General features: G+C 47.9%; 389 protein-coding genes, 6 tRNA genes, 1 other RNA gene and 1 pseudogene (2 of these 397 only partly in view). 191 read left to right on the top strand and 206 right to left on the bottom strand.

The window, feature by feature from the left end; translation table 11 throughout:
- The 10 genes from ACFPK9_RS07350 to ACFPK9_RS07305 all read right to left on the bottom strand — a co-directional run.
- Positions 1-751, bottom strand: partial view of a sulfatase gene (locus tag ACFPK9_RS07350; RefSeq protein WP_377094194.1) — the 5' portion only. Its footprint begins 629 nt before the window's first position; only the first 751 of its 1,380 coding nucleotides appear in the window; its start codon is at positions 749-751; its stop codon lies off the left edge, out of view.
- 71 nt (positions 752-822) lie between these two features.
- Complete coding sequence (locus ACFPK9_RS07345) at positions 823-2,376, bottom strand: sulfatase-like hydrolase/transferase (RefSeq protein WP_377094192.1); 1,554 nt, start codon at positions 2,374-2,376, stop codon at positions 823-825.
- Between the two features lie 16 nt (positions 2,377-2,392).
- On the bottom strand, positions 2,393-3,778 hold the full coding sequence (locus ACFPK9_RS07340) for a sulfatase family protein (RefSeq protein ID WP_377094191.1): 1,386 nt from the start codon (positions 3,776-3,778) through the stop codon (positions 2,393-2,395).
- Between the two features lie 12 nt (positions 3,779-3,790).
- Complete coding sequence (locus ACFPK9_RS07335; RefSeq protein ID WP_377094190.1) at positions 3,791-5,374, bottom strand: sulfatase family protein; 1,584 nt, start codon at positions 5,372-5,374, stop codon at positions 3,791-3,793.
- A 22-nt stretch (positions 5,375-5,396) separates the two neighbouring features.
- Positions 5,397-6,827: a sulfatase family protein gene (locus tag ACFPK9_RS07330; RefSeq protein WP_377094188.1), complete on the bottom strand. Its 1,431-nt coding sequence runs from the start codon at positions 6,825-6,827 to the stop codon at positions 5,397-5,399.
- A 146-nt stretch (positions 6,828-6,973) separates the two neighbouring features.
- Positions 6,974-8,347, bottom strand: coding sequence for a sulfatase family protein (locus tag ACFPK9_RS07325; RefSeq protein ID WP_377094186.1), 1,374 nt, complete (start codon positions 8,345-8,347; stop codon positions 6,974-6,976).
- Between the two features lie 133 nt (positions 8,348-8,480).
- Positions 8,481-9,956, bottom strand: coding sequence for a sulfatase family protein (locus ACFPK9_RS07320; protein ID WP_377094185.1), 1,476 nt, complete (start codon positions 9,954-9,956; stop codon positions 8,481-8,483).
- 160 nt (positions 9,957-10,116) lie between these two features.
- Positions 10,117-11,553 carry a sulfatase family protein gene (locus tag ACFPK9_RS07315; protein ID WP_377094184.1) on the bottom strand — a complete coding sequence of 479 codons (1,437 nt, stop codon included), beginning with the start codon at positions 11,551-11,553 and terminating at the stop codon, positions 10,117-10,119.
- Positions 11,550-12,977: a sulfatase family protein gene (locus ACFPK9_RS07310; RefSeq protein ID WP_377094183.1), complete on the bottom strand. Its 1,428-nt coding sequence runs from the start codon at positions 12,975-12,977 to the stop codon at positions 11,550-11,552. Before ACFPK9_RS07310 ends, ACFPK9_RS07315 begins: the two co-directional genes overlap by 4 nt.
- A 41-nt stretch (positions 12,978-13,018) precedes the next feature.
- Positions 13,019-14,404, bottom strand: coding sequence for a sulfatase family protein (locus tag ACFPK9_RS07305; RefSeq protein ID WP_377094182.1), 1,386 nt, complete (start codon positions 14,402-14,404; stop codon positions 13,019-13,021).
- A gap of 245 nt (positions 14,405-14,649) precedes the next feature.
- Between ACFPK9_RS07305 and ACFPK9_RS07300 the strand changes: the two genes are divergently transcribed.
- Entirely contained in the window at positions 14,650-15,459 is an 810-nt protein-coding gene (locus tag ACFPK9_RS07300) for a PEP-CTERM sorting domain-containing protein (RefSeq protein WP_377094181.1), read from the top strand.
- Positions 15,460-15,663: 204 nt separating this feature from the next.
- Positions 15,664-19,032, top strand: a complete 3,369-nt coding sequence (locus ACFPK9_RS07295; protein WP_377094180.1) for a hypothetical protein — start codon at positions 15,664-15,666, stop codon at positions 19,030-19,032.
- Positions 19,033-19,855: 823 nt separating this feature from the next.
- Here the strand turns inward: ACFPK9_RS07295 and ACFPK9_RS07290 are convergent.
- From ACFPK9_RS07290 to ACFPK9_RS07265, 6 genes are all read right to left on the bottom strand, one after another.
- The gene (locus tag ACFPK9_RS07290) at positions 19,856-21,892 is read right to left on the bottom strand and encodes a serine/threonine protein kinase (protein WP_377094179.1); all 2,037 of its coding nucleotides are present in this window, start codon (positions 21,890-21,892) and stop codon (positions 19,856-19,858) included.
- A complete protein-coding gene (locus ACFPK9_RS07285) occupies positions 21,892-22,482 on the bottom strand; it encodes an RNA polymerase sigma factor (protein ID WP_377094178.1) in 591 nt (196 codons plus the stop codon). Before ACFPK9_RS07285 ends, ACFPK9_RS07290 begins: the two co-directional genes overlap by 1 nt.
- A 137-nt stretch (positions 22,483-22,619) precedes the next feature.
- Positions 22,620-23,378, bottom strand: coding sequence for a PEP-CTERM sorting domain-containing protein (locus ACFPK9_RS07280; RefSeq protein ID WP_377094177.1), 759 nt, complete (start codon positions 23,376-23,378; stop codon positions 22,620-22,622).
- Between the two features lie 329 nt (positions 23,379-23,707).
- Complete coding sequence (locus tag ACFPK9_RS07275) at positions 23,708-25,102, bottom strand: sulfatase family protein (protein ID WP_377094176.1); 1,395 nt, start codon at positions 25,100-25,102, stop codon at positions 23,708-23,710.
- 81 nt (positions 25,103-25,183) lie between these two features.
- Positions 25,184-26,617 (bottom strand): sulfatase family protein, encoded by a 1,434-nt coding sequence (locus tag ACFPK9_RS07270; RefSeq protein WP_377094175.1) that lies wholly within the window; start codon positions 26,615-26,617, stop codon positions 25,184-25,186.
- A gap of 175 nt (positions 26,618-26,792) precedes the next feature.
- The gene (locus ACFPK9_RS07265; RefSeq protein WP_377094174.1) at positions 26,793-28,259 is read right to left on the bottom strand and encodes an arylsulfatase; all 1,467 of its coding nucleotides are present in this window, start codon (positions 28,257-28,259) and stop codon (positions 26,793-26,795) included.
- Between the two features lie 686 nt (positions 28,260-28,945).
- Here ACFPK9_RS07265 and ACFPK9_RS07260 point away from each other — a divergent pair.
- A complete protein-coding gene (locus ACFPK9_RS07260) occupies positions 28,946-29,830 on the top strand; it encodes a helix-turn-helix transcriptional regulator (RefSeq protein ID WP_377094173.1) in 885 nt (294 codons plus the stop codon).
- Positions 29,831-29,929: 99 nt separating this feature from the next.
- Positions 29,930-33,859 (top strand): immunoglobulin-like domain-containing protein, encoded by a 3,930-nt coding sequence (locus tag ACFPK9_RS07255; protein WP_377094172.1) that lies wholly within the window; start codon positions 29,930-29,932, stop codon positions 33,857-33,859.
- Positions 33,860-34,316: 457 nt separating this feature from the next.
- On the opposite strand, the gene ACFPK9_RS07250 is transcribed toward ACFPK9_RS07255, so the two are convergent.
- From ACFPK9_RS07250 to ACFPK9_RS07240, 3 genes are all read right to left on the bottom strand, one after another.
- Positions 34,317-35,381 (bottom strand): IS110 family RNA-guided transposase, encoded by a 1,065-nt coding sequence (locus ACFPK9_RS07250; RefSeq protein WP_377092807.1) that lies wholly within the window; start codon positions 35,379-35,381, stop codon positions 34,317-34,319.
- A gap of 78 nt (positions 35,382-35,459) precedes the next feature.
- The gene (locus tag ACFPK9_RS07245; protein ID WP_377094171.1) at positions 35,460-36,908 is read right to left on the bottom strand and encodes a sulfatase family protein; all 1,449 of its coding nucleotides are present in this window, start codon (positions 36,906-36,908) and stop codon (positions 35,460-35,462) included.
- Between the two features lie 409 nt (positions 36,909-37,317).
- Positions 37,318-37,962 (bottom strand): PEP-CTERM sorting domain-containing protein, encoded by a 645-nt coding sequence (locus ACFPK9_RS07240; protein ID WP_377094170.1) that lies wholly within the window; start codon positions 37,960-37,962, stop codon positions 37,318-37,320.
- A 227-nt stretch (positions 37,963-38,189) separates the two neighbouring features.
- Between ACFPK9_RS07240 and ACFPK9_RS07235 the strand changes: the two genes are divergently transcribed.
- Positions 38,190-38,411, top strand: a complete 222-nt coding sequence (locus ACFPK9_RS07235; protein WP_377094169.1) for a hypothetical protein — start codon at positions 38,190-38,192, stop codon at positions 38,409-38,411.
- Positions 38,412-38,462: 51 nt separating this feature from the next.
- Here the strand turns inward: ACFPK9_RS07235 and ACFPK9_RS07230 are convergent, their stop codons facing one another.
- The 9 genes from ACFPK9_RS07230 to ACFPK9_RS07190 form a co-directional block, all read right to left on the bottom strand.
- Positions 38,463-38,585 (bottom strand): hypothetical protein, encoded by a 123-nt coding sequence (locus ACFPK9_RS07230; protein WP_377094168.1) that lies wholly within the window; start codon positions 38,583-38,585, stop codon positions 38,463-38,465.
- 127 nt (positions 38,586-38,712) lie between these two features.
- Positions 38,713-39,516: a PEP-CTERM sorting domain-containing protein gene (locus ACFPK9_RS07225; protein ID WP_377094167.1), complete on the bottom strand. Its 804-nt coding sequence runs from the start codon at positions 39,514-39,516 to the stop codon at positions 38,713-38,715.
- A gap of 162 nt (positions 39,517-39,678) precedes the next feature.
- Positions 39,679-41,127 carry a sulfatase family protein gene (locus tag ACFPK9_RS07220; RefSeq protein WP_377094166.1) on the bottom strand — a complete coding sequence of 483 codons (1,449 nt, stop codon included), beginning with the start codon at positions 41,125-41,127 and terminating at the stop codon, positions 39,679-39,681.
- Positions 41,128-41,147: 20 nt separating this feature from the next.
- The gene (locus ACFPK9_RS07215; protein ID WP_377094165.1) at positions 41,148-42,653 is read right to left on the bottom strand and encodes a sialate O-acetylesterase; all 1,506 of its coding nucleotides are present in this window, start codon (positions 42,651-42,653) and stop codon (positions 41,148-41,150) included.
- A 177-nt stretch (positions 42,654-42,830) separates the two neighbouring features.
- Positions 42,831-43,766, bottom strand: a complete 936-nt coding sequence (locus ACFPK9_RS07210; RefSeq protein WP_377094164.1) for a PEP-CTERM sorting domain-containing protein — start codon at positions 43,764-43,766, stop codon at positions 42,831-42,833.
- A 242-nt stretch (positions 43,767-44,008) separates the two neighbouring features.
- Entirely contained in the window at positions 44,009-44,842 is an 834-nt protein-coding gene (locus tag ACFPK9_RS07205) for a PEP-CTERM sorting domain-containing protein (RefSeq protein ID WP_377094162.1), read from the bottom strand.
- A gap of 250 nt (positions 44,843-45,092) precedes the next feature.
- On the bottom strand, positions 45,093-45,941 hold the full coding sequence (locus tag ACFPK9_RS07200; RefSeq protein WP_377094161.1) for a hypothetical protein: 849 nt from the start codon (positions 45,939-45,941) through the stop codon (positions 45,093-45,095).
- Positions 45,942-46,042: 101 nt separating this feature from the next.
- Positions 46,043-46,627 carry an HAD-IA family hydrolase gene (locus ACFPK9_RS07195; RefSeq protein WP_377094160.1) on the bottom strand — a complete coding sequence of 195 codons (585 nt, stop codon included), beginning with the start codon at positions 46,625-46,627 and terminating at the stop codon, positions 46,043-46,045.
- Positions 46,627-47,751 carry an MGDG synthase family glycosyltransferase gene (locus ACFPK9_RS07190; protein WP_377094159.1) on the bottom strand — a complete coding sequence of 375 codons (1,125 nt, stop codon included), beginning with the start codon at positions 47,749-47,751 and terminating at the stop codon, positions 46,627-46,629. The genes ACFPK9_RS07195 and ACFPK9_RS07190 overlap by 1 nt, the downstream gene beginning before the upstream one ends.
- Before the next feature lie 94 nt (positions 47,752-47,845).
- Between ACFPK9_RS07190 and ACFPK9_RS07185 the strand changes: the two genes are divergently transcribed.
- From ACFPK9_RS07185 to ACFPK9_RS07175, 3 genes are all read left to right on the top strand, one after another.
- Positions 47,846-48,868: a hypothetical protein gene (locus tag ACFPK9_RS07185; RefSeq protein ID WP_377094158.1), complete on the top strand. Its 1,023-nt coding sequence runs from the start codon at positions 47,846-47,848 to the stop codon at positions 48,866-48,868.
- 95 nt (positions 48,869-48,963) lie between these two features.
- The gene (locus ACFPK9_RS07180) at positions 48,964-49,671 is read left to right on the top strand and encodes a hypothetical protein (protein WP_377094157.1); all 708 of its coding nucleotides are present in this window, start codon (positions 48,964-48,966) and stop codon (positions 49,669-49,671) included.
- 74 nt (positions 49,672-49,745) lie between these two features.
- Positions 49,746-51,188: a hypothetical protein gene (locus ACFPK9_RS07175; protein ID WP_377094156.1), complete on the top strand. Its 1,443-nt coding sequence runs from the start codon at positions 49,746-49,748 to the stop codon at positions 51,186-51,188.
- Here the strand turns inward: ACFPK9_RS07175 and ACFPK9_RS07170 are convergent.
- Positions 51,169-51,645, bottom strand: coding sequence for a hypothetical protein (locus ACFPK9_RS07170; RefSeq protein WP_377094155.1), 477 nt, complete (start codon positions 51,643-51,645; stop codon positions 51,169-51,171). The genes ACFPK9_RS07175 and ACFPK9_RS07170 overlap by 20 nt on opposite strands.
- Positions 51,646-51,749: 104 nt before the next feature.
- Between ACFPK9_RS07170 and ACFPK9_RS07165 the strand changes: the two genes are divergently transcribed.
- Positions 51,750-52,343, top strand: a complete 594-nt coding sequence (locus tag ACFPK9_RS07165) for an SOUL family heme-binding protein (protein ID WP_377094154.1) — start codon at positions 51,750-51,752, stop codon at positions 52,341-52,343.
- A gap of 2 nt (positions 52,344-52,345) precedes the next feature.
- Here ACFPK9_RS07165 and ACFPK9_RS07160 read toward each other — a convergent pair whose 3' ends face one another.
- From ACFPK9_RS07160 to ACFPK9_RS07145, 4 genes are all read right to left on the bottom strand, one after another.
- Positions 52,346-53,635, bottom strand: a complete 1,290-nt coding sequence (locus ACFPK9_RS07160; RefSeq protein WP_377094153.1) for a DEAD/DEAH box helicase — start codon at positions 53,633-53,635, stop codon at positions 52,346-52,348.
- Positions 53,636-53,676: 41 nt separating this feature from the next.
- Positions 53,677-54,468 (bottom strand): glutamate racemase, encoded by a 792-nt coding sequence (murI, locus tag ACFPK9_RS07155; RefSeq protein WP_377096576.1) that lies wholly within the window; start codon positions 54,466-54,468, stop codon positions 53,677-53,679.
- 205 nt (positions 54,469-54,673) lie between these two features.
- Positions 54,674-58,378 (bottom strand): CBM20 domain-containing protein, encoded by a 3,705-nt coding sequence (locus ACFPK9_RS07150; RefSeq protein WP_377094152.1) that lies wholly within the window; start codon positions 58,376-58,378, stop codon positions 54,674-54,676.
- A gap of 541 nt (positions 58,379-58,919) precedes the next feature.
- Positions 58,920-60,233: a glutamate--tRNA ligase gene (locus tag ACFPK9_RS07145; protein WP_377094151.1), complete on the bottom strand. Its 1,314-nt coding sequence runs from the start codon at positions 60,231-60,233 to the stop codon at positions 58,920-58,922.
- Between the two features lie 283 nt (positions 60,234-60,516).
- Here ACFPK9_RS07145 and ACFPK9_RS07140 point away from each other — a divergent pair, with 283 nt between their 5' ends.
- From ACFPK9_RS07140 to ACFPK9_RS07105, 8 genes are all read left to right on the top strand, one after another.
- A complete protein-coding gene (locus ACFPK9_RS07140; RefSeq protein ID WP_377094150.1) occupies positions 60,517-61,623 on the top strand; it encodes a linear amide C-N hydrolase in 1,107 nt (368 codons plus the stop codon).
- A gap of 109 nt (positions 61,624-61,732) precedes the next feature.
- Positions 61,733-63,115, top strand: coding sequence for a dicarboxylate/amino acid:cation symporter (locus tag ACFPK9_RS07135; protein ID WP_377094149.1), 1,383 nt, complete (start codon positions 61,733-61,735; stop codon positions 63,113-63,115).
- Positions 63,116-63,847: a sulfite exporter TauE/SafE family protein gene (locus tag ACFPK9_RS07130; RefSeq protein WP_377094148.1), complete on the top strand. Its 732-nt coding sequence runs from the start codon at positions 63,116-63,118 to the stop codon at positions 63,845-63,847. It abuts the gene before it with no gap.
- A 56-nt stretch (positions 63,848-63,903) separates the two neighbouring features.
- Positions 63,904-65,322 (top strand): NfeD family protein, encoded by a 1,419-nt coding sequence (locus tag ACFPK9_RS07125; RefSeq protein WP_377094147.1) that lies wholly within the window; start codon positions 63,904-63,906, stop codon positions 65,320-65,322.
- A gap of 60 nt (positions 65,323-65,382) precedes the next feature.
- Positions 65,383-66,090 carry an RNA polymerase sigma factor gene (locus ACFPK9_RS07120; protein ID WP_377094146.1) on the top strand — a complete coding sequence of 236 codons (708 nt, stop codon included), beginning with the start codon at positions 65,383-65,385 and terminating at the stop codon, positions 66,088-66,090.
- Between the two features lie 42 nt (positions 66,091-66,132).
- Entirely contained in the window at positions 66,133-67,662 is a 1,530-nt protein-coding gene (locus ACFPK9_RS07115; RefSeq protein ID WP_377094145.1) for a serine/threonine-protein kinase, read from the top strand.
- Positions 67,663-67,762: 100 nt separating this feature from the next.
- A complete protein-coding gene (locus tag ACFPK9_RS07110) occupies positions 67,763-68,257 on the top strand; it encodes a YcxB family protein (protein ID WP_377094144.1) in 495 nt (164 codons plus the stop codon).
- Between the two features lie 144 nt (positions 68,258-68,401).
- Positions 68,402-68,578 carry a hypothetical protein gene (locus tag ACFPK9_RS07105; protein WP_377094143.1) on the top strand — a complete coding sequence of 59 codons (177 nt, stop codon included), beginning with the start codon at positions 68,402-68,404 and terminating at the stop codon, positions 68,576-68,578.
- A gap of 87 nt (positions 68,579-68,665) precedes the next feature.
- Here the strand turns inward: ACFPK9_RS07105 and ACFPK9_RS07100 are convergent, their stop codons facing one another.
- On the bottom strand, positions 68,666-69,889 hold the full coding sequence (locus ACFPK9_RS07100) for an LL-diaminopimelate aminotransferase (protein ID WP_377094142.1): 1,224 nt from the start codon (positions 69,887-69,889) through the stop codon (positions 68,666-68,668).
- Positions 69,890-69,980: 91 nt separating this feature from the next.
- Between ACFPK9_RS07100 and recO the strand changes: the two genes are divergently transcribed.
- Both recO and ACFPK9_RS07090 read left to right on the top strand, forming a co-directional pair.
- Complete coding sequence (gene recO, locus ACFPK9_RS07095; RefSeq protein WP_377094141.1) at positions 69,981-70,511, top strand: DNA repair protein RecO; 531 nt, start codon at positions 69,981-69,983, stop codon at positions 70,509-70,511.
- A 48-nt stretch (positions 70,512-70,559) separates the two neighbouring features.
- Positions 70,560-71,498 carry a tetratricopeptide repeat protein gene (locus tag ACFPK9_RS07090; RefSeq protein WP_377094139.1) on the top strand — a complete coding sequence of 313 codons (939 nt, stop codon included), beginning with the start codon at positions 70,560-70,562 and terminating at the stop codon, positions 71,496-71,498.
- Here the strand turns inward: ACFPK9_RS07090 and ACFPK9_RS07085 are convergent.
- Positions 71,495-72,283: a hypothetical protein gene (locus ACFPK9_RS07085; RefSeq protein ID WP_377094138.1), complete on the bottom strand. Its 789-nt coding sequence runs from the start codon at positions 72,281-72,283 to the stop codon at positions 71,495-71,497. The two genes, ACFPK9_RS07090 and ACFPK9_RS07085, sit on opposite strands and share 4 nt — an antisense overlap.
- Before the next feature lie 117 nt (positions 72,284-72,400).
- The gene (mfd, locus tag ACFPK9_RS07080; RefSeq protein WP_377094136.1) at positions 72,401-75,520 is read right to left on the bottom strand and encodes a transcription-repair coupling factor; all 3,120 of its coding nucleotides are present in this window, start codon (positions 75,518-75,520) and stop codon (positions 72,401-72,403) included.
- Positions 75,521-75,711: 191 nt separating this feature from the next.
- Here mfd and ACFPK9_RS07075 point away from each other — a divergent pair, with 191 nt between their 5' ends.
- Positions 75,712-75,933, top strand: coding sequence for a DUF1653 domain-containing protein (locus ACFPK9_RS07075; protein WP_377094135.1), 222 nt, complete (start codon positions 75,712-75,714; stop codon positions 75,931-75,933).
- Between the two features lie 108 nt (positions 75,934-76,041).
- On the opposite strand, the gene ACFPK9_RS07070 is transcribed toward ACFPK9_RS07075, so the two are convergent.
- From ACFPK9_RS07070 to queA, 14 genes are all read right to left on the bottom strand, one after another.
- Entirely contained in the window at positions 76,042-77,058 is a 1,017-nt protein-coding gene (locus tag ACFPK9_RS07070; RefSeq protein ID WP_377094134.1) for a glutamine synthetase beta-grasp domain-containing protein, read from the bottom strand.
- Between the two features lie 126 nt (positions 77,059-77,184).
- Positions 77,185-77,997, bottom strand: coding sequence for a PP2C family protein-serine/threonine phosphatase (locus ACFPK9_RS07065; protein ID WP_377094133.1), 813 nt, complete (start codon positions 77,995-77,997; stop codon positions 77,185-77,187).
- The gene (locus ACFPK9_RS07060; RefSeq protein ID WP_377094132.1) at positions 77,994-78,395 is read right to left on the bottom strand and encodes a BUD32 family EKC/KEOPS complex subunit; all 402 of its coding nucleotides are present in this window, start codon (positions 78,393-78,395) and stop codon (positions 77,994-77,996) included. The genes ACFPK9_RS07065 and ACFPK9_RS07060 overlap by 4 nt, the downstream gene beginning before the upstream one ends.
- Positions 78,396-78,413: 18 nt before the next feature.
- The gene (gene crcB / locus ACFPK9_RS07055; protein ID WP_377094131.1) at positions 78,414-78,800 is read right to left on the bottom strand and encodes a fluoride efflux transporter CrcB; all 387 of its coding nucleotides are present in this window, start codon (positions 78,798-78,800) and stop codon (positions 78,414-78,416) included.
- 2 nt (positions 78,801-78,802) lie between these two features.
- Positions 78,803-79,639 (bottom strand): metal ABC transporter permease, encoded by an 837-nt coding sequence (locus ACFPK9_RS07050; RefSeq protein ID WP_377094130.1) that lies wholly within the window; start codon positions 79,637-79,639, stop codon positions 78,803-78,805.
- A complete protein-coding gene (locus ACFPK9_RS07045) occupies positions 79,636-80,337 on the bottom strand; it encodes a metal ABC transporter ATP-binding protein (RefSeq protein WP_377094128.1) in 702 nt (233 codons plus the stop codon). The genes ACFPK9_RS07050 and ACFPK9_RS07045 overlap by 4 nt, the downstream gene beginning before the upstream one ends.
- A 78-nt stretch (positions 80,338-80,415) precedes the next feature.
- Positions 80,416-80,910, bottom strand: coding sequence for a hypothetical protein (locus ACFPK9_RS07040; protein WP_377094127.1), 495 nt, complete (start codon positions 80,908-80,910; stop codon positions 80,416-80,418).
- Positions 80,911-81,028: 118 nt separating this feature from the next.
- Positions 81,029-81,685: a phosphoribosylanthranilate isomerase gene (locus tag ACFPK9_RS07035; protein ID WP_377094126.1), complete on the bottom strand. Its 657-nt coding sequence runs from the start codon at positions 81,683-81,685 to the stop codon at positions 81,029-81,031.
- A 14-nt stretch (positions 81,686-81,699) separates the two neighbouring features.
- The gene (locus ACFPK9_RS07030) at positions 81,700-82,833 is read right to left on the bottom strand and encodes a hypothetical protein (RefSeq protein ID WP_377094125.1); all 1,134 of its coding nucleotides are present in this window, start codon (positions 82,831-82,833) and stop codon (positions 81,700-81,702) included.
- Positions 82,748-83,422: an ATP-binding cassette domain-containing protein gene (locus ACFPK9_RS07025; protein ID WP_377094124.1), complete on the bottom strand. Its 675-nt coding sequence runs from the start codon at positions 83,420-83,422 to the stop codon at positions 82,748-82,750. The genes ACFPK9_RS07030 and ACFPK9_RS07025 overlap by 86 nt, the downstream gene beginning before the upstream one ends.
- On the bottom strand, positions 83,423-84,355 hold the full coding sequence (locus ACFPK9_RS07020) for a hypothetical protein (protein WP_377094123.1): 933 nt from the start codon (positions 84,353-84,355) through the stop codon (positions 83,423-83,425).
- A 225-nt stretch (positions 84,356-84,580) separates the two neighbouring features.
- Positions 84,581-85,873, bottom strand: coding sequence for a hypothetical protein (locus ACFPK9_RS07015; RefSeq protein ID WP_377094122.1), 1,293 nt, complete (start codon positions 85,871-85,873; stop codon positions 84,581-84,583).
- A gap of 75 nt (positions 85,874-85,948) precedes the next feature.
- The gene (locus ACFPK9_RS07010) at positions 85,949-87,040 is read right to left on the bottom strand and encodes a hypothetical protein (protein WP_377094121.1); all 1,092 of its coding nucleotides are present in this window, start codon (positions 87,038-87,040) and stop codon (positions 85,949-85,951) included.
- Between the two features lie 113 nt (positions 87,041-87,153).
- Positions 87,154-88,134 carry a tRNA preQ1(34) S-adenosylmethionine ribosyltransferase-isomerase QueA gene (gene queA, locus ACFPK9_RS07005; RefSeq protein WP_377094120.1) on the bottom strand — a complete coding sequence of 327 codons (981 nt, stop codon included), beginning with the start codon at positions 88,132-88,134 and terminating at the stop codon, positions 87,154-87,156.
- Positions 88,135-88,277: 143 nt separating this feature from the next.
- Here queA and ACFPK9_RS07000 point away from each other — a divergent pair, with 143 nt between their 5' ends.
- Both ACFPK9_RS07000 and ACFPK9_RS06995 read left to right on the top strand, forming a co-directional pair.
- On the top strand, positions 88,278-90,320 hold the full coding sequence (locus tag ACFPK9_RS07000; RefSeq protein ID WP_377094119.1) for a glycosyltransferase: 2,043 nt from the start codon (positions 88,278-88,280) through the stop codon (positions 90,318-90,320).
- Positions 90,321-90,350: 30 nt separating this feature from the next.
- Positions 90,351-90,947 (top strand): trimeric intracellular cation channel family protein, encoded by a 597-nt coding sequence (locus ACFPK9_RS06995; protein ID WP_377094118.1) that lies wholly within the window; start codon positions 90,351-90,353, stop codon positions 90,945-90,947.
- A 59-nt stretch (positions 90,948-91,006) separates the two neighbouring features.
- Here ACFPK9_RS06995 and pyk read toward each other — a convergent pair whose 3' ends face one another.
- The 3 genes from pyk to ACFPK9_RS06980 all read right to left on the bottom strand — a co-directional run bounded on the left by pyk (position 91,007) and on the right by ACFPK9_RS06980 (position 94,678).
- Complete coding sequence (pyk, locus tag ACFPK9_RS06990; protein ID WP_377094117.1) at positions 91,007-92,407, bottom strand: pyruvate kinase; 1,401 nt, start codon at positions 92,405-92,407, stop codon at positions 91,007-91,009.
- A 118-nt stretch (positions 92,408-92,525) separates the two neighbouring features.
- Positions 92,526-93,890, bottom strand: coding sequence for a sigma-54-dependent transcriptional regulator (locus tag ACFPK9_RS06985; protein WP_377094116.1), 1,365 nt, complete (start codon positions 93,888-93,890; stop codon positions 92,526-92,528).
- A gap of 47 nt (positions 93,891-93,937) precedes the next feature.
- Entirely contained in the window at positions 93,938-94,678 is a 741-nt protein-coding gene (locus tag ACFPK9_RS06980; protein ID WP_377094115.1) for an isoprenyl transferase, read from the bottom strand.
- Positions 94,679-94,798: 120 nt separating this feature from the next.
- Here ACFPK9_RS06980 and glpK point away from each other — a divergent pair, with 120 nt between their 5' ends.
- Positions 94,799-96,262 (top strand): glycerol kinase GlpK, encoded by a 1,464-nt coding sequence (gene glpK / locus ACFPK9_RS06975; RefSeq protein ID WP_377094114.1) that lies wholly within the window; start codon positions 94,799-94,801, stop codon positions 96,260-96,262.
- Positions 96,263-96,279: 17 nt separating this feature from the next.
- Here the strand turns inward: glpK and ACFPK9_RS06970 are convergent, their stop codons facing one another.
- The 8 genes from ACFPK9_RS06970 to ACFPK9_RS06935 form a co-directional block, all read right to left on the bottom strand.
- On the bottom strand, positions 96,280-96,759 hold the full coding sequence (locus ACFPK9_RS06970) for a nuclear transport factor 2 family protein (protein WP_377094113.1): 480 nt from the start codon (positions 96,757-96,759) through the stop codon (positions 96,280-96,282).
- 51 nt (positions 96,760-96,810) lie between these two features.
- Complete coding sequence (gene cynS / locus ACFPK9_RS06965; protein WP_377094112.1) at positions 96,811-97,254, bottom strand: cyanase; 444 nt, start codon at positions 97,252-97,254, stop codon at positions 96,811-96,813.
- A 101-nt stretch (positions 97,255-97,355) separates the two neighbouring features.
- Positions 97,356-97,526: a hypothetical protein gene (locus ACFPK9_RS06960; protein WP_377094111.1), complete on the bottom strand. Its 171-nt coding sequence runs from the start codon at positions 97,524-97,526 to the stop codon at positions 97,356-97,358.
- 330 nt (positions 97,527-97,856) lie between these two features.
- Positions 97,857-98,672, bottom strand: coding sequence for a formate/nitrite transporter family protein (locus ACFPK9_RS06955; RefSeq protein WP_377094110.1), 816 nt, complete (start codon positions 98,670-98,672; stop codon positions 97,857-97,859).
- Between the two features lie 387 nt (positions 98,673-99,059).
- The gene (locus ACFPK9_RS06950; protein WP_377094109.1) at positions 99,060-99,407 is read right to left on the bottom strand and encodes a histidine triad nucleotide-binding protein; all 348 of its coding nucleotides are present in this window, start codon (positions 99,405-99,407) and stop codon (positions 99,060-99,062) included.
- Positions 99,408-99,415: 8 nt separating this feature from the next.
- Positions 99,416-100,547, bottom strand: a protein-coding gene (prfB, locus tag ACFPK9_RS06945) for a peptide chain release factor 2 (protein WP_377094108.1) whose coding sequence is annotated in 2 segments (ribosomal slippage) — positions 99,416-100,468 and positions 100,470-100,547 — 1,131 coding nt in all. Because the reading frame shifts where the segments join, the coding sequence is not laid out codon by codon here.
- 69 nt (positions 100,548-100,616) lie between these two features.
- Positions 100,617-101,483: a M56 family metallopeptidase gene (locus tag ACFPK9_RS06940; RefSeq protein WP_377094107.1), complete on the bottom strand. Its 867-nt coding sequence runs from the start codon at positions 101,481-101,483 to the stop codon at positions 100,617-100,619.
- A 101-nt stretch (positions 101,484-101,584) separates the two neighbouring features.
- A complete protein-coding gene (locus tag ACFPK9_RS06935) occupies positions 101,585-101,959 on the bottom strand; it encodes a BlaI/MecI/CopY family transcriptional regulator (protein WP_377094106.1) in 375 nt (124 codons plus the stop codon).
- Between the two features lie 102 nt (positions 101,960-102,061).
- On the opposite strand from ACFPK9_RS06935, the gene ACFPK9_RS06930 reads away from it, so the two are divergent.
- Positions 102,062-102,841, top strand: coding sequence for a hypothetical protein (locus ACFPK9_RS06930; RefSeq protein ID WP_377094105.1), 780 nt, complete (start codon positions 102,062-102,064; stop codon positions 102,839-102,841).
- A gap of 158 nt (positions 102,842-102,999) precedes the next feature.
- On the opposite strand, the gene ACFPK9_RS06925 is transcribed toward ACFPK9_RS06930, so the two are convergent.
- The 3 genes from ACFPK9_RS06925 to ACFPK9_RS06915 all read right to left on the bottom strand — a co-directional run bounded on the left by ACFPK9_RS06925 (position 103,000) and on the right by ACFPK9_RS06915 (position 105,147).
- The gene (locus ACFPK9_RS06925; RefSeq protein ID WP_377094104.1) at positions 103,000-103,329 is read right to left on the bottom strand and encodes a hypothetical protein; all 330 of its coding nucleotides are present in this window, start codon (positions 103,327-103,329) and stop codon (positions 103,000-103,002) included.
- 155 nt (positions 103,330-103,484) lie between these two features.
- Positions 103,485-103,662: non-coding RNA, 6S RNA (ssrS, locus tag ACFPK9_RS06920), on the bottom strand.
- 45 nt (positions 103,663-103,707) lie between these two features.
- Positions 103,708-105,147, bottom strand: a complete 1,440-nt coding sequence (locus tag ACFPK9_RS06915) for a glycerol-3-phosphate dehydrogenase/oxidase (RefSeq protein WP_377094103.1) — start codon at positions 105,145-105,147, stop codon at positions 103,708-103,710.
- Between the two features lie 36 nt (positions 105,148-105,183).
- On the opposite strand from ACFPK9_RS06915, the gene ACFPK9_RS06910 reads away from it, so the two are divergent.
- Entirely contained in the window at positions 105,184-105,879 is a 696-nt protein-coding gene (locus tag ACFPK9_RS06910; protein ID WP_377094102.1) for a glycerophosphodiester phosphodiesterase, read from the top strand.
- Complete coding sequence (locus ACFPK9_RS06905) at positions 105,876-106,637, top strand: hypothetical protein (protein WP_377094101.1); 762 nt, start codon at positions 105,876-105,878, stop codon at positions 106,635-106,637. The genes ACFPK9_RS06910 and ACFPK9_RS06905 overlap by 4 nt, the downstream gene beginning before the upstream one ends.
- Before the next feature lie 79 nt (positions 106,638-106,716).
- Here ACFPK9_RS06905 and ACFPK9_RS06900 read toward each other — a convergent pair whose 3' ends face one another.
- The 6 genes and pseudogenes from ACFPK9_RS06900 to ilvE all read right to left on the bottom strand — a co-directional run bounded on the left by ACFPK9_RS06900 (position 106,717) and on the right by ilvE (position 111,120).
- A complete protein-coding gene (locus ACFPK9_RS06900; protein ID WP_377094100.1) occupies positions 106,717-107,547 on the bottom strand; it encodes a hypothetical protein in 831 nt (276 codons plus the stop codon).
- Positions 107,548-107,578: 31 nt separating this feature from the next.
- Complete coding sequence (lpxB, locus tag ACFPK9_RS06895; protein ID WP_377094099.1) at positions 107,579-108,709, bottom strand: lipid-A-disaccharide synthase; 1,131 nt, start codon at positions 108,707-108,709, stop codon at positions 107,579-107,581.
- A gap of 71 nt (positions 108,710-108,780) precedes the next feature.
- A complete protein-coding gene (locus tag ACFPK9_RS06890; RefSeq protein ID WP_377094098.1) occupies positions 108,781-109,539 on the bottom strand; it encodes an MBL fold metallo-hydrolase in 759 nt (252 codons plus the stop codon).
- Positions 109,540-109,614: 75 nt separating this feature from the next.
- Positions 109,615-109,920: a peroxiredoxin family protein gene (locus ACFPK9_RS06885; RefSeq protein ID WP_377094097.1), complete on the bottom strand. Its 306-nt coding sequence runs from the start codon at positions 109,918-109,920 to the stop codon at positions 109,615-109,617.
- 27 nt (positions 109,921-109,947) lie between these two features.
- Positions 109,948-110,100 (bottom strand): annotated as a pseudogene (locus tag ACFPK9_RS06880) (redoxin domain-containing protein); the annotation flags it as partial.
- A gap of 138 nt (positions 110,101-110,238) precedes the next feature.
- Positions 110,239-111,120 carry a branched-chain-amino-acid transaminase gene (gene ilvE, locus ACFPK9_RS06875; protein WP_377094095.1) on the bottom strand — a complete coding sequence of 294 codons (882 nt, stop codon included), beginning with the start codon at positions 111,118-111,120 and terminating at the stop codon, positions 110,239-110,241.
- Between the two features lie 171 nt (positions 111,121-111,291).
- Here ilvE and ACFPK9_RS06870 point away from each other — a divergent pair, with 171 nt between their 5' ends.
- Entirely contained in the window at positions 111,292-111,804 is a 513-nt protein-coding gene (locus tag ACFPK9_RS06870) for a hypothetical protein (RefSeq protein WP_377094094.1), read from the top strand.
- 206 nt (positions 111,805-112,010) lie between these two features.
- On the opposite strand, the gene ACFPK9_RS06865 is transcribed toward ACFPK9_RS06870, so the two are convergent.
- On the bottom strand, positions 112,011-113,069 hold the full coding sequence (locus ACFPK9_RS06865; protein ID WP_377092544.1) for an IS4 family transposase: 1,059 nt from the start codon (positions 113,067-113,069) through the stop codon (positions 112,011-112,013).
- Positions 113,070-113,145: 76 nt separating this feature from the next.
- Positions 113,146-113,712, bottom strand: a complete 567-nt coding sequence (locus tag ACFPK9_RS06860) for a PEP-CTERM sorting domain-containing protein (RefSeq protein WP_377094093.1) — start codon at positions 113,710-113,712, stop codon at positions 113,146-113,148.
- A 584-nt stretch (positions 113,713-114,296) separates the two neighbouring features.
- Between ACFPK9_RS06860 and ACFPK9_RS06855 the strand changes: the two genes are divergently transcribed.
- The 6 genes from ACFPK9_RS06855 (at position 114,297) to ACFPK9_RS06830 (ending at position 124,898) form a co-directional block, all read left to right on the top strand.
- Positions 114,297-115,634 carry a sulfatase-like hydrolase/transferase gene (locus ACFPK9_RS06855; RefSeq protein WP_377094092.1) on the top strand — a complete coding sequence of 446 codons (1,338 nt, stop codon included), beginning with the start codon at positions 114,297-114,299 and terminating at the stop codon, positions 115,632-115,634.
- 259 nt (positions 115,635-115,893) lie between these two features.
- A complete protein-coding gene (locus ACFPK9_RS06850; protein WP_377094091.1) occupies positions 115,894-117,447 on the top strand; it encodes a sulfatase family protein in 1,554 nt (517 codons plus the stop codon).
- A gap of 12 nt (positions 117,448-117,459) precedes the next feature.
- Positions 117,460-119,043 (top strand): sulfatase family protein, encoded by a 1,584-nt coding sequence (locus ACFPK9_RS06845; protein WP_377094090.1) that lies wholly within the window; start codon positions 117,460-117,462, stop codon positions 119,041-119,043.
- Positions 119,044-119,113: 70 nt separating this feature from the next.
- Positions 119,114-122,224: a PVC-type heme-binding CxxCH protein gene (locus ACFPK9_RS06840; protein WP_377094089.1), complete on the top strand. Its 3,111-nt coding sequence runs from the start codon at positions 119,114-119,116 to the stop codon at positions 122,222-122,224.
- Between the two features lie 90 nt (positions 122,225-122,314).
- Positions 122,315-123,061, top strand: a complete 747-nt coding sequence (locus ACFPK9_RS06835; protein ID WP_377094088.1) for an SDR family oxidoreductase — start codon at positions 122,315-122,317, stop codon at positions 123,059-123,061.
- 28 nt (positions 123,062-123,089) lie between these two features.
- A complete protein-coding gene (locus ACFPK9_RS06830) occupies positions 123,090-124,898 on the top strand; it encodes an arylsulfatase (RefSeq protein WP_377094087.1) in 1,809 nt (602 codons plus the stop codon).
- Positions 124,899-125,161: 263 nt separating this feature from the next.
- Here the strand turns inward: ACFPK9_RS06830 and ACFPK9_RS06825 are convergent, their stop codons facing one another.
- The 4 genes from ACFPK9_RS06825 to ACFPK9_RS06810 all read right to left on the bottom strand — a co-directional run bounded on the left by ACFPK9_RS06825 (position 125,162) and on the right by ACFPK9_RS06810 (position 128,835).
- Positions 125,162-125,635 (bottom strand): hypothetical protein, encoded by a 474-nt coding sequence (locus ACFPK9_RS06825; RefSeq protein ID WP_377094086.1) that lies wholly within the window; start codon positions 125,633-125,635, stop codon positions 125,162-125,164.
- A 71-nt stretch (positions 125,636-125,706) separates the two neighbouring features.
- Positions 125,707-127,335 carry a hypothetical protein gene (locus ACFPK9_RS06820; RefSeq protein ID WP_377094085.1) on the bottom strand — a complete coding sequence of 543 codons (1,629 nt, stop codon included), beginning with the start codon at positions 127,333-127,335 and terminating at the stop codon, positions 125,707-125,709.
- A 151-nt stretch (positions 127,336-127,486) separates the two neighbouring features.
- Positions 127,487-127,918, bottom strand: coding sequence for a VOC family protein (locus ACFPK9_RS06815; protein WP_377094084.1), 432 nt, complete (start codon positions 127,916-127,918; stop codon positions 127,487-127,489).
- Between the two features lie 236 nt (positions 127,919-128,154).
- On the bottom strand, positions 128,155-128,835 hold the full coding sequence (locus ACFPK9_RS06810; RefSeq protein WP_377094083.1) for an ABC transporter ATP-binding protein: 681 nt from the start codon (positions 128,833-128,835) through the stop codon (positions 128,155-128,157).
- Between the two features lie 261 nt (positions 128,836-129,096).
- Here ACFPK9_RS06810 and ACFPK9_RS06805 point away from each other — a divergent pair, with 261 nt between their 5' ends.
- On the top strand, positions 129,097-129,873 hold the full coding sequence (locus ACFPK9_RS06805) for a PEP-CTERM sorting domain-containing protein (RefSeq protein ID WP_377094082.1): 777 nt from the start codon (positions 129,097-129,099) through the stop codon (positions 129,871-129,873).
- 108 nt (positions 129,874-129,981) lie between these two features.
- On the opposite strand, the gene ACFPK9_RS06800 is transcribed toward ACFPK9_RS06805, so the two are convergent.
- The gene (locus ACFPK9_RS06800; RefSeq protein ID WP_377094081.1) at positions 129,982-130,881 is read right to left on the bottom strand and encodes a class I SAM-dependent rRNA methyltransferase; all 900 of its coding nucleotides are present in this window, start codon (positions 130,879-130,881) and stop codon (positions 129,982-129,984) included.
- A 70-nt stretch (positions 130,882-130,951) separates the two neighbouring features.
- Between ACFPK9_RS06800 and ACFPK9_RS06795 the strand changes: the two genes are divergently transcribed.
- Together ACFPK9_RS06795 and lnt are read left to right on the top strand one after the other, a co-directional pair.
- Positions 130,952-132,916, top strand: coding sequence for a phospho-sugar mutase (locus tag ACFPK9_RS06795; RefSeq protein ID WP_377094080.1), 1,965 nt, complete (start codon positions 130,952-130,954; stop codon positions 132,914-132,916).
- Between the two features lie 101 nt (positions 132,917-133,017).
- Positions 133,018-134,874, top strand: a complete 1,857-nt coding sequence (gene lnt / locus ACFPK9_RS06790) for an apolipoprotein N-acyltransferase (protein WP_377094079.1) — start codon at positions 133,018-133,020, stop codon at positions 134,872-134,874.
- A gap of 2 nt (positions 134,875-134,876) precedes the next feature.
- On the opposite strand, the gene ACFPK9_RS06785 is transcribed toward lnt, so the two are convergent.
- The 4 genes from ACFPK9_RS06785 to pyrB form a co-directional block, all read right to left on the bottom strand.
- Positions 134,877-135,641: a dienelactone hydrolase family protein gene (locus ACFPK9_RS06785; protein ID WP_377094078.1), complete on the bottom strand. Its 765-nt coding sequence runs from the start codon at positions 135,639-135,641 to the stop codon at positions 134,877-134,879.
- A 53-nt stretch (positions 135,642-135,694) separates the two neighbouring features.
- Positions 135,695-136,846 carry an 8-amino-7-oxononanoate synthase gene (bioF, locus tag ACFPK9_RS06780; protein WP_377094077.1) on the bottom strand — a complete coding sequence of 384 codons (1,152 nt, stop codon included), beginning with the start codon at positions 136,844-136,846 and terminating at the stop codon, positions 135,695-135,697.
- Between the two features lie 116 nt (positions 136,847-136,962).
- Positions 136,963-137,778 carry a D-alanyl-D-alanine carboxypeptidase family protein gene (locus tag ACFPK9_RS06775; protein ID WP_377094076.1) on the bottom strand — a complete coding sequence of 272 codons (816 nt, stop codon included), beginning with the start codon at positions 137,776-137,778 and terminating at the stop codon, positions 136,963-136,965.
- 31 nt (positions 137,779-137,809) lie between these two features.
- On the bottom strand, positions 137,810-138,709 hold the full coding sequence (gene pyrB / locus ACFPK9_RS06770) for an aspartate carbamoyltransferase (RefSeq protein WP_377094075.1): 900 nt from the start codon (positions 138,707-138,709) through the stop codon (positions 137,810-137,812).
- A 119-nt stretch (positions 138,710-138,828) separates the two neighbouring features.
- Between pyrB and ACFPK9_RS06765 the strand changes: the two genes are divergently transcribed.
- On the top strand, positions 138,829-139,746 hold the full coding sequence (locus ACFPK9_RS06765) for a 2-dehydropantoate 2-reductase (protein WP_377094074.1): 918 nt from the start codon (positions 138,829-138,831) through the stop codon (positions 139,744-139,746).
- Positions 139,747-140,012: 266 nt separating this feature from the next.
- Here ACFPK9_RS06765 and ACFPK9_RS06760 read toward each other — a convergent pair whose 3' ends face one another.
- The 5 genes from ACFPK9_RS06760 to ACFPK9_RS06740 all read right to left on the bottom strand — a co-directional run bounded on the left by ACFPK9_RS06760 (position 140,013) and on the right by ACFPK9_RS06740 (position 148,657).
- Positions 140,013-143,213, bottom strand: a complete 3,201-nt coding sequence (locus ACFPK9_RS06760) for an efflux RND transporter permease subunit (protein WP_377094073.1) — start codon at positions 143,211-143,213, stop codon at positions 140,013-140,015.
- A 58-nt stretch (positions 143,214-143,271) separates the two neighbouring features.
- Positions 143,272-144,498 carry an efflux RND transporter periplasmic adaptor subunit gene (locus ACFPK9_RS06755; protein ID WP_377094072.1) on the bottom strand — a complete coding sequence of 409 codons (1,227 nt, stop codon included), beginning with the start codon at positions 144,496-144,498 and terminating at the stop codon, positions 143,272-143,274.
- 40 nt (positions 144,499-144,538) lie between these two features.
- Entirely contained in the window at positions 144,539-145,960 is a 1,422-nt protein-coding gene (locus ACFPK9_RS06750) for an efflux transporter outer membrane subunit (RefSeq protein ID WP_377094071.1), read from the bottom strand.
- Positions 145,957-146,598 carry a TetR/AcrR family transcriptional regulator gene (locus tag ACFPK9_RS06745; RefSeq protein WP_377094070.1) on the bottom strand — a complete coding sequence of 214 codons (642 nt, stop codon included), beginning with the start codon at positions 146,596-146,598 and terminating at the stop codon, positions 145,957-145,959. Before ACFPK9_RS06745 ends, ACFPK9_RS06750 begins: the two co-directional genes overlap by 4 nt.
- Positions 146,599-147,151: 553 nt before the next feature.
- Positions 147,152-148,657, bottom strand: coding sequence for a S10 family peptidase (locus ACFPK9_RS06740; RefSeq protein ID WP_377094069.1), 1,506 nt, complete (start codon positions 148,655-148,657; stop codon positions 147,152-147,154).
- 109 nt (positions 148,658-148,766) lie between these two features.
- Here ACFPK9_RS06740 and ACFPK9_RS06735 point away from each other — a divergent pair, with 109 nt between their 5' ends.
- From ACFPK9_RS06735 to ACFPK9_RS06640, 20 genes are all read left to right on the top strand, one after another.
- A complete protein-coding gene (locus tag ACFPK9_RS06735) occupies positions 148,767-149,630 on the top strand; it encodes an alpha/beta hydrolase (RefSeq protein ID WP_377094068.1) in 864 nt (287 codons plus the stop codon).
- 99 nt (positions 149,631-149,729) lie between these two features.
- A tRNA-Met gene (locus ACFPK9_RS06730) sits at positions 149,730-149,804 on the top strand.
- Positions 149,805-150,227: 423 nt separating this feature from the next.
- Positions 150,228-150,602, top strand: coding sequence for a 30S ribosomal protein S12 (rpsL, locus tag ACFPK9_RS06725; RefSeq protein WP_377094067.1), 375 nt, complete (start codon positions 150,228-150,230; stop codon positions 150,600-150,602).
- A 44-nt stretch (positions 150,603-150,646) separates the two neighbouring features.
- Positions 150,647-151,120 (top strand): 30S ribosomal protein S7, encoded by a 474-nt coding sequence (rpsG, locus tag ACFPK9_RS06720; protein ID WP_377094066.1) that lies wholly within the window; start codon positions 150,647-150,649, stop codon positions 151,118-151,120.
- Between the two features lie 34 nt (positions 151,121-151,154).
- Complete coding sequence (gene fusA / locus ACFPK9_RS06715; protein ID WP_377094065.1) at positions 151,155-153,302, top strand: elongation factor G; 2,148 nt, start codon at positions 151,155-151,157, stop codon at positions 153,300-153,302.
- Between the two features lie 36 nt (positions 153,303-153,338).
- Positions 153,339-153,647, top strand: coding sequence for a 30S ribosomal protein S10 (gene rpsJ, locus ACFPK9_RS06710; protein WP_377094064.1), 309 nt, complete (start codon positions 153,339-153,341; stop codon positions 153,645-153,647).
- Between the two features lie 28 nt (positions 153,648-153,675).
- Complete coding sequence (rplC, locus tag ACFPK9_RS06705) at positions 153,676-154,323, top strand: 50S ribosomal protein L3 (RefSeq protein WP_377094063.1); 648 nt, start codon at positions 153,676-153,678, stop codon at positions 154,321-154,323.
- Between the two features lie 28 nt (positions 154,324-154,351).
- Complete coding sequence (gene rplD, locus ACFPK9_RS06700; protein WP_377094062.1) at positions 154,352-154,960, top strand: 50S ribosomal protein L4; 609 nt, start codon at positions 154,352-154,354, stop codon at positions 154,958-154,960.
- Positions 154,961-154,982: 22 nt separating this feature from the next.
- Positions 154,983-155,267 carry a 50S ribosomal protein L23 gene (gene rplW, locus ACFPK9_RS06695; RefSeq protein ID WP_377094061.1) on the top strand — a complete coding sequence of 95 codons (285 nt, stop codon included), beginning with the start codon at positions 154,983-154,985 and terminating at the stop codon, positions 155,265-155,267.
- A gap of 63 nt (positions 155,268-155,330) precedes the next feature.
- Positions 155,331-156,164 carry a 50S ribosomal protein L2 gene (rplB, locus tag ACFPK9_RS06690; protein ID WP_377094060.1) on the top strand — a complete coding sequence of 278 codons (834 nt, stop codon included), beginning with the start codon at positions 155,331-155,333 and terminating at the stop codon, positions 156,162-156,164.
- 37 nt (positions 156,165-156,201) lie between these two features.
- Complete coding sequence (gene rpsS, locus ACFPK9_RS06685; protein ID WP_377094059.1) at positions 156,202-156,471, top strand: 30S ribosomal protein S19; 270 nt, start codon at positions 156,202-156,204, stop codon at positions 156,469-156,471.
- Positions 156,472-156,489: 18 nt separating this feature from the next.
- Positions 156,490-157,212 (top strand): hypothetical protein, encoded by a 723-nt coding sequence (locus ACFPK9_RS06680; RefSeq protein ID WP_377094058.1) that lies wholly within the window; start codon positions 156,490-156,492, stop codon positions 157,210-157,212.
- A 36-nt stretch (positions 157,213-157,248) separates the two neighbouring features.
- Positions 157,249-157,590 (top strand): 50S ribosomal protein L22, encoded by a 342-nt coding sequence (gene rplV, locus ACFPK9_RS06675; protein WP_377094057.1) that lies wholly within the window; start codon positions 157,249-157,251, stop codon positions 157,588-157,590.
- Between the two features lie 24 nt (positions 157,591-157,614).
- On the top strand, positions 157,615-158,325 hold the full coding sequence (gene rpsC, locus ACFPK9_RS06670) for a 30S ribosomal protein S3 (RefSeq protein WP_377094056.1): 711 nt from the start codon (positions 157,615-157,617) through the stop codon (positions 158,323-158,325).
- Between the two features lie 33 nt (positions 158,326-158,358).
- Complete coding sequence (rplP, locus tag ACFPK9_RS06665; protein WP_377089222.1) at positions 158,359-158,778, top strand: 50S ribosomal protein L16; 420 nt, start codon at positions 158,359-158,361, stop codon at positions 158,776-158,778.
- A gap of 36 nt (positions 158,779-158,814) precedes the next feature.
- Entirely contained in the window at positions 158,815-159,012 is a 198-nt protein-coding gene (gene rpmC, locus ACFPK9_RS06660) for a 50S ribosomal protein L29 (RefSeq protein WP_377094055.1), read from the top strand.
- 23 nt (positions 159,013-159,035) lie between these two features.
- Positions 159,036-159,299 carry a 30S ribosomal protein S17 gene (rpsQ, locus tag ACFPK9_RS06655; RefSeq protein WP_377094054.1) on the top strand — a complete coding sequence of 88 codons (264 nt, stop codon included), beginning with the start codon at positions 159,036-159,038 and terminating at the stop codon, positions 159,297-159,299.
- Positions 159,300-159,376: 77 nt separating this feature from the next.
- A complete protein-coding gene (rplN, locus tag ACFPK9_RS06650; protein ID WP_377094053.1) occupies positions 159,377-159,742 on the top strand; it encodes a 50S ribosomal protein L14 in 366 nt (121 codons plus the stop codon).
- Between the two features lie 21 nt (positions 159,743-159,763).
- On the top strand, positions 159,764-159,985 hold the full coding sequence (gene rplX / locus ACFPK9_RS06645) for a 50S ribosomal protein L24 (RefSeq protein WP_377094052.1): 222 nt from the start codon (positions 159,764-159,766) through the stop codon (positions 159,983-159,985).
- 220 nt (positions 159,986-160,205) lie between these two features.
- Positions 160,206-161,099: a ThuA domain-containing protein gene (locus ACFPK9_RS06640; RefSeq protein ID WP_377094051.1), complete on the top strand. Its 894-nt coding sequence runs from the start codon at positions 160,206-160,208 to the stop codon at positions 161,097-161,099.
- A gap of 379 nt (positions 161,100-161,478) precedes the next feature.
- Here ACFPK9_RS06640 and ACFPK9_RS06635 read toward each other — a convergent pair whose 3' ends face one another.
- From ACFPK9_RS06635 to ACFPK9_RS06595, 9 genes are all read right to left on the bottom strand, one after another.
- Positions 161,479-162,348, bottom strand: a complete 870-nt coding sequence (locus tag ACFPK9_RS06635) for a sugar phosphate isomerase/epimerase family protein (protein ID WP_377094050.1) — start codon at positions 162,346-162,348, stop codon at positions 161,479-161,481.
- A gap of 9 nt (positions 162,349-162,357) precedes the next feature.
- Positions 162,358-163,044, bottom strand: coding sequence for a 3-keto-disaccharide hydrolase (locus ACFPK9_RS06630; protein ID WP_377094049.1), 687 nt, complete (start codon positions 163,042-163,044; stop codon positions 162,358-162,360).
- Between the two features lie 16 nt (positions 163,045-163,060).
- Positions 163,061-164,107, bottom strand: coding sequence for a Gfo/Idh/MocA family protein (locus tag ACFPK9_RS06625; protein WP_377094048.1), 1,047 nt, complete (start codon positions 164,105-164,107; stop codon positions 163,061-163,063).
- A 10-nt stretch (positions 164,108-164,117) separates the two neighbouring features.
- Positions 164,118-165,701 (bottom strand): divalent metal cation transporter, encoded by a 1,584-nt coding sequence (locus ACFPK9_RS06620; protein ID WP_377094047.1) that lies wholly within the window; start codon positions 165,699-165,701, stop codon positions 164,118-164,120.
- A gap of 70 nt (positions 165,702-165,771) precedes the next feature.
- On the bottom strand, positions 165,772-166,551 hold the full coding sequence (locus ACFPK9_RS06615; RefSeq protein ID WP_377094046.1) for an SDR family oxidoreductase: 780 nt from the start codon (positions 166,549-166,551) through the stop codon (positions 165,772-165,774).
- A complete protein-coding gene (locus ACFPK9_RS06610) occupies positions 166,548-167,813 on the bottom strand; it encodes a glucuronate isomerase (RefSeq protein ID WP_377094045.1) in 1,266 nt (421 codons plus the stop codon). The genes ACFPK9_RS06615 and ACFPK9_RS06610 overlap by 4 nt, the downstream gene beginning before the upstream one ends.
- A 26-nt stretch (positions 167,814-167,839) precedes the next feature.
- Positions 167,840-168,943 carry an Ldh family oxidoreductase gene (locus ACFPK9_RS06605; RefSeq protein ID WP_377094043.1) on the bottom strand — a complete coding sequence of 368 codons (1,104 nt, stop codon included), beginning with the start codon at positions 168,941-168,943 and terminating at the stop codon, positions 167,840-167,842.
- On the bottom strand, positions 168,924-169,415 hold the full coding sequence (locus ACFPK9_RS06600) for a gluconokinase (RefSeq protein ID WP_377094042.1): 492 nt from the start codon (positions 169,413-169,415) through the stop codon (positions 168,924-168,926). The genes ACFPK9_RS06605 and ACFPK9_RS06600 overlap by 20 nt, the downstream gene beginning before the upstream one ends.
- Before the next feature lie 20 nt (positions 169,416-169,435).
- On the bottom strand, positions 169,436-170,419 hold the full coding sequence (locus ACFPK9_RS06595; RefSeq protein ID WP_377094041.1) for an NAD(P)-dependent oxidoreductase: 984 nt from the start codon (positions 170,417-170,419) through the stop codon (positions 169,436-169,438).
- 158 nt (positions 170,420-170,577) lie between these two features.
- Here ACFPK9_RS06595 and ACFPK9_RS06590 point away from each other — a divergent pair, with 158 nt between their 5' ends.
- Positions 170,578-171,642: a substrate-binding domain-containing protein gene (locus tag ACFPK9_RS06590; RefSeq protein ID WP_377094040.1), complete on the top strand. Its 1,065-nt coding sequence runs from the start codon at positions 170,578-170,580 to the stop codon at positions 171,640-171,642.
- A 132-nt stretch (positions 171,643-171,774) separates the two neighbouring features.
- Positions 171,775-172,224, top strand: coding sequence for a Dps family protein (locus ACFPK9_RS06585; protein ID WP_377094039.1), 450 nt, complete (start codon positions 171,775-171,777; stop codon positions 172,222-172,224).
- A 46-nt stretch (positions 172,225-172,270) separates the two neighbouring features.
- Here the strand turns inward: ACFPK9_RS06585 and truA are convergent, their stop codons facing one another.
- On the bottom strand, positions 172,271-173,080 hold the full coding sequence (gene truA, locus ACFPK9_RS06580) for a tRNA pseudouridine(38-40) synthase TruA (protein WP_377094038.1): 810 nt from the start codon (positions 173,078-173,080) through the stop codon (positions 172,271-172,273).
- Between the two features lie 416 nt (positions 173,081-173,496).
- On the opposite strand from truA, the gene ACFPK9_RS06575 reads away from it, so the two are divergent.
- Both ACFPK9_RS06575 and ACFPK9_RS06570 read left to right on the top strand, forming a co-directional pair.
- Positions 173,497-174,231 (top strand): 3-keto-disaccharide hydrolase, encoded by a 735-nt coding sequence (locus ACFPK9_RS06575; protein ID WP_377094037.1) that lies wholly within the window; start codon positions 173,497-173,499, stop codon positions 174,229-174,231.
- Between the two features lie 396 nt (positions 174,232-174,627).
- Complete coding sequence (locus ACFPK9_RS06570) at positions 174,628-174,753, top strand: hypothetical protein (RefSeq protein ID WP_377094035.1); 126 nt, start codon at positions 174,628-174,630, stop codon at positions 174,751-174,753.
- Between the two features lie 65 nt (positions 174,754-174,818).
- On the opposite strand, the gene ACFPK9_RS06565 is transcribed toward ACFPK9_RS06570, so the two are convergent.
- Together ACFPK9_RS06565 and adhP are read right to left on the bottom strand one after the other, a co-directional pair.
- Positions 174,819-177,275 (bottom strand): U32 family peptidase, encoded by a 2,457-nt coding sequence (locus tag ACFPK9_RS06565; protein ID WP_377094034.1) that lies wholly within the window; start codon positions 177,273-177,275, stop codon positions 174,819-174,821.
- A 189-nt stretch (positions 177,276-177,464) separates the two neighbouring features.
- A complete protein-coding gene (gene adhP, locus ACFPK9_RS06560; protein ID WP_377094033.1) occupies positions 177,465-178,472 on the bottom strand; it encodes an alcohol dehydrogenase AdhP in 1,008 nt (335 codons plus the stop codon).
- Between the two features lie 186 nt (positions 178,473-178,658).
- On the opposite strand from adhP, the gene ACFPK9_RS06555 reads away from it, so the two are divergent.
- Genes ACFPK9_RS06555 through ACFPK9_RS06525 form a run of 7 tightly spaced genes read left to right on the top strand, consistent with a single transcriptional unit; the run spans position 178,659 to position 186,015 of the window.
- Positions 178,659-179,981 carry a V-type ATP synthase subunit B gene (locus tag ACFPK9_RS06555; protein ID WP_377094032.1) on the top strand — a complete coding sequence of 441 codons (1,323 nt, stop codon included), beginning with the start codon at positions 178,659-178,661 and terminating at the stop codon, positions 179,979-179,981.
- A 2-nt stretch (positions 179,982-179,983) separates the two neighbouring features.
- Positions 179,984-180,613 (top strand): V-type ATP synthase subunit D, encoded by a 630-nt coding sequence (locus ACFPK9_RS06550; protein ID WP_377094031.1) that lies wholly within the window; start codon positions 179,984-179,986, stop codon positions 180,611-180,613.
- 11 nt (positions 180,614-180,624) lie between these two features.
- Positions 180,625-182,370, top strand: coding sequence for a V-type ATP synthase subunit I (locus tag ACFPK9_RS06545; RefSeq protein WP_377094030.1), 1,746 nt, complete (start codon positions 180,625-180,627; stop codon positions 182,368-182,370).
- 11 nt (positions 182,371-182,381) lie between these two features.
- Positions 182,382-182,828 (top strand): ATP synthase subunit C, encoded by a 447-nt coding sequence (locus ACFPK9_RS06540; RefSeq protein WP_377094029.1) that lies wholly within the window; start codon positions 182,382-182,384, stop codon positions 182,826-182,828.
- A 3-nt stretch (positions 182,829-182,831) separates the two neighbouring features.
- The gene (locus tag ACFPK9_RS06535; RefSeq protein ID WP_377094028.1) at positions 182,832-183,503 is read left to right on the top strand and encodes a hypothetical protein; all 672 of its coding nucleotides are present in this window, start codon (positions 182,832-182,834) and stop codon (positions 183,501-183,503) included.
- Between the two features lie 2 nt (positions 183,504-183,505).
- Positions 183,506-184,207 (top strand): DUF2764 family protein, encoded by a 702-nt coding sequence (locus ACFPK9_RS06530; protein WP_377094027.1) that lies wholly within the window; start codon positions 183,506-183,508, stop codon positions 184,205-184,207.
- A 5-nt stretch (positions 184,208-184,212) separates the two neighbouring features.
- On the top strand, positions 184,213-186,015 hold the full coding sequence (locus ACFPK9_RS06525; protein WP_377094025.1) for a V-type ATP synthase subunit A: 1,803 nt from the start codon (positions 184,213-184,215) through the stop codon (positions 186,013-186,015).
- Between the two features lie 66 nt (positions 186,016-186,081).
- On the opposite strand, the gene ACFPK9_RS06520 is transcribed toward ACFPK9_RS06525, so the two are convergent.
- Positions 186,082-186,633, bottom strand: a complete 552-nt coding sequence (locus ACFPK9_RS06520; RefSeq protein ID WP_377094024.1) for a hypothetical protein — start codon at positions 186,631-186,633, stop codon at positions 186,082-186,084.
- A 155-nt stretch (positions 186,634-186,788) separates the two neighbouring features.
- On the opposite strand from ACFPK9_RS06520, the gene ACFPK9_RS06515 reads away from it, so the two are divergent.
- Entirely contained in the window at positions 186,789-188,051 is a 1,263-nt protein-coding gene (locus tag ACFPK9_RS06515; RefSeq protein WP_377094023.1) for a hypothetical protein, read from the top strand.
- Positions 188,052-188,124: 73 nt separating this feature from the next.
- On the opposite strand, the gene hemH is transcribed toward ACFPK9_RS06515, so the two are convergent.
- Positions 188,125-189,144 (bottom strand): ferrochelatase, encoded by a 1,020-nt coding sequence (gene hemH, locus ACFPK9_RS06510; RefSeq protein WP_377094022.1) that lies wholly within the window; start codon positions 189,142-189,144, stop codon positions 188,125-188,127.
- A gap of 132 nt (positions 189,145-189,276) precedes the next feature.
- Positions 189,277-190,683: a protoporphyrinogen oxidase gene (gene hemG, locus ACFPK9_RS06505; protein ID WP_377094020.1), complete on the bottom strand. Its 1,407-nt coding sequence runs from the start codon at positions 190,681-190,683 to the stop codon at positions 189,277-189,279.
- Between the two features lie 265 nt (positions 190,684-190,948).
- Between hemG and ACFPK9_RS06500 the strand changes: the two genes are divergently transcribed.
- On the top strand, positions 190,949-191,386 hold the full coding sequence (locus ACFPK9_RS06500; RefSeq protein WP_377094019.1) for a hypothetical protein: 438 nt from the start codon (positions 190,949-190,951) through the stop codon (positions 191,384-191,386).
- On the opposite strand, the gene hemN is transcribed toward ACFPK9_RS06500, so the two are convergent.
- On the bottom strand, positions 191,383-192,738 hold the full coding sequence (gene hemN, locus ACFPK9_RS06495) for an oxygen-independent coproporphyrinogen III oxidase (protein WP_377094017.1): 1,356 nt from the start codon (positions 192,736-192,738) through the stop codon (positions 191,383-191,385). The genes ACFPK9_RS06500 and hemN overlap by 4 nt on opposite strands.
- Positions 192,739-192,918: 180 nt before the next feature.
- Between hemN and ACFPK9_RS06490 the strand changes: the two genes are divergently transcribed.
- Entirely contained in the window at positions 192,919-194,754 is a 1,836-nt protein-coding gene (locus ACFPK9_RS06490; protein ID WP_377094016.1) for an alpha/beta hydrolase family protein, read from the top strand.
- A 9-nt stretch (positions 194,755-194,763) separates the two neighbouring features.
- Here the strand turns inward: ACFPK9_RS06490 and ACFPK9_RS06485 are convergent, their stop codons facing one another.
- From ACFPK9_RS06485 to ACFPK9_RS06475, 3 genes are all read right to left on the bottom strand, one after another.
- Positions 194,764-195,123, bottom strand: coding sequence for a DUF2314 domain-containing protein (locus ACFPK9_RS06485; RefSeq protein ID WP_377094015.1), 360 nt, complete (start codon positions 195,121-195,123; stop codon positions 194,764-194,766).
- Positions 195,124-195,128: 5 nt separating this feature from the next.
- Entirely contained in the window at positions 195,129-196,154 is a 1,026-nt protein-coding gene (hemE, locus tag ACFPK9_RS06480) for a uroporphyrinogen decarboxylase (RefSeq protein WP_377094014.1), read from the bottom strand.
- A 135-nt stretch (positions 196,155-196,289) separates the two neighbouring features.
- On the bottom strand, positions 196,290-198,887 hold the full coding sequence (locus ACFPK9_RS06475; protein WP_377094013.1) for a tetratricopeptide repeat protein: 2,598 nt from the start codon (positions 198,885-198,887) through the stop codon (positions 196,290-196,292).
- Between the two features lie 91 nt (positions 198,888-198,978).
- Between ACFPK9_RS06475 and tsaA the strand changes: the two genes are divergently transcribed.
- Both tsaA and ACFPK9_RS06465 read left to right on the top strand, forming a co-directional pair.
- Entirely contained in the window at positions 198,979-199,650 is a 672-nt protein-coding gene (gene tsaA, locus ACFPK9_RS06470; protein ID WP_377094012.1) for a tRNA (N6-threonylcarbamoyladenosine(37)-N6)-methyltransferase TrmO, read from the top strand.
- Between the two features lie 16 nt (positions 199,651-199,666).
- Positions 199,667-199,852, top strand: a complete 186-nt coding sequence (locus ACFPK9_RS06465) for a hypothetical protein (RefSeq protein WP_377094011.1) — start codon at positions 199,667-199,669, stop codon at positions 199,850-199,852.
- 72 nt (positions 199,853-199,924) lie between these two features.
- On the opposite strand, the gene galE is transcribed toward ACFPK9_RS06465, so the two are convergent.
- From galE to ACFPK9_RS06400, 13 genes are all read right to left on the bottom strand, one after another.
- Positions 199,925-200,938 (bottom strand): UDP-glucose 4-epimerase GalE, encoded by a 1,014-nt coding sequence (gene galE, locus ACFPK9_RS06460; protein ID WP_377094010.1) that lies wholly within the window; start codon positions 200,936-200,938, stop codon positions 199,925-199,927.
- A gap of 26 nt (positions 200,939-200,964) precedes the next feature.
- Complete coding sequence (locus ACFPK9_RS06455) at positions 200,965-202,944, bottom strand: capsular polysaccharide biosynthesis protein (protein WP_377094009.1); 1,980 nt, start codon at positions 202,942-202,944, stop codon at positions 200,965-200,967.
- A 56-nt stretch (positions 202,945-203,000) separates the two neighbouring features.
- On the bottom strand, positions 203,001-203,918 hold the full coding sequence (locus tag ACFPK9_RS06450; protein ID WP_377094008.1) for a hypothetical protein: 918 nt from the start codon (positions 203,916-203,918) through the stop codon (positions 203,001-203,003).
- On the bottom strand, positions 203,906-205,060 hold the full coding sequence (locus ACFPK9_RS06445; RefSeq protein ID WP_377094007.1) for a glycosyltransferase family 2 protein: 1,155 nt from the start codon (positions 205,058-205,060) through the stop codon (positions 203,906-203,908). Before ACFPK9_RS06445 ends, ACFPK9_RS06450 begins: the two co-directional genes overlap by 13 nt.
- Before the next feature lie 248 nt (positions 205,061-205,308).
- Positions 205,309-206,508: a glycosyltransferase gene (locus tag ACFPK9_RS06440; RefSeq protein ID WP_377094006.1), complete on the bottom strand. Its 1,200-nt coding sequence runs from the start codon at positions 206,506-206,508 to the stop codon at positions 205,309-205,311.
- Positions 206,505-207,296: a hypothetical protein gene (locus ACFPK9_RS06435; protein ID WP_377094005.1), complete on the bottom strand. Its 792-nt coding sequence runs from the start codon at positions 207,294-207,296 to the stop codon at positions 206,505-206,507. Before ACFPK9_RS06435 ends, ACFPK9_RS06440 begins: the two co-directional genes overlap by 4 nt.
- A gap of 2 nt (positions 207,297-207,298) precedes the next feature.
- On the bottom strand, positions 207,299-208,201 hold the full coding sequence (locus ACFPK9_RS06430; RefSeq protein WP_377094004.1) for a glycosyltransferase family 2 protein: 903 nt from the start codon (positions 208,199-208,201) through the stop codon (positions 207,299-207,301).
- A 39-nt stretch (positions 208,202-208,240) separates the two neighbouring features.
- Complete coding sequence (locus tag ACFPK9_RS06425) at positions 208,241-209,317, bottom strand: hypothetical protein (protein WP_377094003.1); 1,077 nt, start codon at positions 209,315-209,317, stop codon at positions 208,241-208,243.
- A gap of 72 nt (positions 209,318-209,389) precedes the next feature.
- A complete protein-coding gene (locus ACFPK9_RS06420; protein ID WP_377094002.1) occupies positions 209,390-210,475 on the bottom strand; it encodes a KpsE/RkpR family capsule polysaccharide export protein in 1,086 nt (361 codons plus the stop codon).
- A 15-nt stretch (positions 210,476-210,490) separates the two neighbouring features.
- Positions 210,491-211,276, bottom strand: coding sequence for an ABC transporter ATP-binding protein (locus tag ACFPK9_RS06415; RefSeq protein WP_377094001.1), 786 nt, complete (start codon positions 211,274-211,276; stop codon positions 210,491-210,493).
- Positions 211,273-212,064 carry an ABC transporter permease gene (locus ACFPK9_RS06410; protein ID WP_377094000.1) on the bottom strand — a complete coding sequence of 264 codons (792 nt, stop codon included), beginning with the start codon at positions 212,062-212,064 and terminating at the stop codon, positions 211,273-211,275. The genes ACFPK9_RS06415 and ACFPK9_RS06410 overlap by 4 nt, the downstream gene beginning before the upstream one ends.
- A 22-nt stretch (positions 212,065-212,086) precedes the next feature.
- Positions 212,087-213,178: an SLBB domain-containing protein gene (locus tag ACFPK9_RS06405; protein WP_377093999.1), complete on the bottom strand. Its 1,092-nt coding sequence runs from the start codon at positions 213,176-213,178 to the stop codon at positions 212,087-212,089.
- A 6-nt stretch (positions 213,179-213,184) separates the two neighbouring features.
- The gene (locus ACFPK9_RS06400; protein ID WP_377093998.1) at positions 213,185-214,516 is read right to left on the bottom strand and encodes a capsular polysaccharide export protein, LipB/KpsS family; all 1,332 of its coding nucleotides are present in this window, start codon (positions 214,514-214,516) and stop codon (positions 213,185-213,187) included.
- 169 nt (positions 214,517-214,685) lie between these two features.
- Here ACFPK9_RS06400 and ACFPK9_RS06395 point away from each other — a divergent pair, with 169 nt between their 5' ends.
- On the top strand, positions 214,686-215,783 hold the full coding sequence (locus tag ACFPK9_RS06395) for a glycosyltransferase family 4 protein (protein ID WP_377093997.1): 1,098 nt from the start codon (positions 214,686-214,688) through the stop codon (positions 215,781-215,783).
- On the opposite strand, the gene pssA is transcribed toward ACFPK9_RS06395, so the two are convergent.
- Positions 215,780-216,625 (bottom strand): CDP-diacylglycerol--serine O-phosphatidyltransferase, encoded by an 846-nt coding sequence (gene pssA / locus ACFPK9_RS06390; RefSeq protein WP_377093996.1) that lies wholly within the window; start codon positions 216,623-216,625, stop codon positions 215,780-215,782. The two genes, ACFPK9_RS06395 and pssA, sit on opposite strands and share 4 nt — an antisense overlap.
- Before the next feature lie 75 nt (positions 216,626-216,700).
- Between pssA and ACFPK9_RS06385 the strand changes: the two genes are divergently transcribed.
- On the top strand, positions 216,701-217,237 hold the full coding sequence (locus tag ACFPK9_RS06385; RefSeq protein WP_377093995.1) for a rhodanese-like domain-containing protein: 537 nt from the start codon (positions 216,701-216,703) through the stop codon (positions 217,235-217,237).
- On the opposite strand, the gene ACFPK9_RS06380 is transcribed toward ACFPK9_RS06385, so the two are convergent.
- From ACFPK9_RS06380 to ACFPK9_RS06335, 10 genes are all read right to left on the bottom strand, one after another.
- Positions 217,234-218,295 (bottom strand): peptidylprolyl isomerase, encoded by a 1,062-nt coding sequence (locus ACFPK9_RS06380; RefSeq protein ID WP_377093994.1) that lies wholly within the window; start codon positions 218,293-218,295, stop codon positions 217,234-217,236. The genes ACFPK9_RS06385 and ACFPK9_RS06380 overlap by 4 nt on opposite strands.
- Positions 218,296-218,387: 92 nt before the next feature.
- A complete protein-coding gene (locus ACFPK9_RS06375; protein ID WP_377088933.1) occupies positions 218,388-218,735 on the bottom strand; it encodes a P-II family nitrogen regulator in 348 nt (115 codons plus the stop codon).
- A gap of 142 nt (positions 218,736-218,877) precedes the next feature.
- Positions 218,878-219,975, bottom strand: a complete 1,098-nt coding sequence (gene dprA / locus ACFPK9_RS06370; RefSeq protein ID WP_377093993.1) for a DNA-processing protein DprA — start codon at positions 219,973-219,975, stop codon at positions 218,878-218,880.
- Between the two features lie 131 nt (positions 219,976-220,106).
- Positions 220,107-222,422, bottom strand: a complete 2,316-nt coding sequence (locus ACFPK9_RS06365; protein WP_377093992.1) for a heavy metal translocating P-type ATPase — start codon at positions 222,420-222,422, stop codon at positions 220,107-220,109.
- Between the two features lie 41 nt (positions 222,423-222,463).
- Entirely contained in the window at positions 222,464-223,198 is a 735-nt protein-coding gene (locus ACFPK9_RS06360; protein WP_377093991.1) for a sulfite exporter TauE/SafE family protein, read from the bottom strand.
- A gap of 110 nt (positions 223,199-223,308) precedes the next feature.
- Positions 223,309-224,721, bottom strand: coding sequence for a cytochrome c oxidase accessory protein CcoG (gene ccoG, locus ACFPK9_RS06355; RefSeq protein WP_377093990.1), 1,413 nt, complete (start codon positions 224,719-224,721; stop codon positions 223,309-223,311).
- Between the two features lie 82 nt (positions 224,722-224,803).
- The gene (locus ACFPK9_RS06350; protein ID WP_377093989.1) at positions 224,804-225,448 is read right to left on the bottom strand and encodes a cbb3-type cytochrome c oxidase N-terminal domain-containing protein; all 645 of its coding nucleotides are present in this window, start codon (positions 225,446-225,448) and stop codon (positions 224,804-224,806) included.
- Positions 225,449-225,468: 20 nt separating this feature from the next.
- Positions 225,469-225,630: a hypothetical protein gene (locus ACFPK9_RS06345; RefSeq protein WP_377093988.1), complete on the bottom strand. Its 162-nt coding sequence runs from the start codon at positions 225,628-225,630 to the stop codon at positions 225,469-225,471.
- Between the two features lie 12 nt (positions 225,631-225,642).
- On the bottom strand, positions 225,643-228,138 hold the full coding sequence (gene ccoN / locus ACFPK9_RS06340) for a cytochrome-c oxidase, cbb3-type subunit I (RefSeq protein WP_377093987.1): 2,496 nt from the start codon (positions 228,136-228,138) through the stop codon (positions 225,643-225,645).
- Positions 228,135-228,314: a hypothetical protein gene (locus ACFPK9_RS06335; protein ID WP_377093986.1), complete on the bottom strand. Its 180-nt coding sequence runs from the start codon at positions 228,312-228,314 to the stop codon at positions 228,135-228,137. The genes ccoN and ACFPK9_RS06335 overlap by 4 nt, the downstream gene beginning before the upstream one ends.
- A 219-nt stretch (positions 228,315-228,533) precedes the next feature.
- On the opposite strand from ACFPK9_RS06335, the gene rsmD reads away from it, so the two are divergent.
- The 15 genes from rsmD to ACFPK9_RS06260 all read left to right on the top strand — a co-directional run bounded on the left by rsmD (position 228,534) and on the right by ACFPK9_RS06260 (position 245,148).
- Entirely contained in the window at positions 228,534-229,088 is a 555-nt protein-coding gene (gene rsmD, locus ACFPK9_RS06330; RefSeq protein WP_377093985.1) for a 16S rRNA (guanine(966)-N(2))-methyltransferase RsmD, read from the top strand.
- A gap of 1 nt (position 229,089) precedes the next feature.
- Positions 229,090-230,370, top strand: a complete 1,281-nt coding sequence (locus ACFPK9_RS06325; protein ID WP_377093984.1) for a 3-deoxy-D-manno-octulosonic acid transferase — start codon at positions 229,090-229,092, stop codon at positions 230,368-230,370.
- Positions 230,367-231,434 carry a DUF6973 domain-containing protein gene (locus ACFPK9_RS06320; RefSeq protein WP_377093983.1) on the top strand — a complete coding sequence of 356 codons (1,068 nt, stop codon included), beginning with the start codon at positions 230,367-230,369 and terminating at the stop codon, positions 231,432-231,434. The genes ACFPK9_RS06325 and ACFPK9_RS06320 overlap by 4 nt, the downstream gene beginning before the upstream one ends.
- Before the next feature lie 103 nt (positions 231,435-231,537).
- Positions 231,538-232,914, top strand: coding sequence for a hypothetical protein (locus ACFPK9_RS06315; RefSeq protein ID WP_377093982.1), 1,377 nt, complete (start codon positions 231,538-231,540; stop codon positions 232,912-232,914).
- 4 nt (positions 232,915-232,918) lie between these two features.
- The gene (locus ACFPK9_RS06310) at positions 232,919-233,236 is read left to right on the top strand and encodes a hypothetical protein (protein ID WP_377093981.1); all 318 of its coding nucleotides are present in this window, start codon (positions 232,919-232,921) and stop codon (positions 233,234-233,236) included.
- Positions 233,237-233,542: 306 nt separating this feature from the next.
- Positions 233,543-234,007, top strand: coding sequence for a division/cell wall cluster transcriptional repressor MraZ (locus ACFPK9_RS06305; RefSeq protein WP_377093980.1), 465 nt, complete (start codon positions 233,543-233,545; stop codon positions 234,005-234,007).
- 30 nt (positions 234,008-234,037) lie between these two features.
- Positions 234,038-235,078, top strand: a complete 1,041-nt coding sequence (rsmH, locus tag ACFPK9_RS06300; RefSeq protein ID WP_377093979.1) for a 16S rRNA (cytosine(1402)-N(4))-methyltransferase RsmH — start codon at positions 234,038-234,040, stop codon at positions 235,076-235,078.
- A 12-nt stretch (positions 235,079-235,090) separates the two neighbouring features.
- Entirely contained in the window at positions 235,091-235,435 is a 345-nt protein-coding gene (locus tag ACFPK9_RS06295; protein ID WP_377093978.1) for a hypothetical protein, read from the top strand.
- A 3-nt stretch (positions 235,436-235,438) separates the two neighbouring features.
- On the top strand, positions 235,439-237,328 hold the full coding sequence (locus ACFPK9_RS06290; RefSeq protein ID WP_377093977.1) for a peptidoglycan D,D-transpeptidase FtsI family protein: 1,890 nt from the start codon (positions 235,439-235,441) through the stop codon (positions 237,326-237,328).
- Positions 237,328-239,103 (top strand): UDP-N-acetylmuramoyl-L-alanyl-D-glutamate--2,6-diaminopimelate ligase, encoded by a 1,776-nt coding sequence (locus ACFPK9_RS06285; protein WP_377093976.1) that lies wholly within the window; start codon positions 237,328-237,330, stop codon positions 239,101-239,103. Before ACFPK9_RS06290 ends, ACFPK9_RS06285 begins: the two co-directional genes overlap by 1 nt.
- A gap of 18 nt (positions 239,104-239,121) precedes the next feature.
- Entirely contained in the window at positions 239,122-240,501 is a 1,380-nt protein-coding gene (locus ACFPK9_RS06280; RefSeq protein ID WP_377093975.1) for a UDP-N-acetylmuramoyl-tripeptide--D-alanyl-D-alanine ligase, read from the top strand.
- On the top strand, positions 240,501-241,778 hold the full coding sequence (mraY, locus tag ACFPK9_RS06275; protein ID WP_377093974.1) for a phospho-N-acetylmuramoyl-pentapeptide-transferase: 1,278 nt from the start codon (positions 240,501-240,503) through the stop codon (positions 241,776-241,778). The genes ACFPK9_RS06280 and mraY overlap by 1 nt, the downstream gene beginning before the upstream one ends.
- On the top strand, positions 241,775-243,082 hold the full coding sequence (murD, locus tag ACFPK9_RS06270) for a UDP-N-acetylmuramoyl-L-alanine--D-glutamate ligase (RefSeq protein ID WP_377093973.1): 1,308 nt from the start codon (positions 241,775-241,777) through the stop codon (positions 243,080-243,082). Before mraY ends, murD begins: the two co-directional genes overlap by 4 nt.
- A 33-nt stretch (positions 243,083-243,115) precedes the next feature.
- Positions 243,116-243,916 carry a LysM peptidoglycan-binding domain-containing protein gene (locus ACFPK9_RS06265; RefSeq protein WP_377093972.1) on the top strand — a complete coding sequence of 267 codons (801 nt, stop codon included), beginning with the start codon at positions 243,116-243,118 and terminating at the stop codon, positions 243,914-243,916.
- 74 nt (positions 243,917-243,990) lie between these two features.
- The gene (locus ACFPK9_RS06260) at positions 243,991-245,148 is read left to right on the top strand and encodes an FtsW/RodA/SpoVE family cell cycle protein (RefSeq protein ID WP_377093971.1); all 1,158 of its coding nucleotides are present in this window, start codon (positions 243,991-243,993) and stop codon (positions 245,146-245,148) included.
- Between the two features lie 69 nt (positions 245,149-245,217).
- Here ACFPK9_RS06260 and ACFPK9_RS06255 read toward each other — a convergent pair whose 3' ends face one another.
- Positions 245,218-246,450 carry an aspartate kinase gene (locus ACFPK9_RS06255; protein WP_377093970.1) on the bottom strand — a complete coding sequence of 411 codons (1,233 nt, stop codon included), beginning with the start codon at positions 246,448-246,450 and terminating at the stop codon, positions 245,218-245,220.
- Between the two features lie 267 nt (positions 246,451-246,717).
- Between ACFPK9_RS06255 and glmM the strand changes: the two genes are divergently transcribed.
- The 4 genes from glmM to ACFPK9_RS06235 all read left to right on the top strand — a co-directional run bounded on the left by glmM (position 246,718) and on the right by ACFPK9_RS06235 (position 251,375).
- Positions 246,718-248,076: a phosphoglucosamine mutase gene (glmM, locus tag ACFPK9_RS06250; protein WP_377093969.1), complete on the top strand. Its 1,359-nt coding sequence runs from the start codon at positions 246,718-246,720 to the stop codon at positions 248,074-248,076.
- Complete coding sequence (locus ACFPK9_RS06245) at positions 248,077-248,928, top strand: hypothetical protein (RefSeq protein WP_377093968.1); 852 nt, start codon at positions 248,077-248,079, stop codon at positions 248,926-248,928.
- A gap of 5 nt (positions 248,929-248,933) precedes the next feature.
- Positions 248,934-250,775, top strand: a complete 1,842-nt coding sequence (gene glmS, locus ACFPK9_RS06240) for a glutamine--fructose-6-phosphate transaminase (isomerizing) (RefSeq protein ID WP_377093967.1) — start codon at positions 248,934-248,936, stop codon at positions 250,773-250,775.
- A 129-nt stretch (positions 250,776-250,904) separates the two neighbouring features.
- Positions 250,905-251,375 carry a flavodoxin domain-containing protein gene (locus tag ACFPK9_RS06235; RefSeq protein WP_377093966.1) on the top strand — a complete coding sequence of 157 codons (471 nt, stop codon included), beginning with the start codon at positions 250,905-250,907 and terminating at the stop codon, positions 251,373-251,375.
- A gap of 220 nt (positions 251,376-251,595) precedes the next feature.
- On the opposite strand, the gene ACFPK9_RS06230 is transcribed toward ACFPK9_RS06235, so the two are convergent.
- The 10 genes from ACFPK9_RS06230 to mgtE form a co-directional block, all read right to left on the bottom strand.
- The gene (locus tag ACFPK9_RS06230; protein WP_377093965.1) at positions 251,596-252,426 is read right to left on the bottom strand and encodes a hypothetical protein; all 831 of its coding nucleotides are present in this window, start codon (positions 252,424-252,426) and stop codon (positions 251,596-251,598) included.
- 6 nt (positions 252,427-252,432) lie between these two features.
- Positions 252,433-253,137 carry a hypothetical protein gene (locus ACFPK9_RS06225; protein WP_377093964.1) on the bottom strand — a complete coding sequence of 235 codons (705 nt, stop codon included), beginning with the start codon at positions 253,135-253,137 and terminating at the stop codon, positions 252,433-252,435.
- 69 nt (positions 253,138-253,206) lie between these two features.
- Positions 253,207-253,389 (bottom strand): FeoB-associated Cys-rich membrane protein, encoded by a 183-nt coding sequence (locus ACFPK9_RS06220; RefSeq protein WP_377093963.1) that lies wholly within the window; start codon positions 253,387-253,389, stop codon positions 253,207-253,209.
- Position 253,390: 1 nt separating this feature from the next.
- Entirely contained in the window at positions 253,391-255,295 is a 1,905-nt protein-coding gene (gene feoB, locus ACFPK9_RS06215) for a ferrous iron transport protein B (protein ID WP_377093962.1), read from the bottom strand.
- Between the two features lie 16 nt (positions 255,296-255,311).
- Positions 255,312-255,605: a FeoA family protein gene (locus tag ACFPK9_RS06210; protein ID WP_377093961.1), complete on the bottom strand. Its 294-nt coding sequence runs from the start codon at positions 255,603-255,605 to the stop codon at positions 255,312-255,314.
- A 258-nt stretch (positions 255,606-255,863) separates the two neighbouring features.
- Complete coding sequence (locus ACFPK9_RS06205; RefSeq protein ID WP_377093960.1) at positions 255,864-256,211, bottom strand: EF-hand domain-containing protein; 348 nt, start codon at positions 256,209-256,211, stop codon at positions 255,864-255,866.
- A gap of 188 nt (positions 256,212-256,399) precedes the next feature.
- Positions 256,400-256,819, bottom strand: a complete 420-nt coding sequence (locus ACFPK9_RS06200) for an EF-hand domain-containing protein (protein WP_377093959.1) — start codon at positions 256,817-256,819, stop codon at positions 256,400-256,402.
- Positions 256,820-256,997: 178 nt separating this feature from the next.
- Positions 256,998-257,348: a hypothetical protein gene (locus ACFPK9_RS06195; protein WP_377093958.1), complete on the bottom strand. Its 351-nt coding sequence runs from the start codon at positions 257,346-257,348 to the stop codon at positions 256,998-257,000.
- 134 nt (positions 257,349-257,482) lie between these two features.
- Positions 257,483-261,328, bottom strand: coding sequence for a methionine synthase (gene metH, locus ACFPK9_RS06190; protein WP_377093957.1), 3,846 nt, complete (start codon positions 261,326-261,328; stop codon positions 257,483-257,485).
- Positions 261,329-261,406: 78 nt separating this feature from the next.
- Positions 261,407-262,795, bottom strand: a complete 1,389-nt coding sequence (gene mgtE, locus ACFPK9_RS06185) for a magnesium transporter (protein WP_377093956.1) — start codon at positions 262,793-262,795, stop codon at positions 261,407-261,409.
- A 106-nt stretch (positions 262,796-262,901) separates the two neighbouring features.
- Here mgtE and ACFPK9_RS06180 point away from each other — a divergent pair, with 106 nt between their 5' ends.
- From ACFPK9_RS06180 to recG, 9 genes are all read left to right on the top strand, one after another.
- The gene (locus ACFPK9_RS06180) at positions 262,902-263,498 is read left to right on the top strand and encodes a hypothetical protein (RefSeq protein WP_377093955.1); all 597 of its coding nucleotides are present in this window, start codon (positions 262,902-262,904) and stop codon (positions 263,496-263,498) included.
- A gap of 91 nt (positions 263,499-263,589) precedes the next feature.
- Positions 263,590-263,665: transfer RNA gene (locus ACFPK9_RS06175), tRNA-His, on the top strand.
- A gap of 15 nt (positions 263,666-263,680) precedes the next feature.
- Positions 263,681-264,481: a ribonuclease III gene (gene rnc / locus ACFPK9_RS06170; RefSeq protein WP_377093954.1), complete on the top strand. Its 801-nt coding sequence runs from the start codon at positions 263,681-263,683 to the stop codon at positions 264,479-264,481.
- A gap of 208 nt (positions 264,482-264,689) precedes the next feature.
- A complete protein-coding gene (locus ACFPK9_RS06165; protein ID WP_377093953.1) occupies positions 264,690-265,823 on the top strand; it encodes an acyl-CoA desaturase in 1,134 nt (377 codons plus the stop codon).
- 78 nt (positions 265,824-265,901) lie between these two features.
- The gene (locus ACFPK9_RS06160; RefSeq protein WP_377093952.1) at positions 265,902-266,615 is read left to right on the top strand and encodes a thioredoxin family protein; all 714 of its coding nucleotides are present in this window, start codon (positions 265,902-265,904) and stop codon (positions 266,613-266,615) included.
- A gap of 265 nt (positions 266,616-266,880) precedes the next feature.
- Positions 266,881-267,582 carry a thioredoxin family protein gene (locus ACFPK9_RS06155; RefSeq protein WP_377093951.1) on the top strand — a complete coding sequence of 234 codons (702 nt, stop codon included), beginning with the start codon at positions 266,881-266,883 and terminating at the stop codon, positions 267,580-267,582.
- 120 nt (positions 267,583-267,702) lie between these two features.
- A complete protein-coding gene (gene ileS / locus ACFPK9_RS06150; RefSeq protein ID WP_377093950.1) occupies positions 267,703-270,456 on the top strand; it encodes an isoleucine--tRNA ligase in 2,754 nt (917 codons plus the stop codon).
- Between the two features lie 140 nt (positions 270,457-270,596).
- Positions 270,597-272,297 (top strand): single-stranded-DNA-specific exonuclease RecJ, encoded by a 1,701-nt coding sequence (recJ, locus tag ACFPK9_RS06145; RefSeq protein WP_377093949.1) that lies wholly within the window; start codon positions 270,597-270,599, stop codon positions 272,295-272,297.
- A complete protein-coding gene (gene recG, locus ACFPK9_RS06140; protein ID WP_377093948.1) occupies positions 272,297-274,324 on the top strand; it encodes an ATP-dependent DNA helicase RecG in 2,028 nt (675 codons plus the stop codon). Before recJ ends, recG begins: the two co-directional genes overlap by 1 nt.
- Here the strand turns inward: recG and ACFPK9_RS06135 are convergent, their stop codons facing one another.
- On the bottom strand, positions 274,325-275,614 hold the full coding sequence (locus tag ACFPK9_RS06135; RefSeq protein WP_377096573.1) for an aminopeptidase P N-terminal domain-containing protein: 1,290 nt from the start codon (positions 275,612-275,614) through the stop codon (positions 274,325-274,327).
- Between the two features lie 552 nt (positions 275,615-276,166).
- Here ACFPK9_RS06135 and ACFPK9_RS06130 point away from each other — a divergent pair.
- From ACFPK9_RS06130 to ACFPK9_RS06105, 6 genes are all read left to right on the top strand, one after another.
- Positions 276,167-277,456, top strand: a complete 1,290-nt coding sequence (locus ACFPK9_RS06130; RefSeq protein WP_377093947.1) for an NAD(P)/FAD-dependent oxidoreductase — start codon at positions 276,167-276,169, stop codon at positions 277,454-277,456.
- Between the two features lie 196 nt (positions 277,457-277,652).
- Entirely contained in the window at positions 277,653-278,762 is a 1,110-nt protein-coding gene (locus ACFPK9_RS06125; RefSeq protein WP_377093946.1) for an AI-2E family transporter, read from the top strand.
- Entirely contained in the window at positions 278,762-280,297 is a 1,536-nt protein-coding gene (locus ACFPK9_RS06120; protein WP_377093945.1) for an efflux transporter outer membrane subunit, read from the top strand. Before ACFPK9_RS06125 ends, ACFPK9_RS06120 begins: the two co-directional genes overlap by 1 nt.
- 5 nt (positions 280,298-280,302) lie before the next feature.
- On the top strand, positions 280,303-280,962 hold the full coding sequence (locus tag ACFPK9_RS06115) for an ion channel (RefSeq protein ID WP_377093944.1): 660 nt from the start codon (positions 280,303-280,305) through the stop codon (positions 280,960-280,962).
- A gap of 3 nt (positions 280,963-280,965) precedes the next feature.
- Positions 280,966-282,072 carry an HlyD family secretion protein gene (locus ACFPK9_RS06110; protein WP_377093943.1) on the top strand — a complete coding sequence of 369 codons (1,107 nt, stop codon included), beginning with the start codon at positions 280,966-280,968 and terminating at the stop codon, positions 282,070-282,072.
- Position 282,073: 1 nt separating this feature from the next.
- Entirely contained in the window at positions 282,074-283,126 is a 1,053-nt protein-coding gene (locus ACFPK9_RS06105) for a hypothetical protein (protein WP_377093942.1), read from the top strand.
- 97 nt (positions 283,127-283,223) lie between these two features.
- On the opposite strand, the gene ACFPK9_RS06100 is transcribed toward ACFPK9_RS06105, so the two are convergent.
- Both ACFPK9_RS06100 and ACFPK9_RS06095 read right to left on the bottom strand, forming a co-directional pair.
- Positions 283,224-283,559 (bottom strand): hypothetical protein, encoded by a 336-nt coding sequence (locus ACFPK9_RS06100; protein ID WP_377093941.1) that lies wholly within the window; start codon positions 283,557-283,559, stop codon positions 283,224-283,226.
- Between the two features lie 150 nt (positions 283,560-283,709).
- Complete coding sequence (locus ACFPK9_RS06095) at positions 283,710-283,904, bottom strand: hypothetical protein (protein WP_377093940.1); 195 nt, start codon at positions 283,902-283,904, stop codon at positions 283,710-283,712.
- 146 nt (positions 283,905-284,050) lie between these two features.
- Between ACFPK9_RS06095 and ACFPK9_RS06090 the strand changes: the two genes are divergently transcribed.
- The 7 genes from ACFPK9_RS06090 to ACFPK9_RS06060 all read left to right on the top strand — a co-directional run bounded on the left by ACFPK9_RS06090 (position 284,051) and on the right by ACFPK9_RS06060 (position 290,435).
- Positions 284,051-285,844 carry an Hsp70 family protein gene (locus tag ACFPK9_RS06090; RefSeq protein WP_377093939.1) on the top strand — a complete coding sequence of 598 codons (1,794 nt, stop codon included), beginning with the start codon at positions 284,051-284,053 and terminating at the stop codon, positions 285,842-285,844.
- Between the two features lie 76 nt (positions 285,845-285,920).
- On the top strand, positions 285,921-286,763 hold the full coding sequence (locus ACFPK9_RS06085; protein ID WP_377093938.1) for a DUF4339 domain-containing protein: 843 nt from the start codon (positions 285,921-285,923) through the stop codon (positions 286,761-286,763).
- A gap of 89 nt (positions 286,764-286,852) precedes the next feature.
- Positions 286,853-287,467 carry a transcriptional repressor LexA gene (gene lexA, locus ACFPK9_RS06080; RefSeq protein ID WP_377093937.1) on the top strand — a complete coding sequence of 205 codons (615 nt, stop codon included), beginning with the start codon at positions 286,853-286,855 and terminating at the stop codon, positions 287,465-287,467.
- 41 nt (positions 287,468-287,508) lie between these two features.
- Positions 287,509-287,871 carry a hypothetical protein gene (locus ACFPK9_RS06075; protein WP_377093936.1) on the top strand — a complete coding sequence of 121 codons (363 nt, stop codon included), beginning with the start codon at positions 287,509-287,511 and terminating at the stop codon, positions 287,869-287,871.
- Positions 287,871-288,458: a Maf family protein gene (locus tag ACFPK9_RS06070; protein ID WP_377093935.1), complete on the top strand. Its 588-nt coding sequence runs from the start codon at positions 287,871-287,873 to the stop codon at positions 288,456-288,458. The genes ACFPK9_RS06075 and ACFPK9_RS06070 overlap by 1 nt, the downstream gene beginning before the upstream one ends.
- Positions 288,459-288,462: 4 nt before the next feature.
- Positions 288,463-289,455, top strand: a complete 993-nt coding sequence (locus tag ACFPK9_RS06065; RefSeq protein WP_377093934.1) for a diacylglycerol/lipid kinase family protein — start codon at positions 288,463-288,465, stop codon at positions 289,453-289,455.
- A 326-nt stretch (positions 289,456-289,781) separates the two neighbouring features.
- A complete protein-coding gene (locus ACFPK9_RS06060; RefSeq protein ID WP_377093933.1) occupies positions 289,782-290,435 on the top strand; it encodes a DUF502 domain-containing protein in 654 nt (217 codons plus the stop codon).
- A gap of 42 nt (positions 290,436-290,477) precedes the next feature.
- Here ACFPK9_RS06060 and ACFPK9_RS06055 read toward each other — a convergent pair whose 3' ends face one another.
- Both ACFPK9_RS06055 and ACFPK9_RS06050 read right to left on the bottom strand, forming a co-directional pair.
- Positions 290,478-291,542 (bottom strand): transporter, encoded by a 1,065-nt coding sequence (locus ACFPK9_RS06055; RefSeq protein ID WP_377093932.1) that lies wholly within the window; start codon positions 291,540-291,542, stop codon positions 290,478-290,480.
- A 210-nt stretch (positions 291,543-291,752) separates the two neighbouring features.
- The gene (locus tag ACFPK9_RS06050) at positions 291,753-292,145 is read right to left on the bottom strand and encodes a hypothetical protein (protein ID WP_377093931.1); all 393 of its coding nucleotides are present in this window, start codon (positions 292,143-292,145) and stop codon (positions 291,753-291,755) included.
- Between the two features lie 129 nt (positions 292,146-292,274).
- Between ACFPK9_RS06050 and grpE the strand changes: the two genes are divergently transcribed.
- From grpE to ACFPK9_RS06030, 4 genes are all read left to right on the top strand, one after another.
- The gene (gene grpE, locus ACFPK9_RS06045; RefSeq protein ID WP_377093930.1) at positions 292,275-292,916 is read left to right on the top strand and encodes a nucleotide exchange factor GrpE; all 642 of its coding nucleotides are present in this window, start codon (positions 292,275-292,277) and stop codon (positions 292,914-292,916) included.
- A gap of 20 nt (positions 292,917-292,936) precedes the next feature.
- Complete coding sequence (gene dnaJ, locus ACFPK9_RS06040) at positions 292,937-294,091, top strand: molecular chaperone DnaJ (RefSeq protein WP_377093928.1); 1,155 nt, start codon at positions 292,937-292,939, stop codon at positions 294,089-294,091.
- A 100-nt stretch (positions 294,092-294,191) separates the two neighbouring features.
- Positions 294,192-294,917 (top strand): 16S rRNA (uracil(1498)-N(3))-methyltransferase, encoded by a 726-nt coding sequence (locus ACFPK9_RS06035; RefSeq protein ID WP_377093926.1) that lies wholly within the window; start codon positions 294,192-294,194, stop codon positions 294,915-294,917.
- A gap of 53 nt (positions 294,918-294,970) precedes the next feature.
- Complete coding sequence (locus ACFPK9_RS06030) at positions 294,971-296,779, top strand: ABC transporter ATP-binding protein (RefSeq protein ID WP_377093925.1); 1,809 nt, start codon at positions 294,971-294,973, stop codon at positions 296,777-296,779.
- Here ACFPK9_RS06030 and ACFPK9_RS06025 read toward each other — a convergent pair whose 3' ends face one another.
- From ACFPK9_RS06025 to ACFPK9_RS06000, 6 genes are all read right to left on the bottom strand, one after another.
- The gene (locus ACFPK9_RS06025) at positions 296,780-297,865 is read right to left on the bottom strand and encodes a glycosyltransferase family 4 protein (protein WP_377093924.1); all 1,086 of its coding nucleotides are present in this window, start codon (positions 297,863-297,865) and stop codon (positions 296,780-296,782) included.
- Positions 297,866-297,964: 99 nt separating this feature from the next.
- On the bottom strand, positions 297,965-298,489 hold the full coding sequence (locus ACFPK9_RS06020; protein WP_377093923.1) for a hypothetical protein: 525 nt from the start codon (positions 298,487-298,489) through the stop codon (positions 297,965-297,967).
- Between the two features lie 156 nt (positions 298,490-298,645).
- Entirely contained in the window at positions 298,646-299,203 is a 558-nt protein-coding gene (locus tag ACFPK9_RS06015; RefSeq protein ID WP_377093922.1) for a glycosyltransferase family 29 protein, read from the bottom strand.
- Positions 299,200-300,180: a polysaccharide pyruvyl transferase family protein gene (locus ACFPK9_RS06010; RefSeq protein ID WP_377093921.1), complete on the bottom strand. Its 981-nt coding sequence runs from the start codon at positions 300,178-300,180 to the stop codon at positions 299,200-299,202. The genes ACFPK9_RS06015 and ACFPK9_RS06010 overlap by 4 nt, the downstream gene beginning before the upstream one ends.
- 42 nt (positions 300,181-300,222) lie before the next feature.
- Positions 300,223-301,056 carry a 6-hydroxymethylpterin diphosphokinase MptE-like protein gene (locus ACFPK9_RS06005; protein WP_377093920.1) on the bottom strand — a complete coding sequence of 278 codons (834 nt, stop codon included), beginning with the start codon at positions 301,054-301,056 and terminating at the stop codon, positions 300,223-300,225.
- A gap of 119 nt (positions 301,057-301,175) precedes the next feature.
- The gene (locus ACFPK9_RS06000; RefSeq protein ID WP_377093919.1) at positions 301,176-302,156 is read right to left on the bottom strand and encodes a glycosyltransferase; all 981 of its coding nucleotides are present in this window, start codon (positions 302,154-302,156) and stop codon (positions 301,176-301,178) included.
- Between the two features lie 145 nt (positions 302,157-302,301).
- On the opposite strand from ACFPK9_RS06000, the gene ACFPK9_RS05995 reads away from it, so the two are divergent.
- On the top strand, positions 302,302-303,120 hold the full coding sequence (locus ACFPK9_RS05995) for a glycosyl transferase (RefSeq protein WP_377093918.1): 819 nt from the start codon (positions 302,302-302,304) through the stop codon (positions 303,118-303,120).
- 3 nt (positions 303,121-303,123) lie between these two features.
- Here the strand turns inward: ACFPK9_RS05995 and ACFPK9_RS05990 are convergent, their stop codons facing one another.
- The 3 genes from ACFPK9_RS05990 to ACFPK9_RS05980 all read right to left on the bottom strand — a co-directional run bounded on the left by ACFPK9_RS05990 (position 303,124) and on the right by ACFPK9_RS05980 (position 305,077).
- Complete coding sequence (locus tag ACFPK9_RS05990) at positions 303,124-304,248, bottom strand: hypothetical protein (RefSeq protein WP_377093917.1); 1,125 nt, start codon at positions 304,246-304,248, stop codon at positions 303,124-303,126.
- A 14-nt stretch (positions 304,249-304,262) separates the two neighbouring features.
- Positions 304,263-304,508, bottom strand: a complete 246-nt coding sequence (locus ACFPK9_RS05985) for a glycosyltransferase family protein (RefSeq protein WP_377096570.1) — start codon at positions 304,506-304,508, stop codon at positions 304,263-304,265.
- A 65-nt stretch (positions 304,509-304,573) separates the two neighbouring features.
- Positions 304,574-305,077: a glycosyltransferase gene (locus ACFPK9_RS05980; protein WP_377093916.1), complete on the bottom strand. Its 504-nt coding sequence runs from the start codon at positions 305,075-305,077 to the stop codon at positions 304,574-304,576.
- A 132-nt stretch (positions 305,078-305,209) separates the two neighbouring features.
- Between ACFPK9_RS05980 and rfbB the strand changes: the two genes are divergently transcribed.
- Positions 305,210-306,262, top strand: a complete 1,053-nt coding sequence (rfbB, locus tag ACFPK9_RS05975; RefSeq protein ID WP_377093915.1) for a dTDP-glucose 4,6-dehydratase — start codon at positions 305,210-305,212, stop codon at positions 306,260-306,262.
- On the opposite strand, the gene ACFPK9_RS05970 is transcribed toward rfbB, so the two are convergent.
- Entirely contained in the window at positions 306,240-307,133 is an 894-nt protein-coding gene (locus ACFPK9_RS05970; protein ID WP_377093913.1) for a lysophospholipid acyltransferase family protein, read from the bottom strand. The genes rfbB and ACFPK9_RS05970 overlap by 23 nt on opposite strands.
- A 98-nt stretch (positions 307,134-307,231) precedes the next feature.
- Between ACFPK9_RS05970 and ACFPK9_RS05965 the strand changes: the two genes are divergently transcribed.
- Together ACFPK9_RS05965 and ACFPK9_RS05960 are read left to right on the top strand one after the other, a co-directional pair.
- Positions 307,232-307,954, top strand: a complete 723-nt coding sequence (locus ACFPK9_RS05965; protein ID WP_377093912.1) for a TrkA C-terminal domain-containing protein — start codon at positions 307,232-307,234, stop codon at positions 307,952-307,954.
- Positions 307,955-307,987: 33 nt separating this feature from the next.
- Positions 307,988-309,319, top strand: coding sequence for a hypothetical protein (locus tag ACFPK9_RS05960; protein WP_377093911.1), 1,332 nt, complete (start codon positions 307,988-307,990; stop codon positions 309,317-309,319).
- Here the strand turns inward: ACFPK9_RS05960 and ACFPK9_RS05955 are convergent.
- On the bottom strand, positions 309,316-309,753 hold the full coding sequence (locus tag ACFPK9_RS05955; RefSeq protein WP_377093910.1) for a septal ring lytic transglycosylase RlpA family protein: 438 nt from the start codon (positions 309,751-309,753) through the stop codon (positions 309,316-309,318). The genes ACFPK9_RS05960 and ACFPK9_RS05955 overlap by 4 nt on opposite strands.
- Positions 309,754-309,875: 122 nt before the next feature.
- Positions 309,876-312,434, bottom strand: a complete 2,559-nt coding sequence (locus ACFPK9_RS05950) for a DNA topoisomerase III (protein WP_377093909.1) — start codon at positions 312,432-312,434, stop codon at positions 309,876-309,878.
- A 371-nt stretch (positions 312,435-312,805) separates the two neighbouring features.
- On the opposite strand from ACFPK9_RS05950, the gene ACFPK9_RS05945 reads away from it, so the two are divergent.
- Positions 312,806-313,525 carry a PEP-CTERM sorting domain-containing protein gene (locus tag ACFPK9_RS05945; protein WP_377093908.1) on the top strand — a complete coding sequence of 240 codons (720 nt, stop codon included), beginning with the start codon at positions 312,806-312,808 and terminating at the stop codon, positions 313,523-313,525.
- Between the two features lie 110 nt (positions 313,526-313,635).
- Positions 313,636-315,336, top strand: a complete 1,701-nt coding sequence (locus tag ACFPK9_RS05940; RefSeq protein WP_377093907.1) for a 4-alpha-glucanotransferase — start codon at positions 313,636-313,638, stop codon at positions 315,334-315,336.
- A gap of 22 nt (positions 315,337-315,358) precedes the next feature.
- Here the strand turns inward: ACFPK9_RS05940 and ACFPK9_RS05935 are convergent, their stop codons facing one another.
- Both ACFPK9_RS05935 and ACFPK9_RS05930 read right to left on the bottom strand, forming a co-directional pair.
- On the bottom strand, positions 315,359-316,660 hold the full coding sequence (locus ACFPK9_RS05935; RefSeq protein WP_377093906.1) for an alpha/beta hydrolase: 1,302 nt from the start codon (positions 316,658-316,660) through the stop codon (positions 315,359-315,361).
- Positions 316,661-316,843: 183 nt separating this feature from the next.
- Positions 316,844-317,335 (bottom strand): redoxin domain-containing protein, encoded by a 492-nt coding sequence (locus ACFPK9_RS05930; RefSeq protein ID WP_377093905.1) that lies wholly within the window; start codon positions 317,333-317,335, stop codon positions 316,844-316,846.
- A 142-nt stretch (positions 317,336-317,477) separates the two neighbouring features.
- Here ACFPK9_RS05930 and ACFPK9_RS05925 point away from each other — a divergent pair, with 142 nt between their 5' ends.
- Both ACFPK9_RS05925 and arsB read left to right on the top strand, forming a co-directional pair.
- Positions 317,478-319,031, top strand: a complete 1,554-nt coding sequence (locus tag ACFPK9_RS05925) for a pyridoxal-phosphate dependent enzyme (RefSeq protein ID WP_377093904.1) — start codon at positions 317,478-317,480, stop codon at positions 319,029-319,031.
- 238 nt (positions 319,032-319,269) lie between these two features.
- Positions 319,270-320,286 carry an ACR3 family arsenite efflux transporter gene (gene arsB / locus ACFPK9_RS05920; protein WP_377093903.1) on the top strand — a complete coding sequence of 339 codons (1,017 nt, stop codon included), beginning with the start codon at positions 319,270-319,272 and terminating at the stop codon, positions 320,284-320,286.
- Here the strand turns inward: arsB and ACFPK9_RS05915 are convergent, their stop codons facing one another.
- Positions 320,287-320,820 (bottom strand): hypothetical protein, encoded by a 534-nt coding sequence (locus ACFPK9_RS05915; RefSeq protein ID WP_377093902.1) that lies wholly within the window; start codon positions 320,818-320,820, stop codon positions 320,287-320,289.
- Positions 320,821-320,953: 133 nt separating this feature from the next.
- A complete protein-coding gene (locus ACFPK9_RS05910) occupies positions 320,954-323,497 on the bottom strand; it encodes a DEAD/DEAH box helicase (protein ID WP_377093901.1) in 2,544 nt (847 codons plus the stop codon).
- A 174-nt stretch (positions 323,498-323,671) separates the two neighbouring features.
- Here ACFPK9_RS05910 and ACFPK9_RS05905 point away from each other — a divergent pair, with 174 nt between their 5' ends.
- The 9 genes from ACFPK9_RS05905 to ACFPK9_RS05865 all read left to right on the top strand — a co-directional run bounded on the left by ACFPK9_RS05905 (position 323,672) and on the right by ACFPK9_RS05865 (position 335,082).
- Complete coding sequence (locus ACFPK9_RS05905; protein ID WP_377093900.1) at positions 323,672-324,457, top strand: PEP-CTERM sorting domain-containing protein; 786 nt, start codon at positions 323,672-323,674, stop codon at positions 324,455-324,457.
- Positions 324,458-324,735: 278 nt separating this feature from the next.
- The gene (locus tag ACFPK9_RS05900; protein ID WP_377093899.1) at positions 324,736-326,241 is read left to right on the top strand and encodes a hypothetical protein; all 1,506 of its coding nucleotides are present in this window, start codon (positions 324,736-324,738) and stop codon (positions 326,239-326,241) included.
- 146 nt (positions 326,242-326,387) lie between these two features.
- Positions 326,388-328,424: a sensor histidine kinase gene (locus tag ACFPK9_RS05895; RefSeq protein WP_377093898.1), complete on the top strand. Its 2,037-nt coding sequence runs from the start codon at positions 326,388-326,390 to the stop codon at positions 328,422-328,424.
- Between the two features lies 1 nt (position 328,425).
- Entirely contained in the window at positions 328,426-329,064 is a 639-nt protein-coding gene (locus ACFPK9_RS05890) for a response regulator (protein WP_377093897.1), read from the top strand.
- A gap of 355 nt (positions 329,065-329,419) precedes the next feature.
- On the top strand, positions 329,420-330,142 hold the full coding sequence (locus ACFPK9_RS05885; protein ID WP_377093896.1) for a PEP-CTERM sorting domain-containing protein: 723 nt from the start codon (positions 329,420-329,422) through the stop codon (positions 330,140-330,142).
- Between the two features lie 277 nt (positions 330,143-330,419).
- On the top strand, positions 330,420-331,760 hold the full coding sequence (locus tag ACFPK9_RS05880; RefSeq protein WP_377093895.1) for a sulfatase: 1,341 nt from the start codon (positions 330,420-330,422) through the stop codon (positions 331,758-331,760).
- A gap of 3 nt (positions 331,761-331,763) precedes the next feature.
- A complete protein-coding gene (locus ACFPK9_RS05875; RefSeq protein WP_377093894.1) occupies positions 331,764-333,287 on the top strand; it encodes a sulfatase-like hydrolase/transferase in 1,524 nt (507 codons plus the stop codon).
- Between the two features lie 4 nt (positions 333,288-333,291).
- Positions 333,292-334,737, top strand: a complete 1,446-nt coding sequence (locus ACFPK9_RS05870; protein ID WP_377093893.1) for a sulfatase — start codon at positions 333,292-333,294, stop codon at positions 334,735-334,737.
- Between the two features lie 120 nt (positions 334,738-334,857).
- Entirely contained in the window at positions 334,858-335,082 is a 225-nt protein-coding gene (locus tag ACFPK9_RS05865; RefSeq protein WP_377093892.1) for a type II toxin-antitoxin system RelE family toxin, read from the top strand.
- 65 nt (positions 335,083-335,147) lie between these two features.
- Here ACFPK9_RS05865 and clpX read toward each other — a convergent pair whose 3' ends face one another.
- The 3 genes from clpX to tig form a co-directional block, all read right to left on the bottom strand.
- Positions 335,148-336,431 carry an ATP-dependent Clp protease ATP-binding subunit ClpX gene (gene clpX, locus ACFPK9_RS05860; protein WP_377093891.1) on the bottom strand — a complete coding sequence of 428 codons (1,284 nt, stop codon included), beginning with the start codon at positions 336,429-336,431 and terminating at the stop codon, positions 335,148-335,150.
- Between the two features lie 362 nt (positions 336,432-336,793).
- A complete protein-coding gene (locus ACFPK9_RS05855; RefSeq protein WP_377096567.1) occupies positions 336,794-337,444 on the bottom strand; it encodes an ATP-dependent Clp protease proteolytic subunit in 651 nt (216 codons plus the stop codon).
- A complete protein-coding gene (gene tig / locus ACFPK9_RS05850) occupies positions 337,437-338,774 on the bottom strand; it encodes a trigger factor (protein WP_377093890.1) in 1,338 nt (445 codons plus the stop codon). The genes ACFPK9_RS05855 and tig overlap by 8 nt, the downstream gene beginning before the upstream one ends.
- A 248-nt stretch (positions 338,775-339,022) precedes the next feature.
- On the opposite strand from tig, the gene ACFPK9_RS05845 reads away from it, so the two are divergent.
- The 4 genes from ACFPK9_RS05845 (at position 339,023) to ACFPK9_RS05830 (ending at position 342,456) form a co-directional block, all read left to right on the top strand.
- A complete protein-coding gene (locus tag ACFPK9_RS05845) occupies positions 339,023-339,796 on the top strand; it encodes a hypothetical protein (RefSeq protein WP_377093889.1) in 774 nt (257 codons plus the stop codon).
- A gap of 248 nt (positions 339,797-340,044) precedes the next feature.
- Positions 340,045-340,623, top strand: a complete 579-nt coding sequence (locus tag ACFPK9_RS05840) for a hypothetical protein (RefSeq protein WP_377093888.1) — start codon at positions 340,045-340,047, stop codon at positions 340,621-340,623.
- 6 nt (positions 340,624-340,629) lie between these two features.
- The gene (locus ACFPK9_RS05835) at positions 340,630-341,823 is read left to right on the top strand and encodes a glycosyltransferase (RefSeq protein WP_377093887.1); all 1,194 of its coding nucleotides are present in this window, start codon (positions 340,630-340,632) and stop codon (positions 341,821-341,823) included.
- 450 nt (positions 341,824-342,273) lie between these two features.
- Positions 342,274-342,456: a helix-turn-helix transcriptional regulator gene (locus tag ACFPK9_RS05830; protein ID WP_377093886.1), complete on the top strand. Its 183-nt coding sequence runs from the start codon at positions 342,274-342,276 to the stop codon at positions 342,454-342,456.
- Positions 342,457-342,465: 9 nt separating this feature from the next.
- Here ACFPK9_RS05830 and ACFPK9_RS05825 read toward each other — a convergent pair whose 3' ends face one another.
- The 3 genes from ACFPK9_RS05825 to hemL all read right to left on the bottom strand — a co-directional run bounded on the left by ACFPK9_RS05825 (position 342,466) and on the right by hemL (position 347,978).
- Entirely contained in the window at positions 342,466-346,290 is a 3,825-nt protein-coding gene (locus tag ACFPK9_RS05825; RefSeq protein ID WP_377093885.1) for an NACHT domain-containing protein, read from the bottom strand.
- 204 nt (positions 346,291-346,494) lie between these two features.
- Positions 346,495-346,569 (bottom strand) — tRNA-Arg (locus ACFPK9_RS05820).
- Between the two features lie 125 nt (positions 346,570-346,694).
- On the bottom strand, positions 346,695-347,978 hold the full coding sequence (gene hemL, locus ACFPK9_RS05815; RefSeq protein ID WP_377093884.1) for a glutamate-1-semialdehyde 2,1-aminomutase: 1,284 nt from the start codon (positions 347,976-347,978) through the stop codon (positions 346,695-346,697).
- A gap of 160 nt (positions 347,979-348,138) precedes the next feature.
- On the opposite strand from hemL, the gene ACFPK9_RS05810 reads away from it, so the two are divergent.
- Together ACFPK9_RS05810 and ACFPK9_RS05805 are read left to right on the top strand one after the other, a co-directional pair.
- Positions 348,139-348,816 (top strand): hypothetical protein, encoded by a 678-nt coding sequence (locus ACFPK9_RS05810; protein ID WP_377093883.1) that lies wholly within the window; start codon positions 348,139-348,141, stop codon positions 348,814-348,816.
- Between the two features lie 4 nt (positions 348,817-348,820).
- On the top strand, positions 348,821-349,171 hold the full coding sequence (locus ACFPK9_RS05805; protein ID WP_377093882.1) for a putative signal transducing protein: 351 nt from the start codon (positions 348,821-348,823) through the stop codon (positions 349,169-349,171).
- A 91-nt stretch (positions 349,172-349,262) separates the two neighbouring features.
- On the opposite strand, the gene trmD is transcribed toward ACFPK9_RS05805, so the two are convergent.
- The gene (trmD, locus tag ACFPK9_RS05800) at positions 349,263-349,973 is read right to left on the bottom strand and encodes a tRNA (guanosine(37)-N1)-methyltransferase TrmD (RefSeq protein WP_377093881.1); all 711 of its coding nucleotides are present in this window, start codon (positions 349,971-349,973) and stop codon (positions 349,263-349,265) included.
- Positions 349,974-349,998: 25 nt separating this feature from the next.
- Between trmD and rnhA the strand changes: the two genes are divergently transcribed.
- Entirely contained in the window at positions 349,999-350,469 is a 471-nt protein-coding gene (gene rnhA, locus ACFPK9_RS05795; protein ID WP_377093880.1) for a ribonuclease HI, read from the top strand.
- 15 nt (positions 350,470-350,484) lie between these two features.
- Here rnhA and tsaB read toward each other — a convergent pair whose 3' ends face one another.
- On the bottom strand, positions 350,485-351,162 hold the full coding sequence (tsaB, locus tag ACFPK9_RS05790; protein ID WP_377093879.1) for a tRNA (adenosine(37)-N6)-threonylcarbamoyltransferase complex dimerization subunit type 1 TsaB: 678 nt from the start codon (positions 351,160-351,162) through the stop codon (positions 350,485-350,487).
- A gap of 154 nt (positions 351,163-351,316) precedes the next feature.
- Between tsaB and ACFPK9_RS05785 the strand changes: the two genes are divergently transcribed.
- A complete protein-coding gene (locus ACFPK9_RS05785) occupies positions 351,317-352,447 on the top strand; it encodes a citrate/2-methylcitrate synthase (protein ID WP_377093878.1) in 1,131 nt (376 codons plus the stop codon).
- Positions 352,448-352,528: 81 nt separating this feature from the next.
- Here ACFPK9_RS05785 and ACFPK9_RS05780 read toward each other — a convergent pair whose 3' ends face one another.
- The 10 genes from ACFPK9_RS05780 to ACFPK9_RS05735 form a co-directional block, all read right to left on the bottom strand.
- Positions 352,529-354,508 (bottom strand): BamA/OMP85 family outer membrane protein, encoded by a 1,980-nt coding sequence (locus ACFPK9_RS05780; protein WP_377093877.1) that lies wholly within the window; start codon positions 354,506-354,508, stop codon positions 352,529-352,531.
- Complete coding sequence (locus ACFPK9_RS05775) at positions 354,508-357,987, bottom strand: translocation/assembly module TamB domain-containing protein (RefSeq protein WP_377093876.1); 3,480 nt, start codon at positions 357,985-357,987, stop codon at positions 354,508-354,510. Before ACFPK9_RS05775 ends, ACFPK9_RS05780 begins: the two co-directional genes overlap by 1 nt.
- Positions 357,988-358,102: 115 nt before the next feature.
- Positions 358,103-358,801: a phosphate signaling complex protein PhoU gene (gene phoU, locus ACFPK9_RS05770; RefSeq protein WP_377093874.1), complete on the bottom strand. Its 699-nt coding sequence runs from the start codon at positions 358,799-358,801 to the stop codon at positions 358,103-358,105.
- A 36-nt stretch (positions 358,802-358,837) separates the two neighbouring features.
- Positions 358,838-359,632 carry a phosphate ABC transporter ATP-binding protein PstB gene (gene pstB / locus ACFPK9_RS05765; protein WP_377096565.1) on the bottom strand — a complete coding sequence of 265 codons (795 nt, stop codon included), beginning with the start codon at positions 359,630-359,632 and terminating at the stop codon, positions 358,838-358,840.
- A 130-nt stretch (positions 359,633-359,762) separates the two neighbouring features.
- A complete protein-coding gene (locus tag ACFPK9_RS05760) occupies positions 359,763-361,892 on the bottom strand; it encodes a PstA family ABC transporter permease (protein WP_377093873.1) in 2,130 nt (709 codons plus the stop codon).
- Positions 361,893-361,933: 41 nt separating this feature from the next.
- Entirely contained in the window at positions 361,934-363,907 is a 1,974-nt protein-coding gene (gene pstC, locus ACFPK9_RS05755) for a phosphate ABC transporter permease subunit PstC (RefSeq protein WP_377093872.1), read from the bottom strand.
- Positions 363,908-364,039: 132 nt separating this feature from the next.
- Positions 364,040-364,858, bottom strand: coding sequence for a phosphate ABC transporter substrate-binding protein (locus ACFPK9_RS05750; RefSeq protein ID WP_377093871.1), 819 nt, complete (start codon positions 364,856-364,858; stop codon positions 364,040-364,042).
- Between the two features lie 138 nt (positions 364,859-364,996).
- Positions 364,997-366,238, bottom strand: a complete 1,242-nt coding sequence (locus ACFPK9_RS05745; protein WP_377093870.1) for an ATP-binding protein — start codon at positions 366,236-366,238, stop codon at positions 364,997-364,999.
- Positions 366,239-366,277: 39 nt separating this feature from the next.
- On the bottom strand, positions 366,278-366,964 hold the full coding sequence (locus tag ACFPK9_RS05740) for a response regulator (RefSeq protein WP_377093869.1): 687 nt from the start codon (positions 366,962-366,964) through the stop codon (positions 366,278-366,280).
- A 192-nt stretch (positions 366,965-367,156) separates the two neighbouring features.
- Entirely contained in the window at positions 367,157-368,890 is a 1,734-nt protein-coding gene (locus ACFPK9_RS05735) for a Na/Pi cotransporter family protein (RefSeq protein ID WP_377093868.1), read from the bottom strand.
- 165 nt (positions 368,891-369,055) lie between these two features.
- Between ACFPK9_RS05735 and ACFPK9_RS05730 the strand changes: the two genes are divergently transcribed.
- A complete protein-coding gene (locus ACFPK9_RS05730; protein WP_377093867.1) occupies positions 369,056-369,907 on the top strand; it encodes a helix-turn-helix transcriptional regulator in 852 nt (283 codons plus the stop codon).
- Positions 369,908-369,912: 5 nt separating this feature from the next.
- On the opposite strand, the gene ACFPK9_RS05725 is transcribed toward ACFPK9_RS05730, so the two are convergent.
- Together ACFPK9_RS05725 and ACFPK9_RS05720 are read right to left on the bottom strand one after the other, a co-directional pair.
- The gene (locus ACFPK9_RS05725; protein WP_377093866.1) at positions 369,913-371,178 is read right to left on the bottom strand and encodes an NTP/NDP exchange transporter; all 1,266 of its coding nucleotides are present in this window, start codon (positions 371,176-371,178) and stop codon (positions 369,913-369,915) included.
- Positions 371,179-371,504: 326 nt separating this feature from the next.
- On the bottom strand, positions 371,505-372,455 hold the full coding sequence (locus tag ACFPK9_RS05720) for a C1 family peptidase (RefSeq protein ID WP_377093865.1): 951 nt from the start codon (positions 372,453-372,455) through the stop codon (positions 371,505-371,507).
- Between the two features lie 235 nt (positions 372,456-372,690).
- Between ACFPK9_RS05720 and fusA (ACFPK9_RS05715) the strand changes: the two genes are divergently transcribed.
- Positions 372,691-374,778, top strand: a complete 2,088-nt coding sequence (gene fusA, locus ACFPK9_RS05715) for an elongation factor G (protein ID WP_377093863.1) — start codon at positions 372,691-372,693, stop codon at positions 374,776-374,778.
- 442 nt (positions 374,779-375,220) lie between these two features.
- Here the strand turns inward: fusA (ACFPK9_RS05715) and ACFPK9_RS05710 are convergent, their stop codons facing one another.
- Positions 375,221-376,018, bottom strand: coding sequence for a PEP-CTERM sorting domain-containing protein (locus ACFPK9_RS05710; protein WP_377093862.1), 798 nt, complete (start codon positions 376,016-376,018; stop codon positions 375,221-375,223).
- Positions 376,019-376,341: 323 nt separating this feature from the next.
- Between ACFPK9_RS05710 and rplE the strand changes: the two genes are divergently transcribed.
- The 10 genes from rplE to ACFPK9_RS05660 all read left to right on the top strand — a co-directional run bounded on the left by rplE (position 376,342) and on the right by ACFPK9_RS05660 (position 385,210).
- A complete protein-coding gene (gene rplE, locus ACFPK9_RS05705; protein ID WP_377093861.1) occupies positions 376,342-376,911 on the top strand; it encodes a 50S ribosomal protein L5 in 570 nt (189 codons plus the stop codon).
- 38 nt (positions 376,912-376,949) lie between these two features.
- The gene (gene rpsH, locus ACFPK9_RS05700; protein WP_377093860.1) at positions 376,950-377,351 is read left to right on the top strand and encodes a 30S ribosomal protein S8; all 402 of its coding nucleotides are present in this window, start codon (positions 376,950-376,952) and stop codon (positions 377,349-377,351) included.
- 22 nt (positions 377,352-377,373) lie between these two features.
- Positions 377,374-377,913, top strand: coding sequence for a 50S ribosomal protein L6 (gene rplF / locus ACFPK9_RS05695; RefSeq protein ID WP_377093859.1), 540 nt, complete (start codon positions 377,374-377,376; stop codon positions 377,911-377,913).
- A gap of 40 nt (positions 377,914-377,953) precedes the next feature.
- Positions 377,954-378,310: a 50S ribosomal protein L18 gene (rplR, locus tag ACFPK9_RS05690; RefSeq protein WP_377093858.1), complete on the top strand. Its 357-nt coding sequence runs from the start codon at positions 377,954-377,956 to the stop codon at positions 378,308-378,310.
- 14 nt (positions 378,311-378,324) lie between these two features.
- Entirely contained in the window at positions 378,325-379,008 is a 684-nt protein-coding gene (rpsE, locus tag ACFPK9_RS05685; RefSeq protein WP_377093857.1) for a 30S ribosomal protein S5, read from the top strand.
- Positions 379,009-379,072: 64 nt separating this feature from the next.
- Positions 379,073-379,513, top strand: a complete 441-nt coding sequence (gene rplO / locus ACFPK9_RS05680) for a 50S ribosomal protein L15 (protein ID WP_377093856.1) — start codon at positions 379,073-379,075, stop codon at positions 379,511-379,513.
- 110 nt (positions 379,514-379,623) lie between these two features.
- Positions 379,624-381,129, top strand: coding sequence for a preprotein translocase subunit SecY (gene secY / locus ACFPK9_RS05675; protein WP_377093855.1), 1,506 nt, complete (start codon positions 379,624-379,626; stop codon positions 381,127-381,129).
- 139 nt (positions 381,130-381,268) lie between these two features.
- Positions 381,269-381,898, top strand: a complete 630-nt coding sequence (locus tag ACFPK9_RS05670; RefSeq protein ID WP_377093854.1) for an adenylate kinase family protein — start codon at positions 381,269-381,271, stop codon at positions 381,896-381,898.
- Positions 381,899-381,975: 77 nt separating this feature from the next.
- Positions 381,976-382,788 carry a type I methionyl aminopeptidase gene (gene map, locus ACFPK9_RS05665; protein ID WP_377093853.1) on the top strand — a complete coding sequence of 271 codons (813 nt, stop codon included), beginning with the start codon at positions 381,976-381,978 and terminating at the stop codon, positions 382,786-382,788.
- A gap of 166 nt (positions 382,789-382,954) precedes the next feature.
- Positions 382,955-385,210, top strand: a complete 2,256-nt coding sequence (locus tag ACFPK9_RS05660; protein ID WP_377093852.1) for a peptidoglycan D,D-transpeptidase FtsI family protein — start codon at positions 382,955-382,957, stop codon at positions 385,208-385,210.
- 58 nt (positions 385,211-385,268) lie between these two features.
- On the opposite strand, the gene ACFPK9_RS05655 is transcribed toward ACFPK9_RS05660, so the two are convergent.
- From ACFPK9_RS05655 to ACFPK9_RS05645, 3 genes are all read right to left on the bottom strand, one after another.
- Positions 385,269-385,949: a DUF2293 domain-containing protein gene (locus ACFPK9_RS05655; protein WP_377093851.1), complete on the bottom strand. Its 681-nt coding sequence runs from the start codon at positions 385,947-385,949 to the stop codon at positions 385,269-385,271.
- Positions 385,950-386,050: 101 nt separating this feature from the next.
- Positions 386,051-386,956, bottom strand: a complete 906-nt coding sequence (locus ACFPK9_RS05650; RefSeq protein ID WP_377093850.1) for a DUF6607 family protein — start codon at positions 386,954-386,956, stop codon at positions 386,051-386,053.
- 112 nt (positions 386,957-387,068) lie between these two features.
- Positions 387,069-389,318: a TonB-dependent hemoglobin/transferrin/lactoferrin family receptor gene (locus ACFPK9_RS05645; RefSeq protein WP_377093849.1), complete on the bottom strand. Its 2,250-nt coding sequence runs from the start codon at positions 389,316-389,318 to the stop codon at positions 387,069-387,071.
- Positions 389,319-389,541: 223 nt separating this feature from the next.
- On the opposite strand from ACFPK9_RS05645, the gene ACFPK9_RS05640 reads away from it, so the two are divergent.
- Together ACFPK9_RS05640 and ACFPK9_RS05635 are read left to right on the top strand one after the other, a co-directional pair.
- The gene (locus ACFPK9_RS05640; RefSeq protein WP_377093848.1) at positions 389,542-391,398 is read left to right on the top strand and encodes a hypothetical protein; all 1,857 of its coding nucleotides are present in this window, start codon (positions 389,542-389,544) and stop codon (positions 391,396-391,398) included.
- 148 nt (positions 391,399-391,546) lie between these two features.
- Positions 391,547-392,242: a PEP-CTERM sorting domain-containing protein gene (locus ACFPK9_RS05635; protein ID WP_377093847.1), complete on the top strand. Its 696-nt coding sequence runs from the start codon at positions 391,547-391,549 to the stop codon at positions 392,240-392,242.
- A 139-nt stretch (positions 392,243-392,381) separates the two neighbouring features.
- Here ACFPK9_RS05635 and ACFPK9_RS05630 read toward each other — a convergent pair whose 3' ends face one another.
- From ACFPK9_RS05630 to ACFPK9_RS05610, 5 genes are all read right to left on the bottom strand, one after another.
- Positions 392,382-392,834: a cupin domain-containing protein gene (locus ACFPK9_RS05630; RefSeq protein WP_377093846.1), complete on the bottom strand. Its 453-nt coding sequence runs from the start codon at positions 392,832-392,834 to the stop codon at positions 392,382-392,384.
- Positions 392,835-392,841: 7 nt separating this feature from the next.
- Positions 392,842-393,753 carry a L,D-transpeptidase family protein gene (locus ACFPK9_RS05625; RefSeq protein WP_377093845.1) on the bottom strand — a complete coding sequence of 304 codons (912 nt, stop codon included), beginning with the start codon at positions 393,751-393,753 and terminating at the stop codon, positions 392,842-392,844.
- A gap of 128 nt (positions 393,754-393,881) precedes the next feature.
- On the bottom strand, positions 393,882-395,735 hold the full coding sequence (locus ACFPK9_RS05620; protein ID WP_377093844.1) for a phosphoenolpyruvate carboxykinase (GTP): 1,854 nt from the start codon (positions 395,733-395,735) through the stop codon (positions 393,882-393,884).
- A gap of 142 nt (positions 395,736-395,877) precedes the next feature.
- Positions 395,878-396,132 (bottom strand): PepSY domain-containing protein, encoded by a 255-nt coding sequence (locus ACFPK9_RS05615; protein WP_377093843.1) that lies wholly within the window; start codon positions 396,130-396,132, stop codon positions 395,878-395,880.
- Positions 396,133-396,239: 107 nt separating this feature from the next.
- Positions 396,240-396,776: a rhodanese-like domain-containing protein gene (locus ACFPK9_RS05610; RefSeq protein WP_377093842.1), complete on the bottom strand. Its 537-nt coding sequence runs from the start codon at positions 396,774-396,776 to the stop codon at positions 396,240-396,242.
- Positions 396,777-396,825: 49 nt separating this feature from the next.
- On the opposite strand from ACFPK9_RS05610, the gene ACFPK9_RS05605 reads away from it, so the two are divergent.
- On the top strand, positions 396,826-397,176 hold the full coding sequence (locus tag ACFPK9_RS05605; RefSeq protein ID WP_377093841.1) for an ArsR/SmtB family transcription factor: 351 nt from the start codon (positions 396,826-396,828) through the stop codon (positions 397,174-397,176).
- A gap of 9 nt (positions 397,177-397,185) precedes the next feature.
- Here the strand turns inward: ACFPK9_RS05605 and ACFPK9_RS05600 are convergent, their stop codons facing one another.
- Positions 397,186-399,432: a hypothetical protein gene (locus tag ACFPK9_RS05600; protein ID WP_377093840.1), complete on the bottom strand. Its 2,247-nt coding sequence runs from the start codon at positions 399,430-399,432 to the stop codon at positions 397,186-397,188.
- A 56-nt stretch (positions 399,433-399,488) separates the two neighbouring features.
- A complete protein-coding gene (gene gshAB, locus ACFPK9_RS05595) occupies positions 399,489-401,786 on the bottom strand; it encodes a bifunctional glutamate--cysteine ligase GshA/glutathione synthetase GshB (protein WP_377093839.1) in 2,298 nt (765 codons plus the stop codon).
- A 226-nt stretch (positions 401,787-402,012) separates the two neighbouring features.
- Between gshAB and ACFPK9_RS05590 the strand changes: the two genes are divergently transcribed.
- Positions 402,013-402,696, top strand: a complete 684-nt coding sequence (locus ACFPK9_RS05590; protein ID WP_377093838.1) for a hypothetical protein — start codon at positions 402,013-402,015, stop codon at positions 402,694-402,696.
- Here the strand turns inward: ACFPK9_RS05590 and ACFPK9_RS05585 are convergent.
- Complete coding sequence (locus ACFPK9_RS05585) at positions 402,693-404,177, bottom strand: sulfotransferase family protein (protein ID WP_377093837.1); 1,485 nt, start codon at positions 404,175-404,177, stop codon at positions 402,693-402,695. The two genes, ACFPK9_RS05590 and ACFPK9_RS05585, sit on opposite strands and share 4 nt — an antisense overlap.
- Positions 404,178-404,333: 156 nt before the next feature.
- Between ACFPK9_RS05585 and ACFPK9_RS05580 the strand changes: the two genes are divergently transcribed.
- The 8 genes from ACFPK9_RS05580 to ACFPK9_RS05545 all read left to right on the top strand — a co-directional run bounded on the left by ACFPK9_RS05580 (position 404,334) and on the right by ACFPK9_RS05545 (position 420,450).
- Positions 404,334-405,305 carry a hypothetical protein gene (locus ACFPK9_RS05580; protein WP_377093836.1) on the top strand — a complete coding sequence of 324 codons (972 nt, stop codon included), beginning with the start codon at positions 404,334-404,336 and terminating at the stop codon, positions 405,303-405,305.
- A 69-nt stretch (positions 405,306-405,374) separates the two neighbouring features.
- Positions 405,375-408,008, top strand: coding sequence for a DUF2341 domain-containing protein (locus tag ACFPK9_RS05575; protein WP_377093835.1), 2,634 nt, complete (start codon positions 405,375-405,377; stop codon positions 408,006-408,008).
- Between the two features lie 20 nt (positions 408,009-408,028).
- Entirely contained in the window at positions 408,029-408,475 is a 447-nt protein-coding gene (locus ACFPK9_RS05570) for a hypothetical protein (RefSeq protein ID WP_377093834.1), read from the top strand.
- A 35-nt stretch (positions 408,476-408,510) separates the two neighbouring features.
- Positions 408,511-415,389 (top strand): toxin TcdB middle/N-terminal domain-containing protein, encoded by a 6,879-nt coding sequence (locus ACFPK9_RS05565; protein WP_377093833.1) that lies wholly within the window; start codon positions 408,511-408,513, stop codon positions 415,387-415,389.
- A gap of 7 nt (positions 415,390-415,396) precedes the next feature.
- Entirely contained in the window at positions 415,397-415,828 is a 432-nt protein-coding gene (locus ACFPK9_RS05560; RefSeq protein ID WP_377093832.1) for a hypothetical protein, read from the top strand.
- Between the two features lie 88 nt (positions 415,829-415,916).
- Positions 415,917-417,149: an IS256 family transposase gene (locus ACFPK9_RS05555; protein ID WP_377096563.1), complete on the top strand. Its 1,233-nt coding sequence runs from the start codon at positions 415,917-415,919 to the stop codon at positions 417,147-417,149.
- 45 nt (positions 417,150-417,194) lie between these two features.
- Complete coding sequence (locus ACFPK9_RS05550) at positions 417,195-418,001, top strand: transposase (protein ID WP_377093831.1); 807 nt, start codon at positions 417,195-417,197, stop codon at positions 417,999-418,001.
- A 439-nt stretch (positions 418,002-418,440) separates the two neighbouring features.
- Positions 418,441-420,450 (top strand): ATP-dependent DNA helicase, encoded by a 2,010-nt coding sequence (locus ACFPK9_RS05545; RefSeq protein ID WP_377093830.1) that lies wholly within the window; start codon positions 418,441-418,443, stop codon positions 420,448-420,450.
- Positions 420,451-420,488: 38 nt separating this feature from the next.
- On the opposite strand, the gene ACFPK9_RS05540 is transcribed toward ACFPK9_RS05545, so the two are convergent.
- On the bottom strand, positions 420,489-421,190 hold the full coding sequence (locus ACFPK9_RS05540) for a type I 3-dehydroquinate dehydratase (protein ID WP_377093829.1): 702 nt from the start codon (positions 421,188-421,190) through the stop codon (positions 420,489-420,491).
- A 241-nt stretch (positions 421,191-421,431) separates the two neighbouring features.
- Here ACFPK9_RS05540 and lipA point away from each other — a divergent pair, with 241 nt between their 5' ends.
- Positions 421,432-422,463, top strand: a complete 1,032-nt coding sequence (lipA, locus tag ACFPK9_RS05535) for a lipoyl synthase (protein ID WP_377096561.1) — start codon at positions 421,432-421,434, stop codon at positions 422,461-422,463.
- 75 nt (positions 422,464-422,538) lie between these two features.
- Here lipA and tyrS read toward each other — a convergent pair whose 3' ends face one another.
- The 6 genes from tyrS to ACFPK9_RS05505 form a co-directional block, all read right to left on the bottom strand.
- A complete protein-coding gene (tyrS, locus tag ACFPK9_RS05530) occupies positions 422,539-423,708 on the bottom strand; it encodes a tyrosine--tRNA ligase (protein ID WP_377093828.1) in 1,170 nt (389 codons plus the stop codon).
- 84 nt (positions 423,709-423,792) lie between these two features.
- Entirely contained in the window at positions 423,793-424,407 is a 615-nt protein-coding gene (gene hisH / locus ACFPK9_RS05525; protein WP_377093827.1) for an imidazole glycerol phosphate synthase subunit HisH, read from the bottom strand.
- Between the two features lie 43 nt (positions 424,408-424,450).
- Positions 424,451-425,035 (bottom strand): imidazoleglycerol-phosphate dehydratase HisB, encoded by a 585-nt coding sequence (gene hisB, locus ACFPK9_RS05520; RefSeq protein ID WP_377093826.1) that lies wholly within the window; start codon positions 425,033-425,035, stop codon positions 424,451-424,453.
- A gap of 88 nt (positions 425,036-425,123) precedes the next feature.
- Positions 425,124-426,437, bottom strand: a complete 1,314-nt coding sequence (locus tag ACFPK9_RS05515; protein WP_377093825.1) for a PTPDL family protein — start codon at positions 426,435-426,437, stop codon at positions 425,124-425,126.
- Complete coding sequence (locus ACFPK9_RS05510) at positions 426,430-429,351, bottom strand: M16 family metallopeptidase (RefSeq protein ID WP_377093824.1); 2,922 nt, start codon at positions 429,349-429,351, stop codon at positions 426,430-426,432. The genes ACFPK9_RS05515 and ACFPK9_RS05510 overlap by 8 nt, the downstream gene beginning before the upstream one ends.
- A 75-nt stretch (positions 429,352-429,426) precedes the next feature.
- Entirely contained in the window at positions 429,427-430,053 is a 627-nt protein-coding gene (locus tag ACFPK9_RS05505; RefSeq protein ID WP_377093823.1) for a type II secretion system protein, read from the bottom strand.
- A gap of 161 nt (positions 430,054-430,214) precedes the next feature.
- Here ACFPK9_RS05505 and rnr point away from each other — a divergent pair, with 161 nt between their 5' ends.
- The 7 genes from rnr (at position 430,215) to ACFPK9_RS05470 (ending at position 437,334) form a co-directional block, all read left to right on the top strand.
- Positions 430,215-432,467 (top strand): ribonuclease R, encoded by a 2,253-nt coding sequence (gene rnr / locus ACFPK9_RS05500; protein ID WP_377093822.1) that lies wholly within the window; start codon positions 430,215-430,217, stop codon positions 432,465-432,467.
- 6 nt (positions 432,468-432,473) lie between these two features.
- Positions 432,474-432,896 (top strand): hypothetical protein, encoded by a 423-nt coding sequence (locus ACFPK9_RS05495; protein WP_377093821.1) that lies wholly within the window; start codon positions 432,474-432,476, stop codon positions 432,894-432,896.
- Positions 432,897-433,010: 114 nt separating this feature from the next.
- The gene (zwf, locus tag ACFPK9_RS05490; RefSeq protein ID WP_377093820.1) at positions 433,011-434,558 is read left to right on the top strand and encodes a glucose-6-phosphate dehydrogenase; all 1,548 of its coding nucleotides are present in this window, start codon (positions 433,011-433,013) and stop codon (positions 434,556-434,558) included.
- 12 nt (positions 434,559-434,570) lie between these two features.
- Positions 434,571-435,641: a glucose-6-phosphate dehydrogenase assembly protein OpcA gene (locus ACFPK9_RS05485; RefSeq protein ID WP_377093819.1), complete on the top strand. Its 1,071-nt coding sequence runs from the start codon at positions 434,571-434,573 to the stop codon at positions 435,639-435,641.
- Positions 435,642-435,806: 165 nt separating this feature from the next.
- Complete coding sequence (locus ACFPK9_RS05480) at positions 435,807-436,631, top strand: hypothetical protein (RefSeq protein ID WP_377093818.1); 825 nt, start codon at positions 435,807-435,809, stop codon at positions 436,629-436,631.
- Positions 436,632-436,827: 196 nt separating this feature from the next.
- Positions 436,828-437,145, top strand: coding sequence for a thioredoxin (gene trxA, locus ACFPK9_RS05475; protein WP_377093817.1), 318 nt, complete (start codon positions 436,828-436,830; stop codon positions 437,143-437,145).
- A gap of 107 nt (positions 437,146-437,252) precedes the next feature.
- Positions 437,253-437,334: transfer RNA gene (locus ACFPK9_RS05470), tRNA-Leu, on the top strand.
- Between the two features lie 41 nt (positions 437,335-437,375).
- On the opposite strand, the gene ACFPK9_RS05465 is transcribed toward ACFPK9_RS05470, so the two are convergent.
- The gene (locus tag ACFPK9_RS05465) at positions 437,376-438,560 is read right to left on the bottom strand and encodes a class I SAM-dependent methyltransferase (RefSeq protein ID WP_377093816.1); all 1,185 of its coding nucleotides are present in this window, start codon (positions 438,558-438,560) and stop codon (positions 437,376-437,378) included.
- Here ACFPK9_RS05465 and ACFPK9_RS05460 point away from each other — a divergent pair.
- The 4 genes from ACFPK9_RS05460 to ACFPK9_RS05445 all read left to right on the top strand — a co-directional run bounded on the left by ACFPK9_RS05460 (position 438,559) and on the right by ACFPK9_RS05445 (position 444,605).
- A complete protein-coding gene (locus tag ACFPK9_RS05460) occupies positions 438,559-441,006 on the top strand; it encodes a transglycosylase domain-containing protein (protein ID WP_377093815.1) in 2,448 nt (815 codons plus the stop codon). The genes ACFPK9_RS05465 and ACFPK9_RS05460 overlap by 2 nt on opposite strands.
- 179 nt (positions 441,007-441,185) lie before the next feature.
- Entirely contained in the window at positions 441,186-442,151 is a 966-nt protein-coding gene (locus ACFPK9_RS05455; RefSeq protein WP_377093814.1) for a hypothetical protein, read from the top strand.
- Positions 442,141-443,535: a TonB-dependent receptor gene (locus ACFPK9_RS05450; protein ID WP_377093813.1), complete on the top strand. Its 1,395-nt coding sequence runs from the start codon at positions 442,141-442,143 to the stop codon at positions 443,533-443,535. The genes ACFPK9_RS05455 and ACFPK9_RS05450 overlap by 11 nt, the downstream gene beginning before the upstream one ends.
- Positions 443,536-443,540: 5 nt before the next feature.
- The gene (locus tag ACFPK9_RS05445) at positions 443,541-444,605 is read left to right on the top strand and encodes a GNAT family N-acetyltransferase (RefSeq protein ID WP_377093812.1); all 1,065 of its coding nucleotides are present in this window, start codon (positions 443,541-443,543) and stop codon (positions 444,603-444,605) included.
- Positions 444,606-444,616: 11 nt separating this feature from the next.
- Here the strand turns inward: ACFPK9_RS05445 and ACFPK9_RS05440 are convergent, their stop codons facing one another.
- The 3 genes from ACFPK9_RS05440 to proC all read right to left on the bottom strand — a co-directional run bounded on the left by ACFPK9_RS05440 (position 444,617) and on the right by proC (position 446,766).
- Positions 444,617-445,606 carry an endonuclease/exonuclease/phosphatase family protein gene (locus ACFPK9_RS05440; RefSeq protein WP_377093810.1) on the bottom strand — a complete coding sequence of 330 codons (990 nt, stop codon included), beginning with the start codon at positions 445,604-445,606 and terminating at the stop codon, positions 444,617-444,619.
- Positions 445,607-445,630: 24 nt separating this feature from the next.
- The gene (locus ACFPK9_RS05435; protein ID WP_377093808.1) at positions 445,631-445,864 is read right to left on the bottom strand and encodes a Sec-independent protein translocase subunit TatA/TatB; all 234 of its coding nucleotides are present in this window, start codon (positions 445,862-445,864) and stop codon (positions 445,631-445,633) included.
- A 92-nt stretch (positions 445,865-445,956) separates the two neighbouring features.
- On the bottom strand, positions 445,957-446,766 hold the full coding sequence (proC, locus tag ACFPK9_RS05430) for a pyrroline-5-carboxylate reductase (protein WP_377093806.1): 810 nt from the start codon (positions 446,764-446,766) through the stop codon (positions 445,957-445,959).
- Between the two features lie 109 nt (positions 446,767-446,875).
- On the opposite strand from proC, the gene ACFPK9_RS05425 reads away from it, so the two are divergent.
- Positions 446,876-448,495 (top strand): hypothetical protein, encoded by a 1,620-nt coding sequence (locus ACFPK9_RS05425; RefSeq protein WP_377093804.1) that lies wholly within the window; start codon positions 446,876-446,878, stop codon positions 448,493-448,495.
- Between the two features lie 57 nt (positions 448,496-448,552).
- Positions 448,553-450,079 (top strand): hypothetical protein, encoded by a 1,527-nt coding sequence (locus ACFPK9_RS05420; protein WP_377093803.1) that lies wholly within the window; start codon positions 448,553-448,555, stop codon positions 450,077-450,079.
- Positions 450,080-450,180: 101 nt separating this feature from the next.
- Here the strand turns inward: ACFPK9_RS05420 and ACFPK9_RS05415 are convergent, their stop codons facing one another.
- Positions 450,181-450,798 (bottom strand): HD domain-containing protein, encoded by a 618-nt coding sequence (locus ACFPK9_RS05415; RefSeq protein ID WP_377093801.1) that lies wholly within the window; start codon positions 450,796-450,798, stop codon positions 450,181-450,183.
- Between the two features lie 143 nt (positions 450,799-450,941).
- Here ACFPK9_RS05415 and ACFPK9_RS05410 point away from each other — a divergent pair, with 143 nt between their 5' ends.
- The 3 genes from ACFPK9_RS05410 (at position 450,942) to ACFPK9_RS05400 (ending at position 456,138) form a co-directional block, all read left to right on the top strand.
- Positions 450,942-453,848, top strand: coding sequence for an alkaline phosphatase family protein (locus ACFPK9_RS05410; protein WP_377093798.1), 2,907 nt, complete (start codon positions 450,942-450,944; stop codon positions 453,846-453,848).
- 87 nt (positions 453,849-453,935) lie between these two features.
- Entirely contained in the window at positions 453,936-454,592 is a 657-nt protein-coding gene (locus ACFPK9_RS05405) for a PEP-CTERM sorting domain-containing protein (RefSeq protein WP_377093796.1), read from the top strand.
- Between the two features lie 193 nt (positions 454,593-454,785).
- On the top strand, positions 454,786-456,138 hold the full coding sequence (locus ACFPK9_RS05400) for an IS5 family transposase (protein WP_377096558.1): 1,353 nt from the start codon (positions 454,786-454,788) through the stop codon (positions 456,136-456,138).
- A 23-nt stretch (positions 456,139-456,161) separates the two neighbouring features.
- On the opposite strand, the gene polA is transcribed toward ACFPK9_RS05400, so the two are convergent.
- On the bottom strand, positions 456,162-458,981 hold the full coding sequence (gene polA, locus ACFPK9_RS05395) for a DNA polymerase I (protein WP_377093795.1): 2,820 nt from the start codon (positions 458,979-458,981) through the stop codon (positions 456,162-456,164).
- Positions 458,982-459,360: 379 nt separating this feature from the next.
- On the opposite strand from polA, the gene ACFPK9_RS05390 reads away from it, so the two are divergent.
- The 5 genes from ACFPK9_RS05390 to nusG all read left to right on the top strand — a co-directional run.
- Positions 459,361-459,435 (top strand) — tRNA-Thr (locus ACFPK9_RS05390).
- A 64-nt stretch (positions 459,436-459,499) separates the two neighbouring features.
- On the top strand, positions 459,500-460,684 hold the full coding sequence (tuf, locus tag ACFPK9_RS05385) for an elongation factor Tu (protein WP_377093793.1): 1,185 nt from the start codon (positions 459,500-459,502) through the stop codon (positions 460,682-460,684).
- Between the two features lie 118 nt (positions 460,685-460,802).
- A tRNA-Trp gene (locus ACFPK9_RS05380) sits at positions 460,803-460,878 on the top strand.
- Positions 460,879-460,914: 36 nt separating this feature from the next.
- Positions 460,915-461,145, top strand: a complete 231-nt coding sequence (locus ACFPK9_RS05375; protein WP_377093791.1) for a preprotein translocase subunit SecE — start codon at positions 460,915-460,917, stop codon at positions 461,143-461,145.
- Between the two features lie 68 nt (positions 461,146-461,213).
- A protein-coding gene (nusG, locus tag ACFPK9_RS05370) for a transcription termination/antitermination protein NusG (RefSeq protein WP_377093789.1) crosses the window boundary here: on the top strand, positions 461,214-461,373 show its start. It continues 413 nt past the right edge of the window; 160 of the gene's 573 nt are visible here — the first part of the coding sequence; its start codon is at positions 461,214-461,216; its stop codon lies beyond the right edge, outside the window.

Genomic DNA, 461,373 nt, shown 5'->3' with positions numbered 1-461,373 from the left:
TTGCCACAAGATCCTTTGGCGCTTTAATGGGGGTATGGACTTGATAGAACCACAGTGATAGGTGGTAGGGATTGTCCTTATTGGTTTTGATAAAAGTCACCGCTTCATCGGCGAGGCGCTCAGTAAGGTATTCGTCTTTCTGACGATTTGGGATAGTCCCATTTTTATAGGGGTCGAACCACGACTTCGGTTGGCCGTAGGCGCAGCCGCCAAGATTACTATCAAAGCCGAAATGCTCAGGGTGGTACTGGCTGTCGACGATTCCATCTTTCGTCGCGACCGACCCTTCACCAGCCAAGTGCCACTTTCCAATGAACGCTGTGGCGTAGCCTTGCTTTTTTAATTCACGTGCATAGCTGGGCATCTCTAGGGGAAGATGATTGAGCGATTCGGCATCGCGTGGTCCACCCTTTGGTGCCTTGCGCTCATTGCCCGCCTTGCCAGGAATATGCGTGGTGAGACCGATTTGGGCTGGCGACATGCCTGTGATGCATGCGGCGCGCGTGGGTGAGCAGACTGTCGCTGCTGAGTAGGCACGGGTAAAAACCATGCCACTTTCGGCTAGACGTTGGAGGTTGGGCGTATTGATTTTAGGATTACTTCCATCGTAGTCGACCCAGCCGGGGCCGAGATCGTCAGCCATGATGAAGATGATATTGGGCTTAGTGGTATCTGCACGTCCTTGAGGTGCCAAAAGGCTGGTGAAAGCCAAACCGATGAGGGTGAGTTGGAAGTAATGTTTAAGGTTCATCCTGTTTAAACTACGAAGATTAAAAAAGCGTGGCCTAAGAAGGAACCACGCTTTGGTAGGGAGAATACGAATTATTTTTTCGATTTCTTTCCTTTATTTTGCACTGGCCGATATTCTTCAAGCAATGCTTTCATCTGCTCTACGACTTCTGGATACTCGTTGTAGAGGTTCTTTGTCTGATGTAAGTCCGCTTCGAGGTCATAGAGCTGTGCTGGTGGGGAGTTCTTTTTGATTTTACCGTTTTCGATGTCGCTATTGGAGCTGCCAACGTGGGAAATTGCTGCTGGGCCACCGGCGGCATGGTCACCTGGCTTCCCTTTGAATCCACCACTTCCTTGAGCTGGAATATACACCCACTTCCCTTTGCGGATGGAGACGTGCGTTGGTTTGTTTGGACTCAGTACTAGAGTGTCGCGCAGTGGAGATTCTGGCTCACCCGTCAGAGCTGGCAGCACATTGACGCTGTCGGCAAGCTGGTTGGGCTCTACTGTTTGCTCTGTAATGGCAGCAAAGGTGGCGAGCATGTCAACGCCGCTGATGAGCTGGTCTGACTCAGTATTGGCAGGGATTTTCCCTGGCCACTTGGCAATAAATGGAACGCGGTGACCACCTTCCCAGACACCAAATTTAAAGCCGAGTAAGTCCGCGTTGATACGGTGCCCTTCTTTGTAGGCGTCTTGTCCACCGTGGTTGAACATGCCCCCATTATCACTGGTGACGATCACCAGAGTGTTTTCCGATAAGCCGTTCTTTTCGATGCATTGTACTAACTCACCCACCATCCAGTCGAATTCGTGAATGAAATCTCCATACAGTCCAGCTTGGCTGGTGCCTTTAAACTCAGGGGCTGGAGTGAAGGGGTGGTGGATATTGGTGGTTGGAAAGTAGAGGAAGAATGGTTTTTCCTTATTTTCTTCGATCCAAGTGACCGCTTTTTCGGTGAGAAGCTTGCCCGTTTTCTCGTCATCATAGAGCGCATGTGCCGCTTTCGCGCCACCGACTTTGTTCGCGGTTTTCTTACCTGCTTCTGGTGGGTAGGTGGTGGTTTCTGAGTAAGGCGCTTTGAAGGTGATAGGATCCGTTGGGTCATAGCCGACAACCTTGTCATTCTCGACATAGACGTATGGATAGCCGCTGTTGACCTTTGGTACGCCAAAGTAGTAATCGAAACCGAGGTCGAGCGGACCAGGGCTCAGCGGCTTGTTCCAATCGGTCTTTCCTTTGCCGAAGCCTAAGTGCCATTTGCCAATGGCTGCCGTGGCATAGCCTTGTTGTTGAAATAGGCTGCCGAGCGTCAATTTGTTAGTGTCTATGAGTAGTTCCTGGAAGTGACTGCACGGTCCCCAGAGCCCTTGTCCACCATTCGCACGGAATGGATACTCGCCGGTCAAAATTCCGTAGCGTGATGGTGTGCAGACGGCAGAAGCTGAGTGCGCATCGGTGAATTTTCGACCTTCTTTCGCTAATTTATCGATATGCGGAGTGTGTACCTTCGTCGCTCCATAGCAACTGAGGTCGCCATAGCCCAAGTCATCGGCAAAGATCAGGATGACATTCGGTTGCTCGGCAGCGAGGCTAGCTGTGAAGGCAGCGCTGATGAGGGTGGAGAATAGGTGTTTTTTCATATTCAAATAAAGTATTTTAGTTTGCGATGTCTGGTGCCCAATAATCTCTCTGGTCACGGCCTTTTTCATTCACATCACCAAGTTCTGCACGCATGCGATCGGCTTGCTGCATCAATGCATCCACCAGTTCTGGGTTCTCTGCTGCCACGTTTACTTTCTCGGCAATATCAGATTCTAAATCCACAAGAAAGGGCTCGGTGAGAGTCACAAAACTACGCTTTCTGCTTACCTTCCCCCAATAGGGTTGGTCTTCGACCGTACGAGGAAGGTGGAGCTTCCACTTGCCTTTGCGTATAGCCTGAAGGTTTTGGCCATTGTAATAATACAGGTATGCGTGGGGTGATTCTATTGAGTGTCCCAGCAGAATGTCTTTAATGTTTTTCCCGTCGATCGTTCTGTCCGATGGCAACTGGACTCCGGCGAGGTCACAGAATAAGGGAAGGAGATCCATGTTAGAAAGTGTGGTGTCTGACACTTGGCCGGCAGGAATGGTTCCTTTCCAACGGAAAATGGCTGGAACGCGGTGTCCACCTTCCATGGTGGTGTACTTGCTACCAGCCAAGGGACCCGCTGAGCCCACTTTCGCTTGGCCATTGTCTGCGAGAAAGACGACGAGAGTATTCGCGTCGAAACCATTTGTCTTCAAAGCTTCTAACACCACACCAACACTGTGATCTAACTCCGTCACAAAGTCTCCGTACTTGCCTTTCTTTGATGCTCCTTGGAAGGGCTTGCTCGGCAGGACGGGGGAGTGCGCGATCTGGTGTGCCATGTAGATGAAGAAGGGTTTCTCCTTCGGTTGCTGCTCGATGAATTTTACTACCTCTTCATTGTAACGCGTGGTGACGACTGGGAATTTAATTTTCTTCTCAATCATTTCACGATCACGGAACAGAGCCATGTTCCAAGGTTCGTGTTTTGTAGAATAATTGTAGGGCAGGCCAAAGTAGGTATCGAAGCCCACATCCATCGGGTGCGCTCCTTCCATTTCAAAACCGAGGTGCCACTTCCCTATAGCAAAAGTAGAGTAATCTGCCTTTTTCAGTAATTCAGCAATCGTGATTTCCTCTGGGTTTAAGCCATAGGTTCTGGTTTTTTTCGGATCACGGTAGGTAGGAAGACCTGCGCGCATGGGGTAACGACCCGTAAGCAGCGCCACACGCGAAGGCGTACAGACATTCGCGGCCGAGATCATATCGGTGGAGCGAAACCCTTCTTGAGCCAGTGAGTCGAGTGCTGGTGTTGGATAGTTTGCTCCGTACGATGCGAGATCGCCGTATCCCAAGTCATCGGCAAAGATGACAACAATATTTGGCTTCTCAGCGGCTTGAGAGAGCGGAGAAATGCCGGTAAAGCTGAGAAGAGCCAATGATCGCAGTGCTCGTTTGAATAAAGTTGTCATCGCGAAGTGGTATTATTTTTTCTTACCTTTTGGCGCTTCAGGCTTCATCTCCGCTCTGTAGCCTTTCAGTATTTCTTGCATCTGTTTGGCGACTTCAGGGTGCTCTTTGATCACATTCTGCGTCTGATTTACATCTGCCTCAAGATCGTACAGTTGAGCTGGTGGCGCCTCTTTTTTAATTTTTCCTTTTTCGATGTCGCTGTTTTTGTTGCCAATGAACGATGCCGCCGCTGGGCCAGAGAAACCATGGTGGCCTGGTTTATTGCCGGTAAAGCCGCCACTGCTTCTAGCTGGGATGTACATCCATTTTCCTTTTCTCAATGAAAGATGCTTTGAAGATCTTGGGGAGAGGATGAGGTGGTCACGTACTGGCGCGCTTGGGTTATCCACGAATGCTGAAAGGACGTTTTGACTGTCAGCGATTTTGTCAGCAGGGATTTCCTGGCCGGTAATGGCCGCGAAAGTAGCGAGGAAGTCGACGCTGCTAATGACCTGTGAGGAGGTAGTGCCCGGCTCGATTTTTCCTGGCCATTTTGCAATCAAAGGCACGCGGTGGCCGCCTTCCCAAACGCCAAACTTGAACCCGAGCAAGTCACCGTTTTGCTTGTGTCCGTGCTTGAAGGCATCTTGGCCGCCCTCGTTGAACATGCCACCGTTGTCGCTGGTAAAAAGAATCAAGGTGTTGTCGGCAATTCCTTTTTCTTCGAGCGTTTTCACCACTTCGCCAACGATCCAGTCGAGCTCGTGGATGAAGTCACCGTAGAGTCCCGCTTGGCTGGTGCCTTGGAAGCGTGGGGCTGGGGTGAAGGGATGGTGGATATTGGTCGCGGCAAAATAGAGGAAAAACGGATGAGCGTCGTCGCGGTCCTTGATCCACTGTGTCGCTTTTTCTGTGAGTGTCGTGCCCACAGTGAAGTCGTTATAGAGTTTATGGGCTTCGGTAGCCCCACCGAACCAGTTAGAGACACGGCCGCCATGCTTTTTTTCCAGTGGAGTAATGGGTGTCACTCCCTTGTTCCCTTTTCCTAAGTAGACGATCGGGTCATCGGGCGTCATTCCCACGATTTTGTCATTTTCTACATAAACGTATGGCGGAGCGCTATTCACAACAGGGACACCAAAGTAGTAATCAAAGCCGAGATCCTGCGGGCCGGGGCGCAAAGGTTTGGAATAGTCCGCTTCTTTTTCACCAAAGCCTAGGTGCCATTTGCCGAACACGGATGTTTCGTAGCCCTTGTTCTTTAGAACGTCTGCGATGGTCAATTGCTCCGTATCGATGAGTAATTTGCTGGTTGGATGGCATGGCCCCCAGAGTCCGGCACGCATGGGGTATTCGCCAGTGACGAGGCCGTAGCGTGAAGGGGTACAGACGGCGGAGGCTGAGTGCGCGTCGGTGAATCGGCGTCCTTCAGCAGCGAGCTTATCGATATTTGGAGTCTGTACCTTAGTCGCTCCATAGCATCCGAGGTCACCGTAGCCGAGGTCATCGGCGAAGATGAGTACGATGTTAGGAAGGGTTTCGCTCGCAGCGAGAGCGGGGGCGAGCGTGAGTGAGGCTGCTGTGGCGGCTATCTTGAATGGTTTGATGAGGTGCATGGATAGAGAAGATGAAAGGTAATTATTTGGTAAGGATTTTTGGATTCTTGACCGTGGCTGCGGGGCGGCTATTTGTGGCGAGTTCAGTTTGAAATTCAGTGATATAATTTTTCAAACGTTGGGCTATCTCAGGGTGTTGATCGATGAGGTTTTGCGTTTCACCAATATCTGTTTCTAGGTTATACAAGGCTGGTTTGGATATGGTTTCTTTGCCTTTCTTATTACGGCTTTTGGTGGGGACATGGAGTTTCCACTTCCCAGAGCGAACCGCTTGGAGGTCATTGACCTTATGATAGAAGAATACTTTATGGGGGCTTTCCGTGTGTTGGATGAGTACGGAGGACACGTCGAGGCCATCGATCACGCGATCTTGAGGGACTGAAGCACCTGCTAGGTGGGCAAAGGTGGGGAGTAGATCCATAGTAGTCATTAGTGCGTCATTGTCCTTGCCGGCGGGAATCGTTCCGGGCCAGCGGATGACAGTAGGAACGCGCATACCACCTTCGAAGGTGCTCCCTTTCATGCCTGTCAATGGGCCTGAATGGTTGTGAGTGGATGGGTTTGTCGCGTAGCGGCCAGCGCCATTGTCGGAGCTAAAGATAACCAGTGTGTTGTCATCGATTCCTTGAGCTTTCAGTGTGTCGAGGATTTGTCCCACGGACCAATCGATTTCGGCGATGCATTCTTTAAAGAGTTTTTCCCGAAGTTTGTAATCGATTCCTTTTTCTTTGCTTAAAGCCTCGGTGAGCTTCTTAGGAGTGTCTTGAAGGAATGGGGGGGAGGCATGGAGAGGAACGTGTGGGAGTGGGTGTGGCAGGTAGAGAAAGAAGGGTTCGTCTTTATTTTTTTCAATAAATTCGACAGCACGATCGGTGAACCTTTTGGTGAGATAGTCTGCGTCTGGGTCTAACTCGATGACCTTTTCTCCTTCTAACAATGGTAATGGCGGGAATTTAAATTTTTTTTGACTGGGGTGGAATGGATGGATGTCGTGGCTGTATGGGATGCCAAAAAACTCATCGAAGCCTTGGCGTGTGGGGAGGAACTCGGGTTGGTCTCCGAGGTGCCATTTACCAAACATTGCGGTTTTATAGCCTGCAGACTTTAAGACTTCAGCGATGGTTCTTTCTTCAGGGTTGAGACCTTTGGCATCTCCAGCGAGAAGCACGGGGAATTTGGAACCAGTTCCCATGTCAATGCGCTGAGGGTAGCAGCCCGTCATGAGCGAAGCACGCGATGGAGTACAGACTGGAGCGGCGACGTAAAAGCTGGTGAGCCGCGCTCCTTCTTTAGCCATTTGGTCGATGTGCGGGGTGCTGAGGCTAGTTCCACCAAAGCAAGCGAGGTCGCCATAGCCTTGGTCATCGGTAAAGATGACGATGAAATTAGGTTGCTTGGCAGCACTTGCGATGAGTGAAAGAGCGAGAGCTGATAACAAGGTAAGGATTTTCATACTGGTTGGGAATTACAGTGAGGTTTTTTCGCTTTTTTAGCGGGCGACTCTTTTATGATAGGGGTTTTGTGTCCGAGCCATTTGGCTCTGGAGCCACTCCAGTAGATGTCGGAGCGGCAGAGTTTCCATTGCTGAGATGTTGACGCTTACTTTCTGCGTGCATTTTCGCCGATGACATCGTGGTAGCCGATGTCTTCTTTGGCGTAGTCGAGCAACTTCATCAGCTCGGCGACTTTTTCTGGGTGCTGCTTGGCGACATTGGTGGTTTCGCCGATGTCTTCTTTGAGGTTGTAGAGTGTCACTTCTTCGATGTAAGGACGGTCTTTTTTAGGAACATGGATTTGCCAAGTTTTTCCCTCTTTCGTCTTGTCGAGTTTGGTGTGAGGTAGGTGTAGTTTCCAATCTCCTTTGCGCACTGCGCGCAGCGACTGGTGCTGGTAGTAGAAGAACGAGCGATCGAGCTCTGTTTGTTCTCCTGCCATGACGCCAGAAATGTCCACGCCATCAATGACTCTATCTTTAGGGAGTTTCGCTCCTGTGAGTGTGGCGATCGTTGGCATTAAATCGAGTTGGGCGCAGAGGAGGTCAGATGTGGTGCCAGCGGGAACCTTGCCTGGAGCGCGAATGATGAAGGGCACTCGCAGTCCTCCTTCGTAGGTGCTGGTTTTTGCACTGCGGAGTGGTTCCGCACTTCCTGCGTGTGGTTGTTTGACCCACCATGGGCCGTTGTCGCTGCTAAAAATGATGTAGGTGTTGTCATCGAGGCCGAGCTCTTTGACTTTATCGAGGAGTCGTCCGGTGTGGAAATCGAGTTCCTCGATCACGTCGCCGTAGAGGCCTGCTGCTGATTTTCCTTTAAACTGCTTGGTAGTGACGAGCGGAGTGTGTGGCATCGGGTGTGCCAAATAGAAGAAAAATGGGTCGTCTTTATGTTGTTCGAGGAACTCAATGGCCTTGTTGGTGAAGAGTTCCGTTGGCGATGGGCGGTTGGGGTTTTTGAGGACGGTGGTGTCGCCATCTCTGACGGGTGTACAGGAACTTGTTTCTCCCCAAAAAGCGGTGTCGAAGCCTTGGTGGATGGGGCCGAGGTTGAGTCTGAAGGTTAAAATTCCTTTAGCTCTTCTGCCTGATAGGTCCCATTTTCCCGCCATGCCGGTCTTATAGCCCAGTGGCTTGAGCATCTCTGGAATGGTGATTTCACTGAGCGCCATCGCTGGGTGGGGCATGAGTCCATCGTCGTGCGCGGCTCTTGCCACTCGCATAGGGTAGGAGCCGGTGAGCAGGGCTGCACGCGCTGGGCCACAGACGGTCTGAGCGTAGAAGTTGGTGAACTTCATGCCTTCCTTTGCCATTTGGTCGATACGTGGCGTCCTGATGTTAGGGGAACCGTAGCAGCCAAGATCTTGGTAACCTTGATCATCGGTGAGGATGACGATGAAGTTTGGCTTCGCTTCCTCTGCGACACAGATAGAACCGCTGAGAAGAGCTAGGCTGAGGCATACGTGAGTTAAGATTTTCATGATGATAGACGGTTTTGTTCGCTGCAATCAGTGGGCAGTCTTCAGTAAGATATACGCTAGGAGGAAGCATGTGTGTCTGTTGATTCTCCACATTCGTATATAGCTATTCCTATAGTGCTGGGGCGTGGTCTTTTTATTTTTTCTTTTTAGATTTGCTTGAGTGAGCGCCTTTGAATTCGCTCTTGCCACGTCCTTTTTCTGCGTCCGTGAGTTTGTCCCAATCTTGGTCTTGATTGCTGAGGATGGGGACTTCTGGGAAGAGAGTGCCGGTCGGGCGTTGTTCTGAGCCGCGCTCACCGAACTCACCGAGCTTCTCGCGAGTGGCTTGGGCGAGTTTCGTCATTTCCGCGACGCGCTCTGGGTGCTGGGCTGCGACGTCGTGCTTTTCCGCGACGTCGGTTTTGATGTTGTAGAGTGTCGGCTGAGTGAGCGGTTTGGATTTGCCGGCCTTGAGGTCCCACCATGGCATTTGTTCCTTGGTGCGCGGGAGGTACATTTTCCAATCGCCGACGCGCACCGCCTGCAAGTTTTCGCAGTTATAGTAATAAAATGGTGCGTCCTTGGAGCGCGCGATATCGCCGCCGTTGAACACGGGAGTCAGGCTGACGCCATCGTATTTTCGATCGCTCGGGAGGGGCTCACCGATCATTACACTGAGAGTAGGGAAGAGGTCCATGGCGATAGCTGGGACGTCGGTGACTGCTGGCTGAATGGTTCCTTTCCAATACAAAATGAAGGGCACGCGGTGTCCGCCTTCTAAAGTTGTGTACTTGGTGCCGCTATAGGGCTGAGAGTACTTGCGCGAGGTCGGTCCATTGTCAGAGGTGAAAATGACGAGGGTGTTTTCAAGGATGCCAGTTTCATCAAGTGCCTTGAGGATCTGACCAATGCCCCAGTCGGCTTCTTGGATGATGTCTCCACGGACGCCATCTTTGGAGGAGCCTTTGAATTTTTTGCCAACTTTGTAGGGTGTGTGTGGGTAGTTATGTGCGAAGTAGATAAAGAAGGGCTGGTCCTTGAAATCGTGGATGTGCTTTACCATGCGTTCGGTGTAGAGGGTGTTGAGCTTGTCGAGTGGGGTTTGCTGGTACACGACGTCGCGACCGTCTAAGAAAACCTGGCTATGACCCATGTTCTCTGGAGCGCCATAGTAATGGTCGAAGCCTTGATGCCAGTAGAGAAACTTCTCCTGCATGCCGAGGTGCCACTTGCCGACCATGGCGGTGGTGTAGCCTTTTTTCTTAAATTGCTCGGCAATGGTGACTTCGTCTGGATTGAGGCCGAGAAACCAATGTGCCTCGCGCTTCGGGTTGATCCCCATGTACAGGCCATTGCGCTGTGGGTAGGAGCCAGTGAGGAAGGCCGCGCGGGAAGGTGAACAAATGGATGCGCCCGTGTGGAAGTCGGTGAACTTGAGCCCTTCTTCAGCCATGCGGTCGATGTTGGGTGTCTGGACTTTCGTTGCCCCATAGCAACTCACATCGCTATAGCCCATATCATCCATCAAGATGAAGATTACGTTTGGTTGCTTGGGTGTGGCTGAGGTGAAGCTTAGAGTCGAGAGTAAGGCAGCTACCGCGGCCAGTAATGTGTGTCGTCGAGATCCCATAGTATAGTTATATACAGGATCAGAGGGGAGAACAGGACACTAGGCTCTGTTTTTTTGATTATGTGTTTCCCGTAACAAAACAGCTATTTAATCAACAAGAATCTAGCTACGTCTCGCTGGGCTACATCTGCTTGAAATGTGTGTGGGAATCGCGTTGTAGTTATTGTTTCTTTTTGCTGGTGTGCGATTTTGGGCGTTGTTTGCTTGCTTGGCCATTGTCACCTTGTTGTTGCATCCAAGTGCTGATGGCGGATTTTAGTTCCTCAAGTTGTGGGGTGTATTCGGGGTTCTCGGCGAGATTATTCATTTCCCATGGATCCTTGGAGAGGTCGTAGAGCTGGAATTCGGGTTGCTTGCGGAAGCGTTGTACAGCAGCTCTTGATTTTGCATCGTCTTGTTCGAGCCAGCTTTGGTACATTTGGCGGACGTGGCGGTCTTCCATTTTATCGACATACCCGAAGTCGAAGCCATTGATAGTTCTCACGGCGAAGAGGTTTTCTGGCGTCATGTTCCACATCATTTTAAAGCGTCCATCGGTGACGCCGCGGGAGACAAAGGCTGGGCCTTCAGGGCCACTATTGTAAGTAAAAAAGGCCTTGTCGCGGTGTTTCTGAGTTTGCCCTGTGAGTAATGGGAGGAGGCTTTTTCCGTCGAGGTTTTCGGACGGTGAGCCACCTGCGGCTTCGATGAGGGTAGGAAGGATGTCGCAGTATTGGGCAATGGCATGGGTGGTTATGGGTTTGGGTTTGCCTGGCCATTTGATGAGGCAGGCAGAACGAACGCCCCAGTCGTAGTTGGTCCATTTTCCACCTGGCATACCGGCGCCATTTTCATCGAGTACGATGAGAGCTGTGGAGTCGTTGAGATTGTTCTTTTCTAGCAGTTCTTGGGTTTTGCCGACTTGGGTATCGAAGAGTCGGATTTCTGCTAAATATTCACGGAAGAGCTCGCGGGTTCTGGGAGTGTCTGCCATGTGAGGGGGGAGTTTTAAGTCCTCCAGCTTCCATAGTGAGGTGTCGCCAGCGTCCCAAGGTGAATGGGCATGAATAGAGCAGATGAAGAGACAAAATGGTTGCTCGGGGTCACGTGAAATAAATTCTTCGACGCCTTCCCAGCTTTCCCCAGGTGTCTCCCGAGCATTACAATTTTTTGGAAAGCCTTTGACTATCTCAAAGGGGTATACTGATTTAGGACTAAAATGGGTTTTCCCCGTTAAGCCCACGCGATAGCCAAGTTTTTCGAGATAGTGGACTACGCTCAATGTGCCAGTCTTTGTCGCCTTGTGGTTTTGCATCACTCCATTTCGATAGGGTTGAAGGCCTGTATAGAGTTCTGCTCTCGCAGGGCCACAAACAGCCTCTGTGACAAACATATTGGTGAAGCGCATGCTTTCTTTCGCTAGTTTATCGATATTTGGAGAAGTGTGAGGGTTCTCACTACCGTAACAACCGAGGCTTGATGCGCTGATGTCGTCCGCTAACAGAATAATATAATTCGGTTTATTTGAGATACTTTCTTTTGCGGCGAAAGCTGTATCAGACAACACATAGCTTAATGTCAAAGCTAGTAGGTAGGTGAAGCAGAAGTAGGTATTCATTGGTTTTGTGTGGTTTTTAAAATTGGCCAGTTAGGGTGAGTTGGTCGTTCCGTACTTTTTTTTCCACCTTTAGGGACGGGAGGGAGTTGTTGAATGAGTTTTTGAAGATGCTGGTGTATAGTGATTGCCATGTCACCGCGTATTGCTCCAGCGAGATTGTTCTTTTCGTCGAGATCCTTGGAGATGTCATAGAACCGTCCATCGGCATAGAGCTTGAAGCGGTCTGTGCGGACAAAGGCTCCAGCATTTTTACTGGCTCCCCAGTAAGGTTGGTAATGGCATAGGGCGTAGCGGCGTGGAGTTGTCGGCTTTCCTAATATTTGTGGAAGAAAGCTCTGTCCGTCATGAGGGTCAGTGTCATTCAGGGGCACTCCAGCTAATTCTGCGAGTGTCGGGTAGACATCTGTGAAGTCCACAAGGTCAGAGCAAAGCTCACCCTGCATAGACTTGCCCTTCCAGTAAGCGACGAGAGGCACATGTGTACCATTATCCTTCATAGCGCCCTTGCCCCCTTGGATCTCTCGGCCATTCCATTTTGAATGAATCTTAGGGCTCGTGCCATTGTCTGCAGTGAAAAGTATCAAGGTGTTTTCTAACTGGCCTACTTCATCGAGTTGTTTGACAATCTTTCCTACGATCTTGTCTAGGTATTCAACCATGGCGACGAAATTTCTTTTTTTCGCTTCGTCACTTTTAGGTTCTAGGTTGGTTGTCTGTGTGCGCGGGGCGTCTCCAATGGTGTCTGGAGTTGGGACAAAAGGGTCATGAGGTAATAGTGTGGGATAATAGACAAAGAAGGGCTGGTCTTTATGACGTTGAATGAAGTCACATACAAAATCCGACATCATGTCTGGGCCGTATTTTCCAGCATTCTCTGCGACGGTAAGGAGCTTGCCATTGTGTTCCAGCGGTGAGCTCCAGAAGCGTTCTGTCATATTCGGCCCTTTCTTGTTCACGGGAGTGGTCAGTTGCCACAGGCAATACTCGTCGAAGCCTAGCTGGTGGGGACGACTGTTGTCTCTATGGTCAGCAAAAGTCTTTTTGTCATAAAGCCCATTGAGTTGCCATTTCCCTGCAATTGCGGTTTTATAGCCAGCTTGTTGCATCAGCTGCGCAAAGGTTTTTTCCTTCGGGTTGAGATAACCAAAGTGGGTGTAATTGCGGAAATTGTATTTTCCGGTCATGATCATGACGCGAGACGGCGTACAAATCGGGGTTGAATAACAATGTTCAAAACGGATGCCATCCGCAGCGAGGCGATCGATGTTCGGGGTCTTGTAATCCTCAGCGCCGTAGCTGCTAATGGTTTCCCAGCCGAGGTCGTCAGCCATGATCAAGACGACGTTGGGTTTGCCGGCATGAGCAAGCATGCCAATAAACGTCGATAATAGGTATAAGGTTCTGATGAGGAATGACTTTTTCATTGCTGATATTTCAGATTCACTCGAGAATTTGTGCTCATATTCTATTGAGAGCGTCGCATTTTTGCATTTACTTCAGCGAGCTTCTTGGCGAGGGAGGATACTTTTTCTGGATAGTTGTCAGCTAGATTTTGCTGCTCGCTCGTGTCTGATGCTAGGTTGTAGAGTTCTATTTTATTTTTGGTTTTAAGGTATTTCCAATCACCGACTCGGATGGCATTTTTTGAGCGATAGAGTTGGTAATCGCGTTTAGGGGCGTTTCCGAAATCGCCTTTAAGAACGGGGGTGATGTCTAAACCGTCGAGTACGCGATTTTTTGGTAATTCAGCGCCACTGAGAGAGGCGATGGTAGGTAGTATATCTAGAGTGGAAGTATTGACGTTACACACTTGGTTGGTAGGAATGAAGCCTGGTTGCCAAGCGATGCAAGGAACTCGGCAGCCTCCTTCATAGTCACTAAATTTCCCGTTTCGCAATGGATCTGCGCTTCCTGCTTCTGTCTTTTTCTGGAGCCACGGCCCATTGTCCGAAGTGAATACTACGAGAGTGTTTTCAGCGAGTCCACGCTCATTTAAAAAGCTAAGAATCTGACCTACGGACCAATCAATTTCTTGAATCACGTCGCCAAATAGACCGCGCTCGCTGGAGCCTTTAAATGGTTCGGAAGCATATAGAGGAATGTGCGGCATGGCGTGGGCGAAATAGAGGAAGAAGGGGCCATTTTCATTTTCTCGAATGAAAGCTAAGGCCTCTTCAGTGTAGCGGCGGGTGAGCTGCGTCTGGTCGACTGGCCATTCGATGACTTCGGTGCGTTGCATCAATGGGACGCGATTGCGGAATTTCGCAGTTGCTTGTTTCGGGTCGAGATAGTCGTCCCGGGTGAGGCCATCGTTGAATATTACGTTCTTAGCGAGAGGGATTTCAGGAGCTTGCCACATGTCGTTGCTATAGGGTATGCCGAAATAATAATCGAATCCCTGTGCAGTAGGTAGGTATTGTGGTTGATGGCCGAGGTGCCATTTACCGACGAGAGCTGTTTGATAGCCCTGTGGTTTTAGCATTTCAGCGATAGTGATTTCCGAAGGGGGCATTCCGTCTTTGCTGTCGGGGAAATAGACTTTGCCATTGTGCCCCCAGCGTTTTGCGTAACGACCAGTTAATAGACCGGCGCGCGATGGAGTACAAATCGAGCTTGAGGTCGAGAAGTCGGTGAAACGCATACCTTCTTTTGCCATTTGATCGAGATGAGGGGTTTCATAGCCTTCGGCTCCATAGCACCCGACATCTCCATAGCCGAGGTCATCGGTGTAGATCACAATCACATTGGGCTTTTGTGCTGCGTGAATAGGCTGCATGACCGCTGTAGTGAGTCCAATGGCGGAAAGGATGCATTTATGAAGGTCAAAATTTTTCAGAAGAGAGTTGCTCATACTGTGTATACTTTGGCGGGAGATGTTTTTATCTTCTAAGTACTTCAATTTCGCAATTTGAGTCATTTGTTGACGTGATTGATCACGTGATGGCGTGAGCGGCCTTTTTCTATTTTTTTTTTAGAAAAATAAGATGCATCTGTCCCAATGTTTTTTTTCTAGAGGTATTAGCTCATAGTAGGGCTCTCTGTCATGATCTTTGATACGGGTTCTCAGACATATAAATGATTCCCCGAAAACCATCTATGAAAAACAAAACATTACTACTTGCATTCAGTCTCTTTCCTGTAGCCGTAGCGCCAGCCGCAACGGTCAGCTTTGTCGATTTAACCAATACAGCAGATACTACTGGTAACTTGCTTAATGCTGGTGATGGAGTCGGAACTAATTTAAGCATCAGTCGTAGTACTGTAGATGTCGGTTCAGGAGGCGACGCAGTAAATGAATATCACTTTGCGATTACCTATACTGGAATGGATTTCGACGGTGGTGGGAACGACACGTTAACCGTGAACCTTAAGGTAGCGGCTATGTCCGGAAACACTTACTCGAACACTCAGCTCACAGCATCAGGTGGAGGTACTTCTATTGGCTCCGCTGGTTCGGTGACCCTTGATGGAGATGCAACTAGTGTAGGTGTTGTCGCTGATGGCGGGGATAATTCATTTGGGGTAGGTTCAAATATGGCTACAGGTGAGACGCTTATTTTTAGTATCGAAAGTATGTCGCTCGATATTTCTGGATATGAAGCCTCATTCGCAGGATTTACTGCGGTGCAATTGAATGAAACAGCAGGCCATAGTCATATTGGTATTTTTGGGGTTGGTTCTGGCCTCAAAGAAGTCGAATTCAATAATAACTACTCTACCGCGATTGCTCCTGCAGAAAGCGAATTGTTTATTACTGCAGGTCTCATGAATAATAATAACAGTGGCGCAGCTTGGGGTGCACGCCTTTTAGACTTTGATGTCGAAGTTACTGCAGTTCCAGAACCATCTTCTACGGTACTTCTTGGTCTTGGTGGTCTTGCGCTCATTCTCCGTCGCCGTAAGTAATGGTTATGGTGGATGGGGTGTGATCCGTCACGAGTAAACCAGGCTCTATGCCGCAGGGGCTCATTTTGCGGCCAACATATGAAGAAGCCTTTACCCCATTACTCAAGAGCCCATCTCGATTTCAGTTGGATGGGCTTTTTTCAAAGCTAAATTGGAAATGTAGTTATATTGTCATTACTGAAATGTGATTTTTGATAAAGAAACATGAATAGAACCTCACACACTCCGAGCAAAGGATTTGCACTGATTGCTACAATTTCAGTGTTGTCGTTATTGGTGTTAATTGCACTAGGTGTTCTTTCACTTTCAGCTTTGACTACGCGCAGTGTCGATTTGCAGGTTCCCCAGATGGAGGCTAGAGCGAATGCCAGGATGGCTTTAAATTTGGCCATTGCGGAGCTGCAAAAGGCGACAGGAGTTGATACTAGGATTACAGCGACGGCGGATGTAGTGGTGGAATCAAATCCTCGTCAATTGCTAGGAGTGTGGCGTTCATGGGAGGGAATAGATCACGATCCTGTCACTGGGATGCCGCGAGCGCAGACAGCGGATGGAATGTCGATTTATGATATTAAGAATGAAAACTATGAAAAGGGGAGTCCTAGTTCAGGGCGTTTTATAAAGTGGCTAGTATCAGGATCAGATACTGAGGATGTATTAGTCACTCCGGAAATATTGACAGGAACAGTTCCGATGGTGGGGCGTGGTTCTTTGGGGGATGCAGCGGAGGAAAGTTTGTTGGTTTCGCTGAATCCTGTCGACATTCAGGGAAATGGCGGAAGAAGTCATGGATCCTATGCATGGTGGGTTCATGGCGAGAACCAGAAGGCCTTGGTCAAAATGCCAGAAGATGAGCCTGAATCAGCATTTGAATGGACACAAAACTTATCCTCAAATCCTGACATTGATCCAGAGGAATTGGGTATTGAACAGCTAGAGCAGTTAGATTCTCTATTTAGCCGCCAAACGCTTAATTTGACGGAGAATACTAGTGCGAATTCAGCTGGGATTTCTGGTGAGTATTTTTATGATGTGTCGACCTCAAGTAGAGGTCTTTTGACTAACGTGGCGAATGGTGGCTGGAAACGTGATCTTTCTCTTTTTTCAGAGTTACAGGAAGCAGGGAAAATACCTCTTGATGAGCCTGTTGAGGTATTTTCTCTGAGCCCAGAGCAGGAGCATAGAGCATATCTTTTGATGGCTAATAATGGTGCTAGTGCGGCGCTATATCCCTTTGCGAATGATGCGAGTACTAGCATGAGCTGGAATGCGATCGCAGATTATTTAAATCTCTATAAGTCGTTGAAACTAGATTCGACTTCAGCAACTCCTTACTATGAACATCGGTATAATAGTACTAATAATGATGATTATGTAACAATTTCACCGGTTACGGCGAGCCAGAATTTCACCTTGAGCTACTCATCTCGTAAGAGTGGTAATAACTACACTCCTTATATTCATTTTTTGCCGACCTACACGTACTGGAACCCCTATAACGTAGCGGTTACTTTCAGTGGAGCTTCAAATAGGGCGAATTGGGTGGATGCTAAGAACTTATTTCCTGTGAAAATAACGATGGAAGTGGGAGGTAGCGAGTACGAGGTGCAGACTAATAAATTGTTTTCAAAGAAAAATCGTAATGATGATAAATATAGGTATTCGCTCAATTGGAAAAGTAGTTCGGATACGATTGTAAAACCTGGTGAGACACGAGTTTTCGCACAACATAATGCCGCAGAGAATCCTACAATCACAGCTGGTTACGATGGCGTGGGTGGGATTTCTCAGACTTTATCGAACGTCGTTGAGAAAAACTTAGGAACATTTCCTGGAAGTACTTCCATGTCAGCAGACTGGGAGCATAAAGGGGGGAAGCTTAGTTCTACTATCCCTGAGCATGTTGTACGTAATTCCAAAGGGTATCAAGGGTCTTCCCAGACTGTGCAATGTCCAGCCGAGCAATTAGAATTAAAGATCCCATTACCAGAGAACCTAAATCCGAGTAAGACGATGAGTGACCCAAATGTAGAGGGAGCTCATTCACCGTTTTTATCGCTGCGTTTAAGTTTAAAGAATTTTTACGAATCTGCGGTGAAGACTAAAGGTTTTCTCTTCAATAAACCAATTGTCACAGGCACATCGACTAATTCATCCTATATGGATTTGAGTTCGTATGAATGGAGAGTTTTTTCTCATACGGGAATCAATGATACGACGCTTGCCGCATTTGACCACACTGCGGCGTTTGATCCTGAAGCCAAAGCAGATACCGTGGCTTATATTGGTCCGTCACCTACGGCCGAGAATGGACTGAGTCATTTTGTAACTAACGAGCTTCCTATAGGTCCATTATTGTCGATGGGAGATTTACAGCACTTTGATCAGGCTTTTAATAACCCGAACCCTCCTTATGTGCATAATGCGATTGGCAACAGTAATGCAGTTCCACATGTAGCAGCCGACCAAGTTGTTCATAGCACGGCTTTGGATCATAGCTATCTTTCAAATCATTTGTTGATGGATGACTGGTTTATTTCGTCAATTTCACAGCCAATGAATGACTTTGGTGTTCTTATTGAAGAGACGTACGTGAATGTGTATCAGAAGCATTTGGAAGGTGAGCCACTTGAGAATGCATTTTACCTACCTGCTCAGACTTACGGTGATGGAGAAGAAGCAGCTCAAGAACATTTAGAACGAGCGAAGGCGTGGCAGAGTATCGCATCGGAGCTTACAGTAGAAGGAGCTTTCAACATTAACTCGACTTCGGTGAAGGCTTGGAAAGCGCTACTCTTGGCCAATAAGGATGCCAGTGTTCCTTATATTACAATAGATTCAGCAAGCCAAGCTTCGTGGAAAATCGATAATCTCAGTCCTTATACTGAGCAAGTGCCTATCCCAAGAACTCAGATTACAGGTGAGCAAGGCGTGGGAGCGGGAATGGGGGTCGCCATTACCGAAACCTTCGTGCTAACGGAGGAACAGGCGGAGGCTCTGGCTACTGAGATTGTTGCGGAGGTACGTGAGCGAGGGCCTTTCCTCTCGATGTCAGAATTTTTCAATAGGCAGTTAACGACGGCTGGAGAGAAGTCCTTAGCTGGTGCGGTAGAGAGCGCTCTGATAGCGCTTTCAGAATTGCCCGCAGATGACAGCAAGAATCCTTACGGATTTATCAAACAAGAAGTGGTGGATGATGAAGGAAATGAAATACTTGCTTCAGCCAATGGGGACGTGGGTTATCAATATCAAGAAGCAGCGCAGGGAAGTGCAGCGTATGGAATGCCTGGATGGGCGAGACAGGCAGATGTACTGCGCCACATGATGCCAGTGATGACGGCTAGAGATGATACGTTTACGATTCGCGCCTATGGTGATAGTAAGGACAGCTCTGGCAATATAGTGGCAAAGGCGTGGTGTGAGGCACTTGTTGTTCGCTCACCCGAGTACGTCGATTCTGCAGCTGATTCTAAAATCACCAAAAAAGCAGATCTTCAATCAGAGGAAAATGCCAAGTATGGGAGAAAATATAAGATCATTTCTTTCAGATGGCTTAACGAAAAGGAAATCTAATGCACATCTCTATTTTACGACTCTTTTGTTTATTGGTTTTTGTCTGCGTTGCTGTCTCAGCGCAGCTTGAAGCTAAGGTTCAGGTGAAGTTCTTTTTCCACAAACCTCCAGAGTCAGCACCTACTGAAGTGAGTGTTTTTTCGCAAGGATCGAGTAAAATAACTACTGTGGGCTTACCTGATAAACAATTTTCGGAAACATATACATTCAAAGAGGGGGGGAGAGTATTGTACTTCGCGCCTCGTGATGTGAATTTCCCACTGAAACCAGAGTTGTTAGCAAAGCTGCCTCAAGTCAAATTGAAGAAAACCGATAAATTCTTAGCTTTGATAGTATTCTCGGACCCAGACAATAAGTTATTGCCAATTCGTGTAGAGAAAATTTCTGCTAATAGTGAGGTGTTTGGAAATGGTGACTTTTTGTTCGCTAACTTTTCTAACGTATCTATTAAAGGGAGTTTGAAGAGGGAAGAGTTTGTTTTAAAACCGAAGAGCTCCGTTTTAGTGGAAAAGCCAGGTGAGCACCTCGAGAGTATTCAGCTGAAGTTGGATAAGCTTGTGGAGGTGAATGGAGAGAAAAAAATGGCTAAGTTCGCTAGGAACATTTGGCGGTCCAACCATAAAACCCGGTATGTTACATTTATCGATGAACGAGGTGTGAGGTCGCGTTTGAGCTATTACTGTTTACCGTTGTCGTTTTGATGCTTTTATGCGGCAAGGCGATAGATGGAAGGACTTGGAGAGAGCTGTTTTTTGGGGAGATGCGGGGTGTCGAAGTTCACGAAGTATTGTGAAAAGTCTGGTGGCTTTGGGTGTCGTGATGGTTACAGTTTAGCGGGTAAGATCACTACGCTAAGCTCCTCGTTTGAGTGAATTCTACGTTGTAAAAAGCCTTCTGGGTGTTGTCCTTTAGTAATGCGGATTTCAGTGAGATGAGGAAGGCGAATAGATCCATTGAAAACAGCTTTTGTGCACTTGCTGATATCGAGAGACTTGATGGGGAGCCCTTCAATATCTTTTAATTTGAGTCGACCAATACATTCTAGTTTGAGGTGGTTGATTGGGAGAAAGCGTAGGTAACTTTCTTTAGAAGCATTTTGGATCCTAGAGCCAGTACAGAGCATGATTTTGCTTCCAGTGATTTTAAGGTCGAGTGTTAGAGTTTTTTGAGAGTACTCAAAGCGCTCTATGGTCGCCTGTTTATTGACGAGTTGAAGGAAGGTTTTTAGCACCTCATCGTATCCATCTAGCTCTGTTCTACAGGCGTGGTCATAGGAAATAACGCGTTCGAAATAATTCGGCATGTTATAGCTCTTTTCCATGATATGCATCAAGAATTGCGTTAGTGTATCGAGTGACGGGCGCTTTTCTTGATTGTAATCGAAGTCGGGAAATTCGCGGGCGGTGGTGTCTAAGGACTTTTGATTGGTGATGCTCGTGCCTGCATCGGATGCACGTTGGATTGCTTGTTTAAAGTTCAGTTGTAAGCAGTCGAGTTTGATGGATTCTAGAATTCCCCATTCACTTTGTGGATCGATTTCAAGAGCGATATTGGTTAATATCCGTGTCTGTTTGATCGCTTCTACGGGACGCTGGAAAATGGCCATTTGCTTAACGAATCCGGATGTCTGCGCAATCTCGTTGGCGATGTCTTGTTTTGAGCGTTCTAGTTCATTCCCTAGGGCGTCAACTTTGTTGTCTAAGCGTTGTGCCCGCTCAAATTCGGCTATTGCGATACGATCTTTTTCTGCGAGATGTTTCTTATAGAAATGGCTGATAGCGCTAAGGGTCAAAGCTGCTGCGAGAAAGACACCGATGGGTAAGGGGTGGCGTTTGACAAAGAGCGAGAGGAGACGCCAGAGGCTCGGGCGTTCGGCACGGGTGGCAAAGCCGTTTAAATATTTTTGTAGATCTGCTTGGAGTGCAGCAACTGTGCCATAGCGGTTTTGGCGACATACTGCTGTGGCTTTGATAACAATAGCGTCGAGGCTTTCTGGGAGGTTACTCTGTGGGTAGCGTGCGCGCATAGACCTCTGAGTGGAAGTGTTAATCTGTTGTAAGATGTCTTTCTCGGAGCCTTGGAGTGGAGGTTCATCGACAAGTAGGTAATGGAGCAAGCAGCCTAAGGAATAGATATCAGCTTGGGCGTCGATATTTGGTTCAGCACGTAATTTTTCGGGGGCGATGTAGCCGGGAGTTCCTCGCTTTCTTGTTTCGACTGATTCGGTAGAAAGAACTTCGGTGAGGAGCTGCATTTCCTCCATGTGGGTATCGTTTGGGTTCCAAATTTTTCCTAAGCCCCAGTCGCAGACGAGAACTTCACCGAAGTTGTCACATTGGATGTTTTCAGGTTTGATATCGAGATGGAGGACTCCCTGAGCGTGGGCATAGGCAATGGCGTCACAGATTTTTGAGAAAATGTGTAGAAGATCGGAGCGACTTCTTTGTTTGGCGACATCTGCTAAGGTGTTGCTGCCTTTCAAATCCATTACAAAGAATGGTCGCTGGTCATCATCGATCCCTAGTTCGTATACTTTGATGATATTGGGGTGATTAAGCGAGGCGATGAGTCGGACTTCGTGAATAAAGAGCTCATAGTAATCAGCACCTCTGTCTGGACGAAGGCGAGCGAGAGCGACCCAGCGCTGGATTTTTGTGTCGAAGCATTTGTAGACTTCTTTGAGCCCGCCTTTACCTAACAAGGAGAATTGGGTGTACCTTTCTGTGTTCGCTTTGAGTTCGGTGTAGCTAGGACAAAGAGCTTCGAGGCCAGAAGCATCAAGTGAACGCGCCTGATGATAGATCTCTAGTAGGCGTTGGTCATGGTGGTCGTCTTTACCCTTGGATTGCGTACTAGCCATTATTCTAGAGAGTCAATGAGTGAGCGGATTTCGATGAATAGGCGCTGTTTGACGCGTTTATTGAGCGTGTAGACCGTGGAGACGGTGAGTCCTGTTTTTTGGGCAACTGTATCTGCAGAGGCTCCATCAAACATCATTTCAAAAACCTCTACAGCTTTTCCTTGGAAGGTTTCACGCACTTTTTCCATAGCTGAACGAGAGATGAAGTTTTGCCATTCACGCTCAACAAGTTGATCAAATTCTGTTGAGCCAGCTTGGTCGTCTACGAGTATTGAACCATCTTCTTGGTTTGGTGTAGCGAGGTTACGATTTTCCTTGTTAAAGAAATCAATGGCGAGGTTGCGGATGATACTACTGAGCCAGGTCCGGAAGCGTGCGCGGTCGCGATTATAATGCTGGATGTTTTGTGACAGACGGATGAGGACTTGTTGGGTTAAGTCGTCAATATTGTCAGGTGGAACGTTCATTCCTCGCAGCACGTATGGAATGAAGCGTTGGTAGTGATCGACTAATTCTTTCCAAGCAGTCTGATCATTGAGATCGATTGCGCGAGCGATAAGAGTATGCCGAGTATCGAGGGATGTAGCCAAGTCTGAAGGCTAATAGATCTTCTTGAGGCTTCAATAGAAAAATGGGGGGTAAAGCCTGCGTGTTGCTGCAGTGTGAAGCATAAAAAAGCGCACCAGTGAAGGTGCGCTTTGAAGAGAATATTTTTATGTAATTGAGACTACCTGCGACGTCGAGCAAGTAAGGCGAGGCTGCCTAATCCGATGAGCGCTGTAGAAGAGGGCTCTGGAATAGCAGAGAATACTACGCCACTGATAGGGGTGTTCAAATTCGGTGAAACTGTAGACTGACCTGTAGCAGAGACTGTCAGTGTCGTGGTGTTGTCGATGCCTGTGACATCGAAGAAATACCAATCGGCTTGATAGGCAGCTGATGCTTGTGGTCGTATGACGGTGTGGGTGTATTCGTTTGTTCCATCAGACAATTTAATGTCAGATGGGTAATCTCGTGGGTCTGCGTTCCCGTCCGATTGTCCACCTGCTCCGACAAGCACGCCAATTCTTAGCGTGCTTGCGGTAGTGTTCATGTCGAAGCTGATCACGTTCGCGAAGGTCGATGAGTTCGTTCCATGGTTACGCCAATAGCCTACACTGAGGTCTGTGGCTGTTCCTGCAGTATTTTGAATCGGAACAGCAGCATTTATCCCAGTTTGAGTACTCGCGTTAACCGTGTGAGCGGCATGCCGAGAATACGTCATGTCTGTGGTGGCAGAGGTGGAAATATTGGTGCTGATCGCAGCAGTTTTAGAGGCGCTATTGTTGAAGAAAATATATCCATAATCTCCATAGCCTTCGGTGACCCACTGAGTTTCATCGAGGTTAAAGCCGCCACTGACGATGACAGCTGCATTGGTGTTTATGCCAGAAGTGGCAAAGGACAAAACTCCGAGGGCAATACAAGTATTGGTATGAATTTTCATATAGGGGGGTGGTGAATCTAGTTCTACGTAGGATGAATACGTAGAAATAATTTAACTACACTGTATAGAATGGCAAAACTTTCAGTCCTTGCAACTTTAAAAGGGAATTTCTAGTAGGGGGCGGAGGCTACTTAGCCAGAACGATAGATCGCGCTACAGTTTTCGCGATGAGCCTAGCTTTAGTTGCATGGGGGGGAAATGCGATCGAGGAACATACTTTTTTGTCTAACAAAGCAGTATGGGTATCGGTTACTTTATTCCTCCAGCTTGTTTGCAAGGAAGAAAGAAGTCTAAACGCGTATCCCTTTGGTATTAGAGATCAAGAGAACCTAGCCTTTTTCGTTAGGGGTGACGAGTCCGTGGGGGCGCTGGTCGGAGCCTTTGATATCGATATCGCCGATTTCTTGACGGGCGCGCTCAGCTTCTTTTGTAAGTTCGTCAGCGATTTCAGGATGTTGTGAAATCACATTTTTTTTCTCGGAAGCATCTGTATCGAGGTTGAACAACATCGGCTGCTTGAGTGTGGTGTAGAGTTTCTTTTTATTACCTCCTGCTTTTTTTGCCCAGTACGGTTGATCATCTACCGTGCGCGGGAAATGGATTTTCCATTGTTCGTTACGTACTGCTTGAAGATTGAGGCCATTGTAATAATAGAAATACTTATGAGGACTTTCATTTGTTTTCCCAGTGAGTAGGTCGAGAATATTTTTGCCATCCAAAGTCACATCCTTAGGAAGTGAAATGCCCGCTAAATTACTAAATAAAGGGAATAGATCCATGCTAGTGATCATAGCATCTGAGACATTCCCAGCAGGGATTTTACCTGGCCATGAGAAAATGCTAGGGACGCGTTGGCCACCTTCCATAGTGACGTATTTTCCACCGCTGAGCGGCTTTGCAGAACCATCTTTGGCAGGGCCGTTATCGGCGAAGAAAATGATCAGGGTGTTTTCTGCGATGCCAGCTTCGTTTACGGCATTGACTACGCGACCTACGCTGTGGTCGAGCTCTAACACAAAATCAGAATATACTGCGCCTTTGCCCTTGATGCCAGCTGCGCCTTTGAATGGGGCACTTGGTTCGATGGGAGTGTGAGGGATGTGATGGGCGAAGTAGAGGAAGAAGGGCTTTTCCTGATCACTTTTGATAAACTCGACTGCCTTGTCGGTGTAGAGTTTGGTGACTGAAGTGAATGGGATGTCTTCGGTTACGACTTCGCGATTGTGATAAATGGTGCGTTCGTCGACGCGATTTTTCTCTTTGTGGTAGTTGCTGTGAAGGCCGAAGTAGTCATCGAATCCTGCATCGAGTGGGTGTGAGCCTTGGACGTGAAAGCCGAGGTGCCATTTGCCAAACATTTGAGTGTAGTAGCCAGCGGATTTGAGTTGTTCCGCTATGGTGACTTCTTCTGGAGCGATGCCGTATTTGGAGTATTTTTCAGTGGGGTGACGAGATATTGGATGGCCTGCTCTCATTGGGTAACGACCAGTCATGAGCGCGGCACGGCTAGGTCCACAAACGGGAGCTCCAACGAGACAATCGGTAGAGCGAAAGCCACTGGCTGCCAATTTGTCGATATTGGGGGTTTTTACATTGGCTCCATAACAACCGACGTCGCCATAGCCGAGGTCATCGGCAAAGATGAGAATGATATTAGGTTTGGGAGACGCGGCTTGGCCGATGAGTGTGAGTGCTAGGAACAGGGCTGTGATGCTTTTAATCATGGTTAATTTACTTCCTCTAGAGATTTGGTAACTGTTGTTTTGTTGAGGTCAACCTCAGCTTGAGGGTTACGGGGTGTGAGATTAGTCGAGGGTGCCAGCTGGGCGGCTATTTTGTTTGAGATCGGCTTGATGAGCCTCCATGAGTATTGTGAGTTTTTGAACGATCTCGGGATATTGTTTAGCGAGGTTAGTTGATTCACTAATATCATTACTTAGATTATAGAGACCGCCTCGTTTGCCGCGGATTAGTTTCCAATCCCCCTTGCGTACGGCCATGCCACCGTGAGTGTAGAAAAACGCATCGTAAGGAGATTGTGCATCTGGTCGAGCTTCGAGTAAGGGAAGGATGTTATGGCCATCGATCACCCGGTCTGAAGGTATATTAGCGCCTGCGAGGGTGGAAAAGGTGGGTAGCAGATCCATCGCTGTTACGACTTCTTGACTGGTGGTGGCTGCAGGAATGCAGCCTTTCCATTGCATGATGCCGGGAACTCTGTGTCCACCTTCGTAAACGCTACCTTTCTTGCCGCGCAGTGGTTTTGCAGATCCAGTTTTAGGACCATTGTCTGAGGAAAAGACGACGAGGGTATTTTCTTCGAGACCGAGTTCGCGTAGTTTTTTGAGGACTTGGCCAGTGCTCCAGTCAAGTTCTTCTACTGCAGCTGGGTAGAGGAAGTCGCGCGAGGCTTTGTCTTCGCCTGGTTTGATAGTATCTAGTTGGTCTTTGGTGAAGCGCTTAGTGAATTCTGGTGATACATGGCAGGCGCGGTGCGGCATGCTGTGTGAGAGATAGAGAAAGAAGGGCTTGTCTTTATTTTTTTCAATGAAAGCGAGAGATTCTTCTGTATAGCGTTGAGTAAGGTAGTCTTGATCAGGATTGATTTCAATGACTTCACCATTACGAATCAAAGGAAGGTCGATAAAGCGTGGTGGCACCATGTCATTACTATATGGAAGACCAAAATAGTAATCGAATCCTTGGTTGTTCGGCATAAACTGTGGTGCGTCTCCAAGGTGCCATTTACCGACCATCCCAGTGGTGTAATTTTGCTTTTTAAGCAATTCGGCGATGGTAATTTCGTTGGGGTTCAGTCCTTTGGTTTTTCCCGTTTTTTTATCTTTGTTACCGGGAAAGAGGACATTGTTCAAATTTACTCGGTCAGGGTAGCTACCTGTCATCAGTGAGGCTCTAGCAGGAGTGCAAGAGGCGCTGGCCGAATAGAAGTTGGTAAAGAGAATTCCATCTTTTGCCATTTGATCAATGTGAGGCGTGGAGATATTTTTTGAGCCCATGCAACTCAAATCACCATAGCCTAGGTCGTCTGCATAGATGATGATAAAGTTTGGAGTGTTCGCTTTAGCGTGTTGTGAGGGGAATAAGAATAGGCTGGAAATGCCCATGTAGAAAAATGAAGAGAGTTTCATGCGCTGAGGTGCTGAGGGGATCGTGTAGGTTTTGCTGAGGTTCTGGATGAATTTCTCGAGTACTTGTATTATGAACCGATCATTACTCATGACAGAAATCGATTTATGCTTATGAGTTCGGTTTTTTGAGATAAAACTTATTTCGTTTTTCGCAAAAAAGAATCATAGCAGGAGTGGGGTAAGTCGTTTTTGGATTACCCCACAGATAGGCAAATAATTAACGGTCTCTAATCCGCTCCGGTTAGAGACCGCGAAGTTGATGTAATTAGAATGGAGTTGGAGCCCATTCTGGGATGCCAGACTCCTTAAGCTGTTTGTCGTAGCGGTGTTTGAAAGGTTGGTCTTCAGGTTTAATCATGGGAAGACCTTCATTGATCATGAGTGGCTTCGTGGACTCCCACCATTGGTCGTAGGATTTACGGAGACGGTCGACTACTTCCGGGAATTCGGCGGCGACATTGTTAGTCTCGCCAGGGTCTTTTGAAATGTCGAAAAGCTCTTTGTTATTATCGAGGCGCCATTGCTGGGTGCGAACCGCACATTTTTTATATTTAAAATCTTCGCGTTTACCTTCTGGCCAGCGGCCGCAGTGGATGAAGAGTTCGCGGTCAGCCCATTCGGTATCTGGATTTTCGAATAGAGGGAGGAGAGAGCGGCCCTCAAGCTTTTGCATTTTAGTAGGAAGTTCTGCACCTGCGAGTTCGACAAAGGTCGGATAAATATCTAGGTGAGCTGTGAGAGCTTGGATGTCGACTCCTTGAGGGAGTTTGCCTTTCCACTGGATGAAGAAAGGAACGTGAGTGCCTCCTTCGAAGGGGGAGTTTTTACCACCTCGTAGGCCAGCATTAAAATAAGGAATTTCTTTAGTGGAACCTTTTCCAACCGCCCCATTGTCGGTCATAAAAATAACGATAGTATTTTCGAGAGCATTCCATTCTTCAAGCTTGCTCATCATGCGGCCAAAGTTGTCATCAATATTTTCAATCATACCTAAGCGGCCTGCTGCATCTTTGCTACAACCCAGTTCGAGGAAGCGTTTCTTATATTTTTCAGGAGCGATGAAAGGACCGTGTGGAGCATTTAGCGCAATGTAAGCGAAGTAGGGGTTCTTAGCTTCGTGTTGTTGCTTGATCCATGAAAGACCTGCGTCGAAGAAGATGTCGGTGCAGAAGCCTTTGGTTTTTACGACGGTGTCGTTGTGGAGTAGGACGTTGTCGAAGTAGGTGTTCTCTGAATTGGCTGGAAAGTCTCCGTATTTTTCTTGGCCAATTCCTCCTGCGCCGTGCATCAGAACCTCGTCAAAGCCACGGCTTTGCGGGAGGTATTCAGGTTCGTCGCCGAGATGCCATTTACCGAAGAGACCTGTTGTATAACCAGCGGATTGTAGTGCTTGGGGGAAAGTGTAGGTGTCTAGGGCCATGCGTTCACGCTGTAAGATGGTGTGGGTGACACCATTTTTGAAGGGTGCACGACCACTCATGAGAGCGGCGCGGGTTGGGGCGCAAGTGGGGCTGACTTGGAAGTCTGTTAAGCGGGTGGCTCCCTCATAAAATTTATCGATGTGTGGGGTTTTTACGAGGGTGTTGCCCATGCAAGAGAGGTCGCCCATGCCTTGGTCGTCAGTGATGACGATGATGATATTGGGTTTGCTGCCTGCTAAGTTTTTGGCCGATGCGCTAGAGCCGAAAACTGCTAAAACGAGGCTGAGTCCGAATAGAAATTTAATTTTCATTGTTGTGAGTGTGGATATGAAGTCTGAGCTATTTCCCCAAGTGTAATTATTTTGTCTCCATTTTGAATACAAAATACAATACGGCGGTGGGCGCCAAGTCTTTCGGGCATTGATGTTGGCGTCTTTCTTTTTTACTCTAAAGAACTCAGGCTCAAACTGAATTCTTGACGATGTGGTTACTCACTTGATGTTATCTGTGTCTTCCGCTTCCAGGTTAAAGAACTGCAAATACACATATGAGTTGGCTCCAAGTTAAAGATTGCATTCTGCCGTTTACCGCAATTCAGCTGTATTTGTTCTGCCTACTCTACTTAATGGTGGCTCGAAAGAGGTTTGCTGGTTCCTTTTGCTTTTTAGCCCTGTTCTTGGGGGCTATGATCTTTTTCTTGGCGTGTTATTTGGTTGATATTCTAGTAGAGGATATTTCTTCACCGAAGCTCATTCAAGCGAGGATGTTTATCTTGTTCTCGATTGGGTTTCCATCCTTAGTGATCGCGTCTTCGAAGCTTAATCAGTTGTGTTTCTCTAGGAAAAAAGTACTGTGTACTTACTTCCTAGGTGTGGGACTATCTTGTGTGTATATGCTCTTATTTAGCTTGGGCTGGAGGACGTTTTTTGGGGCTGACGGACGATACGCTCCGACGATTTTTCCAAATTTTCATCCAAGTTTTGTATGGGGGCAAGTTATGGCTGTGACTACTGCATTAGTCCTAGTTGTGATCCCTTGCTCCTACCAATTGATCGTGACTAGTTATCGTGATTTGAAGAGCAAAGCCTTTGTTTCAAGTGCAATTTTATTTGCGGTGCTTTTTGTTATAGGAATTCTGAGTAAGCAATGGTGGTTGTATTATGTAGGCTCCATAGTGTCAGCTTCTATATTTCTTGCGGCTATTTATGTAGATATTCATCATTTGAACCAGACTGCTTCGTTTATTAAAGATGAACTTCGGAACCAAGTACTTAATGGTAGTAATGATACCTCGGGAAGGGTTTCAGAATTAATTGAGAGTCTTGAGGAGTCTTCGCGTGGCAATCTCGAAGTCTATAAAATGCGGATTAGAGAGGTTCTCAGTATGATTGCTGATGACGCTATAGAGTCGGGGGGGGATGTGGAGCTGTTGTTGAAGAGAAATCAGGAGAATTGGAGTAAGATTGATCAAGCTGAGGACTTGAAGGCGCTGAGCGACGTTACCGAGAATGAAACACAAGAGCTTTCAGAGATTATCGTTAATATTCCTCATCAGCGGCGAGCTCAGGTGATTCGAGAAGTGAAGGAGTATGTAGCCAGCCATTTAGATCAAGATCTTAAGGTTAATGGAATTGCCGAAGTGTTTCATGTGAGTAAGTCTTACCTAACAAATGGATTTAAAGAGATCGAGAGCGAGACACTCAATCAATATATCACTAGATTGCGCATTGAGAAAGCTAAGGGCTTATTGAAAAGGCAAACAGTGACTGAGACTGCTTTTGATGTTGGATTTAGTAATTCTAATTACTTTTCGACGGTCTTTAAGAAAATTACCGGAAAGACGCCTAAAGAATATCAAAACTATCTAAAATCAGGAGTTTAGAGGTATTTTAAAGCGATATTAGAGATGTAAAAGTCATAATTAGAGGCGTGAGGACTGTTTCTTGTGCAAGGTTTTGGCGGAATCTAAACAATAAACACTATGCGACCTAAGACCTATCCATTTTTCTTTATCACACTATTGCTGCTCTTCGCAGTCGCTGATGCGGCTCCTGATAGGACGACGAATCGCTATGCCACTGTGGAGGATGCTGCGTATTGGCCTTCAGTGAATGAGGGGGATTACATTTTTTTCCAGGGGAATAGTGATGGGGGGGATAAAATTTATGCACCGGGTGGTGACCCTAAATTTCTTAAGATTCAATTACCAGTGGGTAATAAAATTCTCATTTATGCGGGAGACTATGAGCGAATTTATATCAATGGAGAAGACTGTCTAGGAACGAAAGAGAATCCGACGATAGTGACGAACTTGGGCGGGCAAGTTCGTTGGGGATACAGTACGGAAAATAATCAATACCGGACCTTGGAATTGTTTAATTTCGAGCACCTTTATCTGACGGGTAAATATGATGCGGAACAGCAAACGGGCGACCCTGCTTACTTGGGGCATGATGGTGGTGAGGCGCTCGATTCTGGTGATTATTATGAGCGTTATGGGATGTGGGGGAATCCGAAATGGTCAGGGCCAGTGTACCATGGGAGCTATGGCAATGGAGTACGGATCCGAGGTTTTCAGACAGTTAAGGTGGATTATGTCTCTAGCTGGGGAGGTTACTTTGCTTCTTTTAATATTAAGACTGACAATCCAAGCAATCCGAAAGAGGTTGAGGTCGATGTGCAGGATTGTTTTGCTGGTTTTGGAGAAGGTGAGGCGTTTTATATCTCCTATTCGACAGGGGCTGCTGAGCAGGACATAACTAAGCTTACCTTGCGCAATAACATCACGGTGTTCACTGGGGCGGAGGCTTTGCAGACGGATAATTTGGCCGAAGGATCGGTGATTGAAAATAATGTCTGTCTTGGAACTGCCACTTTTTTTCGTCATCCTTTCCAAGCGCGTTTTCAGGATAACCTTCATCAGCTTTCATTTGTGGAGGGGAATGTCACGGTCCAGAATAACCTGCTGATTGGAACCAATGGAGCTCTGCATCAATTCCGCTATCGCGATGCTAATTCAGGGTCCGTGACAGGAAGAACTGACCCAGCCGCCAATAAGCCCGTGACGATGCAGAATAACTTCTATGGTTTTGGGCGAACCACCATGGGTTATATGTGGCAAGGTGACGGCATCACACCCTATGTTTTTAAAGGAAATGTCTATGGTGCGATTAGCGTGCCAAATTCTGACGACACCCTGAGTGTGCCAGCGACCGAAGAGTCAGGTTTTTTCAATATTGGTAATAATAACAATGCGATTAGCTTTGAGGACAATATCTACCCAGCTGGGCGCGATCTCTATTTTGTGAGTACTGTCGATGGCGGAAACATCACCCGCACTGGCAATCAGCAGCAGGAAGCTCCTATGATTCAGTTTAAAGATTCTGGATTCCCGAATGAAATTGACTGGAGAACGATCACTTTTTGGTCGCCGACCTATAAGAACACTCCTCCTGACTCAGGACTGGATAAAAATGGGGAGTTCATCCCCTATCAGGTAGGAGACATTGTGATTTATTACGATTCCGACGGGAATACGAAGTTTTTCGAATGTGTGCAGGCACATGCTGGGAACTTTGATCCAAATAGTTCGCCAGCCTATTGGTCACAGATGACGTGGAATGGCAGAGATCTTCCACCCTTTGATTTACGGATTCAAAAAGACACCTACTACAACTACCGAGGAATGGGGCTGACCTACAATGAAGCCAATGAAACTTCCGAGGACCTCACAGCTCCGGTCATTAGCCTAGTGGGAGGGGATGCGAATTTTAAGGTCGGAAGTCCGTATTTTGAACCAGGTTTTACCGCGCTTGATAATAAGGATGGTGATATTTCAGGTCAGGTCGTGGCGGAATGGGTGGGGGAGGAGTATGACTCCGAGCAGATTGGTAACTATCTGAGGCGTTATCAGGTCGTGGATGCGGCGGGTAATGTCTCACAGGAAGTGTTGCGTGTGGTGAGTATCTCAGACACGAACGTGACGATTACCAAAACGATTAAGATCAATATGCACCAGAACGGTCCAGTGAACCTGAATGACTGGACGGATTTGGGCAACAATACACAGGGGCTACTGAACCCTAAAGGTGAAACTACTGTTACTCAGCTTTCTGACAGTGATGGGAATGCGACAGGCTATGTGTTGAGTATCGATAATACGGAAGGTGGGAGCTCTGAGCATTATAAGACACATAACAATGGCAGTGGACGTGCAATTGGAGATTTTCCTGCGGTGGTCACGCAGCGCGGACTACGAATCCGCGATCCTCATGAAAATCCCTGTCAGTTAGAGTTTAGCAATCTCCCAAGTAATGTGTTTTATGACGTCTACTTTACGGGCTATGTGGCAGGAACTGGCAATACCTTGGAGTCAACTTTATCGCATACTTCGAGTGCGCAATCAGCATCCATTAATGTCCGTGATAATGCGAGTGAAGTGGGACTGCTAGCGAGTCTTCCCAGCGAGGCGAATGGCACGCTTGTGGTGGATTTTAGCACTGCCACTTCTGGTGGGCAGCCCAATATTTCAGGAGTGATTTTACAGGAGAAAACAGCAGCGGGGATTGCGAGCGGGCCTCCAAGTATGAATCAACCAGCTGCGCTGTCGGTCAATCTTGGTGAGACAGTGGCGCCGATCGACTTGGTGTTGAGTGATGAAGATAGTGCTGTCAATACACTCACGCTGACAGCTTTCACTAGCAACCCAGAGGTGTTGGCTTTGGATGGAATCGTGCTCAGTGGTGTGGGGGAAAATCGCCAAGTGACTCTAGCTCCCTCTGCCGCCGGTCAGGTGGAAGTGACCTTGCTGTTAGGGGATGGCGTGACTTATGTGCCCTACAGTTTTCAGTTGCATGTGAACGACCCTAATAAACCCTCGGCCACGCCAGTGGGAGATGGAGTAGGCTACGATTTGCAAGGAGATGAAGTGTCTAACTTTCGATCAACAACAGAAAGTAAGTCGTTAGATATCGATACGAATCATACCTATGGATCGGAGGGCTATTTTTTTTACGGCAATGGAGCCAATGCCAATAGCAACACGGATGGGTCCCCAGCATGGGTGAGCTCGATAGGGGCAGCGGCCAGTAATGTCGTGGTGCTGGCTGGCTACGATGACTTTGATGATCCCACTGCGAGCATTGAGGGGGCTGTGACCGATTGGACGTCGACAGGGATTGGCACTTATAGAAATGACACAGCAGACATGTGGAGTGAGCTATTGAACTTTACCTTGGCGAGCTCAGCTCCGAGGACGTTTCGGCTCGGTGTGATGGCTGGCAATGAAGGGAATGCAGACGGTCGGTGGGATCCCGCAGGTTTTCGACTCCTCTATGCAGGCGAGGTGCTGGCGGAAGTAAGTGGCTTGGAGACGGCGCTGGGATTGGTGTTCTTTGATATCACGCTTCCACAAGGTTTCAGTGGGGAGCTGAGCCTCGAAGGACAAACGCGCGATGTCGCAGCTGGTCGCGGTCCGAGCCTAGCGGGAGTGGTGTTTGATGCGCCACATGGTGAGGTGTTTGATGCGTGGATGGCTGAGTATGGCTTAGCCGGTGAAGTGGCCAGTTTTGATGCGGATGCGGATGCAGACGGGATGCCTAATGGTGCCGAATTTGTGTTCGGTGGGCAGCCTTCAGTAAAAAATCATTGGGAACCCACGATGGAGCACCAAGGTGCTGAGATCGTGTTTAACTTTGAACGCAGCTCGATAGCGAACAATAGCACCCTTCAAATTTTTCAATATAGTGAGAACCTCACACAATGGACGGACTTGCCTCTGATGGGCGACGTTCCAGAGGAAGTGGTGATCGGTGCTGCATCTGGGGGGGCTGAACCAATCACGATTCGTATTGATAATGCGTCGATTCGCAATCAGCTCTTTTGGAGGCTGAAGGTATCATTAAATGAATGAGCAGCGACTTATACCAAATCGCACTCCAAAAAAGACGAATGATTTTTTTGAGAGCTTGAAGAATTGCGCTACGCGGAAGAAAAGTGGTGTCGGGCTCTTTGTTGATAAATCTGCGTTTCTCTTCAGTCACGATGCTCGCATCGCTTCTTCATCGAGCCTTGATTTCTCAACAAATTGCACCGGCATTCGTCTTTTATGTGAAGAGAGGTCAACTGGTAAGTTGAAGTCCCTTTCTATTTGGTTTGTGATGAAGTGTGTTGAACAACGGAATCTGGCTTTTATACGCACTCTTATTGAAGCTCTACTTGGCTTACGGTGCAGGATTGGTTCCGTTTCGTTGTTTAAAGTTTCAGAACGCTGCTCTCTCATTTACACATTCATGCATGTTGACGATATGCCCGCAGTCGTTCTGGAAAATCGATTTGTGTTGTTCATTGAAACTTGTTTTCGATAGCTGTTAGGCTGTTTTTGCTTTTAATGCCACAAGTGGCTGATAATCGATCTGCTTTTGCCAGAGTGTAAGCATAACCACACTCAACTTGCGTGCTACAGCGACGATCGCTTTGCGTTTTGCGATTCGTCCACCACGCTCTGCGATTCGCATACCATGCCTCTTAAGGTCGCTATCAGGGCTGCTTTTGCGCATGATATACTGTGCACATTGAACCAGTAGTGTTCGCATCTGCCTGTTGCCCGCTTTACTTATGGAGAGCTGCTTATCGACATCTCCAGATTGGTCTCTTCGTGGAACGAGTCCTAAATAGGCAGCTACATCTCGTGAGTTTTTAAAACGAGATGCATCATCTATAGCCAGAACGAAGCTAACCGCTGATAGAGCTCCGACGCCAGGTATTTGCATCAAACGCTTTGCTTCAGGGTGCATTTCAAGCATTTCCTCTTTGAGGTAGCGATCGGATTCTTTGATTTGCTCAGTCATCGTTTCAATCACTACGAGTAGCGGTTCTACTAACTCAAGTTTAGTTGGATATGTGGCGAGTGCTTTTCTTGCATAGCCTGCAAAACTTGCTGAACTAGGGGACATCAGCCGTACCCCAAGGCTTTTAAGGCTAAACCTAACAGAGTTGATGAGATCAACACGTCGTTTTACCAAGGTGTCACGCATCGCGATACGTTGGCGGTTTTCGAGATTATCAACCGACCCGTGCTCTATAGGGTACAGCAAGCTTGTATCAACGCGCGCGATCTTGGCGAGCATTTGGGCATCTCGTTTATCACTTTTGCGTTCGTTGCAATAAATGGCGCGTAGTTTACGCGCATTGGCGACAATGACTCTATGACCTCGGTCTTTGAGATAGTTGCTAATCCATGGGCTGTGAGTTCCGACTTCCATAGCGATGAGTGCATTGGGGTAATTCGTGCAGAGTGTATCGAGTCCTGCGTAGCTATTAGGAATAGTTTTTTCGACAAGGGTATCTCCATTCTTGTCTAGTACACAGATTTGATGTTTTTTATCACTGAGGTCGACGCCGACTACTGTTGCTTGCTTTGTGTTATTTTCCATAATGCATGAGCTTACCAGCAACCATGGCGCGGCCTCACCTCTCTTCTCATCCTATCTCATTTGAATCGCGAAGTGCTATTATTGGTAGTCGCCACCTTGATCGCTCTGCTTACACGATTCGCGCCAACTCGCTAATTCAGCAGCGAGTTTGGTGACGATTTCTGGGTGCTGCTTAGCGATATCCTTCTTTTCGTAAGGGTCTTCGCTGAGGTCATAGAGTTCCCAAGATTTCCCTTTGTTGGAGCTGTAAAGTTTGTAGCGCTGGGTGTGCCATGCGAGTTGCGTTTTACATTCGAACCCGATGGCTTTTTGGCGTTCTTTTTTTTCACCAGTCATGAGAGGAATGAGGGAAATGCCATCGAGAGGACGTTTGCCGGTGTATTCGGCTTGGATGGAGTCGAGAATGGTTGGCAAGTAGTCGCTGGTGACAGCGGGGAAGTCAGTGACGGTGCCTGCTTTGACCTTTGCTGGCCATTCAAGAATGCCTGGGACGCGGACGCCACCTTCGTAGAGGCTGCGCTTACGGCCTTTAAATTTCGCAGCACTGCCCGGCGCTTCCTTCTGACCTTCTGGGCCATTGTCGGAGCAGAACCAAAGCATGGTGTTCTCTGACACACCCGCTTGCTTGAGCGTGGCACGCAAGCGCCCAATCTGCTCGTCCATCGCGGTGACACAACCGTTGTAGTTCTTTTCGAAGTCGGTGGCGTCTGGGTACATGGCAGCGTATTTGGGGCCGGCAACCACAGGAAGGTGAGGAGTGTGGAACCAGATGACGGCAAAAAACGGTTGTTGCTTTTCTGCTGCTTTTTCGACGAAGGGCACGACTCGATCCATGATGACGCGCGAGTCATCACCTTCGAGGTTGTCGGTCACGATAGAGCCTTGTTCATTCCAGTAATGCGTGCCGAAGGGCTCGGCTTTGGATTTGTCCTGAATGAAGTCCCAGCCTTTTTTGAGACTGCCCGTGCCGAAGTCTTTTGGTTTAAGCATCGGGTCCCAAGTCGGGACTTTGGATTCGGTGGAAAAACAGGTGTCGAAACCGTGGAGCCATGGAGGGCTAAATTCCTTGGTGTTATTGGGGCGACCTCGATTGGCGTCCTTGATTTCTGTCGTCATCGTGCCGAGGTGCCATTTTCCAAAGTGTCCTGTAGTGTAGCCTTGTGTTTTGAGAAGTTCGGCGATGGTGAGTTCCTCAGTCTTCATCTTTCCAGTATTTGCATAATAGACGCCATAGCGGAAAGGGTGGCGGCCAGTGATCGAGGAACCACGAGTGGGACTGCAGACTGGGGAGGAAGAATAAAAACGGTTGAGTTGCATGCCCGCAGCGGCCATGGCATCGAGCTCTGGAGTCTTGATCGGTGTGTCAGGATTGAAACACTGCACATCTCCCCATCCAAGGTCATCTGCCATCATGAGGATGATGTTTGGCTTTTCGGCTGCGAATGCGAAGCTTGAAGAAAACATAGCCATTGCCGAATAGAGAGCTGGGAGAGCCTTGGCTCGAGTTTGGAAGAGAAGTGGGTTCATAGAGAGTTTGTTGTGGAACGAAGGTACGTAGCGTGATTGGTGTGACTATCAAAAAAAGATGGAGAAATGGAGTTACTCCATTCACGCTGTCGAAAGTCATCATGTCTAAGGTCGGGTTAGTAAAATCTGGTGATTTTGGCCCTGAGGGGCATTGGGACCACGCGATGGTGTCTCTGACGTCCGACCTTGTAGACTTTCGACACTCAGTGACTCGAAAACGCCTTCGCCATAAGGCACACTGTCTTGTACTGGAGACATCACTTAGTTCAGAAATCGAGACCGGCTTTTCGGTAGTGTACTTTCGCAGCTTTTGTGACGGTACGGGGTCACGTGTCACAGAAGTGTGGGCACAAAAAAGCGTGAGGTGGTGACCACGCTCACGCTTTTTGAGAAATAAAAATCGTGTCGTTTACTTACGGCGACGCATGATAAGTGCGAGTCCGCCAAGACCAAGAAGTGCAGTACTGGAAGGTTCTGGTACTGCCACAACACTTCCAACTAGCTGAAAATTATCTGCTGTCATAGTTCCCCCTATATTTTCTCTTGAGGAATAAATAAAAGTAAGCGTATCTCCATTTGAATACCCAGCGGACTGGTAACTAGGGCTATATGTCTGTAGCTCAAAATTTCCAGACGCAGAAGCTGGATCTGCATTATTTACAATAACGTCTTCAGTTGCTGAGCCATAGTCTAAAAAGTAACAGTGACGAATTGAGTTCCCAGAAGCAGGACTTTCTACATAATCAACAAATGCGTTATCAATGACTAGCACTTCACCAGCTGACAGGCCTGACACGGTGAAATTAAAGCTCACAAAGTGGTTAGCATTTGTTTGGTCTCTGTGAGCTGCATTTGAGCCCAGAGTTTTTACAAGGTTGCCGTTGACTGCATCGGTGGCCCAAAAGCCGCCAAAAGAAATAGCTGAAGCCGTTCCATGATTTTGTGTAGTTGCATCAAGAGAACCACCCGTAAATTCGAAGAGTGCCAGAGTAGCTGCTTTAGAGGTCGCAGTAGCTATGACACTAGTAACTGCGAGTGAGAGGATAGTTTTCATATTGCTTTGTGTATTTAGAGTGATGAATAGGTTTGGAGGCGACTACAGTTAATGTTTAGGTGATTATTACTAGGTCTGTAAAACTCTTATAGTAAACGACTGTTCAAAGTAAGTCTAGGTTGAGGGGATGTTTTTTGAATGAGCTGTGACATTTCGGAGAGAGAAAGATGGAGGTCTTGATTGATCAAGTAGCGGTTAAAACAGTACGACGAGTAAAATAGAGGGTCATGAAATTTAAGCTTGCTGCTGGAATGAAGGTACGGAGCGTGATTGGTGTGACTATCAAAAAATGGTGGAGAAATGGAGTTACTCCATTCACGCTGTCGAAAGTCATCAGGTCTAAGGTCGGGATAGCAAAATCTGGTGATTTTGGTTATGAGAGTCATCGCGATCACGCGATGGTGTCTCTGACGTTCGACACCTCTGTGACTCGAAAATGCCTTCGTTAGGTCACACGGAATTGTCTAGGGTGCGTCGCTGGTTCAAGCTGAGGCGGGCTTCTAGCCAGCGGATTGTATGTGCGTAGGCCCTGTGGTTTGCGCGGAGCGCTTCACCTCAGGCTGAGTATGAATCTCGGTTTTGCCGAGGTGGGAGTGGGCTGAGAGAAGAGGTGAAGTGTGCATGGGTTGAGAGGGAGAGTATGAAAAAAGCGTGGGGTGGTGACCAGGCTCACGCTTTTGGTAAATGGCACAAAAAGAGAGCAACGAGATGAATCGTTGCTCTCTTTGGAAAGAATTTTTGGAACTTGTCTTACTTGCGGCGGCGCATGATGAGAGCGAGTCCTCCGAGACCGAGAAGCGCAGTGCTGGAAGGTTCTGGGACAGCTACTGTAGACTCTAGTGTTACACTCCGGATATTCTTGTTTCCTTGGTCATCTTGACCATAAGCAACAAATTGGTAATTTTCAGTAAAGTCAAATGATGTAATTGTGCCGGCACCTTGATCTACGCCATTTACTGACCATGACCAATTGGCTCCACCTGTGCCATTATTAACAATGCTCATTACAACAGTATTAACTTGGTTTAATGGAAGTAAACCAGCACCCAAGAGTTGACCAAATGATCCATCCATCGAGTAGAAGTTTTGGTTGTCTGCATTTACACCAAAACCTTCGATGGTAGTAGCAGCATCTCCTGCGACATTGCCTGTAAAGGGGTGGAAACCTGAGTAGGCGCCCATATCTGTATCGTCACTTACCAAGCCAAACGAAATTCCACTTGCACCTCCACGACTGGTCATAAAGGAGTCCACCGTCAATTTAAAGCCACCAGTTGATTGGAAAGTATTTGATGTGTATACGAGAGCTCTTTGTTGGTAGTTTGTACCACTCGCAGAGACATATTGCAGGTTCCCGTTATCGTCGAAAGATTTAGTAGCAGTAATAGAATTGTTAACGAGGCCTCCGCCGATGCCGCCTAAGCCTGTGTCGCCAGCGTCTACTACATTAGTGGCGAGACCGTCTCCCATAAAGACGTCTTGGTAGAGAACTGCAGCTTGAGAAGAAGCTGCAGCGAGGATGCTGCTTGTTGTAATTAGGAGAATTTTTTTCATAGGTAGTTGTTTTTTAACATGAGCGATGCCCATTTAGTATATGTTGGTAGATAGGCGCTAACTTGTGAAGGGGAAAAGGCAAACAGTTGTTTGGTGTTAGAGGTGTATTGTTTTTATTTTGAATGATTTGCGATTAATTCGGTGGAGGAGGGGGCTGATCTGTTACTTTTTTCTTTTTTTAACCCTTTTAGGGGAGCTTTCTTGAGTGAGTGGGTCGTTAAGTTCAGTGGAAAGGGTGGTGAGGGCGGTACGCATTTCTTCGAGCTTACTTGCGTATTCTGGGTTTTGGGCGAGATCGTCCATTTCGTTGGGATCTTTTTTGAGGTTGAAGAGTCGTTCGACTCCTGCGGTCGGGTAGGAGATGAGTTTCCAGTCTCCTTTAGTGATCATGCGCTGACGGTTCATGTAAGCGCCGTAGATTGAGTCGTAGTGTTGAGTTGTTTCACCACGTAGGAGGGGCATGAGGCTTTTGAAGTCAATGGATTCATCTGGAGCACCAGCGAGATCGATGGAGGTAGCTGTGACGTCTTGGAGATAGATGGGTGTGTCGATCTGCGCACCAGCTTTGACGCCTGGTCCTACTACAAGGAAAGGAACGCGTACGCTGTGGTCATACATGTTTTGTTTGCCGCTGAGTCCGTGGTGGCCAACGGCAAGACCGTGATCGGCTGTGAAGACGATGTAGGTGTTGTCGGCTTTACCAGATGATTTTACAGCTTCAAGGATGCGACCGATTTGGTCGTCCATGTGGGTGATGAGGGCGAAGTATTCTTGGCGATGGACTTTGATGGCGTACTCTGTGCGTGGATAGGGCATGAGCTTTTCATCACGCAAGGTGAGACCACAGATTTTATCGGCGTAAGGGTACTGGCCGAGGACGTTTTTTGGGAGTTTGATGCGATCGAGCGGGTAACGATCGATGTATTCCTTAGGTGCTTGGCGAGGATCGTGTGGGGCATTGAATGCGAGATACATGAAGAAGGGTTTATCTTCTTTGGCTGCGGTTGTTAGAAACTCGGAGCTGTCGTCAGCTAGGACTTCACTCCAGTGTTTGCCACCCTCCCAGAATCCACCATATTTGGTTTCCCATGGTTTCCAGCCTTCGGCGTAATCTTCTGGGCTTTTTGGGCGATTGTATCCTGCAGGCGTTTGCTTTGGCATGCCTTGGCGGATGTTTTTGGTGACATTGAAAAGTGAGACGGGAGTAGCATGTGGGACATGCCATTTACCTGCAAAGTAGGTTTGGTAGCCGGCTTGCTGCATGCGTTGTCCCCACATTTGCTTATTTTCTATGGCTGGCTTAGTACTTTCTTGAGCTTGCCAGAGAAAGCGGCCATTGTTGAGCATAGTGCGGCTAGCTGCACAGACGGCTCCTCCCCAGGCTCCCATGTTGTAAGCGTGAGTGAAGCTGGTGCCAGCTTCTACCATGCTGTCGAGGTGCGGGGTGTCTATATCTAGCATTCCTGCTGCACCGAGGGTTTCGTAGGACATGTCGTCGGCAATGATGAAGACAAAGTTTGGCTTTTCGGCTGCAGCCTGGGCGGAATAAACGCTAGCGAGAGTCAGAGCGCCAAATAGGCGAATGAGTTTGGAGAGAAGTGGTGATTGCATAGAGTGTGTGGTAAAAGGATTTATTTACTGGGCTGAAAATGGTCCGTGCGGAATGGGTAGGCGGGTAAGCCCTCTGCATTGACTAAGTTCACTGATGGTTTGCCAGCGAAGGCATAGCGCACATAGAGAGGTTTTTCTAGTGTAGATGAACGTAGCTTAATGGTTGTGCCATCGATGCTTGCTTCGGCCTGGACCCATTTTTGTGAATTATCGGCGATCCAGAAGCCGGTAGGGCTCTGCGCGTCGCTGGTTTTAAGACCCTCTGCGTTATCGAAGTGTACGAGGATGTGGTCTCCTTTTGGTTCTACATTTTTGAGTGTTGGGCCTTGGGCTGTGATTTTTTTGTTAAGTGTGTCGCGGGCTGCGAGCAGTGCGAGGCGCTGGCCGACTGGGAGTTTGTCTTTTGGGTGGATGTTTTTGGCGTCACCGAGGTCAATGTTATTGGACACTGAAGTGTGGGGGAGCTCGTGTGCTTTAAGCTGCGATTCTCGCATCCATGCCCAAGAATGTGTCTCAGGGTGCTCCATTCCAAGTTTCGGTCCAGAGATCCATGGGGCGTCGTAGCCTGGCAGCATCGCGATGAGGAAATGCATGGAGTCATTGTGCCATTCTTTGCGGATTCGTTGTATCCACGCATTTAGAGTGTCTCCGTATTTGAGCATACCTGAATTGCGCGAAAACCATGGCTCTTTTACCATGCCGAACATCGATTGGGTGTTGCGTTCTCCTTGGTACCAAACGAGGCCACGGCAGGCGTAGGGCGCGAGTGGGTGGAGCATGGCGTTGTAGAGGAGGTTGGTCTGACGGCGAAGAAAGACATCATCTCTTTTTGTCCAAGGGGCTTTTTTGAGGATTTCGGTGATTTGCTGCTGCGCTTCGGTGTTGGCATCAAATTCCTCGATCATGGTCTTGAAATGAGGGACGGTATCGATCATGTCGCGCGGCATCCAGGCTTCCAGTGACGAACTTCCCCAACAGGTGAGGACGATGCCGATGGGGGCTTTTGCTTGCTGTTGGAGATGATAGGCAAACGAGAGTGCGACGGCACTGCTGGGCGCTTCAGTGGACCATTGCCCTTCGAGTTGGTCTTGTTCGGTGAAGGCGACGGTTTTTTTGACTTCGAAACTGCGGATATTGGTGGCCTTGCGTGCGAGTGGGCGGACGTCAGGGGTGTGGCCCATCTGCATGTTCGATTGGCCCGAGCAGATCCAGACTTCGCCGACGAGGATGTTGGTGATCGTCAGGTGGTTTTTTGAATCAGAGACTTTAAGAGTTTGTGCTTGGGCGTTGGCTTCTAGCGGGCCAAGTTTGACTGACCATTTGCCTTGTGCATCGGCTTTGGTTAATTTTGTCTGCCCTGCAAATTCAATGGTGACGGAGCTGCCAGCATCTGTTGTGCCCCAGATGGGAACAGGAATGTCTCGCTGGAGGACGGCATTGTCAGTGAATGGAGAGGCGAGTTTGAGTTCTGCCATTGCTGAAATGGTCAAGAGGCTTATCGAAATCGCTAGAGAAATGAGTTTCATAGGGTGTGAAGTGAGAATGGAGGTTTAACGGTTTACAAAGTGAGTTTCTATCATCATTCCCAGAAAAAGAATGCCCATCTAACTCCCGAGAGAGCCTGATGGGCATTAATGTATAAATTTTTGGATTTCGTCGCGTTTATTTGCGGTGACGGCTGACTGGTCCGCCATAGCGAGATGCTAGCGTCTGCGACGAAGGATGAGAGTGAGACTTCCGAGGCCAATAAGAGCGGTGCTGGATGGCTCTGGGATGGCTACAGCTGTCAGTAATCCTGTTGTCTCTGAGAATTCGTATCCAATTCCATTTTCGGAAATGCTCCAGACGCCGGAATTTTCAGTGAAGCTACCTAATGTACTGGAGAGAGAAAATGTGTTTTCGTATGTCTCCGTGAGATTTGTTGCATCTACGAGGATCCATGAATCACCAAGGGTGGTGGAGGCGCCAGTGAGGTCGAGATTGAATGTGCCTCCCAACGAGAGTAGGCCGCCAGCACCGGAAATTCCATTGTTAATGCCGTTTGCTCCGATGGAGAAACTGAGTCCGGATCCTGAGCTAAGTGAGAGGGACCCTGCGTCAAGAAAGGTGTTTCCCGTGTAATTGTTTTGTGCACTGCCGAAGACAACGTCACCGCCCAAGATGGAAATGTTTCCTGCTCCAGCGATTCGTGCGTTTAGTGAAAGTGTGCCCGTACCATTATTGGTGATATGGAGGTCGTTCACTAAGTTGACGGCGTTTTGTGTGCCGTTGGTATGGATACCTCCATTAATAGCGACATTCGCATTCGTGTTAGATGTGAGAGCTGCTGTGCCTGTGCTGGACGCAAAATTGAAGGCGCGCGCACGGGTTGCGCTTCGCCATACTGAAAAGCTCTGGTTAGCGGTGGCCGTGTTATCAAAAGTGAGACTGCGCACAGTCATGTTTCCGTAGGTGCTGCCTACCGCCTTAGCGTTTGTAAGAATGAGGTCTGCCTCGTTGTTGAAACTTGGGGCAGAGTCCCAGTTGTCAGCAGTGATCAGGCGGGTGTCGGTTCCGCCTCCATCCCAAGTGAATGTGGCTGCGTTTACTCCTGTCATCATTAGAAGGCAGGCGCTAAGAGCGGGGAGTGATTTTTTCATGTTGTGTATTATTTATAGTTGTTTGTGTATTTCTAAGACTCCTTGAATAAGAAGGGGGGAGTGCGTCCTGTCAATATTTTTACATTTTGAGAGACATGGATTTATTATTCCATAAATGATCTTTTATTGTTCTGCCGATTCGAGAGGAGGTGTGATTAGCGTGGACCGGTTGGGAACAAAAAAGCCTTTCAATACCTAGGAAGGATTGAAAGGCTTTGGTGAAAGGATGCGATGTAAGCTTATTACTTACGACGGCGCATGATAAGGGCGAGACCACCGAGACCGAGAAGAGCGGTTGCTGATGGCTCTGGGACGGCTGTGACAGTTACTGAGCTGATAGACCTTGCCGCTTCATTGTCCTGTCCGTAAGCAGCAAATTGATAGTTCTTAGAGAAATCAAATACTGCGATATTTCCAGTCGCTTCCTGTGACCCATTGATTGAGTATGACCAGTTGGCGCCACCGAGGCCGTCAGCTAAGACGCTGAAGGATACATCTACATCTGAACCATTCTTTGGGAAATTGGTCGTTGAATCTAAGGCTTGCGCTACGCTAGGGGTGGTGCCATCTGAGTTCACGAAGTTGAGACCAGTGTTAACTCCTTGTTGCGTATTAAGGTTGACCCCAATACTATAGACAAGTGATGCAGCTGCAGGCTCGTTGAATCCAAAAGGGTTGAATCCTGTAGCTGAAGCGTTCACAGCAGTATTACCATACGTAGAGAAGTCGGTCTCATCACTGACTAGGCCAAAGGCCATCAAGTTGGCTAAGCCTACGCTTCCAGACCAGTTGTATGTAACATCTACGATGAAGCCTCCATCAGATTGCCAAGAATTAAGAGTGTAGCCTACTGCGCGAGACTGGTAGTGGCTGTTGCCGCCGTTGTTAAAATTGAGATTTCCGTTATCGCCCCATGATTTAGTAGCGCCTCGGCTTCCCATTCCGCCGCCAATGCCTGCATTGACCGCTAGTCCATCATTATCAAAGGTGTCTTGAAAGACGATAGTTGCTTGGGCGTAAGTTGAAGTGAGTGCTGTTGTTGCTACTGCTGCGAGTACGGGGAGTGTGCTTTTCATAGTTGTTGTGTGTGTCAATATTCCTGAGACTTATTCAATAAGCGGGTTTTTGTGCTGACGGTCAAGGGGTTTGTGGTGTTTTTCGTTAATCGTCACAAAATATTCGTAAATAGATTAATGTCTTGTGTGTGAGTAACGTGCGGATGAGGGTGGGCTAGGTGTTTTAACTTCGCTGGAGCAGTGGAGAAGGGAATGAGGGGGCGCAAATCTATTTTTCTTTACGGCTGCGGGGGCTCTCATGCGGAGGGCTTTATTTGCTGGAGCTTGTGAGGTTCACTGAGGTGGAGCCGAAGCTGATTAATGCCGCATGGTGGGATGTGGCATTGCTTGTGGAGACGTCCGCTGTGGTTACTTTGACGGAATCTACTAGGATGTGGCGGTTGTCATCTTGGCTGTAGATGGCGAAGCGGAAATCCTTTGAGAAGTCGAAGTTTGGGAGGCGGCCGTTGGCTTCTTCGGTGTTGTTGATGGAATATGCCCACTGGGCACCGCCAGTTCCATCGCTCAGAATCGAGAAGGAGACTGTCACTAGGTCACTGCTGGTTTCGCTGGGCAACTGCGCGTTTTGTCCAGAATTGTGCAAGGGAATTACATGGCTGCCATTGATGAAATTGAGTCCACGGTTTTGGCCTGGGCTTTGGAGAGCATTGATGCCGATCCCGTAGATTGCCGATGATTCTGGGTCGTCCGCGCCAAATGGGTTGTAGCCTGTGGCGGATTCTTTTGTGCCGCCCGTGCCATACTTGGATAAATCTGTCTCAGTGCTGATGAGGCCCCAAGAAAGAGTGCTTCCTGCGATGGCTCCTTTGACGGCGAGAATGCGGTAAGTGAGGTCGACGCGAAAGCCAGTGGACGACTGCCAGGTATTTTCCGTGTAGACGATGGCACGGGTTCGGTAGTGGCTATTGCGTGTGGTGAAGGATAAGTGACCATTGTCTAGCCATGTACGGCCTGCTATTTTTCGCAAAAGCAATCCCCCGCCAGTTCGGGTGTTTGCCTCGAGGCCATCGTTATCAAAGGTATCGTGGTAGAGGGTGTCTGAGTGGGCTAAGGAGATGGAGAGTACGCTCAGCGCTGCAATTCTCGATAATGTGTGCATGGGTGTTTGATGAATAGTGCATTAAAACACGAGGGGGTGGGCTGAGGCCACACAAATCTTAGATGAAGCATCTTTGAGGCTCTTGTCGTGGGACTGAGAACTTAGTGCTGAGCGATCCAGTCTAGCAGGTCTTGGTGCTTGTCAGCGGAGTAGAGGTGGGTGTGGAGTCCGTGTTTTTTACCCGCCGCGATGTTGGCGGGGAGGTCATCGATATAAAAGGTGTCTGTGGGGACGATGTTGAATTGCTCAAAGGATTTGAGGAAGAAGTCGTCTTCGGGTTTGATGGCACCGATCTCGTAGGAGAAGACGGCGTGTTCGAAGTGTTCGAAGATGGCGTAGCTCTCTAGACAAAATGGCGCATGAATGGCATTGGTGTTCGAGTAGAGAATGAGGCGGTTGCCTTGTGCTTTGAGCTCTTTGGCTAATGCCCAAGTTGCATCGATGGGGGTGAAGATGTGGCACCATGCGTGTTTAAAGTCTTCTTCGGAGCCGTGGAAGTCGAGAAGCTCGGATGCCCATTGGATATAGTCGGTGATTTCGACTTTTCCTGCTTCGAATTGGTCTTTGCGGGTGATGATTTGTTGGAGTGCCGTTGGGTCGGCTTTCGATCCTAACAGAGAGTTCAGTGCTGGGGTGAAGTCGAAAGCGAGGAGAACGTTTCCTATGTCGAAGAGATAGGTTTTCATTAATGTGTTTGAAGGCAATTGAGGATGAAATCGGCGGCTGCTGTGGCTCCGCACGGGAGTGAGGTGTCGATGAGGCTTTGTTTCATGGCACGCCAGCCAGCGGCATCGTTCTCGGTCATTGATTCGATGGCTTTGCGAAGATGTTTGGGGGACTCGGTGAGTTTGCCAGCATTAAGGTGGTGGAGTAATGCGAGGTTGCCCTCTTCTTGGCCGGGGACGAGGTGGTGGATGAGCATGGGGGTTTTGGCGGCAATGGCTTCGTGGACAGTGGCGCCGCCGGCTTTTCCGACGATGAGGTGGTGTTCGCAGAGAAGCTCAGGGACCCGACGGGTCCAGCCTTTAAGCTCCACGCGGTTTGGGTATTCTAACTGAACTTCGCGAGCTCGGTCGTAGAGGGTTCTGACATTTTTTCCTAAGACGACGGTAACCTCGGTGTTGGGGACCTTGAGGATGGCGCGCATGAAGCGGCGGACGATGGGTTTTTTTGCCGTTGGGAAGTAGAGAACGCGGAAGGGTTTGACGGGGTCGTCTGCAGCGATGGTGCTGAGTTGCTGGAAGCGTGGGTGTACGGCGAAGCCTGTGGTGATTATTTTTTTTGGAGGAATTCCTTGAGCTGCGAGTTTGTCGTGGGTGAGTGCATCGGTGACTAACCAGTAATCTGATGGAGCTTTTCGCCAGGAGGAGTTGATCTCGATGGAGTCGGTGACGGCGGTGAATACTGGGACGCGATTGGCTCCGCGATTGAAGGAACGCTCGATGAAGTAAGGGTAGAGAGGGTAGGTGCTGATAATCGCATCCGGCTCGTAACTGAGAAGCGTTTCGTGGAGCGAGTTCTCAGGCTTACGCATGAGGGGGAGTCGTTCGCGAGAGAAGTCTCGGGAGTCGGTAGAATTATAGATTTTCGCCCAAGTTTTGGGGGCGTGGGTGGTGACGAAGCGGTAGAAATTACGTAGTTGTTCGTTGACCCAAGGAGCTCCGTTGGCGCAGGGGTCGACTATTTCGACCTCGGCATTTTTTTCAAGAGCAAGGGCGAGGTGACTGGCTGCACTATTATGACCTTCGCCAAATCCGGCGGTGGTGATGATAATTCGTGGTGGCCTGTGTTCGTTCACGCGCTTGTTCATAGCAGGTTTATGGATGGCGTCTACGTTGTTCTCAGTTGGTTAGATGACAGAATTTCACTAGCCATAAGAAGTTGGCTGGAGTAGGTTTTGCGCGATGTCCGAGCAAGATCCGTTCAAGAAAGTAGTCCATAGACTGGAGCCGAAGAAGCGTCCAGTAGTGAGCACTTCTATTGATGATGCGGAGAAGTTAGAGGAACTCAGTCAAGTAGCGCCGAGTGTGAATACGCAATTTTTCGGTGATGGTCCTCAGTACGTAGAGGATGTGGAGACGGATTGGGACGGAGTAGAGATTGAAAAATCAGAAGGAAGGAAGTGGTTGATTATTTCAGTCTGTGCGTTCTCCTTTTTTTTTGTAGGTTGTATGTTATGGGGATTCTTTTTGTCTAAGAATCCTCAGTCGGAGGAGTCGGCGGGAATGAAGAGTGAAGAGGTGGTGGTTGAGTTGAGTTATGAAGAAAAGTCGGCTTCGAGGAAGGAAGCGGTCGAACGTTATCTCAGCGCGTCGAGTGTCGATGAAAAGGCGCAGTATGTTCGCGATGCAGAGCGAGTGAAGCCATTGATGGAAGAGTACTATCGTGAGCATCCCTTGCAGGCAGAAACCTTATCAGAAGATTACCTTGAAGAGCCGATGATGGGGAAAGATCAAGTACTGTGGCGAGTTCGAACTCGTGAAGCAAAAGCAGGGCAAGCGCCTTACTTGATATTAGAAACCAGTGATGCAGGTGAGTCATTGGTCGATTGGGAGGCAGATGTAGTGCATCAGCCTAGCGATTGGGAGAGGTTTATTGCGGTGCGCAGTACTCAGCCACATACATTCCGGGTATTTTTACAAGTGGCTCAATTATCAGGTTTTCACGGTTATGAATTTGCCGATTATACGAAGTACCGATGCTTTAAGGTGACAATTCCAGGGCGTGACGATTATTTGTGGGCGTATAGTGAAGTTGGCAGTAAGTTAGATGCTAAGATGTTGTATATGGTGACTGCTGGTGGGCGTAGGAATATTCATTCAGCAAAAAAGGTGCATGCGATTTTGCAGTTGCGATTTCCAGAGAATAGTCAATCGGATATGTGTGTAGCGATAGAGGATCTGGTGCAAGCTGGCTGGTTGCGCTGAGGTCTGGCGAGATTGACTCTTGTGTTTGCTTGTTTGCAAGAATAGCGTGAGCTAGTTCAGAGAGCTAATGTGTAGTTCGACTTGAATGGATCGTTATGAAAATGAAGCAATGGTGGATGACTGCAGTGGCAGCTTTAGTTTGTACAATCAGTGGCGTGCACGCTGGTGAATTACCTGAGGTGCTGGCTAAGCATTTTGATGCTGATGAGCCTGTCAAAGCTGAGATTTATATGGTGGTGCCACCTCAGGAGTTTGAAAAATTTGTGCAAAAGCTTAGTGAAGCGGCGCAGAAAGACCCAGAGTGGTTTAACGAGCATTCAAAAAAAACTCCAGGTGGGAGCCCCATCCCTGAGTACGATGAGAAGCTTGGAATGAGCCAAGAGGAATACGATGGCTTTGTGAAACTTTGGGATGCACGTGAGGCAAAGCGGATCTCACAAACGGCGTTGATGGTGACTGAAACGGGAGATGGAAAATGGAAGCTGAATGGTTCAGGGAATGCCACTCCACTGTCATTGCTCAGCTATGACCCGGAGACAAATACTTTTAAGTCGCCGAATGGAACGCTTGAAAGCATTGTTGATATCAATGCGCCTAAACGTAGTTTGTTAGGAGCGTGGACCGGTAAGGAATGGCGTTATCAGTCTGAGAATAGTCTGACGAAAATGAAGGAAAATCTCGCGCTAGGAACTAGTGAAGACGGTAAGTACAGCATTCTTGTGTACCGTCTGCAGGAAGTGACTGCAAAGGGGCGTCCGATGTTTGATCAAAGCTTGGTGATTCGCTTTGCTGCTAAAAAATAGAAACTTCATTGGGAAAGTTATTTCCATATTTTCTGGATAGGCGACGTCTTTGGCGCCGCCTGTTTTTTTGGGTAGTGGTACCGATTGTGGGGCTCTATTTGTTGCTGAATATAGCGCTGAATAGCACTTGGTCTCGGAATAAGGTAGCAGCGGTGTTAGAGCGTAAGACTGGGATGGAATGGCTGATAGGTACGCTCCATGTGCTGCCAAATGGTACGATCTGTGTGTATGATATCGAAAGTTTGGTGTATGAAGGGGGACTACATGTCGAAAAAGTGAGTGCAGATTTGCGCTTTGGCCCTTTGTTAGATCGCGAGATTGAAATCAAGGAGTTAGAAATTGTTAGACCATCGATTGATCTAACGGAGAAAGATTTAATCGCGATTCTCCATGTGCAGTCGCAAAATGTGGAGCTTCCGAAACCGCCTGAGGTGGCAATGGAAGAGCAGGCTCAATCTGAGCAAGCTGAAGTAGAGGTCTTGGCGAGTCATGGTACCAATGGAATGAGCCCAACAAAGTCTAGTGTTGAGCCAGTGCCTACGGATAAAAAGATCGAGGTGAAGCCATCTGGCGATTTAGTGGTGCCCGAGGCTGTTGCTGTTGAGGATGAGAGGGAAGCTTGGGTAAGGGTGGTGGATGGATCATTTCGCTTAAGTAAAGGGGGAGAGGAGGTGACGAGTTTGGAAAACTTTCAGGCCGAGATACCGATAGGGGGAAAGTTGCTGACCGGGGAAGTGAGCTGGGGTGAAATTGTTGTCGCAGGAAGACGAATTGTTGATCGTGGAGAGTTTTTGGTGAGTAAGGAGAATCATGCGTTGAGTGTGAAGCAGACGGATGTGAGTTTTTTTGGGTTGGATTTAAAGCCAGAGTTGTTGTTGGTGAAAGGTGGAAGGAGCGGTTTGTTATTTCAGATAGATCTTGAGGTGCCAGAGCAATCGGCGATGGAGCTAATGACTCATTTAAATTTGACTGTAGGCATGGCGGTAGAGTCTGTGTTTGGGAGAATGCGGATGGTGGGAGATCTAGGTCATCCATTGAGCTGGCAGGCACTAGCAGATGTTAGGGCAAAAAACGTGGAGGTCGCAGAAGGTCACCGTGGGGGGCATTATCGTTTTGATAGTTTTCAATTCCAATCGATCCTTCAGCGTGGAGTGATGCAGGTGCCTCGGCTAGAGCTGTTAGGGGAGGAAGTCTCAGTGATGAGTAACGGTGTGGCGACCATGAATGGCTATGGATTTGGGGTTTGCCGGGTGGTGGCATCAGGCGAGAAGACCGCTTGGATTAATAAGCTTCAAGGAGGTGCGCAGATGGTACAAGGTGTGCGAGGTGGACTGATGCGTCCCTTAGAGACCAACGACGTTTATTATATGGATGTCGAGGTCGATGGATCGCTGCTCAATCCGATGATGCGAGTGGCGAATGTGAGTGAGTGGCAACCGCTTTGGGAGGTAGTACAGGGTCTCCGAACATTTATAAAAAATGAACGCGTGGAGGATCTTACCACAAGTCAGAGATAAAGACTGAGCCGTGCTGCGGGAGTTCCACCTGTTCTCCTACATTCCTGCCAATAAGTGCTGAGCCGACCGGGGAGTCAGGCGTGATGACGGTGAAGTCTAAACCTTGTGAAGAGAGCTGCATGCCGCCGCCTGCGGGGAGCATGAGGTAGGCGAGATCGTTCTCATCGGTGCTGACAATGATCATGGAACCTGAGGCGATGGGTTCATCGCCATTGAGTTCATCGGTGTTGATTTTCGTGAACTTGGCGATGCTTTCTTCGAGCTGGACGACTTGCTCTGCTTGAGCTTCGGCGAGATAGGAAGCTTCGAGACCACGGGTGTCGTATTTTCCTTCCGCTTTACTTTCCTCTGAGGTTGAGCTTCTGTGAGTTTCGAGCGCGGCTTTGCGCAGCACATCAAGATCGTGCTGGAGGCTTTTTAAAACGGATTGGATGAGGTCGTGTTTGCTGTCGCTCATGATGTATTTTTCAATAAATAAGGGTAAAGGGGAGCTACGGTCAACTATTTGGAAGCTCAACAGACTCATTTACTAAAGTACTATCAGTGTTAGTATGATATATCATGAAAATACTTCTATTGTTGACTGTGCTTACTATAAGCCTCCTATCCCATGGAATGGTTCACGCTATTGAAAAGCCAGATTTCAAGTTACTTAAAAAAGATGGCAAGTTCGAGCTGCGTCAATATTCAGAGTTACACATTGTCACTGCCACAATGGAGGAAGAAAGTCAGAGGAATCAGGCATTCCGTAAGCTAGCCGGATACATTGGCAAAAAAAATGAGAAGGGACAAAAAATAGCAATGACTTCTCCCGTGTTGATTGATGGTGCTAAAGTGACCGAGCGAGAGTCAACTTTAAAACCGAGTATGAGCTTTGTGGTACCAAAAAATGTTGTGGAGGGAGGAATTCCAAAACCTAATGACCCTTCGATCTCACTTAGCAAAATCGAAGGGGGAAAGTTTGCGGTAAAAGCATTTAAAAACTCTAATTCAGATAAGAGTCGAAAAGAAGCACTCGAGGAGTTACGCGTCTGGATTGGTAAGCAAAAGCTACAAGCGATAGGTGAAGCAAGTTTCGCTTTTTATGACCCGCCGTGGATTCCACAGATGTTCCGTACTAATGAGGTGTGGATTCGAGTTGAAAAAGTTGAATAGACCTAACGGCGCTTTCTTGTATTTTTCTTGCTCGGTTTCCTGCGAGGACCGGATTGCGGTTTGTTTTTATGAGAGAATTTTGACGGGGTGTCGAAGTGTGAGGGCTTCTTGTCGTCTTTTTTGGGGCCTTTACGGCGTGGTTCTTCTTTCTCAGGTACGCTGTCGTACTTGAAGCCTTCTGCTTTTTTCCGTGGTAGAGTGACGCGGATGAGCTTTTCTAATTTTTTGAGTGCTGGGAAATTTCTCGGAGTGACGAAAGTAATGGCTTCACCCTCAGATTCGGCGCGTCCAGTGCGGCCAATGCGGTGGATGTAGTCCTCACTGTGTTCTGGGAAATCGTAGTTGATGACGTGGGTGACGCCGTCGATATCGATGCCACGGGCGGCGACGTCGGTGGCGACGAGTACGCGGATTTTCCCTTCTTTAAATTCTTTGAGGGCGCGGCGGCGCTGGCCTTGTTTCTTGTCGCCGTGGATGGCTTCGGCTGAGATGTTAGAGAATTTGAGTGCCTTGACGAGCTCTTCGGCACCATCGCGGGTGCGGGCGAAGACGATGACGGCGTAGAAGTTGTGTGAGCTTTCTAACAAATGCTCTAGCAGCTCGAACTTTTGGTGTTCAAAAACTTCGTAGATGGACTGAGTGATGGTCTCGGCTGGGTTGGCGCGGCGGTCGACTTCGACGAGCGTAGGGGAGTTGAGGAATTCTTTAGTGAGTGCTTCGATCTGGCCATTCATGGTCGCCGAGAAGAGGAGGGTCTGGCGGGATTTTGGCATCTTTTTACAGATGGTTCGGATATCGGGGATGAAGCCCATGTCGAGCATGCGGTCGGCTTCGTCGAGGACGAGTGCTTTGAGTCCATGGAAGCGGCCGTGGCCTTGTTCGACGAGGTCTAACAATCGGCCAGGTGTGGCGATAATGATGTCGACGCCGGAGCGGAGTTTATCGATTTGGCCTTTGTCTGGGACGCCGCCGTGGATAGCTGCGGTGCGGAGGTTGGTGTATTTGGCGTAGGTTTTGACGTTCTCGTGGATCTGGGAGACGAGTTCACGGGTGGGGGCGATGATGAGGATGCGCGTGCAACGCTCTTCTTTAGCCTCGGTGAGCTCGGTGAGTTGAGATAGGATTGGGAGGGTGAAAGCGGCGGTTTTTCCTGTGCCAGTTTGGGCAATGCCGATGACGTCAGCACCCTTGAGTACGCGCGGGATGGCACGTTCTTGGATCGGAGTTTCTTTTGAGTAGCCAGCATCGCTTACTGCTTTCTGGATACGTTCGTGGAGTTGTTTGAAAGACATGGGAAATGTGTGAAGTGGAAAGTGTGAAGTGAGTAGAGTCGCTACTCGATGGTGATTTTTGCTAGTTCAGCAGTGAGGGAGGGGCAGAGAATCGGAAAAAGGTGTTGTAGGCAAGCAAGGTTTCCGGTGGTGTGGATAGAAATTTCACCGTGACCTCGGTCGAGGGGAATGATGCTGGCAGTTTGGCGCGCGACGGCTTCACCAGTGTCGATAAGTTTGACATTGGGCCCGACGACTTGCTGGATGCTTGCCCTGAGAAATGGGTAGTGGGTGCAGCCGAGAACGAGGGTGTCAGCGCCGGCTTCGACCGTGGGCTGGGCGTAGCGTTTGACGGCATCTTCGACTTCTGGCCCGTTGAGAACTCCGCGCTCGACCAAGGTGACAAAGTCGGGGCAGTGCTGGGTAATGACTTTGAGACCGTTGGGGGAAATGTGGGTTTGGAGAAGTTTGTGGAATTTTTCTCCCGCGATGGATGCCTCGGTGGCGAGGACGCCGATAGTGCCTGACTGGGTGAGCTTACTTGCAGGTTTGACTGCGGGTTCCATGCCGATGAAGGGGAGAGGGTATCGGGCCCGCAGGGCCTCGACTGCGTGGATGGTGGCGGAATTACAGGCGACGACGATGGTGCGTGCGCCCATTTCGATGAGTTGCTCGGTGATGGCGAAGCAACGCGCTTGGATTTGCTCCGCAGATTTATTGCCATAGGGGCACCAAGCGGAATCCCCAATGTAGTGAATGGGGATGTGGGTGAGTTTTTTTCTGATCTCTAACAGCACAGAAAGCCCGCCGACGCCTGAGTCGAGAATGCCCACGGATGTATCCAAGTTGTCCACGAGCACAGCATTCTATGAATGGAGGGAAAAGTCGAGAAGGGAGACGTGGCGGATTGAGTTTCTGTTTGGTGAGGCACGGCTACAGCGTTGTGATGTTTACACGAATCTAGGACCCAAGGTGTCGTCATGGACTCAATCTTGGGCTGGCTCAGTAGATCCCTTCAGGATGTTGGGGGGAGGGACCGAGGCTTTGGCCGCTCTATGGTTATAGGTTTTCTAATGAAATTTTCTGAATTTCTTTCCCTCCACCGTGGTCGTCTTGTCCGTAAATGGCGATACGGTAACTCTTACTCAGATCAAACCCTCCATTAATGACTCCACTTGCTTCTACAGTTCCATTGATGGAGTATGTCCACAAACCGCCTGGACGAATTTCGATCGTCACTGGTGTGAATGCATCAGTGATGAACTCGCTATGGGTTCCAGATTGATCCAAATTGGTGCATGTTGAGCCATCGGTGAAGTTTAGTCCTCTGAAGCTGTCATCTCCCGCAACATTCGCGCCAAGGCTATACACACTGGTGGTTGACTTGAATGGATTAGTTCCAGAATAGGTAGTAAGGTCAGTGTCGGTACTGATGAGGCCAAAGGAAAAGTTATGGCCGTAGACAGTGTCGATGCGGCTGGTCTTGTACACTAGAGTTAGCTTAAACCCTCCGTTTGATTGATAAGAGTCTGTTGAATAGAGAATCCCACGATTATTTTGGCTAGTACTATTATTATTGTATGTAACGTAATGCCTCTTTTCTTCCCATTCACCTCCTTGGATTGTTTTGCTCTCCATAGGGAGCAGATCTTTAGGGCTGGTAGTAAACGACCAAATATCGCCGGCAATCACGGTGCCATCGTCTAGTATTGAATCTACGCACCAATAATAAGTGGAGCTAGGTTTTAATCCATAGCCGCCTACGTTTATGATGTTTCTCTGGACGCGGCCACGTCCTCTTTCAGCCAAAAGGGTGAGGTTGTCAGAACTTTCTCCGATGTAAATTTTGCTTTCGACTGCCTTTAGTCCGTTCAAATACATGAGGTTTGTGTTGAGGGGGACGCCTGCACCTCCGTTTCTAGGGATTGGCATCGTGGCATACGCTTCTTGGCGGCCAGGAATCCAGTGGAACTTTAAATTAGGATTGTATTCGTAGGCACCCAAATCTGGAGCCATACCGTAGTAGCCAGCAGTCACATTGACCAATTGGCCATCAACAGTACAATCTGTGATTTCCACGCCTTGATCAATCAATTCGTAGGCATCTGCCTTTGGTCGGAAATCCCAGTTATCAGGATCACGCAATAGGTCATCCATCGTTCTTGGCTCTATTTGTCCAATGAAGTTAATAGAGGTGTTTGCGCTATCAAGGTCATAGCCAGGAAGGCCAAAGTCACCATCGGCACGCGCTCCTGCCCAAGTTCCACTATCAAAATAATCGGTGTCATTGGGGTCCACATAGGTTGTGACCAAATCTCCAGCATTGTTGTAGGAAAGCGAATTCGCATTGCCTCCCTTATCTTGAGCAACATCGAGTTTGGAATTATTATTGATGGTGAGGTTGTGATAAATTTCATGTTCGTCACCCTTCAAGCGAAAGCTTGCTAAGCCCCCACGTTTCTTCGTTGATGTAGCAACATTACGGTACAGGTTTCCCTGTAGTGTGGTGACATTTCCTACTGGGTTAGCTCCATCCCATCTAAAGCATCGCTGGGCATTTTCGATGAACCAGTTGAAGCGAGTTACGGACTCATTGACATGCTCTCCTGGGATATAGAGTGAGGCTCCATCGATCGCTAAAAGGCTGCATTCTGTGTGGAAATTATATTCGCAGATAATCGGTTGGACAGGGGCGTTCGGATCAGGATCCATATATTTTCTAGCACGGACTCCCTGACCAGCTCCAGAATAGCTCATCGTGTTGCGGCGATAGGTGAAGTTTTTCACGTTATCTGTATCAACAGTGTGGGCTGCTCGTCTTTCACCATATTCATCAGTGCCTGCAACCAGAGCATATGCCGTCTTATAGAATAGGTTATTATCTAGTAACAGAGTATCGACGTAGTTACCTCGTAGCCCTGTATCATCCGAATACTCAAAGACACAATTGTAGACGGTAATGTTCTCACAGAAATCCACCTTTCGCCCAACAAAGTCAGCAGTCTGGCTCTGATCGGTTCCTCCAGATGCCCGTTCTGAAGCTGAGTAATAGCTTAACTCACAATTCTGAATCGTGATATGATCCGAGGATTTAAAATAGAATGCAGTGGCAAAGAAATTGATACCATCAATGGTAATGTACTTGGTGTATGGGTTTCCAGTAAACCCAAAAGCACGCGTCTTGGCGTAGATGCTTTCATTTAAGGCATCCGGATCTCCACCGCCAGGAGCCCATAGCGCGACTACTCTGTTGTTTTCGTCATAGGCCCACTCTGCTTCAGAGTCTAACATGACTCGTTCGGCATAGCCCACACCGCCTTCCATGAAATACGTTCTTTTGACATCGCTCCACCTCAACGAGCGTGTGTATTCTAGCTGAGAGTCGCCGGGCTCATGAACCGTAATCAACTGAGCATAAGGCTGACAAAAGGTCATCACCCCTACACAATCTTTGAAGGAAACCCCCGCACTGGCTACATCGTCGCTGGCACCTGTATTTGGGTCATCGACCGCGTGGGTTCTATCTTCAATTTGTCCTTCCTCAATCCTGCCTCCCCACAATTTATAGCGGAGTGACTGACTGCCATTCCAAACAGTATCTGAAAAGGCTGGTGCGTTCGGAAAGCGTGCTAAAGTCATGATCTTATCGCCAACAAAGAGCTGGTTGATAGGCCCAAAACTTTGCGGTAATGTCGTCCGGTATACATTTCCTAAACCGGATATATTGCTCAGTGGGGTTCCATTAAAAAACTCGCCAGCAACATCACCCTCAATCCAGCTAGCTCTCTCGCGGTTCCAATTCCCTGTGATTTCGTCCGTACCGTCGATATAGACGGCTTGGCCTTGATAATTCTTAAAGGTGACAGGTGCATTCGCTGTTCCACTCAAATTCGAGATGTCAACAGTCTCACGATACGTACCTCCTAGGATGTAGCAGGTATCTCCTTGTCCCATTTGATTCGCTGCATGTTGGATAGAGGCAAAGGCGTTGGCTACGCTCTTTCCATCGTTACTATCATTGCCATCGGGCTTCACATAAAATGTGTCCGCTGTGTCGTCTCTATCAGAAATGGTAAATGAAAAGTCCACATTCTCGACTCCCCAAGAGACCGGCTGGTGTGTCGTTCCATTCTTTTGATCTCCTGTCACATAAAGAATCTGTGAGGCTGAACTCAGAGTCTCGTTCCCATTGTTGTTCCAAGTTCTACCTAATAAACCATTACCTGTTCCGATGACAAATCCATGGCCATGGCCGCCACCCTCTAGATATCTGAAGCCATGGAATCCATCAAATTGTAGCTTGCCTACACTGGAGGAGAACCCACTCAGTGTGAAAATTAATGTACTGCCATCAGCGAGCCCTCCATTAACTGAAAAAGAGGAGTTAACCCCAACACTGGCGTCTACTGATCCAATGCTAGCTGTTGCAGAATTAGTGCTGGTGACATCAGTGAGGCCGTGGTCGGCTATCGAGTCACTCACCGCTGCCACATTGATGGTGAACTCGACTGTATCCATAGAGTTATCACCATCAAGGTCAGTTTCATAAGTCACTTTATAGCTGAAATCACCACTGTGGCTTAGATTATCTCTGACTACTTGGATATTCGCCGCACTGCCATCCACATTCAGTGTATTTGCCACACCATCATCAACACTCAAATCGGAGAATGTGAGTGTTTGAGATGTGATTGCCCCGTGGGCTAGATTTACGGTTGTTGCTAGAGCTGATAAAAAAATAAAACGTGAGTGGTTTTTATTCATGAATAGCATGAGTAGAATGATCGATTTGTTGAGGCAAGCTTTAAAGTGTCATTTCTAACATATTCTAGCAGTGTCTGTTATTGGTTGTTTTTTATTCTATTTTAGTCGTTTACGGTTTATCTGTATGACGGTATTTAGGGAGGTGTTTATATGTGTTGAGTGTTCGTGGGGGGGGTATCTAGCAGATTCTAACTTATTCTAACACAATGTGATTGTTTGTGGTGGTGAATAACCTTACATTCAAGGTAGAAACGGCCTCTAGGACGTGTGGTGGAACTCATCAGATAAAAATACAAAGTCTCGACTGAGATGATTCATTTGTTTTCTATAAGTATATTAATGTGTCTGCTGAGGTGTCTGGATGTGAAAAAGCCCCACAGGAGTATGACCGATAAGGACTGCTAGTAGGGAGAGAGTATAGCTTTAGCTGCTCTGGTTGGGTGGATCCATTCAGAATCTTGGGGGAGAATGTGGTTTCATAAAAAATCCCATAGAACTGAAAGTTCTATGGGATTGGATTGAGGAAATTATAGGGGGAACTTTAACGTAGTTCTGTAACGGCGCGGTTGATGCGGCGGACGGATTCGGTTTGGCCGAGGATGTCGAGGATGGCGCCGAGGTCGGGGCCGCCTGCTGCGCCGGTGAGGGCGACGCGGGTGGGGAACATGAGTTGACCAGGTTTGGCGCCGTTTTCTTTGGCGGTGGCGCCGATGGCGTCTTTGGCCTGGCTCCAGTCGCTGAGGGTGGCGAGGGCAGTGGCGAGTTTTTCGAGTAAACCTGCGGCGGCTTCGTTCTTTTTAACTTTTTCGATGGCTTCGGGGTCGAATGGATAGTCTGGGTTGTAGAAGAAGGCGATCATGGCCGGGACTTCGGTGAGAAGGCGGACCTTTTCTTGGATGGAGCCAGCGATGGTGACGTATTTTTCATCGGTGGTGATGCCTGCGGCGTCGACGTAGGGTTGGGCTGCAGAGGCGAAGTCTTCTGGGGAGAGTTTGGCGAGGTGTTGTTGGTTGACCCAGCCGCATTTTTCGATGTCGAACTTGCCTGGAGCGCGGTTGATGGACTCGATGGTGAATTTTTCGATAATTTCTTCAGGGGAGAAGATCTCGCTTTCGTCTTTGGGAGACCAGCCTAGGAGGGCTAGGAAGTTAAAGACGGCTTTAGGAGTGTAGCCTTGGGAGGCGTATTCGCCAATGGCGGCGCCTTGGTCGCGTTTGGACATTTTGGAGCCATCCATATTGAGGATGAGTGGAATGTGTGCGTAGGCTGGGGGCGCGATTCCGAAGGCGGCGAACAGCTGAAGATGCTTTGGCGTGTTCATGAGGTGGTCTTCACCGCGGAGGATGTGAGTCATGCCCATTTCGATGTCGTCGACGACGTTGACGAAGTGGAAGGTATAGCTGCCATCGGAGCGTTTGAGGACCATGTCGGGGTTGATGGATTCATCGGTGTAGTCGACGGTGACTTCGCCGCAGACGAGGTCGTGCATGGTGATGGGTTTGCGCTCGAAGCGGAAGCGGTAGGCGCCGTCGTCTGCGTAGACGCGATCTGCTGCGACGAGTTTTTCGAAGTAGCGATTGTAGATGTCCATGCGCTCGGACTGGTTGTAGGGGCCGTGTTCACCGCCTTTATTGGGGCCTTCGTCCCAGTCCATACCTAGCCAGCTGAGGCCTTCGAAAATGGCTGCGCGTGCTTCGTCGGTGTTGCGTTCCTTGTCTGTGTCTTCGATGCGGAGGATGAAGGTGCCTCCGTGTTTTTTAGCGAAGAGGTAGTTGAAGAGTGCGGTGCGTGCGCCGCCAACGTGGAGGTATCCTGTGGGCGATGGTGCGAATCTGGTGCGGACTGGCTTGTTCATGGCTGTGGTTTAGATGGCTGCAGTCGAAACTCCTAGAGAAAAATGCAGAATATTGTTTCGAAATGGTGCTGCGAATTTTGATGAAGTACTGTGTGCTTTCTTTTGAAAATAGATGATTTCGTTTCTTGTTTTTCTAACAATGGTAGCTAACGTCTTTGTGTAGTGCTTTTACTAGTTGAAACCTAACAGATGTGTTGCTGGATACTAGGAGTCGAGCCGTTTAATCCTTTCGATGAGGTTTGGCCTATGATTGGGTCGAGCGTCTGCGAGAATATATACTTTTATGAAAAAATATACCTCCCCACAACTGACTTTGTGCATAGCTTTAGCAAGTACAGTGGTAATTCCGTTCACACATGCTTGTACTGGCATTACTCTTCACGCGGATGACGGTGCTGTCATTCCTGGACGTACGATGGAGTTTGGTTTTGATATTGAGTCTCGTCTCGGAATTGTTCCAGCAGGCACAGAAATCCATTCACTAAGTACAGCGAAGGGCGATGAGGGTTTTCGTTATAAGACGAAGTTTGGTTTCGTAGGTATGAATGGGGTGGGTATGCCGATTGTGCTCGATGGTTTGAATGAAAAAGGTCTTTATTTCGGTGCGCATTATTTTGTCGGTGAAGCTAAGTTTGCTGATATTAATGATGAAAATAACGCTAAGGCTATTGGATCTGCAGACCTTGGTAATTGGTTGTTAGGAAATTTTGCGACAGTCGATGAAGTTCGTGAAGCCTTGCCAGCTCAAGTAGTGGTGGAAAGTTATATCAAACAAATAAAAGGCAATGCGCCCATTCATTATATTCTAACTGATGCATCAGGAAAGAGCATCGTCATTGAGTATACCTCAGATGGATTAAAAATATTTGATAATAAGGTAAGGGCTTTTGCGAATAGTCCTAGTTTTGATTGGCATTTAAAAAACTTGGTAAATTACATTGGGCTGACTCCGAATAACCGTGAGGCGATCGAGCTTAATGGTGAGGAGATCGTGCCCTTTGGCGAAGGCACTGGGTTAGTGGGGCTTCCTGGGGATTCGACCTCTCCCTCACGTTTTGTTCGTGCTGCGGTATTTGCTAATATGGCAGCGCCTTCAAAGACTGCGGAAGATGGGGTATTCCAAGCTTTTCATATTCTTAATATATTTGATCTCCCAAAGGGGGCGATTCGAAGTGAGGAAGAAGGACATACCCTAATGGAGTACACGCTATGGAGCTCTGCTACGGATACTAAAAATCTGGCTTACTATTTTAAAACATATGAGAGTCAGTCGGTTGAAAAAGTGGACCTTCAAAAGGCTTTAGAGAATGTGACAACGGTGACTTACCTACCGATTGAGTCTGGCTTCAGGGTGATTGATAGGACTCCAAGTTCTGCTGATAGTAACTAGGTGGTGAGTTCATACCGCATGCTTGTGGTTATTCACGGAGTTGTCTTTTTTGTGAAGAAAAGGAGAAGCATTCTTGTGTGCTTTTTGTTAGCTCGTTAGTGTCGATGGCATGAAGAAGATTGCTCCGCATTGGCAGATACTAATAGCGCTGGGACTGGCGGTGGCGCTGGGAGTGGTGTTTCGGAATTTTTCAGTAGCAGCTGGCGACGTTTCGAGTTTTGCGTTGTTTGCCAATCGAGCGACGGCGGTGAGTAGCTTTGTGGGGGATCTGTTCATGAGTGCATTGAAGATGATCATTGTCCCCTTGATTGTGAGTTCGATTATTGCTGGGATCGGTGCGCTGGGGGGGGTGAAGGGCTTTGGCCGATTAGGTGCGAAAACGATTGGGTTCTATGCGCTGACTTCACTCACTGCGATCTTGGTAGGTCTGACAGTGGTTAATGTGTTTGAGCCTGGTTTAGTGGATGGGCAGCCTAACATAGAAATTCGTGAGGCTTTTGACAGGAGTGTGGATTCGGCTTCAGAGTCAGAGCGAGCGAAGGTGGAGGCTGCAAATCAAAAGCAGGCAACGGATTATCTCGATTTTTTTAAGAAGCTTTTTCCTCCAAACATCATAGCGGCGGCTTCGGATAATGGGCAGATGTTAGGTCTTATAGTGTTTAGTATTTTGTTTGGGGTGGGCATGACGCGCTTGCCCGTGGGTGAGATGCAGACGCTGCAAGGGACGATTCAGGGGGTCAATGATGTGATGATTTTGATCACGCGCTGGATTATGATGACGGCGCCAATTGGGGTGTTTGCGTTGATGTTTCCAGTGGTGTATCAATCGGGTGCTGGATTGTTTCTAGAGCTTGGTCGTTATTTTGGGACAGTGCTGACTGCATTGGCAGTGCACATGTTTGTGACGCTGCCGCTGATTTTGAAATTTGTAGGGAAGGTGAGCCCTGTGGCGCATTTTAAGGCGATGCAGACGGCTTTGCTGACAGCGTTTTCAACGGCATCTTCTTCAGCGACACTTCCGGTGACGATGCGTTGTGTGCAGGAGAATGCTGGGGTGAGCAGGAGAACTTCTAGTTTCACGTTGCCGCTGGGTGCGACGGTGAACATGGATGGAACGGCGCTGTACGAATGTGTGGCGGTGATTTTTGTCGCTCAGGTGATGGGTGTTGATATGGCTTTTGGCGCGCAATTTGTGGTGGTGGGAGCTGCGCTTTTGACGAGTATAGGGGTGGCAGGTGTGCCATCGGCGAGCTTGGTGGCTATTTTGTTGATATTGAAAAATTCTAATGTCGAGGGTGCGGAGACGGCGGTGGTAGCTTTGTTGAGTGTTGATCGCTTGTTAGATATGTCGCGGACAGCAGTGAATGTGTTTGGCGACAGTTGTGCTGCTGTGGTGGTGGGCGCGAGTGAAGGAGAGAAGGTCTTGCAGGGAGATTTGCACGACTTTGAAGGGGACATTGAGGATGAAGAAGGTCTGTTAGATGAGGACTAGATGACGTCTGAGCAAATTATAGTTCTATGCATTTCCGCATTTTGCATAGGAGTGGCGAAGGCTGGTTTTTCGGGAACATCACTGATTGGGGTGTTTTTGATGACCGAGACTTTTGGGGCGAAAGAGCAAATTGGAATCGCACTGCCGATGTTGATTATGGCGGATATGATCGTGTATCCGGCATTTCGCAAGTATGGGAGCTGGAAGCCAGTGTGGTTGTTATTGTGGCCAGCGTTAGTGGGGATTGGTTTGGCGCTCTGGGTGCTGAATACTGTCTCTAACGAGAGCATGCGGTCGGCGATTGGGTGGATCATTTTAAGTATGGTGGGGATGCAGCTGGTGAGGAAGTGGAAGCCTGAGTTGACTTCTAAATTGGCGCATTCGAAGGGTTTTGGTGTGGCGGCTGGAGTGACTGGGGGTGTGGCAACGATGTTGGCGAATGCTGCGGGGCCGATCATGCAGCTGTACTTGCTGTCACGAAATATGTCGAAGATGGATCTCATCGGCGTGGGCGCGAGGTTTTTCTTGTTAGTGAATTTAATAAAGCTGCCATTGAGTGCTGGGCTTTCATTGACGACTTGGGATACCTTGAAGTGGAACTTTGCGGTGTTGCCGGTGATTGTGATTGCGGTGTGGATTGGTAAAAAATTGTTAGTGAAATTACCTCAAGCGGTTTTTGAGGCTATGATTATTGTGACGGCAACGGTGGCTGGGGTGAGGTTATTGGGGTAAGGAGGGATGTGTTGAAAAAAGATTTCCCTGCGGGTGGCTTGTGCTAGTTTTGTTGTATGAAGCAATGGTTATACGTGATGCTAACAGCATTGTTGAGCTGTGTGGCCTCGGCTCAAGAGTCGAGTGAGGAAGTAGAAACGTATCGAGATAAGGTGGTGATTTTAAAAGTCGGGGAGAAGTCGCTGATGAATAAGCATTCCTTTAAGTACTGGAGGAAGGTGATGAAGCAGGCTGAGGCGGAGAAAGCAAAGGCGCTGGTTTTTGATATCGATACGCCTGGTGGTTACGCGATGGAAACTGCGGACTTGATTACGCGGGTGATGCCTGATTTGACGATTAAATCGATTGCTTACGTGAACCCTGAGGCGACGAGTGCTGGGTCAATGATCGCTTTTGGTTGCGATAAAATTTACATGCATCCACGCGGGACGATAGGTTCGACTGGGATTGTTGCAGGAGGTGGGCAAGAGATTGGGCCAGTGATGCGGGCGAAGATCGAGTCGTTATTTTCGAGTTATGTGAAAATTGTGGCGAAGGAAAAGGGTCGCAATGCGGATGTGATGAAAGCAATGATGTTTCGGGAGCAGGAGTATAGTTTCGCAGATGGTCAGGTAAAGGTCGCCGAGGGTGAGTTGTTAAACTTGATTGCTGACGAGGCGGTGTTGATGGAGGACGGGAAGCCTTTGTTAGCGGATGGGATTGCAAAAAATATTGAGACGGTTTTGGAGTTAGAGAATTTGCAGGATGCGGAAGTGGTACTAGCTGAGCCAAAGGGGTTGGAAGCTTTTGCGCATTGGGTTGGCTTGATGTCACCGGTGTTAATTGGAATTGGTTTTATTGCGGTGTTTATGGAGTTTAAGACACCGGGCTTTGGGATTTTCGGAGTGGTTGGGTTGACTGCTTTTGCGATCTTTTTCGTGGGTAATAACCTAGACGGGAATTTGGCGGGAGGTTGGTTGTTTGTGATTTTTGCGCTGGGGCTGTTGTTAGTCATTTTAGAATTCACGGTGATTCCAGGGACATTTGTGGCTGGCTCGATCGGCGTGGTTATGATGTTAGGGGCACTAATGATGGCGATGGTGGATAGTGATATGTTAGACAGCTTTAAGGATTCGAAGGATGGGTTGGTTACCTTGCCGACTTTGATTGGATGGCCATTGATTTATATGACGATTGGTATGGCTGTGGCTGGTGTGGTCAGTGTTCTGCTGATGCGTTATATGCCGTCACTACCGATGTATCATTCTTTGGCTGCGGAGGCTGAATTAGAAGCTGGAACGGGGATGGAAAACCACAATGATGAGTTAGTAGGGAAAGAAGGTGTGGCGATCACTGAGTTGCGGCCCGCTGGAAAAATGGAGATGGCTGGAGAGATTTATGAAGTGATTTCGTGCAGAGGATTTGTGGAGAATGGGAGTGCTTTAAAAGTGGTTGCGGCAGATCGTATGCGGATGATTGTGGAGAAAGTTATATAACGCGATGAGCTGTTTAGCTATTTGATTGCGCAATGCTGGGTATTTTCTTTTGTTATGGGGATGCAAGGGAATGGCTCATTTGAGGCAACGCGCTGGACATTAGTTCAGCGCGTTAAAGAGGCGAATAAAGAGGAAGCACGAGAAGCCCTGAATGTGCTTTGTGCTATGTATTGGCGGCCTTTGTATGCATTTGCTCGCGGTTATGGGAGAAGCATGGAGGATGCTGAGGATGTGGTGCAGGGCTTTTTAGCAAAGGGGATCGAGAAGGCGCTTTTTTCGGCGGCTGATCAGGAGAAGGGGAAAATGCGAACGTTTTTGCTCACGGCATTTAAGCGCTATTTGCGCGATGAATACGTGAAAGAGTCAGCCTTAAAGCGAGGTGATGGGAAGGTGGATACGATGGATGTGGCTGCTGAAGAGGCTCGTTGGGCAGATACGGACGCGGCTGATCCGACTGTTAGTTTTGATAAGCGCTGGGCGATTATTGTGGTCGAGAGCGCGAAGGAACAGTTAGAAAAGAAGTACGAGAATGAAGGGAAGTTAGAATTGTTTGAGGCTTTATCGGCAAGTTTGATGGGGGAGTTAGATGAGGGATATCAAGAGGTGGCGGATCGGTTGGGGATTTCTCTTTCGGCCGTCAAGGTGGGAGTACATCGTCTGCGGAAACGCTATGGCGAGATGTTGCGGGCGGAGATTATTGGAACAATTGGTGAGGGTGAGGATCCTGACCAAGAATTGAGATATTTAATTGGTATCTTGAGTGATTAGAGAAGGTGTGTTCAGAGAGCTGCGGCATGCTGGGAATCCATTTTGGCTAAAGATGATACATTAAGGAATGAGGAAGCGCAGAGGCTTCTATCATGGGCTCTGACTGAAAAGTTAGATGGCCCAGTTGAGGTAGAGGAGCCTGATCTTCCTGGCTTTGACGTGCTTGCTGTACTGGGGCGTGGCGGAATGGGGACTGTTTATCTTGCTAGACATCACGGTCTGGGGAGAGAAGTGGCGGTGAAGCTGTTTACCGCGAAGGGGAGTGAGCAGGAGCTTTTTGTGGAACGCTTAAAACGTGAGGGTAGATTAATGGCTCAGCTAGAGCACCCTAACGTTTTGGGGATTTACGATGCAGATGTCCTGTCTGACGGTACGCCGTACTTGGTGTTAGAGTATGTGAAAGGCGAGGATCTGCAGAAGCGGATCGCTAGAGAGAAAAAGTTGAGCCAGAGGGAGGCTCTCTCTATAGCCATTCGTGTGTTGAATGGGTTATCAGCTGTGCATGCCTTGGGAGTGATTCATCGAGACGTGAAACCGGCTAACGTTCTGTTAGGAGAGGGTGGCTGTGTGAAGGTAACGGATTTTGGAGTATCAAAAGAGGCTCATGAAGAGCGGTTGTCTCTAACGATGACTGGGACGGCGATAGGGACAATGGAGTATATGTCACCTGAGCAAGCGAATGGAGAGAGTGTCGACGAGCGCGCTGATATTTATTCTGTGGGGGTTTTGTTGTACGAGATGTTATCGGGGATCACTCCGCGTGGAGCATTTGAGCCATTGACAAAATATGGTGTTTCGAAGCAGGTGAATCGATTGGTACTGCGTTGTTTACAACGTGATCCTAACAAACGTCCAGCGTCAGCGGCGAATTTAGCGCGGCAATTAAGAAAGGTGCAGCGCGAGTCTAGGCGGGGTGGCAGAGGTGATGTGAAGAAAGTGAGTATCGCTTTGCTCGGTGGTGGCAGCTGTGTGCTGGTGGCTAGTTTATTTATTTTGCGAGAAATGCGTGTCGAAACAAGGCCAGAGCAAGAGCCGACGGGCATAGAAGAGGTAATAGTGAGGCCTGAGCCAGTTGAGGAATGGGATCTTCTCGATGGTTATGGGGTAGAAGAGGCTAGGGTTTCAGGGAAATGGTGGAGGCATGCGGGAGCTTTGTTGTGTGAAAGCAGCGGATGGGCTTTGATTCAATTTCCTACTGATATTCCGACGGAGTACAGGTTAGATCTAGAATATACGAGAGTGGATAAAGGTGGAAATGTGGTGGTGTTTTTACCGACTTCGCAAGGTTTGTTAGGGGTTGAAATGAGTGCCGATGGCTTTCTGGTGTTGGGCGGGAATCAGCGCAGAGAGATGCGTTTGAAGGAAGGGGTGGACTACCAAATACGGATCGAGGTGACTGAGCAGGTGCTGCGGGTGTTTCTGAGAGAGAGACGAGTGATGGTGCGTGCACTTGAGGCTTTAGATTTATCGATTCCTGAAGAATGGCAGGTGAAGGATCTAAATGAGGTAGCGATAGGTGCGCAGGAGTCAGGCTTAATTGTTAACAAGTTCCAGTTGCGGACGTTAAAGTGAAAGAGTGGAGTATTGGTTCAGTGGGCAGGGCTTGCCATTTGAGGTATTGCGAGTATGAGGGAGCCCGCTTAAGGTCTGCTTAAGCAGAGCTTTTCCTATCATGGCAAAACCAATTACTATTATTACTCAATTCGATGGCAAGTCGCAGCATGGTTCGTTTCCCCAGCATATGTGGCATCGTTATCGTTGGTGGGTAATTACGCGTTCTTTGCTCTGTATTGCGGCTATTTGTCTAGGTGCGTATTTGATGGAACCTGGAAGTGAAGGTGGGCTGATTGGTGGTGGACTTGTAATGGTGGGCTCGCTGGGCTTCATGCGTCCGATGCTTTGGCAAATGTGGCAGGAGCGGGGATTACGTAAGCACCCAGCATATAACAGCAAGGTGCGTTATACTTTTTCAGAAAATGGGATCAGTATGGCGGGAAAAGCGGGAGAAGCTGATGTGGCTTGGAATGAGCTTCATGAGCTGAAGCAGAGCAAAAAGGGTTTACTCATTTATAAAGATAAGAAGCAGTATATCTGGATTGCTAATGACGCGTTTGAAGCGGGGCAAATGGAAGCTATACTTGGAATGTGGCAGCAGTCGGGAAAATAAGCTGAGCAATTCCAGCAGTATGGCGCGCGGCCACATTGAAGTTAAAATAATGCGTCACTATTTGTTAGCGAGTTAAGGCAATGAACCGTTAGTTGAGGACAAGCTCCCGTTAGCCTATTTACTGGAATGGTGTAGAGTGGTGGTATGTCTGAAAAGCCAGAGATAGAGATTAAGGTTCCTCAGTACGGGGAGTTACGGGAGTCGGTGAAACAACGCTTACAGCGTATTCGTGAAGCGTTTAGCGATTCTAGAACGCATGCCGAGAAGCGTGCAGCAGTTGAAAAGTTAGTGCAGGGGAGAGATTCTCGCTCTCCAGCTTAATGCTGTGTTGGGGTGGCGTTGCACGTGTGAAATAAAAAAGACAGAGCCGAAGCCCTGCCTTTAGCTAAAGAATGTGAAGTGTGAGTCTTAGAGAAGCGCTTTGAGGCGCGTGCAGACTTCTTCCACGTTTTCACGTGAGTTGAATGCTGAGATACGGAAGTAGCCTTCACCTGCAGCACCGAAGCCGGAGCCTGGGGTGATAACGACGTTCGCTTCTTCGAGCATTTTATCGAACATGTCCCATGAGGTGAGACCTTCTGGACATGCGACCCAAACGTAAGGTGCATTTTCACCGCCGAAGACTTTGAGGCCGAGTTCAGTACATGCTTCGCGCAGAAGTTTAGCATTCGCCATGTAGTGTTCGACGAGGGCTGCTACTTCCGCTTTACCAGCTTCGGAGAAGATTGCTTCAGCTCCGCGCTGCACAGGGTAGGATGCACCATTGAACTTGGTAGAAGTACGGCGACTCCAGAGCTGTTTGATGCTGATTTTTTCATCAGACTCAGTTGTTCCGAAGACAGTGTCAGGAATGACGATGTAGCCACAGCGTACGCCTGTGAATCCACCATTTTTAGAGAAGGAGCGGAATTCGAGAGCGCATTGCTTTGCGCCTTCGATTTCGTAAATAGATTTAGGTACTTCAGGATCTTGGATGAAGGACTCGTAGGCGGCATCGTATAGAATGATGGCGTCGTTTTTGAGTGCGTAGTCAACCCATGCTTGAAGCTGCTCGCGAGTGGCCGCAGCACCAGTTGGGTTGTTTGGGTAGCAGAGGTAAACGATGTCTACTTTTTCCTCGGGGATCGCTGGGACGAAATTGTTCTCAGCAGTACATGGGAGGTAAACGAGACCTTCGTAACGGCCAGCTTCGTCAGCATCGCCAGTGTTGCCAATCATAACATTGGTGTCGACGTATACTGGGTACACTGGGTCGGTGATAGCGATGGTGTTGCCTGGACCGAAAATATCGAGGATATTTCCGGTGTCGCATTTAGAGCCATCGGACACGAAGATGTCATTTGCTGAGATGTCGAGACCTGCGAAAGCATTTTCTGCGATCGCGTTACGGAGGAAGTCGTAACCTTGCTCTGGGCCGTAACCACGGAAAGTGTCGCGGCAGCCGAGTTCGTCGACGGCTTTATGCATCGCTTCACGTACTACGTTTGGAAGTGCTTCAGTCACATCGCCGATACCACAGCGGATGAGATTTGCGTCTGGATTGGCCTCTGCGTATGCGGCTACGCGGCGGCCGATTTCTGGGAAAAGGTACCCAGCTTTAAGTTTAAGAAAGTTGTCGTTAATGCGTGCCATAACGGAGCGGATGCTGGTCATCCTTGGTGGAAGATGCAAGGCTGGAATGTTAAATGTTGAGTGTGAAATCTGGAATGTGTACTAGTCGGTCATGCAATCAGGTCGGGGGATGATATTGAGGCTGACGAAGCTGAGTGATACGAGTTTGATTGTGACATGGTGTGTTGAGGGGCTAGGAGTCGTAAAGACGGTTGCGAGAGGAGCACGGAACCCCAAAGGGAAATTTGCAGGGAAGTTAGATTTATTTTTTATCGCTGAAATTGAGTGGGCTGAGAGTCGGAAGAGTGAGTTGCATACCCTGAGGGAAGTGCATCCAGTGGAATACCATGACAAGATGCGTGGGCAGTACCGTGATGTTTTGCTGGGTGGGTATTTTACGGCTTTAGCAGAACATGTGATGGAAAGCGGGTATAGTGAGGATGCAGTGTTTGATTTGCTACGTCGTGCGATGCAATACCTTAACACTGAGGGGGGAGATATGAGAGCTTTAGAACATTTTGAGAAAGAATTGGCAAAGTTGGCAGGGGTTTGGAATGGAAGGCGGCGAGCTAATTTGGCGCTTGAAGATGCATTTGGTCGCTTGCCGCTGAGTCGAGCTCATTGCCTTGAATTGTTAAAATAATTGATGAATGCTGATAGACTGATTGGTTTTTTATTGTAGGATTGGCCAATGATGCTACCCAATGCGTGGGTAGGTAAGTTATTTTTTATGAAGTCTGGCACAGAAAATCTATTAGAGATTCTTTATGAACGTGTTATAACTCTCTCTAACAAGGGGGAGTGGGAGGAGGCATGTCACGCAGCAGTAGCCGCAGTAGATAAAGCCAGGGCCGCAGTTTCTGAAGAGGAGGAAGCGGCAGATGTAGCATTGGTGGAATGTTTAGAAGTTCAGGGAGATGTGTTACGCCAGATTGGTAAGCTAGAAGAATCGAGACTAGCTTATTTAGAAGCACTGGAAACAGCGATGCCATTGGGTGTTGAGCCAGAGCTGTTAGCACGAGTTACCGCGAGTGTAGGCGTCTTGTATGACAGTGTTGATAATGACCAGGAAGCTATTCGTTTCTACGAGCGAGCAATTGAACTCTATGCTCGTGCTGAGATGGAAAAGTCCGAACCAGTGGCTGATATCTGTAATAATCTAGGATTTGCTTATCGAAGCATTGGAAATTTTTCTGAAGCTGAGGATTTATTTTTAAAAGGGTTGGATATCTGCCGACACGTACTGGGATATGAGCACGAAAAGACGGCGACATTGTGTAATAATTTAGGGGCGCTCTATCTTAAAGCTGAGAAGAGTAATCAAGCGCGTGAGATGAATCTCATGGCTTTAGAAATTCGCCTGCAACTTTTTGGAGCGACCCACCCTGACACGGCACAGTCACATGCGAACTTAGCTCTATCTTTGAGTCAATGTGGTGAAGTGGGTGAAGCGAATGAACATTTTCTTGCTGCAGTCAAAGGGTATGAAAAGAATATCGATACCGAGTCGCATGATTATGCTGCGGTCGTAGAGAACTATGCCGAGTTTCTAAAAATTTCTAATGAAGGTCGTTCTGCTGATTTGCTTGTAAAGAAAGCTCAGAAGAAGTTGGCGCAACTGAATTGTTAGAAGAACTCTTTGTCGAGCAACCAGCCTAGGATCGTGCTGTCTTGGGCTGTTAGGTTACCAACAACTCGGTAATGAGATCGCTTGATAGAGTCAGCATTTTCACGGGATTCGTCGACGACACACCAAGGGATGCTGCCGGAGGAATGGATCGAGCGTAGTTGTGTGCCATCGTGCACCATGAATCCGACGTGTTTATCGAGGCCGATGATGTAGATGCCTTGATCCATGTCCGCAAGCATGTCCCAGAAGGTGTCGAAGTGCATACCTGTGCGGATGTTCATTTCACCACGAGGAACAAAGGCATTGAGGATAGTTTGTGATGGTTGTTGGGCGAGTTTGATTCGGTTGAGTTTGAAGCCAGCGTCGCGCATCACAGTGGAGACGAAGTAGCCACAGGCGATTTTTCCTGAGCCAGGTTTTTCACAATAGCCATTGAAGTCCCAGGGGGTGCCGAGCCAGCAACGCATCATTTCGGGGAGGACAGATTCGAGGAGTGCTCTAGACTCTGAGAGAATTTTGTCTTTCTGTTCTATGGTGTCGGCTGCGAGATAGCGTTCTTTGAGGCGTAGTTTACGGATTTTTAAATCCTCAGTGAGGAGTTCGTAGCGCTCAGGCTGAGGTTGATGTTTATTCATTTTTGCGACGAGCTGGGGAAGCCGCAATTCATCTTGAAAGAGCCATAGGCTGAGGCCGATGGTGATGGCAGAGCACATTAAAAAAAAGACGACGAGCACCGCGCGTTGAGCGCGCGATTTTGGTGGGGGCTCTGTGGCTTTTTTAGGCATGTTTAAGAAAATCTATCTCAAGATTGTTGGATTGCCAATCGGGAGGTCATTTTCGAGAAATGATGTTCGCGCTACGAATGGTCATGGAACGGACTATGTAGGAATTTGATCGGCTCTTTAAATCTGTTTAAGGAGCTGGATGGCTTCGTTGAGTTTTTTGGAGGGTTGGGCTTCGGTGAGGCGGGGGAAGCGTGAGCCGTCCATCATGATGTAGTTGCCATTGCGGGTGAGCATGAGGCGTTGGCCTTGGAGCTCGATGGAGTTGATCATGGCTTTAGCTGCGGCGAGTTTGAGTGAGGTGGCTTGGAGGAGGAATTTGACGGGCTTGGGGTGACGACCGAATTGGTCTTTCCAATCGGCGGCGATACGTTTGAGTTCCGGTTCCGAAACTGCTTCGGCTAGCTGTTTGTATGCGCGTATACGCATGGCTGGCTCGGTCATGTAGGCTGCAGGGATGTAGGCTGGGAGGTTCGTGGAATGGTTTGAGTGGGAGTACTCGGTTTCATTGAATGTGAGGAAATCGGCGCGGAGGGTGACGTCTATCCTAGCATGGACGTGGTTGCCGCGGAGGCGGTCGATGGATTGGCGCAGGAGCTGGCAGTAGAGGTCGAAACCGACGGCGGCGATGTGGCCGGATTGTTTCGTTCCGAGGAGGTTGCCGGCGCCGCGGATTTCGAGGTCACGCATGGCGATTTTAAATCCGGAGCCGAGAGCTGTGTATTGTTTAATGGCGTTGATCCGCTTTCGGGCGTCGCCAGTAGTGACCATTTCTCGGGGAAGTAGCAGGATGGCGTAGGCTTTTTCGCCAGCGCGACCGACGCGGCCACGTAGCTGGTAGAGATCGGAGAGGCCGAAGCGGTCAGCGCGGTCAATGAGGATGGTGTTGGCGTTTGGAATATCGATGCCTGATTCGATGATGGTGGTGGCGAGTAGGATGTCTGAGTCACCATTGACGAAGTCGCGCATGACGATTTCGAGTTCGTCTTTATCCATTTGGCCATGACCGATAGAAATGCGAGCCTCGGGAACGAGTTCTAACAATTTCTTCTTCATGAGGTCGATAGTTTGGACGCGATTGTGGAGGAAGAAGACTTGTCCGCCGCGTTTGAGTTCACGCTGGATAGCATCGCGAATGATACGTTCGTCGTAGGCACAGATCGAAGTTTGTACGGGGACTTTGTTCGGTGGCGGGGTGTCGATAGTCGACATGTCGCGCGCGCCCATGAGGGAGAGATAGAGTGTACGGGGAATGGGGGTTGCGGAGAGGGTGAGCATGTCGATGCCGCGCATGCGTTCCTTGAATTTTTCTTTGTGACGGACGCCGAAACGTTGTTCTTCATCGACAATAGCGACGCCGAGGTTTTTGAAAACGATGTCGTCTGAGACGAGTCGGTGGGTGCCGATGACGATGTCGACTGAGCCATCTGCGAGGCCTTTGAGAGTCTCTCGAATCTCGCTTGGCTTGCGGAAGCGGTTGAGCAGATCGATTCTGATAGGGTAGTCCGACATGCGTTCGCGGAAGGTGCGCCAGTGCTGTTCAGCTAGGACGGTTGTTGGAGCCATGAGGCAGGCTTGTTTGCCGCCTGTGACGGCCTTGAAAGCCGCGCGGATAGCGACTTCTGTTTTTCCAAATCCGACATCACCACAGATCAGTCGATCCATCGGTTTGCCATTTTCCATGTCGAGTTTGGCGTCCTCGATGGCATCGAGCTGGCCAGGGGTTTCAGTGAAGCGGAAGGAGTTTTCAAATTCCCACATCCACTTTGTGTCGGGTGGGTGGCCGTTGCCTTGCTGAGTTTGGCGCTCGGCTTGAATTTTGAGAAGCTGAGCGGCGTAGTCGAGGATAGACTTTTCTGCGGCGCGGCGGGATTTGGCCCATTTCGCGTCGCCGAGTTTTGAGAGTTGGGGCGTTTTACCTCCCATCCCGACGTAGCGGGCGAGGAGGTGAGATTGGTCGATGGGAACCGAAAGGATCGCGCCATCGCGGTATTCGATGTGTATTTCTTCTTCACCGTCTTCGTTGGTTTCGATGCCGTCGAAGCGGCCGATGCCGTATTCGCTGTGGACGACGAGGTCGCCCTCGTTGATGTCTTCGATGTTCGTTTGAGCTCGCGCCCGGCGCTGGTGCTCTAACTTGTTGGCGCGGCGAGAATGTTGGTTTTGGTAGCGGCCGAAGAGTTCTGCAGAGGAGAGGACTGCGAGTTTTGCTTCTGGGAAGGTGAAGCCTTGAGCTAGTTCGCCGCGGCAGCTCTCGATTGATTCGAAGAAGCTATCGCCCATGAGTTCAGCAAAGCGTTCTTTTTCTCCGTTGTTAGCGAAGACGATGTGGATCTGCCAGTCGGCTTGTTTCCATTCTGCAATTTGCTGGTGGAAGGCGTGGCGTTTAGATTCTTGGAGGACGAAGTCACCTGCTTCAAAGGCGCCGAGCGGGCTGCCGTGCAGGGCGGTGGAGAAGTCAGCTTCACCATTTTCTAACAATGGAGCGTCGGGAGAGAAGTGGAAGCTAGCTTGTGGGTGTGGGGCCTCACCAATGCTAATAATGGCGTCTTGCTCGGTGAGGAAGTCTGCGAGTGTGCCTGAGCTGTCTGGGTCGCTGATGGCGAGTTCAACGCGATCTAACTTTTTCCTAGAGGTTTGGGTATCGAGATCGAAGGCACGGATTGAGTCGATTTCGACGTCGAAGAATTCAAGCCGGATGGGATCGGGGTTTTGCCAGGTGTAGATGTCGATGATGCCACCGCGTTGGGCGAATTGGCCTCGATTATGGATTTGGCTTACTTTTTCGAATCCTTGGTCACTGAGATCGGCGAGGAGGGTTTCGATATCGACTTTTTGACCGAGTGTGAATGTGAGTCTAGCAGATTCTAAGGATGTGAGTGAGGGGGCTGATTCGTGGAGGGTTTCGGGGGAAAGGATGACGATTTCAGGAAAGTCTGCGGATGGGCAGTGACTGAGCGCGTGGAGGTCGGCGAGTCGCTCTGAATTGGCTTCAGGGTCGGCAATTTCGCTGGATTTATCCGCTGGTGAAATTTCTTTCAGAAGGTGTGCTTTGAGGCCCCAGAGCGGGACTTCATCGGCGATGCGTTCGCGGAGTCTTGGGAGTGGGCAAAGGAGCCAGAGTCGACCTTTTGGTTTTGACTCGGAATAGGGGTGGGCGAGGAGGGAGGTGAGAAAGGAAGTGGCAGCAGGTTCGACTGGCCCCAGTTGTTTCGGGGCGCGTGGTGCCGCTCCCGTCAACCAATTTGCTGGGGAAGTATGTTTGGTAGCGTGGTCGAGACCAGGCGCGGGTGGTGATTTCTGTTTTTTCAGGGCTGGTAGATTCCGTGGAAGTCGTTAGCAGCAATAGCATAGCTCTTGTTTTGGAGCAAGGATTGCTCAATGGCCGAATGTTCGGTTGAGAATATGTGGGGTCTTGCTAAGACTGCTGTATGCAAAGAGAGTTAAAAATTGGCAAGTACAGGCACTTTAAGGGAAATGAGTACCAAGTGATTGATACCGCTCGCTGTAGTGAGACGGACGAGGAGTATGTGATTTACCGACCGCAACACGATGCTGATGCGGAGCTTTGGATTAGGCCGCTTACGATGTTTTTAGAAACGGTAGAGCGAGGAGGGAAAGTGATGGAGCGTTTTGAGTATATTGGTGATTAGATAGAGCTGAGATCGAATTTTCGTAGTTGTGATCTTTTGTGAGAGAATAAAAAAACCGACAGGGGAGAACCCTGCCGGTTTTTAATAAAATATCTCTTTCGCGTGAGATTATGCAGTCGGTACGGACTGGATAGTTTTGATAACGCGGGAAGCGATTTGGTATGGGTCGCCTTGTGAGTTAGGACGGCGATCTTCAAGGTAACCCTTGTATGCGTCGTCTTTCACGAAGCTGTGTGGAACACGGATGGAAGCACCGCGGTCAGCAACACCCCAAGAGAACTTGTCGATGGACTGAGTTTCGTGGAAGCCAGTGAGGCGTTTGTCGTTGTCTGGGCCGTACACAGCGATGTGCTCTTCGCAGAATTCTTCGAATGCATCCATAAGTTTGAGGAAGTAATCTTTACCGCCAGTTTCACGCATGTATTCAGTGGAGAAGTTACAGTGCATGCCAGAGCCGTTCCAGTCACCTGGGATAGGCTTACAGTGCCACTCGATGTCTACTTCGTATTGTTCGCAGAGGCGGAGAAGAAGGAAGCGAGCCATCCAGATGTCGTCAGCTGCCTTGTAGGAGCCTTTTCCGAATACTTGGAATTCCCACTGACCCATTGCTACTTCAGCATTGATGCCTTCGTGGTTGATACCAGCTTCGATACAAAGTTCGAGGTGCTCGTCAGTGATTTGGCGACCGAGGGAGCCAACGTTTTTGAAGCCAACACCACAGTAGTATTCACCTTGTGGGTCTGGGTAGCCGCCTTCTGGGAAGCCGAGTGGACGACCGTCTTGGAAGAGGAAGTATTCCTGTTCGAAACCGAACCAGGTACCAGGATCGTCAGCGATAGTAGCACGCTGGTTAGATGGGTGTGGAGTGCCGTCTGGAAGCATTACTTCACAAAGAACGAGAACACCGTTAAGGCGTGTTGGATCAGGGTAAACTGCTGCTGGTTTGAGGACACAATCGGAATCGCCACCTTCAGCTTGCTGAGTGGAAGAGCCGTCAAAGCCCCATTCAGGAAGTTGCTCAAGTGTTGGGAACTCGTCGAAATCGCGCATCATGCATTTTGTGCGGAGATTTGGTACTGGTGTGTAGCCGTCGAGCCATACGTAATCTAGTCTGTATTTAGCCATAATAATTGTGATATATGTTTATGCTGTTTTGAGATTGAGAGTGAAAGAGCCACTTCCAATTGCTTGATACTCACTTTAGCATTCATCGTGCCAACTTTTTATGAAAATAATTCATGTAAGTCGCCGTTAATGGATGTCGACAATAATGAGTGTGGTGTCGTCCGAGCCATCGTTATCGATGGCGCGGTTCATAAGAACGTCTGCGACGGCACTTGTCGAGTCTGGGTTTTTTGAGAGAGCGGAATGGATGTGTTTTTCCCATAGGCCGTCGATGAGGCCGTCGCTACAGAGGAGAAATCTGTCTCCGGGTTGGTAGGAGACGGCGGCGACGCTGGGATTTATTTTCCGGTGACCACCGCCTATGACTTCGTAGAGAGCTGAGCGGCGTGGGTGAAAGCGGTATTGGCGTTCGTTGATTTCACCGCGTTGTAATTTACGCCAAGCGAAGGTGTGGTCTTCGGTAATTTGGGAGGTTTCTCCATTGCGATGGAGGTAGATTCTGGAGTCACCGGCGTGGGCGATGTAGAGGTTTTCTGGGGTGAACCATGCGAGTGAGAGTGTGGCTCCCATGCCTTCAAAATCTTTTGAGGTATCCGCTTTCTCGTTGATGGTGTCGTGGACTTCCTTAACTTGAGCTTCGAGCAATTCGAGGTAGTCTGGGTGAAAACCTTGAGCTGCGGATTTAAAGGTTTTGGGGATGAGGAAGGTGAGCGACTGCAGAATAAGAGAGGAGGCTAGATAGCCGGCATTCCCCCCGCCCATTCCATCGGAAACAGCGAATATAAGATCTTCTTTATCAATTGATTGTTGGAAATGTGGGGCGAGTTCTCTGGCGCCATTAATTCCTGCTGAGAAAACGAGGAAGGAGTCATCATTTTCTTTTTTACGCGAGCCTGATTGAGAGTGGGCTGACCATTGAAATGTGGCTGGATCTATCATTCGTTATCTGCTTTCTGAGGATCGGGGAGGAGGGTAGCGAGTTCGAAGTCAATGACGCAGAATTGACCAGCTTTGGGGTCATAGGTGACATTGCGTGGCTCTGGGTCGTCGTGTTGGACGCCGTATTCTTTTTCTAATTTTTGGAATAGGGAGTCTGACTTTTTGCGAGAAATGCTAGGAGCTGGGCTACCGCAGTTTGTGGTGACTAGGATATTTTCATCGAGGTCGTACTCGATGAGTTTGGGGACGTAATCGCAGCCTCGTTCTTCGAGAGCTTTGAGGATTTCTACTTCGGTGGCGCAGCGTTTGTCGGCATCGGTTCCACGGAAGTATTTATGGACGTGGCCGTAGTAGTCGATTTTAACGAGGGAACGGATGCCGTCTTTTAGGTTTCGCATGTTGAGAGTCTTTCTTTGTTAGAGTTGGGAAGTAATGAAGAAGCCGGTGGCGCAGAGCAGGAGTCCTAGAATGAGGGTGCCAATGGAGTAGATTGCGGCAGTGAGGTAGGCTTGGTTCTGGATGAGGATTTGGGTGTCGAGGGCAAATGAAGAAAAAGTGGTGAAGCCACCGAAGAGTCCAGTAACAAAGAGTGGGTGGATCCATTCGGGGTGGTGGGATTTAAGCCAGCCATAGGTAGCGCCGATGAGGAGGCAGCCGATGAGGTTACAGGAGAGAATTCCCCAAGGAAAGTTTACGGTGTCGGGGTTGGCCGTTTTGGTATTTACGAAAGTGGATAAGATGAAGCGTGTCGTGGCGCCTAAGCCTCCGCCGAGAAAGATGAGAAGAAGTTGTGTGAAGGCCATGGCTATTTCTTTAGCACACCATGACGTGGGCTGAGAAGGAAAGAGAGGAGAAAGATTGTGCCTAATAAGATGATGATGGCTGGACCGGCTTGAATATCGATGAGTTGAGCGACAAAAATGCCGGCGACACTGGTGATCGAGCCAATGATGGCTCCGCCCCAAAAGATGTAGGAGGAGCGGTCGGTGTAGAGGAGCATGATGGCCGCTGGGGCAACGAGGAGACCGACTGAGAGAATGGTGCCGACAGCTTGGAGTGATGTGACGAGCATGCAGATGAGTAGGGTGAAACTGAGGTACTGCATGCAGCGGGTTGGTACGCCTTGGGCTGCTGCGACGTTTGGTTCGAAAAGGGTGAGCAGCATGGGGCGCATGAAGAGGTTAGAGAGGACTAAAGTGATGGCGCTGACGACAAAGACGAGGTTGAGGTCTTGCTCTGAAATGTGGATGATATTTCCGAAGAGCCAATCGTGAATGCTGGTAGCTACTGGGAGGTGGGGGAGGAGAGCGATACCGATGGCGAAGGCCGTGGTGTAGATGATGGAAAGGGCTGTGTCTTGGTGGATGCGGGAGTTTCGACTGACAACAGTGGAGCCGAGACCGACTGAGAGGCAGGCGAAGAGGGCTCCGATGAAAGCGTTGGCTTGAGTGAGTTCTTGGGTGATGAGGATGGCGACAGCGATGCCGGGGAGCATGGTGTGAGAGAGCGCTGAGACGGAGAGTGCGTTTCGACGTAAGTTGACAAAACCGCTGAAGAAGCCATTAGCGAAGCCGATCAGTGCGGCACCGATGACGGCATTTTGCAGAAAGGGATTTTCAGCAATGTTGAGAAAAATGTTCATGGCTGCGGACTGTCAAATGTGGCGCTTAGCTTGTCGTCGGTGATGAGTTCATCACAGGGACCGAAGCCGAGAGAGTGCTGATTGACTAAGAGGACTTGGTTAAAAAGGGTTTTAACGGTCGCCATGTCGTGATGGGAGGCGATGATGAGTCGGCCTTCAAGGGCTAGCTTTTGGAGGAGTTCGGCGAGAGACTCTGAGGATGGCCGGTCGAGCCCTGTAAAGGGTTCGTCTAACAAGAGGACGTGGGCTTCTTGGGCGATGGAGCGCGCGATGAAGGCTCGTTGTTGTTGACCTCCTGAAAGTTGTTTGATTTGGCGATTCTGTAGATCGGCTAAATCGAGCAATTCGATAGCGTTGTCGACTGCGTGTGTGTCGCTTTTTGAGAAGTGTTTCCACATGCCGAGTTGGGGGTAGCGGCCCATTTCAACTAGTCCACGAACGGTAATGGGGAAGTCCCAATCGACTTCTTCGCGCTGAGGGAGGTATGCGAATTCTTTTGACCATTTTTTGATCTGAGTGCCGCGCCAGCTGATGGATCCTCCAGATTTTTTGACGAGACCAGCAATGGCTTTGAGGAGGGTGGATTTACCTGCGCCGTTAGGTCCTACGAGGGCCACGCGGTTTCCGCAGGAGGTGTGCAGTGAAATGTTCTGCAGGGCGGTGATCTGACGATACTTTACGCTGAGGCCATCGATCACCAAGTCGTGATGCTCGTGGTGGTGTGCACAGCATTGATGTACTGAACTGTTGATAGATTTTCTTTCTAACAGTAAAAGTTACCAAGAAAAGTCGGCGATGTCAGAGATGTTGTCATCGCTACGTAGAGTTTTTGAACGAGAGCCATGCTTGGCTGGGCTTAAAATAATTTCAACCATATTCATTTCAGTGGGGGTTTCCCATTCGACATCGACTTGGAGTTCGACGTGGTGACCAGTAAGTTTCAGGGTGCCTGAGCCAAACCATTCAGGGGATTCGAAATCAGTGACCTTGAGGATTTGTTTTTCAGTGGCGGGCTGGACGATAGTGAGTGAGCGAGGAGTAGAAGAGAAATAGAGTTCAAAGTCAGTCTCAACGGCTGAGTCGTCGTGTCCTGAATGTTCATCATGTGGATGGTCATGACCAGAGTGATCATGGCCTGCATGGTCGTGATGTGCGTGGTCGTCATTGGCTGGTTGAGTACCCTCGGGTAGGAGGATGCTGCGCATGCCGATGTAGATTCCTAGGAGTACAAGGATGGTGATAGCGGTGGCGATGATCGGTGAGCCTTTCACGATGAGTCGTTTTTTCTATTTGAGGTGTTATGAGTTACGGGAGCAGAGTGCTCTATTAAGTGGGGAGAGAGTTGGTGTATTGGTAAATTCGTGGTTATCGATTTGCAAGAGAATTGCGTTATTGGGCTGTACTTATGGCAGCTTGGATGGCGCGAATTTTATCAAAGTCTTTGATTCCAGGGGTGGACTCTGAGCCTGAGGCTAGGTCGAGAGCTGCGGGATGGACTAAAGTGGTGGCTTCTGCAGCATTTTCTGCGGTAATTCCTCCAGCGAGTAGAACGGGAAGAGTTGGATTTTTAGAAATGAATGTTCTGGCTAGATTCCAGTCAAAGGTGTCTCCAGTCCCGCCATAGACTCCTGGTGCGTGGGCGTCTAGCAGAATAGCGGAGGCTTGATAGTCGTGGATGTTGGTCAGAGAATCTGCGTTTTTAACGCCGATGGCGCGGATGAAGGGGTGGCCATTTTCAGCAAAAGGAGCGCAGTATTCAGGTGTTTCATCGCCGTGAAACTGAGCGACGTCGATAATATCCTCTTTTAACAAGGAGAGAACCTCTTGAGTGGGGGCGTTGACGAAGACGCCTACGCGGAGGATTTTTTCTTTGAGTGCAGGGAGAAATTTTGCGGCGTCGACGGGTGGGAGGTAGCGTTTTGACTTTGGCCAGAAGTTGACACCGAGGGCAGTGATTCCTTCCGCTACGAGTTGGTGGGCATCTGACTCTAGTGTGACGCCGCAGACTTTGAGTGAGGTGGTGGAAGGGTGGAAGAAGTGGTGCATGATCTATCAGCTTTTTATTGAAGAATAAGGCCAGGAGGTTTTCTTAAACCGAAGGCTACAGGAATCATTGCTAATGATACTCCTAGGCCAGCTGCCATGATGATAATTTGAATGTCGAATAGAGGTAAAGTAATTGACTGAGCATTGCTTAGCTGGAAGTCATTTATTTGGGAAGAGATAGTGCCATATATAGGCTTCCATACAAATGAGGTTACGAGGACTCCTAAGCCAACAACTATGATGTTCTCAATGAAAGCATGTAGTAATAGAATAAAACTGGGGACTCCAAAGCTTCTTAATAGAGCTAGTAAATAACTTTCAGAGTGATACTCAAGTACAGCAATCGTACCAATGATTAGGGCTGAAATTAAGCCACATGTAACGACTATTCCGATTCGTATTCTATCTTGTAGAGAGTTTAGTGCTTTAATTTCCTGTAATAAGGAAATAGCTGAAATAGTTTGGATATCGATGTTTTCTGCTGCGAAGTATGAGGTTATTAGTGAGTCGAACATTTTGACTTCTTCTGTGGAGTCAAAATGTGCATCGGTTCTTATGAAAAAACCAGCAGAGGCCAATTGTGGGAAGATTTCGATTGGAACTTTAACGATACGAGAGAGGTTAAGAGTGTTGGCCGCTTGTTCACCTAGATAGCTTGTTTTAGCAATAAGTTGGATGTTATTACTTTTACAGATTTGGTAGGGGCCGTATTTGTTTGGACTTGTAGTTAAAAACTGAATCTGATCATTGAGAGGGATTTCTTCATTTTCTTGGTTGAGGGAATAGATTAGAACTGGAAGTGTGGTGTCATTCCATCTGAGGATTGGAGAAGTCTGACGGTAGGTGTGTATTTTTTCTGAGCCAAAGATATCTTTCCAAAGCTTTTCTTCTTTAAAATTTTGCTGGATTCGAACAAGAGAGTCCTCTGGAGCAACCCTTTCAACTAGATGGTAATCATAGGTGCCTGAGCTTTTGAGCCGTTTGTAGAGCTGTTCTTTTGTTTCAGAGAAGAAAATTAAAATGAGAAGGGCTAAGAGAGAAAGTATTGTCGATACAAGTAATTTACTCAGGGGTGAAATTGGGTTTTCTAGCCATCTCTTGAAGGTGTTCTTCCATAGGTAAGTAGGTATTAAAATCATGGATTTCATTTGCTATGGGATCTATTCTTGAATCGTGTGTGGCTATAACGCAGATACAGTGCGCTGGGAGTTTTTCGTGTAAAACTTGCTTAATTACAGAGGTGTTTAAATCGTCTAAGCCAGAGGTTGGTTCATCTAATAAAACAATTGAAGGTTGTTTAGCTAAGCAGCGCGCTATGGCAGCTCGTTGTTGCTGTCCCCCTGATAGGGAGGCAGGCTTTCTATCAGTGAGTTGGTCGAGCCCGAATAGTTTGAGCCAATCATTGGCTGCATTTTTGTTTTTGCCCGCAAGGCTGGCTGCAAGTTCTACATTTCGCTTGAGGTTTGCAAGGGGAAGTAAATTTAATTGCTGGAAGACGAATCCGATGTCTTTTCGTAGATATTGAGAACTGCCATATTTGTATTTAGAGTGTGTTATAATCTGGCCTTTCTGAGGTCTTATCAATGAGGCAATAATCCGAAGGAGTGTACTTTTTCCACAACCTGAGTACCCTTTTAATAGTGTGATTCCTGGGGCGAATTCTGTATTAAAATTTTCAAAGATAAGGCTCTGAGCTGAAGGGTAGCCATAACTCAAGTCTTTTATTGTTATAGCCATTTACTTAATCACTTGTATGGCGATGGACTGCGGTCCTATCGTTACGATTTTGGTTTCAGGCCAGATTTTCTTTATGAGACCATGCCAACCTTCTTTGCGGAGTGTGTCGGGCGCCGTAGAAATTAGTTCTCTTTTGGGGACGATGTGCGCGGGTTTGTTTAGTTCATAAAAAAGATTGGCAAGCATTGGGGTGTCCAGCGTATTGGTAATGGAAGAAGGGGTATCCTCGCTTAGTTTAAAAAGCCACTGGACGCCTTGCTTATGGGGGATGTTTTCTATTTTTTGGGCTTCAAACGAGGCCCGAGCAATTCTTCCTTGCGTGCCGAACGGGATTTGCAAGCTGATTCTTTTTGGGTCTAGTTCATAGAGGATGCTACTAGGGGGAGTCAAAGTTGCTGTAAGGCTACTCCGGTCAACTATTCTAGCGTATGCGTGATTTGCTTTGAGCCAAATAACTTTTTGGGTTTCTAGTTCAGAAATTTTTTCACTGGGAAGTAGTAGTTCTAAGTCCCCAGAGAATTCGGCTTTTAGTTCTGAACGATGTTTGAGGTCTTGGAGGCTCCTTTTTTTGTGATCTAGGGATAGTTCTAGCTCTCGTTTTTGTAGGGCAGTTTCCTTTAAATATGTTTCAGAATCGATTTTTTTTCTTAATCTTAATTGTTGTTTTTTTAGTTTTTCAATACCGAATGAGATGCGATCTTTTACCTCTTTAGAAAGATCTGGAATAGTAAGAGCATTAGTGAGAGAGTCTATTTTTTGGGTAATTCCGTTGAGAGATTTTTCAATCGATAGGAGGTTTTCAATTTCAGCGTCTTTTAGAGCATCAATTTTTAAAGCGAAATCATCTTTTTCTAGCTCATATAGTTTCTGCTCGTGGGCTAATTGGTCAGGGTTGATCGTAGCCCAGTGTTCGCCTTTTTTGAGACGAGTCATGTTTTTTTTGAGTAAGCTTATTTTCTGTTCAGAGCTCAGAGAGAAAGTTTCAACTTGTTTAAAGTTTACAGTAGCTTTCTCGGAGCCAACCCAGAGGTATGAGGACTTTGGATAGCTCTCTATAGTTGGGACTTCTTCAGCTACTAGATTAGCTATTGATGCCCAGCAAAGGAGGTATATTGAAATATGATATATGTATTTACTCAACATTGATGTCACCGGTTCTTAATTTTTAGACCAATAGGTTTCGTCCCAAAGCCAAAGTTCTAAGTCGAATTGAAGTTGTTGGAGTTTATTGTTCCTAAGGCTTTCTTTTATAACTACTTGCTTCTGATAGGTGGATGCGATGCTAGAGGGTGATTGGCTTGTGAGTGTTTGAGACTTATATGACTTAAGTTGTTGTTTCAATGTGGATTCTTGCTGCAGAAGGTATTTGTAACGCATTTTTAGCAAATGCAGACGAGATGCATCTCTTTCAGTAGTCAGTCTCAGCCTTTCTCTGGTGTATTGAGCACGGGTTTCCGCATTTTTCAGCCTTTCTTTACTCAGAGGGTCATCGAGTTGTATGCCGTATGATGTACCAGTAAACAATCGGGTTTGCTCGGAGTCGAAATATTCAGCTCCAGTTCCGTTTGAGTTGAGTAAAGGTGGATTAGATAGACCGATATTTAGTTGTGGCCATTTGCTAAGTTTAACATTCCATAATGTTAAAATATTTGATTCAATAGCAACAGTTTGTAAACGAAGACCTAATTGACCATAGCCGTTTTCCAGAGAGAGTTTATCTAAACGTTTTGCATAGGAAATGTTGGGTGGTGTGCCTACAAGCTTCCATCTTTTTCCCGGTGTGTTGAAGAAGTTGTTCAATTGGACCCTTAATTGTTCTTTGTTAGCAATATAGTTCACCCGAAGCTGTTGGTATTGTGAAAGTAATTCGTCTATATTGGAGTCAGAATTGCTTTCTAATTGTTTTTTAGCGTCAGCTAGCTTTACTTTATTTTGATCTAATTGCTTTTGTTGAAGGTAGAAACGATAAAGGCGTATACGGAAATTCCTACGGACGAGTTCGTGGTTCCATTCAGAACTTAATTGTCCGAGATAGTCTGCGTATAGCTGCGCATAAAATTGAAAAGGATTAGGAATTGTTAAGTTAGCAACAACTGAAAATGTGAGGTCATCAATACTCAGGTCAGCAATGTCAATTATTGACTTGGAGACATTGGCAAAAGTAAAAATCTCCGGAGCTAACGACCACCACGTGCGTCTTTGTGCTTTGGCAGCTTCGGATACAGCGTCGACAGACTGTAGGTATTCTATATTATGATGAGTATATTGTGCTATGGCTTGTTTCCATGACAAATGTTCTTCCTGCGACGCGGTTATACTTTGCGTAAGCTCGCTGATTGAATTGCTTTGGTTAAGGCTATGTTCATTAAGTTGCTCAATGACTTTTTGATTTGTGCAGCTTGAAAGGAAAAGAGCTGTTAGAACCAAACAATATTTTTTGAGCAGAGTCATAAGTGCGCAGTATAGAGAAAGCAAAACCTTCTCCAATAAATTGGAGAAGGTTTTGTCAGGGATCTGTATAGAAATTTAGAAGAAGATAGAATCTTCGTTGAACATGACAAATGAACCAGAGTCGCCATTACTGGTTGTATATGTTCCTCCAGCATTTTGAGTGTCAGTGTCAGCTGAAGTGAATTCGAGTGTGATGGAGCCATCTTGTGGAGAGCCTCCTGATAGTTCTAAAATCGCTCCGTCAGAGCCTGTTACTCGATCATATGTGTAGTCAGCAGCATTAATGATTGTATCGCCCAAATGGTCGATGTAGACAGTGCTTCCTGAGTCATCGACCTGAGCGCCAATAACTGATCCCTTACTAGTAAGTTGTAGGGTGAAGTCTTTGTTGCTATTACTTAGATCATTGAAAAAGATTGAATTTCCACCAACCGAAGTGGGGCTTATTTTACTATCACGCTTGTCGGCATCGAAGGGAGGGTCATAATTGAGGGGTAGTGCGCCTCCTGTTGCTAAGGTGAATTGTGCTGTCGTAAGCGAGGTCGAGCTTACTGTCACGGGTGTTCCGCCAATACTATTAACGTAAACATCCGTGGAGCTATCGTCTTCCATACGAACATCAGCAGAGCTTGCATTACCGTTGTCTTGCCACGAAACTATTAGCTTAACTGTACCGGACCAATAAGAATGGTTACCTGGATTTACAACTCGTTCATTGCCATTGTTATCAGTTTCTACTTTCGCTAGACTAAAATTGGAAAAAGTTGAATCGTTGGTGGTTAATAATAGCTCACCTGAGCTGTCGTTGATTGGCGTATATTGGTAACTAGCAGAGCCGATACTGACAGGCCAACCAATTGTAATAGGGAAATCATTAATACTGTTTTGTTGGATGGTTGGCGATGAACTAGCATTCACAGTATATATGAAAGTGCCTGTTTCAGTATCACCATTGTTTTCGGCATTAGTTGAATTGCTGCTGCGGATGAACTCAAAGCTTACTTGACCACCCAAGGTAAGGACAACTTCTTCTAAGCTTTTGGGCCGGATGGTGCGGTCTGAATCGCCATCACCTCCACCGCAGTTCGTGAGTGAAGTTGTGAGTATAGCTCCTGCTGTCACAGTTGCACATTTGATAGTCGATTTAAAAGATGATGGGATCTTCATTGTATAGGTTTATTAATTAGAAGTTGGGTGTGACTATGCAGTCTGATTAAAAGCTTGTGGAGTTAATCTGTTGGGAAAATTAAAGTCAAATTTAAATTTTTAAGAAGCTAGCTTTATAGAATAAGCATGCAGTCGCCGTAGCTGTAAAAACGGTATTTTTCTTTTACTGCTTCGTTGTAGGCTTTCATGATGAGGTCTTTTCCGGCGAAGGCGCTGACGAGCATGATGAGGGTGCTTTTGGGGAGATGGAAGTTGGTGAGGAGGCGATCGACGACTTGGAATTCGAAGCCAGGGTAGATGAAAATGTCTGTTTCTCCTCGGCTTTCGCGGAGTATGTTAGAATCTCTGCCGAGGCTTTCTAGGACGCGAGTGCAAGTAGTGCCGACGGCGGTAACGCGTTTGGCGTGGTTGATACGATTGGCAGTTTCGGTGGAAACGGAGTAGCGCTCAGAGTGCATTTCGTGATCTTCGATTTTCTCGGCTTTGACTGGGCGGAAGGTGCCGATTCCTACATGAAGAGTGAGGAAGGTGTGGTCGATTTTTTTGAGCACTTCGGGGGTGAAATGAAGACCTGCTGTGGGGGCTGCGATGGCTCCTTCTTCTTCTGCGAAAACGGTTTGGTAGCGGTCGAGATCGGCAGTGTCGCTGTCGCGGCCCATGTAGTGTGGGAGTGCGAGCGAGCCGTATTGGTGGACATCGACGAACTTGTCCCACTCGATCAGGCGGTTGCCATTTTCTAAGATTTCGACAACTGTGCCGGTGGCTTCTCCGACTTCTACGGTGCGTCCGACTTTCATTTTTTTACCAGGGCGCACCATGCATTCCCAGAGTTGCGGATTGGGGCGGTCGGTGACGACGAGCTCGATGCTTTGGTCATTGGAAAAGACGCGAGCAGGGATGACTTTAGTGTTGTTGAGGACGAGCAAATCGTCGGTAGATAAGTAATCGTGGATGTCCGAGAACATGCGATGCTCGATTTTTCCTGAGTCACGGTGAACGACGAGCATGCGCGAAGCACTACGGTTTTGCAGTGGTCGGCTGGCGATGAGTTCATCTGGGAGATGAAAATCGAAATCGTCTGTGCGTAGGCTCATGGCTGGGAGTGAAGCTAGAAATGAGGAAGATTCAATATTGAAGTGTCTGTCTGGGGCTTTAGTCTGATGCGGTGATAGGGCTTCACAAACAGCGACTCAGTGTAGACGGGAAATTTTTCAGACTCGATGGTGAACGTTGTTTTTTGAAACTTGTTAGTTATGGTCCATTTCCTAGTCCAGAGCCGGATCACGCGGTTGAGTTTAGAGAAATACGCGATCTAGGAATTCATGGGATACGCGTGTACGGGACTCCTAGTGATAAGTTGTTAGATGCTGCGGCTGAGGTGGGTTTGATTGTTTTTGTGGGCTTTGATTGGCCGTGGCGACGGGTCTTTTTAGGAGGCGGAGATCAGGCTATTTATGAGCAAGCTAAGATTGAGTTGCGCAAGGAACTGGCAGATTGGGGAATGCATCCTGCTGTTGCGGCTTGTTTTGTGGCCAATGAAGTGATGCCTGATATGGCGAATTGGTTATCACCAGTGCGAGTGAGGGAGGCTCTTGAAGGGTTGATTGAAATCGTAAAGGCTGAGGCTCAGCATCTGTTGGCCGCTTATGCTAGCTATCCTAGTTCAGAATATCTCGAGCCGGCTAATGCTGATTTCACGGCTGTGAATGTGTATCTTGAAGATGAAGAGGAGTTTCGATCGTATCTAAAGCGCTTGCACCATTTGGCGGGTGATCGGCCGGTTTTAATTTCTGAGTTCGGGGTGGATAGTTTGAGCATGGGTGTGGAGGCTCAGAAAGAAATGCTAGGTTGGTCTATGCGGGTTTCCCAAGGTGAGGGAATGGCCGGCTGGACTTACTTTAGTTGGTCAGACCGTTGGTTGATTGGGGGGGAGGCTGATGAGATGTGGGGTTTTGGTTTGAAGGATAGGTATGGACTTTTAAAGCCGGCTGCATCTGAACTCGGAAAGGATTGGGTGCCGGATTTTCCTATGCCGATGATTTCGGTGATTATCTGTGTGTATAACGGAGATGATAGGATCGGAGCAGCTGTGGAGTCACTGGAAGCTCTGAGGTATCCTTCATACGAATTGATCGTGGTAGATGATGGTTCTAAGGATTCGACGCGAGAGGTGGTGAGGTCTTATCCTTTTGCAAAGTTAGTGGAGGCTCAGCATGGAGGCTTGAGTGCTGCTAGAAATTTAGGGGCGCGTGTGGCGAAGGGAGAGATCCTGAGTTATACCGATGACGATTGCCAAGTAGATCAAGACTACCTTTTCTGGCTGGCGAAGTCTTATGCTGAAAATGGATGGGATGCCTGTGGTGGTCCGAACATTCCACCAAAGGCTCATTATGAAGATGAGGCTGTGGTGGCGAGCTCACCTGGTGCACCGAGTCATGTGATGCTGACTGATGTGGAAGCTGAGCACATTCCAGGGTGCCATTTATCGGTGACGAAAAAGGCGTTTGAAGCGCTTGGTGGTTTTAGGGTTCAGTATCGAGTGGCAGGAGATGATGTAGATTTCTGTTGGAGATTGCGGGCAGCTGGGTTCGTGATTGGTTTTCACGGGGCATCGTTTGTATGGCATAGGCGTCGAACGCGCTTAGTGAACTATTTTAGACAGCAGAGGGGCTATGGACGAGCCGAGGCTTTATTGATGAAAGATCATCCAGAGAAATTTCAGAAAGGTTCGGGGGCGAGATGGGAAGGCTGTGTCTACACCGGGGCAGCAGCTTCAGCTATGGGTGATAGTATTATTTATCATGGGCCGGTCGGTCTCGCTGGGTATCAAGTGTTTTGGAATCCGATGATGCCGATGCGGATGCTAGATCGCGACTTTCGCTACCCCTTTGTGGAGTTGAAACTGTGGATTGCTCGGTGTCTGCAGCCCATCGTTAGGAAATGGTCGCGCTTTTATTATGGGTATCAAACAGTGAAGGGGCTGAGCTGCGAGAAGCATGAGGAAACGGAGTGCAAGGTGATGAAGGCTGAGCTGCGCGAGCTTGTTCTACCTGTATTAATCAATGAATATAGAGCTAGAGTATTAGATGTTTTGAAAGAGCATGGTTGGCAGGAATCTGGCTCTTATGACGCATGGGATCTGTATCGAGAGGGGATGTATGCGATGCTGGTGAGTGAATTGATAGGTCATGACGCTTGGCGTGTGCGTGTGCGATTTTTGGCTCCGCTTTCTGAGTTTCAGAAATTAGAGCGAGAGTTGATAGAGTTCGCAGGCCATTAAATCTGTGTTAGGGTCGGTCACTCGCTAACTATGTTTTATATTTGGGATATTATAGGAACTTTTATTTTCTGTGTGTCTGGGGCACTAGCAGGAAAGCAACTGAAGATGGACTACCTTGGTCTGTTTGTGATGGCGTTGATCACTGGAACTGGAGGTGGGATGTTACGTTCTATTTTGTTAGGTGATCTACCTCCAGTTGTTTTTACTAAACCTGATTATGTGATAGCGGCGGCGCTTGCTGTCCCGGCATCGATGATGTTTGGTAATGCTTGGCAACGACATAATAGAATTGTCAGTATCGTTGGAGCTTTAGGTTTGGGAGTGTTCGCTTGTTTGGGTGCGAGGACTGGCATTGAGCACGGCTTGAGCTGGTGGGCAAGTATTGGCTTGGGAATTATAAGTGCTACTTTTGGCGGGGTTTTGCGGGATATTATTCGCAATGAAGTTCCACTTATTTTTAGGAAAGAAATTTATGCAACGGCAGCTTTGTTAGGGGCGGCAATGGTTTTGACAATGGATGCTGCAGGCTTGCCGAAGGATTTCTCGTTGATTGTTGCTTCAGTGACGACAGCGGTGATTCGCTTATTGGCGATTCGTTACGCGATTAATGCCTCGACTCACGATTAATAAAAAACTCCGACCAGCGAGACTGATCGGAGTTTTTGGTGAAAATATGTTAGTATGCCCTAAGCGTAGATAACGACGATGGAATCTAGCTTTTTGTTATCTTTAAGCGTGTCAGAGAGGATAACAATTGGAGTGCCTTCAGCGACTTTGACCTTTTCTTTAAGGTAAGTGACGGCGTCGTTGATTGTCGTCATTGGCTTAGAAGAGAAAGGAAGTACGTAGGGCTCGATTCCTCGACCTAGAGCTAAACGACGACATGTTTCCGCTTCTGGAGCAAAGGCATGAATCGGAGCTTTAGGGCGTAGCAGAGCAGCTTGAACAGCCATGTCCCCACGGCGTGTGAAGACGAGAAGGTGAGCGTCTGGAAGAGTGTCGACTAAAGTGGTCGCAGCGCGGATGACTTTTTGTTTATCTGTACTAAGTTCAGCGAGTTCACCATTTCCAACTCCACCTTCACGTTCGATACGTTTGGCGATACGGTCGAAAGTTTCTACACAGCGAACTGGGTAGTCACCTGTGGCTGTTTCACCAGAGAGCATGATGGCGTCAGCTTCTTCATACACAGCGGTAGAGACGTCAGTCACTTCTGCACGTGTCGGTGTAGGGTTGGTGATCATGGACTCAAGCATGTGAGTGGCGACGATCACCCGGCGTCCGAGTGTGTGACAGCGCTGGGTGATACGGCGCTGAATGATTGGGAGTTCTTCGACGTGGACTTCGATGCCGAGGTCACCGCGGGCAATCATGATGATGTCGGAGGCGAGGATAATGTCGTCGATGTTTTTGATCGCTTCTTGGTCTTCGACTTTTGAGATAATGTCTGCGGTGCCACCGAGTTTTTCCATTTCAGCCCGAAGTTCGTTCACATGGGCTGCATCGCGAACGAAAGATCCAGCGATGTAGTCAGCACCACATTCTACGGCGAGTTTGAGATCTTTGTGATCTTTGTCGGTGAGTGCTGGAAGGTTGAGGCGAGTGCCGGGAAGGTTGATGTGGCGACGGTTGCCAATGACGCCAGCGGTGAGAACTGCACAGATGAGGTAGTCGTCATGCTTTTCTTCGATACGCATGAGCATGGTGCCATTGTCGACGACGAGGGTGGCGCCTTCTGCGACATCATCCATCATGCCTTCGTAGTTGACGGTGGTGGAAAATGGGATGGTCGCTTCCTTGGACTGGCGGCGGATCTCAAATTTATCTCCGACATTGAGTTCGTATGGAGATTCGAGGTCGCCGGTACGAATGGATGGGCCTTGGAGGTCGAAGAGAATAGCAGTGTGCTTGTTTCTTTCTTCGGAAATATCGCGAATGATTTTCACGAGCTCGCGACATTTGTCGTGCTGTGCGTGGCTCATGTTCATGCGGAAGACATCAACGCCTGCGTCGATGAGGTTAGCAATGGCTTCAGTTGAGAAAGTAGCTGGGCCTAAGGTAGAAATGATACTAGTTTTTCGGAACATTGTGGTGAATGAGTTGCGCTATTTCAGGGACTGAAATAGCTTTTAACTTGCCGAGAGCTGCGATCGTACTGGAATTCGTAGTAGTGGCAAGCCTTGGCTTGAGAATCTAGCAATCGACTTAATTGTTCTCAGAAATGCTCTTCATGCCAAGGAGGCGTGCCGCTTCATCTTTGTCATTTTTGGCAAGTTTGAGGGCGTAGCGTTTGAGCTCGTCGAAGATATTTATATCGTGATTTTCGGCGCTGAGCGAAAAGAGCTGGCCAATAAGTGTGTCGATTTCAGCTTCTGAGCGGAGTGAGACTCCTATGGGGATATCGTTGGCGAGGAGGACGTCTGAAGTGGCGAGAGCAACGGCGCGCGCCATGGTGTTTTCTAACTCACGAACATTACCTGGCCACTTGTGTTCTTGAAGCACGGTGATGGCCTCGCCAGAGAGGCGGATGCGCGCTAAACCATTTTTACGTGAGATTTTACGAAGGAAAAATTCTGCGAGGAGCGGGATGTCTTCGATACGTTCTCGGAGTGGAGGGAGACGGAGTTCGACTACGTTGAGTCGGTAGTAAAGGTCTTCGCGGAAACGGCCTTCGCGGACTTCTTGAGCGAGGTCTTTGTTTGTGGCTGCAACGATTCTAACATCGCTTGAGAGGACTTCGTTGCCTCCAACGCGGGAGAAGGTACCTTCTTGGAGGACGCGGAGGAGTTTGACTTGGACTGGCAGAGGCATGTCGCCAATTTCATCGAGAAAGAGTGTGCCGCCGTCACATTGTTCGAATCGTCCAGCGCGTTTTGCTGCGGCCCCAGTGAAGGAGCCTTTTTCGTGACCGAAGAGTTCACTTTCGAGCAGGTTGTCAGGAATGGCTCCGCAGTTGAGTGCGACCATTTCATTTTGTCTGCGCGGACTGTACTGGTGGACGGCATTGGCGACAAGTTCTTTACCCGTGCCGCTTTCTCCGTAGATGAGGACGGGGGCGTCAGTGCGAGCGACGCGACCAACGGTTTTGAAAACGTCTTGGAATGTGCGCGAGACGCCGATGACTTGGAGTCGACCGCTTTGGTCGGGCATTTGCTGCTTGTGTTCAAATGCGGTGCGGCGGCCTTCGATGACTTGCCAGGCGCTTTCGACGACGCTGCGCAGTTCGAAAACGAGAGATTCTTTTTTGAGGATATCGTGGGCACCTTGCTGACTGGCTTTGATGATTTGGGCAGTGCCAGGGAAAGCTGCTGTGATGATGACGATGATGTCTGGATTGCTAGCCTTGAGCTGGCCTAGCAGTTCGATCCCGTCCATGGGCTGGAGTGCGATATCTGAGATGACGAGATCCACGGTGGTCTTTTCACAGACTTTGATGGCATTGTTAGAATTATCGCAACGCAGGATGCGAATACCGTCTGCTTGAAGGTGTTTAGTGGCCCAGTCGAGGTAGTCGTGGTCTGTGTCGACTAAGAGGAGGGTGCGTTCGTCGTTTGTATCTGCTGCTGACATGTGTGATTATTGGGGGCAGTCCAGAGGGTGTGACTACAGTTGAGGCATTAAAGTGCTCCAAAGCGGCGTTGTCTACCACTGAAATGGGTGACGGCGTCGATGAGGTCTGCTTCGGTGAAATCTGGCCAAAATTTATCGAGGATAACGATTTCAGCGTAACTGAGTTGCCAAAGTAAAAAGTTTGATAGTCTGAGTTCGCCAGACGTGCGGATGAGGAGGCAAGGATCAGGTTGTTCTGAGGTGTAGAGGTATTTGGTTATCGTTGAATTATCGATTGCTGCTGGGTCGATTTCACCATTGATCGCTTTTTCTGCGATAGATCGGGTGGCGTCGACGATCTCTTCACGACCGCCGTAGGAGAGAGCGAGGTTGAGTGTGAGGTCTGTGTTGTCTTTGGTAGTTTCTATTGCTAGTTCGAGTTGCTTGCGTGTTTTTTCTGGGAGCATGTTGATGCGGCCAATGGCATTGAGTCGCACGTTTTGCTTCATCATCTCTTTGGTCTTTTCTTTGAGAAAGCGTTCGAGGAGCTGCATGAGAGCTTTCACTTCAGATTCTGGGCGGTTCCAGTTTTCTGAAGAAAAGGCGTAGAGCGTGAGATATTTGACGCCGAGGCTTTTGCATGCATCGACTGTGCGGCGGACGGATTCGGCACCGGCCCGGTGGCCTGCGATACGAGGTAAACCACGTTGTTTTGCCCAGCGGCCATTGCCGTCCATAATGATGGCGATGTGTTCTGGAGCGGATGCTGCAGAATGAGTGGAGGGTGTGTCTACGTTCAGCTTGCTCATTCGGATGCAGTGGTTCTGCACTTTTGTGAGTCAGAATGCAAGTGTATCCTAGTGGGGGATAGAGGAGTAATGAGTGGATTCACTTGCCAATAAGTTCGCTGGGTTTGTAGGGTGTGAGTTATGGCTAAGTTTGTGCTTTCAATAGATCAAGGGACGACGAGTTCCCGATCCATATTATTTAATCATGATGGGGAAGTTGAAGCTGTTGCGCAGTTAGAGTTTACTCAATATTTTCCTCAGTCTGGTTGGGTCGAGCATGATGCGAATGAAATTTGGCAGACCCAGTTAAGGACGATGGAGGAGGTGCTGGAAAAGGCTGGAGTGGCGGTTGACGATCTAGTGGCGATTGGTATTACTAATCAGCGTGAAACTGTGTTGTTGTGGGATCGGGAGACTGGTGAGCCCATTGCCAATGCGATAGTGTGGCAGGATAGGCGGACGGCGGAGGCGTGTAAGTCAATGCGGGGGACGAGTGAGGAGGTGGCTATTTCCGCGATCACTGGGCTGCGGCTCGATCCTTATTTTTCTGCGACTAAAGTACAATGGTTACTGGACAATGTGCAAGGGGCGCGCAAGCGGGCAGAGGCGGGTGAACTCTGTATGGGGACGATTGATTCGTGGTTAGTCTATCAACTAACTGGTGGCGAAAAGCATGTGACTGACGCGTCGAATGCTAGTCGTACCTTGTTGTATAACTTGAGAACGGGAGATTGGGACGATGCACTTTTGGAGCAATTTAAGGTGCCTCGAGCAGTGCTTCCAGAAATTGTGGATAGTTCTGGAGATGTTGGTAAATGGAGGGGAGTGCCGATTGCTGGGATTGCAGGTGACCAGCAAGCTGCTTTATTCGGGCAGGGATGTTTTGAGCCTGGGATGGCTAAGAATACCTATGGGACTGGTTGTTTTTTATTGATGCATACTGGCGAACGCATTGTCCAATCGAAGAACCAATTATTGACTACGGTCGCGTGGCAGTTGAATGGCAAACGGGAGTATTGTTTAGAAGGGTCTGTGTTTGTGGCTGGATCACTTTTTCAGTGGCTGCGAGATGGTTTACATTTGTTCAAAGATGTCGATGAATTGAATGAACTGGCTCAATCCGTGGAAGACAGCGGTGAGGTTGTTATAGTGCCGGCCTTGGCTGGTTTAGGAGCACCGCATTGGGATCCATTTGCACGCGGACTGATCACTGGACTGAGCCGTGGAACCTCTAAGGCGCATATTTGCCGAGCAGCGATGGAGGCTGTGGCTTTTCAAGTTGTAGAATTGCGTGAGTGTATGCAGCGTGATGCTCAGAGAGAGATTATTGAATTGCGGGTCGATGGAGGGGCTTGTGCGAGTGATTTGTTAATGCAGATACAGGCAGATCTGATGGGGGCGGATTTGATGCGGCCAAAAGATTTAGAAACCACGGCTTTTGGTGCTGCAGCTCTAGCTGGATTGGCGGTTGGCTTTTGGAGTATAGAATCTAAGGCCGTTGGGCAAAGAGGGGGGGGGAAGAAGTTTACTCCAATGATAGAGTCTGAGCAGCGTGAGGTTTTACGTAGTAATTGGGATAAAGCGGTGAGACGCGCAAAATTATAGAGTTCCTGATCTAGCTGCTACAATCCTAGTTCTGTTAGGTTTGGGTAATCATCAGGTCTGACTTGACCTTCCCAAACGAGTTTTCGCTCATTTTCATTAATCTTCACATCGTTGATACTGGCGTGTCTTTCGGCCATGAGACCATGTTCATCGAATTGCCAATTTTCATTGCCGTGAGATCGGAACCATTTGTCTGAAGTATCTCGCCATTCGTAGACAAAGCGGACAGCGATTCGGTTATTTTCGTAGGCCCAAACTTCTTTGATTAGGCGATACTCTGACTCGCTGGCCCATTTTCTTGTTAGAAAGCTGATAATCTCCTGACGCCCTTGGAGAAACTCTGAACGATTTCTCCAGACGCTGTCAGGAGTGTAGGCCAAGGCGACTTTGGCTGGGTCTTTCGTATTCCAAGCATTCTCCGCCATTCTGGCTTTTTTCGCAGCGGATACTGCATCAAAAGGTGGGAATGGTGGGCGAGGCTCAATAGTGGAACTCATGGATAAGTAGGTGCGTGATTACTTGGAATAGTACTAGATTGACCTAGGTCGTTACCACTTTTTGTATGGCAGGAACTTTCCGTTCATGGTGACAATGACACGATCACCTTTAGGGTCTTCTTGCTTTGAGACATCGCAAGTAAAGTCGATGGCACTCATGATGCCGTCTCCGAATTTCTCATGAATACATTCTTTGATGGCGCCTCCATAGACATAAGCAATTTCATAGAAGCGATAGATCAAGGGGTCTTTTGAGACGAGATCAGTATCTGTAGCTTTCATCGGGCATACTGTGAGCGCCGTAATGACATCGTCACCTAGATCGAGGAAAGAAGCGAGTTTGGTGGCGTCTTCTTTACTGAGGCTGTTTTGGCCTAAGCATGCAGAGGCGGTAAAGATATCGGATAAGCCAATAGCGGATCCAATTTCTACCCAAGTTGAGCCTTTTTGAATTTTGGCGCTGATGATGGCTTCTGTCATTTCGAGTTTAGTCATTTTATATATTCTGTTTGTTTAGTAATAAAAAATTATAGGAAGGAGAGAGGGTTATTTATTGATGGTGGGGATTGATAGGTGCGTGTGCACCTCGGCCTAATCTAGTGTTTCTTTTTCACACAGACATCTGTGCGTGCTGCCATTCTTTTCATTTGGAGAATAGGAGTGGCAGGGACGACGATCGCCATCCACATGAGGAAGCCAGCTGCGACGCAAACATGCACTTTCGCTTGGCTACAAAAGGAGGAGCATTTTCTTTGAATTGTTGTCATGCGTTCACTCACGGGATAGTGAGTGTATGATGGTACTTCAGGGAGTTCACAGTTCGTTACAACTGCATGATTGTTTTTTGATACATTCATAGTTCTGCTTTCTACATAAAATAGTTAAGCAGTTGGTGTGCCGATGTGGGTTGTGTAATATGATCTGAATTAATGTTTTATATTAGTTGGTGGTGATGTGTGTGACTTGTGTTTTGTATTTTTTATGCTATAGGGATGAGCGATTCTTTTGTGGATTTTGTGTGCAGCTAAATACAGAAAGGCGGCCTAGCTTTATACGCCAGACCGCCTCTTTAAATTGTTAGTTTTTAGTTGTGTCTACTATGCTGCTTTCTCTTTCTTGTAGTGAGTGAGGTAGATTGGAAGGCCAACAAGGCCAAGACCACCTACGATGTTACCAAGAACAGTTGGGATTTCATTCCAGAGGAAGAAGTCAGCAACTGTAATGTCTGCACCCATTGTCATCGCGAATGGGAAGAGGAACATATTCACAACAGCGTGTTCGAAGACCATGAAGAAGAAGCACATGATTGGGGCCCACATGCAGAAGAATTTTCCGATGGATGATCTCGCATAGATTGCTCCGATGACTCCCATGGAAACCATCCAGTTACAGAGGATTCCGCGGACGAAGCAGGTGAACCAGCCCATGGTTCCAAATTTTTCAAAACCGAGTGTTCTGCCTTCACCTACCTTAGCTAATAGCGTGTGGAAGGCTGGGAAGATTTCAGAAGTTTCTCCAGAGTAGCCGAATCTGACACTAAAGGATGCTAGGAAAACTACGAATAGGGCTCCGACGAAGTTTGAGCAGAAAACGAGGCTCCAATTACGGAAGACTTTCGCCCAGGTGCAGCCTTTATTGCCGTTAATTACGGGGAGGGGCGCGAGGGTGAAAACTCCGGTGACTAGATCAAACTTAAGCATATTAAGCATGATGAAGCCGATGGGGAACAGAATGGCTCCGAAGATTAAACTACCTGTTTTGGTGATTACCGTGAGAGCAAAAAAGGCGGCGAGAGTGAGGAGTGCTCCAGCTCCAATGCCGCGAATGATAGTGTCTTTAGTAGACATGAAGAGCTTTTCTTCGCCCGCCTCTATCATTTTTTTTGCCAATTCGTTAGGTGGTAAATAGTCCATGTTTTTGGTGTGTATTATTTGTTATGATTTGTGAGTGATTGGTTTCAGATGTATGGTGATAAATGAGGCGCCTTCATTTACGATGTTATCTGAAGTGTGTAGGAGATATATCAATGGAGAGATATCGCTCCTGTTTGAGTGTCCTTTAAACAATGTATTAAGGTCAGAATGGATTGAGCAATCACTGTGCCATGCCAATCAATCGGAATCCTCGATTTCACGAGGTTGGCTATGAATCTTATTAATGGATCTCGTAGCGCTTGATTCAGAATGGACTGACTACACCCTTTCAAATGAGAGCGTGGTGTATGAACAAAAGAAAAGCTCGCCATGATTGACGAGCTGATAGGGTGGGGAGTTTTGTTTCCTGTGCTGGCTTGGTTATATCTAGCCTGGTGGCCAGAGCATTTGGCGGCCAGCGAGTATGTGCAGGTGGAGGTGGGGGACTTCCTCGCCTCCATGAGGACCATTGTTAATGACGGTGCGGAAACCATCTTCAGCGAAGTCTTCTTGGTGGGCCACTTTATTTACGATAAGCATGAGGTGCCCCAAAATAGTTTGGTCTTCTGGTGAACTCTCAGCAATGCGGACAATACGTTTTTTAGGGACTACCAAGAGGTGTGTGGGCGCTTGTGGGTTAATGTCGCGAAAGCAAATGCAGATATCGTCTTCGTGAACGATGTCCGCAGGGAGCTCGCGATCAATAATTTTCTCGAATATGGTTTTTTCAGACATAATGGATTTTATTCGTCGTTAGAGTCTCCTCTTTTCTTACCCTTTAGCATAGCTTCGATGAAGGCATCAATTTCTCCGTCCATGATGCCCTGGATGTTTGCGCTCTCTTCGCCAGTACGCAGGTCTTTTACCATTTGGTAGGGCTGGAATACGTAGGAACGAATTTGGCTACCCCAACCGATATCGCCTTTTGCCGAATAATCGCGTTCGGATTCCGCTTTTTGCTTATCTTCTTCTATCTGATAGAGCTTGGCTTTTAGGAGTTCCATCGCAAGCTCTCTGTTGCGTAGTTGTGAGCGTTCCTGCGTGCAGCGAATGATGATGCCTGTCGGTTTATGTTTTAGAATAACTGCAGTTTCGACTTTGTTGACGTTCTGCCCCCCTGCGCCGCCAGAGCGGGCTGTTTGGATATCGATGTCGGCTGGGTTGATGTCGATTTCGATGTTCGTATTCATCTCCGGTGTGGCATCGACCGAGGTAAATGATGTGTGGCGCTTACCTGCGGAGTCGAATGGCGAGATGCGGACGAGGCGGTGAACACCTCGTTCATTTTTGAGATAGCCATAGGCGTATTCGCCATCGATTTTGATCGTAGCGCTGGAGATGCCAGCTGAGTCGCCTTCGGTATAGTCAACTGTGGTGACTTTGAATCCCTTACCCTCAGCCCAACGGGTGTACATGCGTAGTAGCATCGCAGCCCAGTCGGAGGCCTCTGTGCCTCCAGCTCCGGAGTTGATGGTGAGGTAGCAACTTGAGGGGTCTGTAGGTTTGTCTAAAAGTACAAGTAGCTCGAAGGATTCGAGTGCTTTATTGATATTTTCGAACTCTATGGACGCCTCTTGGCTTGAGTCTGCGTCTTGGTATTCTCGAGCTAGGCTGATGAGTTCTAATAGGTCATCATAGCGTTGTTCGAGTTCAAGAAATGGATTGAGTTTGCGTTTGATAATGTTGCTTTTAGCAACGGTTTCTTGAGCTTTCGTGGAGTCATCCCAGAAAGAACCTTCTGTCATTTCAGCGTCGATGGCCTTGAGATCTGATTCAAGGTTAGGGATGTCAAAGGTACCTCCTGAGTGTCGCAAGACGGCCCTTGATAGAGTCCGTGTCGACCGCCAGGAGGTCAGCGTTGTATGGTTCAGACATGTCTTGGTTCTGCGATGGGCAGAGGAATATTACAACTTAAAACACTTAAGTATCTGGCGCATAAAATTCCTAACGATCTGCAGGAAATGGAGATGCAGATAAGCGAAGCTGAACTTCATCTAGAGGCGAGAGATTGGTCTGGGCTGAGTTAATAGGCTTTGTGGTAGCAATTGCAATCACGCTAGAGATGCATAGGAGAGTGAGGCTTGTGAAAGTAAATGGATGGAGGGATCTTTGTCTTTTAATGAGTGAGTTGACTCTCTTTCTTAAAGTTGCTTGATAGGTCATGGAGAGTGTCGAACTTAACAAAGGCCGATGTTTGAGCATTTCCTCCGCCACATTGCATAGGGCGGAAATATAGGATTTAGAGTCGGTGCCTTTTGCTATGACCGAAGCGTCTACAGCGAACTCGCATTGGTAACGCAAACTATTCTTAAGCATCCAAACCAAGGGATTCCACCAATATAACACACAGTTTAATTGTGCTGCTAGAGAGAGCCAGAGATCTTTGCGCTGGATATGACCTAGTTCGTGAATGTAGACCATGTGTAAAGTCGACCGATCCCAGTTAGTAGCGTATTGAGGCAATATAATTGTCGGGTGGAATAGTCCTGTTACGACAGGGGAGTGTGCTTCAGAGGAAATGTGTAGGGAGGGACTACGTTTTAAATTCGATTGTTGAGTAGCTAACTCTAATTCATTGAATAAATAGCCTGAGTCAATTGATTCAGTGCGGTGAACCCACTGCGAGAGCTGCACCGCTTGGATTATATAAAAAGTAAGAGTGAGGGTAGAACCCACAATCCAGTAACTCAGTAGTAGGGTGGGTAAGCTCCAAGCATTGAGTTGTAATGAAGTCGAGGAGGCTAGCGACAGGGGGAGCTCCCATTTGGGAACTAATAATAGAATAGGAGAAAATAAGATTAATATCACCATGCTTGAGGTGAAGCATGATGCTTGTACTAGATTTCTGCTGGCTAATAACTTACTAAAAATTACTGCTATTACAGATAATGTAGTGCCGAGGAGGAACATAACTACTTGTCATCTACCATTTTTCGGATTTCGTCAATTTCAGACTGCGAGAGAGTGCTATCATTTTCATCTAAAAGTGCAGCAACCAGATTTTTAGGTTGGCCGTTGAAAAAGGTAGATAGAAGGTTTTTAATGGCGGAATTTCGTGCTTTGGTTTCGTTGATCGCTGGGCTGTAGATGTAGCGCCTCGATTCTTTACCGTGTATGAGCATCCCTTTGTTTTCCAAAGTAACTAGGAGTGCTCGCACTGCTGAATAGGAAGGCGGATCAGGTAAGTTATCTTGCACTTCTTTTGCAGAGGCTTTTCCTAGACGATAAATGATGTCCATGATTTGCCTTTCTCTGCGCGAAAGTTGTCCCTCTCCTGAGCTTCCCATGAAAATTCTTTTACCAGAGTCAGTGTGGAGCGCAATTTCAAATGCTAGAAAAGAAGCATAAAGATATTGACCTTATTGTTAAATGCTGTTTTTTTAGCTTTTATGAACTGGAAGAAATTGTTGTTTGTCGGATTGTTAGGAGCCTCATTAAGTTTGTTTAATTCGTGCAGTACCCATTATAGTTCTGGGGCAAGCGCTCCTAATTCAGCAGAGTCAAGTGACGCGGCTCGGTTGCGATCAGAAGCGACCTTGCGCTCTGGTCTGGGTACTGGCTTTGGGGAAGAGGTCGAGTCATCGATAAGTTATACTAAATTTACACGGAATGGATCAAAACCTAGTTCGGTTAATGTGATTTACTATAATGATAAGCTAGGTGTTGATGCGATGACACATGGTTCGAAGGTGATAGGTGGCGCGATGCAAAAAAGCTCTGATGGCTTAGTCGAGTGGGGGGTGAAATCTCAATGGTCTTATGCAAAGAATATCCATTCAGAGGGCAAGAGGTTTGTGATAGGAAAAGCGGGGAGTAAATATAGTTTAGTGGTGAAGAATATTTTCCATAGTCGTGTCGAAGTAGTTTTAAGTGTCGACGGCATCGATGTGATGGATGGGAAGAGTGCTTCTGTGAAGAAAAGGGGATATATTATCAATCCTGGGCAGACTCTGGAGGTGAAAGGTTTTCGAACGAGTGAGCAAGCGGTGGCTTCATTTGAATATTCCAGTGTAGCTGAAAGTTATAGTCATTTAAGGCATGGAGATACGCGGAATGTGGGAGTGATTGGCATGGCGGTTTATCCTGAGAAGATAAAGCTTTCTTGGTTGATGCGAAATGCCGAGACCCAGAGGCGTGAGCAAGCTAGTGCGTTTGCCGAAGCTCCGTAGCTAGGCCCATGCGAAATACAGTCAACGATACACTAGATTTCCGTTGATATTGGTCGCGCAATATTAGAATAAAAAACCGCTAACATTGGCTGTTAGCGGTTTTGATAATGAGTTGAGAATTGTATCAGAGCGATAGCTCGTACAACTGAGATAGGAGATTAAAGCTGGCCTTTAAGCGCTGCGTATTCCTTGCGGAGGCCGTCGAGTTCTTCTTCGACTTTAGCCATCTTTTTGTGGATGTCACCGAGTCGTTTAAGTACTTGAGTGATATCCGCATTGCCCTTTTTACGACGAGGGGATGGAGAGCCAGCTTCTTTTAGCCAGTTGCCAATGGTGAGCTGAGAGACTTTAAATTTACGGGATGCAGCAGCAGCTCCACCACGACCTTTTTCCGCGTTATGCTTATCTACAAAGGTAAGGATTTCAGCTTTTTCTTTAGTGCTGTAGCGCTTGCCGCGACCTTGTGGTTTGCTTTCGTTCTTAGCCATAATAGAGATAATGTTTATGCTGTTGTTAGTGTTGTGCAAGAAATAAATGTAATGAAAGATGTTATATCGATATGAGTCTCTATGAGACTGGATATAACTGAACTCATTTCTGTAGTGTTATGCGGTAGTGTTTGAGTAGCTCCAAGTGTGCTATAAAAAACACCGCCATGCCGTCCATAGAGGTAAGCCACTGATCCGAAAGCTCAGTAGGTGGGAACCTCCATTGGCCCTCTGTCTTCCTGAAAAGGCATGACATTAAACCTCCGGGGCAGCTCCCGTTATATAAATATCGGCCTGGGCACGTTCTATGATGGACGAACATGGCAGCAGGGCAAATATAGGCAGTTTTGGTCTTTTCGCAATAGGAATCGGTAACAATTAGAGTGGGGCAGGAGATTGTTTTAGCTTGGCTAAAGAATCTGTAATCCTAGCTGACTGATCCTGTGCTATTTTTGTGTTTAACATCGCCATACGGGTGCGGCGGGCGAGTATGTCATCAGCGCTACGGGCGTAGTGATTATGGAAAAAATCTGCGACTAATTGAGGTGAGATTGAGTCGGCGGGAGACTGGTCGATCGCAAAAGCTGGGGGGAGAGCGCCGTGTTCGCAGAGTTTGAGGCTTTCGGTGTTACATGCTTTTTGCGGGAGCTTGTGGGTGGCGATGACGGCGTTGATAGTATCTTCTGCCATTTTCCGACAGGTGGTCCATTTTCCTCCGAGGATGGAGATGAGTCCGTCTGGTGCAATGTCGAGAATGTGTTTTCGCGAGAGGGAGGCTGTGTTTCCTTTGTTGGCTCTACTGACTAGTGGCCGTAACCCTGACCAAGAACTTGAGATCGATTTAGGCTCGAAATCGAAAGTGTTCGAGGCTTCCTCGATCAAGAATTGGATTTCCTCGTTTGAGGGGGTCGGATGGAGAGTGGGAGTGTCGGTAGGGACATCTGTAGTTCCGATGAGCGTGTGTTGCTTCCATGGGATGGCGAAAAGAACTCGTCCGTCAGAGGTTTCGGGAATGATAAGAGCATTATCAGACCCTAATATTTTTTCAGGAACTACAATGTGTGAGCCGCGGCTGGTGCGAATGCTCCATTGAATTATTGAATCGTTTTGCTTCCTGAAGATGTCAGAAAAAATGCCAGTTGCGTTTACCACCGCTTTGGCGCGCATTTTCCAAGAGGTAGATGTCTCTTGGTCTTTTGCTATGACGCCTTTAATTTTCCCCTTCTTGCTGATGAGTTTCTCTACAGCGAGGTAATTGATAGCGAGTCCATTATTAGCATTGATGGCTTGAGCAAAGGCGACACAGAGTGCTGCGTCGTCGAATTGGCCATCGCTGTATGCGATTCCCCCTGTGGGCTTTTTTTTACGGTAGCCAGGGAGCGCGCGCTGGAGTTGTATTGGGTTTAATAGTTCTGCGGTTTGGATGTTGGCTTTACCTGCGAGCAGGTCGTACATGGCCATTCCTAAACGGTAGTAGTAGCGTGCTAGAGGTGCGTGAGTTGGGAGGATGAATCGCTGAGGATGGCAGAATTCTGCGGCGTTTTTGATCAAGAGGCTGCGCTCATGAAGTGCTTCTTTGACGAGACCGAGTTCACCATTTTGTAAATACCGGACTCCTCCGTGTACCAGCTTAGTTGACCTGCTAGATGTGGCTGCCGCGAAGTCTTCTTTTTCTAACAATGCAACTTTGTATCCTCGAGTAGCGGCGTCCCAAGCAGTGGCTAGTCCGGTAGCTCCACCGCCAATGATTATAATATCCCATTCTGTGTCTTGTTGGGCGTGAGCGATGAGTTTTTGGCGTGGGTCCGTGGTGTTCATATTTATACAATTGCTTTCATAACATAATTTTTAGATATGTTAGATGTGAATTCTGAGTTTTTAACGATTGGGCATCGCGGCTGCGCAGGGCTGGAGCCTGAGAATACATTGGGGGCAGTGCAGCGGGCGATTAAGCTGGGTTGTCCAATGGTTGAAGTGGATGTGCATGTGGTCGAGGGGAGCTTAGTGGTGATTCACGACTTCTCGGTGGATCGGACGAGTAATGGACGAGGGAGTTTAGATAAATTTATCTTGAGTGAATTGCGTAAGCTGGATGTGGGGAAGGGAGAGAGTGTACCATTGTTAGAAGAGGTGTTCGAACTCTGCATGGGGAGAGTGGTGCTGAATGTGGAGTTAAAGGGGAAGGGATGTGCTGAGGTGTTGGCGACACTTCTGAAACAGACGGAGGCGCCGGAGCTTTTAGTGTCTAGTTTTGATTGGCCACAGTTGAAGTTATTTAGACATTTGTGCAACAAGGCGGAAATAGCGGTGTTGGTGGATAAAGTGAAACGTGTTGAAGCAGCTGTGGCTTTAGCTAAGAGCTTGAAAGCGGTAGCGATCAATCCGAGTGTGCCCATTTTGAGTCGTGAGCTAGTTAGGAGCTGTCAGAGTGAAGGCTTTAAAGTGTATCCTTTCACGGTGAAGAGTTTAGATGATTTTGAGAAAGTGAAAGCAGCATGTGCAGATGGATGTTTTGCTGATGATCCGCGTATGGTATTAGAGAGTTTATGAAGCGGGGCTTATGGTTATTATTGGTTTTAGTGGGAATGACGAGTTGCGCGGCGCCAATTAAGGTCACCACGATTCCTCGGAATCAGGCGGTGATAGATGCCATCAATACGATGCCGAAGGGGGGCGGGTATTCGACTCAGCCAGTAGCGCATACAGCATTGAGCCATTCAATTGCTGTCGACGCTAAAGGCTTATGCTTGGCTCCTCAAAAAGCCTGCCCGAGTTATTGCTCTGGGGCTACTTATTTGGTGCTGTTAGAAATGGTGAAGGCTGCGGAGGCGAGAGGGGAATTTAAGCTGAGTGAGGGTGAAGCGAGTGCTTTACTGATGACTGGGCAGGCTGATGGAGTGAATGCGTGGGGGCGATGGAATGCTAATGGCCCTGGGGCGGCGAAGATGATTCACGACCTAAAGATAGGTGACAACTTTGAGAGTTATGCAAAAGCCCAGCCAGGTGATTTCATGAAGATTTTTTGGACTGAGGAGATTGGAAAATACGAACATGGTCACTTGGTGATTTATTTAGGGAGCTATCGTCATAATGGCGTGGATTACGTGCGTTTTTGGTCGAGTAATCAGCCAAAGGGTTACGGCATGAAGTCTGTACCGAAGTCTTCGATTATGTGGGCGATATTTTCTCGCATTACCAAGCTGGAAAATATCAAGCGAGTAGACAGTTTGTCGTACCAAGATAGCTTTTTAGCTGACATGTTGACTCGGAAATTTTCGCGAGCCGAGGTGCGCAGTAAGGTTTTTTAGAAGGAAGAAATTGGAGCGTGTACGCTTGCTCCTGAGGTAATTCTCTGGAATAAAACTACGCAAAGAAAGGTAGCTGTGCCTATTGATTGGCTGCTCTGAGGAGGAGGTTGCGGAGCTGGTCTGCGGCCTTGAGGGTAGCTATAACTTGTGCGGGGGAAATGCTATCGACGGGTTCAGCAAGTAGAGCTGGATGGGTGATTTCAAGGTGTGTGGAGCTTTCTAGTTCGACAGGTTTGGAGTTGTCTGAGGTAGACACCCAATCGAAGAGGTCGGAAATGCCGACGGAATCTTGTGTTTTCAGAACGAGAAGTTTGTTGAGAGACTGTTTCCGATTAAGAAGTTCTTTGCTGATTTGTGCCGCGTGGGCGTCAGTTGATTGGGTGTAGGGGGTGAGAACGAAGCGGAGAGTGTTGAGTGGTTGCGCTTCTGCTAGTGAGCGAATTACGGAAGGTGTTAGACCTAGTATGGCAGCATCTCCTTTACTTTTTTTATGAGAGAGTTCGATGACGACAACGGTGAAGTCATTTTCTTGGACGCCTTCGATGTCGACAAATGAGAGATTGATCGGGTGACCGTCATGTTTAAGTCTGTGGGAATTGTCGAATTGTTGTCCAGTGCCTCCGGGGCTTACAGATCCTTGAATGAAGCGGCTGGCGGATTGGAGGTTCGCTCGGCCAATGTCGGTGTCTAATGTGCGTTCACCGAGGAGGAGGGCGCGTTGCATTCCTGTTTCAATGTCTTTAGCATTGAGAGCAACAGCGACTTTGTATTGATTGTGCTCTTCCTGTTTTTCGTTCTGTTTCAAGTGATTTATGAGACTCAGAATGGTACCCGCGGCGAGGCCAATGGGTAGGAGCATGATGATCCACCAGTACTTGCGAGCGCTTTTTTTATCGACTGAATCAGACATAGTTGTGGGAGCACTGATGGCGCGGCTCAGTTTAGAGCGCAAGTACTTTAGCAATCGAATCTGCGGCGCGAAGATGGCAGCCTGGTTCACCTAGCTTGCTGGCGGTTTCGGCGAGCTCGGCTTTTACACTGTTTCGGTGTTTATCGTCAGCGAGAAAACGGTCGAGCGCGTGTTGGACGTGGCAGGGGTCGGCATCTCCTTGGATGAACTCTTCGACTACTTGTTTACCGGCGAGGATGTTGACGAGTCCAATGTAGTCGACTTTGACTAACATTTTTCCAATAAAATAAGTTGGCCATGCAATGCGGTACATGAGGCAGTAGGGAAGGCCGAAGTAGGCGGCTTCGAGAGTGGCGGTACCGCTGGCGATGACGCCGCAAGAAGCTTTTTGCATGAGGGCGTGGCTGTCGCCAGTGCTGATTTCTATCAAGTCGCTAGAGACTTTTGATTTAGAAATGAGCGAGCGCATTTTGAGAGCGAGTTTTTTAGAAGCGGCTGGAGCTTGGAAGCGCAGTGAGGGGTGTTCGATGCTGAGGCGTCGGGCAGCTTCGATCATGACCGGAAAGAGTCGGGCGACTTCACGTTCACGGCTGCCGGGAAAGAGGCCGACGAGTTTTGGGTCGCGCGGAATGGTTGATTTTTTTTCAGCCAATTCGTCGACAATCGGGTGGCCGACAAAATCGGTGGGGAGTCCCGCGTTTTGGAAAATATCTTTTTCAAATGGGAAGATGCAGATCATTTGGTCGAGGATATCGGCCATTTTCGGGATGCGTCCTTTGTTCCAAGCCCAGACTTGTGGGCTGATGTAGTAAATTATTTTTGTTTGTGGGAGTTTTTCGCGAACGGCTTTTGCCATGCGCAGGTTGAAGCCTGGGTAGTCGATGAGAACGAGGGCAGTGGGTTTGAGTGCGAGGATCTCGTCGAGCATGGCGTCAAACTGCTGCTTGAACCACTTGTACTGTTTGAGGACTTCCCAGATTCCCATGACGGCTGCGTCTTCGACCCAATCGCGGACATTGGGGCTGGCCGCGTGCATATCTGGGCCACCAGTACCGTGAAGTTCGACACCGGGTATGCGTTCGTTGAGCGCATGCATGAGCTCAGCGCCGTGGGTGTCTCCGCTGACTTCCCCAGCGATTAGATAGATTGAAGTACTCGTCACTGGGTGGAATCTATAGGTGTGCGGCTGGAATGTTTCAAGTTCTGAACGTCAGCCGCTGCTTAATGTCCGATTTACTGAGGGCTGAAGTCGAGAATTTCACCATCTTCGGGGATGAAGAGTTGGCTTTCAGAAATGCCAGCTTCCGTTGCCGCGGCTCTAAGCCCATGGCGGGTGACTGGGCAATGATCGAGAGATTCGAGGTGGGTTGCAACGATCTTTGATTCTGGTGCAGCCTTACAGAGTGCAATGGTTTGCTCAATGTCCATGATGATGGGGGGCGCGTCTGGGAAGTGTGCGCCGCCTGAGTTTGCAATGATGACGTCTGGCTGTTTCTCTGTGATAAATGCCTCGACCGCCGGGTACCAGACAGTATCGGAAGCGATGTAGAGCGATGGTCTGTTAGGTGCTTTGAGGTAGAAGCCTATAACGTGGCCCATTTTTTGTAGCCATTCACCAGTGCCGTGTTCGGCGGGAGTGGGTTCGAAGTGGATATTGTTCCATTCGAATGAATCTGTCAGTGTAGTGGTGTTGTTGAAGCCTTTGTTTTCGATGGCTGGTTGATCGATGGGGGCGCAGAGAACGGGAAGGAATTTCGGAAGTAACTGGGCGGCTTCGTCATCGAAATGATCTGGGTGGAGATGGGTGAGCATAATCAGCTCGGTGTCTGCGATGACTGCCTCTGGAGACATGGGTAGTTCGACGGTGGGATTGGTCTGAATGCCGGCGAAGGGTGGGAGTGCTCCTGCGGGGGCTAAAAATGGGTCGAGCAGGAGAACGTGGCCATTGTATCGAATGCGAAGGGTGGAGTTGCGAATGAGTTGGATTTTCATGGGGAGTAAAAAGTGAGCGTCCTAGACTAGGTTAGGACGCTCGTGAGGTAAAGAAAATGCTGCCGGCTAGCGGCTTTATTTGAAGCTGGCTTGAGCTTGTGTTAGGACCGCTTCAGCGTCTGGACGCTGTTTTTTAGTACCCGTAAGAACGGCTTTTACTATTCCTTCTTTATCGATGAAGTAGGTTGCCCATAGCTCTTTACTATAGTCCTTGGTCTGGGTGGCCGGAGTGTCGTCGAGGATGATATCAAACTGTGTTTTTGCGTATGCTTCTTTGAGACCGGCGATTCCTTCTTTGTTTTCGCGCAGAACGCTAATGAGTTCGGCATCGAGGTCTTCGAAGGCTTGTTTCTGTTTTTGCAGCTCAACTAGCTGCACCATGCAGAATGGTCACCAGGGGGCGCGACTGAATACAAGGACGACATTTTTTTTGCCTTTGTATTGGTCAAGTGAGACGTCTTGGTTGTCCTGATTTTTCAGAGTAAATGTGGGGGCTTGTTTGCCGACTAGCTCTTGGTTGGGCTGCTTAGTTTCAGCAAAGGCGCTGGCAACTAAAGCGATGCTGGCTGATGTAATAAGTGGAATACGCATATCAATGATAAGAGTAGTGCATGAGGGATTCTATTCCCATAGATCCACGAAAAAAGGCAGCCTGTGTGAGACTGCCTTTGGTCAGAGAATAAGATGGTTTGCCGAGAACTAAGTACAGGGTGTGCCTTGGCTGTTGGCAAGGGCGCGGAAGTCTTCGACGAGTTGCTTGGAGATCGGGCCGGGGGTGCCGTCGCCAATCAGGCGTTGGTCGTATTTGACTGCTGGAATGACTTCAGCGGCGGTTCCTGTGAGAAAGATTTCGTCAGCTGTATAGAGGTCGTAGCGAGTCATGGATTTCTCGCTCAGCTCGAGTCCTGCATTTTCACAAAGTTCAAAAATGACTTGGCGGGTGATGCCATCGAGTGATCCGTCAGAAACTGGCGGAGTGTAGAGCTTGCCATTTTTGACAACGAAGATGTTGTCGCCAGTGCACTCAGCAACGTAGCCTTGTTCGTTGAGCATGATACCTTCCATGACGTTGGCTTGGATGCATTCGATCTTAGCCATGACGTTGTTAAGGTAGTTGAGCGATTTTACCTGTGGGGAGAGTGATGCTGGGGTTGGGCGACGAGTCGCGCAGGTGATGAGTTCGAGGCCGTTTGTGTAGTTCTCCTCTGGGTAGAGCTGGATCGCAGCTGCGATGATGAACATGGATGGTCTCGGGCAGAGGTAAGGATTGAGGCCAAGCCCGCCTTCGCCGCGTGTGATGACGAGACGGATGTAGCCGTTAGTAAGACCGTTTGCTTTCACTGTGTCGACAGTGGCTTCGCAGATTTCTTCTTTAGACCATGGCAGCTCCATGTGGATGGCTTTGGCGGATAGGATCAGGCGCTCGATATGCTCTTCGAGACGGAATACGCGTCCGCTGTAGAAACGGATGCCTTCGAAAACGCCGTCGCCGTAGAGAAGGCCGTGGTCAAATACGGAAAGTTTTGCGTCGTTTTTATTAACGATGTTTCCGTCGAGCCAGATTTGTTGTTGGTCGCTCATAGTGCAGTGTGAAAATCTTGGGAGAAAGTAGGTGAATGCGGAATGAATGCAATCCTTTTAGAAAGTGCAATGCTCTAGATTTTGTCATCCGAGCGGTGGCGTTCGATGGTTTCAAGGAATGTCGGTAAATTCACACTTTTCAGTGGCGAAATAGCGAGTAGGCTCTTTGTAATGGAAACTTTGTTAGATGTGCTGGCAGCTCCTTTCACATGGGGGCTCTTACTTGGACTTGGATTGGCGATTTTCGTGTGGCGATCAGGGGCGAAGGATAAGAAATTTTTAAAAACTGAACTGACTCGAGTGAAGGAGGAGAATGGTGAATTACAGGGGCATTTGAATACGCAGCTCAAGATCAACGCGAAGGGGAATGAGCAGTTGCAGAATCAGCTGGATGAGCTGAAAGAGCAGAACGAAACTTTAAGAGTGAATCTCAACGCTATACAGCAAAAGCCTGGTAAGATGGAGTTACGCAGGCTGGAAGTAATGGAGACGGCAATTAGTGTGTTGCGGGAACAGGCGCCGGGTTTTGCTCCTGCCTGGGAAAAGGCTCTACGTGAAGCTGAAGACGATTATGTTGCTGCAGAAGGTGGGTTTAAAAAGCTGATGCGCAAGGTTGTACCAGGTTTTCGGGCGACACCTGATACGGGTGGCAAAGTTCAAGAAATTGAAGAAAAATCTGAGTAGCTTTGTTGTGATACATCTGCTGATTAAATTCGCGGGTTTTCTCTTTCATAGAGGAGATAATTTGCGTTTTTGTTTGTGATGCGAAAATATCACTACTCGCTCGGCAAGGGAGACATTTTCTGACTGAATACTTGAAGTGTGTGGTTAGGTCAGAGAAATGTCTTCAGAGTTATGGTCATCTTATATGACTACTCTTATTTATCACACTACACGACAATTTTTTTGGGAAAAGCTCCATTATCAATCCATCCTAAAAACTGATTCCACAGTTGCTCTAAGCGTTTGGGGTGATTGAGCATTTCAATCACATGCTCGAGGCCAGCCCTGAAGTAACTCTTGCGTTTTATATAAGCAGGCAGGGTTTTGTTATGCTTCAAAATGACTCCCCAACTAAAACAGAAGAAGAAGCTTAGGGTGACCACGGCTACTAGTGTGTCGACTCTTTTTGCTTCCCTTAGATGAGTGTCTTCTATGTTGAGCCCTTTCTTTTTGAAGTGACCAAAGAGTACTTCAATACCCCAGCGACGCTGATAGGCGTTCAGAGCTTTCTTACTTTTGAAACGGTTACTCACGACGTAAAGCGTTTGGGTACGTTGTGTTCGAACTTCTTTTTTACCAAAATAGAGATTCATTCCCCAGATACTTTGGCGTTCTACCCGCGAGCGTTTACACTCCATAGCGAGTAGATCACCAACAATGGTATTTGCTTTGATTCGCAACACAAAAGTAACTTCCTTCTTGTCTAACCAAGCAAGCCACCTCTTCCCGTGGAATTCGCGATCCATAGCAATGAAGTAAATGTCCTTGGCAGGCAGAACTTCGAGAAGTTTACTCATTAGCCCAATGCGTAGCTTTGTGTTGGAGTTCCCTCGTTTGGAAGTCTGTGGTAAGGTTTGCCAAACGAGAGGAACAGCTATTTTTCCCACAATCACTCCGATAGTTAGGATGTTGATGTGAGTTTTACCGAACTGCCAATTGGTTCGATCAATACTCAAAATATAGCCATCCTTAGGTTTAGGGATTTTTCCCAAAATGAGTTGCGTGATAGCGAGCATGGGCAGTTCCCATGTGGCAAAGAACCTTTGGAACCGACGGTAACGACTACTTTGTGAGCACTCCATTTGGCTATCCGTGGCCAGCTTCACCAAATTGACAGATCGAGACTTTGTGATCGCAAAAATAATGTCAGCGAGACACTTGAGACGTGAAAGATTCCCTCCAACCTGCTGTCTCAGAGTTGTTAGTATAGAAATGTGTAAAGACATGCCTATTTTGCGGCATGGCACTTGTAGTCAAGGTTTTATCTAACAAGCAGTTGTGATTTTTTGTCGTGTAGTGTGCTTATTTATAGGAAAATGGTTTCTTTCTTTTTGCTAAAAGAGTCAATGAGCCTAGTCCTATAAGTAACGCTGATGAAGGTTCTGGGACATTGTTTAGAGCTGAGAGACCTTGAGAGTATGTTAAGGTTTTGGTTATGTCATCCTCGAATACGATACGGGTGATGGCATCATCACTAAAGTCAGTTACATTGGTACCCGTGGTAAACTCAACAAAGGTGTCCGTAAACCCATTTTTATCAAGATCTATCACAAAGTAGTTTAGTCCTAAAACTGCACCATTGACTAAGGAACCATATGAGACGTAGACTCCCCCTCCACTTTGCGCAGGTGAAGAATGGGAAGATGTCGGGCCAGATTTTGTAGGGTCATTGAAGCCGACGCCACCTGGCAATGGGGAGTAGCCCCCACTGATGCGGGAAGTAGGAGGTCCCCCCAATGGCTCCTGATTCATCATAATAGTCCCCAGCGTGGTGGTTACGCTTTGGCTATTTACATCTTGGATGATGATGGCTGCTTGTGAAGAGATGCTACTAAGGTAAAATAAAATAGGAATAAGTGATTTTCTCATGATTTACTGAAACTGATATATTTTGCAGGGTTTGTTGTGCCAAGGGTAGTGTAGATGTGCAGCAATCCCATGTGTCCGAACTGAGGGGAGTGGTAAGTACGCTCAAACTAGAAGTAAGGATGAAGTGTTAGAGTTGAGGGTTAAGGTGTTGTGTTTTAGGGTTAGAAGTGACTTCTGATGCGTAAAATAGAGAGGAGAATAGGAAAAGTAAAAAATGCTGAAATTTAGACACTTCTATTGATCACTTCAGAAGAAAGAGGTTATCCACTAAATGGTGGATGTTTGGGAGTTCTGACTATGGTAATTTTTATTCGAATCAAAAAAAACTGCTATAGCAAAAGCATTACAAATACTGATCGGATGCGGGCTGGCTATGGTCGCCGTGAGAAGGGTTGAAGAGGTGTTTGAGTGTTAAAATAGATATAAATGAAGACTTTAGAAGTAAGACTGAGTTCCTATTGGATAATGGCTATTTGCATCATGTCATCATTGGCGGCTTAAACGGAGTGGAAGACAGATTAGATCGAACCGACTATTTAGAAATTTAGATGCATTATTTTAAGATACTTCTTTTTGTGATTACTATGTCTAGCGCGCTCGCGAATGTTGAGCAGCCTAACATTGTGTTGCTTGTCTCAGACGATCTTAACTACGCAGGCTTGTCTCACACGGGGGGGCATGTGGCGACGCCGCATATTGACTCGATTTTTGACGAAGGAGTATTCTTCACTGATGGCTATGTGACTTGGAGCACTTGTGCTCCTTCACGTGCAGGATTGATGACTGGCAGGTCGCAAGGGCGATTCGGCTATGAGATTAATACAGGAACGATAGCCAATTCGACGGCGAATAAATACGATGTCCCGAAATATGAATTACTCCTCTCTGAGCTTCTCAAGAAAGAAGGTTACCAAACAATCTCCATTGGGAAATGGCATCTAGGGGCCTCAGAAGGTTTCTTGCCCAATGATCGTGGATTCGATCATTGGTTAGGTTTCAAGCATGTTCAATTTTTCTGGCAAAAAGAGATCAAGCACGAAGAGGAGTTTCTCCATAGGAATGGGCAGCCAGTCTCGTTTGAGGGATATTCGACAAAAGTACTTACCGAAGAAGCGTGCCAGCAGATTCAGAAAAATGCCGAGAGCAAGACTCCCTTCTTTCTCTATTATAACCCAAAAAATGTTCACCTCCCGCTCACTGTGCCCGACGAGTTTATCCCTGAAGGTGGAAAAGTTGTCGACGGAATGATTGCTGCCATGGATTTCTACGTGGGAGAAATTCTCAATCAACTTAAAGAGTCTGGAGTGGAGGAGGACACCCTCGTCATCTTTATCAATGATAATGGAGGACATAAAGTGACGGGATCTGAGAAGCCCTTCCGTGGGAAAAAAGGTTCGATGAATGAAGGGGGGCTGCGCGTACCCTTTGGCATGAAGTGGCCCAAAAAAATTAAGCCCGGATCGAGTTATCGTGAGATAGTTTCCTCCCTCGATGTAGTGCCAACTGTGATGGCCGCAGCGGGAGGCTCTCTTCCTAGTGACCGTCCCTATGATGGGGTAGATCTCCTGCCCTACTTGAATGGTGAGAAGACAGGGGCTCCTCATGACTTTCTCATCTGGAGAGGTGACCGAGGGCATGCCATGCGGAAAGGGGATTATAAGTTGATCTGGAAAACCAAAACAAATCTCGGTGGTAAAGCGACACTCCTCAATTTTGCTTCACGAAAAACCGGTGGCTACGCTAAGCCTGAACTCTACGATCTCTCCAGCGACCCTGCAGAGAAGGAAAATCTTGCCAGTAGATCCCCTGAAGTTGTCCAGCAAATGATTCAGTACATCGATGCCTATGATGCGGAAATGGCGAAATCCCAAGCCATCGTCATGCCGCCATACAAGTATTATCAATCTAATAGAGAGAAATGATTTGTGAAACATGGTTTAATGTATGTCTGGTTATATATGTTGAGGGGGTGTGTGATTGAGTTAATCTAGATTTTAAATGTTTAAAGTGTGGGTGGTAGCTTCGGTTTCTATTATTGTTAGGGTGATTCTTGTGGTGTCATAGTTCTTGATTAAGAGTGATTTGAGGTAGAAATGTGTATATTGTGTATTAAGAAGTGTGTTGATGGTGATAGATGTTATTGTCGGTGATTTGTACTATGTAAGTAGATAATATAAAGTGATGAGAAAAATTACACTAACAACTCTTTTGGTCCTTTCTAGTTTCGCGCATGCGGCGGAGCGGTCACCTAATGTCATTGTCATTTTCGCAGATGATCTGGGCTATGGTGACCTTGGGTGTTACGGGGCGACTAAGATTAAGACGCCAAATATCGATAAGCTTGCAGCAGAGGGCAGGAAGTTTACCGATGCGCACTCGGCTTCTTCAGTTTGCACGCCATCGCGCTACGCACTTATTACAGGCGAGTATCCATTGCGAGCATTAGGCGGAAAAGGAATGTGGGGGCCATCTGTTCCAACCAAGAGTCTTATTATTCCTCCTGACACTTATACCGTTGCCGATGTCTTTAAGGAGAAAGGCTACACTACTGGCTGTATTGGTAAATGGCATCTGGGGTTCAAGACGGGCAAGAATGACTGGCAACCCCCACTCAGTCCTGGGCCGAACGATCTCGGTTTTGATTACTACTTTGGTATGCCTGTGGTGAACAGTGCTCCTCCATACATTTATGTAGAGAATACTGAAATCGTCGGTGGAGAAGAAGGTGACCCTCTCGTGTATGTTGGAAGGAAAGCGAAGGATGCGGCCCCAATGCCAGTGCTGCCACCTGAAGCAAGCATTCGTGCTGAGAACCAATTCAAGGGAGCGAAGAAGGCACACGAACTTTTTGTTGAAGAAGAAATAGCTCCCAGCTTCACGGAAAAGGCCGTCGATTGGATCGATCAAAATAAGGAGAAGCCTTTCTTCCTCTACCTTGCAACCACTCATATCCACCATCCCTTTACCCCAGCTCCTAAATTTAAAGGATCCAGTGAGGCTGGGCTCTATGGAGACTTTGTTCAGGAACTCGACTGGATGGTTGGTGAGATCACCAATGCCCTAGAAGAGAAGGGACTGAGTGACGATACCCTCATCGTTTTTACTAGTGATAACGGTGGGATGTTTAACCGTGGTGGCCAAGATGCCTTTGCGCTCGGTCACCTTCAAAACGGCCCTCTGCTTGGCTTTAAATTTGGCGTTTGGGAAGGGGGGCACCGTGTTCCATTCATCGCTAAATGGCCCGGAAATATTCCTGCAGGTTCCGTGAGCAAATCCATTGTCTCCAATGTTGATTTCCTCGCTACTTTTGCAGCGCTTACAGGGGTTGAAATTTCCCCCGAGCAACAAAAAGATAGCGTCAATATCCTTCCAGCACTCACAGGTGAGGTGGATCAGGAAACGCGTGATCATCTGGTCCTTACTTCCTTCAAGCCCTCTCATGTTTCTATTCGCAAGGGTAAATGGATGTATATCGGAGCAAAAGGTGGCGGAGGCTGGGGCGCTAAACAAGGCCACACATTCGCTGGGCCTCCTGCCAATCACCATACGGGTAAGAAAAATAGCGATTACAATGAAGCTAAACTCATCGCAGATGCCCCTGCGGCTCAACTTTACAATTTAGAGGATGACCTTGCTCAAACTACAAACGTTTACCGCGAGCACCCTGAAGTGGTAAAGGAAATGGAAGACATCCTTAAAAGTTATCGACCTAACAAAAATAAACGCACCCGTTAGAAAATGATTAACATGCACACTATTCTTAAAAGTCTGTCACTAACATCATTCCTGGTTCTTACGGGTTTTGTGAGTGCTGAGGAAAAGCCCAATGTGATTATCATCTACGCTGACGACCTAGGATATGGAGATCTAAGTTGTTATGGGGCGACGAAGGTGAAGACGCCGCACATTGACAGTCTCGCTGCAGATGGCCGCAAATTCACAGATGGGCATTCGCCTTCTGCGGTTTGCACTCCGTCTCGCTACTCTTTACTTACTGGAGAGTATCCATTTAGAAAAGGTCTCTACTCTCCTATCTTTCTGAAAACGCCGCTTATCATGTCTGAGGATAGCTACACTATTGCGGACATGATGAAGAGTGCTGGATATAAGACAGGCATTGTGGGCAAATGGCACCTAGGTTTCCAAAATCAGAAGCCTGTCGATTGGAACGCTCCGCTTAAGCCAGGACCGCTCGAACTCGGGTTTGACTATTACTACGGTGTTCCGACCGTCAACAGCCATCCGCCCTTTGTCTATGTGGAGAACCACCATGTTGTGGGACATGTCTATGATAAAAAGTCACCCGACTATGATCCCTTTGATTATAGCAAAGATGCGGGCAAACAGGGGTATACCCAGAAAGTGCATGAGAAAGTAAAGCTCAACGAAATTGGAGGGGCAAAAAATGCGCACGCACAGTATAAAGATTATGAAGTAGGCCTGCACCTTGCCGGCAAGACAGTCGAGTGGATTGATCAAAATAAAGACAATCCCTTCTTTCTAATTCTCGCTACTACGCACATTCATCATCCATTCACCCCTGCTCCTCAGTTTCAAGGAACCAGTGAGGCTGGGCTCTATGGAGACTTCTTACAGGAGCTCGACCACATTGTTGGCATGATCATTGATAAGTTAGACGAAGAGGGGCTAACAGAGAATACCATGATTATCTTTACCGCGGACAATGGAGCGATGCTCAATGTCACGGGTCAAGAAGCATTCACTGAACATGGACATCGTCCTAACGGCCCTCTGTTAGGCGCTAAAAGTGACGGTTGGGAAGGGGGGCACCGTGTTCCTTTCTTGGTCAAATGGCCTAGCAAAGTTCCTGCTGGAACCGTCTCTGACCAACTTATTAGTGCTGTGGACCTCATGCCGTCCTTGGCCGCAATCACAAGCACTGAGATCCAACCAGGAGCTTCTCCAGATGGTGTTGATATGTCAGAGGCTCTAACGGGTAATCCTACAAAGCAGATAAGAGATCACTTGGTATGCACTCCTTTGAAAAAAGACTTCTTAGTGTTACGCAATGCCTCATGGGCCTATCTAGGTGGAAAGGGCTCAGCAGGCTGGAATGGTAAAGTTGGTGGGCACGTGCTTTCGGGGCCGAACCTGATCCCCTTCCTTGGCGACAAAAATTCAGATATAGAAGGTAACAAGGTCTCTGCGGATGCGGCACCAGCACAGCTCTATAATTTAAAAGAGGATCTTTCGCAAACCACCAACCTCTATCGTACGCATCCAGAAGTGGTTCAAGAAATGAGCGCCATCCTTGAGGAGTACACCAAGAGTCTTCCTAAAGCTTCAGCTAAAAAGAAGAAGCAACCATAGTTCATCCTCCATCTGAATACACAACCTTAAGCACATTGGCCCAGTTCGCTCTTGGGCACCATTTTACGACATGAACGTCTCTAAACATATTATACTCCTTGGGCTCACTTCCTTATTTTTTACAGGAGAAGCTTTAGCTCAAAATCAAGGAGGCAGAGCGCAGAAGCCTAAAAATCGAGTTAAGCAACAATCGACTAGGACCAAAGCTCTAACACCTGAGGAACAACTCAAGCAATTCATACTTCCTGAAGGCTTTGTGATTGAGCTAGTCGCATCTGAGGCGAATGGATTGATCAACCCTATTGATATCGCCTTCGACCCAGCTGGACGGATGTGGACTGGCACTGCGGAAATGTACCCTATTGACCCAAAAGGAGGTAGGAGGTCTGCCGATTCCAAAGATGTGTCTCGCATTCTAGCGCTTTATAAAAGAGAAACGGTGGGGAGTGACAAAGTGCTGCGTATTGATGATCCAACGCAGACCGTGACAGGACAGATTCCGGTCTTTGCTGATGGCATGACGATCCCTCAAAGTTTCCTTCCATATAAGGATGGAGTCTTCGTGGCACATGGATCTGAGATGCTTTATCTCTCTGATGAGAATGGAGATGGTAAGGAAGATAGTTTCGAGACGACACTCACGGGATTTGGGATTAGTGATACGCACACCCTCGCACACACACTAGTGCGCGGTCCTGGTGGTTGGATCCATTTCTCTCACGGAGCTCTGAACAAGGGAAATGTCATCGCAACGAAATCGGGTGTGAAAAGGCCTATTCACTTTAGTAAGATTGCGCGCTTTTCTTTAGATGGGGAAAAACTCGAAGTCGTGAATAACGGATTCAACAACATTTGGGGCTTTGCCCTGAAAGGCAATGGGCAATGGTACGGCACTGAAGCCAATGACTGGGGCTTCTCCCACACGCCGATGCATCCCTACATGGGGTATAAAGGGATCGGTAATGACCGCCTTCGTCCCTACCAACCGTTTCCTAAGGCTTTTCATGACTTCTATGTGGAAGGTACTGGCATTTCTGGTCTCGCCTACGATGAAAATGGAAGTAAGGGGTTCCCTGACCAATACAAAAACGCTGGTTTCCTCGCCAACCCGATCACTTCCAGTATCAACCTTGTAGTGGCAGACCGCAATCCAGATGGCTCTGTGATCTCAAAACACCTTCCTGATTTCCTTAAATGTAAGGATGACTGGTTTCGCCCTGTGAATATTGAATTCGGACCGGACGGGTGTCTCTACATTGTCGATTGGTACAATAAAATCGTATCTCACAACGAGGTGGACCGTGACCATCCTGATCGAGACAAAAAACACGGCCGAATCTGGAGGGTACGGCATGAGAGCCAAAAAGGGCACTCTGTTCCCAATATTGCCAAAGCATCGAACTCCAAGCTCCTTTCACACCTCAAAGCTGAGGTGCTTTGGGAAAAGCGCTCAGCATGGACTGAGATCGTTGACCGTGGTGCGAAGGAACTCGTTCCCGAGTTGATCAAACTCGCCTCTGACACGTCTGTTGATGACGTCACTCGCATCCATGCGCTCTGGGCACTCGAGGGACTGGGGGCCTATGACTATAGCTTGTTAGAGTCTATGGTTGCCAGTGGGTCACCAGATATAAAGCGTGAAGCTATTCGCTCACTGGAGACCTTTAAACCGAGTGTTGAAGAGGTGGTTGCTCTCACTAAGCCACTCATCTCAGACCCTCACTATATGGTGAAAGAGCAAGTATTACGCACGCTCGGAGCTGTAGGTGTCGCTAACAACGACACGATCGACATGCTTGTGTCCTACGCCAAGCCATCTCAAGTGAGTGGGAAAAATATGTATTTCTCCTTTGGAGATGGTTATGAGGAAAACTTCCAAAGTTTCCTCGCCTTTATGGCTCTGGAGAATTACCCAGCCGAGCTCCAAAATTACTTAAATTCACCAGCATCGCAGGCTCAAGCCAAGGCGAACCTCAATGAAGCGGCGAAGTTCCTCCCAGCTGGCGCAAAGGGAAAGCAACTCGTGGACTCCATTAAAAACGGTTCTCTAGAGTTCGATACCTCTACACTTGTAGCAATCTCCCCAAGTTTAAATGATCCAGAGATCCTAAAAACCTTGCAACCAAAGCTTGAGACCAAGGACTTCGTGGAGCTTGCCTTGACTGCTCAACCAGAACTGAAATCCTCTCATCTCCATAAGGCGCTGGCTCCTGTCCTTAAGAAGCTTCTCACTTCTGCGGATCCGGCAGATCAATCGCTTGGACTTCGTGCCACTGTGAGCTTCCATCACCCAGGTATGAATCGAGAGGTTGCTGCCCTAGTGACTCGTAAGCCCCTGAAAGAGATTACGAGTATTGAGTTTGATGCTCTCAGTATTGTCCCAAAGGCAAATGCAGCACTTTTCCAGAAGATACTCGATGACGAGGAAGCTTCGGAGAGCACAAAGACGGAAGCGGCTCTAGCCCTATGTCTGATAGACATGAGGAGTGGAGGTAAAGCTCTCAAGCACCTCTTTACTGCTACTGGCGATAAAATGGCCTTTATTAATACGATAAAAGGCTATGACCAAGGGCAGCTTTTTATCCTCCATCTCTTAAAAACGAAAGAGATTCAACCAGATCAGCTCACCACTGATGATCAACAACGACTCAGTTTTGCGCACCCATCACACGCCGTTGCTAAAGCACTCAATAAGGACATCGACGCCACACTTAGAAAGCAAAATAAAGAGGCAGATGAAAAAATAGAGCATTACGCCACTTACTTCAAAAAGAATGGAGGTGATGCAGAGAAAGGGCTCGTCACATTCCAGTCTTGTTTGTTCTGCCACCAAGCTAAAGGAAAAGGGCAGGAACTTGCACCGGCGCTCGGAGGGTTCGCAGATCGTGATCCACATCACCTTCTGACTGCGATCATTAAACCGAATGATGCAGTGGAAGCGGGTTATCAAATCTATCGAATTACTAAAAAGAACGGAAAGTCCATCGACGGCTTCATGTTCCGAAAAACACCGAATGGAACCACCCTTTCTAGCATAGGCGGCTCCACGAGCTTCATCGCAAAGGAGCAAATTTTAAAAGAAAACTACGTGGATGGAAAATCCTTCATGTCCTTCATGCCCTTTTCCTCACTTCCTGAGCAAGACATGGCTAACCTTATCCAATACCTGAAAACTCTCTAATACATGCGTTTCTCCTCCGCGAGAATAGGGCGGAGCAAGCCATCTACCAAAACGCCTGCGCGAGAGCGTAAGGAAACCACAACAAACATCATGCATTCGAAACATTCCGTACGTAATAAACTCATCGCTGTCCTGCTCTTTATGGTGAGTTTAACATCATGCTCACTAGCTAATGAAAACCAAAATACCGTTTTCATCACCGGAGCCAATAGAGGTATCGGGCTTGAATATGCGAAACAATATTCAGCCGCTGGCTGGGAGGTGATTGGAACCACACGTAAGCCTGAAGAAGCGACCGAGTTAAAGGCTACGGGGGCCACATTAATTCAGTTAGATGTGACCAGTGACGAGGATATAGCTGCGATGAAAAAAGCGCTACAAGGTAAGAAGATTGACCTGCTCATTAATAACGCTGGCGTGTATATCCGTGACTCAGACAGACAATCTCTCGAATTTAGCTTTTCAGTCAATACAGCTGGTCCCTTGCTAGTCGCTGAAGCCCTCATTCCCAATCTTAAGAAGTCTGAGCATCCAAAGATAGTGAATGTATCCTCGCGCACTGCGATTCTCACTGGAGCCAAGGGTAAGAGTAATGCCTACGCCATTAGCAAGGTTGGCTTGAATATGGTGACAAGAATCCTACATAGCCGCCTGAGCAATAATAACTTTATAGTGATCTCACTGGCTCCAGGACGTAACCAAACTGATATGGGAGGAAAAAAGGCATCTCTTACTCCTGCTCAAAGCGTGCCGCTCATCATGCAGTTGATGGCTGACCTGACGAAGGAGAAATCTGGCAGGTTCTGGTACTATGATGGAACGGAACTCCCTTGGTGATCAATTTACTCAACTTATCTAACAAATAATGAAAAAACTTCTTTCTACCCTCGCTCTGGCGGCGGCTAGCATGCTCTGTTCAGCTGAGCGCCCCAATGTGGTTTTTGTCATCACTGATGATCAAGGATACGGAGATATGGGCTTCACGGGGAATTCTGTGATTCAGACTCCTCATATGGATAAACTAGCCAAAGAATCTATTTGGTTAGAGGATTACCACGTGGCGCCTTCATGTTCTCCTACTCGTGGCTCGTTGATGGCTGGACGATGGACAAATGCGGTGGGTACGTGGCATACCTTTTATACCAGAGCAATGATGCATGATGATGAGGTGACCATCGCCGATCATTTTCAAGCTGCGGATTACTCAACGGGTATGTTTGGAAAATGGCATCTCGGAGATCATTATCCTTTCCGTCCTCAAGACCGAGGATTTGACGAGGTTTTCTGTTTGCAAGGGGGAGCCACGGGAGTGACCGCAGACTACTGGGATAACGATCTCTATGATGATTACCTCATGCATAATGGTAAGATCACTAAGACTGAAGGCTACATTACCGATGTTATCTTCGACGCTGCAGAGGCATACATAAAACAGCAAGTCAAAGCAGAGAAGCCATTCTTCGCCTACATCGCTACGAACGCTCCTCACAAGCCATGGGTCTGCCCACCTGAATACTCTGAGCCTTACGCCCACTTAGGTAAAAACGAAGCTGCTTTTAATGGGATGGTTACCAATATTGATGACAATATGGGGGCTCTGAGAAAAACCCTCGATGAGCTCGGTGTGAGTGGCAATACCATCTTCATCTTCACCACCGATAATGGCACAGTAAACCCTGGGAAGTTTAATGCCAATATGCGCGGTAAAAAGGGCAGTGCTTATGAAGGCGGGCACCGCACTCCCTTTATGCTCCACTGGCCGGCTGGCGGATTTAGCGAACACAAAAAAGTCACCGAGCTGACGCATGTCGTGGACGTACTACCGACCCTTCTCGAGCTCTGTGCTGTGAAAGCTCAGCCAGCAAAGCCCTTCGATGGCCACTCGCTTGTAGAGCTTTTCAAAGACGGCAAGGGAAAGAGCCAAGTCTGGCAAAGTAGGGTTGTTATTTCAGATTCACAGCGTCTCCAGTTCCCTAAAAAATGGAAGGATTCCTCCGTCATGAAAGGGAAGTGGCGCCTTATTCGAGGCAAAGAACTCTATCATGTAGGTGATGATCCAAGTCAGGAAAAGGATGTTTCTAAGAAGTATCCAGAAATCACCGAGGAGCTCCGCCAATGGTATGAGAAGTGGTGGGCCAAACTGGAGCCAAGCTACGATAGAATTTCAGAAATTCGCCTTGGTGGAGAACATGGCTCGGATATCACCCTCACTTGTCTCCAATGGATGGATACCCCTCCTCCCTGGAACCAAGGCTTTATTCGCAAGGGGCCGAAAATACCGAAGAAAGACAATGCAAAGGTCTTCGGGGGCTACCTCGCCGTGAAAGTTCTCGAGAAGGGTAAATACCAACTCAGTGTGAGAAGGTGGCCAAAAGAGTCAGGGTTGAAAATCTGTGAGGGGGTAGCGCCTTTGGAGCCACGTCCAGGTTGCCTGCCCAGTTATTCCTACGTAAAAGGAAGAGCCTTGCCGATCACAGCCGCCACCATGCGAATCAATGGCACAGACCTCGAAACGAAACCCGTTAGCGAACAAGATGCAGCGATTTCTTTTATTGTAGAACTCGAAAAGGGATCGCAAAAGCTATCACCCTACTTCACGCAGGAGCTTAAAGGGGGAAGGGTCGATCGAAGCCTTGGTTGCTACTATATTGATGTGAAAAAACTCGCGGATTAGAGACCTGGTGCGCATCGCTTTCTCAGCGGTAAATCTGGTAGATTTTCCAAACAGCATGCGCCCACCAAAGCATTCCAAGCAACCGGAGACCGCCCATACGCTTGAAAAGGGCTGTTTTTAACGTGGGATTACGTAAAGATCACCCGACCGCGACCCGACCAAGTAACCTTCGATTTAAAATTAAGTCCCGAATGTGCTCAAAGGAGAGCGGAACTCAAGCGTGGAAGCGGTTGGCTGCAGCGTCTTGTTAGGCAAATTTGTATTTACTTTTGTTTTGCGCGAGATTGACGCATAGCAGACTTAATCATCACATAGCAAAGAACTCTTTGACGTGGACTCAAGACCTCGACCTTACTTCTCGCAATATAGAATGAAAGCATACTTGGGATAGCATTATTTTGCTCCTGTGATTCAAAGTCGCTAATTAGCTCTTGTAGCAGCACTGCACTGATCGAAGATCCTTCAGCTTCATTCTGACCTAGAGCTTTGAACTCAGCTAATGCACTTGGATTAAGGTGAATAAAGGGCAAAGCCTCGCTCCTTACTAAGGCCGCTGCATTTCGTGATTCTTCATCAAAAACACCCTCCTTCTGTGGAGGCAGTTCTCCGTTCACTGTCAACGATCTAAATGAGTCAATTCTAAGTACATCATCGAAATATTTTTTGGAATCATCTTCTGCAAATAGATTACCTGCAAAGACTACAGTAAGTATGGTTTGCATTAGTTTTGTTTTCATATTTTTTAGCCTAACGTTTGAAGTGTGGCACGGCGGAGATTAAGCGTCCAGAGCGAAGCGAACTAGGGGCGTTACTCGCCGTTGCCACCACTGACTTGTTGGCCTTCTTCGATTCGCCAGCTCCGATTCCACGCAATGCGCCAAGGACCATGTGTCTCAATCGTAGAACCCAATATATCAGGGCTCTTAATTCGATTGATTTTCTGTAACTGCACTGTGCACACCAAATCTTTCGAGAGGCCAAAGCTCGCAAGCCGTCTTTTTCGAAAGTCTTTACGGATTACGGAGATCCGCGAATACCCAAGAGGGAGAAATCTGGATAGACCAATTCCGGGGGAGTTTCGCCGAGCTTCTTTGAGCGCCACTCTTGTAATTCTGCGCCGCCAAGTTCTGATCGTCTCTTCGACAGGTAGGACCTCAAGCTCAGGAAGAAATACATGGCCTCTAAGGACCAGCCGCCAGCCGTTCCTATGCACAGACGCTCCACGACAGATGATGGTGGGGATTTGTCGTTCCTTTCGCTGTTGCTTCCATGCCAATGCCCATTGAATACGAAAACTCTGTAGTAGCGTGTCGAGTCGACAAAGCCAGCGAGGCAACTTGAGGTGTGGCGAATAAAACAAAAGGTCGTCCTCCAAAATCCCCTTGTAGCTCTCTAGATTTGATTCCGGCGCTTTTCGAAGCGTGGCAAGTTTCTTGCCATCAAATGCCGCCCAACCGGGCAATGCCTTCGAGGATCTGAGAGAAAAGAAGTAACGATCAAAACCCGGAGCGAGCGACTCAGCAAGGATTCCAGATTGGACAGTGGCCATGTGGATCTTTCCAGAATCGCGTGAATTCGGTTTGGCATAAACTAGAAGCTGCGAACCTTTAGCCGTTTCGGTAGGAATGCATCCATCAATTTGCCACCATGGAGATCGTGTCTCTTCGCGGAGTTCGTCGAGCAGAAGTTCCTTGGGGAGGTCGTAGTGGGTATTTTCCGCAATACAGAATACCTTAAAAGCTGCAACGATTCCGTTGCAGACATCCACCATGTCATCACAAAGACGGATAACCTCGATCGCATCAAGCTCTTCCTCCTTCCCATTTTTATCTACGTATTTGATCCGATTTTCGCGGTAAGTAATCCCACCATGAGCAATCGCGTTTCGTACTGTATGGCGATAGGGATCCGTCAAAGCCGCCGCTGGCAGCCGGTCGACTTCCTGAACAACTGACCACAGTTCGAGGCCATCAGTTCCCTTTCCTCGATCACGGCGTGAGAAGAATGCTAAACACCTTGTAAAGTGGACAAACACTCCCTCGATGAGTCTGAGATACGCGGGGTGAATGTGTCTATCTACAAAGCGAACGTGCTCGTAGTCGTCCGCTTTCTCCAACAATCTGTCGTGCCAGTCTTGGAGATTGATTTCCCGAAGAAAGTGAAGAGCGCGAGCCAGTTCGCTCTCATTGTCCGTTAAGTATTCTTGGAGCAATTCCCGGTCAGTCCGGGCGCGATTTCGAAGCCAACGAAGGTAGTAGTCGTAGGCCGTCTGATCGAAAAACCGATCCGGATGAGAAACAACGTATCGTCGAAGCGCAAGGCATCGTCCATCTGGGATATCCTGAAGGTCTGGAAAACGAGTTAGGATCTCCTCACGGTCATGCTGATTGGCAGCGCGTGTGAGTGGGTTCTGAAGCTGCTGGTTTAGAGGATGCACATTTCTTTAGGCCAACGTCATAAGACACCCATCCACTACTGAGGGCGCGCTTCGACTTCGGGGTTAAGGGTTGGAATGATCATTCAGATTTCGACTCGGGGCGGGTAGTGGATTGGTGTGCTCTGTCTTGTTAGGCTCTGTTGTGCCCAGGTTAGGAGTCTTTGTCCAGTTCTTCTGCGAGTCCAATCAGGATGCCTTCGGGGCCACGAATGTAACACAGCTTGTAGACACCATCATAATTGACGACCTCATCGACCACCGTGGAACCAATCTTACAGAGGCGCGATAGGGTGTCGTCAAGGTCTTCTACAGTGAACATAACACGCAAGTATCCTAGCGAGTTCACAGGAGAAGTGCGATGGTCGGAAACAATGGCTGGAACATCAAATCGCGAAATCTCTAAGCGACTTTGACCGTCGGGGGTGCACATCATAGCAATCTCGGCACGCTGGCCTCGCAAGCCAGTGACACGACCAGACCATTCGCCTTCGATAGGCATACGGCCTTCTAGGGTAAGCCCAAGCTCGCTGAAAAACTCAATAGTTGAATCGAGGTCTTCTACCACGATTCCTACGTTATGCATTAGTGGTAATTTGCGATTTGCCATAATTGCGAAGCGTTCTATTCTTAGCCTAACAGTAGGTATATTTGACAGAGAGAAAAGTAATGAAATTCTTTATAGGTGACATTTTGCAAGATAACTACGGGGAATTTGCAGATGGTAAAATAAGATATGTTCTGTCATGGTGCTGGGATGGCTAAAAGTGGGACACTGGAAGAGCGGATACGTGAGACTCTACGGAGGAAAGCGATGAGCTTTTAAACGGTGGCTGTGGCTTCGGTGAAGATGTTGCCGTCTTTGACGATGAGGGTGCGGTCGCTGTGTTTGGCGAGGGTGAGGTCGTGAGTGACGACGACGAGGGTGGTGTGGTCTTCGCTGGTGAGTTCGAGGAGGAGCTGCATGACTTGCTCGCCATTTTGGGAGTCGAGGTTGCCGGTGGGTTCGTCGGCGAAGATGATTTCGGGTTTGTTGACGAGGGCGCGGGCGATGGCGACGCGTTGTTGTTCGCCGCCGGAGAGTTCGGTGGGGAGGTGGTCGTAGCGGTGGCTGAGGCCGACACGGTCGAGGGCATTTTGGGCGGCAGCTTTGTTGGCCTTGCCGCCGATCATGGCCGGGACGAGGACGTTTTCGAGCGCGGTGAGCTCGGGCATGAGGTAGTAGTTTTGGAAGATGTAGGACATGCGCGCGTTGCGCAGTTTGGCCTGTTGTTTTTTACTGAGCTGGTAGAGGTCTTGGCCATCGATGTGGACGGTGCCTTGTTCGGGTTTTTCGAGACCCGCGAGGGTGTACATGAGGGTGGTTTTCCCAGCTCCGGATGGGCCGCAGAGGAAGATTTTTTCTCCTTTTTCAATGCTGAGGTCGATGCCGTGGAGGACTTCGATGCGCTTCTTGCCGACGGAGTATCCGCGGTGAAGGTTGGTCGCTTGGATGAGGCTCATGGTGGAAGTTAGAAGTGAGATGTGAGATGTGTGAAGACAAACTTGCTGAAACTTCGCGTTTCTGAACACTTTTTATAAGGTGGCCTTCGCTGAGGCTGAGTGGGGGGGGCGAGAGTGCTTGATTGGCAGTTTTCAAGCGGCTGCTTGTGTTTCATTGAGCGACGGGAGGTGTGGTGACGCATATTGTAAATTGTTTTGTCGTGTATCTGTGTTGTTCCTTAGATTGTGACAACTAGTATGGTGGGGTTGTAAATTATATATATGAAAAACCTTATACCCCTAACAACTTTGATCGCCAGCACCTCGCTTGCTCAGGCGGCTTCACTAGTCCAGACAACCGTGACTTTAACGGATAACCAGAATAACAGCCCGCCAGAAACTTACATATCGGTCACCAGTGGTGCTGAATATTACGGAGGAACCATTGGTGGGTCAGTCTCACAGACGGCATTCAATAATCCAGTTCAAGGCTATTCCTTCTTCAACGCTAGTGGGGGGACTATTAGTGAGTATGCTGCATCAGGTGGATACGTGTCTAGTCTTACACCTACTGATGTGTCGGGTTCTGGGCAAGGTAGTTATATCAACCTGTATACGACGAATAACCCGAATGTGTCGGGAACCTTTGACGGAGCAGCTAATTTTAGTTCACAGACAGATGCTGTAGCTCGGATTGTAACTGGGGACATTAATGTTTCATCATTCACCTCTGGGTCAGTTTACTTCTTCTTCGGCACGTTTGCAGACGCTGCCCGTGTAACTGCGACTCTTTCAGGTTCGGGTGGCCCCGACATTGTGGTTGCCGGTGATGATGTTATCTCCGGTTCACAGACGGGATATGCAATGACGCAGTTTGATTTTGATACGTCGGGTGGTTATGACACTTTGTCATTTACCTACTTGAATGATGACAATGATGCTAGTCCGGGATCCCGAGCAAGGATTTCAGGTCTTGTCATTACTGCAGTTCCCGAGCCATCTAGCTCCGCGTTACTTGGTTTAGGCCTTACCAGTCTGCTTCTTCGCCGCCGTCGATAGTTAGAGGTTTTTTTACCATTCCTTTCAAAAAGCACGCTCACAAGGCGTGCTTTTTTTGTAGGTGTGATGAATGGTTTTAGAGGTACCCCTTTGCCAAGGGGAGGCTTTTTATAAATCGAACCAGAGGGATTTGAGGTAGCGCTCGCCGGTGTATTCTTCTGGCATGGGAAGGGCGGTGGCTTTGTGGTGGCGCGGGAGGCGGCGGGAGGCTTCGTAGAGGAAGTCTTGGTCGCTCATTTTGCGGCAGTTGGTTGAGGCGAGGATCCATCCACCGGGGTTGAGGCACTGGGCGGCGAGGTCGGTGAGGCGGTGGTAGTCTTTTTCGACGCGAAAGACCTTACCTTTGTCATCGCGTGAGAAGGTGGGCGGGTCGAGGATGATGCCATCGAACTTGCGACCTTGTTTGCTAAAGCGACGGAGCCAGTGGAAGGTGTCGCCTTTACAGAAGTAGTGCGCGGTGGGGTCGATGCTGTTGTGACTGAGGTTTTGTTTGGCCCAGTCGAGGTAGGGTTGGGAGAGGTCGAGGGTAGAGGTGGTGGCTCCCCCCATGGCTGCGGAAACGGTGAAGGCTCCAGTGTAGGCGAAGGTGTTGAGGATACGGTCGCCGGAGCTGACGCGGTCGCGGACGCGCTTGCGGTTGTCGCGTTGGTCGAGGAATATGCCTTGGGAGTAGCCTGACTGGAAGGAGATTTCGTAGTTGATGCCGGATTCGCGTGCGAGGAATGGGTTGGTTTGTTCAGGGCCAGCGAGGTGGCTGGGATCGGTTTTTTGATGTTGGTCGAGTTGCTTCCAGTAGACGGTTTTTCCGCTGTGGAGGAAAAACTCACGGATGTCGTTAGAGAGACGATTGTCACGGGTGGAGAGGATCCATCTGTCGGCGAAGCATTCGAGGAAGATGTCCGGAACTCCGTCTCCCGAGCCATCGAAGAGCCGGACGGCATTGGTGGCATCGTCTAGCAGGTGTTGTCGTTTGGCGATGGCTTGCTCGAAGAGATCGGAGACGTTCATAGAATCTATATGGCAGAAGTGTGACGAGATTTCAGGTAAAATCTATGTTTGCGGGGTTGCCTTCTCATGTATGGCTTCTATGATCCAGCGCGAAATGAGTGACTTGTTACCCCTTCTCGATGGTGCCGTGGAACGCGGCGATTTGTTAGTGTCATCCTGCGACAATATTTCTGCTTTGTTAGCAGGGACAAATAGTCCGGTAGCCGAAGCTGCTGTGAGAGAGTTAATCACAGTCGGAGAATGGGGTGAGCTGAATGATCGCTTTTTTAAGACATTGGTATTTGGCACTGGAGGTCTCCGTGGCCGTACGATTGGCAGTATTGTGACAGTTGCTGAAGCTGGTGATGGTGGTCCGCTCGAGCGTCCGGAACATCCATGTGTGGGAACGGCGACAATGAATTTTTACAATGTGGGGAGAGCTATTCGTGGGATGATCGCTTATGTGAAGAAGTATCTCGCGAGTGAGGGGATCGACCGCAAACCGAGCTTTGCTTTTGCGCACGACACGCGCCATTTCTCACGTGATTTTGCGGAATTCTGCGCGAAGGTCTGCGTGGAGCTTGGCTGTGATGCGTATTTGTATGAAGGCGCGCGCGCGACTCCACAACTTTCATTTCTTATCCGTGAGCTCCGTCTCGATGCAGGTGTGGTCTTGACTGCGAGCCACAATCCCGCGCACGACAATGGCTTTAAAGCATACTTTAACGAAGGTGCGCAATTAGTAGAACCTCATGCGTCTGGTGTCTTGGAAGAATTTGAGGGAGTGACACAAGAAGCGTATGAGCCACTTCCAGAAGCGGAACAGGGCACGCTCACTGTGCTCGGTGCTGAGGCGGATCGCCGCTACATGGACAAGCTGAAGACGCTTCTGTTGCGTCCCGACCTGCTAGAAAATGGTGGGGCGAAAGTGGTGTTCGCGAATATTCACGGAACTGGCGGTCATATTTCGGTACCTCTTTTGAGAGAGCTCGGTTTTGAGACGCTGACTGTTGAGGCTCAAGATGGAGGAGACGGACGATTCCCAACAGTGGCTTCGCCAAATCCTGAAAATGCTCCAGCGTTGGCGATGGGTATTGATCTCGCCGAAAAGGAAAATGCTGAAATCGTGATCGGTACCGATCCTGACTGCGACCGCATGGGGGTGGCTGTGCGCAATGATAGAGGGGAAATGCAGCTTCTCACAGGGAACCAGATTGGCTCATTGATGGCGTGGTATCGCACCAAGACGATGTTTGATCTCGGAATTCTCAACGATTCTAACCGTGGCCATGCCTGTTTGGTGAAAACATTTGTGACGACCGAGTTACAGACAGCGATTGCTGAGAAGTACGGCGTCAACATGGTGGACACGCTGACAGGCTTTAAGTTCATTGCTGACAAGCTGATGAAGTACGAGCAAGGAATTCCGGCTGACAAGTACGAAGGAAATTACCGTGATCTTAGCGAAGCTGAAACTCGCAAGCTTCGTCTTGAGTACTCGCGATTCTTCATTTTTGGCGGTGAAGAGTCGTATGGATATCTAGGTGCTGACTTCGTACGCGACAAAGATGCGAATATGGCTGCGGTGATGTTTGCTGAAGTGGCGGCGTATGCGAAGAGCGAAGGGATGAGCATCGCCGGATTGTTAGACGAAATTTATAAGGAATTTGGTTTCTATCTTGAGCAAGGGAAGTCGATGGTGATGGAGGGGGCAGAAGGTGCTGCACAAATCAAAGCGCTGAACGACTCTTATTCTAACACTCCACCAAGCGCAGTGGATGGCGTAGCGGTAAGCCGCGTGCGCGATTTCGCGAAAGAGGAATTTGAGGACAGCGAAGGGGATGCGATTCCTAATGCAGGAATGCTTTTGGTTGAGCTTGAAGATGGTCGTTCCTTTGCAGTGCGCCCTTCAGGGACTGAGCCGAAGATTAAGTTTTACCTTTTCGGAAAAGATGAGCCTGCTGAAGACCTCGAAGCGAGCAAGCAGAAGGTGCGCGAGGGCATAGAGAGCCTCTGGGCCGCACTCGAAGCTGATGCTAAGACGCGGATGGCGTAGGGCGCTAGTTTTAAGTTTTATGTGTTAGGTTTTATGGTCTAATGCATGGAGATTTCACCCTGGGATCGAGCGCTGATCCTAGGGTTTTATTTTAAATGACGATGAATACCTTAAAGCCATTTCTTCCTTATTTAGCAGCTACATTAAGTGGAGTGCTGTTAGCGATGTGCTTTCCTGGCTTTGAAGTGTCGGGGAGCTTTGTGTGGATTTGGTCGATACCGCTGATGGTGGGATTGTGGCTCGGTGGCGGGGAAAAGAAGCGGAAACGCTTTGGGTTTAAAGTAGGCTTTGTGGGAGGTTTGGCGTTTTGGCTGCTGAACGTGAAATGGCTGACGGCGATGGGGGATTTGCCGACGGTGCCTGTGCTGGGTGCGTATTCAGGCTGGTTGATGCTGGCAGTGTATTTGGCATTGTATTTTGGTGTGTGGGGGATGTTCGCGGCGACGGTGGGGAATCCGTGGAGAAGGACTGCTAAGGTAGCGCAGTCTGGGATCTCTGAGAAAATGGAGGCAAAATTAGAGCGTCCGAAACGGGTGGGTGGTTTTAAGCCATCGATGCGGGTGTTAGGTTTTGCTGTGATCAATGCTTCGGCGTGGGTAGTTTTAGAGTGGTTGCGTGGCTGGATGTTGACGGGATTTGGTTGGAATGGACTCGGTGTGGCATTCCATGAAGTACCGGTGGTGATGCAGGTGGCGGATCTGGTGGGTGTGACGGGGGTGGCATTTATCCCGATGTTTATGGCCGCGGTGATGCTGCAAACTGGTAAGCGGTTGATTGATGAAGTGCGTGCTGGAAAGTTTCAGGCTCATTTTGAAATTGGTATTGCTGTTGGAGTCATAGCGGCTGTTTTTGCCTATGGTGTGAATCGCATGGCGTATCACAGTAATGCGCCATTTCACGGGGTGAGGACCTTGATTATTCAGGAGAATATTAAACAGACACTGAAGTGGGATGAGCAGTTAGAGGTCGAGCATTACAATGCCTATGTTGAAAGTATCCAGCGAGAGCTCGGCGAATTGGACATGCTCAATCAAGAAAGAATGGCTGAGGCTGTAAAGACTGGTGAGGAAATAGAGTTAGAATATCCAGATCTAGTGGTTCTCCCTGAGTCAGCTACGACTCAGCCATTGGTCTACCTTCCTGAGGTAGAAGGGGTTTATTTGCCACTGCTGACTAAGGATCTGTTGGTGGAACAAATTTACCAAGAAAATCATTTTAAGACGGTGTTTGGCGCAAACTTTTTGGCGGGCGTGGTGATCGAGGGAGAGGTCTATTATGACCTTGAGGTGGGTGATGCCTATAACACATTTGCAGTGACGGGGCCTGAGATCGCTGAAGAGAATCTTTACCCCACAACGGCGTTACAGACGCATGGGAAAAATCACCTAGTGCCGTTTGGAGAATACATACCAGAAGTGCCGTTATTAAGTAGTATCGCCAGCATGTTCTCGGGGATGTCCTATGGGAAAAATTTTTCTAGCGGTGGCTCGTTTGAGCCTTTAACGGTGGAGCTGCGGGGTGAAGATGTGCAGCTGATGCCGAATATTTGTTTCGAGGATACCGTGGGCCGAGTGATACGTAAGTTCGTACGCGATGCTCCGCAGATGCTAGTAAATATCACCAATGATGGATGGTTCGGCGAAAGCGAGGCAGCGAGGCAGCATATGGCGAATGCGAAGTTTCGTAGTGTGGAACTTAGACGCCCGATGGCGCGTGCGGCGAATACTGGCGTGAGCGGCATCGTGGATACCATCGGCTCGATGGTGAATCCGCAGACGGGTGAGCTCAATGCTATCGGAACGCGTGAGAATCCATTCATAAGAGATGGACTCTACGCAACGGTGAAGGTGCCGACGCAGCCAGTCTGGACGCTTTATGCCGTGGCTGGTGATTGGTTTGTTATTCTGTGCGCCTTAATGGCTTTCGGAGGAGGTGCGTTTCTTGGTCTGAAGCGTTAGAACTACTTTCCGAAAAGGTTTTCGAGGAAGTTTTTCATGCGTTGCCAGCTGCGTTGGTCGGCTTTTTTATTATAGGCGACGCCTTTGCTCGGATCGTTCCCAGCCATTGGCTGGGTGAAGGAATGGACTGCGCTACCGTATTTAATGAGTTCCCAGTCGACTTGGTTTTCGGTCATTTCAGCTTCGAAATCTGCTAGCTCTTTTGCTGAAACCATAGGGTCGACTGCACCGTGGAGGACTAGGACACGGCCTTTGATATTGGAGGCGTCATCGGGAGTAGGTGAGCCAAGACCGCCGTGGAAGCTGACGACTCCATCGACATTGGCACCACTTCTGGCTAACTCGAGAACGCCAGTACCTCCGAAACAATAGCCTACTGCGGCAACGCGATCAGAGTCGGCGCCTTCGGTCTTTAATGCTGCATCAAGTCCAGCATTGAGACGGCTGCGGAAGAGGGCGCGGTCGGACTTGTATTTACTCGATTGTTGGGCTGATTCTTTTTTATTGGAAGGGCGCACTCCCTTGCCATAGATATCAACGGCAAAGGCGATGTATCCGAGTTCGGCTAGTTGACGGCAACGGCTTTTTTCGTATTCGGTCAGACCCATCCACTGGTGTACCACGAGGATGACGGGAGTGTTATCTGCATTTTCAGGAGTGACGACGAAGCCTTCACATTCGACGTTTCCATCTTTGTAGTTCACTGACATTTCTCCGCCAAGACAGAGGCCAGCGGCTAATAGACTAAACAAGGATGTAAGTTTCATGCGCGCAGTATAACAGTTCTGAGAAATCTGCACGCTCAAACAGATGGAATTTGTTAGGAGGCGGCGAGCGAGTGGTAGAGTTGTTTTATATCGTCATTGCTATGAGCTGCAGTGAGGGTGATGCGTAGCCGGGCGGTGTTGCGTGGAACGGTGGGGTAGCGGACGGCGGGGGCGAGAATGCTGTACTCGTGTTGGAGCTTGTTAGAAAGTGCTAGAGCACTGGCTGAGTCGCCGATGTGCCAAGGGATGATGGCGCTAGAAGCGAGGGGAGATTGGGTAAGTTCGCTGAAATAGCGGATGTTGGCCCAAAGTTTTTCGCGGAGCTGCGTGCCTTCGTCGCTGTGGATGAGCTTGAGTGCGGCGAGTGCGGCGGCGGATTGTGCTGGTGGTGGGGCGGTGGAGTAGATGAAAGAGCGTGCCCGATTTGCCAAGAGCTCACGATATGGCTGTGAACAGGCGATGTAGCCGCCGGCGACACCAGCTGATTTTCCAAGGGTGCCCATGTGAAAGTCGATGTCAGAGCTGCAGTCGAGATGCTCGCTAAGGCCCATTCCATTTTTGCCGTAAACGCCAAGGCCATGGGCTTCATCGACTAAGAGGAGAACTCCGTATTTTTGTTTAAGAGCGATGATTTCGGCGAGTGGCGAGATGTCGCCATCCATGCTGAAGACTGATTCGGTGACGATGATGGTGCGGCTGTGAGGAGGCGCTTTTTCGGTGGTGGACTGGAGGAGTTTTTCTAACTTTGTGAGGTCGTTGTGGGGGAAGACACGAATGGTGGCGCGGCTGAGGCGAGCTCCATCGATAAGTGAGGCGTGGGAGAGTTTGTCGAGGATGACGGTGTCGCCTTTTTGGAGGAGTGCGGAGAGGGTGCCGACGGAGGTGGCGTAGCCATTGGAGAAAACGAGAGCGGCTGATGTGCCTTTTGCTTCGGCGAGAAAGGTTTCGAGTTCGCGGTGTGGGGGGAGTGAACCGCAGATGAGACGGGAGGAACCAGAGCCTGCGCCCCATTGTTCAAGAGCCTCCTGATAGGCGGCTTTGATAGAGGGGTGATTGGCGAGGCCGAGGTAGTCGTTGGAGGCGAAGTTGAGAAGGGTTTCGCCATTGACTTTGAAATGGGGAAGCTGGGGTGAGTCGACTGGGCGTAGGTTGCGCTTGAGCGAAGCGGATTCGAGTTCAGCGAGTTCGTCTTCGGGGTGGCGCATGAGTGAAGAGGTTTTTCGGAAAGGCTCGGTGAAGGGTGGTAGGCGTACTATATTTTTCGCGGCGTTGCGGCGAGCTCAGCCTACCTATACATGCACTACCTGAATTAAACACCTAGCTATAGGCCGAGTGCCCAGCGGAGGAGTTTTTCGGAATCGGTCCAGATTGTGGATGATGTGGCGCCGAGGCAGACTACGATGGCGGTGCGGCCTTTGTAGGTGCCGGAGCTGACGAGGCAACGGCCTGAGGCATTAGTGGTGCCAGTTTTCATACCATTGCAGAAGCTGAGTGATTTGAGAAGGCGGTTGGTATTTTTTAGATATTTGCGCGTACCGCCAGGGTGTTGGAAGTAGTAACCTTTGTTGCTGACCATGTCGCGGATGGTACGGCGAGAGTATGCATTGCGAGCGAGGATGGCGACATCGTAAGCTGTGGAGTATTGGCCTTTTTCGGTAAGTCCGTGAGGGTTACAAAAGTGGGAGTTTCGCATGCCCATTTGTACGGCCTTTTGGTTCATGTAGTGGCAGAAGTTAGCTTGGCTACCAGAGACATCGCGAGCGAGGGCGCGTGCGACATCGTTGCCAGATTTTACCATGAGTGCTTGGAGGAGGTCGTAGCGGGTGTAGGTTTCACCTGGTTTGATGTAGACTTTTGTAGGTTCGACGTAGGTGTCAGTTTCTACAACTGTGACTTTGTCTTTCAACGAGCCAGCGTCCAGAACGCAGAGTGCGGTGAGAAGTTTTTGGGTAGATGCTACTGCGCATCTGTCGTGAGCATTTTTTTCGAAGAGGATGCGGCCGCTGTCGTAATCGATGACGATGGCGCGTTTGGCGCCGATGCTTGGAGCACTAGCTGCTGAGACGATTCCTGAAGTGAGGATGGAAAGGAAGGCGAGGCATTGGAATGCACGAAGTTGGAAGAGGCGCCGAGTCATGGGTGGAGTCTTGTGTGAAAATGGGGATGTGTCAAATTTCGAGTGCTTCAGCGATGAGAGCCATACGGACGGGGACTCCGTTGAGAGCCTGTTCAAAGTAGCGGGCTTGTGGGAGGTCATCGACCTTTTGCATGATTTCATTGACGCGTGGGAGCGGGTGCATGAGGGTTGCTTCTGGTTTCATCTGTTGGACCATTTCTGGGGTGAAGATAAAGGCGTTTTTGACTTGGTTGAATTGCTCGATATCTTCGAATCGCTCTTTCTGCATGCGGGTGTCGTAGATGACGTCGGCAGTTTTCAGCACCTCGTCTGTGAGGTCGTGATAGATCGTGTCGCTTGGATTGACGTATTCGCTCGGCATTTGGATGACCTCGGGGGCAACGAACAGGAGTTCTACGCCGTCGAATTGGTGGAGGACTTTGGCGAGGGAATGGACGGTACGTCCGTACTTGAGATCACCGACGAATGCGACTTTGAGTTTTTCTTCGCCAATTTTGTGGTGTTTGACGATGGTGTAGAGGTCTAACAGCGATTGAGTTGGGTGTTCACCGCTGCCGTCTCCGCCGTTGAGGACTGGGACAGGTGAGTAGTGGGCGGCAACTTTAGCTTCTCCTTTTACTTTGGTACGGATGGCAATGACATCAGCGTAGCCACCGACGATACGGATGGTGTCTTCGATGACTTCTCCTTTGGTTTGTGAGGAGAAGGTGACGTCAGTTTCTGAAATGACATTGCCGCCGAGACGCATCATGGCGGTTTCGAAGGAGAGACGTGTACGGGTGGAAGGTTCGTAAAAAAGTGCTCCGAGGATTTTTCCGTCGCACATTTTTGAGCCGCCTTGCTGGAGGATGGTTTCCATTTCAGCAGCGCGCTGCATGATGCGATCGAGATCGGGGCGAGAAAATTGGTCAGCGGTGAGGACGTGGCGCATACGGGCGGGAGTTTGGAGGAATGATTTGGGAATGTCGAATGTTTCCTACTTGGCTTTGCTATGGTGGATAAAGAATGTTGAATGATCGGAGGAGTTCTTCCATAAATCCGTTGATGGCGTTGGGAAGAATAGTAATTGTTGGAGCTGGAGCTGTGGGTTCTTATTATGGAGCTCGCTTGGTACAGGCGGGGGAGGATGTGACTTTTTTACTGCGCACGGATTTCGAGCAGGTGAATGAGCATGGGCTCGATGTGAGATCGGTGGCTGGTGATTTTTATTTGGATGAGGTGCAATGTGCGCGGACCTCGGAGGAGATTGGTGAGGTGGATCTGGTGATCGTGGCGTGGAAGGCGACAGCGAATGGATGCGCTGAGGAGGTGATTCGGCCGTTGTTAGGAGAGAAAACGGCAATTCTCACGCTGCAGAATGGTTTGGGGAATTGTGAGTATTTGGCTGAGCTATTCGGGGCTGAGCGGGTGATGGCGGGTTTGTGTTTTGTGTGTATCAATCGCTTAAGATCGGGAGTAATTTCTCACACGGCATCGGGCTTGATTAGGATAGGGGAATTTGTGGGTGGAAAGTCAGAACGACTGGAGGGAATCGAAAGCGTGTTCAATGGTGCCAATTTTCCGTGTGAGGCGGTCGAGTCTTTAGAAAAGGCTTTGTGGATGAAGCTCGTCTGGAATTTTCCGTTCAATGGCTTGGCGATAGCTGAGAGTGGGGTCGATACTGAGGTTTTATTAAAAGAGCGAGGACTGGAGCCGAAAGTTCGGGCGATCATGCATGAGGTGGTGTCGGTAGCTGCGGCTCTGGGGCATGAGATTCCGGAGAGCTTTATTGATCTACAGATCGAGATTACTCATCCGATGAAGAAGTATCGGCCATCGAGCATGATCGATTTCGTGGAGGGGCGGCCAGTGGAGTTTGAAGCTATATGGCAAAAGCCACTGGAGGTGGCGAAGAGAGTGGGTGTAGCGGTGCCAGAGATGGAGGAACTGACGGGGCGGATTGCGGAACGTTTAGAATCGCGGATTTAGCTAAACTAAAGTCTGTAGCTTAGTGTTCTGCCATTCTCAGAGTTCTCTTGAAGTCCGGGAAAGTATAGAGGTGTTTGAATTTGTTGTACGACTTGTCGGGATCCATGACTGTTAGCACCATCTTACCAATTTACCTGGGCAAATAGTGTTAGAGCAGTGGAGTCTGGCTCTTGAATAAAAATGACGCCATTATTGTGCTGAGAGGATTAAAATAAAAAAAGGCGACCTGTGGTAGGGTCGCCTTTTTGAGCTATGAATGAGCAGGGTTAGTTGCTCGCTTCGAGTAATTTCTTGTTGTCTTCTTTCGCCATGTCGGAGGCGATTTGGTCAGACATTTTGAGTCCGTTGGCGGAGCCAGTTCCTGTGGTCTTGCGTTTGATCCAGTCAAAGAGCAGGTAGAAGACAGGGATGACGAAGAGGGTAAGGATCGCTGAGGCAGCGACACCGACGATTACTACGAAGCCTAGGGGGTTACGGGTTTCCGCACCGGCGCCAGAGGCGAAGGCGATAGGAGCAACGCCACAGACTGTCGAGATGGCAGTCATCAGGATCGGGCGCAGACGCATGACCGCGGCATCGTAGGCAGCTTCACGGGCGGTTTTGCCTTCGAGTTGGAGCTGGTTGGCGAATTCGACGATGAGGATGCCGTTTTTCGCTACGAGTCCGATGAGCATGATGAAGCCGAACTTGGTGAAGAGGTTATCCGTGAGTTGGCCGAATCCGAAGATCCCTGAGAACCATTCGAACTGTGTCGCCCAGATGGCTGCGACTGCAGCTGCGATGGCGATGATTACACCGGTGTAGATAGTAAGCGGGTGAACCCAGCTTTCAAACTGCGCTGCTAGAATGAGGTAGGTGAAGAGCAGAGCGAGTAGGAAGAGCATCATCGTATCGTCAGAGCTTTCGACGTATTCTTGAGCTTCGCCATCGAAGGTGTATGAGTAACCGGTCGGCAGGGCTTCTTTCGACTTGTCTTGGAGCCATTCGACTGCTTCCCCGAGGGTGTGTCCTGGGACGAGCTCGGAGCTAATGATGAAAGCATTGAGACGATTATAGCGCGGGAATTTTTCTGGAGCGACGCCTTCTTTGACATCAACGAGGCTGGCGAGTGGAACCATGTCTCCAGATCTGGAACGCACATAGACACGTGTTAGGTCGTTCGGAAGTGCGCGCTCACCGTCGTCGAGTTGTACGACCACGTCGTATTGGCGGGCGTTCTTCTTGAAACGGGTGACATCAGCTGAGCCAAACATAGTCTGTAGCGTCTCCGCGATATCTGCCACATCGACACCGAGGTCGGCGGCTTTGAGGCGGTTTGGAGTGACTTTCAGTTCAGGTTTAGAGGTACGAGGTTCTGCGCGGACGCTGGTAAAAATACCGCTCTGACGCATGTCGCCCATAATGACGTTACTGAGTTCTTCGAGTTTGTCGAAATTGGACCCCTGTAAAACGTACTGAAGGTTGGACCCGAGTCCAGCGCCACCGAGGGGCTTGATCGGAATTGGAATGGCGATGCCGCCAGTAACTTCAGTAGCGTAGCGCTGCATGGTGCCGCCCATTACTTCTTGGGTTGTACGTTCGCGTTCTTCCCAAGGTTTGAGGCGAGAGAACATGAGGCCGGAATCGGCAGCACCAGGAGTGCCGCGGCCGAGAGCGGTGACGGAGAAGTTAGACGCGATTTCGTCTTGATCGCGGACAATTTTATCCATGGTGCCGACGTAGCGCTGGGTGTAATCTGGCGTCGAACCGAGTGGAGCGATGAGGATGGAGATGAACATTCCTCGGTCTTCGAGGGGAACGAGTTCACGTTGTAACTTAGGATAGAGGCTGGTGATGGTGAAAAATGCAGCAACGACGAGAAGGAGGGCGATGAAACCGAACTTGAGCGCACCTCTAAGAATTTTGGCGAAGCCATCGGTCATGCCTTGGAAAATCCATTCAGTTTTCTCGTAGAGCCAGCCGTGTTTGGCTTTGCCGTCGACTTGTTTAATTTTGAGAATTCGGGAACAGAGCATCGGTGCGAGGGTGAGCGCAACGAGTGAGGATATGACCACGGAGATGGCCATGGTGATGCCGAATTCGTAGAAGAGACGACCGGTGGTTCCTGACTGGAAGGCGACTGGCACGAATACCGCAACTAGAGTGAGGGTGGTAGCGATGACGGCGAAGGCGACTTGACGAGCTCCGCGGACGGCTCCGCGAATGGGGTTCTCGCCAAGTTCGATTCGGCGATAGATATTTTCCAAGACAACAATGGAGTCATCGACTACGAGACCTACTGCAAGCACGAGGGCGAGGAGGGTGAGGACGTTGATAGTGAATCCGAGCGCAGCCATGACTGCGAAGGTGCCGATGAGTGAAACTGGGATGGTGGCGAGCGGAATGAGGGTGGCGCGCCAGTCGCGGAGGAAGAGGAAAATGACTAGGATTACGAGACCGACTGCCTGAGCGAGTGTGACGTATACTTCATCCACTGAACGCTCAACGAAGACGGATGAGTCGTAGGCGAGTTCGAGGTTCACGTCGTCAGGTAGGAGGCCGGATTCCATGATGGTTTCGGCTTCTTTTTTTACACCATCAGCAACTTCGAGAAGGTTGGCTTGGGATTGGCGAACGATGCCGAGACCAACGGTCGGTGAACCATTGAAAAAGGTCCGTGTGCGGTAGTCTTCTGATCCAAGTTCTGCGCGGCCGACATCTTCAAGGAAGATTGGTTGGCCCGAGCGGTGGGCGAGGACGAGCTTGTTGAACTCACCAGCGGTTTTCATGTCACCTTCGATACGGACGGTGAATTCGCGAGTGAGCGCTTCGGTACGGCCACCTGGGATGTCGACGTTCTGCTGGCGCAGAGCGTTTGCGACATCGTTAGCGGTGAGGTTGTAGGCTGCGAGTTTTTCGGCAGAGAGCCAGATGCGCATGGCGAAGCGTTTTTCACCACCGATGATGATGTTGCCCACGCCAGTGACTGTCTGCATGCGCTGTTTGACGATGCGGTCGGCGAAATCTGAAAGCTCTAACAGCGAGCGTTGGTCGGAGTTGAGCGAGAACCAAATGATTGGTGACGCGTCAGCTTCTTCTTTAGAGATGCTGGGTTCATCGATTTCTTCTGGGAGTCGACTGCGGGCGCGCGATACGCGGTCGCGGACATCGTTTGCGGCTTCGTCTACATCGCGGTCGAGATTGAATTCGACAGTGATTTGAGAGACCTGTTCACGTGACTCAGACTTCAGAAGTTTAATTCCATCGATGGTCGAGATCTGTTCTTCGAGCGGTTCGGTGATGGTTGATTCGACAGTAGCCGCGTCAGCGCCTTGGAGTACGGTGGTGACTGAGACGATTGGCGGATCGGTGTTCGGATATTCCCGAACGGGGAGAGATTTAAAGGAAAGCAGGCCGAGCAAGACAATCACGATGGAAAGTACCAAGGCGACTACGGGACGGCGGATGGATGTGTCTGATAAGACCATGGATCTAGAAAAGAGTTAGAGTTGGCTGCGAGAGTGACTGTCAGCGGTGAGGACGGGGTTATTGTTCTTCACCGTTTTGCTCTGGAGCTGGTGCTTCAGATTTTGGCTCAGATTGTTCCTCGGTTTTGTCTCTACTTGGCGGGTTGAGGATTTCCTCGTAGGAACCAGTTTGGAGAGTAGAACCAGTGCGGATGGGGTCAGGGCGCATTGGCAGTGGAATGACTTGAGCACCTGGGAAAAGTGGAAGAGCTCCGACGCCCGCTGCGACGATTTGTGTGCCTTCTTTGATAGAGTCAGGTTGGAGAGGAGCTACTTCCACGATGCCGATATTGCGTAGGCCGGTGCGTACTGGAGTGATGGTGACTGGATGGGCGCCATCTTGTCCTTCTCCAATGACGACGAGGGCGTCTCCTTGTGGTGATGCTAGCAGGGCTTGCTCAGGGACGACGAGGACGTTTTCGCGAACTTCGAGGATGAGGTCGACGTTAGTGAACATTCCTGGGAAGAGCGATTTTGGTGGGTTTTCGATCCACGCCTTGACTTGGGTTGAACGGGTGGCTTGGTCGATGACAGTGGAGATGAAGTAGATGCTACCAGAGGTTTTGCTGCCATTGGTAGTGGAGCTGCGAATGTCGATGCGCCCCCCTTGTTCGAGTTGGGCGTAGTAGCGCTCAGGGACTTGGAAATTGATTTTAAGCTTTGAGGTGTCGATGACGTTGGTGATCGATTTGCTTTGATCAATGTAGTCGCCAGGAGATACATTGCGGGCGCCGACAGTGCCGTCGAATGGCGCGATAATGACCGTTTTTGAGAGCCGTACACGCAGTCGTTTAGCGGTGGCGTTGAGGGTGGAGAGTGAGGATTCGGCTTGGTCGAGGTCGGCCTGTGGGATGGCACGGTTTTCGATGAGGCGGAGGTAGCGGTCGCGTGTTTGTTTTGCGAGCTTGAGCTGAGCTTCGGTCTCGGTGAGCTGGGCTGCGATTTCTCGGTCGTCAATTTTTGCTAACAACTGGCCGGCTTTGACCTTTTGTCCTTCTTTAAAATGGATGGATTCGAGGTTGCCTGAGATTTCGGCGCGGATGTCGGCAGTTTCATTGGCTTCGACTGAACCGACAAGTGACAGGATGTTTGTCATGGTTGAGCGAGCAACTTTAGTGGCTTCGACATTGCGTGGTGGCATGCCCTGAGGCGCGGAGGCGGCTTCTTCTTTTTTTTCAGAACAGGAAACGCTGAAGAGCGAGCTGGCGAGAAGAAGGAATGAGATAGATTTAGTGAACTTGCGCATGGTTTCGCGTGAGTTAGAGGTGGTGAATAGAAGAGATGAATTATGTATTTGGTGACTTGAATGAGCCGCCGAGAGCTTTCATGAGCTGGATGGTGGTGGCGTAGCGTAGGTTGCGAACCTGAATTTGGGAGCGCAGTGCTTGAAGGCGAGTACGCTCGGCATCGATTGATTCGAGCAGCGAGGTGAGCCCTTCGAGGTAGCGTGTGTTAGAGAGTTTTGCAGCCTTGGTAGAAGCGGCGGCTTGTCGATCGACGGCGCTTTGTTGTTGGCTGAGCCATTTCAGTGAGCTGAGTGAGAGGTCGACCTCGCGTAAGGCGACGAGGACGGTCTGGCGGTAGTCGGAGAGCAGTTCGTCGTATCGCGCTTCAGATCGGGCTACTTCTGCTTTGAGAATGGTGCGGCGCAAGATCGGGACATTGGCGTCGATGCCGTAGCTCCAAGCTTTGCTTGATGTTTGCAGTAAGTCGCTGGCATTGCGGCTGGCGAGGCCGAGTGTGGCATCGAGGTTAATCTGAGGGAAGAGAGCGGCCTTGTTGACTCCGATGAGAGCGGAGGCTGCTGCGAGATCACGTTCGGCGGAGGCTATGTCAGGGCGGCGCTCTAGGATGTCTGACGGCAAGCTTACTGGGATACGAGGCGGGTTAGCTTCGAGTGGGTAGTGGGCGAGTTTGAAACCTTGTGCAGGTTTGCCTAGAATGAGGGCAATGCCGCTCACTAGTTCTGCGCGGCGGCGTTGCAGGGTGGCGAGATCGGCTTCGGTGGACGCGAGTTCGGCATCTGCTCGTGCGGTGTCGAGATCATCGCCCGCTCCTTCGTCAGAACGGTGTTGGAGCAGTTCGGTTGCGTTCTTACGGAGTTTTATGGTGGATTTGACCACATCGATTTCGCTGTCGGTTGCGCGGAGGGCGAACCAGGATGAAGCGAGTTCTGCCTGTAGGCTGAGAATGACGCCATTGTAGGCGGCGACTGCGCTTTGTTCGTTGGCATTGGCGGCTTGTTGTTCACGACGGACACGTCCCCAGAGGTCAACTTCCCATACGAGGTCGAGTGGGAGGGCAAAGGAGTCGTTGGTGAGTCCTTGTTGGTTGACGGCTTGTGGTGAGCGGAAAATGTTTTGAGAGGAGCGAACTGAGCCAGCAGCCGGGTTGAAGTCGAGCTGTGGTTGAAGGCCTACGCGGGCGGCTTCGGTGACGGTACGTGCTTGGCGCAGGCGGGCGAGTGCAGCGGTTGCGGTCGGGTTGCTGGCTTCGACAGCCTTCATGTGGCTGTTGAGTTTAGGGTCGCCGAGGCGCTTCCACCAATCGCCTCGATCGAGGTGGTCAGCGGGCGAGGCGGCTTTCCATCCCTTAGGAATTTTATCAAATTCAGCAGGAACGGCGGAGTTGTCGGGCCCTTGGTAATCGGGGCCGACCATACAGCCAGTGAGAGAAAGTGCGACGAGTAGTGGTGAGAGTGCTTTCACGGTGTGATACCTTTCCAGAAGAGTTGAAGAATGGGTTCGACTTGAGTGTTGAGATCGTGTGTTTTGCGGCGGTTGACGGCATCGGATGCCATGCCCCAGCAGAGGCTGCGCATTGCACGAGAGAGAAATTGAGGAGGGAGAGCTTCGGAGATTTCACCTTTATCCTGAGCAGCTTTAAATGCGGCAGTTTGGCGTTCGAGGTGAGATTCGCAGAGGTCGATGATGACCGAAAATGTGCCGGGCTGGGTGTAGTCGGGTTGACCTAAGCTGAGGAGGTATTCGTAGAAGCCTTTGTGATCGTGAATAAAGCCGAGGTGTAGGCGAATGATCTTGCCCAAGCGGTCTTTAAACGGGGTGTCGCTGGTCCATTGAGCGGTAGCGTCACTGAAGACCTCAGAAAGTTTACGTTCGAACACAGCCATGAAGAGCGCCTCTTTCCCAGAAAAGTAATTGTAAAGAGTGCCGGCTGCCACGTCGGCTTCTCTGGCTATTTCTTCCATAGAAGTGTTTGTGACATCTCCTGCATGGAAGACGCGTTCCGCTGCAGCCATGATGGATAAACGCTTTTCTTCGCGTTTGCGCTGGCGCCTGTCAGAAGGTTTTCTGACGGGGTGTTCATTTTCTGAATCGAGATTCATTTTTTGAAGAGGTATTCAGTAATTTTAAGAATGCAAGTACTGAATAGAGAATTCTGTAGAGTTGGGAGGGGCGTCTTGACGAGGTGTTGCTGGGTCAGAAGCTGGTGAGTGGAGATTATTCCGCTAAAGTTGGGTTTTCTTAGATTGCTGGAATTACATCGAGTGTTGGCGTAAGGAATAGACTAGAAAACCCATTTAAAAGTTGTTAGTGAACGTTAGGTGAACTGCTAGCTATTTACTCAGAAAAATCTGTCTAGGTTAGCGATGTAAGTCTCGTTGCCTGACCTGAAGGGCTGAAGACAAGCGACGAAGGCTCGGTTGACTACTGCATTGGTGCCAAGGCTCCGAAATAGATGTAGAGTAACTTGCTCAAGACGGTTGGTGACGATGGATAGTTTGTTTATTTCGGGCTCTACGCACCACTTGATTTATTCTTTGATAAAAGCTTCAAGCTTCCTGACTTTGAGCTTGTTGGATAAAGGGCGATAGAAGGGATTAGCCACTGGCGCAGCACGCGCAAGGTGATGCAGGTGGGGCTCATGAGGTGTGTGGATTAATGGCTGCTTGTATTCGGATCTTTTGATGCGGTGATGAAATCCACGAGGTCCTTGCGCATTTTTATTAAATCTGGCTGGTTGAGGTAGAACATGTGACCAGCATCGTACCATGCGATGGAAATGTTTTTGCGGAGTGTTTGTGGGAGTAGCATATGGTCGACACTATAGAGGATTCCAGATGGCGGTGTGGCTAGGTCGGTGTAGCCGCACTGGATTAATACGCGGAGCTTAGGGTTGTGCTTAAGGGCGTTGGCGAGTGATTCGCTGAGATTGACGTATTCGTTCGTAGCATCCCAGTCCCATGGGTGCACTTTGCCTGTGAGGATTTCGTAGACTCGCTCGTCTTTCCAGCCGAGGTTTGTTCCCAAGTAGTCTAGCATGGCTGTGGAGATTGGTCCGTAGACGACCGAATAAGATGGGTCGTAGCTAGGGTATTCGGTGCTGGAGTCAAAAGACTCCCAAGCAATACGACCATCGAAGCGTCCGAGTGTTTTATTTTCATCACGCAAGAGTTCTTTACGAAATTTGAAACTAGGGATGCGCAGGTGATTTTTAATAATCCAATCCGTGGGAAGCCCAGTGAAGTAGGATAGCTTTTGCGCTGTGGTTTGTTTGGTCTGTGGATCGAGGGTGTGGCCCTGGTGGAGTGCGGAGCGATAGTCGCTGGCTGCCCATTCTTTAGCTTCATTGACTAGCGAGTCACGGTCTCCTTTAATTTTTTCGTGAAAGTGGGCTGTAGCTGTTAAGCTGGGTAGGAATGAAATGTAGGCGAGGTCATTGCCTTGGCTTGGGCTAATGGTACGGTAGTCTAGCAGTCCTGAGAGGAGTATTACTCCGTTAAGTTGCATGCCATAGCGTTGTTCAACTTTTTCTGAGAGTCCGGCTGCGCGCAGTGCTCCATAGCTCTCTCCGAGGATATACTTGGGTGAGCTCCAACGTTTATTTTTAGTTACCCAGAGGCGAAGGAAGTTGGCCATGGAATCGAGGTCCTTTTGGACTCCATGGAAGTTCTTTTCTTTTTCTTGATCTGTGGCGCGGGAAAGGCCGGTCGAGACTGGATCGATGAAGACGAGGTCGGCGACATCGAGGATAGAGTAGGGGTTTTGTTTGACAGTGATTGGCGGAGTGAGGGGGGCGGTTCCGTTTTCTGAGCTTGGGATGATTTTTGGGCCGAGAGCTCCGAGGTGAAGCCAGATTGAAGATGAGCCTGGGCCGCCATTGAAGGCGAAGAGGACGGGGCGCTCGCTGTAGTCGGTTACTCCTTTTTTGGTGTAAGCAATGTGGAAGATGTGTGCAGTTTCCTCTCCATCGGCATTGCGTAGTGGCATTTCGGAAGTGGTGACTGTGTATTCGATTTTTTTGCCGTCAATGGTGACGCTGGAGCTGCGGGTGACAGATTCTTTTTGCTCGCTGATAGCTGGGGCTTTTTTCTCTTCAGCGATGCTGAGGGAAGTTAGTAGAGCTCCAAAGAGTAGGCTAACAAAAGGAGTGATAGGTCGCATGGGGTAAGTGAAGCAAAGAATGGGGGTTTTGTCATCATTGATAAAATGGGAGAATAGGTTTCACTACTTGTTGTCGAGAGGGGGCTTTGCTATGCATAGTTTTATGTGGATGATGAGACTGACCGCCCTGTTTGCTACTTTGTGGATCGGGCTGTTGAGTTCGGTCGCTGCTGAAGGTAATCTGTTGACGGCTATTGCTGTGGGAATGATGGGGGAGGAGGGGGGCGATAGTTTATTTTATTATCCGACGAGGGATGTGCCATTCACTCCGAAGAAGCATGGTTATGTTTACGAAGATGTGTTTTTTGAGGCTTCAGACGGTGTTAGGCTGCACGGTTGGTGGATGCCAGCTAAGGGTAAAAAGAAAGCAGCGGTGGTGTATGCGCATGGTAATGCGGGATCTGTGGCGCACCATTTTGTGTTTGTGTATTGGTTAATCAATGCAGGTTATGACGTGTTTCTGTACGATTACAGGGGGTACGGGCAATCTGAGGGAAAGGTGAACAAGGCTGGAATTGTGAAGGATGCGCAGGCTGCGATTGCCTATGCGGGTGAGCGCAGTGAGAAGCTTATTGTGTTTGGGCACAGTCTCGGCGGTGCAAAATCGATTGCTGCAGTCGGGATGTCTGCGCCGGACTCGCTCGTTGCCGTGGTGGTGGATTCGACATTTGCATCGTATCGAGATATGGCTGAGCGGGTGGCTGGGGCACGGGCGCGTTCGGTGGTAAGTGCGAGCTATGATCCTGTGGAATATGTGGCAAAACTTCCCGATGGGGTTCCGCTGCTGGTGGTGCACGGAACAGCGGATGAGACAATTCCTTTTGCGCAAGCTCAGAAATTATATGCAGCAGCGCAGGAACCTAAGCGTCTGATGACAGTGGTGGGAGGGAATCATGTGAACTGTTTCTTTATCAGGGAAGGGCGATACCGAAAGGACTTGTTAAAATGGATGGAAAGAGCGGTGTCAGAATAAAATGAGAATTTCTGCATTTTTTCTGTAGACAGAGAGTGGGTCTTGCGTTAAATCCCTGCCCGCCCGAGGGAGTCTCCTGAAGGTTTATAAAAAGCAAGTGGCAGGATAGCTCAGTGGTAGAGCAGTGGGATCATAATCCATTGGTCGCGAGTTCAAATCTCGCTCCTGCTACCAGCTTTTTACATTTCAAAACGACAAATTGTCAAATTAGGCTCGCAGCAATGCGGGCTCTATTTTTTGGGCTTTTGTAAGCTGAGTTGTGGATGTTGCTCAGATTGAATACTCGAATAATTCGCTGTTTATCTACGCGATTCGCATTTTTTAGAAGAAAAATGAAAAAAGTTCAGATTTCTTAGAGCAAAATGTTCTGGTGGGAGGAGGTGTTTAAGAAAGCTTAAATAAATGCTTTTCTGAAGTGTGAGCTGTAGCTGGCATTCAGTGATTTATGAAGGATTGATGCTTGTGAAGAAAGGTTGAAAATTCCCCAAAATAGGGCTTGCCAGATTGTGTTTCATGGGTAGAGTCGCCGCCCCACAAAGTGTCTCGAGATCTAGGTTTCGAGGCGTTTTTCATTGAGAAATCAAACAATAAGCAATAATGCCGACTATTAACCAGCTCGTCCGTAAAGGACGTAAATCACCAGTAGAGCAGTCCAAGTCACGTGCTCTTAACGCCTGCCCACAGCGTCGCGGTGTCTGCCTTCAGGTAATGACACGTACGCCAAAGAAGCCTAACTCCGCTCTCCGTAAAGTAGCAAAAGTACGTCTTACCAATGGTAAAGAAGTAATGGCTTACATCGGTGGTGAAGGTCACAACCTCCAGGAACACAGCATCGTGCTTGTTCGTGGTGGTCGAGTAAAGGATTTGCCAGGTGTACGTTATCACATCGTTCGCGGCGCACTCGATACTCTTGGTGTCGACGGTCGTAAGCAGTCCCGTTCCAAGTACGGTGCTAAGAAGCCTAAGAAGTAATCAGCTTCTTCACCTAAACTAACAATTTATATAGAAATTTTATTATGGCACGCCGTAGAAAAGTTCACGCAAAGAAAGATCGTCGCGACGCACGTTACGACAGCCAGCTCGTTGGCACACTCATCGCTAAGGTGATGAAGGACGGTAAGCGTTCTATCGCTGAGCGTATCGTATACAATGCGATCGAAGCAGCTAACGAAGGTGTTGATACAGTCGACCCGCTCGAGGTTATCACACGCGCTATCGAAAATGCAAAGCCACGTGTTGAAGTTAAGTCCCGCCGCGTAGGTGGTGCTACTTACCAGGTGCCTCTCGAAGTTGCTCCTGATCGTTCCGAGTCCCTAGCGATGCGCTGGCTCGTGACATTCGCCCGCAATAAAAAGGGTGTACCAATGCACAAAGCTCTCTCTAACGAGATCAAAGACGCTGCAAACAATACTGGCGCTGCAGTACGCAAGCGCGACGACATGCACAAAATGGCGCAAGCTAACCGTGCATTCGCTCACTTCCGCTTCTAATTGAAGAATAACTCCGTAGAAGAATAGATAGCTCATGTCATCCGACCTCAATTCACCAAATCGTCCATACCCGTTGCAGCGCACGCGCAACATCGGGATTGCGGCGCATATTGATGCGGGGAAGACGACGCTTACTGAGCGAATTCTCTTCTACACCGGCATGATTCATAAGATCGGTGAGGTGCACGATGGTGCGACTACAACCGATCACATGGAGCAAGAGCGCGAACGTGGGATTACAATCACCTCCGCAGCCGTAACTTGTGAATGGGTTCAAAAACCCAACGATGGTATCACCAAGCTTTATGAAGGTCAGAAGCAGCGTGTGAATATCATTGATACTCCAGGTCACGTTGACTTCACCGCTGAGGTGGAGCGCTCTCTCCGTGTTCTCGATGGCGCAGTCGTTGTATTTTGCGGCGTCGCAGGCGTTCAGCCACAGACTGAGACAGTCTGGCGACAAGCCAATAAGTACAACGTCCCGCGTATCGTATTTGTGAATAAAATGGACCGCACCGGTGCTGACTTTAACAACGTTCTTAAGGATGTTCGCGAAAAGTTAGACGCTACTGCCGCGGCCGTGCTAATCCCAATCGGCTCCGAGGAAAATCTTCGTGGCCAAATTGATGTGGTTAACCAAAAGGCTGTCATTTATTCGGATGATGACAAGATTGGTTCCACCTTCACAATCGAGGAACTCGATGGTGACTTGAAACTAGAGGCTGAAACAGCCCGTGAAGAACTGCTCGAGGTGGTAGCTGACCTCGACGATTCACTCGGCGAAAAATTCCTCATGGAGGAAGAGATCACTAACGAAGATCTCAAATCTGCAATCCGCCGCCTCACGATTGCTAACAAATTCATCCCCGTTTCTGGCGGGTCTGCATTTAAAAACAAAGGAGTTCAGTTCCTTGTGGATGCAGTGGTCGACTACTTGCCGAGCCCAGTGGATATTGAGGCTGCACAGGGGCAAGAAGCTGACGATGAGAACGCTGTTGTTCTCGCTCCAGCTGACGACAACGAAAAATTCTGCTCGCTTGCATTTAAGCTCTGGGCGGACAAATTCGTCGGTAAACTCGTATTTTTCCGCGTCTACTCAGGCACCATTTCCAAAGGTGATATGGTGTACAACCCACGTACTCGTAAACAAGAGCGTGTGTCCCGCCTGATTCAGATGCAAGCTGACAAGCACATTGAGATCGAAACTTGTTACGCAGGTGACATCGCGGCTTTTGTCGGTATAAAAAATGTCACTACTGGTGACACGCTCTGCACGAAGAAATTCGACATTCTTCTCGAGCCACCAACTTTCCCAGAGCCAGTGATCGCAATGGCGGTTGAGCCAAGAACTAAAGCTGACCAAGATAAAATGGCAGTCGGTCTTGCGCGTCTTCAAGAAGAAGATCCAACTTTCGTGGTGAAGACTGACCAAGATACCGGCCAGTGTATTATTGCTGGTATGGGTGAACTTCACCTCGAGGTTATTGTAGATCGTCTCAAACGCGAATTTAAAGTGGAAGCTAACACTGGCAAGCCACAGATCGCCTATCGCGAGACTATCCAAAACGAGGCTAAAGGCCATGGCGTGCTTAAGAAGCAGTCTGGCGGTTCAGGCCAGTACGCTAAGGTCGATCTGTTCGTTAGCCCGAACGAACAAGGGAAAGGACTCACTATCGAAAACAAGGTTGTCGGTGGTGCTATCCCGAAAGAATTTATCAACGCCGTCTACAAGGGTATCGAAGGATCCACCACTAATGGTGTGGTCGGAGGATATCCTGTGGTTGACATTCATGTCGATATCGTAGATGGCGATGCCCACGATGTTGATTCCAACGAAAATGCATTCCACATGGCAACCATTTTTGCCATGCGTGACGCACTAGAACAGGGGAGTTCGCTCCTTTTGGAACCCGTTATGGATGTTGAGATAACTACACCAGACGAATATCAAGGTGATATTCTCGGTGATCTTAACCGCCGCCGCGGTCAAATCGGAGGCATGGAAGCAAAAGGTGCAACTTGTACGCTCAAGGCGCAGGTGCCACTTGCTGAAATGTTCGGATACATGACCGCACTCAGAACAGTCTCTTCTGGCCGTGCTTCATTCACAATGGAGCCGGCTAGTTTTGAACCCGTACCACAGGCCATCGTCAACAAAATGTTCGGCGAGCCTGTGCATTAAACTAATAAATATAAGGTAAAAACACACATCTTCATTATGGAAAATCAGAAGATTAGAATCCGACTCCGTGCATTCGATCATCGTGCGATCGATCGTTCTGCTCAGGAGATCGTCGAGACAGCAAAGCGTACAGGCGCTAAAGTTGCTGGTCCGATTCCTCTGCCGACTCGCGTTGAAAAATTCAGCGTTAACCGTTCTGTGAACCAGAACAAGAAGTCAGCAGATCAATTCGAGATCCGCACCCACAAGCGTCTACTAGACATTGTAGATCCAACAGCACGCACCGTGGATGAGCTCAAAAAGCTCAACCTCCCAGCAGGTGTTGACATCGCAATCCGTATCTGAGCCCTAACCTCGTAGAAATAATATTACTATGTCACTCGGACTTTTAGGTAAAAAAGTAGGCATGACTCGCGTGTTCGATAAGGACGCAGGTGTTATGATCCCGGTCACAGTTGTTGACGTAAAAGGCAACGAATTCCTCCAGGTTAAGACTACTGACTCTGACGGCTACACAGCTGTACAGGTTGGTTTCGACGACCAGAAGGAACAGCGCCTCAACGCACCAACCAAAGGTCACTTCAAGAAGCATAATGGATCTGCTAAAAAGCTCATTCAAGAATTTCGTTTCGAAAGCGACGAGCAACTTCCAAACACAGAAGAAGCACACCCAGGTGCAGCTCTTTTCGAAAATGGCCAAGTTGTTGACGTAATCGGAACCACAAAAGCAAAAGGCTTCCAAGGTGTTGTAAAGCGTTATAACTTCGCAGGTCAGCCAGACTCACACGGTCACATGATGCACCGTCGCCCAGGTGGTATTGGTGCTGGTACATGGCCAGGTCGCGTATGGAAGAACAAGAAGATGCCAGGTCGTCACGGTCAATACCGTCGCACTGTTCAGAATCTTAAAGTTGTTCAAGTTCGTGAAGAAGATGGCGTAGTCCTTATCTCTGGCGCAGTTCCAGGTCATAAGGGTTCTTACGTAGTCGTTCGTCCAGGTGTTAAAGCGAACAAGAAGTAATCCTTAAAAATTAGAAAGAATCACTGAAATGTCAGCTAAAACACTTACAGCAGCAGACGCAACAGCTGCTAACATTAATCTCGTTGAAGGTCACAAAGGTACTCAAGCAGTGCACGACCTTGTAACAGCATACCGCGCAAATCGCCGCTCCGGTTCTGCAAACACTAAGACTCGTTCTGAAGTGAAGTGCACCGGTAAGAAGATGTACAAACAAAAAGGTACAGGTAACGCACGTCACGGTGATCGTGGTGCTCCAATCTTCGTTGGTGGTGGTGTAGTCTTCGGCCCTAAGCCACGTGACTACTCTAAGAAGGTAACAAAGAGCGTTCGTAAACTCGCTCTTCGCCGTGTTCTTACATCTAAGATCGAAGCTGGTGAAGTATTCACTGTCGCTTCATTCGAAGTTGCTGAGTCTAAGACTAAAGACTTCGTAGCAGCTGTGAAAGCAATCACAGACGCTAAGAAGGTTCTCGTGATCTCTAACGAGTTCACTGAGCAAACTTATCTCTCTGGCCGCAATGTTAAGAACGTTCAGCTCATCACTGCTGCAGAAGCAAACATTGAGCAGATCCTTCACGCAAATGCTGTCGTCCTTACAGAAGGCGCACTTGAAACAATCGCTAAGCGTACCGCTTAAACCACAAACCGAATAGAAAACGATGAAAGATATCTACCAAGTAATCGATACTGTTCGCCTCAGCGAAAAGGCAACACTCCTCGCGGAGCAGAACAACGAATACGTGTTCAAAGTTGATCGCCGTGCGAACAAGCTCGAAATCAAACGTGCAGTAGAACAACTCTTCGGTGTGAAGGTTGAAGCTGTCCGTACCTGCAACTACGCAGGTAAGTTGAAACGCCAACGCCGTAGCGATGCAGGACGCACCGCTAACTGGAAGAAGGCAATCGTTCGCCTTAAGGAGGGCGATACTCTTGATCTCATCTAAGCAAGGAGATCTAGATAAACAATCACGCTGCAAAACGAAATTATTCGAAAGGAATAGCGAATTATGCCTTTAAAAACATTTAGACCATTCACCCCTTCGAACCGCTATAAGGTTCTTCCAGGGTTTGAAGAAATTACAAAATCAACACCAGAGAAGTCGCTTCTACAGCCACTTAAAAGAACTGGTGGCCGTAACAACCGCGGTCGTATCACATGCCGCCACATCGGTGGTGGACACAAGCGTAAGTATCGTCTCGTTGACTTCAAACGTCGTAAGTTCGACGTAGAAGCGACAGTCGTTGCTATCGAATACGATCCGAACCGTACATGCCGCATTGCACTCATCGAGTACACTGACGGTCAGAAGAGCTACATTCTTGCTCCAGTCGGCCTTCAGGTCGGTGCTAAGGTTGTTGCTGGTGAGAAAGTTGCACCTAAAGTAGGTAATGCAACACCACTTAAGAACGTACCTCTCGGTACAAGCATTCACAACATCGAGCTCGTTCCGGGCGCAGGTGGTAAGGTTGCTCGTTCCGCGGGTCAGGAAGCTGTGCTTTCTAACCGTGAAGAAGGATACGCTCTCGTTAAGATGCCATCTGGTGAAATCCGTAAGTTCAACGACAACTGTCTTTGTACAATCGGTCAAGTCGGTAACCGCGATCACATGAACGAGGTTTCTGGTAAAGCAGGCCGCTCACGCTGGCAGGGCAAGCGCCCAACAGTTCGCGGTATGTGTATGAACCCAGTTGATCACCCGAACGGTGGTGGTGAAGGTAAATCTAAGTCCGGTGGTGGTCGTCAGCACCTCAAGTCTCCTTGGGGTCACGTTAAGGGTCAGAAGACTCGTAAGAGAATCAAGCACAGCGATAAGTTCATCGTATCCCGTCGCACCAAGTAATTGAACTCAATACAGAATCTTTAACCAATTTAACATTATGCCAAGATCACTTAAAAAAGGACCATTCGTGGATCAAAAGCTTCTTGATAAGATCGATGCTGCTGTCGAAGGCGGCAACAAAAAACCGATCAAAACATGGAGCCGTCGTTCAATGATTACACCTGACTTTGTTGGCCACAACTTCGCAGTTCACAACGGCAAAACATTTGTTGCCGTTTATGTAACTGAGAACATGGTTGGACACAAACTCGGTGAATTCGCACCGACACGTATCTTCAAAGCTCACGGAGGTATCGGTAAGAAGTAATCCCGTCTGTTTCATTTTATGCGCGCTCCTTTTTCACTTTCAGTATTTGCAGGGGCTTTACTCCTCGGTGCTGGAGTGGGTAGCGCGCAACAAAATGAATCAACAGATGCTCGCCTTCTCAGGCTGGAACAACAAGTAGCCAGCCTTCAATTACATAATCAGACGCTCTCAGAGGCCCTTGCTCACGCCAAAAAGCAAGAGCAAGAAGCCACCAGAGAGCTGGAGACAATCCGCCTAGACCTTGAGGCGCTCGGAACCTACCCACTGGGGACAGATGATGAGAGACTCAAACAGGCGGTGGCCAACCGCAAGGTGCTCGAGGATAGACTCAGTAGGCTGGAAACAGCCGCACTGAAGCTCACCGACCAGGTGCGTGAATACCTCAAAACTGCCTTTGCCGCTGACGCCGAAGCACGACTAAATGTAGAATCTGCTATCAGAGGACTTGACGTCGAGCTCGGAATAAGGCACAAGCCGCGTCCCCAAGTGGAGTTTGGTAACCTACAGGAAGCCAAAATCATCAGTATCGACAGCCAATCTGGCCTGCTGGTATTGAACGCTGGGGAAAAGCAGCAAGTGCGCATCGGCATGACATTCCGTATCCTACGCGGGAACAGCCAAATAGCCGAAGCTATCATAGCTAGGGTCCGCCCAGATATATCTGGAGCCTTAGTTGTGACACTCGAAGACACCAATAACGCGGTTCGCCTCGGCGACATCGCATCCATCAAGACGAATTAACAAATCAGGAAATAATCATCCAACGGAACCAAATCCATGGAAGTAAAATCAACATACAAATACGCTCGCGTCTCCGCTAAGAAAGCACGTGACGTGGCCCGCGAAATTCAGGGTCTTCCTGTGTCTTCCGCACTTGACGCACTGACCTTCACACCAAAGAAATCAGCTGTGCTCATTGCTAAGACACTGAAGTCCGCAATCGCTAACGCAGAAAACAACTTCGAACTCGATGCAGACGAACTCATCGTAAAAGAAGCAACAGTCGGTGAAGGTCCAACCTTCAAGCGCTTCAAACCACGTGCCCGCGGTTCCGCAGGTGCTATCCGTAAGCGCACTAGCCACATCTTCATCACTCTTGCCCCTAAGGCAGAAGCATAAACAACCACTTAAAGAACCAATATTATGGGACAGAAAGTAAATCCTATCGCATTCCGCCTCGCAGTCTCCAAGGACTGGCGTTCTAAGTGGTATGCTAAAGGCCAAGACTACTCCGCTAAACTCCACGAAGATCTTAAGATTCGTAAGTACATCAAGGGACGTCTTCAGTTCGCAGCTCTTTCACGCGTCACTATCGAGCGTGCATGGAACAGCGTTCGCGTCACACTTCACACCTCACGTCCAGGTCTTGTGATCGGCCGTAAAGGTGCTGAGATCGAAAAGATGACATCTGACATCTCCAAGATCTGTGGTGGTTGCCAAGTGAAGATCGATATCATCGAGATTCGTAAGCCTGAGCTCGACGCTCAGCTCGTAGCAGAAAATATAGCCGTTCAGCTCGAACGCCGTATTGCTTTCCGCCGCGCTATGAAACGCTCCATCCAGACTGCAATGGAATTCGGTGCCGACGGCATCCGTGTTCGCTGCGCAGGTCGTCTCGGTGGTGCTGATATTGCTCGTGCAGAGTGGTACCGCGAAGGTAAAGTACCTCTTCAAACTCTCCGTGTACCTATCGACTACGGCTTCGCAGAAGCTTCTACAGTCTACGGCATCATCGGTGTTAAAGTTTGGATCAACAAAAAGGAAGAAAAGCTCACAGCAGGTGGTGGACGTAATGACCGTGGTGGCCGTCGTGGTGGCCGTGGTGGTGAACGCCGCGAGCGTCGTCAGGGCTAAACTTTATAAACTTAAAACTAGGAATATAGAATTATGCCTTTAATGCCAAAACGCACGAAGTTCCGCAAATCACAGCGAGGTAATCGCGGTGGTAATGCACAGCGCGGAACTGACGTAAGCTTCGGTGACTTTGGTCTCCAATCTCTCGGTCGCTCATGGATGAGTAACCGTCAGATCGAAGCGTGCCGTATCTCAATCAACCGCTACCTCAAGCGTAAGGGTAAAGTATACATCCGTGTCTTCCCTCACAAATCAGTAACAGGTCGTCCACCAGAAACTCGTATGGGTAAAGGTAAAGGCGCTGTTGATCGTTGGGTTGCAGTAATCAAGCCGGGCACTATGATCTTCGAGATCGCCGGTGTCCCTGAAGCAGACGCGAAGGAAGCTCTTCGTCTTGCATCAAACAAGCTTGGTTTCCGCACTCGTTTCGTTGAGCGTAACAAGCTTGCGTAATCCTCAGAATATTAACCAAGAATAGAATCAACTATCATGGCTACAAAAATTAGCGACATCCGCGAACTTTCTGCTGAGGAACTGAGCACTCGTCTCCGCGAACTCAAGCAGGAAGCTCTTACACTCCGTCTCCAGCAGTCCACAGGACAGCTCGAAAACACTGCACGCCTCAAGGCAATCCGCCGCGAAGTTGCACGTGTGAACACTGTTCTCACTGAACTCCGTAACAAGTAACACCAAACAAAGGATAAACAAACATGAGCGAATCAAACACTAAGCCAGGTTTACGCAAGTCCCGCGTTGGCGTTGTTGTCTCCACAGGTATGGAAAAGACTATCGTAGTAGAATACGTAGCTCGCGTTCCACACCCACGCTTCAAGAAAATCGTTAAGCGCACGAAGAAATTCTACGCTCACGATGAAGAAGGTAAGGCAGCTGTTGGCGACAAGGTACGTATCACCGAAACTAAGCCTATTTCTAAGCTTAAGTGCTGGGAACTTACAGAAGTTCTCTCACACTAATCACATCTAAAGGATTCGGCATCACTCATCGTGGTGCCGACCTCCATCTCTGTAACAATTTAACTGACTACAAATTTATGATTCAAATGGAATCCTCAGTAGCGATCGCCGACAACACTGGCGCACGCTCTGCTAAAATGATTGGTGTCCTCGGAACACGTTCCAAGGTTGCTAACGTAGGTGACGTCATCACTGCACACGTTCGCGAAGCTATTCCTACTGCTTCCGTGAAAAAAGGTGCTGTTGTGAAATGTGTTATCGTTCGTACCGCTGCACCTATCCGTCGTAAAGACGGTTCTGTGCTTCGTTTCGACGGAAATGCTGCAGTCATCATTGATAAGGACAACAACCCTAAAGGTACTCGTATCTTCGGCCCTGTTGCTCGTGAACTTCGTGAGAAGCAGTTCATGAAGATCGTATCCCTCGCTCCAGAGGTACTCTAACTCTAAACTGACTGAACTATCATGGCACACGTAAAAAAGGGTGACAAAGTACAGGTTATCGCAGGCGCACACAAAGGTGCTACTGGCACTGTAAGTTCTGTGAACGAAGCTAAGCAACGTGTAATCGTTGAAGGCGTTCGCAAGATCAAGAAAGCTATCAAGCGCTCCGAAGCTAACCCAGAAGGCGGCATCGAAGAAATCGACGGCCCAATCGCACTCTCCAATGTTAAGAAAGTAGGTTAAGCTACTCTCTTCCCGAGATTTTCAAAAAGCGGTTCTCAGCAATGAGAGCCGCTTTTTTTGTGTTAAAAAACAGACTTGGTGACAATTAAAAGGTAAGGCGCGAGAAATTAAGGCTAGGCTGATGAATCGAGAGATGACATGATGAACAGCTTTCCATTCGATTTCTTGAAAGAAATTTAACCTTTATGAGGTACAAAAAGTTAATTTATACCAAATGCCTATGAAAAAGTTCCAATTCTTTTACCCAGCTATGAGCCTCGGTTTGATATCAATCCTCGCAGTCTCGGCTGAGTCTGGCTCTGAGAATGATGTAATCTCTACTAAAGATGGTCTCAAGGTTCTCTATGTGACCCATGAGCCAGGCAAGTATCATGATTATACGCCACAGCGGGAAATCTTTGAAGAAATTGCCAAAAGGAATGGTTGGAACCTCACAGTGATGTCGGGCTCTTTTGATGAAGTTGAAGACAAGCTCGCTTCTAATGAGAACTTTGGAGTTGGCTCTGATGTCATTGTTTACAATGTGTGTATGGCGCACAGCGACAGGCTTGAGGCTCCGCATAATATTATCACTCACACTAAGGAGAAAGGCATTCCGTCATTGCTCATTCACGGCTCGCTCCACAGTTTCTGGCCGACCTATAAAGCAGGAAAGAATGATCTGGCGAGTCGGGTATGTCCCGTAGGAGCAAATGAGAAAGTGCAGGCGAAGAAAGGTCTCGTTGCTGAATGGAAGAAATCTCACCCAGGTGTAGAATTCCCAGCATGGCCGAATATGACAGGAATTGCATCGGTGAAGCACGGACCGCGCAAGCCAGTAGAGGCGATAGCTCTCGATGAATCTCATCCTATTTTTGACGGTCTAAAAGGCTATACCACGCACGAGCAAGCTGAGCTTTATAACAACTATATCACAGCAAAAGACTCACCTAAGACAACCGTGTTGATGAAGGGTAAGCAAGGTAAAGATCAAGCAGCAATTCTCTGGGAACATCCCGTTGGGAAATCTAAGTCTGTTTCATTTACCCTTGGGCATAGCGTCGCAGAGTGGCAGCAAGAGCCATTCCAGAAGCTATTGACAAATTCGGTGAATTATCTCGGCAGCAGCAAGTAAGTTTTCATTCTAGCTGACACTTAATTTTTAGAAACAAGGATCTATGGAAAACTTCGTGGTTAGAATCTATGTATGAAGAGCGTAGTTCTACTGTTATGTGTAGTGGCTTTTAGTGAACGCTTCGCGGGAATGATGTTATTATCTACGGCGACGATGTTGGGTATGGAGATGTTGGAGTTTATGACTTTGAGATGATTCCGACTCCGGATATTGATAAGCCTCTCAAGTGAGGGTTTATTATTTACCGACGGGCCATCGACGTCATAACATTTCAAGTATTACCAGCCAATGTCGTCAGTTAGAATGAGCACGATGCTAAGTTTTTTAATAGAAATTTACGTTCTCCACAATTGATTCTGAGAACGCAAATGGTTGTACTCTATGCTATGAGGGCTTCGAGAGCTTTGCCGTAGGCTACGTAGCTGTCATAGCATTGTTGCCAGTCTGGTTCTTGGCCATCGGTGACATGAAAGACTGTGGCAACGTGTGGCTCGATAGCAATGAATCCAGAATAGTTAGATTTCGCTAGATCATTGAGTATTTCTTTGACGTAGCCTTGCCCCTTGCCTGGGAATACATATTCAGGCTCTTCACCCTCGGCGGGTGGATTGAGACAGTCTTTAATATGGATATGGACAATGTGCTCTTTCGTTGCGCGATAGAACTCCATTGCATCTTGCCATGGAAAGGAACCATCTGCCTGCGGCTTACTACGGTCTTTCTGGAAGACTGGATTCCCGGTGTCAAAGATCAGTTTGAGATCAGGGACTTCTTCAATGATGCGCAGGGTATGCTCTGCTGAAAAGCCTCCCCAATTCATGCAGTTTTCGTGCGCGACAGTGAGACCGGCATCGGTGAATCGGTTAGTGATTTCGCGGAGGCGGCGGAAGCGCTCCTGCTCGAACTGGTCATTTCCCCAGGGTTCTTGAGCGTAGGACATGACACGGACTATGTCGGTTCCGAGTCGCTGCATGCGTGGGATCGCACGCTCTACTTCACCCAGCGTAATCTCAAAGTCGGTATGAATCGATTTTGCCCAGTTTCCAATGAGCGAACCGAATTCAGCAATCTTGATACCTGCCGAATCTAATTCTCCGGCCGCCTGCTCAAATTCCTGCTGCGAGAGTTCGTGGATGTTTTTGCCATTAATGCCACGTGCTGAAATGTAGTCCCAGCCAAGTTCTTTGGTGGCATTGATCTGTGATGTTAGATCGCGTGCCGCTTCATCTGCGAATCCAGTGAGTTTCATAGAAAAGTCTTAGAGTTTACGGATCGCCATATTCTTAAAGGATATCTCGGTGTCGGAATGATCTTGGATATAGATTCCTCCAGTGTGCGTACCAAAATCGAGGATCTTGTTTTTGAAGTATTTGGAATCTTCAAAGCGCTTCTTCCAGTCCTCAGATCCGATTTCGATAGTGAGAACCTTCTGGCCATTAAGCCAATGCTCTAGGGTATTACCTTTGGCAACGATGCGACCGGTATTCCATTCTCCTGCTGGATTGAGTTTGCGTGGAGTTTCTTCTTCCTTGATTTCGTAAAGTTCAGCTGTGCGATGCGAAACGCTATTGTCGCGGTAGTTCACGTCATCGATAATTTGGTATTCGAAACCAGTGGAGTTAGCTTGACGGTACTTGATACCGCTGTTGCAATTTTCGTGGATATTGAATTCAAATTTGAGTTCAAAATCGGAGAAAGTTTGCTTAGTTTCAATGCTGCCACCGCGGCCTTCACCATCTTGTTTTAGAGTCATGACTCCGTCTTTGAGCGACCAGCGTGCGCCGATTTCTTTCGCGCGTTTCCCTTTGCTGTTTGCCGCAGGCTGCCAAAGTGTGTTGATGTCGTCAGTCTTTAGAAGATTGATCCACTCGTTAGATTTTTCCCCAGCGAAGGAGAGTGTGGAGCTTACGGCGAGTAGTGTGATGGATTGTATAATAGATTTCATAGGTTTTTAATAATGATTAGAGTTCGATACGTTTGGAGCCATTTTGAGCGGACTCATAAATGGCGCAGATGAGAGCGACTGCGCGGCGTGCTTCAGCGCCGTTGGTGAGTGGTTCACGTCCTTCTTGGATAGCTGCGACGACATTTTCAAAATTGCGCTGGTGGCCAAGGAAGTCTATGGCGTTGGGGTCATTGGCACCCATGCCTTTTTGAGCAGAGGTGGTCATGAGTTCTTTTTTGATACGCGCGTCTTCAGATTGTTCTTCCATAAAGTCCCAGACGCGGAAGGAGGTGTCTGCCATGAAGGCTGAGCCCTTTTCTCCGCAGACGTGGACTTCGGCCGGGTGACCATCGCTCGACCAGCAAGCCGTGGATCCGTGAATGACACCGAGGGCACCACTTTCAAATTCAACGGTTGCTACGGCAGTGTCTTCGACTTCGATACCTTCGTGGATAAGGCAACCCATGTTAGCCGTGACGGCTTTGACTGGGCCACAGAGATAGAGTAGCTGGTCGATCGTGTGGATCGACTGATTCATCAGCGCGCCACCGCCATCGAGTTTCCAAGTTCCACGCCAGGCTCCAGAATCGTAGTAGGCTTGGTCGCGATACCATTTGATGGAGGCTTCGGCCATGGTGATTTTTCCAAAGCGTCCTGCATCGATCGCTTGCTTAAATTCTTCAATCGCAGGGTAGAAGCGGCGATTGAAGATGCCGGCGCAGGTGACAGCATTTTCGGCGCAGACCTGGAGCATTTCGTCAACTCGCTCAGGCGTCACCTCGAGCGGCTTTTCGCAGATGATGTGTTTGCCCGCTTTAGCGGCAGCAATCACTGGGTCGAGGTGTGCTCCCGAGACTGTAGCAATCGTAACGATTTCGATGTTAGGATCTGCTAGAAGTTCTTCTATTGATTCATAAGCTTGGCAATCGAAGTCCGCAGCGAGTGATTTTGTTTTATCAAATGAGCGTCCAGCGATTCCTTTGAGTGTTCCGTTGGACATGGCTTGGATCGCTTCTGCGTGGAAGCGAGCGATCATGCCTGAGCCGATAATTCCGAAGTTCATGACTGTGAGTTTAGGATGCTTTTGCTGATTTATTTTTGATGGCGAAGCTAATGAGTCCAAGAGCTGCGAGGACGGCGAGCGCAGTAAGTCCGTAGACGCCGGGGGTTCCTTTGTTGAGCAGAGCCCAGACTGAAGCGAAGCCTGCGAGGAAGAGGCCGGTGAGCATGAGTATGTTCACAGTGATGAGCTTGCCTCCTGTGAGTTTTTCTTTGCCAAGAGTGTGCTTCGAGTTCATGAGAAGAACGAAGATGAGGTAGGCGATCGGGAGCAAGGTGGTCGCAATCACTGAGGCTGGTATCGCCATGGCTGTCTTATTCGCGCCTGACCAAAGGTAGGGAGCGAGGGCTGCAGTAACTGCTGGGATGGCTGCCCCGATGAGAAATGGCTTTTTCGCTTCTGGTTTACCTATAGCTTGTGAAATGGCGAAACCGTTCATCAACATGTGAACGATCATGGTTGAGAGTGCCATTGCGAGAATGCCGATACCGAAGATCATTTGTGAAGCAGTGCTGCCGACGAGTGGGGCGAGTGCGGTGGCAAGTTGTTTGGCATCTCGCTTAGTGATGTACGCTGCGATTTCACGGTCGGCTAGTGGCAGCTGGTCGGCTTTTTCTTTGAGAGTTTTCTCGGTGAATTCGATATTTTCGAATTGGAGTCTGCCCTTGAGGTTGGCGTAATAGCCGTCTTCTAGAGCGATTGGCTGGCCAGCTTCGTTGAGGACATCTGCTGACTTACCATGGAATTGTGCAGAAGAGGTAATGACTAGGAATGATGCTGCGATCATGAATGGAATTGCGAGTCCGAGGACGAGATCATAGCGTGAGAGCTCACGGTCCTTTTTCTCCCATCCACGCTTTTTCAGCGTGTAGGGCAGAAGGAAAGTCATGTTGATTCCGACTGCTGCACCAAAAGCAGTGATAATGATATCGCGCTGAGAATGAGAGATGGTTTCCGACCAATAGGACGCTGCTTCACCCGTGGCCGCGATGGCTGGTTGGAGAGTTTCTGCTGGGTTGAAGAGTGCGGTGAAGTTAGGAATGAAACCTTTGATAAGTGATGGGAAATCGACATTGCCATTGGCCATGTTTACTGTCGCTGACCCGAAAAAGCAGAGGATGACGATCGCCACCATGATCTTGAGGATATTCTCAAAGGTAGCTACGCCTTTTGAGCCCGAGCTGTAAAAGTAAACGACACCGAAAGCAGTGACGGCAAGCAAGCTGGTGATGATGTATGGGTTTACATCCGCTAGACCAAAGTTTTGTTGGACAATGCCTAGTCCGAGAGAGGCTTGAGCGGGACAGAAAACGCAGTCGGCAATCACAGTGGCGATGAGCCACGCCCAAGCGAGGACTGGAGAAATGTGCTTACAGGTGGAAACGAATGGAGTTTCTTCTGTGCTGAGCGTTACGTAAGCGAGAGAGGCGAGCATGATCACACCAAAGACCATCGCCATTGGCTGGAGCCAGAGCAGACCATTGCCGCCGATGACGCCGAGATAGAGCGCACCGACGAGCGAACCGCCGCCAAGTGTAACGGCTGCTTGGAGCCAGCCAGGACCGGACTGTTTTGCGTATTTGAGAAGTTTACTCATAGTTGTAGTGAGCCTAGCTTACTTTGTTAGAAGAGCTGGCTGAGTTTTGTAGGTTTTTGAGCTGAGGAGATTAAATGGACATGGAGTTGAAGCCGCCATCGACGACGAGTTCGTGACCGGTGATGAATCGGCCAGCTTTTTCTGAGGCGAGAAGGACGGTGGCTCCTATGAGTTCGTCTGGGTCACCGAAACGGTTAGATGGGGTCTTGCCTAGAATTTGCGCGACGCGTGAGGCGTCTAGGACCTTACGGTTTTGTTCTGCAGGGAAGAAGCCAGGTACTAGGGTGTTAACGCGGATACCATCTTCAGCCCATTCGCGGGCGAGGTTTTTAGAGAGATTGTGCACGGCAGCTTTCGACGCGGAATAGGTAAAGACGCGGGAAAGCGGGTTGAGTCCAGAGATCGAGCCTAGGTTAATGATCGAGCCTGGTCTCTTTTCCCGGAGGAAGTAGTGGCCGAATGCTTGGCAGGCCCGGACAGTTCCAGCGAAGTTAATGTCCATGATACTTGAGAGCTCTTCTTCAGTGATATCGAGGAAAGGCGTGGGGGAGTTGATACCAGCACCATTGATGAGGATGTCTATTGCTCCTGATTTTTTGGTGACTTCAAGGATGATAGAATTGAGGGAATCACGGGTGGCAACATCTCCTTTAAGGAAATAACCTGAGCCGTCTGTGTCGGCGATGACGGAGAGTTTTTCGTTCGCTTTTTTTTCGTTGCGACCGACGAGGACTACTTCCGCACCTGCTCTTGCTAGCCCGATAGCCATGTGGCCACAGAGTTCGCCAGTGCCGCCGATAACGACAGCAACTTTGCCTTTAAGGTCGAATAATGAATCTAGATAGCTCATGAAATTAGGGTGAGTGGTGGTGATTGATGGATTGGTTGAGGTGCTAGGTATTCTTTCACATTGTAGTAAGAGATATTCTGAGCTGTTTGAGAGAGAAGAGACTTGTCGTTAGGCATTTCGCCAGAGATTGCTTTTTCCGCGAGGAAGCTGCTGAGGATGCGGCGGTAGTAGTCGTGTCTGACATAGCTAGTAAATGAGCGACTGTCAGTGAGCATGCCAATGTGGGTGCCGATGGCTGAGAGCTGAGTGGTTAGGTCCAGTTGGGCTTGGATACCCGGGACGTTATCGAGGTGCCACCATGCGGCTCCGTATTGAAGCTTCCCAGCGCTGGGGGCTTGTTGGAAATTCTGAAGGGCGCAGCAGAGCGATGCGCTTTCATTGGGGTTGAGGTTGTACACGACTGTTTTCGGAAGTTGGTCGAGCGCATCCAGTTCGTTGAGGAAGTGTATTAAGAGGTCTGTTTGTGACCATGATCCCATTGTGTCGAATCCTGAATCAGGACCAGTTTGGGCGCTGAGTCGGGTGTTGACTCGACGTAGAGGTCCAAGGTGCAGTTGCAGGATCCAACTTTTTTCATGGTTCCATTTTGCGATTTCTATCAGCGCCTTGTATGCAGGACTTCCGGGAGTGGGGATGTGGTCGATTCCGTGGTCGGACATCAGACACCCAGATGCGTGGAAGTAGTCGTGACGTTCTTTCAGTGAAGTGAGGTCGATGGATTCAGCCAAAAGATATTTATCTGGGCGGTAGGTCGGTACGACTGCGGTGCTAATCTTAGAATTTTTAATATCAATATGGTCAGCGAGGTCGTCGTAGGGATCATCAGTGGTTCCGATGAGTTCTACTTTAAATTGTTTCAGTAAGGAGCTTACCGAGATTTTACTTTGTAGTTGTTGATTGGCTTCGCTCCAAATGGCTTCAGCAGTGTTTGCATTGAGCTGTTTGGTAATTCCAAAGACCTGGTTCAATTCCATGTGAGCCCATTGATAGACGGGATTGCCAATAGCGAGTGGAAGGCTCGCTGCGAAGGCTAGGAATTTTTCCTTAGGCTCAGCATTACCGGTAATGAGGTGTTCGCCAACTCCACAGGCTCGCATGAGTCGCCATTTGTAGTGATCGTGCTTGAGCCATAACTCCCAAATGTTTTCAAATTGTTGGTCGTGCAGGATTTCTGCTGCTGGTAAATGAGTGTGGTAATCGATGATCGGTAGATTTTTTACCGATTGATAGAGTTCGTGGGCGAGTGGTGAAGTAAGGAGCATATGAGCGGGAAATGTAAGACTACAAACTAGGGGTTATAAGGTATGTTTGGAAGTGCAGGACGATTGAGCGAGGTGGCAATTTTGTTGAGTTCTTCTAATTCCGCTGTCGAAAAAAGGAGACCGCCAGCTTGTTGTGTACGCTCCGCAGCTTCTGCTTCTAACTGTCCAGGGAGGAGACATTGTTGATTGCCGTGGCCTAGAATGTCATCGATGACTGCTTTGACGTTTTCTTTTTGGTTTCTGCCTGCTGCGAAAGCATTTCCACTCATTGCTTCAGGATGGATGATTTGGAAAAAGAAGGAGGAGGTTGTCTTTTCTTCTGGGTTGCTAGCCTGGGTTCCACGGATGGTAGGGATGGAGCCGCCGATGTAGGCTGCGACGAGTTCGTTGACGAGTGAGAGTCCGTAGCCCTTGTGTCGGCCAAAGGGGAGGAGTGAGACGGCTTTCGCTGGATCAGTTGTGACATTGCCATCGGCGTCGACAGCTGATTCAGGAGGGAGGGTACCGCCCTCGCGCTTTAGCTGTTGTACGCGACCCATGGCTACAGTGGAGGTGGCCCAGTCGATACAGATTGGGAAACCTAGCTCGTTTGTTGTGGGGAATGCCCAAGTGTGTGGGTTAGTTCCCAAGGTTGGAAATTTTCCACCAAAGGGGACAACTTCTGCGAGGGTTGAGGTGCAGTTGGTGTAGGCGATGTATCCGCGATTTGCTGCATCGATAGCATATCCGCTGCCCCATAGGTAGTGCCAAGCATTGTCTACTGAGACCATGCCGATTCCGTGTTTGTCGGCGAGTTCGATAGCGCGGTTGAAGGCTTCTTTAGCGACGAGCTGTCCGAGCTTTTTGTTACCGTCCCAGACTTCAGCAGCGGTGAAACGATTTTCTAACTTGATGAGCTCAGCGCCTGGGGTGCAGTTGCCAATGGCGGAGCCTAGGAGTTCATCGAGGTGGAGTGCTTTGAGTGCATTGTGCGTACGGTTGCCGTGAGTAGTGGCGACGGCAGCAATTTCTGCAGCGGCACGCGCTTCTTCTGTGTTAAAACCGCGAGCGATGAAGGCTGCTGTTACGAGTTCATTGTGCTCTGCTGTGGAGACAACGTGCATGACTTCTTTAGAGTTGTTGGAGGACATCTTCGATGATTTTGGAAATAGGTGAATGTATGGAAACGGTAATGACCCCAGTTTCTGCTGTGGGTGATTCTAGAGTGGCTAGCTGGCTGTCTAGCAAACTAGATGGCATGAAATGAGTTGTGTTGTTTGAGCGCTCTTGGATACGTTCTAGCAGTGTTTGTTTATCTCCCTCTAGAAAGATAAAGGTGAGATCGCCTGCATTTCTGAGAATATCTCGGTATTGTTTTTTGAGAGCTGAGCAAGCCGTGACAGAATTGCCACGAGTGTCGTGAATAGTCTGAGCGAGCGTCTCTAACCACGGGCGTCGGTCGTCGTCGTTTAGTGGAGTTCCAGAGGCCATTTTATCGACGTTGGCTTGCGGGTGGAAGTCATCACCATCGTAGAAAGTTGCTTGCAGAGCGTCTGCAATAGCTTGACCGACGGTGGACTTTCCGCAGCCGGATACTCCCATGACTATGATTTTCTTGCTCATCAAGTTGTAGTGAAAAAGATCTAGCGATTGACGATATTTGGGCAGGCATCTGCTCCTTGCTCTAGAATGGTGATAATGTTTTGCGCAGCGGTGGATGCCATAGCTGCGTTTGATTCTGCGGTGTTAGAGCCAACATGAGGAGTGAGTAGGACGTTAGGTAGAAGTCTGAGATCTTTATCTGTAGCTTGTGGCTGATAGGGTTCTTGTTCGAAGACATCGAGGCATGCACCTGCAATGTCGCCATTCGTGAGAGCTTGGTGGAGGGCAATTTCATCGACGAGGGCACCGCGGGCTGAGTTTACCAAGACTGCGCTGTTTTTCATTTTTGCAAACATGTCAGCATTTGCGATGTGCTTGGTAGCAGGGACGACGGCCATGAGTAGGACCACGTAATCAGCTTCTGCCAGAGCAGCATCGCGGTCGGTGGTGTACTTGCGAAAGCCTATTGAAGATTTCAGGCTAGTGTATTTTTCTTCAGGTTGGATATCGACACCTGTCACTTCCATTCCGAAACCGAAAGAGAGTTTTTGACAGAGACTTTGGCCGATGCGTCCAAAGCCGAGGATAGCGACCTTGCGACCACGGAGTTCGACACCAGGCAGCGGCTCCCATTTCTTGGCTACCGTAGAAGAGTGGGCGGTGTGGAGATGACGGGCGAAGCTGCCAATCATCCAGCAGGCGTGTTCAGCGACGGCGTTGTCGAGTACCCCAGGTGTGTTAGCTACATAAAGGCCGTTCTGTGTGGCGAGTTCTTTATCGATGCTGTCATGTCCGACACCGTAGCGAGCGATGATGCCGCCTTCTGGAAGCGCTGTGTAGAGGGAGCCAGTGTACGGGTAGATGTCGGCAATGAATGCCTTTACGTCGTTTTCTTTAATTTGTGCAGCGAGAGACTCTTCTTCTTCGTTGACTGGAACGAAAGAGTATTTGGTTTCTGCGTTGAGGCGTTCGAAGGTGGATCGAGCTTTGTCGAAGGAAATATTTGAAACATAAATGATGCTCATGAACATAAACTGACAAGATTAATGAAAGTGTACAAGATTGACTCGCGTATGAAGTGTTTATAAATTGCGACAGCATGAATACATCACGACCACAAATTTTATATATAGGAGACAGAGAAAGTTTTTTCTCTAGAGAAGTGTTGCGAGGGGTATTCTCTATGCGCACGGCGGGTTGCGACTGGAATTATTGGTGTGTCTCTTCTGATATTACTCCTGAGGAATTAGAGGAATACTTAGAATTGCGAAAGGTGGATGGGATGTTGGTTCGTGGTCTCGAAGAGAACAAGGCAAGAGCTATCGAGAAGTTAGATGTGCCTACGGTATTTATTCGATCAGTCGAAGGTGAAGAGGCTGAATACATCAATGGTCCGCACCCAGATGATCAGGCAATTGGGCGTTTAGCCGGTGAGGAATTTGGCTATTTAAACTTGGGGTATTGGGGTTTTGTGCACTGGGAGGGAGTGATGTGGTCAGAAGCTCGGAAGAAGACATTTCATGCTTATGCTACTCAATTAGGTGTGCAGAATGACACTCTGAGTCTGCCGCAGGAAGCTCGCTCTAACTGGGCTGGGGTGCAGCGAATTGCTGAATGGTTAGAGAAGCTCCCTAAACCTTGTGGGGTGCTGGCCTGTAAGGATGATGCTGGACTTGATGTGTTACAGGCGTGCCAGATGTTAGGATATATGGTACCAGATGATGTGGCGGTGATCGGGGTAGATAACGATCGCTTGCTTTGTGAATCGTCCAGCCCTGCGCTAACGAGTATTGATTTAAAAGCTGCAGACCTAGGGCGGGCTGCGGTGGTGCAATTAGGAAAAATGTTAGGAGTGCTGGGAGATGAGGTGGAAGTGCCGCAAGCTCCAGCTGTGGTAGTGACGAGGGAGTCGTCTCAGCGAAAAGAGCGCTATGCACTGATCTGTCAGCGTGCGCTTGATTACATCGATGCTCGTCCTCTGAAGAATCTCAATGTCAATGTGGTGGCTAAAGGATGTGGAGTGTCGCGTAGAGCCTTAGAGCGGGCATTTGCGAAATATTTAGGCGAGAGCCCAGCTGCGGTGATGCGGAAAAAACGAGTCGCGGCGATTGAATTACTGCTGAAGGATAGGACTGCGAGTTTGGAAAGTGTGGCACATCAAGCGGGATTTTCTGAGTGTTCGGGGCTATCGAACTTCATTAAGCGTATGACGGGGATGAGCCCTGGCGAGCTGCGAGATGAAAATTAGATAAAAGAGATTAAGTTTCGATGTGGTGGTAGGAAAATTATCTGTATTCCTAAGATGTTGAATGTGAGTGGAGATACTAACAAAGTCTAACTATCGGTGGCGAGATGGGGAGATCTGTGTTAGTGGGTAAGTATGTCAAATTCAAATAACCCAGTTGTAGGGGCATTGCGCCAAGTTGTAGCAGATTGCTATGCGTTACTAGGACAAACTCATCTCTGTCATTGGAATGTAAGAGGTCCAGGATTCTTTGCACTTCACACAGCATTTGAAGAACAATATACGGAATTATTTGCAGCTGTAGATGAGCTTGCAGAGCGCATTCGTGCTCTAGGAGCTTTGGCTCCAGGTGGTTTGTCTAACCTTGCCAAGCTTTCCCCGATTGAAGAAATTGCAGAAGACTCTAGTGCAGAAGCGATGGTTGAGCATTTGGCCAAAGCGAATGAAATCGTGGTGGCTAGCTTGGCAAAAGCTCGTGATGTAGCAGCCGAAGCCGAGGATTCAGAGTCCGAGGATCTTACGATTGCTCGTATTCAGGTGCACCAAAAAACAATTTGGATGCTGAAAAGTTACCTCGGAGAATAAGTTACTCTTTTATATATTAGGCCTGCGCGTAAAGCGTGGGCCTTTTTTAGTATTCGACCTTTGAAAGTGTGAGCCCATCGGAGGGTGCGCAATAAGGGGATCGGCCATTAGGTAGATTTTCAGATTGGTCTAACAATGCTAAATGATCATCTAGTCTGAGTTTTCCTTGGGCGGTGTAGACTGCTGCTCCAGTGAGTAGACGGACCATTTTATAGAGGAATCCGCTGCCAGTGAAGGTGAGTGTGAACCCTTCTTCTGTTTCTTTTACGGATGACTCTGTAATCGTACGCTTGTAGCAGGTTTCTTCATTTTCGTTACCTCTGAGTGCTGCAAATGCACGGAAGTCATGCGTGCCTAGGTAATGTTGCATTGCTATTTCGAGAGTCGATTTATCGAGTTGGCGAGGGAGATGCCAAGCTCGACCTGAAAGCATGGGGTGGAGAACAGGTTGCATGGCTAGAAAGTAAGTATAGGTTTTTGATTTCGCCGAGAAGCGTGCGTGAAAATCGGAGGAGACTTCTTCGCAGTCGAGCACGCGGATGGTGGCTGGAAGTTTGGTGTTGAGAGCAGGAACCCAGTTGTATGGGTTCATGTCAATGCCAGCGGGAGTGTCAAAGTGTGCGACTTGTGCGTCTGCATGGACACCAGTATCGGTTCTGCCGGAACCTTGAATCTTGACCTTTTGTTTGCCGATTTGCTCTATAGCGCTTTCGATTAAATCTTGAATTGTATGGCCGTTGGGTTGAGTGGCCCAGCCAGAGAAACGTCGGCCATCGTAGGCTACAGTAATTTTAAGTCGCATGTTGAAATATGTTTCTAACATGACACCGACAGAGGAGTCACGTGAGAAGTGCATTGCTAGTTATAAGCTGCGCTCCCCTAATTGGGGGGGTAGACAAATTGAAGCGTTTGTTTAGTGTATATTCAACTTCAGTTACCAGAAGACGAATCTCTTGTGTGTGGCTGTCTTTAAGCTTCGGAACCACTCGATGGCCATGAGTTTAAAGGCAGCTTTCTGGTAAAAGAAGCTTTTAAAATGCCCGAAATACCCTCAACGAGGTTGGTAGTGAGAATTCTGCCGACCTCGTCCTTTTTAGAGTCGAAGCTTAGTTATTTTCAGAAATTTTAGTGGAGTGCTTAAGTAGGGATGTTCTTGCAATTCTGAAAACCCTGTAGCTTGTTGAGCAGCGAGTGGAATACATGTCGTGAAATGAAGTTTTATATGGCGTGTAATGTACTATGAAATTTTGACAAATTTACGTATAGAAGCGTATGATTACTACTTTTTCTTGTACACGGCTTGGCATAGTCGCAAGCATTACATTTGCTTTTGCACTCTCTAACTCCGAAGTTCTATCGGCAGATAAATCTATACAAACTGATGGGGTTATCACGCTGTTCAATGGCAAGGACCTTAGTGGTTGGAAAATCGTGGGGGGGAATGGCGAGTTTAAAGCTGAAGACGGGTGCATTCTTGGTTTTGGGGAAAATGTGAAAGGAAATACATTCCTGTGCACTGAAAAAACGTACACAGATTTTGAGTTAAGTTTTGAGTTCAAGTTTGATGATCGGAGTGGCAATTCTGGTGTGATGTTTCGAGCAAACCAAAAGGCAAATGAAAATGGTCGAGTGTTCGGCTATCAGTGTGAAGCTGATAACGGCGATCGTTGTTGGACTGCGGGACTGTATGATGAAGCGCGCCGTGGTTGGTTGTTCCCTGTGAAAGGAGGAGGTGATGAGGAAGCTAAGCAACGCCTTGAATTCTCAAGGCAGGGTAGAGAACTGTTTAAGTGGGATGACTGGAATACCATTGTGATTCGGTGTGAGGGCAATCATATTCAAACGTGGCTGAATGGTGAAAAGCGTGTCGACTTCAGAGATGAGAATAAGGACCACGATACCCGTGAAGGCTTTATTGGCCTCCAAGTACACAACGGTAAATCTTGTAACGTGCGCTGGAAAAATATTCAGCTCAAGCCGCTTAAACTAGCAATTCAGAGTAAATAGACGATGATACCTCTATGGTTTGTTTCTGTCTGATTAGGTGGCAGCCTTTTGTGTGTCACGCCCAACAGGGAGATAGAAAAGGGCAAGTGCAGCAGAGATTCCACCGTCTCTATTGTTATCACGAGTTCAAGCTATTTAGTGATTTCAATTGGTGGACGGCTTTGTGTTCGAACCAATTGTCGAAGTTGCTAAGATTCATCTACCTGTAGCTTTGGCCTTTGATGCTGAGCACCAAGAAAATGGGCTGCTGGCCGTTCGGGGATTACAGGAAAGTGCTCTAAGATCAATGGATTATGGGTGTACGAGCCTGTTGGAGGAGAGCGTTTTAATACAGCACAGGAGATGCCAAAGTTTGTTCAGAGAACTGACCTTACAGATGAAAATTTAGCATGACTGATGACCTGCCTTCGTTATTTGAGAGACAATAAAGGCGGCGTAGTAAAAGCCGAGCTCATGAAGAAGGTGCGAGAAGAGACTAAAGATCGCAGCGACAATTATACTCAGAAGAAGTTGAAGAAATAATAGAGAAGTTTGTTTCGCACTAGACAATATTTCTAGTGCGAAATGTCTATCGGATCAGCAGAGCTCTAAGATTTTACTTCGAGTGTGCCCTCGGTGACGCCTAGTTTCTCCATGATTCCGAGGTCTTGCCAAAGTAGGTGCCCATCGGTCTTTTTACTGATGAGCTGCTGGTAGGCTTGGAGTGTGAGAGATGTAGCGGTGGCGTCTTCATTGAGGAAGTCAATGCGGTAGCGGCTGAGGCCCGTGGCTCTTACTTCATCATAGAAGCGAGCACCAGTCTGGGCGCGGCCATTAAAAAGTGTGTTGCGGCAGCCAACGTCTGCCATGAGCGTGTGGAGCTGGCCGACGCGGTCACGGAGTTGAACCTGATGTTTTTCACAGGGACGGCCGCAGTCTTTGTAGCTGGTGCCCTCTGACATGAAGGTACAGAAGACGCAGTGCTCCATATGAAACATAGGCATGTGCTGGTGCAGGGTGAGCTCAAACCAATCGCTAGGTGCATTGTTGAGCATATCTAACAGTTGATGGATGTTAAGATCGTAGGAAAGTGTTAGGTGATCGAGAGCTGCGTGCTCTTTGAGAATTTTTGCTGTCGCTGGGTTGGCGCAGTTGAGGGAGAAGTCGCCGGTGCGGTAGAGTCCGTCGTGGTCTTCGAAATAGCGAACGGCGCCGAGGTTGCGGATGAGAACGCCATCGGGTTCGGCTTTATCGATAAATTTAAAGTAACCGGTTTCTTGAGGTTTTTGGATACGCGGAGTGGCGAGATGGATGGTAGCGTCTCCGCCAGCCGCACGGACGATTTCGACTGCTTCTTTATAGCGACGGATGTCTTCGAAGTCGGCGTAGATGCGCTTGATGCCGTTTTCGAGGGCGGCTTCGATTTGATGAGGGTGACGGGTGAGGACAGAAAGCTCGGCTGAGGACACCGCGGTTTCGGTTTTCTCCGGCATTATGTCGGCTAGAGACTTGGTGGAAACTGGTTTTTCAGCTGGCGTTTGGAGGTCGGTTTGTTGGTCGAGTTTTTCGACGAGAGCTCGGCGGAGTCGGTTGAGTGCGGAGACTGGAATGATGAGACCTTCTTCGACTTGATTATCAACGGAACCGAGCTCGTAGGCAGTGTTACCGAGGCGACCGAGTTGTTTTTCTAACAGTTCAGTGGTGAGTGGGCGATTTTCAGCAGGTTCAAGAATTTCTGAGGTGCTGACCGAGATGCCATTGCATTCGAGGGTGAGTGAGGTGCCGGCGACTCCTGAAGCTTTGATGTGAAGATCGCTGCGAAGTGGCTCGAGTTTGGCATTTTTCCAGAGTGCTTTGATTTCGGAGTTGAGCTTTGGGTCGTCGGTTTTGTAGATGACGATGCCTGGTTTGATGCGGTCCCAATTGATTTTAGAATGCTTGCGGTGGAAGTTGAGTACATCTCCTTCGACAGTCCAGATGCGGGTGCCTTGTTCGAGGTTGCGGTTTTCGCCAGCATCGAAAACGATACCGTCGCCAGCCTTGAGTCCGTTTTCACCTTCTTGATTAAGAACGATCCATCCTGGGCCACAGTTTTCTACTGTGCCGATTCTAACACCTCGTTTTTTACCAAACTTGCCATGGGTTAGATAGGGGTGATTGGTACCTTCGAGCCAGCCGGTGGACAGGCCACGAGAGAAGGTCATTTCCATGGCGTAACGATCGCGCTTAGTAATGGTAGATGGACGGTTGGCGACTGCGTCATCGATAGCCTTGCGGTAAACGCGGGTGACGGCGGCGACGTATTCAGGTGTCTTGAGGCGACCTTCAATTTTATAGGAAACTACTCCTTGATTGACGAGTTCAGGAATGAGATCGACAGCTGCGAGGTCTTGCGGTGAGAGCAGGTAGCGCTTTTCTCCCATGTCGACCGTTTCGCCATCGACTACGAGTTCGTATGGCATGCGGCAGGCTTGGGCGCATTCGCCTCGGTTGGCCGAGCGCTGGCCGAGGGATTCAGATGTGAGGCATTGGCCTGAATAAGCGACACAGAGAGCTCCATGGACGAAGACTTCGAGCGGAACGCATTCGCTTGGATTGAATTTTTTAATTTCAGTGAGTGAAAGCTCGCGGGAAAGGACTGCGCGGTCGAGCTTGTAAAGTGAATCGATGAATTCTAATCCCTCGGGAGAGGTGATGGTCATCTGGGTGGAGGCGTGAATTTCGATGGATGGAGCGACAGTCCGGCACAGCATCGCTAGGCCGAGGTCTTGGACGATAATGGCATCGACGCCGGCGCGTTCGAGGAGTCTGAGCTGCGCTTCGGCGGCTTCGAGTTCAGAGGTGAAAATGAGGGTATTCATGGTGACGAATCCCTTAACGCCGTGAGCGTGGAGGAAGTCCATGAGTTCAGGGAGGTCTTCGTCGGTGAAGTTGTCGGCACGCAGGCGCGCGTTGAACTTAGAGAGTCCGAAGAAAATGGCATCAGCACCATTGGCGACGGCGGAGCGTGCGCAATCCCAGTTGCCAGCGGGAGAGAGGAGTTCAGGTGTGCGGTCGGTGTCCATGGTGATGCTATGTGAGTAGGTGTTGCTTGGCGAGGTTTCGCCGAGCGGCGGTGTGCACCGAATCTAGCGCTAATCCAAGAAAATAAAAGCCTTGTCACTAACAAGGAAAGTACAGCGATAGTTTAAACGAAAAAAGCCTTTCTCGGAGGTGGAGAAAAGCTGTGTGTTTAGTGGTGAATGAAGTTTTGTCTAGATGTCTAAAACGATGCGGCCATCGATCTTGCCCGCACGCATTTTATCGAAGATGGCGTTGATGTTATCGAGTTTATCCATGGAATAATGTGAAGCGACGAGGCCCTCAGCTGCAAATTCGAGTGATTCTTGGAGGTCGAGGCGCGTGCCAACGATGGAACCACGGACTGTCTTGCGGCTGAGTACGGTGTCGAAAATGGGAAGGGGGAAATCGCCAGGAGGGAGTCCAACAAGTGACATGGTTCCGCGCTTGGCAAGCATGCCATGACCTTGGGCAAAGGATTTTGTGCCAACTGCAGTGACGACGACACCTTCAGCTCCACCGAGGTCTTGGACTTCGGCGATCGGGTCGGTTTCTAAGGCATTGATGACTTTTTGAGCACCAAGTCTGGTAGCGAGTTCGAGTTTATCATTGGAAATATCAACGGCAATGACATGGAGTCCCATGGCTTTGGCGTATTGGACAGCGAGGTGACCGAGACCGCCGACTCCAGAGATGACGATGGTATCGCCGGGGTGAGTGTCGGTTTCTTTGATCGCTTTATATACGGTGACGCCGGCGCAGAGGATGGGTGCTGCGGGAGCGAAGTCGAGTCCGTCTGGTAGGTGGCCAACGTAGTTCGGATCAGCGAGCATGTATTCGGCGAAGCCGCCATTGACGCTGTAACCGGTATTTTGTTGACCATCACAGAGGGTTTCCCATCCGCTGAAGCAATGTTTGCAACAACCGCAGGCGGTGTGCAGCCAAGGGACGCCAACGCGATCGCCTTCTTTTACATTTTTTACTCCAGCTCCAACTTCTGCCACGTAGCCAACGCCTTCGTGACCGGGGATGAAGGGTGGGTTTGGTTTGACTGGCCAGTCACCATCCGCGGCATGGAGGTCGGTGTGACACACGCCGGAGGCTTTGACTTGAACGAGGATTTGTCCTGGCTGGACTTGTGGTTTTGGGACCTCACAGACGTCGAGAGGTTTTCCGAATTCGCGAACGACAGCAGCTTTCATGGTTTCTATGTATTTTTTACACTTAAGGCTAACATGCTTACACGGAAAGTGTAGCTTTGACGAGGATAAGTAGGTGATGAGCTTGTTGTTTGAAACTTATTGACGGAGGAGGAGAGATTACTGTTGTATGTTAGGTGAATTCTTTTTGTTTGTTTAGTCTAACAGTCACTCTTATTTATTGTAGAAATGATCTCCCAACTGATACGCCACACGCGCTTGCTTGAGATAGTGGGCGACATGATCAAAGTGAGAGCGAAAGATGTCGCGCTAGGGGATTTGGCAATGGTTAAAAATGTGACAGGTGAGAGTTCGCTGGCACGGGTGGTGGAGCTGGAGGGGGAGGTGGTGAGTTTGCAGGTTTTTACCGGGAGTAAGGGGCTCTCCACAGATGCTCAGGTGCGGTTCCTCGGACACCCGCAGCAGGCGATTTATTCGGAGGCTATTTTAGGTCGTATCTTTGATGGAGCTGGTGAGCCGATAGATGGCAAGCCGACTTTGGAGTTTGATCGGCATGTGGAAGTGGATTCACCGACGGTGAACCCGATGAAGCGCGTGGTGCCAGATAAGATGATCGAGACGAATGTGCCGATGATCGATGTGTTCAATTGTCTGGTAGAGAGCCAGAAGATTCCTATTTTCTCGGTGGCGGGTGAGCCATTTAACCAATTGTTAGCAAGGATTGGTTTCCAGGCGGACGCTGACATTGTGGTTTTTGGGGGGATGGGCTTGATCTATGACGATTATTATTTTTTCCGTCAGGCTTTTGAGGATCACGGTGTGTTTCACAGAACGGTGATGTATGTGAATCAGGCTTCTGACCCCATTGTCGAGCGCTTGGCGATTCCGGATTTGGCCTTGGCAGTGGCTGAGCGATTTGCAGTGGAAGAAAGTAAACGTGTGCTTGTGTTGTTGACCGACATGACAGGGTATGCGGACGCGATGAAAGAGATCGGAGTTTCGTTAGAAAGAATTCCCGCGACACGTGGATATATGGGTGATTTGTACACTCAGTTAGCGCGTCGTTATGAGAAGGCTTGTGACTTTGAAGGCGCCGGTTCGGTTACTGTTTTAAGTGTGACGACGATGCCTGGGAATGACGTGACGCATCCCGTTCCTGATAACACGGGCTACATCACCGAGGGGCAATTTTATCTGCACGATGGCGTGATCGATCCCTTCGGTTCGCTGTCGCGGCTTAAGCAAAATGTGATAGGCAAAGCGACACGTGAAGATCATTCGCAGCTGATGAATACGATGATTCGTTTTTATTCTGAGAGTCAAGAGGCGGAGAAGAAGAAAGCGATGGCGTTCGAGTTGTCAGCGTTTGATGATAAGCTGGTGAAATTTGGTAAGCTCTTTCGTGAGCGGTTCATGAAAGTGGATGTTTCGCTACCTTTGTTAGAAGCTCTCGATACAGGTTGGGCGACTTTAGCTGAATGTTTTGAGGCGGAGGAACTACTGATGAAGCAGGAACTCATTGAGAAGTATTTCCCAGAGAAAGGAATGTAGTTATGGGAAAGGCGGTACTTAGTAAAAGTGGATTGCAGCGAGAGCGTGAGAGCTTGAAGCTGTATCACAAAGTGCTGCCGTCGCTCGATCTGAAACGTCAGCAATTGCTGGGCGAGCAGAAAAAAGCTGAGCGAGAGTATCGTGCATTGCAGGAAGAGTTTGCTCCTATGGCGTCACGCTTAGCGGAGCAGCTGCCGATGTTGGCAAAGCCGAGTGTGGATCTCACACAGTTTATTCAAATTACGGACTTGGTACAATCTGTGGAGAATATTGTGGGAGTGAAAGTTCCTTTGTTAGAACGCTTGGAATTTGAAGTGAAAGATTATGCGTTTTTAGGGACTCCGCAATGGGTGGATGCCGCGCTCGATGGTTTGAAGGATTTTGCCGAGTTGAAGGTGCGAGCTCAAGTGGGGAAGGAACGGTTAGAAATTTTGACCAAAGCGGCGCGGAAGATTACGCAAAGGGTTAATCTATTTGAGAAAGTTCTTATTCCTGAGGCAGAGGAAAACATTAAGAAGATTCAGATTTACTTGGCTGATGCAGAACGCTCTGCAGTGGTGCAGTCTAAGTTAGCTAAAGCGAAGGCTAAAAAACGCGCTGAGGCTGAAGCTCTGAAAGGAGGTGGAGTGTGAGCATCGTGGCGATGAAGTCTCTTACCATTGTTGGGTTAAAAGAGGAGAAGCAGGAGGTGTTAGATGGTTTGCAGACTCTTGGTTGTTTGCATCTCGTCTCACTGTCTGAGAAGGAATTGGCTGAAGCTCTTGATGTGAGTGATGAGACCCGTGAGGCGCTACAGCTTTTACAAAATTGGCATCTAAAAAACACGACTCCGAACCCGGCTTCGCAAATGAGTCCTAAAGAGATTCAAGAAAGAGCGCATCAGACTCACAGTGAGATTGTGCAACTTCAAGATGAGCTCGAGTTGCTAGTGGAACGGGTTGGGAAGTTGGAGCCGTGGGGTGATTTTAGTTTTGATAGTTTAGAAAATATGGGGGGGCTTTCTCTGTGGTTTTACCTAGTGCCACATCATGAAGTTCAGAAGTTAGAAGGTGCTGAAAGAGTGTGGCAGCAAGTGGGGAAAGACTCTCGACATAGCTATATCGTGGTGGTTTCTGCAGAGGAGCCTATGGGGGTTCCAGGGGAGAGACAACATTTAGGTGGACGCTCCTTGGCTGAGTTGAGGAAGCGTGAAGAGGAAGTGAGGAATTCTATTTCTGAATTGCAACTGGCTGGGGCTGAGTTGGCCCGTGAGCTGCCTGTGTTTCAGAATCATGTGCATGAGCTGCAGGATATTAGTAGTTTGAAGCGCGCTTCGAAGATGAGTTTCACGAAAGGGAAGTTTTTTGGGGTTCTTGCCTGGGTTCCTGAGTCTGAGGTGGAGAAGGTTGCTGCTTTTGTAAGGGAGCGTGAATTGGTACATATTTTCAGAGATCCAAATGAAGACGAAGTGCCACCGACTTTGTTTAAGAATCCTCCGGCATGGGAAGTTGGCGAGTCATTGATTGGGTTTTATATGACGCCGAATTATAGGCTGTGGGATCCTTCATTTATCGTGCTGTATTCTTTTGCTATATTTTTTGCGATGATCCTTTCTGATGCTGGGTATGGGATTGTGATGGCTGTTTTACTTGCTGTTTTATGGAAGAAGTTAGGTAAGGGCAACGCGAGGTTTTTGTGCATGTTGTTAACAGGAAGCACAATTATTTGGGGTATGCTAGTTGGTTCGTATTTCGGTGTGGAGCCGCGCGAGCATGGTTTGTTGGAGAAAATGCATATGTTAGATATGGGGAACATGCAATCGATGATGGCTATATCGATTGTGGTGGGCGCCGTGCATATTATGCTTTCGAATGGGGTTGAGGTTTGGAGGTTGAGAGGGCGGGTGAAAGCGCTTGCCCCTGTGGGCTGGATTCTGACGATTGCGTCAGGACTGTTAGCTTTCTTAGGAGGATCTATAGAGATGTTAGGACAGCTTGGTTTATGGGGAGTTGGGATTGGTTTGGGGATGGTGTTTTTGTTTAGTGGAGCTGAGAGGGATGCCAAGCTTGTGAAGCGTTTGGGTGGTGGGGCTATGGCGCTGACGAAGATTACTGATATGTTTGGCAATGTGTTGAGTTACTTGCGGCTGTTTGCTTTGGGGATTGCTAGTGCGGCATTAGCGGGTGCATTTAATGATTTAGCGATACAGGCGTATGAGGGGGTTCGTGGTCTCGGGGTTGTGCTAGCGCTGGTGATTTTACTAATAGGTCACCTTTTGAATTTTATTTTAGCTATCATGAGTGGGTTCATTCATGGGCTACGACTCAATCTCATCGAGTTCTTCAACTGGAGTGTTCGAGAAGAAGGATATGCGTATCGCGCATTTAAGAAAAAATCACTTAATCATTAACAGAATAAATTATGGATCAACTTATTATGATACTTGCATGGGTCGGTATTTTTTCACCTATCGCGTTGGGTGCTATTGGTAGTGTTATTGGCTGCTCGCGTGCGGGACAAGCTGCTTGTGGAGCCATGTTAGAAACGGAAAGTGGGCACGGCAGGTTTGCCGGCATTGCCGCGATGCCTTCGTCTCAGACGATTCTAGGGATTGTGGTCACCTTGACTCTCAATAAGCCGGTGACCGTAGAAAATGGTCCAGGTATTTTTGCGATAGGAGTCCTCAGTGGAGTGGCTTTGATGATTTGTGCGGCGGCACAGGGCACGTGTTGTGCAGCAGCGATCAATGCCTCCAAGCATAAGCCAGAGATTTTCGGTTTATCGATAGCCCCGGCAGCGATTGTTGAGGGTTTTGGTGTGTTCGCGTTTGTATTCGCCTTAGTATTGGCAGGAAGTTTACCCGCTTAGGCTATGAATCAGGAGAATCCTACTATTGCGGCATCTGGGGTGAATGAGCTGATTCAGCGCATTCGCGATGAGGGGGTGGAGAAGGCGAGAGATGAGGCGAAGCAAATCGTACATCAAGCGAAGCAAGAGGCAGCCCAATTAGTCGCCAAGGCTGAGGCTCAAGCAAAGCGTGAGTTAGAAGCTGCTAGAGAGAAGATCGAGACTGAAACTTATGCCTCAGAAGAAGCGTTGAAGATCGCAGCGCGTGATACCGTGAAGAATTTAGGCGCGGGGGTGAGTAGAGTTTTTAGGAATCAATTAGAAAGAGTGATTCACGAGGAGCTTGGTGACGCATCGTTGATTCGTGAAGTTATACTAGCTGTGGCGAGTGAAGCAGGTGAAATGGTGGACGCAGGGACTCCGGCTGAACTGCTAGTTCATTACGAACAAGGGGATGAAAATGCTGAGAAACGCATCAATGATCTGATTTACCACTTATCTCATGAAACTTTTAAAGAGGGACTGACCTTAAAGCCTCAAGCTGGTTTACAGCGAGGAGTGTCTATTAAAGTGGAGGGCGCTGATGTGTTGATTGATGTGAATGAAGAGACGCTGACGGAACTGCTGCATCACCAGCTATTGCCTCGTTATAGGCATTTATTGCGCAATGAGCACATGGATCTGGATGAAGAATAGCGATGAAGTCATCTTCTAAATATTACACCTTAGTGGCGAGTTTACCTCATTTACCGAGGATCGGTCAGATGGTTGAGCGCAATCCAATGAATCGCGCGCAAATGCTCAAGCGCTTTAAAATGCTGAGTGATGAGGATAGACTGACAGTGGAGACGGCGTGGAAATTTATCGCATGGGAGGAACAAGATCCGAAGCAGAGTGACGAGGAAATTGTGGCTGAGTATCAAAAAATGGCTGAGGACGGAGTTCACCCAGCATTGTTAGAAGTGATGCAGTACCGGATGAATTTACGGACAGTGATAGCGGGCCTTCGGAGGAGATTGGCTGGAGAGCAAAATGCTCCGAGTCATTTAGAATGGGGGGTGTTTCCTTGGAATATACATATCCAAGGTCATTGGAATGAGCCAGATTTTGGTTTAGGTGGTGTGTTTCCATGGATTTCTAGAATGCGGACAGATTTGGAAGAGGGAAGATCGCTGCAGGCACAAGAACGAGTGATGGACTTAGTCTGGGACTCGCTTGACCGGCTCTGCATGCACAAAAGTTTTAGTTTAGAGCATGTACTCGCCTTTGTCTTTAAATGGGACATTTTGGAGCGATGGTTGTCATATAATCAAGCTCAGGCTGAGGTGACGATAGAGAGTTTGACGGACTCTTTGGTCACTTCTTTTAGAACTCAACAAGCAGATAAATTAACAGCTTAATATTTATGGAACAGGTACGAAAAGCTCGCGTGATCGCAGCAAAAGAGAGTCTGGTAAGCATTGAGACGGATGGGGCTGCGATTGTTAAAAATGAGGTTGGTTATGTCCTGTTAGAGAAAGAACAATTGAAAGCAGAGGTGTTAAGAGTGCGCGGGAATACGGCGGACATGCAAGTGTTCGAAGACACGCGTGGAGTGAAGATTGGTGATGAAGTGAGGCTGACTGGAGAAATGCTTTCGGCGGAGTTAGGGCCGGGCTTGTTAGGTTCGGTGTTTGATGGACTACAGAATCCTCTTCAGCCCTTAGCGGATGAGCACGGTTTCTTTTTGCCGCGTGGAGTTTATCCCGATCCTGTTAATCGAGTAAAGCTTTGGGAGTTCAAAGCTGAAGCCAAGGCTGGTGATTTGTTAGTCGCTGGAGCGATCATTGGATCAGTACACGAAGGTGTGATTCATCATCGGGTGATGATTCCCTTTGATGAAGCTGCAGAGGTGGAGCTGTTAGAGGTGAACGAAGGTGAGTACACGGTGGATTCGGTAGTTGCCCGTTATCGCAGAACGGACGGATCTGAGCATGATCTTACGATGTTACGCCGCTGGCCAGTGCGCCGCGCTTTGCCGCAAAAATTATTTAAACATCGTTATGCGGAGCGTTTGTATCCGAATGAACCGTTGACAACGACGATACGGATTATCGATACATTTTTCCCACTAGCTCGAGGTGGGACTGGATGTATCCCCGGGCCATTTGGAGCGGGGAAGACTGTGCTACAGAGTTTAGTGGCGCGCTATGCGACCGTTGATGTAGTCATTATTGTGGCTTGCGGTGAGCGGGCTGGTGAGGTGGTGGAAACGATTAATGAGTTTCCGAAAACGAAAGACCCTAGAACGGGTGGATCGCTGATGGATCGGACGATTATTGTGTGTAATACTTCATCGATGCCAGTGGCGGCTCGTGAGTCATCGATTTATACAGGTGTGACTTTGGGGGAATATTATCGGCAAATGGGGCTAGATGTATTATTGATTGCCGATTCGACCTCGCGCTGGGCTCAGGCGATGAGAGAGACCTCTGGCAGGATGGAAGAAATTCCGGGGGAAGAGGCGTTTCCAGCTTATTTGGATTCTTCTATCAAGACCTTGTACGAACGAGCGGGTTTATTGCGCAATGCAGGTGGAGATCTTGGTAGTCTAACAATGATTGGAACTGTCTCGCCAGCTGGAGGCAATTTTGAGGAACCGGTTACGCAGGCGACCTTAGGGACAGTGAAAGATTTCTTGGGCTTGTCTTATGATCGAGCGTATAAGCGGTTTTATCCTGCCATTGATCCTTTAATTTCGTGGTCGAGGTATTTGGAACAGCTGGCTCCTTGGTATAAAGAAAACTTGAGTGCAGATTGGACACGGGATGTTCAAGGAATGACTGAGTTACTTCATCAAGGGGATGCTATTTACCAGATGATGCAGGTGACTGGGGAGGAAGGAATTAGTTTGGATGACTTCTTGATCTGGCAGAAGTCGAACTTGTTAGATATGGTTTATCTGCAACAAGATGCCTTTGATAAGGTTGACGTTTCGATGAGCCGCAAGCGTCAGTTAGAGAGCTTCTATTTTCTTAAAATGCTGATCGACAGAAAGTACGATTTTAACACCAAGGAAGACGCGAGAACGTTTTTTACTAAGCTCACAGGTTTGTATAAAAACTGGAATTATAGTGCTGAAGGAAGTGAAGAATACGGGCGTTATCAGACCGAGATGACAGTGCTTGCCGAGGAAGTGAGTTTGGTAAAAGAGGGACCCTGTAGATGAATAAAAAAGCCCAGCAGGAGAGGTTCGCTCTCGGTGCTGGGTTTTGAAGGTCAGTTTTTAAAACTGTTAGTTGTTAGGGCGGATGGCGTCAGCAGCATCGCTACGTAACTTGTCGGTTGCTTCTTTAGCTTCGTCAGTGGTCTCTTTAATTGAGTTTACTGAGTCATCAGCAGCTTTTTCGGTCGCTTCTTTAGCTTCGTTTGTAGTTTCTTTGATAGAATCTACAGAGTCATCTACAGCGTTCTGAGTTGCGTCTTTAGCTTCATTTGTAGTCTCCTTTGCTGAGTCTACAGCGTCTTGAGTCGCTTTTTTTGCGTCTTCAGTGGTTTCTTTAGCAGCATCGACAGTGTTATCGATAGCTTCTTTGGTTGCCTCTGTAGCGTCTTCAGTAGTCTTCTTGATGGACTCGACAGAATCGTTAACGGCTTCTTTGGTTGCCTCTTTGGCTTCGGAAGCTTTTTCTTTGATAGCTTCTGCTTGTTCATCGATCACTTCGCCTGCTGCGTCTTTAGCTTCGTTTAGCTCTTTTTCTAGTTTGTCAACGGATGCTGGCTTTTCGCTACAAGAAACGGCAAATGTTGCAGAACATAGTGTAAGAATGATGTGTTTTTTCTTCATAAGATAATTTGGTTCTATTTGGCCGAATGTTTCTTAAAACATCAGCTGGTCTAGCATTATACTTATTCTGTTAGGAATTGAAAGAGTTTTTCAGATGTATAAATGAAAAGAAATAGTGTTGCTGAAGTGGTGATGTCTGAGATATTGATGTTCTTATGAACCGTTTCATTGTTTCGTGTTTGAGTGCTACTTTTATTGGGGGCAGTGTAGTTTTTGCTCAGCAGTTCCCGAGTTATGAGGAGCCTCCAGTTTTTGCAGCTTCTCAACTTTTACCCGTTGGCTTGCTACAAGGTCCTCAGCACAGGGTGCGTGACCATGCTCCATCAGACGGATTCCTCATTCATTTCACGATGGATACGAATTATGGAGTGGTTCATGCCAGAGGTTTGGATGAACTAGCTGTGAGGGTACATGAAATGGGTGCGATTCAACTTTTAGTAGAGACGAGTAAGTCGGATCTATTTGCGGAAGGTTTGAAGAAGTCAGTAGAGGCGCCAATTGATGCGGTCAAAAATATAGCTGCTGATCCTGAGGGAGCTATGAAGAAGGCACCGGCTACGGTCGGCCATTTTTTCCAGAAAGTAGGATCTTCGGTTTCTAATGCTGCCACGAAGGTGGGGGATAAGTGGCAGAACCGTGATCCCGATCAAAACACGGAGGAGATGTTAGCTGAGACAGGAAAAGGTATAGGGAAATCAGCGAAGAGCGTGGCTGGTTTTGATAAGGCAAAACTGGACTGCGCTAGGAAGTTAAGTGTGAACCCATACAGTGATAACGAGTTATTGCAGTCCGAAATGGAGAAGGTAACTTGGGCGTTTTTTGCAGGAGGGCTGCCCTTGCGTTTAGGTGCGTCAGCTGTGTCGGGTGGGGCTTCAATGGCGCTGACGGCTACCAAGACTGTCGGGATTCCGGAGGATATTTACGATGTGACACCGGGAGAATTACTGCTGCGCGATCGCCAAGCGATGGAAGCGATGGGGGCGGATCAGGCATTGATCGAAAAGGTTTTTCTCAACCCGAATTTAAATGTGGCTCTGAGGCATGGAGCTATCCAGTCATTATCTGCACTTCCAGGAGGAACGGATCGGTTGAATGTGGTTGGTCAGTTGGCTAGCTGTGCGACTGCTGAGCAGGCTCGCTATTTTTACCAAGTGCTCGAGAAATTAAAGGCACGACATCACTCTAGTCCTTATAAAGCTTTAAGTACAGTGATGCGGATGCCGGCTGGGGTCACGCAAGATGGAGTGCTAGAAGTAGTTGCGCCTGTAGATTACCTTTGTTGGACGCCTCAGATTGCACAATTTGCCAGTACGCCAAAGATGCCAGGTCAGAAGTACCGGGCGGTGGTATACGGGAAGATCAGTCCTTCAGCGATTGAAGGCTTTAAGGCGACTGGCTGGGAGGTCGTGGATCTTTAGTTCATTTCTTAAAATAAAAAAAGCCCGGGCCTGTGAAAGCTCGGGCTTTTTGTTTTATTTGAGGAGTTGAAAGCTATGGCTCCCAGCGTTCAATTTTGTCATTGAGCCATTTGATCCACGCTGGGTGGGTGTTGAGGCAGGGGATGAGTTCGAACTCTTCTCCGCCATGTTTGAGGAATTCTTCTTTTCCTTCCATGGCTATCTCTTCGAGTGTTTCGAGGCAATCGGTGATGAAGGCGGGGCAGATGACCTTGAGTTTTTTGACACCTTCTTGGGCGAGGCGCTCAATTTCAAAGTCGGTGTATGGTTTGAGCCATGGATCCTTGAGAAGACGTGACTGGAATGAGATGGTGACATCGTCGTGACTAAGTCCACCTTTGGTCATGAGAGCGTAGGCTGTGGCGTAGCATTGGTGGCTATAGCAAGTGGCATGTGCAGGGTGAGGCGTGGTGCAGCAATTTTTTGTCTTGAGACAATGATCGTGAGATGGATCAGTTTTCTGGACGTGACGCTGAGGAATGCCGTGAAAGGACATCATGAGGTGTGCGTCAGAGCCTTCATATTTCGGGCGAATAGATTCCCAAAGAGCATCGATGTATTGCGGGTCTTTGTAGAATGGTTGGACAAGGACTGTATCGATTTCTCCCATGCCCTGAGCGCGAAGCTGGTCCATGAGTTCGACGACTGCAGTCTCGTAGCTGGACATGGCGTATTGCGGATATAGAGGGATGATGAGGAGGTCATCGATCCCGTCTTTTTTCATTTCAGCAACAATTTCTTCGGTGGAAGGCTTGCCGTAACGCATCGCAAGGTAGACTGGGATGTCGGTGTTTTGTTGGACGAGCTTTTGTTGTTCGACACTGGTGACGATGAGAGGAGAGCCTTGTTCCGTCCATACCTTCTCGTAGGCTTCAGCTGATTCAGCTGGGCGCTTAGGAAGGATGACGAGTTTGAGTAGTAGTTTTCTTACGACTGGGTTGAGATCGAGAACGCGATCGTCTGAGAGAAATTGGTCGAGATAGGTGCGCACATCTTCGACTTTAGTCGAATCTGGTGAGCCGAGATTGAGCATGATGACGCCTTTTTTAGCCATGGTAGAAGACCTGAAGTGTAAGCTTCAGTAAAGTTAGGTGTTATGTGAGAAGTGTTAAGTTAGGGCTGGGTGCTGAGCAAACGCTTTTTAGAGAAGATCTTTATCAGACTTTCTAATGGTTTGCGGAGGAAGTTAGTTTGAAATTGTCTGACTCAGCTTGATACCTGAGATAATACAATCACCTACTGAGATACCTCCACGGTAATTCCCTGCGAAATGGATACCTGGGTATTTCCGCTCGCATTGTTCGAGCTGTGCGAGGATGTTACTGTAGCCGAGATTGAGCTGGGGAATGGCTTTTTCCCAACGTACGATATTGCTAAATGTGGGGTTGCCTTCGATACCGAGAAGCTGGCGAAGTTCGTCCATGACTGAGGCTTTCATTGCGCTGTCGGCCATCTTCGCGTGTTCGGGGGTGCGGGCTCCTCCAAGCATGACATTGATTGAGACGTGTCCTTCGGGCGCTCGATTCTCAAAAAGTGTCGAAATGAAAAGAGCTCCGAGCATTTTTGATTTTTCGTTGAGGGCATTGAGCATGCCGAAGCCGTCGAGTGGGTGGTTGACTTGCTCTTTTTTGAATCCAAGGACCATTGCGGTGACTGGTGGATAGTCGAGATGTTGGACTTTGGTCACTTCATCGAGAACATCAGAGACGTGAGTGTCGAATGGGAGATCTTCTAATTTGTGAGCTGGGACAGTGATGATGAGATCGGAAAAGGATCCTTGGCCATGGCATTTTCCAGCTTTCCAGCCGATGTTCCAACGCTTTGATTTTTTATTAAATGAGATGCTGCTGATGTCGGCTTCAGTAATGATGGTGTCATCATTGAGCATGTCAGCGACGGCTTTTGGGAGAGCTTCCATTCCATCTTTGAAGGAGATAATCTCTCGTTTTGCTAGGCGGTTGGTTTCACCTTTTTTTGCCTCTTTACCCGCTTTCACGAGCCCCTTGAAGACAGAACCTGACTGCTGTTCGCAACGATAAATATTTGGAAATGCGAAGCGTGTGGAGAGGCGGTTGGGGTCGCCTGCGTAGATTCCGCTAACAAATGGGCCAGCAGCTTTTTCTAACATTTCTGGGCCGAATCTGCGACGGATAAAGTCGGCAAAGCTTTCACTGCTGGATTCTGAGGCAAGCTTGCTAATGAATGGCTCTTTAAGGGCGCGCATTTTTCCGCTGAGTGAGAAAAGCGATGAAGTGAGAAAACTGGTTGGAGAGCTGGGGAGGGTGTGGAGTTTGCGTTGGTGAACGACGAAGCGTTTGTTCGCAGCCTGGTTGGCGACGATAAGTTCAGGTTCGAGGCCCACCGATTTAATGAGATCAGCTACGCGTTTATCATTCACCATGAGGGTGTTTGGTCCATGCTCCAAACGATAGCCGTCTTTCTCGGTAGTTTGGATTATGCCGCCGACTCGATTACTTTTTTCGAAAATGACAGCGCTGTGCCCAGCCTGCTGAAGATAGTAGGCGGCACTGAGTCCTGTAATGCCAGCTCCAATAATGGCGACATTTTTGCGCTCTTGAGTCTGCTCAGTCATAGAGAATAGTTACGCAGTTTGCACGGTCGCACGTGTTTGTAAAGACATGGGAAGTTGTTTTGAGTACCCAATTTTGGAGGCTTTGGAAGAATGGGTAAATACAGGTGTGAGGTCAGTCTCACTTGTTAGATTACGCGGGCAATGATAGTAAAGCTTAGTGATCGAGAGAGAATATAAAGTTTGGTGTGAGAGAAGGGCTGAATCTCAACGAGTGATTAAAGCTTATTCATTTCGTAAGGCGGCTGTAGCTTTTGTGGGAAGTGAGATGAATATAGAGCCTAATGACGTGGTTCATGTCGAGTTTGGTGCAGAGTTTCAGAAGTTTACGGCATCTGAGTTGGTGTTGAAAGATGGCTGGAAATTAGTGGAAAGTACGGAAGTGACCTCTGGGGTGGTCGAGAAAGAGGAGATTCAAGAGTTAGTTGATCCTCGATCGTCATTATCGAGCAAAGACTTGTTACGTCTGGATTCAGCATATTCTAGTTTACGCGCAGCTATTAACATTCTTATATTTTTAGCGTACGTGAGTGTGGCTGTGACATTTGTAATCAGCTTAGGTGGAGGTATTGGAATGGAGTCAATCGAGATGATGGTCATGGCTTTTTTTGGGGCCGCTTTGTCTGTGATCTCGATTTATGTGGTCCAACAGTTGTTACATGCTTTTGTTGATATCGCAGATGCCCATATCCGGAAGTTAGATTAGACAGTCTTAGAGTGTTTTGCGCTAGATTGAGCGAGGTGGGCGTCGAAGTGCATAGCGATGTTACGAATGAAAAGGGCACCTTGCGGAGTGACTTGGAGAGCATTTTCTGATCGTTCTAACAAACCATCGATTTCCATGTCGAGGAGTTGATTGAGTTCGTTCGCGAAGTGGTCTTTGAAGTCGATATTTAGCTCGCTCGAAAGTTGATGGAAGTCGAGAGAATGGTCGCACATGAGGCGCATGATGGTGGTGCGTCGAATGTGATCGTCGGGTGTGAGTATGTAGCCTTTCTCTACTGGCAGTTGGCCTAGGCTGAGACGTTTTTCGTAGGCGTCGATGTCTTTAATATTTTGACGATAGCTGTTTTTTGTTTGTGAGATAGAGGAGATTCCGAAAGCCGCAATTTCGATGTCTTTGAAGGTGGAGTAACCTTGGAAATTACGCTGCATGGTTTTGTTGCGTTGGGCGACGGCGAGTGAGTCATCGACTTTCGCAAAGTGGTCCATACCAATGTATTGGTAGCCATTTGAGGTGAGTTCTTCGATGATCACGCCGAGCATCTTGATTTTTTGTTCAGGTGCTGGCAATCCGTGGCGTTCGAGTATTTTTTGCGCTGGAGCCATCCATGGCACATGGGCGTAGGAGAAAACAGCGAGTCGGTCTGGACTGTATTCTAGGACTTGGTGAATGGTGTTTCGGATCGATTTAGGTGTTTGGTATGGGAGCCCGTAAATGAGGTCGATGTTAAGCGACTGCATGCCGGCGGCACGAGCCCATTCGATGGCATTGCGGTTTTGTTCATCGCTCTGCACGCGGTTCACCGCTTTTTGGGTTTTTAACTGTATGTCTTGAACACCGAATGAAACGCGGTTTACGCCGAGTCGCCGAAAGGCTTGGATATGTTTTTCGGTAAGTCTACGCGGGTCGAGCTCTGCGCTAATTTCAGCGTTAGGTGCAAAGTGGAAGTTTTTATGGAGTGTGCCAGTGAAGTGATCGATCAGGTCGGGGTCTAGGTAGTTCGGTGTACCTCCACCGAAGTGTAGTTGCTGGACCTCACGGCCAGGTTGAATGTTTTCGCGGTAGTGCTCAATTTCGCGTTCAAGGAGCTTGATGTATTTCTCTGCGGGTTCGCGCTGAGAGCTGATGATTTTTGTGCAGCCACAAAACCAGCACATTGATTGGCAGAAGGGAATGTGGAAGTAGAGGGAAAGTGGTCCTGATTCGTGGGTCGCTTCGAGTCGAAGTTTTTCAATGTCGATTTGATCGATGAACTGGGGAGCGGTGGGGTAGGAGGTGTAGCGCGGTCCTGGTTTGTTGTACTTTTCGACGAGTCTGAGGTCGGGCTTGAGCATGAGATTATTATGCTCACGTGGCAGGAAATGCACTTTGCATATTCTGTGGTAGCCACGACAAAATGTGCTGCTCAGTGAATACTGGAGAGGTTTTATTGTCGCTCTATATGAAATTAAATGTCGCTTCTGGTGACTGGAAAATGATGGTCTTTGAACAAAGGCTATTTAGTGTCGTCGGTCATGAAATATCTACTTACATTGTTTATACTCGTGCATAGCTTGAGTGCCAAAGATACTTTTGTGCCCCTCAGAGAAGGGGATGATGTGCCGATGAATGTGGTAGATCTCTGGAGCGGGTTAGATCTTAGGACCGATCCGATTGAGAAGGAAATCGTCAAGACTTATGAAGAAGATGGTGTCGTGTGTGAATATGTGATGTATACAGTGGCGACGATCAAAGGAAAACGTTCGCGCATAGCAGCGTATTACACCTACCCAAAAGGCGGAAAAGATTTGCCAGCATTTGTCTGGGCTCATGGAGGCGGTCAGCGTGCAGAGAAGGAGCGTGGAATTTATTTTGCGAAACAAGGCTATGCTACTCTCGACATTAACTGGAATGGTCGTGAGCTAGATCCAGATGTAAAAAAGAACACGGATTGGGGGAATGTGGATCCGACACAGGGGAAAAGGTTTTATCCAAAAGCATTACGGGAGAAACGACATACAGGAGCGGAGCCTGATGAATATACTATCGATGCAGTGGTGAGTCCGAGGAATAAATACTGGTTCATGCTCGCCTATGCGGGTCGACGCGGAATTACATTTCTAGAACAACAGGAGCAGGTGGATCCAGAGCGGATTGGTTTCACTGGGTTTTCTATGGGCGGAAATATCACTTCGTTCTGCGCGATTGATAAGCGACTGAAGGCTGTGGCTCCAATCGTCGGAGGATCAGGGTTTTCTTATGACAGAATTGCTGGGTATCCATCTGTTAGGGGTACTCAAAAAAATCACGACTTGTTGAGTAATACGATTGAACCACAAGCATATTGGCCGCACGTTACTGCACCTGTAATGTTTATCAGTGGGACAAATGATTTTCACGGAAGACTGGATTTCTTACAGCGCTGTGCTGACTTGTTGCCGAAGGATACTGTCTGGACGATGTCGCAGACGATGCATAATAATCATAGTCCAGGATCGAAGCAATACCTCGCGCTAGAGTACTGGTTTGATCATTATCTTAAGGGGGAGGTTTTGGCTGTGCCTACGACAGCTCAATCGAGCTTCAGTAAAGTGTCTGATGATATGTGGAGGTTAGAAGTTACACCAGATGACATTGAGAACGTTGAAGCTGTTCAAATTTATTACAGTTGGGATACGGCAATTTCTAATAGGTTTAATAAGCCGATTGAAACGAAGCGAAATGGTCATCAATGGAGCGCTGAGATTCCAACTCGAAGTGAATTACCAGTAACAGCATTTGCCAACATTCTTTACAAATCTCACAGTGGAGTAGCTGAAGAAACTTTAAGCGGTAAGACAGATGTTTTCTCTATTACTTCGCGTTTTTATAGTGAAATTCCAGATCAGATGGACGAAGAGATGTACGTAGGTCTGCAATTAGATAGGACGTTTGAACCTGTCTTTGCTGAGTTTCCAAAGGATAACCTAATTTGGGCTGTGCGACCGCAGGATCAGTCGGTGATTACTTATAAGTTTAATGACTATGCCTTAGCATTTCCGAGTGATAAAAAGCTAAAATTTCAAGTGGTCCCTGCTGATGAGGAGCTCAATTTGATTGTCTCTTTTTCTTCACATAAGCACCTCATTAAGTCTCAAAATGAGCTGAGCAAAGATGTCAGTATTTCCAAACGCTTTAAGGAGGCTGGTGATCTGGTGATATCTCTTGATGAACTAGTGAAAGAATCAGGCAATGAGAGCGAGCGTATTTCGTCGTGGCACAATGTTTCGACGATGAAGGTGAGTTTGAGAAAGTCTTCCCGTGAACGTATTAACTTGCTCGATCCGGAAACGAGTGGGAAATATTTGCGCAGCATTGAGTGGGTGGATTAAGCTAACAGCTTATTCGTCGCGCCAGATATCGACAATATGCTCGGGGTGGAAATTGAGTTCCACGCCGGGCGATAGGAGTTTGGTGTAATGTGGTTCATTGTCTAGGAAGCCTGTGAGGTAGTCTTTGTCGGTGGAGGTGACGACGACCCACATGTGCTCGGCGTCGAAGGATTTTCCTTGGACTCTAAGTGGCTTTTTGTAGTGGAAGATGAGTTTGACGATGTCTCCTTCTTGGACATTGAAACGCTCATCATCGGCTGGAACTGGATGCTCCAAAAAGCCTTGGTCCTGCCAATTGTCTAGTTCGACAGGCTCAAGCTCGTAGCCATCTTTTTCAAGTGTGGCGTATGGATAGTCGTCTTCGCTCACAAGCTTTACTTGTAGTTAGTAATGGTCTCGATGAGAGCAGCCATGTTCTCAGGCTTGGCAGAGGGTAAAATGCCGTGACCTAAGTTGAAAATGTGACCTTTACGGCCTTTCATGGAGTCTAGTAAGCGAGTGGCTTCGATGACTGTACGCTCTGCTGTGCCGTCAAGAATGGATGGGTCGAAGTTGCCCTGAACAGCGATGCCTTCTGGAAGCTCGGAGTGGAATTTCGGGAGGTCGACTGTCCAGTCCACAGAGAGTGCCTTAGCACCAGCTCCGATGAGTTTAGTGGAGTGGTGTGCCATACCTTTGGCGTAAATGATCATCGGGTAGTTTTCTGGCATAGCGTCGATGACGCGGCGCATCCATTTGACTGACATTTCTTCATAGTCGCAGGCAGAACAGAATGCACCAGCAGAGTCGAACATCTGTAAAGCGTCTGCACCGTGTGCAATCTGCATGAGGAAAAGGTCGATAAGGGCAGTGGAGATTTTCTCCATTAGCTTTTCAAAGAGTGGACGATTCTCATAGAATAGGTGCTTGAGGCGTGAGCAGTTTTTGAGCGAGCCACCTTCGGTCATGTAGGCTGCGAGTGTCCATGGTGAACCACCGAAACCGAGAAGCGCTTTGTCGTTACCCATTTCTTTACGAATTGAATCGAGGGCGTGGCCCATGTAGATGAGCTTTTCAGCGGTACCCATTTCATCGAGTGCATCGATTTGAGCTTCTGTCTCGAGGATATAGTCCATGCCAATGCCACCGCCTTCGCGGAAGTGGTATGGTTGGCCCATAGCTTCTGGGATAACGAGAATGTCAGAGAAAAGGATCGCAGCATCGAGATTGTAACGTCGGAGTGGTTGGAGAGTGACTTCGGTAGCGAGCTCTGGAGATTTCACCATTTCGGTGAAGGAGTAGGATTCCTTAAGCTTGCGGTACTCTGGGAGGTAGCGTCCGGCTTGGCGCATGACCCACACGGGTGGGCGTTCGAGGTCTCCGCAATTGGCGGCAGTGAGGAATCGTTCTCTGCTGTTCATGATGGTGTTTAGAAAGGAAAAATTGGGAAGGATAAAGGAAAAAGTGGTTTCCATTTAGTTGCCGCTAGATGAGCAACTGTTTTTAGTGTTAAGTTCTGTGTCTGCAGTACCTGTTGTACGGCTCAAAAACCATAGTTACTCCCAGATCATGTGTTCCATTTCGAGGGCGCGTGCGCGCTTTTGGTAAGACTCGGTTTCAGGGCCGCCGTAGGAGGCAACTTTTTTTGCTACGGCAACTGCGGCTCGGTAGTTTTTATTTTTTTCTAATAATGCGATGGCTTTGAAGGCACATTGGTAGAACCATTTCCATTCTTGTTGGCCTTCGGTGGTGTCAATATTTTCGCGATTGATGACAATGTAATAGGAATTGAGAGCTGCTTCATCTTCGCCCATACTCTCGAGAGTTTGCCCTTTCATGTAGTGGATTTGATTACTCCATGCTAGGGGCAAGCTAGGGTGTTTGAGAAGTTGGTCATAAACGGCAACGGCCTTTGCGTATTGACCGCTATCTTCGCTGCCTTGGGTGTGGAGTGCGGTAGCAAGGAGGACACCGATTTCTCTTTGTTGAGAAGAGGAGGATGAGGGATCGTATACTTCGTTAAGAGAAATTTTAGCTTCTTCAGTGCGGTTGACATCGAGAAGAATACGGGCTTGTTGGATACGCGCTTCAGTAGAGAGGGATGAGTTGGTGGTGACTACTTTTTCAAAAAGGTCGATGCTTTCTTTGAGTGCTTGCGGCGTGCCTTCAAGACGGGCGGCGGTGCCTGCGTAATAGTAACAGAATGGTACGAGCGGGGAGGAGGGCTGGTCGAGGGCAATTTTAACAAGTAACTGACGGGCTTTGTTATGTTCGCCGTTACGGTAGAGAGCTATACCTTGGCGGAGGCGGAATTCAGCTGCGTCGTCGCTGGAAGAGTATTTGTCTAGGAAGGATTGAGTTGCCTGGATCGCAGTGGGCCAATCTTGTTTAAGTTCTGCGAGCTGGTAACTAGTGCGTGAGAATTCTGTAAATTGCTTTTCGGTGAGAGAGTTTCCTTTGACGGTGTCTAACAGCGCGGTGCATAGAACTGGGTCAAGAGGTGATTGAGTGGCACAGATGGAAGCGAGAGCAATGCGTGCATCAACAGCTCTAGGATGGTCTGGATTTTTTAGGAGAAAATTATAGAGGGCTTCGCGTGCATTTTCGTGCTTTTGGTGCGCTAGCCAGAGCGCTTTTTCTAAGTCGAGCTGAGTGCGGATATCTTTGTCTTCGATTTTTTCTTTCTGCGCATCGAATGCAGCTAAGTTGGCGCTACGTAATGCAGCAAGGCCGGCATTGATGGTTGCGAGTTTAGCGACTTTTTCGTTGTTAGACTTGGTGGCGAGTTCAAAGGCTGTTAGGGCGTCTGAATAGTCTTCAGCTTCAACACTGAGTAAACCTGCGATGAATCCAGCTTTTGATTTTGCTTCTAAGCTTAACGAGACTTGCTGTTTTTTCACCATGGTGGCGAGCGTGCGAAGCGTTTGTAGGGCGGCGAGTTTTTGCTTTAACTGAAGTTCAATTTTAGCAGTTTCGAGAATAGAACTACCAAAAAGTGGATGTAAGGGATTGGCTAACCTAAATGCTGAGAAGTCGAATTGGGCTTTTGTAAGCGCACCTGGCGAGTCGAGAGCGGCGGTGTGCTTAGCGTAATAGTAGAGGGCTGTAGATCTAAGCTTGTCACTAACAGATTGGAGAGTGGCGGCACGTGGCAGCGGTGGAACGATGAATTCTGAGTCTCTTTGTGGAGATAGGATGGCAGAGTTCTGGGTGTCACGTCCTGCCCATTTTTGGAGTTGGAGATAAAATGGGCTATTATCAGACAGGGGAGAAGGGTGCCATGCACTTAATCGTTCAAAGATAGGAAGAAGGATGGGAGTGTCTTGTCTTTCATCGACGAAAGTAATTAATGCATCGATAGCTTCTTGATCAAGGCCTGCAGCATGGCGAGCATCAGCTAGGCCTAGTAATGCTATTTGGTAGAGCCGCGGGTGGATGTTTTGCTCATTTTCAAAGAGAATGGAATATTTCGCGATTGCATCGGTATATTCTTTATTCGCGTAGGCGAGCTTGGCATCGAGGAGCTGCTTGAGGATGTCGGATTTTTCGCCCTCAGGGATGCTCGCGATCATTTTTTTTGCATTCTCGAGCTTGCCATTTCTCAGATAAATTTCTGAGAGGATTGCGCTAGCTTTGAGCTTGGTGACGATGTCTTTAGAGGTGCGAGCTTGGAGAAAGCTGTCGATGGCTTCGTTTTCAAAACCGAGGGCTAGCTGCAGGCTTGCGAGGCTGAGAGTGGCGGCGTCATGGTGGATCGAAGCTTTATCGAGTGCTTGAAAATACTCAATTGCTTCGAGATATTTTCCTTGTGCAGCATAGGCTTGTGCGAGCCAGAAGTTTCTTTCTGGATGGTTATCGAAGAATTTACTTTTGAGTGTTTTGAGAGCGTCTTCTGGCTGGTTTGCTCGAACTTGAGCTTCGGTGAGGCGGTAGAGGATTTCGCGGTTCTGCGCGTCTTCGAGGCCACTGATTTTATACGCTTCTTGGAATCGGCTGACTGCTAGTTCCGGGAGTTGATCGGCCATGGCTTGGAGGCCTTGCTGATAGGTGGTGATTTCTGCCATGTTCGGTGCAGAATCTGGTGCTGCTTGCTGCTGGGCAGATGCAGGAAGAATTACAATGAGAGTAGATATGGCGAGAGCAGCGAAGCGCATGAGTGGATAAGCTAGCGCTGGAGCCTAGGCGGGTCAATGCTGGGGATCGTTTTCAGTTGTCAGTTTGGATTGTTTGCAAATGATGTGAGTTATGGAGATTGAGCCCATAGCGAGAGTGGAGACATGCTATCCGGAAAAGTTTGGGGTGCCGCGTCAGCCAGGATTGGTGAAACAGGCGTGGGGAAGAATTATTTTTGAGGAAAGTTATCGAGCAGAGAATTTTATTCGGGGCATCGAAGGCTTTAGCCATTTATGGATCGTATTTCATTTCCATTTAGCTAGTCAGCGGAAAGGCAAAGAAACTGTGCGACCTCCAAGGTTGGGAGGGAATGAACGCGTGGGGGTATTTGCTTCGCGCGCGCCATTTCGGCCAAATAATCTGGGGCTGTCAGTAGTGGAGCTGGTGGAAGTAGATTATGCATCACTGGATGGGCCCGTGCTGAAGATCCGCGGGGCTGATTTAGTCAGTGGAACACCTGTGATGGATATTAAACCCTATGTGCCATTTTGCGATTCTGTACCAAGCGCCATAGGTGGCTTTGTGGATGGGGAACCAGTGAGGATGGAGGTGGCGTGGTGTAGCTCCTGTATTGTTCCAGAGATGAGTCGAACTGTGATTGAGCAGACTTTGGCATTAGATCCACGACCCGCGTATCATGTAGACTTGGAGAGAGAATATGGCTGTGAAATTGATGGGTACGCAGTGAGGTGGCGAGTGGAGCAAGGAGTTGTCAAGATTTTCGCTTGCGAGCCAAGCCAATGAGCATACTATTCAAGCAATGAAAGCAGCAAAATGGATCGCAGTCGGTTTAGGAGTAGTCGTCACACTTCTAAGTACTTCATGTGGTAGTCTTCCTGAAACAGAGAAGAATTTAGGACCAACGAGTGAACATAGTTCTATTCCATGGAACCGCCGCCTTCCTGGCGAAGGACAAGCTGCCTTTGGTGGATTTGGCACTCAGTAGTTTGTTTTAACGAGTGAGTACGAATACAAAGCCCTGCACAAAAAACGCAGGGCTTTTTTAGTGAAAGAATCTTTAATCGATATAGCCACGTGGATTTTGGCTTTGCCATTTCCAGGCACTTTCGACCATTTCGGTGAGGCCGAGTTCTGCTTCCCAGCCGAGTTCTTCTTTAGCTTTAGATGGGTTCCCTGTTACTTCGGCGATGTCACCATCACGTCGAGGCCCTACAGTATACGGAACTTCATGACCGCAAGCCTTGCTGAAGGCATTGATCATTTCTAGGACGGAATAGCCTCGGCCAGTGCCGATGTTATAAATGTGAATGCCGTTGCTGTTTGAGAGCTTTTCTAGAGATTTAACATGGGCCTTGGCTAGGTCCGTGACGTGAATGTAGTCACGAACTCCTGTGCCGTCGGGTGTGTCCCAGTCGTCGCCGAAGACGACCACTTTTTCGCGGATTCCGGCAGCTACTTGGCTGACGAATGGGAGAAGATTGTTGGGATAGGTAGGGTCTTCACCAATGCGTCCAGATTCATGAGCTCCAACAGGGTTGAAGTAACGCAGTAGTGCTATATCCCAGTTCTCGGCTTTAGCCGTGTCCATGAGGATTTGCTCCATCATTGCCTTAGTGTGACCATAGGGATTTGTGGCGCGAATTGGAGCGTTTTCTCTGACTGGGATCTCGTCTGGATCTCCATAGACCGTAGCTGAGGAGCTAAAGACGATTTTAGATACACCATGTTTTTTCATGGCTGAGTAGAGATTGAGTGAACCAGTTATATTGTTAGTGTAATAATCTAATGGTTTTTCTACGGATTCACCTACAGCTTTGAGTGCTGCAAAGTGGATGACTGAGTCGATGTCGGGGTGTTGAACAAAGACTGAATTGAGAGAATCTGTATCTAGGAGGTCGACTTGCTGGAAGGTTATCTCGCGGCCGGAAAGTTCCTGCACGCGTTTCATTGCTTCTGCGCTGGAGTTGATGAAGTTATCAACGAGCACGAGCTCGTAGTCTCCTTTGAGGAGTTCAATGTTAGTGTGAGATGCAATATATCCGGCTCCGCCGGTGATGAGGACTTTGTTCATGAGAAAAGTGAGAGTGTATTGGGGGGCTAAGGTCTGCTCAGTTTATAGAACCATGATTTGATGGTGCCAAGCAGCTTTAAAAATGGGGGGCGTGAGTCGTGTTGAAAATCGGGATTCGCCAGAATTTTGGCGGCATCTAGGGCCGTAATAAATTCTCCAGTTTTAGGATTGAGGTAGGTGGGGTAGAGGCAGAGAGCGGCACATGCTAGCTGCGGTATGGAGAGTCGCCTAGTTCGACGAGGACAGTCGAGCCAATCGACCGTGAGTCCCCAGCCAGCGTAGAAGGGGATTCCATAGGTGTGTACTGTTTTTTTGTGTAGCAGCGCTTCGAAGCCCACAGTGGAGGTTAGTGTGTGCACTTCGTCTACCGCTTTGATCCATGAAATGATGTCTCCCTCTGTTACTAGGTGATCAACTTGGCTTTCGATACCCTCCCACAGTGGCGCGTCTTTGCGTGCACCAGCTAAAAGATCTGGGTGTGGTTTGTAACAGATGTAGGCCTCTGGATACTGTTTTCTCACTTCCGCCAACAGCTCACGGTTGTTGCGGAGCTTGGGGCTGCCGTATTTGATCGAGGCATCGGAATCAACTTGGCCAGGTATGAGAATAGTTTTCTTTCCTACTGAATCGATCGGTAATGTGACGTCGGATTGTCCGAGATTATATTTCGTAATCTTGTTGCGACATAAAAAATCAATTAACTGGTTCGTATTGGTTACTTCTGCGTCGGTAAAATCATGATTTTCTAATATATACTCAAGGCGCGATGGTGTCCGAGCATCGAAATAAATTCCTATATCATCAAAAACCCAAGAGAGGGGGAAATTGAAATTGGCCCCGAGTCCGCGGGAGCGTATGAAGCCGTCTTCTATACGGGTGACCGATAAATCCTTAGCGTATTTGGGAAGTTGTGTTGCGCCCCATACTAGTAGCTCGGGCTGAATCTTTTCCTCTGCTAGGTATTGCTGGACTTTTCTAACACTAGAGAAATTAAGTTTTTCTATTTTTGCCCCTAAATATAGGGGGAGAACCGATTTTTTCCACGGAGAAAGACCTATTGCGAGGTATTCTGGTTGTCTTTTTTTCCAGATCGAGTGCTGCAGCTTAATGTGCTCGATAATACGTAATAAATTACATGGCTCTTTAGTGTCGGGGTCAAAGTAATGCGTGTAGCGCAAGTAAGCTGCTTCAAAGAGTTTTTCTATAGATAGTCGATGCTTTCTGGGTGGAAGAGGGGCTGCTGAACGATCATCAGTAAGGCCCCAGCCAGCGTAATAGTTCCACCCATATGAAACTACTGGAATACGATGTATTAGAGCTTCCATTCCCATGTTAGAGGTACCTACATAAACTTTCTCGGCACAGCGAAAACATTCAGCGACACAGAAATCTTCTGGGAGTATTTTAATCTTTGGATGATTTAGTAACGCCGGAGTAAAGCAGCTATGTTTAGCTCGATATTGGTGGTCAGGATGGGTTTTAACATAGACTGGAGAATCTCCAGACTCGTCAATGGCGTCTTGGAGCATTCTATCGAAATCTGAAGCCGAGATCCCTCCGTACTTTAGGGCCGCGTCACCAGCTGTTTGATCGACAACGAGAACTCCTGGAGGAAGTTTACGACCTTGGTCGAGGTGACAATTGTATTTGGAAATCCCATATTCTCGGATTTTTTTTAAGGTAATATCAATTTCATTTACTGAAATAGGTTTACTCCAATGATTCTCACTAAGAACTTCACCATTGAGGTATCTAATAAGATCTGAGTTCCCCGTGGCATCGTAGTAGATGCCGTTTGTGTCAGCTACAATACTGTATAATGCCCAGCGACCATAACCTGGAAAGATTGAGCGCACGAAACCGTCTTCGAAAATTGTCGCCGTTTCGTTTTTTTGCTTAGCTGCTTTGATGGCGCGAAGGCCACTGTTTTTGTAGCCCCAACCTAAAAAATCTATAGAGCTTGTGTTTCTATATACTTTAACTAAAGGGTGAGAATGTGTTGACATGCATGAAATGGTTGAACTGAGTGCTAAGTAGAATTATATAATTACCTTATGCATGTCTATGGTGATGCTATTTTGTTGAGTAAGAATTTCGAGTCAGATATTTCGTTTAAATTTAAAATGTCAGCTTTAGAACCAAATTTAGTACGTATTGCAAATTTTATAACTGAAGTGTCTTCTAGGTCTAAATGAGTGTCGTCAATTTTCATATATTTATAACTTTGTGGATTGTCATAAATAAAGAAAACGTGGTTGGCATTGTTGCATGATTTAAACATGCGATCAATCCTCTTGTTGAGGGTGTGGTTTATAGACTGAATGTTGTGTTTAGGTTGTGAGCAGGTTCTGTTTTTGTTTTTAGTTGCAGCATAAGAATGCCAGTTATAGTGGGCTAATATATAGTTATGTTGTTTGTCTAAAGTGTAATATCTAAATGTTGAATCTAAATATATATTGATGTCATTTTGGTTTATGTGCTTCACCTTATCGTTGATAAAGTGATAATTAGATGAAGTGAACTTGATTCCCATTCCATGAACAGGGTGGGAATGGTTTTCGTGTTTCATGCAAACAGCGTGTGATTTATGGTCTAGATAATCGAGATTAATCAGAGGTGATTTTACTATACTCGCTATCGATGAAGGAGGGAAAAAGCCACTGTCAAATGGAAGACTGGCTTGTTTAATGCCAAATTTTTTCAGAATGTTTTGCTTGGTGTAGCATCTGAAACCTACAGGAATAATGGCAACCTCACCAGAATTTACAAGTTGTTGTAGTTTTATATCATAGGAAGTCCATTTAGCTGTAGATTTGAGAGCATTGTTATACTCACGCAGTTTTTTTCGAATAAACGGCCCATTTGGTCTAGATTCGTGTGCTAGCGCCATAAGATCTTTAGATATTTCAAGATCTTGGCTTTCAAATTCAACAGCGAGATCGCGTAAAAGGTTGACTGCTTTAGGCTTTAGTCTACGCATCGATTTCTAATCCTCTCTTCTTTGGGTAAATATGGAATTTGTTTTTTTATAAAACAAGATGTATGCCAGATTTTCCACTGTTCTGTATAAAGTTGGCGAGATAAAGACCATCCCAGCTTGTTGAATCCTGTTGATTGCGAATTTGTCAGCGACGACTGAATAGTCAGGCCGATACTGAGGCAATCAGCAAGTGTTTTGTGGGAAATCGGGGTAAAACAGGATTCCATTCTAGCAACAAATTCAGAATCAGCTCCAAACTCTTTTTCATCGTAGTATCCGATACTCTCTTGGGCTGATTTTAAAAACATGAAAGATGAACAGTTCCATTGTTGAATAGGAAAAGATTTTCTAGAGGAGAATCGGTTTTCTATAGGGTTGTACTTAATCCATCTTGAGGACGATGCGACAGCTAGAGGATTATATTGTAAAGGATGTGCCTGAATGGCTATTTTGTCACTGTGAGACCAGTCGTCTGCATCATGGAATGTAATGATAGAGCCGTTTGCCATATCAAGTGCTATGTTTCTACATCTGTATACTCCACGTCTAATTGGTGATTTGTGTACTATATTACGCGGAGAATGAGATTTTAATATGTCACAGGCAATTTGAAATGAATCGTCCTCGGAAGCATCATCAATATAGATGATTTGAAGGTTTTTATAGCTCTGATTGATCAATGAATTTAAAGCCAGAGCCAGGGTTTTATGACAATTATAACCACAAACAATGACGCTAATTAAATGACCGTTTGTTTGATGGCGGAGACTGCAGGTAGGCAATATCTCATTCTTAGTTAAATTGGCCAGAAATTCCTTAGAAAAAGAGCTGTAACGACCATTTTCTTCAAGAAGAATAGGAAAAGAGCTCTCTCTAATAATATTGGATAATACAAAACACTCGTTCAAATGCTTTGGATTAATCAAGGGCATTACCTTTTCTAGAGGAGAAGGAATGGAGGTTGATTTTAGCTGGTGACTGCAATACTCATACAATACTTCTTTGTGATAGTTGATATACAGTTCTTGAGCTTTCTTTTTAAGCGAGGGTTGTCGAGAATCTATGATCGCTTCTAATACTTGTTTAGATAGTGAAGAGTTTTTGTTTAGTAGCTTTAAGAAAAGAGATTCATCTTTGCTCAATGTGTCATGGTTGTACGATGGCCTTAACAAATACCCGTATAAGTATGCATCTTCAAGAAGAAGACTTTCAATGTTTGAGGTGTAGACAAATTTTTTTTTAGCTAAAAATTTGGACAGAATACGACTCTTACAAAGTAACCTAATTACCGGGTGAATAATATATTTAACGGTAAAAATTAAAAGAGTAGATTTGTTTAAATTAAAAAGTACCTTTGAATGTGGAGACATCTTTAGATCTAGACTTTTAGCTAGTTAGGGAGAATAGTGTGCACTAAGTCAAACCAATCTTGTATCCTATTTTCAACAAAATAGCCTTCGGCGCTTTGGTGTGCTCCAGCTGAAAGCTTCACTCTTAGTCCAGAGTTTTGTATAACTTTTATAAGTGTGTCAGCGAGCGCGTTTATTTTTTCTGAGTTTGAACAATCAATTAATACACCATTTCGGGATGTGATTAGTCGATTAGTTCCTGGGCAAGAGTTAAAGCCGATGCACGGAAGTGAATGAGCCATGGCCTCGACGGTTACAAGACCGAAGCCTTCGAAGAGTGAAGGTATACAAAAAATTTGAGAATCACCGTATTCAGAATCAATATCTTTTGTTGGGGGGTGAATAGTAATGGATGTATTTAAACCTGCCCTAGTTATTTGAGTTTGTAATTGGTTTTTGAGGGGACCATCGCCATAAATAGAGAGTTGCCAATCTGGACACAGCTTGTGAACTATTGACCAAGCTGAGATAAGGGTAGTGTGATCTTTAGGCTTAGCCAATCGGCCTACTGCAATTACTCGCTTCGGCCGATTTAGAAGTGGTGCTGATTTGTGATTTGGACGGGTGATGAAATTTCTAACGGTATATGTATGATCTTTTATAGATTCAGAGAAGTAGTTTCGGAATTCATCAAGGATGACAGTGTTAGCATTGGCGTTTGCGAGAGCCTTAAAGCGTAGTTTTTTATCATTGATATTTTGATCCCATCGGGCTGGATTTTCAAAATCTTCTTTAGGGACATTGTGCAGTGAAAGAACATATTTAATGTTTAATTTTGAAGCCACTAAGTAGGTGACAGCAAATGTGCTAGGTAGAAATCCAATAATGAGATCGGTGGGGTTATCTTTAAAATATTCTGTTACTCGATTAACTTTATCGCGGTTTTTTACAAACCATGCAAATTTGTTTAAACAGGGCGTACACTCAAACCTTTCCATGTACTTAGAAATTCGCTTGGATCTAATTTCTTTTTTAGTGGGCTTAAGCGCTGGAGTTACCTTTAAATTACGTAGTGTAACATTACAATTCAAAGGATAAAAAGGTCGGCCTAAGGTGTCTTCGTAAGTAATGATTTCTACTTGGTATCCTTGTGTTATTAATTGGTTGGCAACATTAACAACGACTCGTTCTGCGCCACCAGCTCTTCCGGCTATTCGGTCTAAAAACAATGAAATTTTCATTTTGGGAGGTGTCTGAATATGTTTACAGCTAACTGCTTGATAGAATCAGGCGAATTATATTCTAGTGCTTCTAGCCGACTAAAGGGTGGGAGGAAACGTAGCTGTTTAATATATGAGCCAAGCCATTCCTCGATAGATAAATGATGGATTTTTTTTATTTGTTTAAATAATTGAAGCCCGATATCGTGCGAAGCAATTTTGTTTATTGTAGAGGTGCTGTATAGCCTATAGTCTTCACGAACGAATTGTTTAGGGAGTGACGGTAGAGCTGCTGAGTTCAAGGACAGAGAATCTAATGTATGAGAGCATTCTGCTAGTGGAGTAATTTCTTTAGATAGCTCAACCTTCCGTTCCTTAAGTATCTCAATATCTGTACTTGAGTAGTCGTTTAGAATAGAGAGAGTTTCGTAAATTCTATTTTCACGAAGAATGTCAGGTAAGACTACTTGGATTATGGTGTCACCAACATATGCATCTTTCAATTGAGTAATAAACTGGTCAGTCTTGTCCATAGAGGATGATATTACGTGAATATCTAAAAGGTGCTCAAAATTAATATTGAGTATGACATGGTTTGATCTATGCGTTGATTCAATTATTCGGCCTACACTAACGGCCAATGCATTAGCATTCTCGTTGAATAGCTGAGGTGAGAAGTTAGCTTGTGACGTTTCTATGCCTATAGAAGACGGAGTAATTAACGAAGTTTTCGCCTCCAGAGCTAGTTGATCCTGAATGGTAATTAAATGATCGAGACAATCGAATAAGGATAAATTGATGTAAAGCATGACTAACAGAAAGTTCGTTTGAATCGCTTCAAACCGCGTTTAGGAGATTTGGCGAAATATTGAACAGCTAGTCTTGAAAACAACATTCTTTTTCCGTTGTTTCTGTAGTGGCGAATAATTAAGGCAAGCTGATCTTGCTTAGAAAATCTTTCAAACCGATTACCAAAAGAAGCATAGGAAAAGCGGTGCTTTTTCCATATATGTCGAACTGAGTGTTCGACACTTTCTCCACTTCTCCCAACATCTGACTTCTTATAGATGCAGAGCGGTTGGTTATTAGGCGTAGCAACAAACTGTCCGCCTTGATGAGCAAAGCGTAGGATAAATTCTAGATCCTGCAGCCGCGGTAAGTTAGTATCAAATTTACCGACTCTTCTATAAGTTTCTGTTGTGGCTAACATAGTCCAGAGGTAGCAACCGATTTTCCCATTAATTACTCCTTGTAAGGCGCCTTGAGTTAGGTCTGGAGATTTAATACGTTTTTTGCCCCCGCCTTCCCATTGCCAGTCATAAGAACTTAAACATATATAGCCATCTACTTCAGGGCTGACTTTATAAAGTTCGGTGAATTGGGTCTGTAGCTTGTGAGGGTACCAAGTGTCATCAGCATCAATCCAGGTTAGATACTTACCTCTGGCATTTTCTAGAACTGTATTTCGAGCATAAGGGCGTCCAAGGTTTTGTGAGTGGTGGTAGACAAGCACCTCAGCATGCAATCGTTCTAATTGATTGAGAACTTCAAGCGTTTCATTGTCATCACAGCCGTCATTAATAAGTATGACTTCAAGCGATCCAAGCCATGTTTGATTTAGAACTGATTCAACAGCATCAATAACTGATGGACCAGAGTTATATACAGGGATGCCGACGCTTAGTGTCGGCTGATTATTATGAAGGTCATTCATGGCTACATTTTTTATTCCTCTGTACAGGATGACTGTTTATTAAGATTGCTTTTCCCTAGCCTGATTCGCTAATCTACGCGAGAGACGACAAGTGACTTCCATTAATAAATTGTTTTTTCTCTGTTGATCAACATCGTAGATTTGATCAATAGTATCAGCGGATATAAATTCGTCTTCTTGAGTGGCTGTGGATGTTGGAGGGGCGCCAAAGTTAATTCCAAAATCACTTGCTAACATGGAAAGGTTAGCCGTGTTTGCCTCAGTGATAAGAGCCGCTACAGAAGGTTTCACTAGAGAACTTTTTTTGCCAGGTACAAATTTGTCAGAATTCCCAAGTATTCTTAGAAAGGTTTTACTCTCTGGAGTGCGTTTACCATTTTGTTTAGGGAGGCGGTTTTTTCTAAAATTTTGCATGATATCAATAGCTTCTGGGCTAAGAGATGGATTGCTGGGAGCAGAGGTTCCAGAAAGGTCTATAGATGGATCAATCAATCCGAAGAAATGTCTAACAACATCGCCGTTTGGTAGCTTATTTTTATTAAACTCAAAGACGTCAATAGATTGAAAAATGGATTTGTAAATTGAAAGAACACCGTAATTAATCGATTTGCCTAGCTTGATACGATGGTTCGCTTTTATGTGTTGCTGCATCAACGATGACCAGTATGCGACTGGCTCTCGGACGTACGCAATGATGTGGAATTTTGGATTATGAAAGATACCTTCAAATTTATTTTTGAGAGTTGATATCTCTTTGTCGCTCATAGTGAATAAATACTCACTTGATATTATAATAGATTTATATTTTTGCGTTACTGTTTTTTGAAGCCTTAGCAACCACTTATCCATCATTGAATTAATTTCTTCTTGGCTTAAAGATTCAGCTCTTTGTTTAAGATCTCTGGGGAGCCTTTCTTTTCTTTTACAGAGAGCGACTATTGCTTGGTTGTCATCTTCTTTGATTGGTGTTGTAGGAAATAAAATCCCTTTTTTTTCTAAATCTCCACTGAGACTTTTTAATGTGTTCTGAATTGAGGTCGATCCAGATTTAGGCATGCCGATATGAATAAAAATATCTATCGAATCAGCATTGGTTGAAGTGAGTTGATTTCGCATTGGAAATTAATAGAGTAGTTAATTATTGGATATTGCTATGAAGAATGTGATGCGTGCTATGTAGGGAGTAGTTCATACTCTATCGTAGATAGAGGCAATGATAGCTTTGACGACATATACAGTTAATAAAAGTACGCATATAGCGGTTATTGACAAATAAAGCCGCTTCGGGTTTTTGTAATCATCGGATAAATAAGGATTCTGAATTACAGAGAAGAAGCGTGATGTTGATATCGTTTCTGCTCGGGTTTTTTCAAGAATGAGTTCTGCTCCTTTTCTGAGGTTAGTGGCGAATTCCAGGTTTAATGTGAGTTCTTTATGTTGAGATAAAAGTTGATTAAGTTTTTGTTGGTCGGCACCAGAAAGTTCTTCAACTTGTTCTGCTATGATGGCATCGAGTTGTTTTATTGCCGTTTCTTGAGTGTGAATGTTAGGGGAATTTGGAGAACTAGTTTTGAGGGTGGTGAGTTCAATTTCACGGTTGATTCGTTCTAGTCGCAAAGTTTGTATTGCAGCCAGTTTCGCTTGAATAATCGCTTCAGGTTGTATTATTTTGTGTTCGTTCTGGAAGCTTAGTAGAGCTTTTTCTTGTTCTTTGATATTTTCGTGAGCTCTCTGTACTTCTGCTTGGGCAAAGTCCAGACGTCTCATAGCAATTTCCTTGTTAAGGTCATTAATGAACTTTTCTGTTTTTTCTAAAATATTTTGAGACAATTTGTAGGATAAATCTGCTGAAAATGATTCAACCGTAAGATGAATCAAGCCTGTTGCTTGATTATAATGTGCAATGATTCGTTTGCGGTAATAATCCAGTCGTTCTTCTATGGTGGAGTCTTTGTTGAGTCTAAATAGGTAGTCTTTTTCAGGTGAGGAGTAGTGTTCAAGTAAATTAAACTCTTTTTCAGCTTCTAACAACAAGTCGGCTGAATGGATGAAGCCGATGGCTGCTTGTGTGTCTAGGGTCCCTGTGTGACTACCTCCAATCATTGCTAGTATCCCAACTGAGGCTTCAGCGTTGGAACTTTCTTCGACCACTACTGAAAATTGGGATTCCGAGACATATCGATCTTGAGCAAATGCATAAAGATAGATGACTGGAATCGCGCATACACATAGAAGTAATATGGCAAGTAATGGTGTATTTTTACGTTCAGACATAGTGAAAGTGTTGCTTTACTGAGTTCCGTTTGGATTCTTAGTATTTTTTTTACGAGTAGCTTTTTTAGCTGTTTTTTTCTTGGTAGCCTTTTTGGCTAATTTTCGGGCCATTTTTTTGGCTGTGATGGGATCTTTTTCTGCTATGAAATTAAGATAACTATCGATGCCTTCATCTATTGACTCATAGTAGGAGGCGTTACCATTTCTTAGAAAGATGGCGCTTTCACATGATTTTTTTAAAGTGGTGAGGTTGTGAGCTACAAAAATGAGTGATGCTCGTTCCTTAATTTCTTCAAAGGCCCGTTCGGCTTTTTGGCGGAAAATGGCATCACCAACTGAAGTGAGCTCATCTATGAGGTAGTAGTCAAAATCAAAGTTGATCGACAAACCAAAGCCTAATCTTGCTCGCATTCCTGAGGAGTACGATTTGACTGGCATATCAAAAAAATCACCGAGTTCGGCAAACTCTATGACATTTTTAATAATGTATTCTTTTTCGGCCTTAGTGAGCCCATTAATGCGGCAAGCGAACTCTATGTTTTGTCTGCCAGTTAGTGAGCCTTGAAAACCAACACCGACTCCCAGTGGCCAAGAAATAGAGGAATTCGATTTAATTGTTCCGCTATTTGGTGCTTCAGCACCTCCAATCATACGTAAAAGTGTGCTTTTTCCAGCGCCGTTAGGCCCAAGGATGCCGATGCTCTTTTTCTCAGGGATGCATAGAGAAATGTCACGCATCACGTCATGGGTCTTACCACCTTTAAGATGGTAATATTTGGTTACGTTAGTGAGTTCTATCATCGCTGAGCTAGGTAGTGGCGATTATTTCGGTAGGTCATAAAGCCAAGAGATAGACTAATTAGGGCAAACAGAGCTGGATAGGCAAGGTTGACTCCTGGGGCCTTATAGTTAGGAAAAAGGCACATACGAGAGTACTCAATGGTGTGTACAAGAGGGTTAAGCAAAAGGTATTTTATGTGCGTTGCTGGAATGTTTGATGAAGGATAGAGTACGCAGGAAATGAAGAGTAGAGGGCGCTGGATGTAGGCGATAATTTTCTCAAGTTCAGCGAATTTAGTACATGCAATGCCGAGAGCAATGCCTAAGCCTGAACCTATTGCCCACGTACAGACGATACAGAAAAACAGAGTAAAAAGATTGTCAGTAGAAATGGGAATACCAAACCAAGATCCTACGAGACAGAACACGGTAAAAGCAAATGAAGAAGAGAGTAGGTCGAAAAGAAATTTTGATATAAAAGGATCAAGAGGTTGTACTTTTTTAAAGACAAGCAAGCCTTTGTTAGAGCTGATCGCACCGATACCTGAAGACATAGGGCCAGTTAATAATTTCAATAACATAAAGCCACAGAGTAGGAAAAAAGCATATGGTACTTCACCTGAGCTTCTGCCTAACACAGGACCTAGAATGAGACCTAGTATAATGACTGATACAAGTGGATCGATGAGCATCCATACGAACCCTAACTTATACTTTCCAAATCTCGTAATGGCTTCTCTCTGAAGGAGAGCTTTGGTGACATATACTTGAGTTTTCCATGGGGAGTGCTCACGAATTCGGATAGGCATTTGCTGAAAAATCCAGTAGAGGTTAAAATGCGGTGCCTATGCGGGAGAAGTTAGATACCTGACTGAAGGGTAATATATTTCTGATCATTCTATTCCATCGGGCAAGTGGGGCTTCGGTGACGTAGACGATGTCGTCGCCGTGAACTAAGAAGCGACTGGCGTAGATTACCCCTGATGGGTCGCTTAGGTTGAAGCGGAAGATGGTAGCTGAATCATTGGAAGTTTTCCGAAAGACAAAGACTCCTGTGACATCGGCTCGGTTTGAGCTGACTCCGCCACCTTGGCCGATGAAGTCGGCTAAACGGGCATCATTGTTAGGAAAAGGGTAAGATCCTGGGCGATTGACGGCACCTAAGATCGTCACAGCATGTTTATCACTTTTTTGGATTTCTAGTATATCACCATCTTGAGCGAGAATATTTTTGGTGGTAACTTCCTTGTTGTTTAGTAGGTAGGTACGTCCTTCTCGGTGGAGTTTATATTCGCAAGTGAAGGGTTCGATGGCTGTCCCACCGCTTTTAGCAACGAGGTCGGCGAGTGTGACGCCTTTACGATCGATCTGCTGTTGGCCTGGCTTGTTAGCGATGCCTATGACATTTGCTGTAAGAGGAAGGCGTGAAATTCTGTTAAGTGATACTTGTGCTGTATTGAATACTGTGGAATACGCATTTTGTATTTCGTTTTGAACATCTGTGATTTCTTTACCAATTACATTAAAATCACCGGCGTAGGGTATGGAGATTTTTCCTGATTGAGGAACTTCGATCGGGCCAAATTGAACTGGGCGTCCATCTCGGCTTGAAAATCCTCCCGTTTCAGCGGTATCAATCACTTGGAGAGCTAACTTATCGTAGGGGCGGATCGCATCAGCATATGTTTTGATGAGATCAGTTTTAGGAATGGAGTTGCTCTGGATTATCTGAGGCTTGTTGATCTCGGTGATGTTGAGATTGTTAACGTCAATAATCACGTATTCGTTGGTGGGGAATTTCCCTTCTTTCTGGGCGTCATGGATAGCATCCATATTTGTAGGCCCCTGTTCAGGAGTCCACTGACAGGAGTTGAGTAGTAGAAAACTCGCGAGAGTTGAGGTGAGCGCTAGAAGCTTCTTCATAGTGTTTTATTGAATCGTAGCAGGCTCAGCAGAGGGGAGTTCGATATTGCTGAATGTTTCTGGTGTCGAGTAATGTTGAACGAGATCTTGGTGAGGTTCGAAAAGGGAGTTGAAGTCGGCAGGCCAAGCAATTTTACAGCGACCAGGTGAGGAGTAGAGGCGCTGGTAGAATGTGCCTTGGGCTTGTGAGGTCTGCTTTAAAAGTGCGACAAAATTGTTGACGTGCTTTTTTGAGACTCTGCCGTGTTGCGTCCAAAAATCATCTAATGAGCCTTGAAAGGTGAGTTTTTCGAGATCGAACGCGGCCTTTCCAAGGGTGATGAGAGGTGTGTTGTGGATCAGAGCTGAGAGGCCGACGGAGCTGTTTACCGTGATACAGCCACGTGCATTATCTAAAATCGTAGGTAGATGTATGCGGTCTAGATAGAGGATGCGTTGGTTTCCTATATCTTCACGGATTTTTTTGATGAGATGGAGGTAGTCTTTATAGCCACGGTCCATAGGATGGATCTTAAAGACGAGTTTGGTGCCTTTAGGCGCGTGCTTTTTAAAAGAAGCTGCGACAGTGCAGATAAACTCTTCCATACTCTGGAAGTGCGAGCGAATGGTGATTTGGCTGTCGGTATGGACCTGGAGTGGTACAAAGTAATATTTGCCTGACCATTTACCGGCAAATATCTTATCAAAACAGCTTTGTTTTTTGCGTCCTTGAAAGCGCAAGGCACCTCGGATGTTTGCGACTAAATGGTGGCCAACGCTGAGCGTGCGCTGGTCTTGATAGTGGCAGTACTGGCGGGCAAAAGTTGCCATAAATCTTGAGAATAGAAAGAAGAGGCCAAATTGCACCATTTTACATGGAGTACTCATGCGAGCAAGCTGTGCTGGTTTCTCAGGGGGAGTGACCGCTTGATCTTTGTTAAGAATTTCAGTCCAACGGTTCTGGAGGTAATCGAATTGGTTACGTTGACGGGAGTAAATACTGCAAAAGTCTGGTCTTAGTAAACCTAGCTCAAGAACGATGCACTCGATGCCTAGTTCTTCGGCGAGATCCCAGCCAATGAGGTTGTATGGGCGGTATTGGTTGTAGAGGATGAGGGAGTCGACGTCGTGTTCAGAAATATAAGCTCTGAGCCAGTTCTCAAATTCATCGAGTGGTGCGTCAAAGTCGACAGTTGCTACGCCTTTCCATTTATAAATCCAGTCCCCAGCGTGGAGTACTACTTTGGTGACCTGTGTGCCCTTGTCGATCAAATCTAACGCAAAATTTGTGAGACCTCCCTCCCAATCGCCCTGAAGAATAAGTGCGTTGTTGAGTTGCTTATGTCGTTTTGGGTGCATTAAAAGGCGTGTCTGAGTGAGAGTAGGCTGCGGCACACGGTGCTAACTGCTCGATTACTCGGAATAGAATGCGATAAGAGCATATGCAATGCCAAAAAACGGAATTGTGTAATGTTTGGCTAGCCAGAGAGCTTTGTTAATTCAATAGTTGTTCTTCTATCTGTTCCATATGCGCATTGACTTTCTCACAGACACTTATTCGCCTGATATTAATGGTGCAGCTCGAACTCTACGACAGATGGTAGATGGAGTGAAGTCAGAAGGGTGGGAGGTGCGAGTGATTGGCCCTCATGCTGATAGTTCCTTGGCTATGATGTCTTTTCGCGTGCCGAAGTATAGTTCGGTGAATGTGGCTTTGTTGAGGAGTAAGACGATTGAGGAGTTTTGGTCTCAGATTAGACCAGATGTGGTGTACATTGCGACCGAGGCATTTCTTGGAGCAGCAGGGCTTAAGGCTGCAAGAAAAATGGGGATCCCTGTGATCGCTGGTTACCACACGAATTTTAACCAGTACGCAAAAAGTTTTAAGCTAGGATGGTTGGCGCAGCCAGCGGTGCGCTTTTTAAGGAAGTTTCACAACAAGGCATCTGCGACTTTAGTGCCTTCAGATTCAGTGAAGTGCGAACTAGAGGGGTTTGGTTTTGAAAAATTGCATGTACTTGGTCGTGGTGTTGATTCTGAGCGATTTCATCCTTCCAAGCGTAGTGATCTCTTACGTGAGAAGTGGGGAGCTAAGGATGGGACGCCTGTCGCGATTTTTGTGGCGAGGATTTCACCGGAAAAGAACCTAAAGTTGCTTTCAGAGGCATTTCAAGCATTGCAAAAAAAGAACCCTGAAACTGTGTGTGTAGTTGTCGGGGATGGACCTTCTTTTGTCGGTTTTCAGTCGAATAATCCGAATGTTCACTGTCAGCGGTTTTTGCAAGGGAGGGAGCTAGCTGAGGCGTATGCTTCAGCCGATATATTAGTGTTTCCTAGTCTTACAGAGACATTTGGAAATACGATTACGGAAGGATTAGCTTCAGGCTTGGTGGTGGTGGGCTTTGATTATGCCGCTATCCAAATGCATGTATGCGATGGAGAAAATGGGTTTTGTGTGCCGTTTGGTAGGGAAGAGGATTTTTTGAGGAAATGTGAAAAAGCGTTGGACGAGGTGTCGAACATAGATTTGCGTAACGCGGCAGTAGAAAGTGTCCGCGATGTGACTTGGGATAGGGTGACTCAGAGGTTTAGGAAACTTTGTGAGAGCTTGGTTGAGCGAGTTTAACCTTCGACTTTTTCTTCAAGTTTCTTCTGGAGTTTCTTGGACAGCAGTGGGCGGAGTAAACCGTAGAGTAAATAGAGGGTGAAGAGAAGTGTGGGTGTGTACCAGCGGGTTTGTTCGTACATGATGAGCATGATGAAGATGGCACCGAGTACGACTCCCCAGAGTGAGCCTTTGGTTTTCCAATCGACTTTTTTGAAGCTGGGGTAGCGGACATTACTGAGCATGAGTGCTGAGAGACCGAGCATGACTGCGGCTAAGACGTAGTTCCAAGCTCCGAGGTTAATCTCGTTTGCGGAATCACCTCGATAGAGGTGGATGATGAGGAAGGTGATAGAGGCAATGAAGCCGGCTGCCATTGGGATGGGGATGCCACGAAAGTCCATGGTGTCGCCCGGTTTTTTAGGGATGTTAGCGAGGCAGTTGAAGCGAGCGAGGCGCATGGCGCCGCAGAGTAGATAAATGAAGGCGATGGCCCAGCCGAGTTTGAAATCTCCGAGTTGTTCGGATAATGGAAAGAGTACGGCTTTAGAAACGAGCAGAGCTGGAGCCATACCGAATGAGACGACGTCGGCAATGGAGTCAAATTCCTGACCGAATGGGGACTCTTGGCCACCTAGACGGGCAAGTCGACCATCTAGGAGGTCGAAGATACAGGAACCGAAAATCAACATAATTGCCTGTTGGTAGAAGGTATAGGCGTCAATGAACTCGTCGTGCTGCATTCCCTTGAAAATGGTAAGTACAGCGAAGAACCCACAGCAGAGGTTACCCGCAGTCATTAGATTGGGCAGCAGGTAGATTTTAGGTTCCTCGTAGGGTGTGTTTGGTTCCTCGTGGCTCATGTCAGTGCTAACTAGCCACATTTGTTTGGGAAGAAACAGTGGAAAATGTGAGGGGATGTGATTAGCTTCTGAGGTATGGCTGAAGCAACGACATCAATGGTGGATTTATTGGCTCAATATCCAGGTGCGCGCCGGGCGCTTTTTGCCCGCTATCACATTGGCGGATGTAGTTCGTGCGCTTATAAAGATGAGGAGACGCTTGGTGAGGTTTGCGAGCGCAATGAAATTGATGTGAATGAAGCCATTGCACATGTGTTGCAGAGCCACGAGGTTGATAAGGCGATGCTTATTTCTCCAAGTGAGGTGAAGTCGTTGTTGGACGATGGCCGAGATTTTGTGTTCCTAGATACCCGAACCAGAGAGGAACATGAGGCTGTAACGATTGCTGGCTCAGAGTTTATGACACAAGAGCGGCAGCAGGAGTTGTTTGGAAAAGCGAAAGAGGATGATGTGATTGTGTTGTACGATCACACGGGTGGGAGAGTGTTAGATACCTGCGCTTGGTTTCAAGGGCATGGTTTGAAAGGTACGCGGGGAATGTTGGGGGGAATCGACGCTTGGAGTAAGGAAGTTGATAAAGCTATTCCACGCTATCGTTTGGAAATGGACTAATGGGTCCACGGGGACTCGATGAGTTCTGAATGGACGATGATTTTTTCGTAATGTTGAGCCCGTAGGTTTTGGCGGTATTGGGCGATTGCGTCTTTCCTGCGAGAGGTTTCGAGTGCAGCTATGATCTCGGGTTTGAGTTGTTCGAAATTGGCCAATTCTGCCGAGCGCTTGGCAGTCACCACGATAAGGTGCCATCCGATTTTTGTTTCGATGATCCGAGGTTGATCGAGAGGAAGCGCGAAGGCTTGTTCGGCAAAGTCGTTGGGGAGTCGTTCACGTTGCATCCATTGGAGATCTCCGCCAGCTTGACTTGTTCGAGGGTCGGCGCTGAGTTTTTTTGCGAGTTCGTCAAAGTTGGTTGATGTGAGCTTGAGTTTGGCTTGCTCGAGTTTTGCGAGTGCTTGTTGCTCGTTATGGTTGAGTTTGGATAAGAAAATGTGGCGAGCTTTGATGCGTTCTGGAGTGGTGAGTTCTTCACGGTGATCACTGTACCAGGCTCGGGCTTCGTCAACGCTGACGGCGATGGCTGGGGCGATTTTGCTATCGATGTATTTGTTTTGTTGGAGACGAGCTGCGATGCGGAATTCTAATTCTTTTTTATGTTTGAAACCAAATCCTTTGAGAGTGTCGGCCATTTGTTGTGGAGTGGAGAAACGGCTAGTAAACCGCTGGATTGCGGAAGTGATTTCAGCTTGGCTGACTGGGAAAGTGTCATCATTGAGAGCAATTTTTTCTCGGAGAATGGAGTGGTCAATCAGCTCGTCTAATACCTTTATGCGAAGTGTTGCGCGTTCAGCGGCGGTGAGTTCGGCTCTATTACGGCCATTTCTCCAGAGGTATTCATCTACACCATAGTCGACTTGTGAAAGATAGATGGGGACGGTGAAAACACGGGCAATGATATCTCGGTCTTGGTCTAGTTGCATTTTCTTCACGTGGGAGTTATGCATTTTGTCCACCTGCTTTTTGAGTGGGCCAGTGAAAAAGATGAGGTCACAGAGGAGGTAGAGCATGAGCGCTGACCAAGCGATGAGGCGCACTACGAATTTTTTTCCCATTTTCATCTGCGAGGTAGGCTAGATGAGCAGACACAAAAAAGCCACACAACTTTCGCTGCGTGGCTTTTTGCGAAAATGTGTGAGGTGAATGATTAGTTAACAGCAACCGCTTCTGCGCCAGTTTCACCGGTACGGATGCGGATGGCTTCGTCTACGGTGGAGAGGAAAACTTTACCGTCACCGATCTTGCCTGTGTTTGCGCTTTTGACAATAGCTTCAGCGACTGTCTGGGCTTGTTCGTCGTCTACTACGATGTCGATTTTAACTTTAGGAAGGAAGTCGACGGTGTATTCGGAACCACGATAGATTTCAGTGTGACCTTTTTGACGACCGAAGCCTTTTACTTCAGTCACAGTCATGCCCTGTACGCCTACTTCAGCGAGAGCTTCTTTCACTTCTTCGAGTTTGAACGGCTTGATGATTGCTTCGATTTTTTTCATAGCTTAAAAACGTTAGTCTTGGATTGTGGTTAGCAATTCTTGTGCCAACTTTTTTAGAACTCAAGATTTCGGTTGGATGCTTATAAGTTAGGGAAGAGCGGCGATGCTGGCAAGATTAGAAACCTAGATTGTGAGGAAGTGTTTAACGCAGGATGTATCGGGCACCAGGGAGCTGAAGGATAAGACGCTTCATTTCTAGCTTGAGAAGGGTGGAAATGACTATGGGGACAGGGAGTTGTGTGCGCTCGACAATGGTGTCGATGAGTGATTCGTCTTTGCTTAAGACTTGGAGAATTTGTTGTTCCGTGGGGTCGAGTTCTGGAGTGGGAGTGGAGTCTGGTTGAATCTCAAGTTGGGGATGAAGTGGTAAGGTCTCGAAATCTTCAAGGATATCATGAGAGGAACTCACGAGGGTGGCTCCATCGCGAATGAGTTGGTTACAACCGGCTGAGGTAGGACGGTCGATGGGGCCGGGGACAGCGTAAATAGTTTTCCCCATTTCGGCACCGAGGTTTGCTGTGATTATTGATCCTGACCACTGGGGACACTCGCAAACAAGTATGGCTGATGACCATGCGGCGACGATTCTGTTGCGCATGGGAAAGGTCTTTTTATCTGGGGCTGTGTGAAGTGGGAATTCGCTGATGATTGCTCCATTTCCGTCGGCAATCCGTTCAGCGAGGTGCATGTTTTGCGGTGGATAGAGTTGGGCGAGGCCTGAGCCGAGGATTGCAATAGTTCGGCCTTTCGCATCGAGAGCAGCTTGGTGAGCAAATGTGTCAATGCCGCGCGCCAGTCCGGAGATGATGGTGAAGCCGCTACGCGCTAATTCGGAAGTAAGCTTGTTGGCAGCGTGTTGCCCGTAGTGAGTGGTGCGTCGCGATCCTACGACCGCAATGGCGTGTTTATCATTTTTCTCAATTTCACCCCAGATGTAGAGAGCCAGTGGTGGGTCGTACATATTGCGTAAGGGCGATGGATAATCGCTATCCTCTTGGGTGAGAATGGTAATGTTGCGTTTTGAGGCTTCATTGAGCTCTGCTGACAGGTCGATATATTGATCCCAATGGGAAATGATCTGCGCTGTTTCTGGACCGATTCCTTGAACTTGGATGAGTTGGGAGGATGGAGCTTTTAGGATAGCTTCAGCTGAGCCTAAGTTCTCAAGTAACCTGCGGACGCGGATAGGCCCGATTTTCGGGAGCATGTTGAGGGCGATGAGAGCTTCACGAGAATTCATAGAGAAGTCGACACAGAGACTTTTGTTAGAATACGTAGTTCTTAGGTGAGGGCAAGAAAAAGCCTTGGGTAAGTAGGCGCTGTGGACTATTTAAAATGTCTTGGTGTGACAATACTATGGGTGATGGGAGATTACTGAGTGAATTTTTTGCTGACGATTGTCATGCTGATGAGCGAGCTGAGGGGCATAATGATGGCGGCGTAGAGTGGGGACATGAGTCCGGCGCAGCAGACGATTAGAGCTGTTAGGTTATAAATGACCGTGTAGCTGATGAGGTTGATTTTACGGCGACGGCGCTGGCGTGAAATGTCCACCATAGTTGGCAAGAAGCTCATGGTCTCATCGGTGAAGAGGAAATCTACATCAGCGGTGAGCATGTTGATATTGGCAAATGGTGCGCCGCTGAGTGAGGCGGTTTGGAGGGCTGGAAGGTCATTGACTCCGTCGCCTAAGTAGAGGACTTTTTGCTCTTTTTCTAAGTTTGCGATTTGCTTCTTCTTATCCTCGGGGAGCATGTCGCCTATGTGTTCGTGGATGTGTAGCTGGTTGGCTAGTTTTGCGACGCGGTCAGAAGAATCACCAGAGAGGATCATGCAGGAGCTGTTGAGTTGGCGCTGTAGCCGATCAATGGCTTCCGCAGCTTCAGAGCGTGCTGCTTCTGCGAAGTAAAAATCGGCGATGATTTCTCCATTTTTTCGGAATTGGCAATGGAGTGATTCTCCATCGAATGCATGTTCGGGGCGGCCGAGGTGGTAGCTGGTGCCATCGGCGAAGGTCAGCTCACTTCCTTTGCCGGGGATTTCGATCACTTGCGCTTGAAGTTTGCTAGAGGTGATGCCCGCTTTGATGAGTTGGGAAAAGAGCGAGCGAGAAAGCGGATGGAGTGAGCTACGGGTGAGCGTGAAGAGGGCGTCTTGGTGGCTGGGAGAGAGATTTAAAAGTTTTTTTGGTTCTTTGAGTTCAGGTTTATCGAGAGTGAGAGTTCCTGTTTTATCAAAGACTACTTTTCCGATGTGGGTGAGTTGCTCCCAGAAGCGGGCTGTGAGTGGGAAAATGCCGAAACTGTGTGCGAATTTAGAGCTTCTTGTATCTAACAATGGTAGAGCTAAGCCGATGCCGCATGGGCAAGAGACTACATAGATTGAGATCAGGACTTGGAGGGACTTCACCCAATCGTTGGTGGAAACGAACCAGGAGATAGCTGCTAGGATTCCGAGTAGGATGATGACTCCCAGGTAGACTTGGATGGCTTTTTGTTGGGCTTGCCTGTTAGAGTTGTCGGCTTGCCGACTGTCGGTTGCTAGTAATTTTGAGATAGAATCGTCTGAGCTAGTTGCGTGGTTAGTTTGGACTTCGATGCTTTCGGCGCTTTGGTTTACTGCACCTGCAGGGATGGCATCGGTATGATGGAAGAGCTGCGAAGTAGGTTCACCAGTGATCCACGCGAGTGAGAGGTCAGCTTTTTCTGAAAGAAGTCGAGATTCTACAGGGACGACTGTGCCGGGAGGGATGAAGATGACGGAGTCGCTGGGGATGTCTTCTGTATCCAGCTGGGTGCCAGATTTTGTGCTGTAGAACTCGGGGATAGTGGTGTCGGTTTGGAAGCGTTTGTTTGCGCGATTGAGTGAGGAAATCTGGAGTTGCTTTCCTAACAACATGAGGAAAGTGAAGATGGCGACAAAGTCGAAGTAGAAAAGGTCTTCGTGACCTGTCGCCCAGCCTACGAGTGAGCCAAGGTAGGAAATGATGAGGCCAAGGGAAATGGGCAGATCCATGTGGATACCACCGAGGCGGAGCGCGCTCCATGCTCGTTTAAAAAAGTAAGAACCTCCAACGACAAGAGTGAGAGTTGAAGAGGCAACGGTAATGGTGGTAAGAAGACTAGAAAGCTCTTCGGTGGTTTCCATGCCATTGTAGCGTGGAAGTGTAAAAGCCATGGTGTTCATGGCAAGGGCACCACAAATACCTAAGCGGACTACCAGTGAATCTGTAGTGCCAGCCTGTTTTCCTAGTTTTTTAGGGAGTAGCTCGTAGCCTAGCCTGTGAAGTTCATCGGCGAGAGCGACGATGTCGCAGTTGTTTGTTTGGTAGGTGAGTTCGAAGGCTCCTTGGGTATTGTCTGCACAGGTTTCAATGACTCCATGATGCTTTTTCGCCACCGTTTCAACGAGCCAGACACAGGCCATGCAGGACATACCGCTGAGTCCGAGTGTGAGGGTGCTTACTTGTTGGTTGTTTTGGGCATTTACAGATTCTAATAACCATTTCCAATCTTTTTGTTGGAATGGACGCTCTCGCAGTGGTGCTAGGGTATCGTCCGCTTTGAGGTCATAAAATAATCCCAAGCCGCCATCGTGAATGAGTTGATAGACGCTTTCACAGCCGCGGCAGCAGAATTCTTCGCTCTCAGATTTTACAGGGGTGGAGCAATGTTTACAGGTGTGCAAGAAACTTAGTGAGTTTGGAGTGATCGATCTATGCTATGTGACTAGTGACAACAGGACGGGAGATCTTTTGTGGTTTCTTCTGCTGAACTGGGGGTGGTTTGTTGCTCAGAGTCTTTTGCTTCTGCAGTTCCTGTGAATGGCAGGGTGCCTTGGAGTCTGATAGCTAGGATGATGGTGATTGCGACGAGGAAGGTGCTGCGTAGTCTATTTTTCCACGGGCCTGGAATCCATTTCGTGAGCATGTGGGTTGAGGATTGGGCAGCCCACAGCAATGGGACAGTACCGAGGCTAAAGCAGAGGGCGATTTTAGCTCCGGTGAGAGCCGATCCAGAAAGAAGCGAGACGCCAAAGATAAGGTAAAGTGGGGTGCAGGGAAGACATGGGGAAATCATTCCTAACAGGCCACCGGCAATGCCTGGAGGTTTATTTTGTGCCCAGAACTTCGCTTTGTAATAGGGTCTTGTGAGGAAGTTGAGCCGTGGGACTTTAACTAAGTTTGGAAAGGCTGTGATGAGTAAAAATGGGATCATCAACCATGGCAAAATGACTGCTGGAGAATCAAAGAAAAAGCTGAGTGGCTGTTTGCCGAGAGAGCCTGCAAGAGCTCCGATGAGTGTGTAGGAAATGACGCGACCGCTGTGGTATGCTGTGGTCTCTAACAATGCATGTTCGCGGTTTTTGCTGCGGCTAGTAACTGAGCAGGCGAGAGGTCCACACATTCCAACACAATGGATGCTAGTGGCAAGGCCGGCGCTGAGAGCAGCGATGGAGCTCATTTCGTTCATTTATTTGTTAGCGATGGAGATGATTGTGACCCAAGCGCCGATCAATAAGACGTGCATGAGGATGACCCAAAACCAGATACTTTTATAAAAGTTGAGGATTTTCATTGTTGTTCTTTGTAAAGGCGTGGGCTTGGCCCGAGAAATCTTGCAGGGAGATCTAATGAGGAGTTGTCATCGGCTGTGACTGCGAAGTTGATGTCCTTTGCTCCATCATAGTCATCGAAGGGGGAGAGCACAGAAACTGTTAACGAACCTTCGGCTAGTGGGGCTACTTTCAATTGGCGTTCGTCGGCTTGAAGCTTGAGAGTGTCTTTGTCTTCAAGTTCGATAGTGTATGAAACTTCGCGGTTGCGTTTGTTAGTGAGGTGGATGACGAAGGTGTTTCTGACGCCTTCTGGAGTAGCGCTGTAGGTGGTTCCCTGCATGCGCACGAGTCCCGCATAGAAGGGTTTCGCTTTTGAAATGAATGTTGCGGAAAGCGCGCCCATGCCAAGCAAAGTGAAAATGGCGTACATTAGGATCCTAGGGCGAAGGATTTTCCGTTTCCCAGTGTTGATGCCTGCGCTGGAATCGTAGCGGATAAGACCGGTTGGTCGCTTCACTTTACGCATGATATCATTGCAGGCATCGATGCAGGCTGAGCATGCTACGCATTCTAACTGGAGACCGTTGCGGATATCGATTCCAGTGGGGCAGACGTTTACGCAGCGTTTACAGTCGATACAATCACCATGTTTTTCTTCTTCACCTTTGCGGATTTTACCTCGCGGTTCACCACGTTTGTGGTCGTAGAATACAGTGACTGTTTGGTCATCTGTGAGTGCTGATTGGAATCGGCCGTAGGGACAAAGGATTATGCAAAATTGTTCGCGGAACCAACCGAAGCAAAAGGTGAAAATGGCGGTGAAAGAGAGGATGAAAAGGAACTGAGTAATATTTTCAGTGGGAGCTGAAGTCATATTACTCCAGACTTTTGGGATGGAAATGAAGTAGGCGAGGAAGATGTGAGCTAGGATAAACGAGGCGAGAACATAGAGTCCCCACTTGATCGTTCTCTTCAATATTTTAGAGGGAGTTCTCGGTGCTGCATCGAGTTTTTTGCGTTTGGGGGCATCGCCATCGACAAGTCGTTCGATGCGCCTGTAGAGATGCTCTAGAAATACGGTGTAGGGACAAAACCAACCGCACCAGACTCTGCCTACAAGTGATGCCAATACAAAGAGGGAGAAAGCGAGTCCTGATACTAAGAAAAAGAATACCCAGAAGTCTTGGGTGAGAAGAGTGAGGCCGAAAAGATGAAAGCGTTGTTGTTCAAGATCGATAAAGACAGCTGGGTGGCCATTAATCTGAATCCATGGGAGTGCCGCGTAGATGAGGATTAGAAACCAAGCAGTGAGACGCCGGCGAATGGTGAAAGAGCCTGATACGTCTGCGGGATGAATGTTAAACTTAGAGCCATCTTCATTAATGGTGGAAAGGGTATCTAAGTTTGGTGTTTTCCGTTGTGATGCCACGAGGTGTGAATGAGCTTAAGGAGAAAATAGGGGACTAGCCGCAGAGCATTTGGCTCCACGACTAGTTAGATGTTAGGTGAGACTATTTTTTATACTCGGCAAAGTCTTTAGGGTTTTCGTCGATGAGGTAGGCGGTGACTTCGGCGACTTGTTTTGGAGTGAGTCCGGATTTGCCCCAAGCTACCATTTTTAGACCATTGAGGCCATTGCTTCCAGCAGGAGTTCCTTCATTGATGATTTTGAAAACATCCATCGGCTTGCCACCATAAAACCACTCGCCGTCATTGAGAGCTCGTCCAGTAGTTCCGCCATTGGCTGCGAGATCAGCGCCGTGGCAGGCCGCACACATTTGAGTGTAGATACCTTTGCCTGAGGCGACTATTTCGCTGTTGGTGCTCCATTCGTTGACGAGTACACTGTCGTCAAGTTTGGCGAGTGTCTCTTCTAGAGCTTTTTTGCGGACAGCTTCGATCTGTTCTACTTTCGCGTCCATTTGAGCCTTCGATGAAGGGAGTAGGTCGAGGGTGTAGTAGAGAGTGTAGTAGATGAAGAAGGCTGCGATTGCGCCCCAGAGAGTGAAGAGCCACCAATTGGGTAGCTTTTGGTCAAACTCCTGGATGCCATCGTACTCGTGGGTGCGAAGCACGACTTCACCCTTTTCACGTGCGTAGTCAGCGCGCTTGATGGCTTCGTTAGAAGTGACTGGATCTTTTTCCATTTTGTCCATGGTGTGAGAAATAATAGGGGTTAGTCGTCGAGTTCGATGGCTGTTTCAGCGATTTTTTGAGCTTTCTGCTTATCCATTTTGAGGGCGTAAACCATGTTGAAGATGAATAGCCCGAGGGTGACCAGAAAGAAGGTGATCTGAGCCAGTTGTTCCGGATTTTCTAAAACGTATTTTTTAATCATTCGTCTATCTGGTTAGCGTTTGGCGGTTTTATCTTTGCGCTTTCTATCAGGGTCTTCCCAAGGAGCTGATACGGGCTCTTTAGGATTGCCGTCTTCGTCGAGAGGGACGTTGTAGACTCCGAGTTTCTGCATGTAGGCGATCAGCGCGACGATTTCTTTCTGGGCCAAGGTGGCCTCGATTTCTTGTCGGCTCATATCGTCACCCGCCCATGGGATGTATGGGTTTTGGTTGACGATAGATTTGGAGATCTCAAGTGCTTGATCTTGAGCGTGCTGTTCAATTTCATGCGGAGTCATTGTCGGGTATGGGATGTTGAGGAGTGACTGTACTCGGATCTTTTCAGGTAGAGCTTTGAAGTCAGTTTCCTGAGAGGCCAATGATGAGTACGATGGCATGTTCGATTTCACATCCATGTCGCGCGGGTTCATGAAATGGCGGTAGTGCCAGAAGTTGTCGCGGATACCTTGGCGCATGACATCTGAGCCGTCGACTAGATCACCGCCTTCGCGAGCGAGGTCAGGTCCTGTACGTTTGGACCCCCATTGGAATGGGTGGTCGTAGAGTGATTCACCGAGTCTAGAATAGTCGCCATAGCGAGCATAATCAGTTTCTAGCATGCGAATCATCTGCGAGTGACAGTTATAACAACCTTCTGCGATGTAGATGTCGCGTCCTGCGAGTTCGAGAGGGGTGTAGACTTGCTGGAGGCGGTCATCGATGATTTCCGCTTTGGCGGTGAGGGTGTTCGGGATGATTTGAACGGCACCACCAATGGCAGCAGCGAAGAATGTGACGATGGTGAATGGGAGGTAATTGGCCGTGATTGTCTCATGCCAATCAGCCCATGATTTCGCATTTTTCTTAAAGCGAACGAAGGAGAGAACGCCGAAGAATACGAGGCCAGCTAGTGCGAACCAGTTGCCTGGGCTAGTGACCCAGAATACGAGTGCAAGGATGAAGCCTAGCACAGCAGCGAATGGATCCTGCTTGATGATGGTTCCAACTGTGACGCGATCTACTTCACTGCGGTCACGGACAACCACTTCGACTTGTGTGTCTTCAGGGGTACCCTTCTTACATGTCATGAAGAGGTTGTAAGCTAGAAGTACGAAACCTAAGAGGTAGAAGGCTCCACCAATGGAGCGGGCGAAGAGAGGCCATTGGATAGCATCGAGAGTTTCTACAAACTGTTTCACGACATAGCCATTGGCTGTCTCGTTGAGAGCGAGTGATTGGCCAATGCCGGCAATCCAAAGCGCGGAAATGTAAAGAAGGATACCGATGAAGCCAATCCAGAAGTGCGCGTTGGCGAGCGACTTAGAGTAGAGTTCAGTTTTCCAAAGACGTGGAGCAAGCCAGTAGAAGAGGCCCGCTGCCATGAATCCATTCCAACCGAGTGTGCCTGAGTGCACGTGGCCGATGGTCCAGTCGGTGTAGTGAGAGAGAGCATTGACTGACTTAATAGAGAGTAATGGCCCCTCGAAAGTCGCCATACCATAGAAGGTGACGGCAGCTGCAAAGAACTTGATGACAGGATCAGTTTGCAGTTTGTCCCAAGCACCGCGGAGGGTGAGGAGACCATTGAGCATCCCACCCCATGATGGCGCCCAAAGGATTACTGAGAAAAGCATTCCTAAAATCTGCAACCACTCAGGGAGTGCTGTATTTAGAAGGTGGTGAGGACCTGCCCAAATGTAAATGAAGACCAATGCCCAGAAGTGGATAATGGAAAGTCGGTAGGAATAGACCGGACGGTTCGCTGCCTTCGGCAGGAAGTAGTACATGATCCCTAAAATCGGTGTGGTTAGGAAGAAGGCGACTGCATTGTGGCCATACCACCATTGAACCAGAGCGTCCTGGACCCCGCCAAATATTGGGTAGGAATGAGTGAGAGAGGTCGGGATCTGGAGGTTATTCACCACATAAAGCATGGTGATGGTGATGATGGTGGCGATGTAGAACCAGAGGGAAACGTAGAGCGATTGCTCATTTCGTTTGATGAGAGTCCAAAAGAAGTTGTAACCAAATATCAACCAAGTGATTGCGACAAGAAGGTCGATGGGCCAGATGAGCTCAGCGTATTCTTTGCCTTGAGTAAGACCAAGTGGGAGCGTGATAGCCGCAGCGACAATGATGATCTGCCAGAGCCAGAAATGTAGCCACGTGAGCTTGTCAGAGGCGACTCGGCAACGACAGAGGCGCTGGGTGGAGTAGTAGATGCCAGCAAACATCATGTTACCTACGAAAGCAAATATAGCTGCGTTGGTATGCACGGGGCGTAGCCGGCCGAAGGTAATGTAGGGAATACCTTCGCTTTCGAGAGTTCCTCCTGAGAGGAATTCAACAATTGGGCGGAGGGTGGCGGAGTTACGCACAATATCCAAGGATATATTCATCTGAAGAGCTGCGAGCACTCCAGCGAACATTCCAACGAGACCCCAGATGACGGAGGCCCAGAGGAAATAGCGAACGCACTTATCGTTATAAGTAATGGTCGTTTGATTCATAAGGAATCTATGTTGTCTTTGGTAGATTTCTTCACCTCATCATCTTCTAACAACGGAAGGAGAGCGGCTCTGTCGGTGCCGCCCCCTTTCTTTCGCCAAGCTTCCGCCGCAAAACATACAATAAAGATCCCAGCTAATAGGAGGGATATAAAGATGGTTAGGTGGAGCACTGGCATGTGTGAGTAGGTGACTGGTGGAGATGTGGGTGAATGTGGCAAAATGAATCGAGACGTGCTCAGCTAATTTTGTCCAACATCGTACAATATATGCGAATCGAGTTGTTAAGGGCAAGGTTAAGGTTTTGACAGTAATGTGCATAGAGGGGGGTGGAAATGAAGTGAGGTGCTAAACATGCTGAAACTTGCCTTTCATGGCGGCCCTGCTAGATAGGAAATATGCGAATCATTGCAGGGAGTGCGAAGCGTAGAGAAATAAAGGTGCCAAAGGCAGTCGTGAGGCCGACTACGGATCGCACGCGCGAGGCCTTATTTTCTATGATTCACGCGTATGTAGAATCGGCGAAAGTGCTAGACCTTTTTGCTGGAGCTGGCTCGTTAGGTATAGAGGCGCTGAGTCGCGGAGCTGCGAGCTGTGATTTTGTCGATATGAACAAAATCTGCACAATGTGTGTGCAAGAGAATTTGCAAAAACTGGATTTGCGAGGAGGGGTAGTGGTGACGGCTGATGTGTTAGGACATGTGAAACGCTTAAGTGGACAGTACGATATTATTTTTGCAGACCCTCCATACTACAAGAAACCTGGAGATAGAGATTTTGTCAGTGAACTGTTAGCCGAGGAAAATCTAGCTCAGATTCTCGCTGTGGATGGTTTATTAATTGTGGAGGTGGATGCTAAGCATAGCCCAGATGTGCCGAAGCAATGGAAGCAGTTGGATAAGCGGCGTTACGGGAGTTGCGTTATTATGTTTCTTCAGCGGATAGAAATGTGAGATGAAATCTATCAATGTTAAATTAGCGGTTGTGCGTTTGGTGTACAATTTGCTGCTGCCACTTCTTTTATTAGTGGGAGTCGGACCTTGGGTTGTAAAAATGCTAAGAAGGGGTGGTTTTGGTACAGGCTTGTTAGAGCGTGTCGGGGTTTATGGAAATGAGGTGGAGTTTGAAGCTAGCGGAGTTGTGTATGTTCACGCTGTGAGTGTTGGCGAAGTACTGCTTGCTGTTAAGCTAATTAAGCTTTGGATGGAGGAATATCCAATGGATCGATTTGTCATAGCTCCGACTACTGCGACCGGTCATGCTGTGGCGAAAAAATTGGCGCCAGTAGCTGTACGCGTGGTTTACTCTCCCGTAGATTTACCTTTCGTTGTTGGACGGATGTTGCAGCGTTTTGAACCGAAGCAAATTGTGTTGATCGAGTCTGAATTGTGGCCGAATTTACTGGTGCAGGCGAAAAAAAGTGGAGCGCAAATCACAGTGGCGAATGCGCGCCTATCTGAGCGGTCTGAGAAGCGCTATCGCCAGTTGAGAGGAGTAGTTGCTCCATTGTTTGGTTTATTTGATAAAGTGGGTGTACCTGAGGAAAGGGATGTGGCTCGTTGGGGGGAACTTGGGGTACAGAAAGAAGCTCTGATTGTAACTGGGAGCGTGAAGTTTGATCAAGAAGGTGGAATCTCGCCAGAAGCTCGTGCCGATTTTCAAGAGATGTTAGATGGTTTTGGAGAGGGGAGAAAAGTGGTGATGGCTTTGAGCACGCACGCTGGTGAAGAGAGTTGGATCGTAAAGTCATTAATTGGGGTCGACGCATTATTAGTGATTGTTCCAAGGCACGCAGAGAGGAGAGCTGAGGTGAAAGCTGACCTTGAGAAGTTGGGTTTAGAGGTGGTGTTGCGAAGTGAGTATCGCGCGCCTGTGGATGGCGAAAATGCATGTTTGGTGGTCGATAGTACTGGAGAGTTGAAGAGTTGGACTGCTCATGCCGACGTGGCGATTATTGGGAAAAGTTTTCTTGGGAGAGGTGGGCAGAACCCCACTGAGGCAATAGCAGCTAAGGTTCCAGTTGTAGTGGGGCCTCACATGAGGAATTTTGAGCCCTTGGTGAGCATGTTGAAGCAAAGGGACGCGGTGGCGTTAGCTTCGGATTCTATCGGATTGCGTGTGTGTGTTGAGAGCTTGTTAGAAAGTGATTGTGAAGCAATGACTGATGCGGCGCTTGAGGTTTTAGAGCTGCATCGAGGAGCTAGTGTCAGGACTGTAAGGGAATTGAGGGTATGAGAACGAAGAGTAGAGGCTGGAAGAGAATTGTTAGCCTACTGATCAAGCTTGGCTGTGTTGTTTTAGGTCTCCTTTTTTGTCTGTGGGCTAGTCGTAACCTTATTGCTGAATCGTTAATGGATGATGTGGTGCATGCTGTGGAGGCTAAGTCGCATAAGGTGGGCGTGAAACTTTCGAGTGTTGAATCTGGCCAGGTGCGCGTGTCACCAGGATTGGAGGTGACTATTCCCAAAGTGGTTGCTGAGTTTGACTTGAAAGAGAGTAATAAAGACCAGTTGCGTTCTAATATTGAAATCGAGGAGCTCTCGGTGAAGCCGGCGATGTTAGCGCGAGCGCGTGTTGATGCGCGCAATTTTGAGATTCAGTTTCATTCTGAGGATTTACCGCCGAAGTTCCCTTTTAAATCTTTTTCAAACGGAAGGTATCAGAGCAGTGCTTTGTCAGTGGTGAATGCACAAGAGGCTATCAAGTTGGTTTTAGAGCGACTGAAGATACTGTTTACTGAGAATGAAGTGGAGGCTGATTTTAACTTTTTTGGTACAGTGCAACTTGAGGGGCGAGAGGGAGAAAGAGAGGATGCTTTGCTTTATACAGAAGATGCAGGTGGTGGCAAAAAACGTTTGCGTTTTAAGTTAGAAGATCTTCAGCGTATTGCGAAAAAGGCAAACCTCCACGTTGGTGAGGATACGCTGAGAGTGATTTCTGAATATCCATTGCGAGCACCATTGATCATATTACTTACTCGGCGTGCTCAAGAAGTGTCTAAAGCTGCTAAGAAAGAAGATAGCTCATTTCCTGAGGATGCGTATCGTCATGTGACTTGGAGTTTTTTGCTGACGAAGAACTTTGGTGAAGCTTTTGCGAAGCGCATCACGGATTCTCATGAGACTTTGGATGGTAATTCACCGAATGAACGATTGATGGATTATCACAACAACGCCGTAGCTCGTGAGTTTGCTGTTTCAGGTGTGAAAGAGTCTGAGATTCGGGAGTTGGTACTGGTAAGCCCACGGGTCATCCGCTCTCCTGACGAGGTTGCTGGGTATTCAGAATTATTGCGTTAGTTAGGTTGTGGAGCATGCTTTTGAGTGCTGATCTTTGTCTGCCAGAATCGTTTAAAGATTCGGTTGTTTTCTCTGAGAAACCTGCCAGCATCTATCTCGTCAGATGAACGAGAAACCTGAAGATAATAAAGCATTGGACCTTAGCGCCCTCGATTTTGGTCCTTCCTGGGCACGCCAGGGTGAGAGTAAACCGCAGAAAAAATATTCTGATAAGGGCGAACGCGGTGAGAGTCGTCGCGACGGTTTTAAAGGAAAACGCCGTGAGGGGGGACGTCCTCAGCGGGGAGACCGTGATGGTCGAAAATTTTCGAATGATCGCCAAGGTAAGGGCGGGCATAGACCTCAACGTCCCAAACAGGCTGTAGCTACTGAAGGTGTTGCCGCTGACATTATGCCAATTGAGGAAGGCATTGATAATCTAACGAAAGAGATCTCCGCAGCAGGTCGCACCTATTCGGTGTTTGAGTTGGCTCGCGTTATCTTAGGTGCTCGTGAAAGATATAAATTGGTCTTCAGAAAAGAGGAGAACGGGCCTGAACTTCTACAGTGTAAGCAAGATGGCGCCGTTTACCTCACAAAGGCGGAATGTCTGAACCACTTCCGTGAGGCGGAATGGTTAAAGGAGTTTTATGCAGCGGAGGAAGTAGAAGTTGAGCCACCAGCAGGTAATTTCCCATCAGTGGCGAAATGCGGATTTTCAGATGTACTTTTTGGGCCGCCTAATTACCACGCATATAATCAGAACATCGTAGATCTTCACCAAGCGCGCTTCGCCAATATGGATATTGAGCGCTACAAGTCTCGCATCGTCGTTGAAAAAGGCGAAGAGGCTGTGAATGCATGGCTGGAGACGATGAAGAAAAAGACTCAGTATCGTCTCGTGAGTGATCCTGAAGTTCTTTTAGAGGATGAGAAGGCGATGATTGCTCATTTTGAAGCTAATCTTTTTTCTGAGGTGTACCACTCAACGCACCGTGCGGATGTGGAATCTCAGATTGCCGGTAAACTTCTTTCTCCGGGACTACTAGCTCTTCTCAAAGATACGATTGCTGACCAGCGTCGCTATCCTGGTAAGCTTGCACCTTTCTTGTGTCGTCAGCTTTCGGGTCGTCATTTGGCTGTGTTTAAATGGCAAGGCAAGTTGCACTGTGGGCCGTCTAGGCCGCACGCTATTGCTGAAGATGTGAAGCTCGCTGATCGTCCTGCTGCTATGCATCAATGGACTTCTGAAAATCAGGGTGCTGGAATTGACGCTCTGTGGAAGGCTTTACTACCTGCGGAGGTTACAGATGAAGTGAAAAAGGAATGGTTTCACGATCTTCACTGGATGATTAATCAGGGCTACATGGTGCTGTTGAGCGATGGTCATATTTATACTTCTAGCGCTGCTAAGTCTGGTGAGCTGAAGAAGAAAAAAGAGGTGAAAACCGATGAGGGAAAAGTGGAGTCTGAGAAGTCAGATGAACCTGATTCTAAGTAGTTAGATGCCGTTCTTTCTTCTGATACTCCTTGTTGTCGGAGTCGTAGCAGCGAACAAGTTCGCGAAGCTGGCTGAGAGCAAAGGGTATCAAGCTAAGAAGGCGAGACGCTATCCTTATCTTTTAATGATCGTTGCCATCGGGGCGGCGGTCATTTTGTTTTTGTTAGCCACGCTGATAGGTAAAAGCGTGCCGCATTTTCAGTCGCTAGCCTATGCGCTTTTTGTGACTGGGAATTGTTTTGTGATCGGAGTGGATGTGCTGATTTTGCGCAAGGCGTATAAAAATATGCAAGCTGCTCCAGATGCTAAGTCACGGCCGTAGCTTTGCGACTTTTTTATTTTTTGAGTACACTGAGTGCATCTCAGTACACTGGGGAGAGGATTGTCAGTACACTTGGGTAAAATCCCCTTATTTTATATGATGTTTAGCAAGTGTTAGGTGCACTTGAGTGAGTGTGGGTGAATTCTAGAGTAATTGTTAGTGGCGCGGACTATTTGTTGAATTATCAATGGTTTGTGTGTGTTTGTGTGTAAATCGCTCATTCTGCTAGAGTTCCTATCTTTTGGGGTTTGACAGTGAAGTGTACTAAAGTGTATAAGAGTGCGCTTTCGCGAATTAAACCATTTCATGACCGAATACGACCATACCCTCGAGGGGGTTTTTGAACATAAGCTCGACCCGAAGTGTCGAGTTTCTGTGCCGTCGGATTGGCGTGTATTGGCTGGCAGTGGAGTGTTGCGTCTGCTCAAGGCGAACAATTACAAGCTGCCAGTGTTGAGAGTTCTAACTGAACAAGAGTTTGCCACGATGCTTCAAGAGATTGAGAATTTAGAAGGTATTACTTTAGCTCAGCGTCGAGCGCTTCGCGGGAAATTATTTTCAAGCTGTCAGAAGACCAAATTGAATCCACAGGGCAAGCTGTTGATTCCAAAGGCGCTCTGCAGCCACCCCAGTCTCGAGCCTGATGGGCAAGTGACTCTCGTGGGGAGAGGAGCTTATTTCGAGATTGTTAGTCCCGACAACTATGAAGAGATGCAGGTGCGCGAGGAAGCTGAGATTGCTGAGCTCAACGTGGATCTGGATATTTTCTGATCTTTACCATTTATCGAACCTAAGTGAGCAATGAAGCTTTCCTATCAATCAGCTGTGGCAATGGCCGGGGCAGGTTATCGTATGATTTCCTGTTCTCAGACGCCTTGTCTTTATGCTGAAGGTAATGTGAATGGAGGTGGAGGCGAAGCTCTTCCACACTATCACGAGACTGTCTTGTTAGAGGAGAGTGTCGATGCAATGCTCGCTGGTCCCGGGAAGGTCTTGGTTGACGGTACTCTTGGAGGAGGTGGCCATACTGGTTTGATGCTAGAACGCGGAGCGGAGGTATACGCAATCGATCGCGATCCAGAGGCGCATGCTTATGCTGGTAAGCGACTGGAGAAATACGGAGACCGCTTTCGCCCAGTTGTGGGTAATTTCGCCGATGCCTTGGAATTACTTCGCGAGCGACGTGTTGAGCAAGTGGACGGCTGGCTAGTCGATTTAGGTGTCTCATCACGTCAGTTCGACTGTGATGAACGCGGATTTTCTTTCCAGAAAGAAGGGCCACTCGATATGCGGATGGGGCCGAGTTCACCGCTGACTGCTGCGGACATTGTCAATACGTGGAGTGAGCAAGAGCTGGCTCGCGTGTTTTGGGAGTATGGCGAGGAAAGGGCCTCACGCAAAATCGCTAAATACATTTGCGAGCAACGAGCGCTGCAACCGTACACGACGACCACCCAATTCGCGGCAAGTATTGAGAAACTGATCCCACGCTATGGGAAGAAGATTCACCCTGCGACTAAGGTGTTCCAAGCATTACGGATTGAAGTGAACGATGAACTCGGAGCACTGAAGCAGTTGTTAGAAACGGCTGCGGATTTACTCGCTCCTGGCGGTCGTCTTTGCGTGATCAGTTTCCACAGTCTTGAAGACCGGATGGTGAAGCGCTTTCTGAAGCATGCATCAATGCAGGAAATCGACCGTCCTGAGTGGCCTGAGCCACGACCAAACCCCGACTATCATTTTAAAGCCATTACTCGGAAGCCGATAAAGGCAACAGCCGAGGAAATTCAACGTAACCCGCGCTCACGTAGCGCCGTTCTTCGAGTAGGGGAGCGCATTTAAGAAAAAAATTCCATGAATAAGAAACGCTCACAAACCAGTCAGTTTAGTTCCATTCACATCGTTATGGTGATTGTTGTCACAGCATTGTTGGCGACGGGTGGAGTGTTACATGCATTTATTAAAAACCGCATGTTAGTGGTAGACCGTGAAATTCAAAATAGTTCAAAGCGCATCGAGGAATGTGAGAAGAACATTGAAGTGGTGCAGATGAAGATTTCACGTGAATTGAACCGTCCGATGGTGCGTGCCGAGCTCGCAGCGCGCGGTTCTGAGCTCAAGCCAATTCCATCTCAAGCGATTGAGGTGGTTGATTCGTCAACTACATCCGTAGCGTCTGTCGCCCAGACGGCTCCTTAATCAATGGATAAATCCGCCCAGCGTCGTTGTATTACATTGTGCCTAGTTCTGATTGCAGGACTTAGTGCTTTGTCGGGACGCTTGGTGTACTTGCAGGTTTTTGACCGGGCTCGCTATGCCGAGAGGGCGGAAAATTCCTATATGCGCAAGGAGGTGATTCAAGCGAATCGCGGGGTGCTGCTAGATAGGAATGAGGAGGTGATTGCGCATTCGATTATTTCGAAGTCAGTGGTGATTGATTTTAATCACCTTCATGAGGTTTCACATGTTGCTAAGGGTGTGGCCTGTAATCAGCTGAGACGCACTGCCGAATGGCGTCAGTGGAGTCCTGAAAAACGCAGAGCGAAGATTAATTCAAAAGTGTTGTCCTTGGTGAACGAGCACAAAGACAACCCTAAGGTTTTGGTGGAAGAGCACTACGACTATCTGGTGAATGAGCTAGCGCGTCCACTGGGTTTAACTCAGGAAGAGTTGAAGAAAAAAATCCCGCTGACACGCCGAGGTGGGGAGAAAGTGGTTTATCAAGGTTTGCCGAGTGAATTAGCTGTTAGGTTAAAGGAGCTTATCAAGGATCGTCGTATTAAAGGGGTGTTTTTTAGGGAAGAAAAACGCCGTTGGTATCCAGCGCCAGAGCTAGCTTCCCATTTAATTGGTTACACGAACCGTGAAGGCAAAGGAATGACTGGGGTGGAGAAATCATTAAATGATTATCTCGAGGGCACCAATGGTTACGAAATCGAGATGCGTGATATTCGTGGCAATGTTATGCCGTCGAACAAAGAGAGCTTCTTCCCTCCAAAGAACGGTCTCAATGTACAATTGACTTTAGACTTGGGCTTACAGGCAATTTGCAGTGAAGAGCTCGATCGTGGAATGGAGGAATTTAAAGGAGTCAAAGGCTGCGTGGTTCTGATGGATCCAAGTACTGGTGAAATTCTTGCAATGTCAAACCGACCGCATTTCAATCTCAATATTCGTGATAAAGTGGCTGAGAATGGTTTTAACTATGCGCTGCAAGCGACGTATGAGCCGGGTTCGACCTTTAAGATCATTTCTTCTGCAGGTGCTTTGAATGAAGGGATCGTGACACCGGATACTGAAATTTTCTGCCATTGGGCGAGTTACCGTCCCGGACGTTTTACTGTGAAAGATCACCACCCTTATGGGGATTTGCCCGTTTGGAAAGTATTACAAAAGTCTTCTAACATCGGCGCGTATAAGTTGGGTTTGATGCTCGGGCCCGACAAGTTCTTTGAGTATGCGAAGAGGTTTGGCTTTGGTCGCAAGACTGAGGTGCAGCTCGCGGGTGAAAGTTCAGGGATTTTGAGAAATACGGGAAATGCGGTGGATTTTTCTACTAATACATACGGTTACGGGATTTCAGTGACTCCACTGCAGGTGGCGAATGCTTATTGCGCGATCGCAAATGGTGGGAAATTGATGAAACCTTACATTGTACGCAATGTGACGACTAATTCAGGAGACATCATCGCGGAGAATAAACCTACGGTGGAGAACAGGGTTCTGAGTGAGCAAACGGCTGAACAAATGCGGATGGCTCTTAAGTCTGTGATTGAAACTGGGGGGACTGCTACACGCGCTGCTGTGCCGGGCTATACAGCTGGAGGTAAGACTGGAACGGCGAAAAAGCATGATCCGGTCAATGGAGGATACATCGATGGACGCTATACGGTGTCCTTTGCTGGGATGCTTCCGGCAGAAAAACCTGCCTTTGTTTGTGTAGTCGTGATTGACGATCCACAGACAACCGAAGTAAAGCGCTACGGCGGCACGATTGCTGCACCGATTTGGCAAAGGATTTCACAACGCGTTGCGACGCATATGAATCTTTCGCCTACGGAAGAAATCTCTCAACAACTTACCAAGAACTAATGATTTTACGTGAATTACTCACTCATCTTCCAAAGGCCGTAGCCTCTGGAAACCTCGATCAGGTCGCCAAGACCGTCACCGCTGATAGCCGGAAAGTAAAACCGGGCTCAGTCTTCGTAGCAATTCGTGGAGACGAAGCGGATGGCCACAAGTTTATCGAATCAGCGCTCGAGAAAGGCGCCGTGGCGATAGTAGCTGAAAAAGCGCCAGCAGCAGATTATAAGGAAAAGGCGGTGTGGATTCATGCTGCTGAAACTCGTAAAGTTCTCGGAGTTGTTGCAGCTGCAATCGCTGGAGATCCTTCTTCTCAACTTAAAGTTGTTGGAGTCACAGGGACAAACGGCAAGACGACTACCACCTTTTTGCTCCATCACATCATGCAAACAGTATGGATGCGCGCTGGTCTGTTAGGCACAATCAAGGTCGATAATGGTCTCGAAGTAAAAGAAGCGACGCATACTACGCCCTCGGCAGAAGTGATGCAGAGTGAGCTCGCGACGATGCTTGAAAATGGCTGCCGCGGAGTGGCAATGGAGGCGAGCTCACATGGCATTGCGCAGTCTCGCACCGATGCGGTGAAATTTGACGCAGCGGTCTTCACTAACCTTTCTCAAGATCATCTCGATTATCATGGCAGCATGGAGGCTTATTATGAGGTGAAGAAATCTCTATTTGCGGGCCTTGCTCAGCAGACTGGGAAGAAGAAGCCAATCGCGGTAATTAACTACGATGACCGATTCGGCGAGAAGCTGGTGAAAGAACTTGGCGATGACGTTTCCGTGGTGACTTACGGCATGGGCGCTCATTGTGACTATAAGATCAGCAAAATCCGCCAGAGCGTGCGCGGTACAGAATTTCAGTTAGATAACAGAGGGAAATCCTTCTTGGTGAGAACTCCGCTCATTGGTCGTTTCAATGTGTACAATACATTGGCTGCGATTGCTGGTGCATCAGCAGTTGGGATTAAAGCGCGCGATGCGGTTAAAGCTCTAACCGAAGCGCCTCAGGTTCCAGGTAGAATGGAAATAGTCGGAGTGCGTGAGGGCGCTACCGTTTTTGTCGATTACGCACACACGCCAGACGCCCTTGAAAATGCTTGCGCGACCTTGCGCGACCTTGAACCGAATAAACTCATCACAGTATTTGGTTGTGGTGGAGACCGAGATGCATTGAAGCGTCCATTAATGGGTGAAGCTGCTAGCGAAGGTAGTGACCTTTGTTTGATTACATCAGACAATCCTCGCTCAGAAGATCCAGAGGCGATTATCAAACAGATCGAAGCTGGGATGAAGAATAAGGCGTATCGTGCGATTGTTGATCGTCAGGAAGCGATTCGTACAGCAGTGAATGTTGCCGCCAAAGGTGACATTGTTCTGATTGCTGGAAAAGGGCATGAGGCATACCAGCAGTTTGCTGATGAGACAGTTGATTTTGATGATCGTAAGATCGCGAGATGGGCATTGAGAGATAAGCCGGTAGCAGCGCCACCTAAAGAAACATTTCAGAAGAAGGACTCGTTTAAGCGTGATCGCTATCAAGACGAGAAGCCTGAGCGTCGCGAAGGAGAAAAACCAGAGTACCAGCGTCCTGAGAAATATGGTGAACGTCGTGTTGGTGAGCAGCGTGGTGATGACCGCCGTGGAGATCGCAGAGACCAAAGAAGTGGCGACAAGCGAGATTTCCGAGGAGGCGATAGACGCGATGATCGCAGAGGCGATCGCCGTGACAATGGTGGCCGCCGTTTCGAAGGTCGCGATCGTGACGATAGAAAATAACCACCCCCTAACAAAATAATGAAAACAACACCGATCGAACAACTCGTAGCGTCCGTCCACGGAACACTGTACTGTGGAGATTCTTCCACTGTGGTGACTTCTGTATCCACGGATACTCGAACGATCGGTGCTGGCTCGGCATTTTTTGCGCTGAAAGGTGAGAACTTTGATGCGCATGATTTCCTCGAGAAGGCAGTCGCTGCGGGTGCAGCTGCCATTGTGGTAGAACGCGTGCCTGAGGGTGTCGATTTTGGTTCAGCGGCAATCGTAGTAGTGCAAGATTCTCTAACAGCGCTGCAATCGTTCGCTGCATGGTATATCCGACAGCTAGATGTAGAAGTAGTTGGGATTACTGGGTCGAACGGAAAGACTTCGACTAAAGATTTCACTCGCGCAGTTTTGGGCGAGCGTTTCAAAGTGCATTCAACCAAAGGAAATCTCAATAACCATATTGGCCTACCCTTGAGCGTGCTTTCGGCGGAGGAAGATGATGAGGTTTGCGTTTTTGAAATGGGGATGAATCATCCCGGCGAGATCGCTCCGCTGTGTCAGATAGCAAAACCCAGAATTGGTATTATTACGAATATCGGTACAGCTCACATTGAGTATATGGGTAGCCGTGAAGCCATTGCTGAAGAAAAAGGAGCATTGGCTCGGTCGCTTCCAGCAGATGGAGTGTTAGTGGTTTCTGCAGCTTGTGATTATGCAGATTATTTCCGTGATCATACGCGGGCGAGGATCATGGTAGTGGGAAATGGGCGAGGAGAGATTCGCGCTGAGGAGCTCAAGATGGATAGTTCTGGTTCAGAGTTCATGTTGGTGGCCGATGGTGAAGATGCAATTCGTGTGAAGCTACCTGTAGTAGGGCGTCACATGGTTGCCAATGCACTGTTAGCTGCTGGAGTAGGACGCACATTGGGAATGAATATTCAGGAAATTGCTACAGGCCTGAATCGAGCGAGTCTAACCAGTGGGCGGCTTCGTTTTTTTGAGAGCGGAGGGGTTACCATTTTTGACGATACCTATAATGCGAATCCTGAATCTATGAAGGCTGCGATTGAAACACTAGCGGAGTTGAAGGTTTCAGGTTCAGCGCATCGTTATGTGGTGTTAGGAAAAATGGGGGAGCTTGGTGTTCATGTTGCAGATGCGTACAGAGAAGTGGGCTCTCTTGCCGCTGAGCGCGGGATTTCAGTGCTTAGCTTTGGCGATGATGCACGGGGGATTTCATCAGCAGCGGCTGAGAGGGGAGCGGATGCAGTACATTTTAATACAATTGATGCAGCAGCAGATTGGCTGCAGTCGACTTGCGCCAGTGGTGACGCCGTTCTGTTTAAAGGCAGTCGGGCGGCGGCGATGGAGCGGGTCATGGATAAAGCTTTTCCAACAAACAACTAATGTTATACGCAATTTACGAATGGTGGCGCGAGGCTTTCACGAATGGTGAGAGCTGGGCAGAGGCGTGGAGTTTTCTGAATATTCTAAAATATCTCACAGTGCGGGCTGCATTGGCTTGTATGCTGACATTTGTGTTGTCTTTGGTGTTTGGCCCTCGGGTGATTCGGAAATTAATTTCTCTTAAGGTTGGTCAGCCGATTCGGTCCGCTGAAGAGGTGCACAAATTACACGAGCTTCATGGTGCGAAGGCTGGGACTCCGACGATGGGGGGAGTGATGATTTTGGGATCAGTGTTGATAGCCGTATTGTTATGTGGTCGTGCGATGAATCCCTTTGTCGCGGTGACCATGTTTGTAATGCTGGGGCTCGGCTTGTTAGGTTTTGTAGATGATTTCACCAAAGTGAAGTTAAAAAACTCCGACGGTGTTAGCGCGCGAACTAAGTTAGCTTGGCAGTTTGGCATCGCTTTTGTGGCGGCTTGTTTCTTGTTCTTTAAGCCTGAGGTAGCTGGAACTTTAGAGTACAGTGAGCCTAAACGTGCGACGATTGAAAATGTTGTAGCAGAGGATGGTGAGGTTTCAGAGCGTCAAGATCGATACCCACCGAAAGATGCGACAGGTTTTTGGGTTCAGATAGATGGGAAAGCTGAGCGTATGAGTTCGAGCGAGCTGACGGCACCTCTTCTGAAAAAGCCAATGTTTGATCTTTGGTATTTGGCGATTCCATTTTTTGCAGTGATCATCATTGGAGCATCGAATGCGGTAAACCTCACTGATGGCTTGGATGGGCTGGCGACTGGTTGTACGATTACGACTAGTTTGGCCTATGCCGTTTTAGCCTATTTGGGTGGTCACCTCGTGTTAGGTTTCGATTATTTGCACATAGCTTATAATCCATTGTTAGGGGAGCTGGCAGTGGTGATGATGGCATTGGTCGGAGCATCCTTTGGATTTCTTTGGTTCAACTGTCATCCAGCGAAGGTATTTATGGGGGATACAGGATCTTTGGCAATTGGTGGAGCGTTGGGTACAGCAGCTATTTGCACCAAGCAGGAACTTTTATTGGTAATCATTGGCTGGGTGTTCGTGATGGAAGCTCTTTCAGTAATGATTCAGGTGGGGAGTTTCAAGTTACGCAAAAAGCGTGTCTTTGCGATGGCTCCTATTCACCACCACTTTGAACTGAGAGGCTGGCATGAAAGCCAGGTGATTATCCGTTTTTGGATTATTTCAATTTTGTGTGCCATGCTCGGCTTGGCATCTCTAAAGATAATATGATTTTGGAAGGAAAAAATGTCGTTGTGTTAGGTGCTGGCCGCTCTGGTCGCGCCGCTGCTTGCTTGGCTCTGAGCAAGGGGGCAGAAGTGCGTTTGTTCGACGCGAACCCGAAAGCGACATTTGATGGTTTAGATGAGAGAATCAGTGTTTTTGCAGGAGCTACTGAGGATATTGGAAGTAGTACGAAGAGCGACTTGTTAGTAATCTCACCAGGTATCGATACTTATGGCTCGTTCGTGAAAGCATTTGTTGCAAATGCGGGCGAGTTGATCGGTGAAACCGAGCTTGCTGCACGGTATTTTGGAGGTAAGATCGTAGGAATCACCGGGACCAACGGTAAGACTACGACGACTGAGTTAGTTGAGAGGATTTTAAATCACAGTGGGACAAGCTGTGTGGCTTGCGGAAACTACGGTGTTCCATTTTCCGAAGTACTGATGATGGAAAATGTACCTGAATCGGTGGCGTTGGAATTGAGTTCATTTCAGTTAGAGACAGTTAGCCAGCTGCATGTAGATGCTGCGATTTGGCTAAATTTTTCAGCAGATCACATGGATCGCTATAGCTCGCTTGAGGATTATTTTAGGGCGAAGTTGAACATTTTTCTCAATCAAACTGAGGAGGACACCGCGGTTGTGCGAGCCGGTGAAGAGCTGGGTGAATTGGCAGCACAGTGCCTGAGTTTTGCATCCGAAGGCCGCGAGGCGGATTACCATTTAGATGGGGATGTGATTATGTTCCGTGGCGAGCGAATTTTCGGCCTTTCGAATACAAGGATGCGCGGACTACACAATGCTGAGAATGTGATGGCTGCTGTGGCTGCAACGCATAGCCTGAGTGTGTCATATGCGCAGGCAGAAGAAGCGCTGTTAGGTTTCGCGCCGCCACTGCATCGCTGTGAGTTGATTCGCACCTTAGATGGGGTGGAGTATCTTAATGATTCTAAAGCGACGAACTTGCATGCGCTCGATAGTGCGCTGCGTTCTCAGACTCGTCCTGTGGTATTGATCGCAGGCGGTAAAGAAAAAGGGTTAGTGTACGACGAATTGTTAGAGCGGCTGGAAGAGAAGGTGCACTCGGCAATCGTCTATGGAGAAATAGGCGCGGCACTCGAGCTTTTATTTTCCAAAGTAGTTCCTACAGCCTGTGTTAATAGCTTAGATGAAGCTGTGGCCTTATCGCAGCAATACGCGCATGCCGGAGATGTCGTGTTGTTATCCCCTGGCACTTCTTCGTTTGACCAGTTTTCTGGGTACGAGGCCCGAGGAGATCATTTCCGCGAGCTAGTTCTCGCACTAAAATAAATCACCATTATTCAAAATTCCGAAATACATACCATGAAAGATAAACAACTACAGACCAAGCGTCAGACAAAGAAAGGCTTCCGCAAGCTTCATGCGAAAGTGACTTCGCCGCGGCGCCGCAAGCAACGTGTGAGTGCAGCTGGCAGCGCTGATATGTTAGATTCCGAGGTTCCAAATGCGAGCATTGGCCGCGCGCTTACAGTGATATTACTTTTGCATGTAGTTGCGATTGGAGCGATTTACTTAGGTATTCAATGGAATAAGGGGAGGACTGAAGTCTCGGTTACATCAGGGTCTCCAGCAGGGGAGAATGCAGCTGTGGATATCATGAATGTGAATGCGAATCTTGAAAGTGATATTGTTTTGGCGGGTGACACATATGAAGTGTTTGCAGCACGTCATGAAGTGGATGTGGCTGAGTTGCGCAGTGTGAATAACAATGCTACCATTCACGCTGGTAAGGTGCTTTATCTTCCACCGAATAAAATTAGAGCGGCTCAAGCAGTAGCATCTGCTGAGCTTGCGGTTTTAGATCGTCCACCATTGCCGACTTCTACCAATGTCGTCACTGTACAAACTCCATCTGAGCCGGTCTTGGTGAAGGCTCAAACTGAATCTGCAGCACCTAAGGCTGTGGTCGTGGAAGAGAGTAGTTCTAAGGCGAAAGCTGTGGTTGTGGCAGCAGGTTCTACTTATAAAGTACAGCCTGGTGACTCAGTTTGGAGAATTTCCAATAAATACAAAGTGAGCCAAGATGCTCTGATGCGGCTGAACGGAATGAGTAATCCTCGTGAGTTACGTTCAGGGATGACTTTGAAAATTCCTGCGAACTAACAAAGCTTTCTAACTTTTTTAAGAATAGTTAGATTTCTACATTCTTCAGGTCTAACTCCCATTGATAATAGAATATGGCATCCCCATCCATCGACCGTCGTAACGCCATCATGGTATGCATCCCAACAGCACTGTTAGTAGTGTTAGGTTTGGTGATGTTGGCGTCTACGAGTGTGTGGGTGGCTGAGGGTGTTGAATATTCGTTATTTTGGAAACAGGCATCGTTTTTAGGTGCGGGAGTGTTTGGGGCGATTTGCTTAGCGCGTACGGACTATCGTGTGTTTCGGCGATTTGCGGTCCCGCTATATTTCTTGGCGATTGGTCTACTGGTTTTATGTTATGTGCCAGGGGTCGGGAAAGAAGTGAATGGTGAGTCGCGTTGGATTCAGATAGCAGGAGTCACGTTTCAGCCATCGGAACCGGCAAAGATAGCTTTAATGATCGCACTGGCGAGTTGGTATGCGCACCGGCAAGCAGAGGTGAGGCATTTTAAGAATGGGTTTATTATTCCCGGTGCGATTTTGGGATTACTAATCGCGTTGATCTTTTTTGAGAAAGATATGGGAACGTCAGTAGGTCTTGCTGCAGCAGGGGCTGCGGTGATGTATGTGGCAGGCACACGGCTGTGGTGGCTTTTGACAGCTGGCGTGGGAGCTTTGGGCGCCTTGTCATTTTTGGTGTATCAGAGTCCGAACCGGATGGCGCGTATTATGGCGTTTCTGGATCCAGATAACCCTGAAGCGCAGCAGGGATTTTTCTTTCAGCAGTATCGAGGCTTATTGGCTTTGGGGAATGGTGGTGTTAAGGGAGTAGGAATTGGTAATGGTTTTGAGAAGCATGGGTATTTGCCATTTGCTCACACGGATTTTATTTTGCCGGTTCTCGGTGAAGAACTTGGTTTGTGGGGGACCTTACTTACGGTGTTTTGTTTCGTGATGTTAGCTGCTTATGGGATAGCGATTGCTGCCCGCTCGACTGACATTTTTGGTCGGCTGTTAGCAATTGGCCTGACCTGTTCGATCGTGTTGCCTGCGATGATGAATATCGGGGTGACGACTGCGGTGTTGCCCAATACGGGTTTGCCTCTTCCGTTTGTGAGTTATGGGGGAACCAACTTATTGTTCACTTTAGCAACGATCGGTTTGTTGATTAGCGTGCATCGCGCGACTTACACAGTTTCTCCGCGAGGTGAGAAGGTGCTGTTAGAAAAGAAGAATTCGATTCGTTTGTAAGAAAGAAAAAAGCCCTAACACCGGAGTGCTAGAGCTTTTGGAAAGATTGTTTTGTGTTGCGCGCTGGCTCTACTGGGCCGTAGGTGCTTTATCGAGATCGAAGGCGGCGTGTACGACACGGGCTGCGTCTTCGATGTCGGTTTCGTCGACGGTGACGGCGATTTTGATTTCGGAAGTGGTGATGATACCGATGTTGATGCCGGCTTCACCGAGTGCTTCGAACATTTTTGCTGCAACACCTGAGTGTGAGCGCATGCCGATACCAACACAGGAGAGTTTAGCAATACCTGCTTCTGTTTCAACGCCAGCGCTGTCACCGAGTTTCGCAAGGATTGGCTTGAGAGCAGCTTGCGCTCTGCCGAGGTCATTGCTGTGCATCGTGACGGAGTGGCGAGCGAGGCCATCGTGAGCGATGTTTGAGATGATCATGTCGATGTTAATCTCAGCGTCAGCGAGTGCGGTGAGAATGGATGCGGACATGCCTGGCTCGTCTGGGATGCCAGTGATGGTGAGGCGTGCTTGGGAGCGCTCTATGGAGACTCCGCGGATGACTACTGATTCCATGTTATCGTGTTCTTCGGTTACAATGGTTCCTGGATTATCGTTCAAGGATGAGCGGACCTCGAAGATCACGCCATATTTTTTTGCAAATTCTACTGAGCGGGACTGCATTACTTTAGTCCCAGAGGATGCCATCTCGAGCATTTCGTCGTAGGAAACTTCTGGCATCTTGCGCGCGTCTTTGACGACGCGCGGGTCGCAGGTGTAGACACCGTCGACGTCTGTAAGGATCTGACAGGTGTCAGCTTTAATTGCTGCGGCAACGGCGATAGCGGAGAGGTCTGAGCCTCCACGGCCGAGGGTGTGGATCATGCCGTCTTCACGGATGCCTTGGAAGCCAGCGCAGATGACGACTTTTCCCTCGGAGATGTATTGTTTCATCAAGGAGGGATCGATGGCTTCGATTTTTCCGCGTGTGTGTGAGCCGGTAGTAACTATGCCTGCTTGTCGGCCAGTGACGGAGACGGCGTCGACGCCGAGTTCGTGGAGTGCCATGACGACGAGGGCGATGGACTGTTGCTCTCCAGTTGAGAGGAGGACATCGAGTTCGCGTTCGGCTGGTTCACTGGTCAAGTCATTAGCCATGGCGATGAGCTTGTCGGTGACGCCGCCCATTGCGGAAACTACTGCGACTACTTGGTTTCCTTCGTCGCGGAGGCGTTTAATTCGGTTGGCTACATTGCGAATACGATCGAGTGAGCCTACAGAAGTGCCGCCATATTTTTGGACGATGAGAGCCATGATGTCTGAATAGTTTAGTGAAATATTAGGTCGCGATGGCGACTGTGAAGCAGTGCATTAGGGCAGTGAGCTATCCTTGTCTAGTCTAGAAATATTGAGGTTTGGAGATTCGGTGTTTTCTTAGCTCAATGTATGGAGGAATCCATGACAAATTAGCGTGATATTCGTGTAGCCAATAGTGGGCACAAATGTATCATTTGCGTACTTCATTCAATGTTCTTAGGAAGAGTGAATGGGGGATTAATTTACCTCGATAAAGAATAACATATGTCTAAGCAGCTATTTGGAACGGATGGGATACGTGGGAAAGCTAATCAATGGCCAATAACCCCTGAAGTAGCTATGCGAGTGGGGCGTGCGGTGGCACGTGTGATGCCTGCGAAATTGACTGGGAAGCACAAGGTGGTAGTAGGGAGAGATACTCGCCAATCTGGAGGGATGTTAGAGAGCGCGATTGTTGCTGGGCTTATCTCTGAAGGGGCAGAGGTTTTGCTCACAGGCCCGATACCAACACCAGCGGTAGCTTATTTGACTAAGTCTATGGACTGTGATGCAGGTATTATGCTGACAGCTTCTCACAATCCCTATCGAGACAACGGTATTAAAATTTTCGGTGCAGATGGTTTTAAGCTCGATGATGAGCTAGAGCTCGCGGTTGAGGAAGTGATCCTTGCTGAGAAATTACCTGATCCTGATGGTGAATTAGGAAAGGTGGTAGAGCTTGAAGATGCTTCGAATCAATATTGTGAATACGCAAAACTGAGTATCGGGAGGGAGAGTCTTGAAGGTTTGAAGGTGGTAATCGATTGTGCTCACGGCGCAGGGTTTCGGGTTGGCCCCGAGGTCTTGAAAGGATTGGGAGCTGAAGTGCTCGTGGTTGGGGATCAGCCTGATGGACTTAATATCAATGAAGGAGTTGGGGCGCTACACCCACAGTCCGCTGCGGAGCTAGTGAAGCTGAATGATGCCGATGTCGGGGTTTGTCTCGATGGTGATGCTGATCGCGTTATTTTTGTGAATGAGAATGGTGAGGTTGTTTCAGGGGATAAAATGATGTGCCTCTGTGCGAAAGCGCTGAAAAAGCAAGGAAAGCTTAAGAACGATACGCTTGTGGCGACAGTGATGAGTAACCTTGGAATGAAAGCAGCTCTCGAAGAAGTGGGGATTTCAGTTGAGACAACTGGGGTGGGTGATCGCTTAGTTATTGAGCGTATGCGCGAAGGCGGGTTTTCGCTCGGCGGTGAGAACTCTGGGCACATTATTTTTGCCGATAGTGCGACGACTGGTGACGGTATCATGAGTGCTCTTAAAGTTCTTCAGATGTTGAAGGATACAGGGATGCCTCTTTCGGAACTCGCTGATGGGATGTTTGAATTTCCTCAGGAGCTTAGTGCGATCGAGGTTGCAGAGAAGCCTGCCATTGATTCAGTGCCAGCACTCAAGCAGGTGATTGCTGAGCAAGAATCGGAATTAGGAAATGATGGACGGGTATTGGTGCGCTACTCCGGTACTGAGAACAAAATACGTGTATTGGTAGAAGCTAAGGATGCGACAATGGCGAAGGCTGCATCAGATGCTATTTGTGAAGTCGTGGAAGCGACTATTGGAACTCAAGCTGCTGTTTAGATGATGCAACGAGTAGAAGCTGCTGTGGCAGGGAATTGGTGGCCACTGGCTGAGGGAAGTGTTCCAGAATCGCAATTTGTGGCTGGACGTAGTCTTGCTGAATGGCAGGAGGAGCTTGCACCAGAGGGAACTATTATGCAGGCTAATGCTTGGGTGAGTTCGGAGGATTGGCAGAAATTGTTGGCAGCTGGTGAAGCTGCTGTTTTAGTCGATGGTGAAGGGCGTGAACTCGCGCGAATGGGTGAAAAAGCTGCTAAGAGTTTGCAGGCGGTGAGTTCCTTTTTACTGCTGCACCCGTGGGATTTGCTTAAGGTGAATGAGTCTCTGGTCGGTCAGCTTGATGAAAATGATTTTGTGGGTGAGGTGAGTCCAGCTGCATATATCGAAGGTGTGCTCCATGTGGGCGAAGGTACGCGCATTCTTCCTGGAGTTTTTATCGAAGGGAATGCGGTGATTGGCAAAAATTGTAAGATCGGTCCGAATTGCTATATCCGTGGAAATACAGCGATTGGCGATGGTGTTCACATTGGACAAGCTGTGGAAGTGAAGAATTCTATCGTCGGCCACGGGAGCTCAGTCGGGCATTTGAGTTACGTGGGTGACAGCGTGATTGGTTCGAAGGTTAATTTCGGTGCGGCCACGGTGACTTCGAATCTACGGCACGACGGAAAAAATCATCGCAGTATTGTCAGCGGTACGCTAGTGGATACTGGCAGGAGGAAATTAGGAACGATAGTTGGTGATAATGTGCATACGGGCATTCACACTGCGATTTATCCAGGCCGAAAATTAGGGCCAAATACAACGACACGTCCAAACGCGAGTGTTGAGAAAGATTTAACAGAAAACTAAAAATTATGTGTGGAATAGTAGCATACGCAGGCGTTCGCGCCGCAACCCCCATTCTACTACAGGGGCTGAGAAAGTTGGAATACCGTGGTTATGATTCAGCTGGGATAGCTGTTCATAGCGAGGATGGCATTAAGATTTACAAGCAAGAAGGCAAGGTCGCGAATCTTGTCGATAGCTTAGGTGATTACCAAGGTGACCCTAAGCATTCGGAATCTCATGTTGGGATCGCTCACACGCGTTGGGCAACTCATGGCCCACCAACTACTAAGAATGCGCACCCGCACCCGGCTGGAAATGGGCGTATCGCGCTTGTGCACAATGGGATTATTGAGAATTACCGTGGTCTTAAAGCGAAGCTTGAAGCAGAAGGTCGTGTTTTCCTTTCGGATACCGATTCCGAAGTATTAGCCCACTTGGTGGATTATCATTATGACGGAGATTTAGCATTGGCTTTGACCAAGGCTTTGAAAGAAGTCGACGGCACTTATGGTGTTGCGTGTATGAGTGAAGAGGAGCCGGGTAAGCTGGTGGTTGCTCGTCGTGGTTCACCTATTGTGATTGGTCTTGGTGATGGAGAAACGATTGTGGCTTCTGACGCCTCTGCGATTATTAGTCACACTCGTCAGGCTATCTACCTGGATGACAATGACATTGCGGTAATTCAAGGTGGTAAGGTCGATGTGAAGACTCTCGACGCCTCACCGGTTCAACGCGATATTGCTGATATTGACTGGTCTGCCGACGCTGCAGAAAAAGGTGGATATGAGCATTACATGCTGAAGGAAATTTTTGAACAACCAGAAGCGATTCGCAATGCGACGCGTGGTCGTATTGATGCTGATCAAGGGACTGCGGTTCTTTCTGGATTGGCGCTGAGTCCACGTGAGCTTGTGGATTTCCACCGACTATTGATTGTCGGTTGTGGCACTTCGCTAAATGCTGGTCTCGTTGGCGAGTATGCGGTGGAAGATTTTGCTGCAATGTTAGGAGAAGTCGAGCAAGCTGCTGAGTTCCGCTACCGCAACCCGATTGTAGGGAGTAAGGATCTTGTCGTTGCGATTTCTCAATCTGGTGAGACTGCCGATACTCTAGCTGCCGTGAGAGAAGCGATCAACAAGGGAGCAATGGTTGCAGGCCTTGTGAATGTGGTGGGTTCCACTATCGCGCGCGAAGCTGGTAGAGGTATTTATTTACATGCAGGACCTGAGATCAGTGTGGCTTCGACGAAGGCATTTACTTGTCAGGTTTCGGTGCTGCTCTCGATCGCCTTGAAGTTGGCGCGTGGTCGTCGTATGTCGCTCGAAGAAGGGCAGAGGATCGCTAATGAAATTTTGCGCGTTCCAGATTTGGTGCAGCAGGTGTTAGAGAAGAATGATGAAATTGCGAAGGTTGCTGAGAACTTTGTGAAGTTTGACAATATGTTCTACATCGGTCGCGGTTACATGTTCCCAGTGGCGCTGGAAGGCGCGCTGAAGATTAAGGAAATTTCCTACATCCACGCAGAGGCGTACAATGCCGCAGAACTGAAACATGGACCGATTGCACTTCTTGAAGAAAATATGCCTGTGGTGGCCTTGATGAATAAGGGGCCAGGCAAGGAGAAGACGGTAGGCAATGTCGAAGAATGCCGTGCGCGTAAGGCGCCAGTCTTAGGTGTGATTACTGAAGGTGATGATGAAGCGCGCGAGGCTTGCGATTGGGTGATTGAGATCCCTGAGTGTCCGCACTATACTGCTACGATTGTGGCCACGACTGCGCTTCAGTTGTTCTCTTATCACGTGGCAAGACTGAGAGGATGCCCTATTGATCAGCCACGGAATCTCGCCAAAAGCGTGACTGTGGAATAGGCTCGTCTGATCATTTTAGTTGAAAGGCTGCACTCATTCGGGTGTGGCCTTTTTTATTTTGTGCATTTAGGCGTCAATCGATGACAAGGGAGCATTAGCGGGATTTTTAAAAGTCGCTATGCTGCAGGCATGAATCGCAAGGGTTATATGGTGCTCTATGGTACGCAAACTGGGACGGCTGAAGATTTGGCTGTCGAACTACAGGAGGATATCCGAGAGCTTGGAATAGAGTGTGGATGTGAGAATGTATTTGACGTGGATGTTGCTCAGCTAGATTCGCTGGAGAAGGTTTTTGTGATCATCAGTACTTGGGGTGACGGCGATCCTCCAGATGATGCGGAAGATTTTTGTGAAGTGCTTTCGAAGGTGAATGAAAACCGACTGAAAGGTTTAGATTACGCGGTGTTTGCGCTTGGTGATAGTGGTTATGAGCTATTTTGCGAATGTGGGAAGCAGGTCGATAAGTATCTGAGTTTTGCGGGAGCTCACGCGTTAATGGATCGAGTCGATTGTGACATTGATATCGATGAACCATTCCGTGAGTGGAAAGAAAAATTGTTATCCATACTGAGGGAGTGCGTTTCTGTAGTCGAAGCGTAACTTCCGTGGACGTTGTTATTGTCCTGGTCCGACAATAATGTAGGTGAATGGCGGCTTCTGAGTTCTGATACGACTTGGGAGCCGCCTTTTTCTTTAGTGAGATGTGGGTACTAATACCAAATTGCACCGCCATTCGTCTCTTTTAAATCGCGAAGTGGTAAAAAAGCACGACCCACAAGGTAGTGGGTCGTGCTTCTAGGGAGTTTTAGGAGGTAATGGTTTACGCTTGGGAGACTGTGTATTCGTGATTGTGTTGGAGGATAGCATTCCAGTGTTGAAAGCTTTCCGAACCGGCTTGTTTGATTCTAAAAGTGGTTTCGCCAAAGGAATTATAAGCGGTCAGTTGGGTGGAGGTAGTGCCGTCGACGACTTCAAGTTGGACGCGGACGTTGTAAACCTCTGTGAGATTGATCGCTAGGTGGGCTGGAGTGCTGTCGCTTAAATGAGTAATACCATTGTGGGTGGTCATTGAAGTCGGTGAGATGTTGATCGTATGCGCGCATCCCTTGCTATTGAAACTGATGTCGAGTTCGCTGTGATTTTGGACAAAGTGAGAGCATAGCCAATAGAGCGGATGGATGGACGGGTTGTTACGAATTTTCTTTTTCTCCTTTTGGCAGCAGGGGCAGGAATTGTCGTGGTGTGTGATTTCTTGTAACGAAGCTGTGGCTGGGAGGACTTTGCTAACTCTACGGGTAAGGAGAGTGATGAGCTCGGCATGATCAGGAGATGCGTCGAAACTAAAACTGAGAGTGTCGTACATAAGTTCTAGACAAAGGCTCAGGTCTCGGTGGTTGTTGATTCCTGACTGGAGATAGCTGCGAGTGATATCAGCTGGGTTAAAGGTGACTCCAGACTCAGGGGCTGTGAGCAAATTCTCCATCACAATAAATTCCGGTTGAGAAAGTGTTTTGGAGAGTTTGAGGTGTGTATTTGATGACTGAAGTGCGACGTTCTGGAATTTATTGATAAAGTCGGTTAGCGAATTCTTATCGAGTGATAATAGCCAGAGGTCATCAGCTATACTGTTACAGATGGAAGTGCCGTTCATAGCAGATTATGCGCAGTATTGAAGGACTGCTTGTGGGTTGTGATTCGAATTGTAGAAGGTAGTTTCGAGGTGGTTTCCTCGGTGTTTTGTTTGGAGGTCGCTAATGTTTCCTGAATGTAGATGAAGGGTGTTTTCAGAGTTATCACTGAGTTGAAAGGTGCCTTCACTTTCTGTGAGTACAGAATTTTTTAGCCTTCTTTGTACAATTCCACCTTCGGTGTAGAGGGTGAGTTTTAGGAGATTGCCAGTGTGCTGCGATTCAAGTGCTCGCTCGAGGATGTGAGAGATTTTACGCCAGTGTGCACCTTGTCGGAACGAGGGGGAGGAGTGATTTACTGGTACTAATTCGTCGTCGCTGGTGAAGAGTTGGAGCAGGCAGTTGAGGCAGTCGTTTGGCTGGGTTTGGAGGAAGCGAAGCTGGTGGAAAACAGTGCTTTTTGTAGAGCTGAAGAGAAACGCATTTTCTACAGCGTGGTGGACTCTGCGCCGCTGTATCCATCCTTGTTTCCAGTTGAGAAAATTCCACTGGGTTGAGCCGTCGATACTCTGGCTGGAGTCTTCATGGGAAGAAATGATGTGGCGCGGGTATTGGCCAACTTCGGTGAGCGTGGCGAGCGTGTTACTGTGGCGTGTCTCAACGACTCCCAGCGAAGAGAGGCGATGGACAATTCTGGCCCAAGTAGGAGTAAGGACTGAGGTTTGCGAAGACATGTCTGCACTTCAGCAGGAAATGTCAAAGCTAGCTAACGCTGGCTTATCTTCGCTTAGTGGTTAAATGACCTAGGAACGTTTCGCCTTTGCTGCCGAGCGCTTGGCGAGCATTTTCTTTTTTTCCTTGGGAGACATTACACTACAGCCACAGCTTCCACAACAGGCAGAGTTTTTGAGTGATTTGTAGGCTTTCCACGCGATTGCAAGAATGGCGAGAGCTACAAGACTGAGTGCGATGGCTGTTTGAGACATATTAGGAGAAGCCTAATAAAGTACCGATTTGGAAAACTGCAAGTGCGGCGAGGTAGGCAAAGAGTGACATGCCGCCGAGTTGGGCGACTGCCCATTTCCAAGAGTTTGTTTCACGCGCAACCACCGCTGAGGTAGGGAGGCATTGGAGCGCGTAAATGAAGAAGACTAGTAGACTGAGCAGAGTCAGAGGGGTATAGACTTTTCTGCCATCAGGCCAAGTGGCGGCTGCGAGTCGGTCTTGGAGCAGAGTTTCAGCTTCGTCTTCCTCCTCGCTAATATGATAGGTCACCATGAGCGAGGAAACGAACACTTCACGGGCGGCGAAAGAGGTTATGACAGAGGTCGCTGTGCGCCAATCGTAACCAAGTGGTTTAAAAACGGGTTCCACTGCGTGACCGATTTGGCCCATGTAAGATTGTTCGAGAGCGAGCGCTGAATCTTCAGCTGCTGGTGAATCTTCGGCAGGTTTTGGGTAGGTTTGAAGTGCCCAGAGAATAATGCAGAGTGCCAGGATGATGGAGCCTGCACGCTTTACGAATGCCCACGCGCGGTCCCAAACGTGGCGTATGAGGTAGCCAACTTGCGGAAGTCGGTAAGGTGGAAGTTCGAGCATGAAATGGCTCGGTGTGGCGTCTTCTGAGAGACGACCTTTGAGAATGCGCGCTGCAGCGAGAGCTGTGACGATTCCAAGCACGTATACTGCGAGGAGGAAGAGTGCTTGTTGAATGCTACTCGCTTGCGGTAGCAACATAGCGATGAGTAAGAAGTAAACGGGGAGACGCGCTGAACATGACATCCATGGAGCGATTAAGATGGTGATGAGGCGTTCTTTGGCGCTATCGATAGTGCGGGCTGCCATCACTCCAGGAATCGCACAGGCGTGTGCTGATAAGAGTGGAAGAAAGGCTTTTCCTGAAAGGCCTACGAGATTCATCACGCGATCCATGAGGAATGCCGCGCGAGCCATGTAGCCGCTAGCTTCTAGAAGGGCGATGAAGAAAAAGAGCAGAACAATCTGTGGCAGGAACACTAAGGTGCCAGCGATACCACCGATGATTCCATCGACCATGAGTTCATTGAAGTCGCCTTCGGGGAGGGTTGCGCCGACCCAGTCACCGAGTGAGCCAAAGGCGCCTTCGATGGCGTCCATTGGATAAGCTGCCCAGGAGAAAATCGTCCAGAACACTGTCAGCATCACACCGATGAGTACGAACCAGCCGAGTACTGGATGCATTAGGACTTCGTCGAGTTTATCTGAAATAGTGAGCGTGCCATCGTCTTCGCGACGTGCGGCTTCACCACAAATGGTTTTAGCGAATTCGCTGCGTGCTTTTTGGCGCGTTTCTGTATCACCTGAGGTGTCCCATTTTGCTGCACCAGTAGCAGGGAATGGAAGACGGAGCGCTTGCTTGAGTTCGATGAGACCTTTTTTCTTATTCGCTTGAATCGGAACCACAGGAACTCCGAGTTCTTCGGAAAGAAGTGTTGGGTCGAGGTGAATGCCACGAGATTCAGCGAGGTCGACCATATTGAGTGCGACGACGACAGGTTTGCCGAGTTCGATGACCTCCATAGCAAGGAGCAGATGGCGCTCTAGTGCGGATGCATCCACTACGCAGACGGTGATGTCAGGAGTTTGTTCACCGTCTTGATCACCTAGTAAAACATTACGCGTGACTTCTTCGTCAGGCGAGCTGGGAGAGAGTGAGAAGCAGCCAGGAAGGTCGATGATTTCTACTTTTGTCCCGTGAGGGGAACGGAATGAGCCTGATTTTCGCGAGACTGTAACTCCAGAGTAATTTCCTACCTTTTGGTTTTCGCCGGTGAGCGCATTAAAAAGAGTAGTTTTGCCAGCATTTGGGTTACCAACGAGTGCAACGAGGTGTTGCTCAGACGAAGTAGACATAATTTAACAATTCTGTTTAGACAGGACAGACAAGAATTTGATCGGCGAGTTTCTTATTCAACGCCATTTTAGTACCACAAACGGAGCAAAGTAAGTTGTGACCGTGACTCAGTTTTTTAACTTCCATCGATTCGCAGAATCCCATGCTGCGTAAGCGATCACAGGCAGATCCTTGGAGTGAATCGATACGAACCGAACAGCCCACACTCGCCTGAGATAGTGTCATTGCACTGTCAGTTTTGAGGTCGGTAGCTCGGCGGAAGAGTTTCATTACAGGACAAGAAATACTGTAGTTGAGATTCGTTTGCAATAAGTATTTTATGTTCGGTGGAAAGAAAAAGCAGGCGCGTTGTTGATCCCCTATTTTTGATGGGAACTTGACGAATGCGAAGAGTTCTAACAGCTTGTGAGAGTATGAAAATGTTTCTAACGAGCTGTGTTGTGAGTGGCATGTTGTCGAATACCACTGTTCGGAATTGAGCGGGTAGCTATTTCCAAAAAAAACGCCCTGCAGATTGTATAAACCTGCAGGGCATCTTACCTACGTGTTACCTAATGTAAATGTGTATTAGAGGGCGTCGCCTTTAGGACCTTTTTTACCACGTGGACCTTTTTTGCCGTGTGGTGGTAATTTCTCACCAGCGTCTTTTGCTGCTTTTCGTTCTTCCTTGCTGAGTTCGCCATCACCGTCGGCATCGTACTTTGAAAGAAGTTCTTCACGACGTTCTTTCATAGCGGCTTTCATGGCTTCTTTTTCGGTTTCGGAGAGTTCTCCGTCTCCGTCAGTGTCGAATTTTTCAAGAATGCGCTCGCGGTGATCTTCACAGCCTTTGCCTTTTTTGCACTCACCCTCAGCTAGAGCGATTGCTGGAATGGAAAGTGAAGCGAGAGCGAGAATGAGTGTTTTTGTTTTCATATTGGTTTTCATGATATTCACTGAAAGAAACCAAAGATGCTGTGAGAAGTTGCAGTAAAACTTAAATTAATATATTTAAGTCGTTTTATTTTAAGTTGTTGAAGGTTTTTTTTGTGGGCGTGAAAATGCTCCACTGAAAAATCTTCAGTGGAGCATGGTTTTTGCGAAATGTGTGTGGATGCTATGAATTACTCGTCGCCACCGCGTGGTCCTTTTCTACCTCTAGGAGGCCCAGGAAGATCTTCACCTGCTTCTCTTGCGACTTGGCGTTCATCTCTAGAGAGTTTTCCGTCGCCGTCGGTGTCGTATTGAGCAATGATAAGATCTTTAGCAGCTTGCTTTTCGTCTTCGCTGAGCTCGCCGTCACCATCAGTGTCGTATTTAGCAATGAATGCTTCTTTACGCTCTTTCATGGCAGCTTTAGCAGCTTCGCGCTCTTCTTCGCTGAGTTCACCATCGCCATCAGCATCAAATTTCTCGAGGATATGTTCGCGAATCTTTTCGCAGTGCTTCCCTTTTTTACCGTGATCTTTAGCAAAGGAGAGAGATGGAAGTGAGAGAGCTGCGATTGCTAGAATGAGTGTATTTGTTTTGGTGTTGGTTTTCATAATATTCAAAAATAGAAACCTTGATCGGGGCAGAAAGTTGCAGGTAAATTTTCTTTTTTTAATCGTTTAAGTATTTATGTGTTAGTTAGATGTGTCTTTTTTCGCGTGAACAAAAATGCCTCGCTGGAAGATCTCCAGTGAGGCATTGTTTTAGTTGGATGATAGTGTGTGCTATGAATTACTCATCACCGCCGCGTGGTCCTTTTTTACCACCTTTTTTGCCCTTGCCACCATGTGGTGGGATTTTTTCACCAGCAGCTTTAGCGGCTTCACGCTCTGTTTCGTCGAGCTTGCCGTCGCCATTAGCGTCATATTTGCTGAGGAGTTCTTCACGGTGTGCTTTTCCTGCAGCTTTGGCTGCTTCTCTCTCTGTTTCGTCGAGCTTGCCATCGCCGTCAGTATCGAATTTTTCAAGCATCTTTGCGCGGTGGTCGCCGCCTTTGCCTTTTTTCTCACCATCGCCTTCAGCGAGAGCGATTGCTGGAATAGAGAGGGCTGCGATGCCAAGGATGAGTGCTTTTGTTTTCATAATGATTTTTTTGGGTTGTACGAGAGAAACCACTCAGTCTGGAGAGAGTTGCGAAAAAGTTTTTCTTTTATGAAAAAATAAAGCGAGAGTTGTGGACTCTCGCTTTAAGGAAGTTGTTTTAGTATTAGTTTATTTTACGCATTGTAGCCGAGCCATGGGCCGAGCCAGCGTTCGGCTTTTTCACGGCTCCACCCTTTGCGTTCTGCGTAGTCTTTAATCTGGTCTTCTTGGAGTTCGCTGATGGCGAAGTAGTGGGACTCAGGATGAGAGAAGAGTAGCCCGGAGACAGCGGCTCCTGGGTGCATGGCGCAGGATTCAGTGAGTTCTACACCGGTGCTTTCTTCGGCACTGAGTAGGTCGAAAAGTGGTGGCTTTTCGGTGTGATCGGGCTGAGATGGATAGCCGGGTGCGGGGCGGATGCCACGGTAGATTTCTTTGATTAGTTCGTTGTGGTTGAACTCGTTCGGGCGCTCGTAGCCCCATGCTACTCGCGCACGGTGGTGGAGGAGTTCCGCGAAGGCTTCAGCGAGGCGATCGGCGATGGCTTTGATCATGATCCCTTTGTATGGATCATGTTCGTCAGTCTCGACTTTTTTGGCCCATTCGTCAGCTCCGTGAATACCGACCACAAAGCCGCCGATAAAGTCATTTCCTTCTGGTGCTACGTAGTCGCTGAGGGCGTAGTGTGGTTTGTCAGAAGTTTTTTCGATTTGTTGTCGGAGAGTGTGGAAGGAGGTCGCTTTTTCGGTGCGAGTTTCATCGGTCCAGACGTTGATGTCGTCTCCATTAGAGTTGGCTGGGAAGAAGCCGTAGACGCCGCGGGCGGTGAAGCGCTTATGCTCGATAATGTCTTCGAGGATTTCTAAGGCATCGGCGTAGAGTTCTTGCGCTTGTTTTGCGCCTTCTTCGTTTTTAGTTTTGAGCGTTTTAGTTTCGCGGTCCCAGACTCCTCGGATTTCCCAGGCGTGGAAGAAGGGTGTCCAGTCGATGTATTCGGAGAGTTCACGCAGTGATTGGTTATCCATTACGCGGGTGCCGGTGAATTCGGGTTGGGCTGGTTGGTAATTGTCCCAATCGAATTTAGGTTTATTAGCGCGTGCTTTTTCGAGGTCGATGGTTGGTTTCGACTTCTTGTTGAAGTTGTCGCGCAGTTTTTGGTGACGCTCTTCATTTTCGGCTACGAATTTGTCGTGGCCATCTTTAGAAAGAAGTGTGGTGGTTACTGGAACCGAGCGGGAAGCATCGAGCACGTGCACGATAGGGCCTGAGTAGTGTGGGGCAATCTTGACGGCGGTGTGTGCAGCAGAAGTGGTAGCGCCACCAACGAGTACTGGTAGTTTGATGCCACGGCGCTCCATCTCCTTTGCCACATGAATCATTTCATCTAGAGATGGGGTGATGAGCCCGGAGAGGCCGATGACATCGCAGCCTTTTTCTAGGGCTGTATCGAGGATCTTGTCGCAGGGGACCATGACGCCCATGTCGATGACTTCGAAGCCATTACATGCGAGTACGACGCCGACGATGTTTTTGCCAATGTCGTGAACGTCTCCTTTGACTGTCGCCATGACGACGCGGCCAGCGGTGGCTTCTTTTTCTGCTTTGATCTGAGCTTGGTCTTCAGAGAGAGATGGGTCTGCTGCGATGAGCTCTTGGATACGGCCAGCGAGTTTCTCGGCTTTTTCTGCCTCCATGAAGGGTTCAAGGTAGGCGACAGATTTTTTCATCACACGTGCGGATTTCACCACCTGCGGGAGGAACATTTTACCGGCTCCGAAGAGGTCTCCAACGACGGACATACCGTCCATGAGTGGGCCTTCGATGACCTTGAGTGGAACGGAATACTTTGCGAGTGCTTCCTCGGTGTCTTCGGTGATGAAGGTGTCGATACCTTTAAGGAGGGCGTATTCGAGACGTTTTTCGATCGGCTCCTTGCGCCATGCGAGGTCTTCGGCTTTGGACTCTTTTTTGACGCCTTTGAATTGCTCGGCGAAGTCGAGAAGGCGTTCGGTAGCGTCTGGGTCTGAATTGAGAAGAACGTCTTCGACGTGTTTGAGCATTTTCGGCTCAATCTCATCGTAGACTTCGAGCATACCTGCATTTACGATCCCCATGTCCATGCCAGCTTTTCCTGCATGGTAGAGGAAGGCGGCGTGCATGGCTTCGCGGACTGGGTTGTTCCCGCGGAAGGAGAAGGAAATGTTTGAAACGCCGCCAGAAACTTTGGCGCCGGGGAGGTTGTCTTTGATCCACTTCGTGGCTTTAAAGAAATCGACCGCGTAGTTGTTGTGCTCGTCGATTCCGGTAGCAACGGTGAGGATGTTTGGGTCGAAAATGATGTCTTGCGGGTTGAAGCCAACTTCGTCGACGAGTACGCGATAGGCGCGTTCGCAGATGCGGATTTTTTCTTCGTAGGTGGCCGCTTGGCCGTTTTCGTCGAAGGCCATGACAACTGCTGCTGCACCAAATTTCATGATGGTGCGAGCGTGTTGCTTAAAGACTTCTTCGCCTTCCTTGAGGGAGATTGAATTGACGATTCCCTTGCCTTGGAGGCATTTGAGACCAGCTTGGATGATTTCCCATTTGGAGGAATCAACAGTGATAGGGACCTTAGTGATGTCTGGTTCCGACTGTACGAGGTTGAGGAAGCGGGTCATCATGTCGACACCGTCGATGAGACCGTCATCGAAACAGATATCAATGACAGGGGCTCCATTGTCGACCTGTTGGCGGGCGACTGCGAGGGCATCTTCGAGTTTGCCTTCTTGGATAAGTTTGCGGAATTTTGGAGAGCCTGCGACGTTAGTGCGCTCACCAATCATGAGGAAGTTTTTATCCTTTGTATGGTTGTATGGTTCGGTGCCAGAGAGGCGGAGTAGAGGTTCTATCTCGGGTAGCTCACGAGGCTTTACACCTTTAATAGCTTCGGCAATTTGGGCGATGTGCTCGGGTGTGTTACCGCAACAACCACCTGCGAGGTTGATGAATCCTGAGCGAGCAAAGTTGCCTAAGCGATCGTACATATCGCGTGGGCCGAGTGGGAAGCCAGTTTCGGAGAGTGCATCTGGCATGCCTGCATTTGGGTAACAGGAAACGAAAGTTTCGCAGACTTTGCTGAGTTCGCCGACGAATTCACGCATTTGGTCTGGTCCGAGGGAACAGTTGAGGCCAACGGCGAGCGGTTTTACGTGCGCCACGGCGTTCCAAAGTGCTTCCACTTTTTGCGCGGAAATCATGGTTTCGCCACCGAGGCCGACAGCGGCAGAGATGATGATTGGAAGATGGATGTCGCGCTCTTCGAAGACGTCTTGGATGGCGACGAGAGCACATTTTGAGTTGAGCGCGTCAAAGATCGTTTCAACCATCAGAATGTCGACACCGCCTTCAATGAGCGCGAGGACTTGACGTTTGTAGTCCTCGTAGACTTGGTCGAAAGTGACGACGCGGAAGCCTGGATCGTCTGGGTCGACTGCTGAGTTATTTAGACCGACAGTCATTGGGCCGATGGCTCCGGCTGCGTAGCGTTTGACGCCAGTTTTTTCGTAGACTTCGTCACAAGCTTGACGGGCGAGCTTGGCGGATTCGACATTTATTTCCCATGCGAGCTCTTTGAGGAATGGGTCGTCGAGGACCTTTTGGTAGAATTCTGGATCCTTGCGACCCTCGCCTGACTCTCGCGGATCTTCTACGAAAAATTCCGACTGGGCGATTGAGGTGCCTGAGAAGGAATTGGTTTCGATGATGTCAGAGCCGGCTTCGAGGAAGCGTTTGTGGATATCGAGAATGACATCTGGGCGGGTGAGGCTGAGTAGGTCACCGTTGTTGAGAATGTCTTTATCGATGTCCTTGAAGCGTTCGCCTCGGGCGTCTTGTTCGGTGAGTCCATATCCACGGATGGTGGTTCCCATAGCTCCATCGAGCATGAGGATACGTTCTTTAAGAGCAGCGGTGAGTTCTGCGGTTGCGTCAGGTCTGGCCATGAGATGTGTGTGAAGTTGGAAGTGTGAAGTGAGAAGTTAAGTCACTCGCTTCGCGAACTTTGGGTGTGTGGGAGGGGCTTAAAGTCCTAGGATGGCTTTTGCAACGAAGAAGTAAATCACCATGCCTGAGACGTCGACGATAGTGGTGATGGCTGGGGCGGCGATAACGGCGGGGTCAATTTTCGCAGCGCGAGCTCCGAGAGGGAGGAGGGAGCCTACAAGTGTAGAGGATGTGATTTGGATGGCTAGCGCGACAGCGACAGCGATTGCAAATTTGGTGAAACCAATTTCCGCAGGCATGTCATGGTAGAACATGGGGACGAAGGTGATGGTGATGATCGCCATTCCGGTTCCTAGCAGAGCGCCAAGCATTAAGCCTAGGCGCAGTTCTTTCCATGCGACGCGGATGATGGAGTCTTGGTCAAGTTCACCGAGAGCCATTGCGCGAATCACCATAGTAGATGCTTGGCCACCAGTGTTACCACCTGCAGCGACAACCATGGGGAGGAAAAGGGAGAGAATGAAGAGTGAGTTTAGAACGTCTTCAAATTTAATCATCACAATACCAGAGGCGATCGCTAGAATCGCAAGTCCGAAAAGCCAAGGGAATCGGCGACGGAAGTGGATCATTGTAGGGGTGTTGAGGTAGGTTTCCTCAGAGCCTTCGCCTGAGAAACCCGCCATTTTTTCCATATCCTCGGTCGATTCTTCTTCCAAGATTTCCACGACATCATCGTGGGTGATGATCCCGAGGAGGCGGTGTTGTTCGTTAACTACAGGGAGTACGAAGAGGTCGTACTTAGACACCATTTGTGCAGCTTCTTCCTGATCGGCGGAGGCTAGAATAAAGCGCTTAACCGGACGCATGAAGTCGGAGATGATGGTTTCAGGTAAATTGAAGGCGAGATCGCGGAAACGTACATAGCCGCAGAGTTTGTCTTTGGCATCGATGACGTAGACACGAGCAAAGGACTCGGTTTCTTCACTTTCTTTGCGGAGGCTTTCGAGTGCTTGTTGGACAGTCATTTCGCCGTGAATGCTGGCGAAATGGGTGGTCATGCGGCCACCGGCAGTGCTCTCGTCGTATTTGAGGAGGGACTTGGTAACTTCGATGTCGTCGGGTTCAACGAGTTCTAGAAGTCTTTCGCGGGCGTCGTCAGAAACGTCTTGGAGAATGTCGACTCGGTCATCATCGGAAATTTGATCGAGGATCTCACGTTGTTCAGCGGGCTCGAGACGTTCGATGGTTTCTTCGATGAGTGTGTCGGGGAGATCTGCCAGAACTTCCGCGAACTGCTCCATGTCGATATTAGAGGTGAAGAAATCACGTTCTTCCTCAGTGAGGCTTTCGTAGATTTCGGCGAGGTCAGCGTAGTGCATCGTCTCTGCACAGAGGAGGAATTGCTCTGCATTACGTTCATCGATCGCGGCCAACATGTGGCGTGTTTCTTTGCTCTCCTCGCTCATGGGGCTGAGACTAATTCGTGGCGATTAGAATGAAAGGGTGAAAAACAGAAGATTTCGCCTTGTTAGGGATCTTGACGCTAAGCGTTTGAAGGATAGTGTCGGGACTATGTCCCAGAAAGGAATGTCAGCTTATCAACCCGAAAGAGAAGAGGTGCAGCCGCCTGAGCTGCCGTTAAATCGTTCAAAAATTCCTAAAGTGCTGGGAATTATTCATTTGTGTTTTGGCGGGCTGGCAATTCTCTCAACGGGGATTGGGGTGTTTCAGAACAAGAAAATGTCCGACGAGCTCGCTGTGCAGTTTACGGCGATCAGTGGTGAGGGCATAAGCATCCCTGCGGAACTCATCGAGAAATTACGCGTTATCGATTTTCCGGTCCAGATGGCTGGGTATATAGATTTAGCGATCAGTGTGTTGTTGATAGCGGCAGGGATTGGCCTGTTGAAGTATTTTAAGTGGGGAAGAGTTGCTACAAACGTTTATGCGGTAGGGAGTTTACTAGCGAAATGTTTGAGTGTGTATATTTGGTGTGTATTGGCGACACCGTTCTTTGAGGGCTTTATTGAAGCGAACTCAGATTTTGGCATAATAGGTGTGAGTGGGTTTAGAGGAGTGATGTTAGCTTCGCTGTTTTTTTCCAGTGTTTACCCCCTAGTTTGTTTATTCTTAGTGAATAAAAAGACGGTGCAGCGAAGCTTGGAGTAGCGGAGGTGATCGAGAATTTAAAAAGGGTGAAAAAAGATCTTGCCAAAGTGGGAGGGATGCGTACTTTCTCGCCCGCACCAGCAAATAAATGGTGGCTGTAGCTCAGTTGGTAGAGCCCCGGATTGTGATTCCGGTTGTCGCGGGTTCAAGTCCCGTCAGTCACCCCATTTTGCTATCAATTATTGAAGGCGCTTATTGTAAGCGCCTTTTTTGTGTCTGGAAGCTATGTTTTTCTTGCTTGGTTTGAGCAAATTGCGCTCAATGGTGCTCCTCTAATTGGAATAGATAGAATGGATTCACTCGAAGCACTGTTAGGATATAAATTTCGCAATTCGTTGTTATTGGCTGAGGCTTTGACTCATCCGTCGCTGGCGTATGAAACGCAGCGACCACATTTTGACAATCAGCGCTTGGAGTTTCTCGGGGATGCTGTCTTGCAGCTTGCACTCACGCATCATCTGTATGAGCTCTTCCCGGGGTTTACTGAGGGAGACTTAACCAAGATGCGTGCTCGTCTTGTGTCCAAGGATGCACTGCATAATCTTTCGGGAGAAATTAAACTAGGTGAGTTTGTTTTATTAGGTCGAGGCGAGGAAGCTAGTGGCGGTCGCGAGCGGGCATCAACGCTGGCAGATGCTTTTGAAGCCCTTTTGGGGGCAGTGTATCTCGATGGAGGGTTTGATGCAGCAAAAGAAGTAGTGCTTAAAGTAGCGAAGAAGGAGGTGGAGAAAATTTCTCAAAAACCGGAAGAGAAGAATCCGAAAGGTCGTCTTCAGGAAGCTTTGCAATCCATTTTGCCAGAAAGTCCCAGCTATAAAGTTGTTAGCGAAGAAGGGCCAGATCACGATAAAGAATTTATCGTAGAAGTGCATTGGAATAATCAAGTGCTAGCCAGTGGTAAGGGGCGAAATAAAAAGCAGGCTGAGGCGAAAGCAGCAAGCGTAGCACTTAAAAACAAGGTGTGGGAAACGCCTGTGGAGTAAATTATTTTTTAAATTTAAAAGTTTGTTACAGATATTTCACGCCTTCAGAACTTGTGCAAATTAAGGCATTTGCTGTGCATATTTTGTAAAACTACGTGGTGTTTGAGGGATTTTGTTGGCTATTTATGAAATCTAAGCTTAGTTGAGGCACCTCTTACTTGCGGAGCGTGGCTTCCCAAGCAGCAGAGGACAATACAGTTACAATATTATGTTTAACAACTTCCCATTTCACCGCGTAAACTGGAAAACCAGTCTTTTCCTTATATTTACTACGCTGTTCGCCCTTGTCGGAACTCCTTGGTACTTCTTAACTTATGATCTCACGGCTGGTGAGTTGGCATTTCAGCTAGGCTTCTGTCTATTCTTCTGTGTGGCAACAATCATGAGTATCACGCTCGGATACCACAGACTCTTTTCTCACCTTTCATTTAAAGCGAAATGGCCAGTAAAGTTGGTGACGCTTATTTTTGGTGCAGCCTCTTTTGAGAATTCATGTCTCAGCTGGGCATCAGACCACCGTCATCACCATAAGCACGTGGATCACGATGGTGATCCGTATGATATATCAAGAGGCTTTTTCTATGCGCACGTTGGCTGGTTGCTATTTAAGCTCGATCCTATGCCGCTGCAGAACAACGTGGGTGATCTCAAAAGAGACCCTCTAGTGATGTGGCAGGATAAATGGACACACCTTATTGGTTTGGTTGTGGGGTTGATCATTCCGCCGATGATTGGTTATTATTTTTACGGTCTCCAAGGCGCTCTTGGCTGTCTTATTCTCACAGGTTTTCTCCGCATCGTGATCGTGATGCACTGTACTTTCTTCATTAACTCACTTTGCCACACGATCGGTAAGCGCCCATATAACTCAGGCAATAGTGCTCGCGACTCTGCAATTATGGCATTCTTTACTTGTGGTGAAGGGTATCACAATTACCACCACGCGTTTCAGCACGATTACCGTAATGGTGTGAAGCCTTGGCAGTTTGATCCAACAAAATGGATGATTTGGACGCTTTCTAAGCTTGGTCTTGCAAGTAATCTGCGTCGAGTTCCACAAGAGAAAATTCTCTTAGCTGAAATGCGAGAAGCACAACGTTTGCTCGAGCAAAAGCGTGAGAAAGCTGGTCTAGATAAGGCTGAAGAGTCTTGTGCACTGAGCCAGAAGGCTGAGGCTATTCTGGAAGGTTTGTCTGCGACTCTGTCTGAACGCTATGCGCAGGTCGAAGATTCTCTGGCGACGAAAGTAGAACTTTCAAAGGCAAAGCTCATTGAAATTGAGTCTGATATTCACCGTGTGGTAAAGAAAATCAGTAAGTTTAAGTTCTCTTCTGCGAAGTAGGTTTCATTCATTTGTATACCATTTTCCTAAGTTTGCTCTTTATTTAGACTCCAAAGATTAATTAGCTTGTTTCTTCACATGCTCAAGAGATCTACATTATTCATATTCGGAGGCGTGAGTCTCGCCTTACTTCCGTCTTGCGATAAGCTTGAGGGGATAGTTAATCAGGCAACTGATTTAGTCGGCGCGCCTTCCGTATTTGAGCCTAGCGAGCGACGCGAGGGGATTGCGAAGCCGCATGAAGCATCTGTTGATGATGTGAAACTGTGGGTAGCTGAACCTAACGTGCTCGTGGTTTTAGATTTTTATAGTGACCAATGTCCTCCGTGTCGGGCAATGGCTCCTCATATTGAGGCTTTAGCTAAACAGTATGGTGATAAGGCTGCGGTGATGAGGCTGAATGTTGGAAAGCCTGGTTCTGTAGCGCAAATGGCTCATGATGAGTATGGAGTGACACGGACGCCTACTTTGAAGTTTTTTTTCAATGGTAGAGAGGTGAAAAGCATGCTTGGCGCTCAATCTAAAGAAAAACTCGACGCAGTTTTCTCTACTTACACGGCGAAGATCGACGGTGAGTATGTGATGCGTGAGGGTGATATGCCTGGCAAGAAAACGGAGCGCACGGTGGAAGACATGATGCAGCGAATTTCCAAAAAGGAGCTTCCTCAAGGGATTACTAGAGTGAAGGTACCCGATGAGGCTAAGGATGTTACAGGTGATTTGAAGAGTGTGCTGGGTGTTGGAGAGATGACTCCAGTAAAATCCTCCGAGTCTGAATCGCCGAAAAATTAAGCGAGTTGAGAAGCGTTTTTAGCATACTTGTATGCCCGCCTAACCTTTCTCGAGGGTGTCATGCTAGGCTTTTTCTCAGTTGGGATTAGAGTGTGATCATTATGCTTGACCGTTAAGGAGTTTCTTTACCTTTTGAGGTTAATGTGGTTGTGTTTTTATTGCTCGTATTTAAACTCATCGAGTTATGAGGATAAGAGAGATTCTTCGATGTGTTAGTTTTACGTGTGTGCTTGGATTGTCGTCCTGTGACCAGTTGCAGACAATTGTGGGCGACATAACAGGGAGTAATGTACCTGATGAACGCCGGGAGGGGATAGAGAGAGTTCATAAAGCAACGATTTCTGAAGCAAAGCAGTGGCTTTCCGAGCCTAACGTATTGGTGGTCTTGGATTTTTACAGTAAGAATTGCCCGCTCTGTAAAGAAATGTCTCCAAGCATTGAAAAGATGGCGAAGAAGTTTGGCAGTAAGGCCGCAGTGATGAGGTTAAATGTAGGGGAGCCAGGAGAAACTGCAAAGGTTGCAACGGAAGAGTACAATGTCAGTCAGACTCCAGAGTTGAAGTTTTATTTGAACGGGAAAGAATTGAAAGCCGTAGAGGGACTTCAGAGCGAAGAAGAACTGGAAGCTTTGTTTGAAAAGTACACTGGTAAAATATCTGATGATAAAGAATTTGTTATGAAGGATGGCTTCATGCCTGGTCAGAAGGCTCAGAGCGTGGAAGAAATGATGATGAGAATCTCTAAAGATGAGCTGCCGCAGGGTGTGACTCGTGTGAAAATGACTGGAGAAGAAATTATTCTTACTGAAAAATCCCCATCTGCAATTCTTTCTAATGGAGGGGCTCCACCAGCAGTACAAACCATTAATACGAGTTATAAGCCACAGAGCTCTCAGGGTAAGAAGGAAATGACGTCGACTGAACGTGCGATGCAGCATTCCATGGGGAAAGCCCCGATTCCGAAATAAGCCTTCTTAAAGTGTGGTGGTGGAGTATTTATGTGATGTACGTAGTCTTATCACTTTAGCGCAATGTGCGATTGACCCTCAGCGTATTGCTGTCTAGCGTCCGCCGAATTATTTAATTTTATGAGCAAGGACGCCCAAAACTATAAAGACAGCTTGAGTCTGCCACAGACAACTTTCCCCATGCGTGGGGATTTGGTGAAGCGCGAGCCTCAGCGACTCGAGCAATGGGAATCTAACGATTTATACAAGCGCATTCAGCAACGCCGTATTGATCAAAATGCTCCTCGCTATATTTTACATGACGGCCCCCCTTTTGCGAATGGAGATGTGCATATGGGGACAGCGCTTAATAAGGTGCTTAAAGATTTAGTGCTCAAGTCTAAGACGATGGCGGGTTTTGAGACACCGTATGTTCCAGGCTGGGATTGTCATGGATTGCCGATTGAATTTAAAGTGGTGCAAAATGCTCAGGGGCTTGAACCCGCTGAGATTCGACGTCGCTGTGTGGAGTTTGCCAGTGGCTGGATTGCTACTCAGAAAGCCTCATTTCGTCGTCTTGGCGTATTAGGTGATTGGGAGAATCCATATCTTACAATGGATGCTGCGTACGAGGCTGATATCGTGCGTACATTTTCAGCGCTAATTAAGCGTGGAAATGTGTATCAGTCTAAGAAGCCAGTTCAGTGGTCCTACGGTGCGCAGACAGCGCTTGCTGAAGCTGAGGTGGAATACATGGATAAGAAGTCGATTTCACTGTATGTGGAATTTCCTCTTCTATCTGATGCTTTCGGAGAGGGTATCTCAATGGTGATCTGGACGACCACTCCTTGGACTTTGCCAGCAAACCTTGGAATAGCGACACATCCTCTATTTGATTATGTTGTAGGGCGTTTTGAAAAAGTGAAGCAGGTAAAGGATCAGCCAGATGAGCTGATTTCCAAGCGTTTGGTGATCGCTAAAGAGCTTCTCGAAATGTTTGAGGCAAAGACTGGTTTTGCTCTCAAAGAGACGTATCAAGAAGTCAAAGGTGATGCCTTTGAAGGGCTGGAAGCTCAGCATCCATTTTTAGAGAGAACCTCGAAGTTAATTAACGCTAATTTCGTGACCACTGAGGCTGGTACTGGTTCGGTACATATTGCTCCAGGTCATGGTGCAGACGATTACTCTGCTGGTCAGCAAAACGGGCTTGGGGTTCTTTCGCCGGTGGATGATGAGGGTAAGTACACTGAGGAATGTGGACTTCCAGAAATGGTAGGTGAGCATGTGTTTGATTGCAATGTTCCGATCATTAAGATTCTTGCTGGCAAAGGGTATTTGTTGGGGAAAGAGACGATCGCGCACAGTTACCCGCATTGTTGGCGTTCCAAGACTCCGATTATTTTCCGCGCGGTGGAGCAATTTTTCATTTCTTTGGAAGGGCTCCGCGAGAAGGCGCTAGAAGAAATTGACAAGGTCAATTGGTTGCCGAAGTGGGGACGGAACCGCATTTATGGAACTGTAGAGGCTCGCCCAGATTGGTGTGTATCACGCCAACGTACTTGGGGTGTTCCTGTACCTGTATTTTTTGATGCTGAAGGCAAGGCTGTGATCAATGCTGAAACTGCTGATAAAGTGGCTGATTTGATTGAAAAAGAGGGCTCTAACATCTGGTTCGAGCTTTCTGATGAAGAGTTGAGTGAGCGCCTTTGTTTGCCTGCTGGCTACAAGAAGTGTCGTGACACGCTCGATGTATGGATCGATTCCGGTTCTTCATCAGTTGCTGTTGTCGATCGTCGCCCTGAGTTGGAAGGTCCTGCTGATCTCTATTTAGAAGCGACCGATCAACACCGTGGGTGGTTCCAGTCTTCACTGATGCTTTCCGTGGGTGTTCGCGATGAAGCTCCGTACAAGTCTGTGCTTACGCATGGTTTCGTGGTAGACAAGGACAAGAAGGGGAAACTTTCTAAATCTGAAGCGGAGAAGAGTGGAAAGCCGATCGACGCAGCACATTACTATAACAAATACGGTGCAGATATCGTGCGCTTATGGGTTTCTAGTGTGGATTGGCAAACAGAAGTGCCTTTTGGTGAAGATCTCTTCAAGCAAATCGCTGAACCATATAGACGCTTGCGTAACACTCTGCGCATCTTACTTGGTAATATGGATGGCTTTGACGCGGCAACTGATGCTGTTGTCAAAGCGGATATGCCATTGTTAGATCAATGGGTGTTAGAGCGCCTTAACGAAGTGGTGAAAGAGTGTCGCGCTGGGTACGAAGCCTTTGAGTTCCGTAAGGTGTTTAATCAAATTAACCAATTTTGTGCGACGGATTTGTCTGCGATCTATATCGATGTGACGAAGGATCGTATGTATTGCGATGCGAAAGACAGTGTTCGCCGTCGTTCGACGCAGACAGTAATGCACGAAGTGTTTACGGCTCTTGCGAAATTACTTGCTCCGATCATTGCATACACTGCAGATGAAGCGTGGGAGCACGCAGGTTTTGAGGGATCTGTGCACGAGCAAGATTTCCCTGAAGTGAAAACTGAATGGGCTGCGTCTGAGGTTTCAGAGAAAGTGGCTGCTTTGCTTGAAGCTCGAGGTGTGATTCAGACTGCGATTGAGGAAAAAGTGCAGGCAAAAGAGTTCAATAAGAATAACGAGGCGGCTGTTTTAGTAAATGTGCCAGCTGACTTTGCTGCACTTGAAGAGCTAAAAGATCGCGAATTCGCGACTGAGTTTTTCATTCTGGCTGATCTCAAAGTGCAGGAAGGTGGAGAGCTTTCAGCTGAAGCAAGTGCTACTGAATACAGCATGTGTCCACGTTGCCGCCGCTACGAACCGCTGCTAGAGAGTGGGCTTTGTGCACGTTGTGAGGAAGTAGTGAACGGCTAATCTTCTCTTGTTTTGCGAAACTGAGGTTTCGATATGAGGATTTAGAAATGCTGGGCATCTGCTCAGCATTTCTTTTTCCGTGAGCTTTCTGAAAGATTGCTTGAGCTGACAGAGGTGGAGGGATAGGTTGTTCTTACTAGATGGAAGAGGAGCCGAGACAGTGGATTTTAAAAGAGGATCCGAAAACAACTGAGAAAAATGTGGGAGGATTGCCTAGCATTTTACTTAAGTTGTTAGGTCAACGCGGAGTTTCGGGCGAGGAGGCGATTCAGAAGTTTCTGAATCCCAAGTTGAAGGATTTAAGCGATCCTTACTTGTTGCCTCACATGACGGAGGCTGTGGAGCGTATTTGTTCAGCGATTGATAAAGGTGAAGAGGTAATAGTTTATGGCGATTATGATGTCGATGGTGTGACCTCAGTGGCTCTAATGCGTAATGTGTTAGATGCTTATGGTGTGGCTGGTGGAGTTTACATTCCTAAACGTGGAGAAGAGGGGTATGGTTTGAGCGATGAGGCAATTGACAATTTGTTAGAAGAACACGGCAAGCCGCATTTAATCATCACGGTGGACTGTGGTACAGCCTCGATCAATGAGATTGCGAGACTGAATGAGTTGGGAGTAGATGTGATCGTGGTAGACCATCACGAGATGTCTGCGGATGGCAGCCCTGAGTGTGTTGCGGTAGTGAACCCTAAGTTAGGCGATGGCTTTCATTATCTTTGTGCCGCAGGTGTGGTTTTTAAATTAGCGCATGCGTTACTGAAGAAACGTCGCTTAGAAGCTTTTGATTTGAAGAGTTACATCGACATGGTGGCGGTGGCGACGGTGGCTGATATAGTTCCTCTAGTGGAAGAGAACCGACTGCTGGTTCGCCACGGTTTAAAGCGTTTGCCTAGGACTGGAAATGTTGGTTTAAAAGCTCTTCAGCGTGTTGCTGGACTAGACGGTAATGTTTCGAGTATGGATGTGGGCTTTCGCATTGGCCCGCGGATAAATGCTGCTGGGCGTATGGATAAGCCTGAGGATGCATTGGCTTTACTTTGTGAATCCAACAGTAGATCCGCCAAGCAATTGGCAGAAGTGTTAGATGACTATAACCGTCAGCGGCAAACATACGAAAAGCAGATTCGTGATGAAGCGATGCGGATGGTGGAGGAGCAATGTGATCCAGTGAATGACCCAGTTATTGTGCTGGGTTCTCGCAAGTGGCATCCTGGGGTGGTCGGAATTGTGGCGTCGCGCTTGATGCGTCAGTTTTACAAGCCGACATTTATTGTGGCAATTGATGACGATGGAGTAGGAAAGGGTAGTGGTCGTAGCGTAGAGGGCGTTTCATTAGTGGGAGCGATTCAGTCGTGTACGGATGATTTGATCGCTGGTGGTGGTCACGATATGGCGGCAGGCTTGAGCATTCGCGAAGAGAGGATTGCTGATTTTAGAAAGAATTTTGGTGAGTACGTGTTGAAGACAACAACGGCTGCGCAACGTGCTCCGCGGATGCATGTGGATGCGGAGATTGATTTTGAAGAGTTATCACTCGATTTCCTAGATAGCTACGACTTGTTGCAGCCATTTGGGAGTCAGAACCCTCAGCCAGTATTTATGAGTAGAGGGGTGTGGCTTACTGAAGCTCCTCGTCATCTGAAGAATAAGCATTTGAAGTTGTTCTTAAGGCAGGGGATTTCTGAGCGGGATGCTATTTTCTTTAGTGGTGGTGAGCGGAACCTTCCAGATCCGCCTTGGGATGTGGCGTTTACAATCGATCGGAATACTTTTCGCGGGAGGACGACATTGCAGATGGTGATTCAAGATGTACGCGCCTCACGGGCTGAAGGTTGATGGCGGTAAGGGCAACAGATGAGTTAGTGTCACTTGGAGGTTTGTCGGCTAAGGAGGTCATCGCTTTTTCGACAGCGAAGCTGCTTAGCGTTCAAGATTTGTTAGATCATTTACCTCGGCGCTATGAAGACCGGAGGAAGTTCGATGCATTTCCTGCGCAGGCGACTGGTAAGTCGATGTGTTTGCGCGGGAAGGTGGTAGATTGCCAACGGAAAATGTTTGGTGGGCGGCGTGGATTTTATGAAGTGATTGTGCAGCCAGATGGTGGGTTTTCGGATGCGACTCTTTCATTGCGATGGTTCAATATGCCTTACATTGCGAAGATTCTCGCGGTGGGGCACGAGTTAGTCTTTTTTGGGAAGCCGAAGGAGGTTTCGGGAAAGCTGGTTATAGATCATCCAGATTTCGAAATCATGAATGACATGGTGGATGCGAGTATTCATGTGGATCGGATTGTCCCTGTGTACCGCAATGTGGCGGGCGTGCACCAACGTCGCTTGCGTGAGATTTTGTTCCGATTGGTGGATGAGTTAGATTCTAAGAGTTTGGCTGGTGTCTATTCTGTGGATTCTACATATCCACGTGCTGACGCGTATCGCGAGCTGCATTTTCCTGAGACGATGGAGCATGCTGAGGCGGCTCGGAGGTTTTTTGCTTTAGAGGAATTTTTTCTTTTGCAGCTAAATGTCGCTTGGCGTAAATTGCGGTATGAGGCTCAATCTGGGAGAGTGTTAGGTAAGAAAACGCAGCTGTTGAAGGCGTTTTATGAGAGTTTACCTTTTGATTTAACGGGGGCTCAGAAGCGATCGGTGAAGGAGATTGTGGCGGATATGCGTGAGCCTAGCCCGATGAATCGGATGCTGCAAGGTGATGTGGGAGCAGGGAAAACCTTTGTGGCGATGTGTGCCGCACTATTAGCAATCGAGAGTGGTGTGCAGGTGGCTTTGATGGCGCCTACTCAGATTTTAGCGGAGCAACACTATCTCACATTTTGTAAATGGTTAGATCCTTTAGGTGTGAATGTCGGTTTACGCACTTCTGCTAGAAAAGAAGACAACGAGCACGCAGGTGAAAAGGCGCAGTTGTTGATTGGGACCCATGCGCTGCTATATGAAGACAAGGCTTTTGAGGATTTGGGCTTGGTGATTATCGATGAACAGCACAAGTTTGGAGTGGAGCAGCGCAGTAAGCTTGTGCAGCAAGGTGTGGTGCCAGATGTGTTAGTGATGACGGCGACTCCGATTCCGAGGACATTGACATTGACGATTTATGGGGATTTGGAGGTGTCGATTCTCGATGAGCGGCCGCAGGGAAGAGGGAAAGTGATTACGGCATTGCGTCCGAAAGCGAAGGTCTCTGATGTTTCGAAGTTTGTGAAGCAACAGTTAGACGAGGGGCGTCAGGCTTATTTAGTGTATCCTCTAGTGGAGGAAAGTGAGTCTTTGAAGGCTGAGTCGGCTACTGTCGAGTTTGGAAAATGGCAGAAGCGTTTATCTAAGTTTCAGGTTGGGTTGCTACATGGAAAGTTGAGTGCTGAGGAGAAAGAGCTGGTGATGCGGAAATTCCGAGATGGCGAGCTTGATGTCCTGGTGTCGACGACGGTGATTGAAGTGGGGGTTGATGTTCCCAACGCCAATTTGATGGTCATTTATAATGCAGAGCGCTTCGGTTTGTCTCAGCTACACCAGCTTCGTGGCCGCATAGGTCGAGGGGAGCATAAGAGTTATTGTGTGCTGGTGACGGATGGGAAGAGTGCTGATGCGCTTGAAAAGCTGGAGGTTCTAGAAAAGACTGACGATGGATTTAAGATTGCAGAAGAGGATCTTCGTCTCCGTGGTCCAGGTGATGTGCTGGGTACACAGCAGAGTGGTTTGAGCGATCTGCGGTTTATTGAATTTTTGGCAGACTCGGGCATGGTGCGGGAAGCGAGGTTTCTAGCAGATTCTTTACTCAAAGAGGACCCCACGTTATCAGCGCATCCTGAGTTGCTCGCTCAGATGGTCGATGAAGGCGTGCGCATAGCCTAGCTACTTTGCCATTAGAGCTTCGATTTCTTCTGCTTCAATGGGGATGTTGCGCATGAGATCGAAGTTTTCGATCTCTCCGATGACGAAGTCATTTTCTAAACGGATGCCGATATTTTCTTCAGGAATATAGATTCCAGGTTCGATGGTCAGTACGTTGCCGACTTGAATTGGAGAGTTTGGAGGAGCGACATCGTGCACATCGAGCCCGATGTGGTGCGAGGTGCCGTGCATGAAGTATTTTCGAACGAGTGGTTTGTTTGCTCCTTGCTGTTTTGCCTCTTTTTCGGTGAAGAGTCCAAGTTCGATGAGTTCATGTTCCATCATTTCAAGGACGTGATTTTGGTAGTCGGCGAGTGTGATTCCTGGTCGGAGAATTTTGCAAGCTTGGCGCATGACGCGGAGTACTGCGTCGTATACGGCGCGCTGGCGCGGAGTAAATTTTCCATTTACTGGAACTGTGCGGGTCATGTCTGAATTCCAATTGCCGTATTCAGCTGCGACGTCCATGAGGACGAGGTCACCGTCTTTGAGGACTTGGTTGTTTTCGAGGTAGTGAAGGACGCAGTTGCTGGAGCCGCCGCCGATGATGGGAGTGTAGGCGAATCCACGAGATTTATTTTTTATGAATTCGTGAATGAATTCAGCTTCGACTTCCCATTCTCCTACGCCGGGTGCGATCATGTCGAGAGCTCTACGGAAGCCAGATTCGGTGATTTCGCAGGCTTTTTGCATTACCTCAATTTCTTCGTCTTGTTTTACGACGCGGAGCTGGTGCATGAGTGGTGCGAGGCGCTCATAGTGGTGCAGCGGGTAGGAGGTTTTGCATTTTTTGATGAAACGATCATTGCGTGTTTCTACGGAGGTGTCGGAGCGAAGATGTTCGTTTGTGCTGAGGTAAATGGTGTCAGCTTGCTGAACGAGTGTGTGGAGGATGGTGTAAAAGTTATTGGTCCATTGGACATTTGAAATTCCAGAGAGCACGGTCGCTTGTTTTTTCGTTAGTTTATGGCCTTCCCAGATGGCAATGTGGTCATTTGTTTCACGAACGAACAGGATTTCTCGCATTTCTTCCTTTTGAGCATCTGGGTAAAGGACGAGGATACTTTCTTCTTGATCGATTCCGGTGAGATGAATGAGATCGGAGTTTTGTTTAAAAGGGTGTACTCCGTCGGCATTGGTGGGCATGACGTCATTTGAGTGCAAGACGACGATGCTATTCGGCTTGAGAAGTTCGCGTAGTCTTTCGCGATTGCGGGAGAATAGAGAATTAGGAACTGGCTCGTAACGCATGTAGGGATAGGAACGCGTAATGTTAGATGGTTCAAGGAGCAAAGGTCAGAAGAAGACATAAAAAAGGGCATTCAATGAAGAATGCCCAATGGGGAGATATGCTATGGGGGCTAGGGGAAAGTTGGGGGAGGGGGATCCGTCCGGCTGGTGAGGGGGTTAATCACCAGCCAAACGGAGCTGTCGGGGGGACATTTACAATTGCTACCATGAGAAATGTGAGCGAATTGCTTTATTTGTTTTTGCCTAAGTATCAGTTTGGGCTACATAGAGGGGATGAGCTTTCTCTGAGACTTCTGAAGACTATCTGGGTGGCTTCAAAATGTATTGAACGTTCTTGCTTTTTTAGATGTGTATGTTTGTGTGGTTCGTTTGGTGTGTTATATATTGTTTGTTATTAGTTGTTTACGGTGTTTTTCGAGGTGTGTTTGGTTAGGTTTTTGGCGGTTTAAGAGGAGGTTTTGCGTTAAAAAGTATGACACAAGGAGGGAAGTTTGTGAAAAAATTCACAAAGTCGTGCTTGTGTATCATGTTGAGTGAGATTAGAGCCAGCGCATGGCAGATCCTGTAGTGAAAAAAGTAGTGATTATTGGCGGAGGATTCGCTGGCTTAGAATGTGCTAAGCAGCTTGCGAATAAGCCGACTTTTGAGGTCACCCTTATTGACCGCACCAATCATCACTTATTCCAACCGTTGCTGTACCAAGTAGCGACAGCCACACTCCCGTCTCATGATATTGCTCGTTCGCTTCGAAGTATTTTAGCGGATGCGGAAAATATCACGGTGTTGATGGATGAGGTCATTGAAATTGATTCTGACGGTAAGTCTGTCCATGGTAAGAGTGGGAATCAGTATGACTATGATACTCTTGTGGTCGCAGCGGGTGCGAAGACTGGTTACTTCGGGAATGATCATTGGGCTAAGCACACTATCGGGATGAAGACATTGGCAGAGGCCTATGGGATTCGTCAGAGAGTTCTTAAGAATCTTGAGCGAGCTGAACTGATCGATGATGAGGCTGAGCGCGAACGCTTGATGACGATCGCGATCGTGGGTGGTGGTCCAACTGGTGTTGAGCTTTCAGGAGCTTTTGTTGAATTGATTCAACGTTCTATGAAGCGCAATTTCCGCCGTATCGATACGAGTGACTTGAAGGTAGTTTTGATCGAAGCGGGCCCTCGCTTATTGCCGCCGTATGAAGAAGAAAGTTCCGCATACACTCACAAGCGTTTGGAAAGCCTCGGTGTAGAGGTTTTGGTAAACACGATGGTGACTGATATTAAAGAAGGTCAGGTAATTACCAAAGATGGAGTGTTAGAGGCTGGTGCTATTTTATGGGCTGCGGGTGTGGAGGCTGAAGGTATTGTATCTAAGCTTCCTGTTGAGGGAAATCGTGCAGGTAAAGTGACTCCTGAGCCTTGTCTTGCGCTGCCAAACCACCCAGAGATTTTTGTCGCCGGTGATGTGACTTTTATGAAAGATGTTAAAGGAGTACCAGTACCTGGTGTCGCTCCTGCGGCTTCACAAATGGGTCGCTTCATCGGGAAGCTTCTTGTGAATGAGGCAATTCCAGGCAATGAAGGTCTCGAGCGTCCAGGCTTTGAATACTGGGATAAGGGTTCGATGGCAATTGTTGGCCGTTTCCACGCTGTTGTTGAATTTGGCAAGATCCAGCTGAAAGGTTTCATCGCTTGGTTGGCTTGGTTGTTCATTCACATTCTGTTCCTCGTTGATTTCCGCTCTAAGCTGAGTGTGTTTATTCACTGGTTATGGAACTACGTAACGAATGCACCAGGAGTGCGTGTGTTCGAGTACAGAGCGTCTGATGACTCCGAAAAGAGATAAGGCGACTGCTAAAGAATAACTGTTCAAGTAATGCCGAGCTCCTAGAGGGCTCGGCATTTTTTCTGGAGAGAAAGGAGGCCTCAGCTTGTGGCATGCTTGTCTTGAGAATGCTCTTGTATGGTTAGCCTATCTTGCCTATTGCATAGTTGTTGATTTTAATCGCCTAACTAGTGTTAGGTTAATTCCTCTAACATTTATGAAACCTACTGAGAGTGATAAGGCATTTGTAAGAAATGCAATCGATGCTGCTGTTAAAATATTTTTGATCAGCCTGTTGGTGGTGATGTCATACAAAATTATCCAACCGTTTGTGATGCTTGTGTTGTGGGCGATCATCATCGCTGTAGCGTTTTCACCGTTGATTGATAAAATAACGAAGATGTGTGGCGGTAAGCGGAAGCTTGTATGTATTGGGTTTGGTGTAGCAGCTGTGGCAGTTCTCATTTTACCTGTGTTCACCTTGGCCGAATCATCTGTTCAGGTGGTGCAAAACGTCGCTGGTGATCTAAAGCAAAACGAGGCACATTTCTTAAAAGAAGCTCCGTCGAGAGTTGAAGAGATACCAGTTGTGGGTAAAAAAGTGAGTGAGATATGGAATTTAGCTGCGACAGATTTTAAGGCGGCTTTGAAGGCAACGGCCCCACTTGCGCAAGATGCTGCTACGAAGTTGGTGGCAACGATCGGGAGTGGGTTATCTGGGGTTTTGCACTTCGCGATTTCCTTTATCATTGCTGCAGTATTGTTAATTAGCCCTGAGAAGGGGTTTTCGGTGACGCGTAAGATTGCCCGTAGTTTTGCAGGTGAGCGCGGTGAGGAATTTACTAAACTTACGATTGCGACGATTCGTGGTGTGATGACTGGAGTGATTGGTGTTGCGGTGATTCAAGCAGTGTTGGCAACGATTGGTTTGTTAGTTATGGGGATTCCTGCGGCTGGAGTTTGGGGTGTGTTAGTATTGATTTGTGCAATTGTGCAGCTTCCCCCCATTTTGGTTCTCGGGCCTATTGCTGGTTATGCATTTACGCAATACGACACAGTACCAGCGGTGATCTTTCTTGTGTATTCGTTCATTGTGAGTGCGAGTGATGGAGTGCTGAAGCCTATCTTAATGGCGCGTGGTGTGGATACGCCGATGTTGGTGATATTGTTAGGAGCTATCGGAGGAATGATCATGTCTGGCATCGTTGGGTTGTTTGTGGGCGCTGTAGTTCTTTCGATCACTTATGCTATTTTTATGGCTTGGGTGAATGAGAAGGAATTGCATCTATCAGGAACTACGGAGTTTGATGAGGGGGTGGCTGAGTAATGGCGCGCGCGGGTAGGAATATTGTCAAAATTGTGAGCTTGCTACCGATCATGGGGGCGAGCTGTATGGTGGGGCCTGAATATGTGGCTCCAGTTGCTCCAATTGAGGAAACTTGGGATACTGAAGATCACAGTTTGCAGAAAGGTGAAAAATCGAGAGTTAATTTGTCGTGGTGGAAGCAATTTAATGATCCTCAGCTTAATTTGTTAGTAGAGGATGCGTATGGTCAGAACTTATCGTTGAAGTCGGCGGCATTGAGGATTCTCGAATCGCGAGCGATTTTAGGAATTGCTGAAGGTTCGATGTTTCCGCAGAGCCAAGCTCTGGGCGGTGATCTGTATCGTACCCGTGCACCTGGTGGAGGGAATCCTTATTTGAATACGACATCGTTTGGATTTGATGCTGCGTGGGAGTTGGATTTTTGGGGGAAGTTTAGAAAGTCGGTGAACTCTGCAGATGCGAGTTTGTTGGCGGATGTGGCGGATTTCGATGACATTCTCACGAGTTTGACAGCCGAAGTGGCGACGACATATGTGAATGTGCGGACGATTGAAGAGCGTATTGCGATTGCTCGCAAGAATGTGGAGCTTCAGGAGAAGTCGTTGAATATTGTTGAGCTTCAGTTTGAAGCTGGCACGGTGACTGAGCTTGATGTGTTGCAGGCTAAAACCTTGCTGACGAGTACTCAGTCGCAAATCCCTAGGTTCCAAGCGACTCTTTATAAATTACACAATGCATTGTCAGTGTTGTTAGCGAAGGATGCTGATTCTATCAGGTCACAACTAAAAGGAGGCAAGGGGATTCCGGTCGCGCCAGTGAAGGCTGGGGTGGGAGTGCCAGCTGATTTATTGAGACGCCGTCCAGATATCCGCAGAGCGGAAATGTTAGCGATAGCACAGAGTGAGCAGATCGGGATTGCCAAAGCTGATCTTTATCCGAGTTTCACACTTGTAGGTTTTCTCGGAGCCAGCGCTAATGATTTTGCTGGTAGTTCATTAGACGATGTTTTCAATGGGGATAATTCGGGCTTTAGCTTTGGACCTAGTTTCCGTTGGAATATTTTGAATTATGGTAGGATTAAGAACAAGGTGAGAGTGGAAGATGCACGCTTTGAGCAAGTGATAACGGCTTATCAGAACATTGTGCTGAATGCGGCGCGTGAGGTGGAGGATGGGATGACAAGCTTCATTCACACTAAGCAGGAAGCTGAGTTCTTGCGTCAAGGTGTAGAAACGTCTGAGCGCTCTACTGATATTTCGATGATTCAGTATAAGGATGGCCTTACCGACTATCAACGTGTGCTAGATTCGATTCGTTCGTTGACTCAACGTCAGGATCAATATGCGGAAGTGCGAGGTACGATAGCGACTGATTTTATAGCGATGTATAAGGCTCTCGGCGGTGGCTGGGAAATGCGTGACCGGGCAGAAGCGATTCCATTAGAAACGCGCCAAAAGATGCTGCAGCGTACTGATTGGGGGAAGTTTTTAGAAGTCCCTGAGCCGGTCGAGGTGAGTGGAAACGCGAAAGGATAGAGCTGATGCGATTTACACGAGGTTTTCCGCGCTTATTGGTAGCTCTACTTATCTACATAGTAGTGAGTCCTTTTTTACCACCGGGCACGATGGCTGCGACTGCGGTGAATTTATGGCTGACATTGGTATTGCTGTTTGCAGCCCGCACTGCTCAGCGTGGAGAGAAACGTCCTTTTGCCGCGATTTGGTTGGGTCCCGCTTTGATTCTATATTGGTTGGGAGTGTATAATTTAGTCCAGTTCAGTCGTGAGCTAGCTCTCGCATTTTTCGTCATTTTCTATGCAATGATTTTGGTTTCCTTCGTGCGCCAGTTGATGGCTGAAGAGAAGGTGACAGGAGAGGTAATCACAGGGAGTTTATGTACGTATTTGATCATAGGCTTGCTGTGGGGTACTGCGTATAATTTTATTTATGCACTGGACCCGAATTCTTATTCGGGGGCTTTGTTAGAAGGGTCTGTAGAATCTAAAGTCCACGTGTTTAACTACTTCAGTATGGTGACACTGACATCGCTGGGATATGGTGACATTACTCCGCAGACGCTTGGGGCGTCGTCACTTTGTCAGCTGGAAGCAATTATTGGGCAATTTTACACAGCGGTGTTAGTGGCGTGGCTTGTGGGGATGTACGGGAAGCCGCTGCGCCAGAAAAAATCAAAAAGTTAGACTATGTCAGATCATGAAAAGGAGCCTGCTGAAGGTGAAGCAAAGAAAAAATGCGACCCGATTAAGTTATGGTCGGCGGTGACAGTTATCACACTGGTGGTGTTGTTCTTTGGACATATTTTCAGTGATAAGTATGTGCCGTATACGGCGAATGCGCGTGTTGAAGCTTATGTTGTGCCTATCGCAGCTGAAGTGTCTGGACGAGTTTCTGAGGTGTACGTGACGAATAACCAGATTGTTAAAGTGGGCGAAAAGCTGCTCGAGATCGATTCTGAAAAGTATGAATTGGCGGTGAAGCAGGCGGAAGTGAGCTTACAGCAAGCGAGTCAATCGTCTGATGCTGATACTGCTGGAGTTTCAACAGCGCAGGCAAAGGTGGCTGAGGCTGAGGCGAATTTAGTGAATGCCAAAGTGAAGGGGGAGAGGATTATTAAATTGTCGACCCAAGGAGCAGCATCGCTCTCACGAGCTGACGATGCGCGCTCGCGGATAAAGTCAAGTGAAGCGCAGCTGGCGAGTGCGAAGTCTGAGCTTGAGCGTGCGAAGAGCAATCTTGGTAAGAGTGGGCAAGACAACGCGAAGATTCAGTCGGCTCTAACTCAGTTAGAAAATGCGCGGCTCGACCTCGCTCGTGCCACCATCCTAGCACCCTCAGATGGGATCATTACTAATTTTATGATCGATGTTGGTCATTATGCTAATCCCGGCGCTCCGGTGATGACATTTATTTCAATCAAAGAGGTATGGATCCAGGCTGATATGCGTGAGAATAGTTTGGCGAATATTGATGAGGGAGATGCTGTGGATATCGTTCTCGATGCAGCTCCAGGAAAGGTTTTTAAAGGGAAAATTCGCAGTGTTGGTTGGGGGGTGTCTGATGATACTCACAACCAAGTGGGAGGCTTGACCACGGTAAAAACGACGCAAGGCTGGTTACGCGAGGCGCAGCATTTCCCTGTGGTTATTGATTTTGAGGAGGGAGAAGGAAAAGGTTTCTTGCGGGCTGGTGGACAGGCGAATGTGATTGTGTACACGGGCGAAAATGAATTCTTTAACGCAGTGGGTAAGGTGTGGATCTCGCTGGTGAGCTTCTTCTCACACATTTACTAAGATGAGTTTACCTCAGGTTCGCGCTCTTCGACTGAGTTTGGCGGTGACTGCTTCCATTGCTTTTTCGTATGGTGTGGCGTGGCCGATGGCGTACATGGTTCCGTTGTTTGTTGCGATGTTTCTGAGTATGCCATTGCCGTGGATGGGTTGGCCAATGGCATTTAAGGTGATCAAGCGCTTGTGGGTGGGATTATTGATTGGCTTGGTGATTAGTGAGTTTTTTCTACGTTTCCCGTTGGTGTGTGTGCCGTTCTACGGGTTATTCTTTTTTTACGTGTTTTTCAATGATGCGAAGGCGCCGCCGCTTTCGACCATTTTTATGATGATTGGAGCGACGATGGTGCCGATCATTGGATTACAGGCCACTGTGGCTTCGCATTACGTGGCGATGTTTATTTTGTTCGACTTGTTAGTGGGGTTTTTCATCACTTGGTTTTTCCATTGGTTGCTGCCGAATGGGATGGCGAGGGTTGATCCAAATGCTGCGAAACCTCAGCAACCAGCTCCGAAGCCGATTCCTCCACGCGAGGAACGTGCGCGTTTAGCCTTGGTTTCTACCCTCGTTTCCACCACCGCGGTGCTGCTCTTTTTCAGTTTGAATCTAGTGCAGTATTCGTTGGCGATGATGTACATTTGTATGATGGCTGGGGCGCCGAGTACGCATGCGAGTCTCAAAGTGATGACGAATAATTCAAAGTCGTGTTTTATTGGGGGAGTGGCGATTATTGTTGCGTATAATTTATTGGTCGCGGTGCCGAGTTATTGGTTCTTGTTGATTCTATCGCTGGCGTTTTGCTTGTTCTTTGCTCAGAAGATCAACTCAGGAAAGGCGAATGCGGCGATATGGAGCTCGGGATTCACTACGTTTTTGGTGTTGTTGGGGAGTTCCACCGGCGTGGATTCCAGTGCGGGATCGAGCTTTTACTTGAGGATTGCTCAGGTCATCTTCGCAGGGCTGTTTTGTATTTTATCGATTGTTGTGATCGAGCATTGGATGCAAAGAAGGGGACGGAGACGTTCTTGGCGACTGTTGTCAAAGCCAACTGTTGGCTAAATAAAATCCCGCAACTCACTGAGAAGCGAGTGCGGGATAGAGATGTATTCAAGAGCCAAGTCCGCTTAGAAGATAGGAACTTGGCCGGTTTAGGTGTTTACGCCCAGCTGAAGCGCATGTGGATGTTTTCAGCTTTTTTGTTTCGTAGCGCGATCTGGCGCATTTGCTCTTGGCAGTAGTCTTCGAGAGTGTAGTTGTCGCCGAGTGCTAGACAGGCTTTTTGACGCTCTTGAGCATCGTGAATGACGATGTCGATTTGAATGCGTGTTTCTAATAAATCGCGTAGAGTGTGAAGTTGTTGCAGGTGCCAGCCTGAAAGGTGTTTGCGGAGGTGGAAGTAGGCGCTGATACAGTGACCAGGTTCGCCTTGGTTCATGAGGGCGAGACGCATGTCCAAGAGAGTATCCATTTGATCAGGAATGCTCTGAATCATGCTGTCGATGTGGGTTATTGCTTCTTGGTGTTGCTTCACGCAAGATGGTTTAGATGAGATTGGGTCTCAATAGCAAGATTTTTCGCTAACAGAAAAAAAGCCCAGCAGACTGAACTGCAGGGCTTTGTCGTGTGAAAATCTCGAAGCTTTTTATTTAGCTTTATACTCTCCGCACCAATCGGTGGCGGAAGTCACAGGGAAGACGGTCTGGATGCTTTTTTCAGAGCTGACTTCAAAGACGACAGTTTGTGGGGAGCTACGGCGGCAGCTACCATTGGTGTTGTCTGCAGAGTCCCAGTATGCGCAAGCTGCGCATGTCTTTGTTTTTGTTGCTGTATCACTCATAATGCTTAGACCTTATCTCAATAAGGTAAATCTTGTCAAATCCTTTATTTATAAGGGTTTTGTTGGTGTTGAGACTCATTTTCAAGAGTCTTGTTGAGACTGGTTATTAATACTTGAAAGAGTGGCGTGAGAGGCTAGCAATGTGCATGGATATTATTGGCATCGATCTGGGTACTACTAATTCAGCTGTAGGAGTTGTGGAAAGTGGTTTTCCGATTCTTTTAGCGAACCGAGAGGGGGAGCGGATTATGCCAAGTGCGGTGAGTTATGGAGCAGATGGAGAGGTGAGTGTGGGGCGTGCTGCTATGCGTCGAAGAGGAGCTGGGGCGGAAGTGGTCACGAGTATTAAGCGTTATATGGGAGCAAGATATTCGGAGGTAGAAGGTGATGAGTATTGCGTACCGCTGGGTGAAGCTGAGAATGGAGGGGTTTTGGCTGCAGGGAGATCGCCGCAGGAGGTGAGTGCTGAAATTTTAAGAGAGCTTAAACAAGTTGCAGAAATGCAGTTGGAGCGAGTGGTGGAGAAGGCGGTGATTACGGTTCCTGCGTATTTTAATGATGCGCAGCGCAATGCCACGAAGGAGGCTGGTGAGCTTGCGGGCTTAGAAGTGGTAAGGATCGTCAGTGAACCAACAGCAGCGGCTTTGGCTTACGGTTTAGATAAGCTAGGTGAGCAGGCGCGGGTAGCGGTTTATGATCTCGGCGGTGGAACCTTTGATATTTCTATTTTAGAAATGCGCAATGGTGTGTTTCAGGTGTTGGCGACGGATGGTGATACCCAACTAGGTGGGGATGATATCGATGAAGCCTTGGCGCTCTGGGTATGGGATCAGTGGGGAAATGGTTCAGAGCTGGATTCAGCGGAGCGGCAGAGATTGATCGATGCGGCGAAGCTTGTGAAAGAACAGCTGTCTGCAGATGAGGAAGCGGTGCTACGGATTCCTTTTTTCAGGGAGGGAATGCATATTGAGCAGGTTGTGAGTCGTGAGGTCTTTGAAAAAGTGGTAGCAGGGGTGATTGGTCGCACAGAGGCACATTGTCGGCGTGTGTTGAATGATGCTGGGGTGAAAAATGCGGCAGAGGAATTAGACGCTGTGGTATTAGTGGGAGGTTCGACGCGGATTCCTGCTGTGCGAGCGTTGGTAGAGCGTGTTTTCGAGAAGGCTGCCGATGTATCCCAGCACCCAGACGAGGCGGTGGCGCTTGGGGCGGTGATTCAGGGAGGGGTTTTGTCGGGGGCTCTGCGTGAGATTGTGTTGCTCGATGTGACTCCTTTGAGTTTGGGAATTGAGACTTTTGGAGGCTTAATGAATGTGTTGATTCCGAGGAATACGACGATTCCTTGTAAAGCGGGTGAAATGTTCACTAATGCGGTAGCTAATCAGAAAAATATGCGGGTGCGCGTGCTGCAGGGGGAGCGTGAGATGGCTCGAGATAATTGGGAATTAGGGAAAGTCGATGTGGAGTTTGAAGCGGCTCCGAAGGGGCAAGCGCGCTTGGGGGTACAATTTTCTATCGATGAAAATGGTATTCTTGAGGTGTTGGCTCGCGATACGGTCACGCACAAGGATACGGTGCTAGAGATTGATAGTGCAGCGGTGGATGTCGATGACTCGGATGTCGAGAAGATGGTGAGCGAAAGTGTGGATTACGCATTTGACGATATGTCTGAGCGCATTTTCACGGAGGCGAAACTGAAGGCTGAGGAATTGTTGCCTGCCGTGGAAGCGGGGTTGGCGCAAGTGGGGGAAGACATGGAAGAGGAAGATCTCAAACTTATTCAGAATGCTGAAATTTTAGTGCGTGATGCGCTGCAGGGTGATGATGCAAATGTTCTTAAATCGGCGGTGCAGAAACTTGATAAAGCGACCGAGCACATGGCGGCGATCCTTGTGGAGAAGGCAATGGAGGCAGCACTGATGAAAAAGTTAGAGGAGTAATCCCAGCAGATGTTAACTTAGTTTGATTGTTTTCTTCCCAAAAGTAGATTGTATGGTGTAGTGTGCGCGGCAAATTATGAGTGATCAAGTTTGGTACTATAGCCAGCATGGGGAGAAGCAGGGGCCAGTTACTTTAGAGGTTCTGCAGAGTGCCATAGAGCATGGGAAGATTGACCCATCAACGGATCTAGTGTGGGGACCAGGCTTGTCAGATTGGGTGAAGGTGCACGAAGTGCCAGCATTGCAAGTGTCTGCCCCAAAGTCGGCAGCAGCGCCGCCTCCGCCAAGTGCAGTTCAGACAGCAGATTCCTCGATGTCGAACATCGTACCACCATCGCAGGTGGCAGCGGCCCGTGCAGCGGAGAATCCTTATGCGTCACCGGGTGCTGAAAACGCATTACAAGATGCACTGAATGAGAGACGTGCTGGGAATTATCCAGGGATGGGGAGACTTGCCTATTTTTTATGGAATTTCGTTCTGTATGTGGCGACGGTAGGAGCTGTCATTTTTCTTTTGGTCGTAGTCGGCGGTTTTTCTTCTGCAGCAGGTGTTGAGGGACTTAATGACGCGATGGCGGGAGGGATGTTGCTCGGATTGTTTGCAGTGGTGGTGATTGCCGTAGTACTTTCGATTGTGTTTGCGTTTTCGCGACTTCAGAACTTGGCGATGTCTCGCTGGAATTATCTATGGTCTTTCATTCCCATTGCTAACATTTGGTTGGCTTATCGCATGATCGGCTGTCCAGCAGGTTACCATGAGCATAAGCAGCTTGATACAGCGGGGAAAGTGGTACGTGTATTTTTCATTCTATACATCATACTTTCAATAGTTGCTCCCATTTTAATGAATGGAGCAACATACTATAGAGATAAAGCGCAAGAAGCTGAGCGTCAGATTGAGATGGAGCAAAGCCAGTAGATTAGAGAATCGGCTCAAGGAGCCTAGAGATTTTTCTTGTCGTTAGCTCATAAAATTCGCACTATGTTCTCAAGAACAGTGTTCAAGTTATGAGTAAGGAGTTAACGAAGCGACAAATTGAGGTGTATGATTATCTGAAGCGCGAGATGCGCGAGACTGGTGTAATGCCATCGAGTCGGGATATTCAGGAGTTTTTTGGGTTTGCAAGTCAAACGGCTGCGATGAATCATCTGCGAGCTCTGGAAAAGAAAGGTGTGATTCAACGCATCCCAGGGAAAGCGAGGGCGGTGGCGCTGGTAGAGGAGCTAGACCGCGAGGAAATCGTAGATATCCCTGTGTATGGCTCGATTGCCGCGGGGATGGCTCAAGACACGCAGGAGGAGCAAGAAGGCTGTTTGTCGATTGATATTCGCAGTTTAGGAATTCCCAGAAATGCGCGGACATTTGCTCTGAAAGTGCGTGGTGATTCGATGATTGATGCGCATATTTGCAATGGAGATACTGTAGTTTTGGAATTTCGTGAACCACGAAGAGGTGATGTGGTGGCGGCCTTGATTGATGGAGAGACGACATTGAAGCGTTATGTGATCGAGAATGGGAAGCCGTTCTTACGCGCTGAAAACGAGATGTTTCCTGATCTCATTCCTGCACGTGAGTTGATTATTCAAGGTGTGATGGTGGCTTTACTGCGCAACGCAGCATAAAAATCAACGACAGCATCTGAATGCTGTGTTAGAGAAGGGGCGTGGAAAAACCGTCATCACTTACTCGTTGTGCCCAGCTTCGGCGTCGTGTGCACGGCAGCTGGAAGACGACCTTATTGGTAGCAATTGCAGGTGGCGGCGTACTCGCTGCTGCTGGATTGGCGGCGGCATGGGCGGTTTTCGTGGTGATGCTATGCGTGGCACTTGTGCGCCCTGTAATGGAGGTGTATTTTTCCCACCGAGCGGTATGTCCTCATTGCGAGGCTGATTTGTTTTTAGAGATGTGTGAGATTGAAAATATGGGTGGAATAGAAGGCGGTTTACGTTGTCCTTCTTGTGGGCGAGACGCATCGAAGATTGATAGTCAGAATGGGCCAGTCATAGATATTGAAGAATATAGGTAATGAAAAAGCGATTGATACTAGCATCTGGGTCACCAAGGCGTAAGGAGTTGTTAGCGGAATTGGGTTTTGACTTTGAAGTGATCACATCGAATGCCGAGGAAGAGCATCGAAATGACATTTCATTGACTGAGCTTTGTGAGCGCAATGCGGAGATAAAGACACGGGCTGTCGCTAACAAATATCCTGATGCTGTGGTGCTGGGAGGTGATACACTTGTTTATATAGATGATGAACCTTTGGGTAAGCCCAACAATAAAGAAGAGGCGGTCGCTATGTTAGAACGTCTATCAGGGAGGACTCATCAGGTGTGCTCAGGGATGTGCCTTATCGAAGGGGAGCACGTGAAGTCATTTCACGCGGTGACTCAAGTTGTTTTTAAAGACATTGATAGATCGGTGATCGACGCGTATGTGCAAAGAGTTGATGTGATGGATAAAGCGGGGAGTTATGCTGTTCAGGAGTGTGGGAAGATGATTATTGAGAGAGTGGATGGGGATTTTTCCAATGTCGTTGGTTTACCGCAGCAAATGGTGGGTGAGCAATTAGCTGCTTTCGGATTGCAGCCTGAGGGAAAACTGTCAGAATAATATTATGGCATCTGCTCAGCCTCGTTACCCACTGCTGTTTAATCCGAATGCTCGAAGTCAGAAGGGGAAGCGAGCTTTGCAATTTTTAATGGAAAATGCTCAAGATTTCATTCTCTATGCGACGCGTGATGTGAAGGATGCGCAGGCATTGACAGCAGACTTTGTAGAAAAAGGAGAACCAGTGGTGCTAGCGGCTGGTGGAGATGGTACGCTCAATGCGGTGATTCAAGAACTAGCAGGTTCTGAGACGGCGCTCGGCGTGTTGCCGGCGGGGACGATGAATGTTTTTGCACGTGAAATGGGGATTCCGGTTCCTAACATGCAGACATCGAACCTTTCAAAAGCGTTGAAGATTATTGATGCAGGTCACGTAAAAGATGTGGATCTTTTTGAGGCAAATGGACAACCGTTTGTGCAGATGGCTGGGGTTGGTTTTGATGCTCAGGTGATAGAAGAGACTACTGTGGAGTCAAAAAATATGTTAGGTCCTTTGGCGTATCTGATGTCTGCAGTGAAGCTGTTAGGTGATAAACCTCCTAAAATGAATGTGCGCTGTGCGGATGGGCGGGAGTACGATGGAGTGGCAGTGTTGGTGGGGAATGGAGAGCTTTACGGTGGGCAGGTGAAGTTATTTTCGAAGGCGTGTAATGAGGATGACATGCTCGATATTCTGATCTTTAAGCAGTCTGGGTATAAATTCGTGTTAGACACATTAAAGGGAATGGCTGGTGTGATCGACTTAGTGAGTTCGTCTGTAGAGTACGTTCAAGCTAACGAATTCACTGTGTCTTCGGACAGAGATGTTCCTGTGGAAGTAGATGGCGAGTACGTGGGGCGCTGTCAAAAAGTCGAGTTCAAACCAGCGGAGAGGAAACTAAAAGTGTTAGCTCCTGAGAATGAGGGTGGAGGATTAGCAAACCTTTGGAAGCACTGGCAGGATATTCCTAGAAAACTTGCTGGAGATGGAAAATCACAGCAGCAAGAGAAAGAGAGTTAGTAGGAGGGTCTTGATGAAATTCCACTTGGTTATTCTCTGGACGATCTAGTCCTTAAAGATAGGGTGAGTACTTTATACAGCTGTATCAAACTAATCTTTTAGTCGTGACGCAGAATGCTCTGAGTTTCGTCTCGGATTCCATTTAGTAGTGGTTCTTTGGAAGTTGCTCGATATGGATCTGTACTGATGGAGTTAGGGGGTGCATACTTTTTTTGATGGTTTGGTATATAAGTTGCATATGGTCAGTTGTTTATGTGGAGTGGGGGTGCTAACATATTTCTTGTGTCTGGTTTGGGTAAACTGTGTTATGGTTTGTACTTCATCAAATGAAGTACCCGAACCCATGGCTCCGAGTGAGCAAATTGACTCTAACAGGAGTAGCCACCGTTGTTCCTTTAGTAGGAACCATATGGCTTATTTTTATGATCATTCGGATGTTGATCCGAGCTGGCATGAGGATGCTTAATTTTGTGTGGGGAGGGATGACTGGACGCGAATCTGAGTCTCTTGATTTTGCGGGAGTGGAGGTTTTACATTTTCTATTGCCATTAGCTTTATTTTTTGGGGTCGGGTTATTTGTGGTGAGTCCGCCGGGACGCCATGCATTGAGAGTGATTGAGTCGGTTGTGAGTCGACTACCTTTGATTGGTTTTATTTACAATGCTCTGCGTCAATTTGTGACAGCGCTCCAAGAGCTCGGCGCGGAGCGTCAGTTTAAGAGTGTGGTGTATGTCGAGTATCCGAGCCCAGGCTGTAAACTGCTGGCGTTTGTGACGGGTAATTTTTTTGACAAACAGCAGGGCAAGGATGTGACTTCTGTTTTTATTCCTACTAGTCCAAATCCTCTGACTGGGTTTATGGTTCTGATCGAAGATGAGAAGGTGATTCCTTGTGATATGACTGTGGAACAGGCGACCAAGATGGTGCTCTCCGCCGGACTTGTGACTCCAGGGGAAAAGAAAAAACGCGCAAGCGAGTGAGTTCGCATGCGCGTTGATTGTTTTTTTAATGGTTTAGGTGGCTTACCATGCGTATTGAGTCCCTAGGGTAAGTGTCCAATCTTGACCTAGCTGGGGGCCGTTGAGCTTTTGATATACAGGCATGATGAATTCGGTGGCTACGCGGAAACCTGATGTTGGATGCCATAGGTTAAGGCCTATGCCAGCATCAATACGTGTGCCGCCGTGGTTGTCTGGGTCTGCTGGCGATGACATATTGGGCATCATTGGCATGTTGAGGCTATTGTTTGTATCTCCATCGATACTGCTCCATGAGGTGGCGGCAAGACGGAAGGAGAGTGATGCCCAGTTTGTGACATTTGCGGCAGTCCATGATGTGGCCGAAATACTGTCTCCAAAACTATAGCCTTCGTCATTGTCTCCTAGGTGGATACGGCCTTTAAGTTGAGCGCCCCACGACCAGAAATCGTTAGGTTGGTCGAGATAGGTGATGGAGGGAAGGAGGTCAAAAGTCCCAGTTCCTAGTTGCATAGGGAATGGTTGATGGTGGGTCATAGTCATTGGCATTCCATTCATGCCCATCATTGTCATTTCCGTTGTTTCGTCAGTAGAACCAGTTGGGAGGGACAGGCTGAGTCCGAGATGAGCGCGTTTGTTGTCTGCATCGTAGAATTTATAGAGACCTCCGATTGAGGTGTCACCCCAGCCTTCGGATTCCATCTCCATTGGAGTGTTCATAGGTCCCATTACCATATCCATGGAGTTTTTGACGTAGTTAGTCATCGCCATGAGGGTGATTGTGTCGGTGGGTGCATACATCATGCCAAACATGTGCATATCCATGTCCATTTCGAGAGGGCGTCCCATGTAGCCGGTATTCATCATGGTATTGGAGATTTTGGAGTCTCCATCGTAGAGATCTTCCATGTGCATTTTCATATAGCGGTAGGAAAACATCCATTCGCCCGCAGAGTGGGTGTGGTCAGCCATGACGCTGATTGGAGCGTGGCTGTCTGGGCGAGCGCTATTCCAGAGGCCAGCTTGTGGGAGAGTGTCCTTGGAGCCATGGGCGAAAACAGAGGCTGATAGGCTAAGGGAGGAAAGTGTGATAGCTTTTAAAGTATTCATTATTAAAATTGTTTAGTTGTGATGATTTATAGGCACAGTGGTGCCGTTTAATTGAGAAACCTGCGGAATAAAGAGCAGGTAGACGTGAGCACCTTGGAATGGAGTGCACGCGTGAACCATTTGATGATGGTTAGATGGTTGGTCTAAAGGAGTTTGGAGTCGAGCTTCTAGAGCCCTGAGCAAAGACCATTGTAGTGGAGATAACTAAACTTAGGCTCGAGGAGGGGGGCTGGGGACGCTGGTGGAGTGGTCCGTGCTGGGGCTGAGCGTTTCTACTAGGTGGGGGAGGAGCTTATAGGGAGGAGCTGGGGGAAGAGTGATTTTTTCAGCTTTTGGCGAAATGAGTTTTATCCAGCTGAGTTGCATATCCGGGGCTTTGGATTTCTCTTTTTGAGATTTAGTTTGGAGATCTTCAGCTGCTAAGCAGTGCTCACATGGATGCTCGCCATCAAAGGTCGTGCTGAGGGCTTCGCCGACGCCTTGTTCCGGGATACGGTCATTAAGCATGGTGACCCAAGCATATGTCTGCAGCGCGATGATGTGGCCATCGATCAATGAGATGGCTGCAATGAGGCAGAATAATTTAGCGAGTAATGCGCGCATGCGGACAACGCGAGATAGGATTGAGAGAGGTTTTATACAAGTAAAATGCGCTGGAAGTGGTGAACAAAATATGCGCAAGATTGCTGATGTGGGGTTGACCTACGGCGTCAGCTGGCTATGAGTTTCGCCATGCAAGACGATGCTAAAACTGAAGAACAAGACGTTCAAGTAGAGCAGCCTGTTGATCAGTCACCTGAAGATACAGGTAAATCTATGGATGAAATCAATGCTGAGATCGAGCAAGAGCTCGAGGAGGCAATGGAGGAAGAAGAGAAGAGCCGCGAGCAGCAGCTTGAAGAGGAAGTCGCTGAGTTGAAGAATAAGCTTCTTCGCAGCGTCGCGGATCTTGAAAATTATCGTAAGCGCAGCGCGCGTGATAAAGCGGACGCCATTCGCTACGGCAATCAGCGTTTGATCGAAGACCTTCTTCCAGTAATCGATAACTTCGGAATGGGTATGCAGGCTTCAGAAGCAGATGCAGGTTCCATGATTTATATGGGTATGCAGATGGTGCAGAAGCAGCTCGATGGTTTTCTAGAGAGTCAGGGCGTATCTGCAGTAGATCTTAAGCCTGGTGATGTATTTGATCCCAAAGAGCACGATGCGATGGCTCAAGAGGAGTCCGAGGAATTTGAAGAAGGGCAAATTATCCGCATTATGCGCAAGGGATATAAGATGGGAGATCGTCTAATTCGCCCTGCAAATGTGGTAGTCGCTCAGGCTGCTGCGCCGGAGGAAAGCGAAGCAGCTGCTGATGATGCGGAAGCCTAAACCATTGATCAAAAACTACGATGTCTGATAAAAAAGATTACTATGATCTACTAGGGGTTTCGCGTGACGCGGATGCTTCAACGATCAAAAAAGCTTATCGCAAGTTGGCGATTAAGTTTCACCCTGATAAGAACCCAGATGACTCAGAAGCTGAGGCGAAGTTTAAGGAAATCGGTGAGGCTTATGAAGTGCTGAGCGATGAGGAAAAACGTGCAGCATATGACCGCTATGGGCATCAAGCCTTCGAAGGTGGCATGGGCGGTGGAGGCGGCTTCGGTGGAGGTTTCCACGATGCCTCTGATATTTTCTCTCAAGTATTTGGCGGCGCCTTCGGTGGCGGTGGCGGATTCGAAGAGTTTTTCGGCGGTGGTGGCGGACGTTCACGTCGCCGTAGCGCGGCTCAGCCAGGAAGTGACCTTCGTTACGATTTAGATATTTCACTCGAAGAAGCGGCTGTTGGCTGTGAGAAAGAGTTAGAGATTGAGAAAGAAGCAAGCTGTTCCACTTGTAATGGTAGTGGCTCCAAGAGTGGTAGTGGCTCCAAGACGTGTTCTACTTGTGGTGGCGCTGGAGCGGTGACTCGCCAAGCTGGCATTTTTGTACAACAGACTACCTGTCCAGAGTGTCACGGAGCTGGCCAAGTAATTTCTGATCCATGTGATGATTGTGGTGGCCAAGGCCGTCGCACCGAGAGTGCGCGGATTAAGATTCGCATCCCTGCGGGTGTCGACACTGGAACTCGTCTTCGTTCTTCAGGGAATGGAGATGCAGGTTTACGCGGTGGTCCATCTGGTGACCTGTATGTATTCATCAATATCAAACGCCATGAAATGTTTGATCGTGATGGGGCGGATTTGCATTGCGAAATTCCAGTGCCATTTAGTGTCGCAACACTCGGCGGTGAGCTGGAAGTGCCGACGCTAGAAGGTAGAGCTTCAATTAAAGTACCGGCTGGTACTCAGGGCGGAACGACTTTCCGACTTCGCGGTCGTGGTATCAAAGACCTTTCTTATGGAACTAAAGGGGACTTACACGTCACCGTTCATGTGGAAGTGCCAACCAAGCTTAATGCTGTGCAGAAAGAGAAGCTAAAAGAGTTTAGTGAATCGATTGGTGAGAAGAACTCACCGATGCAGGAATCGTTTTTCGCCAAAGCGAAGAAGTTTTTTGAGTAAGATTTACTGAAATACTTTTAGCAGTGCGAAGTGTGAGCGCGGCTCGACTTCGCACTTTTTGTTTCTTCACAGTCCATATGATTCCCTACACATTCTTTTTATGAATTCGATCAACCGCTATTACTTGCCAGCAGAGCAATGGAGTAGGTGTGAGCTGGAGCTTACTGGTGATGAAGCGCATCATTGCGTGCGTGTGCTGCGTCAGAAAGTGGGTGATTGGGTAGTGGTGTTTGATGGCGAGGGGCGCTCAGTGAAATGTCAGATTGTGGTTCTTGAGAAATCACGAGTGGTTCTCGAACAAGACGGTCCATTGGAGATGCAGGAGCGTGGGCTAGCGATTCACCTTTGTCAGGCAATCCCGAAAGCGGGGAATATGGAGCTGATCGTGCAGAAGGCGGTGGAGCTGGGTGTGGCGAGTATTCAGCCATTGGCTACCGCAAATACTGTAGCAAAGGCTAATTCTAAGAAGGTTCAAAAATGGCAACGGATTGCGCTAGAAGCCTGCAAGCAATGTGGCCAAAACTGGCTTCCTAAAGTGAGCGAGGTCGCTGAAATCAACAGCTGGTTAGATCAACGTGAGAAGGCGGAGCTAGAGATTGTTGCTGCACTAGACCCTCGAAGTGAAGAGATGTCTCAAGTTCTTGAGGGAAATCGCGATGTGGCTTCTGCGAGTTTATTGGTAGGACCCGAGGGGGATTTTTCTTCAAATGAATACGATGCCGCAATCGAGTCAGGTTTTAAGCCAGTGGGCCTTGGAGATATTGTGCTGCGGGTGGAGACTGCGACGCTCTACTGTTTGAGTGTGCTGCGATACACTCTGAGTTAGCAATCAATGCTTGCTTACATCGAGTTAGACTATGAAGATTTCACTCCATTAGCATGATCACCCGTTTCAAACCTTATTTCAGTCTCCTTAAGCCAGTTAAGTGGCAGTTTATTGGAGCAATCGTGGCAGGGATCATAGCTGGTTCTAGCGGGTTCACTTTGCCCGTTATGATGGACGATGTATTTCCAATGATCTTCGTTAATCAGCAGACTGGGACTACAGCCGAAGCTCCAGAGTGGCTTCTAAGTATGTTTGGTTCGCTGGGTATTAATGTAATTGAGAAAGATTCCTTGGTGCTGTGGTCGTGTATGCTGATGCCAATCATCTTTTTGATTCGTGGGGTATTTGGGTATATCAATACCTATCTTATCAACGCGGCAGGTTTGCAGGTGCTGGAGCAAATCCGCTTGAAAGCATTCGCGCGTTTGCAGCAGCTTCCTTTGGCATTTCATCAGAAGCACAAAGAGGGGGATCTATTGACCCGAGTGATGAGTGATACCAGCCAGATACAAACTGCACTCACTAAGATTGCTTGTGATCTGGTGGTTCAACCAGCGACATTACTATGGGCTCTCTCAGCATTACTGATGTTAGCTGTACGTGAACCTGGGGTGCGCGCCATCTCTGTTGCTCTTATCTGTGTTCCTTTATGTGTTTTCCCGATTCGGATGCTGGGCAAAAAGATGTATAAGAAAGCGAGGTCACTGCAGAAAAAATCAGGTGATATGACTTCGGTGTTGAACCAAAATTTAGCGTCGCAGCGAGAGATACGAGCTTATAATATGGAGGATGCTCAGATAGCACATTTCGAGCGAGATTCGAGTATGCTTCGCCGCTTTCGTTTAAAAGTAGTGAAATATAGACAGATGGTCTCTCCTTCGGTGGAAATCATTTCAGCAGTCGGTATTGCCTTTGCTATTTATATTGGCGCTGAAGAGGGACTGAGTCTTGAAGTGTTTATGGCGTTCATCACAGCAATGTTTTTTGCCTATGATCCGATTAAAAAGTTAGGGGCTGTGTCTTCTTATCTTAAGCAGGCTGAAGCATCGTTAGATCGTGTTGAACACATTCTTAATGCAGAGGACAATATTCCTGAGCTAAAGAAACCGTTTTCACTAGGTACAGTAACTGGTGAGGTAGCTTTTGAAGCGGTACAGTTTTCCTATGATGGGAATGCCGACCTTACTGATATTAATCTTAAGGTGCCAGCTGGGCAGGTAGTCGCCTTGGTTGGTCCAAGTGGGGCAGGAAAATCTACTTTTGTTAGTTTGATTCCTCGGTTTTATGAAGTGGTGGGAGGAGCTCTCAAAGTCGATGGGATCGATGTGAGAGATGTTGGGAAACGTGAACTACGTGATAACATAGCTCTCGTATCACAGCACCCATTGCTATTTAGCGGAACGATAGCGGAGAATATTTTGATCGGGCGTCCGGGGGCAAGTAAGGAGGAGATGGTCGCAGCAGCAGTGCATTCGAATGCGCACGACTTCATCATGAGCTTTCCTGACGGTTATGAAACAGTAGTCGGGGAGCGTGGTGAAGGTTTGTCTGGTGGTCAACGCCAGCGCGTAGCGATTGCTAGGGCATTTCTCAAGAATGCGCCAATTCTCATTTTAGATGAAGCGACATCGGCGCTCGATACCGAGAGTGAATCGCAAATTCAAGAAGCTCTGAAAGAGTTGTCTAAGGGTAGGACGACATTCTTGATTGCGCATCGATTTAGCTCCATCCGTGATGCTGAACGCATTCTCGTTTTTGATAAAACTGAGAAAGGTGGACAGATCGTGGCTGACGGAACGCATGAAGAACTCTATCAGAGTTGCGCTTTGTATAAGGATTTGTACGACAAACAGAGTGGGTGATTACAGATGTTTTGACTGGTGGATGCTCTGGAGTTTTTTGAAATAATTACAGAGTGCTTCCGCTTCTTGTTCGATCGTGTATTTCTCGTGGATACGCTGATGACCATTTCTACCCATTTCTAGCAAATTGTTAGGATCTACTAGAAGTTGATTCAGAGCGTGGCGGGTGGCTTCTACGTTACCACAGGGCACGACGAGACCATCGATTTCATTGCGGACAACATCTTTCCAAGCTCCTGCTTCGCTGGTGAGAACAGCGGTGCCGCTGGCCATAGCTTCAGGAGAAGTAAGCCCGTAGCCTTCGTTTCGGCTGAGAGCTGCGACTAAAGACATGGCGCGGAATAGTTTTGGGATTTCTGAGAAGGGACGTTTGCCGTGAACGATGACACGGTCTTCAAGTCCAGCAGATTTTAGCTTAGAGAGTTGCTCATCAAGAAATTCTTGGTGGTTTGGAGTGGTTTCTCCGACAATGACGATAGTGGGCGCAGGGTTTTCTTTAAGTAGGGGAATAATTGCATCGATCAGGACATCGAGCCCTTTTTGATGGCGCACGCGTCCGAAGATGCCGATTCCGTATTCGCCAGGGAAGCCGAGTTCGGCCCATGCTTGTTTTTTATCTTCGGCAGGAAAGTAGGTTTTGAGATCGATGCCGTGTGGGACGATAATGTCTGCGGGCTTTTCGAGATAAGCGCTCGCAGCAGTGCAGGTGGTGATAATGCCATCCATTTGCTTCATCAGCCACTTGGTGAGCCGTGAGTGATGACGCTGGGCGGTGGAGGTGAAGACTGGGATGATCTGGGCCTTGTATATTTTTTTCAGGATAATGGCCTGTATCATTTCGTCATTACGGCGTGCATGGAAGACTCGTTTACGTCCATCTGGGAGTGTGCTTTTGCAGAGTTGTATCGCCTGCTGGAAGCTAATGCAGGGAGTTTCCGCAGGGAGGTGGTGTGAGCCCATGACGGCAAGATCCATGTGCTTTTGTTGGTGGGGGAGCACCTGAAGCATAGTGGAGGTGACGCCGGAAAATCGTTTGTTAGAATTTCCTAAGATAAGTTGAATGGTTGTGTTGCAGGGGGTGTTCATAGTTCATAATGCATTAATTATACTTATAATGGATACTGTAAGTATGCATGGAATTAATTTATGTTAGATGTCGTTTGAGATAACCAATTGATTATTTCGTTAGTTTCCTGTTCCGCGTCCATAGGCATTACTCCGCAGACGGAGTTTAAGTCCACGACATAGCCATTTTCCTGTTGCCGGTAGCAGCTTTTGATTTTGTTCTAAATGAACTCCAGCGTTGAGTATTTCAACTTCGGTAGGAGGCTTTTTGCTTGGGAGTTTGTAGACATTTTCAACGATAATACCAAAATTTTCGCAAGGCTTTTTGAATAAGTGAGAATGGAAATTTTTAATATAGCAAAAGCCAAGAGCTTTTGGACCCAATCCAGCTTCAGCTAAGCGTTGAGTAGCAATATAGTTTTCCACGGCTCGTCTTTTACAGCTTTTTGATAGAGCGTGTTTCCAGTCTGATACTTGATATTTCTTAAAGTCAACCGAGTCTAGTTTTCCTGAAAAAAGTGGAGATCGCTTTGGTGTGGATTTAGCACGACAGTCAATAAGACTATTGTAAGTATATGGTAGTTTAATATTGAGCCTTTCTAAAAAGAAGTTCCACCGACCTTTTCTTGATTTTATCAATGCCATGAGAATGAATTGCGATGTTGTTGAGTAATCGAATTGAATGGATAGAGATTATTTCTATATCCATCATTTTCTACTGCCTCTTGTGAAAGTTATAAAATTCATGAAATTATTCATGTGTTAACTGCGACTAAGTTAATAGATTTAAGCGATATCTATTTATACGATAGTCCAATTTTTCCCATTCGATTGTGCGTGTTGTATTATCGCTGAAACAAATTGTTCCTCAATACTCCAGTTGTGAGGTCCTAGTTTCATTTTTGATTCGTATAGAGTAGGCGTGGTCTTAAAGTCGAATCCGTAAATGCGCAGCTTCTGAGGTTGAATGTAGTTGCATATATAATCAATAGTCATTGCTCCAGTGGATGGGCGTGATGAATTTAGAGATTTATATAACTTCTCCCAATACGGAAGAGGATAGTATTGAGGCTGTGAGGAGTGTACCCATGCTGGAATATTATCCATCTTTGGGGTCATCCACATTAAAGAAGATTGGCTAAAGTACTTGTTGTAATATTTTTCCTCAAGTGCGCAAGAGAGTGCGAGCACGTCCGTTTTAGCTCCTTGAGAACGAATTTTTTTTGGGAAACCTCTATTCATACGGACGACAGTATCCGCAGCATCGATTTCACTGCCATTCTGAGTATTTAAAATCGATTTCGCATTTCCGACGATAGCAATACTCATTCCAAATTCGATAGATTTTTCTAGGTTCATAGAGTTTCTCGTTCAGTAGGAATTAGTTGTGAAATATTTTTGAACATGCTGATAATTTTTTCCTGAGCTGATTGGACATGTTGCTCTAGCAATAGTCTTTTAGCCTGTTGCTCATCCCATTGTAGGTTCATTTCATCCTCCGAGGGGAAGTGGTGTGGAATTAGGCTAGGGGTTAGGCCAAAGTCTTTATATAAGGCCTCTATTTTTTTTGTATTGGAAGAAATTGAGCAAACAGGCGTGCCACAGAGTATAGCTAAACACGCTGTATGAAATCTCCCTGTAATAATTTTTTCCGAGGTGAGCAAACGATTGATAAATCTTTCTGGGGTTTCTGAATAAGACTTATCTAGAGAACAGAGAGATCTTAAAGAAAACAAGGTGATGTATTTTTTCCTAAATGCATGGAAAAAATTACAGCCCATTGGAGAGAAAGTAGCTTGGTGCTTGATGGCAAATTTTGCCAAACGCTTGCTAGTTTTTTTATTGATAGAATCTGATACCATAATTCCATTTCGAACTTCCCTTTTAGCAGGGATAGGAGTGATGAAGCTCATGTCTGGTACGAATATGACTGGTGCTGAGGGGGTCTGCTTTTTTATCGTATCAGTACTAAGGCTGTCTCGGCAAAAGATAAGGTCGAAATATCGAAGATATGTATTCGCTAATACATTGTCACTCCATAGTGCATTATATAAGACGGTTAGAAGGCCGCGCTCTTTAGCTAATTTGACAGCTTCAAGTAATGCAATAGCCTTGGGTCGGTCATGGTGAATAGTACCTTCGCCATTGAGGAGAACGATATCGGCATCTTTCAAAAGCGGTTCAATTATATTAGGAGCTTGAGCTGATAGCTTCGTCGTTATCGTTGAGATAATCCTTATATTGAACTGTTCACAAAGGCGGAAGGTGTTAGATACTACCAGTTCACATCCAATGTGCATGTCAGAGCGTGTATCATTTAGCAGTATAGCTTTCATTTTATAGAGATACTCGGAAACCGTTTAAATCAGTAGTCAGCGCTAGAGTTCCGTAAAAGGTAGTCGGGAGCATTTGGAAAGGTTCAAAATAGAAGCAGTCCTTTTGGGAGCACTTTTCATAAAGGTAAAGGCTGGAAGAATAATTCTATCGAAATCTCTGTCTAGCTGACTTTGTTGTGTATGGGTTTCTTTATAGCAACGCTTTGCTCCGGTGAGGTCGACACCAATCATATCAATAGATTTGCATGCTGCAAAATCAAAAAACTGTAAGGCTGAATAGGCTACGGTTGCTCCAGAAAATACTCCGTATTGAGGATCTTTAGACCATCCTGATTTTTCGAGAATTTTGTCGTCTAGTACATTTTTTTTATCTAAATTGTAGAGTAATGCGCTGCTTGAAATTTGGATGAGTGCCTCTGCTCGTTCTTTTTTTACCCCGAACCATGAATTTACAAGTTCGACTATGTAGACCTTTTGAGATGGGGTGATATCAAAATGGGAATAGAGGTGTGATGCTACAGTTGGACTGACCACCATTGTGGTTCCCGCTTGAAGCGAAGATTGAATTGACGATTGATTTGAGAGAATGAAATTTTTATCCGTGATGAAATGAAGGTCAGGGGTTATGGAATAATGAAGAAGTTTGTAATTTGCTCCATTTAAAGCAACAATAGTCGTTTCTCTAAGATTAAGAGAATCCCAATCAAAATGGTTCAATGAGGGGCCTGAGCCACATATTAGAATACTCTTTTTGAGGCTTTCATTTTTATAAAAAGATTGAGCTGACGACGCTTTTCCAAGGAGCTTAGACTTACAGAAAAAATTCCATGTATCGCTTTCTCGTTCAATGTTGACGCTGAAATCATATTTACGCATGTGCTCATATGATTTAGGCCAGGTCCACTTGATAGCTTGCCGTTTTAGTAAGGGAAGGTGCTTTAAAATGAAGCAGAGGAAACTATTGCGAGTATTAATTTGGTTGGAGCTTAGTCGATTCACTGAGTGGCGCTGTTAAGCTTCTTGATTGACGCTAAATCGTTTTTATAATGCTGAGCTCTCTTGGGGTTAAAGAGATTTGTCCAGCATTTTCGTTGGTGCTTTTTTAGTAACTGAGGGTCTGGTGGAGAGAGAGCAGATACTGGCCGAGTGATGTTGTATTCATCTGCAAAACTATGCCAGAGTTTATGCGCTGTGTATTGTGAGATATTAGGTTGGCTGAACCACGGTTTATTTTTTCCTATAAAATGTATGTTACTTTCTAATCCATTTTCGAAAATATGCAGTCCACTACCTAATGCGACTAAATGATTTAGAGATTCATGATTCAGTAAAATTTTCCCTCTGCAGACGAAGTTAAAAACTGATTGGTCACCAAGTCTTTGCTCTCCAGCCGCTGCTCTGAGGGTAATGGCCTCATCGAGGAGGCCATTTTTTCTAAAATCTTTCAAGTTCATCATCATAAACCCAGAGTTGATATACGGAAGTTGCTTCTCATCAGATGTCAATTGGTGGATCCAAGGGCATTCGTTACCTATGACACTGTGGTAATCTCTGACGCCGCTGAGTAGCCAATTACTTGCGGACTTTGATTTGTTATACAGCTCTTCGACCCCTCTATTGTATAAAATATCAGCATCAACGTAGACAGCATAGGGCTCAGTTGGGAGCAAATCTGGTAGAATTAACTTGGCATACGGCATTCTTGAGCCTCTTCTTTGAGGTAGAGATTGGAGCTTTCTTTCGTCTACTTGTATTGAGTTTAATGTGACTGTAATGCCCTTTTTAGCTGATAATTCTTGTAGTTGCGACTCTAATTTCTGTAGTGATTGTTCACTTAAACCTCCATTAAGGACGTAAAATGTATAATCATATTTTCCGGATGCAGCATTAAGTAGACTCAAAAAGGCGACGCTGAGCCCAGGGAAAAACTTTTCATCAGAGTTTCCTACAATAGGGATATGATTTCTTTGTTGCATGAATAAGTAGATTCCAATGGGTAGCTGTTGCTACTGATTTCAGCTGCATTGTGTAGAGAATTAAATCATGGGGCAATAGGATTTCAATCAAATCGAGAGAGTTAATCTACTTGTACTATAGCTGATTAACTGAGATTAACAGCTGATGAATCGGGTGATCTGCATTAAGTGGGGGGAGAAGTATGGGGCGGATTATGTCAATCGAATGCAGAGGATGTTAGAGCGGCATACGGTGGAAGCATTTCAGTTGATTTGCTTTACTGATAACGCTGAGGGGATCGACGCGAAGGTGGAAGTACATCCATTGCCAGAGTTGAGATGTGAGATTCCGAAGACTGTACCGGGCAAATTTCCAAAGTTGGCATTGTGGGGGGGTGAATTACCTATCGAAGATGGGCCTGTATTATTTATCGATTTGGATACGGTGCTGGTTGGCTGTATTGACGAGTATTTCGCGATTGGAGACCCGATGGATGTGTATTTGGCGCGGAACTGGACGAAGCCGTTTTCGGGGTTAGGACAAACCTCGGTATTTAGATTTCCAGTAGGAGGACACACCTACATTCTTGAGAACTTGCGGAAGGACACCAAGGAGCTAGCAGAGAAATTTCGATACGAGCAACACTATGTGACCAAAAATGTAGAAGGGGGGGTGAAATTTTGGCCCGAAAAGTGGACGAAGCATTTTCGTGTTCATTGTATGGGGCTTTGGCCGCTGCGTTATGTACGCAAAGCAAAGCTGCCCAAGGGGGCTAAGATTATCACTTTTCCTGGCATGCCAGATCCAAAGGATGCGATTCTCGGTCGCTTTAGCTCGAGTTATCCCTCAGGCTTGAAACCGATGGAATACGTGAAGTACTGCTTCACTGACCCGAAACGCAAGAAGCGACCATTCAATGCGCTCAAGAAATACGTCCCTAAGTTCGATTGGTTAAAGGAAGAGTGGGGAGATGCGGAATCTTAAGGCCTACCTAGGGATGCGATAGGCGTTGAGGTAGAGAGAGAGTTCAGGCTGCTTGGCGTCGAGCATCCTTTTCGCAAAAAGTCCAGGTGCCAGCTGAGATCGGTAATAGCTGAGTGCATTTTTACGTAGGAGTTGGACTTGTTGTTGGCTCATTGAGAGAGCTTCGTCGAGAGCTTGTTGAAGGCTAGCCTCGTCATTGAAAGTAAGACAATTGATCCCATGTTCGAGTGGCGGGTCGAGGTATTGTGGGTATTGGAGAATGGGGATGGTGCCCGCTGCGAGGCTTTCAATCAGATTGTGACAGAGCGGCATTCCGACTCCGGGACAGGCGAAGTAAAAGTCTGCTTTTGCGAGTGTTTCGATCCATTGCTGAAAAGGGATCGGCAGTGTTTCAGTCGTGGCGATAGTGAGTGTCTGTCGCTGCCCACTAGCTGGAAGGAGTTGTTCGAGTGAATCTGGAGTGCGTATTTTATGGGAGGTAAGATGTGCTTTGGCGATAGAAAGAGCTTTGACTCTGCTGAATACAGAATAAATTTGTTGGAGGTCTGGAGAGTCGTATTTCGGGGCCTTTGCGTTCCCAGCAAAAAAGATAGCCATTTCTCGGTTGTCTGAAGTGGGTTTTGCTAAGTTTTCGACTTGATGGCTTTCATGGACCATTGGGTGCACGAAGAAAGGGAGAGCGAAAGCTGTATTATCAGAGCTGGACGGTCGCAGTTTATCGTAAACTACGCGAATACTGCATTTGAGGTTCAGCTTGAGGTTTTCTTGGCTGTCCGTGATGAGTACCGCATCTTTGTATTTGGTTATACTGGATGTAGGGATGAGACTGTAGTCTCTCTGGAGAAGAAGCCGCTTGTATTTCTTTGCCTCCATTGTTGCGAGAAAGCGAAAGTGATCAACATAGGCAATGGCGTAACCGAGAGATTCAAATTCGGTGACGAGGTGATACAGGTAGCGACCTGCGACGTTGTCTATATTGATAGAGGTGAAGTCGAAGATGCAAAGTGGCTTGGTGGCTGGAATCGGTTTAGCAAGGGAGCGCACTTTGGCCGCCGCTTTGAGGTGCGATGGTAAAATGTAGCTACGGAATGCGCGCAGCTTATGTTCGATTACTTTGCGGAGAGGCATTTACGTGTGCTGGCTTAGCTTGCTTGCTGAATACCGTGTGGTGTTTCAATGATGCCGGACTCTTTAGTGGCGGCGCGAATAGCGAGGTTTTTATCGATACTTTCTTTAGTGCGATAAGCGCGTGAATGATCGAGGTGGATGAGAATGGCTCGGTGGCGCAGTTGGATCGGCTTTAAGCCAAGGTTCAAGAGTCTCTCTCCCATTTCCCGATCTTGACCGCCGTATTGCATTTTTTCATTGTGCCCATTTACCGCAAGGATGTTTTCTCTGAAGGTTGAGGCGTTACAGCCATTCCAGGTGGCTTTTGTGGGCGTCAGGATATCAGCTATTTTTCGACAAGAAGGGGAAGGGAGAGCTTGAGTTTGCTAGAGAAGCTTTTGAGTCCATGTTGAGCAAGCCAATTTGCGTCAAATGCTCGCCCAGATAGAATGTCGTCTCGAGTGATGTCTTTACTTAACTGCATAGGAAGTTTGCAGTAGCCCCCAGAGAGGATGTGACCTTGTTGTGCATGTGCTAGGTGGGTGGCGATGAAGTCTTGGCGCGGGACGCAATCGCCGTCTGTAAAAATCAAATATTCTCCTGAGCTGGCAATGGTAGCTTTATTAAGGATGGCACTTTTCTGGAAACCATTGTCTTCGTGCCAGACGTGTTTGATTGGCTGCTTTAATTCGTGCTTGGCTTGGTCAATGACCGTTTTTGTACGTTCATCTGAGCCGTCATCAGCGATGATGATTTCGAAGTTACTATATGACTGGTTCGCATAGCCCCAGAGAGTTTTTTGCAACCACTTTGGGTGGTTATAGGTGCTGATGATGACGCTGGTTTTCATACGCAATGAGATTTATTAGAGGTAGGTGATGGAGGGGGGATTCACAAGCAAAGTTTAATAGGAGTAGTAGGTGTGAATTTCTATGCTCGTTCTTGTAATGTGCTTGCTTGAACTTATGGTTTGTTGATCTCGATGCATACAGAGCAACTTCCGACAATTATAGTGACTGGTGGCGCAGGTTTTATTGGCTCTGCGCTTTGCCGGTATTTGATCGGGAATAGATTAGCGCGAGTGGTAAATGTGGATGTGATGGCGTATGCAGCAAGTTTTGGTTCTACGCGTGATGTGGAGGTGAGTCCTGATTATTTCTTTAGACAAGTGGATGTCTGTGACAGGCGAGCACTGCAGGGAGTTTTTGAAGAATTTCAGCCTGATGGAATCATGCATCTCGCAGCTGAGTCGCATGTTGATCGATCGATTATAGGGGCCCAAGCTTTTGTCAGGACCAATGTAGTGGGGACTTCTGTATTGCTTGATGTGGCTTTAGACTATTGGCGCGGACTTGAGGGGAAGTGTCGGGATAAGTTTAAGTTTTTACATGTGTCGACGGACGAGGTGTATGGCTCGCTGGGTGATGATGGGGTGTTCACTGAAGAAAGCGGGTATGATCCGTCGTCACCATATTCGGCATCAAAGGCAGCCTCTGATCATTTAGTGAGCGCGTGGGGGAGGACTTATGGCTTGCCGGTGGTTATTTCACATTGTTCGAATAATTTTGGTCCGTATCAGTTTCCTGAAAAATTGATCCCAGTGACCATTCTCAATGCGATCCGAGGTAGAGGTATTCCTATTTACGGCAATGGTTTACAGGTTAGAGACTGGTTACACGTGGAAGATCATGCTACTGCATTGTGGGCTCTTTTTGAGGAGGGGAGGAATGGGGAGAAGTACAATGTGGGGGCGAATGTAGAGAGGTCAAACCTCGAACTTGTTAGGGAGATTTGTCAGATTTTAGATGGATTGTGTGACGTAGCTCCTGAGGGTGGGTATGCGCAGTTGATTGAGCATGTGACCGATCGGCCAGGGCATGATTTGCGCTATGCGATCGATGCGACTAAGCTGAAGTCCGAGTTAGGCTGGCGGGCACAGAAGGATTTTTCTGAAGCATTGCGAGAAACAGTGCAGTGGTATTTAGACAACCGAGATTGGTGGGAGCCTTTGATTAACGAGGAGAGTTCCCTTTGATTTTCCAATAACGGTGCATCCAGAAGACATCGAGGAGGTGCTCAGAGAAGGCTGATTCGTAACCAGCCGTAATAGTACTTAGAATGCTTTCACTATCATGGGAGGCCTTTGGAAGCTTTTTGATTTCAATTAGCCAACGTCCATCTTTGGGTGAGGAGACTGCGACGGTGAAGAGAGGTGCTCCAGTACGAAGGTGGAGGACAGCGGGTAGTTTACTTCTGGCTGAGTCGACTCCAAAGAACGGGCGATTGGTTTTGCGTGCTTTGCCGGCGCGTTGGTCAGCGAGTATACCAAGGATGCCGCCGTTACGAATGAAGTTGCTGAGTGTGGATACTCCTGCTTTTTTTGAGAACATCTGGCAGCCATATTTTTCTCGTTGTTTTGCTACGTAGTGGTCGGCAGTTTTACTGTCGAGAGGTCGATAGACGGCCCCAAATTGTTTTGGAGAGGGTTCAACGAGTGGAGCTATCTTAGTAAGTATTTCCCAATTTCCCATGTGTGCGAGGCAGAGGATGGCTCCTTTGCCGCTGTGTATTGCTTGTGAAAATTCTGGAGAAATATCGATGGTGACGTAATCTGCAAGCTGCTCAGGGGTCATACCGTAGGTCTTGAGTGAGCATGTAAGGTTGGCACAGTTTCGTTGGAAGACAGCTTTGACAAGCTGTTTGTTAGGGCTGAAGTTTCCCGTAGCTTGAGAGACAATAGTGAGGTTGGTTTCAATGACAGAACGTCGCTCGCTCATGAGGTGGTAACACAAGGAGCCGAGGCATTCACCGAGTTTCCATATCGATGTGAGGCTTACCCAACGGAAGAGCATATTCACAAAGAAAATGGCGCTCAGAATAGGAATGGCTTTGAGTCTGTCGAACATGGTGGATGTGTGAATGTTCGGAGGAACGCTTGAATTGTCAATGCCGCGCTATAGTTGCGAGCTTGTCAGAGTACGGTGGCTAGTTTTAGGTGTGAAGCATGACCTCTTTATTTGTTTTGATTCTGATCGTGGTGCTCTCGTTGGTAGTGGTACGGATCGGAACCAATGCTTTGATTTTAACTGGAATGACAGATGCGACAGCGATGTTTCAGGCGGCTTCTGCGTTTTTCGGAGTGGGCTATACTTCATCGGAAGCTGAGTTGGTGATGAAACATCCGGTGCGGCGCAGAGTGGTGTTGCATTTGATAATAGCGGGAAATGTGGGGATTACGACGGCCTTGGCGACATTGATTGTGACATTTGTGCAGATTGATTCGAGTCAGTACAGCAACTGGTTACAGTTTTTGATCATTGTTTCGGGGGTGTTAGGCGTGGCTTTTGTGGCGAATTTTAAACCGATTAAGAAACCTGTGGATGCGATCATTATGAAGAGCTTGAAGTCGGCAGGTTTGGTGAAGTCGGTGGGGTATGAGCTATTGTTGAAGGTGCAGGATGGTTATTCAGTTTCGGAGGTGATGATTTATTCTGAACATCCATGGTGTGGTAAGAGTCTAGTGGATTCTCGACCTTCAGATGCGGGGGTGGTGATTCTCAATGTCAGGCATAAAAATGGGGGGTTCACTGGAGCGCCGGACAAGGATTTTACAATTAAGGAAGGGGATGAGTTGATGATTTATGGGGCGGATCCTGATGTGATGAGGGTTGCGCGGAATATGGAGATGGGCAATGAGGCGGGAGCGGCTATAAATTTTGAAGTTTAAGTGATCTTTTGAGTGATGTCTTTTTTTAAGAAAATGAAAAATATCGCCCTGAGTAAAGGGTACGAGGCGTTGCGTAGAAAGGGAGCAAATTGCCCAGAGTGTGGGGCTGTGTTACATTTGCCTGCACGCGTCCCTGCTGAGAATGATGTGATTCAATGTTCGGCCTGTTCGTGGAGTGGAGGGCCGTTTGATTTTATTTCGAGCGACGATGACTGGGGAGCTGTCAAGCAACAACCAGCGGGGTCGAAGATCGTCAAAAGCGAAACTGCAGATGGTGTGCGCTGGCTTATGCCGGCGGCGAAACGGCTGAATTTCCTCTGTGTTTTCGCGTTTTTATGGCTGAGCTTTATTAGCTTTTTCACCGCGATGGTGTTATTCGGTGAGGTCGAAGATGACATGAGCCGTTGGGCGGTTTCTTTATTTTTGGTGCCATTCTGGGCTGTTGGGCTTGGTGTTGGCTATGCTGGATTACGGATGATGTTATTGGAGTCGATTTTGCTAGTGAATAGCGGTGAGGTTCAGCTGATGCAAAAGCTGTTTGGGAAGGTAAAGGTGAAGGAATTAAGCCGCGCAGAAGTGAAGCGCGTGGAGCGCTATACTGCGTATTCACAGAATGACCGACCAGTATACGGGCTACGCATTGTGACGGGAGGGAAAGAGAAATTAGATTTTGGGAGCCGATTGAACGAGGATGAAAAACGATGGCTTTTGAGCGAGTTGAAAGAGCTGTTAGTTTCTCGTAAAGAGCGTAAGGTAGCCAATATGAGTTCGGCTTCCGGTTACGGTGGAGCGATGCAGTTGAGCTCGTATGCGGATTTACAAGAGATTCAAGAAAAGGGGCTGGAGTTGAATCGAGTGGGAAATTCAGGCTTTCGGATAGAGCGCGAACATTTGAGTGGGAAGTGGTTTATGCTAGGAGGTCTGATCGCTGCAGCTGTGAGTGTTTTCCTTTTTTCTCGAGCTATGGAAATGTTTGACGACATGGGGAGGGATTTTGATTTCTTCGAGTTGATCAGTCTCTTGTTTGAGCTTGTTCCTTTTATTATTGGCTTAGGTTTCGGAGTGGCCGCTCTGGGTGCGTTTGCTGCGGCTCGCCATTTTTGGGGCTTAATTGAGCAATTCGAGTTTTCTAATGACGAGCTTGTGGTGAAAAAAGGAAAACGGGGGCACAGAATGAAGGAAACACGCTACCCGAAAGATGTATTTCATTCTGGCACTAGCCGTGAGTCTGGAAGCGTGAACAATGAGCCGCGCTATAGTGTGAGCGTGAAGGGGAGAAGCAAGCGCGTGGGGATTGTGAGCTTTGTGAAGCGCGATACTGCGGATCAACTATTGGGGTGGCTCGACGTTTGGTTTGGCCATTAGGAAGACGGGACTTCCTCTAAGACTTCGACTTTGCAGTGGACGACTCCATCATTGTGAAAGTCGAGGTAGTCACCGTGCGAAAGTCCCACGGCGACGTCGATGATACGCCCGGGCTTGTAGGGGCCGCGGTCGTTAATGCGGACAACTTTACTATTGCCGTTTTCTAGGTTGGTGACGCGAACCATGGTGCCCATTTTAAGTCTTTTATGGGCGGCTGTGTGACCGTGATTGGTGAATTTTTCACCGCTAGCGGTGGCTGTGCCATAATTCGTTTTTACCGAGTACCAAGACATTTTACCGTGTTGAACATCGACCACACGGTATTTTTTATCTTTTATTTTGACTGAAGCATCTTTGCCGCTGCTGGTATTGTGTGTCGCGCAGCTGCTGAGAAAGGGAATGAGAATGGCAGAAAGATAAAGGAATGGCTTCATAGATGGCTCGATGATGAAATTACATGATATCTAGCGCCGGATTCAGAAGTATTTGTCTGTAGCGCTCTCTAACAATTTAAACGACAGTATAGTTTAATTGGCTAGAGTACTTTGGTCGGATCCTATTCTTCTGTTTTCTTAGCTGCTTTTTTAGCGGTCTTCTTGGCTGCCTTTTTCTTTGGTTCACGTGGTGGGAACTCGAAGGATGGCCGTGCATTGTTGAAGTCGTAGACAAGAAATGCCTTGAACTTACGTTTTGTGCGGTTGGAGATGAAGTCTTCCATTAGAGAGGACTTCTCACCTTGGAAGACTTTAATGGCGTCTTCTTTGGAGATGGGTTGCTGGAGGAGGACTTTGGAAATTTTCATACCGTTTGGAGCTTTTTTGTTTTTGGCTTCTGGTACGAAGTAAGATTTTTCGGTTTCGTAGATTTTGAGTGTTTTGCCCTCGTGCTCCATTTCGCCGATGATCATGTCGTCGGTGAGGTCGTCGACGTCTTCTTCGTCGCGGTCGAAGACGAAGGCGACTTTGAATTTTTTATCGATTTCGAGGCCGGCATCGAATGGACGGTTGAAGCGGGATTTGAATCCGCTGAGTGGTCCAACGAATTTCTTCGTGAAGAGCTCGCGGGCTTCGTCTTCGGTGAGTAAGCGGTTTGCGATGAACTTGGTCACCTTGAAACCACATTCTGGTTCGCGGCACTCGTAGGTGGCATCAGTTTGCTTGAGCGTGGTTGCGCCGCATTTAGGACAAGGAGCATTGATGTCTGGGAAGACTTTGTTTTTTAGTTCAGTCGCGTAGCCTTTGGCGCGTTGAACGATGTCTTCGGTGTAAGCGATGATGTCGCGCATGAACTCTGGGCGACCGAGTTCACCTTGTTCCATCTGGCGAAGCTTACTTTCCCAGTCACCAGTCATTTCCGGAGAGGTGAGGCCATCCACACCAATTTCGTGGAGTGTTTCAATGAGTTTCAGTCCGCTGGCTGTGACGTGGATTTCACGGCCGTCGCGTGCGATGTATTTCTGGCGAATGAGAGCCTCGATAGTGGCTGCGCGTGTGGCCGGAGTTCCAAGGCCGCGGTCTGACATCGCTTCACGTAGTTCTTCGTCATCGATCAGCTTACCAGCGCCTTCCATTGCGGAGAGTAGGGTAGCTTCATTGTAGCGCGCAGGAGGCTTGGTTTCGTCTTCTTTGACGTTGATGTCTTCGACTTGGGCGCTTTCGCCTTCGTTGACTGGACAGAGTTCGTCTTTACCTGCAGCGACACCGACTTGGCGGCCGTAGACTGCGAGCCAACCAGGTTCAACGAGTACTTTACCCGTGGTCAGGAAGGTGTCGGCGATGCCGTTGGCATGTGAAATGGTGGTTTCACGACGTGTGTTTTCAAATACGGCGTGAGGGAAAAATACGGCAAGGAAGCGTTTGGTAACGAGGTCGAAGATCTTTTGTTCTGGCTCAGATAGTTTGACGAATCGGCCAGTTGGGATGATCGCAAAGTGATCCGAAATCTTGTTATTATTGAAGACGCGCTTGGTCGGGATCAGGCGGTTGTTAGTCTGAATGTCTTTGGCAAATGGGGAAAGCGGCTCATAGCTTTTGCCAATAGAGTCGATGGTGTTACTGACTGTGCGGACGTAGTCCTCTGGGAGATAGCGGGAGTCAGTACGAGGGTATGTGAGCATTTTGTGACGCTCGTAGAGTGCCTGCGCGATCTTGAGGGTGTTGCCGGCTGAGAAGCCGAACCGGGAAGAGGCTTCACGCTGGAGTGTAGTGAGATCGTAAAGCTGAGGTGATGCTTGCTTAGTCGGCTTTTTAGTCTCGCTGACGGAGCCAGTTTTACCTTCGCAGCGGTTTTTGATTGCTTCGGCTGAAGAGACTTCCCAAATGCGCTCAGCTCGTGAGTGTGCATTGTTAGGGTCTTTTTTCCATTCAGCATCGATCCAGCGGCCTGCGTATTCGCCGGCAGCAACTGAGAAGTCAGCGTGGACTTCAGCGTATGGAGTAGGAACGAAGGAGCGGATTTCGAGCTCGCGTTTCGCTAGGATAGCGAGGGTAGGAGTTTGTACGCGACCTGCGGAGGTGATATTGAAGCCACCGTGGCGTGAGCGGAAGCAGGTGAGAGCACGAGTGGAGTTGAGGCCAACGAGCCAGTCAGATTCGGAGCGGCATTTTGCAGCGGCGGTAAGGTTCTCCATTTCAGAGTCATCGCGGAGGCTGTCCCAAGCATCGAGGATAGCTTGGTTAGTCATTGAGCGCATCCAGAGGCGCTTGACTGGCTTGTCAATGTTGCCGAGTTCGAGGATGTATTTGAAGATGAGTTCACCTTCGCGACCGGCATCGCATGCATTTACGATAGTGTCGATGTCCTTGCGACGAGCGAGGCGGAGGACTTGCTTGAGTCGGGATTCCGATTGTTCTATAGGCTCTAGAGCAAATGTTTTAGGGACAGCTGGGAGGACATCGAACTTCCAAGGTAAGTTTTTGCCATTTGGGCCGGTAGGCATTTTCAACTGTACGAGGTGACCGACTGCTGAAGTGATGACATGGGTGTCATTTTCGAAGTAGTATTCGCGCCCTTTGCCTTTTTTATCGAATTTTGACATGCCTGGTGCTTTGGCCAGTGCGCGTGAAAGGTCGGTGGCGACGGAAGGTTTTTCAGCAATGATTAGAGTCTTGGACATCCTAGAAGTGGGAATTAGGGGGGATTGCCAATTTGGAAAGGCAAATTTTCAAATTCGTTTTATTAGAGTTAGGTATTTTGAGTCATTGGAGCACGTTGTCTCTGATTTCTCAAATAAATTAAAGGTTAGGGATAATTTAGAATTGGCTAAAAAATGAAACGGTCATGTGTTATGATTTCACTTGACCGGTTGTGAATGTAGGTGTTAGATCTCTCTCGAGATCACACCAATGATGATTTTGTAGAATCAATTAATTCCCCTAAGGCAGCGTCGCGTTGTTAAGTCGTGTAGATGAATAAAGCAGCACGGTGTAAGTTTTTGGGGAGAAATTGAACTAAATCTATTTAGATACATAACTACCCAATAATATTATGAATAAAACACTTGTTTTAGGATCGATAATGTCTGCTGGAGTGCTGGCTTCTAGTGTAAACGCAGCAACGATTCAAACGTCACAAGCTTTTTCTGGATTTTCCAGCGAAAGTTTTAACCTCAACCTCTTAGAGAAGTTCGACTCATCTTTAGGTACTCTTACAGGAGTGAACGTACATTACACAATCACTTCTAGTGGTGGACTTGCTCAATATGATAATGAAGCAGGCTCTGCGACTGGCAGTATTGACGTGTCACATGGCGTTACTTCCTCTTTGAATTCAGGCTCAACACCTCTCGTCAATAATGGTTTTTCAACTTCATGGTCAAACCTTGAAATTCAAAGTTCTGAGAGTGGAGTCGTTCTCGGTGCTAACGATGGTGATGGAGCAGGTGTGCAAAGCACTGGCTCAGATTACTATGAATTTTCGCCTGCTGGTGGCACCTTGAATACTAATTCAGATATTTATACAGGTGCTATTGGAGCTTACGCAGGTAATTCTGGTGAGTATCTTCCAGTTATTACAGTTGTTACTGGTCAAAGTTTGACGACTACAGCTGATGGCGCGGTATCTACTGGTTCTTCACCATCTATCGTTAACGGTCTTTTGACTATTACTTACACATATGATTCCGTTGTAGCTGTGCCGGAGCCGAGTTCAACTGCATTGTTAGGCTTAGGTGGTATGGCACTTATTTTACGTCGTAGACGTTCATAGTGTAAAAATATAATCTATAATTGTATTTATTTTAAAAGTCTCCACTTAAGTGGGGACTTTTTTTATATAGAAGTTGCTAGATGAGTGTTTGCGGATTAATAGTGTGAGTTATGTCTAAGCGTGTGATGGAAAATGGTAAACGCACAGCTGGTGTGTTATTTCCTGTTTTTTCGATGAGACGAGAGGGCGATTTAGGGATTGGGGATACGACGGCGGTGAAGCAATGTTTGGATTGGTTCGCTGAGCACAGGCTTGGTTTTTTACAGTTACTGCCGATCAATGTGACTGGAAGCGATAGGAGTCCTTATAGCGCGATTAGTTCTGTGGCGCTGGATCCGCTTTATATAGACTTGGAAAAGATTAAAGGTGTGGGAGCTGCGGCTTTGCGCAAGGCGAGGGAAGCTTGTGGAGTGGCACGCATTTCTGCGAGTGTGGATTATGCGACAGTGTGGCAGGTGAAAAGTGAGGTGCTGAGTGCGGCGTTTGCCAAGTTTTGTGAAAGGGAGGGAGATGGCGAGTTTGAGACATTTAAAAAAGAGCATAGGAGCTGGTTAGAGCCGTATTGTAAATATCGTTGGCTGATCGATGAGGCGGGGGGCGAAGAAGATTGGTCACTGTGGCCCGAGGAGTTTAATACGAGAGAGAAGGCCATGGTTTACGAAGGGCGTCGGAAGCGTAAAGAGGGAGCTGAAGTAAACACGGCGCAAGATTATTATGCGTGGGAACAATGGCATGCATTTGGCCAATGGGAAGAGGTTCGCAGGCATGCTGATAAGGTGGGAGTGAGGCTGATGGGGGACGTGCCGATTGGAGTTAGCTACGCGAGTGCTGATGTGTTCTTTGAGCCAGAGTGGTTTCATTTAGATCTTTTTGGGGGGGCTCCTCCCGAGACTGAATTTAAGGCGGATGCATTTACTACGAAGTGGGGACAGAACTGGGGTGTGCCGGTGTATCGATGGGATGCGATCGAGGGAAGCGGGTTTCGATGGTGGAGACAGCGGATAGGTGCTTTAAGCTCGATCTTCCACCAGTTTCGGATTGATCACATTTTAGGGTTTTACCGTATTTATAGTTTTCCATGGCATCCGAGAGAGAATGAGAAGTTTTTGCCGCTAAGTTTGAAGCAAGCTGCTGAGAAGACGGGAGGTAGACTTCCTGGGTTTTATCCACGTGAAGATGACACGATGGTGCACAAGGCACAGAATTTGTTAGATGGAGATCGGTATATTCGAGCGGTGCTTTCCGCTGCAGGTGAGGCCGAGGTGATTGGCGAGGATTTGGGTACGGTGCCCGAGTATGTTCGACCACATTTGTTAGAGTTAGGAGTGGCAGGGTTTAAGGTGTGCCATTGGGAGAAGGATGCACAGGGCGAGGTGATGGCTGGAGCAGATTACCCAGAGTGCTCTTTTGCGTGTTTCACTACCCATGATATGGCTCCTATGAAGATTCAGTGGGAGGAATGCCGAAAAGAGATGGAGGAGGGGCCAGAGAAAAAAGAGGCAGCGGCGAAGTTGAAAGCAATTTCTGAGTTCGCGGGTCTAGAGGTGATGCGGAAAGGTAAGAGTTACCCCGCATTTTCACATAAGATCAAGTATGCACTGTTAGATGCTCTCATGCGTTGTCATTCGCGCTATGTGGGAGTGATGATCAATGCGGTGGGAGAGAGTCCGATTCAGATTAATTTTCCAGGAACCGTAGGAGATCAAAACTGGACGTATCGAGTGAGTTGGGAGTTTGGCAATGTCCCGAAATGGATGGAGAAAGAAATGAGTTCATTCGAGGAAATGATCGTCAAGTATCAGCGTTGTTAGTTTCTAGCGATTACGTAAAGACTTATTGAAACAACTCTGGGTTGTATTGTCTGAGAGCCTTGCCGAGGCGCTGAGTGTAGTCGTCTGGAAAGGACCAGAGTGGGAGATTTGGGTCTTTTCTTACTAGACCTCGTTGAGTTGGTGAGGGTGAATGTGCGAGAGCCATGAGTAGATCGCTGGTCACCCACGGGCTGTTGCGCAGATAGCCGTGACCATTTCCTGCGCGTGCGGCTTCAGCATCGCTGACATCGACAAGGATGACGTGAGGATGGTCTTCCAAGTACTGAATGGCGTGGGGATCAAAGTTTTCGAGGGTGAATGTTTCGCCTAGGCGGCTTCTATTTGTAAGGAAGCGTGAGACGAAGAGTGCTTTGTCTGAGTCGCTTTGGTAAATGACAAATTGGTCCATGAGTTTGTCAGCGCCATCGAGCAGATAACCAGAGACTAACTTGCGGTCGACATCGCCAGCGATGATAGCGACGGTGCCGAGTTTAAGTTCCCGTTTATTTTGCGAGCGCGATTTACCATTTTGTAAGATGGCGAGGTCACCGAGTGCGCGTGTGACGACGCGGCTGCCTGCGCTATAGCCGATGATGTTTATTTTTTTCGCTTTGGTTTTTTGGGAGAGAAAGAGAATGAGGTCACGCAAATGGCGAGAGGAGACTAGGGCTGTTTCTGTGTCCGAAACATAGGCTAGGGTCTTGGGAGTGGAGGGCCACGAGTAGGCAATAAAAACGCCTTGGTAAGCGAGGAAATGCCACATTTCCGCAGTGGTTAGAACGGGATTTTCAAAGGTGACTTTATAGCCGTGTACGAAGATGTTGATGGTGTCTTTTTCAGATTTGGCTAGCTGCTGGTTGATTTCACGGATGTAGCGTTGTGTGGCTTGTTGTGAGTTGTCGCGGTCTTGTTGGCTGATGCTTGAGTAATCGTGGATGGAGCTATCGAGCACGCCGTATTCATTAGCGGATTTTACCTTGATGGGGAATTTCTCGGTGCGTGATTTGAGAAGAGAAACTTTGCGGGCTTCTTCCCAGGTGAGGTCATCTCGGCCACTAGCGACTTGCGCGCGACCTAGCCGGAGGGCATTTCCTCTTTTGTTAGAATAGAAAAAGTGGTGGGCATCAGCAGTGGCTGGCGCACGGTCGGTGGCATAGAAAATTTGATCAGGGAGTGTTGTATTCACTGCTTCTGACTGAGAGGGTAGTTTTATCCCAGTATCAGTGAATGCCGCAGGGGCTGGCATGAGATCGAACACGAGGGGGCCGTTATTACCACAAGATACGAGAACAAAGCTAAGTACTAGGGAAATGAAAAGTCGCATTGTGGAGTCTTTTGGGATTGTGACGGTGTTCGGTGTAGATGGGCGGTATTTCTCCACTACGTCATCTAACTATGAATTGAAAAAATGAGACTTGCTTACTTTTGGGCATCGGACTGTTGGTTGTCGAATGTCTAAAAGTAGCAAGTCGGTGTGGGCATCGCGTGGTTGCGATGGCTTTTTCGCTTAGAGGCCTTTGAGGCACTCTTGGATCGCATCGAAGTTTGGCATGTCGCTAGGAACTTCGAGAACTTCTGCGTATTGGATGATGCCAGCTTTATCGATGACGAAAGCTGAACGCTTTGGAACACCGCCCATGATGAGATTCTTCTCGGGAAGGAATGTGTCGTATGCGATGCCGTAATCGGCAGTAGCTTTGTGTTCGTAATCGGAGAGGAGGGTGATTGTGATTCCTTCCTTGGCAGCCCACTCAGCATTGGCAAATGGGTTGTCGCCAGAGATGCCGAGAACCTTGGCATTGAGGTTTTCGTAGGTGTTGATGTTTTTTGAAATATCGCAGAACTCTCTGGTGCAACCGCCAGTGAAGGCCATTGGTACAAAGAGAAGAAGGATGTTAGACTCACCGATTACTTCTGAGAGGGTGAGGGTTTCTGGACCGTTTTCGCCAAGAGTGACGAGAGTGAAATCTGGTGCTTTATCGCCTACGTTAATAGTCATGATCGCAGTGTCTACATTCTGGGGTTTTAAGGCAAGAGTTAGAGTGGGAAATTTTAGAGAGTTTTAGGGGGCTTGTGCAAAGCAGAGCTAGCAGAGGAGAAGGTAGAATGGGGTCGCAAAAACCTTGACCCGTGTGGGAGGCGTGGGACTATTCCGCCCAACGATTATGGACCAAGAACAACTCTTTCAAGAAATCCTGATGGCGCGTCAACGCGTCTACGCTGCTGGTGAACCTACGCCATTGCAGAAGCTTGAGATTGCCGAGTATGACTGTGAAGTCTGGGCGAAACGCGAGGATCTTGGTCCGATTAAGGCGTATAAATGGCGCGGAGCGTTTAATGCGATGGCAGCACTTGAGCCTGAACAGCGTGCTAAGGGGATCGTGGCGGCATCTGCTGGGAACCACGGGCAAGGCATCGCTCTGGGCGCTCGCAAGCTCGGCTGTCAGGCGATTGTTTTTATGCCGGTGTCGACACCAGAAGTGAAGCAAAACGAAGTGAAGCGCCACGGTGGTGACAATGTTGAGATTCGTTTGATTGGAGATTCCTATGATGAGGCTGGCTTAGCGGCTCGTGAGTACTGTGAGGAGGCGGGTGCTGTGTACATTCATCCTTATAACGATCCAGTTACGATGGGTGGCCAGGGGACTGTGGCTGACGAGATTGTGATGAGTGGCAAGGGGCCATTTGACCGAGTTTATATTGCGGTCGGTGGTGGCGGTTTGGCTTCATCGGTGAGTTGCTGGCTGAAACGATATTGGCCAGAGTGTAAGATCATCGGTGTGGAAGGTGAAGGTCAAGCATCTATGAAAGCCGCGATCGAAGCTGGCGAACCGGTGGAGTTAGAATACCTAGATGTGTTCTGTGATGGCACTGCGGTTAGGAAAGTGGGCGACAATACCTTTAAGATTTGTAACGAATTGTTAGATGAGATCGTGACGGTGACCAATGATGAGGTCTGTCACGGAGTGCGTCGACTATGGGAAACGGTACGTGCGATCCCAGAACCAAGTGGGGCCATGGGAATCGCGGCGATCGCGAAGGATTATGCTGCGGGCAAAATTAAATCTGGCGAGAAGGTGCTTACGATCATTTGTGGAGCGAATATGGATTTCGCGCAGCTAGCAAATATTTCACGTAGAGCAGGGATTGGTTCGCGTCATCGTCGTTTCCTCAGAGTCCCGATTCCAGAGGGAAAAGGTTCTTTGTTACAGTTCTTGAAGGAATTACCTGAAGAGGTGAATATTGTGGACCTCCAATATGGGCGTGTCGGAACAGAGGCGCAATATCCAGTGATTGGGATGATTGGTTCTGAGGCGGATTATACTGCAATTGATACTTTGTTAGAAAAACGCGGAGCAAAAGCGGCTGATGTTTCCACGGAAGAAGTCGTGGGGTACCGGATTATCAATTACGATCCAGAGTTGTTTACTTGTCCGTTGTTTGTGAATGTAGAATTTCCGGAGCGCGCGGGAGCTTTTGAGCAATTCATGGGCAAGGTGAGTGAGTTCTCGAGCCTTTGTTATTTTAATTATGAATATTCTGGAGAACGAGTGGGACGTGCGCTTGTTGGAATGGATTTTGAAAATGAAGATGCGAAGGATCGGTGTCGTGAGCTGATGAACGGTATGATTGGTGCTGATATTCGTGATGTTCGTCAGGTGAGTGATGCAACATTGAAGCGTTTGTTAGGGTAGATCTGGCTTTGGGGTGGCTTAAGTGACTCAGATGGGTTGCTTTAAGCGTTGTATTTGTGAAGTACTCCTACTGGTTCGGTTTCTCCCGTTTCATAGGGATGGGGGGACTTATTTTGAGTTTTTGCCGAGCGAGCACAGTTCGGAAATGTCTGGATTGGTCGCGCTAAGTAAAAAAGTAGCTGAGATATGATAATCTTCATTTGCTTTCGCTGCTTACCTGCTGTTTGGTGTGCCCGTTATGGGCATTTTTGAAAGATATCTCTCACTATGGGTGGGACTGTGCATTGTTGTAGGTGTAGCATTGGGGGCGTTATTGCCAGACATGTTTACTGTGGTGGCCTCATTTGAGTACGCGCACGTGAACTTGGTGGTGGCGGTTCTTATTTGGTTGATGATCTACCCGATGATGATTCAGGTAGATTTTTCTGCGATTAAGGATGTGGGGAAGAAGCCGATGGGGCTGGGGCTAACGCTGGTCGTGAATTGGCTGGTTAAGCCATTTTCGATGGCTTTATTAGCATGGTTATTTTTCAAGGTTTTTTATGCGCATTGGGTGCCGGAGGGGCAGGCTGATGAATACATCGCTGGGATGATACTGCTGGGGGTCGCGCCATGTACTGCGATGGTTTTTGTTTGGAGTCAGCTGACGAAAGGGGATCCGAATTACACCTTGGTGCAGGTGTCAGTGAATAATGTGATCATGATTTTTGCCTTTGCGCCGATTACCGCTTTCTTACTTGGTGTTTCAGATATTCAGGTTCCGTGGGAGACACTGGTGATTTCAGTTGTGCTTTACGTGTTATTACCTTTGGTAGCAGGAATTCTTACGCGGATGAAGCTGGATAAGCAAAATGATCACACGCGTCTGAATCAGTGTGTGCAACGTTTAAAGCCGTGGTCAATTGTTGGGCTTTTGGCAACAGTCGTGTTGCTTTTCGGTTTCCAAGCTGAGACCATTATAGCACAGCCACAGACGATCGTTTTGATTGCGATTCCGCTGATGATTCAGACTTATGGGATCTTTGCGCTCGCGTATTATGCAGCGAAGAAAATGAAATTACCTTACGAGGTCGCGGCGCCAGCATGCATGATAGGGACGTCTAACTTCTTTGAGCTCGCTGTGGCTGTGGCGATTTCGCTATTTGGTCTGCACTCAGGGGCTGCCTTAGCGACTGTGGTCGGCGTACTAGTCGAGGTGCCAGTGATGCTTTCGTTAGTCGCCTTTGCCAATAAAACCAAAGGCTGGTTTTCCTAGCTATTTAGCTCGTCGGAATGGCAAGATGTTTGAATCAGGAGTGATTCGCTTACGCATGGCGTCACTGGCAGATGTCGGGTAGCTGAGGCTTTCGTAGTTGTTGACCCATTCCTCGGTGATGTCGATATTGGCATCATTGGCTAGGAGGCATTCGATGGATAGGTCGGCGATGAGCTGCATGCGCAGGTTCATGGGGCCCGGGGTATCGGTGAGCAGCTGGCAGTCGATCTCGATTTGTTGGTTCTCGAAGTCTTGGCCGTGCTCGTGGAGCGCGAGGGCGAAATGCTGTTGGAAGCTGCCGAGCATGCTTTGGAAGTCACTGGCCCTATCTACCATAATCAAGCTGAAGTGCGTGACGGCATTAGTGAAGATGAAGAGATGCTCGAGACCGTCATCGGTGCTGATGAGGTGATCGCAGCGCCAGAGGGATCTCCAATCTGATGAAAGTGGAGTCTTGGCGTCACTCTGGAGGTCTTGCGGGGAGATTGAGAAGTGCGCCTGCACCTCTCCGCTGAGATAGAGTTGGATTTTCATAGTAGTAGCAAAACGAAGCCGACACGGACACAGTCGACTTCGTATGCTCTACAAGATTGCTAAGCTCTTGGCGAGTTAGAAAGCTGAATATTAAACAATTAGAGAATGTCTCTAATCCCTGTTAAATGGGGAATTAGCAAACGCTTGTTAGGTTTTCTAACAATAGCACGGGAGCTTTTTGGATGTTTGAGGCATTGAGGTCGACAAGGGCGGTATAGGCCCAATCGTTCTTTTCGTCTGGATCACAGAGGATTTGGGTGACTTTCCAGTAGTTTTTATCGGGAGTTTCTTCGATCTGGGTGTTACGGGCGTTGCGTGCAGCGGGGTCGAGGCGGATACTGTGGTGGGTGTCAAAGTAGGCGTCGATTTCTGGGTCGATGCGATCGAAATTCCAAGATTCACCCTGTGAATCATTGGCTTGAAATTCTGCTAAAAAGAGATCGATTTCGTCGTAGGCGAGATGCTTGAGGGCATTGAGTGATTTTTCACGCACTAGCTTGGTGAACTTTTTCTTTTGTTGGGTGAGTGGTCGTTCAGCAGCTTCTTTCTGCTTGGCCTCTTTCTCGACGAGGTAGTCAGGATTACGCATGAGTTCCCATTCATCGATGAGTGAGGAATCGACTGAGGTGACGTGGTCTTTGAGATAGGCCTCGGCTTCGAGTAGGTTTTCGTCTTTAAGGTTGGGCGGGATGGTTTGTGCGAGCACTTTATAGACTTCTGAGAGATGGCGTAGAAGAATGGCTTCGGAGCGTTCGAGCTTGTAGTCTTTAATGTAATCTTCGAAGTCCATGTATTCTTCGAACATTTCTCGTGCAATGGACTTGGGGCGGATGCCTTCGGATTGAACCCAAGGGTGTTTGGCTCGGAATCTATTAAAGGTGTCGTAGATGAAGTCTTTGCCGGGTTGCGGGTAGGTGACTTCTTCGAGCCGCTCCATGCGTTCTTCATAGCTTACACCTTCTTCACGGAGTTCGGCGATGAGTGCGCCTTTTGCTTTGTGGATTTGCGCTTTGAGCAGGGCGGCTGGGTCTTCGAGAATAGACTCGATGAGTGAGAGAACCTGTAAGGAATAGTTGGGGTTTTCTTGATCTAACTCAGGGATGGTCTCGAGGAGGTAGAGACCGAGTGCTTGATTCATTGTGAAGTCGTCTTGTAGATCAATATGGAGCTGGACTTTGGGTGAGTTAGGTTCGGGCTTTCGCTCGATTGGAGGGATGATGGTGAGGACGCCGCCACGGACGAGAGCGATGAACATCTTGCGGGCTTGATCACGGAGTTTTTTCTTAGATGCCTCGGTTTCGTGGCAATCGTTGATTAGCTGCTTGAGGGCTGCGCAGCCGTCTTCGTGTTTGCGGCTGAGCATGTTGAGAATGAGGTTGTGGCGTAGTTTAAAACTCGACTTGAGTGGTTCGGGTGCGGATGCTTCGAGCTTTTCGAAGGTGTCTTGATTCCAATTAACGAATCCGTGTTCGGGTGGCTTCTTTTTGACGATTTTCTTTTTCTTTGTCGAAGCTGCGGCTTTGGCTTCCAGCTTGAGGTTTTCTATAACGTGCTCGGGTGCTTGTGCTACGACGTAGCCCTGGTCATCGAATCCACGGCGGCCAGCGCGGCCAGCGATTTGTTTAAAGTCGCGGACAGTGAGGATTTTTACGCCAGATCCATCGAATTTGCAGAGCTGGGTGAAGAGAACGGAGCGGATGGGGACATTGACTCCAACTCCGAGAGTGTCGGTGCCGCAGATCACTTTGAGCAGTCCTCGTTGAGTGAGCTTTTCTACTAAGATGCGGTATTTGGGGAGGAGTCCAGCATGGTGGATGCCGATGCCATGGCGGAGTAATTTACTGATTTCTTTGCCATAGGGTGAACGGAAGTTAGCTTCTTTTAATGCGTCGGCGATTTCTTGTTTTTCTTCTTTTGAGCAAAAATTGTGAGAGAGGAGATTTTGTGAGGACTCTGCTGCTGAACGTTGGGAGAAGTGAACGAGATAGACTGGTGCTCGGTCTTGTTCTACGAGTTCCGTGACTTTTTCTGCGAGGGGAATTTCTGAATAATCGAATTCTAGTGGGACTGGGCGTTGATCTGATTGGACAAGTGAGGTTTCAGCGCCCGTAAGTTCGGTGAGTCCTTTTTGGAAAAAATGGGTGTCGCCGATGGTGGCAGACATGAGAGTGAAGCGTGCCTGCGGGAGGGTGAGTAAGGGGATTTGCCACGCCACGCCACGTTCTTCATCCGAGTAATAGTGGAATTCATCCATGATGACGTCATCGACTTGGGCGAGAGCTCCATCGCGCAGGGCGAGGTTGGAAAGAATTTCAGCAGTGCAGCAGATGATCGGGGCTGTGGGGTTGACGGTAGCGTCACCAGTGACCATACCCACATGGTCGGGGCCAAAAGTGTTACAGAGAGAGAGGAATTTCTCGTTGGCTAGTGCCTTAATGGGGACGGTGTAATAAGAGATTTTTCCAGCACACCAAGACTTGTAGTGGTGTGCGAGGGCCACCATGGATTTGCCCGATCCAGTGGGCGTATTGAGGATGACATTGTTGCCTGAGAAAATTTCTAGGATCGCCTCTTCTTGATGGTCGTATAGCTCAATGCCGGCATCTGCTACGGTGGTGAGGAAGAGGTTAAGAGCATCGTCATTGTCGTAGTTTCCCGCTGGCTTGGTGAGCTGCATGGAAGAAGTGATAAATCAGAAGCTAGATGAGGGAAGGAAAAAGCGGGATTGTTTCCTAGCTCACTAGTGAATGGATGAATATCCGCAGAGGAATGATCAATCGCGAAGGTGGTTCACGTTGTGGCTTTTATCTAACGTCTGCTAAGTATGTATAGCTTATAACTCAACCTATTTATGAAAAAGATATTGAAAACCCCGATCAGTAGTGTTCTTGCCCTCAGTTTTCTAGCCGTAGTACAGGCCGGGGCAGCTGTATTAATCCAAGACGACTTCAACGATAATTCACTGAATTCTAGTATTTGGACTGTTGACACGGATAATAGTGCGCATACTAGAGCTCTTGATGGTGTTATCTCCGAAGTAAATGGCCAGATGGAATTTAATGGCCGTCCGCGCTTGTTAACGACAACAGCGATCAACCCTGATGATTACGCTGGTGGGATTATGATTACAGGTCAGATTGAATTTGCGTCACCTGATGATGTCTTTCAAATTGTTACGCGTACTGATAATACAAAAGTTACGAGCGGGCCAGCTCGGTTTTATGCTGAGCTAGCGACAGGGGTTTCTTTTTCTCTGAACGCTAATGGTACTAGCTCAGTTCCCACTATTGTAAATAGGGGTGGTTTTACTCTCGATGCACTTGTAACTACTGGCGATGCCCTTGATTTTGATACTAATAGCATACTGGATTTTGTGATTATTGATAATGGAGCAGGAGGCTTATCGTTCACTGTAACCGATCAGGGTTCTGGAGATTCGGCGACAACGACTACATCCATTACGGGGGGGACAGCAGTAGGGAACCTTATTGCATTTTATAATAGGGAATCTCAGATTGCGGACACGATGCTATCTAATCTCGATAATGTGACGATTTCTTCTGTGCCTGAGCCCTCTTCAGCCTTTCTTCTCGGTTTATCTGGAGTGGCTCTCATGATTCGCCGCCGTAGGGGGTAGAGGTGCATGGATGAAGTCTGAGATACTTCATTCTGAGCCTAGAATTTACAATTCCTTTGATCAATCGGCTCCAGTTCGTCTGGAACCGATTTTCTTTTTTTAGAGGGAGAACGCACCGTGTGTGCGTTGTAGGAGATTTGAGTTGAAAGAGCTGCTTTTTTTCGCCGTATGAGATAGAGCTTAGCTATGGGGGATGGATCCACGATGTCTTCTCACTATTTTGAAGTCGTCTTGGTCGTCAGATATTCGTATAGCATGCATACAATACCCAAAAAATTATGAGTTCACAGATGAAGCACATTCGACGATCCTTTTATACAGCAATGATGGCAGCGCCTTTGACGGTCTGCGCGGAAAGCTGGGTGGTGGATAGCCAAGAGGATTGGGAAGCCAATCAGGAAACTAAGACCAATCTAGAGTTGAAAGAGGGGATGGCGAAGCTCACCGCTGATTCAGGTACGTTTACCAGTGCTGTTAAAAAGTTTGCAGAGAAGAAGAAGGTGAAATCAGTTACAGTTAGCCAGTCGCCAATCTGGAAAAATTGGAATCCTACTGAGCATCTTGGACCTAAGAATATGGCGGATGCGCCGGTTTTTTTGAGACGTGGGGAGAACGATTATTGGGTGTTTGCTCGTTATAAAGCACCCAAGAAGGGGGACGCTTTTGCTGCGAAAGAAGTCAAAGTTGAGGGGTTTGATCAGCCCTTGCTCACGACACCCTACAAGAATCAATTTGATGCTCCGGGAAGTCTCAAGAAATCACTTGGAGGCTACCACGCATGGCAATCGCGGGATATGAAGACGTGGGTGCACCATGGGCCGGTTTCTGATAAAGAAGCGAGGTGGATGACGACTGCAGAGCAGGTGGGTGACAAAACCTATTTTTATTATGATTTCCCGAATGATCAGGATCCGCATTTGATTATTGATGAAGACCTGACTGACGGAAAGGTGGGGAAGAAGATGGGGATGGCTTTCAAAGACCCATCTCATGGTTCAGATAGTGCAATTATTCGAGATCTCGATGGGAAGTTCCATTTGATTTTAGAAAACTGGGATCCGATTAAGGCGTCGGCTCGAGCGTGGGACTCTCCACTGGCGAGTCACGCAGTGAGTGAGGATGGGATTAGTGATTTCAAATTGCTCGACCCAGCTGTGGATTATAGGACGAAACCGACAGGTAAGATGGGAACGTATAACCACCCGCACTGGGCAAAAGAGGATCCAGCGAATTATTCTACGAGCAAGGCTGAATATGAGATCCACGAGCCTGAGCAGAATGCGTATGGAGACTGGGCTGCGATTGCGATTGGCGGTCAGTATTACCTGTTCGGTGACTACGACCCAGCGGGGGCTCATGGCGCTAAGAATATGCAAATCGCTTGGTTCACGTCATCGAGCATTAATGAACCATTTAAGTTTTGTGGCTCTATTGGCAAGGGACATCCAGATCCCGACATCATGTTTGCGCAGGGGCAGTTCTATTTGATTTCCCAGACCAATGACTTTGTGAGCCCTGGACCGTGGGTTGACGGAGTAGAGGTGAGGGTCGGTGTGGATACTGACAATGACACATCTATCGATCAATGGACGGATTGGACCAAGGTGAAAGAGAGTTATGACTATGTGGAGGGTTTTGCAAAGCAAGTCTCCAAGACACCAGCTCAGCTCGATCTCAGTGGTTTGCCTGAAGGGTTTGCTTTCCAAGTGGAGCTTCGCCTCGAGGACACTACGGAGAATGAGTCTGTGCCGATCATCGACAAGATTGAAGTCGCTTTTGAGTAAGCCTGCCTTGATCTTGTGCTCATTCTTGGTGGGCACAAGTCAGAGACCTTGAAAGTAAAGCAATGCCCCCCGTACATCAGCTGTCGAAAGTGCTAAGGTGGAAACTGGCCGTTGGGGGGATCCTTCTGCTTGCTTTACTGCCCACTGTGTATGCTGATTACTCCGACCCAGCTTTTCCTCTACCTCCGAAGGCGCAGCAACGCGTTGAGGAGGTGCCTTTTTACCGGCTCAATGATCGGATTAGGGAACTTGAAGAGAGGATAGAAAGGGAGGAGTCAATTTTAAAAGGCTTAGTTCCATTCTATCCTCAAAAGCAATTCGATGAGTTTGGCTTCCACAGTGACTATGTCCCTATTGTGAAGGGTCTTCCCTCTGAGCCATTGTGGGAAATTGATATCGATGCGGGTGTATCCAATCGCAGGATTTTGGGGATTGTGTTAGTGCCTGCGATGGATCAGCGAGCGTCAGATGTGGAAGGTTATGCCTTTCCCAAACGGTTCCGGATTTCATCTCTGGAGCCGAATGGAAAGTTGGGTAAGGTTTATGTGGACTGGACAGAGCAAGATTTCCCAGATCCAGGGATGCGGCCTGTGGTATTTCAATTTCCTTCTCAGCTCGATTTGAACCCAGCAAGTATTTCAAAAAATGGGATACGGATTGAGGTCTTTGCTGGAGAAGAGGATGAGATGGAGTTTTTTGCATTGGCTCGAGTACTGTTAGTGCGCACAAGTATGATTCATTGGCCAAGAAAAATTGGAGTGTCGTCTAGTTATGAATCGTCTCCTTACTGGAGTGCCAAGTATTTATCCTCTTCTAAATTAACACTGGGGATGCCACTTGCTGAGAAAGACGGAGATAACGGGGATTTGCGACTGGAGCTCCCTCAAGCAAAGCTTGAAGAACCGATTGTATTGCGGGTGGATTTCGATGGCAATGCGCAGCTAGGGCAGATCAATATATTTCCGGCTGAGGCACCAGGTGGTATCGATATACCTGGGTATGGATTTCCAAAGACGATGCATGTCTACCGAGTGGAAAACGCTATGAATCAGCAAGGTTTTGTCAGGCGGCGATTAGGGGAAGACCATTTATCGAGTTACCCTGGGAGTAGTTTGTTACGTCTTTTGGGAATGGGTAAAGATAGTCTTGCTCTAGAGATAGAATGTAATGACTTCCCAGTATATCAAGGAGTCCCAGTGTTTTCTTTAGGTGAGATACAGGTGATGTGGCGTGGTGAAAATATGACAGAAGGCCGCGCAGTTTCTATCGTGAGTGGGGGTGATGGAATCACTCAGGATTTATCGGGTTTAGTGGATGGGAAAGTAAATGGTAGGGGGATTTTACCTCTCACAGAATGGATTGAGCAACTTGCTGAGGCGAAGCCGCATGAAGCTCAATTGGAGCTACTAAAGGGCGAGCTTGAGATATTGCAACGTCGCCAAGCCAAGGTGGTTCGTACAGGTGTGATTGGTGTGTGTGGGCTAGCCGGACTCAGCGTGGCCGTTATTTTCATGTATATGGCGTGGAGTAAAAAGTCGGCCCAAGAGAGATTGAGAAAACAGCTAACCGCTGATTTGCATGATGATGTAGGGAGTAGTTTAGGGAGTATTTCTTTGATTGCCGAACAGTTACATGAGGGGCGAGGAAGTGATGAGATGCGCGATGAAGATTTGCATGATCTCGCACTGCTTTCTCGAGAGGCTTGGGCTTCATTGCGCGAAATTGTTTGGGTGAGTGGTGATGGAAGTATCCCTTTATCTGAATTACTTGATAAGCTTTCTGATAGAGCAGAGCGGGTGTTGGGTCATGCGTGTTTGCATGTGACTACTAATATTGACGACCCTAACTATTCAACGACTCAGGTATTCAAGCGTCAGTTGACGATGTGCTTCAAGGAGGTGGTGCACAATTGTGCGCGACACGCGCAAGCGCGTAATGTGTGGTTGGAGATGAAAACTGAAGGAAGGACATTGGTCATTTGCTTACGCGATGATGGAGTTGGGTTTGACGAGAATCGCGCATCGATGGGGATTGGAATTGGGAGTATCAAGAGGAGAGTGGAGGAGATGGAGGGAGAGGTCGAGATTCAGTCTAAGCTTGGAGTTGGGACTACGGTTTCACTGAAAATCCCTTTTAAGTCTTTGGGGAACAGAAAGAATCATTCATACCAAACATCGAATTAAGATGACACCGATAGATATATGGATAGTTGAAGATGATGCCGGCTATCGGCGCACGCTGCAGCGTTTGTTAGAGCGTGAGAGTGAAATTATCTGCAATCGCGTATTTGATTCATGTGCTCCTCTGCTTGAGGCGATAGAAAGCTCTGCTTTACCAGATCTGATTCTGATGGATTTGGGGCTGCCTGGCATGGGGGGAGTTGAAGGTATTGGGCGACTGTCTGTAGCCGCTCCTGATGTGGCAGTAGTGGTTCTGACTGTCTTTTCTGAGAAAGAAAAGGTGCTCGACGCACTAGATGCGGGAGCAGCTGGCTATTTACTGAAGTCTGCAACGCCACGTGAGATAGTACGAGGATTGAAGGAGGTTTTTGAAGGAGGGGCAGCCTTAAGTCCAGCTATTGCAAAAACTGTGATGCAGGAGGTGCGAAGCGTGAATTTAGATGATCCATTTAGTTTGTCTGAGAGAGAGGTCGAGGTGTTGTCCTTATTGGCTGATGGCTTGGCTTTAAAGCAAATTGCAGATGCATTGAGCGTGAGTAGTAATACTGTTAATTTTCATACAAAAAACCTCTACAAAAAACTCGAAGTTCAATCGCAATCAGGGGCAGTCGCAAAGGCGTTCCGTGCTGGATTGTTAAAGTAGTGGAGTGTTATACCAAATCGCATTCCAAAAGAGACAAATGATTTTTTTGAGGGCTTGAAGAATTGCGCTACGCGGAAGAAAAGTGGTGTCGGGCTCTTTGTTGATAAATCTGCGTTTCTCTTCAGTCACGATGCTCGCATCGCTTCTTCATCGAGCCTTGATTTCTTAACAAATAGCACCGCCATTCGTCTCTTTTGAATTGCGAAGTGGTATTAGCTACTTATTTAGGTAGGTATTCAAAATGATGGCACTGTGTAGTGTGTTGGTGTGATTACGAATCACTATGGCTTACGCCGAGCTTGTCGCCTTGGCTCGCCATACGAAACACCACAAAACACATAAACCTCACAGACATATGAAATATACCTATCTAGCCCTCTGTTCCTCACTGCTGATAGCTGGGGGCGCGAATGCCGCCGTTATTCTCAACAATAGCTTCGAGTCATCCTTTACCGAATGGGACGTAGTGAGTACTTCGCCCAACCTTAATACTAATGATGTCAGTCTCGGTGGAGCTACCTACAACGGGGTGAATACCGCTGCAGGAGGTAGCGCATTATTAAGTAATCGGGCTTTTGCCAATTTAAATGGAGGCGGGCAGAGTGTGACACTTACCGCATTTGTGTATCAAGATGGAGCAACGAGTAATACAGATGCGAAAGAAATTATTTCTGCTACAGATTATGAGTTTACGATGGCTATCGGTAATAAAAACGGTGGCAGTGGCTTTACTGACAATGGAAATATCAGTCTCGTTCTCGGCTATTTGGCTACAGCTAATGATATGAGCTCTTTCACCAGCTTTGCTAGTTTGAGTAAGACCGCAGCGGAATTGAAATCAGAAATTACAGAAAACACGTGGGCTGATTACACAGTGAATGGAACAGTTTTAGAGACTGATGATGCCTTTGGGAAACAGCTCGCAGTTCAGTTCACCACCAGCCGCTCTAATTCGGGAGTGAGTGGGAATAACCAGACTAGCTTCGATTATGCACGAGTGGCAGCTGTTCCTGAGCCCTCAACATCAGCAATGCTCGGATTGCTCGGTCTAGGAGCACTCATGCGACGCCGTCGCTAGTTGTCGTTTATGACCGTGATTTTTCTTCAATAAATAAGAAAGCCCTACATTGCTCATGTCGGGCTTTCTCATCTTGCATCGTTTTATGTAAGCTAGCTGAGCTTGCTTACGTATTATGATAGCTTGAACGCAGTAGTCAGCAGTGCATCACATCCCTTAATGGACTTACCCATCAGAGGCGTAGGTGTGTTGCTTCTATAAATCATTTTTTCTTTGTATGTTACGATTCTATTCTCTCTCCGTCTCATTCAGCATCATCTTGCTTCATAGTACTCTTATGGCTGCAAAGCCCAATGTGGTCCTCTTTTTCATCGATGACTTGGGATGGGCGGACATTGGAGTGAATGGTTCTACTTTTCATGAGACTCCCCATATTGATGCTTTGGCGAAGAGTGGGGTGAATTTTACCCATTCGTATTCGGCTCACCCAGTGTGTTCGCCGACTCGTGCGGCCTTGATGACGGGGAAGGCTCCGCAGCGTGTGGGGATTACTCAGTGGATTCCGACGAATGCGAAGGTGGCACTCCCACTTTCGGAAGTGACGATTGGGGAAGCGTTTCAAGATGCTGGGTATAGGACGGGTTACATTGGCAAATGGCATCTGGGTAAGGCGGATGACGTGCAGCCACAACATCAGGGGTTTGACTACACTGTTGCGGTGAATCGCGCTGGGCAGCCTGCGTCGTTTTTCTATCCCTTTGGAAAAAGGAAAGGCGGATCGAGTGTGCCAGATTTAGAAAATTACAAGAAGGGGGATTACCTCACCGACGCGCTGACAGATTTGGCGATTGATTTCATCGACCAGAAAAGCTCTGAGCCATTTTTCCTCTGTCTTTCGCACTATGCCGTGCACACCCCGATTCAAGCGCCGGCGGACTTAGTGAAAAAGTACCAAGCGAAGAAGGAGAAAATGTATGGAGCGGGAAAGGCTGAGTTGCTCGAGGAAAGGTACGGGACGATGTCGACTGCGCGCCAAGAGGATCCAGCTTATGCAGCGATGATGGAGAATCTCGATACGAATATTGGACGCGTGATGGAAGCGCTGAAAGCCAGTGGTCAGTTAGAAAATACCATTGTGGTGTTTAGCTCTGACAATGGAGGCCTGGCGCATCGTAAACAGACGGGCGGACCGACGAGTAATCTACCACTGCGCTCAGGGAAGGCGTGGACGTATGAAGGTGGAATTCGAATCCCTACGATCATTAGCTGGGAAGGCAAGATTGCACCGCAGGAGAGTAAGACTCCGGTGATTACGATGGATATATATCCCACTTTGCTCGAACTGTGTGGCTTGAACGCGCGGCCTGAACAGCACCTCGATGGACTCTCTCTGAAGAAAGTGTTAGAGGGAGAGTCGGATGCGGCTCTGGACAGACCTTTCCTCGCTTGGACTTACCCTCACGTGCACGGCGGCGGGCACAAGCCGTCGGCTGCGATTCAGATGAAGGGGTGGAAATTGATCAAATTTAGCGATGGGAAGACGTACGAGTTGTACAAGCTCACGGATGATCTAGGTGAAAAATCGGATCTGTCCGATCAGAATCCTGAGCGGGTGCGTGAGATGGATGCGCTTTTAGAAAAGTGGATTTCAGACACGACACCAAAATCAACGAAGTAAACGATGTACCGGTCGAAGCTCTTTCTCTGTTTTTTTCTCATTGCCTGTGGAGTGAATGCCGCTGAGCGGCTCAATGTGATCAATATCATGGTCGATGATATGGGGTATTCTGATCTGATGTGCATGGGTGGAGAGATTGAGACTCCGCATATCGACAGTTTGGCAAAGGGGGGGATTCTTTTTACCAATTATCGCACCTACCCTAAGTGTTTTCCGACTCGTGATGCGATCATGACTGGGATGGATTCACCACCTGTGAGAACCGTGGAGGATGGGATCACGATCGGCGAAGCATTGCTGCCGGCTGGGTACAATACCTACTTTGTTGGGAAGACACACGGGGCGGTGATGGATAATTTTTCTATCGTTCCGAAGCGTGGGTTCGAGCGGAGCTTTGGCAACGAGGACGGTGGGAACTACTGGGATCCCACGCTGAAGCAAACGATGTTAGACGGTAAACCGTGGCAGACTGATGCGCCTTTTTACAAGACAGATGTGCACACGGATTTCGCGATTCAGTTTCTGAAAGAGCACAATACGGAAAAGCCATTTTTTATGCACTTGGCCTACCATGCTCCGCACTATCCGATTCAGGCGAAGGAAGAAGACATTGAGAAGTACGTGGGTAAATTCATGGCTGGACCTGCAGCGTTGCGCTCGGTGCGGTTTGCTAGAATGCAGGAACTTGGGCTGATTGATCAAGGGACTGAGCTTTCGCCGATGTTAAAAGGCATGGATCTGGAGTGGGAGAAACTCAGTGAGGAAAAGAAGGTGTTTTATGATCGGGTGATGGCGGGATACTGCGCGATGATCGACAATGTGGATCAAAATATTGGGCGCGTGCTCCAACAGTTAGATGCGATGGGGGTGCGCGAGAATACGGTCATCTTTTTCTCATCTGACAATGGAGGCTGTCCCGAGGGAGGAAAAGGGATGTGGCCAGGTCACAAAGCGTCGCGCTTTGGCAAAAAATACGACAGCAAGGCGCCATTTGGCTCGAAGGAAACCCATTGGCAGGTGGGGCCAGCGTGGACGAACTATAGCAACACGCCTCTGCGCAAGTGGAAGAATTTTTGTCACGAAGGTGGGCTGTCAGTGCCGTTTATCGTGAATGCGCCGTCGCTGATTAAGGAGGGTGGGAAGCTCAGTGAGGAGCCGATCATGGTGATGGATGTGCTGCCGACTATTTTGGATCTCACTGGTGTGTCGTATCCAGAGGAATTTAATGGAAGGAAGATCAAGCCGATGCGAGGCGTTTCGCTGGTGCCTATTTTTGAGGGAGAGAGCACGGATCTTAGCCGACCAATGCATTTCTTTTATCGCGATACCACTGCCTATATCGAGTATCCTTGGAAGATTGTTTCAACGAACAACAAGAAGTTTGAACTCTACAATCTGGAGGACGATCGCAGCGAGTTGAACGACCTAGCGACTCAGCAGCCCGAGAGGCTGGATCGATTGATGCAAGCGATGCTGGAGTATCGTGGCATGCCGCTTAGTGGTGCAGAGAAAAAAGGGAAGAAGTGAAACGATGATGAGAGGAATACGGAAAATAGTACAATGCCTGTTGGTGGTTAGCCTGACTCAGTCATTGAATGCAGAAGAGAAGACGCCGAATGTGGTGTTTTTTCTCGTCGATGACTTGGGTTGGAAGGATCTTAGTTGTTTTGGAGCGGAGCTTTACGAGACGCCAAATATCGACAAGCTCTGCGCTGAGGGGATACGTTTTCCTCAGGCTTATACGTCAGCGGCGATTTGTTCTCCAGCTCGAGTCACCGCTCTGACGGGGAGACATAGTCTCAAGCTGGGAATGTGGAATCACCATCATACCTTGCCGAAGGGGCAGAAGATTTTACCGCATTTTTTAAAGGAAGCAGGCTACCAGACGTGGCATGTTGGGAAATGGCATATTGGCAACGAGAAACAGAAAACGATGCCGACGGATCTCGGCTTCGATGTGAATATTGGTGGTTGGACTGCGTGGGGGCCGGGTTCGTACTTTTGGCCGTATAATTGGAAGCCCAATGGCAAGAGTCCGAAACGCACCAGTGTGCCGATGTTGAAGGAAGGTGGGGAAGAAGGTGAATATCTCACGGATCGTTTGACTGAGGAAACATTCGAATTGATCGATCAGCGCGATGTCGAGAAACCGTTCTATCTCAATTTTTGGTACTACACGGTGCATAACAAGAAGGAGGCAAAGCCTGAAGTCATTGAGAAATATGAAAAGAAGATCGCTGAACTTGGTATGAAAGAAACTTTTCGAGTCGATCCCAAGACTGGCTCAAAGCTCTTGAGCAGCGAGACGAATGCACTGTACGCGGCAATGATCGAGTCGCTTGATGATTCCGTCGGGCGCGTGGTCGCGAAGTTGAAAGAGATTGGTGAGTATGAGAATACCTTGATCGTTTTCTTCTCCGACAATGGATCGACTACCGATGATGTGCCTTGTGCGCCATTGAATGGAGGGAAGAATTCGACCTATGAGGCAGGGGTTCGCGTACCGGCATTTATGGTTTGGAATGGTCACATCAAGCCGGGTACAGAATACGAGAAGCCTATTTTCATCGGCGATGTGTTCAACACGGTGATGGATGGGACGCAGCAGCAGATCCCTGCGGGTCATCCGACTGATGGCACGTCTTTGCTGCCGGTGTTCGCTGGGAAGGATTTGGAACCGAGGAAGTTTTATTGGTATTTTCCAGATAGTCGGCCTCATTGGGGGCAGCGGGCGAATGCGGCGATGTTCGATGAAAAGACGGGTATGAAATACCTGATGTTTTTTACCGGCGACGAAGATGAGCTCTACAATATCACGGAAGACCTTGGTGAAACCACGAATCTTGCAGCGCAAAAGCCAGAAGTGGTGGAAGCCATGCAGCAGCAGCTCAAGAGCTTCGTGAAAACGTATTACCCTAGCTTACCGAAGCCACCGGGTAAGTTTAAGGTGAAGACTGCAGCGCGGTTAGGGCTTTAGTTCAGTTGTATTCTGGAGATTGCAGATTTGGGACATCTCGTTAACGAAGGCGGGGAATCAGCCAGAGGGTTGGTTCGAGTATGCGTACGTGTATTTCAACTGGTTTGAGGTAATCAGTTGGTGCGTGCTAGCTACCTACATTGGGTGGCGTTTTATAAGGTCGTTTTCGCTAAGCGCGTTCGCAAGGATTTTCGAGGGTTCCCACAGCAGGACGCGGAGAAGATTCTGAATGTGGTCCGAGCCTTAGCTGCTGAGCCATATCCTGGCGGTTCTAAAAAGTGGAAAGACGAAGAGCTGATTGTGATGGTGGTCAAAGTGGGATACAGAAAGGATGTACGCTATTGAAACAAAACACCCGCACAGCGAACTGGGCGGGTGTTGATTGTTTGAGTTGTTAGACGCAGCTAGATCTATGCGGCGCTCTTTTTCTTTTTGAGGATTGGCTCTTTTTTACCTTCGACGACTTCGCGCGTGATGGTGACGCTTTCGATGTCTTCGCGGCTTGGGACGTCGTACATGACATTGAGCATAAGTCCTTCAACGATGGAGCGGAGTGCGCGTGCGCCTGTGCCGCGGCGCACCGCTTCTTCAGCGAGGGCGGTGAGGCCGTCTTCAGTGATGTCGAGTTTGACATCGTTCATACTGAGGAGCTTTTGGTACTGCTTGACCATGGCGTTTTTCGGCTCGGTGAGAATTTTGACAAGTTCTTTTTCGTCGAGCTTACGTAGAGCAGAGAATACTGGGAGACGACCGATGAATTCGGGGATGAGTCCGAAGTGAAGGAGGTCTTCAGGCTGAACTTTAGTGAGGAGTTCGCGGTCTTCTTGGTTGCTCGCGTCTTCTTCAGAGACTTTGAAGCCGAGTGTGCGTTTGCCGAGACGGTTACGCACGAGGTCTTCCATGCCGACAAATGCACCGCCAACGATGAAGAGAATCTTCTCGGTGTTTACCTGAATGTACTCTTGTTGTGGGTGCTTACGACCTCCTTGTGGCGGGACGTTACAGATGGTGCCTTCGAGAATTTTTAGGAGAGCCTGCTGGACGCCTTCACCTGAGACGTCGCGAGTAATGGAGACGTTTTCGGTTTTGCGGCCGATTTTATCAATTTCATCGACGTAGATGATGCCGCGCTGGGCGCGTTCGACATCGCCGTCTGCAGACTGGAGGAGGCGTAGGATGATGTTTTCTACGTCTTCACCGACATAACCAGCTTCTGTCAGTGTGGTGGCATCGACGATTGAAAATGGAACGTCAAGCACGCGAGCGAGTGTGCGAGCGAGGAGTGTTTTACCCGAACCTGTGGGCCCAAGCATGAGGATGTTTGATTTCTCGATCTCTACGCCTTGGAGTTCTGGATCGTGTGGGTGATCATGCTGGCGGAGGCGCTGGTAGTGATTATAGACCGCTACAGAGAGTGTCTTTTTGGCGTGTTCTTGGCCGACAATGTACTCATCGAGTCGCGCGCAGATTTGAGCAGGTGTGAGGATGTCAGGAGCTGGCGTTTGAGGCGCGTTGATGTCGGTAGGCGAGTTCGCGTATTTAGTGACTCCATTGAGTTCCTTTTGAAGAATAGTGGAGCAGACATCGATACATTCGTCACAAATGTAGACGCCGGGGCCTGCGATGAGTTTTTTTACCTCTGAGTGGCTTTTACCACAGAAAGAGCAGAGTGTGAGATTGGTTGAACGTGCCATAATTAGGGTTCAGAAAATCTTTGGATTTTTTGAGGATGTTAAATGTTGAGTGTGAAATTTGGATGAATTTGAGCGAGCTTGTAGAGGGCTGGGCGTTCTGTCGCTTGTCTATGGAGTTTGCACCCATTTGTAGGGGCGCGCAAGGAGTATTAGCGTCAGCGGTTGCTTGCTGTGTTTATAGCAAATCGCACTCCAAAAGAGACGAATGATTTTTTTGGAGGCTTGAAGAATTGCGCTACGCGAAAGAAAAGTGGTGTCGGGTACTTTGTCGATAACTCAGCGTTTCTCTTCAGTCACGATGTTACAAAAAATCCCGCTCGCGGTGAAGCTGAGCGGGATTTTGCAAAGAGTGTGACAGCGTACTATTTCTTTTTGTCGTCAGGGGTGTTGCTGACTTCGAGTACTTTATCGACGAGGCCGTATTTGACTGCATCTTCAGCAGACATGTAGTTGTCACGGTCGGCATCTTTTTCCAGCTGCTTGGCAGTTTTGCCAGTGTGCTTAGCGAGGATGTTGTTGAGACGAGACTTGAGGCCGTACATGAATTCGACTGTGCGCTCTACATCGGATGCCGTGCCTTGCGCTCCGCCAGAAACCTGGTGGATCATCACGTGTGAGTTCGGAAGGCAGAAGCGCTTTCCTTTAGTTCCCGCTGTAAGGAGTACTGAGCCCATGGAGGCGCAGATACCGATACAGTAGGTGTTTACATCACAAGTGAGGAACTGCATGGTGTCATACATCGCGAGTCCCGCGGTGACGGAGCCACCAGGAGAGTTGATGTAGACGTGGATGTCCTTCTTAGGATCCTGCATTTGCAGGAAGAGCATTTGAGCGATGACAGCGTTTGCTACGTGGTCATCGATCGCAGTGCCGATGAAGATGATGCGGTCCTTGAGCAGGCGTGAATAGATATCATACCCGCGTTCACCACGGCCATCTTGTTCGATGACCGTAGGGATTGGGTAATAGTTGGCCTGCGGGGCCATTGGATTGGAATTTTGAGAATTAAGCATCGGTGTTTTCTTCGGTAACATTTTCTGTTGTACCGCTAACCTTTGCGTTCTCTACCAAAAAGTCAATAGTCTTGCCGATGAGGACAGAGTTTCTAACATTTTGGATGGCATTCGCTTTCTGAAGTTCCTTGATGTACTTCTTAGGTTCTTTGTTTTCTTGCTGAGCCATTTGGTAGATGCGCTGAAGGACGTCTTGGTCTTCGACTTTGATCTCTTCTTTGAAGGCGATCTCTTGGAGAATGAAGTTTGTCTTGAGGTTGATGCGTGCTTGTTTTGCTGCATTTTCTTCAAGTTCTTCTTTCTGTGACTCGAGCATTTCTTGAGTCATGCCTTGTTGCATTGCGCGTTGAGCCATGCCTTGGATGTTGCCCTGAGTTTCAGCGGCGACGAGTTCTTCAGGAAGTTCAAAATCGACAGCGGTATTGAGTTGTTCAACGATTTGGTTGACCTTAGCGTCTTCAGAAGCGCGTGTTTTCTCTTGAGTGAGTTGCTCCTTGATTACGTCCTTGAGCTCTTCGAGGCCTTTTTCAGGGAGAAGCTTGCCAGCAAACTCGTCGTTAAGTTCAGGAAGTTCTTGAAGCTTGATTTCTTTGATAGTGACAGAGAATACGATATCTGCACCGCGTACTTCAGAGATAGGGAAGTCTTCTCCGATAGTGACGGTGACGTCCTTGCTGTCGCCTACATTGAGACCTTTAAGTTGTGGGCCGAATTTAGGTAGGAAGGAATCTTCTTCGATCTTTACCCAGTGACCTTCACGGCCTTCGAGGAAGCCTGCTGGTTTGCCGATTGCTTCTGCTACTGGCTTGCCGTCGAGAGCTGCGGTGAAGTCAACTACTGCGAAGTCGCCGTCTTCGAGGGCGCGGTCGGTGACTTCCTTGAAGTCAGCAAAACGCTGTTGGAGTTCTGCGAGGCTGTTGTCGACGTCTTCGTCAGTTACTTCAGTAGAAGGAACTTCGATTTCGAGACCTTTGTATTCAGGAAGTTCGAACTCAGGAGCAAGCATGACAGATGTTTCGAATGTGAAGGCACCGTCTTCTTTGAACTCAGGAGTTTGTGGAGCCTGCACGTTGAGCACTTTAAGCTCTTCTTGTTTGATTGCTGATTGGCAACCCTCTTGAACGAGGCGGTTGGTGAGCTCTTCTTTGATTTCTGTTTCGAAACGCTTTTCGACGACTTTCACAGGAGCTTTGCCTTTACGGAAACCTGGAATATTTGCTTGGCCTACGTATGCCTTAACAATGTTTTGGCGCTCGGAAGCTACCTTGTCAGCTGGCACTTCAACGTTCACTGTTGCAGCGCATGTGTTCTTTTCTACTGTGATGTTCATGACGAAATTGGTTCGATAAATTGGATCAATCCTCGTGCGGGACTGCGTAAGTCCTTCAGCACGGGGGCGGGAAACTAGGCAAGTTTTAGTTAAAGGTCAAAGCTGAAAAACCGGATCGGCAGTTCAGACGCACTTTTTTAGTGAATTCCAAGGTAAATGTTGGTTGAGAGGTATTTCAGAGGGGGGAGAATTTTAAGCGGCAGGATTTTACACTCTCTTTTTGTTGGAGGCTAAGGTACATGATCGTAATGAAGAAATTACAGGTAGCCTCGTTCTCTAGCTTATGCCTACTTTTTAGTGTGGTTGGTGTGAAAGCTAAGAAGGTGGATTTGAGCAATGCTGAAGGGAAAGTAATCACGGTTAATTTGATTTCCTCAACAGAGAGCGATGTAAAAGTGAGGCTTCTGTCTGGAGCTCGCAAGGTGATGACGATTCCCCTTAGTTCTTTAAGTGATGAATCTCAAACTCTGATTGCCGAATGGAAAGCAGATGGTGGAGGGTTATCGACCGATTTTGATGTGGATGTGAAGGTTAGTAAGGATATCGAGAAGCCTAAGACCACCAACAATAATACAAAGAAAAATAAGAACAGGAATGGCAATAAGTCGAAGCCTGCTCAACCTGTCAAAAACACTCTACAGCTGACAGTCACGGTTACTAACGACGATAATAACATTCCCACCGCCGCAGCCGACATGAAGGTGATTGCTATTGGTCGATCTATGGAGAAGAGTAGCAACTATTTCATTTTGGATATTCAAAAAGAAAGTGTTCCAGAGCTTTCGGGACGGGAAAGCACGGAATTCGAGATGCCTGCTATCAACTTTACTTATGTCGATGGGAACAAGGAGAATAGTTCAGGAGCGCGCTATGTTGGTTACGCTGTGTTGATTCTCGATGCGGAAGGTGAGGTGATCGGTGGAAAGTCTGTCCCTTCTAGCCTCTACGATAGAAATCTCGAAAATTTGGCTGCTGTGTCTAAAGGCCAATTGTACAAGAGTGATATGAGCCTATCTGATTAAAGGAACCTATGTCTTTTTGAGACTATGATGAGCGTGCTCGCATGGCGAATGTGGTTAGCTGTCGTACTCTGAGTGAGTAGCGAGCTTGGAATATTTGGGCTCGGAGAGATTTATTCATGAAGTTTGATGATAAAATCTGTTAGTTTAGGATGGTTTTCTAACTAGTTTTTAGTTAGCGTGCGGACCAAATTAGAAGAGGTTTCATAACGCGGCCTCTTTGATTTTTGGAAAATGAAAATAAATACATTATGACGACTTCAAATGCTAACTTTGCTTCACCTGTCGCTTTCTCGGTAAGGAGTCAGGCGTATGGTTCTCACTCTCCTGCACTTTTGATTATTGGAGCGGGATCTTCAGCTATCACCTATAAAGCTCCATCAGCACCGCAATCGGGACTATGGTTCGCGGTGATAGACCGGACGACATTAGAGATGCCTCTCTCCATTATTCATGCTGATAATACGACCGTACCTTCAGCTATTCAGCCCTACCTCGATGACAAGTACATTTTAGTAGTGGCATCGGTTAGTTTGAGCATGCTTGATACTCCACAGGGAGAGCTGTTTAAATTTTTAGATAAGTATGGTGCAGGCAGGGGATTACGGAGAATGATTAATATCGCAACTCAATTTGGCTGCGGTTCTTATGGCTTTATGAGTTATACATTAGTCAACACGCTCTTTCCTCCCGAAGGTCAAGGTCCTGCAGTTGGTTTTGAAAGGGTAGATACAGAAATGAATGTATCAGCTTTATTGACTATCGAGTTACGAGATATCGATGTCTCAGAAGCTGGAAAGCTTTGGACTCCAACATCACTGAGTGATTAATTTGGAATGAGTCTTCCGCGCATGCTTGTGCTGGGCTGGGCTTCCGAGGGTACAGGATTCACTCGCGTCCTAAAGGAAGTACTAGGTCCGCTCACAGAGTATTTTGAGATTCACCAAGTCGGTATTGGTTATCACGGCCCTCAGCTTGATGGAGCGTGGTCACTTTACCCGTGCGACTCCGACGGGAGCGACATGTATGGTGTTTTCGCAGCGGAGGCTTTGATCGAACGCTTGGCTCCAGATGTGGTGTTCCTATTACACGACATCTGGATGTTTGAGTACTATTTTAGAATTTTGAAGCCAGATCAGCAGGCGTTTCGCACGGTGGTGTATTTTCCGTTGGATGGCCTGATAGACGATGTGCGCATCGCAGAGCCTTTGCTGAAAGCTGATACGCTTGTCACCTATACCCAGCGAGCTGCAGATGAGACAACACGGGCGTTGCATGCTGTAGCGCGTCGTGGGGAAGTGGTGTCAGAAGTACATGTGATTGCACATGGAGTCGATACACGCAGTTTCTATCCTTTGGCTGCGGAGGGAAAAAATGTGGCTATCAAGCGAGAGGTTTTTCCCAGTCTGCAAGACGTAGAAGAGGCCTTTGTTGTGTTAAATGCGAGTCGGCCGGATGTGCGTAAGCGTCTGGATATCACGCTGAAGGGTTTTGCTCTTTTTGCCGAGGGTAAGCCAGCAGGAGTGAAGCTTTGTCTGCATCATGCTAAATCGAACGATCAAGTGCAGAGGGAATTGCGAGAGCTTGCCCTTAGCTTAGGGATAGCGGATAGAATTTTATGGAGTCCTCTTTCTGCTGATGTCGAACCTCTGAGTGATGTGGAGCTTAACCGCCTCTACAATGCCTGTGATGTGGGTCTGAATACCTCAAGCGGTGAGGGCTGGGGCTTGGTGTCTTGCGAACATGCCGCTACAGGAAAGCCGCAGGTGGTTCCCGATCATAGTGCGTGTTCTGAAATCTGGCAGGGGGCTGCGGAGTTGGTCGAGCCGATTGGTTTCAGAGTGCCAAATTATTCTCCCTTAAAAATGGCTGAGCTCTCAGCTGAGGGAGTCGCGGCTGCTTTAGAGGTCATTTACCAAGATCCAGAGTATTGTCATACGCTTGGTGAAGCTGGGCGTGCTAGGATGAAAACTCCTGAGTGGCAATGGCCGGCAATCGCTGAAAAGTGGCGACAGCTTTTGCTTCAGTAAAGGGGTGGTAGTCCCACCGCGAATCGAACGCGGATCTAGATTCAGGGATGCTCGATTTTGAAATGAAGAGTTGAAGGTTCAGCGTTCTTAAACAGAAAAGAGAATGGAGCCGGGAAGCCCCTTTTTATCGTTTTTCTGATATTATAGACAAAGCTGTTATTGGCACTGTGCTCAGCGCGTTGCTTTACTTCTTAGCTCAAAGCTTCTCTATCAGAGACGCTTTCAGTTTCACGGCTTGATGTATAGACAGGATCTTGCTTGCTGATGACAGCAACGGTAACGCTATTACGATAAGGGGTGGCTTTAGGCAGCCTCGCTTGGGCTTATTCTTTGACATAGGTGGCTTCTAAGGTCTTTTTATAATGTGGTCATTTGGGCCAAGTCGCTTGTGACCATATAAGGTCATATGTGAAAAGTGACCCTGAAAGAGAGCAAGTGAAAGCCATTTGTATGGCTCTGAAGGCAGAACGTGAACGTCAGGGCATTTCTCAACAACGTCTGAGTGAAATGGCAGGGGTTAGTCGTACAGGTCTACGGCATGTGGAAAGTTTGGATACAAACCCAACGTTGTACTCCCTTTTGAAAATAGCACGGGCGCTATCAATCAATTTGAGTGATAGCTTCAAATCATAGATTTGAGGCTTATTTTAGAGTTGCTGTGAGTTTTTGCATGACTGGTGTCTGAATAATAGAACTCTCAAAACTGTTCATGTATGAATGTATTATTGACTCTGCATAGCCTCCATAAAGGTCTTCATTAGCTTGATATATTTTATTGACCAGTTCGATTGAGAGAGATGTTTGATTGGTTTTACACGCTTTCAGTAATTTAGTTACGAGTCGTAGTCTTGACTCTCCGGCTAGTTGAGCGCTTACTTTGTCAAAGGATGTTATATCTGATTTATCTAGTCGCGAACTATATACTTTGAGAATTAAATATGATAAGTTTTCTTCTAGTTCATCGGTGGCATGCATTTGTGGTATTTCTCTGTTAAGTGAAGCGAAGATATCTTTGTCCCCAATAAGGCAGGATGACAGTAGCAATAGGCCTTTTTTATGTGGATGCTTTATCCAAGATTCCAACACCCATTTAGTGAACTCATTATTTGCAAACCAACTAGCTAACCCATTTTTATGGTCAATGTGGTCTCGACCTAGGCAATCAAAGAAATCGATCCATGGAAGGTGGTCACCCTTGATATTAATTGGATTAATTTCAAATGAAGTAACAGACCAATCTCTTAGAGGAAGAATTTTTTCTTTAACAAATGACGGCGATAACTCGTGTAAGTTACCAGCTTTTCGAATAGCCAATACTACTGTCAAAGCTGACTTTTTAAGTGCTTCTGTAGGGGGGGCTTGAGTCTTTAGTAATGTTAAGAAGTGTTTTATATATAACTCTAGGCCTTCTTGACTGTTGTCTCCATGACCTATTCTTATGGTGTGTGCTATATAAAAAATATTGTCATTAGATGGTTGTTGAAGCTCATTTTTAATGTCGAAATTAGCGCACTCCCATCTATCGTTCATTAGATCTGTATCGAGTGCATATTCTAAGTTGGCCGATACACATGCGGCTACAGTCCAAGGCATGAAAAAAGACAAACTTTTTTTAATATGTTCAGGTGGGTTTAAGCTCCTGAATTTAAGATAGGATTTAGACAGATTATCCGAAGTCGGATCTGTAAGGTAATCAATAAAGCAAATTATAAATTTCCATTCTTCATGAGCATTTTCTAGACCATAACTCTTTAGGATTTCTAGTTCCTGTTGCCTCTCTTTTGAGGGGAGGTCTACTAAGCCTAGCTGAAAAGAAGTAGGATCAGAAGCAATAAATACCATGTCACTATCGTCAAACAGATAGATTATGGACTTTAAGAAAGGGCTGCCACTCGAGATCCGCTCGATGACTCTGATAGAAACAAATTTAGCGTTTTGACCTATGGTCGAGTTGAGTATCAAGTCCTCAATAAGTTTGATAACAATAGGATTGAATTGTTTAGAGTGGTCGGAATTCAACCATCTACTTAATAAGAAGGACTGATCTTCTATAGAATTAGGCCAATTTTGTTTAAGTGTGTCATTTGCCCATTCTATATCCCTATTTGTTAGTTCAATGAGTAATAGCCAAGCAGATAGTGATTTAGATATCATACGAGAATTTATTTTCTCGAGTATAGCTTTTTTAAAAACCTCCTTACTGTCGTCTGTGTACCCATCAGCTAGGCTTGTATAGTATTTCGATGTTGGAAATGCGGGTATGTCCAATACTTCAAGGGCTGTTTTTGATAATGATTTAGTCGCCTGAGGAGAATTGTTGCTAAGATTATTTACTAGTATATCAATGGCAATTTTTGAACCGACTTTACTAATTTCATTGTGAGAATGAGCGTTGCAGTCTTCACAAAAAGATCGGATTAAGTCCCTATATTCGTACTTTGAGGGGTCTGAGAAGAAACGACCTATACAAAATAATAATGTGTTTCTCCAGTAAGATGAATGTGAAATGGTGTGTAAAATTTTAATTATCTCACTTGAGTCTCTGTTGGTAATATGGGCAGCAGCCATGTACTCTTGTAGTGAGCGAACAGGAAAGCCTATTTTGTTTGCTGTTCTTTTAGTTAAAAATACCAGTCTAAGTCGCGAGGCATCACAAATTTCTCTGACCAGATTGTGTATTTCACCCTCTGAAACTTCATTTTCCTTGAGGCATTGAGTTATGAGTTGCTGAAATTCTGCGGTTTCTAGTTCAGATGTTGTACCTCCTTCAGATTCTCCTCGGTGTTGAAGTATGACTCCGGAGCGGTGATGGAGAGTATCAATTTCTGTTCTCCGCTCACTTATTATTTTACCATAATTGGAAACAGATTTTTGAAGCTCTCGAGAATAGATGGTATTATAGTATTCATTGAATAATCTCCATCTACTATTACTTGGTTTACCACTAGCTGCCACAATGGTTACCATGAAAGTAACCTGAAGAGGAGAAATCATTAATTTCGCCACTAGCGGAGTTTTTAATGCTCCTTTAATTATGGCTAGAGTTTTCTCTTGCTCTGTTTTCCTATTTGGTTGACGTATTCTAATATAGTTTTTTGCGCATTCCTCAGCTTTTTCTGCACCAAGGTGTTGTAGCTTTAGTTCAGCTAATATGTCATCGTTGAATTCACCCTCATAACCTTCTTCGCGTGAACTTGCGATGACCATAAGATCGATGTCACAAGCTCTACAATCATCAGTAAATTCTTGAATCAACTTAATAACTTCTGCACGGTTACTTGAGGTGGGAACTTCATCAAGGCCATCTAATATTAGGACCCATCTACCCTGCTGCAGCAGTTTGATGAAATCAGAATGGGGGCATTTTAAGTCTGAATTGATATATGACTGCAGATATATGGATAAACTAGATGTTGTAGGATCTTTATCTGCTAATTTCTTAGCAAATTCATTTAATTCGACCACAAGTGGGAAACGCGGGTTATTGGGGAGTGAGAGGTCTTTTTTTCTTAATGAGTTTTGTATACCCTTAATAATGGATCGAACCTGATAGTTTAGGGTCGCAGGTTCGACTTGTGATAAAATTGCAGCACGGTGAGTTTGCGCGAAAAATTGTCCAAATGTTGATTTACCTGAACCTGGACCTCCAAGAAATAAGAAGTTAGAACAATTCTCAAGGTTGTTTTTCCTTTGTGCTTCATCATCAAGGCCTTGGTAGAGAGTCTTTGGATTTAACCTTTTTTCTGAAAGGTGCAGTATTTTTTCAAAACCAAGAAAAGTATTTTCTTCAGAATTTGAATCTACTGGTAAATCCACAAATACATCAGCAAGGTTTATTTGGGCTTCTGTTCTATCACCTGCTTGTCCAATTTTTGAATTACGGCATTCTTGTATGTTGACCGTTGCACACTTCTGGAGTAACTGGTCATAGTCGTGGCCTTCAGGTAATCTTTTCACCAGTTGATGTAGGAAGTCACCGTGTGTGAAAAAATCTGTATATTTGTTGCGTATGCTTTCAGAGTTACCAATTAAGGCGATTAACTGTATGGCGTCCCATATGGCGTATCCTTTTAAGGATGAGTTTTCTTTATAGTCTTCTAGAACTGCTGTGACTCGGTCTTTACCGCCATTTATTGCTGAGCTTAATTCAACATTCGTAACGTAAATAAAGTAATCGGGTTTTGGTTGGCGGTTGCCTTTAGTTTTCCATAGTTCAAGTTCATTTTTTAACTGCTTTTCAGCCCAATTTTGGTCAATTTGGGTACTTTCTGATTTTTCTTTAAATTTGGCTTGAATAACTCCATATCCGTCCCAATTGAGATATTTTGTCGGACCCTCAAAGATAGCTTCTCTACCGCCATCGGGCCCGTTCCCGAAAACTTTTACATGAGAACCGATTACTTCTAGACTTATCTCTCTGGCTAATTGCTCAAAGGTGGTGGAGTTGAACGAAGAAAAGTTTTGCATCACGATAATGGGTTTTAATAAAAGTGCTATAATGAAAGTTTACGAGTTTTTAGTATTGCCTACGCCTATGTAAATATTATGTCTCCAGTCTGTTTCACTTTTTCGTGGCGAAAACGGGAGAATTGGAGCGAATGGAGGAAAACGACAATTTTCTTCATTTGGGAGGTTTTCCTATATTATCTATAGGTTTGGTGGTTTTTGGGTTGGTAGTCCCACCGCGAATCGAACGCGGATCCTCGGCTCCGGAAACCGATGTGTTATCCATTACACCATGGGACCATTGTGCCCGAGCGTTGCTCGGGAGGGAAAAGTGGTGAGGAAAAAGGAGAAAGGCTTTTCCTGAACACCGCTTAGTTAGGAGGGAGTAAGGCGGGTTTGAGGCCGCCTTACAACCTCAAAATGTGCTAGATTTTCTTAAATGCCTTAGACATGGCATCGAGGGTGTCATCGATGTCGCCTGCGGAGTGGGCTAGGGAGATGAAGTTAGTTTCGTAAGGGCTTGGACCTAAGTAGACTCCGTCATCGAGTAGTGCCCAGAAGAAGCGTTTGAAGGCGTCCATGTCGGCGCCATTGACATCGCTGACATTCCACATTTCTTTATCGGTGAAGAAGAGGCAGAACATAGAGCCCGCGCGGTGGAAGGTGAAGTCGAGGCCATGGTCTTTCAGTAGTCCTTTGATTCCCGCTTCGAGTTGAGCGCCTTTGTTTTCGAGCTGGGTATAGCCATCGGCATCTTCAAGTGCCTGGAGCTGGGCAAGGCCTGCGGCGAGGGCGAGCGGGTTGCCTGAAAGCGTGCCGGCTTGGTAGACGGGCCCGATGGGTGCGACACAGTCCATGATGTCTGAGCGTCCACCGAAGGCACCGACAGGTAATCCACCGCCAATGACTTTGCCCATACAAGTGAGGTCCGGTGTGATACCGACGAGCTCTTGCACGCCGCCTTTAGCGAGGCGGAAGCCGGTCATGACTTCATCAAAGATAAGGACAGTTCCGTGTTTGGTAGTGATGTCACGAAGGAACTGGAGGTAGCCCTCGCGCGGGAACACAAAACCAGCATTGGCAGGGAAGGGCTCGAGGATGATGGCTGCGATTTCGTCACCGATCGAGTCGAAGACGGTTTGGATGGCTTCAAAATCGTTGTAGGGCAGGACGATGGTTTGGTTTGAAAAGTCTTTAGGGACACCGGCGGAGTCGGGCTCGCCGTGGGTGAGAGCGCCAGAACCTGCAGCGACGAGAAGGTGGTCAACGTGGCCGTGGTAGCAGCCGTCGAATTTGATGATTTTGTCGCGTCCGGTGAAGCCGCGTGCGAGGCGGATCGCGGACATCGTGGCTTCCGTACCGGAATTGGTCATGCGTACTTTTTCGACAGAGGGTACCCAATCGACAATTTTTTGCGCCATTTGGATTTCCCACGGGCATGGGGTGCCAAATGAGACACCGTCTTTCGCGACTTCGTGGATCGTTTGGGTAATTGTGATAGGTGCGTGTCCAAGAATCGCTGGTCCCCAGGTGCCGACGTAATCGATATAGGTTTTATCGTCTACATCAGTGATGCGAGATCCTGCAGCGCGGCGGACGAAGAACGGGTCACCGTCGACATTTTTAAATGCGCGGACGGGTGAGTTGACGCCTCCAGGAATGACTGTTTTTGCTTTAGCGAAAAGTTTTTGGGAAAGTGGACCTACCATTGTTCTATTCTTTTATAAAATGTGAGAGGGGTTGTGCTGAGGTCTTTTCTCAGAAATTCTGGTAGGGATCGATCTTATTTTTGAATCAATGGGGAGACGATTTACGCGGAAGATCGAGTTTGTCGTGAGAGAAAATCTAGGGCATAGTGTGAGAATGAGGATGTATCTGTTAATTCTGTTACTGATGGTGAGCCCTGTCTATGCCTCTAATTTAGATAAGGACGCTGAAGTTGTTTCACTGGAGGGTGAGAAGATCGAGCTGTTAGTAGTGGAGCCAGCGACTGTGTTTGCCACAAAGAAGGGTGGAAGGCGTCTGGGGGTGTATCCCATTGATACTAAACTGCAACTCTTGGGCATGACTGATAAGGGGTATAAGGTCAAAGGGCAGGCGACACATAGCTTGGTGACTGGTTGGGTTTCTCCCTCGAAATTAGCAGCGAAAGATCCCAAATTTATTGAGAATTTAAAGAAGCATTACGAGCGGGAAATGCAGATTCGGGAGTTGATTGCGAATAGCGAGGTAGCGATTGGGATGACGGCTGCTGAGGTGGCGCAGGCGATCGGTGAACCAACAAAGAAGGAGAGCAAGCAGACCAAAGATGGGATGACTGGAACGTGGGAGTACTCTAAGGGGCGCGAGCGAAAAATGTATACCAACACGGTGGATCCGAGTACGGGTCAAGTGTATCGTAAGTTTTCACATATTGTGTATGAGGAGACGGAGAAACTGACGATCGAGTTTGAGGACGATGTGGTGAGCAGCATTGCAAGTATGGAGAATGCGGGAGTGCCGAATGTGAAGGTGATTGTTCCTCCAGTGATTTTTGGTTATTATTAGAGCGATGCGAAAAGTCTACGAGGATCAAGATATGACGATGGTGGGGTACTATCGTACGGTGTTAGAGGAGGATGGAATTCAGACTTTAGTGAAGAATGAGTACGCGCAGCTAGCTGCTGGCGAGGTGCCATTTACTCAGGTGTATCCAGAAATTTGGGTGCAGAATGACGAAGATTATGAAAGGTCTGTAGAGCTGATTCGCAGTTTGCGTGATGAGAATGGCGATGAGGAAAGAGGGGCTGTTAATTATAAACGTCCGATTGGGATGCAGTTAGTGATTTGGATGGGGACGTTTGTGGTTGTGGCTCTACTGGTTTGGGCGTTTTGTGGTTTTGTCCAATTTTTGGTGAGTTAGGTTCTTCGATGCCGCGAAAGGCTCGGGATTGTCAAAAGGCCTGAGAGATGGAAAATTTACCACGAATTTAGCAAATCTCACGAATGAGGTGCTAGTCTTGTAGTAGGTCTGGACGATTTTGTTGGGTACGCTCGAGGGCTTTTTGTTTTTTCCACTCGGCGATTTTTTTGTGATTTCCGGAGAGGAGGACGTCTGGAACGGACATGTCGCGGAAGGTGTTAGGCTTAGTATAGGCGGGAGCTTCTAGGAGGTTTGGGTCAGAGAATGATTCCTCTTGGTGGGAGCGTTCGTCGCCCAGGGCGCCTGGGATAAGTCTGACGATGGCATCGGTCACGACGGCGGCGGCAATGGCGCCATTGGTGAGGACATAGTCACCGATAGAGATTTCTTCATCGACGAGGGTGTCGATGACGCGGTGGTCGACGCCTTCGTAGTGGCCACAGAGGATGATTAAATGTTCGGCTGTGGAGTAGCTTTGGGCCGTGGCTTGTTTGAAGGGTTTTCCTTGGGGGGTCATGAGGAGGACTTTGCTGTTAGCGGATTGGAGTTCTTCGATAGCGGCAAAGATAGGTTCTGGCTTGAGTAGCATGCCTTGACCGCCACCACAGAGGTATTCATCGGTTTTACGGTGCTTTCCAGTCGCCCAGTCGCGTAGATTGTGTGCGTAGATTTCGACGAGTTCCTTTTCGCGGGCGCGCTTGATGATGCTTTCACTGAGCGGGGCGAGAGCGATTTCGGGAAAGAGCGTGAGGATGTCGATGCGCATGTGCGGGAGAGTGAAGTTTCCAGTTGGAAGTTTCAAGTGTGGAGGTTACGGCAGGGGAGCAATGCAGAATGTTACGATTTACACAGATGGATCATCGAGGGGGAATCCAGGGCCAGGAGGCTATGGAGCTGTGTTGATAGCAGGAAAGCACAAGAAGGAGCTTTCTGGTGGATTTGCGAAGACGACGAATAACCGGATGGAGCTGATGGCGGCTATTGTGGCACTAGAGGCTCTGAAAAAACCGTGTGCGGTTGAGCTGGTTTCGGATTCGAAATATGTGATTGATGCTATGCGACTTGGGTGGATTCATGGTTGGAAGAAAAAGGGCTGGTCACGTGGGCCGAACAAGCCGCTGAAAAACGCCGAACTCTGGCAACGGCTAGAGAAAGCGGCTGCATCACACCAGATGACTTGGACCTGGGTCAAAGGGCATGCGGGAAACCCTATGAATGAACGCTGTGACGAACTCGCCTTTGGCTGTGCTGAAGGCGATAACTTGCCAGTGGATGAAGGTTTTAAGGAAGGTGCGTAGGCTGAAAGGTCTAAATTATTTACGCTCGTTGACTTTGCCGCGTAGCAGTGGGTGGCCTGGTTTGGCTTTGGTAATAAAAGGAGCTCGAAGGTAGGTCGGGGCAGGCGGTGTGTTTCTGAGTACGGCTTGATCTTCAGGGCTGAGCATGTGCCATGCTAGAATGTGTTTTTCAGCTGTGGGCTGTTCTAATGGGATGCTAGATCCGTCCGCAAACTGTATGTTTGAGTCTAGGGTGAAAATGCTTCGGGATTCTTGAGTAAGTTTCGCGTCGAAGTCTTCACGAGACATCAGTTTTGGTTCTTGTGGGAGAGACGTCTTTGGGACTTCAGCAATAAAAAAAGAGCCACGTCGGGCGTCGCCGACGGCGATGGCTTCGCGTTTGTCTAGAAAGGTATTAGTCGCCAGAAATGATGACTGGCCGACGACATCACAAGCATGTGCGGCGGCAATGCCTTGAGCCGCTGCGATGGAAATTCTGGAGCCAGAATAGGAACCGGGGCCTGTACCTATAATGATGAGATCGAGTTTCTCTCCATCGGGAAGCAATTCTAACAATTGTTGCAGAGGAGGGAAGAGAAGTTGGTTTTGTTGGCGGTGGCTTTCAAAATTTTTTGAGGTGCATGGGGCATCGCCAATGGATAGGGCGATGCTCGCAGCGGTGACGCTGGTTTCGATGGCAAGTATATTAGGCACAGTAAACAGTTCTTTGAATAATATTCATGCCGCGGATGTAGAATCTTTTGAGATCTGATGGATTCGCTCTTGAATCTAGCTGCGGCTATGTTTTTCTCTTTCGCGTCAGCTGATTAATATCCTAGTTAGTTGAAAAATTTTCACCAGAATAGTTATGAGCGATTACGCAAAAGGTTTAGAAGGAGTAGTAGCGAATGAGTCAGCCTTGTCAAAGGTTGAAGGTCTCGCAGGTAAGTTGTCCTATCTCGGGTACAATATTGATGATCTTGTTGAGAATTGTAGCTTTGAAGAAGTCACGTTTCTTCTTCACAACGGCCGTCTTCCTAACGCTGAAGAGTTAGCACAGTTTGAAACAAAGCTTCGCAACGATCGTGAGCTTCCTGAGCAGCTCATTACTTTCCTCAAAACGCTTCCAGTAGACGCGACACCAATGGACGTACTTCGTACGGCGGTTTCAATGCTCGGTATTTTTGACAAGCGTGCTGAGATCGGTGAGCCAAACCACGAAGTGAACCGCGAGGTTGCTCTTTCACTGGTAGCAAAGACTCCTGTGATCGTGGCATACTATCACCTTGCTCGTCAGGGCAAAGAGCTTCCAGCAGTTCGTACAGACCTTTCTGAAGCAGCGCATTTCCTTTACCTCATCAATGGAGAAGTCCCATCTGATGCGGAAGCTCGCACGCTCGATATCGGATACATTCTTCACGCCGACCACGGCATGAATGCTTCTACATTCTCAGCGCGTGTAACTATCGCGACTCTTTCCGATCTCTACTCTGCAATGACTTCTGCGATCGGTACTCTCAAGGGGCCACTTCACGGTGGTGCGAATGAAGGTGTGATCAAGATGCTTGAAGAAATTGGCAGCGAAGATGCAGTAGATGCTTTTGTTGAAGATTGTCTAGTGAACAAGAAAAAGATCATGGGTATCGGTCACCGCGTATACAAGGTGCTCGATCCACGTGCTCCACACCTTCAGAAAATGGCAATCAAACTTACTGAAGAGCTTGGCGAGTCCAAGTGGATCAACATGTCTGAGCGCATTGCGACGATCATGCGCGAGCGCAAGGGACTCAATGCAAATGTGGATTTCTACTCCGCGACTGTGTATTATTCGCTTGGTATTCCAACAGATCTCTTCACGCCAATTTTCGCGATTGCGCGTATGTCAGGCTGGACTGCACAGGTGCTTGAGCAACTTCAAGACAGCCGCCTCTACCGTCCGCTTACCAAATACGTAGGGCCAGAAACGACAGTTCCTGTTCCACCAATCAGCGAGCGCTAAGAGATCAAATCGAGGAATTTAGTACTCCGATTTAGCAATTTTCAACACCCCATTCCTAGCTTAGGAATGGGGTGTTTTCGTTTAGAAACTGGCTCCGATCGAGAAGTGGAAGGCGCCGCTGGGCTCGTAGTCTTTACGGTCGAGGTTATAGCCGTATTCGAAACGGATAGGGCCGATGGGGAGGTGGATTCGGGCGCTAAGGCCAACTGCTTGGCTTGGGTTGCTGAAATTTAAGTCAGAATAATCTTCGTAGACTTGGCCGAGATCGTAGAAGATACCGAGGTGGAATGGGCCGGTGATTTCTCTGATGAATTCGACACTTCCTACCCAATAGGCTTCACCACCGAGTGGGTCACCTGATTGCGAGCGCGGTCCGAGCTCGTCTTCTTCGTAGCCACGCATGGTGTTGGCTCCACCGGTAAAGAAGCGTCTATCGATGGGGAGGTCATCGGAGTCTTGGGGCAAGATGAGTCCTGTATCTAAGCGAGTCGTAAGGTATTGTTTTTCGCCGAAGTGGTGGCGATAGGAATTGTTGAGCTCTAGTTTAAAATAGTTAGAAGTGGCATCGCCGATGATGTTGCCGAATTCGGTGAGGATTTGGCCGTGATAGCCTTCAGTTGGGAGGATGGGATTGTCTCGGAATTCGAAGCTGTTAATGGCACCGATACGGGTGTTGAGGTATTCCTTCGGTCCGAGCTCTTGATCAGTCATGACAACGGAAGAGGTGTCGACAATCGAGGTTCCAAGGTAGGCGCGGAGTGAATAGATGTCATTAGGGTTCCAGAGCCATGAGCCTTCTAAACCCATTTCATATTTATCATAACCTTCGGGTCGGCGTTGGAGAGCAAATCCTCGGAAGTTAAAACTGATATGTTCGCCCATGAAGAAAGGCTCGGTGATGCCGACTTCACCAAGGAGGCCTCTGCCGCTGTATTCTCCGCGGGCATTGAGTTGCCACATTTTTCCTTGGAAGTTAAGGTCAGTGTATGAGAGTCCCGCGATGAAGCCATCGTAAGAATCAGCGCCTAGGTAGGTTCTGGTTGTGACCGAATCCCCTTCTTCGACTTCGATATCGAGGTCTAAGGTTCCATCCTCATGAGTGATGGGGGTGACGACGACTTTCTTGAAGATCCCAGTTTTGAGAAGACGGCCAGTGTCCTTGGTGGCTTCACTTGCATCGTAGGGTTTGCCTTGGAGATCATTGAAGTGGCGTTTGATTCGGCGTGTTTGAGTGTCGACATTACCGGTGACGTTGATGTCATCTACGATGTAGCGTCGACCTTGGTTGATGATGAAAGCAAGGGTGGTTTTTGAGGCTGAATGGATGGGTTGGACATCGACTGTGGCAAAGTGGAATCCGGTTTTACGGAAGTACTCAATTACCGCGGAGTTGATCGCTGTGATATTTTCAGTGGTGGCTACTTGACCTAGGTATTGCGCGATCTCTTTGAGAATGGCCTGCTCAGTTGCCGAGTCGATACCTTGAAAGGTTGGTCTAGCAATGTGATGGAGCGAGCCTTGAAGGATATTAATGTTTACATTGACGCGGCCAGTATCGTTTTGGCGTTTCTCGCTTATGAGGCTAACTTGAGCATTCCAGTAACCTTTTGATTTGAGGTAATTTTCTACATTTTCAACCCCTTTTTTGGTGTATTCTGCGATGTAAGGAGGTTTATCGATATTGGCGAGTTCGCCATCGACGATGGGTTGGTAGAAGTAGTTTGTGAGTGTTTGTTGATCGAGAATGGATTCTTGGTTGGAGTGGACGGTGCCATAAAAGAGGCGCTTTCCTGGAATGGCTTTGAGGTTGATGGTTTGGCCCTGAATGGTCCAGTTGACTTGTGCATCTGGGTAGCCGTCACGGATGAGGAGGCGCTTGAGGAAGAAGGAGGCATCGTCCGCTCGCCAGCTTGTGGCTGGACGAGCATTGATGAATACGAGTCGAGGTTCTAATGCGATGCTGTATTTTCCACGGCTGTTTTCATCGATACCAGAGAGCTGCACATTGGCAGCGTTGGCAATGGATGAACTGAGTAGAAGTGTGGTAAGAAATGAGCGCATTATCTGAAGCGTAGGACGTAGAGAAGGAGCCCACGGGTTTGATTTTTGTCGTCAATTTGAGCAGAGAGGTAGAAGCGATCGGTGAGCTTGACCCGTGCAGAAGAGTATTGTCTACCGGTGAAACCGTCTGTTTGGTCGATGTTGAATTCGAATTCCTGGAGCAGGCCTATTAGTTTTTCAATCACAGCAGTTTCACGCGCGCTTCCTGATTCTTGTTTAAGTTTGATGAGAAAGAGCTGGGCTGCGCGAAGAGTGGCGGCGCCAGTGTTGTTGCTCAGACCGGAGGCTGTGACTCCAGTTGCTAGAAGGGTGAGGATGTCTTGTGGAGGAAGAGGAGGAAAGGAGGTGAGAGTGGCTTTGGGCTTTGATGCTGAACCGTAGAGGAAAATGGAGACATCGTAGTTACTGACTGTCGAGGAGCCTTGGATGTCAATGTTCGGGATGATGCCGTCTTTAGCTGAGAACTCGAGTTGTCCTTTATCGATACGGAGTTGGCTAAATGGGAGTCTAGCGATGACCTTGTTAGCGGTGATAGCTCCGTCGAGTTTTGGGGTTGCGAGAGTACCAGAGGCTTTAACTCCTCCAGCAATTTCACCGCCGGCGATATTTCCTCGGATAAGGAGTGGATCTTCGAAGCGTAGTCCGAGGTCAAGTTTCCAAGAGTTAAAGGGTTCAGGGATGTCGAATTCATTGCTGATGATTTGCGAATTGAGACTGGGGAGCTTGACCGCTGCGACTTCGGAGCTAGGCACGCCGATGGGAAGAAGGTCTATATCTTTATAGAAGAGTGACTCGACAATTCCAATGGAGCCGCTGAGTGTGGCGTCTTCTAGAGAACCAGCGAGTCTTAGGTCGGCATTAGCTCTGATGGATACCATGTCATTGCGGAAAACCATGGCGTGTGAGGCTTTTAGACTGACATCGAATTCTGGGTTCTTGAAGTCGCTTAAGTCGGCTGTGGCGTTGGATTCTAACTGTGCGCCATTGACTGAGGCATTGAGTTTGGCTTCGACTTGCCTATCGGTGTTCGCTTTTAGGTCGATTTTTATATTTTTAATGTCATCGAATGAATCTCCCTCGATAACGATGATGGGAATGTCGATAGTGGTGTCTAGTTGGACCTTGGGGTCTGTGAGGTTGCCGGAAATGACTGCGTCTCCGTCGAGAGTGCCTTTGATAGTTTTGAGTTGGGGGACGAAGCGGGCGGCGCGGTCGAGTGGTAAAGTGTGAATTTTTAAAGCGCCTTTAACTTCTGTGTTTTGGAGTATGGCGGTGATGTCGTCTGCTTGTTCGGCCCATTCGAGAGGCGTAAAGGGGATGGTGGCGTGGAGTTCAGCGCGTTGGGTGGTGTTTTCGAGCAATTCACCTGTAAAGCTGAGTTGTTGGTCGGCTGAGGCGAACTCACCGAGCATATGAAGTGGGGCTAGATCTTCATTGGCGATGCCTCGGAGGTTTTCCAGTTTTGTGTAGCCTTTGATGTCTGGAGATGATGGCGAGCCGACGAGGTCGAGGCCGAGGGCAACGGTACCAGTGAGGTCGGCAATCTGTTTAATGTGGTGGAGCTGGAGCCATTCGTTGATTTTCTGAATGCGGAGTGGCTGGATATCGAGGTCGAGCAGCCACTTGGTGTCTTGTTGGAGGAATTTTTCGAGGCTGGTGATTTCGGGGGAATAGGGAATTTCGGCGGTGAGAGTGGCGATGGCTTTGTCAGATTTATGGATACTTCCTTGGTGGATTTTGAGGAGTGAGCCGTCCCACTCGAGAATGGCGGTGGCCAGGAAGTCTTCTTCACGGAGTTTAAAGGTGGTGAGTTTGAGGGATTCTGGCCAGTGGTATTCGGCTTGGGTTTCTAGATCAAAAAGCAGGTCGTTCGGTGCTTCGACGTGTAGTGATTCGATATTAATCGAGCCGTGCTGAGCATGTTCAAGGTTTGGTCGGCCTGTGCCTTGCCAGTCGAGTTTGAGTGGAGACTGGAGAGCGACGTTTAGGTCGAAGGTTTTGAGAATGGCGTTGATCCAGTCGGGATTGGATTCGTCAATATCCAAACCGATTTGGTAGCTGTCTTCTTCAAAGCTGTAGGAGGCTTTTGCATTGACGGGGCTGTCGTCGCCTTGTTCGAAGCTGCAGATGATTTCACCGTGTGTTTTGTGGAGGTAATTCCCTTTTGCTTTTAGTTGGGGGAGAAATTTTTCGCCGACCTTGACCTTGTCGAGAACGAGTTTGGCGTCGAGGTGTTGGAGTTCAAGATCTTTGAGAGCGGTGGAGCCATTGAGTTTGATGGAGGTTTCAGCGAGATCGATTTGTTGGGGGAGTTGAGGAATGAGTTGTTGGATGTCGGCGGTGCGTGGGCAATCGAGTTGGTAGTTCGCGTCAGTGCTTTCCCACCAAGCATCGGCGTCTGGGGTGAGCCATTTTCCGTCGAGCTTGAGGCTGATCGGGGCTGACTTAAAGTTGGTTATAAGGTCGAGCTGGTAGGATGCATTTTGTTGGTTGAACTCGAGTCGGGTATTTTCTGCGAGATAGTCTTGGTAGGAAATGTTGGGGAGGTCGAGTGCGCAGGTGATTTCCCAATTTTGCATGGGGGCGAGCCAGTTGTGGAAAGTGGCTTCTATGTGGTTGAGTTTAAAGTCGAGAGGTAGTTCGATAGCGAAGCGTTGCTGGATGGTTTCGGCATCGAGGTAGCCGCTGGTGAGTTCGGCGTTGATAGTGGTGTCGACATCGATATCGAGTGTGGCGCTTAGGAATTGGAGGTTGGCGTTTCCGAAGAGGTGGTTTTGCCAATTAAAGTGGGCAGAGTTGATCGCGATTTCTGGGAGGACTTCTAGACGAGTGAGGTCGATGCTGCCGTCATTCCAGGTGAGAGTGACATCTTGCACGGGGGTGCTGCGTTCTGAGCGATCACTGGCTTGGAAGTGAGTGAGTTGGTAGGTGTTACTATTGGTTGCGTGATGGAGCTGACCGAGCGTGAAGTGGGCGAGAAGGTTTTCGGATTTGAGGAGGGTGAGCTCGATTTCGCTGAGGGTGATTTCTGGTTGATAAAGCCAGCGGCGTATGAGCTTGAGGGTGTCTTTTATTTTTGTCTGGCTCTCTTCTTTGTTTTCGGAGGAGACAAATTTATCGATGTCTAGAATGATGATGGCATTCGAGATGGAGGCAGAGCGGATTTTGCCATGGATGAGTTCGCGTAACAGCCGGTAATCGGCATCAACTTTAGCTACTTGAATTTTTTGCAGCCCAGCAGATCCAATGTAGTCGAAGTCAGTAATGGTGAAGCCGTGGGCGAGAGTGCCCTTGACGGTGCAGTCGCCAGTCATTCCCTGATTCGCCAAGGCATAATTGATGCCGTAATGGGCGGCTTTTCGTGCGACTGGGCCGTTGATGACCCAAAGAAGGGCGACAAGTATGGTGAAAACCCAGAGACAGCGCTTTGGCCATTTACGCTTTTTTGGTGGTGATGATTGAGAAGAATTTTCGGCCATGTGAACTACACTGGTAGTGTGTGACAACTGTGCAAAAAAGTCGGGGATAGGTAAAGAAAAGACCACAGTCGCTGGGCGATCTGTGGTCTTTTGAAAAAGGAAGTAGTTCTTGAATTTAGGTAGTCGCGATTTCTTCAGGGAGTTCACCACCGTGACGGATGTCTGTGGCGGTGGTCATGAAGATAACGTCTTCTGCAATATTTTCTGCAAGATCGCCTACGCGTTCGAGCCAACGTGAGATGAACAAGAGGTGGAGGTAGTCTTTGTGTTTACCTGTATCGCCTTCGAAGCATTTTGTGAGTTGCTTGGTGGCTTTCTTGTGTAGTTTCCCCACGACGTGGTTAGCTTGCAAAACGGTAGCAGCGAGTTCTTGGTCACCATCAGCGTAGGCGGCAAGAGCATCGGTGAGCATCTTGTTTGCTTGTTGGAAGATTGGTTCGATAAGGGTGACTTCAGGTAACTCAGGGTTGCGAATAATCTTGCGTGAGCGTTTCGCGATACTGACTGCGTGATCGGAAATACGTTCGATGTTGTTGGTGATCTTCATTGAAGCCACCACGATACGGAGGTCGCTCGCGAATGGACGGTACTTAGACATGAGGAGCATGCCAGCCTCGTCGATTTCGATCTCGAGCTGATCTACGTCTTCGTCTTCTGCAATAACGTCATTACAGAGTGTTGCGTTGCGTTCAAAAAGCCCTTGCAGCGAGCGCTCAAGATTTTGTTGAGCGAGGCAGCCAATGCTGACTGTTTTATTTTTAAATTCCTTAAGAGCTGTATTAAAGTCGCTGAGGATGTGTCCGCCGGTGTCCATATTTAGTTAGAGTTGGGGTATTATGTGTGAGATCGATTAGCCGAATCGACCTGAGATATAGTCTTCAGTTTGTTTGACTGATGGGTTGGAGAAAATTTTCTGAGTGAGATCGTATTCGATGAGTTCACCGAGGTAGAAGAAGGCTGTGTTATCAGAGATACGAGAAGCCTGCTGCATGGAGTGGGTGACGATCACGATGGTGAAGTCCTTACGGAGCTCGGTGATGAGTTCTTCAACTTTGGCGGTAGCAATCGGGTCGAGAGCTGAGCAAGGTTCATCCATTAGAATGACTTTTGGTTGAACTGCTGTGGTGCGGGCGATACAGAGACGTTGCTGCTGACCACCTGAGAGGCCGAGGGCTGAGTCTTTTAGTCGGTCTTTTACTTCGTCCCAGAGAGCGGCACCTTTGAGGGCGCGCTCGACGGCTTCATCGAGAGTATTTTTATCTTTGATGCCTTGGATACGGAGGCCGTATGCGACGTTGTCGTAAATCGATTTTGGGAATGGATTATATTTCTGGAAAACCATGCCAACTTGTTTGCGGAGCTCGATAGATGAGACTTCTTTGGCGTTGATGTCTTGGCCCATGATGCGGATTTGGCCAGTAGTGACGCGGGAAGTTTCGACGAGGTCGTTCATGCGGTTGATACAGCGCAGGAGAGTGGATTTACCACAACCTGAGGGTCCGATGAATGCGGTGACCTGTTTTTCCGGGATTTCGAGGCTGATGTTGCGGAGTGTATTGGTTTTTCCGAGGTCGTAGCTGAAGGAGACGTCGTCGATCTCGATCATGGTCTTACCTGCAGGTGTCTGCTGAGGGATGGATTCCATAGGAGTGGATGTTGCTTGTGTGGTGGGAGCTTCTTGCTGTGGAGCGCTGGCTTCCGTTTGTATAGCTTCTTTGGCAGCGGTGGCTTCTAGAGTTGGCATAACTGTGAGAATTGTTTGTGAGTTTGAGGTGTTACCATTTGATCTTGTTACGGATGCGGATACGCAGCCAGACGGAGAATGCGGCAAAGGACATGACAATCATCATGAAGACGAGCACTGAGCCATACTGCATAGGTTCAGTATACTCTGATTGTGGAATTCTGCCAGCAACAGTGTAGATGTGGTAAGGTAGTGCTTGGACGGATTGTTGAAGGAATGCGAGGAATGCGTCGAAGCCTGTTTCGTGAATGGCTTCCCACGGCAGGTCTGAGCGTTCTGCAACAGCAGCGGTGAACATGATCGGGGCTGTTTCACCTGCTACACGTGTGATGCCGAGGATGGAGGCTGTAAGAATACCTGGGAAGGCGTATGGGAGGACGGCGGTGCGGATGGATTGCCATTTGGTTGCTCCGAGGGCGAGAGATGCTTCTCGGAATCCCATCGGCACGGCACTCAGTGATTCTTCACAGGAGGTGATAATGACTGGCATCACCATGATGGCGAGGGTGAAGCCACCAGCGAGCATACAAGTTCCCCAACCTTGGAAGGAGATATATGTCCAGCCATCGTAGAAGAGGGTACTATTGGCTGCTGAAGCTTTATCGGCGAGCTCTGAGGTTTTCATTTCTTCAGTCTCTACGTAAATTTTCTTATTCTCGATTTCACGTTGGCCTGGTTCACTGGCGATCGGTACGAGTGGAATGATGAACTTACTTTCTGCATTTGGCGTGCTGGTGATGGTCGGCGCGAGAATTACGAAGAGACCGAGGCCGAAGAGACCGAATACGATAGATGGGACACCGGCGAGGTTGAGCATGGCGAGGCGAACCGACTTAATGAAGTTGCCTTGGGCCGCGTATTCGTTGAGGTAGACTGATGTAGCGATCCCGGTGAAGAGAGCTACGATCATGCAGATAATTACGAGGAGGGCGGTACCAACGATCGGCCCGAGAATACCACCACCTGAGTAGGAGTGTGTTTTCTCACTGAGGGTGCGGAATTTTCCAGTATCTTGGTTAGCGAGGCTGATTGCTTCGTAGTCTTCGATATCGAGGCGGAGCTCAGTGTCTTTAGTAATGGAGAAGCTGATATATGATTCGGCTTCTTCCACTGCTTTTTCGTTGGAGGTGACCAGTCCAGGGTTTTCTGAGACGAGAGTTTTGTATTCATCGGCAGGGGCGTGCAGGCTGATTGGCTTTTTGTTGTTGAAGACAATAGAGCCCTTGGCCGTGTTGTGCTGGCTGGTTGCACCCTTGCTGGAGATGATGTCGAGAGCCTGCGGGCTGAGGGTGTGTGTACCAGCAGGGAGGGTGAAGTTGTAGAAAGTGGTCTTCTGCGGGATGGTTTCTTGTGATGCTACAGGAAGAGTTCCACGTTCATCTTCGGAAAAGGCCATGAAGAAGGCTCCTGATTCAATGGTGATTGTTTGGGTCTCAGGGATGACGACTTGGTTGATTTTGTCTGGCTCGTCATCGGCAAATGTTTGGCGCATTTGGAAGATGAGGTCAGTTGGGACAAGGGCGTCGTGGGCAGCCTTACCCATTGGGTATTCACCTTGAGCGACAGTGACTTTAAATTTAGAGAGGTTTAGCTCTTTGGTTTCGACCTCTGCAGGGATGAGCTCTGGTGCGAACTTTTTGAAGCTTTCAAATTCGTTAGCATTCAGGGTGAATTGTTTGTCAGCGTCTAGTGTGAAAGCGACTGGAGTGGTAGTGTCACGTTCATCGTAACGCAGATAGAAGTCGTCATTTTGTTTTTCGAGGTTCTTGAGGTAGCCTTCGCCGATAATGGAGCCTGGCTGGACCTCGAATTCTGTGTATTTGAAGACTCTCTCAATATCTTTGATGTTAGCGAAGACTTCTTCTACCCGTGCGTTGGTGCTCAGGATGGCATCGAAATTCTCTTCTGGGATTTGGATGTTGTCGGCTTTTTCGACTTCGAGGACGTTGAGTGTTTGCGGCTTTCTGGTGAGGAAGTCGGTGCCCTTGGTGAGAAGGACGGGGGCGCCTTTGATGATGATGTCGCCAAAGATACAGAAGGCGCAGAGGATGATGAAGTAGGTCGCAAAGATGAAGAGAGAGCGTACAACGCTTTCCTTCTTCTTGCGGTTCTCTTTAGATTTGCAGAATGGGTTGGCCTGCTTTGGTTGAGGAGCGGACATGGTGTCTGTTGCTGTTAAAACTTAGTTAGAGGAAAGGTGAATTACTTATTGCTGAGCTTACGGAGTGTAGTCTGAGCGATGTAGTTGAGGGTGAGAGCAATGATAAAGAGAACGAGGCCGACCATGAAGAGGGCGCCCCAGTGGAGTGAGCCTTCGTCAACTTCTCCAATTTCTTGGGCGAGGATGCCGGTCATGGAGTGGGCTGGGTCGGTGATTGATTTCGGAATGGCGATGCGGCCGCCCATGACGAGGAGAACTACCATAGTTTCACCGATGATGCGGCCAAAGCCGAGGAGTACTGCGGCGATGATACCTGATGCACAACCAGGAATGATTACCTTCATTACTGTTTGGAGTGGTGTGGCGCCGAGTGCCAGTGAAGCTTCTTTGTATGCTTTAGGGACGTTGTTCAGTGCATCCTCTGCGAGGGTGAAGATGGTGGGTATTGCCATGAAGGCGAGGAGGAAACCAGCATTGAGAATGGTTAGACGACCTTCGGCTGGGAAGCCTGGAATCCATGCGAGCCATGGTTCTTGGGAGTAGTTCTGAATAAGTTCTCCGAGAACGACTACACCGAAGAAGGCGAGTACGATGGAGGGGATAGCTCCGATGAATTCGATGATTGGTTTGACGAATTTCTGCTCAGTTGGGGAGGCGAGTCGGTTGACATAGATGGCTCCGCCGACTGCGAATGGAATGGCTAGAACGACTGCAATAACTGCGACACAGACAGAACCGGCGAGGAGAGGGAGGATTCCGTAGAAATCCTGCCATGAGGAGTTTGAGACCCATTTGGTGCCGAAGAAGAACCCTGTGACCGCTGTTCCCATGCTCATGGGTTCTTTGTGGTCCCATGTTTCCATGGCGGAGCGCTTCTCGTCAAAGAGGTTAAAGATGTCTTTTTCAATATCAGAAATTTGATTAATACGGCGTTTCGCGAGTTTCGATTCAAACTCTTTGATGTCGGGCATTACAGCGAATCCTTCAGCTGTTTTAGCAGAAAGTTCTGCTAGCATTTCCTTGTGCTTAGGAAGGCTGGCGTAGAGTGGAGCATTGAGCGAGGCGTAGTCAGGTTCAACAGTGAGAACGCGTTGGGACTCGATGAGATTGCGCTGGCGGGATTCTGCTGAGTTTGCGAGTTCGGCACCTTTAAGTAAGGCTTCTTTACGTGCTGCAGCGGAAGAATAGGTGACTGCCTGGCTTTTGTTGGTACGAGCGATTTCGCGAATTTCGGAGAGAAAGTTTTGGAATTCTCTCTGTGGTTCTTTGAAACTGGCGCTGGCAGCGACGATATCTTGGAAAGCCTTAGATTCGTCGAGAGCGGCTACTTTGGCTTTTTCCTCAGCTTTGATTTTATCTGTAAAAGCTGTGTTGGATTCACCAGTAACAATGCTTTCGACTACCGATTGGCGGATCGGCTCGAGATACTGTTTGTCAGTTTTCCAAGATTTGTTGGCGAGCTTATTGTAATCTAGCTCCTGGACTGCGATAGTGGCTGCTGCTTGCAGGCGTTCGCGAGCTGCGGAAAGGTTTTTTTCAGCTGCAGCGATTTGCTGGGGTGTGCTGGTTTCTTCGTCTTTGAGGTCTTCGAGAGCAGACTCAGCGCGCATGAAATCTTTACGCTCAGAGGAAATGACTTTTAAAACATCACGTTTAAATTCTGCGTGGATGGAACGAACGCGGTAGAGAGGGCCGAGTTGGTATTGGATTTCGTATTCACGCGCTTGAATGGCGAGTGAGGAAAGTTCTTTTTGGGCAGTGAGTTGGTCAGAGGCGAAGTCGGTGAACTCTTGGCCAGATTTACGATAGAGTTCAAGTTTGTCTCTATACTGCGGGAAGAATGAGTAGGAGTGGTAAACGAGGAAGAAAATGATGAGGCCGATCACAAGGATGGCGAGAGTCGCATTTCCGCCGAAGAAATATCTAATGGCGTCTTGTTTGCACAGGCCAAATAGTCTGAAGCCACCTGGCTTACAAAATGGGGTGGCTGGATTTGTTTTTTTGCTCGATTTCATAGGTGCGACTTTTTTGGTGGGGAGAGAGCGAAAAATTCCTCAGTTAGTCAAGAGGACACCGCACAAGTTAAACACTGTGCGGTGTCCCAAAATTATCCCTGTGTGTTATGAATAAATCGGATAATAAAAAGCTTACTTAACTGGGGAGATGAAGCCAACTTTGTCGATGACTTTACCTGCTTCTTTAGTAGTAGTTGCCCAGTCGATGAACTTCTTCACTTCGCCAGTTGGTTGTCCAACTGTGTAGTAGTAAAGCTTACGTGAGAGTGCGTAATCAGCAGCGTTCTTAGGCTCTGGAAGGACTCCATCGATAGAAGTCGGAGCGATGCCGCTTTTGCCGAGGTATGCGAGGCCGACGTAGCCGATGCCGTTAGCATTCTTAGCAACTTCTTGAGCGATTTGCTCGTTACCAGCCATTTTCTGAGTGTTCTTACCGTAATCTACGTTGTCCATTCCAAGCTTCTGGAATGACTTGTATGTGCCGGAAGATGTGTTGCGTGTGAATGCTTTGATTTCACCAGCTTTACCACCAACTTCAGACCAGTCAGTGATAGTTCCTGTGAAGATGCCTTTGACTTGGTCTTTAGTGAGTTCCTTGACGTCGTTCGCTTCGTTTACGATTACAGCCATCATGTCGAATGCAGCAACGTGCTCAACGAGGTCTTTGCCTGCAGAGGAGAAGTTATTTTTTTCTGAAGACTTAACAGCGCGTGAAGACATACCGAAGTCAGCTGTGCCTGCGAGGAGGTTAGTAAAGCATGTGGAAGAACCTTCTGCTGCGATTTCGAAGCTAACGTTGTTGCCGTCTGCTTTGTATTTTTCAGCAAGCTGAGGAACCATTTTAGCGCCGAGTGTGTCAGAGCCTTTTACGACGAGTTTTGTTTGTGCGGAAGCTGTTGCAGAGATTGCGAGGCCAGCTACGATTGCTTTTACGATTGTGTTGAATTTCATCGTGAGTATTTAGTTAATTGTTTCTCCGGTTTCGTTGGAGCGCTCGCACAATCATGTGAAAATGGTGATCTGCCAAAAAGAAATGCGGAACGAAGTTGTCACATTTGTAATTATCTTACAATGAGTGGATAGTGTTGTTTATTGAGATTGGTTGTTTGGGTGGTTTGCTTGGGTGCTGGGGGTGATAATGGTGAAGGTGGTGCGAATGCCTGGTTTTGAGGTGGCTTCGATAGTGCCGTTATGGGCTTCGATCGCGCGTTTGACGATGGATAGGCCGAGCCCAGTGCCCTTGATATCAGATTGAGTGTGGTGTTTATCAACGCGGTAGAAGCGCTTGAATATGAATGGGAGGTGGGATGAAGGGATACCGATGCCGTTATCGCTAATTTTGATTTGGATATTTTCTTTGCCGAGTTTTTTTATGGCAATGGTGACTTTCAGTTCGCGCTCAGGGTTCTGCTTGATCGCGTTTTCTACGAGATTGAACATGACTTGAGTCCAGTAGAATCGATCGCCAGTGATGACGAGCTCAGGTTCTTTGTATTCGCGAATGACTGTGGCATTGCTGGTGGTGATAAGTTGATCGAGGCGTGCGAGTACGTCTTCTGCGCATTCTATGAGGTCAAATGGTTCGCTGTTGAGAGCAGCGCTTTCTCCTGACTCTAAGCGGGATACGACGAGCATGTCGTCAACTAGGCGTGAGAGGCGTGAGCCATGGCGGCGCATGGTGATGAGAATGCGGCGAGAGATTTCAGGTTCCTCTAGTACATCATCATCGATGAGGTTTTCGAGGTAACCGTTGATAATGGCGAGTGGGGTGCGCAGTTCGTGGGAGGCATTTGCGACGAAGTCGGTTCGGATTTGCTCGGTTCGGTGCTCGGTGCTGACATCGCGGAGGATGATGCAGTGGAGGGGGTCTGCCTTATGGTTCGGCAGAGGGGTGACTTGAATGACCCAAGCGGTTTCTCCTTCTGTTGAATTCCCGCCGAGGGCGTGGCTGCTGGCGGAGAGGGTGAGTTTTTTTTGTGAGGCTTTCCCTAGCTGAATCATGTGCTGAATATTCTCAGTGAAGGTGGGGTTCATTAGGATTTCCGGCAGGTTTCGGCCAGTGAGTTCTTGATTGCGGAAAATTTCTTTTGCGCGTGAGTTGGTTTTCCTAATGTCGAGGTTGCGAGTGACGACGAAGAAGGCGTCACCGAGGGCGTCGAGGGTGACTTTGTTGTCGAGGATGACCTCGTCGAGTTCTTTACGGGCTTCGTCTCGTTGGGTCCTCGCACTTTTTACCTGGAGGTTTAGGCGACGGCGCTGAGTTTTGAGGTGGATGAAGAGATAGACGATTATCGAGGTGGCAATAATCGTGATGATAATTTCAGGAATCATAGGGTGGGGTTAGGTAAGGTGCTGAAAATGTATGTAGTGCTAGGCTACAGGTTCGTCAGTGATGCGGTATCCGACGCCGCGTACAGTCTCAAGATAGTTGGCGTGGGGTTCGAGTTTCTTGCGAAGGCGCTTCATGTGGGTGTCGAGAGTGCGAGAGTGGACGTCATCACTGTAGCCCCAGACCTCGCGTAGGAGTGTGCTGCGGTCTTGTGGGGCATTAACGCGCTCGCAGAGGAAGATCATGAGTTTGAACTCTGTGGAGGTGAGATCGACGATTTGTTCATCGAGGTAAAAGTTGAGGGTGTTTTTGTCGAATTTAAATGGTCCGAGCTCGAGGACGGTTCCGCTGCGCGTAGTCGATGTGCGCTTGATGACGGCTTGGACGCGAAGCATGAGCTCTTTTGGGCTAAATGGCTTGGTGAGGTAGTCGTCAGCACCTGATTCGAGGCCGGTGATACGGTCTTCTGTTTGCGCCTTGGCGGTGAGCATGATGACTGGGACGTTGCGCGTGCGTGGGTCGCGCTTGAGTTCGCGATTGACGGAAATGCCATCCATGCCGGGGAGCATGAGGTCGAGGATGATGAAGTCAGGTTTGACGCTCAATGCTTTATTGAGGCCATCGAGGCCATCATGCGCGGTGATTGTGTCGAATTGGTTACGTTGTAAATTGAAGGAAATGAGTTCCGCGATATCTACTTCGTCTTCAATGATGAGAATTTTTTGCATAGGAGTGTGAGGTGTCGTTTTTGTTGAATTGCTGGCTAGTGTAGGCCGCTACAGCATTATTGTTCTAGAATTGCTGTTGAGGTGGATGGAGTAAAAATAAAAAGCCGATGCTGATCTAATGATCAACTCGGCTTATGACGAATATGTGACGGTGGCAGTTTTGTCACAAAGGGGGTAATCATAGTAGATTACTTACATTACCGGGCTGACTTCTGCTGCGGTTTGATTCACGTGGAGGAGGTGGTTGGCAATGACATTGAGTTGGTTGTTCGTGTCAATATTAAGCATTTCCACTTTCACATTGCCTTTTGGCATGCGTTTCATTGCGGCTTTATTGAAGTTTTTGGTGAGGGCGCTAACTTCTTCACGGAATTGCTCCGCTTTTTCGGTCATCTCGGAGCTAGATGGTTTTAGCAGGCTTTCTTCAGTGAATGCGAGGTATTCGCCAATTTGGTTAGCGAGCTCACGAATCGAGCCAGATTGTTCTGAGCTGAAAAGGCGGCCTTTTTTGTATTTCCGCTCGGCAAGTTTTATGAGTCGGTAGATGGCGTCTGAGCATTCTTCGAGTTCGGCGGTGATGCGAAGTAGGCCGGTGATGCGTTCCGAGAGGTGAGGCGAGGTTTCTTGTGAGGTACAGCTGACGAGGTACTCGGTGATGTCATGCATCATGAGGTCTGCTTCGTCTTCCATGGCTTTAAGTTTTTTGACCTGTTCGCCCATGTCTTCTTCTGGATTTTCGAAAACGTGGATGTATCCTCGGAACATTTCAGAGCAATGATTGGCTAAACTTGAGACAGCGCGTTCGGCTTCTACGATATTGAGTTCACCGAGGTCGACAAGGGACTGAGAAATGTATTTGAGGCGATTGGGGGCAGCTTCAGCATCGTCGGTGTCTTTAATGAGGTGTTCGACGAGTTTGGCGATTTGCGGGACAAACCAGACGAGCATTGCGATGTTGATCAGGTTAAAGCTGGTGTGGAAGACCGCGGTAGCGAAGGCGACTTCTGATTTTCCAAAGTCTTGTTTGGCGCTCTTTAGAGAATCGGGGAGAAGGTCGGCAAATGACCAGACGAAGCCGGTGAAGAGGTTAAAAATGACGAGCATCCAGACGACGCCGATCATGTTGAAAATGAGGTGGGCGCGTGCTGCGCGGCGGGCATTAATGTTAGCACCAAGCGAGGCGAGCCAAGCGGTGATGGTGGTGCCGATATTTTCGCCGAGAACGATGGCGGCTGAGTTTCTGAAGGCGACAAGTGGGTCGTCGCCTAACCAGCCATTCATAGCAAAGGTGATGGTGATGGCCATGGCGGCAGAGGAGCTCTGAACGGTGAGGGTGAGAAAAATTCCCGCGATCATGAATAAAATGACGGAAGCGAAACCAGTGCCTTGGATCCAAGTGACAATGGACTGGAGCAGTTCAATGGTTGCCATGTCTCCAGAGTTGACCGCTCCTTTGAGGTCGGGGACAGCTGCTTTAAGTTCGCCAAGACCAAAGAAGAGCAGGCCGAAACCAATGAAGACCTCGCCGTAAGATTTCCATTTTCCTTTGCTGGCAAAGAACATCGGGAGGCCAATGCCGATGATTGGGAGGGCTACTTTTGATACGCTAAATTTACCGATAGTAGCGACGATCCAGGCGGTGATAGTGGTTCCTAGGTTCGCTCCCATAATTACCCCAATAGACTCAATGAGTGTGAGGAGGCCCGCATTGACAAAGCTAACGACAAGAACAGTGGTGGCAGAGGAGGATTGGACTAGACTGGTGGTGAAAAGTCCTGTAAGTACCGCGCTGAAGCGGTTCTTCGTCATGGTTGCCAGCGCGCGGCGCATGCCGTTTCCAGCGACTTTTTGAATGCCTTCTGACATGACTTTCATGCCGTAGAGGAAAATGCCGAGTGCGCCGAGGATCGTGAGAAGAGTGAGCATCTGTTAGGTGGTTGTGTGACGATTCCGTCACAATTTGATTCACGGGGTTTGGCGACTCAGTAGGCCTCTGTCAAGGTGGAAGCCTAAAGTCAGAGGAGAAAATGAAATGACGTTTTGAATGAGTAGGGCTTGCTCATTGTGCGAGAAGGGTTGTAGAAGGCTATAGTGAAGGGATTAGGTGATAATGATGTTAGAGATGGGATACGTGAACGCATACTCGTAGCTGGCGATAAAAATGATGCTCGTTTGGTGGGCGAGCTAGCTTGTTCGCTCTTGTGGCATTATCGAATTGCGCACACTGGGTGCCAAGTGACGGATTTTCCGTACGAACTGACACGATCGTATCAATCAGGCAGTTGCTTAGTGGCGACGTACTCAGGAGTGGGGAAAGTGTTGATTGATGGCGAGTGGGTGATCTTGGAGAATGGAAGTGCCTGTTTGCTTCCACCATATGCGTTTAACTCCATTCAGGCAGTAGAGGGACGAGAATGGGGTTTTGTGTGGGTGAAATATTTAGAGGATGCTGGATCGCGACCGGTAGTGACTGCGATGTCACCAATATCGGGAAAGATGGCGGTGTCTCCGCTGTATCATGCGATTGTTGGTTTGCACGATGCATGTGAATCGGGGGAGTGCTTGTCAGCGCAGAATTTGTGGGTAGAGCTGATTCATAAATATGTGCTGCATTTTTCTCAACCCAAGGTCGAGGATGAGAGGGTGTGGCATCTCTGGATGGCGGTTGAAAAACGTTTAGCATACGCCTGGAGTTTGGAGGAGATGGCAACGATTGCTAAATTGAGTAAGGAGCAACTCAGACGGCTCTGCCAAAAGCAATTTGGGCGCAGCCCGATGCAGCAACTTGCCTACCTGCGTATGCGGCAGGCACGCTATTTATTAGGGGCCACCCAAATGAAGATTGCCAACATCGCCGCGCAACTGGGCTATGCTGATAGTCACAGCTTTACCAAGGCGTTTAAGAAACTGAATGGAATCAGTCCTTCGGCGATGCGGATGTAGGGATCTTAATTTGATTCGTATTCTTCTTTCTCGTGCTTTCTACCGAGGTAGATACCGAGGAGTCCCCAGATGACTGCGACTCCCGCTCCTACGAGTAATTTGGAAGAGAGTCCTAAGTTGAGGAAGCCGTCACCTAGGAATGCGAGAGTCCAAATCCAGAACACATCGGCTCCGCGGTAAACAGCAACATCGATGATTGGTTTGGTTTTGAAGCGCGCTTCTTTGTCGACTCCAGTGTAGAGGATTTCGCGAGCAGGGCGAGTGATCGAGTAGTTACCCGCTTTTCTGAGTACTTGGAGAGCCAAGACGAGGAGAACTGCCGGGTTCATTGAGAGAACCACCAGTAAGACCGCAGTTACAATAGGGACTATGGAGAGTGAGGTGGAGAGTCCAAATTTACGAGCAATGCGGTTCGCTGCGAAAATTCCCAATAGAATAGTGAGGCCGTTAGTAACGAGGTCGAGCCAGCCTAGGAGTTCAGTCCTTTCTGCCTTGACATGGTCAGCAAGTAGATCGCTCTGGGTGACGTAAAAGAATGTGCTAATTCCTGAGTAGAGGAATATGAATCCAGCGATGCCAAGAAGGCGCTTATGCGTGATTAATTCGCTGAAACCTGAAAACGGGTTGGGGCTTAGCTTTGTTTGGCTATCATCTTTGAATTCTACATCTTCATATTTTCGGTTGAGAATGTAGATAATAGGTAGGACCGCTAAGAGAGCCATGGCTGTGACTAATAGGACGTTCTGGAGCTGCATGTTCTCCGGAAAAATGATCATGATGGAGGGGCCAATGATGCCACCTAAGCTGGCGCCAGTGTTGATGAATCCGAAGAGGCGTTTACTTTGCTCTTTAGTGTGATGTTGTGAGATGTAACTCCAAAATACAGATAAGTGAAAGAGGCTAAATACACTACTCCAGCAGTAGAAAACTTTACCTAGTATGGCTCCGTCAAAATTTAGGCTAAAAGCTGTATAAATAGCCAGAAAGCTGAGGGCGAAAAGTACAAAGGCCGATGGAACTAAGCGTTTGAGGGAGGTCCTAGATGCGAAGAAATTGTAGATCGATACGGCAATTGTGGAGGCAAGGAAGGTGTAACTCCACTGGATAGCTCGGCTTGTGTCCCCCCAATCACTTGGCAGTATGTCCCTCGCATTTTTAACGATGTTATACGAAGACATCAGGATAAAGATGAAAAGGAATGCTAGGAGGGTGGTGAGGACCTCGTGGGGTTTAATTTGCGTGAGACGCGTGAACCAGTTTTCTTTGGACATTTAAAGTAAGGAGAAGTTAGAGCTTTATAGAGCGAGAGCGTGGCGCGTCAACTTGTGAGTTTCGGACGAGCCACGCTCTCTAATCACACACGAGAGATATTAAAAAAGAGTGTTGCTGATCACGCAGTGCAAGGCCATCGCTGAGTCAGTGGGTATCTGCTGACTCGTGTTGTGGGTGACAGTGTGGGATGGGTGCATGAAAAATTGTGCAAGTGAATGCATGTTGGGTCGTGTATGTGGCATGTAATTGAGTGGATTCATGTCTAGCATACGAGGGAGAAATCTACACTTTATCCATGACTATGTGTCCAAAATCCACATTTGATCTATTTTTTCTCAAGAAAATAGATTTGGTAGCAGCCGCGCGCCAGAGCGTTGGCATTGACTTGCTTGCCATCGCCAGTGGTTGAACTGCGGATGGTGAAGCTGTCGTTTTTTGGGTGGTATTGGCTCACAACGAAACTGTGGCGCTCGTAAAGCACGTGAGTGTTAGATCGCGTGAGTTCTTGGTAGTTGCTGACATCTACGGCCACTGGGCTGATGTGGAGTTGCTGGATGATGATTTTTTTAGCGAGCGGGGTAGTTTTTGGTGTGAGTTTTCTGAGGCTGTAGTTGGAGCAAAATTGCTTTACATGTTCGTGGGTCGTTGTGGGCTTGGGGAGGGTGAAAATGGAGCGGAGGTTGGTGGTGGAACGGAGATTAGTGTGATTGGTGAGGACTTGTTCTTTCTTAGTGGTGTTCCAAGTTTCAGCTTTGCGGCTGAGAAACATTTCTCGGGTGACGGCATGTCTAGCATGGCGCAGGTTGCGCATGGCCATGGGGAGATCGAGTTTAAAGAACGAGGAGTAGGGGAGGTCTTTTTCAAGGCTGACTCCGTGTTGTTGGAGGAGTTTGAAGTCGTCTTTGATATGGCCGGACTCTTTGTAGTAGACTTCGACGGTGCGGCGGGTGGCGCGTTCGAGCTGGCTGGCGATCATTTTGTCAAAAGATCCGTAATCTTTTAGATAGTGGCGGACGAAGAGTTCACGCTCGGAAAGGTCTATGTGTTTGCCTGTGGCTTTCCAGAATTCGGCTTCGATAAGTGCGAGGGTAGCGAAACTGTGACAGGAGCCGACATTGTCTTGATCGATCTTATGATTCCAATAGTCGCGTGCGTTGGAATGCAGAGTAGTGCAGAGTAGAGTGAGACATATGGCGATACCTTGGAGCACGAGTTGGACTGTGGAGCTTGGAGCTGTGAGTGTGAAGTATCTTTTGTGTCCTTCGGTAAATGTCATGGTGAGTTGGCTTGACTGTTTAGGTGGGGGCTGGATCTATTTTGCTCTTACTGAGCACCTAAGATCTAGGCTCAAGATATTGAGAGGGGTGAAGCTGGTGATTACGGAAGTCTATGGAGTTTTTTTTATGAAATTCGCATAGAGTGATTGCCAAATGGTTGGGGGCGATGTAAGCAGCGCTGCAAGTAACTCGGCACTAACCTATTTAGGGTCGAAACACGAAAGGACCATTCAAATGGCTACAGATCTATCCAAATACAGAAACATCGGAATCTTCGCGCACGTTGATGCGGGTAAGACCACTACAACAGAGCGTATCCTGTCTCTTACAGGCAAAATCCACAAGATCGGTGAGGTTCACGATGGTGAGTCCACAACTGACTTCATGGAACAAGAAGCTGAGCGTGGTATCACTATTCAGTCAGCAGCAACTACTTGCTTCTGGAAAGACCACCGTTTCAATATCATTGATACTCCAGGACACGTTGACTTCACTGTTGAAGTTTACCGTTCCCTTAAGGTTCTCGATGGTGGTGTTGGTGTTTTCTGTGCGTCTGGTGGTGTTGAGCCTCAGTCTGAAACTAACTGGCGTTATGCTGATGAGTCCGAAGTTTCCCGTGTTATCTACGTAAACAAGCTCGACCGTATCGGTGGTGATTTTTACCGCGTGGTTGATCAGGTGAAGAACATTCTCGGTGCTACGCCACTTGTGATGGTTCTCCCTATCGGAATCGAGTCCGACTTCGTAGGTGTTGTTGATCTTCTTACTCGCAAGGCATGGGTTTGGGATGACTCTGGTCAGCCTGAAAACTACGAGATCCAAGACGTGCCTGCTGACATGGTGGACAAAGTTGAGGAATACCGTGCGCAACTCATCGAAACTGCTGTTGAGCAGGATGATGAACTCATGATGGAGTACCTCGAGGGTAATGAGCCAAGCATGGAAGACATCAAGCGTTGTATCCGCAAGGGAACTATCGCTCTTGACTTCTTCCCTACATACTGTGGTTCTTCCTTCAAAAACAAAGGTGTTCAGCTCGTTCTTGACGCAGTTGTTGATTACCTTCCTAACCCGACAGAAGTAGATCCTCAGCCTGAAGTTGACCCAGAAGGTAACGAGACAGGTAAATTTGCTACAGTAACTACTGATGGTCCTCTCCGTGCTCTTGCATTCAAGATTATGGATGACAAGTTCGGTGCGCTTACATTCACTCGTATTTACTCAGGTGTGCTTAAGAAGGGTGATACTGTTCTTAACAGCTTTACAGGTAAGACTGAGCGTGTTGGTCGTCTTGTTGAGATGCACGCTGATCAGCGTACAGAGCTCGACTCTGCGCAAGCAGGTGACATCATTGCGCTTGTAGGTCTTAAAAACACTCAGACAGGTCACACGCTTTGTGATCCTAAGTCTCCAGCGACACTTGAGCCAATGGTGTTCCCAGATCCAGTTATCTCCATGGCTGTTGCTCCAAAAGACAAAGTGAATGCGGAGAAGCTCGGTGTGGCTATTGGTAAAATGGTCGCTGAGGATCCGTCTTTCTATGTTGAAACTGACGAAGATTCAGGCGAAACTATCCTTAAAGGTATGGGTGAGCTTCACCTCGACATTAAGGTGGATATTCTTAAGCGTACACACGGTGTAGAAGTAACAGTAGGTGCTCCTCAGGTTGCTTACCGTGAGTCAATCACTAAAACAATTTCTGATTCTTACACACACAAGAAGCAGTCTGGTGGTTCTGGTCAGTTTGGTAAGATTGATTACACGATCGAGCCAGGTGAAGCAGGTTCAGGCTTCCTTTTCGAATCATCCGTTGTTGGTGGTAATGTTCCTAAGGAATACTGGCCAGCAGTTGAGAAAGGTTTCAGACTTTCTATGGACCAAGGTGTGCTTGCAGGTTACCCAATGGAAGACATTAAGGTGACTCTTACTGACGGTGGTTTCCACGCAGTTGACTCCTCTGCAGTAGCATTCGAGATCGCAGCAAAGGCAGCGTACCGTGCTTCTATTCCAAAGGCTGGACCACAGATTCTTGAGCCAATCATGAAGCTTGACGTCTTTACTCCTGAGGAAAAAGTCGGTGATGTGATCGGCGATCTTAACCGTCGCCGCGGCATGATTCAGTCTCAAGATACGACTCCATCTGGTGTGATTCGCATTAAGGCTGAAGCAGCGCTTTCTGAAATGTTCGGATACATCGGTGATCTTCGTACAATGACATCAGGTCGTGGTCAGTTCTCCATGGAGTTCTCCCACTACGCACCATGTCCGAAGAATGTTTCTGAGAAGGTGATTGCAGAAGCTGCTGAGCGTAACGCTAAGTAATTTCTCTAAATCTTAGATTTTAAAACAAGGCGGCCGACGATTAATTTCGTCGGCCGCTTTTTATTGTGCGCTCACAAGGGGCGTTGACTTTAGGCTTAAGGTTCTATGTGTGGAGGTGAGGGAGGGTAGCTGGATGATACCGCAAGGTGGTGGTTTGAGGGGGTGGAGACTAGGGGGGATAAAATAAGAGGTGCTGGTCTCCGCTGGGGATTTATCTATCTGTAGCCCAATTTTTCACAGGGTGGCAGCGTGCTGGTGGGAGGTATTTAGGATGACTATTGAAATGCTTCGAGTGCTGAAGCGTTACTTCCTCGGTGAAGACTGGAAAGTGTGTGATAGCTAGCTTAGTTGTTCGTTGATTTTCATTTGAGGTTAAAAGTAAAAGCCTCAATAGTCAGGCTGACTATTGAGGCTCTGTTGAAATTACCCTTCTCAGTTGAGTTTATTTACGCTTGCGGCGGAAGAGGGCGGCGCTGGCTCCAAGTAAGAGGAGTGACACAGAGCTTGGTTCAGGTACCGCTGTTGTGCTGCCGCCAACTGTTGGTGGGACGCCGTCGCCGTCTGGGTCGAATACAGTAGTTTCGCCATCTTTGTCTTTAAAGACCACGGCATCAATATCGAAGCTGAGTCCATGTGATGATGGGCCGTCGTCATTGAGTGAGCCGAGGCGAAGGATGGTGGATGTGAAGTTATTTGAGGTAATCGTGCCGTTGTTATCGATGTTGCCATTACTCCAGTCTTGGAGGGTGAATCCACTGATATCGTTGAATCCTCCAGAAGGATCACTGGTGCGGTTCCCGGTTAGGATGATTTCAACTCCGTTCCAAGTGGCTACGATTGTGGTGCCTGCGCTGGTGATTCTGGCGTCGAGTCCGAAAGGTGTGGCGTCTACCCATGGTTGATAGTTACCTTTTCCAGAGCCGATGCCGGGTGTTGCGTAGGCTGCTGTTTGAGTGGCTAAGAAATCGATGACTCCATCTGCAGTCATATCAATGCCGATACTGTCATCATAATTTCCAGTAGTATCTAGAATGATACGCACCTCTTGTAGTTCGTAGCCGTTTGCGCCATCGATTGTAAGGGAGCGTTCATCATAAAGTTCAGTGCCGCCTTGGCTGAATCCTGATAGGTTCCATGCTTGGTTGTTGGATACGTCGTTTTGTGTAATAGTGACAGCGTAGGCGGAAGATGCGAGGATGAGGCTCGTGCAGGTGGGGAGAAAAAGTTGTCTTGTTTTCATGTTATTGGGGAGAGCTGGGGTGAAGTTCGGGATTTCAATAGATTCGCTTATGCGAGTGTGCAAGTAATTTATGTTCAGTGGGGTGACAATTTACGTATGAGAGGTGTTGGTTTAATTCAGGTGTAGAGGCTTTAGTTGCGGTTGTGTGCTGTTTCGGAGGTAGGAGCGCAGAAAAAATATTGAGATAATTTCCTCTTTCCGCTTGCCGAATGTGTAGTGATGGGTTAAAGCCCCCGCCCGCCTTCGTATCTGCAGCGCATTTATGAAGGATTCGGTAGCGCTTAAGCTAAGCATTCAGAACTAACAAGCTGACCCGCAAAATTATGAAACCATCAATGCAAACATACTATCAGGAGAAGGTAGTGCCAGCTCTCAAAGAGGAGCTCAAGTGCACTAACCCTCACCAGGTGCCTAGTTTGGAGAAGATCGTTGTTACCACACACTGTGGTGGCGCATCTGACCGCAAACAGGCTGTAGAAGACGCAGTCGAAGAGATCTCTAAGATCACTGGCCAGAAGCCAAGTGTTTCTTACGCTCGTAAGTCCGTCGCTAACTTTAAAGTCCGTGCAGGTGAAGCTGTAGGTGCCCGTGTTACTCTCCGTGGTGCACACATGTGGGAATTCCTCGATCGCTTCATTCACATCACTGCTCCTAACATTCGTGACTTCCGCGGTATCTCGCCGAAGAGCTTCGATGGTCAGGGTAACTACGCAGTCGGTATCGCAGATCAGTCCATTTTCCCAGAAGTTGAGCTTGATCAAATCAAGCGCCAGATCGGTTTCGACCTTATCTTCGTAACTTCTGCGACTACAGATGACGCAGGCCGTGCACTTCTTCGTGCACTCGGTATGCCGTTCCGCGAGAACGCCAAGAAGGAAGAAGCAGCAGTCTAATTCCATTAACCACTAATTTTATATAAAGGAAAAATATTATGGCAGTTCTTAGCGACCCAATTTCCGATTTTCTTACTCGTTTGAAGAATGCTTCTTCAGCAGGTAACGAATCATTCTCCGCGCCTTACAGTAAAGCAAAAGAGTCCATCGCGGCAATTCTTGCTGAAGAAGGTTACGTCTGGAAGTACGAAGTTTCTGGCGAAGGCACCCAAAAGGTCATCGTTGTTACAGTAAAGTACTCTGACGCAGGTAAAGCAGTTCTCACCGGCGTAAAGCGTGTTTCCAAGCCAGGTCTCCGTCAGTACGTAGGTGCAGGTAAAGTTCCACGCGTTCTTAACGGACTCGGTATCTCAATCATTTCGACCTCTAAAGGTCTCATGACCGGTTCCGCAGCCAAGAAGGCAAACGTAGGTGGTGAGCACCTCGCTAACATTTGGTAACCCTAACTTAAGGAATAATACAATGTCACGAGTAGGACTCAAATCAATCACGCTTCCTGAGAAGGTCACAGTAACAGAGACAAATGGTCTCGTTGTTGTTGAAGGCCCTAAAGGTAAGCTCGACTTCCAACTTCCAGAGGGCATCGGCTTCTCACAGGAAGATGGCGAAGTAACAATCACACGCGCAAACGAGAGTCGCCAGCTTCGTGCCCTTCACGGTACAGCTCGCTCACTCGTTAACAACATGATCATCGGCGTATCTGCTGGATACTCTAAGGATCTTGAAATCATCGGTGTTGGTTTCCGAGCAAAGGTAGCAGGCAAAGCGCTTGACCTTAGTATTGGTAAATCGCACCCAGTTCTTCATCCAATCCCAGAAGGTCTCACAGTTACTGTAACTGAGAACACAAAGGTAAAGGTTGAAGGTATCGATAAGCAGGAAGTAGGACAGTTTGCGGCAGAAGTTCGCTCTTACTACAAGCCTGAGCCGTACAAAGGTAAGGGTATTCGCTACGTTGGTGAATACGTTCGTCGTAAGGCTGGTAAGTCTGTTGGTAAGTAATAAACGAACCAATTTAATCATCTCAAACTGAATTCATACAATGAGCAAACTCAATCGTAAATCAGTACGCCAGCGCATTCACAACCGCATCCGTAAAAAGGTGTCAGGTACAGCTGAGCGTCCACGTCTTGCAGTCAACTATTCTAACCAGCACATCTACGTGCAGGTGATCGACGACGAGGCAGGTAACACACTCACCGCAGCATCTTCTCTCGACAAGTCAGTCGAGAGTGCAGCTTCTAACGTTGCAACTGCTGCGCAGGTCGGTACTCTCATCGCAGAGCGCGCCAAAGAAAAGAACATCGAAGCAGTCGTATTCGACCGCGGTGGTCACCTCTTCCACGGTAAAGTTAAAGCACTTGCTGAAGCGGCACGTGAAGCAGGCCTCAAATTCTAATCATCCACGTAACCATGTCTGAAAATAAAGAAAACGCAGAAGCAAAACCAGCGGAAGCACAACCTGCAGCAACTGCAGAAGCTAAGCCAGCAGCTCCTACACAAGAGCGCGGTGGTCGTGGCGGTCAAGGTGGCCGTGGCGGTCAGGGTGGCCGTGGTGGCAAAGGTGGTCGCCGCGAGCGTCCACAGCGCCAAGCTCCTCCAAAACCAACTACCGAAGACGGTGTTGAACTCGTAGAGAAAGTCGTATTCATTAACCGCTGTGCTAAAGTGGTTAAAGGTGGTCGTCGTTTCTCCTTCTCCGCACTTATGGTATCCGGTACACACGAAGGTCGTGTCGGCGTAGGTTTCGGTAAAGCAAACGAAGTTACTGACTGTATCCGCAAGGCATCTGAAGACGCTAAGCGCGACATCAAGCGTTACTCAATCGTTGACGGCACTATCCCACACGAAACATACGCTGAGTTCGGCGGCGGCAAGGTTCTCCTTAAGCCTGCTTGTCCTGGTACTGGTGTTATTGCTGGTGGTGGTGTGCGTGCAGTCTGTGAAGCAGTCGGCATCCACAACGTTCTTGGTAAGTCACTCGGCTCTAATAACCACGCAAACGTAGTGAAAGCTACTGTTGCAGCTCTCGCTCAGCTTCGCACTCGCGAAGACGTGCTTAGCTCACGTGGTAAGCTTAAGCAGGAGTCTCTCTAAGTTAATCAGAAGTGGCCGCTGCAATTTAGAGCGGCTGCTTTTCCAACCATAGAAATTTAAGATAATGAATCTTCACAATCTCAAAACTAACCCAGGTTCCAAGCATCGCGTTAAGCGTCTTGGTAAGGGTGAAAGCTCCGGCCTCGGTAAAACATCAGGTAAGGGTCACAAGGGTCAAAAGGCTCGCTCCGGTTCCGGCGTACGCGTTGGTTTCGAAGGTGGTCAGATGCCAATTCACCGTCGTCTTCCTAAGCGTGGTTTCAACAACGTTCGTTTCGCGGACAAAGTTGTTGTAATCAACACTGCTCACCTCCAGAAATTCTTCGAAGAAGGTGACACAGTGAACGAAGAATCACTTCGTGCTAAGGGTCTTGTGAAAGGCGCTTTCGATCAAATTAAAGTCCTTGGTAACGGCGACCTCAGCAAGAAACTAACTGTTTCTGTTGATGCACTCAGTGCTTCCGCTAAGGAGAAAATCGAAAAAGCTGGCGGCTCTGTAGCCTAAGCATTTCGGCCTTTAAACTAGCTTCTAAAGCTATTTTGAACTTTTAGTGAGGAAGCGCTTGCGCGCTTCCTCACTTCTTTATATAGCCCCCGTCTCAATCTAACTAAATTATGATTTCCGCATTTGCGAATACTTGGAAAGTAGCCGAGCTACGTGAACGCATCATCTACGTACTGGTGATGATCGTTATTGTCCGTCTTGGTGTGCACATCTCACTCCCTGGCGTGGACGCCGGTGTGATCGACGCTCACATGAAAGCCATTGCTGAGAAGGGTGGTAGTGACAATGGTCTTCTCGACACCATGGCAACCATTTTCTCCGGTGGCGGGCTCCAGAAGCTTGGTATCTTTGCTCTTGGTATTATGCCTTACATTTCGGCATCGATTCTTATGCAGCTGATGACAGCTGTGATGCCTAAGCTTGCGAAACTTTCTCGTGAAGATGGTGGCCGTCAGAAGATCAACCAGTACACGCGCTTCATCACTATCATTATTGCGACTGTGCAGGGTGGTTTCCTCGCGCGTCAGGTCATGACTAATCCTGAGTCTCTTCCGTTCTTCAATGGCATTGGCCAAGTCGGAGACCTCACTCCAGGAGCAGGCTGGACCTTCATTCCTATTTTCACACTTTCAGTGGTTACCGGCACACTTCTACTTATGTGGATTGGTGACCAAATGACTGAGAAAGGTATCGGTAACGGTACTTCTATCATCATCACAGTGAACATTATTTCATCACTTCCAACGGCGCTTGCGCTGCTCTGGAAAACGATGATCAGCGGTGGCAGCCCAGCAGGCGCGGCTTTCGTTGTGTTCCTATTCGCTTTCCTTATCTTTGTGACAGCAGCGACAATTGCGATTACTCAGGCGCAGCGCAGAATTGCGATCCAGTACGCTAAGCGTGTTGTTGGTCGTAAGCAGTACGGTGGCCAGACTCAATACCTACCGCTCAAGCTTAACTACGCAAACGTGATGCCGATTATCTTCGCAACAGCTATTCTCGGTATTCCAACGATGATTGCCAACCAGATGTTCCCGACTGCAGACTGGGCGCTCAGCCTCAACCAGATTCTCGCATTTGACAGCATTTGGTACTACGTGATCGCTGGTGTGATGATCTTCTTCTTCTCCTACTTCTGGGTAGCGACAATGTTCCAGCCTTCTGAGATCGCAGAGAACCTCAAGCGTAGTGGTGGGTATGTTCCTGGTATCCGCCCAGGTGAGCCAACTGCTAAGTTCCTCGATTTCACGATGACCCGCTTGACTTTCGCTGGTGCAGTGTTCCTTACAATCATCTTCGCTCTTCCATTCGTAGTGTCTCAGATGCCGCGTATCATGTTCGGAATGGACCCACTGAATCAAATGATCACCGGTTTCTTTGGTGGTACCTCTCTGCTCATTATGGTGGGTGTGATTCTCGATATCATGCGTCAAGTTGAGACTCAACTTCTTCAGCGTAACTACGATGGTTTCCTCCGTCAGGGTAAGCTCAAGGGGGCAGTGGACCGTCGCAACAAGCAGATGGCGGCAAAGGCCAGCAACAACATGCTTTATCTCCTCGTGATCGTGGCAGTGTTGTTCATCCTCGGGATCGTGGCACTTTCTCTCAAAGGCTAATTCGCCTTCCATAAATATTTCTATGGCCGCTGTGCAATGTCACTAGCGGCCATTTTTATCTTAAAGTAATAGTTGGTAGATTTTATTGGCTTGTTAAGCTGAATCTTTGACCTCTGAACGAATAACTGAAATTTGTAAAATGCATCGTATCATTCTCATGGGGCCACCCGCATCTGGTAAAGGTACGCAGAGCCTGCGAATCCAAAAGTTATTGGGGATTCCAGCGTTGAGCACTGGGAACCTGCTTAGACGCGAGGTGGAATCAGGTTCTGAGCTGGGGGCAGAAGTGGAGACTTATCTCAATCGCGGTGCTTATGTGCCAGATGCCTTGATTATGAAAATGGTCGCCAAATGGCTTGAAGAGAATGTTGCTTCTGGTTGGTTGCTTGATGGGTTTCCGCGCACTTTGACACAGGCTCAAGCGCTGGAAAATGATTCAGCATTTGAAGCCCCAACACTGGCGATCGCGCTCGATGTGCCCAAAGTGGTGTTAGAGGGGCGCATTATTGGGCGGCGTGAGTGTACAGAGTGTGGAGCAACAGTTTCAGTACAAGGAGGCTCTGATGAGAAATGTCCTGAGTGTGGAGGTGAACTTACTTCTAGAGCTGACGATGATCTAGAAAATTTCCGCAGGCGCTACACCAACTATAGAGAACAAACGCAACCACTGTTTGACTACTACGCGGCACAAGGTAAGTTGCTCGCCGTCGACGGAGTAAAGTCTCCAGACCAGGTATTCGCGGTTATTGAACAGCATTTACTAAGTTAATCCTTTTCCGACCGAATACGCTCGATACGAAAGCTGAGATATTCGATCACAGAAACACCAAATCGATTTATTTTCCTATGGCTAAACGCAAACCAAACAAAAACAAGATTCCGATTAAATCTCCGCAGGAGATTAAAGAAATGCGAGTGGCGACTGAGACCGCTAGTGAGATCTTGCAAGCTACAGCTAAGTTTATCGAAGCAGGAAAGACGACTCGAGAGGTAGACCTCTATGCCGCTGAGCTTATCAAAGAGCGCGACTGTATTTCTGCTTTCCTTGGTTATCGCGGCTTTCCCGGCAATATCTGTATTTCCCCCAATGAAGAGGTTGTACACGGTATTGGTTCTGAGCGTGTGATTATGGATGGCGATATCATCAGTATCGATGTCGGCGTGGTAAAAAATGGCTGGATCGGTGATAATGCTACTACAGTACCTGTGGGAAATGTTACAGATGATGTGAAACGTCTTCTCGCAGTTACCGAGCAATCACTTTATGAGGCGCTGGCCTTTGCTAAAGAGGGCGAGTCTCTCGCAGATCTTTGTGGAGCCGTGGCGGAGTACGTAAAACCCTTTGGCCTAGGCGTGGTGAAAGAATTTGTCGGCCATGGAGTTGGCAAGGAATTACACGAAGAACCACCAGTTCCAAACTACCGCCCATACGGCAGAACACCGCGTCTCAAGGAGGGCATGGTGCTCGCTGTTGAGCCAATGATTAATGGAGGAACACCACGTGTGCGCATTCTTGATGATGGCTGGACTGTGATCACAGGAGATAAGAAATACTCCGCGCATTTTGAACATACTGTTTGTGTGGGGAAAAATGGCCCAGATATCTTAACCGCTCGACCGCGTGAAGCGATGCCCGAGCAGCTAGGAATCACTCTGTAAGCAGCTCTGCTTGCCTAGCTTGAGTAATGTAGAGAAATACTTTTCTACAGCTCAGGGTTGTGCATGCTAGTAAAAGCATTATAGAAATAACTTAGTGAGAGACTATCAGAGAGCCAAGAATCTGCTGCCTTCAATTCTAATGAAGGTGGTCATTAGTTCTCTATTTTTGTCATCACTACTGCATGCTCAGCGGTCCGAGGCATTGCGCGAGCTCGAGGCTCAGCTTGGTAAAAGTACTTCTACGCCGGTTCTGAATACTGAAAATGCTGAACCAGCTACCATTAAGACAACCGCTCTCGAAACGAAAAGTGATGTAGAAGCTATTTCCGAGCTCGATGCTCCAGTTCAGCGTTCAGCAGATCAAGCTGATATATACACACGTCCAGATGCGAGGACTATGACTTTGTCAATTCCTGCGTTGCGTGGGCAGATTCTCGACCGCTACGGCAATCCACTAGCTCAAAATAAAGTAGTTTGGTACCCAGCCTTGCAGTACCAGCAGTTCGTCAATGCCGACAAAGAATTCGTTATCGCTTGGGCGCGTGAAAGGATTAATAAGGCGAATGAAATTTTTGAAATCAACTGGGAAGTCAAAGATGAAGATCTTTGGCAGCATTACCGTCAGCGCCGCTGGTTACCCATGCCATTTACCCATGTTGTTGAAGAAGAGAGGAAAAAGCAGCTAGAGTCTCAGCTGATTGATGGATTGATTCTCCACCCCATTTATCAACGCTATTATCCGCAGAAGGAGACGGCTGCGCATTTGATTGGCTATGTAGGCAGTAAAGGAAAATTGGAAAAGGGACCGATTAACTATGGCGACCCACTTTTTGAGTATACTGAAGGACGTGCTGGTTTTGAGAAGCTTTATGATAAAGAGCTGACTGGCGTTCCCGGCTTGCTGAAGTTGCAATATGATTCTTCAGGAGCTGAAGTGCTGAGAGAGCAAAAACGCGCTCCTCGTCAAGGCGGCTCTGTGGTGACAACTCTCGATTTGGAATGGCAAAAACGTGCCGAATCCGTGTTGCGTGAGCACGCCCACCGCGGAGCTCTGGTGCTGATTGATGTGCGGACGGGCGAATTAGTCGCGATGGCGTCTTTGCCATCGTATGATCTCAATACCTTTGTTCCATTTATTAGCACCGATGACTATAATGCTCTGCGCGAAAATGAAGATGCTCCTTTGTTTGCCCGTGCGTATCAAGCTGAGTATCCACCCGCTTCTACTTTTAAAGCGGTAGTGGCTCTATCCGCATTGCAGCACCAAGTGATAGATCGAACTACTCAGATCAACACGCCTGCATTTATCCAGCTTGGAAAGCATAAGATGTGGAACTGGTCAAAAGAGCCAGAGGGCTACATGGATGTGGTCAAAGGTCTCTATCGCTCAAATAACCCGTTTTTCATTCAGGTCGGCATCGCGACGCGGCCCGAGAATCTTGTGCAAACTGCAGCCCAGCTCGGCTATGGCAAAAAAACTGGCTTGCCTCTTGTTGGTGAACGTCCGGGAAGATTACCCGATGACGAGTACATGATGCGCACGCAAGGGCGGAGGATCAAAGATGGTGACACGGCAAATATGTCGATTGGCCAAGGGGTTTTGTTGGCGACCCCATTGCAGGTAGCACAGGGTATGGCAGGCATTGCTAATGGCGGGAGATTACCCAAACTTCAACTTGTGCGTCAGGTGCAAGATGCAAACGGGCGCATCGTTAAGTACAATCGTGATGAGCCTCGTCAGTTGTTGAATATGCGGCCTGAGGATGTGGTGACGGTGCAAGAAGGTTTAATGAAGGTGGTGAATGATCCCGCTGGAACGGGGAAACGTGCATGGCTGAGTTATACAACTGTCAGTGGAAAAACAGGAACTGCTCAGTGGGGGCCAGAAGATAAAGAACAAAAATTAGGTTGGTTCACAGGTTTCTTTCCGCTTGAGAATCCCAAATATGCTTTTGCAATGGTGTACGAAGGCCGTCCAGGTGAAAGTGTTAGTGGGGGAAGCAAGGCTGCACCGATGGTGAAAAGCTTTTTCGAGCCTATCAAAGAGGAGGTTATGTACCGTATCAATCCTCCAGTGAAGGCTCTTGTTGTAGAGGAAGAGGAGATAGAAGTGCTGCCAAATCAGGATGATTTAGGGCTTCCAGGACGTGCGATGGTGATCGAAGAAGCTATGGAACTGCCTGATGCTCCGCCAGCTCCGCGCGCCGTCTTGGTGGAAGAAGATTTGGTAGCACCAGAGGATTCTCCTCGTGCCGTTCCTGTGGAAGAGGAAGTGGATGTTCCGGATTTACGTGAGCTGCCACCAAGTATGAGGCAGTTGGAGTCACCGCCTATTCTGGAAAATAATCTACGCGGCAGGGCGCTGCCAGTTGAAGAAGAGGACTCTATTCCACGAGCCCGTGCCGTGATTGAGGAGGAGTGAAACCTTTTATAGCACGCAGTGTAAATAATGCACCGAGCAGCCTTGAACTCTGTTTCCTTTAGCCCCGCGTCAAAGCTTGATGTAAGGGGCAGCGTGTAAGATCAATTTCTTCACCGCTGCGGTATTTTTCTAGAATGCTTCTAGAGCGTTTCGCGAGCATGCGACGGACTTCGCGCCGCTTGCCTTTTTCGCGGGGAATTGTCATGTCATCGTAGGCTGTAGTTTGATGACGCATCCAAGCAATGACCGCTGACTCAGCTCGTTGTTCGATGGGGATTCGCTGTGTTCTGGCTACCGTCCCGCTGCCAACGGGAACAGCGTGTTCGGCTACTTTTGCTGCAAGTTGATCTTCAAGTTCGTCATAGCGATAAGCGAAATCGAGAAACTGTTGAATAGCGGAGGTGAACTCTAAGACATAGCGTTCTTGTTCCATAGCGCGGCGGGCTCTGCCGGCATCTAACTTTTTCTGGTAGGCTGGGTCTTCTCGTTCTTTTTCAAGCTCAGCTTTTAAAGTTTCTATGCGCTTGGCTGGAGCCCAAATACCTTTCGAGAAGAGTTTGCGACCTTTGGGCTCTTTGACCGTCCAGCTGGGGCCGTCTTTTTTGATGCGCCGTGATAGGGCGGCGTCGCCGGGCTTTAAAAGTGCCCAACCGATGGGGATTTTGAGTTCTTCTCCATCGAGGCTAATGACGTATCCAGCCCGCTTTCCTGGGCGAACTTCTAGGGTGCTTTCTAGCATGGTGTGGAGAAGGACACCATTATTTCTGATGATAACAAGTGATTATTTAAAATACTTGAGGGTCGAAAATACTCTTATTTCTTTGAGCCAATGACCGTGTTTTAATGAACTTCAGTGAAGTAGGGGGCTAAAGCGTCTGCAATTTCATTACTGTCAGTGATGGATTCTTCTTCTTTTTCGTTGAGCATGAATCGTATGGAGCCGTCGTCTGTATGTTTAAGTAGTGTGAATTCTTGCTTTCCGTCTAAAACTTGAGACCATGCCTTTTTAGTCGCGATCCAAAATGGGCTATTTTTGTCCCAGAATTCATCTACAGAGGTGAAATCTGTGTCTGTAATGCGCTGATAAGTGTTAAAACCAACTTCCCTGCATAGAGGTTCACTGAGGCCTTCACGGTGAACTAGCTTTTTATTGTCTTGTTCGTGAATCCAGCCTTCGGGAGATATTGTCTGACGGTTCGTAGCAACTATCACATCATAGTCTTTGCGTTTTTTATATTCGCGACGAGGTAGTGGACGGAAGGTTTCACCACTGGTCCAAGTGCTACTATCTGCTTCATGGTTCCATGTGCCAATGGACTCATATCGGGGAGCGTCAGTGGTTTGAGTTACCAGTTGTGTCCAAGTGCCTTTTACTGCTTCTTTGGGGATTGAACGTAGTTTCCAGGTGTTGTGTCCTTGAAATTCTAAAAGTTCGGTGTCTTCATAGGTCCAAATTTGTGACCAATGTTTGATGACATGGCCTTCCACCATAAGTAGGTGTTGGAGCTCAATTGAATCTTTTGAGTCTGAAATAACAATGACCTTCTCTTTGGCCACCGCTTTATATGCATCGGGCTTCAAATTATAGCCACTTTTGAGTGCTACTGTTTCTTTGAAATAAAACTCTACTTTGAATTCTCCAGCCATTTTAAGGATAGCTTCACGATCCTTTTTATAGCTATTTTCTGCGATGGCTGGCGTTATTGTGAGGGCTGCAATGGTGAGTGTGTTTATTGCTTTGATCATTGTGTTGTTGTTTTATTTTTGAGTTTAAATTTAAATTGGTTAGAGGGAATCGACCGGCTCGTTGAGCTATTCAATTTCCGGTATTTATAGGTAGATGTCTCGTGGCTCCGTGTTAAAATCGGTAGTTTAGCGAAACAAAGGCGTTCGTTCCGGGGGCTGTTGAGCGGTCGTCTACTGATGTAAGGTTATTTTGATGGCCCCCTTCTCTTCTTGAGTTGGCCCAGACCCAGTACTTTTCATCTAAGATGTTATTGATACCTGCTTGGACACTGAGTGCGTTTGTAAATTGATAGGAAGTGGACAGATCTAATGTGAAGTAAGATGGGGGCCTAAACATAGGGTTAGCCGCTGTGTCACTTACATGCTTCACGTCTGCGACATAGGTTGCAGTCATTCGGCATCCAAATTTCTGTTCAGGTGATAGGTAGCCTAACCACATGACAGTTTCCCATGGTTCTACGGAGTTTAACCACGTGTGATCTTCTTGGTTCATCCCCCATGTTTTACCTGTGGCGGCACCGATACTCAATCCGTAGAGATTTGAGTTAAATTCTCCGAGGTCGCATTCTCCACTGATTTCAAATCCATAGATTTTAGCTTTACCTCTATTTACAGTAGTTAGGATGTCTCTTCCTTCGTCGTTTTGATGGCCAGTGTAGACTCCATTTTCTATAAAGTTGGAGTATTGTGTGTAGAAACTAGCAAATTCAAATTCAACGCCTCGATCTAAGTATTTGTAGCCAATTTCGTAGGCATGACTTTCTTCTTCCTCAAGATCCGGGTTAGGGAGAGTAATCGATCCGATAGGGTTTCCACCGTCTGCAGGATGATCGAAAATCATAGAGGTTTCTTCAGCAGTAGGATTACGTACTCCTTTTGCGTATTTTGCATAGATGCTATTCGAATTGTTAATCTCATAGATGACGTCAATTCGTGGAGCTAGAGTTAAGTTCGTATATGTCTCAGCGGGAGCGTAGGCATTAGCTCCATTGTTGAACTGGTTGATTCTTTCGATATAGTCCGCTGTCAAATCAGGTTTGATCTTATGATAGTCGAGGCGAGCCCCCACAATAGTGGTCCATGGACTTTCTTGACTGGGGCTATATTCAGTTTGAAAAAATGCAGCAGCACGTTGTGTATCGGAAGGAGCGAAGGATATGCGATTTGGTACTGGTGGGAGTCCATTATCCTCTCTGTAGAAGCGATTTTCAGTTCTGTTGCTTGAGGCTTCTATTCCGTATGTAAAAAAGTTGTGCTGTGTTTCTTTTCTGAACGTGGAATTAAATCCATAAATTTCGTTATCAAATTCAATCAATTGGTCTCTATATCTGCCTGCAATCGATTTGCTGTTATTTTGGCTTTCGGTATAAGCTCCTTGGTAATAGAACTTGGTGTGGACGCTATCAAAAATAGAGAGTTCTTGCTGGGGGGCGTAATGCCAGTCCATGCTATAGCGTTTACGTGAGATTTTGTCATTGTTGTGAATGTATTCATCAAAAATGTTTTGAAAACCAACGGCGCTGAGAGCGTTAATCGATTGGTTTCTTTCAAAGTGCTCTAAAGTGAGTTTGATCGAGTTTGAGTTGTCAAAGCTCCATTTGAGCTTTAGCAAGGCGTTTACGCTGTCCTGATCAAGTGGGTTTGGAGGCGTAGTGCCATTATTTTCAGTTTCTTGCCCTTCTCGATATGCCAAAGCTAGTAAGGCATTAAAGATTCCTTTCTCGTAAGCTAGGAACCCTTGTGTAGCGAAGCTGTTATTGGATGAAAAATATTGAGTTCGCAACATGCCGCCATATGGTTTCTGCGAGAATCCTAAAAAGTCTTCAGCTTCAGGTGTTTGGAAGGCGACGACGCCGCCTAAGGCGTCACTGCCATAGAGCGCGCTGGCTGAACCTTTTAAAATTTCTGTGGTCTGTAGAATTGCGGGATCATAGTAATCTCTACCAGCTCCCCCAGATGAACTATCGTTCTGACCAAAGGAGGTGGAAATAAATTGCTCAGGCTGTCTGATGCCGTCGAGGGTCATTAGAATACGGTTTCCTTCGACTCCACGTATGTTAAAACCTGTAAACCCTGATTGGCCGTATCCAAAGGTTCCGTCAGAGCTTGTGTAGTTAAATGGTGCACTAACGTTAGGTGTGTATTTAACGATATCACCAAAGTTCATTCCTCCATTGCGGGTAAAATCATTCTGAGTCACTTTGATGGTTGATCCAGGACTGTTTAACCATGGGGTTTCGTTGTCCGTTGCAATGATAACAGTTGTTTCTATTTCACCTAATGGTTCTATGAAATCTTGTGCTAAATAATTAGGGGTGAGGTATGCTAAAGATGTTGCTGAAAGTAATAATGAATACTTCATGGATGTGAGGTGGTATACCTCTCATTTTTATGGTATCAAGGTGAAATTTAATTGTTAGATATAATAAGTATAGATATGTCATCCTGTCGTTAGTGGATGTCATTTAATCGTCACTAGTGCCAATTTACCGCTAAAGGATGTCATTTAATCGTCAAAAATAGTAATCAGTATAGATTGTGTTTTAGGTGTTATTATATATTGTTAGTCCAGATTTTTGAAGGATATGAAGAGTAAGTTTTATGTGGTGGTGGCTGTAAGTGCTATCGGTGTTTTCTATGCAAATGCATCTAGTGTAGTGACTCCAGTTTTTGATGCTGATAGTTATTTGTATATAGGTACAAATAATGCCTATGGACCTCAAATTTCATTAGGAGAAAGTCAGCGAGGGGTAGGGACGTACCATTTCAATTTTGGAGTCATCGAGTTTGATGTGTCGAGCTTATCCTCGGAGGGGAGTAAGTATCTGGAGCTGAGCGCTGTGGAGTATATACTTCTGTCTGGAGGGACGACTGGAGCTCCTATTCAAACCTCATCTAGTACAGGGGCAGCTTCAGTGAATTTAGTGGCTTTAGATAGTAGTTATTCAGACTACCAGGTATCTGGCGACTATGGAGGTTGGTATGATACTTATGTAGAAAATGGGAGTTCTCCATTAGGTACATATAATTTCACGGACTTGATGACAGTGAGGTTAGATATCACTAGTACTGTCAACGGATGGATAGATGGAACCTTACCTAATAATGGGTTTGCTCTTTATTCTACCAGTGGAAATGTTGAATTAGCTTCTTCTGAAAATACAAACAATGTTCCGAGAATCGTCGTAAGCGAGGATACTGGGGGGAGTGACGGATCCTCGGACTCTGGAGGGAGTGACGGGTCCTCGGACTCTGGGGGGAGTGATGTATCCTCGGGCTCTGGGGGGAGTGATGTATCCTCGGGCTCTGGGGGGAGTGACGGATCCTCGGGCTCTGGGGGGAGTGACGGATCCTCGGGCTCTGGGGGTGACCCTAGTAATAATCTGGATGAGATCGTTTACACGAACTATGGTGAATTTACGCTTACAGAAGCGAGAGCAGCTATTTTAGCGTTAGTATTGAAGAGTGGAAGTGCTGACGCTGATCTTATGGAAGAAGCTGGAGTGTCATCCTCTTTGGCTCAGGCTGTTATTGATAGTTTGAATGCTGAGCAGGTTGCTCAAATTCTGGGATCTGTTGCGGTGGCTGTGGAAAACAGTTCTAGGCAAGGGCTACGACTGTTGAACCAAAGCGGTATTGCTCATCTCGATTTTTTTGAAAATTCGTTGCACGATGCTGAACTAGGAGATGGAGAAAGAGTCGGATGGGAGTTTTTTACCAATGCGAATTACTACAAAGATGAAGATTTAGATAGTGAGCAATATGGGGCAGAAGTGGCCGCGGTAAATAGTATTGGAGTAAAAAATTTCAATGTAGGTGTAGCGCTCGCTTATACTAAAGCTTCTCGCGAGTTATTGAATGGGGATAACGATCTGAAGGGTAGTAAAGTTTCCCTTGGTTCCTCTTATTTAATAGATGAGTGGAACACATTAGTGACTGGTATCTGCTCATTTGGAGGATGGGATAGTGAAATGAATGTTGGTTCTACCAAGGGAGAGACAAAAGGGTCTACAACGGCCATGCATATTTCAGCAGAAGTTCTAGATGCCTTTGCGCTAGGTAATGTGTCATTCACACCCGTGACATCGTTTAGTTGGTTTCGATCTGATTTAGATCCATATGAATTCGGGATTCTAGATTTTGACGAGGCTTCTAATCAAGTCAATATATGGAGGTTAGGATTAAAGGGCTTGTATTCTATTGATGAGAAGTCGACGGTTCGAGGGTTAATTGAGTTGGCTCAACGAACAAGTGATGATTCATCTTATATCTATGCTCCTAATTCTGATTATTGGGATTATGACGATAGCTGGATGAAGTTAGGTTTGAGGTATCGACGTGAAGTTTTTGCAAACGCTCATTGCATACTAAATGTGACAACTACGACTGAGGGGTCGGATCCTACTTTTGGTGTAAATGTAGGGTTTCATCAAAAATTTTAGAGAGTTTATGATGATTATAAATTTATATGTTGTTCTATATTGTATATGGCAATCTACCGCTAAAATATGTCATGATGCCGACAGTGTTATTTTTGTATATGTGTATAATTGAAATTATAACCCCCCCCTAAAAATACAAATATTACAGATGAAAAATAAAATTATAACATTATCCTTGTTTTCTGTTGCTGCTTCAACTGCCTTTTCTGCAACTACTTTAAATCCAACATTTGATACTGATAGTTATGTGTATGTTGGAACAAACAGTCAATATGACCCACAATTAACAATAGGTGAAAGTTTTGCTCCAGCGCATCATCATTTCAACTTCGCAGTGATTGAGTTTGACGTAAGTACTCTTACATCGGGAAACAGCCACTCATTAAGCTTATCAGCTGTGCAATACATTAATCTTGTTGATAATGGAGGAGGGATTCCAACAAGTACCCCATCTAGTACTGGATCTGCTACACTTCAGATCGTAGCTCTGGGCTCAAATTTCACGGATGATTATCTAACTGCTGGAAGCAAGACAGCTTGGTATGATACTTACGTTCAAAACAATTCTGTAAGTACAATTACAGCAAATTTCACAGACTTAGAAACCGTCTCAGTAGATGTATCGAGTATTGTTGATTCTTGGATTTCAAGCCCAGGGGCAAACAACGGTTTTGCAATCTTCTCTAGCTCTGGGAATATTGAATTAGCTTCTTCCACTCATGGCACAGAATCACTACGTCCAAATATTACATCATCAATCGCTGCTGTTCCAGAGCCATCATCGACAGCTCTACTAGGGCTAGGTGGAGTGGCTCTTATTTTCCGTCGCCGTAGAAATTCATAATAAACGAGTTCGCCATTTCTCTCTGATGGGATTGGAGAAGCAAGCCCTTGCATGAATGCAAGGGCTTTTAATGAATATAGCGTGAGCTAAAAATCAATATGTAGATCTGCTATAAAGGAACGATTTGAAGGTGAGCGTCTTAGATCAGGTGGGAGAGTGACGGTTGGTGTTTTTTAAGAAGGTCGGCATGACCAATACAATCACGCATCAGTGTGAAATCATTGAATTCAAAACCAGGAGCGACGCTGCAGCCGACGAGCACGATATCATCAAGTGGTTCTACAGCTTGCCAATGGTGGGTGGGCACTACGTGGCAGAATTGGTTTTTCTGAACTGAAAGTTCAATGATAGATACCTCATCGCTTTCGCCATCCCATTGATAGAGTCGGAGTCCTTCTCCTCGATAGAGGTTCCATACTTCTTCACTGCTCACTTTATGAAAGGCACTGACTTCTCCCTTATCTAGTTGAAAATAGATGTGGGTCAGTGCACTGCGTTTGCCAAGGTTTGGGCAATCGATTTTATGAATCGAGCGGAAGACTTCCTTGTACTTACCACCTTCTGGGTGCGGCTCAAGATCTGTCGGGAGCATGCTCTAGTTATTTAGTGTCTTTGACAGCCTCAGCTTCTTCTTTACGCCCTTGGAGCAGAGGGAATCCCTTACCCGTTGGTTTATTTACCGATTCACTGGTAACCACGAGATTAGTGCCAGGTGTAAGAAGACCTTGAAGAATGTGTTGGAAATTTGGGTCTAACTTCATCCATTCATCGAGCGTTTCAGTGTGATGGTCGCTATGTCCACTGACTTGAGTCCATGTGGATGAGCGAGTGCCGTCTTTGGTGTTGATTTTCCAACCACTAAATAAGAAGGCCGCTGTGCCTTGAGCATGCTTAGAAAAGAGGCTTGTTTTGACAGGGCATTCTCCAATGGTGACTCCGTCACGGATGAGGTAGAGTGTTTTGTCCTTGCGGCTGAAGATCATCGAAACTGGGCCAGACGGAGCGAGTTCAGGCTGCCAGATGAACTTGCTGGTTTCGCCATTGGCAAGTTGCACTTTATGTCCGTGGGTGACGTGAATGTCAGGGCTTTCGTCAGTAATAACTACTGTAGTACCATTATGGGTGATGCCAAAGAGGAGTTTAGAAAATTCGTATGGTAGGTGGATACAGCCGTGAGAGGAACGGTAACCTGGAACGGCCCCTGCGTGGAGGGCAACGCCGCCCCAAGTAAGTCGTTCAGAGTAGGGCATGGGTGCATTTCCGTAGGTTTTAGAATGGTGGTCAGCATCTTTATTGAGAATGTGAAATACGCCCGTAGGGGTCTCGTGCCCATCAAAACCAGTGCTGACTTCGGATGTGGCAATCTCGATACCATTGCGGTAGACTGCAGCTGTTTGTGATTTTAGACTGATAGCGATGAGAACAGGGCCGTTCTTGGAAAGTTCCGGGTTCCAGGTGAAGGAATCGGCCTTGTACTGACGATCTTCAGCTTCAATTACTGGGCATAACATTGATGTGGTTAAGGCCATGCCAAAGAAAAGAGGTTTTGAGAGATTCATGTGCGAATAAAGTAGTTTGCAAAGGGCGTCTGGCAAGTAGATTTGGGCACATCTCACCAGACGCAGAAGGAGTACAAGGCTTAGTCAATAATGCGAGAAGCGAGGAGTTCTCTCTGGTAGAGAAGTTCCTTTGGCATCGAATGATGTAGTTTGAGAAAGAGTTCTCCTTGGCTAAGAATTTCTTGTTCCCATTCTTTCGGGGAGATCTTCATAACTGCATCGAAATCGTCGTCGCTGAAGTTTTCTAGGCCATCTATATTGAAATCTTCTACTTGAGGAACCCAGCCAATGGATGTTTCGTGACCCAGTGCGCGGCCGTGGCAACGATCGACGATCCACTCTAGTACGCGCATGTTTTCACCGAATCCAGGCCAGAGGAACTTGCCTTCTTCGTCGAGTCTGAACCAGTTGACATGGAAAAATTTTGGAAGGTTTTTGATGCGTTTTCCCATTCTGATCCAATGTCCAAAATAGTTGCCCATGTTGTAACCGCAGAATGGAAGCATCGCCATCGGATCACGGCGGACGTTGCCGATAGCACCTGCTGCTGCTGCTGTAGTTTCGGAGCCCATCGTAGCTCCAATGTAACAGCCGTGAGACCAGTTGAAGCCTTGGTAGACGAGAGGCATGGTGGTCTTGCGGCGACCACCAAAGATGATGGCTGAGATTGGGACGCCTTCAGGGTTTTGCCATTCCGGGTCGATGGTCGGGCATTGTTCAGCTGGAGCTGTGAAGCGTGCGTTTGGATGAGCTGCCTTGACACCGTTTTCGCCATCGGCGGGAGTCCAATCATTGCCTTGCCAATCAATGAGGTGACTTGGAGCGTCTTTAGTCATGCCTTCCCACCAGACATCGCCGTCATCAGTGAGGGCGACATTAGTGAAAATGCAGTTCTCTTTCATCGAATCCATCGCAGTAGGATTGGAGTTGTAGGAGGTGCCTGGTGCGACTCCAAAGTAGCCAGTTTCTGGGTTGATTGCATGCAAGTGGCCGTCTTCGTGAGGCCAGAGCCAAGCGATGTCGTCGCCGACAATTGAAGTTTTCCAACCTTCTTTACGGTATTTTTCAGGCGGGACGAGCATGGAGAGATTGGTTTTCCCGCAGGCAGAAGGGAAGGCTCCTGTGACGTAGGTTTTTTCACCAGTGGGGGATTCTAGACCGAGGATGAGCATATGCTCAGCCATCCAGTCGTGTTCGCGGGCGATGTTAGAGGCTACGCGAAGGGCAAGGCATTTTTTTCCTAACAAGGCATTTCCACCGTAGCCGGAGCCGTAGGATGCAATCTCGCGGGATCTGACAAAGTGGACGATGTATTTCTCATCATTGCAGGGCCATGGCACGTCGTCTTGCCCTTCTTCGAGCGGAGCACCAACTGAATGGAGGCAGGGAATAAAGAAACCGGGTTTGGTACGGCGGGATAGAATTTCACCTGCAGCTTCTTTTTCGAGACGGTCCAACACGTTGGAACCCATGTGGGTCATGATGCGCATGTTAAGAACAGCGTATGGCGAGTCGGTGACTTGGACGCCAATCTTAGCAAGGGGTGAATCGAGTGGTCCCATGCAGAAGGGAACGACATACATGGTGCGTCCTTTCATAGATCCTTGGAAGATATCGAGAATCTTTTTCTTCATTTCGCCTTCTTCAGCCCAGTTGTTGGTCGGGCCGGCTTCATCTTTACTTTTGGTGGCGATGAAAGTGCGTTCCTCAACTCGGGCGACATCAGATGGAGCAGAGCGGGCGAGGAAGCTATTCGGTCGCTTTTCTGGGTTGAGTCGGATGAGTGTGCCTTTTTCAACGAGCTCTTCAGTGAGCTGGTTCCATTCTTGTTGTGAGCCGTCACACCAGTGAACATCTTTAGGCTCGCAAAGGGCGATCATTTTATTGACCCATTTGGTCAATGCACGGTGGCGGGTGGGTTGCTCTGTTGTCATCACCTAACAGAGGAACAAGAATTGGCCAAGATAGCAACCTAAAGACGATGAATTATCCGTTGCCATGAGTATGAATAAAAAAGCACCCAGCTGTTTTGGGTGCTTTAGTTGAAAGGTGTGGCTGTGTTCTTGGAGACTAACTTTAATCTTCTGCTTTATCGGCTTCGATTTCTCCGCTCTTGGCGTTAACGTGAAGTTCCCGTTTATTAGCATCTTTGTAGGCTTCAATCTCCCACTTTCCGTCGTCGAAGTTCACTTCAACAACTGGTGTGTAGCCTTTGTTTTCGATCATCTCGATGACCTTCGAGAGGGGGAGCGCGTCAGCAGGAGGTTTTTCATCTGCCCATGTCGTTGCTGAGGTAATTCCGAGTATGGTGAGGATTGAGAATAGTTTCATAAGTTGAATGGATTTGAACATTAGTTTAATGTGATTACTTGAGAGAAATCAATCAAGTTCAATGACTGTGATTAGCGCTGTAGGACCTACAGCATTTATGAAGCTCCTCATCCAGCTTCACAGGAGTCTGTTTGCAATGGTTTCTTATTCCACGGCATTTTTGCAAGGAGAAGTCCCATACCGCAGAATCCAGTAGCTCCTGCGAGGAAGAGGCCTGCTCCTGTTCCAACAAGAACCCATGCCCATGCTGGATTAACAAAAATGGCCAGTAGCGCAGCGGTGATATTGATAATGCTGACAGTGAGGTGAACTTGGCGAATGAGGGGGAGGCCACTCGGTGTGTTTCGTACCACTGGTTCTCCTGCAGCTTCCCAGGCTTGGAGCGAACCTTCTAGCAGAGCTATTTTGAGACCTTCAGATTCTAATTTTTGAGCAGCTTTTGCAGCGCGGGCTCCAGAAAGACAGGTGAACAAGATTTGCTTTTCCTGTGACTTAAAACGTAATTCACCAGCATTGATATCATCCAATGGGTGGAGGTTAGCGTCTTTGATGTGAGCTTCTACAAATTCGGAAGGAGTTCTGACATCAGCTAAGTAAAAAGCGTTGCGGTTAGTGAGGTATTCTTTAACAGTAATGGTGTCCATGACTTGTAGTCTTTGATTTCTGATTTACACTATATCGCGATAAAGGAATATGCAAAAGAAAAAATCAAACGGAAGTTCGATGTTAAGTGAGGTGCAGTTAGAGGAAATTGCCAAGCTGTTCAAGATTCTGTCAGAACCAGCACGGCTCAAGTTGATCTCTAGTCTGATGGCTGGAGGATTGACGGTTAGCGAGTTGGTCGATCAGACTGGCTTAAAACAAGGGAATGTCTCAAAGCATATGAAGATCTTGCTAGATGCAGGTTTAGTGCAACGTGAGAAAGAGGGAAACTTCGTACGTTACAGCATCGCGGAGCCAATGTTGTTTGAACTGTGCCAGCTTGTCTGTGCACAGGTGGAAAATGCGGCTGCTGAGAAGCTGAAATGCGTGAAGGGCCAGTGATCTAGAGATTTAGATGCTTTGCCACGTTCTGACGCGTTTGCGCAGGTCGTTTTCGACTTGGAAATGTCGAGTGCTGATAGTGAGTTGCAGGCGTCTTTCCCATTCAGAATCAGGCTTGCTAGATTTTGCGTGAGAGAAGTGAGTGATGTCTTCGAGGGTGATGGCGCGCTCGGCTGGTTTGGTGGGATCCGTGCCGTGTTTGTCGACGCTATTGACCAGACTGTGGGTGAGGGCAAGTGTGCCGAAAAGCTCACAGAGTGTGAGTTGGCGAAAGCGTTCGCGAGCACTCTCGTAGGCGGCTTCGGCTTGGCTTTCTGGTAGGAAATCGAGATTTCTGAAACTGTCACCGACGTGCGCCACTGCTTGTTTGAGGGTGTCGGTGGTGTGGTCTGATGACACTAGGTTAGTAAGATTATTGCGCACTCGAGTGACTTCTTGGGTAATAGTAAGTGTCGCGTAGGTGCGGAAGAGTCGACGGTAGAGGTTACGGCCGAGGTCTGCGAGCTTGATCTGCATCACATCTGCGGGCACGAGCTCCGGCTTAACGGCGTAGAGCGCTCCGAGATGTTCCAAGATGGGTTGCATGATGGCTTCGTAACCTGGAAAGGTGACACCTGTACCTCCGACGCGAGCTTGGCTGGCACGTTTATAATATGCTTCAACGGCGTTGGCGATGGGGTCGACACCTGGAGCGCTCGATGGTTTGAGCGCATACATGAGTGTCAATTGATCGAAGTTAGCAAATGAAAGGGCTTTGGGGCCTTCGGTTTGGATAAGTTTCCAAGCTGCTGCACGCGCCTCTTTCATGTCGTCTCCATTTTCACGGAGTGATGGATGCTGAGTGGCGCGTTTGAGGTTGAGCGGGTTGTGTGCTTCAAAGAAGCTGAGGATTTCCTCACTTGGTTGAAATGTCGGGATCGTGTCGTCGTAGGATTTGAATTCACCGTAGTGTCCGAGGATGAGTTTGGTGAAGCGAGGGTCAGCACCGGTGTCGCCATTGGCGGTGAGGTAGCGGTCTTCTAACTTGTGGCTGTATGGATTTTTTCCGAAGGCGAGATTAGCGATAGCTTGTTTACAGCAAATGTCAGCGGTAGGTGTGACAAGTAGTGGGAAGGCAGCGTCCTGGCAGACACGCTTGAGTTCGGTGATAAATAATTCGACGAGATCGTTGAAATTGATTTCGCCAACAGCTTTGACTGGAATGCTGTTGGTCTGGCCGATTGCAAATTTATTTTGGGAGGAACTTGCCGCATCGGTAATTTTCTTGAACTTGGCAACGATGGTCGGCATCTGTGTGCGCAAGTCGCGAATAACGAAGGGCATGGCTCCTCCGGGCACGCCCGCGGAGCAGAGCTTTTCCTTCAGTTGCGGGTCGATGTCGTCATCTTTTCGCTGTGGACTCGGCCAGATGCTTCGGCTTTTCTTCAGAAGTGACTGGTAGGATTCTTCATCAGAAATGAGTTCTGGTGCAAGGTCTGAGAGTGAATGGTGAGAGGAGCCACCAGCGAGTGGTCCTTCAACCGTTTCAATGGAATCGATTCCAAGCTCAATGGCTTTTTGAGCGGCTTCTTTCGAGCTGTTAGAGTTGGTGGAATGGATGTGTAGCTCGATTGGAATATTGAGCGGTTTGAGATAGCTTTGTAAGGCTGGGAGCAGTGATGACATGCGTTTGGCAGTCATTTGACCAGACATGTCTTTGATCGCGATGTGGGTGAATCCGTTGGCGACGAGCTGTTTTGCATAATTGACGAAATACTCGTCGGTGTAGCGCTCTGGGGCGTGTGGATAGTGGCCGAAGCAGATAGCTCCTTGGAGGATGATATTCTCTATTTGTTTGACGGATTCAGGTAAGTAGAGGTTGTCGATGTCATTGAGAGCATCGAAACAACGGATTTTTGAGATACCGTTTTTGATGAATTCGCGGAGGGTGGCTTCGACTACATCTTTATCGTAATGACGGAAGCCAAGAGCATTTGCGCCGCGGAAGAGCATTTGTAGGTCGAGTGCTTTTTCGCCATTCTCTTTGATCAGCGCATTGTTGAGGGCGTCGGTGATGACGAAGGGGTTGTAGCCGTTGCTAATAGCAGTTTGGAAACTTTGGCCTCCTGCTACTTCAGCGGAGTTAAAACCTGCTCGCTCAGTAGCAGCGAGGACACTGGCCATCTTGGCGGTATCGAGCACCCAGTCGGTGACTGCTAGGGTGGACTGTTGACCGTCGCGAAGGCTGAGATTGGTTTTTAGAATTGGAGTTTCCATAGTTTGTACAACAAGAGTTTTAATGAATGTAGGAGTGAAAGCAATAGTTTGGATCGTTAGAAGCCCAAGAAATCCATGAGTTTTTTATTAAGCTCTCGGTTTTGTCCTCTGAAGGGGAAGCAATGAATGTGGATGGCTGGGTTGAAGTTCATCTCGATGATCGAATAGTTCTCGGGCGTGGCTGGTGCAGAAATGTCTGAAATCATCATGTCGAGTCCAGTGATGGCGACGTCGAGAGCCTTGGCCGCTTTAATCGCAACTTTTTTGTAGCTAGGGTGGATCTCGTCAGTGAAGTCAATGCTGTCTCCGCCGGTGCTGATGTTTGAGTTTTCGCGTAGGAAAATGGTTTCTCCTTTCGCTGGGACTGAGTCGAAGTCGAGGTTTTGTGTTTCCAAAAATATTCTCTCTGCGACCCCAGTGTTTATTTTTTCAAGCGGTGTGACATAGCCTTTACCGCGCAGTGGATCTTGGTTTTTTTGATGCACGAGTTCTGTGATAGTTGAGGAACCATCGCCGGTGACGTTGGCAGGAACGCGGTGGAGAATGCCGACGACTTCGCTATTGATGAGGAAGAAGCGGAACTCGCGACCAGGAATGAAGGGTTCGATGAGGATGGTGGAGTCCTCTGCAAAGGCGAGGTCGATGGCCTGAGCGTAGCGATGTTCTTGTTGATTTTCTTTGAGGATGCTGATGCCGAGACCGAAGTTGGTGGATTTCGGTTTCACTACGATTGGTTGATCTTTGAAGCGTAAGAAATCTGCTTTAGCAAGATCAGTATGAGTGTAGTCGGCGCCGAGTGGAACGCTGAGACCTGCAGATTCTAACACTTTCTTCGTCACCAGTTTATTCTCCATCATGAGGATGGTAGCGTAGTTGTCTTTGGAGGTTTTTGTAGCTTGTTGGACGTACTCGATATGTTGACCTTTTTGGAATTTAACAAAATTTTCTGAGCGGTCTAATAGCTCGAAGGTGACACCGCGGCGCAGGGCTTCGCGCAGCATGAGTTGCGTGGAGAGTTCGAGGTCTTCGAGGCCCGCGAAGCGAAATGTACTTTGTTGGCTTTCTGTGCGAAACTGTTTGGCTTGTTCGAGATGGTAGTGAATGAAGCCAGACTCGCGGATGTGTGATCGTGTGTGCTCGAGTGGATTGAGCGACGGGGTGATGACTTGCTTTTTGAAAGTATCGAGAGCGGCTGCGTATTCTGAGTTTGTTTCAGGGAGGAGCTGGCTGAGCTGATCGAGAAATTCGAGGACGACTTGTTGGGCTCCATTTTCAAATGGAGTACCCTGGATGTCGGTGAGTTTGCTGGTGAGGCCGCAGCAGGCGCAGTGGTATTGATTTGCTGTGGCGATAGCTTGTTGCTGCTGGTTGAATGGAGACTCGTCCTGGTGGGCGATTGCCCAGAGCATGAAGAGGTGGAGGAGTTGAAGGCTTTGTTCGCGGATGCCCACTTTAGTGGTGGGGTCGAGGTCTAGCAACCGTACTTCGAGGTGCGTGATTTCACCAGTATGGAGGTTGGTTTTTAGACGAATAGGGCTGTAGAGTTCTTTTTCGTGGATGAGTTTTCCTGCGTCTACAAGATCGCGGATGGAGCGGTGGAAGCTGGGCCAGTCCGAGTAGTCGAGGGTGAAGTCTTCGTTATTGCGATAGCCGCAAATGCTGGCGCGAATGGAGACAGATTTTTGTCCGCAACAGGTTTGTGGATTTAGATTAGGAAGGTCGGGGCAGATGGTTTGGTAGCTTCTATCGGCGGCAGGGGAATTTCCAGTGAGAGCGACAATGAGCCAACGGTAGCGCATCATGTTGCGAAGTGCTCGCATGTACACCTTGGCTTTGAAGTCCGCTGGACTGAGCTCTTGGCATTGCAATTCTGCTTGTAGGCTCGCGAGTAGACTTTCGGATAGGCTGAGATTGACGTGCACACCGGAGATCATTTGTTTTTTTCGACCGTACGTTTGGGCTAGGAAACGGCGGTAGTGGTTGAGTGCACGGTGTTCGGAGTCGAATTGGGCTAGTGGGATTTGTGAACCATCTTCGGGGAGTGCTGGTGGCATACTCTGTGGCCAGAGGTATTCATGGTCGAGATTTTCGCTGACGATGTCGTGAATGGTTTCCATGAACCCGAGCGCCTCTCGGGCAGAAGACATCGGCGGGGTGATCATTTCGAGTTGGCTTTCCGAGAAGTCGACGGTGATGTAGGGATTGGCTAGTTTGTCGCCAAATGCTGCGGGGTGTGGGGTGCGTGCGAGTTTGCCCTCATGGTCGACACGGACGTGTTCTTTTTCTAAGCCAAATTTCCCTTGGAGTAGCTTGGCTTGGATAGCTGGAGCGCTGAGGGTGTCGCGAAATGTCATAGCTCATGATCATGTGTTTTTAAGAATTTTCCAACGAATTGTGCTGTTTGTTTCATTACGATTCTATTAGCGGAGAGAAGTAGCCAATGAGTTCCTATAGTGTGAGTAGATACAAGGTTTTCATTCTAGTAAAGCACCTGCACTGGTCATTGAAAGTCTTACCGTTGACAATCTAACGCATTATAATGGCTTCACAAGCTATACGGTGTTTGGTAAGCGATGGCTAATGGAAGTTCTAAAGAAAAGTACTTGGTGCTGTGTATTGTTGGGCTTTGTAGTGTTAATGCTTGTATTGTATGGTTTGCACCTTCTGACTCGCAACGCCTCGATTGAGGACGCTGTATCGTCAGAGCGACAAGCAGAAGTCGAGCACAAGTTTCAACGCGAGCACCTTACGCATGGTAGGAGAGAGGGAAACTCTCATTTTACTAAGGCGAAGCCAATGTCAAGTATGGCTGGTACTACGGGGTCGGGCTATCAGTATGAGCTGAAAGAGTTGAACTATGCTCCAATGATAGATCGTGAACAGAGGAGGATTCAGATGGAAGAAATGCGACAGATTGAGGACCCAGAGCTGCGTATGGAAAAGGCTCGCGCTCTATCGCAGCAACGGATGCAGCAGCGCAGGGCGTTTGAAGAGTCTCTCACGGCAGAGCAAAGACTGCAGAAACGGCTGCTTCAGCGCCTCAGCCTCGTGGATAAGATGTCGCAGAGCCTCTATCGTATGGAGTACGATGGAGAGCTGGATCAAAAAATAGTGAAATACCGCCAAGAGGTGCAAGCTCTGGTGGCAGCCTACTCGGATTATCAAGCTGATATCTTGAATGAACAGCTAAGTGCGATGGAGAAGACTGCTGAGCAGCTTCAGCAAGAAGTGCGAGCGTGGCGTAGGCCTAGTACTGAGAGCTAGTCCGTGTACTGGAGTTCTTGGCAGATTGGTTGCAATGTTTCGAGAGCGGGTTCCATCCACTCTGCATAGTTTCTCCACTTGTCGATAGCACTGGTGTAGATGGGTTTGGCAACGTCTGCATATGTGGGTGAGTGGACGTGCTTCTCACCGGCGCGTTCGAAGAAGCGTTCTTGCTGGTCTTGCCAATCTAGGCTGAGAAACTCGGTGGCGGTCCGACCTGCTGTAACGGTGTTGCTCACTGTGTCTTCATAGCGCGTGATAAGACGCTGTTTGTCGGGGAGTTTTTGATAGAGGGTATGCCAGACTTTGGTGAAGTGGTGGAAAGCTTCTGCTGTTTTGTTGAGGTCTGTCCAAAATGAGCCGACCCAAGAAACGCCGACCATGGGGAGGGTGAAGGCACTCCATACTACGGAGCGCGGGTCGCGCAGAGCGAAGAGGAATTTTGCTTCGGGATGAGTGCGTAGAGCGAGCAAGGCTCCGTCAGTGATTGCAGGGTTTTTATCGAGTATGATTTTTTGCTGCAGCGGAGTGCCGAGTTGCTGCTTGAGATCGTTATAGTAGTGTTGTGCTAGTTTTTTGCACTCGGTTTTTGGAAGGCTGTGGATGTACTGAAGAAATGCTTGCACGTTTTCTTCTTCAGAGCTGCCCTGTGGGCGGAATTTTGCCATACAGGGGTCAATGATTTGAGTTTGAAAGGAAACGCGTTCGTCTGAGGACACGAGGCCTGTATTGGCATCGAGGATGTTTTCTAGCAAGGTGGTGCCCGAGCGGGGGTGGCCAATGAGGTAGTGGATCTCTCTATGGTGGCAGGAGTGCTCTTTCCACTGATTGAGTAAGTTCGGGTCCCAAGCATGGTAACAGGCTTGCAGGCGTTGGTAGCTCAGGAGCTTGCTTTGCTGCATTTCAGTAATCTTAGCTTCGCCGACGAAGAGGCTGTTGAGGCGTTTTGATTCCGTGAGTGCAGCATAGGCGCCACGGTAGTCCTTGAGCTTGTCTTTCGCGGTGAAGAGTGTGTGTTGGGCCTCTATTTGGCTTGTGAGTGGCAGGGAGCCAGATTGAAAAAGATCAGTAAGCAGGTCGACCGCCTTGTCGGCCTGCTGCAGCTTTGAGAGTAAGTCAGCTTTGAGTGTGGCGGCCTTTGCCTGAGCAGCAGGAGGCAAGGGCGTATTTATCCGTTCCAGTTGTTGGTAGGCTTCTTCATGGAGGTTGAGCCGCTCACAAACTTCTGCGCTGGCTAGCAGGCCTAGAGCGTGGGCCGGCTCTTTGCAGAGTGCTTGATGATAGAATGCTTTGGCCAAGCTGAAGCGGTCCAGCCTACGCGCGAGGTCGCCTGCATAAAAAAACTCCTGCGCGCTGGCCTTTGCATTGGGTCTCAAGCTCTCTAAGGTCTTACGTGCAGCAATGCTTTTCTCCGCGTGAAGAAGCTGTTCCGTTCTACGTAGAATGGATTCAGGGCTATGCTGGGTGGTGTGTTTTGGCATGTTAGAAAATGTTGCGTGCTGGATAGGGGAAAGACTGCGTTTGTGGGGGCTGATGGCAAGCAGAAAGGCTAAGAGGGGGGGTGTTAGGTTTGGGTATAAAAAAGATAATAAAAATCTTGTTAGGTTGGTTCGTGTTGTTATTTGTCTATCAGTGTTATGAAAAAGAAAGTGCTCGTCCTAACTGCTACAGGTCTTTCCCTTGTGTTTCTCGTCGCTGCAACGAGTACGGATCAAATCACCAACCCAGAGTCAGAAAGCCTCATTTCGAATTGGTTAGTGGTGGGGTCGCCTAATACGCATTTTACGCCGGGGGATCAATCTTTGACGGTGGGGGATGATTCGCAGGCCACTGGTGAAGGTGCTGTAGCGTTTGCTGGAGCGACAGCTAGTGGTGACAAGTCAATGGCAGTGGGTTGGTATGCTCAAGCTGATGATTTTAATGCTATCGCTATTGGTAATGCTGCTCGTGCAGGTTATTATGCCGTAGCTATTGGTGATGTTACTTATGCAACTGGAATTTCCTCATTTGCTGCTGGATCTGGGAGAGCTTCAGGTATGACTTCAGCAGCAATTGGCTATCAGGCACATAGTTCAGGTGGGTACTCAACAGCAATTGGCTATCAGGCACATAGTTCAGGTGGGTACTCAACAGCAATTGGTATTTGGTCTCAATCCACTGGCGAAGCATCCCTTGCGTTTGGTGGAGGGCATGCGAGTGGTGATTCCTCGATAGCTTTTAAAGGTTCGGCAACTGGGTTATCTTCTATTTCTTTAGCTAGAAATAGTGTAGCCTACGGAGCTGACATAACAGTTATGGGTAAGTTTAATGATGTAGGCTCAGCAGGATTTAATGATGACCCTTATTTACCTCACCCGGATGGCCACCTCGTCGTTGTTGGAAACGGAACTGATAATTATACTCGCTCTAACGCCATAGTCACAAAACATAGCGGTGAAACATCCCTCATCAATAAGCATTGGGAATCGGCAAACCCATTAGCTGACGCCACGGACGACCCTTATGGCGATGGAAAAGCGCTTGTTGTGGAAGGGCATGCCCTGCTGAAGGGGAAAGTAGTGTTGGCAGAAGCCCAAGGTGATATCTCGATGGGGGAATTCGGCCAGTAAGGTTGAAAAGAAATGTTCTTGGCGTCACTGAGAAGTGACGCTCTTGTTATTATTTAATCGTTTGACACTGTGAGTGAATCTATCCACCTGCCAAAAACGCGTTGGCGTGCTTCTGCTGCTGCCACGTCAGCAGCCATGTTTCTTTCCACGCTAGCACCCTTTGCGGAGCCGGTACTCCCTCTATGGTGGGCAGAGCGTGAGGTGATCGATGCCACTCAAGATTCAAACAACTATGGTGTGGCCAATCTCGGCCAAGCCAAATGGATGGCCACCCAGGCTCTCGCAGAATTGCGTCAGCGTGTACCAAGTATTGCATCTCAGATAGTTATTACATCAGTTTTTCCAGAAAAGCCGGAAAATCCTGATCAAGCGTGGTATGATGCCCAGAAAGCACCGCTCAACCTCGGCCAGCTTAAGGCACTAGCAAACCCCTTTTACGGCCGTCTGCCACAAGCTTGGACTGGACCCCAAGCGTTACAGACTGGGGTCATCACAGATCTCGAAAACTGGGCAGGTGTTCCATGGGATCGAACTACTCCAGTTGCAGATAATCTCAAACCTGCGAACATCGGCCAGCTCAAGTCGGTGTTCTCTCTTCGCTTCGCTCAAGATGTGGATAATGGAGGGATCGGAGATGGCTTGCCAGATCTTTGGGAGCACGTTTTATTAAATGGTCCTGAGGGGGCTATCTTTACAGATATTGAGCAGATTACTTATGAGAGCCTCTCTGAGATTGATGAGGATGAAGACGGGATAGGAGACCCTTTCGAGCGCTGGGTGATTGATTATGATCCAAATGACGGCCTACATACTCTCGCTGATGTTCACCAAGATAACGATAGTGATGGACTAATAGTCATTGAAGAATTTGGTTTTGGTACAGATCCTACAAATTCCGATGCACTCACTCTGATAGGCACACCAGCTAGTGATATGCTAGTGGGTGGAATCGCTGATGATCTATTGCGAGGGTTAGAGGGTGATGATCTGCTTCAAGGGGGAGCTGGGAATGATAGTTACAGTTGGGAATGGGGGCACGGTTGGGATTTAATTATCGACAGTGAAGACCGTAGGGCGGTGACCAATGAAATCGTCTTTGGGGAAGGTATATCATTTGAGAATATTAGTGTCGAGTATGGTTCAACATCTGGCATGAGTTACCATGATTCATCATGGGGAGCGTCGCCAGTTGGCAATGACCTGCGGATTGTACTCAACCACCAAACCAATGATGCATTGACTGGAGGTGTTTTAATCAAAGACATTACCCAAAATGCAAACGAGTGGAGCTTCAGGTTATTTGATGGCTCGGTATATAACTACACAGATTTTCTTAAGGAAATCATCTTTGGTTACAGCATGGAAATTGTGATTGATGGATATACTGGTAGTGAAACTCTAACAAATTTCCCGTTCCTAGTGAAACTTAGTAATATATGTGGTTGTTATAAAGGTTTTCTAACAAGTGATGGACGTGACTTACGCTTCAGAGATAGCCAGGGTAATCTTCTTGATTATGAGATAGATACTTGGGATCCAGTAGGCGATTCTTACATATGGGTGCGCATTCCTACGCTCACACCAACAGGCACTAGTATTACTGCAAGTTGGGGGAGTCCTGCAGAATCTAGTTCCTTAAGCTCTTTAAATGACGGATCCGTTTGGCAAACGAACTACCAAGGGGTCTGGCATCTGAAAGATGCAGAAGATTCTAGCTCTGGTGAAAATCACGGCACGATCAATGGTACGGATACCGTCCTAGGGAAGGTGGGTAGTTCTCAAGACTTTGAAGGTGCAGATTCTATCCCGCTAGATGTGAGAGCCTTTGCTGATATTACAGACTCGGTAACCATAGAGCTCTGGCAGTTTGGAGACAGTGTTCAAGCTCAGCGCGATGTTATCTTTCAGGGCTCAGCTCTAGGAACTCGCCAGCTCAGCGTGCACCTCCCATGGAGCAATGGTAAAGTGTTTTGGGACGCTTTTGGGGACTCTGGGAATTATGACCGAATGTTAAAAGCTGCTAACCCTGGGCAATATAAAGAACAATGGAATCACTGGGTGTTCCAGCGAGAAGTAGGCACCATGCGGATTTATTTAAATGGTGCTCTTTGGCACTCAGTCTCAGGAAGGAATAGGAGTTATAGCCCAGTGAATAGCTTTAATATTGGATCCAATAATGGAAATGGTCATCATTACGATGGCATTATTGATGAATTTAGAGTGTCGAATACTGCACACAGTGCTGATTGGGTCTTAGCCAGCTACCAGAGCGCAGCAGACCCGCATAGTTTTGCTAGTTATCAGAGCATCAGAAAACAAGGGGATGGAGATGGTGACAGCATTTCTGATGTGTGGGAGCAAGCTGTTCTCACATTTTATGAAGTGTCGAACATTGGAGGCATCACTTCTATCGGTGACCTAAATGGGAATTGCATCATTGATGACTATGAGACTGTCAGATCTGCCGACGTAAGTTCTAGCGGAGGTACTTATGGTGTATACGGTGAGTTTGGAGACATGGATTCTGACCTCATTGCTAACCGAACTGAGTTCTTTGCAGAAACTGTACCAAATACCCAAGATGACGAAACTGCACTTGATGATTCGAAGTCCGAGGAGGCAGGGGACCTTATTATTTCTGTGATTGGTCTTGGAGTGTTTGAAATCAATGAGACTTTGGGTGGAATGGCTCCTGTTGAGTAATGGTTAAATCTAACAAAGAGATGAGTAAAATCAAAGGATTGTCTTTATTACTGCTGGGGCTTGGTGCTTTTACAATTTTTTGTATATTTATCAATGGATGGGTAAAAGAGCGCAAAGATCGTCGTGCCATTACCATAGAAGCGACTTCTAAGTCCGCCGAAGATGAGTTTGTTGGTGATCTACTCAACAATAGTACACAGCTTGATGCTATTCAAGATTCTCAGACTGGAGGAGGTAGTCCCGCACCGACTACTACAATATCTAACACCCCGATCTTGCAGAAGCAGTGGGAAAGTGAACCTGCTCCAAACCTCAACGACGAGACCGAAGTCAGCGAAGAAATTCAGCGCAGCCTAGAGGCTAGTGCTTCTCTTCGGGAACCGAAGTATACAGATCCTAAATCTGAATATAACTCAGAATTTTTTAAAAAGTTCCGTGCGATGCGAGATGCTCGCCTGAAGAAATAAGTTAATTCATTTTCTAATTATAGATATCTATTTCAATGAAGCGTATTAATGTTTTAGCCATAGTGGCATATCTTTTTACATCCACACTTTGGGGCGAAAATCTTGTAGGCTCACTAGGGGGAGAGCTTAACGTGACCAACACAGGCGCCGCGACTTATTCATTACCGATTTCAGTTATTGATGGTGTTGCAGGTATGGCTCCTAACTTATCCATTGATTACGATAGCACTTCAGGAAACGGGCTATTGGGAAAAGGTTTCACTATTGGAGGGCTCTCTTCTATAACGCGGATGGCTACTAGCATGGATGTGGATGGGTATCATGATGGTATCGACTTCGACGATAATGATCGTTTTGCATTAGATGGTCAGCGTCTCGTGTGTATTAGTGGAACTTATGGACTAGACAATTCTGAGTATGCCACTGAGATTGACAGTTTTGTTAAGGTGACAGCGTATGGGCAATCCCAGAGCGGTCCAAAGTACTTTGTTGTTCAAACGAAAGAAGGGCTTACGAAGTATTATGGACAAACTAATGCAAGTTCCTTAGTATTTAATACAAGTGGACACCCTGATAAGGGGGCAAAACTAACCTGGTTGTTAGACAAGATTGAAGATAGTTCGGGGAATAGCATTACCTTTACTTATTCTCAAGACCCAAGCTCTGAGCTCCGCTATATTTCGGGAATTCAATATGGTTCCGCTTCTCACCGCTTGGGGGTAGTGTTTGTTACTGAAGCAAGAGCTGATAAAATTCCACACTATGTGAGTGGCACCGACTTCAGTCTCTCACGTAGATTGCGAGCCATTCAAGTTACTAATGGCGGAATCATAAGTCACCAATATGTTTTGGAGTACACAAACGCCCCTCTTCCTGAAGTGAGTAAACTGGAGGCAATTGAATATAGGGACTTCTCTACAGGCAAGACAATGGCAACCAGCTTTGAGTGGCAAGAGAACACCAGATCAAAGACCTTTCAGCCCCGAGAAAAATGGTATACTTTCCAAAGTGAGGCAGAGGCCTATATTCAAAATAGGTCTGATGCGGGTCATATCTATGCAGATTTAATAGATATGGATGGTGATGGTCTGTTAGACCGCGTGTACAAAGATCACCCAACTCTGGGAGGCGGTATTTATGTAGCGCGTAACATTTCGTCTCTAAACTCTAGTAATGGTAACGGCTTCGCCGCAGCGGAAAGATGGTTTTACAGTTCTTCAAAGGATGAGCAAAATAGGCTTGTCTGGACTAATGACTCCAATATTTGCAGCATGATGGTAGATGTGAACGGTGATGGTTTAATTGATAAGATTGATCATTGCGATTATGCGAATGGTTTAGATTACGGATTGTGGGTCTCTCTAAACACTGGCAATGGATTTTCTCAGAAATCAAAATGGCTGTCTTATGCTGAAGGACAATATGCATACCCGAGAATCACAGACGGTTTCCAGATATACGGTGATCTCATTGATATGAATGGAGATGGACTGGTTGATAGAGTGTCTCATTATAACCCTACTGCGTCAGGAAATAAGTACGGTATGTGGGTGTATCTCAATCAAGGGAACCATTTTGGTGCTGCTCAAAGATGGTTTACTTGTGAAAATGAAGCTCCTGAACAGGCCAGGATTGAGTGGGTGTCAGATTCAGACACACTTTCGAAATTAATAGATATAAATGGAGATGGCTTGCCAGATAAGTTAGATCATCGGAATTACGCCGTAGATAATGGTTACGGGATCTGGGTATCTGTAAACAATGGATCAGGTTTTGAGCCCATGAAACTATGGTTAGCTACTTCAGATGGATCTGAGTCAGATATTCAACACCGCTCAGGAGGTTCATCTATACGCAGAGACTTAGTCGATATGAATGGTGACGGACTGGTAGATCGTGTTGTGTACAGCTATGGTGGATCAGAGGGTTTGTGGGTTCATCTTAACACTGGCAATGGGTTTGAAAATACTCCAAAGCTCTGGTTTAAGAGTGATAGGTCAGAGCAAAATTTTGTCGAATGGGTTTTAGACTCGGATGTCGTATCTCGTCTTGTCGATATGAATGGTGATGGTCTAGTAGATAAAGTGAATCATTGTAAATACTCGACTACTAATGGAGACGATTACGGAATATGGGTTTCAATCAACAACGGAAGTGGTTTTAATCAAATGCAGAAATGGTTGAATACAGGGCTTAATTCTGAGTCTGATTTGAAGGAGGTGAACGGGAATAATACGAGACGTGATTTAGTCGATATAAATGGTGATGGGTTATTAGATAGGGTCTCCTATTATAACAATTCTAGCTCATCAAATGAATATGGTCTCTGGGTAAACCTTAACAAAGGGGATGGTTTCGAATCAAATGCTAGAAGGTGGTTATATAGTTCATTTGATGAGCAGAATTATCCACTGTGGGTGTCCAATTCATCAACAAGAAGTAAGCTTGTTGACATCAATGGTGATGGATTATTGGATAAAATAGATCATCGGAATTATGAGAACTCAAATGACTTTGGTCTTCACGTTTCGCTCAATGCTAACAAACCCGCAGCTATCACAAAAATCACCAGTAGTATGGGTGTAGAAACTAAGATTGTATACAGTCCACTAACGGATCTCACAATTTATTCTCAGATCGAGCATGATGCCTTGCCTCCTATCGTCTCAATGCCTACGAAAATGTTGGCTGTATCGGCGGTTCTTAAAGATTCAGGAACTCTAAATAGTGCTGGAGAGAAAATTTTCTATGAAACCAGTTATACATACAGTGACGCGAAATTTCATACGCGAGGGAGAGGTTTTCTAGGGTTTCGGATATTTTTATCTAGAGATGAAGTGACGGGACTCGCACGGACTGAAATGGTGAGGCACGATTTCCCATACACAGGTATGGTTATTTCCTCGAGCACTGAGCATTGGGCGACTGGACAGATTCTCAGTCGTACGGAAAACACCTTGGACGCCAAGGTTCTCAATGGTGGTAAAACTCTTTTTCCCTACTTCAAGAAATCTGAAGAATGGAAGGCGGAATTTAATCCTGGGGTGACGATATATCACGAACCTCAATCTGAGATTCTGGAGTACATGGAAGCCAACGCCTACGGCCACACCACCACCACCAACGACTTTGACTCTCATGGCAATAACATCAAGATTGTTATGGATTTTGGCGATGGTTATAAGCAGACCACTGTCAACCAATACGCTTACGACGATGTATCCAAGTGGTACATTGGCCGCCTTTCCAAGGCCACAGTGACATCTGTCGCCCCAGACACTACAGATCAGAACGAGACCATCGTACGCAGCTCCTCATTCACTTATGATACTAAGGGGCTCTTGCATACGGAGACGGTTGAGTCTGGCAATGCTCTCGCAGTGACTACTACCTACACGCGGGACAACCAGGGGCGCGTGATAAAGACCACAGTAGATCCAGCCGATGGCTCAGCTATAATCACCTCGGAAAGTAGTAATCTAGATCCCTCTGGCCGTTTTTATCTCACCTCAGAAAATGCCTATGGGCATGCCAGTCACGTCACCTATGATAAGTACGGTCGTCTTGCCACCGCCACGGACCCGAATGGTCTCACCACCAGCTATGAGTATGATGAACTCGGTCGTGTCACCCGCGAAGACCGCCCTGACGGAACCTGGACCACAACGAGCTATACCCATGATACCTCGGTCACTGTTAGTGGCTCAGGCACTTCAAGCTATATCCGTTCCGCATACAAGGTCACCATCAACAGCAGTGCTGCGCCGCAGTCCGTCACTTGGTATGATGCGCAGGCGCGTCCTATCCGCACCGCCTCGCAGGACTTTGATGGCAATTGGGTCTACCAAGACACCTACTACAATGAAAAAGGCCAGACCGTATCAGTTTCAGAAAATTACTATTGGGGTGACAGCAAGCGCTGGACAACCACTCTTTATGATGAGCTTGGCCGCTCTTACCTTGCTACTGCACCCGATGGCACTCAGATGAAGACCGTCTACAATGGCCGTACGACCACCACTATCAATAACTACGTCGAAGGCTCCAGTGACAAGGATAAGAATCAGACCACCGTCACCATCCTGAATGCCAAAGGCAAGGCCGCCTCAGTCACCTCCTACAATGATGCGAATCAAGCCCTCGTGCTGCAATACCGTTACGATGGTGTCGGCAACATCCTTGAGACTGAGGACTCTGAAGGCAATGTCACCAAGATGGTCTACGACAAGCTTGGTAATCAGATCGAACTCCATGACCCGAGTATGGGCATTTGGGAATATGCATACAATGCACTCGGCCAGCTCACCGAGACTGAAGACGCGATTGGCAATACCACCACCAAGACCTATGATGACCTCGGCCGTGTGACTCAGGAAGTGGTCGACACCGTCGATAGCACGATTCCCACCCTCACGCGCGATTTCTATTACGATGGCGTGGGTGGAGCAAACTACCGCAAGTACGGCGCACTCTATCTCGAAAAATCCTCAGACGGCTTCCGCCGCATGCACTACTACGATGATCTCAACCGCGAGTTCCTCACTGTGCAGAAGATCGAAGGCCGCTGGTTCTATCAGCAAACAGACTTTGACCAGTACTCGCGCCCGATTCGTCTCACGCATTACTGGCGCCCACCTTCGCTCGATGATGCCCTGAAGACCCACTACCGTGCGTGGTACTCACACTCGCAGGAGACGGTGTACAATAGCCGCAGCTTCGTCACCGAAGTACGCGATAGCAATGGTAAGACCTGGTGGAGTGACCCAGAGTACAATGTGGATGGTCAGCTCGTCAGCTACCTCGCGGGCAATGGCCTAAAAACCACTAATGTCTATGATGCAGACAGCCAGCTGCTCGAGCGTATTTATGTAAAAAATGGCTCTACCACCGTCTTCGACCATTCCTACACCATCAATAAAGTCGGTAACCTCACCCGCCGCACTGATAACAAGAATGGCCTCGGTGAGACCTTCACCTTCGATCGCCTCAATCGCATGCGCTCTTCAAAAGTAGATGGAGAGAATGCGGTTTGGTCTTCCTATGATGATCTCGGAAATATCCAGTCGCGTGGAGGTGTGGGCAGCTATAGTTACACAGGCTCCAGCCCCTTCCGGGTCACGTCTGCAGGTGGACGCAGCTTCCTCTATGATGCCAATGGCGCGATCACCCAAGTTACCGGCTCCTCCACAGGCGAAATCAAGTGGGCCGGTTTCCACAAGCCACTGCACATGGAAGTCGCAGACAAGCGTTCTACCTTTGGCTATGACTCCGGCAACAACCGCGTCACCCAGACCCGCCAGGAATACGATCAGGGCACTTGGCTCGACAAGACCCGCAAGACCTACGTCGGCGCCCTCTTCGAGCAAGAACACCAGTGGAACTATGATCACGCCACTCCGAAGTGGGATATCTCCTACACCCGTATCTATATCTCCACCCCAGCCGGTGTCATCGGCTCATGGGTGAAAAAGGCAGACTTGGACCTGCCAGAAGAAAACTACTTCCACCGCGATCACCTCGGCTCCGTCATCGCCATCACCGACAAAGATCGCACGATCTCCAAAGAATTTAGCTACGATGCCTGGGGCCGCGCGCGTGATGCCTCTGACTGGGCCGGCTTTATCAATGCCGAGCGCGACTCCGCCACCGACCGTGGCTTCACCGGCCACGAAATGCTCGATGGTCTAGGACTCATCCACATGAATGGGCGCATCTATGACCCTATTCTCGGCCGCTTCCTCAGCGCCGACCCGAACATTCAGAGTCCTAGTAATCTGCAGAACTACAATCGTTATTCCTACGTGCTGAACAATCCCATCAGCATGACCGACCCCTCTGGCTTCTTCTTCAAGAAGCTCTTTAAGAAGATTAAATCCTTTGTGAAGACCTACTGGAAGACGATTGTCTCGACAGTGCTTTCAGCGTTCTTAGGACCAATCGCTGTCGCTCTTTTCCAGATCACAGTGTCAGCGATTGAAGGTGGCTTGAAAGGGGCTCTGATCACTACGGCGAGTATTGCGCTGACCATGGGGATAGCTCAAGGAGCTGGACCTAAAGAAAGTTTGTTCGTCAACCCAGCAAAAGAAGTTGTTCGGGCCACAGCACATGGTGTGACCCAAGGGGGAATAGCTGAGTTGAGTGGAGGTGATTTCGGCGATGGTTTTGTTTCAGGATTTTCAGGTTCGATTGCCGGCTCATTAATGAAGGGGTCCTCAATAGATGGAGCTGGATCTGATAAACTTATTGCACGTACTGCAGTTGCTGCAGTTGCGGGAGGAATGGCCGCCGAAATTACTGGAGGAAGCTTCATTAATGGTGCGCATACTGCTGCGTTTGTCCATCTATTGAATAATGAAGCATCGAGACAAATACAGAGAATGAAATTAGAGGCACTGGAAGAAAAGATTCGACACGGCCTGTCTAAGAATAAAAAGGGAGATCCTTTTTTTATTAGCACATCAGAATTTAAGAAGCTGATGTACCTCAATTACTTGAGGGTGAGAGATATGGATGTTTCTGATATGACCTCAAGTGAATTTACAGATTATATAGGGTCGAAAGCGAATGATAATGTAATATTTTTCCCATATGCGTCTACTAGATTCATAATAGGTGATAATAATTTGCAGGATGTTGGAGGTAACATAAATTATCTTGTGATTGGAATGGCTTTTGCCGCTAGGGGTGATAAGGGGTCATTTACCATGTACTCTGCCTCAAATGTGAATATGACGAGTGCTATAATGGTTTATAATACTTACTCTGCTATTTCTGGAGCGGTTGGATTGACGAATCACTCAGTGGGTCATAACCTAGATCAGGCTTTTTTGGGTTCAGCCCAATCTTGGTCGCAGACTGGATTCAGATATTACAAAGAAAACAACGAAGCGCGAAAAGAAATGGACAAGTGGTAATAGGCAAATGGTTAAAGTTTTCAAAATAGTTTTACTTTTAATACTACTATCTACATTACTCCTTTTGGGTGTGTTTTTTTTAGTTGATCAAGAACGAAGTGAGTTTATCTCGGACGATGTTTGGCGTTCTGAGGTTACAGAATGGTTCATAGCAAACCGCTCAGTCATTGATAGTGCGTCACCTAGGGATTTGGGTGTGTATGATATGCGTAATTCTTCCCTTAGAGAAGATTTGGAGGAGCTTCTTGGCGAATCAGTATTCAATATTCTAATTTACAGGGTGAATGGGGATCTTTGTGCTGTAAAGGTGCTTTCTACAAATCGGCTGGACTTTGTATATTTCTATGAAAATTTTGATTTAAGTTTAATTCAGTTGTCTCCATATGAGAAAGTATCGTATGAAAATTTTCCTTTTTTTCAATTGCATCTAACGAAATGATTTATAGTTTTAATATAAAGGGATGACCTTTCATATAAAAGGACAGACAATATCCAGAGAAAGACTTTGCCATAAACCTCTCAGCGTGATGGCGAGTGCCAAGTCTGAGATGATCCGAATTGATGCCAGTGAACTAAAAAATGACCTACAAGGTTTGGTTCGTGGTACTGTCGAAGACACACTCAACGGATTGTTGGATAAAGAAGCTGAGATGATCTGCAAAGCTGGCCGTTATCAGCGCAGTGATAGTCGCCAGGCTCAGCGTAACGGTAAGTACGAGAGCAAGCTCGTCACTCAAGCTGGAGAGGTGAAGCTGCAAGTACCCAAGTTACGTGGTGCTAGTTTTGAAACTCAAATCATCGAACGTTATCGTCGTCGCGAAAGCAGCGTCGAGGAAAGCCTTGTAGAAATGTATTTAGCAGGCGTAAGTGTGCGCCGAGTCGAGGACATCACTGAAGCCCTTTGGGGCGAGAGAGTAAGTCCTTCAAGTATTAGCCGCTTGAATGAGAAAATATACGAGCAAATAGAAGACTGGCGAACTCGCCCTCTAGAAGAGAGTTATCCCTATGTATTTATGGATGGCATTTGGTTAAAACGAAGCTGGGGAGGACAAGTCGAGAACATCAGTGTGCTCATTGCAGTAGGTGTGAATGAACAGGGACGGCGCGAAGTCATTGGTGTCTCTGAAGGGCTTAAAGAAAGTACGGAGAGCTGGAAGCAATTACTACAGTCGCTCTGGCAACGTGGAGTCAAGTCAATGAGACTTGTGGTCAGCGATGCTGGAGCAGGTTTAAAGTCAGCTCTGCCTGAAGTTTATCCACATGCCAAACAGCAACGCTGCGTCTTCCATTTTCATCGTAACATTCTAGATGCTGTTCCACGCGCAAAACGCGAAGAAGTAGCAGTGAGGCTTAAAGCGATTCATGCGATGGAAAGTGCGGCAGCAAGCCTTGAGAAAGCTAGATTAATCATAGCTTGGCTGCGTGAGCAAAAGCTGAGTAAGGCAGCCAGAATCTTAGAAAAGGGTATCGAGGAAACCTTAGAATACCATCGCTTCCCGCGAGAGCATCATCGAAGCCTGCGAACCAATAATATGCTAGAGCGGATTATGAAGGAAATCCGTCGTCGTACTCGAGTTGTAGGAAGCTTCCCAGATGGAAAAAGTGCTCTGATGTTAGTCTGCGCGAGATTAAGGCATATTAGTAGTAAGAGCTGGCCAGAAGAACGTAGTTATCTGGATATGGCACGCCTGAGAGAAATAGATGTAGAAGATGAGCACAAAAGCATCGATCAGGAGAACTTGACGAATCTGAATAAGTAAAAGAGAACCGAAACCAACCAATCGTCTGAGTGGCCAAAAACTAATTTGCGAAAGATTCGGCACACAACCCTGTATGATGCGGAGCACGTGGGGATGGTGCGCGAGCAGTTAGAACTGTTAGCTGCATCCACTACTGAGGCGGGACGGCTGGCTTATCAGGAATTACGCGAGCGCTACACGCGTAGGATGTGGGATCTCGGGCATTTCATGAAGACACTGAAGCAGCGGTTTTCGAGTTGGTATAATAAAAAACACCAGCGGAAAGGCACACTGTGGGAAGCGCGTTACAAGAGTGTGCTGGTGGAGAATGGCTATGCGGCAAGGACGATGGCGGCCTATATAGACCTCAATCCTGTCCGAGCAGGGATGGTGCTTGATCCGAAAGACTACCGTTGGTGCAGTTATGCCGAGGCGGTGGCAGGTGGCAAGCTGGCGCGGAATGGAATCATGCGCGTGATCAGTGAAATGGAGAGTGACATGGCGGCTGACGGCTGGGCTGGATCGCGGAGTATTGAAAAATATGACTGGCGCAATGTGGCAGGAAGGTACAGGCTGATACTATATGAGGATGGAGCTAGCTTTGGTGTGGCGGAGGCTGATGCGAGGAGGTCGACGAAGAAGCGCAGAGGGTTTAGTGAAGCCGAGCTTGAGAAAGAGCTTGAGCGGGAGGGAAGGTTGAGTGTTTCGGCAGTGCTGGGGTGCAAGTCACGGTATTTTATTGATAGTGCTGTGTTGGGAAGCAAGAGCAGGGTGAATGGAGTGATTGATGATCTAAAGGGGAACTACCTCAGTAAAAATCGCAAGATGGGTGGGAGCCGGCCAAGAGATAACTTGCGCAGCAGTGGTCTGTGATCGCTTATGCAGTTGGGGATGGGTCAAGTGTCTTGTTCGAATTCTCTGATGCAGTGGTTTGCGTCAAGTTGTGCGGTGCCAATGGACGATCTCGGAAGTAGGGATAAGACAGCAACTCTGCTGGGCATTTAGGGATGAACGCCCCTGCCAGCGTAGGGTAGATTGGTGTTTATGGTGGTTCAGAGTGTCGAAGGTCAGAAAGTCACCTGTCATTGCGAGCAAAGTCTGGTGACTTTGAAATGGTTGGAGCATCGCGTTCAGGCGATGCTTCAATGACCTGAGACTGAGAGACCTTCGACAGTGTGGGGGGGCTAAGACGGTTTAAGAGTGCTTGAGTTCATGGATTTTAGTGACAGCGAAAGCGTCAGTGCCTGGTTATAGATGTGTCATTTGTTTCGGTTGCTAGTCGTTGGGGAATAGTCTACAGAAATGGGCTGGAATGATTGCGTTTGTAGAAGGAACTGGGTCAGGGGCTTGTGAGGGGCTGGCAGATGAGATTCACGGGATATTTTCCGAGAATGGTCTGTTGTCGCAGTCTCCTGATTTTGCCTATCGCCCTCAACAGCAAGAAATGGCGACTGAAGTGGCGAGTGCGCTGGAGCAATCGCGTGTGCTGACTGTGGAAGCTGGCACTGGGGTGGGGAAGTCTCTGGCTTATCTTATCCCAGCCGTGAAGTACGCGCTGGAATCTGGGAAAAAGGCGGTGATCTCGACGCATACGATCAACTTGCAAGAGCAATTGACCGGGAAAGATATTCCGATTGTTAAGAAGCTGCTAGGTGTTGATTTCGATGCGGTTTTATTAAAGGGGAGGCAGAATTATGTGTGTCCGCTGCGATTGAGGATCGCAATGGATTCGAAGGGGGATTTGTTCACGACGAGTGAAGTGGAGGAATTAAAAGAGATTTGGGACTGGGCCGAGGGAACTACGGACGGGACGCTCAGCGAATTAGATTTCCGGCCATCGCCAAAAGTATGGAGTCAGGTTTGCAGCGAGGCGCATATTTGCACGCCGCGAACTTGCGGAACCAGAGGTAATTGCTTTTACCAAAAAGCACGTCGCCGTGTGGAGAAGGCGAATGTGGTAGTGGTGAATCACACGCTTTTCTTTTCCTTGCTGGATTCTGTGGTTGAGGAACGTGACGAGCGAGATATGGGATACATTTTTCCGAATGATTTTGTGATTTTCGATGAGGCTCATACTTTGGAAGAAGTGGCAGCGAACCAACTTGGCTTGCGCTTGAGTCAATCTGGCTTGCGTTTTGATGTTTCTCGGCTCTACAACCCGCGCAACAAAAAAGGGCTGTTGAAGCAGTTGCGAAGTGGTGAGGGAATTCAAGCTGCTGAGGATTTGTTAGAGCGGGCGCAGGACTTTTTTGATGAACTGGCTGAGAGCATCCAGTTCGGACAATTTTCTAAAGAAAGTCGCGTGCGAGAGCCTGAGATTGTCGACAATACTCTGGCCGAACCCTTGCGTAAGCTGTGGAATGTGATCGAGGATGAAGCGGAGAAGTTAGAGAAAGAGTCGGCCACGCGAAAGGAACTGATGGATGGGGCGAGACGCTTGCGCGAGGTGCACGGAACCTTACGCCTATTTCTCGATCAGACTGATGAAGAGAGTGTTTATTGGGTTGAGAAAGGTGGGCGCGATGGCGATGTGCTTAGTTTACGATCTGCTCCTATCAATATAGCGGATAGATTGCGTGATGCGATGTTTGGTAAGGGGCGGACATGCATCCTAACGAGCGCGACATTAAGCGCGGGTGAGGAAGATATGAGTTATTTTCGGAGGCGCGTGGGGGCAGAGAAGTCAAAGGCGGTTCAGATCGGTAGTCCCTTTGACTATCAAAAGCAGATGGAGGTCTATGTGATGCAGGCGATGCCTGATCCAGGCACACCAAAATACGAAGAAGCTCTGGTGCACTGGATTAGCAGAGTGCTAAAGTATACAGAGGGCAAAGCCTTCGTTCTTTTTACGAGTTATAAAGTGATGCGCAATGTGGCGGATGCGATGGAGGACTATTTCGATGAAATGGGATGGCGTCTACTCGTGCAAGGTGACGGCACGCCACGCCATAAGATGGTCGATATTTTCCGTAAGGACACGCACAGTGTTTTGTTCGGAACGGATAGCTTTTGGGCTGGGGTGGATGTGCCCGGCGAGTCTTTGAGTAATGTGATCGTGACGCGTTTGCCATTTTCAGTGCCTGACCATCCGGTTGTGCAATCGAAGATCGAAGCGATTGAAGCCGAAGGAGGGAATGCCTTTATGGACTACTCTGTGCCTGAAGCGGTGATCAAGTTGCGCCAAGGGGTAGGAAGACTAATTCGGTCTGAAAAAGATTCAGGAGTGGTGGTTATTCTCGACAATCGCGTGGTGACGAAGCGCTACGGGAAGATGTTCCTCAAAGCACTTCCCGATGCTCCAGTCAAAATAGTGAAGCAATAATCTAAAAGTGGGTGACTCGTTGACGCGGGTTCCGCTGATTAGAAAGGCTTGCTCGCACGGATGGCTTGGCTGAGTAAGCTGGCGGGCCATTGGCCTGGGGCTGTCTCTTTATCGCCAAGGTATCCGTAATTTAGCAAGGAACCCAGTTGGGAATAGAGGACGCGTGAGACAGGTGCGAGGCTACCCATGCCCATGAGTGAGATTGCGATCGAGTGGCCTTCTTGCATGAGTGTGGCGCAGCGATACATATCTTCCACGCTGTTGTGGTGGACTGCGATTTTCACCATATCAGCACCGAGGTCGAGAGCGTGTTTCACTTTGTCGCGGAGGAAATCTGTGTCTGGAGTTTTTTTGAAGTCATGAAATGAAGCGACGACGAGGGCGCCATTGGTGCGCGCTTGCTCAGCTGCAGTTGCCATCTCAGCGAGGTTGGCGAGTTCGATGTCGACGAAAGTAGCCAGTGGCGAAAGTCCGCCAATAAGCTGGTTACGCTGGTCAGTGGTGAGTTCCGCGAGACCGCCTTCTGAAGTGCATCGAGCAGTGATGAGTGTCTGGAGTTGGCTAGATTTGAGCTTGATGAGGGTGTCGCGGACTTGGCCGAGATTGCGCAAGAGTCCATCAAGGCGGAATTCGATGATTTCACATTCATCCGCAGAAAATGGGTGATCGAGGAGTGAAGGGTCAGCGATGGAGCCCACGGTTTTTGGTCCTTGGGGCATACTTGGGTGGCTGCGATTCATGCTCATAGTTGCGGGTCGTAGATGGTAAAAGTGATGGGGCTAGAGGGCTTCTTTCTAAGAACGTAGTGGTGAATCGCAGATTTTCGAATGCGGTGCAACTTAGTTTTCATTTTAGGAGCGAAGGAATAGAAAGGTGGATGAATTTTCTTCATGATGAGCGGGTGTGTATCTTATTGAATGTGTGTTGAGATGGACAAAAATAGCCTTTGTTTTCTGAAAAATCATGCATACGTTCCGCGGCATGAGCTGCAATGCTGGACCAAGAATGAAGATGGACCCTACGCTCCACACGGACAAGAAACCGTCGTGGATTAAAGTGCGTCTCCCTAACAATCCTGTATTCTGGGACACAAAGTCGATGGTTAAGGATCTTAACCTGGTGACAGTCTGCGAAGAAGCGCAGTGCCCGAACCGTTGGGAATGCTGGGGGCAGGGAACTGCGACTTTCATGATTGCTGGTGAGAAATGCACTCGTGCGTGTGGATTCTGTGCAGTGAAGACTGCTCGTCCTGATCCTCTCGAAGATGATGAGCCGCAACGTGTAGCTGAAGCGACACGTCGAATGAAGCTCAAGCACGTAGTGATTACTGCGGTTGCTCGTGACGATCTAAAGGACGGTGGCGCTGAACACTTTAAGAAAGTGATTACTGAGATTCGCGCAGTGAACCCAGGCATTATCATTGAGGTGCTCGTTCCCGATTTTAACGACCGCGACTGGGCTTTGCAGATGGTGATGGATGCACGTCCTCACATTTTCAACCACAACCTTGAAACAGTGGAACGTCTTACACCATTGGTACGTTCCCGCGCGAAGTACTGGCGATCACTTGCTGTTCTCAAGAAATCGAGTGAAATGGTGGATGGCAAGGTGGCTGTGAAATCTGGTTTGATGCTTGGTCTCGGTGAGACGCAGGAAGAGATCGAGAAAGCGATGGATGATCTTCTGGATCATAACGTGACTGTACTCACTCTCGGTCAGTATCTTCGTCCGACTCCACGTCACTTGCCAGTGGTTGAGTACATCACTCCTGAGAAGTTTGATGAATTGAAGGAGATCGCTCTAGCTAAAGGTTTCCGTCACGTGGCTTCAGGGCCGTTGGTGCGTTCATCCTACCATGCAGCAGATTTCCGTCCGGAGCTGGATGTTGTGGACGATATTGAAGCCGCGCTCAGAGGTACGTCAGATCTAGAGCTCAAGCCAAGTGATCTTGCGATTCCACCGGCGAAAGCCGATGTCTTTCAAGCGACCTTGAATCAAGAGGCTGCTCAGTAAGTTTTATTAGATTATACCAATAAAAAAAGCGCTCCGAATTGAGCGCTTTTTTTGTTGGATTGAGATTGAGCTAGTCTAGCTGAACTTGACTGTATGCTTTTTCGATAAGCGCAGGATATCACCGGCCTTTGGTGTGATTTCAGCATTTGGGTCGGTGAGTTTTTCACCGTTGAGCTGGATGGCACCGGGAAGGATGGCTTGCTTTTTCAGCTCGCCGTTAGACTTCTTGATGTTGAAGCCAATTTGGAAAGCGTTAGATGCTAGGCTTAGAACCGTGAGGTCAGCTGGGAAATCAGTGAGAGAAACATCGGTAGCGCCAGCACCTTGATCGCCTTTTGAACGATCGAGCCATTGTTGGACAGCATCGGCTGCAGAAGCTTCGTCGTGGTAGCGAGCGGTGATGCGGCGTGCGAGTTCGAGTTTTGCATCGCGTGGATGCTGTGATTCATCGCGCTTTGTGCCGAGAAGCATGAGGTAGTATTTGTCCATGAGTTCATCGGAGATGCTCATGAGCTTGTTGACCATTTCAGGGGCTGGCTCGGAAACTCCAACGTAGTTTTTGGAGGATTTGGACATTTTCTTCACGCCATCGAGCCCTTCAAGGAGCGGCATGAGCATGACGACTTGCTGTGGAAGGCCTTCTTCCTTTTGCAGATCACGACCAACGAGGATATTGAAAAGCTGATCAGTTCCGCCGATTTCGACATCGGATTTAACTACGACAGAATCCCAGCCTTGCATAATCGGGTATTGAATTTCGTGAAGGCGGACTTCTTTCCCTTCGCCGAGGCGGGACTTGAAGTCTTCGCGTTGGAGCATTTGTTGCATGGTGACGCGACCATTGAGCTTAAGCACTTGGTCGTAGGTCATTTTGTTGAACCAATCACCATTATAGACGACTTCGGTTTTCTCTGGATCGAGGATTTTGAAGGCTTGAGTGGTGTAGGTTTCGGCATTGGAGAGAACTTCTTCGCGGGTGATTGGTGGACGTGCAGCGGAGCGGCCGGTTGGGTCGCCAACCGTAGCGGTGAAGTCGCCGATGATGAGAACTGCGGTATGACCAAGTTCTTGAAATTGGCGCAATTTTTCGATGGCGACAGTGTGTCCGAGATGGATGTCTGGAGCTGTGGGGTCGACACCGAGTTTGATGCGGAGTGGACGGCCGAGCTCGAGTTTCTCAGCGAGTTCTTTTTCTGAAAGGACTTTGGCGGTTCCGCCGATGAGTTGTTCTAGTGCAGATGACATCTAAAATGTTGAGTGATGAATGTTTAATTTTAAATTACTTTTGGCTCTGTGTTTTTGTCAGAGCTGCCGCGCATTAAATTTAGCTTAGAGAGTTAGGAAATTTTTGAGGAGTTGGAGGCCAGCGTGCTGGGATTTCTCAGGGTGGAACTGGGTTCCAATGAGATTGCCGCGAGTGACGGTTCCGTGAAAGGTTTGCGTGCCGTAGGTGGTGACACCAGCGACGACTTCGGAGTTTTCCGCCTTTGGAAAATAGGAATGGACGTAATAAAAATACGGTTCTTTGCTCATGCCTTTCCACATGGCGTGGTCTGGGTTTTGTGGGGTGACGCCATTCCAGCCCATGTGTGGAATCTTAAGACCGTCTTCGTGTTGAAATCTGACATTTTGGCCTTTGAAAATGCCAAGCCCTGCAGCTGATGGTGATTCTTCACTGCCTTCGAAAAGGAGTTGATAGCCAACACAAATACCGAGGAATGGCTTGTTTGCTGCAATCCATTCCTTAATAGGTGGAGTCATGGCCGAAGCTTCGAGTTTGCGCGAGCAATCGCCAAATTCACCTTGGCCTGGAAGCACAAGATGGGTGAGTCCGTCGAGTTCTTCAGGGGTGGTGATGAGTTTGGCTTCAGCGCCGAGTGCGTGAAAGGCATTGAGGACGCTTTGGAGGTTACCAGCGCCGTAGTCGATAATTCCTACGTTCATAACTGTATAGTGTTATGTTTTAAGTGTGATGTGTTAGGAATAGTTAGAGGACTTCCTTCGTACTTGGTATGCCAGTGACACGTGGGTCATTTTCCATGGCGCTACGGAGTGCTCGGGCGAGTCCTTTGAAGAGTGACTCAGCAATGTGGTGGCCGTCGCGACCGTAGAGGACTTCTGCGTGGATGTTGGCCCGCAGGTTCGAGGCGATAGCGCGGAAAAATTCTTCTACGAGCGTGAATGGAAAATTCTGAGCATCTGGTGTGCCTTCTGGAAATTTGAACTCGAGGTGTGGTCGATTTGAGAGGTCGACAACGACACGTGAGAGAGTTTCATCCATTGGCAGGTAGGAATGGCCGTAGCGAGCGATGCCGTTTTTATCGCCAAGTGCTTGTTTGAGGCATTCGCCAATGACGATAGCGGTGTCTTCGACAGTGTGGTGGTAGTCGACTTCTATGTCGCCATCTACTGTGACATCAAGATCGATAAGACCATGGCGCGAAAAGGCTGTGAGCATGTGATCGAAAAAGGGGATGCCTGTATCGATTTTTCCTTCGCCCGAGCCGTCGATATTGAGGCTGAGCAGGATCTTGGTCTCAGCGGTGTCGCGCTTCTGTGATGCTGTTCTCATAGTTCGTGCGGCTAGTGTGCTTGAGAGCTGGGGAAGATCAACCCAAAAGAAATGGCGATCTCAAGAAGGAGATCGCCATTTGTGAGTGTTAGTTACTTGTTGGGTTGAGCTGTTTTAAAACTTCATTTACTTGCTCTTCTTTTATGCCAAGCCCTGTGGCTTTTTTGAGTTTTTCTTCAGCAGTGAGATTGGCATCTTCGGCCGCTTCTTCGGCTTTGCGTTTTTTCTCAGCTGCTATTTGTGCAGCTTTACGCTGTTCTGCACGTTCTTGAGCTAGCTGTTCCTTGAGCTTTCTTTTTGCTTCAGCTAGTTCATTGCGTCGTTGCTCATTGAGTTCTTTCTGAGTGGCTATTTCTAGTTCGAGCTGTTCATTAATGGGGTCGATGTAGCTATCAGGCACATCAGCTCTTCTGAGTTCTTTAAGGATGTCTTTGGTTTTATCTAGCTCAATTTTATCAAGTGAACTAAGTGCTGAGCGATATAGTTCTCCTGCGTCGACTGAGCTGGCTTGAGAAAGCTTTTTAATTCTAGTTTTTTCACGCTCAAGGTTGCTAATGGCTTTTTCAGCAGTTTCTGGGTGAAAGCGATTCAGTGGGAGCCACTTTGATTTGCGATCATTGGCGCGAGTAAGCTTGGCTTGGTAGATGCGTTCTTCTTCGGCAAGCGATTGTCTCACGCGTGCTCGATCTGATGGAGGGAGGCGGTCAAGTGTGGTATCACGTTTTTCTTGAATTGATTCACTGTTGGCAATGATGCTTCTCGCTTGTTTCTCATATTGGGAAATAAGCTGCGCTGCGTGTTTTATAGCAGCTTTAAATGGTTTAGTGTTGAGAAACTTTTCTTCAAGATTTTCGAATTGTTCAAAGGCTTCATCGAGGTTCCGCTCTGTCTTAAATTCTTTAAGCGCCAAGTAAGCATCTATCTCATAGGAATTATAGGATTGCTCATCTTCGGAGAGAAACTTTCCGTTCAGTTTAACTGCGCCTTGTTTGACGAGCTCGAGTTCTTTGAGGAGGGTTTCGCGGATTTCTTTGACCTTTCTACGATACCGGGAGGTGGGGTAGTTACGTAAGAATGGGTCAATTTGGTTCTCAATGGCTCGCTGATAATCTTGCTCGCTGAGGAGGTCAGGAGTGGGGGTGAGTTCACTCAATTTTTCGTATTCATCTCCAGAAGTGTCTTCTTTTTTGATGGATTCGACATCTGACTTTTTGACGGCTATTTCGTTACGTATACCGGGCTTAACCTCAACAAGAAGGTAATAGGTGTCTTCTGTTTGATAGGATATTTTGCCGTTGTGCGTATCACCATTTTTTAAAGTGAATATTTCGGCGTTAGCTGAGCTAAGTGTGACGAGTGTTATGCCTGTGAGGAGGGCTAAGGCGCTATTGTTTTTAATCATTGGTAGGTAGGGTCTTAGGTGTAATGGTTACCAGGGCGCTATTGTTTGCTGTTAGAAACTTTTGAGCTAGCGCATTTATTTCGTCGAGGGAAATTTTTGAGTAATCGGCGTCACGGTTGCGTGCAGCCTCTAATTTATCGGGGAATTGTTGAGAGCGGTCGAGGACGGTATTGAGCCAGTATGAGTTTTGGCGGAGAGACTTTTCGAGGAGGCCGAGTCGTGGTTTAAGGATGCGGTCGAATTCGTCTTGCGTGGCGCCATTTTGTGCAAGCTCGTCTGCGAGCTCTCTGATAATGTTACTTACTTTTTTCGTATTACTTGGGCTGCCTGGGCTGTAGGCCATGATCATGCCGTAGTTTTTGAATGTTTGGGACAGGTTCGACGTAGCAAATGGGCTGTAGGCTTCACCTAGTTTCTCACGCAGTTCGACGCGCATACGTTCATCGAGGATTGCGGAGAGGATGCTCATTCTTCGGAGTTTTTTTACATCTCGGTCAGTGGCGTCATCGGTTTTCCATAAGACGATAGCGATGGCTTTTTCGATTTCGCTTTCGAATGTGAAGGTTTTTTCTGTAGGAGTTTCAGGTAGGGTAAGAGTGCGTTTTTCGATAGGGATAGCGTTCTTATCTTCATGTGACGGCAGCGCTCCTAAAGTTTTTGATAATGCGGAGACAAGTGCTGGTTCTTGGAAATCGCCTACGATGGAGATTTCGATAGTCTTATTTGTAAGCTGCGGCATTATCCATTGCTTGACTTGATCTGTGGTGAGGGCTTGTGCTTGTTCAAGGCTTGGGAAAGTAAAGCGTGGGTCATCACCTGAGAACCATTGGGTCATTTTTGCCATGGGTCCCTGTTCTGTGTGAGTGAGCTGCGCGTAGAGGTTCGGAAGCATGGCGTCGAACTGGCGCTCAGCTTCAGGGCGGAATCCTGGGTCTGTAAGGTAGGCGGTGAGCAGCTGAAGTTGTAGTTCAAGGTCTTCTGGTGTGGTGCTGCCGTTGAGGGTAAATGCATCATCTGAGATTCCGAAATTAACGCCGACGTTACGACCTGCTAGGATTGATTTTAGGTCTTCAGATGAATGGTTGCCGAGCCCGCCGTTAACGAAGATGGAGCCAGCGAGGGTGTCGAGTCCTGGTTGGTCGAGCGGCATGCCTGCTTTACCCGTTCCGAAGCTAGCGACCATAGAGATAGAGTTCTTGTCAAAGTCAGTTTTTTTCCAATTCACTTTAACCCCATTGGCAAAGGTAAATTGATGAACATCGAGGTCTTTGATGTGGATGTCGTTTTGGATTTCAGTTGGTTCACCAAAGTCGATATAAGAGAACTGTCCGGCTTTTTTATTGGTGGGGGCTTCGAGAGCGACTCCATCTTGGAATTTATAAATTTCCTTCAGTTCCTTGGTGGCTGAGTCCGATGCTTTCTGGGTGCTGAGAATGAGGTGTGCATCGAGCTTCTCCATGGGGGCGTGTTCCCAGTAGTGTTTGAACGCATCGCTGACGTCTTTAACAGTGAGTTTGGCGAGGTTTTCCTCGAGCACTTCGAGGTCGACTTCGGGCGTGGAATATACTGAATCTGTGTGAGCGTGTTCGGTGAGGTTTGATGCAATGTTGTCAGATTTTCTAGTGGGAGCAGTTTTGACAGCTTGTTGGTAGTTATTGATGAGCGCGGCAACGACTTCATCGTATTCTGATTGGGTGAAGCCGAAGAGGCAGGCTCGTCTAAATTCATTTTCAAGAACCGGTAGCGCTGATTTCCAGTCGTTATTGATTGCAGTGACTTCGATGCTAGCCATTTCTAGTTCACGGAAAAGCACGTAGTGGGTGGCTGATCCTGAAGTGATAGTGGCATTTTCCTGTTTGGCTATTTTTGAGAATCGTCGGTTAAGAATCGCGTTGGCGATATTCATTTTCAAGCTGTCGAAGCGCTTCTTTTTGCTGTCAGTGCGGTAGCTGTGAGGTTTCGATTTGACGATTGAGATTTCAGTTTCAGTGAGTTCTTTATCGGTGAATACTGAGACTTGAAAACCTGAGGGTGTCGAAATGTCGCCGATAGAGGGTTTGGAACCTGGCTTAGCAGGGTTTTTCATTGGGCTAAAAGTGTCGATGATGCGCTGTTCCGCAGCTGCTATATCAATGTCTCCGACGTAGACAAATGTCATTTTTTCCGGTGTATAAAAGCGAGTGTAGAAATCGACAAAACGCTCACGTGGAGCAGACTCGATGACGTCGAGTTTGCCGATGGGGAGGCGTTTTCCTAGTAATGAGTTCGGGAAGAGTGTGTCGATCTGTTTTTCGAACATGCGAAGGCCAACGGAATCTCTGGAGGTTTTTTCAGCTACAATGACTCCGCGCTCTTCCTCAATTTCTTTCGATTCTAACAATGCCCCATCAGCAAAATCACCCATGACAGCGAAGCCGAGATCGAGTGTGTCTTTTTCAATGTTAGGGAGGTCTAGCATATAGACGGTTTCATCGAAAGAGGTGTAGGCATTAGCGTGCGCTCCGAATGCGATTCCGAGGCGTTGCATTTGGGGAATGAGTTTACTGGCGTCAGGAAAGTGTTTGGTGCCATTGAAAACCATGTGTTCTAGAAAATGGGCGAGACCGCGTTGGTCATCGGCTTCATTAAGCGAACCAGCATCTACGTGCAGACGCATACTTACACGATTAGGGGGCAGTGGGTTTTTACAGATGATATAGCGCATTCCATTCTCCAGGGAGCCATAGAGGACTTTTGGGTCTGCGGGGATATCGGAGTTCTCATGAGCCCAATCTCTAGCGGTACCTTCCGCTTGAGAGGTGTCTGATTTAGCAACTTTGGTAGGAGCGGTCGTTTGAGGTTCTTTTTTTGCGAGTACTGCACCACAGACGATAGCCACGCCCAGAGAACAAAGCAGAGGAGTTGATTTTTTCATGCGCGAGATTAACTGATAGAAATGGAAAAGCACGTGACTTGGTCACGTGCTATGTGGGTTAGGATGGAATGTTTTTTAGAATGAGGTGACGTCGTCGTTAGGGTCGTCTTTGTCAGTAGTACCTTCATAAAATTTTTCATTAGGACCTTCTGATCCAGCAACCGCAACTCTACGGATGACCAAGGGCTTACCATTGTTGTCGGTGTGACCACTGAAGGGTGTATTAGCTAAATCGATTTTATTGTCACCAGTATAATCGATGATCAGTGTAATGTTTTGTCCAAATGGGTCTCTAAGTCCAGGGGGCATTCCTCTACTGCTAGGCTCATATGCAATGCCGTCAACACCGTTTTCAGCTTCTTGATAGTTAAAAAATTCTAGGTTGTTTGGGTTGATGTCGGATGAACCTTCTTCACCCATAAGGATTGTAATTAAATCGAGAAGAGTATCGTCTTCGTAGATGACGACACCATCGTTCGTTTCAACATACGGAAGATAGTCGTATTTTTGTTCAAATTGTTCGACTGCAAAAATGAGATCATTAGCGAGTTTGTTGCCTGCTTGAATGCGAGAGTCTTTAATCGTGTTCATAATCGGGCCGTAGGAAATGGCGGCCAGGGAGGCGATGATCACAATGACTACGAGAAGTTCGATGAGCGAGAAACCGTTTTTGGATTTAGAGATATGCGTAGGATTTTTCATGTCGAAAGGCTGTGTAATAACTATCGATGGCAGGAAAAATGTGGTTCGGCAACACCGCAGTTTACGAAAAATGAAATAGAGGGGAACTGAGGTGTGTGAATGGGGTTGTGAGCTGATGTAGCAAGATTCCTGTGGAAACTTGTCTTGCGGGAAGTAGTTAGATGACACAATGTGGTGTTATGAATGATTTGCGCAAGCAGTTGCTAAAGTTAATGCAAGGGAAGAGTTACCGGCCGATGAATAAGTCGGAATTAGCGCGCAATTTGGGGATTGATAGTTCGGAGCGTCGAGAGTTGAGGATTCAGCTTACGAAGTTAGAAAAAGAGGGGAGGGTCGTGATCGGGGCGAAGAGCCGCTATAAATTACGCGAAACAGCTTTAGTGCAGTTGGTCGGTATTTTGAGGTATCAACCGAATGGTAATGCATGGTTCTATCCGACTCAGAGTGATGAGGGTAATCTGGCTACCGGAATGGACATCAAGAAGCATGACCGTGTGTTTGTTGATAATAGAGACATGGGAGTGGCCCTGGATGGAGATTTGGTTCGAGTCAAGATCACAAGAATTGGTGTGCCAAGGTGGAAGCAATACGCAGACAAAGGTAAGAAACAATATGATAAACGGGGGCGTCCTATCAAGTCGAAGGCACAGCCTAAAGAAGATGCGAAGGAAGAAGCTGCAGGTAAGGTGACGAAGGTGTTAGAGCGCAAGAATACCACAATTATCGGTATTTATAGAGAGGAAGGACGGTTTTGTTATGTAGAGCCAGAGATGAAAGGTTTGCCTGGTGGTATTGATTTGTTAGATGCAGGACTAGCAAAGCCGGGCCAATTAGTGGCAGTGGAGATCGTAGAGTGGGCACATCGCAACGCGACTCCAGTCGGCAAAGTGATCAAAGTGATCGGTTATCCTGATGCACCAGGAGTTGATATTATTTCGGTGATTCATAAGCATAATTTACGGGTTGAGTTTGAATCTGAGGTGCAGAAAGAAGCGGATGCGGTATCTGAAGTGATTTCAGATGAAGAATATGCTAGGCGCGAGGACTGGCGTGACAAATTAGTGCTAACTGTGGATCCTGGTGACGCTAAGGATCATGATGATGCGGTGTTAGTGGAGGAGCTTGAAGATGGTTGGAGGCTTGCGGTTCACATTGCCGATGTCTCTCATTACGTGACTCCACATTCGGCGTTAGATAAAGAAGCTCAATTGCGGGGGAACTCCACTTATTTAGTGGATCGGGTTCTTCCTATGTTGCCTGTGAAATTGTCTAACAACGTGTGTAGTTTACGTCTTGGCGTGGACCGACTGACGAAGTGTGCAGTGATGGAGTTCGACCGTAGAGGAGAGCGCAGAAAGGTATATTTCTGTGATGCGGTGATTAATAGTAAGGCGAAGTTGGCTTATGAAGAAGCTCAAGTTCTGATCAAAGGAGACGGCGGTGGAGAAGTGGGCGATGCTATTCGCACTGCGTGGGGATTAGCTGATGTGTTACGCAAAAGACGTTTTGCTCATGGAGCTCTCGATCTAGATTTTCCTGAGGTAAAGGTCGTCTTAGATGAGGAAACGAAGAAGCCGATAGAGATTAAAGAATTGGTCTATGACGAGAGTCACCAGATGATTGAGGAATTCATGCTGGCGGCAAACGAAGCTGTGGCTGTGGAGTTAAAAATGAAGCGTAAGAATGCGGTTCACCGAATCCATGAAGACCCAGATGCGGACAGGCTTAACGAATTTGCTGAGATTGCTCGCATCCACGGGTTCAATGCTGGAGATCTAACAAATAAAAAGCACATTCAAGAATTGCTGAAGCAGGCAAAGGGGAGTGCTGTAGAGCAATCTATAAAGTTAGGCTTATTAAAAAGCCTAAAGCGTGCAGCTTACAGTATAGAAATGTTAGGTCATTACGGCTTGGCCAAGATGGATTATTGTCACTTTACTAGTCCGATTCGGAGGTATGCCGATTTGATTGTTCACCGGGCCCTTCAATCTTTGTTAGTGAATCCTCCAGTTAATCCAGTTAGATTACCGAAGTCGACAAAGCTAGAAGAAATTGCCCAGCATATTTCTGATACTGAGCGCAATAGTGCTGAGGCAGAAAATGCGACGAAGCGGATGAAGATGATGGAGTATCTATTCATGCTCGCGCAGCAGGATGACCCCCCTGTTTTCGAGGCGCTTATTACCGATGTGCGACGCATGGGGATTTTTGTGGAAATCACGAATATGCAGGTAAAAGGACTGGTGAAGAAGGAGGAATTTCCTCAAGGGAGGTGGAATTTCGAGCAAGGGGTGATGGCATTCAGAGATTACCAATCTCAGAACGAGTTACGCTTAGGTCAAAAAGTCAAGGTGAAGATCGCTCGAGTAAATATGGAAAAGCAACTTGTCGATTTTACGATAGTCGTTAGTTAGAAGGATATGCGCAGTTGTCATCGGTGCATAGTACTCGTGGTCGCCTTGTGGTTGTGCGCCTGTTCTAAACAGGAATCAACTACGAGTGAGCTTTCTCAAGAGCTAAAGTTAGAGCTCGAGCGTCTTCCTGATATTGTTAGAGAAGTGGAATCACTGGATAGTGCCGAGACTGCGGCTGGGGAAATAGTCGCTATGGCGGATGCTGTGACTTCGATTGCTCAGCGAGTCGAGGCGGAGGAATATTTAACGCAAGAACAGCGCATCACGTTTGAGAGCTCCTTACGCGATGTTCAAGATGAATTAGAATATTTGCTGACAAAACTTTCCTCTCAACCTGAGTTAGTGATCAAGCTAACAGAACCGGTTGCTAAATTGGGTGATGCGCTGGAGTTTGCTTCACGTGTGATGAAGGGGCCGCGTTCCCAATAAAATATGGGAGATCGCTTCAGTTAGTGGCATTTGGCGACGATGGAAGGGAGTGCTATGACAAAGTGCACAGCAAAAAAACAGACTTCCCGCTTGAGAGAACTGAATTCATGAGGGATGCTGCGCGCAGCAATGAGTAATCCTTTCAGAGAAGATTTAGTTTCACGTTCGCGCGCAGAAGCGTGCACCGTGGTCATTTTTGGTGCTACAGGTGATTTGACTCACCGCAAACTGGTGCCAGCACTTTATAACCTAGGGGTAGACGGTGAGCTGCCACATGGAGTGAAGATTGTGGGCTTTGCACGCAGAGATAAGAGTGATGCTGAGTTTCGGGAGGGGCTCGAAGCTCTGAATAAAGAAGTGTCTCGCAGTGGTCATGACCCAGAGCTTTGGTCGGAATATCAGGAGAGTATCCAGTATCACCAAAGCGAATTCAATGACATTGACGGCTATAAGCGATTAGCTGAACGTCTCGACGCGATTGACCGCGAGCGCGGAGGAGCAGGTAATCGGCTTTTCTATATCGCGAGTGCGCCTGAGTTTTTTGATGTGATTCTTGAGAACCTTAAGTCTGTTGGACTCAGTTCTGCGGCAAAAGGGTGTTGGTCTCGTGTGATTGTTGAAAAACCATTTGGAACAGATTTGGCGACAGCAGAGCACCTCAACAAAGTGGTCAATAACACTTTTGCTGAGAAAGATACTTACAGGATTGACCATTACTTGGGCAAAGAAACTGCTCAGAATATTATGGTTTTGAGATTTGCGAATGCGATCTTTGAACCACTTTGGAATAACAAGTACATTGAACAAGTTCAGATCACATGCGCTGAACATCTAGGGATGGAAGGTGGTCGTGGTGGTTACTATGATAAAGCAGGAGCGTTGAGAGATATGGTACAAAACCATCTGCTTCAGCTCTTGAGTCTAGTGGCAATGGAGCCTCCAACGGATCTTTCCGCGGATGGCGTGCGTGATGAAAAAGTAAAAGTGCTACGTTCATTACGCCAGCTTGACACTCCTAAAGCGATTCGTGAAAACGTGGTTCGCGCTCAGTACACTTCTGGTCACATTCAGGATAAGTCTGTTGTCGGTTACCGCGAAGAGGATCGTGTTGATCCAGAATCGATGACTGAAGCGTATGTGGCACTTCGCATGCATGTAGACACATGGCGCTGGAGTGGTGTTCCTTTTTACGTTCGCGTTGGTAAGCGTTTGCCGAAGAAGGCGACTGAGATTTCGATTCATTTCAAATCACCTCCGAATGTATTATTTAATGCAATCCCAGGCGCTGCGGCAGGTGGCAATGTACTGGTTATCCGCATTCAGCCTGATGAAGGGATCTCTTTACGCATGGTGTCTAAATTACCAGGTACCAGTTTGCGGATGGAGCCAGTAAAGATGGATTTCCATTATTCTACAAGTTTTGGCAAAGGTAGTCCAGAAGCGTATGAGCGACTTCTACTAGATGCTATGGCAGGTGACGCAACATTGTTTGCGCGTCGTGATGAGGTGGAAGAAGCATGGCGTTTCATCGACCACATTGAGAAGGCTTGGCATGAATCATCTGAAGCGCCAGAGATGGCAGAGTTCTCAGCTGGGAGCTGGGGGCCGAAAGCGGCAGATGAGTTGCTAGAGCAAGATGGTAATTCTTGGAGAAGACTTTAAATTGGTAGCCTAATGAGTGTTCCTAACGATTGTACTATCCTGGGTAAAGAGGTCGAGATCGGCGAAATAGATGTCGAACTCAAGCGTTTATGGGAAGCTGATGAAGCTCGCACGAATGCATCGTTGATGAATTTTGCGGTGTATTCAGAAGATTCGTCAGCACTTTCTAAGAATTCAGAAATGGTGCGCGAGATTACTCGTGAACACGCATGTCGAGCTATTTTGGTCGCAGTTGATCGAGATGACCCAGAGGTGGGTATGCGCGCTTGGGTGACTGCTCATTGTAATTTAGCAAATGGAAATAAAACTGTTTGTTGCGAACAGCTTGCGTTCCACTTGGCTGGCCGGGTGAGTGGGCGTTTTCGCAATACTATATTTGCGAATCTCCAAAGCGATTTACCGCTTATTTTTTGGTGGCAAGGTGAGTTAACCGAGCGCTTTGATGATCGCATTTATTCGTTGATTCAGCGTTTAGTGGTGGACAGTGCCGATTGGGCTAACCCTTTGGAGCAATTCCAGCGGTTGAAAGAGCCGATGCTAAACGAGAATTTGGTGGTGCAAGATCTGTCGTGGACGCGGACCTATCATATTCGTCTGGGAATTGCTGCGATGTTTGATGACCCGCACGCGCAAGACGTGATTACGGGTATTCAAAAGGTCAACATTGTAACTTCTCCTGATTGTGAAACATCAGGGATTCAGCTGCTGTCATGGATAGTCACTCAATGTGGCTGGCTGCCGGCACAGGAGTTAATCGAAACTGAGGCTGCTCGAGGGAGCTACCATTTTGAAAATACTCATGGTGGGGTGATTGAAGCTAAAGTTACAGCGGAAGAAGACAGTTCACCAATCAGTCTGGTGGAGATCATTGCAGGTGATGTCAGGTTATCTGTGACACGTCCGAAAGGTGATCACCTGATTCACCTCCGAGTGGAAGCTGACGGTTATGTGAGTGAGCAATCAACTCCAGCAGATAGTATGGACTCCGTTGGTCTGATGCGTGATCAATTGTCACGAGGTGGGAAGAATTCCTTGTTCCGCAAGGTGTTGCCGACCTTTATGGAGCTACTTTCTCAGAAGTAGGGATACGTAGATTTACTTGTAAATTGGTTTAGTTACCCTAAAAAAAGCAGTTTGGAGGTTTGACAGGTGGGGGACTCTTCAGTTTAGAGTAATAGTAACACTCTGCGATACACCTAGAGCTGAGTAATCACACCTACACAATCACCTAACGAAACCCATCAAAGGATGAGCGATCAAAATAACGACAACGAAACCCAACCGTTGGAAACAGAGCCAATGAAGCAGCAGTCAATGCGTAAAACTTCCTCCGTGCCACTTCGCAAGGAGACAGTACGAGTAACTCTGAAGTCCACACCTGCAGGAGCTAAGCAGCCACCAGAAACATCTGGACCGCCAGCGCCAAAAGCGATGTCTCCGCACACTGGGCCACAAACAGTTTCTGCACCATCGACTCACAATCCTAATATTCCAGATGTCACTTCAGCTGTGCCTCTCAAAGAGGAGACCATGCGCGTGACTCTTAAGGCTGATTCTAAGGATAAGGCTGAGAAGCCGGCTCCTCCAGCTCCCAAAGCGCCGTCTGCGCCTAAAGCTCCAACGCCAGCAGCTTCTGCTCCAAAGGCGCCAGCACCAGCTCCAACAGTGCCATTGAATGTGGGTGCGGGAGCTAAAGCACCTGCGTCAGCTCCAAAGACTCCAGCACCAGCTCCGACAGTTCCACTGAACTTGGGTGCAGGCGCTAAAGCTCCAGTGGCTCTTGCTACTCAACCGTTGGGCAATGCGAGTCAGCCACTTCCGAAAGCTACTGTTCAGCTTGAGCAAACGCAGCAGCTTGGTACTCCGTCTGCTGTCGGCACTCCGGATGAGCAAACACCAACTATTCAAACAGTCGTCGATGAAGAATCATCAGAAGAGCGTTCATCAAATGTTGTGACTTACTTGGCTGTAGCTGCCTTTGTTCTTTCTCTATTCTGTCTTTTCGCCCAGTTCAAGCAAGCGAAGGTTTGGATGGATGAGGAAGGTAGTTCAATTGGCGCTATTTTCTCTTAAGCTAAGCTTACAGAGCATCAAATTTTTAAAACCGTTAGCTGCTCGAAGTGGCTAGCGGTTTTTTTAGATTCACGCTTACTTGAGCCAGTCGAGGAGGGGGGAGCAAAAGTTTATAAGCAAGGTGCATTCTAATTATAAGTGGAGAAATAGAGTGGCGTGATCTTGACCTTTTGGGGAGTGAAGGCATAGTTCGGGTATGGCACTTGTACTAACTGAAGACAATTTTGAAGCTGAAGTAATTAATTCTGGTAAGGCAGTTCTCGTGGACTTCTGGGCTGAATGGTGTGGACCTTGTAAGATGATCTCTCCGATCATTGACGAGCTTTCTGACGAAGTCGGTGATGCGGCTGTGGTCGGTAAAGTAGAGGTCGACAATGCTCAAGCTCTGGCAGCTAAGTATGGAGTTCGTTCTATTCCTTTCCTTCTTTTCTTTAAAGATGGTGAAGTGAAAGACCAAATCGTTGGCGCGAACGTCACTAAAGAGTCCTTGAAGGAAAAGCTTCTTGCGCTCTAAGTGATTGATATTAATTTATTTCTAGCCTGATCAGAAATGATCGGGCTATTTTTTTGTAGAATTGTTTTGCGCACGGCTGAAATTTGATTAAGTTGCGCGCAGCAAAGGCCGAGGTGGCGGAATTGGTAGACGCGCTTGGTTTAGGTTCAAGTGTCTTAGGACGTGCAGGTTCGATTCCTGTCCTCGGTATTTCTTTGCAAATTGGATCCGCCAGATGGCGGATTTTTTTGTTATAGGATTTCTAGCTGTCGCAGAGCTTGCTGGTTTGCGGGTTGATTAAGTTCACATTCTAGAACGTTAAATTGTTGTCCCATCATGCTTGGGTGGGTGAGGGTTTGGAATTGGCGAATCCATTTCGCAGCTTCTTGTATTTTACCTTCTTCGATTTTTTTTAGTAAGGGCGTGGCGTGTTGGATGAGGTAGCGGGTTTGGCTGTCGAAGTATTGTGGGGAAAAGTGAGCTGCGGTGAAATCTTGAGCAAGCTGGGTGAAGTCGACGTGTGCACTGATGTCCTTTTGGCCAGGAGTCTCAAGAGGGGATTCATCTGCGTGATGATTCGTAAAGCAGCGGAGGGTGCCAGATTTACGGGAAATGTCGTAAAATGTGCTTTTTGGGTAACCGTAATCGATGGTGATTGATAAAGCGTGCTCGAAGCAGCGTGCACTGAGTTCAACGAAGCTGGCGAGTCCAGGACGATATTCGGTTTGGTAGTCCTCTGGATAATCGCCTAGTTCATCAACAAACTCCGCGAGTTTTGGGCTGGTGATGGCTTGGTCTAACCATTGAAACTGAGACTCCTTATAGTCGACGCAGCGCTCTAGCCATTGTTGCTCTTTTCTAATGATGAGTTTGACTGGGAAGGCGTCAAATAATTCGTTGCTTAGAATGATTCCGTTCGACGAGGTGCTTTTAAAGTCGGCTAGGCTATTGCAGTGGGAAATTTTTGGTTGGTGCAGAGACAAGGTCTTGAGCTGGACTTCTTGCATCACGTGTAGTGGCTCACAGAGGTTATAACGTATTTCTGAATAGATATCCGGGTAGTGTGAATGGAGGTGGTCGAGAATATCACAGGCTAGTTGCCCAGTGTTTGCTCCGATTTCTAAAATTTCATTAGCACCTGTATGTTGGTTGTATTTTGCAATACGTTCAGCGAGGATACTGCCGAAGCACGAACCGACGCTTACTGAGGTGAAAAAGTCGCCATACTTCCCTACGTTTTGGGCACCTTTAGTATAATAGCCGAATTCTGGATGGTAGAGGCAATGTTGCATCCATCGGTCAAAGCTGAGGGGGCCAAGAGCTGAAATTTCTTCAACGAGCAGAGAGTTTAAGCTGAGGGTTGCAGGATTGCTCGAGAGAGGGTAAGAATGTTTAACGTCAGCACTATCCGCGCCTGACGAATGGTTCATCATCATGATTCGCAAGAAGTTTAACTCGCGCCGCAAGGTTCGCAAGAAGTCAATTTTCCTTAGGACGTGGTTTCTTGCTCTTGCATTTGTTTGTATGTTGGGGGTGCTTGGAGCCTTTGTTGGTTACCAAGTGCTCACTGAGAAATACCGAAATCGGGCGAAGATCTATGATATGGATTTGGTGAATGTTGTTGAATTACCTAATCTGATTTATGATCGCGAGGAGAGGGAAATTGGTCGATTATTTGTAGAGAATAGAAGCCCGATTGGAATCGAGCAGGTGCCGCAGCGAATGATAGATGCCCTTATTTCAGGGGAAGATTCGCGCTTTTTTGAGCATAATGGGGTGGATTATATTGGTATTGCGCGTGCAGCGTATCTTAACTTTAAATCTGGTGATCAAGATTCTGGCGCAAGTACCTTAACGATGCAGCTTGCTCGTAATGCGTATAACTTAAAAGACGAGGCGATAAAGCTTGGAGAAAGTGGCTATGAGCGAAAACTCGTTGAAATTTATTTGGCTCAACGGATTGAGAAGCATTACACGAAACAGAAAATTTTAGAATTCTATTTGAACCGAGTGCCATTTGGAAGTGGTTATTATGGAGTTCGCTCAGCGGCTCTTGGGTACTTCGGGAAGGAGCCTAAGGATCTGACTGTTGAAGAGTGTGCATCCTTAGTGGGGTGTATTAAGAACCCATCCACTTTCTCCCCATTGCGCAGCAAAGAGAATAATAAGAAAGCCAGGAATCATGTAATCAACAGGATGGCGATCGAGGGGCGAATTCCTTTTGCTGAAGCTGAGAGGCTTGTTGAACTTCCTGTGGAGACTAATCCCAAGCCAATCAAGCGTAATACAACACATTTATATGACCGGATTGCTGAGTCGTTGCAGGATCATGTGCCTGTTGAATTGTTAGATAAGGGAGGTTTCCGCATTTTTACATCAATCGACCGAGATATTCAGCGGAGCTTGGAGAAGAATATCGAGCGACAGCTCAGTTTGGCGGAGCAGCAAGAGGGGTATCAGCACGCGAAGTATAGAGATTTTGATGCTTCAGCTCAACAACGACCAAAATATTTGCAAGGTGCAGCTCTGATGTTGGATAATGAAACCGGTGAGGTGATCGCTTATGTGGGAGGGCGTAACTTTGCACATTCACAGTACGATTTCATTGATTCCGGTAGAAAACCAATAGGGACTGCATTTTTCCCATTTGTCTATGCAGCAGCGCTGGAGGCTGGTGAGACTCTCTCATCACGTTTGATTGACGAAGCAATGGATAATCGTCAGGTGATGATCGATGGTGTGGAGGGTATTCTAGGAGAGTGGGGAAGTGAGGTGGAGAATCCTGTGTATGAAGGCGAAATTCTATTACGTCGAGGGTTAGCTGCGAGTAAGATTGCGGCGACAGTGCGTCTAGGTAGAGATGTTGGTTTGCAGAAGGTGAGGGATATTGCGACTCGCTTTGGCTTCAAGATGCCGAAGACGAAAGCACTGCCTCGTGAGCTGCTGGGGACTGAATCAGTTTCGTTACAGGAACTCGTGTCGGCTTATAGCGCGTTTGCCAATCAAGGAAAGAGTCCTAGTGAGATTGTTTGCATCACGCGGATCGAATCGAAAGAGGGGGACGTGTATTATGATGTGAGGAACTCAGATGGAAAGAAACAGAGAGAATTGTTACACCCTGCGACGGCATATTTAACACATTCCATGCTTGAGTCCGCATTAAAAACTGGGAGTGGGATGCGTGTGTACGAGGAGTCAAAACTCGGAGATTTTTCAGGCGGTGGAAAGACAGGGACAACCAGTGACTTTGCAGATAACTGGTTTGTTGGCTATAACAGTAATGTGACTTGTGGGGTGTGGGCCGGCTTTTGGGATGGCTCACGTACACCGATCTATCCAGGAGCATTTTCAGCAGATACGGTGATGCCTGCTTGGGTAAAGGCAATGGAAATTTACCAACATAAGTATCAACCTAAGCCTATAGCTCAACCAACTCAGGTGGAGAAAATGGAGGTTTGTAAAGTCTCCGGCTTGAGAGTGACGCTAGATTGTGAGGAATATGAAAAGAATCCCGAGACGGGGCAAATGGAGACAGTGAGTACTGGCTTTAGTGAGTATTACTACGTTGATAATAAACCCTTGGGGTATTGTGATCAGCACGGTAGTGGGAATCATGGAGTCGCGGACAGTATGTTCTCTCTGACGAAAAGAGTGGGATCTAAACAGTATGCGCACATTCAGCCTGTGCAGCCTGTGGCGCCTACTTTGTTAGGAGAAGACCCTTATAGCTCTGAGCAACCAGCTTTCGTCCCTAGAGATCTGGCTTCGTCTACTAATGCGCGTGGGTTAGAGGCCGTAAATCCAGATGTGTTGTCGGAGCAGGATAATGTGTCGACTATATCGATGGAGCGGCCTGGAAAGATTCAAATTATAGCGGACTAAGAAGTTTAGGCATTGGCGGCTTGCCTAATATAGCTAGGTCGTTAACCTTGTTTGTGGTCACATTGGATGCAGTTAGAAGAGAAGGATTTCTATGTCCAGAATGCCGCCTATTAGTTTCAGCTTCGAGGGAACAACTAGGTGCTACTTTAACATGCCCGTGTTGTTCTGTACGGTTGAGAGTGCCATCAGCAAATGAAGATATAGTACCTTTAGGATCTTCATTGAGAACCAAACCTGTCGCGATCTCTGCAGCAGACTCGGTTAAGAAAGTAGATGAAGAGTGGGAAGAAGATGTCCCCATTGAGTACTTAGCTGAGCATTCTCGAGGATTGCCATGGCATATGTTAATTCCAGCAGGCTTAGTGGGAGTTATATTATTTTCAGTATTGGTAAGTTTACTTTTCCAGACAAAAGAGCAACCAGTGTCGGGTGGTACTAGCCTAGTCGAAGCTAGTGCACCAGTGGTAGAGGAAGAGGTTTTGAGTGAAATGTCGGATGAGGAGAGACAGGCTCGAGTGAAAACTTATTTGAATGAGCTAGTGCAATCTTCCTCGATTGCTGAATTAGAATCTATCGTGCGACCAGTGCCAGACTTGCGTGAAAAGTTAGAGAATTATTATGAGAGTCATGAATTAAACTTTAAAGAGGTTGAGTCAGTGAACCAACTGCTCCCAGTAACTAGCATGGAAGGTGTTTACTTGTGCTCTTCAGTGTCTGAAGATGGCTGGCATGGGTTGAGCGTGATTTTTCAAAGGGGGAATCAATTCCTCCTCGATTGGGAATCGTTCGTGGCTTATTGCGATGTTGATTGGGATAAGATAAAAGAAGTGTTTCCTAAAGAGCCGATTACTGTACGTGCTGTACGTTCAAGGTCTGAATACTATAATCATGGGTTTGATTCTGAAACCTATCAGAGTTTCGAGTTGATGCGGAATGACTCTGACACCCGTTTTTATGCATACGTAAGAAGAGGGAGTGTGGCTTATAGCCGGCTGCTCCCAGTAGGGGTGTCTGAGATAGGAATAGAAATGACCTTAAGGGTACGTTATCCTGAAGATGCAGTAGGCAAAAATCAGCTTTTGATCGAAGAGGTAGTGTCTGATAGTTGGGTGGTTGATTATAAAAAAGAGAGTTATGAAAACTAGAGAGGTATTGAGCTCTTATAATAAGGCATTAAGAATTAATCTTGATCGTTCCAAGTATGGGACATTTGCTGAGATTGGTGCGGGGCAGGAGGTAGTGAACTGGTTTTTCAAAGCTTCAGCAACTGCTGGAACCGTTGCAAAATCAATATCGGCGTACGATATGACCATGAGTGATGAGATTTATGGTAAGTCGAAACGTTATGTTTCGCGCGAGCGCGTGATGCAGATGTTAGACCATGAATATGACTTACTGATTGAGAGACTTTCCGACGAGAGAGATGACCAAACCACTTTTTTTAGTTTCTGTAACACCGTGAGAGCGCGTGGTTATCGTGATAAAGAAGAGTGTCACGGCTGGATGGGAGTTCGTTTACAGCTTAAGCCGGGTGGTCCTCCTTGTGATATTTTGTGTCACGTGCGTTTGTTAGATGAAGAAAATATGGATCAAATGGAGGCTCTTGGAGTGGTAGGGCTCAATTTGATTTATGCTTCATTCTATCACCGAGACAACTTGGAGCGGTTTGTTGAATCACTCGTTGATAATGTTTCAAAAGGTCGTGTTGAAGTAGATATGCTTAAGTTTTTAGGCGAGGACTTTCGATTTGTGGATAACCGCTTGTGCTCATTACAGCTCGTGCAGAGTGGTTTGACGGCGGCAGCAATGTTTACTCCTGATGGCGAGGTCGTTCAGCCAGCTGAAGTGCTGTATAAAAAATCAGTAGCATTGTTGCGTGGTAGCTTTGACCCGGTAACGAACTTGCATCTCGATATGCTGGCACAAACTAAGGACAGTTTTTGTAGTGAATTAAATGACACGCAGAAGAACCGTTTTATAAGCCTCTGTGAGATATCGATTAATAACTTGTTGCGGGGTGAAAATGGTAAAGTGGATCACGTTAAATTTCTGGATAGAGCGGATGCTCTACAGGCTCTTGGCCAAACATTACTTATTTCTAACTGCCCTGAGTTTCATAGGATAGCGACATATTTGAGTTTGTATACACGGGAGCCGATCGCGATTATTTTGAGTATTGGTTTGCTGAATGAGCTGTTTAAAGAGAAATGGTCAGAGAATCTCGAAGGAGGGATTTTGGAATCTTTTGGACGCTTATTTAAGAATGAAGTTTCACTCTATGTCTATCCATGGAAAAATCGTAAGGATGGTGAGTTAGTGACTGCGAACACTTTCAAAACGCAGGAGAATTTCCAACATCTGTATCAGCATTTATTTATGAACCGGTTGATTCGTCCCGTGAAAACGGGAGACGTATCGTTGCTCGATTATACCGGGCGAGACATTCAGAAAATGATACAGACTGGTGGCGAAGAGTGGAAGGCGTTCGTGCCTAAAGAGGCACATCGTGCAGCTATGCATATACACTAACAGCGATGAATCAGCTATCGACAGATTTGCGTGGGCTTCTTCACTACGTGCCTCAGTTTAGAGGGAAGCTTTTCGTAGTGGACCTAGAGTGGAGTCTCATGTCAGAGGCTAGCAAGGCTGAGGTGATAATGGATTTAACAGCATTGCAGTCTATTGGTGTGCGTTTGTTGGTGGTTGCTTCAAATGAAGGTTTAGAGGATTTTGTGGATTGGGCTACGGATCATGAACTTAAGCTTTCATCAGTGATTGAGGATATGCAGGAGGACTTTGTTCAGGAAGTTTTAGAGCGTGGTCAGGCTGCATTGTGTCGGCGTAGTGGTGGCTTACTTGATCATGAATTGAGTAAACTGGCGCAGTCTTTATCCGCGAAAAAAATGATCGCGATAGCTGAATTTAAGCCAGTGGAGCTAAATGGCGAGCAGCTTAAATTCCTTCGAATTTCAGAGATTGAGGAATTAGAAGTTCAGCTCACAGAGAAAGAAAGTGAATTACTCGCTAGAGCTGCAGAAGCGTGTCGGATTGGGATTGATCGTGTCCACTTGTTAGATAGTCGAGTGCCTGGTGTGCTGCTCGATGAATTATTTTCGAATGAAGGGGTAGGTACGATGGTGTATTCTGGCACGTATCGGCATATTCGTTTGTTACGTGAGGAGGACATTTCTGAACTTTTGGCAATGATTGGGAGATCGGTGCGTCGGACACATTTAGTCCCACGTAGCTATGAGCAGATCGCATCTTCCTTAGACGACTATGCTGTCATGGAAGTGGACGGTCATGTCGTAGGCTGCGTGGCTTTGTACTCGCATGGAAAGCGAGGGGAGATCGCCTGTTTATACGTGAAACAAAGTCACGAGGGAACGGGGTATGGAGCTGACTTGGTTCATTTTATGCATGACCAGGCACGTGCGCGCGGCATGGAGAGTGTGTTTGCTCTAACGAATCGAGCGTCTCGATTTTTTACTGAGTCTCTAGCTTATTCGGAAATGGCGATTGAGTCATTGCCTGCTGAGCGTCGTGAACAGTTGCGTAACAGTGGCCGTGATTCACTGGCGTTTTGCTACACATTATAGAAAGCTACTAGCTAATAAATGGTAATCACTAAGGGGCGATGATCGCTAGCCTGATTTTCTTGTGGAATGTTAAGGATATAGGACTGTTTCATATCGATACGTGATTTCATGGATTGCGATACGAAGGCGTAGTCGAAGCGTGAATAAATATCTTGGTAGCCCCAGTAATGGGTCCATTTTTGACCATTGGAATCAGTGAGATTTAGAGGGGATAAGTAGTTGAGTGAACCGTGATCGCCTGCAATGGCGCGTACGCTGGGAGATTGTTTCGTATCATTGAAGTCGCCGTAGACAATGAGATCCGGAGTAGATTCGAGGATGAGGTCGACGTGCTGGCGGACGAGTTGTGCTTCATTTCTTCGAATGAGTGCTTGATCGAAGTATTTATTTTCTCGTTTAGATTTTAGGTGAGCTCCGACAAATCTAGTTTCACCTCCTGGCAGATTGATGCTGACATCGAGAATGCCACGTAAGATAATATGGCGTGCCGAATTATAGGTGAATTCGATTTTAGCGGTATCGTATGCTTTGAGAGGAAATTTAGATAAAATCGCTTGGCGGCGGTAGGCATCGGCGCCACCCATAAGGTGGGAATGAGGCAAGTGGAGGCCATGATTCTTGAGACGTTGTTGGAGGTCTTTAAGGTCGGCATTGGTGCCAATTTCGCATATTCCTAAGATGTCTGGTTGAACTTCTAGGATGTTGTCGATGAGGTCTTTTATTTCATCTTTGGGCTTAGATTGGATGGTTTCTCCTCGTGGCTGGCTCAGATAATTTTTGATGTTGTAGACCATGAAAGTCGTTTCGACGTCAGTATTTATTACTGATGAAAGTGGTAGCGTGGGGAGTCCTGTTGCAGCTTGAGGTTCAGTGGATTCAGAATGGCTAGGCCAGTCTGGAGATTCGGGGGGCTTATCACAGGAGGGAAGAAGGATGATAGCTAGGCAAAAGAAAACCCCACGAAGCAGAGCTTGTGGGGTGAAATTGTTGATCTGGCGCATGAGAATGGCGCGTTGAGATTGAGCCTATGCTTTCTCTTCTTTTTTAGCACTTTGAGACTTGCTTGTCTCTTCGTGTTCAGCACGGGTAATCTCGTGTTCAAACTCGTCACGAGCACGTTTAAATTCGCCCATGCTCTTGCCCACGCCACGTGCGAGTTGAGGGAGTTTTTTAGCTCCAAAAAGTAGAAGGACGATCAAGAAAACGATCATCATTTCTTGTCCGCCGAAGCTACCTAAAAATGCTAATGTTGTGCTCATGAATTGATTCTAGTTTGAGTGTGCGGGAATTGCAAATGGATTCGCATGACAGAACTAAATCAAAGTCAAGCGAATCCTAAAGCAAGGTTTGATTATTTGCGGCCAAGTTCTTCAGCTTTTTCAGCTGCTGCTTCCACTGCAGCGATAGTAGTGGAGCGGAATCCATTGTCTTCTAGGGACTGTACTGCGGTGATGGTGGTGCCGCCTGGAGAGGTAACCATGTCGCGTAAAATCGCAGGGTGAAGGCCAGTCTCGGCTACCATAGAAGCGGCTCCTAGTACTGTTTGCGTAGCCAGTTCCAGAGCTTGTGCGCGAGGAAGACCTTTGAGTACGCCGCCATCGGCAAGAGCTTCGATGAAGGTGTAGACGTAAGCTGGACCACTGCCAGACACACCTGTAACAGCATTCATGAGGTATTCAGGAACCTCGATTACTGAGCCTGCAGCACCGAGTAATTTACAGGCTGTGGCGGCATCTACGGTGTCTGCATTTTTTCCTAAAGTGTAAGCTGCAGCACCTTTGCCGATGAGTGCAGGGGTATTTGGCATACAGCGGATCACGCGTGATGAGTCAGGGAGTGGTTGTTCGAGAGCCTCTACCGTGAGACCTGCCGCTGTGGAAATCAGTAGTGTGCCGTCGAGACATTCTGGCGTTTCTGCCAATTCGAGAAGTACGATCGGAAGTACGTTTGGCTTGGTACAGAGGTAAACCGCATCAGATTTTTGTGCGAGTTCTACATTTGATTCTACAGCATGGACTCCGAGTTCCTTAGCGAGAGATTCACGGGTCTCGGCTGTGCGAGATGAAACGTAGACATCACTTGCTTTTACGATACCTGCTTTTAGCGCACCTTCGAGAAGTGCTCGGCCCATTTTTCCGCATCCAATAAGTCCTAATTTCATAGGCCGGATGCTAGGATGAGCCGTTTTCTCTGTCCAGCATAGTCGTGCATGAATATTGAAGCTGTCTTACTACTTGATTCTGAAATCGAATGCTCGATAGTCGCGCCATATGAAATGGGTTATCGCATCTTGCTTCGCTTTAAGCGCACTATCTACAGCTGAGGTGGCTGTGACAGAAACTGTGACCGAAGAGGTTAAGAGCTTCGATTATCAAACCGTGATCGCGGAGCCTTTGAAAGAGCTCGGGGAACCGGCGATTCGGCTAGAAGTGGGCGAGCCAAACTTGTTAGTGTTTTCGCCGAGTTTAAAGGCTCAGGAGCATGTGCGGCAAGGATTTGCGATGATTCATGCATCTTGGGATTTTGAGGCATATAGGCATTTTGCAACAGCGCTCGAAGCTGACCCGCAGTGCTTGATGGCGTATTGTGGCATTGTCTTAGCTCTTACGAACCCTGAGCACGAATTCAAAGAGCAGCGCGCGAAAGCATTTAATCGGATGCTTAGTCTGGCCGAGCATAAGGAGGGCGAGGAATTTGTTTATCCGGAGAACGAAAGGATGTACGCGGTGGCAATTGCGGAATTGATGGCAAATGGTTTGCAACGTGGAGCTGCGACATTTCGCCAATTAGCGGAAAGTTACCCAAACGATTTACAAGCGCAGTTATTTGCTCTTTTGCTTTCCCGAGGAGGATATAACTCACTAGGGAATCCACGCTTACAACAGCGAGAAACCGTGGCAAAGCTCGAGGAACTCTACGCTGAGTACCCCAATGAGCCGATGGTGTTAAACTTTTTATTAATGGCGCAGGCAGAAGCTCCGTATCAGGCAGTTGATTTTAAGGGATACATGTTGCCGAAAGCGAAACGGCTGGTTGAACTTAGCGATGGAAAGGTCCCGAGTTGGCAGGCATTTTTAGGTTATGTGGCTTGGCGGAGTGGTGAACTCGAAATCGCTGAAGCTGCATTCGCTGAAGCTGTACGGTTGTATGATATTTGGCGAGTGGAGAATAAGATTCAGCCAGCAGATTGTGAAGGTTTGCTTAGGGCGCAGTTGTTTTTTGCGACGGTACTGCATGCTGAGGGGGAACAAGAGGCGGCTCTGGCGGAGATCGATGCTGTGACGCGTTTTTGTGCACCGATCACTCGGGAGTATTCGACTGGGGCGCTCACAGCGAAATGGATCGCAGGGTTATTACCTTTGAAAATGGCTTTGGAAGAAGATGACTTTGCGCTTGCCGCAGATCGTTTACCTGAGATTGGAAAGGTGAAGCAAGATAATCTCATGCCGTTTGAAGCGATCGTCACTGCCTACAAACTCTATATTGACACGCGTACCGTAGCAAAGGATGGCAAGCATGAAGCGGCGAAGCGTGGGCACGCCAAGATGGCGGCGCTGTTGACCGAGGTGAAAGGGAAGCAAGGTCTAGTGAGTAAAAGCCCAGAGTTTGGTGATTATGTTCGCGAGCTGCAGGCACTGGGAGTGCTACACAAGTCTCTGACGGGAGATGTGACGGAGCAGCAAGGCATGATCAATGTCTGGTATCAGGCCGCTGCTGATGCTCAGACCGCTGGTTCTAGGCTTCTACCACCTAATATCCTCTACCCCTTGGAGTACAAGCTCGGGGTCATTCAACTTGATGCCGGAAATGAGGCAAAGGCAAAAGAGTCTTTTGAGAAAGCATTGTTGAGGCAGCCCAGTTACTTCAAGGCTGCTGAGGGTTTGAAGTAACTGGAGTGAATTTGAACTGGTTAGTGAGGCAAGTTTGTTGTTCGCTGCATCCAGTTCATGAATAAGTATCGTTTGCTACCAAGTCTAGGGCTGCTTTCGGCAGCATTGAGTATTGGAGCGTCTGCTGAGAATGCAATGGCGCCCATAAAACTTTCTCCTCATTTTGATGCTGTGGCATCAAAGTTGGAGATGGGTGGTTTGAGTTTTAGCTATAAGGATAAGGCTGCTACCCAAGCTATGGTTAAAAATTTGTTAGAGATGGTTGCAGCTTATCTTGATAAGTATACCGAATACAAAGGTGTGAATGTGCAGCAGCTGACGGATGTGATGACATTAGAAGCTGTGGAGGCTGTGGGTAACAGTGCTAGCCAACAAGATGGCTATGTGCACTATCGTAGCTATACCTACACTCCGGAGCAGCGTTCCACTTACGCAAAGGCGTATGGGGAGATGAAACCATCTGTGGCTATGCAGCTCGCGCCAGCGGGTGCGGATCTCGTGGCGGAAATGCATTTCAATGGAAGCTATGATCCAGATGCTGAAGAAAAGATGTATGCAGCATTAGGGAGCTTAGGGGATTTGCTGAAGCAGCTTCAGGATCAGCAGCAAAATCCACTAGCCGATGCGTATCAGAAAAATTATACGAAGATTAATAGCCGTCTGACTTTTATTGCAGATATTTCCCCGAAAGGTTTCAAAGGCTTTCAGGGATTACCGCTTGGAGCGCAGTGCTTGATCTCGATCACTAATGCGATGCCAGTTTGGGAAATTTTTGAGCCCTTACTTAAAGAGCAAGGTCTTGAAGTGGAAGTGGATGGTGACGTGGTACGATTGGTTTTCCCTGAGGAGATGATGGGGTGGAAGCCGTGTTTGGAATATCATCAGGCAAGTGGGCAGCTGTTTGTGGCGTCTACCCAAGAGTACATTGCGCTCTGTGTTCAGGCCTCTCAAGGGAAGGCTCCCAATCTTTCCTCTGATCCTGAAGTAGTGAAGTTGAAGGAAGGTATGCCAGCGGAGTTTTCTAACATGGTTTATGTTTCTCCTAACTTTTCACGCACTGCGCTGAGTCTCATTCAGGGATTTGGTTTACCTCAAATCGAAGAGGTTGAGTACACGCGTCCGGCCTTGGAGATGCTATTGCAGAAGTTACAAGCGAGTGCCATTACTCAGACGGGAACGCTCTATGCTGTGTCTTTTGAGGAGAAAGGTACCTTGCATGTGACGAACTCACCGTTGAATATTGTCGGGATGGAGAACCACTCTTTCACTGCTGCGGCAACGTTGGTGGGGGTATCTACTCTTTTTACAGGAGCATCTTACTACAGGGATAACGCGAATGCTGCTGCATGTGCCGTGAATATGGCGTCGTTCCAGAAGGCTGTGGATGCGGTTCAAAACATTGAGGGGTATGAGAATGGCGACGCCTTAACTTGGGAGATGATCGTCGGCGAAGGGAAACCATTTCCTGAAAAGCCTATCTGTCCTGCTGGAGGTGTTTACACTCTAAGCCCTGTATTTATGCATGGAGAAGGTAGCTGTATTTCCTGCAGTGTTTCTGGTCATGATGCGCCATTGGCCAAATAAGTGATATTTCGGAATATAGAATCCACTGAGCTATGTCTCAGTGGATTTTTGTTCAAAGATGTCGTGTAGTGATCGAAGCATGTGGAGGTTGAAGTGGGGTGCTAGAGAAGCCAGCCATCCTGATGCGCGCGCTGAATTCTCGGAAGGAGGTAGTTCCAGAGAGCTGGCGAGGAGCGTCCAATCTTCTGGTTTTTTGCAATGACTTGGTCGAAAGTGACAGAATTCTCTATCCATGCCTTCCCTCCAGTATCGAGGTTGTGAAGGACGGGGATCATGCGGTCGAGTGCGTTGGCGAATTTTGCTTCTGCAGTTTCTTCCGCTTCGAATTCGTCCCAAAGGGTACGAAAATGTTGGGCAGTTTTTGTGGGTAGCATTCCAAAGAGGCGATCAGCTGCCGCTTGTTCTCGTTGAGCTTTGTCTTTACTCCCTTCCTCATCATAGCAGAGGGTGTCACCTGCATCGACTTCGACGATGTCGTGGAGCAAGAGCATGTGGATCACGCGGTTGATCTCTGTCCCACTCGGAGCGTAGTCAGCCAATGTGAGTGCGAAGGTGGCCACCGCCCATGAGTGCTCTGCCGAATTCTCATATCGAGATTCTGAGAAGAGGCAGGTCTTACGCTGGACTTCTTTAAGAGCATCGATCGCTTTGATGAAGTCGATACGCTGTTGTAGCTGGTCGAGTTTTGTTTCCATGCGGCGTGTTGTTAATGGGTTCATCCAGTGATGGGGTAGACAAGTATTGAGAGAAGACTTGCGATGTCGAGTCAATGCATTTCGAACTATCTTCTTTCTGTTAGTAAAGAGTGATATACCATATACGAGATTGACCAATTATCGGAATGAATGAGAGTAGCCAGTGTATGAAGAATGCCACTACCCCTGGTCGTAAAGTACTACTCATAGGTTGGGATGCAGCTGATTGGAAAGTCATTAAGCCCTTGATTGCTCAAGGGAAAATGCCTCACCTAAAAAAGCTGGTAGAAGCGGGTGTTTCTGCGAATCTTGCTACACTTCAACCAGTTCTCTCCCCAATGCTCTGGAGCTCTGTCGCGACGGGGAAACGCCCATACAAGCATGGGGTCTATGGGTTTTCTGAGCCTGACCCGGTAACCAACTCGATTCGCCCGGTGACCAATTTGTCGCGAAAGACAAAGGCGATTTGGAATATTCTAAATCAAGAAGAGAAGAGTACGATCACAGTAGGGTGGTGGCCATCCAATCCTGCGGAACCTCTAAGTAGGGGAGTAATGGTTTCTAACGATTACCAAACCGCCCATGGAAACGATCGCAAGAAGTGGCCGCTAAAACCAGGTACTATTCATCCCGAGCGCTTAAAGGAACGCTTAGCTGATTTACGTTTTCACCTATCGGAGTTGAATGAGGATGACTTATTTCCCTTTTTACCCGGATTAGAAGGAATGACGCAGGAGGAGCTAGATAAGGTTTCAAAAGATCGGCGCGTTCACTCGCTCATGAAAATTATCGCCGATTGCACGAGCATTCACTCTGCGGCTACTGCGTTGATGCAAAATGAATCCTGGGACCTTTGCAGTGTGTACTATGATGCGATTGATCATTTTGGTCACGCTTTTATGAAGTACCATCCTCCTCAGCGTCCGCAGGTGGATGACTGGGACTATCGTGTGTATAACTATTGTGTTGAGGCTGGCTATCGCTATCACGATATGATGTTGGGGTCATTGTTGGATCTCGCTGGAGAAGATACCACCGTGGTGCTGATGTCCGATCATGGATTCCATCCTGATGATTTGCGCCTATCCGCTATTCCGCGAGAGCCTGCAGGTCCAGCGGCGGAGCACCGGCAGTTTGGTATTTTTGTGGCTCGAGGGCCTGGTCTAAAGAAAGGAGGAAATGTCTATGGGGCGAACTTACTCGATATTTGTCCTACTCTCCTTCAGCTGTTTGGCTTGCCAGCAGGAGAGGATATGGATGGTAAGGTGTTGTTGGATATATTCGAGGAACCTGCACAGGAAATTGAGCGCCTGCCGAGTTGGGATGCGGTAGATGGGGATCATGGGATGCATCCGTCTGATAAACAAATTTCTGCTGCAGATTCTAAAGCGGCTCTCGAGCAACTTGTGGCACTTGGCTATATCGAAGAACCTGATGAGGATCAATCAGTCGCATTGGAGAAAACAGTTCGAGAACTCGATTATAATCTAGCGCAAGCATACATCGATGGAGGACTTTATACCGAAGCGGTGGCAATTCTCGAGCGTCTCTATAAAAAATGGCCTATGGAACACCGTTTTGGCTTCAAGCTTACCGCGTGCTACCAGAACCTCAATCAAACAGATAAACTCAGAGGGTTGGTAACTACGGTGATTGAAAGGCGATTGAAGGAAGCTCGCGATGCCTTGGAGGAACTTAAAGGCCTTCGATTGGATGAGGACGAGACACAAAAGCTCGAGGCTGAGCAATTAGAGCAAATGAGCGAAAAAGAGAAAAATGTTTGGAAGCGTGAGAGAGTAGAGCTTATTGCAAAATCTCGGCCGAACCTGTTCTCACTTCGCTATCTAGAAGCTCAAGTAGACTTTTCCGAGGGGAACTATGAGGGAGCTCTTTATAAATTGGCTCAGCTCGACAGTGATTTTGGAGCTCGTCGACGAGCGTTATGCCTAAGGGGTGAAGTTTATCAGCGCCAAAGACGTTGGGATGAGTCTAGGCTGGCTTTTGAGGAGGCGCTGGCAGTGGACGAAGAATCACCAGCCCCATTGTTAGGTATGGCGCGGACGGAATTAGCGAGGAAGAATCATACTCGCGCGGTCGCCCATGCTCGGGCTTCTTTGGAGCTGCTGTTTTTTCAACCAAAAGCGCACTATATTCATGGTTTAGCGAATTATCGCCTCGGAAATTGGCTGGCTGCAGAGAAGGCATTTTTGCAATGTGTGCGGCAAGCGCCTCTTTTTTCAGCAGCCTATCGTATGCTGGGAGAAATCGCACGATGGTATCGTCACGATCCCGAGGCTGCAGTGTTTTTCAAGAATAAAGTAAGAGAGTCACGCAAAGAATTAAAGCGAATCAGGGAGGAAAAGCAGCGAGTATTAGAACAAGAAATCCAACCTGTGCATAGTCATGAAGAAATGCTCTGTCCATTAGCCCCTCATCCAGCCAGTTTGGATGGTATTTCGAGTGAAGAAATTATCACCGTGGTTTCAGGTCTTCCACGCTCCGGAACCTCCCTGATGATGCAAGTCTTGGAGGCCATAGGCTTTGATATCTTTACGGACTCTAATCGCAGTGCTGATGAGTCGAATGAGAAGGGGTATTTTGAGCATGATAAAGTGACATCTCTTATGTCTGATAATAATAAGGCATGGGTAGCAGATTCGAGAGGGCGGTGTATCAAGGTGGTCGCTCCTCTTCTGAGCTCTTTGCCACTGAAGATGGTATTCGCTAAAAATGAGGGCACAGATAAGATTATTCGACCTTTACACTACCGTGTGCTCTTTATAGAGAGAGATCTACAAGAAATTGTGGACAGTCAATCTACGATGCTTGAACGCATGGGCAAAGTAGCTGCGGGAGGCGAATTTTCAAAGGCTTACCTCCAACAGGTTCATCATGCAAAGCAGTGGTGTGCGAAGCATTGTATCCATGCGATGAGTGTGCCGCATTACGATCTGGTACATGCGCCTGATGAGATTTTACCTCAGATACTCAGTTTTCTGGGCCTTGAAGCTGATATCGATGACATACGAGCTGTGATTGACCCATCCTTGCATCGCTCCAGAAATCAAATATGATAAAAGTCCTATTCTAACATTTTTTCGGTCGACATATAAATGAGCGTTTGATATTCGCCAAGTGAATACAATAATTCACCCTATTAAATGAAAACTAGCAAATTTGAAATTAAGAGTCAGGCTCCGTGGCTCGCGGGTGCTTTAGTCGCGACAGCAGGCAGCAGCCAGGCAGCTAACGTACAAATCACCCTCACTGGAAATCAAGTTTCCAATGCTTTGGGCGACACCTTGGATGCTGATGTCACAGGAGATGGAGTGGATGATATGTGGGAACGTGGATTTGTTAGTTCAACTTCAACTGCTATGGTTTTTGCAAATTTGAATATTAATAGGCACAGCGGAGGTTCTGATTTTATTATACTAGCAGCGAATTATGATCTTCCAAAAGGGTTTGGTCTTAAGCCTTCTGGCTTTGATATTTCTATGGGCTGGCTGTATTCAAGTGCCGCTGGTTCTATTGATCGTCTGATTGATATTCAATTTACAGATGAGCGGATCAACGGTGGTGCCACGACCAATGCTTGGTTAGATGTCACAGTGAAGAATGTATCCACAACAAATCATTCAGTGAGTTTGAATCGTGTGGTATTCGATGATGCCGGGACGGCTGCGCCTGATGGTATTGTGGCAGGTGGTCTAGCTGAGGAAGAGTGGACAACAGTGCCGGAGCCATCTAGCCTTGCAATGCTCGCACTTGGCGCAGGTGGTTTGCTCGTCCGCAGAAAGAGGGAGGCTGCTGCATAAGCGATCTTCAAAGCTTCATTTATAGAGTGCCACTGGAGTGAGTGACCCAGTGGCATTTTTTTTGTGCGCTAGTGTGTCCCCCGTTAAAATCATTCAATCCTAAGCGTGCTCTTATCCAGCACGCTTTTTTCTTTAAATGATCTACAAGAAATCGCCTTCTCAGCGCGTAAACCTTGTAGATTTTTCTAACAGCATGCGCCCACCAAAGCATTCCAATCAACCTGAAACCGCCCACCTGTTCCAACCTCTGCTCATCGATATTCTTGACCCGTCCCACGAGCTCGTCGTCTTAGCAGCGAAAATCGACTGGGACTGGATCGACGGACAACTCTGCGAATTGTACTCGACCACGGGGCGCGCCGCCATTCCCACCCGACTCATGGTTGGCCTGCATCTACTCAAACATGCCAAGGCTCTCTCCGACGAAGAAGTCTGTCGACAGTGGAAAGAGAATCCCTACTTCCAACTCTTTTGTGGTGAAAAATATTTCCAGCACCGCTTCCCGATCGAGCGCAGCTCCATGACCCATTGGCGCAAACGCATCGGTGATAAGAAACTCGAAACCCTCATCAGTGAACTGCTACGAGTTGCGCATCAAACAGGAGCCCTGGACATTGAAAGCCTGAGCAAGGTCATCGTCGACACCACCGTCCAGCCCAAGAACGTCACTCATCCCACCGATGCCAAGCTCGCTTTGCGCGGACTCACAGAGCTTGTCAAAATGGCAAAACTCCACGGCATCAAACTGCGCCAATCTTACGCGAAGGAGGCCAAGCGACTCGCCATCATGGCTGGTCGCTACGCCCATGCCAAACAGTTCAAACGCATGCGTAAGACTCTCAAAAAACTCAAGGGACGTCTTGGCCGCGTGGAGCGCGACATCGCCCGCAAAATCAATGGCAACGCGGGCCTTGAAGAGACCTTTCGCCTACCATTTTACAAAGCCTTCCTCATCCGCACGCAGAAGCCGCGCGACAAGGTGAAGATCTACAGCTGGCACGCCCCGGAGGTTGAATGCATCGCCAAAGGCAAGGCGCACAAACCCTACGAATTTGGCATCAAAGTTTCGGTGATCACACCGATGGAACGCTCTGCAGGTGGGCTGTTCGTCCTGCACAGCGAAGCCATCGAAGGCCGGCCTTACGACGGCCATACCCTTAATCGGGTCATTCAGGCAACCCGAGCCATCAGCGGCATCAAACCCGAACGCATCTACGTGGATAAAGGCTATGTCGGTCACGACTACCCAGACAAGCGCGCAGTTTTTCGCAGCGGACAAATCCGTGGCGTGACCCCCGAGATCAAAAGAGAGCTTCGGCGACGCTCCGCGGTCGAACCAGTCATCGGACACATGAAAGCCGACGGTCACCTAGGACGCAATTACCTCCACGGCAAGGATGGAGATAAGATCAATGCAGTTCTGTGTGGCGCAGGCCACAATATGCGCCTTCTGCTCAAGTGGTTCGCCACTTTTTTGCTCAAAATCCTCAGTACAATCTTTCCGCAAAAAAGCTCCAGCCACAGACCGGAGCTTCAATGCGCTTGAAAAATGCTATTTTTAACGTGGGACTAGTGTGCTTCGAGCCAGTTGTTGCCGGTGCCGGCGTCGGTTTTGGCGGGGACGTTGTGGGGAAGAGGGAGAGCGGATTGCATGGCTTCGAGGATTTTTGGAACGAGTTCTTCTTGTTCGTTGAGGGCGAGGTCGAAGATCAGTTCATCGTGGACTTGTAGTATCATTTTCGAGCGGTAGTTGCCAGCGCGCAGGAGATTGTCGACTTTTACCATGGCGAGTTTGATCATGTCGGCGGCGGATCCTTGGATAGGGGTGTTGATGGCGGCGCGGGCTGCGTTATTACGGACGGAAGCATTGCGCGAGTTGATGTCGCGTAGGTTACGTTTGCGGCCAGAAATGGTGGTGACGTAGCCGTCTTTTTCAGCCTGTTCGGTGGTGTTATCCATGAACTCCTTGATGGCTGGGTATTGTTCGAAATAGGTTTCGATAATATTGGCGGCTTCAGCGCGTGGAATGCCGAGACGTTGGGAAAGGCCGAAGGCGGAGATGCCGTAGATGATGCCGAAGTTGACCATTTTTGCGGTGGCTCGCATTTCACGTGTGACTTCATCGATGCCAACGCCGTAGACTTTAGCTGCTGTTGCGCTGTGGATGTCGAGGTCTTGCTGAAAGGCTTCGATCATTGCCTGGTCGCCGGAAATGGCGGCCATGACGCGGAGTTCTACCTGGGAGTAATCGCAGGCGAGGAGGGTGAAGTCGGCTGAGCGCGGGACGAAGGCTTTGCGGATTTCGCGGCCAGCCTCGCTGCGGATGGGGATATTTTGGAGGTTGGGGTCTGAGGAGGCGAGACGGCCGGTGGCAGTCATCAGCTGGTGGAGATGGGTGTGGATGCGCCCATCGCTAGGACAAATGTGTTCTGGTAGGGCATCGACGTAAGTCGATTTCAGCTTGCTGGCCTCGCGGTATTCGAGGATCTCGGCAACGATTTTGTGTTTTGGAGCGAGTGAGGAGAGGGTGGATTCGTCGGTTTTGAATTGGCCGGTTTTGGTTTTTTTCGGTTTTTCGACGAGTTGCATTTCGCTAAAGAGGATCTCACCAAGCTGTTTGGGAGAGTTGAGGTTAAATTCTTTGCCGGCTTGCTGGTAGATTGATGCGGTGAGCGACTCTAATTTTTTTGCGAGTGTTTCGCCGATGACTCCGAGGCCATCTTTATCGACAGAGATTCCTTCGTTTTCGATACGAACGAGGACGGGAAGCAGCGGGGACTCTACTTCGTAAAAGACTTCGGATTGGCCAGTGTCATCGAGCTGGCTGGCGAGGATTTCTGCAAGTTGGAAGGTTATGTCGGCGTCCTCGCAGGCGTAGTTCGTGAGCGCTTCGGCTGGAATGCTGGACATGTCGATATAGTCCTTTTTCTTAGTCTTCTTTTTCTCGGCAAAGGAAAAGAGGTCGTCGGCTGCGTCTTGTTTTTGTTCAAATTTTTCGGCGACTTCACTGAGTTTGATGGGAGTATAGCCGAGGAGGGCCTCCGCTAGGTAGTCCATGTTGTGGCGTTGCTCTGGGTCGACCAGCGCGTGGGCAAGCATGGTGTCGAAGAAGGGGGGCGCGACTTCGAGGCCCTGAGCGAGCATGACGGAGAGATCAAACTTGAGATTGTGGCCGATCTTCGTGGCTTTGGAAAGAAAGGCTGGACGGAGTGTTTCGAGGATTTCTGCGAGGGGGAGCTCAGCAGATGGAGTGATGAAGAATGCCTCACGCGCTTTCCAGGAAATGGCAATGCCTAGGAGTTCGGCTGTGCGTGGGTTGAGAGCGGTGGTTTCAAGGTCGAAGCACCAAAGGTCTTGTTGCTCGAGCTGGGTGGCGAATTTCCCCAAGGCAGCCGAGGTTTTGATTTGGGTGTAATTGGTTTTGAAGTCGGAAAATGTTTTGAGCTCGGCGTGGAGGAGTTCGGGTTGTTCCGCGACCTCGACGGTGCTGTGGCCGCGGCCCGATTGGAAATCGTTTCCGTAGAGACGTTTGCCGAGAGCATTGAATTCGAGTTCGGTGAAGAGTGATTTCACTGCCTCGTCATCGCGTTGGTCGAGGATGAGATCGTCAAAGGTCGTTTCGACGGGCACATCGAGAATGATGGTGGTGAGTGTCTTCGAGAGAAGAGCCTGTTCTTTGTTGTTTTCTACATTTTCCTTTTGTTTGCCCTTGAGTTGATCGGTGGACTCGAGGAGCTTTTCGACCGAGCCAAATTGTTTGATGAGTTTTTTGGCTGTTTTTTCGCCGACACCAGGGACGCCTGGGATGTTATCGGAGGCGTCACCCCAGAGGGCTAGGATGTCGATGACTTGTTTCGGGTCTTCGATTTCCCATTTTTCTAAGATGGCTGGGACGTCGAGGAGTTCGACTTCTGAGCCTTTGCGGCCAGGTTTCCACATGGTGGTGGTGGTGGAGACGAGCTGGGCGTAGTCTTTATCGGGTGTGACCATGTAGGTGTGGTAGGAGCCATCGGCATCAGCTTGGTGGGCGAGGGTGCCGATGATGTCGTCGGCTTCGAAGCCATCTAGTTCGATCACCGGGATGTGGAAGGCTTTGAGTAAACGCTTCACTTCAGGAATGGCCTTGGCGAGGTCTTCAGGCATGGCTTCGCGCTGTGCTTTGTACTCAGGAAAGATTTTATGGCGAGGTGTTGGCTCCTTGGTATCGAATGCGACGCCGATGTGAGTGGGTTGGTGATTATCCAAGATGTCGAGCAAAGTGTTCATGAACCCGAAGACAGCGGAGGTATTCATACCTTTACTATTATAGATTGGGTTACGGATGAGCGCGAAGTGTGCGCGATAAACCAATGCCATGCCATCGAGTAAGAAAAGACGCTTAGAAGCCATAGCTGGGAGTCTGCTAGAGGAATTGAGGAGGTCAATGATTCTGTGGAGTTTTTCTTAGGAGAAGATTCTTCATGAGTTTGCTCAAAAGCGGCAGAAATGACGTTGAAATTGGATGAAAGGTGAAGACAGCGGGAGTTATGCTACATTTTCTTTTACTTGTAGTTATAAAAAATGAATTTTGTGGTGGAAGCTTTCTGGTTGAATAAGTGGGGGGTTCTCCAGTGAGTTATGTGAGCATATGAATGGCTGGGTGTTTTTGGCTGGAGAAAAAAGTCAGGTTAAAGGCAATTTTTTTTTGACAGATGGTCGGCAGTTGCTAGTTTGCGCCCCGCCTTACTGGCTCTAGCAGCTCAGTGAGGTAAATTACATCGGCAATCTTGCTCTTGTAGCTCAGTGGTAGAGCGCGTCCTTGGTAAGGACGAGGTCGGCAGTTCAAATCTGCTCAAGAGCTCCATTGTGGATTCCATTTCTTGCATCCAGCAAGACCCAAATCAAAAGCGCAAAACTAATCTAAAATTATGGCTAAAGAAGCATTCGAAAGAAACAAGCCACACGTGAACGTCGGTACAATCGGCCACGTTGACCACGGCAAAACTACTCTCACCGCAGCTATCACAAATACACTTGCTGAAGCAGGTGGTGCTGAAGCTAAGGCTTACGACGAAATCGATGGTGCTCCAGAAGAGCGCGAGCGTGGTATCACTATCTCCACAGCTCACGTTGAGTACGAAACAGAGACTCGTCACTACGCACACGTTGACTGCCCAGGTCACGCTGACTACGTTAAGAACATGATTACTGGTGCTGCTCAGATGGACGGCGCTATCCTCGTTTGTTCTGCAGCAGATGGTCCAATGCCACAGACTCGTGAGCACATCCTTCTTGCTCGTCAGGTTGGTGTTCCAGCGATCGTAGTGTTCCTTAACAAGGTTGATCAGGTTGATGACGAAGAGCTTCTCGAGCTCGTTGAAATGGAAATCCGTGAACTACTTTCCGCGTACGAATTCCCAGGTGACGACATTCCTGTTGTTATGGGTTCTGCGCTTAAAGCTCTCGAGGGTGATGAAACTCACAGAGCAAACATCCGTAAGCTTATGGATGCAGTTGATTCCTACATTCCTGAGCCAGAGCGCCCAGTGGATCAGCCATTCCTTATGCCTGTTGAAGACGTATTCTCCATCTCTGGACGTGGTACAGTTCTTACAGGTCGTGTTGAGCGTGGTATCATCAAGAAGATGGAAGATGTTGAGATCGTTGGTATCAAGGATACAATCACAACTACTATCACTGATATCGAAATGTTCCGTAAGCTTCTCGACGAAGGTCGTGCAGGTGAGAACGTAGGTCTTCTCGTTCGTGGTCTTAAGAAAGATGACGTAGAGCGTGGTCAGGTTGTTGTTAAGCCTGGTTCCGTTACTCCACACGCTAAGTTTACTGGCGAAGTGTATGTCCTTTCTAAGGATGAAGGTGGTCGTCACACACCATTCTTCTCTAACTACCGTCCACAGTTCTACTTCCGTACCACAGACGTAACTGGTGCAATCAAACTCCCTGAGGGTGTTGAAATGGTTATGCCTGGTGACAATGTTCAAATGGAAGTTGAACTTATCACAAAAATCGCGATGGAGAAGCGCATGCGTTTCGCTATCCGTGAAGGTGGTCGTACAGTTGGCGCAGGCCGCGTAGCAGACATCCTTGACTAATTTTGACGCGCTGGGTTTCGGGTGTTAAGCTCGAAAGCTGGATTTACAGAAGTGCTCTCGAGAGGGCTTGAGAGCACTTCTTATCCGCTCAAAATTATTAAAATTTCTCAAAGGTTATAGGGGTGTAGCTCAATTGGTAGAGTAGCGGTCTCCAAAACCGTTGGTTCAGAGTTCGAGTCTCTGTGCCCCTGCCACCTTTGAAATTCTCAAAAAAAACTTAGACGACTAGCATGTTTGATAAAATCAGAAACTTCATCGAAGAGGTGAAAGCAGAACTTCGCAAGGCAACATGGCCTTGGGATTCTGATCCAAAGGCTAAAGGTCTGAAGAAGTACAAGGAGCTCGTGGACTCCACGGTGGTCGTAATGATCGCGATTGTTCTTCTCGCTGGCTTTGTAGCTGTTTCTGATTTGCTTCTGTCTGAGGCCTTGTCCTTTATTATTGGTAAGGTTGCTAGCTAATCCACATTTTTAGGGTGCTCCTGCTTCATGCAAGCTCCCGCAATTTTCAAATTTATCCACCTATTCAGATGCCAACAATTCCACCAGCAAAACAACAATGGTATGTAGTTCACGTTCTTTCCGGTCAGGAGATGCGCGTGCAGAAGCGTATCTTGCGCCAGGTGGAGGCTGAAGAAATGGGCGACAAAATCTTTGAGGTGCTTATGCCTACAGAGGTTGTCTCCGAGG

Origin of the sequence: Rubritalea spongiae (genome assembly GCF_042652385.1) — a bacterium.
Classification (GTDB): Bacteria; Verrucomicrobiota; Verrucomicrobiia; order Verrucomicrobiales; family Akkermansiaceae; genus Rubritalea; species Rubritalea spongiae.
This window is presented reverse-complemented; position numbering and strand designations above follow the sequence as displayed.

Excerpts from the sequence above, each read along its gene's own strand:
- ACFPK9_RS07345 (WP_377094192.1), bottom strand. The coding sequence starts at position 2,376 with ATGAAAAAACACCTATTCTCCACCCTCATCAGCGCTGCCTTCACAGCT.
- ACFPK9_RS07340 (WP_377094191.1), bottom strand. The coding sequence starts at position 3,778 with ATGACAACTTTATTCAAACGAGCACTGCGATCATTGGCTCTTCTCAGC.
- ACFPK9_RS07335 (WP_377094190.1), bottom strand. The coding sequence starts at position 5,374 with ATGCACCTCATCAAACCATTCAAGATAGCCGCCACAGCAGCCTCACTC.
- ACFPK9_RS07330 (WP_377094188.1), bottom strand. The coding sequence starts at position 6,827 with ATGAAAATCCTTACCTTGTTATCAGCTCTCGCTCTTTCACTCATCGCA.
- ACFPK9_RS07325 (WP_377094186.1), bottom strand. The coding sequence starts at position 8,347 with ATGAAAATCTTAACTCACGTATGCCTCAGCCTAGCTCTTCTCAGCGGT.
- ACFPK9_RS07320 (WP_377094185.1), bottom strand. The coding sequence starts at position 9,956 with ATGGGATCTCGACGACACACATTACTGGCCGCGGTAGCTGCCTTACTC.
- ACFPK9_RS07315 (WP_377094184.1), bottom strand. The coding sequence starts at position 11,553 with ATGAATACCTACTTCTGCTTCACCTACCTACTAGCTTTGACATTAAGC.
- ACFPK9_RS07310 (WP_377094183.1), bottom strand. The coding sequence starts at position 12,977 with ATGAAAAAGTCATTCCTCATCAGAACCTTATACCTATTATCGACGTTT.
- ACFPK9_RS07305 (WP_377094182.1), bottom strand. The coding sequence starts at position 14,404 with ATGAGCAACTCTCTTCTGAAAAATTTTGACCTTCATAAATGCATCCTT.
- ACFPK9_RS07300 (WP_377094181.1), top strand. The coding sequence starts at position 14,650 with ATGAAAAACAAAACATTACTACTTGCATTCAGTCTCTTTCCTGTAGCC.
- ACFPK9_RS07295 (WP_377094180.1), top strand. The coding sequence starts at position 15,664 with ATGAATAGAACCTCACACACTCCGAGCAAAGGATTTGCACTGATTGCT.
- ACFPK9_RS07290 (WP_377094179.1), bottom strand. The coding sequence starts at position 21,892 with ATGGCTAGTACGCAATCCAAGGGTAAAGACGACCACCATGACCAACGC.
- ACFPK9_RS07280 (WP_377094177.1), bottom strand. The coding sequence starts at position 23,378 with ATGAAAATTCATACCAATACTTGTATTGCCCTCGGAGTTTTGTCCTTT.
- ACFPK9_RS07275 (WP_377094176.1), bottom strand. The coding sequence starts at position 25,102 with ATGATTAAAAGCATCACAGCCCTGTTCCTAGCACTCACACTCATCGGC.
- ACFPK9_RS07270 (WP_377094175.1), bottom strand. The coding sequence starts at position 26,617 with ATGAGTAATGATCGGTTCATAATACAAGTACTCGAGAAATTCATCCAG.
- ACFPK9_RS07265 (WP_377094174.1), bottom strand. The coding sequence starts at position 28,259 with ATGAAAATTAAATTTCTATTCGGACTCAGCCTCGTTTTAGCAGTTTTC.
- ACFPK9_RS07260 (WP_377094173.1), top strand. The coding sequence starts at position 28,946 with ATGGCTGTGACTACTGCATTAGTCCTAGTTGTGATCCCTTGCTCCTAC.
- ACFPK9_RS07255 (WP_377094172.1), top strand. The coding sequence starts at position 29,930 with ATGCGACCTAAGACCTATCCATTTTTCTTTATCACACTATTGCTGCTC.
- ACFPK9_RS07250 (WP_377092807.1), bottom strand. The coding sequence starts at position 35,381 with ATGGAAAATAACACAAAGCAAGCAACAGTAGTCGGCGTCGACCTCAGT.
- ACFPK9_RS07245 (WP_377094171.1), bottom strand. The coding sequence starts at position 36,908 with ATGAACCCACTTCTCTTCCAAACTCGAGCCAAGGCTCTCCCAGCTCTC.
- ACFPK9_RS07240 (WP_377094170.1), bottom strand. The coding sequence starts at position 37,962 with ATGAAAACTATCCTCTCACTCGCAGTTACTAGTGTCATAGCTACTGCG.
- ACFPK9_RS07235 (WP_377094169.1), top strand. The coding sequence starts at position 38,190 with ATGAAATTTAAGCTTGCTGCTGGAATGAAGGTACGGAGCGTGATTGGT.
- ACFPK9_RS07230 (WP_377094168.1), bottom strand. The coding sequence starts at position 38,585 with ATGCACACTTCACCTCTTCTCTCAGCCCACTCCCACCTCGGCAAAACC.
- ACFPK9_RS07225 (WP_377094167.1), bottom strand. The coding sequence starts at position 39,516 with ATGAAAAAAATTCTCCTAATTACAACAAGCAGCATCCTCGCTGCAGCT.
- ACFPK9_RS07220 (WP_377094166.1), bottom strand. The coding sequence starts at position 41,127 with ATGCAATCACCACTTCTCTCCAAACTCATTCGCCTATTTGGCGCTCTG.
- ACFPK9_RS07215 (WP_377094165.1), bottom strand. The coding sequence starts at position 42,653 with ATGAAACTCATTTCTCTAGCGATTTCGATAAGCCTCTTGACCATTTCA.
- ACFPK9_RS07210 (WP_377094164.1), bottom strand. The coding sequence starts at position 43,766 with ATGAAAAAATCACTCCCCGCTCTTAGCGCCTGCCTTCTAATGATGACA.
- ACFPK9_RS07205 (WP_377094162.1), bottom strand. The coding sequence starts at position 44,842 with ATGAAAAGCACACTCCCCGTACTCGCAGCAGTAGCAACAACAGCACTC.
- ACFPK9_RS07200 (WP_377094161.1), bottom strand. The coding sequence starts at position 45,941 with ATGCACACATTATCGAGAATTGCAGCGCTGAGCGTACTCTCCATCTCC.
- ACFPK9_RS07195 (WP_377094160.1), bottom strand. The coding sequence starts at position 46,627 with ATGAAAACCTATCTCTTCGACATAGGAAACGTTCTCCTCGCTTTCGAC.
- ACFPK9_RS07190 (WP_377094159.1), bottom strand. The coding sequence starts at position 47,751 with ATGAACAAGCGCGTGAACGAACACAGGCCACCACGAATTATCATCACC.
- ACFPK9_RS07185 (WP_377094158.1), top strand. The coding sequence starts at position 47,846 with ATGTCCGAGCAAGATCCGTTCAAGAAAGTAGTCCATAGACTGGAGCCG.
- ACFPK9_RS07180 (WP_377094157.1), top strand. The coding sequence starts at position 48,964 with ATGAAAATGAAGCAATGGTGGATGACTGCAGTGGCAGCTTTAGTTTGT.
- ACFPK9_RS07170 (WP_377094155.1), bottom strand. The coding sequence starts at position 51,645 with ATGAGCGACAGCAAACACGACCTCATCCAATCCGTTTTAAAAAGCCTC.
- ACFPK9_RS07165 (WP_377094154.1), top strand. The coding sequence starts at position 51,750 with ATGAAAATACTTCTATTGTTGACTGTGCTTACTATAAGCCTCCTATCC.
- ACFPK9_RS07160 (WP_377094153.1), bottom strand. The coding sequence starts at position 53,635 with ATGTCTTTCAAACAACTCCACGAACGTATCCAGAAAGCAGTAAGCGAT.
- ACFPK9_RS07150 (WP_377094152.1), bottom strand. The coding sequence starts at position 58,378 with ATGAATAAAAACCACTCACGTTTTATTTTTTTATCAGCTCTAGCAACA.
- ACFPK9_RS07145 (WP_377094151.1), bottom strand. The coding sequence starts at position 60,233 with ATGAACAAGCCAGTCCGCACCAGATTCGCACCATCGCCCACAGGATAC.
- ACFPK9_RS07140 (WP_377094150.1), top strand. The coding sequence starts at position 60,517 with ATGAAAAAATATACCTCCCCACAACTGACTTTGTGCATAGCTTTAGCA.
- ACFPK9_RS07135 (WP_377094149.1), top strand. The coding sequence starts at position 61,733 with ATGAAGAAGATTGCTCCGCATTGGCAGATACTAATAGCGCTGGGACTG.
- ACFPK9_RS07130 (WP_377094148.1), top strand. The coding sequence starts at position 63,116 with ATGACGTCTGAGCAAATTATAGTTCTATGCATTTCCGCATTTTGCATA.
- ACFPK9_RS07125 (WP_377094147.1), top strand. The coding sequence starts at position 63,904 with ATGAAGCAATGGTTATACGTGATGCTAACAGCATTGTTGAGCTGTGTG.
- ACFPK9_RS07120 (WP_377094146.1), top strand. The coding sequence starts at position 65,383 with ATGCAAGGGAATGGCTCATTTGAGGCAACGCGCTGGACATTAGTTCAG.
- ACFPK9_RS07110 (WP_377094144.1), top strand. The coding sequence starts at position 67,763 with ATGGCAAAACCAATTACTATTATTACTCAATTCGATGGCAAGTCGCAG.
- ACFPK9_RS07105 (WP_377094143.1), top strand. The coding sequence starts at position 68,402 with ATGTCTGAAAAGCCAGAGATAGAGATTAAGGTTCCTCAGTACGGGGAG.
- ACFPK9_RS07100 (WP_377094142.1), bottom strand. The coding sequence starts at position 69,889 with ATGGCACGCATTAACGACAACTTTCTTAAACTTAAAGCTGGGTACCTT.
- recO (WP_377094141.1), top strand. The coding sequence starts at position 69,981 with ATGCAATCAGGTCGGGGGATGATATTGAGGCTGACGAAGCTGAGTGAT.
- ACFPK9_RS07090 (WP_377094139.1), top strand. The coding sequence starts at position 70,560 with ATGATGCTACCCAATGCGTGGGTAGGTAAGTTATTTTTTATGAAGTCT.
- ACFPK9_RS07085 (WP_377094138.1), bottom strand. The coding sequence starts at position 72,283 with ATGCCTAAAAAAGCCACAGAGCCCCCACCAAAATCGCGCGCTCAACGC.
- ACFPK9_RS07075 (WP_377094135.1), top strand. The coding sequence starts at position 75,712 with ATGCAAAGAGAGTTAAAAATTGGCAAGTACAGGCACTTTAAGGGAAAT.
- ACFPK9_RS07070 (WP_377094134.1), bottom strand. The coding sequence starts at position 77,058 with ATGGCTAAATACAGACTAGATTACGTATGGCTCGACGGCTACACACCA.
- ACFPK9_RS07065 (WP_377094133.1), bottom strand. The coding sequence starts at position 77,997 with ATGATAGATCCAGCCACATTTCAATGGTCAGCCCACTCTCAATCAGGC.
- ACFPK9_RS07060 (WP_377094132.1), bottom strand. The coding sequence starts at position 78,395 with ATGCGAAACCTAAAAGACGGCATCCGTTCCCTCGTTAAAATCGACTAC.
- crcB (WP_377094131.1), bottom strand. The coding sequence starts at position 78,800 with ATGGCCTTCACACAACTTCTTCTCATCTTTCTCGGCGGAGGCTTAGGC.
- ACFPK9_RS07050 (WP_377094130.1), bottom strand. The coding sequence starts at position 79,639 with ATGAACATTTTTCTCAACATTGCTGAAAATCCCTTTCTGCAAAATGCC.
- ACFPK9_RS07035 (WP_377094126.1), bottom strand. The coding sequence starts at position 81,685 with ATGCACCACTTCTTCCACCCTTCCACCACCTCACTCAAAGTCTGCGGC.
- ACFPK9_RS07030 (WP_377094125.1), bottom strand. The coding sequence starts at position 82,833 with ATGAAATCCATGATTTTAATACCTACTTACCTATGGAAGAACACCTTC.
- ACFPK9_RS07025 (WP_377094124.1), bottom strand. The coding sequence starts at position 83,422 with ATGGCTATAACAATAAAAGACTTGAGTTATGGCTACCCTTCAGCTCAG.
- ACFPK9_RS07020 (WP_377094123.1), bottom strand. The coding sequence starts at position 84,355 with ATGACTCGTCTCAAAAAAGGCGAACACTGGGCTACGATCAACCCTGAC.
- ACFPK9_RS07015 (WP_377094122.1), bottom strand. The coding sequence starts at position 85,873 with ATGACTCTGCTCAAAAAATATTGTTTGGTTCTAACAGCTCTTTTCCTT.
- ACFPK9_RS07010 (WP_377094121.1), bottom strand. The coding sequence starts at position 87,040 with ATGAAGATCCCATCATCTTTTAAATCGACTATCAAATGTGCAACTGTG.
- queA (WP_377094120.1), bottom strand. The coding sequence starts at position 88,134 with ATGAGCCTACGCACAGACGATTTCGATTTTCATCTCCCAGATGAACTC.
- ACFPK9_RS06995 (WP_377094118.1), top strand. The coding sequence starts at position 90,351 with ATGTTTTATATTTGGGATATTATAGGAACTTTTATTTTCTGTGTGTCT.
- pyk (WP_377094117.1), bottom strand. The coding sequence starts at position 92,407 with ATGTTCCGAAAAACTAGTATCATTTCTACCTTAGGCCCAGCTACTTTC.
- ACFPK9_RS06985 (WP_377094116.1), bottom strand. The coding sequence starts at position 93,890 with ATGTCAGCAGCAGATACAAACGACGAACGCACCCTCCTCTTAGTCGAC.
- ACFPK9_RS06980 (WP_377094115.1), bottom strand. The coding sequence starts at position 94,678 with ATGAGCAAGCTGAACGTAGACACACCCTCCACTCATTCTGCAGCATCC.
- glpK (WP_377094114.1), top strand. The coding sequence starts at position 94,799 with ATGGCTAAGTTTGTGCTTTCAATAGATCAAGGGACGACGAGTTCCCGA.
- ACFPK9_RS06970 (WP_377094113.1), bottom strand. The coding sequence starts at position 96,759 with ATGAGTTCCACTATTGAGCCTCGCCCACCATTCCCACCTTTTGATGCA.
- cynS (WP_377094112.1), bottom strand. The coding sequence starts at position 97,254 with ATGACTAAACTCGAAATGACAGAAGCCATCATCAGCGCCAAAATTCAA.
- ACFPK9_RS06960 (WP_377094111.1), bottom strand. The coding sequence starts at position 97,526 with ATGACAACAATTCAAAGAAAATGCTCCTCCTTTTGTAGCCAAGCGAAA.
- ACFPK9_RS06955 (WP_377094110.1), bottom strand. The coding sequence starts at position 98,672 with ATGGACTATTTACCACCTAACGAATTGGCAAAAAAAATGATAGAGGCG.
- ACFPK9_RS06950 (WP_377094109.1), bottom strand. The coding sequence starts at position 99,407 with ATGTCTGAAAAAACCATATTCGAGAAAATTATTGATCGCGAGCTCCCT.
- ACFPK9_RS06940 (WP_377094107.1), bottom strand. The coding sequence starts at position 101,483 with ATGGTGATATTAATCTTATTTTCTCCTATTCTATTATTAGTTCCCAAA.
- ACFPK9_RS06935 (WP_377094106.1), bottom strand. The coding sequence starts at position 101,959 with ATGGGAAGCTCAGGAGAGGGACAACTTTCGCGCAGAGAAAGGCAAATC.
- ACFPK9_RS06930 (WP_377094105.1), top strand. The coding sequence starts at position 102,062 with ATGAACTGGAAGAAATTGTTGTTTGTCGGATTGTTAGGAGCCTCATTA.
- ACFPK9_RS06925 (WP_377094104.1), bottom strand. The coding sequence starts at position 103,329 with ATGGCTAAGAACGAAAGCAAACCACAAGGTCGCGGCAAGCGCTACAGC.
- ACFPK9_RS06915 (WP_377094103.1), bottom strand. The coding sequence starts at position 105,147 with ATGAACACCACGGACCCACGCCAAAAACTCATCGCTCACGCCCAACAA.
- ACFPK9_RS06910 (WP_377094102.1), top strand. The coding sequence starts at position 105,184 with ATGTTAGATGTGAATTCTGAGTTTTTAACGATTGGGCATCGCGGCTGC.
- ACFPK9_RS06905 (WP_377094101.1), top strand. The coding sequence starts at position 105,876 with ATGAAGCGGGGCTTATGGTTATTATTGGTTTTAGTGGGAATGACGAGT.
- ACFPK9_RS06900 (WP_377094100.1), bottom strand. The coding sequence starts at position 107,547 with ATGTCTGATTCAGTCGATAAAAAAAGCGCTCGCAAGTACTGGTGGATC.
- ACFPK9_RS06890 (WP_377094098.1), bottom strand. The coding sequence starts at position 109,539 with ATGAAAATCCAACTCATTCGCAACTCCACCCTTCGCATTCGATACAAT.
- ACFPK9_RS06885 (WP_377094097.1), bottom strand. The coding sequence starts at position 109,920 with ATGGTGCAGCTAGTTGAGCTGCAAAAACAGAAACAAGCCTTCGAAGAC.
- ilvE (WP_377094095.1), bottom strand. The coding sequence starts at position 111,120 with ATGAGCGACCAACAACAAATCTGGCTCGACGGAAACATCGTTAATAAA.
- ACFPK9_RS06870 (WP_377094094.1), top strand. The coding sequence starts at position 111,292 with ATGGAAACTTTGTTAGATGTGCTGGCAGCTCCTTTCACATGGGGGCTC.
- ACFPK9_RS06865 (WP_377092544.1), bottom strand. The coding sequence starts at position 113,069 with ATGTCTTTACACATTTCTATACTAACAACTCTGAGACAGCAGGTTGGA.
- ACFPK9_RS06860 (WP_377094093.1), bottom strand. The coding sequence starts at position 113,712 with ATGAGAAAATCACTTATTCCTATTTTATTTTACCTTAGTAGCATCTCT.
- ACFPK9_RS06855 (WP_377094092.1), top strand. The coding sequence starts at position 114,297 with ATGTCTAGCGCGCTCGCGAATGTTGAGCAGCCTAACATTGTGTTGCTT.
- ACFPK9_RS06850 (WP_377094091.1), top strand. The coding sequence starts at position 115,894 with ATGAGAAAAATTACACTAACAACTCTTTTGGTCCTTTCTAGTTTCGCG.
- ACFPK9_RS06845 (WP_377094090.1), top strand. The coding sequence starts at position 117,460 with ATGCACACTATTCTTAAAAGTCTGTCACTAACATCATTCCTGGTTCTT.
- ACFPK9_RS06840 (WP_377094089.1), top strand. The coding sequence starts at position 119,114 with ATGAACGTCTCTAAACATATTATACTCCTTGGGCTCACTTCCTTATTT.
- ACFPK9_RS06835 (WP_377094088.1), top strand. The coding sequence starts at position 122,315 with ATGCATTCGAAACATTCCGTACGTAATAAACTCATCGCTGTCCTGCTC.
- ACFPK9_RS06830 (WP_377094087.1), top strand. The coding sequence starts at position 123,090 with ATGAAAAAACTTCTTTCTACCCTCGCTCTGGCGGCGGCTAGCATGCTC.
- ACFPK9_RS06825 (WP_377094086.1), bottom strand. The coding sequence starts at position 125,635 with ATGAAAACAAAACTAATGCAAACCATACTTACTGTAGTCTTTGCAGGT.
- ACFPK9_RS06815 (WP_377094084.1), bottom strand. The coding sequence starts at position 127,918 with ATGCATAACGTAGGAATCGTGGTAGAAGACCTCGATTCAACTATTGAG.
- ACFPK9_RS06810 (WP_377094083.1), bottom strand. The coding sequence starts at position 128,835 with ATGAGCCTCATCCAAGCGACCAACCTTCACCGCGGATACTCCGTCGGC.
- ACFPK9_RS06805 (WP_377094082.1), top strand. The coding sequence starts at position 129,097 with ATGAAAAACCTTATACCCCTAACAACTTTGATCGCCAGCACCTCGCTT.
- ACFPK9_RS06800 (WP_377094081.1), bottom strand. The coding sequence starts at position 130,881 with ATGAACGTCTCCGATCTCTTCGAGCAAGCCATCGCCAAACGACAACAC.
- ACFPK9_RS06795 (WP_377094080.1), top strand. The coding sequence starts at position 130,952 with ATGGCTTCTATGATCCAGCGCGAAATGAGTGACTTGTTACCCCTTCTC.
- lnt (WP_377094079.1), top strand. The coding sequence starts at position 133,018 with ATGAATACCTTAAAGCCATTTCTTCCTTATTTAGCAGCTACATTAAGT.
- ACFPK9_RS06785 (WP_377094078.1), bottom strand. The coding sequence starts at position 135,641 with ATGAAACTTACATCCTTGTTTAGTCTATTAGCCGCTGGCCTCTGTCTT.
- bioF (WP_377094077.1), bottom strand. The coding sequence starts at position 136,846 with ATGCGCCACCCCGAAGACGAACTCGCTGAACTCGAATCCGCTTCGCTC.
- ACFPK9_RS06775 (WP_377094076.1), bottom strand. The coding sequence starts at position 137,778 with ATGACTCGGCGCCTCTTCCAACTTCGTGCATTCCAATGCCTCGCCTTC.
- pyrB (WP_377094075.1), bottom strand. The coding sequence starts at position 138,709 with ATGCGCCACGTCCTCACCGCTGACCAATTTTCTCGCCCCGATCTCGAT.
- ACFPK9_RS06760 (WP_377094073.1), bottom strand. The coding sequence starts at position 143,213 with ATGGTCTTATCAGACACATCCATCCGCCGTCCCGTAGTCGCCTTGGTA.
- ACFPK9_RS06755 (WP_377094072.1), bottom strand. The coding sequence starts at position 144,498 with ATGCGCAAGTTCACTAAATCTATCTCATTCCTTCTTCTCGCCAGCTCG.
- ACFPK9_RS06745 (WP_377094070.1), bottom strand. The coding sequence starts at position 146,598 with ATGAATCTCGATTCAGAAAATGAACACCCCGTCAGAAAACCTTCTGAC.
- ACFPK9_RS06740 (WP_377094069.1), bottom strand. The coding sequence starts at position 148,657 with ATGCGACCTATCACTCCTTTTGTTAGCCTACTCTTTGGAGCTCTACTA.
- ACFPK9_RS06735 (WP_377094068.1), top strand. The coding sequence starts at position 148,767 with ATGATGAGACTGACCGCCCTGTTTGCTACTTTGTGGATCGGGCTGTTG.
- rpsL (WP_377094067.1), top strand. The coding sequence starts at position 150,228 with ATGCCGACTATTAACCAGCTCGTCCGTAAAGGACGTAAATCACCAGTA.
- rpsG (WP_377094066.1), top strand. The coding sequence starts at position 150,647 with ATGGCACGCCGTAGAAAAGTTCACGCAAAGAAAGATCGTCGCGACGCA.
- fusA (WP_377094065.1), top strand. The coding sequence starts at position 151,155 with ATGTCATCCGACCTCAATTCACCAAATCGTCCATACCCGTTGCAGCGC.
- rpsJ (WP_377094064.1), top strand. The coding sequence starts at position 153,339 with ATGGAAAATCAGAAGATTAGAATCCGACTCCGTGCATTCGATCATCGT.
- rplC (WP_377094063.1), top strand. The coding sequence starts at position 153,676 with ATGTCACTCGGACTTTTAGGTAAAAAAGTAGGCATGACTCGCGTGTTC.
- rplD (WP_377094062.1), top strand. The coding sequence starts at position 154,352 with ATGTCAGCTAAAACACTTACAGCAGCAGACGCAACAGCTGCTAACATT.
- rplW (WP_377094061.1), top strand. The coding sequence starts at position 154,983 with ATGAAAGATATCTACCAAGTAATCGATACTGTTCGCCTCAGCGAAAAG.
- rplB (WP_377094060.1), top strand. The coding sequence starts at position 155,331 with ATGCCTTTAAAAACATTTAGACCATTCACCCCTTCGAACCGCTATAAG.
- rpsS (WP_377094059.1), top strand. The coding sequence starts at position 156,202 with ATGCCAAGATCACTTAAAAAAGGACCATTCGTGGATCAAAAGCTTCTT.
- ACFPK9_RS06680 (WP_377094058.1), top strand. The coding sequence starts at position 156,490 with ATGCGCGCTCCTTTTTCACTTTCAGTATTTGCAGGGGCTTTACTCCTC.
- rplV (WP_377094057.1), top strand. The coding sequence starts at position 157,249 with ATGGAAGTAAAATCAACATACAAATACGCTCGCGTCTCCGCTAAGAAA.
- rpsC (WP_377094056.1), top strand. The coding sequence starts at position 157,615 with ATGGGACAGAAAGTAAATCCTATCGCATTCCGCCTCGCAGTCTCCAAG.
- rplP (WP_377089222.1), top strand. The coding sequence starts at position 158,359 with ATGCCTTTAATGCCAAAACGCACGAAGTTCCGCAAATCACAGCGAGGT.
- rpmC (WP_377094055.1), top strand. The coding sequence starts at position 158,815 with ATGGCTACAAAAATTAGCGACATCCGCGAACTTTCTGCTGAGGAACTG.
- rpsQ (WP_377094054.1), top strand. The coding sequence starts at position 159,036 with ATGAGCGAATCAAACACTAAGCCAGGTTTACGCAAGTCCCGCGTTGGC.
- rplN (WP_377094053.1), top strand. The coding sequence starts at position 159,377 with ATGATTCAAATGGAATCCTCAGTAGCGATCGCCGACAACACTGGCGCA.
- rplX (WP_377094052.1), top strand. The coding sequence starts at position 159,764 with ATGGCACACGTAAAAAAGGGTGACAAAGTACAGGTTATCGCAGGCGCA.
- ACFPK9_RS06640 (WP_377094051.1), top strand. The coding sequence starts at position 160,206 with ATGAAAAAGTTCCAATTCTTTTACCCAGCTATGAGCCTCGGTTTGATA.
- ACFPK9_RS06635 (WP_377094050.1), bottom strand. The coding sequence starts at position 162,348 with ATGAAACTCACTGGATTCGCAGATGAAGCGGCACGCGATCTAACATCA.
- ACFPK9_RS06630 (WP_377094049.1), bottom strand. The coding sequence starts at position 163,044 with ATGAAATCTATTATACAATCCATCACACTACTCGCCGTAAGCTCCACA.
- ACFPK9_RS06625 (WP_377094048.1), bottom strand. The coding sequence starts at position 164,107 with ATGAACTTCGGAATTATCGGCTCAGGCATGATCGCTCGCTTCCACGCA.
- ACFPK9_RS06620 (WP_377094047.1), bottom strand. The coding sequence starts at position 165,701 with ATGAGTAAACTTCTCAAATACGCAAAACAGTCCGGTCCTGGCTGGCTC.
- ACFPK9_RS06615 (WP_377094046.1), bottom strand. The coding sequence starts at position 166,551 with ATGAGCTATCTAGATTCATTATTCGACCTTAAAGGCAAAGTTGCTGTC.
- ACFPK9_RS06610 (WP_377094045.1), bottom strand. The coding sequence starts at position 167,813 with ATGCTCCTTACTTCACCACTCGCCCACGAACTCTATCAATCGGTAAAA.
- ACFPK9_RS06605 (WP_377094043.1), bottom strand. The coding sequence starts at position 168,943 with ATGTCCTCCAACAACTCTAAAGAAGTCATGCACGTTGTCTCCACAGCA.
- ACFPK9_RS06600 (WP_377094042.1), bottom strand. The coding sequence starts at position 169,415 with ATGAGCAAGAAAATCATAGTCATGGGAGTATCCGGCTGCGGAAAGTCC.
- ACFPK9_RS06595 (WP_377094041.1), bottom strand. The coding sequence starts at position 170,419 with ATGAGCATCATTTATGTTTCAAATATTTCCTTCGACAAAGCTCGATCC.
- ACFPK9_RS06590 (WP_377094040.1), top strand. The coding sequence starts at position 170,578 with ATGCGCACGGCGGGTTGCGACTGGAATTATTGGTGTGTCTCTTCTGAT.
- ACFPK9_RS06585 (WP_377094039.1), top strand. The coding sequence starts at position 171,775 with ATGTCAAATTCAAATAACCCAGTTGTAGGGGCATTGCGCCAAGTTGTA.
- truA (WP_377094038.1), bottom strand. The coding sequence starts at position 173,080 with ATGCACTTCTCACGTGACTCCTCTGTCGGTGTCATGTTAGAAACATAT.
- ACFPK9_RS06575 (WP_377094037.1), top strand. The coding sequence starts at position 173,497 with ATGATTACTACTTTTTCTTGTACACGGCTTGGCATAGTCGCAAGCATT.
- ACFPK9_RS06570 (WP_377094035.1), top strand. The coding sequence starts at position 174,628 with ATGACCTGCCTTCGTTATTTGAGAGACAATAAAGGCGGCGTAGTAAAA.
- ACFPK9_RS06565 (WP_377094034.1), bottom strand. The coding sequence starts at position 177,275 with ATGGACACCGACCGCACACCTGAACTCCTCTCTCCCGCTGGCAACTGG.
- adhP (WP_377094033.1), bottom strand. The coding sequence starts at position 178,472 with ATGAAAGCTGCTGTCGTTCGCGAATTCGGAAAACCTCTCGACGTCTGT.
- ACFPK9_RS06555 (WP_377094032.1), top strand. The coding sequence starts at position 178,659 with ATGATCTCCCAACTGATACGCCACACGCGCTTGCTTGAGATAGTGGGC.
- ACFPK9_RS06550 (WP_377094031.1), top strand. The coding sequence starts at position 179,984 with ATGGGAAAGGCGGTACTTAGTAAAAGTGGATTGCAGCGAGAGCGTGAG.
- ACFPK9_RS06545 (WP_377094030.1), top strand. The coding sequence starts at position 180,625 with ATGAAGTCTCTTACCATTGTTGGGTTAAAAGAGGAGAAGCAGGAGGTG.
- ACFPK9_RS06540 (WP_377094029.1), top strand. The coding sequence starts at position 182,382 with ATGGATCAACTTATTATGATACTTGCATGGGTCGGTATTTTTTCACCT.
- ACFPK9_RS06535 (WP_377094028.1), top strand. The coding sequence starts at position 182,832 with ATGAATCAGGAGAATCCTACTATTGCGGCATCTGGGGTGAATGAGCTG.
- ACFPK9_RS06530 (WP_377094027.1), top strand. The coding sequence starts at position 183,506 with ATGAAGTCATCTTCTAAATATTACACCTTAGTGGCGAGTTTACCTCAT.
- ACFPK9_RS06525 (WP_377094025.1), top strand. The coding sequence starts at position 184,213 with ATGGAACAGGTACGAAAAGCTCGCGTGATCGCAGCAAAAGAGAGTCTG.
- ACFPK9_RS06520 (WP_377094024.1), bottom strand. The coding sequence starts at position 186,633 with ATGAAGAAAAAACACATCATTCTTACACTATGTTCTGCAACATTTGCC.
- ACFPK9_RS06515 (WP_377094023.1), top strand. The coding sequence starts at position 186,789 with ATGAACCGTTTCATTGTTTCGTGTTTGAGTGCTACTTTTATTGGGGGC.
- hemH (WP_377094022.1), bottom strand. The coding sequence starts at position 189,144 with ATGGCTAAAAAAGGCGTCATCATGCTCAATCTCGGCTCACCAGATTCG.
- hemG (WP_377094020.1), bottom strand. The coding sequence starts at position 190,683 with ATGACTGAGCAGACTCAAGAGCGCAAAAATGTCGCCATTATTGGAGCT.
- ACFPK9_RS06500 (WP_377094019.1), top strand. The coding sequence starts at position 190,949 with ATGAATATAGAGCCTAATGACGTGGTTCATGTCGAGTTTGGTGCAGAG.
- hemN (WP_377094017.1), bottom strand. The coding sequence starts at position 192,738 with ATGCTCAAGCCCGACCTCAGACTCGTCGAAAAGTACAACAAACCAGGA.
- ACFPK9_RS06490 (WP_377094016.1), top strand. The coding sequence starts at position 192,919 with ATGAAATATCTACTTACATTGTTTATACTCGTGCATAGCTTGAGTGCC.
- hemE (WP_377094014.1), bottom strand. The coding sequence starts at position 196,154 with ATGAACAGCAGAGAACGATTCCTCACTGCCGCCAATTGCGGAGACCTC.
- ACFPK9_RS06475 (WP_377094013.1), bottom strand. The coding sequence starts at position 198,887 with ATGCGCTTCGCTGCTCTCGCCATATCTACTCTCATTGTAATTCTTCCT.
- tsaA (WP_377094012.1), top strand. The coding sequence starts at position 198,979 with ATGGAGATTGAGCCCATAGCGAGAGTGGAGACATGCTATCCGGAAAAG.
- ACFPK9_RS06465 (WP_377094011.1), top strand. The coding sequence starts at position 199,667 with ATGAAAGCAGCAAAATGGATCGCAGTCGGTTTAGGAGTAGTCGTCACA.
- galE (WP_377094010.1), bottom strand. The coding sequence starts at position 200,938 with ATGAACAAAGTCCTCATCACCGGCGGAGCCGGATATATTGCATCTCAC.
- ACFPK9_RS06455 (WP_377094009.1), bottom strand. The coding sequence starts at position 202,944 with ATGTCAACACATTCTCACCCTTTAGTTAAAGTATATAGAAACACAAGC.
- ACFPK9_RS06450 (WP_377094008.1), bottom strand. The coding sequence starts at position 203,918 with ATGCGTAGACTAAAGCCTAAAGCAGTCAACCTTTTACGCGATCTCGCT.
- ACFPK9_RS06440 (WP_377094006.1), bottom strand. The coding sequence starts at position 206,508 with ATGAAAATTTCATTGTTTTTAGACCGAATAGCCGGAAGAGCTGGTGGC.
- ACFPK9_RS06435 (WP_377094005.1), bottom strand. The coding sequence starts at position 207,296 with ATGCTTTACATCAATTTATCCTTATTCGATTGTCTCGATCATTTAATT.
- ACFPK9_RS06430 (WP_377094004.1), bottom strand. The coding sequence starts at position 208,201 with ATGAATGACCTTCATAATAATCAGCCGACACTAAGCGTCGGCATCCCT.
- ACFPK9_RS06425 (WP_377094003.1), bottom strand. The coding sequence starts at position 209,317 with ATGCGAAATCAACTCACTTCAACCAATGCTGATTCGATAGATATTTTT.
- ACFPK9_RS06420 (WP_377094002.1), bottom strand. The coding sequence starts at position 210,475 with ATGTCTGAACGTAAAAATACACCATTACTTGCCATATTACTTCTATGT.
- ACFPK9_RS06415 (WP_377094001.1), bottom strand. The coding sequence starts at position 211,276 with ATGATAGAACTCACTAACGTAACCAAATATTACCATCTTAAAGGTGGT.
- ACFPK9_RS06410 (WP_377094000.1), bottom strand. The coding sequence starts at position 212,064 with ATGCCTATCCGAATTCGTGAGCACTCCCCATGGAAAACTCAAGTATAT.
- ACFPK9_RS06405 (WP_377093999.1), bottom strand. The coding sequence starts at position 213,178 with ATGAAGAAGCTTCTAGCGCTCACCTCAACTCTCGCGAGTTTTCTACTA.
- ACFPK9_RS06400 (WP_377093998.1), bottom strand. The coding sequence starts at position 214,516 with ATGCACCCAAAACGACATAAGCAACTCAACAACGCACTTATTCTTCAG.
- ACFPK9_RS06395 (WP_377093997.1), top strand. The coding sequence starts at position 214,686 with ATGCGCATTGACTTTCTCACAGACACTTATTCGCCTGATATTAATGGT.
- pssA (WP_377093996.1), bottom strand. The coding sequence starts at position 216,625 with ATGAGCCACGAGGAACCAAACACACCCTACGAGGAACCTAAAATCTAC.
- ACFPK9_RS06385 (WP_377093995.1), top strand. The coding sequence starts at position 216,701 with ATGGCTGAAGCAACGACATCAATGGTGGATTTATTGGCTCAATATCCA.
- ACFPK9_RS06380 (WP_377093994.1), bottom strand. The coding sequence starts at position 218,295 with ATGGGAAAAAAATTCGTAGTGCGCCTCATCGCTTGGTCAGCGCTCATG.
- ACFPK9_RS06375 (WP_377088933.1), bottom strand. The coding sequence starts at position 218,735 with ATGAAAAAAATCGAAGCAATCATCAAGCCGTTCAAACTCGAAGAAGTG.
- dprA (WP_377093993.1), bottom strand. The coding sequence starts at position 219,975 with ATGAATTCTCGTGAAGCTCTCATCGCCCTCAACATGCTCCCGAAAATC.
- ACFPK9_RS06360 (WP_377093991.1), bottom strand. The coding sequence starts at position 223,198 with ATGAGCTCCATCGCTGCTCTCAGCGCCGGCCTTGCCACTAGCATCCAT.
- ACFPK9_RS06350 (WP_377093989.1), bottom strand. The coding sequence starts at position 225,448 with ATGGACAAAATGGAAAAAGATCCAGTCACTTCTAACGAAGCCATCAAG.
- ACFPK9_RS06345 (WP_377093988.1), bottom strand. The coding sequence starts at position 225,630 with ATGATTAAAAAATACGTTTTAGAAAATCCGGAACAACTGGCTCAGATC.
- ccoN (WP_377093987.1), bottom strand. The coding sequence starts at position 228,138 with ATGAATCAAACGACCATTACTTATAACGATAAGTGCGTTCGCTATTTC.
- ACFPK9_RS06335 (WP_377093986.1), bottom strand. The coding sequence starts at position 228,314 with ATGCCAGTGCTCCACCTAACCATCTTTATATCCCTCCTATTAGCTGGG.
- rsmD (WP_377093985.1), top strand. The coding sequence starts at position 228,534 with ATGCGAATCATTGCAGGGAGTGCGAAGCGTAGAGAAATAAAGGTGCCA.
- ACFPK9_RS06325 (WP_377093984.1), top strand. The coding sequence starts at position 229,090 with ATGAAATCTATCAATGTTAAATTAGCGGTTGTGCGTTTGGTGTACAAT.
- ACFPK9_RS06320 (WP_377093983.1), top strand. The coding sequence starts at position 230,367 with ATGAGAACGAAGAGTAGAGGCTGGAAGAGAATTGTTAGCCTACTGATC.
- ACFPK9_RS06315 (WP_377093982.1), top strand. The coding sequence starts at position 231,538 with ATGAACGAGAAACCTGAAGATAATAAAGCATTGGACCTTAGCGCCCTC.
- ACFPK9_RS06310 (WP_377093981.1), top strand. The coding sequence starts at position 232,919 with ATGCCGTTCTTTCTTCTGATACTCCTTGTTGTCGGAGTCGTAGCAGCG.
- ACFPK9_RS06305 (WP_377093980.1), top strand. The coding sequence starts at position 233,543 with ATGACCGAATACGACCATACCCTCGAGGGGGTTTTTGAACATAAGCTC.
- rsmH (WP_377093979.1), top strand. The coding sequence starts at position 234,038 with ATGAAGCTTTCCTATCAATCAGCTGTGGCAATGGCCGGGGCAGGTTAT.
- ACFPK9_RS06295 (WP_377093978.1), top strand. The coding sequence starts at position 235,091 with ATGAATAAGAAACGCTCACAAACCAGTCAGTTTAGTTCCATTCACATC.
- ACFPK9_RS06290 (WP_377093977.1), top strand. The coding sequence starts at position 235,439 with ATGGATAAATCCGCCCAGCGTCGTTGTATTACATTGTGCCTAGTTCTG.
- ACFPK9_RS06285 (WP_377093976.1), top strand. The coding sequence starts at position 237,328 with ATGATTTTACGTGAATTACTCACTCATCTTCCAAAGGCCGTAGCCTCT.
- ACFPK9_RS06280 (WP_377093975.1), top strand. The coding sequence starts at position 239,122 with ATGAAAACAACACCGATCGAACAACTCGTAGCGTCCGTCCACGGAACA.
- mraY (WP_377093974.1), top strand. The coding sequence starts at position 240,501 with ATGTTATACGCAATTTACGAATGGTGGCGCGAGGCTTTCACGAATGGT.
- murD (WP_377093973.1), top strand. The coding sequence starts at position 241,775 with ATGATTTTGGAAGGAAAAAATGTCGTTGTGTTAGGTGCTGGCCGCTCT.
- ACFPK9_RS06265 (WP_377093972.1), top strand. The coding sequence starts at position 243,116 with ATGAAAGATAAACAACTACAGACCAAGCGTCAGACAAAGAAAGGCTTC.
- ACFPK9_RS06260 (WP_377093971.1), top strand. The coding sequence starts at position 243,991 with ATGGCATCCCCATCCATCGACCGTCGTAACGCCATCATGGTATGCATC.
- ACFPK9_RS06255 (WP_377093970.1), bottom strand. The coding sequence starts at position 246,450 with ATGGCTCTCATCGTCCAAAAATATGGCGGCACTTCTGTAGGCTCACTC.
- glmM (WP_377093969.1), top strand. The coding sequence starts at position 246,718 with ATGTCTAAGCAGCTATTTGGAACGGATGGGATACGTGGGAAAGCTAAT.
- ACFPK9_RS06245 (WP_377093968.1), top strand. The coding sequence starts at position 248,077 with ATGATGCAACGAGTAGAAGCTGCTGTGGCAGGGAATTGGTGGCCACTG.
- glmS (WP_377093967.1), top strand. The coding sequence starts at position 248,934 with ATGTGTGGAATAGTAGCATACGCAGGCGTTCGCGCCGCAACCCCCATT.
- ACFPK9_RS06235 (WP_377093966.1), top strand. The coding sequence starts at position 250,905 with ATGAATCGCAAGGGTTATATGGTGCTCTATGGTACGCAAACTGGGACG.
- ACFPK9_RS06230 (WP_377093965.1), bottom strand. The coding sequence starts at position 252,426 with ATGAACGGCACTTCCATCTGTAACAGTATAGCTGATGACCTCTGGCTA.
- ACFPK9_RS06225 (WP_377093964.1), bottom strand. The coding sequence starts at position 253,137 with ATGTCTTCGCAAACCTCAGTCCTTACTCCTACTTGGGCCAGAATTGTC.
- ACFPK9_RS06220 (WP_377093963.1), bottom strand. The coding sequence starts at position 253,389 with ATGTCTCAAACAGCCATCGCACTCAGTCTTGTAGCTCTCGCCATTCTT.
- feoB (WP_377093962.1), bottom strand. The coding sequence starts at position 255,295 with ATGTCTACTTCGTCTGAGCAACACCTCGTTGCACTCGTTGGTAACCCA.
- ACFPK9_RS06205 (WP_377093960.1), bottom strand. The coding sequence starts at position 256,211 with ATGAAAACAAAAACACTCATTCTCGCTCTCGCTTCACTTTCCATTCCA.
- ACFPK9_RS06200 (WP_377093959.1), bottom strand. The coding sequence starts at position 256,819 with ATGAAAACCAACACCAAAACAAATACACTCATTCTAGCAATCGCAGCT.
- ACFPK9_RS06195 (WP_377093958.1), bottom strand. The coding sequence starts at position 257,348 with ATGAAAACAAAAGCACTCATCCTTGGCATCGCAGCCCTCTCTATTCCA.
- metH (WP_377093957.1), bottom strand. The coding sequence starts at position 261,328 with ATGGCCAGACCTGACGCAACCGCAGAACTCACCGCTGCTCTTAAAGAA.
- mgtE (WP_377093956.1), bottom strand. The coding sequence starts at position 262,795 with ATGAGCGAGGAGAGCAAAGAAACACGCCACATGTTGGCCGCGATCGAT.
- ACFPK9_RS06180 (WP_377093955.1), top strand. The coding sequence starts at position 262,902 with ATGTCCCAGAAAGGAATGTCAGCTTATCAACCCGAAAGAGAAGAGGTG.
- ACFPK9_RS06165 (WP_377093953.1), top strand. The coding sequence starts at position 264,690 with ATGTTTAACAACTTCCCATTTCACCGCGTAAACTGGAAAACCAGTCTT.
- ACFPK9_RS06160 (WP_377093952.1), top strand. The coding sequence starts at position 265,902 with ATGCTCAAGAGATCTACATTATTCATATTCGGAGGCGTGAGTCTCGCC.
- ileS (WP_377093950.1), top strand. The coding sequence starts at position 267,703 with ATGAGCAAGGACGCCCAAAACTATAAAGACAGCTTGAGTCTGCCACAG.
- recJ (WP_377093949.1), top strand. The coding sequence starts at position 270,597 with ATGGAAGAGGAGCCGAGACAGTGGATTTTAAAAGAGGATCCGAAAACA.
- recG (WP_377093948.1), top strand. The coding sequence starts at position 272,297 with ATGGCGGTAAGGGCAACAGATGAGTTAGTGTCACTTGGAGGTTTGTCG.
- ACFPK9_RS06135 (WP_377096573.1), bottom strand. The coding sequence starts at position 275,614 with ATGCGTTACGAGCCAGTTCCTAATTCTCTATTCTCCCGCAATCGCGAA.
- ACFPK9_RS06130 (WP_377093947.1), top strand. The coding sequence starts at position 276,167 with ATGGCAGATCCTGTAGTGAAAAAAGTAGTGATTATTGGCGGAGGATTC.
- ACFPK9_RS06125 (WP_377093946.1), top strand. The coding sequence starts at position 277,653 with ATGAAACCTACTGAGAGTGATAAGGCATTTGTAAGAAATGCAATCGAT.
- ACFPK9_RS06120 (WP_377093945.1), top strand. The coding sequence starts at position 278,762 with ATGGCGCGCGCGGGTAGGAATATTGTCAAAATTGTGAGCTTGCTACCG.
- ACFPK9_RS06115 (WP_377093944.1), top strand. The coding sequence starts at position 280,303 with ATGCGATTTACACGAGGTTTTCCGCGCTTATTGGTAGCTCTACTTATC.
- ACFPK9_RS06110 (WP_377093943.1), top strand. The coding sequence starts at position 280,966 with ATGTCAGATCATGAAAAGGAGCCTGCTGAAGGTGAAGCAAAGAAAAAA.
- ACFPK9_RS06105 (WP_377093942.1), top strand. The coding sequence starts at position 282,074 with ATGAGTTTACCTCAGGTTCGCGCTCTTCGACTGAGTTTGGCGGTGACT.
- ACFPK9_RS06100 (WP_377093941.1), bottom strand. The coding sequence starts at position 283,559 with ATGATTCAGAGCATTCCTGATCAAATGGATACTCTCTTGGACATGCGT.
- ACFPK9_RS06095 (WP_377093940.1), bottom strand. The coding sequence starts at position 283,904 with ATGAGTGATACAGCAACAAAAACAAAGACATGCGCAGCTTGCGCATAC.
- ACFPK9_RS06090 (WP_377093939.1), top strand. The coding sequence starts at position 284,051 with ATGGATATTATTGGCATCGATCTGGGTACTACTAATTCAGCTGTAGGA.
- ACFPK9_RS06085 (WP_377093938.1), top strand. The coding sequence starts at position 285,921 with ATGAGTGATCAAGTTTGGTACTATAGCCAGCATGGGGAGAAGCAGGGG.
- lexA (WP_377093937.1), top strand. The coding sequence starts at position 286,853 with ATGAGTAAGGAGTTAACGAAGCGACAAATTGAGGTGTATGATTATCTG.
- ACFPK9_RS06070 (WP_377093935.1), top strand. The coding sequence starts at position 287,871 with ATGAAAAAGCGATTGATACTAGCATCTGGGTCACCAAGGCGTAAGGAG.
- ACFPK9_RS06065 (WP_377093934.1), top strand. The coding sequence starts at position 288,463 with ATGGCATCTGCTCAGCCTCGTTACCCACTGCTGTTTAATCCGAATGCT.
- ACFPK9_RS06060 (WP_377093933.1), top strand. The coding sequence starts at position 289,782 with ATGAAGTACCCGAACCCATGGCTCCGAGTGAGCAAATTGACTCTAACA.
- ACFPK9_RS06055 (WP_377093932.1), bottom strand. The coding sequence starts at position 291,542 with ATGAATACTTTAAAAGCTATCACACTTTCCTCCCTTAGCCTATCAGCC.
- ACFPK9_RS06050 (WP_377093931.1), bottom strand. The coding sequence starts at position 292,145 with ATGCGCGCATTACTCGCTAAATTATTCTGCCTCATTGCAGCCATCTCA.
- grpE (WP_377093930.1), top strand. The coding sequence starts at position 292,275 with ATGCAAGACGATGCTAAAACTGAAGAACAAGACGTTCAAGTAGAGCAG.
- dnaJ (WP_377093928.1), top strand. The coding sequence starts at position 292,937 with ATGTCTGATAAAAAAGATTACTATGATCTACTAGGGGTTTCGCGTGAC.
- ACFPK9_RS06035 (WP_377093926.1), top strand. The coding sequence starts at position 294,192 with ATGAATTCGATCAACCGCTATTACTTGCCAGCAGAGCAATGGAGTAGG.
- ACFPK9_RS06030 (WP_377093925.1), top strand. The coding sequence starts at position 294,971 with ATGATCACCCGTTTCAAACCTTATTTCAGTCTCCTTAAGCCAGTTAAG.
- ACFPK9_RS06025 (WP_377093924.1), bottom strand. The coding sequence starts at position 297,865 with ATGAACACCCCCTGCAACACAACCATTCAACTTATCTTAGGAAATTCT.
- ACFPK9_RS06020 (WP_377093923.1), bottom strand. The coding sequence starts at position 298,489 with ATGGCATTGATAAAATCAAGAAAAGGTCGGTGGAACTTCTTTTTAGAA.
- ACFPK9_RS06015 (WP_377093922.1), bottom strand. The coding sequence starts at position 299,203 with ATGAACCTAGAAAAATCTATCGAATTTGGAATGAGTATTGCTATCGTC.
- ACFPK9_RS06010 (WP_377093921.1), bottom strand. The coding sequence starts at position 300,180 with ATGAAAGCTATACTGCTAAATGATACACGCTCTGACATGCACATTGGA.
- ACFPK9_RS06005 (WP_377093920.1), bottom strand. The coding sequence starts at position 301,056 with ATGCGTAAATATGATTTCAGCGTCAACATTGAACGAGAAAGCGATACA.
- ACFPK9_RS06000 (WP_377093919.1), bottom strand. The coding sequence starts at position 302,156 with ATGCAACAAAGAAATCATATCCCTATTGTAGGAAACTCTGATGAAAAG.
- ACFPK9_RS05995 (WP_377093918.1), top strand. The coding sequence starts at position 302,302 with ATGAATCGGGTGATCTGCATTAAGTGGGGGGAGAAGTATGGGGCGGAT.
- ACFPK9_RS05990 (WP_377093917.1), bottom strand. The coding sequence starts at position 304,248 with ATGCCTCTCCGCAAAGTAATCGAACATAAGCTGCGCGCATTCCGTAGC.
- ACFPK9_RS05980 (WP_377093916.1), bottom strand. The coding sequence starts at position 305,077 with ATGAAAACCAGCGTCATCATCAGCACCTATAACCACCCAAAGTGGTTG.
- rfbB (WP_377093915.1), top strand. The coding sequence starts at position 305,210 with ATGCATACAGAGCAACTTCCGACAATTATAGTGACTGGTGGCGCAGGT.
- ACFPK9_RS05970 (WP_377093913.1), bottom strand. The coding sequence starts at position 307,133 with ATGTTCGACAGACTCAAAGCCATTCCTATTCTGAGCGCCATTTTCTTT.
- ACFPK9_RS05965 (WP_377093912.1), top strand. The coding sequence starts at position 307,232 with ATGACCTCTTTATTTGTTTTGATTCTGATCGTGGTGCTCTCGTTGGTA.
- ACFPK9_RS05960 (WP_377093911.1), top strand. The coding sequence starts at position 307,988 with ATGAAAAATATCGCCCTGAGTAAAGGGTACGAGGCGTTGCGTAGAAAG.
- ACFPK9_RS05955 (WP_377093910.1), bottom strand. The coding sequence starts at position 309,753 with ATGAAGCCATTCCTTTATCTTTCTGCCATTCTCATTCCCTTTCTCAGC.
- ACFPK9_RS05950 (WP_377093909.1), bottom strand. The coding sequence starts at position 312,434 with ATGTCCAAGACTCTAATCATTGCTGAAAAACCTTCCGTCGCCACCGAC.
- ACFPK9_RS05945 (WP_377093908.1), top strand. The coding sequence starts at position 312,806 with ATGAATAAAACACTTGTTTTAGGATCGATAATGTCTGCTGGAGTGCTG.
- ACFPK9_RS05940 (WP_377093907.1), top strand. The coding sequence starts at position 313,636 with ATGTCTAAGCGTGTGATGGAAAATGGTAAACGCACAGCTGGTGTGTTA.
- ACFPK9_RS05935 (WP_377093906.1), bottom strand. The coding sequence starts at position 316,660 with ATGCGACTTTTCATTTCCCTAGTACTTAGCTTTGTTCTCGTATCTTGT.
- ACFPK9_RS05930 (WP_377093905.1), bottom strand. The coding sequence starts at position 317,335 with ATGACTATTAACGTAGGCGATAAAGCACCAGATTTCACTCTCGTCACT.
- arsB (WP_377093903.1), top strand. The coding sequence starts at position 319,270 with ATGGGCATTTTTGAAAGATATCTCTCACTATGGGTGGGACTGTGCATT.
- ACFPK9_RS05915 (WP_377093902.1), bottom strand. The coding sequence starts at position 320,820 with ATGAAAATCCAACTCTATCTCAGCGGAGAGGTGCAGGCGCACTTCTCA.
- ACFPK9_RS05910 (WP_377093901.1), bottom strand. The coding sequence starts at position 323,497 with ATGCAGCTCACCAAGCCAGCGGGAAACTACGACAATGACGATGCTCTT.
- ACFPK9_RS05905 (WP_377093900.1), top strand. The coding sequence starts at position 323,672 with ATGAAAAAGATATTGAAAACCCCGATCAGTAGTGTTCTTGCCCTCAGT.
- ACFPK9_RS05900 (WP_377093899.1), top strand. The coding sequence starts at position 324,736 with ATGAGTTCACAGATGAAGCACATTCGACGATCCTTTTATACAGCAATG.
- ACFPK9_RS05890 (WP_377093897.1), top strand. The coding sequence starts at position 328,426 with ATGACACCGATAGATATATGGATAGTTGAAGATGATGCCGGCTATCGG.
- ACFPK9_RS05885 (WP_377093896.1), top strand. The coding sequence starts at position 329,420 with ATGAAATATACCTATCTAGCCCTCTGTTCCTCACTGCTGATAGCTGGG.
- ACFPK9_RS05880 (WP_377093895.1), top strand. The coding sequence starts at position 330,420 with ATGGCTGCAAAGCCCAATGTGGTCCTCTTTTTCATCGATGACTTGGGA.
- ACFPK9_RS05875 (WP_377093894.1), top strand. The coding sequence starts at position 331,764 with ATGTACCGGTCGAAGCTCTTTCTCTGTTTTTTTCTCATTGCCTGTGGA.
- ACFPK9_RS05870 (WP_377093893.1), top strand. The coding sequence starts at position 333,292 with ATGATGAGAGGAATACGGAAAATAGTACAATGCCTGTTGGTGGTTAGC.
- clpX (WP_377093891.1), bottom strand. The coding sequence starts at position 336,431 with ATGGCACGTTCAACCAATCTCACACTCTGCTCTTTCTGTGGTAAAAGC.
- ACFPK9_RS05855 (WP_377096567.1), bottom strand. The coding sequence starts at position 337,444 with ATGCTTAATTCTCAAAATTCCAATCCAATGGCCCCGCAGGCCAACTAT.
- tig (WP_377093890.1), bottom strand. The coding sequence starts at position 338,774 with ATGAACATCACAGTAGAAAAGAACACATGCGCTGCAACAGTGAACGTT.
- ACFPK9_RS05845 (WP_377093889.1), top strand. The coding sequence starts at position 339,023 with ATGAAGAAATTACAGGTAGCCTCGTTCTCTAGCTTATGCCTACTTTTT.
- ACFPK9_RS05840 (WP_377093888.1), top strand. The coding sequence starts at position 340,045 with ATGACGACTTCAAATGCTAACTTTGCTTCACCTGTCGCTTTCTCGGTA.
- ACFPK9_RS05835 (WP_377093887.1), top strand. The coding sequence starts at position 340,630 with ATGAGTCTTCCGCGCATGCTTGTGCTGGGCTGGGCTTCCGAGGGTACA.
- ACFPK9_RS05830 (WP_377093886.1), top strand. The coding sequence starts at position 342,274 with ATGGCTCTGAAGGCAGAACGTGAACGTCAGGGCATTTCTCAACAACGT.
- ACFPK9_RS05825 (WP_377093885.1), bottom strand. The coding sequence starts at position 346,290 with ATGCAAAACTTTTCTTCGTTCAACTCCACCACCTTTGAGCAATTAGCC.
- hemL (WP_377093884.1), bottom strand. The coding sequence starts at position 347,978 with ATGGTAGGTCCACTTTCCCAAAAACTTTTCGCTAAAGCAAAAACAGTC.
- ACFPK9_RS05810 (WP_377093883.1), top strand. The coding sequence starts at position 348,139 with ATGTATCTGTTAATTCTGTTACTGATGGTGAGCCCTGTCTATGCCTCT.
- ACFPK9_RS05805 (WP_377093882.1), top strand. The coding sequence starts at position 348,821 with ATGCGAAAAGTCTACGAGGATCAAGATATGACGATGGTGGGGTACTAT.
- rnhA (WP_377093880.1), top strand. The coding sequence starts at position 349,999 with ATGCAGAATGTTACGATTTACACAGATGGATCATCGAGGGGGAATCCA.
- ACFPK9_RS05785 (WP_377093878.1), top strand. The coding sequence starts at position 351,317 with ATGAGCGATTACGCAAAAGGTTTAGAAGGAGTAGTAGCGAATGAGTCA.
- ACFPK9_RS05780 (WP_377093877.1), bottom strand. The coding sequence starts at position 354,508 with ATGCGCTCATTTCTTACCACACTTCTACTCAGTTCATCCATTGCCAAC.
- ACFPK9_RS05775 (WP_377093876.1), bottom strand. The coding sequence starts at position 357,987 with ATGGCCGAAAATTCTTCTCAATCATCACCACCAAAAAAGCGTAAATGG.
- phoU (WP_377093874.1), bottom strand. The coding sequence starts at position 358,801 with ATGGACACCGGCGGACACATCCTCAGCGACTTTAATACAGCTCTTAAG.
- pstB (WP_377096565.1), bottom strand. The coding sequence starts at position 359,632 with ATGGAATCCATCCCTCAGCAGACACCTGCAGGTAAGACCATGATCGAG.
- ACFPK9_RS05760 (WP_377093873.1), bottom strand. The coding sequence starts at position 361,892 with ATGTCCGCTCCTCAACCAAAGCAGGCCAACCCATTCTGCAAATCTAAA.
- pstC (WP_377093872.1), bottom strand. The coding sequence starts at position 363,907 with ATGAAATCGAGCAAAAAAACAAATCCAGCCACCCCATTTTGTAAGCCA.
- ACFPK9_RS05750 (WP_377093871.1), bottom strand. The coding sequence starts at position 364,858 with ATGAAATTCAACACAATCGTAAAAGCAATCGTAGCTGGCCTCGCAATC.
- ACFPK9_RS05745 (WP_377093870.1), bottom strand. The coding sequence starts at position 366,238 with ATGATTCCTGAAATTATCATCACGATTATTGCCACCTCGATAATCGTC.
- ACFPK9_RS05740 (WP_377093869.1), bottom strand. The coding sequence starts at position 366,964 with ATGCAAAAAATTCTCATCATTGAAGACGAAGTAGATATCGCGGAACTC.
- ACFPK9_RS05735 (WP_377093868.1), bottom strand. The coding sequence starts at position 368,890 with ATGCTCACTCTTCTCACGATCCTCGGCGCACTCGGCATTTTCCTCTAC.
- ACFPK9_RS05725 (WP_377093866.1), bottom strand. The coding sequence starts at position 371,178 with ATGTCCAAAGAAAACTGGTTCACGCGTCTCACGCAAATTAAACCCCAC.
- ACFPK9_RS05720 (WP_377093865.1), bottom strand. The coding sequence starts at position 372,455 with ATGACATTTACCGAAGGACACAAAAGATACTTCACACTCACAGCTCCA.
- fusA (WP_377093863.1), top strand. The coding sequence starts at position 372,691 with ATGGCTACAGATCTATCCAAATACAGAAACATCGGAATCTTCGCGCAC.
- ACFPK9_RS05710 (WP_377093862.1), bottom strand. The coding sequence starts at position 376,018 with ATGAAAACAAGACAACTTTTTCTCCCCACCTGCACGAGCCTCATCCTC.
- rplE (WP_377093861.1), top strand. The coding sequence starts at position 376,342 with ATGAAACCATCAATGCAAACATACTATCAGGAGAAGGTAGTGCCAGCT.
- rpsH (WP_377093860.1), top strand. The coding sequence starts at position 376,950 with ATGGCAGTTCTTAGCGACCCAATTTCCGATTTTCTTACTCGTTTGAAG.
- rplF (WP_377093859.1), top strand. The coding sequence starts at position 377,374 with ATGTCACGAGTAGGACTCAAATCAATCACGCTTCCTGAGAAGGTCACA.
- rplR (WP_377093858.1), top strand. The coding sequence starts at position 377,954 with ATGAGCAAACTCAATCGTAAATCAGTACGCCAGCGCATTCACAACCGC.
- rpsE (WP_377093857.1), top strand. The coding sequence starts at position 378,325 with ATGTCTGAAAATAAAGAAAACGCAGAAGCAAAACCAGCGGAAGCACAA.
- rplO (WP_377093856.1), top strand. The coding sequence starts at position 379,073 with ATGAATCTTCACAATCTCAAAACTAACCCAGGTTCCAAGCATCGCGTT.
- secY (WP_377093855.1), top strand. The coding sequence starts at position 379,624 with ATGATTTCCGCATTTGCGAATACTTGGAAAGTAGCCGAGCTACGTGAA.
- ACFPK9_RS05670 (WP_377093854.1), top strand. The coding sequence starts at position 381,269 with ATGCATCGTATCATTCTCATGGGGCCACCCGCATCTGGTAAAGGTACG.
- map (WP_377093853.1), top strand. The coding sequence starts at position 381,976 with ATGGCTAAACGCAAACCAAACAAAAACAAGATTCCGATTAAATCTCCG.
- ACFPK9_RS05655 (WP_377093851.1), bottom strand. The coding sequence starts at position 385,949 with ATGCTAGAAAGCACCCTAGAAGTTCGCCCAGGAAAGCGGGCTGGATAC.
- ACFPK9_RS05650 (WP_377093850.1), bottom strand. The coding sequence starts at position 386,956 with ATGATCAAAGCAATAAACACACTCACCATTGCAGCCCTCACAATAACG.
- ACFPK9_RS05645 (WP_377093849.1), bottom strand. The coding sequence starts at position 389,318 with ATGAAGTATTCATTATTACTTTCAGCAACATCTTTAGCATACCTCACC.
- ACFPK9_RS05640 (WP_377093848.1), top strand. The coding sequence starts at position 389,542 with ATGAAGAGTAAGTTTTATGTGGTGGTGGCTGTAAGTGCTATCGGTGTT.
- ACFPK9_RS05635 (WP_377093847.1), top strand. The coding sequence starts at position 391,547 with ATGAAAAATAAAATTATAACATTATCCTTGTTTTCTGTTGCTGCTTCA.
- ACFPK9_RS05630 (WP_377093846.1), bottom strand. The coding sequence starts at position 392,834 with ATGCTCCCGACAGATCTTGAGCCGCACCCAGAAGGTGGTAAGTACAAG.
- ACFPK9_RS05625 (WP_377093845.1), bottom strand. The coding sequence starts at position 393,753 with ATGTTATGCCCAGTAATTGAAGCTGAAGATCGTCAGTACAAGGCCGAT.
- ACFPK9_RS05620 (WP_377093844.1), bottom strand. The coding sequence starts at position 395,735 with ATGACAACAGAGCAACCCACCCGCCACCGTGCATTGACCAAATGGGTC.
- ACFPK9_RS05615 (WP_377093843.1), bottom strand. The coding sequence starts at position 396,132 with ATGAAACTATTCTCAATCCTCACCATACTCGGAATTACCTCAGCAACG.
- ACFPK9_RS05610 (WP_377093842.1), bottom strand. The coding sequence starts at position 396,776 with ATGGACACCATTACTGTTAAAGAATACCTCACTAACCGCAACGCTTTT.
- ACFPK9_RS05605 (WP_377093841.1), top strand. The coding sequence starts at position 396,826 with ATGCAAAAGAAAAAATCAAACGGAAGTTCGATGTTAAGTGAGGTGCAG.
- ACFPK9_RS05600 (WP_377093840.1), bottom strand. The coding sequence starts at position 399,432 with ATGGAAACTCCAATTCTAAAAACCAATCTCAGCCTTCGCGACGGTCAA.
- gshAB (WP_377093839.1), bottom strand. The coding sequence starts at position 401,786 with ATGACATTTCGCGACACCCTCAGCGCTCCAGCTATCCAAGCCAAGCTA.
- ACFPK9_RS05590 (WP_377093838.1), top strand. The coding sequence starts at position 402,013 with ATGGAAGTTCTAAAGAAAAGTACTTGGTGCTGTGTATTGTTGGGCTTT.
- ACFPK9_RS05585 (WP_377093837.1), bottom strand. The coding sequence starts at position 404,177 with ATGCCAAAACACACCACCCAGCATAGCCCTGAATCCATTCTACGTAGA.
- ACFPK9_RS05580 (WP_377093836.1), top strand. The coding sequence starts at position 404,334 with ATGAAAAAGAAAGTGCTCGTCCTAACTGCTACAGGTCTTTCCCTTGTG.
- ACFPK9_RS05570 (WP_377093834.1), top strand. The coding sequence starts at position 408,029 with ATGAGTAAAATCAAAGGATTGTCTTTATTACTGCTGGGGCTTGGTGCT.
- ACFPK9_RS05565 (WP_377093833.1), top strand. The coding sequence starts at position 408,511 with ATGAAGCGTATTAATGTTTTAGCCATAGTGGCATATCTTTTTACATCC.
- ACFPK9_RS05560 (WP_377093832.1), top strand. The coding sequence starts at position 415,397 with ATGGTTAAAGTTTTCAAAATAGTTTTACTTTTAATACTACTATCTACA.
- ACFPK9_RS05555 (WP_377096563.1), top strand. The coding sequence starts at position 415,917 with ATGGCGAGTGCCAAGTCTGAGATGATCCGAATTGATGCCAGTGAACTA.
- ACFPK9_RS05545 (WP_377093830.1), top strand. The coding sequence starts at position 418,441 with ATGATTGCGTTTGTAGAAGGAACTGGGTCAGGGGCTTGTGAGGGGCTG.
- ACFPK9_RS05540 (WP_377093829.1), bottom strand. The coding sequence starts at position 421,190 with ATGAATCGCAGCCACCCAAGTATGCCCCAAGGACCAAAAACCGTGGGC.
- lipA (WP_377096561.1), top strand. The coding sequence starts at position 421,432 with ATGAGCTGCAATGCTGGACCAAGAATGAAGATGGACCCTACGCTCCAC.
- tyrS (WP_377093828.1), bottom strand. The coding sequence starts at position 423,708 with ATGTCATCTGCACTAGAACAACTCATCGGCGGAACCGCCAAAGTCCTT.
- hisH (WP_377093827.1), bottom strand. The coding sequence starts at position 424,407 with ATGAACGTAGGAATTATCGACTACGGCGCTGGTAACCTCCAAAGCGTC.
- hisB (WP_377093826.1), bottom strand. The coding sequence starts at position 425,035 with ATGAGAACAGCATCACAGAAGCGCGACACCGCTGAGACCAAGATCCTG.
- ACFPK9_RS05515 (WP_377093825.1), bottom strand. The coding sequence starts at position 426,437 with ATGATTAAAAACAATAGCGCCTTAGCCCTCCTCACAGGCATAACACTC.
- ACFPK9_RS05510 (WP_377093824.1), bottom strand. The coding sequence starts at position 429,351 with ATGAAAAAATCAACTCCTCTGCTTTGTTCTCTGGGCGTGGCTATCGTC.
- ACFPK9_RS05505 (WP_377093823.1), bottom strand. The coding sequence starts at position 430,053 with ATGAAAAATCCTACGCATATCTCTAAATCCAAAAACGGTTTCTCGCTC.
- rnr (WP_377093822.1), top strand. The coding sequence starts at position 430,215 with ATGACACAATGTGGTGTTATGAATGATTTGCGCAAGCAGTTGCTAAAG.
- ACFPK9_RS05495 (WP_377093821.1), top strand. The coding sequence starts at position 432,474 with ATGCGCAGTTGTCATCGGTGCATAGTACTCGTGGTCGCCTTGTGGTTG.
- zwf (WP_377093820.1), top strand. The coding sequence starts at position 433,011 with ATGCTGCGCGCAGCAATGAGTAATCCTTTCAGAGAAGATTTAGTTTCA.
- ACFPK9_RS05485 (WP_377093819.1), top strand. The coding sequence starts at position 434,571 with ATGAGTGTTCCTAACGATTGTACTATCCTGGGTAAAGAGGTCGAGATC.
- ACFPK9_RS05480 (WP_377093818.1), top strand. The coding sequence starts at position 435,807 with ATGAGCGATCAAAATAACGACAACGAAACCCAACCGTTGGAAACAGAG.
- trxA (WP_377093817.1), top strand. The coding sequence starts at position 436,828 with ATGGCACTTGTACTAACTGAAGACAATTTTGAAGCTGAAGTAATTAAT.
- ACFPK9_RS05460 (WP_377093815.1), top strand. The coding sequence starts at position 438,559 with ATGATTCGCAAGAAGTTTAACTCGCGCCGCAAGGTTCGCAAGAAGTCA.
- ACFPK9_RS05465 (WP_377093816.1), bottom strand. The coding sequence starts at position 438,560 with ATGATGATGAACCATTCGTCAGGCGCGGATAGTGCTGACGTTAAACAT.
- ACFPK9_RS05450 (WP_377093813.1), top strand. The coding sequence starts at position 442,141 with ATGAAAACTAGAGAGGTATTGAGCTCTTATAATAAGGCATTAAGAATT.
- ACFPK9_RS05445 (WP_377093812.1), top strand. The coding sequence starts at position 443,541 with ATGAATCAGCTATCGACAGATTTGCGTGGGCTTCTTCACTACGTGCCT.
- ACFPK9_RS05440 (WP_377093810.1), bottom strand. The coding sequence starts at position 445,606 with ATGCGCCAGATCAACAATTTCACCCCACAAGCTCTGCTTCGTGGGGTT.
- ACFPK9_RS05435 (WP_377093808.1), bottom strand. The coding sequence starts at position 445,864 with ATGAGCACAACATTAGCATTTTTAGGTAGCTTCGGCGGACAAGAAATG.
- proC (WP_377093806.1), bottom strand. The coding sequence starts at position 446,766 with ATGAAATTAGGACTTATTGGATGCGGAAAAATGGGCCGAGCACTTCTC.
- ACFPK9_RS05425 (WP_377093804.1), top strand. The coding sequence starts at position 446,876 with ATGAAATGGGTTATCGCATCTTGCTTCGCTTTAAGCGCACTATCTACA.
- ACFPK9_RS05420 (WP_377093803.1), top strand. The coding sequence starts at position 448,553 with ATGAATAAGTATCGTTTGCTACCAAGTCTAGGGCTGCTTTCGGCAGCA.
- ACFPK9_RS05415 (WP_377093801.1), bottom strand. The coding sequence starts at position 450,798 with ATGAACCCATTAACAACACGCCGCATGGAAACAAAACTCGACCAGCTA.
- ACFPK9_RS05410 (WP_377093798.1), top strand. The coding sequence starts at position 450,942 with ATGAAGAATGCCACTACCCCTGGTCGTAAAGTACTACTCATAGGTTGG.
- ACFPK9_RS05405 (WP_377093796.1), top strand. The coding sequence starts at position 453,936 with ATGAAAACTAGCAAATTTGAAATTAAGAGTCAGGCTCCGTGGCTCGCG.
- ACFPK9_RS05400 (WP_377096558.1), top strand. The coding sequence starts at position 454,786 with ATGCGCCCACCAAAGCATTCCAATCAACCTGAAACCGCCCACCTGTTC.
- polA (WP_377093795.1), bottom strand. The coding sequence starts at position 458,981 with ATGGCTTCTAAGCGTCTTTTCTTACTCGATGGCATGGCATTGGTTTAT.
- tuf (WP_377093793.1), top strand. The coding sequence starts at position 459,500 with ATGGCTAAAGAAGCATTCGAAAGAAACAAGCCACACGTGAACGTCGGT.
- ACFPK9_RS05375 (WP_377093791.1), top strand. The coding sequence starts at position 460,915 with ATGTTTGATAAAATCAGAAACTTCATCGAAGAGGTGAAAGCAGAACTT.